This window comes from Amnibacterium setariae (assembly GCF_003581425.1).
Classification (GTDB): Bacteria; Actinomycetota; Actinomycetes; order Actinomycetales; family Microbacteriaceae; genus Amnibacterium; species Amnibacterium setariae.
Window position 1 is genome coordinate 55,096 of the sequence record NZ_QXTG01000002.1, and the last position, 451,910, is coordinate 507,005.

Here is a 451,910-nt window from a genome sequence, read left to right on the forward strand (position 1 = left end):
GATCGCGAGCTGCGCGAGGGAGGTGCCGGATCCGCGCGCGGCGAGCGGCAGGAGCACGCTCCCCGCGGAGAGCCCGATCTGGATGAGCACGCCGATGCCGGCGACCACCAGCCCGGCCGTCGCGAAGGGGTTCCGGGGCCGGTCGACCGGCTGCTGCGCGCTCACGCCGGCGAGCCTAGGGATGATCGGGTCCGCGCGCTCAGGCGAGCAGCCGGGCGCCGATCGCGACGGCGACGAGCACGAGCGCCAGACCCCAGCAGACCGCGAGCGCGGTGAGCGCGCCGCGTCCCGTCCGCGCGCGGGCGCTGGGCCGCAGGCCGACCGCGGCGTAGGCCGCGGAACCCGTCATGAGCAGCGCGGCCACGACGGCCGCCGTCCAGGAGAGCGGGTTCACGTGATCCAACGGTAGGGGACGCCGCTGACGGCGTCGGAGGAGCGGCCGGACCGGCCGGGCGCCTCAGCGGTCGAGGGCGTGGCCGTCCTCGTCGAGGTAGTCGCGCCACGACCGCTTCGGCGTCCAGCCGAGCAGCCGCTGCGCCTTCGCGGTGGAGATCCCGGACGCGTCGACCCGGTCGATCGGGCGCAGCGGCACCTGGTCGCCGTAGTACTGGTGCAGGATCGCGGCGAAGTCGTGGCCGCCCGCGTTGTCCGGCGACGCGATGTAGAAGACCTCGTGGCCGGGCAGGTCCGACTGCGCGGCGAGCACGAGCGCGTCCGCGAGGTCGTAGACGTCGATGTAGCTCCAGAAGTTCGCCGACAGGTTGGAGGGGTCGCGCACCTGCTTGCCGAGGTTCGACTCGTAGTTGTCCTCGTTGTGCACCGTGCTCGGGCGGATCGAGATGGTGCGCAGGTCCGACCGCCGCACCGCGGCGTCCATCAGCTGCTCCCCGAACGCCTTCGACAGCGCGTACGGGTCCTGCGGGTACAGCGGGTGCTCCTCGTCCATGGGGAGGTAGTCCGGCAGGAACGGCCGCTCCGGGAAGAAGTTGCCGACGATGCTCTCGCTCGAGACGTTCACGAAGCGCTTCACGCCGAACCGCACCGCGGCCTCGACGAGGTTGAACGTCGACATCAGGTTCGTCTCGAGCACGACGTGGGGCGGGTTGCCGGTCGGCTGGGGGATGGCCGCCGTGTGGACGACCGCGTCGGCGCCCGCGACGACGGCGAAGGCGGAGCCCGCGTCGGTCAGGTCCGCCTGCACGTAGCGCCCGGGCACGACGACGCCCGCGTCGAAGACGGGGCGGACGAGGTCGACGCCGACCACGTCGTGCCCCGCGTCGGCGAACGCCTGCGCGGTCGCGCGCCCGACCTTGCCTCGGGACCCGGTGACGACGACGCGCATGCTGCTCCTCCTGGACCTGGCGCCGACCTCCGCGTCGACGCCGGACCGACGCTACCCAGCCCGGCGCCGCGGCCGCTGAGCGGGCCCGTTCAGCGGTCGCCGCTGGCGCGCGCCGCCCGGGCGGCCTGCCGCTGCGCGAGCCCCTTGAGCAGGAGGTTCCGCGCGGCGAGCAGGGTCAGCGCCGCCGCGAGCAGGAAGCCGAGCACGTTGCCGATCAGCTGCGCGCCGTTGCCGCCCTGCGCGAGGCCGCCGAGCAGCAGGCCGAGGCTCGCGAGCGCCCAGGAGCCCAGGAAGACGGTCAGCACGGCGCCGAGGACGATCCGCACGATGCCGGAGCTCATGCGACGACCGTAGCCCGGCGCGGCGGCGGCCCTGCGCGGGCACCGCCTCCGCGGCACGGCCCGGCGCGCCGGTACAGTGCTCGGCCGTGGGTCGGCTGGCGGAGGCGGTGGCGCCGACCCGGATGGGCCCCTCGTTCCGCTGGCTGCTCGGCTCCTCCTGGACCTCGAACCTCGGCGACGGCATCGCGCTCGCCGCCGGGCCGCTGCTCGTGGCCCGACTCGCCGGCTCGCCCTTCCTCGTCGCCCTGGCGGCGACGCTGCAGTGGCTGCCGCCGCTCGTGCTCGGGCTGGTCGCGGGCGTCGTGACCGACCGATTCGACCGGCGGACGCTCGTCGTCGTGACGGGGCTGATCCGGGTCGCCGTGCTCGGCGTCCTGATCGCCTCGATCGTCACCGATGCGGTCGGCATCGGGCTCGTGCTCGTCGCGCTCTTCGCGTTCGGCGTCGCGGAGGTGTTCGGCGACAGCGCGGAGGCGACCCTGCTGCCCACCGTGGTCCACCGCGACGACCTCGCGATCGGCAACGCCCGCCTCATGGGCGGGTTCGTCACGATGCAGAACCTCGTCGGGCCGCCGCTCGGCGCCGCGCTGTTCGCCGCCGGGGTCGCCCTGCCGTTCGTCACGCAGGCGGTGCTGCTGCTCGCGGGCGCGATCCTCGTGACGCGGATCGTGCTGCCGCCGCGGCCGGCCCGGGCGACCGCGGCGCCGCACCGCGAGATCGGCGAGGCGCTGCGCTGGACGTGGGCGCACGCCAACGTCCGCACCCTCGTCCTCACGATCCTGCTCTTCAACGTCACCTACGGCGCCGCGTGGTCGGTGCTCGTGCTCTACGCGCGGGAGCGGCTCGGCCTCGACGCGCTCGGGTACGGCGCCATCACGGCCGTCATCGCCGCGGGCGGCATCGTCGCGACCGTCGGCTACGGGGCGCTCACGCGCCGCGTCGCGCTCGCGACCCTGATGCGCGTGGGCCTGCTCGTCGAGACCGCGACGCACCTCGCGCTCGCGCTGACGACCACGCCATGGGTGGCGTACGTCGTGTTCGCGGTCTTCGGCGCGCACGCCTTCGTCTGGGGCACGACCTCGGTCGCGGTGCGGCAGCGCGCCGTCCCGCAGGCGCTGCAGGGCCGCGTCGGCAGCGTGAACACGGTGGCGACCTTCGGCGGTCTCGTTCTCGGGTCGGTGATCGGCGGCGGGCTCGCGGAGGCGCTCGGCGTGGTCGCGCCGTTCTGGTTCGCGTTCGCGGGCTCGGTGCTGCTCGTCGTCGTCCTGTGGGGGCAGCTGTCCCACATCGCGCACGCGGACGCCGGTGCCGCGCGGCTGGCGTCGGGGGATCGCTAGGCTCCGGCCGTGCCCGAGCAGCGCGTCCTCGCCCCCGCCACGACCGACGGCGTCAAGGGTCCCGCCTCCTACTTCCCGAGCATCGAGCGCACCTACGGGCGCCCGGTGCAGGAGTGGCTCGACCTGATCGTGGAACGGCTCGACGGGCAGCGCCACATGGAGGTCGTCTCCTGGCTGAAGTCGGAGCACGGGCTCGGGCACGGCCACGCGAACGCGCTCGTCGGCTACGTGCGGGCGCACCTGCCGCAGTAGCGCTGCACAGCGCCCGCTCACGCTCCGCGGCTAGCCTCGAGCGCGAGTCCGAGGCGGACTCCCGGACGAGGGCGCAGTACCCGGTGAGCGACAGGACTGACGCGGAAGCGGCTCGTCATGTCCTGGCTCGTCCTCATCCTCTCCGGCGTCCTCGAGGCCGTCTGGGCCACCGCCCTCGGTCGATCCGAGGGCTTCACCCGCGTCGTGCCGACGATCGTCTTCGGCGCCGGTCTGCTGCTCAGCATGGGCGGCCTCGCGCTCGCGATGCGGTCGATCCCCGTCGGCACGGCCTACGCGGTGTGGGTGGGCATCGGCGCGGCGCTCACCGTGGGCTGGGCGATGGCCACCGGAGCCGAGCCGTTCTCGCTCGTGAAGCTGCTGCTGATCCTCGGGCTGGTCGCCTGCGTCGTCGGGCTGAAGCTCGCCTCATCGGCCCACTGAGCTAGGAGAGGGACAGCCCCAGGTCCCGCGCCTCCGCGACCGCGGCGGCGAGCTCGCGGTCGGCCTGCTCCGTCTGGTCGGCGAGCGCGGGCACCGTGCCGGCGAGCGTGCGGCTCGTCGCGATCACGGCGACCCGCATCCCGAGCGCCTGCCCGAGCACGATCTTCAGCGGCGGCACGACGTGGTCCTGCTCGGCGGCCGGCGTGCCGGCGTCGTACGCGCCGCCGCGGCTCGTGACGACGACCGCCGTGCGCCCAGCGAGCGGCTGGTCCGGCGTGTCGAAGGGGGCCGTGATCCCGGGCACGTGGACGTGGTCCACCCACGCCTTGAGCGTCGAGGGGAGGGACCAGTTGTACATCGGGGCGCCGATGAGCAGCACGTCGGCCGCGACCAGCTCGGCGATCAGGGTCTCCTGCAGCGCCGACTCCGCGGCCGGCGGGGCGTCCTCCGGCCGCCGGAGCCGCGGCGCCCAGTGCGACGCGGCGTCGGTCAGGTGCGGCACCGGGTCGGCGTGGAGGTCGCGGTACGCGACCGTGAAGTCCTCGCCGCGCGACTCCCAGGCGGCGCGGAACGCGGCGGTGATCCGCCGCGAGCGGGACCGCACCGGGTCGATCGAGGAGTCGAGGTGGAGGAGGTGGGGCACGGGTCTCCGATCGCTCGCCGGCACGGCCGGGGTCCCGCCGCACTGTAGCCGCGGGCGCGACGCGTTCATCCGATGCGGCGGAGCAGCAGCACGCCGTCCTCGACCGCGACGTCGGTGCCGTCGGGCAGGTGCGCCCGGCGCGGCAGCAGCTCGCAGCGCTCCGCCGTCCACACGGCCGGATCGAGCGCCAGCAGCGCGAGGTCCTCCTCTGGTCGGCGCAGGGCGGGCGCATGACCGTGCACCCCTCCGGTAAGGGAGGAGGTCGGGACGGAGGCGTGCGTCACGAGCAGCAGCCGACCGCCCGGGGCCACGCGGTCGGCGGCCTCCCGGAGGAGCCGGAGCCTCGGGAAGTCCGGTTCCGGCGAGTGCAGGAAGCTTGCGAGCACCAGGTCGAAGTGGTCCTCGACCGCGGCCGCGCCGTCACCGACCCGGAGGTCGACCTCGACGCCGCGCGAGCGGGCCAGCTCGCCCGCCCGGGCGATCGCGGTCGGTGCGACGTCGACCGCGGTGACGGACCAGCCCCGTTCGGCGAGCCAGACGGCATCGCCGCCCTCGCCTGCGCCGACGTCGAGCGCGGTCCCGGCATCGAGCCCGACGGCGACCTCGGCCACCGCGGCGTTCACCTCCCCAGACCACAACCCGTCCCGCTCGACGTGCCGGTGCTCCCAGGCCGCGTTCCGTATCGCGTCGCGTGCCGCGCGCGCCAGGTCGACGTCCTCGGCCACGAGTGCGGCGTTGACTCCGGCGCCGGCCATCGACCCGGACGCCATCGAGACCGGCACGTTCCCGAACGGCGCCACAGCATTGCCTGCGGCGAACACGCGCGGGTGGGAGGTCCGGCCCATGGGGTCGACCAGGAGGGGTGCGCCGGGCTGGTCGGAGCGGGCGAGTTCGAGCGGAGCGACGAAGTCCAGTCCGAGCTCCGGTGCGCCCCCGGTGAAGACGGCGCCGACCAGGTGCTCGACGCCGTCCGCGGTCCGCAGGACGATGCCGTCGTCCCGGCGCTCGAGACCGCGCACCGGTGCCGTCACCGTGCGGATGCCGCGGGCGGCGAGGCCAGACCGCGCGTCGTCGCCGAGCGGCTCGGCGGCGGCGGTGAACGCGACGACGTCCTCCGACAGCTGCCGCACGAGCTGGACCTGATGCGTGCTCGCGGCGGAGACGGCGAGCACCCCGAGCCGCCGGCCGGCGACCTCCCGACCATGGCAGTACGGGCAGTGCAGCACGGTCCGTCCCCACTCCTCGGCGAGGCCCGGTACGTCCGGCAGGTCGTCGCGGAGCCCGGTCGCCACGACAGCGGCGCGGGTCCGGAGCACCCGCCCGTCGTCCATGGTCACGAGCAGGCGGTCGCCGTCGTCGGCGAGGGCCATCACGACGCCCTCCGCGAACTCCACGCCGTACGCCCGCGCCTCCGCCCTGCCCCGCTCGAGCAGCCGCGCGGGCTCGATGCCGTCGTGCCCGAGCACGCCGTGCATGTGCGCCGCGAAGCGGTTGCGCGGCCGACCGCCGTCGACGACGAGGGTCCTGCGCAGCGACCTCCCGAGCATCTGCGCGGCACTCAGCCCTGCGGCTCCGCCGCCCACGACCACCGCGTCCCAGTCCTGTTCCATGCCCTCGACGGTCGCGTCTGCGTGCGCGATCGGCAAGGCGTCTTGCGGTGATGGCAAGATCGGGTTCGTGGACGCCGCGCTGGAGCAGATCGGACCGCGGTTGCGGGCGGCGCGGCGGTCCAGCGGATTGACGCTGGACGAGCTCGCCGAGCGAGCGGGGATGTCGCCCAGCACGCTCTCCCGCCTCGAGTCCGGCAAGCGGCAGGCGGCGCTCGAGCTGCTCCTCCCGCTCACCCGGGAGCTCGGCATCCGGATCGACGACCTGCTGCCGCCCGCGCCCGCCGATCCGAGAGTGCACCGTCGGGTGCAGCGGCGCGACGGGATGGTGATCGCCCCGCTGACGCTCGAGCAGGCGCCGGTCCGGGCCTTCAAGATCGTGCACCCGCCACGCGTGGAGGCGCCGCCCTCGGGCGTGCACGACGGCTACGAGTGGCTCTACGTGCTGAGCGGGCGGGTGCGCCTCGTGCTCGACGACCGCGAGCACGTCGTCGAGCAGGGCGAGGCCGCCGAGTTCGACACGCGCACGCCGCACAGCATGAGCGCGACCGCCGACGGGCCGGCCGAGGTGCTCAGCATCTTCAGCCCGGCGGGGGAGCGGATCCACACGCACGGCGAGGTCGAGCCGGCCTGACCGGCCCCGATCTCCTGTGCCCGACATCGAGACGCTGTCGGAGGTGCTCGATACCGTGTCCGCATGTCGGAGGCGAACGAGGAGCCGCAGATGGGAACACCCGTTCTCCTGCCGCTCGCGCGCCGACGATGGACGCGCAACCCGGCGCTCGACGACATGCCGGTGGTGCAGACGGTCGCGATCGGCTCGATCGCGGCGCCGGGCGACGACACGCACGCGGCGCTCGCCGGGTGGGACGAGGAGACACGCGGCTGGGCGCTGCAGAAGCTCGCCGCCGCGCACCTGGACCCCGCCGCATGGCGCGCCTCCGTGGTGCTCGAGGACCGGAACGACGTGTCCGACGAGGAGTGGGAGCGCATGGACTGCGCGCCGAACGCGCTCCCGGAGGGCTCGGAGCTGTTCCAGGCGCTCGCCGACGTCGAGGACCTGCAGCGGCTGCTGCAGGGGCTGGAGGCGCGCCGGGTCGTCGCCGCGCTGCGCGCGTGGCGAGCGGCGCTGGCGGACGAGGGGCGCCCCGGCGCCGCGAACACCCCGTACCAGAAGGGCTTGTTCCTCGACCTCGGCGCGAAGCTCAAGGTCGCCGACTCCACTGCGAAGACGCTCGTGCACACCGCCGCCCGGCTCGAACGCGACCTGCCGCTCGTCTGGGCGCACTTCCTCGCCGGGCGGGCGCCGTGGCGGGCGATGCAGATCGTGCACGCCGCGGCCGAGGGGCTCGACGACGCGGTGCTCCCCGTCTTCGATGCGAAGGCCGTGCTGAAGCTCGACGAGGTCCTCATGCCGAGCCTCCCCGACGCGCTGCGCCGCCTCGCGGAGCGCCTCCAGCCGACGACCGCGGACGAGCGTCATGAGCGGGCGGCCGCACGCCGTCGCTACACGATCGAGGCCGCGGCGGACGGCATGGGCTGGCTGCACCTGTTCGCGCCGATGGCCGACCTCCTCGGCATGGACCACCAGGTGACCAAGCAGGCGATCGCCGCCCACGGCAGGGCGGACGAGCGGCGGGGCATCCAGATCCTCAAGGCGGACGTCCTGCGGGACGGGCTGCGCGCCTTCCTGCGCACGGACGCCGACCCGGCTCGGGAAGGCGACGCCCTGGTCCCGGGGCGCCGGGGCGTGGTGCCGCGCGTCTCGATCCTGATCCCGGCCATGACCGCGCTCGGCCGGTCCACGGCCGCACCGGTGCTGCAGGGATACGGGCCCATCGGCATCCGCACGGCGCTCCGGATCGCCGGGGAGGCGACCTCGTGGATCCGAGTGCTCACGGACCCCTTCACGGGCGCTCCGCTCAGCATCGGACGCGAGAAGTACCGCCCCACCGAGGACATGCGCGCGTTCATCCGGCTCCTCGACGGCGGGAACCGCGGACCGGGGCGCCCGCGCGGCCCCGACGAGGTCGACATCGACCACGCCGAGTCGTTCCGGGCGCACGACGAGCGGGGCGAGACGTCGGTCGACAACCTGATGCTGCTGTCGCGCAGCGATCACGGTGCGAAGACCGCCGGCGCGGCCGACGCCGACCTGCTGCTCGACCGGACGGTCGTCTGGCAGACGCCGTCGGGGAACAAGTACGTCACCCGACCCCTCGACCCGCCGGAGGCGACGCCGATCCCGACCGAGCTGACGGACGAGGACGACTGCCCCTTCTGAACCCACGGCCGGGCCCGCCGAGGATCTGCGATCGGGTGCGCGCGTCGCTCGTCCGTCGACCCGTGTCAACCCCCTCGCCCGATCCACGGTCCTCGCAGGTCGCTCGGAAAGATTCGGCGGCCGCGACCCAAGGAAGCAGCGACTGCCCCGTTCCGTGTCGCGCAGGGAGGAACGCATGACCGACACCACGCCGACGAGCCCGGCTCCGGAGCCCGACCCGACGTCGATCGAGACGCCGGCGGCCGCGGACGCCGCGCCCCTGGACGCGCCCGAGGGGCCCTCGGCCCCCGTCGGGGCCGCGCCCGAGGCGCCCGCCGCCACCGTGACCCCGCCGCAGACCAGCCTCGCCTCGCGCGGCGTGAACTACGCGGTCGACATCGTCTTCTGCATCGACGTGACGGGCAGCATGGACCCGATCCTCGACGCCGTGAAGGCGAACGCGCTCGGCTTCTACGACGACGTCCAGACCAACCTCACCGCGAAGGGCAAGAACGTCGCCCAGCTGCGCGTCCGCGTCGTCGCCTTCCGCGACCTCGTCGCCGACGGCGACGCCGCGATCGAGGAGTCGCCGTTCTTCGCGCTCCCGGACGAGCGGGCCCGCTTCTCGGAGTTCGTCGGCGGCCTCACCGCCGAGGGCGGCGGCGACGCCCCCGAGTCCGGTCTCGAGGCCGTCGCGCTCGCGATCAACTCCCCGTGGACCCGCACGGGCGACCGCCGCCGCCAGGTCATCGTCGTCTGGAGCGACCAACCGGCCCACCCGCTCGACGCCTCCGCCGTGCCCGCGGACCTGCGGTCGCGCATCCCCGCCGACTTCAACGGGCTCACCGACGCGTGGGAGGACGCCCAGGGCGTGATGGGCTCGAGCTCCAAGCGCTTGATCCTGTTCGCGCCCGACGGGCCCGGGTGGAGCGACATCTCCGCCGTGTGGGAGAACGTCGTGCACAACCCGTCCGTGGCGGGCGGCGGCCTCTCCGACGTCGACTACGGCACGATCGTCGATTCGATCGGCAACTCGGTGTGAGCGGGGGACCCGACGTGGCCGACGTCGTCGCCGGGCCCGCCGTCTCCTTCGGCTTCAACCTGGCGAAGGTCCCCGACCACGGGGAGGACGCCGATCCGATCCTGCGGGACGGGCCGGACCTCGGCCTCGCGGCCGTGTTCGACGGGATGGGCGGTGCCGGCGGCACCGTCTACGAGACCGAGGACGGGCAGCGGTCCGGCGCCTACCTCGCCTCCCGCATCGCGCGGGAGGTGGTCGAGGAGCACCTGCTCGGCCTGCTGGCGCCCGAGCGGCCGCTGCCCGGCGAGGCGACGGCCGAGGAGCTGCACGACGCCCTCGAGGCCGCCCTGCAGGCGGCGCTCGCCGCGCTGAACGCCCCGACCAGCCGGCTGCGGTCGCGCCTGCTGCGCGCCCTGCCCACCACGATGGCGCTCGGTGCGCTGCAGCGCGCGGAGCCGGACGGGGCGGACTGGATCTGCCACGTGCTGTGGGCGGGCGACTCCCGCGTCTACGCGCTGACCGCCGACGGATTGCAGCAGCTGAGCGTCGACGACCTCCGCGACGAGGGCGACGCGATGGCGAACCTGGAGCGCGACTCCGTCATCAGCAACGCGATCTCCGCTGACACGGAGTTCCGCATCAACCATCGCCGGGTGCCGTTGCGGGCGCCGTTCGTGCTGCTCTGCGCGACCGACGGCTGCTTCGGCTACCTCCGGTCGCCGATGCACTTCGAAGAGCTCGTGCTCCGGACCCTGCTCGAGGCGGGGACGGAGGAGGCCTGGTCCGAGGCGCTGCAGCACGAGATCACCACCGTCACCGGCGACGACGCGTCCCTCGCCGCGATCGGCGTCGGCGCGGACCTGCCGGCGCTGCAGCGGCTGCTGGAGCCGCGGCTCGCCGAGATGACGGAGCAGTACACGGCGCCGATGGACGCGCTGAGCGACGAGGTGCAACGGGCGGAGCAGGCGCTCGCCGACCTGCAGCACCGCCGCGTCGCCGACGTCGCGACCCGGTGGTCGCGGTACCGCGACGGCTACGAGCGGCTGCTGCGGCACGAGGCGGACCTCGCGTCGCCGGCACCGGAGGAGCAGCCGAGGCGCCGGATCTGGAACCCGCCGAAGCCGATCGCGACCGGGCCGGTCGCGGCGGAGGGCGGCACGGGCGCCGCGACCGAGGACGAGCAGGAGGCGGCGCGATGAGGGCCGGAGACGTGCTGAACGGCTACACGCTGCTGGCGGACTTCTCCGTCGTCGGCGCGGGGCTGAGCCGGTGGACCTTCGCCCGGAAGGGCGGCAGGGAGTACTTCCTGAAGGAGTTCCTCCAGCCGACCTACCCGGAGGCGGACGCGCCGGGCAGCGAGGCGATCAAGACGAAGAAGCGGGCGCGCTGCGCGGCGTTCGAGGCCCGGCACCGCGCGATGCAGACGGCGCTCGCGCCCCTGTCCGCCTACGGCGGCAACCTCATCGTCACCCTCGACTTCTTCCGAGCGGGCGCCAAGTACTACAAGGCCACCGAGCGGGTCCACGCGGAGGACCTCGACGTGACCGCGATCGCGGCGCTGCCGTTCCGGCAGCGGCTCGTGCTGCTGAAGTCGATGGCGTACAGCCTGAAGATCCTGCACGACCTGCGGATCGTCCACGGGGACCTGAAGCCCGACAACGTGCTCGTGAAGCGCACCGAGCTCGGGTACACGAGCAAGCTCATCGACTTCGACAACGCGTACGTCGCGGGGGAGCCGCCGCCCGCGGCCGACATCGTCGGGACGATCAACTACTACTCGCCCGAGCTGCTGGCCTACATCCAGGAGGACGAGACGGTCGACCCGCGCTCGCTCGGCACCGCCTCCGACGTCTTCGCGCTCGGCCTCATCTTCAGAGAGTACCTGACGGGCCGAGTGCCCGCCTACGACCCCGGCTACGGCGAGCCCGCCGTCGCGGTGCGGTCGGGCGTCGTGCTGCACGTCGACCGCGCCGCGCTCGACCCGGGCCTGGCCGACCTCGTCGACCGGATGCTGCTCGCCGACCCGGCGGCGCGGCCGACGATCGGCGACGTGCACGCGGCCCTGATGGCCGTCCGCTCGCCGGGCGACGCGCCCGCCGCGACCCCGACACCCGCGAGGACGACGGCGCCCGCGCCCGTCCGCTCGAGCGCGCTGCGGGGCAAGCTCGTGGGCGGCGCCGGGGCGGCTCCGGCGCCTGCGCCCACCGGCGGGCTGCGCGGCAAGCTGCTCGGCCGTTCGCCGCGCGACGGGCGGCGCTGACGTGGCCGCCTGGATCTGCCCGGTCTGCGAGGGCGTCAACAGCGGCGGCCGCCTGTGCGCGACCTGCGGCGAGCGGCTGCCGGACGGCTTCGTGCCGCGCAGCCCGACCCGGCAGGCGGCGCCGCCGGCGACGCCGACGGTCGTGAGGGCGCCGAGGCCGCCGCGCGACCCGAGCCCGGAGGAGATCTTCGGCAGCAACCCGTTCCGCTGAGGCGGGCGGGCGGGCGGGCGGGCGGGCAGGGAGGGAGGGGAGCCGTCAGGCGGCGACGGGGTGCCCGTGGGTGCGGGCCCAGTCGAGCGAGTGCTCCGCCTGCTGCCGGGTCAGCCCGGTCGCGATGCCGCAGTGGTCGCACTCCACGTACCAGGACGTGCCGAGCGAGAGCAGCGGGATGAAGAACAGCGACAGCTTCTGCTGCTCCCGGATGACCCGCTGCGTCGCGCGCGTGCCGCAGTGCCCGCAGACGAAGGTCACGAGGAAGGCGACGACGGAGACCGGCCGGACGCCGATGAGCAGGAACATCCCGGCAGGCAAGCATCCGCAGGTGGGCGGGCGGTGCGTCCGGGCTGGGAGGGACCCGGTCCACGGGAGCGGCGACTACGATCGCGGACTCCGAACGGCCGGCCGACGACGCCCGAGCACCACCGTCCGACCCCGGAGGACCCGAATGCCGCTGCGCGCCCGCGCCCGCGCCCTCGGCGCCGCCCTGCTCGCGCTCGCAGGCGTGCTCGCGGTCGCGCCGCCCGTCTCCGCAGCGCCCGAAGGTGTCGCGGCCTCCGGCTCGCTCCGCGGCGCCGAGTACGTCGCGCTCGGCGACTCCTACGCGGCCGGGTACGGCCTGCCCGACCCGACGGGGAAGCCGATCCCGGCGTGCGGGCAGTCGTCGCGCGACTACCCGCACCGGGTCGCCGAGCGGCTCGGCCTGCGCCTGACGGACGTCAGCTGCGCCACGGCGACGACCGCCGACGTCCGCCGGCGGAGCCCGGCGGGCGCCCCGGCCCAGCTGGAGGCGCTCGGGCCGTCGACGCGGGTCGTGACCCTGACGATCGGCGGCAACGACTCCGGGCTGTTCTCGCAGGCCTTCACCTGCCTCGCGCTCACCCGCACCGGGCCGGTCATCGCCGGGACGGACGCCGCGAGCTGCCGCTCGCAGCTCGTCCGGAACGGCGTCGACTCCCTTCGGCGGACGGTCGAGGGGACGATCGCCGCCGACCTCGCGACGACGATCCGCGCCGTGCGGCGCGCGGCGCCGAACGCCGCGCTGGTGCTCGTCGGCTACCCGACGATCTTCCCGGACGCCGCGCACACGCCTTCGGGCGGCTGCTTCCGCCCGGCGATCACCGGGTCGTTCCTCACCGGCACGTACCCGGAGAACGCCTTCCCGTTCACCGACGTCGACGTCGCGTACTTCGCGGGCGTGCAGGCGGCGCTCGACGCCACGACCGCGCGGGTCGCGCGCGAGGCGGGCGTGCCCTACGTCTCGATGCTCGCCGCCTCGGCGGCGCACTCGCCCTGCGCGACCCGCGGCGCGTGGGTGAACGGGATGCACTTCCGCTCGCCCGAGGACGTGCAGCAGGTCGACCTCGACCCCGGCGCGCTGCACCCGAACGAGGCGGGCGCCGCGGCCCTCGCCGACGCGGCGGCGTCGGGTATCCAGCAGGCGGTCCGACCGACGCCGACGCCCTCGCCGTCCGCGACCGCCGGCGCGAGGAGCGCCGCCCCGCAGCCCCTGCTGCTCGGCCTCGGCGTCGCGGTCGCCGTGGTGCTGCTGGGCGTCGCCGCGGCCGCGGCCATCGCGGTGCTCGGCAGGCGCCGGCTGCGCCGCCGCTGACCGCGCCGCGGCTCAGCGCACCGGGGTCAGCGCCGGGAGCGGCCGGCGAGCAGGCCGGAGACCACCGCGTGCAGCAGCGGGAGGCCGGAGACGCCCATCAGGACCGTGCCGAGCACGGCGTCGGTCGAGCGCAGCAGCACGCCGCCGAGGAGCAGCCCGAAGAAGAGCAGCGCCGAGGTCATCCGCCCGACCGCCCGCTCGAGCAGGCGGATCTGCCGGTCGAGCCGCGGCGTCTCGACGGCGACCTCGCCGTCCTCGAGCCGCGTGACCAGGCCGTCGAGCCGGCGGGGGAGCCGCGCCGCGACGGCCAGGGTCCGCGCCGCCTCGTCGACGAACGACGCGACGACCCCGCCGCTCTCGTCGCGGAGCAGCTGGTCGGCGTACGGCTCGACCGCGTTCCAGATGTTGAAGCGCGGGTCGAGCGTGCTGCTCAGGCCCGAGATGAGGGACACCGCGCGGATCACGAGCAGGAAGTGCTCGGGCAGCTGGAACGGCAGGGTGCGGATCGTGTCGCCGAACTCGTTCGCGAACGCCCGCAGCTCGCGGGGGTCGACGTCCTGCAGGTCCGTGAAGGCGACGCCGCCGAACCGGGCGAAGAGCGCGGACATCGTGCGCTCCAGCTCGCGGGTGTCGGCGCTGGGCAGCAGCACCCCGAGATCGCGCATGGCCGCGACGAGTCGCCGGCCGTCGCGGGAGGCGACCGCGATCAGGAACTGCTGGAGGTCGCGGCGCAGGCCGTCCGGGATCTCGCCCATCATCCCGAAGTCGACGAAGGTGAGCACCCAGGCCCGGTCCCCGCCCGGCGTCGGCGTCACGAAGATGTTCCCCGGGTGCGCGTCGCCGTGGAAGAAGCCGTGGACGAACAGCTGGTCGAACATCACGTTCGCGAACTCGACCGCGACCTCCGCCGGGTCGATGCCCGCGGCGCGCAGGGCGTCGAGGTCGTTGATCTTGATCGCGGAGACGTCCTCGAGCGTCAGCACCCGCCTCGTCGCGCGCTCCCAGGCCACGCCCGGCGCCCGCACGCGGTCGTCGTCCGCGAACTGCGCGGCGAACCGCTCGGCGCTCGCCGCCTCGTGGAGGTAGTCGACCTCCTCGAGGCTCGTGTCCGCGAACTCCTCGGCGAGCGCCGGCAGGTCGACCCGGCGGTTCACGAGCTTCACGCGGTTCAGGCGCCGGGCCACGAGCCGCAGCGCGGCGAGGTCGACGTCGACGATGCGCTCGATGCCGGGCCGCTGCACCTTCACGACGACGTCCGCGAACCCGGCGTCGTCGGCGCCGTTCGGCACGAGGCGGGCCCGGTGCGCCTGACCCAGCGACGCGGCGGCGAGCGGCTCGGGGTCGAACGCGGCGTACGCGCGCTCGAGCGGCATCCCGAGCTCGCGCTCGGCGAGCGCCCGGACGTCGCGGAAGTCCTCGGGCGCGACCGCGTCCTGCAGGCCCTCCAGCTCCTTCGTCACCTCCGGCGGCAGCACGTCGAGGCGGGAGGACAGGAACTGGCCGACCTTGATCATCAGGCCGCCGAGGTCGGAGGCCAGGACGAAGAAGTTCGCGGCCATGCGACGCCACCGGCGGGTGCGGCCGCGCGCGGCGAGGGCGGTCAGCCCGAACCGGGGCAGCACGAGCTCGAACCACCAGTTCTCGACCATGTAGCGGGTCGCGAACCGCATGATGCGGCGGTAGCGGCCGCGCTCCCGCCGGTCCCACGACCGCGGGCCGCGGCGGACGAGCTCCGGCTCCGCCACCCGTCAGCCCCGGGAGAGGATCGCGAAGACGCGGCGCCGCGCGTCGTCGAGCACCGCGACGACCTCGGCGACCTGCGCCGGCGTGCCGGTCCGCGCGGCGAGCGCGGCGGCGCTCGCGAGCGCCGCGCCCGAGCGGGCGACCCCGCGGCGGTCGGCGCGGTCGGCGTGGTCCGAGTCGCCGTCCCGCACCTCGTCCGCGGTGCGGGTGCGCGCCGCCCCGGCGGCCGCACGACCGGCGGCGGTGACCGTCCACGTCTTCCGGCCGTCGGTCTCCGCGGCGGTGACCAGGCCCTCGTCGGCGAGCAGCTGCAGCGCGGGGTAGACCTCGCCGGCGCTCGTGCCCGGCCCGTCGCCGCTGCGCTCCTGCAGCACCCGGACGATGCGGTAGCCGTCCGCCGGCTGCTCCTCGAGCACCGTGAGCACGGCGTCGCGGACGTCGCTGCGCTCCGGGCGCGGGCGGGCGCGCCGGTCGCCGGGGGAGCGGAGGTCCTCCACGGCCTCGCGGATGCGGTCCAGGCCGAACCCGACGGCGCTCCGCGAGCCGGTGGGCCTGCTGCTCGACGACCCGTTCATCGACCGATCCCGTCCTCCGCTGCGCACCCTGCGCGGCGGAGTGAACGATACATCGGTCAGGCTGGACCCCCGGCCCGGCCGAGCGCGGCGAGCACCCGGGTCATCGAGCCGCCGAGGTCCCAGCGCTCCGCGAGCGCCTCGCCGGCCGCCCGCGCCGCGTCGGGGAGCGCGATCGCGGCGTCGACGTCGCCGAGCGGGAGGTCGCGCACCACCCGGACGGCGGTGACGGCGGTCCGCGCGTACTCCTCGCCGGCGCGCAGCTTCGCGGCCTGCCCGGCCGGGATCCCGCTGCTCGTCGTCCGCCCGGCGGCGAGGACGCCGTCGAGGTCGCCGAAGCGGCCGAGCAGCGCCGCAGCGGTCTTCTCGCCGATGCCGGCCACGCCTGGAAGCCCGTCGGAGGGGTCGCCGCGCAGGGTCGCGAAGTCCGCGTACCGGTCCGCGCGGACGCCGTACTTCCCCTGCACGACCTCGTCGGTGACGAGCTCGAGGTCGCGCATCCCGCGCGCCGTCGAGATCACGCGCACGCCGCGCTCGTCGTCGATCACCTGGTACAGGTCCCGGTCGCTCGTCACCACGTCGACCGGGGTCGATGCGGTGGCGGCGAGGGTGCCGATCACGTCGTCGGCCTCGTGGTCGGCGGCACCGACGACCGCGATCCCGAGCGCCTCCAGCGCCTCGCGGATGATCGGGATCTGGCGCGTGAGCGCCTCCGGCACGACCTCGACGTCGGGCCGCTCGCCGTCCCCGGCCTCGGCCAGGCGGTGCGCCTTGTAGGAGGGCACGAGGGCCACCCGCCAGCGCGGCCGCCACGCGTCGTCCCAGCAGGCGACGAGGTCGGTCGGCGCGAACTCGTCGACGAGGCGGGCGATGATGTCGAGCAGCCCCCGCACGGCGTTCACCGGGGTGCCGTCCGGCGCGGTGATCGTCTCGGGCAGGCCGTGGAACGCGCGGAAGTACAGCGCGGCCGTGTCGAGGAGCATCAGACGGCGATCGGGCACGCGCTCAGTGTGCCGTGCGGCCGGGGCGCCGCGGACGTGCGGTCGCTGCCTACGCTCGGTGCGTGGCGTTCGAGGACCCCGGGTGGACGCTGCTCCGCCCCGAGCACCCCGCGTGCGGCAGCGGCGTCGGCGTCCTGCTGCTCGCCGGGTCGAGCGGCCGGGTCGACGTGCCGCGGGCGCGGCTGCTGCAGCGGCACGGCGCGACGGTCCTCGCCGTCCGCTGGTTCGGCGGCCCCGGCCAGCAGCCGGGACCGCACGAGGTGCCGCTCGAGCTCTTCCTCGGTGCGCTCGACGTGCTGCGGCCGGAGGCGGACGACCTCGCCGTCGTCGGGACCTCCTTCGGCGGCGAAGCGGCGCTGCTCGTCGCCGCCGAGGACCCGGGCGTCCGCGCGGTCGTGGGCTTCGCGGCGTCGTCCGTCGTCTGGCCGGGTTGGACGGGCGGCGCCTGGACCTCGCACTGGACGCTGCGGTCGCGGCCGCTGCCCTTCGTGCCGCTCGATCCGGGGTGGACGCCCGACACGGACCCGCCGCGCTTCCGCGGGCTGTACGAGCGGAGCCTCGCCGCCCGCGCCGACGACTCGGGCGACATCCCCGTCGAGCGCATCGCCGGGGACGTCCTGCTCGTCGCCGGCGGCGACGACGGGGTCTGGCCCGCCGAGGCGTTCGCCGACCGGGTCGCCGCGCGGCGTGCCGCGCACGGGCTCAGGACCGAGGTGGTCCGCCACCGCGACGCCGGGCACCGCGCGGTGCTGCCGGGCGAGGAGCCGGCGCAGGGCGGTCAGCGCATGGACCGCGGCGGATCGCCGGAGGCCGACGCGGCGCTCGGTCGCGCCGCGTGGCCCGCGGTCGTCCGTCACCTCGGCCTGGAGGAGCTCGGCGGCCGAGCGGTTCTGCCCTGAGCGGATCCGCCTGCCGCCGACCCCGGAGGGCGGCCTACGGTCGCACCATGAGCGCGCTCCCCGCCGACGACCGCCGCGGCCGCCCTGATCGCACCGGCCGACCCGAGCGCCGCGCGGGCGCCGCGCCGCGCGAGCCGCGCTGGCGCGACCTCGTCGGCGAGGAGTTCCGGGCGGCGCGACGGCGGCAGGGCGGCACGCTGCGGGACGTCGCGCGCCGCGCGAACCTGTCGACGCAGTACCTCTCCGAGATCGAGCGGGGCCGCAAGGAGCCGTCGAGCGAGATCATCGCCGCGGTCGCCGAGGCGCTGGGGCTCACCCTGCTGGACCTGACCACGGGCGTCGCCGACCGCCTCCGCGGGTCGGCCGCACCGCAGCGGTCCGCCTTCCGGCTGGCCGCCTGAGGCCCGCCTGAGCGCCGCCGGGGGCACAGTCGGCGCTCGGCCGCACGGCCTACCATCCCGGCATGAGCGGGGAACGGCTCGCGGTCGTGAAGGCGTGGATCTGGCCGATCAACGCCGCCTTCGCCGCGCTCTGCCTGCTGCTCCTCGTCACGTCGCAGACCGTCTCCGGCCGCGTCTTCGCGATGATGCTCGTCGTCGCCCAGGCGTTCACGATCTGGTTCGTCCGCACGGCCGCCGAGCACGAGGACGACGCCCCTCCCGGGCCGCCGGACGACGGGATCACCCCGGGGCGCTGACCGCCGGATCGGGTCTCCAGGAGGAGACCGCCGGCACCTGCGGGGGAGGACCGGCACGCCGTCCGTCGCGAGGCTCGGAGCATGACCGCTCCCCGCGCCGCCCTCGTCCCGCCCCGCTCGACCGGCGCCCCGCTCCGGCGCGCGGCGCTGCTGCTCGGCGTGCTGCCGACGACCGCCGCGATCCTCGTCATCACCCTCGGGCCGCCGTCGCTCGTCGCGGCCGGCCTCGCGACGACGATGGACGCGGTGGACCGCCTCGACCTCGGTCTCGGCCGGTCGCTCGACGTCGACCGCGTCGAGTCCCTCGCCAACCTGGCGATGTTCGTGCCCCTCGGCGCGTTCCTCGGGCTCGCGGTGCGGCCGCGCTCGTGGCCGCTCGTGCTCCTCGCCGGCGCGGCGCTGTCGGTCGGGGTGGAGCTCGCGCAGACGCGGATCCCCGGGCGGGTGCCCGACGTCCACGACGTCGTCGCCAACACCGCCGGCGACCTCGTCGGCCTGGTCGCCGCGATGGTGCTCGTCGGCCTGCTGCGGCTGCTCGCCGTCGCGCGGCGACGGCGGTAGGGGCCGGGGCGTCAGGAGGCGGGGTTCACGAGGCCGTGGTCGTGCGCGTACACGACGAGCTGCACCCGGTCGCGCAGCTGCAGCTTCGCCAGGATGCTGCTCACGTGGGTCTTGACCGTCGACTCGCTCAGGAACTCGGCGGCGGCGATCTCCGCGTTCGACGCCCCGCGGGCGGCCCGCGCGAAGACCTGGCGCTCCCGCCCGGTCAGGGTGCCGAAGGCGGGCGGCGGCGCGAGGGCCGCGCCCGCGGCGTCCCCGGGGCCGCGGAAGAGCTGCGCCAGCTCCTCCGGCGCCAGCACGGAGGTGCCGGCATGCACGGCCCGCACGGCGGCGAGCAGGAACTCCGGCGTGGCGTCCTTCAGCAGGAAGCCGCTCGCACCCGCGCGGATCGCGGTCGCCGCGGCCGCGTCGAGCGAGAAGGTCGTCAGCACGATCACCTTCGGGCGCGGCCCGTCCCAGGCGGGCCCGAACAGCTCGACCGCGACCTGGACGCCGTCGAGGACCGGCATGCGCAGGTCGAGCAGCACGATGTCCGGCGCCGTCGCGCGGATGCGCTCGAGGGCGACGGCGCCGTTGTCCGCCTGCCCGACGACGACCATGTCGTCCTGCGCGTCGACCACGACGGCGACGCCGGACCGGAAGAGCGCCTGGTCGTCGACGAGGAGGACGCGGATCGGGCCGCTCACGGCGCCGCCGTCCGGGGGATGCGCACTCGGGCGACGAACCGCTCGCCGATCCGATCGGTCCCGAGGCTTCCGCCCACCGCCTCGACGCGGTCCCGCATTCCGGGGAGCCCGGCGCCGGAGCCGCCCGTGCCGCCCGGCCCGACGGCGTTGCCGACCTCGAGCACCAGGTCCGCGTCGCGCCAGAGGCGCTGCACCTCGACGACCCCGCCGGGCCGGCCGTGGCGCAGCGCGTTCGCGAGCATCTCCTGCAGGACGCGGCGCGCGGCGAGGCCCGGGTCCGCGTCGAGCGCGCCCGGCTCGCCCTCCGTGCGCTCCTGCACCTCGACGCCCGCGGACCGGACCTGCGCCACGAGGGCGTCGAGGTCGGCGCCGTCGCGGGACGGGACGGGCTCGGTCCGCTCCAGCACGTCCCGCACCTCGAGCAGCGACGAGCGCGCCGTCGCCGCGATCGTGCCGACGACGTCGCGCACGCGGTCCGCGTCGTCGAGGAAGCGCACCGAGTCGGCCTGCGCGATGATCACCGCCAGGGAGTGCCCGACGACGTCGTGCACGTCCCGCGCCATCGCGGTCCGCGCCTGCTCGACGCCGGCCTGCTCCTGCGCCTCCGCGGCCCTGCCCTCGGCCAGCGCCCGCTGCGCCGTCTCGGCCAGCCGGGCGCGGATCGTGCGCACCGCGAACCCGGCGGTCCAGCACGCGGTGAGGATCGCGGCGGGCACGACGATCACGAGCAGCGCGGTGTCGTCGCGCGCGCCGACCGCAGGCTCGCCGTAGCGGAGCGTGATGCTCGCGAACCGGGTCTGCACGAGGTAGAGCCCGCCCGCGAGCCCGCCGAGCGAGGCGGAGACGGCCGCGACGACCAGCTCCGCCCGACCGCCCCAGGCGGCCGCGGAGTAGACGACCGCCGCGGAGGCGACCTGCACGAGCGAGGGCGGCGCGTGCGACGTCACCTGCCACAGCACGGTCAGCCAGCCGAGCGCGAGGGCCGCGGAGGGGAGGACGCGCCGCACCGCGAGGGACGCGGCGCCGGCGAGCAGCACCTCCACGGGATCGACCCGCACGGGCCAGCGCGCGGCGAGCAGCCCCACCGCGAGCAGCAGGCCCGCGAGCGCGAGGTCGAGGGCGAGCCCGCTCGGGGAGCGCCGCGCGGCGAGGTGGCGCAGCAGCAGCGCGGCCGGGTGCCCGGGCGCGGGCGTCCCCTCGTCCTGCACCGCGCGCACGCCCCGAGGCTAGGGCCGGTGCGGCGCGGCGTCCTCCGTCGCGAGTACCGTTCCCGCCCGCCGTCAGACGGAGGCGCCGACCTCCCCGACCGCGGTCGTCCGCAGCACGGCGGCGCCCGCCTCGTCGGACGCCGCGAGGTCGACGACGGCGCTGATGCCGAAGTCGTGGTCGCCGGCGGGGTCGTCGAAGATCTGCCGGACCCGCCACTCGGCCGGCCCCTCCTCGACGAGCAGCAGGGCGGGACCGCGCGCGTCGGGGCCCGTGCCGAGCTCGTCGTGCTCGGCCCAGTACGGCTCCATGGCGGCCGCCCAGGTCTCGGCGTCGAACCCGGCCGCCGCGTCGAGCTCGCCGAGCGCCGCCCAGTCCTCGCGGGCGGCGAGCTGCACGCGGCGGAACAGCTCGTTGCGCACCATGACCCGGAACGCGCGGACGTTCGCGGTGAGGCGCCGCGGGGCGGGCGGGACGATCGCCTCCTCGTCGGCTCCGTGCCGCTCCGGGTCGAGCAGCTCCTCCCACTCGTCGACGAGCGACGAGTCGACCTGCCGCACGAGCTCGCCGAGCCACTCGATGAGGTCCTGCAGCTCCTCGTCCTTGATCTCGTCCGGGATCGTCTGCCGGGCGGCGCGGAACGCGTCCGACAGGTACCGCAGCACGAGGCCCTCCGACCGCGAGAGCTTGTAGAAGGTGCAGTACTCGCCGAAGGACATCGCCCGCTCGACCATGTCGCGCACGACGGACTTGGGGGAGAGCGCGAAGTCCCGCACCCACGGCTGCTCGGCCGCGTAGGCCTCGAACGCCGCGTCGAGCAGCTCCTTCAGCGGCTGCGGGTGCGTGACCTCCTCGAGCAGCTCCATCCGCTCCTCGTACTCGATCCCCTCCGCCTTCATCGCCGCGACGGCGTCGCCGCGCGCCTGGAACTGCTGCTGCGACAGGATCGGGCGGGGGTCGTCGAGGGTCGACTCGAGGATCGAGAGCACGTCGAGCGCGAAGGTCGGCGACTCGGGGTCGAGCAGCTCGAACGCCGCGAGGGCGAACGGGGAGAGCGGCTGGTTCAGCGCGAAGTCGGGCTGGAGGTCGACGGTCGGCAGGATCGCGATCGACCCGTCCGGCTGCACCTCCTGCCGCACGACGCCGGCCGCCCGCAGGGTCCGGTAGATCCCGAGCGCCCGCCGGGCGAGCTCGAGCTGCCGGCGCCACGGCTCGTGGTTGTCGAACACGAGCGCGCGGACGTCCGCGAACACGTCCCCGCCGCGCGCGATGAGGTTCAGCAGCATCGCGGACGTGATCTGCAGGTGCGGGGTCAGGGTCTCCGGCTCGGCGTCGACGAGCTTGCGGAAGCTCGGCTCGCCCCACGACACGAAGCCCGCGGGCGCCTTCTTCGCGACCCACTTGCGGCGCTTCTTCGGGTCGTCGCCCATCTTCGCGAGCGCCTTGCGGTTCTCCGACTCGTGCTCCGGCGCCTGCACCACGACCGTGCCGGCCGTGTCGTAGCCCGCGCGGCCGGCGCGCCCCGCGATCTGGTGGAACTCGCGCGCGCTGAGCTGCCGCGTGCGGGTGCCGTCGAACTTCGTCAGCGCCGTCAGCAGCACGGTGCGGATCGGCACGTTGATCCCGACGCCGAGCGTGTCCGTGCCGCAGATCACGCGGAGCAGGCCCTGCTGCGCGAGCTGCTCGACGAGGCGGCGGTACTTCGGCAGCATCCCCGCGTGGTGCACGCCGATGCCGAGGCGGAGCAGCCGGTTCAGCGTGCGGCCGAACGCCGTCGTGAAGCGGAACCCGGCGATCACCTCCGCGATCCGGTTCCGCTGCTCGCGCGTCGCGACCTGCGCGGAGGCGAGCGCCTGCGCCCGCTCGAGCGCGGCCGCCTGCGAGAAGTGCACGACGTAGACCGGCGCCTGGTCCGAGTGCAGCAGCTGGTCGATCGAGTCGTGGATCGGCTCGAGCTCGTAGACGTAGTGGAGGGGGACGGGCCGCTCCACGCCGGTGACCTTCGCGGTGTCGCGGCCGGTGCGGCGGCTGAGGTCGGCCGCCAGGTCCGTCACGTCGCCGAGCGTCGCGGACATCAGCACGAACTGCGCCTGCGGCAGCGTCAGCAGCGGCACCTGCCACGCCCAGCCGCGGTCCGGGTCGCCGTAGAAGTGGAACTCGTCCATCACGACCTGTGCGACGGCCGCCTCCTGCCCGTGCCGGAGGGCGAGGTTCGCGAGGATCTCGGCGGTGCAGCAGATGATCGGCGCGTCCGCGTTCACCGACGAGTCGCCCGTGACCATGCCGACGTTCGCGGCGCCGAAGACCTCGACCAGGGCGAAGAACTTCTCGCTGACCAGGGCCTTGATCGGCGCGGTGTAGTAGCTGCGGCCGCCCTGCGCGAGGGCGACCGCGTGCGCGCCGATCGCCACGAGCGACTTCCCGGTGCCGGTCGGGGTGGAGAGGATCACGTTCGCGCCGGAGACGACGCCGATCATCGCCTCCTCCTGCGCCGGGTACAGCGTCAGGCCGCGGGACTCGGCCCACGACGCGAAGGCGAAGAACGCCTCGTCCTCGTCGAGGGTCCCGTCGGGCAGCGGGGACGGCATCAGGGTCAGCAGTGAAGGGTCTACCCCTCCATGGTCCCATCCGCGCCCGTGCCCGCCGGCCCCCCGCTGGTCGAGGTGCGAGCGCAGCGAGCCTCGAGACCACCCGTCCGCTCCCGCAGGATCGGCTGGCACGATCGGCGGATGACCGGCTGGTTCGTCCTCGCGTTCGGGCTGGTGCTGGTCGGCTTCGGCGTCCGGGGGATCGTCGGCGAGCGCCGGGCGGCGATCCGTGGCCGCCGCCCCGTGCGGGAGGACCTGACGGCGTCGGTCGCGCTCCTGTTCCTGCTGGGGGGCGCCGCGGTGCTCCTCGGGCTGGCCATGCTCTTCGTGTTCCCGCGGAACTGACCCCGCGGTCCGCGCCGCGCCCTAGCCTGCGCCGGTGACCCGACTGCCGACCCCCGACCTCGACGACGCGGTGCGGTGGGCGGCGCGGCACCTCGGCGACCTCGCGCTCGAGGGGCCGGAGGGGGTCGCCGCCTCCCGGCGCTTCGTGGGCGGGCAGACCGCGGCCGACGAGGCGCTCGAGGACTTCGACGTCCGCGGCTACGCGGCGCAGCGGAACGAGGTGCTGCCCGCCGAGGACCGCGGCGCGAGCGGTCTCTCGCCCTTCATCCGGCACGGCCTGCTGCCGCTGCCACGGGTGTGGGACCGCGTCGCGGGCGGCCCGGCGCGGGACGTCGGCAAGTTCCGCGACGAGCTGCTGTGGCAGGAGTACGCGCGGCACGTCTACGCGCGGGTCGGGCGCCGCATCGCCCGGCCCCTGCGCCGGGAGCCGGCGGTCGGGCACGGCTGGTCGGGGGAGCCGTACCCGGAGGAGATGGCGTGCATGGCCGCCGTCCGGCACGAGCTCGTCGAGGACGGCTGGCTCGTGAACCAGACGCGGCTCTGGGCCGCGTCGCAGTGGACGGTCCGGGCGGGCTGGGACTGGCGGGAGGGGGAGCGCGCGCTCTACCGGCACCTCGTCGACGGGTCGCCCGCCGCGAACGGCGTCGGCTGGCAGTGGGCCGTCGGCGCGGGCACCGGCAAGCCGTACGGCTTCAGCCGCTGGCAGGTCGAGAAGCGGGCGCCCGGCCTCTGCGCCTCCTGCCCGCTGCGCCGCGCCTGCCCGATCCAGGACTTCCCGGAGGCGCAGGCCGGGCCGCAGGTCGACGCCGCGCCCGGGCTCGCCGCCGACCCGGACCCGACCGCGACGGCCGGGCCGCTGGTGCCGGAGGTCCGGGGCGAGCCGGACGCCGTCTGGCTCACGGCGGAGTCGCTCGGCGACGCCGATCCCGCGCTCGCGGCGACGCCGGGCGCACCCGTCGTGTTCGTCTTCGACGAGCCCCTGCTCCGCGGCCTCCGGCTGTCCGGCAAGCGGCTGGCCTTCCTGGCGGAGACGCTCGCGGACCTCGCGCAGCGGCGGGAGGTGGAGGTGCACCGCGGCGTCGTGCCCGAGGTGCTGGCGGGCCGGTCCGTCGCGGTCACCTGGGCGCCGGTGCCCGGCTTCCGCGCCCGGTCGGCGCGCGTCGACGTGGCCGCGCTGCACCCGTGGCCGTGGCTCCGCCGCCCCGCCGGCGGCTCGGCGCGCTCCTTCACCGCGTGGGTCGAGCGGCACGGCGGCAGCCCGACCCCGCACCGCGGCGCCGCCCGGACGGCGAGGCCGCGGCGACGCGGCTGACGGCTCGGGTCAGCCCGTGTTCTGCAGGCCGGCCGCGACGCCGCTGACGGAGAGCAGCAGGAGGCGCTGCAGCTCCGGGTCCGCCGGCTGCTCCTCCGGGGCCTCCCGCAGCGCGCGCAGCGCGCGCAGCTGGAGGAGGGAGAGCGCGTCGACGTAGGGGCTGCGCATCTTCACCGCGCGCTGCAGCACCGGCTTGTTCGCGAGCAGCTGCGCGGCGCCCGTGATGCGCAGGACCTGGTCGCGGGTCCGGTCCATCTCCTCGAGCACGAGGGCCGCGAGGTCCTCGCGGTCGCCGAGCGCGAGGTAGTGCCGGGCGATCCGCTGGTCGGCCTTCGCGAGGCCCATCGCGACGTTGTCGATCATCGTGCGGAACAGCGGCCAGTCGCGGTACGCCTCCCGCAGCAGCGCCTCGTCGCCCACGGCCTCGAGCGCGCTGCCGAGCCCGAACCAGCCGGTGAGGTTGATGCGGGCCTGCGTCCAGGAGAACACCCACGGGATCGCCCGCAGGTCCTCGAGCGACTCCACGGAGAGGCCGCGCCGCGCCGGCCGGGAGCCGAGCGCGAGCAGCCCGATCTCCTCCATCGGCGTCACCGTCGCGAACCACGGCGCGAAGCCGGGGGCCTTCACGAGGGCGAAGAAGCGCTCCCGCGAGGTGCGGTCCATCGTCGCGGCGACCTCCGCGAACCGGGTCGCGGCCGCCTCGTTGCGCGTCTCGATGGAGGGCGCCGAGGCGAGCAGCACCGCCGCGGTCACCTGGTCGATGTGCCGCATCGCGATGTCGCTGCCGCCGTACCGGGCGAAGATCACCTCGCCCTGCTCGGTGAGCTTGAAGCGGCCGTCGACGGAGTGCGGCGGCTGGGCCAGGATCGCCGAGTTCGCCGGGCCGCCGCCGCGGCCGAGCGCACCGCCCCGGCCGTGGAAGAGCGTGAGCTCGATGTCGTGCTCCTGCGCCCAGGTCGCGATCCGCCGCTGCGCCTCGTAGAGCGCGAGCGTCGCGGCGACCGGGCCGACGTCCTTCGAGGAGTCGGAGTAGCCGAGCATGACCTCGAGCCGGCGCCCGGTCGCCTCGAGCCGGGCCGAGAACTCGGGGTGCTCGACGATCTCGGCGAGGATCCCCGGCGCGGCCTGCAGGTCCGCGAAGGTCTCGAACAGCGGGATCACGTCGAGCACCGGCGGGGTGCCGTCGGGGCCGACCGCGGCGCGGGCGAGCCGGTGCACGGCGGCGAGGTCGTCGGCGGACTGCGTGAAGGAGACGATGTAGCGGCCGGCGGCCCGCGGGCCGTAGCGGCGCTGGATCTGCGCGATCGTGCGGACGACCTGCAGCGCCTCCTCGGCCTGCTCGCTGAGCGGCCCGCCCGCCTCGATCTCGGCGAGCACCTTCCGGTGCACGGCGGAGTGCTGCCGCACCTCGAGCTCGGCGAGGTGGAAGCCGAAGGTCTGCACCTGCCAGATCAGCGTCTGCAGGTGGCCGTAGGCCTGCCGGTGCGCGCCCGCCTCGACGAGCGAGCCCTGCAGCACCGCGAGGTCCGCGAGCAGCTCCTCCGGGTCGCGGTAGGCGAGGTCCGCGTTCCGGGTCCTGGTCGCCGCGATGCGGCGGGACAGCAGGAGGAGCACGCGGCGGTGCGGCTCGTCCGGCGACCGCTTCGCGACCTCCGCCGCGGCCTCCTCGTCGACGGCGCGGAGGCGCTGCCAGAGCGCGAGCAGCGCGGGCGACGGCGGGGTGGTCGACGCGTCGAGGGTGAGCGTGCGGCCGACGCGGGCGGCGGTCCGCTCGAGGCCGAGCAGCACGTGCTCGCTCGCGATCGCGGCCGCCTGCTTCGTGATCGCCGCGGTGACGAACGGGTTGCCGTCCCGGTCGCCGCCGACCCACGTGCCGACCCGGACGAAGGGGCGCACCTGCGGGGCCGCGTCGCCCGAGGCCTCGGGCTGCAGCACGGCGTCGATGCGCCGGTACACCTCCGGCACCGCGGTGTAGAGCGTCTCGTCGAAGACGGCCATGATCGAGCGCACCTCGTCGACCGGGCTCGGCTTCTCCGACCGCAGCGGCGCCGTGCGCCACAGCGTGTCGATCTCCTCGAGCATGCTGCGCTCGATCCGCTCGACCTGGGCCGGCGCGACCGCGCCGTCGCGCTCGTCGAGCAGGTCCGCGAGCCGCCGGATCGCGGACGACACCGCGCGGCGCCGCGCCTCGGTCGGGTGCGCGGTGAAGACCGGGTGGAACCGCATCGCCTGCAGCCGCTCGAGCGCGGTCGGGGCGCCGACCTCCTCCGACAGCTTCGCGAAGGCGCTGCCGACCGAGTCCGCCGGGTCGCGGGAGGGTCGGCCGTCGCGCTCGCGCAGCACGCGCACGCGCTGGTGCTCCTCCGCGAGGTTCACGAGGTGGAAGTAGGCGGTGAAGGCGCGGGCCACCTCGTCGGCGCGCGCGACCGTGAATTCCTCGGCGATCGCGGCGGCGGCCGAGAAGGCCCGGTCCGTCTCGTCGGTGTACGCCTGGATCGTCGCGACCCGGAGGCGCTCGACGTCCTCGTAGAGGCCGGGGGAGCCGCTCTCGCGGAGCACGCGGCCGAGGAGCGCGCCGAGCAGGCGCACGTCGGCGCGCATGCGCTCCGGGATCTCCTGCTCGGCCTCGAAGCGGCCGACGGCGTCGATCGCCTCCGGCTGGACGGTGTCAGGCATGCCCCCAACGGTAGGGGGCGCGTGTTCCGGGTTCGTTACGCGTCGTCGCGGAGCGACTCGGACGACTCCGACGGCTCCGGCGCGGGGCCGGCCGCGAGCGGCCAGGGGAGCGCCGCGGGGTCGGTGGCGGGCCCGGGATCGGCACCGGCGTCGCGCTCGATCACGGTGCCGTACTGCTCGATCTGACCGATGTTGCGCAGGGCGGACGCGAGCCCGCCGTCCTCCGGTCCCTCGAGACCGACCGACTTGCGCACCGACAGGATGAAGCCCACGGCGCCATTCTCGCCCCGGGAGGGGACGATGGGGCGGTGATCGGAGCCGACGACCGCTGTCCGTGCGGCGGCGGGCGCTACGGCGCCTGCTGCGGGCCGCTGCACGCGGGCGCGCCGGCGGTGACGGCCGAGGCGCTGATGCGGTCCCGCTACTCGGCGTTCGCGCTCGGGCTCGGGCCGTACCTGCTGGCGACCTGGGCCGCTGCGACGCGGCCGCGGGAGCTCGAGGTCGACGACGGCCTCGAGTGGCGGCGGCTGCAGATCGTGGACACCGCGCGCGGGGGACCGGACGACGGCGAGGGCGTCGTGGAGTTCCGCGCCGCGCACCGCTCGGCGGCGGGGGCGGGCGTGCTGCACGAGCGGAGCCGCTTCGCGCGGGAGGCCGGCCGCTGGGTCTACCTCGACGGCGACCTGCTCGACTGAGCGCCTGCGCCGGGCCGGTCAGCGGTGCCGCTTGCCCTGCTTCGGTCCGGGCTTCGGCTGGTGCCGCTGCTGCTGCTTGTGCTTCTGCACCGGCGGCGTCGCCCGCTTCGGCGTGGCACGGCGCTGCTGCTCCGTCCCGCGCCTCCGCGTCGGCTCGGCGGGGTCGGCGGGCGCTGCGGCCTCCGCGCGGGAGCTGTTCGCGGTCCGGCCGCGGACGATGCCGATGAACTCGTCGACGAGCGGGCCGCCCTCCGACCGCGGCCAGACGAGGCCGACGCGGCTCGGCGCGGCGTCGGTGATCGGCCGCGCGACGAGGTCCTTGCGTCCCGTCGCCCGGAACACGGACTGGGGCATCCGGGCGATGCCGTGGCCCGCGGCGACGATGTCGAGCGCGCCCTCGTCCCAGCCGGGGTAGAGCTCCTCGTCGGCGAGGTCCGCCTCCGTCACGGCGTCGAAGACCTTGACCGGGTGGTCCTTCGCCGCGACGACGACCGGCGTCTCCTCCCACAGCGGGATCACGTGCAGCCCGTCCGCGTCGGCGCCGTCGACGGGCAGCCGGGCGAAGACCATGCGGACCGCCGGGACTGCGGGATCGCCGGGGACGGCGGGGTGCAGCGCCGCGGCGACGTCCTCGACGGGGACGACCTGCAGCGGCACGTCGGGCATCCGCTCCCGCCACACGCGCACCCAGCGGTCGGGGGTGACGCCGGCGACGACGCCGATCACGAACGGGTCGGGCACCGGGCCGAGGGTAGCGTTCCGGTCGTGGCGCAGGACCAGACGATGAAGCCGGAGACGGCGGCGAAGAAGCTCGGGGTGCTGCTCGAGGCGACCCCGGAGTCGTTCCGGAGCGCGCCCGTGTCGCGCTCCGCCCTCCAGGAGCTGCAGGACTCGCCGCCGGAGTGGCTCGTCGTGCTGCGCCGGGAGGGCCCGCACCCGCGGCCCGTCGTCGCCGCGCGGCTCGGGGTGTCCGTCGCAGGCCTGCGGCGCGCGGAGCTGACCGAGCCGCAGACGACCGCGCAGATCCAGGCGCTGCTCGAGCACAAGCCCGAGTGGCTGCTCCGCGAGCGCGAGACGCACGCCGCCGTGATGGCGGAGAACGCCCGGGTCAAACGGGACCGCGCGGCGAAGGCCGGATCCGGCGGAGCGCCCCGCGACTGAGGTTAGGCATGCCTAAACTGAAGGCGTGCGTGCGCATCGCGGTCGACCCGGCCCCACCGTCCTGCTCGCCGGCGACGGCGCGGACCTGCGGGACCTCGAGGCCCTGATCGCGACCCTGCCGGTGGACGCCTACGGGCAGGTCTACGTCGAGGTCGGCTCCGCCGACGAGGTCCGGCCGCTGGCGACGCCCCGCCGCGTCCACGTCACCTGGCTCGTGCGCGGCGCCGATGCGGTCGCGGGCACGCTGCTCTGCTCCGCCGTGGAGGCGTGGACCGCCGAGTGGATGCCGGACGGCCACCGCGACGACCGCCGGATCGCCTGGGTCGGCTGCGCCGCCGCGCCCCGCATCGCCGCGCGGTACCGCCGGCTGCAGGAGCGCTCGATGAGCGCCGCGGCGATGGGCCTGCCCGTCGCCGACGTCGACGGGGTCGAGTAGCGCTCCGGAAGGGGCCGGACAAGCCGATCGCCCGGTGGCCGGGGCGCTGCCTCCGGCTCTCCCGAGCGATCGATCAGGTCTTCAGGATGCGCCGGTCCGGCGCCCTCCGCAAGACCCGATCGGCCGGGTCCGGCGTGTCGCGGCGGGGTCTCAGCGCTCGCTCAGCGCGAGCGTCCGCAGCAGCTCCTCCGGCGTCGTGCCGGCCCGCTTCGCGCGGGTGGTGAGCGCTCGGAACTCGGCGGTCGAGAACCCGACGACGACCTGCTTCGACGGAGCCGATGCCGGTCCGGGTTCGGCCTCGAAGAGCGCGGGCGCCGCAGAGGAGGCGGAGGAGGACGAGGCGGGTGAGGCCGGCCGGGGCGCCACGCCGCCGAAGCCGGGGCCCGCGTCGGGCGTCGCGCCGCGCTGGTAGGCGGTCGCGGCGGCGCGCGCGCGGTCGTCCGCGGCCTCGTTCAGCTCGTGGCCGACGTGGCCCTTGACCCACTCGAAGCGGTAGCGGCGCCCCTGCAGCGCGGCGTCGATCTCCTTCATGAGCTCGACGTTCATGACCGGCGAGCCGTCGGCCTTGCGCCAGCCCTTCCGCTTCCAGCCGGGCATCCACTTCACGACGGAGTTGATGACGTACTGGCTGTCGCAGAGCACGAGCAGGTCGTCGTCGACGCCCTCGGTCGCACGGAACAGCTCGAGCACGGCCTTCAGCTCGCCCATGTTGTTCGTGCCGTGCGGCCAGCCGCCGGCGGCCCAGCGGTCGTCGTCGATGTACCAGGCCCACCCGGCGGGACCGGGGTTGCCCAGGGCGGATCCGTCGGCGGCGGCGGTGATCGTCACCGCGACATCGTACGGAGGGGCTCCGGCGTCACTCGGCCGCGACGAACCACGGCGGGTGGACGACCACCTTCGGGGCGGCGCCGTCGACGTCGGCGAACATGCGGCGCACGCGGGCGCGGGCGGGCTCGTTCGCGACCGCGATCAGGGTCACCGCGGACAGCGGCACGGGTCCGGGCACGAGCACCTCGACCCCGGTCAGGTCCGGGTCCGTGCGGGAGGCCTGGGCGACCGCGCGGGCGGGGTCGTCGAGCGTGAACCGCGTGCGCGGCGCGGCGGCGTCGTCGTCGGCCACGACGAGGCCCTGGCCGAGGTCGCGACCGACCGCGACGAGCACGGCGTAGTCGGCGGGCCCGAGCGAGCGGGCCGCCGCGGACCAGTGGGGCTCCTCCGCGCCGCTGCGCAGCTCGACCCAGCGCTCCGCGTCGGGCGAGGCGGCGAACGGCACGAACTCGTCGACGTGACGGCCGTCGCCCACGTCGGCGTGGGCCCGCAGCTGCCGCGCGAGCGGCGCGGCGACGTCGAGGTCGGGCTCGAGGCCGCCCGCGATCGCCCGCAGCTCGCCGTCGAGCAGGATCGACTCGAGGTTCACGAGCGGCGTCGCGTGGTAGAGCCGACGCGTCCCGAACGGCGGGACCTTCGCGGGCACGCCGGCCGCGGTGCCGGCGGCCCGCCGGGTCGCGGGGCGGGTCGTGGCGGGCCGGGTCGCCCGCGGCGCCGTGCGCGTGGCCGAGGCCGCCACGGTCACGGCCGGCTCGGGCGCCGTCCTCGGGAAGCAGATGTCGCACATGCCCTCGTCGAACCCGTGGATGCATTCCGCCACCGCGCGATCGCCCTCCCCCTGCTCGGTCGTCCGTACCGCTCAACGGTACGACTGCCCGGGGAACCCCGGGTGCACAGGTGCCCAACGGAAGGGGGTGCCTCGGGATTCCCGCTCGCCGCGGACGGGTCGGCCCCTCGCGCGCCCGGCAGGATCGAGGGGTGACGACGACGGCGGAGGACCAGCGCATCAGCCCCGCGGCCTGGCGGATGCTCGGCCTCGGCGTGCTCGCGCAGGCCGCCGGGACGCTCGTCGTGGCGACGCCCGCCTACCTGATCCCGCTCCTGCACCTTCAGCAGGGCCTCCCGCTCGCGCAGGTCGGGCTGCTCGTCGCGGCGCCCACCGTCGGCCTCGTGCTGACGCTCGTCGCCTGGGGCGCCCTCGCCGACCGGGTGGGCGAGCGGTGGGTCATCGCCGGGGGCCTGGCGCTCGCGGCGGCCTTCACCGGGCTCGCCGCGCTCGCCGGCGGCCTCGTGCCGATCGGCGTGCTGCTCCTGCTCGCGGGCGGCGCGACCGGCAGCTGCAACGCGGCCAGCGGCCGGGTCGTCGTCGGCTGGTTCCCGCGTCGCCGCCGCGGGCTGGCGATGGGGATCCGGCAGATGTCCCAGCCGCTCGGCGTCGCGGCCGCCGCGCTCGTCGTGCCGCCGCTCGCGGCCGCGGGCGGCGCGGCGCTCCCGCTCGTCGTCGGGGCCGTCGCGACCGCCGTCCTCGCCGTCGCCTGCGCGGCGGGGATCACCGACCCGCCGCGGCCGCCCCGCGCGGAGCTCGTCGCGGCCGGGAACCCCTACCGGCGCGACCGCTTCCTGCTCCGGGTGCACCTCGTCTCCGTGCTCCTCGTCGTGCCGCAGTTCACGCTCTCGACGTTCGGGCTCGTGTGGCTGATCGCCGACCTCCGCTGGTCCGCGACCGCCGCCGGCGTCGTGGTCGCGCTCGCGCAGCTCGTCGGAGCCGGGGGCCGGATCGTCGTCGGCTCGATGAGCGACCGCTTCGGCCGGATGCGCCTGCTCCGCCTCGTCGCCGTCGCCGGGGTCGTCGGGCTGCTGCTGCTCGCGGCCGCCGGCGCCGCCGACTGGGCCGTGCCGGCCGCGATCCTCCTCGTCGTGACGACGACCGTCAGCGTCGCCGACAACGGCCTCGCCTTCACCTCGGTCGCGGAGGCCGCGGGACCGGGCTGGTCCGGCCGGGCCCTCGGCGTGCAGAACACGGGGCAGTTCGTGGCCGCGTCCACGGTGGCGCCCGGCATCGGGGCGCTCATCGCCGTCGTCGGCTACCCGGTCGCCTTCGCGCTGGTCGCGCTGGCACCGCTGGCCGCCCTCCCGCTCGTGCCGCGGTCGGACGCGCACGCGGGCTGAACCCGCACCGCGCCGGGCGGGGGCGCCGGTATCCTGGAGGGATGCCCGACGCCCTCCTCCCGCCCGTCGCCGAGCCGACGACCGCGGCGCGCACCGTGCAGGTGCGCCCGAGGACCGAGGGCTGGCAGCAGCAGCGCGGCGCCGACGGGCGGCCGCTGCTGCAGTTCGCGTCGCCGAAGCGCGGGAAGCCGCCGGTGCACCTCGCGGACCTCACCCCGGAGGAGCGCCGCGCGCGGCTCGTCGAGCTCGGCCTGCCCGCGTTCCGCGCCGGCCAGCTCGCGCGCCACTACTTCACGCGCTACACCTCCGACCCGGCCGAGATGACCGACCTGCCCGCCGCCGGCCGCGACGAGCTCGTCCAGGGGCTGCTGCCCGAGCTGATGACCGAGGTCCGCCGCTTCACCACCGACCGCGGCGACACGATCAAGTTCCTCTGGAAGCTGCACGACGGCGCGCTCGTCGAGTCGGTGCTCATGCGCTACCCGGGCCGCATCACGCTGTGCGTCTCGTCGCAGGCGGGCTGCGGCATGAACTGCCCGTTCTGCGCGACGGGCCAGGCGGGCCTCACCCGCAACATGTCGGCGGCCGAGATCGTCGACCAGGTCGTGCGCGCCAACCGCGTGATCGCCGACGGCGCCCTCGGCGGCAAGCGCGCGGGCGAGACGACGCCGGAGCGCGTGAGCAACATCGTGTTCATGGGGATGGGCGAGCCCCTCGCGAACTACAACCGGCTGATGTCCGCCGTGCGCACGATGGTCGCGCCGGCGCCGGAGGGGCTCGGCATGAGCGCCCGCCACATCACGGTCTCGACGGTCGGCCTGGTGCCCGCGATCACGAAGCTCTCGGCCGAGAAGATCCCCGTCACCTTCGCGCTCTCCCTGCACGCGCCCGACGACCACCTGCGCGACGAGCTCATCCCCGTGAACTCGCGGTGGAAGGTCGACGAGGCCCTCGACGCCGCCCGCGCCTACTTCGACGCGACCGGCCGGCGCGTGTCGATCGAGTACGCGCTGATCAAGGACATGAACGACCACGGCTGGCGCGCGGACCTGCTCGCGGAGAAGCTGAACGCCCGCGGGCACGGCTGGGTCCACGTCAACCCGATCCCGCTGAACCCGACGCCCGGTTCGGTCTGGACCGCGTCGGAGCCGGCGGTGCAGCGGGAGTTCGTGCGGCGCCTCGAGGCCGCCGGCATCCCGACCACCATCCGCGACACCCGCGGCAAGGAGATCGACGGCGCCTGCGGGCAGCTGGCCGCGACCGAGGCCTGACCCCCCCGAACTGGGAGGCGCGTCGCGGTCCGGCGGCGGCGGTGCGGCAGAGCACGCTGCTGCCCACCGTCCACAGCCGTACGGAAGGACGAGCCGATGTGCTCCTGCCGCCACTCCCACCACTGCCCGCCGCCGTGCTCCTGCAGCGCCGCCTGCGACGCCTGCGATCACGCGGTGGAGCTGATCGCCGCCTGATCGGCAGCGCGCCGCGGCCACGCCGGCCACGGCGCGCCGTCGAGCGCCAGCACGGCCTCGGGGTCGACGAGCCGATCGGCCGGGTCGGGCAGGTCGGACCCGCCGGAGCCGCGTCCGCCGCCGTCCGGCAGGGCGAGGTGGAAGGCGCCCGTGCCCGGCCGCGTCGGGACGTGCTCCGCCAGGCCGCCCGCGGCGACGCCGAGCACGGTCTGCTCGAGCGCGTCGATCAGCGACGCCGCGGTCTCGTCGCAGGCGTCGCACCCGCACTGCGGCAGCGTCTCCGCGAGCAGCAGCCCCGCCCGCACGTGCACCGACGGGAAGTCGGTCCGGGTGAGCCGGAGCGGTGCCCCCGCGCTCGGGCGCAGCGTCACGGCGTCGTCCGACCGCTCGACCGTCACCTCGTAGTGGCGCTCGAGGTGCGCGACCAGCGCAGCCGCCACGTCGAGCAGGGGCGCGAACCGCTCCGGGTGGGTGACCCTGGAGTACGCGTCGTCCGACGGGCCGTCCGGCCACCGGTCGCCGTACGGGATCGGGTCGCCGTGCTCGTCGGGGAACGGACCGACGGCGACGGGCGGCCGGTCGAGCTCGGGCGCCTCGTCGAGCCGCACGCCCTCACCCGCGTCGCTCGTCGCGGTCATCGCGGCGTCCACGGCGTCCCAGCGGGCGTCCTCCTCCGCCCACCGCGCCGGGAGCTCGGCGGCCATCCGCGGGCCGAACCCCGGCTCGTCCCGGAGGGCGGCGAAGGCCGCGTCGACGGGCATGGAGACCGCCCGGGTGCCGACCTCGCGCTGCGACGCCGATTGCCAGGCGGCGCGCGGGTAGGCCGCGACGAGCGCGTTCCCGAGGAAGACGGCGCCTGCCGCGGCCAGGTCCGGGTCGGCGAGCTCGGTCGCGTGCGCGCGGACGAAGGCCGCCAGCGCGCCGAGGTCGCCGGCGAGGTCCGCCGGGAGCCCTCCGTCCCGCTCGACGAGGTCGACGAACGGCCCGTAGCCGGCCGCGTGCCGCACCGGCTCCGGGGGAGCGCCGACCGGATCCGCCGCGGTGAACCGCACGGCGCCCCGGCGCACGGAGGTCGGCGGCAGCGGCACCGCGGTTCCGGGGAAGAGGTCCACGCCCCCAGTGTGCGACGTCAGGCGCGGTCGCGGGCCCGGTCCAGCGCGTCCTCGGCGAGCTCGACGAGGCGGAACGCCGCGTAGGGCAGCATCGCGATGAGGGCGAAGCCGGCGAACGTCAGCGCGAGCATCGCGACGTCGGACCCGGTCATGCGGGAATGATGCGGGACGCGCCCCGGGGGCGGAACCCCGAGACCAGGGGGTGTGCACGCGCTGTCGGACCCGTCGCGCAGCATCGCCCCATGTCCTGTCCCGCGTGCGGAGGCGAGCGCATCGCGCTGGCGGCGGTCCCCGGCGAGCGTCCGCGGGTGCTGCGGGTCTGCCTCGACTGCGCCGCCCTGTGGCAGGGGAGCGCCGCCGAGGGGGAGTGACGCCCGTTCGCCGACCTCAGCCGCGCTCGCGGCCCCCGTGCGTGCGGGACGCGGCGTCGTGGCGGGTCGACTGCTGCTCGACGTACCGCCGCCACACGGCCACGGCGGCCTCGTCCCCGCTGCGGTAGTAGCCGATGAGCTCGCGGCCGCCCGACGTCGGCGCCCAGGTCACCGCGCGGTACACCGGCCGCCCCTCGAACCGCAGCCGGCGGATCACCGCGAGGGGCTCGGCGTGACCCGGCACGGTCATCGTCCACTCGGTGCCGGAGACCAGTCGGCGGGGGTGCCAGTCGATCACGGAGCACACGGTACTCGAACACGTGTTCGACAGAGGTGGAGGATCGCCGAGCGCCGGGTGCAGGATGACCGCGTGAGCGTCGAGTACCGCACGACCATGCACCTGACCGGCCGCAACACGGGCGTCCCGGTGCCGCCCGAGGTGCTCGAGCGGCTCGGCGGCGGGAAGCGGCCGTCGGTCGCCGTCGTCGTGAACGGCTACCGGTTCGCGAGCACCGTCGGGGGGATGGGCGGGCAGGCGCTCATCCCGTTCTCCGCCGAGCGCCGGGCCGAGAGCGGGCTCGCGGGCGGCGACGAGCTGGAGGTCTCCCTCGAGCTCGCCGCGCAGCCGGAGCTCGTCGTGCCGGACGACCTCGCCGAGGCCCTCGCCGCGGCCGGCGCCCGTGAGGGCTTCGACCGGCTCGCGCCGAGCCGCAGGAAGGCCCACGTCGTGTCGGTGGAGGGCGCCAAGGCGCCGGAGACGCGCGCCCGACGGGTCGCCGCGGTCGTCGACGCCGTCCGCGGCTGAGCGCGCAGGGCCGTCCCGTACCGTTCGTGCCGTGTCCGCACGAGTGCTGCAGCCGGAGGTCCACGACGACGGCACGGTGACGGTGACCGCCGCGATCCGCCTCCGGGTGAAGGACCCGCTCGACCTCCGCTCGCGCATCGCGCTGCCGCAGGAGAACGAGGACGGGCAGCTCGTCGTCGGCGACGAGGGGGACCAGGCGGTGCTCGCGCGGGCGGTGTCCATCGTGATCGACGCGGCCCGCTTCGACGTGCTCGGGATCGACCTGGTCCACAACCAGGTCTCCGCGCCCGGCGCCACGGCGTTCCATCCGCACGTCGAGTGAGCACGGCACCGCACGTCGGGTGGGCACGACACGCCGTGCAGCACAGGACTCCTGTGCACGGGGTGACAGGTGTGACTGACGTGCTGACCAGGCACTTCGCGAGTACGTAGCCCCGCTCGAGGGGTTGCGCGCATCGATCGCGTGTGCAACTGGGGCTTGCGGGGGGCCGCACGACCCCCGATATGGTGACGCCAAGTCGCCGACGACCCCCGTTCGGGCGGCGCCCGGGCAGGGGGCGCGGCGGTCGTTCGAGCCGGACATCGGGGGGCGTCCGAGCGCCTTCGCGCGCCCCTTCCATGCCGGATGCACCGCCCTGCCTGCACCCGCCTCCTTGAGCCCCGGAGCCCGTCATGGACACCACACCCACCCCGCGCGGCCGGTTCGCCTTCCTGATCCACCCCCGCACGGACCCCTCGGAGGACCTGGCGCTGGTGCAGCCGCTGCTCGGCCTCGTGCCGGGCCGCGTCGTGGAGTCGGCCATGCGCCGGCTGCCGTTCAAGCCCTGGGTGCACTCGACGATCACCGCGGCCGACCGGCCGGGGGAGGTGCTCGGCGACGTCATCGGCGTGCCGCTCACCCCGACGATGCTGCTCGGCGAGGACCGCGCCCTGGTGGCCCGGCGCATCGACCAGGCGATCGACCTGGCCGTCGAGCGCGGCGCGACGGTGCTCGGGCTCGGCGCGCTCACGGCGCCGGCGACCGCGGGCGGCGCGAAGCTGCGGCGCCGCACCGACATCGGCGTGACGAACGGCAACGCCTACACCGCGGCCGTCACCGCCTCGGCCGTCGAGCGCATCGCCGCCGGGATGCCCGAGCAGCCCGTCGTCGCGCTGGTCGGCGCGAACGGGTCGGTCGGCACGGCGGTCGCGCGCCTCCTCGGCCGGTCCGCCGCGGTGGGGGAGCTGGTGCTCGTCGGCCGCACCCCGGCCGCGCTCGCCGCCCTCGCGGGCGACCTCGGCGCGACCTGGTCGACGGACATGGCGGCCTGCCGCCGCGCCGACCTGGTCGTGCTCATGACCTCGGCTGCGGGTGCGGTGCTCACGGCGGACCACCTGAAGCTCGGGGCGACCGTGCTCGACGACACGCAGCCCCGCAACAGCAGCCCGACCCTCGCGGTCGAGCGCCCCGACGTCACGATCCTCGACGGCGGCGTCGTCGCGACGCCCGGCCTCCAGCGTCGCGGCTACGCGATCGGCCTCGACGACGACGCCTCGTTCGCCTGCCTCGCGGAGAGCTCGCTGCTCGCGCTGGCGGGCCATCGCGGGCACGGCACCATCGGCCGCCCGTCGATGGAGCAGGTCGACCGGGTGCAGGGCCTCGCGGACCGCTACGCGCACCTCGGGTTCGGCCTCGCGGAGCCGACGTCGTTCGGCGAGCCGGCGGCGGTGCCGGGCTGGACGGTGCCGTCTCGGCGCGACGCGCGGCCGACGCAGATCCCGGACGGCGCGGTCGCATGAGGGTCGTCATCCTCGGCGGCGGCTACTCCGCCGTCTGGTGCTACCGGGCGATCCGCCGCTGGATGGGGGACTCGGCCCGCATCACGGTGATCGCGCCGTTCACCGAGCACGTCTTCCACGGCTTCACCGGCGAGGTGCTCGTCGGCGAGCTGACGCCCGCGCTGCAGGCCAGCCCTCTCGACGAGTGCCTGCCGAAGGCCGAGCGCATCCGCGGCTGGGCGACCGCCGTCGACAGCGACGCGCGCACGGTGCGGGTCGAGTGGGAGGGGGTGACGCGCACGGTCGAGTACGACCAGCTCGTCGTCGCCACCGGCGCCCACGACCGCACCGAGCACGTGCCGGGGCTCACCGAGCACGGGTGGCCGCTCCGCTTCCCCGGCCAGCTCGAGTCGCTGCTCGAGCACCTCGCGTGGGTGGACGAGCAGGTGCCCGTCGACGCCGAGGACGCGCGGCGCCGGACCACGGTCGTCGTGGTCGGGGCGGGGTTCGCGGGCACGGAGGTCGCGGCGGCGCTGGGTCGCCGCTACCGCGGTGCGCGCCGCATCGTGCTCGTCTCGGGCAGCCGCACGGTCGTGCCGGCCTGGCAGGACCAGGAGTGGCTGCAGGCGAGGCTCGCGAAGAACCTCGATGACGCCGGCGTGGAGCTGCTGACGGAGACGCGCGTCGCGTCGGCCGACGCCGACGGGGTCGTCCTCGCGGACGGGACGCGCATCGAGGCGGCGACCGTGGTCGCGGCGCTCGGCAACTCGGTCCCCGTCATGCCCGGGCTCGAGCGGTTCCAGGAGCCGGACGGCCTGCTCGCGGTGGACGACTGCCTCCGGGTGACGGAGGGCATCTGGAGCGCCGGCGACGCGGCGTCGATCCGCCGCGGCGGCGACCGGGTGCCGAAGGAGGCGCTCTGGGCGATCCGCGCGGGCACGACCGTCGGTCGCAACATCGCGCGCACGTCGCGCCGGGCCCGACCGCGCCGGTTCGGCTTCCGCGGGCTCGGCACCGTGGCGTCGTTCGCGCCGGGGCACGCGGTCGCGCTGCTCTGGGGCGTCCCGCTGCCCGAGCTGCTCGGCTGGCTCGTCCGGGTCGGGTTCTTCCTCTGGTACGTGCCGTCGCGGCGCACCGCGGTCGGCATCGTCCGGCGGGTGCTCGGCGGTCGCCGTCCGGTGGCCGTGCCCGTGCCCGCACGGCCGGTGCCGCGGCCCGCGCTGGTCGGCCTCGACGGCGGCCGGCTCGGTCGTCCGACCCCGCAGCCGGCGGCGCAGACGGTGCCGGCGGCGCAGCAGCCCGCCGCGCAGCCGCGTCGCGCCGCGGGCGCCTAGGCGCCGCCCCCGCCTCCGCGGATCCGGAGCGCACCCGCGCCGCGCAATTCCCCCCCGCACTCGCGTGCGGCGCGTCGCGCCGGAGCTCCGGATCCGCGGATCCTTGCTCAGGCCCGCTGCTTCGGCAGGATCACCCAGAGCGCGATGTAGATCAGGATCTGCGGCCCCGGCAGCAGCATCGACAGCAGGAACAGCAGGCGCACCAGCGTCGGCGAGGTGTGGAAGCGGAGCGCGAGCCCGGCGCACACGCCCGCGATGATGCGGCCGCGGCGGGGGCGGATGAGGTCGGTCATGCGCCGATCGTGCACGAGGCGGTGCCGCGTCGGCCTGGTCGCCCAGGGAATCCAGGGTCGTTCCAGGACGATCGGCAACGATCCGGACACGCGCCCCGCGTGGTTCGGCCGTGCACGCATGCGCGGTCCCGGGGACCTCCTACGATGCCGGGGTGTCCGTGACCCAGGCCGCCCTCCGAGCAGGGGGCAAGCTGTCCGCCCTGCTCGCCTTCTTCGCGGTGGCCGCCATCGCCGGCACGCTCATCGCCTGCCTCGTCACACCGGCGGTCGCGATCGCCGGCAGCGCGACCGGCAAGCAGATCGACGCGTTCCAGAGCCTGCCGGAGAACCTCGAGATCACGCCGCTCGACCAGAAGGCGCGGATCTACGCGAAGTCGAAGGGCAAGCAGGTCCTGCTCGCCTCCTTCTTCAACCAGAACCGCGACGTGGTCAAGTGGGACGACATCCCGAAGACCGTGAAGGACGCGACCCTCGCCGCCGAGGACGTGCGGTTCTACCAGCACGGCCCGGTCGACCCGAACGGCATCGCCCGCGCCCTCGTGTCGAACTTCATGCACAAGGACATCCAGGGCGCCTCGACGATCAGCCAGCAGTACGTGAAGAACGTCTGCGTGCAGCAGGCGGAGGCGATGCCGGTCACGGACAAGAAGTCGGCCGCGGCCGCGAAGGCCGCCTACGAGAAGTGCACGGACCGGTCGTACAACCGGAAGATCCGCGAGATGCGCCTCGCGATCGGCCTCGAGAAGAAGTACGACAAGAACGAGATCCTGCTCGGCTACCTCAACATCGCCGGCTTCGGCGGCCGCACCTACGGCATCGAGGCCGCGAGCCAGTACTACTACGACAAGCGCGCCGAGGACCTCGACATCGGGCAGGCGGCGACGCTGATCTCGATCGTGAACAACCCGGAGGCGTTCCGGCTCGACAAGAAGGCGAACCTGCCGGGCGCCGAGGGCCGCCGCAACTACGTGCTCGCCACCGAGCGCGACCACGGCATGATCACGGCCGAGGAGTACGAGAAGTACTCGACGCAGCCGATCAAGACGACGATCACGCAGCCGTCGACGGGCTGCCAGACGGCCGGCACGGCCGCCTTCTTCTGCACGTACGTCTACAACACGATCCTCACGAGCCCGGAGTTCGGGAAGACGACCGCCGAGCGCCAGGCGTCGCTGATGACGAAGGGGTGGCGGATCTACACCACCCTGGACCTCGACCTGCAGCGCAAGGCCCAGAAGGCGGTCGACCGCTACGTGCCGCAGAAGCCCGGGTACGCCGACGTCGGCGCCGCCTCCACCTCGGTGCAGGTCGGGACCGGCCGCGTGCTGACGATGGTGCAGAACAAGACGTTCAAGCCGAACGGCGCGAAGAACCGGACCAAGTACTCGGCGGTGAACTACAACACCGACGAGCTGCTGGGCGCCGGCGCGGGCTTCCAGCCCGGATCGACCTTCAAGGCGTTCACGATGATCGGCTGGCTGAAGAGCGGGCACACGCTCGGGCAGACCGTGAACGGCAACGGCCGCACCATCCCGATGTCGAACTTCACCGCCTGCGGGCGGACCTACGGCTACGGCCCGTACCAGTTCAAGAACGACGACCCGCGGATCGACAAGGGCAACTTCGACATCCAGTCGGGCACCGCGCGATCCATCAACGGCGTGTTCATGTCGATGGCGCAGGAGCAGGACCTGTGCGACCTGCAGAAGATCGCGCAGTCGATGGGCGTGACGAACGGCCTGATCAAGCGGAACAAGAAGGACGAGGCGGTCCGCGACAAGAACGGGATCCCGGAGAGCAAGCCGCTCGACGTGACCCCGGCCATGGCCATGGGCACGGCGAGCTCCGTCGCGCCGCTCAACATGGCGGTGGGCTACACGACGATCGCCAACAAGGGCGTGCGGTGCGACGCCATCGGGATCGACCGGATCCTCGATGTCGATGGCAAGAAGGTCAAGGTGCCCGGCGCCGACTGCCGGCGGGTCCAGGACGAGCAGCTGATGATCGCGGCGGGCTACGACCTCCGCAACCCGGTGCAGCGCGGGACGATGACGCCCGACCGGCTCTCCGACGGCAAGTACCTGTTCGGCAAGACCGGGACGACCGACGACGCCAAGGACACCTGGGTGATGGGGTCCACGACGAAGGTCTCCACGGCGGTCTGGGTCGGCAACGTCACCGGCAAGGTCAACCTGCGTCGGGTGTACTCGCCCGCGGCGTGCAACACGGGTTCCCAGTTCGCGGTGATGCGGCACTGCATCTTTCAGGCGATCCAGCGGACGATGAACGCGAAGTACGGCGGCGCGGCCGGCTGGCCGACCCCGCTCCCGCAGTACCTGTACGGCGGCAAGGCGATCCAGCACGCCGACGCCCGCCCGCAGTCGACCCCGAAGCCGCCGAAGAAGGACGACAAGCCGTCCGTCGGGAAGCCGGCCGTCGGCAAGCCGGGCGGCGGCAAGCCCGACGACGGCGGGAAGAAGCCGGGCGGCGGCAACCGCTGACCGCCTGATCGACCGACCGGAGCCGTCGGCGAGGTCACCGCTCAACGGCGAGCGGGGGCCGCGTCGGCGGCTCCGGTCGTTCGGGCCCGGTCGGTCAGGGCTGCAGCTGCAGCCAGACCGCGACGTCGTCGCCGAGCTCCAGGTCGTTCGCGGTGCGCACGCTCTTCTTGACCGGCAGCACGTACTGGCCGTCCGCGTTCTGCGGGAAGACCGACGTCCACCACTGCTTCGCGCCGATCCGCGCGTGGGCGCGCACCGCGCCGAATCCGCGGGGCAGGTCGCCGGCGATGTCGCGGATCTCCTCCGTCGCCGCGGAGGGCAGCGAGACGAAGGTCCAGAACTCGCGCCGCGCCTCCCAGCGCCACAGCGGCGCGGTGAACTCGAGCGTCAGGTCGTCGTGCAGGACCGTCACGGGCTTCGAGCGTAGCGACGTCGGGCAGACTGGTCCCGTGGCCGAGGATCCCCGCGACCGTTTGAACGGCACCGCCCGCGTGTTCGAGCGGGTCGCCGCCGTCGAGGGCATCGCCGTGCTGATCCTCGCCGCCGTCGGCGCGATCGTCATCGGACTCGCGACCGACCAGACCTGGCTCGGCGTCGTCGGCGGGATCCTGCTCGTGCTGGTGATCGCCGACGCCGCCGTGCTCGTCTGGCTCCGCCGCCGGCGCTGACCCGGCCGCAGGCCCGTCGGAGCCGCGCGGGAGCATGCTGGGAGCGAGGAGGCTGCAGATGCGGACGAGACGGACCGAGGTGTCCATCGGGGTGCCGGGCGCGATCGGGGAGGCCGCGACGCGCGTGCTCGCCCCACGGGTCGAGGCGGCCGGGTTCGCCGGGCTCTGGCTGAACGACAGCCCGCAGGGCGACTCGCTGGCCGGGCTCGCGGCGGCCGCCGAGGCCACCGAGCACCTCCGGCTCGCCACCGGCGTGATCCCGGTGGACCGGCGGCCCGGGCCGGCGCTGCTCGAGGACCTCGCGCGGACGGGCGTGCCGCAGCAGCGGCTGACGCTCGGGATCGGGTCCGGGCAGCTGCGCACCGGCGCGCTGCGGGCCGTGGGGGAGGCGGTCGACCTGCTCCGCGCGGAGACCGGCGCCGCGATCGTGGTCGGGGCGCTCGGGCCCCGCATGCGCGCCCTCGCGGCGGAGCGGTCCGACGGCGCGCTGCTCAGCTGGCTGCCGCCGCAGGCCGCGGCGGAGCAGGCCGCCGAGCTGCGGGAGCTGGGCCGGCGCGCGCAGGGCGAGGCGCCGCGGATCGCGCTCTACGCTCGCGCGATCGTCGACGAGGCCGCTCGGCCGGTGCTCGAGCGGGAGGCCGCCCAGTACGCCGCCTACCCGGCCTACGCCGCGAACTTCACGCGGCTCGGCGTCGACGCGCTCGACACCGTGCTGCCTCGGGCCGGAGGGGACCTCGCGGCGGGCGTCGCGGCCTACGACGGCGCCGTGGACGAGCTCGTGCTGCGGGCGATCACCCCGACCGGCTCCCTCGACGACCTGCTCGCCTTCGTCGACCGTGCCGCAGAGCTGCTCGCCTGACCCGCTGGTCGAGGTGCGAGCGCAGCGAGCCGCCCCCGCTGGTCGAGGTGCGAGCGCAGCGAGCCTCGAGACCACCACGAACACGGAAGGGCCCCGGACCACATGGTCCGGAGCCCTTCGCGTTCAGCGGGTCAGGCCGCGAGCGGCAGCGGGGCCGGCTCGAGGGAGGCGGCGAGCGCCCCGCCCCGGGCGGTCACGCGGACCACGTCGCCGACTGCAGGCTCGGCCGTGACGAGCACGTCCGCGATCCGGTCCTCGACCTCGCGCTGGATCAGCCGGCGCAGCGGGCGGGCGCCGTACTCCGGCTCGTACCCGTGCTCCGCGATCCAGGCGACCGCCTCGTCGGACACGTCCAGCTCGACGTCCCGCGCCGCGAGCCGCGCTGCCGTGGCGGCGAGCAGCAGGCGCACGATGGCGTGGAGCTGCTGCGGCTCGAGCTTGCGGAACAGCACCACCTCGTCGATGCGGTTCAGGAACTCGGGCCGCATCGCCTCGCGCAGCTTCCCCATCACCCGGTCGCGGAGCGCCTTGTCCGAGCCGAAGCCCGAGCCCTCCTCGGAGGCCTGGATGAAGCCCAGCGCGCCGCTGCGCGACGCGAGGAACTCGCTGCCGATGTTCGAGGTCATGATCAGGACGGTGTTGCGGAAGTCGACCGTCCGGCCCTGGCCGTCGGTCAGGCGACCGTCGTCCAGCACCTGCAGCAGCAGGTTGAACACGTCCGCGTGCGCCTTCTCGATCTCGTCGAGCAGGATCACCGAGTACGGGTTCCTGCGCACGCGCTCGGTCAGCTGACCGGCCTCGTCGTAGCCGACGTAGCCCGGAGGGGCACCGATCAGCCGGCTGACGGTGTGCCGCTCGCCGAACTCGCTCATGTCGAAGCGCTGCATCGCCGACTCGTCGCCGAACAGGCTCGCGGCCAGGGCCTTCGCCAGCTCGGTCTTGCCGACGCCGGTGGGGCCGAGGAACAGGAAGCTGCCGGTCGGCCGCTTCGGGTCGCCCATGCCGGTCCGGCTGCGGCGGACCGCCTTGGCGATCGCGGCGACCGCGTCGTCCTGGCCGATCACGCGCTCGTGCAGCTCGGACTCGAGCTTCGCGAGGCGCGCCTTGTCGGCCTCCGTGAGCCGGGTGGCCGGGATGCCCGTCAGCCGGGACACGACGCCCGCGATCTCCGCCTCGTCGACGGTCGCGTCCGCGTCGGACACCACCGGGGCCGAGCCCGCGTCCGCGATCCGGGCCTGGACGGCCTCGATCTCGTCGCGGAGGTGCGACGCCTCCTCGTAGCGCTCGTCCGCGACCGCACGGGCCTTGTCGGCCTCGAGCTCCGCGATGCGCGCCTCGAGGGCGGGCACGTCGACCCGGACGCCGAGGGCGAGCCGACGACGCGCGCCGGCCTGGTCGATCAGGTCGATCGCCTTGTCGGGCAGGAACCGGTCGGTCACGTAGCGGTGGGAGAGCTCGACGGCCGCGCGGACCGCCTCCTCCGTGTACCGCACGCCGTGGTGCTCCTCGTAGCGGGGCTTGAGCCCCTCGAGGATGCGCACGGCGTCCTCGACGGAGGGCTCGCCGACCGTCACCGGCTGGAAGCGGCGCTCGAGCGCGGCGTCCTTCTCGATCCGCCGGTACTCCTTGAGCGTCGTCGCGCCGATCAGGTGCAGGTCGCCGCGGGCCAGGCGCGGCTTGAGCACGTTGCCCGCGTCCATGCCGCCCTCGCCGCCGGCGCCCGCGCCGACGACCGTGTGGATCTCGTCGAGGAAGACGAGCAGCTCGTCCTTGTGGTCGGCGATCTCCTGGACGACCTTCGTGATGCGCTCCTCGAAGTCGCCGCGGAAGCGGGTGCCCGCGACCATGCCGGCGAGGTCGAGCGAGACGACCCGCTTGCCGCGCAGCAGCTCGGGCACGTCGCCGTCCACGATGCGCTGGGCGAGGCCCTCGACGATCGCGGTCTTGCCGACGCCGGGCTCGCCGATCAGCACGGGGTTGTTCTTGGTGCGGCGCAGCAGGATCTCGACGGTCTGCTCGATCTCGAGCGCGCGCCCGACGACCGGGTCGAGCTCGCCCGCGGCCGCCTTCGCGGTCAGGTCCAGGCCGAACTTGTCGAGCGTCGGGGTGCCCGTCTCGCTCTCGGCCGCCTCGCGCGCCTCGGCGGCGTGCTGGGCGATCGACTGCAGCGACTCCGGCGTGACGCCGAAGGACGCGAGCAGCTGGCCGGGCGTGCCCTGCTGGTTCGCCACGTAGGCGAAGAAGAGGTGCTCGGGGTCGACGTAGGTGGAGCCGGAGGCGCGCGCGACCTGCGCGGCCTCGAGCAGCGAGCGCTGCGCGGCGCCCGTCAGCGACGGGGTGCCGGCGTCACCGGACGCGGCGCCGCCCGCGGGCATGCGCTGCTCGATCGCGCGGACGAGCCCGTCCACGTCGATGCCGGCGGCGCGCAGGGTCTGCTCGCCCTCCGGGGTGAGCACGAGGCCGCGCAGCAGGTGCAGCGAGTCGACCTCGGTGTGGCCGTGCTCGACGGCGTAGCGCACCGCGCCGCCGAGGAGCTCGTGGGTCCGCTTGCTGAGCAGGCGGGAGATGTCGATGGGACGGCCCTGGCCGGAGCGCTGGCCGCTGAGCATCCGCGACAGGAACTCGTCGAACGAGCCGTCGTCGCTGGAGCCGAAGTACTGAGGCAAGGAACCCTCCTGATGGAACTTGAGTGCCTACGGCTCAAGTCAACGCAGGGGAGGGCGGTTCATTCCCGCTCGATGCTCGGACTTCGACCCGGTCGCGCGGACCCGGATCGTGAGTCGTCGGCCAGCCTGCGCGGGTGCGGCCCCCGTTCGGGGAATGATCGGGGTGGGCGGTGGTGCCCCGGTCCGCGCAGCGGGCCGCCGACCGGACGACGAGAGCGCAGGGACGTGGACAGCAGCCGATCGCACGACCCCCGCCTGGTCCGGGCCGCGCACCCGGGCACGGCCCACCAGGGCGGCGCCGCGCAGCAGCCGCGGCGCACGTCGCCCTCGGTCTACCCCTACGAGCAGCCGCAGCGCTCCCAGCCGCCGCAGCAGCAGGCCGCCCCCGCCGCGCAGCAGGCACCCCGGTCGACCTACCCCTACGAGCAGCAGGTCCCGCGGCAGCAGGTGCCGCAGCAGACCCCGCAGCAGGTGCCGCCGCCCGCGCAGTACCGGACCGCACCGGCTCGCGCGCGCACCTCGCCGGCCCGCCGGGCCCTGGGCGTGCTCGCCTTCCTCGTGCTCACCGCGCTCAGCGTGCCGCTGCACGTCGCCGCGGTCTTCTTCGTCTACGTCGAGTTCGAGAGCCCCGGCGACGCGGTGATGGCGGCGCTGCTGATCGGCGGCGCGTTCCTCGGCTCGTTCGCGGCGCTGTTCGTGACCGGGCTGCTCTCGCAGCTGATCGGGGGCTTCCCCGGCCGCTGGCGCGCGCGGATCACCTTCGCGGCGCTCTCCGGCGTCATCGCCCTCGCCGTCGCGTACTTCGCCGCCCTGCGCCTCTTCTAGCGCTCGGCGAGCAGCGACGCGGGCACCGCGGTCGCCCCCGCGACGACGACCACCGACCGCCACGCGCCCAGGCGCTTGGCGAGCGGGTGCGAGCCGCCGAACGCGCCGAGGTAGGTCAGCACGACGATCGCCGCGCGCAGCGGGCCGCCGCGGCGCTGCACGAGGGCGAACACGCCGGCCCCGACGCCCGCGAGCACGGCGCCACCGGCCCAGCGCACGCCGGTGGCGCGGGCGACGCCGTACCCGCCGAGCAGGCCGGCGGAGGTGAGCAGGGGCACGAGCACGCGGTTCACGCCTCGATCCTCGCCCACGCGCCTGACCGGTGCCGGCAGGCCGACCACGCCGGGGCCGGGCGGGTCAGGCGCCGGAGCCGCCCGCGATGTTCACGAGCCAGGAGACGCCGAAGCGGTCCACCAGCATGCCGAAGCGGTCGCCCCACGGAGCCTGCTCGAGCGGCTGCTGCACCGTCGCGCCCTCCGAGAGCGCCGTCCACCAGCCCGTGAGCAGGTCCACGTCGTCGCCGGAGAGCGAGACGGAGAAGTCGTTCTCGCCGGCGCGGTGCTCCATGTGGCTCGGCACGTCCGCCGCCATCAGCAGCGGGCGGCCGTCGAGGTCGAGCTGCCCGTGCATGACGAGGTCCTCCTCGCCCTCGCCGACGGGCATGCCGAACTCGCGGAAGGTGCCGACGCGCAGCTCGCCGCCGAACACCGAGTGGTACAGCTCGAGCGCGTCGCGGGCGGTCCCGCGGAAGTTCAGGTACGGGTTCACGTTCGCGGACACAGCGAGCTCCTTCGTCTGCCGGGATCGGCTCCACCCTGGCAGCGCGCGGCGTCCGCGTCGAGGGTCAGGAGGGCGGCGCCATCCGGTACACGGCCCCGGCCTCGTCGTCGGTGACGTAGACGGCGCCCTCGGGTCCCGCCACCGCGGCGACGGGGCGACCCCAGCGGCTGCCGTCCGCGGCCTGGAAGCCGGCGAGCAGCGTCTTGGCGTCCTGCAGCGCGCCGTCGCGCCAAGGCAGGAACGCGACGGACGGCGCCCGGGGCGGCGTGCGGTTCCAGGACCCGTGGATCCCGACGAGCGCGCCTGCGCCGCCCGGCACGACCCCGGCGCGCACGAAGCTCAGCCCGAGCGGGGCGGAGTGCGCGGGCAGGCCCTGCTCGACCGCCGGCAGCGCCGCGCAGTCGAGCCGGCTCCCGTCCGCGTTCGCCTCCTCGTCCCGCACGAAGGCGCGGTCGCTGTAGTCGAAGGCGGTGCCGGCCGCGCCGGGGTCGACGTCGGGATCCGGGTTGCAGTACGGCCAGCCGAGGTCGCGGCCGGCCGTGAGGCGGGCGATCGGCTCGAGCGGGTGGTCGTTCACGTACTGCTGCAGCACCCCGCCGCGGTCGGACCCGCTCCCGCCCTCGTAGGAGCGGTCGTACGGGTACGCGATGCGGTCGCGGTTGTTCACCGCGGTCCAGACCGACCCGTCCGGCGCGACGGCCAGCCCGGTCCCGTTCCGCACGCCGCGGGCGAAGACCGTGGTGCGCCCGCCGTCGACCTTCAGGATCGCGGCGCGCTCAGGGGAGGCGCTCCGGTCCTCCGCGGAGGTGTTCCCCGTGCTGCCGACCGAGACGTAGACGGCGCCGTCCTCGCCGACGGCGACGCTCTTCAGCGCGTGGGCGTAGGCGCCCCGCAGCTCCGGCGTGCTCGCGTCCGGCAGGCCGTCGACGATCGTCCGGCGCGCCGACACCGCCCCGTCGCGGTAGTCGTAGGCGTCCACGCGGTCGCTCTCGGCGACGTAGAGGCGGTCGCCGTCGAACGCGAGGCCGTGCGGCCGGTTCAGCCCGTCGACCAGGGTGCCGACCCGCGGCGCCCCGTCCTTCCCGGGCGTGAGCACCTGGACGTCGCCGGACTCGGGCCGGGACACGAGCAGCCGACCGTCGGGCGTCCACGCGGCGAGCCGGGCGCCGTCGACCCGCGCCCAGAGCGCGACCCGCCATCCCGCCGGCGCCTGCACGGTGCGCGGCACGTCGAAGGGCGCGGCGGCGCCCGTCGAGGGCACGGCGAGGCGGCTGTCGACGAGGCCCGAGGGCGCGGGCGTCGGCGACGCCGCGGGGGACGAGGGGCTCGCCGTGCAGCCCGCGAGGACCGCGGCGCCGACGGCGAGCAGGAGGGCGGCGAGCGGTCGGGCCGGCCGGGTCATGCTCCGAGTGTCGCTGCGCGGAGCCGGAGTCCTGCGCCGTCGGCGTGCACGCTCGGCACCTTCTCGGCGGACGGGCTCGGAGCATGCGCAGGCGGGGCGTGCCAGTCTGGCGCCGTGCGATCGCGCACCGCGTGCCCGGGCTGCGGCATCGTGCTGCCCGAAACGGCGGCGGGCGAAACCCCGCGCCTGCACTCCTCGGCGGCGTGCGAGGCGGTGCTGCACGAGGTGCTCGGCTTCGAGTTCCAGCACCCGGTGATGCTCCGCTACCACCAGCTCACGGTCGACGCCTACGGCGCGCAGCACGCGGGCGGCGGCGCCCCGGCGATCCGCGTCGCCTACAGCCTGGCCGGCCTGTGGCTCGCGCTGGAGCACGGCTTCTCCGCGGAGGACGTCCGCGCCGTGCACCGCCGGATGGGGCATCCCACCGCGGAGTGGCCCGTCTTCGAGCCGCCGCGCACGCCGCGCCGCTGGCTCACCGTGCTCGACGTCGCCGAGGCCGGGGTCCGCCAGCACTCCGACGGCGGTCACGCGCGGGCCGCCGGCCAGTGGGCGGAGAGCGTCTGGACGGCCTGGCTCGAGGACTCGCCCGGGATCGACGACGCCGTCGAGGGCATGCTGCGCGGCATCTTCCTCGAGACCGGCCACCACGAGGGGCTGCACGGCACGATCGGCCCCGCCGCGGCCGTGCACCGGCTCCTCGGCCTGCTGGAGGCGTGAAGGAGGGGCGGGGACCACCGGTCCCCGCCCCTCCTCCTGAGCAGCCCGATCAGTGGGCCCCGATGCGCGCCTCGATCTTGTCGATGAAGTCGACGTCGCTCACGTCCTCGAGGGACTTGCGCTCCGCGGCGACGCCGAACAGCAGCGCGATGATCCCGCCGAGGAGCATGACGCCCGCGCCGAGGTAGTAGCCGGCCGCGAGCGGGTCGCGGTCCTTGCCGTCGCCGATCAGCGCGTTGTAGATGACCGGGGCGAAGGCGCCGACGAACTGCCCGACCGCGAAGACGTACGAGATCGCCTGCCCCCGCACCTGCAGCGGGAAGGTCTCGCTCACCGTCAGGTAGGCCGAGGAGGCACCCGCGGAGGCGAAGAAGAACGACACGCTCCAGAGGATCGTCTGCGTGGTCGCGTTCAGGATGTCCGCCTGGAAGAGCGCGGCGGACACGGCCAGCACGACCGCGGCGAGGCCGTAGGTCGCGAAGATCATCTGGCGGCGCCCGATCGTGTCGAACAGGTGCCCCAGCACGAGCGGGCCGATGAGGTTGCCGATCGCGAAGGGGAAGAAGTAGACCGCCGCGTTCTCGACGCCGTAGAAGTTCTTCAGCACCTCCGCGTAGCTGAAGAAGATCGCGTTGTAGAGGAACGACTGCGTGATCATCATCGAGAACGCGACGAACGCCCGCTTCGGGTACATCCGCGTGAAGACGTACCACACCACGCGGAAGGGCACACGGTCGTGCACCGGCACGTCGATCGCCTTCTCGTCGCCGACGCGCTCGAGCGGGTGGCCGGCCTCCCGCTCGACCTCGCGCTCGATCCGGTCGACGTTCTCCTCGGCGTCCTTCTCGTACCCGTGAGTCAGCTGCCACCGCGGACTCTCGGGGATGTTCCGCCGGAGGAAGATGATGATCAGCCCGAGCACCGGGCCGATGAAGAAGCCGATGCGCCAGCCCCAGCCCGACGTCTCGAGCGCGCTGCCCGGCGCGAGCAGGAACAGGTTCGCCGCGGCGCCGAGCGCCGCGCCGCCCCAGTAGGTGCCGTTGATCGCGATGTCGACGCGGCCGCGGAAGCGGGAGGGGATGATCTCGTCGATCGCGGAGTTGATCGCCGTGTACTCGCCGCCGATGCCCATGCCGGCGATGAACCGGAAGATGTAGAGGAACCAGGGCGCGAACGAGAGGCCTGCGATGCCCGATGCGACCAGGTAGATCCCGAGCGTGATGATGAAGAACTTGCGGCGGCCCAGCCGGTCGGACAGTCGCCCGAAGACGAGCGCGCCGACGACCTGCCCGAGCAGGTAGACGGTGCCGGTGAGGCCGACCTCCGTCGTCGACATCCCGAGCTGCTTCTGGTAGCCGTTCGCGGACACCATCTGGATCTCGAGCCCGTCCAGGATCCAGGAGACGCCCAGCCCCACGACGACGGTCCAGTGGAACCGGGTCCAGGGCAGGCGGTCCATCCGGGCGGGGATGAGACTGCGGATCGAGCTTCCTCGCTCGGCGGTCGTGGTCATGGCGGGGAACGTACGCCCCGTTGTCTGACAGTTCGTCAAGAACTGTCAGGTTCCTCTCAGACGGCGACGCGGGCGGTCAGCGCGATCGGGAGGTGGTCCGACTTGCCTTGAGGGAGCACCTCCAGGTCGCCGATCTCGAAGCCGCTCGAGGTCGCGAAGTCGAAGTAGCCGCTGAAGCGCACCCCGACGTAGGTGTGCGAAGGCATCCGGGTCAGCGTGTACCCGGTGGCGGCGAGCCGACGCTCGAGGCCGCGGAGGAACCACGGGTAGTTGAAGTCGCCGACCATCACGGAGGGCGCGCCGGGGCGCATCGCCCGCATGCCCTCGTGCGCGGCCGCGATCTGCTTGCGCCGCAGCGCGTTCGTGGCGCTGAGCGGCGCCGCGTGGAAGTCGCCGACGAGCACCTCGCCGCCGGTCTCGTGGTCGAGGAGGTGCGCGGCGAGCAGCCGTTCGTTCGCGGGCTTCAGCACCCGGTCGTGCATGGACTTGCGCAGCGCGAAGACGCGCTTGTCCTTCACCTCGAAGCGGTCGCGGCGCGCGTACATCGCGAGGCCGAGCCGGTTCGTCCGGGTCTGCTCGATCAGCTCCAGGTGGCCGATCGACTGCGGCATGTCGGTGTGGTCGCACTCCTGCAGCGCCAGCACGTCGACGTCGTGATCGCCCGCGATCGCCTCGAGCTCGCCGCGCGCGGTGTGCTCCCTGAGGTTGTAGCTGATGATCTTCACCCGAAGGCCTCCCCGTCGCAGCGCTCCCCGCGAGCCCCCGGCCCAACCTAGCCCGGCGTCGCTCCCAGGGATTCGGAACCCCCTCGATTCCCGAGTGGTGCGGACCGGAGGGGGTCTCAGGCCAGCACGTCCCGCGTCGTGAACCGGCCGTAGGCGAGGGCGCCGAAGACGACGACGTACCCGAGCTGCAGCAGCGCGTTCCCGCCGAACGTGCTCCACTCGGGCGGCTGCCGCAGCAGGTCGACGAGCCCGAGCCACGAGTCCGAGAGCAGGAACGGGTGGATGGCCTCGAGCTGCGGCAGCTGGTCGAGCACCTGGCTCGTGACCGCGAGCACGACCGTCGCCGCCATCGCGCCGACCGGCACGTCGGTCAGGGTCGACACGAACAGGCCGACCGCCGTGAGGCCGAGCATCGAGACCCCGGTGTACAGGGCGAGCAGCAGCAGCCGCAGCAGGCCCTCGCCGACGCCGACCTGGTCGCCCGAGAGCAGGGTCACCGGCCCGACCGGGAACAGCGCGAGGCCGGTGAGCGTGCCCGCCGCGGCGACGACGAGCGGCGCGGCGAAGCAGAAGACGGCCGCGCCGATGAACTTCACCACGAGCAGCCGGGCTCGGCCCGCGGGCGCGACGAGGAGGTAGCGGAGCGTGCCCTGGGCGGCCTCGCCGGCGATCGTGTCGCCGGCGACGACCCCGACGGTGAGCGGCAGGAACAGCGGGATGGTGAGCACGAGCGCCGCGATCCCGACGAACAGGCCGTTGCCCGCGACCTGGCTGAGGAAGGAGGGGGCGCGGCCGGAGTCCGGCCCCGACGCGATGCGGATGGCCACGCCGACGAGGACCGGCACCGCGGCGAGCGCGAGCAGCATCGCCCACGTCCGCTTGCGCCGGAACAGCACGGCGATCTCGGTCGCGAGCAGCGGCAGGCCGATCCGCGCCCGGGGTTCAGGACTCGACATCGAACCCCTCGCCGGTCAGGGCCACGAAGCGCTCCTCGAGGCTGGTCTCGGCCATGCGGACCCCGCGGACGCGCACGCCGGCGGCGACGAGCACGGGGACGAGGTCCTCGACGGCCCGGCCGCGCAGCGGCGCGACGACCTCGGCGCCGGCCCGGCTCGGCTCGAGCCCGGCGCCTGCGAGCGCGGCGATCGCCGCCTCCGGGTCGGGCGTGCTGAGGTGCAGCCGGTCGTCGGCCGACGGGCCCCGCAGCTCGTCGAGGGTGCCCTGCGCGACGAGCCGCCCCGCCCGCATCACGGCGGCGTGCGTGCACATCTGCTCGATCTCGGCGAGCAGGTGGCTCGACACGAACACGGTCGCGCCGTCGTCCGCGAGGCCGCGCACGAGGGTGCGCACCTCGCGGGTGCCCTGCGGGTCGAGGCCGTTCGTCGGCTCGTCGAGCACGAGCAGGTCGCGCGGCCGCAGCAGCGCGTTCGCGATGCCGAGCCGCTGCTTCATGCCGAGCGAGTACGCCTTGACCCGCTTGCCTGCCGCGGCGGAGAGGCCGACGCGGTCGAGGGCCTCGCCGATGCGGCGACGGCGTGTGCGGGGGTCGGCCAGCGGATCGGCGGAGTCGAGGCGGGCGAGATTCGCGGCGCCCGACAGGTAGCCGGCGAAGCCGGGCCCCTCCACGAGCGCGCCGACCCGGGGGAGCACCGCGGCGGCCCGGTCCGGCATGGGCGCGTCGAGCAGCCGTGCGGACCCGGAGGTCGGGCTGACGAGCCCGAGCAGCATCCGGATCGTCGTGGTCTTGCCGGACCCGTTCGGGCCGAGGAACCCGAAGACGCTGCCGGCCGGCACCGCGAGGGCGAGGTCCGTCACGGCGTCGCGGCCGCGGAAGCGCTTGCCGAGGCCGTCGGTCTCGACGGCCAGCCCGGCGCTCACCCGGCGGCGGCCTCGAGGGTCGCCACCGGCACCGCGCCGGCGAGCACCCGTCCGTCGTCGGTCAGCAGCACGTTGACGAGCGCGGTGCTGAGCACGCGCCCGCCGTCGGCCTGCGTCGTGAGACGGCGCACCGTCGGGTTGCTCGCGAGGTCGGACGGGACCGCGCTCGACGGCACGGTCACGACGCTCGCCCAGCCCGAGCCGCCGACGGCCGGCTTCGCACCCGCGGGCAGCGCGCCCTTCGGGCGGTCGGCCGCGTCGAGGCGCTTCGTGGTCGTCTTCGCGTCGGAGGGCGGGGTGAAGTCGAAGCGGGACGCAGCGGGCACCGCGTAGGAGATGTCCGTGAAGCCGGTCTCGAAGGCGGGGGAGGAGGCGCCCCGCGCGGTGACGCTGAGGTCGAGCGGCAGGCCCGTCTGGGCGTCGACGGCGATCCGCACCGCGCCGACCGTCGTCGCGGTGGTCCGGGGGGTCAGCACGAGCGTGTAGGCGTCGCGACCGGCGACGCGCTGCGACGAGTCGACCGACACGGCCGTCGTGCCGTCGACCTTCGCGAGCAGCTCCTGCGCCAGCGCAGCGGGCGTGGTCGTGGGCGCCTGGACGTCGGGGCGGCGGTCGCCCGTCGCGATCACGCGCGTCGCGGTGTTCGCCTTCGAGCTCCAGAGCCAGACCTCGTCGCCGTCGCGGATCACGTCGCGCTCGGCGCCGTCGTCGAGCACCGCGATGCGGCTGCGCGAGTCGCCGGCCACCTCGACCCGGGCGCGGTGGTCGCCGCCGATCAGGTCGAGCGCCGACGCGGTGTCCGTGTCGCTGCCCGCGCCGACCGACGGCAGGGACGGCAGGCCGAGGTCGGACCGCTGCTCCACGGTGCCGCTGAAGCCGCGGACGTCCTTCGCCTTCGCCACCAGCTCGAGCACCTGCTGCGCCGACTTCGCCGGCAGGTCCGGCGGCGCGGCCGCGGCCACGAGCGGCACGGTGACGGCGCCGGCGATCACGATGGGGGCGACCGCGGCGGGCAGCCAGCGGAGGAGACGGTGCTGCATGCGCTCGAGGCTACGTCCGCTCGCGTCGCCCGGGGCGCGTCCGCGGCGATCTCATACCGGAGGATGAGGTCCGACTGCTCCCGGGGGAGCAGCCCGTCCCTCGGGCCCGGTCGCCGGGCCCGTTCGTCGGCGGCTCGCCCCTCCGCGGCCGCCGCTTCCTCTCACCGTCGCCGCCGGTCGAGGTACGAGCGCAGCGAGCCTCGAGACCACCCCGCGGGTTCGCGATGGTTTCGGCACGGGCGCGGAGCGCCCGGCTCAACCACCGTGTGGTGCCCGGTCTCCGTTGGTCGAGGTGCGAGCGCAGCAAGCCGTTTCCGCTGGTCGAGGTGCGAGCGAAGCGAGCCTCGAGACCATCCCGAGCCCGGTCGATCGCCCCGACCCGCTGTCGGACCCCTCCTCTACATTCGGACACGTGTTCGAGGAGTTCCCTGACGACGAGCCTCCGCGGGTCTGGACCCGCGAGGAGGCCGACGCGTGGGACGCGCTCGCCGAGGAGGACCGCCTCGCCCAGCTGCCGCCCGACGAGCGGTACCGGGAGCAGTTCGGCCCAGACGCCGTGCCGGACGACGCCTGGCTCGCCGCCGCGCTGACGGAGGACGCCGCCGTCTACACGCAGGACCTCGCCGTGCAGGCGGACCGGATGCGCATCATCGCCGACGCCCACCGCATCGCCGCCCTGCTGACCGCGTACGAACGGGCGATGATCGACCTCGCCCACCGCTTCGGGACCGCCTTCGGCACCCGGGCCGGGCTCGGCGCGCAGACGTTCTTCCGCACCTTCGGCCTGCAGATCGGGGCCCACCCCGCGGCTGTGGCGGGCGAGGTGGACACCGGTCTGATCCTCCGCGACCGGCTGCCGCTCACCTGGGCCGTGTTCCAAGCCGGCGATGCGTCGTGGAGCCGGATGCGGACCGTGGTGAGGGAGGCGGAGGGCCTCGGTGCCGAGCATTGGGCCGCGTACGACGAGATCGCGTCGATGAAGGTCGTCATCTCGACGCGGCTGAAGGATGACCTGCGGAAGGCCCGGGCTCGCCTCGACGACGAGGCGGCTGCGAAGCGCGCCCGGACCACCTACGAGCGGCGCCGCACGTCGCTGGAGCTCGGCCACGACGGTGGCGTCGCGTTCGTCGCCGAGGGCCTCGCAGCGGACTGGGTACCCATCAACGACGCGCTCCACAAGGCGGCCGTCGCCGCGCACGGCGTGGACGGCGAGACGAGGGGCATCGCCCAGCTGCGGCACGACATCGCGCTCGACCTCCTGCGCGCCGGGCTGCAGACGCCCGCGAGCGACGGCGCGCTCGTCCCGGACCGGAAGACCGTCCAGGTCCAGCTGATCCTGACGGTCCCGGCGCTCGCCTGGCTGGGGAAGACGAAGGAGCAGGCGCAGCTCACCGGGTATGGCCCCATCGACCTCGAGACCGCGAAGGCACTTGCGGGCGCGGCGGCGTCGTTCATCCGCGTGCTGACGGACCCGGTGACGGGCGTGCGGCTGACCATGGACCGGAAGGTCTACGCGCCGCCCGCGGACCTGGCCCGGTGGGTGAGGATCCGCGACGGCCGGTCGAGGTTCCCGGGCTCGACCATCGCGCCGCACCTGGCGGACATCGACCACGCGAGGGAGTGGCAGCACGGCGGCACCACCGACGCCGCCAACCTCGTCACCCTCGGCCGCACCGACCACAACCTGAAGTCGGCCGGCCTGTTCATCGAGGGTCCGGTCGAGGACGACGGCACCGTCGGCTGGAACGAGGCCTGGGGCCACCACTTCGCGGACCCGCCGAACGACCCGCTCGACCCGGCACCGCCGGAACTCCTGCCCCCGCCTGCCGACGAGGGTCCCTGCCCGTTCTGAGCCGGACGCCGGCCGGTGGTCAGCCGCGGTCGCGGGCGACGAGCTGCTGCGCGCGCTGGCGCACGGCGGCCCGGTACAGCTCCAGGTCGGGCGACGGCATCGGGTCGACGAGCACCTCGAGCACGACGCCGAGCGCGGCGTCCGCGCGGCCCTGCTCGTGCATCGCGAGCGCGAGGAACGTGCGCAGCGAGCGGGAGCCCGGGAACTCGTCGAGGCCCGCTCGGAGCACGTCGACCGAGTCGTCCAGCCGGCCGAGCCGGCGCAGCGCGTCGCCCAGCTTCAGGTAGCACCGGCGCAGGGCCGTGCCCTCCAGGCCGGTGAGCGCGGAGCGGTAGCAGGCGACCGCCCGCTCCAGGTCGCCGGCCTCGTCGTAGGCCTCGCCGACCGCCTCCGACGCCGTCGGATGGTCGGGCCAGCGGTCGAGCAGGGCGTCGAAGCCGGCCTCCGCGGGCGTGCGCCCGGCCGAGCGGCGGTCCTGACACGCTTCGAGCGCGTCCACGAGCGCAGGATCCGTGAGCATGCATCCAGTGTGACCGGTCTCAGCGGGTGCTCCGCGCGCGGTGCACCGCATGTCGCGTCCCGTAACACCGGGGGAGCGGGCCGGGCGCTCCCTCTAGGCTGACGCGCGGTCCCGTTCCTCCCTCCTGGAGAAGGCAGTCATGGCACGCACCTATTCGTCCATCACGGAGGCGTTCGGCCGCACGCCGCTCGTGCGCCTGAACCGCGTCACCGAAGGCATCGACGCCACGGTCTACGCGAAGCTCGAGTTCTACAACCCCTCCTCCTCGGTCAAGGACCGGCTCGCGATCGCGATCGTCGACGCGGCGGAGAAGGCCGGGGTGCTGCAGCCCGGCGGCACCATCGTCGAGGGCACGAGCGGCAACACCGGCATCGGCCTCGCCGCGGTCGGCGCGGCGCGCGGCTACAAGGTCGTCCTCACGATGCCGGAGTCGATGTCGATCGAGCGCCGCAAGCTGCTGCGCGCCTACGGCGCCGAGCTGATCCTCACGCCGCCGTCCGAGGGCATGAAGGGCGCCGTCTCGCGCGCCGAGCAGGTCGCCGCGGAGCGCCCCGGCGCGGTCCTCGCGAAGCAGTTCGAGAACGAGGCGAACCCCGCGATCCACTACGCGACGACCGGCCCGGAGATCTGGGAGGACACCGACGGCGCCGTCGACGTGTTCGTCACCGGCGTCGGCACCGGCGGCACGGTGACCGGCACGGGCCGGTACCTCAAGGAGCACAAGCCCGGCGTGCGGATCGTCGCGGTCGAGCCGAAGGAGTCGCCGATCCTGAACGGCGGCCAGCCCGGGCCGCACAAGATCCAGGGCATCGGCCCGAACTTCGTGCCCGCGATCCTCGACCGCGAGGTCCTCGACGAGGTCGTCGACGTCGACATCGACGAGTCCGTGGCGATGGCCCGCCGCCTCGCGATGGAGGAGGGCATCCTCGCCGGCATCTCGTCGGGCGCGACCGTGCACGCCGCCCTCGAGGTCGCGAAGCGGCCGGAGAACGCGGGGAAGACGATCGTGGTCGTCGTCGCGAGCTCCGGCGAGCGCTACCTGTCGACGGTGCTGTTCGAGAACCTGGACGTGTGAGCGCACTTCGCGCGCTCCTCGAGGACGTCCACGCCGCGAGGCAGAGGGACCCGGCGGCCAAGTCGGGGTTCGAGGTCGTGCTCACCTACCCCGGTGTGCACGCGGTGTGGGCGTACCGGCTGCACCACCGGATGTGGCGGGCGGGCCTGCGCCTGCCCGCGCGCGTCGTGTCGCAGCTGGTGCGCTCGGCGACCGGGATCGAGATCCACCCGGGCGCGACGATCGGTCGCCGGTTCTTCATCGATCACGGGTCGGGCGTCGTCATCGGCGAGACCGCGGAGGTCGGCGACGACGTGACGATCTTCCACGGCGTGACGCTCGGCGGCACGGTGTGGCGCGAGGTCAAGCGGCACCCGACCGTCGGCGACCGGGTCATCATCGGCGCGGGCGCGACGCTGCTCGGCGCGATCACGGTGGGCGAGGACAGCGTGGTCGGCGCCGGAGCCGTCGTGCTGCACGACGCCCCGGCGCACTCGCTGCTCGTCGGCGTGCCGGCGAAGGTCCGCCCGCGGTCGCCGCTCGACGCGACCGAGCACCATTGGGTGATCTGACGCGGGTGATCTGACCCGGTGATCTGAGCCGCGTCGAGCGGGCCCCGGCTACTCCTTGACGGCGCCCGCGGCGCTGTTGGTGATGCGGCGCTGGAAGATCACGAACAGCACGGCGACCGGCACGGTCATGACCACGGCGGCCGCGAGGCGCACCGGGTACTGCGTGCCCGCGCCGAGCTGGCCGGACGCGAGGGACGCGACGCCCTTCGTCAGCGTGAACAGGTCGGGGTTCTGCGACGCCACGATGAAGTGCGACAGCTCGTTCCAGGAGCCCTGGAAGCTCAGGATGAAGATCGTCACGAGGGCCGGCCGCGCCATCGGCAGCACGACGGACCAGAACAGCCGCAGCGTCGAGGCGCCGTCGATGCGGGCCGCCTCCTCGACGGCGACCGGGATCGACTCGAAGAAGTTCTTCATGATGAAGACCCCCGCGGCGTCCGCGACGAGCGGGATGATCAGCCCCGAGTAGCCGTCGTACATGCCGAGCTGGTTCAGCACGAGGAACTTCGGGATCAGCAGGACGACGCCGGGCACGGCCATCACGCCGATGATCCCGGCGAACAGCACGCCGCGGCCCGGGAAGGTGAGCCGCGCCAGCGCGTAGCCGGCCGCCGAGTCGAACAGGACCCGGCCGATCGTGACGACGACCGTCACGAGGGCGGAGTTCGCGAACCAGCGGGGGAAGGCGGAGTTGAAGAACACCGTCTCGTAGGCCTGCGCGGTCCAGGTCTGCGGGATCAGGCTCAGCGGGTCCGCCGTCGCCTCCGCGTCCGTCTTGAACGACGTCGCGATGTTGATGAGGAACGGGTAGATGTACACGACCGCGAGCGCGACGAGCGCGACGTAGAGCAGCACGCGCCCGATCGGGGTGCGGCTGCGCCGGCGTCCGGCCGGTGCGGAGTACACGGCCGTCGGGTCGGTGACGGTCGACGCGGCGGTCGGGGTGGTGGTCGTGGTCATCAGAGGTTCCCTCCGCTGCCGCGGCGGTCGGCGACCCCGCCCGCGATGGCCGCGGCGGTCAGCGTCCGATCCGCCGCGCGGTACCGGCCGTCGTCGCCCGGGGTGAAGCCGCCCCGCCGCATGCGGCGCTTCGAGACGCCCCGCTCGCGCAGCACCCAGCGCTGGAAGACCGTGAGCACGACGATGATCGCGAAGAGGATGAACGCGATCGCGGCGGCCTGGCCCCACTGCTGGTTGATGAAGCCGGCCTGGTAGGAGAGGTAGGCCGGGGTCAGCGTGGTCTTGCCCGGGTCGCCCTTCGAGCCCGTGTAGACCTGGTCGAACACCTGCCACGTGCCGATGAGGCCGAGCGTGAGCACGGTGAACAGCGTCGGCCGCAGCTGCGGCAGCGTGACGAGGCGGAAGCGCTGCCACGCGCTCGCGCCGTCGACCATCGCCGCCTCCTCGACCTCCTGCGACAGGTTCTGCAGCGCGGCGATGAACAGCAGCATGAACGTGCCCGACGTGGTGAAGATCGCCAGCGAGATGATGATCAGCATCCCGACGGAGGGCCCGGCCAGCCAGTCCCACCAGGTGATGCCGAGGAAGCCGCTGCTCGCGAGGAACCCCGGCGCGGTCTTCAGCCCGACGAGGCCGAGCAGCCCGTGCAGCACCCCGTCGGCGTCCGCGGGCCAGTTGGGGCCCTTGATGCCGATCAGGCCGAGGAGCGCGTTCACGGCGCCGCTCGGGTTGAAGAGGAAGAACCACAGCACCGTGATCGCGACCGAGCTGGTCACGGACGGGAAGTAGAACGCGGTGCGGAAGAAGCCGCGGCCGCGAAGGATCCGCGTGTTCACCAGCGAGGCGAGCAGCAGCGCGAGCGCGGTCTGCAGCGGGACGACGAGCAGGACGTACCAGAAATTGTTCCGCAGCGAGGTGCCGAAGTCGGACTCCGCGAGCCCGCCGCCGGAGGTGATCGCGGCGTAGTTCTTCAGGCCGACGAAGTTCACGGCTCCTGAGAAGGGCGAGCCGCGGCCGCCCCAGTCGCTGACGCTCACCCAGAGCGCCATGAGGATCGGGACCACGAGGAAGACGAGGAGGAGGATCACCGCTGGCGCGGTGAACAGGAGCCCTGCCGCGGTCTGCCCGCGTCGGATCCCTCCTCCGCGCGGCCGTCGGCCGCTCGTCCGGACGGTGGCGCTCGTCATCGTGTGCCTCCTCGTGGTCCCGGTTCGCTCAGCCCTGGAGGGCGGACAGGTTCTTCTGCGCGGTCGAGAGGATCGCGCCGATGTCGGCGGTCTTCAGGCTCGCGAGCTTCGAGTTGAGGTCCGTGACCACGTCGGTCGAGCCGACCGCGGTCGGGACGCCCTTGGCGTAGTCGGCGCTGTCGATGAAGGCCGAGAAGTCCGGGTACGCCTGCTTCCAGCCGTCGGCGGCGGACTGGATGGAGGGCATCGGGCCGAACGCCTTCGCGAACGCGAGCTGGTCGTCGCTCGAGGTGAGCTGCTCGACGAGCTTCACGGCCGCCGCCTGGTTCGGGCTGTCCGCGGCGATGCCCCAGCAGTTGGTGAACTGCAGCGTGCCCTTGCCGGCGGGGCCGGCGGGCAGCGGCACGACCTTGTAGTCGACGTCCGGGTAGTCGGACTTCATGGCGCCGGTGATCCAGTTGCCCTCGATCGTCATCGCCGCCTGCTGCTTGCCGAACGCCTCGCCGCCCCAGCCGGCGCCGACGTCCTTCGTGAACTTCCACCAGCCGTCCTTGAGGCCGCTCTGCACGTAGGTGAGCGCCTGCTTGTTCGCGGCGCTGTCCGCCGTCGCCTTCGTGCTCGTGTCGTTCATGAGGTTGCCGCCGGCCTCCGTCATGAACGCGCCGAGGCGCTGGTACTCGTTGCTCGTGACGAGGCCGGTGACCTTGCCCTTCGTGAGCTTCTGCGCGACGGTCTTCAGCTGGTCCCAGGTGGTCGGGACGTCGGAGTCCTTGAGGCCCGCCGCGTCCCACAGCTTCGTGTTGATCTCGAGCGCGAGGGTCGAGAAGTCCTTCGGCGCGCACGTGAACTTGCCGTCGTAGGTGAAGCTCTTCACGAGCGCCGGGTAGTAGTCGTCCTTGTTCTTCAGCTGGTCGCCGTAGGCGAGCAGGCTGCCCTGCTTCGCGTAGTTCGCGAAGGTGTCCGCGCCGAGGTAGAAGACGTCGGCGGGCTTGCCGGACGCGAAGCCCTGGGAGAGCTGCTGGTTCAGGTCGCTCGCCGCCTGCACCGTCGCCTTCGTGCCGGAGGACTTCGACCAGGCCGCGACCTGCTGCTTGACCGCGGCGGTCTCGGCGTCGCCGGAGGACCCGATGAGCACCGTCAGCGCGCTCTTGCTCGAGGTGAGGCCGCCCGAGGCGGAGCCGGACGGCGAGGACGAGCCGCTGAAGCCGGAGCCGCAGGCGGTCAGGGCGAGGACGCCCGCCGCGGCGACGAGGCCGGCGGCGAGTCGTGGGATGCGTCGTTGCATGGGAGCTGTGCCTCTCGTGACGGTGATCAGCCCGCGGCGCGGGTGGATCGGGAAGGTGCGGGGATGCGCTCCTCGCGGGCGGACCCGCCGGCGACGGCGTCGCGCACGACGACGGCCGCGGCGGCGGACCAGGCCTGGGGCCGGCACGCGGCCGGGTAGGGGACGGGGGAGCCGTCGGCGGCGGCGTCGCCGCCGTGCAGCTCGGGCATGCGGGCCGCGAAGGCGCGCGACGCGTCGAGGAGGCCGGAGGCGAGGCGCCGCGCCTCCTCCGGGAAGCCGGCGCGGAGCAGGCCGTGCACGGCGATCGCGGTGTCGTGGGTCCAGACGCTGCCGCCGTGGTAGCTGAGCGGCCAGTACCCCGCCGCGTCGGTGGCGAGGGTGCGCAGCCCGAGGCCGGAGTCGAGGCGCGGGTCGACGAGCAGCGCGGCGACCCGGCGCTCGTCGTCGGCGTCGAGGATCCCGGTGCCGAGCAGGTGCCCGATGTTGCTCGTGAGCGAGTCGACGGCGCGGCCCTGCGCGTCGAGCGCGATCGCCGGGTGCCCGCCCTCGCCGTCCTCGACCCAGAACGCGCCGCGGAACCGGGCCTTCAGCGCGGCAGCCCAGTCGCGCCAGCGCGCCGCCTCCGCCTCGTCGCCGAACGCGCGCAGCAGCACGACGGCGGCGAGCGCGGCCTCGTGGGCGTAGGCCTGCACCTCGCAGAGCGCGATCGGCCCCTCGGCGAGCCGACCGTCCTGCCACTGGACGCTGTCGCCCGAGTCCTTCCAGCCCTGGTTCGCGAGGCCGCGGCCCGTCGGGTCGTGGTAGGTCAGGAAGCCGTCCTCCGGCACGCCGTCGGCGAGCCAGCCGAGCGCCGCGCGCAGCGCGGGCAGCAGGGCGACGACCTCCCGGTCGGGCAGCCCGGCGCGCCACGCGTCGTGCAGCAGCAGGATCCACAGCGGCGTCGCGTCGATGGTGCCGTAGTAGCGCGGCGGCAGCACCGAGCCGTCGCCGAGCGCGTTCTCGCCGCGGCGGAGCTCGTGCACGATGCCGCCCGGGCGCTCGCCGGTCGCCTCGTCGGTCGTCGTGCCCTGCGTCCGCGCCAGCACGCGGAGGGTGCCGCGGGCGAGCTCGGTGTCGAGCGGCAGCAGCATCCGCGCGGCCCAGATCGAGTCCCGGCCGAAGAGGGTGAGGAACCACGGCGCGCCGGCCGCGAGGAAGACGTCGCCCTCGCCGCCGGGGAGCACGAGCTCCAGCGCCTCGAGGTCGCCGAGGGCGCGCTCGGTCCACTCGTCGAGGGTCGGGTCGCCGGTCGGTGCCGCGCCGAGCCGGACCGGCGCCGGGGGAGCGGCGACGACGGCGGCTGAGTCCTCTGCCCGCACCCGCCAGGAGGCGGTCGCGGTGCCGCGCGGTGCGACGCGGGCGGCGAGGCGCAGCACGAGCGCGCCGTCCTCGACGGCCGCGACGAACCCGTCCGTCGAGAGCGTCGCCCGCACGGCGTCCGCGCCCCAGGTCGCGGTGCCGTCGGCGAGCGCGAACGCGGCTGTGGCACCGACGCCGCCGGACTTCACGAGCGGCATGTCGGCGAGGTCCGCGACGAGCCGGACCGAAACGGCGACGTCGATCGGCACGTCGCGGCCGGAGCGCACCGTGATCGTCTCGCGCATCCCGTCAGCGGCGACCTCGCGCACCCGGTCGAGCCGCACCCGGGGGTCCGCGCCGGCCCCGTCGAGGCCGCGGAGCAGGCCGGTGAACGCGACCTCGCGCGCGCTGCGGCGGTCGGTGCGGACGTGCTCGACGCCGGTGCCCTCGACCTCCACGGCGAGCCCGCTCAGCACGCGGACGTCCGACACGTAGAGCCCGTCGATCGGCGCGGAGAAGGAGCCGTCCGCGCGGCTCCAGACCTGCGCCGGAGCGGCCAGCACGACCTCCGCGTCGTGCAGGAACGGTTGCCTCATCGCCACGCGGGGATCGTAGGCACAGAAGTTTGATCGATCAAATCACCGAGCCGCGATTGTCAGGATCCTCTACGCTTCGGCTGCAGGCGGAAGCGGAGGAGGGGCCGTGCGACGTCTCCCGACCGTCTCCGACGTCGCGGAAGCGGCCGGCGTCTCGCGGCAGACCGTCTCGAACGTGCTGAACACGCCGGAGATCGTGCGGGCCGAGACGACGGAGCGCGTCCGTGCGGCCATCGAGCGGCTCGGCTACCGCCCGCACGCGTCGGCGCGCCGCCTCCGGACCCGCCGCAGCTCGACCATCGGCGTCCGGCTCGACCCCGGCGCCGACGGGATGTCCGGCTCGCTGCTCGACCGCTTCCTGCACGCGCTCGTCGAGCGCGCGGATGCGGACGGTCTCCGCGTCCTCCTGTACACGGCGGTCGACGAGGACGCGGAGATCGCGACGTTCGAGCGCCTGCTCGACGGCGCCGACGTCGACGCCCTCGTGCTCACGTCGACCCACTACGGCGACCGCCGCATCCCGTGGCTCGTCGAGCACGACGTGCGGTTCGTCACCTTCGGTCGGCCGTGGGGCGAGCACGACACGACCGACCGGTCGCACCGGTGGGTCGACGTCGACGGCCGGGTCGGCGTCCGCGCCGCGACCGCGTCGCTGCTCGAGCAGGGGCACCGCCGCATCGCCTTCCTGGGCTGGCCGGAGGGCTCCGGCACCGGCGACGACCGCCGCGCGGGCTGGCGCGAGGCGATGCTCGCCGCCGGGGTGCCGGACGCGGACATGACGGCGCTGGACCTCGGCGTCGAGGAGGACCCGCTCGACCTCGGCATCGGCGGGCGCGCCGTCGCGGCGGTCGCGCCGCGGCCGGACGCGGTTGTCTGCGCGAGCGACTCCCTCGCGCTCGGCGCCCGGCTCGCCCTCGGCCCGGACGTGCCGGTCGTCGGGTACGACGACACCCCGGTGGCCCGCGCCCTCGGGTTCCCCAGCGTCGCGCAGCCCCTCGACGAGGTCGCCGCCGCCGTCCTCGAGCTGCTCGCCTCGGACGAGGGGGACCACCACCGCCTGCTCGCGCCCCGGCTCGTCCGCCGGTGACCGGCGGCCGGGCTCCGGCCCGTACCGTTGGCGGGGTGAGCGGGCAGTTCTCCCCGATGGTCGCCAAGGACCGGCGACGCCGCCGCGTGCGCCTGCTGGTGCTGCTCGCCGTGCTGCTCGGGGTGCTCACCGCGGCCGCGCTGCTCCGCCCCGCGCCGCAGACCGGCGGGCTCCGGGTGCCGGTCGTCGGCGCGGCGCCCGACCCGACCGGGGTGCTGCGCGGCGCCGTGTCCGCCGAGCGTCGGGGCGACGTCGTCTGCTACTCGGTCGCGGCCGCGAACGGCACGGCGGTGCTCCGCTTCCCGGAGGGCTGGAGCGCGGACGAGCGGCTCGGCCTGCGCGACGCGTCGGGCGGCGTCGTCGTCCAGCCGGGCGCGACCGTCACGATGCTCGGCGCGCCGGGCCCTGTCGGGACGGTGCCCGGGTGCGACGAGCGCGGGCGGGTCTGGACCGTGACCTCGGTCGACCTCCGCGCCGGCTGAACCGGCCGAGCCCGCCGAGCCGGCTCAGTCCTCGCGCGCCTTCCGCGTCGCGCGGGCGTTCGCCTTCTCGATCGCGTCGACCAGCTCGTCCTTCGTCATCGTCGAGCGGCCGTGCACGTCGAGCCGCCGCGCCACCTCGAGCAGGTGCTCCTTCGACGCGTTGGCGTCCACGCCGCCGCGCGTCGGGTGCGCGCCCGGGCCGCTCTGCTCCGCGCCGGCGTCGGACGGGCCCTTCTCGTCCTTCGGCTCCCAGTGGTCGCCGACCTTCTCGTAGGAGTGCTTGAGCGCCGCGAAGGCCGTGCGGTGCGCCCGCTCGCCGTCGCCGTACTCCTGCTCGGCCGAGTCGAGCGTCTCGCCGTAGATCTCCTGCGCGTGCTCGTCCGAGCGCTGCAGGGTGGACGGCAGGTCCTTCTTCGCGGGCATCGGGTCCTCCTGTCGGGCTGTCGGGTCGGGCGGACGGTACCCGTCAGCCCTGCGCGTCCAGCCAGGAGTGGGCGGGTTCCCAGCCGAGGTCGCGGCGGGCCTTGTCGATCGACAGCAGCGTCGCCCGGCCCTCGACGGGACGGGTGAAGGGCACGTCGGGGAAGACCTCCGCGGCGAGCTCCGCGCTCGGCCGCCGCATCACGGTGTCGGCGTTCGCGATGATGTACCGCTCGAAGCCGGGGCCGCGGACCTGCAGGGCGAGCTCGATCGCGACGGCGGCGTCGCGCGCGTCGATGTAGCCCCAGGCGTTCCACTTGCGCAGGCGGGCGTCGTCCTGCCATGCCTCGAAGCCGGCGTAGTCCTCCTCGACCATCACGTTCGAGAACCGCATCGCGGTGATCGAGAGCATCGGGTCCCAACGGCAGAAGGTGATCGCCATCTGCTCCTCGAGGTGCTTCGTCATCGAGTAGGTCGAGTTGGGCAGCACGACCTCCTCGTCCACGGGGAAGGCGGCGGGCGGCTCGTCCATCGGCAGGCCGAGCAGCGTCTCGCTCGACGCGGTCACGATCCGGCGGACGCCGGCGCGACGGGCGGCCTGCAGCACGTGGTGGGTCGAGAGGATGTTGTTCTCGAAGGTGAGCACGTCCGGCGCGATGCCGGGCGCGGGGATCGCGGCGAGGTGCACGATCGCGTCCACGCCGTCGTGGAGGTCCTCCACCCCCGCGACCGCGTCGAGGACCTGACCCGCGTCCGTGAGGTCGACCGGGACGCCCTCGCCGCGCCGGGCGGCGCGGTCGAAGACCACCACGGTGTGGCCGGCGTCCTTGAGGGAGGCGACGACGGTGCTGCCGAGCTTGCCGCTGCCGCCGGTGACGATGATGCGCATGCCGCCATCGTCCTCCCGCGCTCCTGAGGGGGAGGCGGAGGGGGAGGCGGAGGGGGAGGCGGGCCGGAGGAGGCGGACCGGAGGAGGGGGCAGGATCGCGGCGTGGCGGAACGGGGCGCGGACATCGCGAGCGGCTGGTCGGCGCAGCAGGTCCGAGAGGCGGAGCGGCCGCTGCTCGCCGCGGGCGTGCCGCTGATGGCCCGGGCGGCCGCGGGGCTCGCCGACGAGGTGCTGCGGGTGCTCGCCGCGCGCGGGGCGGGGGCGGGCCGTCTCCTCGTGCTCGTCGGCAGCGGGAACAACGGCGGCGACGCCTTGTACGCGGCGGCGACGCTGCTCGCGCGCGGCAGCAGCGCCGTCGTCGCCCGGCTCGGTACCGGGGTGCACGGGCCGGGCCTCCGCGCCGCCGAGCGCGCCGGCGCCCGCGTCCTGCCGCCCGACGCGACCCCGGGGCTGCTCGCGGCGGAGGCGTCCGCCGCGGACGTCGTGCTCGACGGGGTCCTCGGCATCGGCGCTCGGGGCGGCCTGCGGCCCCCGGCCCGGCAGGCGGTCGCCCGGCTGCTCGAGGAGGCGCGCGGGCGCGCCGCGGTCGTCGCGGTCGACCTGCCGAGCGGCGTCGGCCCGGACGACGGCCGCGCGCACCCGCCCGTGCTCCGCGCCGACCGCACCGTCGCCTTCGGCGCCATGAAGGCCGGCCTCCTCGTCGACCCCGGGCGCGCGCTCGCCGGCCGGGTGCGCCTCGTCGACATCGGGCTGGGCCCGCAGCTCGCCGGGCGCCGTCCGCTGCGGCCCGCGGGCCTCTGACACTCGGCGTTCCGCCAGGAACCGCACAGGCGCTGGTGGGACGGTCGGACCGACGGGGGCGCAGGGCCGCCGACGAGGGGAAGCGCATGCCGGTCGCGCCGCAGAAGATCGTGATCCTGGGCGGCGGGTACGTCGGCCTCTACGTCGCGTGGACGCTCGAGAAGCACTCCGAGCTGCCGCTCGAGGTGACGCTGATCGAGCCGCGGGCGTACATGACGTACCAGCCCCTCCTGCCCGAGGTGGCGGGCGGGCACGTGAACCCGCGGGACGTGACCGTCGACCTGCGCCAGGCGCTCAAGCACACGAACGTGGTGCGCGGCAGCGTCACGGGCCTCGACTCGAAGGCGAGGACCGTGACGGTCGCGCCGGTCGGCGGCGGCGAGGTCGTCTACGACTACGACCACGCGGTCGTGGGCCTCGGCGCCGTGACCCGCACGTTCCCGACCCCGGGCCTCGCCGAGCACGGCGTCGGCTTCAAGACGGTCGAGGAGGCGGCGCACACCCGCAACACCGTGCTCCTCAACGTCGCGAAGGCCGCCGCCACGTCCGACCCGGCCGAGCGCCGCAAGCTGCTCACCTTCGTCTTCATCGGCGGCGGGTACACCGGCGTCGAGGCGCTGAGCGAGCTGCTGGTGCTGTCGGAGAAGGCGATCGCCGCGCAGCCCGCGCTGAAGGACGAGAAGCCGCACTGGATCCTCATCGAGGCGCTCGACCGCGTCGCGCCCGAGGTCGGGCCGGAGCTGTCGCAGTGGACGCTCGGCGAGCTGCGGAACCGGGGCGTCGACATCCGGTTGAAGACGACGATGAAGTCCTGCGAGGACGCCGTCGCGAAGTTCAGCGACGGCGACGAGGTGCCATTCGGGATGCTCGTGTGGACGGCCGGCGTCAAGCCGAACCCGGTGCTGGACGGCACGGACCTGCCGCGCGGCCCCCGCGGGCACGTGAACACGAGCCCGCGCCTCCAGGTGATCCGCGAGGACGGCGGCTGGGTGCGCGGCGTCTGGGCCGCGGGCGACAACGCGCAGATCCCCGACCTGACCAAGCCGCAGCCGGCCTGGTACCCGCCGAACGCGCAGAACGCCGTGCGGCAGGCCGTCGTGCTCGCCGACAACATCGCCCGCGTCGTCCGCCGCCGCCGGCCGCGCAACTACGTGCACTACAGCCTCGGCACGGTCGCGGAGTACGGCCTCTTCCACGGCGCCGCGAACATCTACGGCGTGCAGCTGAAGGAGCTGCCGGCGTGGCTGGCGCACCGCGGCTACCACCTGTTCGCGATGCCCACGATGGACCGCAAGGTCCGGATCTTCGCCGGCTGGGTCGCCGACTTCGTCGGCAAGCCCGACCTCACCCCGACCGACGACTTCGAGGACCCGACCCACGACTTCCGCGTCGCGGCGGGCGGGAAGTAGCGGCGCCCGCGCCGCTGGAGAGGACACGGTCATGACCGACGCGCCCAACGAGTACGACCAGAACCACCCGACGCAGGCCGAGGGCGAGGACCCGGCTGCGCCCGAGCCCGAGATCGTCCTCGAGGCCCAGGGCAAGCCGTCGAGCGCCGAGGGCGAGGACCCCGACGACACGGCCGAGGTCCACGAGGTGATCGACCCGGTCGAGCCGGACTGACCTCGTGGGGCTGACTCTCGGCGCCGTGGTGCTGCGCGTCCAGGACCTCGACCGGATGGTCGCGTTCTGGTCCGCGGCGCTCGACCTCGTGCCGAGGGCCGAGCCGGAGGACGACTGGGCGGCCCTGCGGCCGCGGGAGGGCGGCGGGGTGCACCTGTCGCTCGACCTCCACCGGTCGGAGTACGCCCTGCCGCCGCGGTTCCACCTGGACCTCTATGCCGACGACCGGGCGGCGGAGGTCGCCCGCCTCGAGGGCCTCGGCGCCCGCGTGATCCCGCTCGACCACCACCGCGAGGTCGACTGGACGCTGATGGAGGACCCGGAGGGGAACCGCTTCGACGTCTGCGACCGCCCGCCCCGCTGATCACCGCTGATCACATCCGTTTTGAAGGAGATCCGGCGGTGCTCGCGCGAGAACTCCTTCAGAACGGAGTCCGCGGTCAGTAGCCGCGGAGGCGGGTGATGTCCCGGCGGTCCTTCTTCGTCGGGCGGCCCTTCGCGAGGTCGCGCAGCACGGCCGCGGGCGTCTCCTCCTTCGGCGGGGGAGGCGGGGTGCGGTCCTCGACGGCGAGGGCGGCCTCGGGCGCGCCGCCGCGCTTCAGCGGCAACGCCTTGACGCCGAGGATCTTCTCGTGCGCGAGCGTCGCCCGCACCTCGTCGCCGACCCGCACGACGTGCGACGGCTTCACCTTCGCGCCGTTGACCGCGACGTGACCGGCCTTGCAGGCGGCGGTCGCGAGCGACCGCGTGCGGTACACCCGCACGGCCCAGAGCCACACGTCGATCCGCGCCGAGTCCGCCATCCCCTCCACGCTAACCGCGACGGCGGTCACAGGTGCGCGGCGAGGAACCCCACGAGGTCGGTGAGGAGGCGCTTCCGCGAGCCGGCCCGGCGGTAGTCGTGCCCCTCGCCGGGCAGCTCGAGGTACTCGACCGGCCTGTCGAGGGCGTGCAGCGCCGCGACGATCCGCCGCGCCTCGCCAACGGGCACGTTCGTGTCGAGCTCGCCGTGCACGACGAGCAGCGGCACGTCGATCGCCTCCGCCTGCCGGAGCGGCGAGATCGCCTCGAGCAGCGCGCGGTCGCGCTCGGGGTGGCCGTACTTCGTCACCGCGGCGGCGGCGATCCACGGCTCAGTCTCCTCGTAGAAGCGCGTGAGGTCGCTCATGCCGCACACGTCGACGCCCGCGGCGAAGACGCCGGGGGAGAAGGCGAGGGAGGCGAGCGTGAGGTACCCGCCGTAGGAGCGCCCGGTCACCCCGATGCGGCGGCGGTCCGCGACGCCCGTCGCGACGAGGTGGTGCGCTGCAGCGCGGACGTCGCCGAACGCGTCGAAGCGGCCGCCGAGGTCGTCGGCGTGCACGAACTCCCGGCCGAAGCCGGAGGAGCCGCGGACGTTGACGGCGAAGACGCTGATCCCGGCGGCGGCGAGCGCCTGGTGCTGGGGGCTGAACGTCGGCCGCTCCTGCGCCTCCGGGCCGCCGTGGAGGTGCACGACGGCGCGGTCGGAGTCGGTCGCCCGGTAGAGCCAGCCGGTGAGGACGAGTCCGTCCTCGCCCCGGAAGGTCTCGAGGCTCGGCACGACGAGCCGCTCGGTCGGCGCGGGCGCCGCGGTCACCCGGGTCCAGCGCCGGCTGTGCGTGTCGAGGTGCCAGAGCTCGCGCGGCCGCTCCGGCCCCTCGACGCCGAGGATGACGGACCCGCCGTCGCGCGACAGCACGGGCGTCGTCGCGACGAGGCCGGGGAGGCCCGTGATCGGCTGCCGCTCGTGCGTGCCCGTGTGGTACAGCTCGAGCTCGCTGCGGCCGGCGGCGTTCCAGACGAGCAGCAGCAGCGATCCCGCGTCGTCCGCGTCCACCGCCTCCAGCTCCGCGTCGTCGCGGAACGCGAGCGTCCTCGGCTCGCCGCGGTGCCCGTTCGGGCCGAACGGCAGCCCGATCAGCTGGCGGCGCGACAGCCCCACGTCGGAGGCGAGGTAGACGTACAGCGGGCCGGACTCGCCGTCGGGCGCGGGTCGCACGAGGGCGACGTCGGTCGAGCCGGTGCCGTGCGGCAGGAGCGGGAAGTGCTGGTCCTCGAGCCGGTCGACGACACTGCAGAACCGCGCGCCCCGCTCGCCGTCGATGAGGATCAGGAACCGCTCCTCGAGCGACACGTCGAGCACGTGGATGAGGTCGCCCTCCGCGAGCGGGTCGAGGCGGCCGGTCCACGGGTCGGCCAGGAACGACCGCGTCGGGCGGCCGGGGCCGGCGGAGGGATAGGTGACGACGACGCGGTGCCCGCTGCGCGTCCACGGCCCCAGCTCGGCGTGCTCCACGTGGTCGCCCGCGATCCGCCGCGCCTCCGTGCCGTCCGGCCGGACGACCCAGACCTGGGTGCGGACGCCGCCGTCCGTCGCGACCGTGCAGGCCAGCCACCGGCTGTCGGCGGACCACGACACGTCGATGACGGGGTCGGCCGAGACCGGGATGCGGCGGGCCGGTGGCGCGTCGCCCTCGAGCGCGACCTCCTGCACCCAGACCTCCGGGCTGCCGGACCGGTCGCTGATGAAGGCGACGCGGCGCGCGTCGGGCGTCATGGTCGGCGACCAGCTGCCCCACGCGTCGACGAGCTCCGTGCCGAGCCGCACGGCGGCGTCGACGCGGTCGGCGGTGTCCGTGGTCACCCGCACAGTCTCCCGGGCCGTCGCCGCACGCCGCCAGTCAGGGCAGGAGCAGCTCCGCGTCGAGGTCGTCGAGCACGTCGAGGCCGACCGCCGCGACGGGCGTGTGCGCGCCGGGAGCGGCGCGCCCCTCCGCGATCCGCGCCGCGACCGCCGCCGCCGCGGCAGCCGTGAAGACGCCGGCGTCGCCCGTGCGCAGCCAGGCGGTGCGGACGGTGCCGTCGGACCACTCCGCGAGGGCGCGGCCCCAGGAGTGCGCGCGCGGGCGAGGGCGGTCGGGGAACCGCACCGCGGCCAGCCGAGCGGTCGCGAGCCGCTGGAGCGGCCGCAGGCGGAGCAGCGGTGCCGCGACGGGCAGGAGGGCGCGGAGGGTCCGACCGGTCGGGACGCCGGAGGAGGCCGCCAGCACCTCCGGTGCCCCGCTCGCGCGCCCGGCCGCGACGAGGTCGCCCGACGGCCAGGCGCCGGTCGTGGCGGTTCCGCCGTCCGGGAGCGGCACCGCTGCGGGCCGTGATCCGACCCCGGCCCGGACGAGCCGTCCGGCCGTGATCCGGCGGCCGCCGAACGGCAGGGTCTCGACGATGGTCGCGGCGAGCGCCTCCCCGAGCGCGCCGGCCTCGAGCGCGACCGAGGCGACGGAGTCGACGCGGACCCGGACCGGAGCCGGCCGGCCGGCCAGCAGCGCGACGAGGGGCGCCTCCGTCGCGAGCACGCCGAAGCCGGCGCCGGTGACGAGGGTCCGCCCGGCGCGCAGGGCGTCGTCGTGGGCCGAGAGCAGCGCGGTCGCGGAGAGGAGGTCGTTCGCGACGTCGACGTACGAGGTCGACGGGAGCGCGGCGCGCCAGAGCGGTTCCGCCGTGCGGTGGAAGGGGCCGACCGTGTTGACCACGACCGAGGGGCCCGCCTCCCGGACCGCCGCCGCCATCGCGGTCGGGTCGGCCGCGACGACGGTGCGCGCCCCGTCGGGCAGTGCCTCGGCGGTCGCGGCGAGGCGCGTCGCGTCCCGCCCGACGAGCGCGACGGGCAGCCCGCGGTCGATCAGCGCTCGTGCGACGTCGCGGCCCGTACGACCCGTCGCTCCCAGCACCCAGACCTCGCTCGTGGCGCTCATCCGGCCACCTCGCCGGTTCGATCGCTCCCGGTCCATTGCTCGCCCATCCGGCGCCTCCTTCATGACACGACGTGTCATCACAATAGGGGGCGATGGCACTTCGTGTCGTCACGTAGCCTGGGACCGTGACGCGATGGGCTCCGGACGCGCGCGGCCGCCTGCACCGCGCCGCCGTCGACCTGTTCGAGGAGCAGGGCTACGCCCCGACGACCGTGCCGCAGATCGCCGAGCGCGCCGGGCTCACGACCCGCACCTTCTTCCGGCACTTCGCCGACAAGCGCGAGGTGCTCTTCTCCGACGACGCGATCACGGCCGACGCGGCCCGGCTGATGCGGGAGGCGCCCGAGGGCCTCGACGTGCTCGCGCTCGTCCGGGACCGCCTGCGCACCGTGGCGGAGACCACCTTCGAGGGCAGCCGGTCCGAGGTGCGGCGCGTCCGCGCGCTGATCGCCGCCGACCCGGCGCTGCAGGAGCGGGACCTGCAGAAGCGCGCAGCCCTCGCCGAGGTCGTGCGGTCCGCCTTCGCGGACCGGGGCGAGGACCCGATCACGGCCGCGCTCGTCGGGGACCTGGTGGTCTCGGTGCTGCACGTCGCGCTCGAGCGCTGGCTGGACGAACCCGCCGACGACGCGGCCGCGACGCCGTTCGCGGACGTGATCGACGAGGTGCTTGCGGCTTCCGCGACCCTGCTGCGGAGCGCCACCGCCGGGCGCTAGCGCTTCGCGGATCCGGACTTTCCGAGCGACACGCCGTCGGGCGGGGCCGCACCATCGGCGTGTCGCGCGAATCCTCCGGATCCGCGACGGTTCTCCGGATCCGCGAGAGCGGGCTTCACGGGATGCGGTTCGTCTGCAGCCACAGCTCGAGCAGGCCGAGCTGCCAGAGGGCGTTGCTGCCGAGCGTCGTCCGCTCGGTGTTCGGGTCGGCGAGCAGGCGCTCCACCGTGCCCCGGCGGAACAGCCCGCGGCGCTGCGCGGCGGGGTCGAGGAGGGCGTCGCGGACCCGGGCGAGCACCGGTCCCTCGAGCTGCCGGATCGCGGGGACCGGGAAGTAGCCCTTCGTGCGGTCGATGACGGCGTCGGGCACGAGCCCCCGGGCGGCGCGCTTCAGTACGCCCTTCCCGCCGTCGGCGAGCTTCAGCTCCGGCGGGATCCGCCCGGCCAGCTCGACCAGCTCGTGGTCGAGGTACGGCACCCGCGCCTCGAGCCCCCACGCCATCGTCATGTTGTCGACGCGCTTCACCGGGTCGTCGACGAGCATCACCGTCGTGTCGATCCGGAGCGCGGCGTCGACCGCGGTCTCGGCGCCGGGCGCGGCGAAGGAGCGCTCGAGGAACGCCCGGGGGAGGTCCGTCCCCGCGAGCCACTCGCGGTCCACCCACTCCGGCATCGCCGACCACGGCCGGTCCACGAACGCGGCGGCATAGACGTCGACCGCGCCCGCCCGCGGCACGCCGGCGAGCGGCGGGTACCAGTCGTAGCCGCCGAGCACCTCGTCCGCGCCCTGGCCGGACTGGACGACCTTGATCGATCGCGCGACCTCCTGCGAGAGCAGGTGGAAGGCGACGGCGTCGTGGCTCACCATCGGCTCGCTCATCGCCGCGACCGCCGCGTCGACCGCGTCCGGCAGCCGGCTCGACGGGACCGGGATGCGGGAGTGCCGGGTGCCGAACTCGCGGGCGACGAGGTCGGAGTAGGCGAACTCGTCGCCGCGCTCGCCGCCCGCGTCCTCGAAGCCGATGCTGAACGTCTCGAGCCCGGTCTGCCCGAGCTCCGCGAGCAGCGCGACGACCAGGGAGGAGTCGAGCCCGCCCGACAGCAGGACGCCGACCGGCACGTCCGCGACCATCCGCCGCCGCACCGCGGTGCGCAGGGCGCCCCGCAACGCCTCCTGCCACTCCTCCGCCGAGCGCTCGCCGTCCCGCTCGAACACGGGCGTCCAGTAGACGCGCTGCCGGCTGGTGCCGTCGGGCTCGATCACGCGCACGGTCGCGGGCGGCAGCCTGCGCACACCCGCGAGGATCGTGGCCGGCGCCGGCACCACCGAGTGGAAGCTCATGTACATCGCGAGGGCGTCGCGGTCGATCGTCGCGTCGACCCCGCCGCCGTCGAGCAGCGCCTGGGGCGTGGAGGCGAAGCGGAGCACGCCGGGCCGCTCGTCGAGGTAGAGCGGCTTGATCCCGAGCCGGTCCCGCGCGAGCACCGTGCGCCCCGTCCTGCGGTCCCGCAGCACGATCGCGAACATCCCGATCAGGTGGTCGACGAAGTCCTCGCCCCACTCGTCCCAGGCCTTCTCGACCACCTCCGTGTCGGAGGTCGACCGGAACCGGTGACCGCGGCCGCGGAGCTCCTCGCGCAGCTCGACGTGGTTGTAGACACACCCGTTGAACACGACGACGGCGCCGGTCTCGTCGTCGAGCATCGGCTGCGCGCCGGCGGCGGACAGGTCGATGATCGCGAGGCGCCGGTGCCCGAACGCGACGGGGCCCTCCGCCCAGGCGCCCTCGCCGTCGGGGCCCCGGTGCACCATGCACGCCGTCATGCGGGCGACCGCGTCGACGTCCGCCGGTCTCCCGTCGAACCGGACCTCGCCCGCGAGCCCGCACACCGCGGCCGCCTACCGCTCTCGTGCCCGCGAGCGCCGGTGCTCGGGCAGCACGATCCAGGTGTCCTTCGCCCCGCCGCCGCGCGAGGAGTTGACGACGAGGCTGCCGTCGGGCGCGACCCGGGTGAGCGCGAGGTCCGCGAGCAGGTAGTCCTTGCGGCGGTGCCCCGTGGCGTAGACGAACGCACGGAGGTCGACGTGCCGCGGCTGCAGCAGCCCGTCCTCGAGCGAGGGGACGGAGGAGAGCGGCACGACCTCCTGCGCCACCCAGGCTGCCGGGTCGTCCGCGATCTCGACGCGGCGCCTCGCGACCTCGGCCGCGTCGGCGGCGGGGCCGATCAGCACGCCGCGGCCGCCGTGCCCGTCGACGGGCTTGGTGACGAGCTCGCCCACCCGCTCGAGCACGGCCTGGCGCTCGGTCTCGTCGCCGAGCCGGTAGGTGGGCACGCTCTCGAGCAGCGGGCGCTCGCCGAGGTAGTAGCCGATCAGCTCCGGCACGGATCGGTACATCGCCTTGTCGTCCGCGACGCCGTTGCCGGGCGCGTTGACGAGGGTGACGCCGCCCGCGGCGGTGACGTCCATGATCTCCGCGCCGATCGGCCGTCCGGAGGAGTCGAGGAGGTCGGGCAGCTCCACGTCGATGCGGAGGTAGAGGCTCCCGATCCGGTCGCCGGTCGACCGCTGGACCACGGTGCCCCGGCGGACCTCGAGGTCCTCGGCGACCGCGAGCAGCAGCCCGGCGCCGTCGGCGAGCCGCCGGTGCTCGAACCACGCCGAGGCGTCCTCGCCGGTCGACAGCAGCGCGCCGCGGGTGCCCGGCTTGGCGCCCGCGAGCACCGTGCGCCGCAGGTGCTCGAGCGCCGTGGCGGGATCGGCGAGGTGGTCGGGCCGCGGCAGGTCCGGGAGCACCTGGTCCATCAGCTGCCGCACCGCGATCGCGTAGGCGACGCCGCTCGGGTTGCGCACGTTGTCCTCGAGCACGCGCCAGCCGCCGTACTCGTTCCGCACGAGGTCGAAGCCCTGGATCGGCGCCCGCAGCGCCTCGCCCGGGAGGCGCTGCGCGTCGTCGCGCCAGCCGGGCGCCCCGAGCACCGCCTCCTCCGGCAGCACGCCGTCGCGGAGGATCCGGCGCTCGCCGTAGACGTCGTCGAGGAACGCCTCGATCGCCCGCGCCCGCTGGGTGAGGCCCGCCTCGAGCTCGGCCCACTCGTAGGGCTGGACGATGCGCGGCACGAGGTCGACCTCGAACGGCCGCTGCGCGCCGGCGACGCCGAACACGAAGCCGTGCTCGGTCGCCCACCGGTCGCGGTCCGCCTCGCGGTCGGCGACCCCCGCCTCGCCGAGGCCGCGGATGTGCTCGACGACCCGGCGGTAGTTCGGGCGCGGGACCGCGTTGCTGTCGATGCCCTCGTCGCCGGCGCGGGTGCGGTAGCGGCGGAGCGCCGGGGTGGCGATGGCGGGGCCGGACGCGGGGCCCTGGGTCTCCTCGACGACGCTGCGCATGACGTCCGCGAGGTCGCCGTGCTGCACGAAGGCGGCGCGCTGCCGGTCGGCGGAGTTGCCGCGGGCGAGCGCGGTCTCGACGAGCTCGCCGACCTCCTCCCAGTCGCCCAGCTCCTCGAGCACGTCGCGGAGGTCGGTGACGAGGCCGCGGACGACCTCGTGCGCCGGCAGGGGACGGGGATGGGCGGAGTCGTCGAGGAGACGCCCGGTCAGGCCGCCTCGCGCCGCCTGCCAGATCGCGGCGCGGTGGAGGGGGAGCGGGCGCAGCTCGCCGCGCGGCACGCCCTGCTCGATCTCCCGCTCCGCGTCCCGCACCATCGCGCGGAACAGGCCGGCGATGAGCACGGCGTCGTCGACGAGCGGGCAGGCGTCGCAGACGCGCAGCTCGAGCGTGGGCGCGTGGGCGGACGGCCGCACGTCGAAGTACGCCATCTTCGCGTCGGCGATGACGCCGGAGGCGATCAGGTCCTGCAGCAGCTCGTCGTAAGCGGCCGCATCGGGCAGCGGGCCGGTCGCCCCGGCGCTCGGCCAGCGCTGCCAGATGATCGTGCGGATCGAGGCGTACCCGGTGTCGAGCCCGTTCCAGTAGGGCGAGCTGGCCGACAGGGCGAGCAGCACCGGCAGGCGCGGCGCGATCCGCTGCGTGATCTCGACGGCGAGGTCGCGGTCGGCGACGCCGACGTGGATCTGCGTGCCGCAGATCAGCTGCTCGTCGACGAGGAGGCGGTACTGCTCCTGCATCCGCCCGTACCGCCCGGTCGCGGTCAGCTCGAAGTCGCGGAACTCGCTGCGCGGCGCCGTGCCGACGGCGGCGACGCCGAGGCCCTCCCGCGCGGCGACGTCGACGAGGCCGCTGCGGAGCCGGAGCAGCTCCGACCGCAGCCCGTCGAGGGTGGACACGACCTCGGTGTTGGTCTCCACCGTCGTGCGCTGGATCTCCGCCGAGTAGTTGCCCTTGGGCAGCCGCGCCAGGACCTGCGGTGCGCGGGCGGCGAGCTGCCAGCGCTCGAGGTCGATGAGGTGCAGCTCCTCCTCGGCGCCGAGCGTCAGTGCGGCTGCCATTCCCGCACCCTAGTCGCGGCGTGTTTCGCGGGCGTGTCAGCGGCCGAGGAGCCCGCCGCGGAGCGGACGGCTCGCCGTCCCCCGGACTGGGGAAGCGCTGGTCGGCCGGTTCTCTCCGACCTCCCAGGCGGGCGCGGCAGGCTGCAGCGCGCCTGACCCGTCCCGACGATGTGACGGGTCAGGCGACGCCCGTGGTGCCGAGCAGCAGACCGATGGACCAGGTCGCCGCGAGCGCCAGGCCGCCGCCGACCAGCGTGCGCACGGTCGGTCGGAGGGCCGGCGCGCCGCCCAGCCGCGCCCCGGCGGCGCCCGTGAGCGCGAGCGCCGCCAGCACCACGACGACGGTCACGGGGACCCGGGCGGCGCCCTGGGCGAGCATCACGGCGATGAGCGGCAGCACGCCCCCGGTCAGGAACGAGGCCGCTGAGGCGACGGCGGCGGCCCAGGGGTTCGCGCCGCCGTCGACGCCGGCGGCCCGCTCGCCGTCGCGCTGGCTGGAGACCGAGACGTACTCGCCGAGCGCCATCGAGACCGCGCCGCCGATGAGGGCGGCGAGCCCGGCCACGAGCACCGCGCCGTGCGCGGAGGAGGCGCCCGCGACGCCGACGACGATCGCGGCGACGGAGACGATGCCGTCGTTCGCGCCGAGCACGCCCGCGCGGAGGGTGTTGGCGCGGCCCGCGACGGCGCCCTCCTCCGGGGACGCGCCGTGCGTGAGGACGCCGAGCAGCGAGGTCATACCGGCATCGTGCGCCTCTGCCCGGACGTCCGCCAGCAAGGCGAGGCAAGCCTCACCGGGCGCGGCGCGCGGTCCGCGGGGCGCACCCCGGCGGGGCGAGTACGGTCGGCCGCGTGCCGCATCACCCCTACCCGGACCTGAAGCCGCCGCAGCTCGTCCTCCTCCGACACGGGGAGACGGAGTGGAGCCGGACCGGCAAGCACACCTCCGTCACCGACGTCCCGCTGACCGAGGAGGGGGAGGCGAGGGCCCGCGCCCTCGCGCCCGTGCTGGCGCACCGCGACTTCCGGCTCGTGCTGTCGAGCCCGCGGCGGCGCGCCGTGCGCACCGCGGAGCTCGCCGGCTTCGGCGGGCGGATCGAGACGACCGAGGACCTGGCCGAGTTCGACTACGGCGACTACGAGGGGCGCACGTCGGCCGAGATCCACGAGGACCGGCCCGGCTGGGACCTGTGGCGCGACGGCGCGCCCGGCGGCGAGACCGCCGCGGAGGTGCGCGTGCGGGTCGAGCGGGTGATCGCCCGCGCGCAGCCGACCCTGGACGCCGGGCAGGACGTGCTGCTCGTCGCCCACGGGCACGTGCTCCGCGCCCTCGCCGCGGCCTGGATCGACCTGCCGCCGGAGGGCGGCGCGAAGCTCGTGCTGTCGACCGCCGGCATCGCCGAGCTCGGCCACGAGCACGACAACCGCGTCATCGACCTCTGGAACGCGGTGTGAGCGAGCGGGACGAGGCGCTCGCGGGCCGCCGCTTCGGCGCGGCCGCCCGCGACTACGTGGCAGGCCGGCCCGACTACCCGGCGGAGCTCGTCGCCTGGCTCGTGGGCGACGCCCGCGAGGTCGTCGACGTCGGCGCGGGCACCGGGAAGCTGACCGCCGCCCTCGTCGCCCCCGGCCGCGAGGTCGTCGCCGTCGAGCCGGACGCGGGCATGCTCGCGACGCTCGCCGAGGAGGTGCCGGCCGCCCGCGCGCTCTCAGGCACCGGGGAGGCCCTGCCGCTGCCCGACGCCTCCGCCGACGCGGTCGTCTACGGCCAGGCGTGGCACTGGGTGGACGTGCCCCGGGCGTCCTCGGAGGCCGCGCGGGTGCTGCGGCCCGGCGGCGCGCTGGGCCTCGTCTGGAACGTGCGCGACACGGACGTGGACTGGGTGCGGGAGCTCGGCGACGTGATCCGCGGCAGCGCCGCCGAGCGGATGATCGACGGCGACGCCGTCGTCGTCGACCCGCCGTTCGGCCCGCTCGAGCGGCGCGACCTGACCTGGACCCGCCCGATGACCGTCGACCAGCTCGTCGCGATGGCGGCGTCGCGGTCCTACGTCATCGCGCTGGCGCCGGAGGAGCGGGAGGGCGTGCTCGACGGCGTCCGCGACCTGCTCGGCACGCACCCCGAGACGGCCGGCCGCGACCGCATCGAGATGCCCTACGTGACGAGCGCCTTCCGCACCCTCCGCCCGTAGCGAGCCGCCGCCGCCGGTCGAGGTGCGAGCGCAGCGATGGGCCCCACGGCCTGGGCCCCACCGCCGGTGTTCCCGGCGGAGGGAGGTTCCCGGGCGAGGGACTCGAGACCACCCCGCGCGATCACGTTCCGTTTTGAAGGAGTTCTCGTCCGCCTGCGCGAAGTACTCCTTCAAAACGGAATCAGGGTCAAGGGGTGGGGGTGCCGCCGTTCACCGCGAGGGTCGCGCCCACGACGAAGCTCGACTCGGGCGAGCTGAAGAAGACGTAGGCCGGCGCCATCTCCGCCGGCTGCGCGGCGCGGCCCAGCGGGGTGTCGGAGCCGTAGTCGGCGATCTCCTCCTTCGGGATGCCGCCGGAGACCTGCAGCGCGGTCCACGTCGGCCCGGGCGCGACGACGTTGACGCGGACGCCCTTCTCCGCGAGCTGCTGCGCCATGCCCTTCCCGAGGTTGTTGATCGCGGCCTTCGTGCTCGCGTAGTCGATGCGCTCCGGGGACGCCTGGTACGTCTCGAGCGAGGCGGTCAGCACGATGGTCGACCCCGGCGGCAGCAGCGGCACGGCCGCCTGCACGATGCGGAACGCGGAGAACACGTTCACCTCGTAGGTCTCGACGAACTGCTCGTCGGGCAGCTCGGTCAGGTCGGTGGAGGTGATCTGCTTGCCCGCGACGATCGCGAGCGCGTCCAGCCCACCGAGCTCCCGGTTCGCGGTGGCGACGAGCTCGCGGCAGAACGCGGCGTCCGTCAGGTCGCCCGGGATGCTGACCCCGCGCCGGCCCGCGGCCCGGATCTGCTCGAGCACGTGGTCCGCGTCCGGCTGCTCCTGCGGCAGGTGGACGATCGCGACGTCCGCGCCCTCCCGCGCGAACGCGATCGCGGTCGCCCCGCCGATGCCGGAGTCGCCGCCGGTGACGAGCGCCTTCCGCCCGGTGAGCCGCCCCGTGCCGCGGTAGGTGGCCTCGCCCATGTCGGGCGTCGGCTTCATCTCGGACTGCAGGCCCGGCTCGTCCTGGATCTGGCGCTTCGGCGGATCGATCTTCGGGAAGCGGGTGCGGGGGTCGTCGAACGTCAGCTGATCGGTCACGCCGTGAACCTCCCAGCGTCCGCTGTGCGCGCGATCCGCAGGGGCTGAGAGAAACGCCACCGGCACCGCCTACGGTCGGGGCGGTGTCCGTCCTGCTCGCTCTGCTCGGGGCGCTCGTCTACGGCACGTCCGACTTCGCGGGCGGCCTCGCGAGCCGGCGGGCGCCCGCGCTCGCCGTCGTGTTCTGCGGGCAGCTCGTGAGCCTCGCGCCGGTCGCGGTGCTGCTCGTCGTCGTGCCCGGCCGCCTCGACGGCCCGTCGCTCGCGTGGGGCGCCGGCGCCGGGGTGTGCGGCGGCGTCGCGCTGCTCGTCTTCTACCGCAGCCTCGCGGTCGGCGCCATGACCGTCGTCGCGCCGCTGACCGCCGTGATGTCGGCGATCGTGCCGGTGGTCGGCGGCCTCGCGGCGGGGGAGCGGCCGCGGCCGCTGGCGCTCGTCGGCGTCGTGCTCGCGGTGGGCGCGGTGCTGCTCGTCAGTGCGGAGGAGGGCCGGCTGCCCGGCCCCGCCGCCCTGCGCGGGCCGGGCGTCGCGGGCGCCCTGCTCGCGGGCACCGGGTTCGGGCTGCTCTTCGTGCTCCTCGCCCGCTCGGCCGACGACAGCGGGTTCTGGCCGACCGCGTCGGCGCGCGCCGCCTCCCTGCTCCTGCTCGGCGCGGTGGCGCTCGTCGGCCGCCGCTCCCTCGCCCCGCGCGGTGCTCCGCCGGCCCTCGTCATCGGTTCGGGCGTCGGCGACATGACCGCGAACCTGCTCTTCCTGCTCGCCTCCCGGCTCGGCCTGCTGTCCGTCACCGGCGTGCTGATCGCGCTCTACCCGGCGGGCACGGTGCTGCTCGCCCTGCTCGTGCTGCGGGAGCGCCTCCACGCCGTGCAGCTCGCCGGCCTCGGCGCCGCCACCGCCGGTGTCGTGCTCATCGCCGCCGCCTGAGCGCCCCGCGCCCCGCGCCCCGCGCCCCCGTCGTCTGGGCACTCGGGCGAGCGGCGCGTCGCGCCCGCTAGCGTCCCGGCCATGGCACGGCAGCGCATCCTCTTCGGCGAGCAGCTCGGCCCGCTGTTCGACGACGAGGAGGAGCCGATCCTGCTCGTCGAGTCCGTCGCGGCGTTCCGCAAGCGGCCGACGCACCGGCAGAAGGCGCACCTCTACCTGTCCGCGATCCGCCACCGCGCCGCCGAGCTCGGCGACCGCGCGGAGCTCGTTCGGGCCGCGACGTTCCGGGAGGCGCTCGCCGGCCGGGACCTCGTCGCCGTCGACCCGACCTCCTACGGCGCGCGGCGGCTCGTGCGCTCCCTCGGCGCGGAGGTGCTGCCGTCGCGCGGGTTCGTGACGAGCGAGGCGGACTTCGCGGGGTGGGTGCGGGACAAGGACGAGCACGGCCTCGTCATGGACGGCTTCTACCGCTGGGTCCGGCAGCGCGAGGGCATCCTGATGACCCGCGCCGGGAAGCCGGTCGGCGGCCGGTTCAGCTACGACGCGGACAACCGGCAGCCGCCCCCGAAGCGCGACCGGCTCGACCTGCCCGAGCCCTGGTGGCCGGAGGAGGACGAGATCGACGCGGGCGTCCGCGCGGATCTCGACCGCTGGGAGCGCGAGGGCGTCGTCCGCTTCACCGGCGAGGACGGGCCGCGCCGGTTCGCCGCGACCGCGGACGAGGCGCGCGCCGCGCTCGACCACTTCGTCCGCCACCGGCTGCCCACGTTCGGACCGTACGAGGACGCGACGCTCTCCGCCGACTGGACGATGTCGCACTCCCTGCTCTCCGCCCCCATGAACCTCGGGCTCATCGACCCGCGCGAGGTCGTCGGCGCCGCGCTCGACGCGTTCGCCGACGGGAAGGCGCCGCTGAACTCGGTGGAGGGCTTCGTCCGCCAGATCATCGGCTGGCGCGACTGGATGTGGCACCTCTACTGGCACCTGGGGGAGCGGTACGTGCACCGGAACGCGCTCCAGGCGCGGAAGCGCGTGCCGGACTCGTTCTGGGAGCTCGACCCGGGCGCGATCGAGGCGAACTGCCTGTCGTCGGTCATCGGCGACGTGCGGGAGCACGCCTGGGCGCACCACATCCAGCGGCTGATGATGCTCGGCAACTTCGCGCTCGAGCGCGGGTGGTCGCCGGCCGAGACGAGCGAGTGGTTCATCGGCGCGTTCGTCGACGGCACCCCGTGGGTCATGCCGACGAACGTCGTCGGGATGAGCCTGCACGCCGACGGGGGCGTCGTCGCGACGAAGCCCTACGCGGCGGGCGGCGCCTACATCAACCGGATGACCGACTACTGCGGCGGTTGCCGCTTCGACCCGAAGGTGCGGGTCGGCGAGAACGCCTGCCCGTTCACCGCCGGGTACTGGGCGTTCCTCGAGCGGCACCGCGACCGGTTCCGCGGCAACCCGCGCATGAACCAGCCGCTCGCCGGCCTCGACCGGCTCGCCGACCTCGACGCGGTCGTGGAGCAGGAGCGCCACCGCACGCACTGGTAGGGCGGGCGAGATCCCCGCTGATCGAGGTGCGAGCGCCAGCGAGCCTCGGGATCAGGCCCCGTCCTCGCTGACGTCGATGAGGACCTTGCCCGTGGTGCCGGAGGCGACCGCCTCGTGGGCGTCGGCCGTGCGCTCGAGCCGGAAGCGGGTGATCGGCAGGCCCGCCTCCTCGCCGACGCGGAGCACGCCGGCGGCCACCGCCGCCTGCACGCCCGCGACCGCGGCGTCCTTCTCCGCCTCGGGCACCGTGTAGGTGAGCAGGAAGCGCCACCGGAGGTTCTTGCCCATGAACGGGCGCACCGCGAACGACAGGGGCTCGGGGGTGTCGGTGGCGTAGACGGCGATCACGCCGCCGGGGGCGAGCACCTGCGCGTCGAGCTCCGCGTTCGCGTTCGGGTTCACCTCGACCACGAGGTGCACGCCCTCGGGCGCGAGCCGCCCGATCGCGGCGGCCGCGTCCTCCGCGCGGTAGTCGACGACCTCGTGCGCGCCCGCGGCCCGCGCGAGCGCGGCCTTGGCGGGGGAGGAGACCGTCGTGATGACGCGCGCCCCGGCCCAGACCGCCAGCTCGATCGCCGCGTGGCCGACCGCGCCCGCGCCGCCCGCGACGAGCACGGTCCGCCCGGCGAGCTCGCCCGGCGCGAGGGGCAGCGGCGTCTCCTCCGCGGCGCGCAGCGCGAGGTGCGCCGTGAGCGCCGGGATGCCGAGGGCGGCGCCGAGGTCGAAGGAGGCGTCGTCCGGCAGCAGCACGACCTGGCGCTCGGGCACGACGCCCTGCTCCTGGGCCGTCCCGTCGGCGCGCTGGTAGGCCGCGTCCCACACCCAGACGCGGTCGCCGACCGCGAAGCGGGACCCGGGGCCGACCGCGTCCACGACGCCCGCGCCGTCCTGGTTCGGCACCTGCTCGCCGCCCGGCGCGGTCCCGCCGCGCGACTTCCAGTCGGTGGGGTTCACGCCGGAGACGCGGATCCGCACCCGCACCTCCCCGGGACCCGGCTCGCGCGGGGTCCGGTCGACGAGGCGCAGGACGTCGGGGCCGCCCGACTCGGAGTAGACGATCGCACGCATGCCGCCAGTGTCCCGAACCCCTCCCGCGAGGCGGCGGTGAGGTCCCCGGCCGCTTCGCGCAAGCCCCGCATCGAGAACTCCCAGGCCTGTCACACTTCCCCCGTGGCTCGGCTCGTGGTGGCGCTGAACGCCGCGGCGGGCGGGGGGCGGGCCGGTGCGGCGGGCCGTCGCGCCGTGACGGCGCTCACGGGCGCCGGGCACGAGGTCGACGAGCTCACGGCCGGCTCCGACGGCGAGATGGAGGCGGCGCTCCGCCGGGTGCTCGCGTCCGACCCGGACGCGGTGGTCGCGGTCGGCGGGGACGGCACGGTCCACGTCGCGGTCAACGCGCTCGCGCAGACCGGGGTGCCGCTCGCGATCGTCGCCGCGGGCACCGGCAACGACGTCGCCCGCTGCCTCGACCTGCCGCACGACGACCCGGACGCCGCGATCGCCGCCCTGGTCCGCGCCTTCGCCGGCGACGCGCCGCCGGTGCGGGAGGTCGACGCGGTGCGCGTGAGCACCGGGCGCTGGTTCGTCGGCATGCTCTCCGCGGGCTTCGACGCGGCCGTGAACGAGCGCGCGAACCGGATGACGCGGCTGTCCGGCACGCCCCGGTACGTCGCCGCGGTGCTGCTCGAGGTGGCCCGCCTGCACCCGCGCCGCTACCGCGTCGTGATCGACCGGGACGCCCGCCACCTCGACGCGGTCCTCGTGACCGTCGGGAACACGGCGAGCATCGGCGGCGGGATGCGGCTCGCGCCCGACGCGCGGGTCGACGACGGCCTGCTCGACGTCCTCGTCGCGGCGCCGCTGTCGCGCCGGGCGCTCCTCAGGCTCCTCCCGCGCGTGTTCCGCGGCACCCACGTCGACGACGAGCACGTCGACATCGTCCGCGGCCGGGTCGTGTCGATCGACGTCGACGACCGCGGGCCGGCGCCGGTGACGTACGCGGACGGCGAGCGCTTCGGCCCGCTGCCGGTCACGCTCGAGGCCGTGCGGGGCGCGCTCCGGATCGTCGACGCGCGTCGGTAGCGTCGTCCCCGTGACGGACGAGGTGCGGTGGGTCGCCGCCGACGACCCGGTGCTGCGCCCGCTGATCGAGGACCTGGCGCGCGACTACGACGCCCGGTACGCGCCGACGGACGGCGTGCCGTCCTCCGCCGAGCTCACCCGCTACCCGCCGGAGGCGTTCGCGGCCGAGCGGGGCGGCGCGTTCCTGGCGCTGCTCGAGGACGGGGTCCTCGTCGCGGGCGGCGCGGTCAAGCGCGGCGGCGCCGGGGACGACGGGCGGCCGCTCGGCGAGCTGAAGCGGATGTGGACGCATCCCGGGCGTCGGCGCCGCGGCCTCGCGGGCCGGGTGCTCGCCCTGCTCGAGGCGCGCGCCGCCGAGCTCGGCTACACCGGTCTCGAGCTGACCACGGGCGCGAAGCAGCCGGAGGCGGTGGCGCTCTACCTCCGGCACGGCTGGACCCCGGACTTCGACCCGGCGGTGCCGCAGGACGAGGCCGCCTACCTGCGGTTCACGAAGCCCGCGCCGCGTCCGCCGGGACCGGGTCAGCCGGCGACGGGCGGCGTGATCGGCCGCGCGACGACCGGGCTCGAGTAGGCGACCGACGTCGTCACGGAGCCGAGCGCGCCGATCCGCCCGGTGACCTGCTCGAGGTGCCGCATCGACGTCGCGACGACCTTCAGCACGAAGCAGTCGTCGCCGGTGACGTGGTCCGCCTCGAGCACCTCCGGGATCTCGGCGAGCAGCGCGTGGAGCGGGCCGTAGCTGCTGCTCGGGTAGCGGAGCCGGAGGTGGGCGAGCACCGCGTAGCCGAGGGCCTCCGGGTCGACGACCGCCCGGTAGCCGCGGATCACGCCGGCCTCCTCCATCCGCCGGATCCGCTCCGCGACCGCGCTCGCGGACATCCGCACGTCGCGCGCGAGGTCCGCGGTGCTCCGCCGGCCGTCGGCCTGCAGCGCCGCGAGGATCGCGCGATCGGTGCGGTCGGCGACGAACGGGGATCGAGCGGTCACCGCGGCAGTATGCCGTGGGATCCGCGGCGCCTCGCCTCGGACGCCGTCGACCGGCCCTTCAGCCGGGCTCCCGCCCTGCGTAGCGTCCTCGCCCATGACCGACGCCGTCGCCCACTTCGCCGCCCGCCTCCGCTTCGAGACCGACCCGTCCGACGTCCGCGCCGCCCAGCTCGCGGGCGACCGGTTCGTGCTGGTCGACACCCGTGGCGACGCCGCGTGGGCCCAGGGCCGCGCGGTCGGCGCCCTGCACCTGCCGGGCGCCGGCATCGCGGAGTCCGCCGCGGGCGTGATCCCGCGGGACCTGCCCGTCGTCGTCTACTGCTGGGGCCCGGGCTGCAACGGCGCGACGAAGGCGGCGCTCGCCCTGGCCCGCGGCGGATGGTCGGTCCGCGAGCTGCTCGGCGGCTTCGAGTACTGGGCGCGCGAGGGGATGCCGGTCGAGACCGACGCCGGCCCGCTCGTGCGCGCGGCGGACCCGCTGACCGCGCCCGTGTCGTCGCCGGTCTGCGACTGCTGACCCGGGGTCAGGACCCGGCGAGCGCCTCCGCCGCGCCCCGCACGAGCTCCTCCGCGCCGCCGCCGCGCTCGAGCAGCGCCGCCAGGTCCGCCACCAGCGGGCCCGTTCCGTCGCCGAGGCGCAGCGCGGTGCCGCGGAGGAGCGACGCGGCGTGCAGGGCCTCGATCGCGAGCAGGTCGGTGGCCGCGTCGATGGCGTCGTGCGTCGTCCGCGCGGCGGTCCACCCCCAGGTCGCGTAGTCCTCGACTTCGGACAGCACGACGTCGTCGAGGGTGACCGGGGCGGCGAGCCGCTTGAGGTCGTTCAGCCGCTCGGCGGCCGTGTAGGCGAGCAGGCCGGGGATGCCGGCTCGGCCCTCGGCGCGGAGCGGCCGCGCGAGCGCGGAGAGCACGGCGGTGCGGCGCGCGGTCAGCCGCCCGAGGTGGGCGAGCGCGAGCCGTACGGACTCGAGCCCGAGCGCGAGGTCGAGCAGGGTGAAGTTGCCGTTCGGCACGACCGAGCGCGTCCCGACGTCGACGAGCGGGTTCTCCGCGCGCACGACGAGCGCGTCGTCGACGGCGGTGGCGAGGTCCTCGGCGCGCTCCGCCAGCGCGCCGTGCACCTGCGGCGCGGAGCGGAAGGCGAGCTCGTCCTGCGTCCGCCGCTCGCGGTCCGCGTCGTGGAGGAACGAGCCCTGCAGCAGCTCGCGGACGGTGACGGCGGAGCGCCAGGCGCCCCCGCCCTCGACGTCGTCGAACACGGTGGAGGAGTACGGGCCGAGGTCGCCGGACGGGCGGTGCGCGCCCGCCGCCTCGAGCGACAGCGCGAGGCAGCGGTCGGCGAGCTCGCCCAGCTCCTCGAGGCGCGGGTCCGCCAGCACGGCGGAGCCGAGGGTGAAGGCGTTCGTGTTCAGCAGGGACAGCGCCTCGTGCACCTCGAGCTCGAGCGGCACGAGGCCGGCGGCGGCGAGCGCCTCGGCGCCGGACACGACCGAGCCGTCCTCCGCGAGCACCGCGCCCTCGCCGATCAGCACGAGCGCGACCGCGGCGTTCAGCGCGAGGTCCGCCATGCCGACCGATCCGCGGTCGGGCACGAAGGGCACGACGTCGGCCGAGAGCAGGCCCACGAGCGCCTCCGCGACCTCCGGGCGCACGCCGCTGCCGCCGAGCGCGAACTGCGCGACCCGCACCGTCATCGCGGCGCGGACGATCAGCGGGTCGACGGCGTCGCCGATCGCACCGGCGTGGTTGCGCAGCACCTGCAGCTGGAACGCCGCCTGCTCGTCGACGGGGTCGTCCGCGCCCGCGCCGAGCCGGCGCGTGGCGCCGTACACCGCGTCGCCGCGCTCCACGGCCTCGAGCAGCACCGCCCGCGACACCGCGAGCCGTGCCCGGGCGGCCGCGCCGATCCGGACGGACGCGCCCGCGGCGATCGCGAGCACCTCCTCCGCGAGCAGCGGCTCGGTCGCGATCGTGACGCCGTTCCCGGGGTGCGCCATGTCAGCGCGCGGCCAGGTTGCCGCGGAGCGTCGTCGACGTCAGCTCCCGCTTCAGGAGGCCGGCGTCGCGCAGGGCGGGCACGAGCGGGTCGAGCGTGCGGTGCACGTGCGCGGGATGGACCTGCCCGGTGAACAGGAAGCCGTCCGCGCCGCTGCCCTCCGCGAGCTCGCCGAGCCGGTCCGCGACCTCCGTCGGCGTGCCGACGATCGCGAGCCCGTCCGCCTTCGCCCGCGCCGCGAGCACCTCGCGCAGCGTCGAGCCGGCGGGCGCGCTCTTCACGAAGTTCTCGAGCGTCCCGCGGTTGCTGTTCGTCTCGAACGACGGCAGGGGCGCGTCGAGGTCGAACCGGGCGAAGTCGACGTTCGTCAGGTAGGAGATCGACTGCAGCTGCTCGTCGATCGCGGCCTGCGTCAGCTCGGCCCGCGCGGCGCGCACGGAGGCGGTCTCCTCGGCGTTCGCCGTCGGGATCGGGTTCACGACGAACAGCACGGTGATCGAGTCGGGCGCGCGGCCGGCGTCGGCGGCGGCCTGCCGCACCTGGTCCCGGTGCGCCTTCATGCGCTCGGGCGTGGAGGCGAGCGCGAGCACGACGTCGGAGTGCCGGCCCGCGAACGCCTGCCCGCGACCGGAGGCGCCCGCCTGCACCATCACCGGCTCCTCCTCGGGCGGCAGGGTGTTCAGCGGGCCGCGGACGCGGAAGAACCGGCCCTCGTGATCGATCGTGTGCACCTTGCGGAAGTCCGCGTAGACGCCGCCCACCGTGTCCTCGAGCACGGCGCCGGGCTCCCAGCTCCGCCAGAGCGCGCGGACGACGTCGACCCACTCGTCGGCGCGGTCGTACCGGAGGTCGTGCTCGACCTGCTTGTCGAGCCCGTAGTTCTGGGCGGCGAGGTCCGAGCCGGAGGTGACGACGTTGAAGCCGAGGCGGCCGTGCGCGAAGTGCTGCAGCGTCGCGAGCAGGCGGGCGGCGGTGTACGGCTCCCAGAAGCTCGCGGACAGCGTCGGCACGATGCCGATGCGCGAGGTCGCGCCGAGCAGGTACGGCACGAGGGGGAGCGGGTCGTGCTTCGGCACGAAGCGCGCCGCAGCGAGGTTGACCTCCGCGGTCCCGCGGTAGGTGTCGGGCACCGCGACGCCGTCCTCGATCACCAGGAGGTCGAACGCGGCGCCCTCGAAAGCGCGGACGGCGTCCTGGTAGATCGCGGGCTGGGTCCAGTCGTAGCCGACGCCGTAGGTCGGGTCGCCCCAGCCCTGCACGCCGAAGCCCGCGCCGAGGAACCAGCCGAAGTGCACGGTCATCGCGAGAGCTCCGTCAGGTAGTTGGTGGCCGAGTCGGGCGCGACGGCGAGCACGACGTGCCGCTCGTCGAGGTCGGCCGCGATCTCGAGCGCGACGCCGACGGCGAGGCCGGAGGACGGGCCGACGAGGATCGACTCCTCCTCCGCGAGCCGGCGGACCGTCCCGAAGGCGACGTCGTCCGCGAGGGTCCGGATCTCGTGCGGGACGCCCCGGTCGAGGTTCTTCGGCCAGTGGCTCGCGGGCCACGTCGTGCCGACGCCCTCGACGCGGATCACGTCCGCCGGGCCGCCGCCGTAGGTGGAGCCGGCCGGGTTCGCGCCGATGACGCGGACGCGGTCCTCCGACACCTCGCGCAGGTAGCGGCCGGTGCCGGAGATCGTGCCGCCCGTGCCGATGCCGGCGACGAGGTGCGTGATCGCGCCGCCCGTCTGGCGCCAGATCTCCGGGCCGGTGAAGCGGTAGTGGGCGCCCGGGTTGGACGGGTTGTCGTACTGCTGGCTGCGCCACCCGCCCCGCTCCGCGGCGATGCGGTCGGCGACGGCGCGCGGGTTGTCGGGGTTCTCGGGGCCCGCGGTCCAGTCCGCCTCCACGAGCTCGGCGCCGTGCAGGCGCAGCAGCGCGAGCTTCTCCGGCGACATCGTGCCGCCGTGCACGATCACGACCGGGTGCCCGGTGAGGCGGCCGACGAGGGCGAGGCCGATGCCGGTGTTGCCCGACGTGGACTCGACGATCGGCGCGCCGGGCCGCAGCGCCCCGCTCGCCTCGGCGTCGCGCACGAGGGCGAGCGCGGGGCGGTCCTTGGCGCTGCCGCCGGGGTTCCGGCCCTCGAGCTTGACGAGGACCTGCGCGCCCGAGGGCGGCGCGATCCGGCGGAGGCGCACGACCGGCGTCTCCCCGATGAGGTCGAGCACCGAGTCGACCACGCCCGGCATGACCGGGGGCGCGGAGACGGTGGAGGGATGCATCGCCTCACGCTACGGCCGGCGGGGCTCCGGCGATCGCAGTGTGACGCCGCGCGGCGCTCCTCGCCCGGTGCCGAGGAGCGCCGCGGCGGGTCAGGCGCCGCGCAGGCGGTCGAGCAGGGCGGCCTTCGGCAGGTTGGAGGTGCCGGTGAGGCCGCGGCGCTTCGCCTCGGCGCGGAGGCGGAGCAGGGTCCACGACTCGCTCGGCTCGTCGTCGGCCGGCTCCTCGGGCAGCGGCGGGGTCAGCTCCTCGGCCGTCACGGGCGCCTCGGACTCCTGGAAGACCTGGGCGGCCGCCGCCGCCTCGCCCTCGTGCGACGGCTCGTCGTCGGCGACCTCCGCCTCGGTCGCGGCGACGATCTCGTCGAGCTCGATCGCGACGGCCTCGACCGCCTCCGCCTCGGAGGCCGGGTCCGCCTCGATCGAGTCGAGCACCGCGTCGGCGACGGTCGCCTCGACCGCGGCGTCGACGATCGCGTCCTCGACGGTCTCCTCGAGCACCTGGTCGTCGAGGGTGTGGAAGTCCGCGATCTGGCGCTCGAGCGCCTCGACCCGGCGCTCGGCGTCGGTGAGCTTCGCCTCGGTGCTGCGGAGGGCGAGCCGGAGCAGCTCGGCCTCGTCCGGCTTCTTCTTGGCGGCGGGCGCCCCGGCGGCGACCGCCTTCGCCTGCGCCGCGTCCGCGGCCTTCACGGCCTTGTCGGCGGCCTTCCTGGCCTTCTTCGCGTCGTCCGCGAGCGCGGCGGCCTTCGCGGCGGCCTTGGCCTTCGCCTTCGCGGCGGCCTTCTTGCGCCGCTCCTCCTCGTCCTTCTTCTTGGACTTCTTCTTGCTGCTCTTGGCCATCCGTGCTCCTCGCGGGTCCTGAAGGGTCGGGCTGTCGGCGTGTCGCCGAGCGCAACGCTAGCGAGGGCGGGTGCACGGAGGGATCGGGCTCCCGTGCACCTGTCAGCCGATCCTCAGAAGACGAAGCCGTCGGGGAACGGGTCGGTCGGGTCGAGCACGTACTCGGCGCGGCCCGTGATCCAGGCGCGTCCGGTGATGGTCGGCACGACGGCGGGTCGGCCGGCGACCTCGGTCTCCGCCACGAGGCGGCCGACGAAGCGGCTGCCGATGAACGACTCGTTCACGAAGTCCTGCCCGAGGGGCAGCTCGCCGCGGCTGTGCAGCTCGGCCATCCGGGCCGACGTCCCGGTGCCGCAGGGGGAGCGGTCGAACCAGCCGGGGTGGATCGCCATCGCGTGCCGGGACAGGCGGGCGTCGGAGCCGGGCGCGATGAGCTCGACGTGGTGGCAGTGGTCGACGCCCTCGATCTCCGGGTGGTGCGGGGGCGCCTGCTCGTTGATGGCGTTCATGATCGCGAGCCCGGCGTCCGCGATGTCCCGCTGCCGTGCGCGGTCGAAGGAGAGGCCGACCGCGTCGAGGTCGACGAGCGCGTAGAAGTTGCCGCCGAAGGCGAGGCTGTAGGGAACGGCGCCGAGCCCGGGCACCTCGATCACCGCGTCGAGGCGGTCCGTCCAGCTCGGCACGTTCTCGATCGTCACCGACGTCGCGCGGCCCTCGTCGACGGCGACGGTCGCGACCACGAGGCCGGCCGGGGTGTCGAGGCGGATCGTCGTGACGGGCTCGACGACCGCCACCAGCCGCTCCTCGACGAGCACGGTCGCGACGCCGATCGTGCCGTGGCCGCACATCGGCAGGCAGCCGGAGACCTCGATGTAGACGACGCCCCAGTCGCAGTCGGGCCGGGTCGGGCGCTGCAGGACCGCGCCGCTCATCGCCGGGTGGCCGCGCGGCTCGTCCATGAGGAAGTGCCGGAGGTGGTCGAGGTGCGCGATGAAGTGGAGCCGCCGCTCGTTCATCGTGGCGCCCGGGATCTCGCCGATCCCGTCGAGCACGACCCGGGTCGGCATCCCCTCCGTGTGGGAGTCGACCGCGCGGATGCGGCGGGCCGGGATCATCGGGAGGCGGTGCGCAGCGCCGCGCCCGCGGCGAGGGCGCGCTCGGTGTCCCGGCGGATCACGGCGCGCTGCGCCTCGGTCAGCGGGCCGCGAGGGGGCCGGGTCGGGCCGCCGGTGCTCTCCCCGGTGACGTCGATCGAGTACTTGATCGCCTGCACGAACTCGGTCTTCGAGTCCCAGGAGAAGACGGGCGCCATCTCCTCGAACAGCGTCCTCGCCTCCGCGACGCGTTCCGCCGCGAGCAGCTCGTACAGCCGCACGGCCTCCCGCGGGAACGCGTTGGGGTAGCCGGCGAACCAACCCGTCGCGCCGGCGACGAGCGCCTCGAACAGCAGGTCGTCCGCGCCCGCGATCACCGCGATGTCGCTCCGGTCCCGGATCTCCCGCACGCGCCGCGCGTCGAGCGAGAACTCCTTCACGGCGACCACGTTCTCGAGCTCGGCCAGCTCCGCGATCAGGTCCGGCGTCAGGTCGACCTTCGTGTCGATCGGGTTGTTGTACATCATGATCGGCAGCCCGACCTCGTCCACCTTCCGGTAGTGCGTGAGCACCTCCTCGCGGTTCGCCCGGTACAGGGTGGGCGGCAGCAGCAGCACCCCGTCGGCGCCGTCCTCCGCGGCGGCCTCCGCCCAGCCACGGGCCTGGTGCCAGCCGACGCCGTGCACGCCGGCGACGACGAGCGCCCGGTCGCCGACCGCCTCCACGGCCGTGCGCACGACCCGGCGGCGCTCCTCGTCCGTGAGGGAGGAGTACTCGCCGAGCGAGCCGTTCGGCCCGACGCCGCGGCAGCCGTTGTCGACGAGCCAGGCGCAGTGCGCGGCGTACCGCTCGTAGTCGACCGCGAGGCCGGCAGGGGCCGAGTCATCGGGGCGGAACGGGAGGGTGGTGGCGACGATCACGCCGCCGAGGTCGAGCTTCGCGGGCATGGCCGTCCGATCTCGTCGTGGAGGAGTGCCAGTAATATATTACTCGGGGCGTCCGGCCCACCAGCCGGTCGTGTGGCCGATGTGGTGGCGCATCACGCGCTCGGCGGCGTCCTCGTGGCCCGCCTCGATCGCATCGAGGAGGTCGCCGTGCTCGGCCGCCGACGCGGCGAGCTCCCGGGTCCCGACCAGCGCGGTGAGCCCGGGCAGGCGCGTGCGGCGCCGGAGGTCGTCCACGACCGCGGTGAGCATCGGGTTCCCGGCGAGCGCCGTCAGCTCGACGTGGAAGCGCCGGTCCTCCTCGAGGTAGTCCTCGAGATCGCCGGCCGCCGCCGCCTCCGCGATCCTGGCGGCGCCCGCCCGGGCCCACGGCGCCTCGGCGCGCAGGCCGGCGACCGTCCGCATCGCCGGCGGCTCGAGCAGCTCGCGGACCGCCGCGACGTGCTGCGCGTGCGCCGGATCCACCGCCGTGACGACGAAGCCGCGGTTGCGGGCCGGCTCCACGAACCCGCGGCGCTGCAGCTCGAGCATCGCCTCCCGCACCGGCGTCGCCGAGACGCGGTACCGCTCGGCGAGCACGGGCACGGTCAGCAGCGCCCCCTCGGGCTCGAGCCCGGCCGCGATGCGGGCGCCGAGCGCGCGCTCGACGCGGGCCCGGATGGTGCCGCCGTCCTGCACGTCCGCCTCCTCCGCCGTCGCTCCCAGAGACCGGAGCGTACGGTCCGACAGCGGTCGGCGTCGCGCGGGCGGCGCCGCGACGAGCTGGAGGAGTGCGTCATGGCGGGTCTCGACATCCTGTTCCTCGGCGGCACCGGGGTCATCTCGACGGCGAGCGTGCGGCTCGCGGTCGAGCGCGGGCACCGCGTGACCGTCCTCAACCGGGGGCGCAGCGCGTCGACGCGGTCGGTGCCGGAGGAGGTCGAGCAGCTGGTCGGCGACGTCGCCGACCCGGTGAGCGTCGACGAGGCCGTCGGGGACCGCGAGTTCGACGTGGTCGCGCAGTTCCGCGCGTTCACGACCGACACCGTGCAGGGCGACGTGGACCGCTTCCGCGGGCGGGTCGGCCAGTACGTCTTCATCTCGAGCGCCTCCGCCTACCAGAAGCCGCCCGCCTCCATCCCGGTCACGGAGTCCACGCCGCTGAAGAACCCGTTCTGGCAGTACTCCCGCGACAAGATCGCCTGCGAGGACCTGCTCGTCCGCGAGGACCGCGATCGCGACTTCCCGATGACGATCGTGCGGCCGAGCCACACCTACGACGACACCCTGCTGCCGACGATGGGCGGCTGGACCGACATCGCGCGCATGCGCGCCGGCAAGCCCGTCGTCGTGCACGGCGACGGCACCACGCCCTGGACGCTGACGCACAGCGACGACTTCGCGGTCGGCTTCGTCGGGCTGCTCGGGCGGCCGGAGGCGCTCGGGAACGCGTACACGATCACGGGGGAGTCGGCGCCGACCTGGAACCAGGTCTACACGTGGCTCGGCCGCGCGGCCGGCGTCGAGCCCGACCTCGTCCACGTCCCGAGCGAGCGGATCGCGCGCGAGGTGCCGGACCTCGGGCCCGGCCTCGTGGGCGACAAGGCCCACGCGATGCTGTTCGACACCACGAAGCTGCGCCGCCTCGTGCCCGAGTTCACGACGACGGTGCCGTACGCCGAGGGCGCCCGGCGGCAGATCGCCTGGTACGACGCGCACCCGGGCGCGCAGCGGGTCGACGAGGAGCTCGACGCGGCCTTCGACCGCCTCGCCGCCCTGGCCTGACCCTCCTCCGCTCCCGCGCGCGCCTTCCGCGAGCACGGGGTGGACGCGCGCGATTCGATCTTCACTTCTGTGGGTTTTCGGGTTAATCTCACCGAAACACAGATCGTCGGCAGCGGAGCCGGCGCGAGGACGGATCCATGTACGCGACGGAGCGGCACGCCCGCATCATCGACGAGCTCGACTCGGCGGGCCGGGTCTCGGTCGCCGTCCTCTCGCGCTCCCTCGACGTCACGGCGGAGACCATCCGGCGCGACCTCGACGTGCTCGAATCGGCGGGCGCGCTGCGGCGGGTGCACGGCGGCGCCGTCCGCCGGTCGAGCGTCGTCGAGCTGAACCTCGGCGAGCGGGAGCAGCGGAACACGCCCGCGAAGCGGGCCATCGCCCGCGCCGCCCTCGACCTCCTCGTGCACGCCGCGCCGAGCGCCGTCGCGCTCGACGCCGGCACGACCACCCGCGCCCTCGCCGACCTGCTGGCCGACCACGAGCCCGCCGACGGGCGGCTCGACGTCGTCACGCACGGCGTCCCCCTCGTGCTCCGCCTCCAGGACAACCGCGCGCTCACCGTGCACGCCGTCGGCGGCGTCGTCCGGCCCGAGACCTCCGCGGCCGTCGGCGCCGCGGCGGTCGACGCGTTCGCCCGGATGCGCTGCGACCTCGCCTTCCTCGGCGCGAACGGCCTGTCCGCCGGCTTCGGCCTGTCCACGCCGGACGAGCGCGAGGCCGCGGTCAAGACCGCGATGCTGCGCGCCGCCCGCCGCACCGTCGCGCTCGTCGACTCCTCGAAGTTCGGCGAGGAGTCGTTCGTCCGCTTCGCCGACCTCACCGAGCTCGACGTCCTCGTCACGGACGCCGCCCCGCCCGCCGACCTCGCCGCCGCGCTCGACGCGGCGGGCGTCGAGGTCGTCATCGCCTGACCGCACCATCCCCCTGCACCACGACACGAAGGAGTGCCCTCATGCCGGCCCTGATCACGCGCGAGCTCGTCGCGCTCGACGCCGACCTCGGTCCCGACCGCAGCCAAGTCATCCGCGCGCTCGCGACCCTGGTCGTCCGCGCCGGTCGCGCCACCGAGGTCGAGTCCCTGTACGCCGACGCCTGGGCGCGCGAGCAGAAGACGGACACCGGCCTCGGCGGCGGGATCGCCATCCCGCACTGCCGCTCCGCCTCCGTCACGGAGCCGACCCTCGCGTTCGCCCGCGTCGCCCCGAAGGTCGACTTCGGCGGCTTCGACGGCCCGGCCGACATCGTGTTCATGATCGCGGCGCCCGCGGGCGGCGACGAGCTGCACCTCCAGCTGCTCGCGAAGCTCGCCCGCAGCCTCGTCGACGAGGACTTCGTCGCGGCGCTGCGGTCGGCCACGACGCCGGAGGAGATCGTCGCCCTCGTCGAGAGGGCGACGTCCGACGAGCCGGCCGCCGCTCCCGCGGCCGCGGCTCCCGCGGGCCCGTCGGACCTGCCGCTGCTCGTCGGCGTGACGTCCTGCGCCACCGGCATCGCGCACACCTACATGGCCGCGGACGCGCTGACGAACGCGGCGCGGAGGCTCGGGGCCGAGCTCCACATCGAGACGCAGGGCTCGGCGGGCATGACCCCGCTCGACCCGGCGCTCATCGAGCGGGCCGGCGCGGTGATCTTCGCGAACGACGTCGACGTCCGCGACCGCGGACGGTTCGCCGGCAAGCCCGTGGTGCAGGCGCCGGTGAAGCGCGGCATCGACCACCCCGAGGACATGGTCCAGGAGGCCCTCGCGGCCGCGAAGGATCCGAACGCGCAGCGCGTCCAGGGCGGCGGCGCCGCGGCCCCGAGCGCCGCCCGAGCGACGAGCCCCGGCGCCGAGATCAAGCGGATCCTGCTGACCGGCGTCAGCTACATGATCCCGTTCGTCGCGGGCGGCGGGCTGCTGATCGCGGTCGGCTTCCTGCTCGCCGGCATCGGCTCCGGCATCGACGGCTACCGGATCGTGCTGCCCGGCGCCGGGGACAGCACGGGCGGCGCCGCGTACAACGACTGGGCGCTGCAGAACTTCACCCTGTTCGACCTGCCGCCGCAGGGGCTGTTCTTCTACCTCGGCGCCGCCGCCGCGAAGATCGGGCAGCTGAGCCTCGGCTTCCTCGTCCCCGCGCTCGCCGGCTACATCGCCTACGCGATCGCGGACCGGCCGGGCATCGCGCCCGGGTTCGTGGTCGGCGCGGTCTCCGGCTACCTCGGCGCCGGCTTCATCGGCGGCATCGTCGGCGGCCTGCTCGCGGGCTACGCGGCGAAGCTCATCGGCACCCCGACGGTGCCGCGGTGGCTCCGCGGCCTGATGCCCGTCGTGATCATCCCGCTCGGCGCGTCGATCATCGCGTCGGGGCTGATGCTCCTCGTGCTCGGCGGCCCGATCGCCGCGCTGACGAAGGGCCTGAACGACGCGCTGACCGGGCTCTCCGGCTCGGCCGCGATCGGCCTCGGCGTCATCCTCGGCCTGATGATGTGCTTCGACCTGGGCGGTCCCATCAACAAGGTCGCGTACGCCTTCGCCGTCGCCGGTCTCGCGGGCGGCACCACCGCGAACCTGCAGATCATGGCCACGGTCATGGCGGCCGGCATGGTCCCGCCGCTCGGCATGGCGCTCGCCTCGACGGTGCTCTACCGGAAGGGCTTCAGCCAGGTCGAGCGGGAGAACGGCGCCGCCGCGTGGCTGCTCGGACTCTCGTTCATCTCGGAGGGCGCGATCCCGTTCGCGGCCGCGGACCCGCTGCGCGTCATCCCGGCGAACCTCGTCGGCGGCGCGATCACCGGCGCCCTCACGATGGCGTTCGGCATCACGAGCCGTGCGCCGCACGGCGGGGCGTTCGTCTTCTTCGCCATCGACAACCCGGTCGTCTGGCTGCTCTCGATCGCGATCGGCGCCGCCGTGACCGCGTTCGTGCTCGTCGGGCTGAAGCGCTTCGTCGGCCCGCGCGCCGGCCGCCGGGTCCAGGAGCCCGCGATCGCGACGTCGGCGCAGCCCGTCGCCGCCTGACCCGCGCACCGGCCGCGGCCCCCGGGGGAACCCGAGGGCCGCGGTCGTTAGCGTTGGCCCGTGACCGACGCCCCGCCCGGACCGCCGACCGGGCCGCGGGACCCCGCCGACGGCTGGGTCGACCTGCCCGACGGCCGCCGCTTCTGGGGCCGCGCCGGCGCCGCGGGCCTGCTCGTCGTCGCCCCGGACGGCTCGGTCCTGCTGCAGCACCGCGTCGGCTGGAGCCACTTCGGCGGCACGTGGGGACTGCCCGGCGGCGCCCGGCACCTGGGGGAGTCCTCCATCGCGGGCGCGCTGCGCGAGTCCCACGAGGAGACCGGGATCGACGTCGCCGCGCTGCGCCCGCGGTTCGCGGTGCGCCTCGACCTCGGCGTCTGGAGCTACACCACCGTCGCCGCATCCGCGCCGTCCGCGCTGCCCGTCTCCGTCACGGACCGCGAGAGCACCGAGCTCGAGTGGGTGCCCGCCGACCGCGTCGCCGACCGCGAGCTGCACCCCGGGTTCGCCTCCGCCTGGCCGCGGCTGCGCGCCCTGCTCGCCGAGCCCGACCCCGTCCTCGTCGTCGACGCCGCGAACGTGGTCGGCAGCCGGCCCGACGGCTGGTGGAAGGACCGGGCGGGGGCCGCGAGCCGCCTCCTCGCCGGGCTCTCCGCGCTCGCCGACCGCGGGGTGCCGGAGGAGGGCGGCGAGGGCGCCCTGCCGGTCGTCCGGCGCTGGCCGCGCATCGTCGCCGTGCTCGAGGGGCAGGCGCGCACCGCGGAGGACGTGCCGGGCGTCGAGGTCGTCCGCGCCCCGGGCTCGGGCGACGACGCGATCGTCGAGCAGGCCGCCCGCGGCACCGCCCCGGTCGCCGTGGTCACCGCGGACCGCGAGCTCGTCGCCCGGGTCGCCGCGGAGGGCGCGAGCGCCTTCGGACCTGGTCGGCTGCTCGCGCTGCTGGACGGCTGACCCGAGCGGTCACGCGGGCTGCTCGGCGCCGATCCGCCACCCGGCGAGCCGCCGGACCTGCGCGTCCCGGTCGCCCTCGAGCTCGCGGACCCGCTCCGGGGACAGCACGGGGTTCAGCACCGCCCAGCACCGCACGCGGGCGTCGCGGTCGCGGCTCAGCCGCTCCACGAGCGACGGCTCGCTGGTCGGGTTCTTCGCGACCTCGCCGCGCACGCCTGCGTCGGGGTCCGCGGCGAGCGACTCGAGCAGGTCGTGCGGCGCGTGCAGGTTCGACGCCACCGTCTGCCGGATGCTCGCGCGCTCGTGCGCGGCGAGCAGGCGGAGGCGGGTGATCTTCGACTCGGTGACCGGCGGCGAGAGGTGCAGCACGGCCTGGTCGCCGGCCGCGAGCACGGCGGCGTCCTCCCGCATCGCATCCCGCTGCGCCTTCGTGTTGAACCGGATGCACGACATGTCGGCGACCGTAGCGGCGGCCGCTGACGAAGCCGTCCACATCCGAAGCAGAACTGGGGACGGCGACACGCCGGAGGCGTCCGCTACCCTCGATCGACATGAGGAGGTCGCCGAATGGTCGATGAGCGCGACGATCGCCCCCGCAGGCGCCGAGACGAGGCGTCGAGCGGTCCGGAGACGACCGCCTCGTTCGGATACGAGTTCGGTTCCCGGCTCGCGGAGCTGACCGGCACGTCCGCGGAGGAGCAGGCCGCCGTCAGCGCCCTGCCCAGCGGATCCGCCCTGCTCGTGGTCCGCCGCGGCCCGAACATCGGGGCCCGGTTCCTCCTCGACCAGGACGAGACGATCGCCGGGCGCCACCCGTCGGCCGACATCTTCCTCGACGACGTCACCGTCTCCCGGCGGCACGCGCAGTTCCTCCGGCACGGCACGGCGTTCGAGGTCAAGGACCTCGGCAGCCTCAACGGCACCTTCTTCGACGGCGTCCGGATCGAGACCGCGCTGCTGTCGGACGGCGCCGAGGTCCAGATCGGCAAGTTCCGGCTGACCTTCTACGCCTCCCGCCTCGACCTGGCCGGGATCGGCGCCCGATGAGCTCCGCCCTCCCCGAGCGGCACGAGCCGTCGACGGCGACGGGCACCATCTCGATCGGCCAGGTGCTCTCCCGGCTCGAGACCGACTTCCCCGAGCTGTCCCCGTCGAAGCTGCGCTTCCTCGAGGACCGCGGGCTGATCCACCCCGCGCGGACCGCCTCCGGCTACCGCAGCTTCTCGCCGTCGGACATCGACCGGATCAAGCTCGTGCTGCAGATGCAGCGCGACCACTACCTGCCGCTCAAGGTCATCCGCCGCTACCTGGCGGACCTCGACGCGGGCCGCAACCCGGAGTGGCCGGGCACGGCGACCGGCGCGATCTCGATCCTCGGCACGGAGCGCCGCTGGACCCGCGACGAGCTGCTCGCGGAGGCGGGCGCCGGGCTCGACCTGCTCGGCGACGCGATCGCCACGGGGCTCATGCAGGCCGCCGAGGTGTACGACGAGGGCGACGTGGCGACGATGAAGGCCCTCGCGGACCTGCGCAGCGCGGGCATCGAGCCGCGGCACCTCCGCGCGATGCGCATCGCGGTCGAGCGCGAGCTCGAGCTCGTCGCGAACGCCCTCCTGCCGCTGCGCCGCCGGGCCGACAGCGCCAGCCGGCAGCACGCCGACGAGCGGGCGAACGAGCTCGCGGGCGACCTCGAGACGGTCCGCTCCGCCCTCGTCAAGCGGGCCCTCGACAAGCACGCCTCCTGACCGCGATGGCCGCCGCGGAGCACGACACGCCGGATCTCGAGATCCGGATGTCGTTGCCTGGGGCAGGGGCGGTCTGTAGCGTGACCCGAAGAACGCGCCTCCGCTGCCTGCGGGGAACGCGTGGGGGGTGGAAGGCAGTCCAAATTGACTGAGGTGAATCGGAGCGAAGACCGGTACGACCTCGGCTTGCTGTTCACGGACGGCATGCCGGAGTTGGACGACTCCGCCGGGTACCGCGGTGTCATCGCCGCGCGCGCGGCGGGGATCACGTACCGGCAGCTCGACTACTGGGCCCGGACCGGGCTCGTGGAGCCCACGATCCGTGGCGCGGCCGGCAGCGGCTCGCAACGGCTGTACGGGTTCCGCGACATCCTGGTGCTCAAGCTCGTCAAGAGGCTGCTGGACACCGGCATCTCGCTGCAGCAGATCCGCACGGCGGTCGAGCAGCTCCGTGATTGGGGGATCACGGACCTCGCGCAGACCACGCTGATGTCGGACGGTGCCAGCGTGTACCTCTGCACCTCCAAGGAGGAGGTGTTCGACGTCCTCCAGCGCGGGCAGGGCGTCTTCGGCATCGCGGTCAGCAAGGTGCTGACCGACGTGCAGTCCGACCTCGTGCAGCTCGAGTCCGAGCAGGCCGACCCGACGGACGAGCTCGCCCTGCGCCGCGCCCAGCGCGCGGGCTAGACCTTCGCACGAAGGCCCGGACAGATACCGGTCCGGGCCTTCGGCGCGCCCGCGGGTCGGTTGGGGCTGCAGCGTCGGTCCGGGCGATCCCGACCCGGGGCGGTGGGCGCGCCGTCGGGATGGTCGGGTGACGTCGCGGACGAGATCAGCGCTGCGTTTTGCAGGAGATCCGGCCGAGCAGACCCGGGCCTCCGGACGACCCGCAGCCGGATCTCCTTCAAAACGGCGAGACGGGCTCGACGCGACGCGTCAGGCGACCATCCCGGGAACCCGACCGACGACCCGGGCCGGGATCGTCCGGACCAGCGCCGCGCGGGAACCCCCGCCGCAGGGCTAGGCGAGCCGGCCGGCCGGCTGCTGCGTCGGGATCTCGGAGGTCGCGAACTCGCCGACCCGGCCGGTGCGCAGCACGCGCTCGAGCAGCTGGTCGAACATCCGCGCCAGCTCCTGAGCGCTCTCGCCGGGCCACACGTGGAGCGGCTTCGCGGCGCCCTGCGCCTGCTGCAGCGACGTGCGCTCGGGCAGCTGCGGCGAGAGCACGAGCGGCCCGAACATGTCGCGCAGCTCCTTGATGCGGAACTGGTGCTCGAGGCTCTGCATGCGGGCCCGGTTCACGATGATGCCGAGGGGCTGGAGGCGCGGGGACAGGCCGCGACGGATCTCCTCGATCGCCCGCAGGGCCCGGTCGGCCGCCGCGACGGAGAACAGCCCGGGCTCCGTGACGACCGAGACGCGGTCGGACGCGGCCCACGCGGTGCGGGTCAGGGCGTTCAGCGACGGGGCGCAGTCGACGAGCACGAGCTCGTACTCCGCCTCGACGTGCGCGAGCGCCTCCTCGAGCTTCCAGATGTCGCGCACCGACGGGTGCGGCCCGTCGAAGTTGATCGCCGCGGGCGAGCCGACCATCACGTCGACGACGCCGCCGCGGCCCCGCGTCCAGCCCGACGGCGTGATCGCCGCGCGGACCGTCTTCTCCTTGGGGCTGCCGAGCACGTCGGCGACGTTGACAGCGGCGACGGGCACGTCCATGCCCGTCGACACGTCCGCCTGCGGGTCCAGGTCGACGACGAGGGTCGAGACGCCGCGGGCGAACGCCGCGGACGCCAGCCCGAGCGTCACGGTGGTCTTGCCGACCCCGCCCTTCAGGGAGCTGACGCTCAGTACGTGCACGACCAGTAGGTTAGCCGGGAAGGCCCCTCCGGCCGGGGGAGCGCCGCGCCACGACGAGGGAGTCGGTGCCGTGTTCTCGAAGATCCTGGTGGCCAACCGCGGCGAGATCGCCATCCGCGCCTTCCGCGCCGCCTACGAGCTGGGCGCGAGGACGGTCGCCGTCTTCCCGTACGAGGACCGCGAGTCCCTGCACCGGCAGAAGGCCGACGAGTCCTACCAGATCGGCGAGCCCGGCCACGCGGTGCGCGCCTACCTCGACGTGGGCGAGATCATCCGCGTCGCGAAGCTCTCCGGCGCGGACGCCGTCTATCCGGGCTACGGCTTCCTCTCCGAGAACCCGGAGCTCGCGGAGGCGTGCGCGGCGAACGGGATCGTGTTCATCGGCCCGCCCGCCTCGGTGCTGCGCAACGCCGGCAACAAGGTGACGGCGAAGGAGCAGGCGATCGCGGCCGGCGTGCCGGTGCTCGCCTCGTCGCCGCCGAGCCGCGACGTCGAGGAGCTGCTCGCCGCCGCGGACGGCATCGGGTTCCCGATCTTCGCGAAGGCCGTCGCGGGCGGCGGCGGCCGCGGGATGCGTCGCGTCGAGACCCGGGAGGCGCTGCGCCCCGCGCTCGAGGCCGCGATGCGGGAGGCGGACAGCGCCTTCGGCGACCCGACGATGTTCCTCGAGCAGGCGGTGCTGCGGCCCCGGCACATCGAGGTGCAGATCCTCGCGGACGGCGCGGGCACGACGCTGCACCTCTTCGAGCGCGACTGCTCGGTGCAGCGGCGGCACCAGAAGGTCGTCGAGATCGCGCCGGCGCCGAACCTCGACCGGTCGATCCGCGAGGCCCTGTACCGCGACGCGGTCGCGTTCGCCCGGTCGATCGACTACGTCAACGCCGGCACGGTCGAGTTCCTCCTCGACACCGCGGGGGAGCGCGCCGGGCAGCACGTCTTCATCGAGATGAACCCGCGGATCCAGGTCGAGCACACGGTGACGGAGGAGATCACCGACGTCGACCTCGTCGCCTCCCAGATGCGCATCGCCGCCGGCGAGACCATGGCGGACCTCGGCCTCGCGCAGGACGCGCTGCAGATCCGCGGCGCCGCGCTGCAGTGCCGCATCACGACGGAGGACCCGACGCAGGGCTTCCGGCCGGACACCGGCCGGATCACCACGTACCGCTCGCCGGGCGGCGCGGGCGTGCGGCTCGACGGCGGCACGATCAACCCGGGCGCGCAGATCAGCCCGCACTTCGACTCGATGCTCGCGAAGCTCACGTGCCGCGGGCGCGACTTCGCGGCGGCGGTCGCGCGGGAGAAGCGCGCCCTGGCGGAGTTCCGGATCCGCGGCGTCGCGACGAACATCCCCTTCCTGCAGGCGGTGCTGGACGACCCCGCCTTCCTCGCCGGCGACCTCTCGACCGGGTTCATCGAGGAGCGGCCCGAGCTCGTGCGGCACCGGCCGAGCCGGGACCGGGCGACGAGGCTGCTGAACTGGCTCGCCGACGTGACGGTCAACCAGCCGAACGGCCCTATGCCCGCCGGCCCGCGTCCCGCCGACAAGCTGCCGCACCTCGACCTGCAGGCGCCGCCGCCCGCCGGGTCGAAGCAGCGTCTCGACGCCCTCGGTCCCGCCGGCTGGGCACGCGCGCTCCGCGAGCAGACCGCCCTCGCCGTCACCGAGACGACGTTCCGCGACGCGCACCAGTCCCTCCTCGCCACCCGGGTGCGGACCCGCGACCTGCTCGCCGTCGCGCCCGCCGTCGCCCGGCTCACGCCCGAGCTGCTCACCGTCGAGGCGTGGGGCGGCGCGACCTACGACGTCGCGCTCCGCTTCCTCGGCGAGGACCCGTGGGAACGGCTCGAGCGCCTCCGCGTCGCGATGCCGAACGTCGCGATCCAGATGCTGCTCCGCGGCCGGAACACGGTCGGGTACACGCCGTACCCGACGGAGGTCACGGACGCGTTCGTCGCCGAGGCGGCGGCGACCGGCGTCGACGTGTTCCGCATCTTCGACGCGCTGAACGACGTCGAGCAGATCCGGCCCGCGGTCGACGCCGTGCTCGCGACCGGCACCGCGGTCGCGGAGACCGCCGTCTGCTACACCGCGGACCTGCTCGACCCGGCGGAGACGCTCTACACGCTCGACTACTACGTCCGGCTCGCCGAGCGCATGGTCGAGGCGGGCGCGCACGTGCTCGCGATCAAGGACATGGCCGGCCTGCTCCGGCCGCGCGCGGCAGCCAGGCTGGTGGAGGCGTTCCGGCGGGAGTTCGACCTGCCCGTGCACGTGCACACCCACGACACGGCGGGCGGGCAGCTCGCGACGCTGCTCGCCGCGAGCGACGCCGGCGCGGACGCGGTCGACGTCGCGGCCGCCCCGATGGCGGGCACGACGAGCCAGCCCTCGTTCTCGGCGCTCGTCGCCGCGCTCGCGCACACGGAGCGCGACACCGGGATCTCCCTCCCGGCCGTCTCCGACCTCGAGCCGTACTGGGAGGCGGTCCGTGGGCTGTACCGGCCGTTCGAGTCCGGCCTGCCCGGGCCCACCGGCCGCGTGTACCGGCACGAGATCCCCGGCGGCCAGCTGTCGAACCTGCGGCAGCAGGCGATCGCCCTCGGCCTCGCCGACCGCTTCGAGCGGGTCGAGGAGCTGTACGCGGCGAGCAACGAGATCCTCGGCCGCATCCCCAAGGTCACGCCGTCGTCGAAGGTGGTCGGCGACCTCGCGCTGCAGCTCGCCGCGGCGGACGCCGACCCGCACGACTTCGCCGAGCACCCCGAGCGGTACGACATCCCCGACTCCGTCGTCGGCTTCATGGCCGGCGAGCTCGGCGACCTGCCGGGCGGCTGGCCGGAGCCGTTCCGCACGAAGGTGCTCGCGGGCCGGGACGTGCGCATCGGCGTGACACCGGTGCCGGACGCCGACCGGGCCGCGCTCGGCACCGCGGGCCCGACCCGCCGCGCGACCCTGAACCGCCTCCTGTTCCCCGGCCCGACGAAGCAGTTCGGCGAGCTGCACGACCTCTTCGGCGATCTGTCCGTGGTCGACACGGCCGACTACCTGTACGGGCTGCGGCCGGGCGCGGAGCACGTGGTCGCGATCGACCGCGGCGTCGAGCTCTTCATCGGCCTCGAGGCGATCGGCGAGCCCGACGACAAGGGCGTGCGGACCGTCATGACGACGCTGAACGGGCAGCTGCGCCCCGTCTACGTGCGGGACCGGTCGATCGCCGTGACGACCGCGGCCGCCGAGAAGGCGGACCCGAACCGCGCCGGTCAGGTCGCCGCCCCGTTCGCCGGGGTGGTCACCCTGAAGGTCGAGCAGGGCGACCGGGTCGAGGCCGGGGCGACCGTCGCGACGATCGAGGCGATGAAGATGGAGGCGTCGATCACCACCCCGGTGGCCGGCGTCGTCGCCCGCGTCGCGGTGTCGCGCACCGCGCAGGTCGAGGCCCAGGACCTGCTCCTCGTCGTCGACGAGTAGCTCCGGGCGTGCAGACTGGGACGGCGCTCGCACCCTCGAGCGCGTCCCGCACCCCGGGACACGCCCCCGGTCCACGGGTCGCGGCCGCCGCGCCGTCCCGCTTCCGGGGGGAGCAGAAGTCTCAAGTTAGAGTCGAACGATCGACCCGCTCGAGGAAGTGGAAGCCGTGGCGAACAAGCGAAACACGCCGGACGAGGGCTCCGGCCTGCCCGCCGGCACCGGGCTGCAGGACCGCGCCCACGCCGACGGTCCGGTCCAGGTCGCGCTCGTGACCCGTGCGGCCGGCACCGACCTGTCCTCCTTCAGCCGGTTCCCGGTGCAGCAGCACCCCTCCATCGAGATCGACCTGCCGCCGCTGCCGAAGTCCGACGTCCCGGAGGAGGAGGCGGCCGTCGCGATCGACGACGTCGCCGTCGACCCGGGCTCGCTCGACGCGGCGACGTCGAGCGTCGAGATCGTCGCCGGCGACACGGGCGAGCAGCCCGCCTCCGGACAGCTGACCGGCGGTCCGACCCCTCGCGCCGCCACCGGCTCCTTCCCGCGCGTCACCGGACCGCTGCCCCGCACCACCGGCTCGATGCCCGCGCCGCGGCGCACCGGCAGCGCGTACGACGCGCTGCTCGGCGGCCCCGTGCCGAGCCCGCGCACCGGGCTCACCGGAGAGTTCCCGCGGAGCGGCCTGACGGGCGAGCTCTCCCGCGGCGGCCTGACGGGCGAGTTCCCGCGGCTCGACGGCGCCGGCACCGCCACGCGGCGGGAGCGCCGCAACGGCACGCCGACCACGCCGGGCGAACCCGAGTCGGCCGCGATGCTGACGCCGGACCGCCTGATCGAGAACGGCGGCCGCGTCCGCGAGAAGCCGACCGGCGCCTGGAACAAGTTCGTCTACGCGGCGACGTTCCGGAAGCTGAACCTGGGCGACTCGGCTGAGGTGCGGGTCGCCAAGGACGAGGTCGCGCGGATCACGAAGCAGTTCGAGGGCGGCACCCGCTTCGTCCCGGTGCTGACCCGCAAGGGCGGCGTCGGTAAGACGACGATCACGACGCTGCTCGGCATGACGATGGCGACGCTCCGCGAGGACCGCATCATCGCCATCGACGCGAACCCGGACCGCGGCACGCTCTCCGAGCGCGTCACGAAGCAGACCCGCGCCACCGTGCGCGACGTCGTCACCCGGGCGAACGCGATCGGCGGCTTCACCGACTTCTCGACGCTCGTGTCGCGCGACGAGACCCGCCTCGACATCCTCGCGTCGGACACCGACCCGCTGCTGTCGGAGGCCTTCGACGAGAACGACTACAACGTCGTCGCCGACCTGGCCGCCCGCTTCTACTCGATCGCGCTCACCGACTGCGGCACGGGCATCGTGCACTCCGTCATGCGGGCGACGCTGCAGCGCGCCGACTCGCTCGTGATCGTCTCCGGCGGCAGCGTCGACGAGGCGCGGCTCGCCTCCGAGACGCTGACCTGGCTCGAGGCGAACGGCTACGGCGACCTCGTCGAGAACGCCGTCGTCGCGATCAACACGGCGACCCACGGGACCAGCCTCGTGAAGCTCGACGAGATCGAGTCGCACTTCGCCTCTCGCGTCCGCGACATCGTCCGCATCCCGTACGACCCGCAGCTCGCGGCCGGTTCGGTCATCGACTACAAGAACCTGAAGCAGAGCACGAAGGACGCCGCGCGCACCCTGGCCGCGCTCGTCGCCGACGGGCTGCCGTCCCGGCGCGAGGTGTGAGCGTCCGGGACATCCGGCTCTTCGGCGACCCGGTCCTGCGGAGCGCCTGCGACCCCGTGGGGGAGCCCGGCCCCGTCGTCCGGGCGTTGGTGCAGGATCTGCTCGACACCGTGCAGGTCCCGGGCCGCGCCGGCGTCGCGGCGAACCAGATCGGCGTCTCGCTGCGCGCCTTCGCCTACAACGTGGACGGCCGGCTCGGCTACCTGCTCGACCCCGAGCTGGTCGAGGTCCGGGGCGAGCCCGTCGAGTTCGACGAGGGCTGCCTCTCGGTGCCCGACCTCACCTTCCCGACGAAGCGGTACGCCTGGGCGCGGAGCACGGGTCGCCTGCTCGACGGCTCCACGACCGAGGTGATCGGCGAGGGCGTGCTGGCCGAGGCGCTGCAGCACGAGCAGGACCACCTCGACGGACGGCTGTACCTGACCCGCCTCGAGCCCGACGTGCGGCGCGAGGCCATGGCGGAGGTCCGGCGCGCGCCCTGGTTCCGCTAGCGCCGGACCCCGCACGCCCGTCAGTGCGCCGGGGCCGCGTGCTCCTTCTTCGCCTCCGCGTAGAGCGCGTCGATCTCGCCGCTGCGCTTGTCGAGGATGACGTGCCGCTTGATGCTCATCTTCGGCGTCAGCTCGCCCGACGCCTCGGTGAAGTCGTCGGCGAGGATCCGGAAGGCGCGCACGCCCTCGGCGCGGGAGACGTGCGTGTTCGCGGCGTCGATCGCGCGCTGGACCTCCTCCCGCACGACCGGCAGCTCGGCCGCCTCCGCGACGGACAGGTGCTCGTCCTCGCCCTTGTTCTTCAGCCAGGCCGGCAGCATCTCGTGGTCGAGGGTGACGAGCGCCGCGATGAACGGGCGCTGGTCGCCGACGACGACGACCTGGCTGACGATCGGGTTCGCGCGGATCGGGTCCTCGAGCTCCGCGGGCGCGACGTTCTTGCCGCCGGCCGTGACGATGATCTCCTTCTTCCGCCCGGTGATCATCAGGTGGCCGCCGTCGTCGATGGAGCCGATGTCGCCCGTGCGGAACCAGCCGTCGTCGAACGCCTCGGCCGTCGCGGCCTCCGCGTGGTGGTAGCCGGGGAAGACGCCGATGCCGCGCACCTCCACCTCGCCGTCCTGGGCGATGCGGATCGCCGAGCCGGGGAGGGGCGGGCCGACCGTGCCGATCTTCGCGTCGGCGGGCCGGTTGACGCTGATCGGGGCGGTCGTCTCGGTGAGGCCGTAGCCCTCGAGGATCGTGACGCCGAGCGCCCGGTAGAAGTGGTTGAGGCGCTTGCCGAGCGGGGCCGAGCCCGATACGGCCCAGCGGCACCGGCCGCCCAGCACGGCGCGCAGCTTGCGGAACACGAGCGCGTCCGCCGCGCGGTACTGCAGCGCGAGCGGCAGCGGCACGTGCCCGGCGGTCCTCGCCTCCGACCAGCGGACGCCGACGTCGACGGCCCAGCGGAACGCGCCGCCGCGGCCGCCCGCCTCGGCCTTCTGCTCCGCGGAGTTGTAGACCTTCTCGAACACGCGGGGCACGGCGAGGAGGAAGGTCGGCCGGAACGAGCCGAGCGCCGGCACGAGCTGCGACGTGTCGGCCTGGTGCCCGACGCGGACGCCCGCGTGCACGCACAGCACCGCGATGAACCGCGCGAACACGTGCGCGAGCGTGACGAAGAGGAGCGTCGCGGCCTGCTCGTTCGCGATCTCGGGGATCTCGAGCGTCGTGTTGCGCGCCAGCTCGACGAAGTTGCCGTGCGTGAGCACGCAGCCCTTCGGCTTCCCGGTGGTGCCCGCCGTGTAGATGATCGTCGCGACGTCGGACTCGACGGCGAGCTGCCGGCGGCGCTCGACCTCCTCGTCGGGCACGTCCCGGCCCGACGCGGCGAGCTTGTCGAGGTCGCCGAGGTGCAGCTGCCAGACCGAGTGCACCTCGGGGAGGTCCGGCAGGACCTCGTCGACGCGCGTCCAGTGCTCGGCCGTCTCGACGACGATCGCGCAGGCTCCGGAGTCCTCGAGGATGTGCTTCACCTGGGCGGGGGAGCTCGTCTCGTAGACGGGCACGACGAGCGCCCCGGCGTACCAGGCGGCGAAGTCGACGAGCGACCACTCGTAGCGGGTGGAGGAGAGCAGGCCGATCCGGTCGCCCGGCTGCACGCCGGCCGTGATGAGGCCCTTGGCGATCTCGACGACCCGGCTGCGGAAGTCGGCGGCCGTGATGCCGCGCCAGCCGGCGCCCTCGGGCACCTGGAAGAGCACGAGGTCGGGGGTGCGGGACGCGCGCTGCGCGAGCAGATCCGCGACGTTCAGGGCCGGCTCGGCCTCGACCAGGAGCCGTCTCTCGGTCTGCTGCACTCGAAGCTCCTTCGCCCGGGGTGGTCGGATCGATGGTATCCGGCGTCGCACCGGGGAGCGGGCCGACCGGGCGGCGTCACGCCCTAGGCTCTGCTCGTCACGCCCTAGGCTCTGCTGCCGTGCAGGCGATCGGCATCGACATCGGCGGGACCAAGATCGCCGGAGGCGTCGTCGACGAGCTCGGGACGATCGAGCGGTTCGAGCGCGTGCCGACGGACGCGTCCGACGCGACCGCCATCGAGGACGCGATCGTCGCGATGATCGAGCAGCTCGCCGAGGGCCGCCGGCTGCCGGTGGGCGTCGCGGCGCCGGGGTTCATCGACGCGGGCCAGAGCACCGTCTACTACACGCCGAACATCCCCTGGCGGAACGAGCCCCTGCGCGAGCGGCTCGAGTCGCGGCTCGACCTGCCGGTCGTCGTCGACAACGATGCGAACGCCGCGGGCTGGGCGGAGTTCCGCTTCGGCGCCGGGCGCCTCGTGTCCGACATGGTGATGCTGACCTCCGGCACGGGCGTGGGCGGCGCGGTGATCGCGGGCGACCGGCTGCTCCGCGGCGGGTTCGGCGTCGCCGGCGAGCTCGGCCACATGCGGGTCGTCCCGGACGGCATCCCGTGCGGGTGCGGCGCGCGCGGCTGCATCGAGCAGTACGGCTCCGGCCGGGCCCTGCAGCGCATGGCGAACGCGGTCGCCGACGGCGGCGGCATCGGCAGCGCCCTCGCCGCCGAGCGCGAGCGGGCGGGCGGCGTGCTCGAGGGCGCGGTCATCGGCCGGCTCGTGCAGGAGGAGGACCCGGGCGCCCTCGCCGCGATCGGCGAGCTCGGCTCCTGGCTCGGCCAGGCCTGCTCGAGCCTCGCGGTCGTGCTCGACCCGCAGCTCTTCGTGATCGGCGGCGGCGTCGCGGACGCGGGGGAGCGGCTGCTCGGCCCGGTGCGGCGCGCCTACGAGGAGCACCTCCCGGCCCGCGGCTTCCACCCGGAGCCGGTGTTCGCGGTCGCGGAGCTCGGGAACGAGGCCGGCGTCGTCGGCGCCGCGGACCTCGCGCGCCTGCACGAGGACCCCACCTTCCTCGCCTACGCCCCCCGCGGCTGACGGCGGCGGGCGGCCCCCGCCGAACCGGTAGCCTCGACGGACCTGCCGGAGAGTGGAAGGGGTCGCGGATGCTCTACTGGGTCCTCAAGGTGCTGTTCCTGGGCCCGTATCTGCGCTCCACGTTCCGGCCCTGGGTCTCCGGCATGGAGAACCTGCCCGCCACGGGCCCGGTCATCCTCGCCTCGAACCACGTCTCGGTCGTCGACTCGCTGTTCCTGCCGCTGATGCTGAAGCGCCGGGTGACGTTCCTCGCGAAGAGCGACTACTTCACGGGCAAGGGCCTCAAGGGCTTCGTGCTCCGCACCTTCATGAACGGCATCGGCCAGCTGTCGATCGACCGGTCCGGCGGCAAGGCCAGCGAGGCGTCGCTCGACACCGGCGTGCAGGTGCTGCGGAGCGGCGGCGTGCTCGGGATCTACCCCGAGGGCACCCGCAGCCCCACCGGCAAGCTCTACCGCGGACGGACCGGCGTCGCCCGCATGGTCCTGGAGGCGAAGGCCGCCGTGGTGCCCGTCGCGATGTTCGACACGGACAAGGCGATGCCGATCGGCACGGTCATCCCGAAGGTGCGGCGCGTCGGCATCGTCATCGGGGAGCCGCTCGACTTCTCCCGCTTCGAGGGGATGGAGGGCGACCGCTTCGTCCTCCGGTCGATCACCGACGAGATCATGGTCGAGATCGCGAAGCTCTCCGGCCAGGAGTACGTGGACGTCTACGCGAGCACCCTCCGGCAGGCCGCTGCCGCGAAGGCCGCGTGAGCCCGAGGAAGTCGATGCTGCAACCGCTCACCGAGCCCGTCGTCCCCGCGCGCCCCGAGGTGCTGGCCGGGCTCGACCACTGGCGCACGCTCGAGGTCCGGCAGCAGCCGGAGTGGTCCGACACCGCCGCGGCCGAGGCCGCCGTCGCCGAGCTGCGCTCCATGCCGCCGCTCGTCTTCGCGGGCGAGATCGACCAGCTGCGCACCCGCCTCGCGACCGCCGCCGCCGGCCGCGCCTTCGTGCTGCAGGGCGGCGACTGCGCCGAGACGTTCGAGGGCGCGACCGCCGACCGGATCCGCGCACGGGTGCGCACGATCCTGCAGATGGCCGTCGTGCTCACGTACGGCGCGTCCATGCCCGTCGTGAAGATGGGGCGGATGGCGGGGCAGTTCGCCAAGCCCCGCTCGAGCGACAGCGAGACGCGTGACGGCACGACGCTGCCCGCCTACCGCGGCGACGTCGTTAACGGGTACGACTTCACGCCGGAGTCGCGGCGGCACGACCCCGCCCGGATGGTGCGCGGCTACCACACGGCCGTCTCGACGCTGAACCTCGTCCGCGCGTTCACGCAGGGCGGGTTCGCGGACCTCCGCGAGGTGCACAGCTGGAACCGCGGCTTCGCGGCGAACCCCGCGAACCAGCGCTACGAGGGCCTCGCGAAGGAGATCGACCGCGCGGTGAAGTTCATGGAGGCGGCGGGCGCCGACTTCGAGGAGCTGAAGCGGGTCGAGTTCTACACCGCGCACGAGGCGCTGCTGATGGAGTACGAGCGCGCCCTGACGCGGATCGACTCCCGGAACGGCACCCCGGTCGACACCTCCGCCCACTTCGTTTGGGTGGGGGAGCGGACCCGGCAGCTGGACGGCGCGCACCTCGACTTCGTGTCGCGGATCCGCAACCCGATCGGCGTGAAGGTCGGCCCGACGATGACCGGCGACGAGCTCGAGCGGCTCATCGACCTCGTCGACCCCGACCGGGAGCCCGGACGCCTCACCCTGATCACGCGGATGGGCGCCGGCCGCATCCGCGACGCCCTCCCGCCCCTGCTCGAGGCCGTCAAGGAGTTCGGCGCGACGCCGCTGTGGATCACCGACCCGATGCACGGCAACGGCATCACGACGCCGACCGGCTACAAGACCCGCCGGTTCGACGACGTGGTCGACGAGGTGCTCGGCTTCTTCGCCGCGCACCGCGAGGTCGGCACGCACCCGGGCGGCCTGCACGTCGAGCTGACCGGCGACGACGTCACCGAGTGCCTCGGCGGGTCGGAGCACATCGACGAGGCGACGCTCGCGACGCGCTACGAGTCGCTGTGCGACCCGCGGCTGAACCACATGCAGTCGCTCGAGCTCGCGTTCCTCGTCGCCGAGGAGCTCGGGGCGCACGCCCGCTCCTAGCGCCCTCCACCCCTTCCGTTCTGAAGGAGTTCTCGGCGCTCGCGCGCGAGAACTCCTTCAGAACGGAACGAGCAGGGCGAGTCAGCCGGCGGGCGGGGTCGTCGAGCCGGTGGGCGTCGGCGCCTCCGCGGCGACCGCCGGTCCCTTCGACACGACGAGGCGGACCGGGGTCCGCGCGTCGAGCTCGGTACCGGGGGCGACCGTGGAGCCGTCCTCGTCGATCAGCCGGACCGCCGTGCCCGCGGGCCGGCTCGACGTCTTCTCGACCGTGCCGGCGAGCAGCAGCCGCGCCTTCGACACCGCCGCGGCGGCCTCGGCGGCCGTGCTGCCCTTGACCGTCGGCGCGGTCGCGGGCTGCTCGCCCTTCGACAGGACGAGCGAGACGGTCGAGCCGGGCGGGAGCCGCGTGCCGGTGCCCGGCCGCGTCGCGGTGACGAGGCCCGCGTCGGTCGCGCTCCAGACCTCGCGGGTCGCGCCCTTCCGGAAGCCCTGCTGGGACAGCGCCGCGGAGGCGCGGTCCTCGCTCATGCCCGACAGCGCGGGCAGCGCCGAGGTCGAGCCCGGCCCGCCGCCGTAGTACCAGCCGGTGCCGGCGGACACCGCCCCGGCGACGAGCACGGCCGCGAACGCCCACGCGCCGCGGCGGTGCGCACGCGAGGTGGCGGCGCGGAGGCGGTCCACGACGTCGGTCGGCTGCGCCCGGCGCGCGGTGGCGGCCGGTGCGGCGGGCGCGAGGTCCGCGGTCGCGAGCACGCGGGTCGCGGCCGCGGGCGGGATCACGGCGGTGCGCTGCGTCGACGGCCGGCGACGCTCGTCCGCGCCCTCCGCCATCAGGTGCTGCGTCTCGAAGAGCTGGTCGAGCATCGCGCGCGCGTCGCGCGGGCGGTCCTCCGGGTCGCGGGCCGTCGCCCACAGGGTCAGGTCGTCGAGCAGCGCGGGGACGCCCGGGTTCTTCAGCGACGGCGCCGGCACGGAGTCGTTCGCGTGCTGGTACGCGATCTGCACCGGCTGCTCGCCCTTGAACGGCTGCTCGCCGGTGAGCATCTCGTACATCATGATGCCGACCGCGTAGACGTCGCTCCGGGTGTCCGCGATGCCCCGGGTGACGAGCTCGGGGGAGAGGTAGGCGATCGTCCCGAGCAGCGCCTGCCCGCTCGCCGTGTGGCTGGTGGCGGCTCGCGCCAGGCCGAAGTCGCCGATCTTGATGCGGCCGTCGTCGGCCAGCAGCACGTTCTCGGGCTTCAGGTCGCGGTGGATGATGCCGGCCTTGTGCGCGGCGACGAGCCCGGCCAGCACCGCCTCGAGGATGTCCATCGTCTGCTCGGGCGTGAGGCGCCCGTACTCGCCGAGGAGGTCGCGCAGGGTGATGCCCTGCAGGTACTCCATGACGAGGTAGGCCGTGCCGAGGTCCTGCCCCTGGTCGAAGACGTTGACCACGTTCGGGTGCGCGAGCCGGGCGGCGCTGCGCGCCTCCTGGATGAACCGGTCGCGGAAGGCGGCGTCGTCGGCGAGGTGGGCGTGCATCACCTTCACGGCGACGCGGCGCTCGAGCCGCAGGTCGGTGGCGAGGTAGACCGTCGCCATGCCGCCGCGGGCGATGCGAGCGCGGATCTGGTAGCGGCCGTCGAGCAGCCGGCCCACCATGGGGTCGGGAGGCGCGGCGGTCACGTCCCGCAGTGTAGGGAGCGGTCGTGCCGGAGCCCGGGCACCGGGTCGGTGCGCCGGGCTTCCCGCTCCGCGATCAGCGGCCGGCGCGCTCCAGGTCGTGCAGCCAGCCGCGCGCGGCGCGCTCCCACTTGCCGTAGGCGGCGGGCGAGGCGTTCCGCTGGACGGCGTGCGCGGCCTCCCCGACGCTCATGAACTCCCAGCCGCCGACGTCGAGCAGACCGGTCGCGGGCGCGACGACGCCGCTGCCGGCGCCGCCGTAGAACGCGACCGCCGCGAGGCGCGGGTCGAGCAGCGCGACGTCGTCGCCCCAGCCGCGGCTGGGCCGCTGCTGGAACAGGCCGACCGCGTCGTCCTCGCCGAACGGCAGGTTGTGCAGCGACGAGTCCTGCATGGCCGCGCACAGCGCGACGACGACGCCGTCGGACGGCAGGCCGAGGTCGCGGCCGACCTCGATGATCGTGTGCGCGTTGTCGCGCATCTCCCCGGTCAGCGCGATGGCGCCGGACCCGGTCTTGCGGAGGTTCGGCACGGGGATCACGAGCTGCTGACCCGGCCGCACCGTGCTGCCGCGGGAGAGGCCGTTGGCGAGCAGGACCGCTGCGGTCGCGACGCCGTGGCGCTGGGCGATCGAGGAGACGGTCTCGTCCTCCGAGACCCGGTGGCGGTGGAGCTCGTCGGCGACGGTCGTCGTCGCGGGCCGGACGGCCGGCGGCTTCACGAGCAGGGTCTGGCCGGCGCGCAGCTGCGTCCGCCAGCCGAGGCCGTTGAGCGCGAGCAGGCTCGCGGTGGAGACGCCGTGGCGCGCGGCGATGTCGAAGACGGTCTCGCCGTCGCCGACCTCCACCTCGATCGCGCCCTCACGGGCGCGGCGCATCGGCTCGTCGTCCGGCACCGGGCGCGCCCAGCGCGCCTCCCGCTCCCCGTCGAGCGCCGGCGAGACGGTGCGCGCGAGCGAGCCCATGAGCCGCCCGGCCATCCCGCGCCGCGTGCGTCGCGTCCCGTCGGCTTGCGCCGGTCCCCAATCCGACAGCGTCGAACCCATGACGAAATCCGTTCCACGCCCTTCCCCCGAGGGGCGTGACTGCAGGCTTTCGCAGGCGGGGGGCCGAGTCAACGGACGCGGCCGTCCTCGGCCGCTCCCGTCGTGCCCCCAGTTCGAGCCCTGGCATCCTGGTGTCGTGAGCGGCACGGAAGAGCGCACCTGGTTGACGGTCCCCGATCTCGCGGAGCGGCTCGATCTGACGCCGAGCCGGGTGCGGCGGCTGATCGAGGACCGGCACCTGCTGGCGACCCGTCGCGACGGCGTGCTGGTGGTTCCGGAGGTGTTCCTCACCGACGAGGGGCCGCTGCCCGAGCTGCGCGGGACGGTGATCCTGCTCGCCGACAACGGCTTCGACGACGAGCAGGCGGTGCGCTGGCTGCTCGAGGAGGAGGAGAGCCTCGGCGCCGCCCCCGTCGACGCGCTCCGCTCCGGCCGCAAGGCCGAGGTGCGCCGCGTGGCGCAGGCGCTCGCCTTCTAGCCCTCCCGGGCGAGGCCGGCGCCGCCGCCTCCTTCTTCTGCCTGCGTTCCGGACGAGTGCATGCGCTGCCGCGCACGCACTCGTCCGTCCGTCACGCATTCGCGCCGCAGTCTCGTCCGCTTCCCTCAGCGCTCGTTCTGGGGGTCCCGCCGCGCCGTCCGAACCCCCGATCTGGGGCCCGCAGGCATCTCGGCCGAACCATTTCCTGCTCCTAGCGTGAACCGGGCCCTGACCAGGGCGCCGTTTCCGCGACCAGTGAGGCCCCGTAGATGCAGACCGCTCGACCGACGACCCGAAGTCTCCAACGAGGGCTGGGCGTCACCGCCGCAGTCGCAGTGACCGCGGGGTGCGTGCTCGCCGGCCCCGGCGCCGCCTTCGCGGCCGGCGGCGACCTGACCCTGACGGACGTCCAGTCGGACTTCACCGCAGGAGCCGGATCCGTGGTCCTCGGCGCCGACGTCGACGACGCGACCAGCAGGTCGACGACCCTCGAGCTGTACCCCAACCACGGCCCGACGGCCACCACCGTCCTCGACCTCGCCGGGCACACCCTCGGTGTCGCTGCGCTGCAGCTGACCACGTTCGACAACGGGTCGCCGCAGGGCGCCAACCTCAAGGTGGTCGACAGCGTCGGCGGGGGAGTGCTCCGCGTCACGCAGACCAGCACGACGCGGCCCGCCATCGAGGTCGACGCTCCGAGCACGTTCGCGGTCCTCAGCGGCTCGGTCGTCGCGACGGGTGCGCCCGGCAGCACGGCGGCGGTCGTCGGGGGCGGCCCGGTCGCCGATCCTCTTCAGCACTCGGGGCTCATCTCGACCAACGGGAGCGGTCGGCTCACCGTGACCGGGAACGGGTCCGGGGCTGCGATCGGCTCGGGCGACGGCGCGGGCGCGGGAGGCATCTCGTTCGGTGGCAGCTCCCGGGTGACCGCCACCAACACCGGCACGGGAGCCGCGATCGGCGACGGCAACGGCGCCGCCTCCTCGACGATCACCATCGCGAATCAGGCTCAGGTGACGGCCACGCAGAACGGGACCGGCGCGACCGGCGCGGCGCTCGGCGGCGGCGCATCGCCCACGGGCCAGACGGCCGGCACCATCACGATCGGCGACGACGCCTCCGTCACCGCCGTGTCGAGGGGTGCGGGCGCGGCGCTCGGCGGGGGCTACCACGGCGACGGCGGCACCATCTCCGTCACCGGGTACGCGCACGTCACCGCGACGGGTGCACAGGCCGCCATCGGCGACGGCGAGCACGCGACGGGCGGCGGCAGCAGCATGACCTTCTCCGGCCAGGGCGTGGTGGTCGACGCGCACGGTGGCACGTCGTCCGCCGGCGGTGCCGGCGTCGGCGGCGGGTCGACCGCCTACGGCAACGACTCGCTCAGCATCGGCAACGGCGCGACCGTCACGGCGCGCAGCGACAACGGCCCCGGCATCGGCGGCATCGGCAACTCCGTGTCGATGTCCCTCAATGTCGACAACGCCTCGCTGGCCGCCTCGGGCAGCGGGTCGTCCGCAGCCGCCATCGGCGCCGGCAGCGCCGCGTCCGTCGGCTCCAACGTGGCCTTCGGATCCGGCGCCGCTGTGACGGTCGCGAACACCTCCGGCACCGTGATCGGGGGCGCCACGCAGGCGCGATTCGGTTCACTGAGCAACAGCGGCTCGCTGACGCTCCCGGCCGGCCAGTCGCTGGTCGTCCCGGTCAACGCGACGGCGTCGAACGACGGCGCGATCGCGAACTCCGGCTCGATCGTCGCCACCGGGACGCTCAGCAACTCGGGCTCCATCGTCAACGTCACGGGCGGAACGGTCTCGGGCTCGGTGTCCGGCAACGACTACCGGATCGTGTACGACGCACAGACGGGCACCGGCTCCACGACGCAGTACGTGTACGCCCCGAGCGTCACGAAGGCACAGCTCAGCGTCCCGAGCGCGAACCCGCCGTCGACCGGTCGGTTCACCGGCTGGAACACGCAGACCGACGGATCGGGGGCGACGCTCAGCTCCACCTCGTCGCTCGTCGACCTCGCGGGCTCGAGCGACGGAGCCCAGGTCACCCTGCGGCTGTACGCGCTGTACCAGCTGAACCCGGTCCTGCCGGGCAGCGGAGCGCTGCCCCAGGCCGTCGTCGGCAAGCCCTACTCGGTCTCGGTCGCCGCGACCGCGGGGACGGCGCCGATCGGCTACGACATGACCGGGGTGCCGGCAGGCCTGACCTTCGCGAACGGTGCGATCTCGGGGACCCCCACCACCGCCGGTTCCTTCACGCTCCACCTCGGGGCCTCGAACGGCGCGGGTTCCGCCGAGGCCGTCTACACCATGGAGGTCGTGGCGACTCCGATCACGCTCGGCGTCCCCGGTTCCCGCTTCCTCGCCGGATCGACGGCGAAGCTGACCATCGGCGGCCTCCAGGCCAACGAGTCCTACACCGTCGTGATCGCCGGCAAGACGGTCGCGACCGGCAGGGCCGCCTCGAACGGCACCTTCACGAAGTCCGTCGTCGTGCCGAAGTCGGTGAGCGACGGCAAGCAGACCGTCCGGGTGAGCGGTGCTGCGCACGCCACCGCGGCGGGCGCCTCCATCCTCACGGCGGCCGTCGCGAAGAAGCTCGGCGTGAAGGTCTCGTCGAAGAAGGTCAAGGCGAAGAAGTCGGTCTCCTTCACCGTCTCGAAGCTCTACGCGGGTGAGTCGGTGCGGGTCGTGGTCAAGGGCAAGCAGTCCAAGACCGCGGTCGGCAAGGCCTCGTCCAAGGGCGTCTACGTCCTGAAGATGAAGTCCGGGCTGAAGAAGGGCAAGTACACGATCACCGTCACCGGCGGCGGCACCTCGCGGAAGGCCGTGGTCAAGCTGACCGTCAAGTAGCAGGCCGGCAGGCTGCGAGCACTTCGGCAGGCCACGGGGCGACCCGTGAGCCTGCCGAAGTGCTGTCGGCCTGCCGACGCGCGCCGAGGCCCGGCGCGGAGGGCCGAGGGCCGGAGCGCGGGGGAGGGACTGGGCGCTACGCCGTGCGGACGCTGATCGACTCGGCGAGCCGGGTCAGGGCGCCGCGGGCGTCGGCCGTGAGCGGAGCGCCGTCCAGGGCGTCGAGGGCCCGGTCGACGTTCTCCGCGATCATGCGCTCGACCTCGTCGATCGCACCCGCGCCGCGGATCGTCTCCTGCAGCATCCGGACCTGCTCCTCCGTGAGGTCCGGGTCGCCGAGCAGCTCGTCGACGGTGCGGCGGGCGGAGGCGGGCAGCGCCTGCCGGGCGACCGCGACCAGCACGGTCCGCTTGCCCTCCACGAGATCGTCGCCGGCGGGCTTGCCCGTCACCGAGCTGTCGCCGTAGACGCCGAGCAGGTCGTCGCGCAGCTGGAAGGCGATGCCGAGCGGCAGGCCGAACTCGCGGAGCGCGGCCATCTGCGCGAGCGACGCCCCGCCGAGCGAGGCCCCGATCGCGAGCGGCGCCTCGATGGAGTACTTCGCCGACTTGTAGGTGATCACGTTGATCGCGGTGTCGACCTCGGCGCCGTCGCGCACGTGCGGCCAGGACGCCTCGGCGACGATGTCGAGGTACTGGCCGGCGGTCACGTCGGTGCGCATCCGGTTGAACTCGGCGCGGGCGGCGCGGGCGTTGTCCCGGTCGGCGAGCTGCTCGAGCGACTCCGCGAACAGCTCGTCGCTCCAGACCAGCAGCAGGTCGCCGAGCAGGATCGCGGACGAGTCGCCGAAGCGGCCGGCGTCGCCGACGAACCGGCGGTCGCGGTGCTCCTGCTCGAAGCGGCGGTGCGCGGAGGGCGCGCCGCGGCGGGTGTCGGAGGCGTCGATCAGGTCGTCGTGGACGAGCGCGGCGGCATGGAAGAGCTCCAGCGCGGTCGCGACGCCGACCACGGCGGGCACGTCCCGGCTGCTCGTGTCGCCGAAGAAGTAACCGGCGTCGTCGAGGCCCTGCACCGACTGCCAGCCCCAGTAGCAGAACCGCGCGCGGAACCGCTTCCCGAATCTCAGAAAGTCCCTCGAAATGGCACCCATCGGCGCCGTGTCGTCCGAGATGGCCGCGAGAATCGGAGCACGGGCGTCGAGGAACTCGTCGATCCGGTGCTGCACGAGGTCGACGAGTCGGCCACCGGTGCTCACACCGCCTAGCCTAGCCGCGAGCCCGCGTCGTACACTGGCGCCGCGCACGGACGCGCGGCCAGTCCACCCTGAGAGAAGAGGGATCGGGATGCCACTTTCCGAGCAGGAGCAGCGCCTTCTCGACGAGATGGAGCGCAGCCTCTACCACGGCGACGGCGACTTCGCCGCCTCGGTCGGCCGGGTGCGCGGTCGCATCAGCTACGGGGCCGTGGTCGGAGGGATCCTGCTCGCGGTCGCCGGCATCGGCGTCGTCATCCTCGGGGTGCTCGCCCACAACTGGTTCATCGGGGCGCTCGGCTTCGCCGCGATGTTCGCCGGCGTCCTCATCGCCATCGGCGTCCGGTCGCACCGCGCCCCCGCCGGGTTCCCGGCCGGCGCCGCCGGTCGCTCGACCGGCTTCATGGACCGGCTCGCGCAGCGCTGGGAGCGCCGCCGCCAGTCCTGATCCCCCTTCTCAAGAACGCCCCGTGGCCTCGGCCACGGGGCGTTCTGTCGTTTCCGGAGTCCCTGCGTTCCCCGTTCCTGCCGTCCGGGGGAGCGCGGGGGAGTACGCACCCGCGCGCATTCGCCCTGGTGGAGCGAAGTGGAGTAAAGTGGGGCCTGCCAGCGCCGCTGGCCACGTGAGCGAGGGGTCGGTGCCGTGTTCCTCGGTACCTACTCACCGCGTCTCGACGAGAAGGGGCGGATCATCCTTCCTGCCAGGTTCGCGGACGACCTCGCCGACGGCGTGGTCATGACGCGCGGCCAGGAGCGGTGCCTCTACGTCTTCTCCCGCGACGAGTTCACGCGGATGCACGACCGCATCCGGCAGGCGCCCGTCACGAGCCGCGACGCGCGGAACTACCTCCGGGTGTTCCTCTCCGGCGCGCACGACGAGACGCCGGACAAGCAGCGCCGGGTGACGATCCCGCCCGCGCTCCGCGCCTACGCGGGCCTCGAGCGCGAGCTCGCGGTCCTCGGCGTCGGCGACCGGGTGGAGATCTGGGACGCCGCCGCGTGGAAGCGCCACCTGGCGGAGACCGAGGACGCGTTCGCGTCGGTCGAGGGGGAGGTGGTCCCCGGGATCCTCTGACCCGTGCCTCCCGAGTCCCAGCCGTGCCGGGCTCCCTGACGCCACTTCCCCGGTGCCAGGTCGCCCGACCGCCGCCCCTGACACACTTCCCCGGTGCCAGGTACGGTCCACGGATGGGTATCGGGATGAACGGCTCGCAGGATCCCGGGGCTCGCCCCTCCACTCCGCTCCACGTCCCGGTGCTGCTGGAGACGACCCTCGAGCTGCTCGCGCCGTCGCTGGACCGCGACGAGCCGAGCGTCGTCATCGACGCCACGCTCGGCCTCGGCGGCCACTCGGAGGCGCTGCTGACGCGGTTCCCGGGCACGACGCTCGTCGGCGTCGACCGCGATCCGGAGGCGCTCCGGCTGGCGAACGCCCGCCTCGCCCCCTTCGGCGACCGGTTCCGACCCGCGCACGCGGTGTACGACGCGATCCCGGAGGTCCTCGACGACCTCGGGATCGACGCGGTGCAGGGCGTGCTCTTCGACCTCGGCGTCTCCTCCATGCAGCTCGACGAGGACGACCGCGGCTTCAGCTACTCGCGGGACGTGCCGCTCGACATGCGGATGGACCCCGGCGAGCCCCGGACGGCCGCGACGGTCGTCAACGAGTACGACGTCCGCGACCTCGCCAGGATCTTCCGCGTCTACGGCGAGGAGCGACTCGCCGACCGCTACGCCCGGGCGATCGCACAGGCTCGGGAGGCCACCCCAATCCGGGGCTCGGCGGAGCTCGTGGCCGTGCTCGAGCGGGCGACGCCGGCCGCGATGAAAGCCCGCGGCCACGTGGGCAAACGCGTCTTCCAGGCGTTGCGGATCGAGGTCAACCGGGAGCTCGAGGTGCTCGAGCGGGCGGTCCCCGCGGCCCTCGACCGCATCGCGACCGGTGGCCGGATCGTCGTGCTGTCCTACCATTCCCTCGAGGACCGGACCGTCAAACGGGCGCTCGCCGCCCGGACCGTCTCGACCGCCCCGCGAGGGCTCCCGGTCGAGACCGACGAGACGGCCCCCACCTTCCGGATGCTGACGCGGGGCGCACCCTCGGCGGCGGACGCGGAGGTGGAGAGGAACCCGAGGGCCGCATCCGTGCGGCTCCGGGCGGCGGAGCGGATCCGGGGGGACTCCCGCGACGCCTGACACGGATGTCGCACAGTTGGGGGACTGTCTTGAGCACCGCGTACGCGTTCGACCCTGTCCGTCGGCCCGGGCCCGTCGCTCCGGCCTTCCCGGTCGCGGCACCGCCCGTCGTGTCGGGGCCCGTCGTGGCCGCGCCGCCGGCCGCCGCACCGCGCACCCGCGCGCTCGCGGCGCCGAAGGTGCTCGCCGGAGCCGCCGTCATGGGCGGCGTGGTGTGCGTCGTCGTCGCGCAGCTGCTGCTGTCGATCGGCACCGCGAACGGCGCCTACCGGCTCGCGGAGCTGCAGCAGCGGTCCGACGTGCTCGCGCGGCAGCAGCAGGTGCAGGCGGAGTCGCTGCAGGCGCTCGCCGCACCGCAGCGGCTCGCCGCCCGCGCGGCCGCGCTCGGCATGGTGCCGGACGACTCGCCCGCCTACCTCGACGCCCGCACCGGGAAGGTGCTCGGCAGCCGTGCGGCGACGGACGGGGTCGCGAAGGCGCCCGGCGGCATCGTCCGCTAGCGGCGCGCGCCTCCGCCGCAGGGCGGCCGCCCTCGCCTAGGTTGCCGGGGCCGGTCCACCCGCCGGCGGGAGGGGGCGCGGATGCGCGGGCACCGACGACGCGCGCGGTGGCGGCCGGCGTTCGTGCTGCTGACCGTGCTGCTCCTCGCCGGGGTGTTCCTCGTCCGCCTCACCGACGTCCAGGTCGTGCAGGCGCAGTCGCTGCGCGACGCGTCGAAGGACCGCCGCAGCATCACGACGACGCTGCCGGGTCCGCGCGGCGACATCGTCGACGCGAGCGGCGCCGTGCTCGCGACGACCGTCACCCGCTACCGGATCACGGCCGTGCCGTGGATCGCCGCGAAGGCGGGGCACGTCGAGCAGCAGGCGCGGCGGATCGCGGCCGCGATCGGCGGGGACGCGGGCGACGTCGAGCGCGCGCTCACCGCCGACCCGAGCTCGAGCTACGCGCTCATCGCGAAGCAGGTGTCCTTCTCCGCGCTGCAGAAGGTCAAGGCGCTCGACCTCGGCTGGCTCTACTACCAGTCGGTGTCGAAGCGGACCTACCCGTCCGGCGCCGTCGCCGGCAACCTCGTCGGGTTCGTCGGCGCGGACCAGCAGCCGCAGGCCGGCGTGGAGCTCGGCGACGACCGCTGCCTCGCGGGCACCGACGGGCGCTCCATCGCGGAGAGCGGGCTCGACGGCACCCCGATCCCGGGCTCGGAGGCGGTCGTGAAGGCCGCGAAGCCCGGCGGGAAGGTCGCGCTGACGATCGACCGCGACCTCCAGTACTACGCCCAGCAGGTGCTCGCGCAGCGCGCGCGGCAGACGGGCGCCGCGTGGGGGTCGGTGGTCGTCGAGGAGGTGCGGAGCGGGAAGCTGCTCGCCGTCGCGGACTGGCCGACGGTGGACCCCAACCACGTCGGGACGACCGCCGCCGACGACCCCGGCGCGCTCGGCTCGCGGTCCTTCACGGCGCCCTACGAGCCCGGCTCGACGATGAAGGCGATCACCGCCTCGATGCTGCTCGACGCCGGCGTCGCGGACCCCGCCTCCCGCGTCGTGGCGCCGTACCGGCTGAAGACCGCCGACGGCGCGGACGTCAACGACAGCGAGACGCACGGGGACGAGCGGCTCACCCTCACCGGCGTGCTCGTGCAGTCGAGCAACACCGGCATCTCGCAGCTCGGCCGCCGGATCACCTCCGCGGACCGCCTCGTGTACCTGAAGCGGTTCGGCTTCGGGGAGCGCACGGCGGTCGGGTTCGGGGCGGAGGCGGGCGGCTCGTTCGGCTCCGGGGCGCCCGACTGGGACCCGCAGACCCGGTACGCGACGATGTTCGGCCAGGGCCTCACCGTCTCCGCCGTGCAGATGGCGAGCGCGTACCAGGCCCTCGCGAACGGCGGCGTGCGGCTGCCGGTCCGCCTGGTCGAGTCCTGCACCGCGGCCGACGGCCGGGTGACCCCGACTCCGAAGGGCGACGGGACCCGGGTGGTCTCGAAGGACGCGGCGTCGAGCACCGTGCGGATGCTCGAGAACGTGGCGACGAAGGGCTGGCTCGCCGGCGACGTGAAGATCCCCGGCTACCGCGTGGGGATCAAGACCGGCACGGCGCAGGAGGTCGACGCCTCCGGCGGGTACGGCAAGGACTACCTCGTGTCCATGGCCGGGGTCGCGCCGGCGGACTCGCCGCGGTACGTCGTCTACGTCGCGCTGTCGAAGCCGGTGAAGATGAACACGTCGCAGGCGACCGCGCCGATCTGGCGGAAGGTGATGGCCCGGGCCCTGCAGTCGGGCGGCGTCGTGCCCTCCGGATCCTCCTCGCCCGACCTCCCCGCGACGTGGTGACGGGGGTCGCGCCGAGATCGTCCCGTACGCTGGGGCCCCGGTTGCAGCGAGCTCTGGAGGTGGCCGGGATGCAGACGGCGAAGGCGACGACGAGCAGTCCGCGCCGGTGATCGCGCTCACGCTGGACGAGATCGCGGCGGCCGTCGGGGGCGAGGTCCGCCCCGCCGAGGCCGGTGCGACGGTCGTCGACGGCGCGGTCGAGACCGACTCGCGCGAGATCGCCCCGGGCGGCGTGTTCGTCGCGCGGCGGGGCGAGGCGATGGACGGGCACGAGTTCGCCGGGTCCGCCGTCGAGCGCGGCGCGGCGCTCCTGATCGTCGAGCGGCCCCTCGACCACGACGTGCCCCAGGTCGTCGTGCCCGACGCCACCGCGGCCCTCGGCGCCCTCGCGAAGGAGGTCGTCGCGCGGGTCCAAGCGGGCGGCCGGCTGCAGGTCGTCGGCATCACCGGCTCGAACGGCAAGACCACCACGAAGAACCTCCTCCGCGAGATCCTCGGCCGGGTGGGCCCGACCGTCGCCTCGCAGGCGTCGTTCAACAACGTGGTCGGCGGACCGATGACGATGCTGCGGATCACCCACGGCACCGAGTACCTCGTCGCCGAGATGGGCGCCTCCGCCGCCGGCGACATCGCCCGCCTCGTGGCGCTCGCGAAGCCCGACGTGGGCGTCGTGCTGAAGGTCGGTCTCGCCCACGCGGGCGGCTTCGGCAGCATCGAGGGCACGCAGCGGGCGAAGTCCGAGATGGTCACCGACCTCGACGCGGACGACGTCGCCGTGCTGAACCGCGACGACCCCCGCGTGGCCGCGATGGCGGAACGGACCCGCGCCCGGGTCGCCTGGTTCGGCCTCACCGCCGACCCCGCCACGGGCGGCACGACCGCCACCGACGTGGAGTCCGGCGCGACCGGCACGACCTTCGAGCTCGCGCTGCCCACCGGCGAGCGCCGCCGGGTCGCGTTCCGGGTGCTCGGCGAGCACCACGTCGCGAACGCCATGGCCGCCGCGGCGATCGCGACGACGCTCGGCGTCGACGCGGACACGATCGTGGCCGGCCTCGAGGCGGTCGTCCGCGCCGAGCGGTGGCGGATGGAGGTCCTCGCGACCGACCCCGTCACCGTCATCAACGACGCCTACAACGCGTCGCCCGACTCGATGGCCGCGGCGCTGAAGGCGCTCGTGCAGATCGCGCCCGGCCGCAGCGTCGCCGTGCTCGGCGCCATGACGGAGCTGGGGGAGTCGGCGGGGGAGGAGCACGACCGCGTCGGGCTCCTCGTCGTGCGGCTGAACATCGGCCAGCTCGTCGTCGTCGGCCCCGACGCGAAGCGGATGCACCTGTCGGCGTCCGCCGAGGGCTCGTGGGACGGGGAGAGCGTGTACGCCGAGACGATGGAGGAGGCGGAGGCGCTGCTCGAGTCGATCCTGCGACCCGGCGACACCGTGCTCGTGAAGTCGTCGAACTCCGCCGGGCTCCGGCACCTCGGCGACCGCGTGGGGGCCCGCTGGGCCGACGGGGCCGCCTGATGCAGTCGCTGCTCACCGGCGCCGGCGTCTCGCTGCTCTTCACGCTGTTCCTCACCCCGCTCTTCATCCGGCTGTTCCACCGCCTCCAGTGGGGGCAGTTCATCCGGGACGACGGGCCCGTCAGCCACCATGCGAAGCGCGGCACGGCGACGATGGGCGGGGTCGTGTTCATCCTCGCCTCGGTCGTCGGCTACTTCGTCGGCCACCTGAACAACCTCGGCAACATCACGATCTCCGGCCTGCTGGTCCTCCTGCTGATGGTGGGGCTCGGGCTGGTCGGGTTCGTCGACGACTTCCTGAAGACCCGCAACCAGCGCAGCCTCGGCCTCGGCGGCTGGGCGAAGGTCTTCGGCCAGGTGCTCGTCGCGACCGTCTTCGCGCTGCTGGTCCTCCAGTTCCCGCGGACCGCGGAGGGCGCCGGCGGCAAGACCTACACCGCGACCCCGGCCTCGCCGACGATCTCGATCGTCCGCGACCAGTGGTTCGACGGCTCGGTGCTCAGCTTCACGGCCCTGTTCGGCGTCACGATCGGCGTGATCGTCTTCGTGGTCTGGATCTGGCTGATCGTGACGGCGACGTCGAACGGCGTGAACGTCACGGACGGCCTCGACGGCCTCGCCACCGGGTCCTCGATCTTCGCGATCGGCTCCTACGTGATCATCGGGTTCTGGCAGTTCAACCAGTCCTGCTTCGACAAGACCCTCGAGGCCGTGAACGTGCCGCTCTGCTACACGGTGCGGGACCCGCTCGACCTCGCGGTCGTCGCCGCCTGCATCACGGGCGCGCTCGTCGGCTTCCTCTGGTGGAACACCTCGCCCGCGCAGATCTTCATGGGCGACACCGGCTCGCTCGCCCTCGGCGGCGCGGTCGCCGCGCTCGCCGTGCTGTCGCACACCGAGCTGCTGCTGCTCTTCATCGGCGGCCTGTTCGTCATCGAGCCGGGCTCGGTCATCGTGCAGCGCGCCTACTTCAAGGTCACGCACGGCAAGCGCATCTTCCTGATGAGCCCGATCCACCACCACTTCGAGCTGAAGGGGTGGGCGGAGGTGACCGTCGTGGTCCGGTTCTGGATCGTCGCCGGCCTGCTCTCGGCGCTCGGCGTCGGGCTGTTCTACCTCGAGTGGCTGTCGAGGGCGAAGTGACCGCCGACCTCCCACGCCTCACCTCCTGGCACGCGCCCGAGTGGCGCGGGCTGAAGGTCGGGGTCCTCGGCGCCGCGGTCGTCGGCTTCGCGGCCGCCGACACGCTCGTGGAGCTCGGCTGCGAGGTGCTCGTCGTCGCCGACAGGGCGACGGAGGAGCGCACGACGCTGCTCGACGTGATCGGGGCGACCCTGCGGCTCGGCGACGCGGCCGCGCAGCGGGAGGCCCTCGTCGCCTTCGAGCCCGACCTGGTCGTGGTCAGCCCCGGCTTCCACCCCGACGTGCCCGCGCTGACCTGGGCCGCGGAGGCGGGCGTGCCGGTCCTCGGCGACGTCGAGCTCGCCTGGCGGCTGCGCGACAAGACCGGCGAGCCCGCCGAGTGGATCACCATCACGGGCACGAACGGCAAGACGACGACGACCCAGCTGACGACGGCGATGCTCGTGCAGGACGGCCGCCGCGCCCGCGCCTGCGGCAACATCGGCAGCCCCGTGCTCGACGCGATCCGCGAGCCCGACGGCTGGGACGTCCTCGTCGTCGAGCTCTCGAGCTACCAGCTGCACTGGATGGAGCAGGTGTCGCCCGCGGCGAGCGTCGTGCTGAACATCGCCGACGACCACCTCGACTGGCACGGCTCGGCCGAGGCGTACCGCGCCGCGAAGGGCCGCGTCTACGAGCGGACCCGGCTCGCCTGCGTCTACAACGTCGAGGACCCGGTGACGGAGCAGCTCGTCCGCGACGCCGACGTCGTCGAGGGCTGCCGCGCGATCGGCTTCACGCGGGGCGTGCCGCGCGTCTCCGAGGTCGGGATCGTCGAGGACGTGCTCGTCGACCGCGCCTTCCTCGAGCAGCGTCGCAGCAGCGCGCTCGAGCTCACGACGCTCACCGCGCTCGACGAGGCGGGGCTGTCCGCGCCGCACGTCGTCGCCGACGTGCTCGCCGCCGCCGCGCTCGCCCGCGCGCTCGACGTCGATCCGCGGTCCATCCGCGACGCGCTCGCCGCGTTCCGCCTCGACGCGCACCGGATCGAGCCGGTCGCGGAGGCGGACGGCGTCCGCTGGGTCGACGACTCGAAGGCCACGAACCCGCACGCGGCGGCGGCCTCGCTCGGCGCGTTCGAGCGGGTCGTGTGGATCGCCGGCGGGCTGACGAAGGGCGTCGACGTGGCGCCGCTCGTCGAGGCCGCCGCAGGGCGCCTCGGCGGCGTCGTGGTCATCGGCCGCGACCCCTCCGCCTTCGAGGAGGCGCTCGGCCGACACGCGCCGGGCGTCCCCGTCGCGGTGGTGCCGGACGTGGACACTGACCGGGTGATGCCCCTCGCGGTCGAGGCGGCGCGATCGCTCGCCGCACCCGGCGACGTCGTGCTGCTCGCCCCCGCGGCGGCGTCGATGGACCAGTTCACCGACTACGCGGACCGGGGCCACCGGTTCGCCGCCGCGGTCCGGGAGGCGCTCGACGGCTCGGGGGACGCAGCAGGGACGGAGTGAGGCCGATGGACGGCGCCCCACCGACGACGCGGCTCGGCAACCCGGTCGTCCGCCTGCCGCTCCCGGCTCGGCCGGTCGTGCAGCGCATCGCGCTGCCGTCGCTCGAGGCGGTCGGCGGCCCGGACGCCCTCGCCCTCGGCGCGCTCACGCTGTTCCTCACCGGCTTCGGCCTGCTGATGGTGCTGTCGTCCTCGAGCGTGGAGGCCGGCGTCGCCGGGAACCCCTACGGCGACTTCGCGACGCAGGGCGTCGCCGCGTTCGTCGGGATCGGCGCGATGCTCGCGATCGCGACCCGCCTCCGCACGGCGCTGCTCGCCCGCGTCGCGCCGGTCGCGTTCCTCGGCGCGGTGCTGCTGCAGCTGCTGACCGCGCTCACGCCGCTCGGCACGAACATCGGCGGCAACCAGAACTGGATCCGGATCGCCGGGGTCAGCGTGCAGCCTTCCGAGTTCGTGAAGCTCGCGCTCGTGCTGGTGCTCGCCTCCTTCTTCTCCCGCCGCCCCGGCGAGCGGCTCGGCGTGAAGGGCGTGCTGCCGCCGACGGCCTTCACCGCGGTCGCGATCGGGGCGGTGTACCTCGGCCACGACCTCGGGACCTGCCTGATCCTCGCGCTGATCGGCTTCGGCGGCTTCCTGCTCGCGAACGTCCGGGTCCCGGTGCTGCTCGTGCTCGGGCTCGGCGCGGGCGTGCTGCTCTGGGTCTTCTCGCAGGCGAACGGGTCGCGCACCGACCGCCTCGCGGCGTGGAGCCAGGGGTGCACGGACCTGCTCGGCACCTGCTGGCAGACGACGCAGGCGCAGTGGGCGCTGGCGAACGGCGGCCTCACCGGCGTCGGCATCGGCAACTCGGTGTCGAAGTGGTTCTGGCTGCCCGAGGCCGACAACGACTTCATCGCCGCGGTGATCGGGGAGGAGACCGGGCTGGTCGGGCTCCTCGTGCTGCTCGGCTGCTTCGTCGCGATGGCGGTGGTGCTGCTGCGCATCGCGACCCGCACGCAGGACCGGTTCACCCGCGCCGCCGCCGGCATGACGCTCGCGTGGCTGGTCGGCCAGGCGTTCGCGAACATCGCGGTCGTCGTCGGCGTCGCGCCGGTCTTCGGCGTGCCGCTGCCCTTCGTCTCCGCGGGCGGCTCCTCGCTGATCGCGAACCTCGTGACCGTCGGCTGCATCATGGCGCTGGCCGACCGCCCGGTCGCCGTCGCGACCGCGGCCCCGATCGTGAGCGGCGACCACCCGTCGATGCGCGGCCGAGCGGCGGTCCTCCGATGACCCGCTGGCTGCTCGCCGGCGGCGGCACCGCCGGCCACGTGAACCCGCTCCTCGCCGTCGCCGACCGCCTGGTCGTCGAGGGCGACGAGGTCCTCGTCCTCGGCACCGAGGAGGGGCTCGAGTCGCGGCTCGTGCCCGAGCGCGGGTACGAGCTGCTCGTCATCCCGCGGGTCCCGTTCCCGCGGCGCCCGAACGGCGCCGCCCTCCGCTTCCCGCGCGCCGTCCTCGGCTCGATCGCGCTGACGGGCCGCTACCTCGCGGAGCGCGGGATCGACGGCGTGATCGGCTTCGGGGGCTACGCGGCCGCGCCCGCCTACCTCGCCGCCCGTCGCCTCGGCCTCCCGTTCGCGATCCACGAGCAGAACGCGAAGCCCGGGATGGCGAACCGGCTCGGCGCCAGGATGACCGGCGCCGTCGGCGTCACCTTCCCGGACACGCCCCTGCCGCACGCGACCCGGGTCGGGATGCCGCTCCGGCGCGAGATCGCCGACCTCGACCGGGCCCCCCTGCAGGCCGAGGCCCGACGGTTCCTCGGCTTCGACCCGGACCGGCCGGTCCTGCTCGTGACGGGCGGCTCGCTCGGCGCCCGGCGGCTGAACCGCGCCGCCGCGGGGAACGCGGCGGCCGTCACCGCGGCGGGCTGGCAGGTGCTGCACCTCGCCGGCGGCCGCAACGAGGAGCAGGACCCGGGCCTCGCCGGCTACCGGATGCTCGAGTACTGCGACCGGATGGACCTCGCCCTCGCCGCGGCGGAGCTCGCCGTGTCCCGCGCCGGCGCCTCCACGGTCAGCGAGCTCTCCGCGCTCGGGCTGCCCGCCGTCTACGTGCCCTACGCCGTCGGCAACGGCGAGCAGCGCTTCAACGCGGCCGGCGTCGTCGCGGCCGGGGGAGCGCTGCTCGAGGAGGACGCCGCCTTCACGCCCGAGCGGTTCGCCGCGGTCGTGCTGCCGCTGCTCGCGGACCGCGCGCGGCTCGCCGCGATGGCGGCCGCCGCGACCGGCGACGGCGTGCGCGACGGCGCCGAGCGCATGACGCGCCTGGCCCGCGCCGGGCTGGCCGGAGGCGGCCGCGTACCCTCGGGCGCATGACGATCAAGCCCGATCTCACCGTCCCGATCCCGGCCCGGCTCGACCGGGTGCACTTCGTCGGGGTCGGCGGATCCGGGATGAACGGGATCGCCAGGCTCTTCCTCGCGCGCGGCGCGACGGTGAGCGGCTCGGACCGCGCGCGGAACGCCTACACGGACGCGCTGCTCGACGCGGGTGCGACGATCACCATCGGCCACGCCGCGGACAACGTCGGCGACGTCGACGCGATCGTCGTGACGAGCGCCCTCTGGCCGGACAACCCGGAGCTGCTCGAGGCGCGCCGCCGCGGCGTCCCGGTGCTGCACCGGTCGCACGCGCTGAAGGCGCTGATCGGCGACGACCGCCTCGTCGCGGTCGCGGGCGCGCACGGGAAGACCACCACGACGGGCATGGTCGCCGTCGCGCTCGACGCGCTCGGCGCCGACCCCTCCTTCGTCGACGGCGGGACGATCAAGGACTTCGGCACCTCCTCGCGGCTCGGCGGAGGTGACGTGTTCGTGGTGGAGGCCGACGAGTCGGACGGCTCCTTCCTCCTCTACGACACCGCGGTCGCGCTCGTGCTCAACGTCGACGCCGACCACCTGGACCACTACGGCACCGAGGAGGCGTTCGACGACGCCTTCGTCGCCTTCGGCTCGCGGGCCGCGGAGCTGCTCGTCATCAACGCGGACGACGAGGGCGCCCGCCGCGTCCGGGCGCGCGTCGACGGGCCGCGGGTCCGCACCTACGGGGAGTCGGCCGACGCCGACGTGCGGGTGACCGGGATCACGACCGACGGGCCCGCCGCCGGGGTGCTCACGGCGGACGGCGAGCAGGTCGCGATCCGCCTCCGGGTGCCGGGGCGTCACAACGTGCTGAACGCGGCCGGCGCGGTCGCGGTGCTGCTCGGGCTCGGCTTCGGCCCGCAGGAGGCTGCGGACGCCGTCGCGCGCTTCGGGGGCACCGGCCGCCGCTTCGACCTGCAGGCGCGGGTCGACGGGATCAGCGTCTACGACGACTACGCCCACCTGCCCGCGGAGGTCGACGCCGCGCTGTCCGCGGCGCGGACCGTCGTCGGCGAGGGGCGCATCATCGCGGTGCACCAGCCGCACCTCTACTCCCGCACGCAGGCCATGGCCGGCCGCTTCGCCGAGGTGCTCGAGCGGACCGCGGACCACACCGTGGTGCTCGACGTCGACGGCGCGCGGGAGGACCCGGTGCCGGGCGTCACGGGCGAGCTCGTCGTGGAGCGCTTCCGGGACCCGGCGCACGTCGACTACGCGCCCGACTGGGCGGAGGCCGCCGACCTCGTCGCCCGCCTCGCGCGCCCCGGCGACTTCGTGATCACCCTCGGCTGCGGCTCCGTCTACCGGATCGTGCCGCAGCTGCTCGCCGCCCTCGGCGACCGGGCGCCGGCGCGGTGACGCGCCCTCCGGCGCCGGACGCCGGTCTGCGCACCCTCCGCGCGCCCGCCCCGCCGCTGCCGCAGGCCGCGCCGCGGGACCCGGGCGCGGGGACGGACGCGGATCCGGCGCGGCCGATCGCCTCCCGCCGGCACGACCGGGCCGCGGTACGGCGGGCCGTGCAGGCGCGGCGACGCCTCGAGGCGGGGGAGCGGCGCCGCGCGCGGGACGTGCCGCGGACGCGGCTGCTCGCCGTCGGCGCCGCGGCGGTGCTCGCGCTGCTGGTCGGCCTGCCCCTCCTGCTCGCCTTCGGCCCGGCGTTCCCGGTCCGCACGATCGCGGTCTCCGGCGCCTCCGCACCGCTCGCCGCCGAGGTCCGTGACGCGCTGCGCGGCGAGCTCGGACGGCCCGTCGCGCTCGTCGCCGACCGCGACGTCGCCCGCGCCCTGCGCGCGGTCCCTGGGGTCGAGCGGTTCAGCGTCGTGCGCCGGCCGCCGAGCACGCTCGAGGTCGCCGTCGTGCCCCGCACGCCCGTGGTGCAGGAGCGGACCGACGCCGGCTGGGCGAGGCTGGACGCGGCCCGTGTGACCGTCTCCACCTCGGCCGCGCCGGCCGGGGACCTGCCCGTGGTCGCCGTGCCCCGCGGCGCCGTCCGGCCCGCGCAGGCGTTCGCCGCCGCGGTGTCCGCGGTCCAGGCGCTGCGGGGGAGCGACGCCGTGCCGTCCGCCGTCCGCGCCTCCTCGCCCGACGACGTCGTGCTCACCCTCCGCGACGGGCGACGGGTGCAGTGGGGCGGCGCGGAGGACGGCGCCGCGAAGGCCGAGGCGCTGCGCGCCGCGCTCGTCCGCGCGGCGAAGGGCGTGACGGAGATCGACGTCTCCTCGCCCGGCGTGGTCCTCACCCGCTGACCGCGGCGTCGGCGCGCTCCCGGCGCGTCGAGCGGCCGCCGCGCGCCGCCGCGCCTACCGTCGTCGGAACAGAAACCCCTGGTGAGCAGGAGTTTCACCTTCAACCTGAGGTTGAAGCAGACCCAGCGCATCACCACCCGGAAGGCCCTCGTGACGTCGAACCAGAACTACCTCGCGGTCATCAAGGTCGTCGGCGTCGGCGGCGGCGGCGTGAACGCCGTGAACCGCATGATCGAGCTCGGGCTGCGCGGCGTCGAGTTCGTCGCGATCAACACCGACGCGCAGGCGCTGCTCCTCTCCGACGCGGACGTCAAGCTCGACGTCGGCCGCGAGCTGACCCGCGGCCTCGGCGCGGGCGCCGACCCCGAGGTCGGCCGCCGCGCCGCCGAGGACCACGCGGAGGAGATCGAGGAGGCCCTCGCGGGCGCCGACATGGTCTTCGTCACCGCGGGCGAGGGCGGCGGCACCGGGACCGGCGGCGCCCCCGTCGTCGCCCGCATCGCGAAGTCGATCGGCGCGCTGACCATCGGCGTCGTGACGAAGCCGTTCGCGTTCGAGGGCAAGCGCCGCCTGCAGCAGGCGGAGCGCGGCGTCCAGTCGCTCGCGAACGAGGTCGACACCCTCATCGTCGTGCCGAACGACCGGCTGCTCGAGATCAGCGACCGGGGCATCTCGATCGTCGAGGCCTTCGCCACCGCGGACCAGGTGCTCCTCGCGGGCGTCCAGGGCATCACGGACCTCATCACGACGCCCGGCCTCATCAACCTCGACTTCGCCGACGTGAAGAGCGTCATGCAGGGCGCGGGCAGCGCGCTGATGGGCATCGGCTCGGCCAGGGGAGCGGACCGCGCGATCAAGGCCGCGGAGCTCGCGGTGGCGTCGCCGCTGCTCGAGGCGTCCATCGACGGCGCGCACGGCGTGCTGCTGTCGATCCAGGGCGGCTCCAACCTCGGGATCCTCGAGATCAACGACGCGGCCCGGCTGGTGCAGGAGGCGGTGCACCCGGAGGCGAACATCATCTTCGGCGCGGTCATCGACGACACCCTCGGCGACGAGGTGCGCGTGACCGTGATCGCGGCCGGCTTCGACGGGGAGAACTTCCGCGAGAAGCGGGACGCGCGCCGCAGCAACTTCGTGGACGCGCCGGGCCCGTCGGCCGGCGCGATCGCGACCGGCGCGGCCGCGGCCGCCTCGGGCGCGCACGCGGCGGCGGCCTCCTCGCCCGCGACGACGCCGACCGCGACGCAGAAGCCGGCGGCCGACCACAACACGACCGGCTCGCACGAGTGGCAGCTCGTGGCGGACTCCACGACGCTGACGCAGACGAGCGACCTCAGCTACGGCGACGACGAGGACGACGACCTCGACATCCCGGAGTTCCTCCGCTGATCCCCGGCGCGGGTACCGGGGCGCCGCGCACCGACTACCGTCGTTCCCCGTGCCCGCCCCGCTCGCCGACCGCCTCGCGGCGGTGCAGGAGCAGGTCGCCGCAGCGGCGCGCTCGGCCGGCCGGGATCCCGCGGACGTCACGACGGTCGTGGTGACCAAGTTCCAGCCGCTCGCGCTGATCGAGGAGCTGCACGCCCTGGGCGTGCGCGACTTCGGCGAGAGCCGGCACCCGGAGGCGCGGGACAAGGCGGCAGCGCTGCCGGACGCGACCTGGCACTTCATCGGGCAGCTGCAGACGAACAAGGCGCGCCAGGTCGCGCGCTACGCGGACGTCGTCCACTCGGTTGACCGGCCGGAGCTCGTGGACGCGCTCGCGGGCCGGGAGCTCGACGTGCTGCTCCAGGTGGACCTGGGCGTGGGGGAGGCGGGCGGCCGTGGCGGCGCGCGCCCCGGCGCGGTCCCGGCGCTCGCGGAGCGGGTGCTCGAGGCGGAGGGGCTCCGGCTGCGGGGCGTGATGACGGTCGCGCCGATCGAGGTGCCGGCGGCGACCGCGTTCGCCGCGCTGGCGCTCGTGGCGGAGCGCGTCCGGGCGGTCGAGCCCGCCGCGACGTGGGTCTCGGCGGGCATGTCGGGCGACTTCGCGGAGGCCGTCGCGGCCGGCGCGACGCACCTCCGCATCGGCAGCGCCATCACCGGTCCGCGCCCGAGCGCCTGAGCCCCCGGACTGGGGCCGGGCGACACACCGGAAGTCGGCTGGGAGCCGGGCGCCGGGGAATCACATCGCGGTAATCTCGGGCCCGGGCGGCACCGCGGGGGGTGTGTGCGCAGCCCGTGGAGGACTCCATGTCGAATCCCATCCGGAAGTCGATGGTGTGGCTCGGCCTCGCGGACGACCAGTACGAGTACGCGGAGCCGGTCGAGCCGGTCGCGCCGCTCATCCAGCCGGTGGTCACGCGGGCACAGGTCACGCCGCTGCCGCGTCGTGCGCAGAGGACGGCGGCGCCCGAGATGAACGAGATCCTGACCGTGCACCCGCGGCAGTACCGCGACGCGCAGCAGATCGCGGAGCACTTCCGCGAGGGCACGCCGGTCATCATCAACCTCACGCAGATGACGGAGGCGGAGGCGCGGCGCCTCGTCGACTTCGCGTCCGGCCTCTCGACCGGCCTCCGCGGCCGCATCGAGCGCGTGACGAGCAAGGTGTTCCTGCTGTCGCCCGAGCACATCACCGTGTCGGGCGAGGAGCCGGGCGCGGAGTCGGACCTCGACGCCACCTTCACGGGCTGATCCCGGGCGCCCCCGCGCAGGCGGCGGGCGCCCGCCCGGGATACTGGAGCACGTGGAGGACGACGGACGATGAGCCCGATCGCACTGGTCGGCGCCGTCGCCTACGTCGTCCTGCTCGTCTACTTCTTCGCGCTGTGGGCGCGGTTCATCCTCGACCTCGTGCAGGCCTTCAGCGAGGGCTGGCGGCCGCACGGCGTCGTGCTGGTGCTCGCGGAGGCGGCCTACACGGCCACCGACCCGCCCATCAAGGCGGTCCGGCGCGTGCTGCCGCCCCTGCGAATCGGGCAGTTCGCGCTCGACTTCGGCTTCACCGTCGTGATGTTCGGCGTGATCGTCCTGATGTACCTGGCGATCGCCGTGCAGGGCGTCTGACGCGCGTCCCGCACGCCCGATCGAGGCGTCCATAGCACGCCGGAGCGCGACACGCGGAGCGGGCGCGCACCCCCGGAAACGGGGTGTCCGGGGCGCGATCCGCGCTAGCCTGTCCCAGCATTCCGCACAGCAGCCCCGCAGAGAACCATGAAGGTGGGACCATGGCCCTCACGCCTGAAGACGTCGTCAACAAGCGATTCCAGCCGACGAAGTTCCGGGAGGGCTACGACCAGGACGAGGTCGACGACTTCCTGGACGAGGTCGTCGTCGAGCTCCGCCGCCTCGGCCAGGAGAACGAGGACCTGCGCCAGCGCCTGATCGCGAGCGAGTCCCGGATCGCGGAGCTGCAGCGCTCCTCCGTGCCGGCGACCGGCGAGCAGGCCGCGCAGGCGCCCGTCCAGCAGCTCAGCTACCCGACGGCGCAGACCGAGGTCGGCTCGGTCGACCCGTCGAACACGAACAACCTCCTGCAGCTCGCGCGCCGTCTCCACGAGGAGCACGTCCGCGAGGGCGTCGAGAAGCGCGACGCCCTGATCGCGGAGGGCCACGCGACGGCCGCCCGCGTGGTCGCCGAGGCCGAGTCGAAGCAGCGCGCCCAGATCGGCTCGCTCGAGCAGGAGCGCTCGCTCCTCGAGCACCGCATCGACGAGCTCCGCGCCTTCGAGCGCGAGTACCGCCAGAAGCTGAAGGGCCACCTCGACGGCCTGCTCCGCGAGCTCGACGCCTCGAACGTCGTGACCGGCTCGTCCTCCTACGGCAGCGTCGGCGTGCCGACGCCCTCGGGCTTCCAGGGCTTCGGTGCCAACTGATCCGAACGGACCCGACGGGGCGTCGCCGGTGACGGCGGCGCCCCGTTCCGCGTCCGCGCCCTCCCGACGCCCGCGGCCGATCGTCCTGGTCCTGCTCGTCGGCATCGCCGCCGTCGTGGCGACGGCCGACCAGGTCGTCAAGGCCCGGGTGGTCGCCGCGCTGCCGGAGGACGTGCCGATCCACGTCATCGGCGACCTGCTGATCTTCCGCCGCGTCGCGAACCCCGGCGCCGCCTTCTCGCTCGCGACCGGCGCGACGTGGATCTTCTCGATCATCGCCGTCGCGGTGGTCGTGTTCCTCGTCTGGTTCGCGCGCCGTATCCGCTCCGTCGCCTGGGGCGTCCTGTTCGGGCTGCTGCTCGGCGGCACGCTCGGGAACCTGATCGACCGGCTGACCCGGCCGCCCGGGTTCGGCGTCGGCCACGTCGTCGACTTCATCCTCGTGCCGTGGCTGCTGCCCGCGATCTTCAACCTCGCCGACACGGCCATCGTCACCTCGATGTGCCTGTTCGTCCTGCTGACGCTGCTCGGCAGGGGCATCGACGGGAGCCGGAGGACCGGGAAGGCGGCGGACTGACGTGCCGGAGCGCCTCCTGCCCGTGCCCGACGGCCTCGTCGGCGAGCGCGTCGACGCCGCCCTCGCGAAGCTCCTCGGCCTCTCCCGCACCCGTGCCGCGGCGATCGCGGACGAGGGCGGGGTGGAGGTCGACTTCCGCACGGCCGGCCGCTCGGACCGGCTGCCCGCCGGAGCGCTGCTCGCGGTCCGCTGGGAGGACGCGACGCCCGTCGTCGTCGAGCCGATCGCGGTGCCCGGCCTCGGCGTCGTCTTCGAGGACGACGACCTCATCGTGGTGGACAAGCCCGCCGGGGTCGCGGCGCACCCGTCGCCCGGCTGGCTCGGGCCGACCGTCGTCGGCGGGCTGGCCGCGGCGGGCGTCCGCGTCAGCACCTCGGGCGCCGCGGAGCGGGCAGGGATCGTGCACCGCCTCGACGCGGGCACGAGCGGCCTGATGGTGGTGGCGAAGAGCGAGCCGGCGTACACCGCGCTGAAGCGCGCCTTCAAGGAGCGGACGGTCGACAAGGTCTACCTGGCGCTGGCCCAGGGCCACCCGGACCCGACCTCGGGCACGATCGACGCGCCGATCGGCCGGCATCCGAAGGCGGAGTACCGGTTCGCGGTCGTCACCGACGGCCGCCCCTCCGTCACCCACTACGACACGCTCGAGGCGTTCCGGGCGGCGACGCTGCTCGAGGTCCACCTCGAAACGGGCCGGACGCACCAGATCCGCGTCCACTTCGCCCACCTCCGGCACCCGCTCGTCGGCGACACGATGTACGGCGCCGACCCCGTGCTCGCGGAGCGCCTGGGCGTCGACCGCCAGTGGCTCCACGCCGCGCGCCTCGGGTTCGCGCACCCGGGAACGGGGGAGCACGTGGAGTTCGAGAGCCCGCTGCCGGACGACCTGCGGCACGCGCTCGACCTGCTCGACCAGTAGCCGGGAGAACCCCTGGTCGGCCGGTGGTATCACCGGCGGAATCGCGTCGCGATCAGGCGGCTCTGCCACTGTCCGAGGCCCCCGCTAGCGTGCTCCCACCATGGGTGCCTCCGACAGCTTCGTCCACCTCCACGTGCACTCCGAGTACTCGATGCTCGACGGTGCCGCCCGCCTCGGCGACATGCTGGGCGAGGCCGCCAAGCAGGGCATGCCGGCGATCGCGATCACCGACCACGGCAACACCTTCGGCGCGTTCGACTTCTGGAAGCAGTCCCAGCAGCACGGCGTGAAGGCCATCATCGGCACCGAGGCCTACCTCACCCCCGGCACGCACCGCGGCGACAAGACGCGCGTGCGGTGGGGCGACGGCGGCGGCGACGACGTGTCGGGCTCCGGCGCGTACACGCACATGACGCTGCTCGCGGAGAGCACGACCGGCCTGCACAACCTGTTCAAGCTGTCGTCGCGGGCGTCGATCGAGGGCTACTACTTCAAGCCCCGCATGGACCGCGAGCTGCTCCACGAGCACCACGAGGGCCTCATCGCGACCACGGGCTGCCCCGGCGGCGAGGTGCAGACCCGGCTCCGCCTGGGGCAGTGGGACGAGGCCGTCAAGGCCGCCGCGGAGTTCCGCGACATCTTCGGCCGGGACAACTTCTTCGTCGAGCTGATGGACCACGGCATCTCGGTCGAGCGCCGCGTGCAGCAGGACCTGCTCCGCCTCGCGAAGGAGCTGTCGCTGCCGATCGTCGCGACGAACGACCTGCACTACACGCACGCGGAGGACGCGAAGAGCCACGCGGCGCTGCTCTGCGTCCAGTCCGGCTCGACGCTGGACGACCCGAACCGCTTCAAGTTCGACGGCGACGAGTACTACCTGAAGACGGCGGCGGAGATGCGGCACATCTTCCGCGACCTGCCCGAGGCGTGCGACAACACGCTCGTCATCGCCGAGCGCTGCGAGATCGAGTTCGACACCAGCGCGAACTACATGCCCCGCTTCCCGGTGCCGGAGGGGGAGACCGAGGACTCCTGGTTCGTCAAGGAGGTCGACCGCGGCCTCGAGGTCCGCTACCCGGACGGCGTGCCGGACGCGGTGCGCAAGCAGGCCGAGTACGAGAAGTCCGTCATCCTGCAGATGGGCTTCCCCGGCTACTTCCTCGTCGTCGCCGACTTCATCAACTGGTCGAAGAACCACGGCATCCGCGTCGGCCCGGGCCGCGGCTCGGGCGCCGGGTCGATGGCCGCCTACGCGATGCGCATCACAGACCTCGACCCGCTGCAGCACGGGCTGATCTTCGAGCGCTTCCTCAACCCCGACCGCGTCTCGATGCCGGACTTCGACGTGGACTTCGACGAGCGCCGGCGCGACGAGGTGCTCCGCTACGTCACCGACAAGTACGGCGACGACCGGGTCAGCCAGATCGTCACCTACGGGACGATCAAGGCGAAGCAGGCCCTGAAGGACTCCGGTCGCGTGCTCGGCTTCCCCTTCGGGATGGGGGAGAAGCTCACCAAGGCGATGCCGCCCGCGATCATGGGCAAGGACATCTCGCTGTCCGGGATCTTCGACCCGAAGGACAAGCGCTACAAGGAGGCCGGCGACATCCGGGCCGTCATCGAGATGGACCCGGAGGCGAAGACCGTCTTCGACACCGCGCTCGGGCTCGAGGGGCTGAAGCGGCAGTGGGGCGTCCACGCCTGCGGCGTGATCATGTCGAGCGTCCCGCTCACCGATGTGATCCCGATCCAGCGCCGCGAGCAGGACGGCCAGATCGTCACCCAGTTCGACTACCCGGCCTGCGAGGCGCTCGGTCTGATCAAGATGGACTTCCTGGGCCTCAGGAACCTGACGATCATCGAGGACGCGCTCGACAACATCCAGGCGAACCGCGGCCACCGCCCGGTGCTCGAGGACCTGCCGCTCACCGACGAGCTGACCTACAAGCTCCTCGCCGCGGGCGACACCCTCGGGGTGTTCCAGTTCGACGGCGGCCCGATGCGGTCCCTGCTGCGGCTGATGAAGCCCGACAACTTCGAGGACATCTCCGCGGTCGGCGCGCTCTACCGGCCCGGCCCGATGGGGGCGAACTCGCACACGAACTACGCGCTGCGGAAGAACGGGCTGCAGGAGATCGTCCCGATCCACCCGGAGCTCGCGGAGCCGCTGAAGGACGTGCTCGGCACCACGTTCGGCCTGATCGTCTACCAGGAGCAGGTCATGGCGATCGCGCAGAAGCTCGCCGGCTTCTCGCTCGGCCAGGCCGACATCCTCCGCCGCGCGATGGGCAAGAAGAAGAAGGCGGAGCTGGACAAGCAGTTCGCCGGCTTCAAGGCGGGCATGAACGAGCGCGGCTACTCCGACGAGGCCGTGAACACGCTCTGGGACATCCTGCTGCCGTTCTCGGACTACGCGTTCAACAAGGCCCACTCGGCGGCGTACGGCGTCCTGTCCTACTGGACCGCGTACCTGAAGGCGCACTACCCGGCCGAGTACATGGCCGCCCTGCTGACCTCGGTCGGCGACGCCCGCGACAAGCTCGCGGTCTACCTGAACGAGTGCCGCCGGATGAAGATCCGGGTCCTGCCGCCCGACGTGAACGAGTCGATCGGCTTCTTCGCCGCCGTCGGCGAGGACATCCGCTTCGGCATGGGCGCGATCCGCAACGTCGGGTCGAACGTCGTCGAGCAGATCATCGCCGCGCGCGACGAGAAGGGCCGCTTCACCTCCTTCCACGACTTCCTGCGCAAGGTGCCGCTCGGCGTCGCGAACAAGCGCACGGTCGAGTCGCTGATCAAGGCCGGCGCGTTCGACTCGTCGGGCGCGACCCGCCGTACGCTGCTCGAGATCCACGAGGGCGCGGTCGACGCGGTCGTGAAGGACAAGCGGATGGAGGCGAACGGCGACTTCGGCTTCGACTTCGACAGCCTGTTCGACGAGCCGCAGCAGGCGACCCACGTGCCGCACAAGCCGGAGTGGTCGAAGAAGCAGAAGCTCGCGTTCGAGCGGGAGATGCTCGGCCTCTACGTCTCCGACCACCCGCTCGCCGGGCTGGAGGCGGTGCTCGCGAAGCACGCCTCCACCTCGATCGGCGACCTCCTCGCGCTCGAGACGCCGCCCGACGGCGAGCAGGTGACGCTCGCGGGCCTCGTGACCGAGGTGCAGCACCGCGTCGCCCGCAACTCCGGCAACCAGTACGGGATCGTCCAGATCGAGGACTTCGGCGGCACGGTCAGCGTCATGTTCCTCGGGAAGGCGTACCAGGAGTTCGCCCCGGCGCTCGTCGCCGACAGCGTCGTCGTGGTGCGCGGGCGCGTGTCCGCGCGCGACGACGGCATGAACATCCACGCGAACAGCCTGTTCCTGCCGGACCTCGGCTCCAGCGGGGGCGGCGGACCGGTCATGATCACGCTGCCGGACGTCCGGGCGACGACGGCGACCGTCAAGTCGCTCGGCGACGTTCTGATCCGCAACTCTGGCGACACCGAGGTGCGGCTCCGCCTCACCCGGGGCGACACGGCGCGCGTGTTCGAGATCCCGTACCCGGTGTCCGTCACCGCGGACCTCTACGGCGAGCTGAAGAGCCTCCTCGGCCCCGCCTGCATCTGATTCCGTTTTGAAGGAGTTCCTGCGCGTTCCGCTCGGGAACTCCTTCAAAACGGAATGCCCGTAGGCTTCTGGACCGTGCTGCGGACCATCGATCTCCGGGGGAGCGCGCTCGACGCGGAGGCCGTGCGCCGCGCGCTGCCGCGGCCCGAGCAGGACCCCGCGACCGTGCAGGGCGACGTGCTCGCGCTGATCGAGGACGTCCGCGTCCGCGGCGAGCAGGCGCTGCTCGATCAGGCGGACCGGTTCGACGGGGGCCGTCCGCCGGCCGTGCGGGTGCCGGTCGAGGAGATCGTCGCCGCCGAGCAGGGGCTGCCCGACGACATCCGGGCCGCGCTCGAGATCACCTCCGAACGGGTTCGCCGAGCCAGCACGGCGCAGCTCTCGCAGCCGGTCACGACGGAGCTCGGCGAGGGCGCCCGCGTCCAGCAGCGCTGGCTGCCCGTCCGCCGCGTCGGGCTGTACGTGCCCGGCGGCCGCGCCGTCTACCCGTCGAGCGTCGTCATGAACGTCGTGCCCGCGCAGGTCGCGGGCGTGCGCGGCATCGCGATCGCGACGCCCGCCCAGCGCGCCTTCGGCGGGCGGGCCCACCCCGTGATCCTCGGCGCGGCCGGGCTGCTCGGCGTGCACGAGGTGTACGTCATGGGCGGCGCGGGGGCGATCGGCGCCTTCGCGCACGGCGTGCCCGCCGTCGGGCTCGACCCCGTCGACGTGGTGACCGGGCCGGGCAACGTGTTCGTCGCCGCGGCGAAGCGCGCCGTCGCCGGGCTGGTCGGCATCGACTCGGAGGCCGGCCCCACGGAGATCCTCGTGATCGCCGACGGCGCCGCCGACCCGGAGCTCGTCGCGGCCGACCTCGTCAGCCAGGCCGAGCACGACGTGCTCGCCGCGGCGGTCCTCGTCACCGACTCCGCCGCCCTCGCCGAGGCGGTCGACGCCGCGGTCGAGCGCCGCGCCGCCGCGACCTTCCACGCGGAGCGCGTCCGCACCTCGCTCACGGCGCGGCAGTCCGGCATCGTCCTCGTCGACGACGCCCGCGCCGCCGTCGTGGTGAGCAACGCCTACGCGCCCGAGCACCTCGAGGTTCAGACCGCCGACCCGTGGCCGCTCGTGGCCGACCTCACGGAGGCGGGCGCGGTCTTCGTCGGCCCCGGCTCGCCGGTGAGCCTCGGCGACTACGCGGCCGGCTCGAACCACGTGCTCCCCACGGGCGGCACCGCGCGCTTCGCCGCGGGCCTCTCGGTGCGCCCGTTCCTCCGCCAGCAGCAGGTCGTGGACTACTCGCTCGACGCGCTGCGGGAGGCCCGGCCGGTCGTGCGCGCCCTCGCGGACGCCGAGGGCCTGCCCGCCCACGGCGACGCCGTGGACGCCCGCTTCTCCTGACCGCAGGGCCTGATCAGGCCTGAATCACACCGCTGTCGTTCTTCTCGGCGCGCGGGTAGGATCATCGCCGAGATGCACTGCCCCTTCTGCCGCAACCCGGACACCAGGGTCGTCGACTCCCGAGTCAGCGACGACGGCCTGGCGATCCGCCGACGCCGGCAGTGCCCGAACTGCGGTCGCCGGTTCTCGACCACCGAGACCGCGAGCCTCTCCGTGATCAAGCGGAACGGGGTGCTCGAGCCGTTCAGCCGCGACAAGGTCGTCGCCGGCGTGCGCAAGGCCTGCCAGGGCCGCCCCGTCACCGACTCGGACCTCGCGCTGCTCGCGCAGCGGGTCGAGGAGACGATCCGGGCGACCGGGGCCAGCCAGGTCGAGGCGAACGACATCGGCCTCGCGGTGCTGCCGCCGCTGCGCGAGCTCGACGAGGTCGCCTACCTGCGCTTCGCGAGCGTCTACCAGGGCTTCACGTCGCTCGACGACTTCGAGGCGGCCATCACGCTGCTCCGCGTCGAGAACTCGTCCTCCTCCCCGTCGACCGGCGCCTGACGGCCGCGTGGACCTCGTCGAGCGGGCGTACCGCGCCCTCTTCCGGACCGTGCTCGTCCGGATGCCGCCGGAGACGGCGCACCACGCCGCGATGCTCGTGATCCGGGCGCTCGGCGCGACGCCCGCCGTCGCGCCCGCGGTGCGGGCCATCACCACGCGCCGCGGCAGGCGGACGACGGCGATGGGGCTCGAGCTCCCGACGCCCTTCGGGCTCGCGGCGGGCTTCGACAAGAACGCCGTCGGGCTGCGCGGGCTCGGCGCGCTCGGCTTCGGCCACGTGGAGATCGGCACGGTCACCGCGAAGGCCCAGCCCGGCAACCCGCGGCCGCGCCTGTTCCGGCTGCCGGCCGACGGCGCGCTGATCAACCGCATGGGCTTCAACAACGACGGCGCCGAGGTCGTCGCGGCGCGGCTCGCGCGGCTCCGCCGCCGGGGCGGCCTACCCGTCGTCGGGGTCAACATCGGCAAGAGCCGGGTGACGGCGGTCGAGGACGCGGCCGACGACTACCGGACGAGCGCGCGCCTCCTCGCGCCGGTCGCCGACTACATCGTCGTGAACGTGTCCTCGCCGAACACGCCCGGCCTCCGCGGCCTGCAGGAGCTCGACCTGCTCGAGCCCCTCCTCGCCGCGGTCCTCGCGGAGAGCGGCGGCACGCCCCTGCTCGTCAAGATCGCACCGGACCTCGAGGACGACGCGGTGCGCCACATCGGCGCCCTCGCCGACCGGCTGGGGCTCGCGGGCGTGGTCGCCACGAACACGACGATCCGCCGCGACGGCCTCCGGACGCCTGCCGACCGGGTCGAGGCCATGGGCGCGGGCGGCCTGTCCGGCCCGCCCGTGGCGGCGCGGTCGCTCGAGGTGCTCCGCCTGCTGCGCGAGACGCTGCCGCCCACCGCGACGGTCATCAGCGTCGGCGGCGTCATGACCGCGGCGGACGTCCGCGAGCGGCTCGCCGCGGGCGCCGACCTCGTGCAGGGCTACACCGGGTTCCTCTACCGGGGACCCGGCTGGGCCGCCTCGCTCGCCCGCGTCTGAACCGGCCCGGGCCGGTTCAGGGCCGGCTCAGAGATGCTTCAGCGGCTCAGGGCTCGACGCGGGTGCCGCGCTTGACCAGCGGCTTCGGCACGCGGAGGCCGCGGAACTGCGCGGCCCGCATGATGACGTAGAAGTTGAGCCCGCGCTCGACGTTGCCGGAGCCGCCGAGCTTGCGCGCCAGCCGGCGCCGGATCATCGCGGCGCGGATCAGGCCGTCGACGATCGTGAGCGCCAGGTAGCCGTAGAGGGGCAGGAAGAGCCACGACGCCGTCGGCACGAGGATCGTCGCGATGAAGAAGAGCACGAAGACCGGGATCAGGAACTCGCCGACGGTCCACTGCGAGTCCACGAAGTCGCGGGCGAAGCGGCGCTGCGGGCCCTTGTCCCGGGCGGGGAGGTAGCGCTCCTCGCCGTTGGCCATGCCGACGCGGGCGCGCTCGCGCGCCTCGGCCTCGCGGCCCCGCGACGCACGTCGCGCGGCCTTCCGGTCCGCGACGACGATGGGTCGCCGGTTCGCGGCCTCCCGCTCCCGGCGGGACGGGGTCGCGCGGCCCTTGCCGCCTGCGAACAGGTCCTGCTCGGGAGGCTGCTCCACCGTCCGCTTGGCCATGGGGTCCTCCTCGATCGCCTCCTAAGGTTACCGGCATGCCCATCGAACCCGCGGAGCAGCCCGTGATCGATGCCGTGGCGGAGGGGTTCCCCGCCGCCGTCGGCGCGCTCGGCCGGCTCGTGCGCATCCCGTCCGTCGCGTTCCCCGGGTTCCCGCGCGAGCCGCTTCAGGCGAGCGCCGAGGCCGTGGCACAGCTGCTCCGCGACACGGGCGCCTTCACGGCGGTCGAGGTCGCGAGCGCCGAGTACGCCACGGACGAGGGCACGGCGACCGGGTCGCCCGCCGTGATCGCGCGCCGGCCCGCCGCCCCAGGCCGCCCGACCGTGCTGCTCTACGCGCACCACGACGTGCAGCCGGCGGGTCGCGAGGAGCTGTGGAGTACGCCGCCGTTCGAGCCGACGCTCGTGGGGGAGCGGCTCTTCGGCCGCGGCGCGTCCGACGACAAGGCCGGCGTCGTCACCCACGTCGCCGCGATCACGGCGGCGCTGCAGGCGCTCGGCGACGACCTCGGGGTCGGCATCGCCGTGTTCGTCGAGGGGGAGGAGGAGGCCGGATCCCGTTCGTTCGACGACTTCCTCGCGGCGCACCACGACGTGCTGGCCGCCGACGTGATCGTCGTCGCGGACTCGGACAACGTGAGCACGACCGTCCCCGCGCTGACGTCGTCGCTCCGCGGCAACGCGACCGCGACCCTGGAGATCGCGACGCTCGACCACGCGAGCCACTCCGGCATGTACGGCGGCGCCGCGCCCGACGCCGTCCTCGCGGCGATCCGGCTGCTCGACACGCTCTGGGACGAGGACGGCGCGGTCGCCGTCGCGGGGCTGCTGCAGGCCGCGCCGCCCGAGGGCGGCCCCGCCGGCCCGTCGCTCGAGGACCTGGCCGTCGACGCCGCGCTCCTGCCCGGCGTCACGCCCATCGGCCGCGGCACGGTGGCGGACCGGCTCTGGTACGGCCCCTCCATCACCGTCACAGGCATCGACGTGACCGACGTGCTGAACGCCTCCAACACGCTGCTGCCGTCGGTCCGGGCGCGGATCAGCTGCCGGATCGCCCCCGGTCAGGCCGCGGCCGAGGCGTTCGCCGCGATCGAGCGGCACCTGCGGGACCACCTGCCGTTCGGCGCGCACCTCACGATCGCCGACGTCGACCTGGGGGAGCCGTTCCTCGTCGACCAGAGCGGCTGGGCCGCGGCCGCTGCGCGCTCGGCCCTCGCCGACGGGTGGGGCGCGGAGCCCGAGCTGACCGGCATCGGCGGGTCGATCCCCTTCATCAGCACGCTGACGGAGCGGTTCCCCGGGGCGCAGATCCTGATCACCGGCGTCGAGGACCCCGACACCCGCGCGCACTCGCCGAACGAGTCCCAGGACCTGGGCGTGCTGCGAAGGTCGATCACGGCCGAGGCGCTGCTGCTCGCGCGGCTCTCCCGACGCTCGGACCGATGACCGCGGCGGACGCGCGATCGAAGGACGACACGTCTACCATCGAGCCATGACCGACACCGCGCTCATCGGCACCACCACCTCGGACACCGCGCACGGCGTGCTCCTCACGGCCCCGGCGGCGAGCAAGGTCAAGAGCCTGCTCGAGCAGGAGGGCCGCGACGACCTGCGCCTCCGCCTCGCCGTGCAGCCCGGCGGCTGCTCCGGCCTCATCTACCAGCTCTACTTCGACGAGCGCCTGCTCGACGGCGACGCGACCGTCGCCTTCGACGGCGTCGAGGTCGTCGTGGACCGGATGAGCGTCCCCTACCTCGACGGCGCGACCGTCGACTTCGAGGACACCATCCAGAAGCAGGGCTTCACCATCGACAACCCGAACGCGCAGGGCTCCTGCGCCTGCGGCGACAGCTTCCACTGAGCTCATGGGCCTCGATCCGCAGGCGGATCGAAGCCGGTGCCACCGCGTCAGGGCGCGGTCCTTCCGGGGACCGCGCCCTTCGTCGTCCCCGGGGGAGCGGCGCCCCCGATCTCCCTACAAGCGGTAGAAAAAGAGGCGGATGATCGGGGTGCCGTCCCCCGCCGGACGATAGGCTGACGGTCGGCACCACGTGCCTGATGAAACGGGGAAGGGAATCCGTGCGCTCCATCCGACGACGCCTGATCGCGGTGCCGCTCGTGGCGACCGGGGTCGTGCTCGCGCTCACCGGCTGCGACGACCTGCAGCTCCACGGCTACCTCCCGGGGTTCATCTCCGGCCAGCCCGACGCCACGAACCAGACGCAGCGCGTGTCCGACCTCTGGGTCGGTTCCTGGCTGACGCTGCTCGCGGTCGGCGTGATCACGTGGGCGCTCATCATCTGGTTCGCGATCGTCTACCGGCGCCGTCGCGGGCAGACCGGCCTGCCGGTCCAGATCCGCTACAACATGCCGATCGAGATCTTCTACACGGTCGTGCCGCTGATCCTGGTGCTCGGGCTCTTCGCCTTCACCGCGCGCGACCAGACCGCGATCGAGACCCGCTACGACAACCCCGCGACCGTCATCGACGCGTACGGCAAGCAGTGGGCGTGGGACTTCGACTACGCCAAGGAGAAGGTCTACGAGGTCGGCGTCCAGGCGCAGCCGGCGGCGGACACCCGCAAGGACGGGTTCGTCGAGTCGTCGATCCCGACGCTCTACCTGCCGGTCGGGCAGAAGACCGAGATCCGCCTCCGCACCCGCGACGTCAACCACTCCTTCTGGGTGATCGACTTCCTCTACAAGAAGGACCTGATCGCGGGTCAGACGAACTACTGGGACTTCACGCCGACCCGGATCGGCACCTACGAGGGCAAGTGCGCGGAGCTCTGCGGCGAGTACCACTCGCGGATGCTCTTCAACGTGAAGGTCGTCTCGCAGGCGGACTACCAGGCGCACATCGCCCAGCTGCGCGCAGCGGGCAACGTCGGCTCGCTCGGCGAGCAGTACGGCAAGGACGACAACTTCAACGCCGACGGCAACCAGAACTCGGGCGGGGAAGCCCCCGCCGAGACCACCAACGGCGGCGTCGAAGGTCGATGAGGGGAACAGGACAGCGATGACCACCACAGCGGGCCGGCCGACGAGCCAGTCATCTCTCCCCGCGGGGCAGGCGCAGGTCGTCACCGGCGGCAGCCAGGTCGCCCGCAAGGGCAACGTGATCGTCGAGTACCTGACGACCACCGACCACAAGAAGATCGGCTACCTCTACCTCGCGACCTCGTTCATCTACTTCCTGATCGGCGGCGTGCTCGCGCTGGTGATCCGGGCGCAGCTGGCCGAGCCGGGCCTCCACGTCGTCGCGACGCCGGAGATCTACAACCAGCTGTTCACGATGCACGGCACGATCATGCTGCTGATGTTCGCGACGCCGCTCTTCGCGGGCTTCGCCAACGCGCTCATGCCGCTGCAGATCGGTGCGCCGGACGTCGCGTTCCCGCGGCTGAACGCGTTCGCGTACTGGCTCTACTTCTTCGGCAGCTTCATCGCCGTGTCCGGCTTCTTCACGCCGGACGGCGCCGCGAGCTTCGGCTGGACCGCGTACTCGCCGCTGTCGAACGCGGCCTACTCGCCCGGCCTCGGCAGCACGCTCTGGGTCTTCGGCCTCGGCCTGTCCGGGTTCGGCACGATCCTCGGCGCGGTGAACTTCATCACGACGATCATCACGCTGCGCGCCCCCGGCATGACGATGTTCCGGATGCCGATCTTCACCTGGAACGTGCTCATCACGTCCCTGCTCGTGATCATGGCGTTCCCGGTGCTGGCCGCCGCGCTGCTGACGCTCGGCGCGGACCGGGTGCTCGGCGCCCACGTCTACGACTCGTCCAGCGGCGGCGCCATCCTCTGGCAGCACCTCTTCTGGTTCTTCGGGCACCCGGAGGTCTACATCATCGCGCTGCCGTTCTTCGGCATCATCAGCGAGATCATGCCGGTGTTCAGCCGGAAGCCGATCTTCGGCTACAAGACCCTCGTCTACGCGACGATCTCGATCGCGGCCCTGTCGGTCGCGGTGTGGGCGCACCACATGTACGTCACCGGGTCGGTGCTGCTGCCGTTCTTCGCGCTGATGACGATGCTGATCGCGGTGCCGACGGGCGTGAAGATCTTCAACTGGACCTTCACCATGTGGCAGGGCTCGGTGACGTTCGAGACGCCGCTCGTCTGGGCGCTCGGCTTCCTGATCACCTTCGTGTTCGGCGGCCTGACCGGCGTGATCCTGGCGTCGCCGCCGCTCGACTTCCACCTGTCCGACAGCTACTTCGTGGTGGCGCACTTCCACTACGTCGTGTTCGGCACCGTGGTGTTCGCGATGTTCGCCGGCTTCTACTTCTGGTGGCCGAAGTGGACCGGCCGCATGCTCGACGAGCGCCTCGGGAAGATCCACTTCTGGCTGCTGTTCGTCGGCTTCCACATGACCTTCCTCGTGCAGCACTGGCTCGGCGTGCTCGGCATGCCCCGCCGGTACGCGACGTACCAGCCGGGCGACGGCTACACGGTGATGAACGAGATCTCGACCGCGGGCGCCTTCCTGCTCGCGCTGTCGATCCTCCCGTTCCTCTACAACGTGTGGGTCACCGCCCGCCGGGCGCCGAAGGTCACCGTGAACGACCCGTGGGGCTACGCCCGGTCGCTCGAGTGGGCGACCAGCTGCCCGCCGCCCCGGCACAACTTCACGTCGATCCCGCGGATCCGTTCGGAGTCCCCGGCGTTCGACCTGAACCACCCGGAGGCCGGCATCCCGGTCGGCGTCGGACCCGCCAAGGACGCGCCGGACGCGCCCACGTACGACTCGGCTCGTGGAGAGGTGCGCTGACCGATGCGCGTCAACATCAACCTGCTCTGGGTCCTGGCGGCGTTCTTCGCCGTCGCGGACGCGGCGTACTCGATCTGGGCGGTGCTCACCTACGGCAGCGTGGAGTGGGTCGGCACGATCGGCATCGGCCTCGTGTCGGTGATGTCGATCTTCATCGCCTTCTACCTGAACCGGTCGTTCAAGGCTCAGGGCGGGGCGCTGCCGGAGGACCGGCTCGACGCCTCCATCGATGACGGCGACCCGGAGCTCGGGCACTTCAGCCCGTGGAGCTGGTGGCCGCTGGTCCTGTCGATCGCCGCGTCGCTCGGCTTCCTCGGCATCGCGGTCGGCGTCTGGATCGCCTTCATCGGCGGGGCGCTGTTCCTCGTCGCCATCACCGGATGGGTCTACGAGTACTACCGGGGCTACTCCGCGCACTGAGCGGCGAGCACCTGACCAAGGGCCCGGAGGCATCGCCTCCGGGCCCTTCGTGTTCCGTCAGAAGGGGCAGGGGCGGTCGTCGTCGGAAGGCGGTGGGAGGAGCTCCGGTGGAGCGGGGTCGAGGGGGTCGTTCGGCGGGTCCGAGAAGTGGTGGCCCCAGGCCTCGTTCCAGCCGACGGTGCCGTCGTCCTCGACCGAGCCCTCGGTGAAGAGGCCTGCTGATTTCAGGTTGTGGTCGGTGCGGCCGAGGGTGACGAGGTTGGCGGCGTCGGTGGTGCCGCCGTGCTGCCACTCGCGGGCGTGGTCGATGTCCGCCAGGTGCGGCGCGGTCGTCGAGCCCGGGAAGCGGGACCGCCCGTCGCGGATCCTCACCCACCGGGCCAGGTCCGCCGGTGGCGCGTACACCTTGCGGTCCATCGTCAGCCGGACGCCCGTCACGGGGTCGGTGAGCACGCGGATGAACGAGGTCGCGGTCCCGGCGAGGGCTTTGGCGGTCTCGAGGTCGATGGGCCCGTAGCCGGTGAGCTGCGCCTGCTCCTTCGTCTTCCCGAGCCAGGCGAGTGCTGGGACGGTGAGGATCAGCTGGACCTGGACCGGCTTGCGCTGCGGCGCCGACGCGTCGTCCGCCGCGGGTGCCTGGAGGCCGTTGCGGAGGACGTCGAGGGCGATGTCGTGCCGGAGCTGCGCGATCCCGCGGGTCTCGCCCTCGGCGCCGTGGGCGGCGACGGCCGCCCTGTGCAGGGCGTCGTTGATCGGCACCCATTCGGCCGCGAGGCCTTCGGCGACGAAGGCGACGCCGCCGTCGTGGCCGAGCTCGAGGCTCGTCCGGCGGCGCTCGTGCGTGGACCGGGCGCGCTTCGCCGCCGCCTCGTCATCGAGCCGCGCCCGCGCCTTTCGGATGTCGTCCTTCAGCCGCGTCGAGGAGACGACCTTGACCGCGGCGACCTCGTCGTACGCGGCCCAGTGCTCGGCGTCGAGTCCTTCGGCCTCCCGCGCCACGGTGCGCATCCGGTTCCAGGATGCGTCGCCGGCCTGGAACGCCCTCCAAGTGAGCGGGAGGCGGTCGCGGAGGATCAGCCCTGTGTCGACCTCGCCAGCGACCGCGGCCGGATGGGCGCCGGTCTGGAGGCCGAAGGAGCGGAAGAACGCCTGCGCACCGAGTCCCGCACGGGTGCCGTAGGACGAGCCGAACCGGTGGGCGAGGTCGATCTTGGCGCGCTCGTACGCGGTGAGCAGGGCGGCGATGCGGTGGGCATCGGCGAGGATGCGCATCCGGTCGGCCTGCACCGCGAGATCCTGCGTGTAGACGGCGGCGTCCTCCGTCAGCGCGGCCGCGAGCCAGGCCTCGTCCGGCACGGCGTCGGCGCCGAACTGCTCCCGGTACCGCTCGTCCGGCGGCAGCTGCGCGCGACGCTCCTCCTCGGCGAGCGCGTCCCAGGCGTCGGCCTCCTCGCGGGTCCACACCCGCGGGGGCTCGTCGTCAGGGAACTCCTCGAACACGTGTCCGAATGTAGAGGAGGGGTCCGACAGCGCATTCCGGCGATGGAGCGGGCTCGGGGTGGTCTCGAGGCTCGCTGCGCTCGCACCTCGACCAGCGGGGTGGGACGGGCGAGGCCGGCGCGCTGCTGCGCTCGCACCTCGACCAGCGGGGCGGGGCGCGGCTACAGGCGGTCGAGGAAAGGGCGCTGGCCGCCGACGAGCAGCTCGCGGGCGCGCTCGGGCGTCGCCCACTCGAGGCGATCGAGCTCCGGCACGTCGAACGTCCTGCCGCGCAGGGTCATCGAGAAGGTGCCGGGGCGGAAGGCGGCGAGGTCGACGTCGGCCTCGACGAGGAACAGGTGCACCGTCTTGCCGGAGCGCTGCTTCGCGGCGCCCAGGTCGCGGTAGGGCGGCGGGGGAGGGGCGATGCCCGTCTCCTCCTGGAACTCCCGCAGCGCGGCGTCCAGCGGCGCCTCCGAGCCCTCGAGCGCGCCTTTCGGGAAGCTCCAGGCGCCCGCGTCCTTCCGAGCCCAGAACGGGCCGCCCATGTGCCCGATCAGCACCTCGGTCTCGGGGTGCCGCCGAACGACGAGGAGGCCGGCGCTCGTACGAGCGCCGGCCTCCTCGGTCGGTCCGTCAGTGATGACGCGCGACCTCGAGCTCCGTGGACGTCACCGGCTCGATGCGGTCCTCGAAGAACAGGCGGCTGATCGCCGCACGGGCGCGCTCCGTCACCGGGATGCGGCCGGCCGCGTTCGGGCGGAGCATCAGCGGCTCGTAGTCGTTGAAGGCCACGAGCTTCCAGCGCTCGTACTCGTCGACCGGCTCGTGGACCTCGATGTACTCGCCGCCCGGCAGCCGGACGATGCGGCCCGACTCGGTGCCGTGCAGCACGATCTGGCGGTCCTTCTTCTGCAGGGCCAGGCAGATGCGCTTCGTGACGAAGAACGCGAGCACCGGGCCGAGCACCAGCATGAACTGCAGGATCGTGATCATGCTCTCGATCGAGACCTTGAAGTGGGTCGCGATGAGGTCGGAGCTCGCGCCGAAGAACAGCACCGTGTAGAACGCGACGCCCGCGGCGCCGATCGCCGTGCGGCTCGGCATGTTGCGGGGCCGGTCCGCGATGTGGTGCTCGCGCTTGTCGCCCGTGACCCACGCCTCGAGGAACGGGTAGAGCATCACCGCGACGATGAACAGGCCCAGCACCACGATCGGGATCAGGATGTTCAGCGAGTAGGTCGTGTTGAAGAGCACGAACTCCATCGGGACGCCGCCCGGACCGCCGAGCCAGCCCGGCATCAGGCGCAGCGCGCCGTCCGCGAAGCCGATGTACCAGTCCGGCTGCGTGCCGGCGGACACGGGGGAGGGGTCGTAGGGCCCGTACACCCAGATCGGGTTGATCGTGAAGAACGCGCCCATCAGCATCAGCAGGCCGAAGACCACGAAGAAGAACCCGCCCGCCTTCGCCGCGAAGACCGGGAGCACCGGGACGCCGATGACGTTCTCGTTCGTGCGGCCGGGGCCGGCGTACTGCGTGTGCTTGTGCGTGACCACGAACACGAGGTGCAGCGCGATGAACGCGAGCACCGCGGCGGGCAGCAGCAGGATGTGCAGCGTGTAGAGGCGGCCGACGATCGCCGTGCCCGGGAACTCGCCGCCGAACAGCAGCCAGAGGATCCAGCTGCCGATGAACGGGATGCCCTCGACCATGCCCGCGATGATCCGCAGGCCGTTGCCGGACAGCAGGTCGTCGGGGAGCGAGTAGCCCGTGAAGCCCTCGGCCATGGCGAGGATCCAGAGCACGAAGCCGATGACCCAGTTGAGCTCGCGCGGCTTGCGGAACGCGCCGGTGAAGAAGATCCGGAGCATGTGCAGCATCGTCGACGCGACGAAGAGCAGCGCCGCCCAGTGGTGGACCTGCCGGATGAGCAGACCGCCGCGGATCTCGAACGAGATGTGCAGCGTCGACTGCATCGCCGCCGACATCTCGAGGCCCTTCAGCGGGCCGTACGACCCGTCGTAGGTGACCTCGGCCATCGACGCCTGGAAGAAGAACGTCAGGAACGTCCCCGTGATCAGGATGACGACGAAGCTGTAGAGCGCGACCTCGCCGAGCATGAACGACCAGTGGTCGGGGAAGATCTTGCGGCCGAACTCGCGGACGACGTAGCTGATGCCCGTCCGCTCGTCGACGTAGCGCGACGCCCAGCCGGTGATGCCGCCGGAGCGACGGCTGTCCGCCGGGGCGGTCGGGTCGAAGTTGTAGGTGTCAGACGTTGTAGTCACCGCGTCGCTCCCAGAAGCTCGGTCCTACGGGTTCGTGGAAGTCGCTGCGCGCGACCAGGTAGCCCTCGCTGTCCACCGTGATGGGCAGCTGGGGCAGCGGACGGACGGCCGGACCGAAGATCACGGCCGCCTCCCGCGTGATGTCGAACTGCGACTGGTGGCAGGGGCACAGCAGGTGGTGGGTCTCCTGCTCGTACAGCGCCACCGGGCAGCCGACGTGGGTGCAGATCTTGGAGTAGGCGACGATGCCGTCGTAGTTCCAGGTGCGCTTCTCCGGCGACACGTGGAGGTCGCCCGGCTCGAGGCGCATCAGCAGCACGGCCGCCTTGCCCTTCTCCTCGAGCACGTCCTCGGTGTCGTTCAGCCCCTCGGGGATGACGTGGAAGACGGAGCCGATCGTGACGTCGGAGGCGCGGATCGGGTCGCCCGTCGGGTCCTTCGTCAGCCGGGTGCCGGCCTTCCACATCGTGTGGCTGAACGCCTCCGCCGGCGTCCCGGCCGAGGGGCCGAGGTCGCGGAAGAGGAAGATCGCGGGGAACGGCAGCGCCGCGAAGGCCGCGATCATGCCGTTGCGGATCAGGACCCGGCGGTTGAAGCCGGACTCGCGGTCGGCCTGGCGGAAGATCTCGACCGCGCGGGCCTGCGTCTTCGGGTCGCCCTTGACGGGGTGCCGGATGTCGATGCCCTCGTGGTCGTCCATGAGGACCTTCGACCAGTGGATCGCCGCGACGCCGATGGCGAGCAGGGCGAACGACAGGCCGATGCCGACGAACACGTTGTTGAGCCGGACCGAGCCGAGGTCGTTCGGCTTGATCGGGAACGCGAAGTACGCGGCCATCGCGAAGATCGAGCCGACCAGCGAGACGTAGAAGAGGGCGACGATGACGCGCTCGGCGGTCTTCGCCTTCTTCGGGTCCGTGTCCGTGACGCGCAGGCGGTGCGGCGGCAGGCCGGGGTTGCGCAGCGCGTCCGAGCGCTCGACCGCGGTGCCCGGGTCGGCGGTGGAGACGGGGACGAGGGAGTCCGACGGGCCGTCGTGGCCCGGGAGGTTCGTGTCGTTCGCCATGAGTGTCCTAGTTCGCCTTCGCCGTGAGCCAGACCGTGAACGCCACGACCGCGCCGAGACCGAAGATCCAGATGAAGAGGCCCTCCGCCACCGGCCCGAGGCTGCCGAGGGCGAAGCCGCCGACGGTCTCGGACTTCGACTGGGTCTTCAGCGCCGTGATGATGTCCTGCTTCTCCTGCGGCGTGATGTTGTCGTCGTTGAACACCGGCATGTTCTGCGGGCCGGTGAGCATCGCCTCGTAGATGTGCGACGGCGACGTCTCCATCAGGTTGGGCGCGTACTTGCCCTCGGTGAGCGCGCCGCCCGCGCCGGCCACGTTGTGGCACATGGCGCAGTTGATGCGGAACAGCTCGGCGCCCTTCGTGGCGTCGCCCGTCAGCGTCAGGTTGCTGGCGGCCGGGATGCCGGGGCCGGGGGAGATGGAGGCGACGTAGCCGGCGAGCTGCTTCACCTGGGTGTCGTTGAACACCGGGGGCTTGTCGGGCGCCTGAGCGGCGTCCTTGGCCAGCGGCATGCGGCCGGTGCCGACCTGGAAGTCGACCGCGGCGGCGCCGACGCCGATCAGGGACGGGCCGGAGTCGCTGCCCGCCAGGTTGAGGCCGTGGCAGGTCGCGCAGTTCGCCGCGAAGAGCTTCTTGCCCTCCTGGATGGTCTGCGTGCTCGTCAGGTCGACGCTCGCGCTCGCCGGGGTGGCCGCCGTGAACAGCGCGTAGGCGCCGCCCGTCATCAGCAGCCCGGTGAGGACCAGCGCCACGCTGGCGAGCGGGGAGCGGCGGCCGTGCTTGCGGCGCCGGGGCTTCATCTCGTCGTTCATCGTCGCCGTCCTCAGCCCGCCGCCTGCAGCACGTAGATGACCAGGAAGAGGCCGATCCACACGACGTCGACGAAGTGCCAGTAGTACGAGACGACGATCGCGGTCGTCGCCTCCTTGTGTCCGAAGTTCTTGACCGCGAAGGCGCGGCCGATCGTCAGCAGGAAGGCGATGAGCCCGCCCGTGACGTGGAGGCCGTGGAACCCGGTCGTCAGGTAGAAGGCCGAGCCGTACGCGTTGGCGTCGATCGAGATGCCCTCGCCGACCAGGGTCGCGTACTCCCAGACCTGCCCGGCGACGAAGATCGCGCCGAGGGCGTAGGTGAGGAAGAACCACTCGACCATGCCCCACTCGGACGGCTTCCAGCCGGTCGAGCGGGACTGCAGCCGCTCGGCGGCGAAGACGCCGAACTGGCAGGTGAAGGAGCTCGACACGAGGATCAGGGTGTTGACCGCGGCGAACGGCACGTTGAGGTGCGTCACCGACTCGCGCCAGAGGTCCGGCTGCGAGGTCTTCAACGTGAAGTAGATCGCGAAGAGACCCGCGAAGAACATCACCTCGCTGCCCAGCCAGACGATCGTCCCGACCGCGACCGAGTTGGGGCGGTTCACCGCGGGGGTGTTCGCGCTCTGAAGCACCGACGCACTGCTCACGACTTCATTATGGTCGGTCGAGCCTCCTCCCAGGCCGCAATTCGACGTCTTGTCGAAGAGTTTCGGCAGACCGAGGGGGCGTGCGGCGCGTCGCTAGGCTCCGACCGTGTCCGACACCCTCGAGTGGCCCCTCCTGATCTCCGCGCTCCTCGGCGGGCGCGACCTCCGGGTGGCCGAGGCGACGTGGGCGATGGAGCGCATCGTGACGGGCGAGGTGGCCGCGCCGACGCTCGCCGGGTTCCTCGTCGCGCTGCGCGGCAAGGGCGAGACGGTCGACGAGATCGTCGGGTTCCGGGACGCCGTGCTCGCCCACGCGCGGCCGCTGCCGCTGCCTGCCAGGGCCCTCGACCTCGTCGGCACGGGCGGCGACGGGTTCAAGACGGTGAACGTGTCGACGACCGCCGCCGTGATCGTGGCGGCCTCCGGGGTGCCCGTCACGAAGCACGGGAACCGTGCCGCGAGCTCGGCCTCCGGCGCCAGCGACGTGCTCGGCGCCCTCGGCCTCGACCTGTCGCTCGACGGCGACGGGCTCGCCCGGGTGTTCGCCGAGGTCGGCATCACGTTCGTCTGGGCGGCCGCGTTCCACCCCGGCTTCCGGCACGCGGCGGAGGCCAGGAGCGCGATCGGCGTCCCGACGGTCTTCAACTTCCTCGGGCCCCTCGTGAACCCGGCCCGGCCGGACGCGAACGTCATCGGCGTCGCGTCGCAGGCGGCCGTGCCGCTCGTGACCGGCGTGCTGCAGACCCGCGGCGCGACCGCGCTCGTGGTGCGCGGCGACGACGGGCTCGACGAGCTCTCGACGACCGGGCACAGCCGGATCCGCGAGGTGTCGGCCGGCGCGGTGACGGAGCACGACGTGCACCCGTCCGACGTGGGCCTCCCGGTCGCCCGTCTCGACGACCTGCGCGGCGGCACCCCGGTCGAGAACGCGGAGACGCTGCGCCGGGTGCTCGCGGGCGAGGGCGGCCCGGTCCGCGACATCGCGCTGCTGAACGCGGCCGCCGGCCTCGTCGCCTGGGACCTCTACGAGGACCCGTCGAACGCGGAGCGCCCGATGGCCAAGCGGCTGTCCGACGCCGTCGAGCGGGCGGCGCGCGCCGTCGACTCGGGCGCCGCGCGCGAGAAGCTCGACGCCTGGGTCGAGGCGACCCGCTCCGTCTCCGCCGGCTGACGCCGCCCCGACGCCGCTGCGGCGGGCCCCCGGTCGTCCCGGGCGCCCGCCGCAGCGGGGGAGTGCGCCTGGCCCGGCGCTACTGCACGTCCTCGTCGACCCAGTCGAACGTCTTCGTGACGGCCTTCTTCCAGAGGCGGTACTGCCGCTGGCGCTCGTCCTCGTCCATCGCGGGCTCCCAGCGGCGGTCCTCCTGCCAGTTCTTCCGCAGGTCGTCGAAGTCCTGCCAGAACCCGACCGCGAGCCCCGCGGCGTAGGCGGCGCCGAGCGCCGTGGTCTCCGCGACCTGGGGCCGGACCACCGGGATCCCGAGGATGTCGGCCTGGAACTGCATGAGCAGGTCGTTCTGCACCATGCCGCCGTCGACCTTCAGCTCGGTGAAGGGCTCGCCCGTGTCCGCGTTGACCGCGTCCAGGACCTCCTTGGTCTGGAACGCCGTGGCCTCGAGCGCCGCGCGGGCGATGTGGCCCTTGTTCACGTAGCGGGTGAGGCCGACCAGGGCGCCGCGGGCGTCGGAGCGCCAGTACGGCGCGAACAGGCCGGAGAACGCGGGGACGAAGTACGCGCCGCCGTTGTCCTCGACCGTCTTCGCGAGCTGCTCGACCTCCGGCGCGGAGCCGATCAGGCCGAGGTTGTCGCGGAGCCACTGGATGAGCGACCCGGTCACCGCGATCGAGCCCTCGAGCGCGTAGTGCGGCTCCCCGTCGCCCAGGCGATAGGCCATGGTCGTGAGCAGCCCGTTCGAGCTGTGCACGATCTCGGTCCCGGTCGGGAAGATCAGGAAGTTGCCGGTGCCGTAGGTGTTCTTCGCCTCGCCGGGCTCGAACGCGACCTGGCCGAAGGTGGCGGCCTGCTGGTCGCCGAGGATGCCGGCGATCGGCACCTCGCGGAGCAGGCTCGACGACTCGACCGTGCCGTACACCTCGGACGAGCTCTTGATCTCGGGGAGCATCGACCTCGGGATGCCGAGGACGCCGAGGATCTCGTCGTCCCACTGGCACGTGGCGAGGTCCATGAAGAGGGTGCGGGAGGCGTTCGTGACGTCCGTCACGTGCACGCCGCCGTCGGTGCCGCCCGTCAGGTTCCAGAGGACCCACGAGTCGGTGGTGCCGAAGAGCAGCTCGCCGGCGTCCGCCTTCTCCCTCGCGCCGTCCACGTTCTCGAGGATCCAGACGATCTTCGTGCCCGCGAAGTAGGTGGAGAGGGGCAGGCCGACCTTCTCCTTGAAGCGCTCGACGCCGCCTTCGGCCGCGAACCGGTCGACGATCGACTGCGTCCGCGTGTCCTGCCAGACGATCGCGTTGTAGACCGGCTTGCCGGTCGCCTTCTCCCACACGACCGTGGTCTCGCGCTGGTTGGTGATGCCGACCGCCGCGATGTCGTGCCGCGTGATGTCGGCGCGGGACAGCGCCTGGCCGATGACCTCGCGGGTGTTGTTCCAGATCTCGACCGGGTCGTGCTCGACCCAGCCCGCCCTGGGGAAGATCTGCTGGTGCTCGAGCTGGCCGGTCGAGACGACCTTGCCCTCGTGGTCGAAGACCATCGCTCGGGTCGACGTCGTGCCCTGGTCGATGGCGAGGACGTAGTCCGCCATGGAGACTCCTTCGTTCCTGGTTCGGGTGGTGGGTCGGGGTTACGGCAGCAGCACGCGGGACAGCAGGCCGGCGATCAGGCCGCCGAGCAGCGGGCCGACGATCGGCACCCACGCGTAGCCCCAGTCGCTGCCGCCCTTGTTCGGGATGGGGAGGACCGCGTGCATGATGCGCGGGCCGAGGTCGCGGGCGGGATTGATCGCGTAGCCGGTCGGGCCGCCGAGGGAGGCGCCGATGCCGACGACGAGGAGGGCGACCGGGAGGGCGCCGAGCGCCGCGAGCCCCGCGGGCGTCTTCGTCGCCGGGTCGCCCGCGTGGCCGAAGCCGATGACGACGAAGACCAGCACGAAGGTGCCGATGATCTCCGTGATCAGGTTCCAGGCGTAGGACCGGATCTCCGGGCCGGTGGAGAAGACGCCGAGGATCGTGCCGGCGTTCGTCTCCTCGTCGAAGTGCTTCTTGAACGCCAGCCAGACGAGCAGGGCGCCGATCATCGCGCCGATCAGCTGCGCGATGATGAGCAGGATCGCGAGCCCGAAGTCGGTCATGCCGCCGGACGCCAGCAGGCCCACCGTGACGGCGGGGTTCAGCTGCGCGCCCGAGGCGTACGACACCGTCACGCCGGCGAAGACCGCGAGGCCCCAGCCGAAGTTGATCAGCAGCCAGCCGCCGCCGAGGCCCTTGCTCTTCGTGAGGATCGCCGTCGCGACGACGCCACCTCCGAGCAGAAGGAGCATCGCCGTGCCGACGAGCTCCGAGAGGAACTGCTGCCCCACCGAGTAGTCCATTGCCACCTGCCTCTTCATCGAGTCCAGTCGCCGCGGGGACGCCCGCGATCGGGCCGACCGTACTCCCCGGCGCCTGCGCCGGGGGAGCCCTCCGCGCCCGAGACTGCACATGCGTGCACCCGCTAGATTCGGCCGTGCCGCACATCCGCGCAGCCCGGCGGAACGGATGTGCGGGAGGGCGGCGGACACCGAGGAGGGCCGATGACGAGCGAGACCCTGGGCCGCGCGCCGAGCCGTGCGCAGCAGGCCCTCACGGCCGCGCACCTCTACTACATGCAGGACCTCACGATGGAGGCGATCGCGCGCGAGCTGCACACGTCGCGCTCCTCCGTGTCGCGGCTGCTCAGCCACGCGCGCGAGACCGGGCTCGTCGACATCCAGATCCACTCGCCGCAGGAGTCGGTCGAGCACCTCGCGTCGATGATCCGGGAGCGCTACGGCGTCGCGCCCCACCTCGTGCCCATGCCCGACCACACGAGCGACGTCGACCGCCTGGAGCGCGTGGCGATGTCCGCGGCCCGGCTCCTCGGCCGGTTCCTCGACTCGAACATGACCCTCGGCGTCGCCTGGGGGTCCACGATCAGCGCCGTCAGCCGCCACCTCGTGCCGAAGGCGCTGAGCGGCGCGGAGATCGTGCAGCTAAACGGCGCGGGCAACACCCGCACGACCGGGATCATCTACGCGAGCGAGATCCTGCGGCGGTTCGGCCGCGCCTACGGCGCCCACGTGCAGCAGTTCCCGGTGCCCGCCTTCTTCGACGACCCCGAGACGAAGCGCGCGCTGTGGCGGGAGCGCAGCATGCGGCGGGTGCTCGCGGTGCAGGAGGGGATGCACGCGGCGCTGTTCGGGCTCGGCTCGCCCTTCGCCGAGGTGCCGAGCCACGTCTACATCGGCGGCTACCTCGACCCGGAGGACTACCGGTCGCTGAGCGAGGACGGCGTCGTCGGCGACGTGGCGACCGTCTTCTACCGCGGCGACGGCTCCTGGCGCGACGTGGCGCTGAACGCCCGCGCGTCTGGGCCGGACCTCGACCAGCTGCGGCGGACGCCGCGTCGCATCTGCGTGGTCGCCGGGCAGTCGAAGCTGCCGAGCCTGCGGGGCGCGCTCGCCGCCGGGCTCATCACGGACGTGGTGCTCGACGAGCCCCTCGCGCGGGCGCTCGTGGCCGGCTGAGGGCGCCGCTGCACGATTGTGCACGGCCCGCCGGTCGCTCGGGGCCCGCGCCTAGAGTCGCGACGACGGCGGCGCGGTCGCGTCGCCGACCGTGCCTGGAGGTTTCGATGAAGAAGCTGATCCGCGATCCGCAGACCGTCGTGCACGACGCCCTCGCCGGCGTGGCCGCCGCCCATGCGGGGCTCCTGCGCGTGCAGACCGATCCCGACTACGTGGTGCGCGCCGACGCGCCCGTGCGGGGCAAGGTCGGCATCGTCTCCGGCGGCGGCAGCGGCCACGAGCCGCTGCACGGCGGCTTCGTGGGCTGGGGCATGCTCGACGCCGCGGTGCCCGGGCCGGTCTTCACCTCGCCGACGCCCGACCCGATCCTGGAGGCGACCAAGGCGGTCGACGGGGGAGCGGGCGTGCTCCACATCGTGAAGAACTACACGGGCGACGTGCTGAACTTCGAGACCGCCGCCGACCTGGCGCAGGCGGAGGACATCGCCGTCGAGACCGTCGTGATCGACGACGACGTCGCCGTCAAGGACTCCCTGTACACGGCCGGTCGTCGCGGCGTGGCCGGCACCGTGCTCGTCGAGAAGATCGCCGGGGCGGCGGCGGAGCGCGGCGACGACCTCGCGCAGGTCGCGGCGATCGCGCGCCGGGTCAACGAGAACGTGCGCTCCATGGGGCTCGCGCTGACCGCGCCCGTGGTGCCGCACGCGGGCGTGCCGAGCTTCGACATCAGCGACCACGAGGTCGAGATCGGCATCGGCATCCACGGCGAGCCGGGTCGCGAGCGCATCGAGTGGGAGCCCGTCGACGGCCTGGTCGGCCGCCTCCTCGAGCCGATCCTCGAGGACCTGCCCTTCACCTCCAGCGACGACGTCCTGCTCCTCGTGAACGGCATGGGCGCGACGCCCCTGCTCGAGCTGTACATCGCCTACGACGCCGCGGCGTCCGTGCTCCGGGAGCGGAACATCCAGATCGCTCGCAGCCTCGTCGGGAACTTCGTGACCAGTCTGGACATGGCCGGGGCGTCGATCACGCTGCTGCGGCTCGACGACGAGCTCAAGGCCCTGTGGGACGCGCCCGTGGAGACGGCCGCGCTCCGCTGGGGCCGCTGAGCACGGCTGAGCACGACTGAGCACGACTGATCACGATCGAGGACGACGGCGGGAGCCGGGGAGGAGCGGCGTGGACGCGCTGGGGACGGACTGGGCGATCGACTGGGTGCGCAGGAGCGCGGCGGTCGTGGGGGAGCACCGGGCGGAGCTGTCGGGGCTCGACCGCGCGATCGGCGACGGGGACCACGGCGAGAACCTCGACCGCGGCTTCCGGGCCGTCGTCGCGAAGCTCGACGAGGCGACGCCGGACACCCCGGGCGCGGTGCTGAAGCTCGTCGCGACCACGCTGATCTCCACGGTCGGCGGCGCCTCCGGCCCGCTGCTCGGCACCGCCTACCTCAAGGCCGCGCAGGCCGCCGGCGACGCTCCCGCGCTCGACGCCGCGGCGACGGTCGCCCTGCTGGCGGCCGCGCGCGACGGCGTCGTCACCCGCGGCAAGGCCGAGCCGGGCGACAAGACGATGATCGACGCGTGGACCCCGGCCGTGGAGGCCGCGCAGCAGGCGCTCGACGGCGGCGCCGATGCCGCGGCCGTGCTCCAGGCGGCGGCGGACGCCGCCGAGCGGGGCGCCGAAGCGACCGACCCGCTCGTCGCGCGCAAGGGCAGGGCGAGCTACCTGGGGGAGCGGGCCGTCGGGCACCGCGACCCGGGCGCGCAGTCGAGCGCGTACCAGCTGCGCGCCGCCGCCGACGCCGCGGCCGAGGGCTGACCGTGCCGGTCGGGCTCGTCTTCGTCTCCCACAGCGGGAGGATCGCGGACGGCGTGGTCGAGCTCGCCGCGCAGATGGCGCCGACCGTGCCGTTGATCGCCGCGGGCGGCACGGACGACGGCGGCATCGGCACGAGCTACGACAAGGTGCTCGCGGCGATCGGGGCGGCGGACCGGGGGCAGGGCGTCCTCGTGATCGGCGACCTCGGGTCCGCCATCCTCACCGCGGAGACCGCCGTCGACCTGCTCGACGAGCCGCCGGCGGGCGGGGTCCGCGTGCTCGACGTGCCGATCGTCGAGGGCGGCGTCGCCGCCGCCGTCGCCGCCGAGTCCGGCGCGGACCTCGACGCCGTCGCCCGGGCGGCGTCCGGCGACGCAGCGCCGCAGGCGGCCGGCTCCGCGCCGGACGCGCCGGATCTGCCCGCGGCGCCGGGGCCGCAGGAGGCGACGGCCGTGCTCGCGGACCCCGAGGGGCTGCACGCGCGACCGGCGGCGGCGCTCGTCCGGCTCGCCGCACGCTTCGACGCGCGCGTGACCGTGAACGGCGCGGACGCGTCGAGCCTGCTGCGCGTCATCGCGCTCGGCCTGCGGTCGGGCGAGCGCGTCACCGTGCGGGCCGACGGACCGGACGCCGCCGCGGCGGTCGAGGCCGTCGTCGACCTGCTCGAGGGCGGCGCATAGCGGCATCGCGCACGGGATCCCGCGCGCCACGCCGAGCACGGCGGCGGGGGAGAAGGGCCGATCGTGGCCCCCTTTCGGGGGGGTCGGCACGGCGAGGGCGACGCGCCGCGCGCCTCCCGATCTGGGGGTGCGCCGGCTGTCATCGTTCCCCCGTGCTCACGACCGTGGTCCTCGTCCTCGCCGGCATCACCGCCTGGTGCGTCGCCTCGCTGGCGCTCGCGCTCGTCGTGGGGCCGATGGTGCGTCGCGCGGACCGCGCCGCCGGCACCGGCGGCGCGGTCGTCGCGGGCCGCGGCCTGCTCGCGGAGGAGCGCCGGCCGCTGACCGGCGCCATCCCGCTGCCCGTCGTCCGGTAGGACGACCTCGAGCCGGGTGGGGGCGCATCCCGGGCGCCTCCACCTGAAGACCGGGCCCGCGCACGATGTCGTGCGCGGGCCCGAATCGTTCCCCGGCGCAGCGGGGGAGCGGGGGAGCGGGGCTCAGTCCTGCCGGCCCCGGCTCTCGCGCAGCTCGCGCGCCTGCTCCACGTCCTGCTCGTGCTTCTTCGCCTTCTTGTCCGACTGGCGGGTGTCCCGCATCGGCAGCTGGATCTGCTCCTCCGCCGCGATGCCGGCCTGCAGCTCGCGGCCGCGCTCCAGCTCCGCGTCGAACTCCGCGCCGAACAGCAGCACGAGGTTCGTGATCCAGAGCCACAGCAGGAACACGATGACCCCGGCGACCGGGCCGTACGTCTTCGCGTAGCTGCCGCCGCCCGAGACCGACAGGTAGATGCCGAGGGCGACCGTCGCGAGCGCCCAGACGACCAGCGCCAGGAGCGAGCCCGTGCTGATCCACTTGAACTTCGGCTGCCGCACGTTCGGCGAGAAGTAGTAGAGGATCGCGATGGCCGCGATGGCGATGACGGCGAGGACGGGCCACTTGGCGATCTGGAACACGAGCACTGCCGCGTCGCCGACGCCGATGACGCTCGCGATCCGATTGACGACCGACCCGGTGGAGACCAGGAGCAGCGCGCCGATCACGACCAGCACGACGACGATCACGGTGACCAGCAGCTGCGTCGGGCGCAGCTTCCAGACCGGGCGCCCCTCGGGGATGCTGTAGATCCGGTTCATCGCGCGGCCGAAGGCGCCGACGTAGCCGGAGGCGGACCACAGGGCGCCGAGGATGCCGACGATCAGTCCGATGCTGACCCCGGGCGTCGTCGTGACGTTCTTGATCAGCTCGGTGACGATGTTGAAGGCGCCCGGCGAGCTCGCCCGGATGGGCTCGAGCGCCTTCAGGACGCCCTGGATCGCGCTGGGGCTGAGCAGGCCGAGGATCGAGATGATCGCGATGGTCGCCGGACCGAGGGCCAGCACCGAGTAGTAGACGAGCGCGGCGGCCAGGTCGGTGCACTGGTCGGACCCGAACTCCTTCGCGGTCTTCTTCAGCGTGTAGAGCCAGGTGCGCTTGTGCAGGTCCTCCGGGCCCTCGGGCTTCGACGCGGCGTCGGGGTCCGGCGTGCGGCCCGGCGCGACGTCGCGCGACGAGCCGCCGCTGCGGCCCTCCGCCGCCCGGTCCGCGCGGCCGGCGCGCTTCGCGCGGTCGGTCCACGGCCGGCCCGGGTCCCGGTGCACCGCGTGGCCCGCCGCCGCGACGGCGCCGACGACGCCGGCCGCGACCACGGACAGGCCCGCGGCGGTGCCCATCTCCCGGGTGCGGGCGCTCCGGAGGCCGCCCGCCTTCTGCTCTGCGGTCGCCACCTCAGCCCGCCGGGCTCGGGTCGGACGACTGCTCGGCGCCCGACTGCGTGCCGGTCGAGCGCTTCGCCCCGCCGGTCTTCGTCCCCGTACCGGTGCCGGCCGGGGTCGACGGCGTCGTCGCGTCCGCGATGTCCTTCGGCGTCGGGACGGAGGAGTCCGTCTCCGCCTCCGCCGACGTCGCTCCGGTCTCGCCGGATCCCGAGCCGCTGCTGCTGTCGTCGCTGTCGTCGCTGCCGGACCCGCCCGTGGCCGACGTGGCGGCTCCCGCGGTCTCCGCGACCTTCGACGCGGCGCTCGCGAGCGCGGGCGCCTTCTCCTCGGCGGTGGTCTTCGCCTTCTCGGCCACGCGCTGCACGGTCGGGTTCTCGCGGAACCCCTGCCAGCGGTCGCTGATCGCCTCGTAGGCCGGACGACCCGCTCGGGCGCCCAGCACGTACCCGGCGGCCAGTCCCGCCACGAACACGAGCTTGCCTCGCATGTCTGCCTCCTTCTGAGGGTGGACCCCCATCGTGCGAGGGGCCGCCTGGCAGCCCGGCCGTCCTCCAGGGCTCTTCCGGCGGGCTCACAGCCCGCAGGACGCTGCGGGCACAACACGGTGCACGGGAGGGTGGGCGGCGTGCACGGCCTGCGAGAGTTGTGCCATGACGACGACGGGGGAGCGGGCCGCAGCACTCGACCGGGAGGACCCGCTCATGCCGTTCCGCTCGCGCTTCCTCGCCGTGCCCGAGGTCCTGGCGTACCTCGACGGCAACTCGCTCGGCCGCCCGCTCGACCGGACGCCGGACCGGATGGCCGGGTTCGTGCGCGACCAGTGGGGCGCCCGGCTCATCCGCGGGTGGGACGAGGGCTGGATGGAGGCGCCCGTCCGCGTCGGCGACGAGCTCGGCCGGATCGCGCTCGGCGCCGCGCCGGGCCAGGTCGTGGTGGGGGACTCGACCAGCGTGCTGCTCTACAAGGCGGTGCGCGCCGCGCTCGCGCTGGACCGCGGGCGGACCGAGATCGTGTTCGCGGCGGCGGACTTCCCGACCGACCGGTTCGTCCTGCAGGGGATCGCCGCCGAGACGGGCGCCGTGCTCGTGCCCCTTCCGGCGCCGCACGACGGGGGCGTCACGAGCGAGCAGGTCGCGGCGGCCGCGGGTCCGCGGACCGCCGTCGTGGTGCTGAGCCACATCGCCTACCGGTCCGCCGCCATCACGGACGTCCGTGCCGTGACCGCCGCCGCGCACGAGGCCGGCGCGATGGTCGTCTGGGACCTCAGCCACTCCGTCGGGGCCCTGCCCCTCGCGCTCGACGCCTGGCGCGTCGACCTCGCCGTCGGCTGCACGTACAAGTACCTGAACGGCGGGCCGGGATCGCCCGCCTTCCTCTACGCCCGCGCCGACCTGCTGCCGCGTCTCGAGCAGCCGATCCAGGGCTGGATGGGCGCCGACCGACCGTTCGAGATGGGGGAGCGGTACGCCCCCGACGCCGGCGTGCGGCGCTTCCTCTCCGGCACCCCGTCCATCGTCGCGATGCAGCCGGTGCTCGACATGCTCGGCCTGCTCGACGAGGTCGGGCTCACCGCCGTCCGCGCGAAGTCCGAGCAGCTGACCCGCTTCGTGATCGAGCGCTTCGACGCCGAGCTCGCGGCCCTCGGCGTCCGGCTCGCCTCGCCGCGCGACGACCGGCTGCGCGGCAGCCACGTGACGCTGGACCACCCGGCGTTCGAGTCGATGCTCCCGGCGCTCCACCGCCGCGGCGTGATCCCGGACTTCCGTCGCCCCGACGGCCTCCGCATCGGGCTGTCGCCGCTCAGCACGTCGTTCGCGGAGGTCGATGCGGGGCTGGACGCCGTCGTGGAGGAGCTCCGCTTCCGGGTCTGAGCCAATCGACTTGACATAATGCGCATTATCGGCTCGACGGAACAGGCTCCTGGAGCCGCGCTGATAATGCTTCTTATGTCAGCCGGTTGATCGGCGGCTGCTCCGCGCGAGCGCCAGCAGGCCGTCCGTGAACCGCTCGTCGGCGCCGGCGAAGAAGTCGGCGTCGGCCTGCTCGACGGACGCCGTGGCGTTCCGCGCCGCGTCGACGCCGCCCGGCGTCGCGCGCAGCACGCGCGCGCGGCCGTCCTCCGGGTGGCGCTCTCGCGTGAGCAGGCCCTTGGCCTCGAGCGCCCGGACCACCTGGCTCGTCATCATCGGGTCCGTCGCGGCGGCGTCGGCCAGGGCGGTCTGCGTGACCGGGCCGTCGTCGCCGTGCTGCCCGAGCCAGACGAGCGACGCCAGCAGCACGTACTGCACGTGCGTCAGGTCGTGCGGTGCGAGCGCCGCGCGCATCGCGGCCTGCCAGCGGTTCGTCACGCGCCAGAGCGCGAGCCCGGGGCTCTCCCCCGCAGCCGCGAACCGGGTTCCGAGCCCGTCAGCGGGCACGGGCGCCCGCCGCCGCGGCGAGCAGCTCGTCCATCGCCGCCGGGAAGTCCGAGGCGATCCGCGGCCCGAGCTCCGGACCGATCTCGTCCGCGCCGTCGCCGTCGATCTCCAGGACGTGCGTCACGCGCGTGCCCCCGTCCGCGAGCGGCATCAGGGCGTGCCGGAAGGTCAGTGCGAGGCCCTGGAAGTCGGTGCGGTCGGCGTACCGCTCCCCCGGCACGAGCTCCGTGATGACCGAGGTCATCGCGTCCTGTCCGGCCGGCGTCACCGTGATGCGCGTGCCGACCGCGAACGGGCCGTGCAGCTCGAAGGCGTCGGTCGCGTCGGACCAGCGCGCGCCGTGCTTCAGCGCCTCGATCGCCGCCCAGACCGCTCCCGGGTCTGCGTCGGTCTCGGCCTCGTGCCGTGTCGTCCACATGTGGTCCTCCAACTGCTAAGCGCGCTTATCATCGCACCCGGAGCCCCTCCGCGCAACCGGGAGGCGTCGCGTTGCTGCACGCGCGCTCCGCATCGGCACCGGCGGCGCACCCGACCGCCGCTCGGGCGGAAGACTGCTGGTCCACCCGGTCGAGCACCGCCACCGCTCCACCACGTCCTCCAGAGGTGCCCGCTGCTCGGACTCGAACTCGTGGTGATCATCGGCGCGATCGTGCTCGGCGTCGGCGTGCTCGCCCGGCGCGTGCGCATCGCACCGCCGATCCTGCTGCTCGTCGCCGGCGTCGCGCTCGGCTTCGTGCCCCTCCTGCGCGAGGTGCGCCTGCCGCCCGAGGTGGTGCTGCTGCTCTTCCTGCCGGCGCTGCTGTACTGGGAGAGCCTGACGACCTCGCTGCGCGAGATCCGCTCGAACCTCCGCAGCGTGGTGCTCACGAGCACGCTGCTCGTCGTGCTGACCGCCGCGGTCGTCGCCGTCGTGGCGCACGCGGTCGGGCTCCCCTGGGCCGCCGCCTGGGTGCTCGGCGCCGCCGTCGCGCCCACCGACGCGACCGCCACGGCCGCGCTCGCGAGCGGCATGCCGCGGCGCACGCTCACGACCCTGCGCGCCGAGAGCCTCGTGAACGACGGGACCGCGCTCGTCATCCTCGCGCTCGCCATCGAGGCGTCCGCCCGCGGGGCGGAGATCACGCCGCTGCACGTCGGGCTCCGCCTGCTCGACTCCTACGGCGGCGGGATCGCCATCGGGCTCGCGATCGCCTGCATCGCCGCCCGGCTGCGCAAACGGCTCGACGACGCGCTCGAGGAGAACGTCGTCTCCCTGCTCTCCCCCTTCGCCGCGTACCTGCTCGCCGAGCTGATCGGCGCGTCCGGCGTGCTCGCCGTGGTGGTCTGCGGACTCGCGATGAGCCAGGTCGGGCCGCGGATCGCGGGCGCCGGCACGCGGTCGCAGATGAACGCGTTCTGGAGCCTCTCGACGGTGCTGCTGAACGGCGCGCTGTTCGTCCTGGTCGGCATCGAGCTGCAGGTCTCGATCCGCGGGCTCGACGGCGCGCAGATCCTCCTCGGTCTGGTGGCCGTGGGCGTCGTCGTCGTGGCGCTCGTCGTCACGCGGTTCGGGTTCTTCTTCGCGTCGGGCGCGGTGATCCGGCTGCTCGAGCGCACGCCCGAGCGTCGCGCCTCGCTCATGTCCAACCGGGCACGGCTCGTCAGCTCGGTGGCGGGGTTCCGCGGCGCGGTCTCCCTCGCCGCGGCGCTCTCCGTGCCGGCGACCACGGCGTCCGGTGCCGACTTCCCGCGGCGCGACATCGTCGTCTTCGTCACGGCCGGCGTGATCGCGATCACCCTCGTGCTGCAGGGCGTCGTGCTCCCCCTGATCGTGCGGCTCGTCCGCCTGCCGCCCGACGAGGACGTCGACCGCGAGCTGCTCGAGGCCGAGCGGACCGCGACGCAGGAGGCCCTCGCGGCGCTCGACGACCTCGCGGAGGAGGCGTCCGCCGGTGAGCGCGCCGTGCGGCGCAGCCGCAAGGAGCTCGAGGCGCAGCTGCACGCGATCGACCGCGGCGAGGACGAGGAGCCGGGCGAGGACGAGCAGGCGATCGGGCAGTACGAGCAGCTGCGGCTCGCGCTCGTGCGCAGGAAGCGCGAGGTCCTCGTGCGCCTCCGCGACGAGGGCCGCATCGACGACATCGTGCTCCGCCGCATCCAGACGCGGCTCGACAACGAGGAGATCCGGCTCAGCGCCGACTGACCGCTCGACGCGCTAGGCGGGGTCGCGGTCCGGCTCGAGCGCGCCGCGCGTCAGGAGGGTCGCGCCGGCGACCGCGGCCGGCATCGCGACGACCGCGCCGAACGGGACGAGGAACAGCAGCCAGGTCGCGATGCCGAACCCCAGCGTCCGGGCCCGGACGCCGCGGAGCGCCCGCCGTCGGTCGCGCAGCCGGAGGCCGCGGGCGTCGAACGGCGTGCCGGTGAGCTCCACGGCGAGGAACCACCCGCCGACGACCGCGCCGAAGGCGCCGCCCACGAGGGGGCCGACGAGCGGGATGAGCCCGAGCAGGAACGACAGCAGCCCTACGACGACCGAGGCGACGAGCAGGGCGACGCCGTCGCGGGCCGCGCGGAGCAGGCCGCGGAGCAGCGGCTCGTCGCGGTCGACCGGGGCGTCGCCGAGGCGCTCCTCCACCCGTCGGCTGATCCGCTCGTAGAACGGGTCGCCGACCGTGAGGACGACCGCGGTGAAGCTCAGGGCGGCGACGACGAGCGCGAGCACGACCAGCGCGAGCCCGGCCGCGACGCGCACGGCCGTCCGGGCCGCGGGCGCCCAGCGGTCGGCGAACCCGGTCAGCCAGGCCGCGAGCGCGTCGAGGTCGGACAGCAGGGCGACGAGCAGCCCGATCCAGACCGCGCCGACGATGAGGGCGGGCAGCGCGCCGAGCAGCATCAGCCGCGGCGACGTCGCCCAGAAGCGGAAGCCGCGGCCGAGGTCGCCGACGCCGCGCAGGAGGTCGCGCACGGGGAGATCCTGGCTCCTCGCCGTCAGACGCGGCTGAGGCCCTCGCGGATCAGCGCCGGGAGGTCGTCGGGCTCGAACCGCTCCTCCGAGGCCTCCAGCTCGTCGACGGACCACCAGCGCGAGGCGACGATGTCGACGCGCTCGTCGTCCATCCAGCCCGCGTCGCTCGGCTCGAACCGGTCGGTGCGGATCGCGAACCAGGCCCAGTGGCCGAGCTCGTAGGGATGCCAGGCCGTGTCGACGTCGAGGTCCACGACCGCGAACGGCTCGCCGACCGAGTCGACGACGAGGCCGGTCTCCTCGCGCAGCTCCCGCACGCCGGCCGCCGGGAAGTCCTCCCCCGGGTCCACCCCTCCCCCGGGCGTGATCCAGCGCGGCGGCACCGCGTGGTCCTTCCCGTAGGTGAGGAAGAGCAGCACGCGGTCGTCGCGGTCCGCGACGATCAGGCGGGAGGTGGAGCGCTCGGCGCGGCGCCCCGAGGCACGCGGAGGGACCACGTCACTCGCCCGGGATCGGCGTGAAGCTCGAGACGTCGCCGACGAGGCGGGTGCGGTCCTCGGGGATCGGCGCGACGGCCGCGTCCGCGATCTCGGCCGCGAACTCCTGCACGTTGTAGAGGCGGCCGGCGGCCTCGCGGCGCGCGTCGAGGGCGCCCGGGCTGACGCGGTTGAGGATCAGCGCCGTCGCGGTCCCCTCGATCATGTCGCCGGAGACGACGACGAAGCCGATGCCGAGCTCGTCGAGCGCGGGGATGCGCGCCCGCAGGGCGTCCTCCCCCGCGCGCTTGCTGCGCGCGACCGGCTCGTACTCCGGCATCGTCGGCGTCGTCGCGATGAAGTGCGCCTGGTGGCTCGTCACGAACACGACGCGGGAGCCCGGGTCCATGAGCGGCACCGCGGCCTCGAGCACGCGCACCTGGGCGTCGCGGTTGAGCTGGAGCGCGTAGTCCTCCGCCGCCCCGGACTCCATCCCGCCCGAGGCGTTCAGGACGAGCAGGTCGAGGCCGCCCCACTCGCGGACGACGGCGCGGAACATCTCCTCGACGGCCTCGCCGTCGGTGAGGTCCGCACGGACGGCGAACGACTCGCCGCCCGCGGCGCGCACCTTCTCGACCGCCTGCTCGGCCCGCCGGGCCTTGCGCTCGTCGCGGTAGTTGATCACCACGTCGAATCCGCGCTGCGCGAGCAGCACCGCCGTGTCGGCGCCGATCCCCCTCGAGGAACCGGTGATCAGGGCGCGATTGCGGATCTGGCTCAGGTCGGCGTCGGCATCGCTCACGGATCGGAACCCTATCGGTCGTGCACGGGCGGCCCCGGTGCTACGTTTCGAGTCCGAGCCACCAGGAGTGCCCGTGTTCCCCGACCTGTTCGCCTACACGTGGGTCCTCTGGCTCGTCGTGGTGGTCGTCGCGGTGATCGCCGAGCTGCTCACCCTGAGCCTCGTCTTCGGGATGATCGCGGCGGGCAGCCTCATCGGCGGGCTCGGCACGTGGCTGCTCGGCTGGCCCGCTCCCCTGCAGGTCGTCGCGGCAGCCGGGCTGTCGGCGCTGCTCGTCTTCGCGATCCGTCCGCTGCTGTACCGCACGCTGGTCCACGGCAAGGCGCGGGCGCTGACCAACGTCGACGCCCTCGCCGGCATGAGCGCCCGGGCGACCGCCTCCTTCGTCGACGGCACCGGCTACGCCCGCCTCGCGAACGGCGAGACGTGGACCGCCCGGCTCGACGCCGCGCACGAGCACGCGGCCGTGGACGCGGGTGCGCGCCTCACCGTCGTCGCGGTCGACGGCGCGACCGCCGTGGTCGCGCCCTCCGCCGCACCGAACCCCACAGGAACCGGAGACCCCCGATGACCGACGCAGGCGCCTTCCTCGGCCAGCTCTTCCTGATCGCGCTCGCGATCGTCGTGGTGATCTTCGTGATCGTGGTGCTCGCGCGCGCGATCCGGGTCGTGCCGCAGGCGCGGGCGGGGGTCGTCGAGCGCCTCGGCCGCTACCACAAGACCCTGCTGCCGGGCCTGAACCTGCTCGTCCCCTTCATCGACAAGCTCCGGCCGCTGCTCGACCTCCGCGAGCAGGTCGTCTCGTTCCCGCCGCAGCCGGTCATCACCGAGGACAACCTCGTCGTCTCCATCGACACGGTCGTCTACTTCCAGATCACGGACGCCCGGGCCGCGACGTACGAGATCGCGAACTACCTCGTCGCCGTCGAGCAGCTGACGACGACCACGCTCCGCAACGTGGTCGGCGGGCTGAACCTCGAGGAGGCGCTGACCAGCCGCGACAACATCAACGGCCAGCTGCGCGTCGTGCTCGACGAGGCGACCGGCAAGTGGGGCATCCGCGTCAACCGCGTCGAGCTGAAGTCGATCGAGCCGCCCGTGTCCATCCAGGACTCGATGGAGCAGCAGATGCGCGCCGAGCGGAGCCGCCGCGCGCAGATCCTCACCGCCGAGGGCACGAAGCAGGCGGCGATCCTCCAGGCCGAGGGCGAGCGGCAGTCCCAGATCCTCTCCGCGGAGGGCGAGGCGAAGGCCCGCGTGCTGCGGGCCGAGGGCGAGGCGAAGGCGATCCAGACGGTCTTCGACGCGATCCACGCCGGGAACCCGGACGGCCCGCTGCTCGCCTACCAGTACCTGCAGACGCTCCCGAAGATCGCCGAGGGCCAGTCGAACAAGCTCTGGATCGTCCCGTCCGAGCTGACCGAGGCGCTGAAGGGCGTCGGGGCCGGCTTCGGGCAGGGCCTCCAGCGGATGGCGGCCGGTGCCGCCGGGGCGGCCGGGCCCGAGGCCTCGACGCCGCGCACGCCCGCGCAGGAGGCGCCGTCGTCCGTGCGGCCGCCCGAGCCGTCGCCCGCGCCCGCCGCACCTGCCGCACCCGCCGAGCCCGCGCCGCCTGCCGACCCCCGGTGAGCCGGACCGACTGGTTCGACGGACCCCTCCCGCGGATCCTCGCGCACCGCGGCCTCGCGCAGGGCGCGCCCCAGAACTCGATCCGCGCGTTCCAGGCCGCGCTCGCCGCGGGCGCCACCCACCTGGAGACGGACGTCCGCGCGACCGCGGACGGCGCCGCCGTGCTGGTGCACGACCCCGCCCTCGCGGACGGCCGCGCGGTGGCCTCGCTGACCCTCGACGAGGTGCGCGCCGCGCTGCCGGAGGTCGCGACGCTTGCCGAGGCCCTCGCCGCCCTCCCGGACGCCCGCTTCAACGTGGACGTCAAGCACGAGTCCGCCGTCGCACCCACCGGGGCCGCCGTGGCGGCCGCGTCCGCGGCGCAGCGCGTCCTCCTCACGTCGTTCTCCGGGCGTCGTCGCCGCGGCGTGCTGCGGCTCGTGCCGACGGCCGCGACCTCCGCCTCTGCCGGCGGCGTCGCCGGGATCGTGGCCGGGCTCCGGCTGCGGACCCCGGCCCTCACCCGGGTCGCGCTGCGCGGCGTCGAGGCCGTCCAGATCCCGGAGCGGGCGCTCCGCACCGACCTCGCGGCGCCCTGGAGCATCGCGGCCATGCACGCCGCCGGCGTGGAGGTCCACTTCTGGGTCGTGAACGACCCGATCCGGATGCGGGAGCTCGTCGCGCGGGGCGCCGACGGCATCGTGACCGACCGCGCCGACCTGGCGCGGGACGCGCTCCGCTGACCCGCCCCGGCTTCCTCGAACCCGTCCTGAATGCTCTGGGAGGGCTCTGGGAAACGCCATCCGGGGAATCCCCGGCTCCGAAAGCCCGTTATACCGGAGCACGGGGAGAGGGGTATCGAATGGCTGATCGCAGCTTGCGCGGCATGCGGCTCGGCGGGCAGAGCCTGCAGAGCGAGGAAGGCGTCATCTTCTCGGAGCGTCAGGTGCGGGAGTACCGCGCCTCCGACGGCAGCACGTTCTCCGTGACCTTCGCGGCGGAAGCGGAGATCCCGGAGCGCTGGACCAGCCCGAAGTCGGGCATGGAGGGCCAGCTGCTGGAGGCCGACGGGACGCTCGCGGCGCAGACGGTGAAGGCGGAGAAGCCGCCGCGGACGCACTGGGACATGCTGCTCGAGCGGCGCACGCGCGCCGAGCTCGAGGAGCTGCTCGAGGAGCGCCTGCAGTACCTGCGCGCCCGACGGGGCAAGACGAACGACAAGAAGGCGTCCTAGGACGCCTCACCGCTGAAGGGCGCCGCTCCATCGGGAGCGGCGCCCTTCGCCGTGCTCCGGGTGGTCCCTTCGACGGTCACGGCGACGGCTGGCAGTGCGGGCACCAGTAGGTGCGGCCGGGATGCTCGCCCCGCCCGACGACGGTCGTGCCGCAGCGGAGGCAGGGCCGGCCCGCGCGGCCGACGACCCAGTGCGACTCCCCGCGCCGCTTCGAGCCGGTCGTCACCTGGTACGCGTCCGGGTGCGTCGCGGAGTGCCGCAGCATGCGGGCCGCGAGGCGCACGAGCGGTTCGAGCGCGACCTCGCGGACCGGGCGGTCCGGGTGGACGCCGCGCAGGAAGCACACCTCGTTGACCCAGAGGTTGCCGAGCCCGGCCAGGTTCCGCTGGTCCCGGATCGCCTCGAGCACCGGGCGGGCCGGGTCCGCGGCGACGCGGCGGACCGCCTCCGCCTCGTCCCAGTCCGCGCGGAGCGGGTCCGGCCCGAGGAAGCCGACGACCGCGCCCTCGTCGCGGGTCTCGACGAGCTCCACGACCGGGAGGGCGATCCCCCACGCGGTGGTGCCGGCCGTCGTCGTGAGGCGCACGCGCACGTCGGGCTGCACCCGCCGGGGCACGGCGCGGCCCTCCCGCGTGACGGTCCACGAGCCGTCGAGCCGAAGGTGCGTGTGGAGGGTCAGGCCCCCCTCGAAGCGCTGCAGCAGGTGCTTGCCGACCGTGTCGTGCGCGAGCACCCGCCGGCCCGCGAGGTCCGCCGTCGCGTGCCGGGGCACCCGCAGGTCCGCGCTCGCGAGCACGCCGTCGTCGAGCGCCGCCCGCAGCCGGGCGGCGAGGCGGAAGACGGAGTCCCCCTCCGGCACGGCCGCGTCCCGCTCAGCGGCGCCGCGGGCGGCGGGCGAGCACCGCGAGCAGCAGCGGCAGCACGGCGCCGAGGACGGCGATCGCGCCGCCGAGCGGGACGCCGAACGCGACCGCCGGCGTGATGCCCGTCGCCGTCGGCACCGTCACCACGAGCGTCTGCGTCGTGAACGGCTTCGCCGCGGCGAGCGTGCGGCCGTCGGGCCCGATCACGGTGGTGGAGGCGACGGTCGAGTCGCTCACGACGGACCGCCCGGTCTCGATCGCCCGGAGCCGAGCGATCGCGAGCTGCTGCTCGTTCTCGTCCGTCCGGCCGAAGTCGGCGTTGTTCGTCTGCGCGACGAGCACCTCGGCGCCGTCCGCGACCGAGCCGAGGATCAGGCCGTCGTCGACGACGTCGAAGCAGATGTTCACGCCCACGGGCGTCCGGCCGACGTCCATCACGGACGGCCGGGTGCCGGGCGTGTAGTCGCGGCCGACGAGCTTCAGCAGGTCGGGCGCGAACGGCGTCCAGAAGGCCCGGTCCGGCACGTACTCGCCGAACGGCACCGGGCGCACCTTGTCGTAGAGCGCGGTGATGCCGTTCGCCGACGGGTCCCACAGCACGCTCGAGTTGTAGGTGCGGCCGTCGCGCTCCGTGATCGCGCCCGTCAGCAGCGGCGCCCCGACCGACTGCGCGACGTACTGCAGCTGCTGCTGGAGGCCGCGGTCGGTCGTCGGGTCGTACATGGCGGCGCCCTCGGGCCAGACCACGAGGTCGGCGCCCTGCCCGAGGGCCGGGCCGGTGGCGCGGACGACCTGCTCCAGGTTGCGGGTCGGGTCGTAGTCCGGGTCGAAGTACCCCGCGTGCGAGTCCGGCTGCACGGCCGCGACCCGGAACGACCCCGAGACCGTGATCGGGAACGCGGGCACCGCGAGCAGGGCGCCGGTGACGACGACGAGGGCGAGGAGGCGGGACAGCACCGCCTGCAACCGGCCGACGCCGAGCCCGGGCCGCTCGATCGCGACCGCCACGGCGAGCGCGGTCAGCCAGACGAGCACGAAGCTCAGGCCGGTGGTGCCGAGCCACGCGCTCAGGTGCGCGAAGGGCGAGGTCGACTGGCTGAGCGCGACCGCGCCCCAGTCGAAGCCGCCGTAGGGCCACGTGCCGGCGACGACCTCGCGCGCGGTCCAGGCCGCGGCGAGCAGCAGCGGCGTGACGACGACCCGGCCCCACGGGGTGTCGTGGAGCCGCCCCGTCGCGCGGTAGGTCAGCGCCAGCAGTCCGCCGCCGGCGGCGACGAGCAGGGCCTCGAGCAGCCCGAGCGCGAGCAGCGGCACCGGGCCGAGGAACAGGGTGACCCAGTCGATCAGCGAGAACCAGAAGACGACGCCGAACACCAGGCCCGTCAGCGCGCCCGACCAGAACCCGCGCCCGCGCAGCGCGACGAGCGCGCCGGCGACGCCGACGAAGGCGAGGACCCACGCGTTCGTGGACGGGTGGGCGAGCGAGAGCACGAGCCCGGAGGCGGCCGACACCACGAGCGCCGCGGGCAGCGGCAGCTCGGCCCTGCCCCGGAGCCGCAGGGGCCGAGCCGGGCCCGCGCTCCGCGGGACGGGACGGGCCAGGGTCGCCGTCATCGGCGGAGCCGGCCGGTCACGAGCCCACGCTGCTGTAGGCGACCACCCCGCGCCGGATCGCCTCGATGGCCTGCTGGGCCGTGCGCCGGGTGGGCCCCTCCCCCACCTGCGTGATCTGGTCGAGCAGGTCGATCACCTGCTTCGTCCAGCGGACGAAGTCGCCGGCCTGCAGGTCGGCCTCGCGGAGCACCGCGTCGAGGGACGCGCCCCGGGCCCACCGGTGCATCGCGGTGCAGAGGCCGACGGACGGGAGCGACGAGCCGGGCAGCCGGTGCGACCGCTCGAGGTCGTCGAGCCGCTCCCAGAGGCCCTCCAGCCGGTTCCACGCCTCGCGGAACGGGCCCTTCGGCAGGAAGCGGTCCGCGACGACGCCCTCCTCCCGCCGGGACTCGAACACGAAGACCGTCGCGAGCGCCGCGAACGACGCCGCGTCGAGGCCGTCCCAGACGTGCCGTCGCAGGCTCTCGGCGAGCAGCAGGTCGCGCTCGCCGTAGATGCGGGCGAGCATGCGGCCGTGCACGGTCGGGCGGATCTCGCCGTCCTCGTCGGGCTTGAGGTACCCCTCCTCGAGCAGCACCTCGCTGACGCGGTCGAAGATCCGCGCGACCGCGCCCGTGCGGGTGGCGATCTGCCCCTGCAGCTGCTCGGTCTGGCGCTTGAGGCGCCACCACCGCTCGGCCCACCGCGAGAGCTCCTCGCGACGGGGCGACGTGTGGGCCGGGTGCGCCTTGAGGCGGCGGCGGAGGTCGGTGATCTCCCGCTGCCGGCGCTCCCGCTGCTTCGCGGACTGGTCGCCGGGGCGCGCGCCGGACTTCTCGAGGTCGCTGATCTGCCGGCGGAGCGCCGCGTACTCGGTGACGTCGCCGGAGGAGCCGGTCTCGTCGCGCATCGCCTTCTCGTACCCGACGAGCGACTCCTCCTGCTGCCGCACCTTGCGGGCGAGGTCGACGACGGCGCGGTCCGCCTGGTACTGGGCGAAGGACGACTCGAGGATCGAGCGCGTCCGGTCGCGCCCGAACCGCTCGATGAGGTTGACCGCCATGTTGTACGTCGGCTTGAACGAGGAGTTCAGCGGGTAGGAGCGGCGGGAGGCGAGGGACGCGACCGCCTGCGGGTCGAGGCCCTCGTGCCAGCAGATGACGCTGTGGCCCTCGACGTCGATGCCGCGCCGGCCCGCTCGACCGGTGAGCTGCGTGTACTCCCCCGGCGTGATCGGCACGCGGGCCTCGCCGTTGAACTTCTCGAGCTTCTCGAGCACGACCGTCCGCGCCGGCATGTTGATGCCGAGGGCGAGGGTCTCCGTGGCGAAGACCACCTTGAGCAGCTTCCGCTGGAACAGCTCCTCCACGACCTCCTTGAACGCCGGCAGCAGGCCGGCGTGGTGCGCGGCGACGCCGCGCTCGAGGCCCTCCAGCCACTGCCAGTAGCCGAGCGCGGCGAGGTCCTCGTCGAGCAGGGTGCGGCAGCGCTCCTCGACGGTGGCGCGGATCTCCTCCCGCTCCCACCCCTCGGTGAGGCGGACGCCGTCGCGCAGCGCCTGCCGCACGGCCCCGTCGCAGCCGGCGCGGCTGAACACGAAGAAGATGGCGGGCAGCAGGTTCTGCTCGCCGAGCAGGTCGACGAGGTCGCTCCGCTGCATCGTGAAGCCTCGGGGCGCGCCGCCCTTCGAGTGCCGTCGTCCGACGTCCTGCATCTGCCGGGACGTGATCGTCCGGCCGCCGTAGCGGGCCATCTGGATGAGCTCGGGGTTGACCCGCGGCGTGCCGCCGGAGGCGGACTGGGTCGCGTCGAACAGGTCGACGAGCTTCGTGCGCATCAGCACGTGCTGCTCGAGCGGCACCGGGCGCTCCTCGGAGACGACCACCCGGGTGCGTCTGCGGACGGCCTGCAGCCAGTCGCCGAACTCCTCCGCGTTCGAGACCGTCGCGGAGAGCGACACGAGCCGCACGGTCTGCGGGAGGTGGATGATCACCTCCTCCCACACGGCGCCGCGGAAGCGGTCGGCGAGGTAGTGCACCTCGTCCATGACCACGAACGCGAGGTCATTCAGCAGGTCGCTGCCGGCGTAGAGCATGTTGCGCAGCACCTCGGTGGTCATCACGACCACCCGGGCGCGCGGGTTCACCGCGGTGTCGCCGGTGAGCAGGCCGACCTCGTCGGCCCCGTACTCGTCGACGAACTCGTTGTACTTCTGGTTCGACAGCGCCTTCATGGGCGCCGTGTAGAAGACCTTGTCGCGCGGCGAGGACATCGCGAGGTAGACCGCGAACTCCGCGACCATCGTCTTCCCGGCGCCGGTCGGCGCCGCGACGAGCACGCCGTCGCCGTCCTCGAGCGCCGCGCAGCCCTCGATCTGGAACGGGTCCAGCTCGAAGGACTGCAGTGCGCGGAACGCCTGGACGGCGGGGTGGTCCTGACGGACGCGGGACGCCGCGAAGCGCTCCGCGGGCGAGAGCACCGCCGCGCCGCCGGCCGGTTCAGCCGGTCGCCGGGTCACCGCTACAGGCTACCCGCGCCCTCGAGGACGGCTGCGTCCTTGCGGTCCTTGCGCTTGTCGTGCACGAGGGCGATCGCCACCGCGACGAAGTAGAGCACGATCATCGGGATCGCGAGCAGGATCATCGAGATGATGTCCGCCGACGGCGTCGCGACCGCGGTGAAGATGGTGACCGCGAGGATCGCGATGCGCCACGACTTCAGGATCGTGCGGCCGCGGATGACGCCCACGAAGTTCAGCAGCACCAGGAACACCGGCAGCACGAACGCGACGCCGATGACGAGCAGCAGCCGGAGCGCGAAGTCGAGGTAGCCCTTGCCGTCGAGCAGGGAGGCGCTGCCGCCCGGCGCGAAGCTCACCATGAGCCCGACGATGTGCGGGATCACGAACGCGCCCGCCGCGCAGCCCGCGAGGAACAGCGGCACCGCGCTGAAGAAGAAGCCGAAGACGTACTTCTTCTCCTGGCGCGTGAACGCCGGCGTCAGGAACGCGAAGATCTGGTAGAGCCAGATCGGGCTGGCGATGACGACCCCGACGATGATCGCGATCTCGAAGCGGACGTCGAAGGCGCTCGTCACGCTCGGGAAGTTGATCGTCGCCGGCCGGCCGCCGATCTGCTTCAGCGGGGATGTCAGCAGCTGGAGGACCCAGTCGGAGATGAACCAGCCCGCGACGCCGGCGACGATGATCGCCACGGCAGCCCACATCAGCCGCTTGCGCAGCTCGAGCAGGTGCTCGATGAGCGGCATGCGCCGCTCCGCGTTGGCGCGCTTGCGCGCGCGGGGGTCCGCGGTGGAGGTCAGCGGTCCTCAGACGCGCGACGCGTCTGCTGGTCCGGGGTCGTCACCGTCTCGCGGTCGAGGTGCTCGGCGCTGCGCTCGGCGCGGTCCTTGGCGATGTCGTCCTGCACGTCGGTCATCTCCTTGCGGAAGATCTTGATCGACTGGCCGAGGCCCTTCGCGAAGACCGGGAGCTTGGTCGCGCCGAAGAGGACCAGCACGACGAGGACGATGGCGAGGAGGTGCCATCCCGTGAAGGCGTTGCCGAAGATACCCATGACGCTCCGATCTCGGATGTCGCCGTCGACACCGTCGGAACGACGGCTGCGGCGCTGCTTCACGAGTGTAAGCGCCTCGCGCGACGGTTCGCGCCTCCCGCGCGATCCGGCCGTCAGATCGTGTCGGAACCGTAGCGGGCGAGGCCGGCCGCAGCCCAGTCGCGCACCGCGTCGCGCGCGTCCTCCGGCTCGACCACGACGACCTGGCCGCCGCGCCCGGCGACGAGCCGCTTGAGCCCGTGCAGGTGCGCGATGCGGAGGCGGGTGCGGACCCAGCCCCTCCGCGCCGGCTGCGTCTGCGGGCGGTCGCCGAGGTAGTCCGCGAGCAGCGGCACGACCGCCTCCGCCACCTCGATCGTCACCGACCGGTCCTGCTTCGACGGCTGGAAGATCCGCTCCGGCAGCTCGATGTCCTCGGGCCGCTCGGGCGCGGCGCCGTCCAGCGTGCGGACGTCGCGCATCCGGTCGAGCCGGAACGTGCGCAGCGCCCGCCGCGTGCGGTCCCACGCCCGGAGGTACCAGGACTCGTCGACGGACTCGACGCGCAGCGGCTCGACGGTGCGCTCCTCGCGCTCGTCGCGGCCGTTCAGGTAGTCGAAGACGAGCACGGTGCCCGCGGCGACCGCCTCGCGCACGAGGCCGAGCCGCGTGTCCGCGCCGCCCTCGACCGCGACGGCGGCGGGAGCGCCGTTCGCGGCGCGGGTGAGCTTGGCGGTCAGCCGCGCGACGGTCTCCCGGTCCGCGTTCGCGGGGAGCGCGGCGACGTACTGCAGCCCCGCGATGAGGGCCGCCGCCTCGCGGGCGGAGAACCGCGGCGAGTCGTCGATCGCGACCTGGTGCGTGATCGCGATCTCGTCGCGCTGCTCCAGCCGGTCCCAGTCGATGTCGAACAGGTCGTTCGGCTGGTAGGCCTTCGTCTCCCCCGGCACGCCGGACATCGCGATCAGCTCGACCGCGTCGCGGATGCGCTGCTCCGGGACCCCGAAGTGCGCCGCCGCCTGCGCGACCGGCACCCCGTCGTTGTCGAGCAGGTACGGCACGAGCGCCAGCAGGAAGGCGAGGCGGTCCTGCACCCGCATGGGCTGCGGCTCAGCCACCGGTCCCCCCTCCGTGCGCCGCGGCCGCGGCCGCGAGCCTGGCCCGCACCGCGTCGACGAGCTCGGGCGGCTCGCGCACCAGCACCTCCGGCCCGAACGCCGCGACCTCGTCGGCGAGCAGGGCCAGGTCCGTGAAGTGCACGGCGACGACGCCCTCCCCCGCCGGCTCGCCGCGCGAGCCGAGGCGCGCCGCGGCGTCGGTGTCCGGCGTCAGCTCGAGCAGGGCGCGGTTCGCGGCGAACACCGCGCGCAGCCCCGCGCGCGCCTCCTCGGCGGGCTCCCCCGGCGGCGCCTCGAACGTCTCCGCGGTCTCCTCGACGGGGCCGGTGATGCGGCTGAGGAGGAACGTCCGCCGGTCCCGGGCCCCGAGGTCGGTGCCGTGCACGTGCCAGCGGCCGCCGAACTGCACGAGCGCGAGCGGCGCGACGCGGCGGCGGCGCACGCGGTCCTCACCGGGCTTCAGGTAGCCGAACGCGACGACCCGCCGCCGCTCGATCGCCTGCTGCAGCGGGTCGAACGCGGCGTCGCGGGCGCGCAGGCGCGGGGCGAAGCCGATGAGGGGCTCCTCCGACTCGATGCCGAGCGACCGCAGCTTCAGCAGCGCGCGCCGCGACTCCCCCGACAGCGAGCCCTCGCGCCAGGCGAGCGCCGCGAGGTCGAGCAGCGCGATCTCCTGCGGGGTGAAGGTGACGTCCGCGGGAAGGTCGTACTCGCCCTTCGGGATCCGGTACCGCGTGTACTGGACGGCGCCCTGGTCGGCCGGCAGCTCGATGGACTCGAGCGGCACCCCGAGGTCGCGGATGTCCTCCTTGTCGCGCTCGAACTGGCGCTCGAGGGAGGCGTTGCCGCCGTTCGCGCGGTAGCGCTGCCGGTAGCCCTGCACCGACGACAGGATGTCGGCCTTCGTCAGGCCCGTCTCGGTGGCGAGCAGGGCGAGGACGAGGCTGAAGAGGCGTTCCTCGTTGGAGACCGCGGCGGCCACGGGCCGGGTCAGCCCTTCCCCAGGACGTCGACCACGAACACGAGCGTGGAGCCCGCCGGGATCGTCGAGGTCGACTGGTCGCCGTATCCCTGGGCCGGCGGCAGGATCGCGAGGACCTGCGAGCCGACGCGCTGCCCCGTGAGGGCGGTGACGAGGCCGGGGATGGTCTGCCCCTTCTTCACCACGACGTTGGTGGGCGAGCCGGTGGTCCAGCTCGAGTCGAAGACCGTGCCGTTCGCCGGGTCGCCCGGCTTCCACACGACGCCCGTGTACTGGACGACCGCCGTGTCGCCGTCCTCGATCGTCGCCCCGTCGCCGACCTTGAGGTCCGCGACCCGCAGCGTCGTCGGCGGGGTGTCCTCCGGCAGCGTGATGCCGGGCCGGCCGTCGGCGCCGAGCACGACGGCGGGCAGGCCGTTGCCCATCACCTGGTTGCGGCCGTTCGCGCGGGCGAGGTACGCGTCCTTCACGTCGACCACCGCGACGACCGAGTCGGTCGCCTTCAGCCCGGTCGGCCGCGTCTCGGCGGGGATCGCCTGGGACGGCGGCAGGACGACGGCGAGCCGCTCCCCCACCTGCGCGCAGACGAGCGCCTTGCGGAGGCCCAGGATGCCGACCTTGTCGATCACGAACTTGGCGGGCGCCGAGCCGGTGTAGTCGGTCTTCGTGACCTCCTGGCCCGTCGTCCCGTTGAGGAACGTGACCTCGGCGGCGATCTCCTGCGCGCCCTGCAGCGGGGCGCCGCGGCCCGGGATCAGCGAGCTGACCTGCGTCTCGTCGACGTGGATCGGCGTCGCGAAGTCGACCGTCGGCGCGGTGCCGAATCGACCCGTCGCGCTGACGCTCTCCGAGGCCCCGCCCGGCTGCGCCAGCGGCGAGCAGCCCGCCGCGCTCCCCGCGCCGCCCGAGCAGCCCGTCAGGGCCGCGGCGAGCGACGCCACGACCGCGGCGCCGGCGAGGAGGCGGGCGGTGGCGTGCACGGTCATCGATCCTGCCAGTTTTTCCTGGCCTTCGATCCGCAGGCGGATCGAAGGCGTGCGCTACCGCGACGCTGAACGCGTCGCGGCTGAGCGCCGGTGCGGGTGCGTTCGGAGATCAGTCGTCCGAGTCGGCGGGGAGGTCGCCGGCAGGGGCGGCGGTGCGGGCGTCCGCGATCTCCGCGGCCTGGCGCGCGGCCTTGCGGATCCGCTTCGGGCTCTTCTCCCGCTCCCCGATCGCGCCGGGCGTCCACAGCTCGACGTCCTCGTCCGCGAACTCCTTCGGGGCGCGGCGCGTCGAGCGCGGCGCGACCGCGCCGTCGGCGAGCCGGCGGGCGGTCACGAGGAAGCCGGTGTGCGCGACCATCCGGTGGTCCGGGCGGACCGCGAGGCCGTCGACGTGCCAGCCGCGGACCATCGTCTCGGTCGACAGCGGCTCGGTGAAGGCGCCGCTGTCGCGCAGCGCCTCGACGACGCGGGACAGCTGCGGCACGGTCGCGATGTAGGCGAGGACGACGCCGCCCGGGGACAGCGCGCGCTGCACCGCGGGCACGACCTCCCACGGCGCGAGCATGTCGAGCACGACGCGGTCGGCGACCTCCGGCTCCCCCGCGTCGAGCACCTCCGCGAGGTCGCCGGTCGTCAGCGTCCAGCGGTCGGGCGCGCCGCCGAAGAAGCCGGCGACGTTGTCCGCGGCGACGTCGGCGAACTCCTGGCGGCGCTCGACCGAGTGGAGGGTGCCGGTCTCGCCGATCGCGCGCAGCAGCCAGAGGGTGAGGGCGCCGCTGCCGACGCCCGCCTCCACCACCCGCTGCCCGAGGGCGATGTCGGCGGAGGCGAGGATCTGGCCCGCGTCCTTCGGGTAGACGATCGCCGCGCCGCGCGGCATCGACATGACGTAGTCGGTGAGCAACGGCTTCAGCGCCAGGTAGGTCGTGCCGTCGGAGCCGGTGACGACGCTGCCGTCCGGCGCGCCGATGAGCAGGTCGTGCGCGAGCGTGCCGCGGTGCGTGTGGAAGACGCCGCCCGAGGTCAGCGTGATCGTGTTGCGGCGGCCCTTGTGCCCGGTCAGCTGCACCCGGTCGCCGGCGCGGAACGCCCCGGTCACGCGGTCCTCAGCTCGTCGGCGACGGCGGCGAGGTCCTCGGGGCCGCGTCCGTCGAGGGTCCGCCAGAGGCGCCAGCGGTCCCCCTCCGGCAGCACCGCCTGGTGCGGCACGCCGACCGTCGCCGCGCCGGACGCGACCGCCGCGGCGAGCCCGGGCGGCGAGTCCTCGATCGCGACGCACGCCGCGATGTCGACGCCGAGCAGCTCCGCGGCGCGGAGGTAGGCCTCCGGGTGCGGCTTCGGGCGCTCGACGTCGTCGCCGGCGACCACGACGTCGAAGGCGCCGAACGGCACGGCCGCCGCGACCGCCTCCGCCATCCGCCGCTCCGACATCGTCACGAGCGCGGTGGGGACGCCGGCGTCGCGGATCGCGGCGAGCAGGGCGAGCGCGCCCGGCCGCCACGGCAGCGGCGCCACGAGGTGGTCGGTGACGAACTCGGTCTGCCAGGCCACGATCTCCTCGACGTCCATCCGCACGCCGTGCTGCTGCAGCACGCGGGCCCCGTCGCGGAGCCCGCTGCCGACGAGGGAGATCGCCTGCTCGTGGGTCCAGGTGCCGCCGAAGCGGCCGACGAGCTCCGTCTCCGCGGCGAACCAGAACGGTTCGGTGTCGACGAGGGTGCCGTCCATGTCCCAGAGCACGGCGGCGGGCAGCTGCGGCACGATCATCGGCCCCGAGGATAGCGACGCGGAGAGCGAACAGCCCCGCCCGCCCCGAGGGGCGCGGCCTAGGGTGGGGCGGTCGGCGAGCCGCCGGCGGCTGACGGAAGCGATGCGATTGGCCCAGACGAAGCGATTCCAGCGAGGACGCGTCCTCGTGGTGGCGTTCGAAGGTTGGAACGACGCCGGCGAGGCTGCGACGAACGCGGTGCGGATGGTGCGCGACGCGCTGCCGCTCAGCCCGATCCTCGAGATCGACCCCGAGCTGTACATGGACTACCAGTTCAACCGGCCGACCGTCGGGGTGGACGAGCACGGGGTGAAGGGTCTGACCTGGCCGGGCGCGACCATGTGGGGGCCCGCGAAGCGGGTGCGCGGCCGCGGGCTCGCCGTCGAGGCGACCGACCCGGACCCGCGGATCGACCGCGACAACCTCTACGTGCTCCTCGGCACGGAGCCGTCGCGCAGCTGGCGCGCCTTCGTCGCGGAGATCGTCGACGCCGCCCTCGTCGCGGACGTCGAGGGGATCGTCACCCTCGGCGCGATGCTGGCCGACGTGCCGCACACGCGCCCCATCTCGACCTTCGCCTCCAGCGAGGACGCGGAGATCCGCACCGACCTCGACCTCGAGCGCAGCAACTACGAGGGCCCCGTCGGGATCCTCTCCGTGATCCAGGACGCCGCCGCGCGCGTCGGCATCCCGACCGTGTCGATCTGGGCCTCCGTGCCGCACTACGTGCACAACGCGCCGTCCCCGAAGGCGACGCTCGCCCTGATCGAGCGCCTCGAGTCCGTGCTCGACGTGGCCGTGCCCCGCGGCGACCTCGAGGACGAGGCCGAGGCGTGGGAGAGCGGCATCGACGCCCTCGCGAACGAGGACGAGGACATGGCCGCGTACATCGAGCAGCTCGAGAAGGCGCGCGACACCGTCGACTCCCCCGAGGCCTCCGGCGAGGCGATCGCGCGCGAGTTCGAGCGCTACCTCCGCCGCGGCGAGGGCCCCGGCCGCGGCGAGCAGCCGCCTCCCTGGCGCCCCGGCGATTGATTCCGCGTCGGGTCTGCAGGACGGCGTCGAGGATGAAGGCCGCATCCCGTCAGGAGGGCCTTCGTCCGTGACATCGGCCTTCGGAGCCGACTGACCTCACCTCCCCAGAGCCGTGCCGTGCGGCGGCCGCCGCGGACGGACACCATCTGCGCCGTGCGCGACTTCTGGACGACGGCGGACCTGAAGGCTCGGGGGAAGACGGACCGCGAGATCCGGCGGGCGCTCCGCGACGGCGCGCTGGTCGGGGTGCGGCCGGGATGGTTCGCGCGGCCGGGTGCTGACCCCGTCCTCGTGCGAGCCGTCCGGGTCGGCGGCGCCGCCACCGCTCACTCCGCAGCACGCGTCCGCGGGCTGTGGATTCCCCCGGACGTGCAGGGGGCGTCGTTCCGACGGCCCGCGCCCGTCCGGACGCCGGTGCTGCGGGTCGCGGTCGCGAAGACCACGACGACGGCGCGGCTCCGGGATCCGGACGACCCGTCCCGTGCGCTCGGCGACCGGCCGGACGTGGGCCTGCACTGGTCGGACCCGGCGATGGTGCGGGCCGCGCGTCCGGGCGGGATCGTCCCCGTGCTCACCATGCTCCGCGACGTGTTCCGGGTCGAGCCGCCGGAGCGTGCGCTCGCGGTCGTCGACTCCGCGCTCCACCACCGGTTCCTGCGTCCTGCGGACCTCCCGGCCCTGTCCGCGCTCCTCCCCGCGCACCTCGCGCCGGTCGTCGCGAGCGCCGACGGCAGGGCGGAGTCCGGCATCGAGACGGTCGTCCGCTGCCTCCTGAGCGCTGCCGGCCTGCGGGTCGAGCCGCAGGCGGAGATCCCGGGCATCGGACGGGTGGACCTGCTCGTCGAGGGGCGCCTGATCGTCGAGGTGGATGGCAGGCAGTGGCACGACGGCGACGCGTTCGAGGAGGACCGGCGACGGGACCTCGTCGCGGCGCGTGCCCGCTACCGGGTGCTGCGGTTCACCTGGCACCAGGTGCTGTTCCGCTGGGCCGAGGTCGAGGCCGCGGTGCTCGCCGCGCTCGTGGCGGCGTGACGGACGCAGGTCGGTGTGGAGGACGAAGGCGCGATCGCCCGCGATCGGCCTTCGTCCGTCACACCGGCCTGCACGCGCTACGGCTGGACGACGCCCGCCAGCAGGAGGCCGATCAGCAGCAGGCCGAGCACGATCCGGTAGGCCACGAAGGGCAGGAACGAGCCGCGGTTCAGGTAGCGGAGGAAGAAGGCGATGACGACGAGGCCGACGACGAAGGCCACCACCGTCGCGGCGAAGGTCTCGACGCCGCTGAACAGCTCCGTGCCCGGGTCGCGGACCGTCTTCACGAGCTCGTAGAGGCCGGAGCCCCACACCGCCGGGATCGCGAGGAGGAACGAGTACCGCGCCGCGGCGGCGCGCGTGTACCCGAGCACCAGGCCCGCACCGATCGTGCCGCCGGAGCGGGAGACGCCGGGGATCAGCGCGAGCGCCTGCGCGAGGCCGAAGATCACGCCGTCGCGGGCGTTCAGCTGGTCGATCGTCTTCCGCTTGCGGCCCACCAGGTCCGCGATGCCGAGCAGGACGCCGAACACGATCAGGTTGACGGCGACGACCCAGAGCGAGCGGAACTGGTCCTCGATCAGGTTCTGCAGGAGGACGCCGAGGATCACGATGGGCAGCGAGCCGATGATGATCAGCCAGCCCAGGCGGTAGTCGTGGTCGGTGCGGGGCACCCGCACGGCGCCGTCCGCGCCCTTCACCTTGAACAGGCCGAGGAAGAACGCGCGCACGATGCGCACGATGTCCTTCCAGAAGTAGACGAGCACCGCGGTCTCGGTGCCGAGCTGGATGATCGCGGTGAACGCCGCGCCCGGGTCCTTGCCGCCCTCGAGGAAGATGCCCGCGATGCGCAGATGGGCGCTCGAGGAGACGGGGATGAACTCCGTCAACCCCTGGATCAGGCCCAGCACGAGCGCTTCGATCACGCGTTCCCCCTCCGGGACGAGCGGCAGGAGGGTCCCGCGCGGCTGGAAGGCTAGCGGGACGCCGCCGCGCCTCCCGAGCGGCCGCGCCGACGTCGCCGCTCGTCACGGGGCGGGCAGGGCGTCGAGCGCGGTGCCCATCAGCACCGCGAACGCGGTGTGGAGCCGCGCCCCGTCGATCCCACGATCAACGTGCGGTCGCCGTACGCCGCCGCGAAGGACCGGGTCGCGAACCACTTCGAGGGCCCCAGCAGGACCGCGTCGTCCTCGGCCGGCGGACCCGCCGTGTACCGCTGCTCGACCTGGGCGAACGGCACCGGCACGAGCAGCAGCGTGAGCGTCTCCGCGGGATCGGCCGTGCTGATCGTGCACGACGGCGACCCGTCCCGCTGCCCCGACCGCAGACCCTCGATCGCGAGCCCGTACGCCTCCATCGGCACGTCGATGTCCTCGCGGGTCAGGAACGCGCACAGGTCGGTGTCCGGGTCTGCGGCGACCGTCGGAGCGGAGGCGGAGGCGGAGGCGGAGGGCGCGGCGGACCGGCGCGACGAGCCGCCGGACGCCGCGGGGGCGCGGTCGACGCCTGCGCCCGCTCCCGAGCACGCGACGAGGAGCAGGGCGGTGGCGGGGACCAGGAGCAGCGCCGCGGTCCGTCGGCCGAGGCGGCGCGGCGTCCTCGACGCGCTCATCGGCCGGACCGGGTCCAGCCGAACCAGCCGATGGCGGCCAGCACGACGAGCTGCAGGACGTAGCCGACCACCGCGGGTGCGATCGACGGCGCGAGCTGCGAGAGGACGGCGACCACCAGCGCCGTCGGCGGGAACCAGCCCGGCGTCGTGCGGGCGATCCAGACCGCGACCAGACCGAGGACGGACCCGATCGCGATGACGGCGGACGCGCCCAGGATGGTCGAGCCGAGCAGGTCCGGCTGCTCGTTCAGCGCGGCCACCGCCGCGCGGCGCTGCTCCTCGCCGCCGTGGTCCGTCGCGGACACGAACGGCAGCGCCTCCGCCGTGATCGCGAGCGCGAACACGAGGCCGCCGCCGGCGACCAGCAGCCCGGCGAGGATCCCCGGCCAGGACGCCCGCGTGAGGAGGACGAGCATCAGCGCCGTGGCGAGGAAGGAGAGCGCGTACGCGGGTCCTGCGAGGTAGAGGTGGAGCGGCCACCAGCCGGGCCTCGTGACGTCCTCGACGGACAGGGCGCCGTCGAAGGGACCCTCCCAGGCGGCGAACGCGAGTCTGCCGACCAGCGAGATCAGCAGGACGACGAACAGGACCGCGACGGCGCGGCGGGCGGGCGGGCGCGCGGTCGCCGGCGGTGCGGGCAGGACGGTCAGGTCGGTCACGGGAGCCTCCGAAGTGTGGGGATCGAGGTCCCGACCCTCGCCGGACGGCGGATCCCGCACATCGGCCTCAGCACCGATCTCCGCCTCGCGCCGCGGATCAGGCGTCCGGATCGCTCCCCGGCGCCGGCGGCGCGGTGCGGCTCAACCAGATCCTGGCGGCCTGCACCCTCCGGTTCCCCTCGGCGTCCTGCCGCAGGTCGAGCTTCGTGAACACCGACCTGAGGTGCGCGTCGACCGTCCGCTCGGAGATCACGAGCTGCGTCGCGATGCCCGCGTTGCTCGCCCCGTCCGCGAGGAGCGCGAGCACCTCCGCCTCTCGCGCGGTCAATCCCGGCGGAGACGCCGTGCCTGCAGGCGCAGGCGCGGGCGCGGGTGCGGGTGCGGGTGCCGCCGACAGCCGCGGTGCAGGCTCCGGGTGCGCAGGCACGGCGGCGCCGATCGGGTCGGCGGCGGCCGGCTCCTGCGCTGCGGGAGCGACCGGCGGGAGGAGCGCGGCCGCGAGCCGCGCCGCGGCGAACCAGGCACCGCCGACGAGCACGACTGCAGGGCCGGCGATCAGGACGGCCGACGCGGTCGGCCCGAGGTCGGGTCGCATCACGGGCAGCACGGTGCCGCCGGCGACCGCCACCACCGCGGCCAGGAACGTCAGAGCCGCGCGGATCGAGTTCAGCAGCACCCGCGAGGTCACCTCCGGGGTGGCGGCGAACAGGGCGCACCCGGCGCCGAACACCGAGCCGCCCGCCAGCGCGACCAGGAACGCGACCGATCCCAGCTCCGGCTCCACCGCTCCGGGAGACCGGGCCACGGCGAGCAGGAGGCAGAGGAGGACGATCAGGGGCGCGGCGGACGCACCGGCCGCGGCAGCACCGAGCCGTGCTCCCCCTGCACCGCGCGACGTGAGCGCGGCCCGCCACAGCCGCACCGGGAGCACGAGGAGCGCGACGGCCCCGAGCACCGTCGACGCGAGCCCCACCGGTGCGAGCTCGACCCGCCAGGCCTCGGGCGCGATCGTCGGCAGCCCCTGGAACGGGTCACCGGCGCGCGCCAGCACCAGGTTCGCCACCGCTGCGGCGCCGAGGACGGCCGCGACGACCCGCAGGTCCAGCGCGTTCGTCCGGCGCCGCTGGACGGCGGCGAGCGCGGTCCACTGCACCAGGACGAGCGGCGGCAGCCAGGCGGTGTTCCAGACGGCGACGGGGACGACTCCGACGCCCAGCCGTACCGCGACGACCGCCCACGCGGCGACGAGCAGGTAGGCGACCAGCGACACCGCGAGCGCGACGGCCGGACGTCGCGCGGAGGCGGGCAGCCGAGCGCCGATGCGGAGCACCACGACCGCGCTCACGGCGAGCGCCGCGGCGCCGAGCGGGTCGGTCGCGAAGCCCGTGTCGCCCGTGATCCGCAGCGCCGTGAGCGCGAGCGCGCCGAGCACCGCCCCGCACGGGACGACCGCGTCGCGCAGCACGCCCGTCCCCCCGACGCGATCGGTGCCCGATGCTCGGCCGACCGTCATCCGCCCACTGTGGACGATGCGGTGACCGACGACAAGGCTCTGCGCCCGGCCGCCGCTCAGCGCCGGATGCGGGGCTTCAGGCGCACGGTCGGCAGGTCCGGTGCAGGCAGCACGGCGTCCCAGGCGTCGGGGTGCGGACCGAAGCGGCCGTCGGCCGCGCCCGTCGCGCGCTCCTGCTCGACCTGCTCCTGCCACGCGGCGCGCGCGGCGACGATGTCGTCGTGGTCGCGGCCGACGAAGTTCCACCACATCGTGATCGGGTCCGGGAACGGCTCCCCCGCGAGGACGAGGACCCGGGCGCCGTCCGGTCCCGCCTCGATCGTCAGCGAGGAGCGGCCCGGCGACAGCGCGACGAGGTGCGAGCGCGGCGCGGACAGGCCCTCGACGACGACCTCGCCGGAGTCGACGAGGACGCCGAGCTCGTGCCCCGGGTCGACGGCCGCCTCCCAGCGCAGCCCGGGCAGCAGGCGGACCTCCGCGCCGATGAGCGGGGTCGGCGCATGGGGCGCTCCGGTCGAGCCGAGCCAGTCCCCCACGAAGACGCGCACCTCGGCGCCGGCGATCCGCCGCACCTCGGGGACGGCGTGCTCGAAGGAGCGCGCCCCGTCCGCGAGACCGGCGGGCAGCGCGAACCAGAGCTGGGCGCCGTGGATGACGGTCGTCCCGCCCACCGAGAACTCGGAGTGGGCGACGCCGCGCCCCGCCGTCATCAGGTTGACCTCGCCGGGCCTCACGACGACGGCCGCGCCCGTCGTGTCGCGGTGCTCGACCTCGCCCTCGAACAGCCACGTGACCGTCGCGAGGCCGGTGTGCGGGTGGCCGGGCACCTGCATCCCGCCGCGCTCGGAGAGGTCGTCGGGGCCGTAGTGGTCGAGGAAGCACCACGCGCCGATGAGCGAGCGGCTCCGCTGCGGCAGCGTCCGCTGCACGCGCATCGCGCGCGGGCCGCCGAGGGGCACCTCCCGCGGCTCGAGCAGCTCCGGCGGCGCCGGCTCGCTCGCGGCCGCGTCGATCAGGGCCGGGTCCCGCTCCGTCACGCTCACGCGGACATCCTCCGCCCTCAGGAGATCGGCGCGCCGCATCGGCGGGTGTGGTCTCGAGCTCGCTGCGCTCGCACCTCGACCAGCGGGGCGGCTCGCTGCGCTCGCACCTCGACCAGCGGGGCCAGCGGCTCAGTAGGTGAGGAGGAGGTCGGTCAGGACCCGCGTGCCGAAGTCGAGGGAGGCGAGCGGCACCCGCTCGTCGACGCCGTGGAACATGGCGGGGAAGTCCAGGTCCGCCGGCAGCTGCAGCGGCGCGAAGCCGTAGCCCCTGATGCCGAGCTGCGCGAGCGACTTGTTGTCGGTGCCGCCGGACATCAGGTAGGGCAGCACGGGGGCGCCGGGGTCGTGCTCGCCGAGCAGGGCGATCACCTTCTCCACGAGCGGGCCCTCGAACGGGTTCTCGAGCCCGATGTCGGTGTGCAGCGTCTCGATCTCGATCTCGGGGCCGACGAGCTCGCGCAGCTCGGCGAGCACCGCGTCCTCCTCCCCCGGCAGGGTGCGGATGTCGACGAGCGCGCTCGCCGTGTCCGGGATGACGTTGTGCTTGTACCCGGCCTCCAGCACGGTCGGGTTCGTCGTCGTGCGGAGGGTGGCGAGGATGAAGCCGGCGGCGCTGCCCGAGGCGAGCACGACGGCGTCCTCGCCGACCTGCTTCGGGTCGAGCCCGAGCTGCCGGCCGAGCTCGTCGACGAGCGACCGGGTCGTCTCCGTCAGGCGGATCGGCCAGTCCTTGCGTCCGATCCGCGCGACCGCCTCGGCGAGCTTCGTCACCGCGTTGTCGCGGATGAGGCGCGATCCGTGCGCGGCGGGCCCGCGCGCCGTGAGCCTCGCCCAGACGAGCGCCTTCTCCCCCGTCTGCAGCAGGTAGGCGCGGCGCCCCTCGAGGTCGATGGAGTAGCCGCCGACCTCGCTGATCGCCTCGGTCGCCCCGGCGAACAGCTCCGGGTGGTGGTCGACGACCCAGTGCGCGCCGAGCACGCCGCCGGCCTCCTCGTCCGCGAAGAACGCGATCACGAGGTCCCGGTTCGGCTGCCGGCCGGAGCCGAGCACGTCCTCGAGCGACGCGAGGATCATCGCGTCCATGTCCTTCATGTCGACGGCGCCGCGGCCCCAGAGCAGGCCGTCCCGGATCTCGCCGGCGAAGGGGTCGACGCTCCAGCTCGCCGCGTCCGCGGGGACGACGTCGGTGTGGCCGTGCAGGACGAGCCCGGGACCGCGGTTGCGGCCCTCGACGCGGGCCACGACCGACACGCGGCCCGGCTCGGGCTCGAACGAGTGCGTCTCGAGGCCCATGCCGCGCAGCACGGCCTCGACGTAGCCGGCGGCTTCGGCCTCCCCGTCGCTCCTCCCGGCGCCCCAGTTGACGGAGGGGAAGCGCACGAGGTCGCGTGCGAGGGTCGCGGTGCGGCTGAGCCCGGTCACCCCTCCACGCTAGCCGCCGGGCCGGCGAGCGCCGCCCGCCGCGCGAAGAGCCCCGGCACCACCGCGCGCGCGTCGGCGATCAGCCGCTGCAGGTCGGCGGTGAGCAGGCGGCCGTCGCGGACGACCGGCGCCCCGCCCACCATGGAGAAGGCGACGTCGCTCCCCCGCACCGCGTGCACGAGGTTCGCGGCGACGTTCTCGTAGGGGCCGGACGCGATCAGCGGCGTCATCCGCGGGGTGTCCGTCCGCACGGCGATGACGTCGGCGCGCATCCCGGGCGCGAGCCGGCCGATGCGGTCCGCCATGCCCAGCATCCGGGCGCCGCCGGTCGTCGCCATGGCGAGCGCCTCCCACGGGTCGAGCACCGCGGCGTCGAGGGCGCTGAGCTTCGCGAGCAGGGACGCGGTCTTCAGCTCCTCGAACAGGTCGAGGTTGTTGTTCTCCTTCTCCCCGTCCGTGCCGAGCCCGACCGCGAGACCGGCGGCGAGCATCTTCACGACGGGCGCCACGCCCGAGGCGAGCTTCATGTTGCTGACCGGCGCGTGCGCGACGCCGACGTCGTGCGCCGCGGCGATGCCGATCTCCTCGTCGTCGAGCCAGACGGCGTGCGCGAGCGCGACCCGGGGCGCGTCGAGGAAGCCGATGCGCTCGAGCGCGACGAGCGGCTTCGCGCCGAACCGCGCCCGCCAGTCGGGCAGCTCGTCCCGGGACTCGCTGCAGTGCGTGTAGAGGCCCGTGCCGTGCTCGTGCGCCATCGCGATCGCGCGGGCGAGCCCGGCGTCGTCCGCGTAGAACGGGTGCTCGAGGCCGACCCAGGGCGTGACCCGGTCGTCGCCGGACCACTCGCGCAGCATCCGCTCGTTGTCGTCCAGCGAGTCGAAGTAGTCGTGGTCGGGATGGGCGCCGACGTAGCTGACCGACACGAGCCGGTTGCCGAGCTCGCGGGCGGCCCGCGCCGCGCCGTCCATGTACCGCCACATGTCGACGACGGTCGTGGTGCCGGCGAGCAGACCCTCGGCGTAGCAGAGGCGGGCCGCCGTCTCCGCCTCCTCCGGGCGGAGGACCCGGTGCATCGGGTCGATGTGCACCTCGAGCCACTGCCACACCGGCAGGTGCTCGGCCGTGCCGCGGAGCACGCCCGAGTGGTGGTGCGCGTTCACGAGGCCGGGCAGCAGCACGGCCTCGCCGAGCGCCTCCTCCCGCGCCTCCGGATGCGCGGCGCGCAGGGCGGCCGCGTCGCCGACCTCCACGATCACGTCGCCCTCGACGAGCACGCCGGCCCCTTCGAGCACGGTGCGGGCGGCGGCGTCGGGGACGGCGAGGTCGGCGGTGAGGAGGACGGTCACGGGCGCACGGTACGGCCGTCGTGTTTCGCGGAGCGCACGGCGCCCCCGCCGCCGCGCGGCACGCCGATGTCCGCCGAGCGTCCGCGGATCCGGTAGTGTTCTCGGTCGGCGCCGGAAGGCGTGCACACCGGTCCGGGTGGCGGAATGGCAGACGCGCTAGCTTGAGGTGCTAGTGCCCGTATAGGGCGTGGGGGTTCAAGTCCCCCCTCGGACACAAGCCCAGACAGCTCCGAAGAAGGGCCGCGCGCAAGCGCGGCCCTTCTTCGTTCCCGGGTGCGGTCAGGCCCCGGTGACGGACGCGGCCGGCCAACGGAGCAGCGCCGCTGCGCCCGCGCCCGTCGCCTGCTGCGTCGCCGTCAGGATCCGGGCGTCCGTGAGCAGCGCCGCGCGGAGGATCGCCTCCGCGGCCGGCACCTCCCCGACGGCCTCGGCGTCGCCGGTCTCGTCGCCCGGGCGGGCGACCCAGGGCACGCCGTCGAGCGCCAGCAGCGTCTCGCCGTCCAGCGCCGCGACGTCGACGAACAGCGTGTCGACCTGCGCCTGCTGCAGCGCGCCGACGACCTCGCGGAGGCCGACGTCCGCCGCGGCGCGCTCCTGCGACACCCGGCTCCTGAGGAGGTCGAGCGCGTCGGCGCGGTCGCGCTGCTCCACCGCCGCCACCTGCTCGGCCACGAACGCGTCGAGCCGCGCCGCGTCGGTGCCGTCCGACCGGGTGTTCGCGTCGAGCTCCACGGCGATCGAGCGCGCGGCCTGGCCGACGGCGTCGAGCAGCAGGCGCCGGGCCTTGACGTCGCCGGACACGACGAGCAGGCGGGGGCGCACCTCCCGGACGAGCCGGTCGACCTCCGCCGAGAGCTCCTGCTGGTTCTGCTTCCAGAGCTCCTCGACGTGCTCCTGCTGGTTCAGCTGCGCCCAGCCGCCGCCCTTGACCTTGTGCAGCGTGTCCGTGCGCCCCTCCACGGACGCCGTCGACTCGGGGAAGAAGGCGCCGGTGCGGTGCACCGCCACGTCGCCGCCGTCCCGCGAGGTGCGGACCACGAGGTACGGGAACTCGTCGACCCCGGTCGCGATGAGCGGCGCCAGCCGGGGCAGGACGCCCACCTCGAGCGTCTCGCCGCGCGCCGCGCCCGGCACCGCCTCGTCGACGGCCACCTCGCCGTCGCGGGCGAGCAGGAACCGGCTGAACGGGGACGGCAGCCCGCTCGGCGTCGACAGGGCGTCCTCGATCGCGGCGACCGTCGCGTCGTCGGCGCCCATGCGGTTCAGGCGGTCCCGGACCGACCGGCGTCGCGACTCCGCGAGCCCCTCCGGGTTCTCCCGGTCCTCCGAGAAGTCGATGTGGACCGTGCACCAGCCGCCGCAGACGCGTCCCGCCTCCGTCAGCCGTGCTCGCAGCGTGTCCGCGCTGTCCGTCATCCGTGCTCCTTCCGCGTCGGGCGAGCCCCGGCGGCCCGCACCGTGGCCAGGACCGTAGGCGCGGCAGCCGACCGAAGGCCGGGAAGGCTCAGGGCGTCGGCTGCGGCGCCGGGGCGCAGGTCGTGTCGGGGCCGTCGCCGGCCTTCCGCGCGGGCAGCGAGCCGTCCGCGAGGTAGTCCGCGATCGTCCCGTCGACGCAGTCGTTCCCGTTCAGCGACTCGGCGTGCGAGGTGCCCCCGGGCTCGGCGAGCAGGCGCGCCCGCGGGAACAGCCGCCGCACCGCGAGGCTGCCGCTGAACGGCGTCGCGGCGTCGAGCGTCTCCCCGATCATCAGGATCGGCGGCGCCTTCGTGCCGTCCACGTCGACCGGGGTGCCGGCCTTCGCGGGCCAGGTGCGGCAGGGGGCGTTGAACCAGGTGTTCGCCCACGTCTCGAACGGCGCGCGGCGGGACAGGCGGCGCGCGTCCGCCTCCCACGTCGACCACTCCCCCGGCCAGACCTGGTCGGTGCACTCGACCGCGAGGTAGCCGACGTACCCGTTGTCGTCGTCGACCTCGTTCAGCGTGCGCCAGTACTCCTGCAGCCGCGTGGTGCTGCCGCGAGCGCCGCGCGAGAAGGCGTCGCCGAGGTCGGTCCAGAGGCTCTGCGAGTAGCCGGCGTAGAGCAGCGTGTCGGCGAGCTCCGCGGAGCCGAAGACGCCGCCCGCGGGCTTCGCGGCGAGCGCTGCGGCCAAGCGGTCGTAGGAGGCCTGCACGGCCTGGCGCGTGCCGCCCAGCCGGTAGCGGTCGTCGTGCTTCGCGAGCCAGCCGAACCAGGCGTCGATCGCGGTCTGGAAGGCGACGTCCTGGTCGAGGTTCGCGCCGTACCAGACCCGCGTGGGGTCGACGGTGGAGTCGAGCACCATCCGGTCGAGCCGCTTCGGGTACAGGGTCGCGTAGACCTGGCCGAGGTAGGTGCCGTAGGAGAACCCGTAGTACGAGATCGTCGGCGCCCGGAGGGCCAGGCGGAGGTACTCCATGTCGTTCGCGGAGTCGCGGGTCGTGACGTGCTCGAGCAGCGCCCCGTTGCGCTTCCCGCAGGCCTCGGCGTAACCCTCGGCGAGCCTCCGCCAGGCGGCGATGCCCGCCGCGGTGGCCGGCGAGTAGGCCGGGCGCGGGCCGTTCGCGTAGTCCGCCCGGCACGTGAGCCGCGGGCGGGACGCGCCGACGCCCCGGGGGTCGAACCCGATCCAGTCGTAGTGCGCCCCCGCGCCCTTCGGCACGCTCGACCCGAGGGTCGCGTACTGCAGGCCGCTCGCGCCGGGACCGCCGGGGTTCACGAGCATCACGCCGCGGTACGGCTTCTCGGTGTGCCGGACGCGGGAGACGGCGATGCGCACCGTGCGCCCGTCCTGCGGGGCGCTCCAGTCGAGGGGCGCGGTCACCGTCGCGCACTCCGCGCCGGCCGCCTGCAGCGACGACTCGGTGCAGGCCCGCCAGTCGATCGCGGCCGGCGTCGGCCACGTCGCCTCCACGGACGGGGCGGGAGCGGGAGCGGCCCGGCGCGAGGACGAGACGAGCACCCCGCCCACGACGCCCGCCACCAGGGCGGCCACGAGCACGCCGACGACGAGGACGAGCACGACCGGTCGGCGCACGCGCGACCCCCTTCGGCGTTCGGATCCGGACAGGAGGCTACGCGGCGCAGGCGACGGCGCTCAGAGCCGCGCGAGCGTCGCCGGATCCTCCTCGCCGTCGAACCAGCGCTCCAGCACCCGCCGGAACACCGGCTCCTCGGGCGCCGTCCGCGCGAACAGGGTCATGGAGGAGCGCAGCTTCGCGGCGTCGACGTCGCCGAGCAGCCCGACCGCCGACTCGGCGGGCGCGCCGGCGGCGGCCTCCGACGCCTCCAGCAGACGGGCGCCGAGCACGTCGTCGGCCAGGTAGGCGCGCGCCTCGTCGAGCGACCGGATCGCGAAGTGCGCCGCGGTCGAGCTGCGGCCGAGGCCCGCGATCTGCGGGAACACGAACCACATCCAGTGGGTGGTCTTGCGGCCGGCGCGCAGCGCGGCCAGCGCGGCGCCGTACGTGCCGTGGGCGTCCTGCGCGAGTCGGAACCGGCCGAGGTCGAAGGGATCGAGCGGCATCCGCGCACGGTACGACCGGTGGTCTGAGAACTAGCGTTGACCCCGTGATGATCGCGAGGCGCTTCACGGTGACCGGCCGCGTGCAGGGCGTCGGCTTCCGCTGGGCCGCGCAGGGCGAGGCCGAGCGGCTCGGCGTCGTCGGCCGGGTGCGGAACCGCACGGACGGCGCTGTGGAGATCCTCGCGCAGGGCGAGCGCGCCGCGATGGACGAGTTCGCGTCCTGGCTCGAGCACGGCCCGCGGTTCGCGCAGGTCGCCGACGTCGACGCGGAGCCGGTGGAGCCCATCGACGTGGACGGCTTCGAGATCACGCGCTGACACCGCCTGCGCAGGCCCCTCCGAGCCCGCGTGCAGCGGGCGCCCGTCGCGCGCCGAGGCGCGACGCGGAGGCTGCCCGCATGGCGTTCGAACCCCGCTTCGCGATCGTGACCGGCTCCGACTCGGGCATCGGGAGGGCCACCGCCGTGGCCCTCGCGAGTGCCGGCATGGACGTCGGCATCACCTGGGTGCAGGACCACGAGGAGGAGCAGGCGGCGTCCACCGCCGAGGAGGTGCGCGCGCTCGGTCGCCGCGCGGAGGTGGCCCGCCTCGACGCCGGTCACCTGGAGACCGCGGCGCGGGTGCTGGACGACCTCGCCGACCGGCTCGGCGGTCTCGACGTCTACGTCAACAACGGCGGCACCGGCGACAACGCGCCGCTGCTCGAGATGACGCTCGACCAGTGGCGGCACACGGTCTCCGTCGACCTCGACGGACCGTTCGTGCTCATCCAGCGGGCCGCGCAGCGGATGGTCGAGGCGGGGAACGGCGGGCGCATCATCGCGATCACGAGCGTGCACGAGCACCAGCCGCGGGTCGGCTCCTCCGCCTACGACGCCGCGAAGCACGGCCTCGGCGGGCTCGTGAAGACGGCGGCCCTCGAGCTCGGCCGTCACGGCATCACGGTGAACGCGGTCGCCCCCGGCGAGATCGCGACGCCGATGACGGGGATGGAGGACCAGGACCCCACCGAGGTCCGCCGCCCCGGCGTGCCGCTCGGCCGCCCGGGCAGCGCGCACGAGATCGCGGCCGTCGTGGCCTTCCTCGCCTCCCCCGCCGCGAGCTACGTGACCGGCGCCTCCTGGCCCGTCGACGGCGGCATGCTCCAGATGGGGCCGCAGGGCGGCTCGCACATCACGAGCGACGACTGGCGCGACGCCGGCTGACGCGTTCGCGGATCCGCAGTTCTCGGCCGACACGCCGCCTCCGGATGCCCGACGCCCGGCGTGTCGGGCGGTTCCTGCGGATCCGCGGAGGATCTGCGGATCCGCGAAGGGGGCGGGTCAGGCGAAGCGGACCGCGGCCTGGAGGCGGGTGCGGACCTCGAAGATCTCGTTCCCGCCGACCGGCCGCGCGTCCGGGAGGCCGTCGCGCAGGGCCGTCAGCAGCACGGATGCCCGCAGCACGACCTGCTCGGCCCCGCGGGACGAGCCGAGCGACTCCGCGGGGGTCGGCAGGTGCTCGTCGGGCAGGACGAGCAGGAGGCCGGTGAACTTCACGCGGGCCGACCGCGCCACCGCCTTCGCGCGGACGGCGAGCTCGTGCATCGGCCGCTCCCCCGCGAGCGCCTCCCCGACCAGCTCGCCCCGGCGGATGCCGAGCGGGGCGCCGAAGTCCTCCGACTGGATCGCGAACAGGCCGGTCGGCCCGAGCACGACGTGGTCGATCTTCTCGTCGGGACCGCCGGCGGCGACGTCGTGCCAGACGGTGTAGCCGATGCCGAGCGTGGCGAGCCGGCGTGCGGTCTCCTCCTCCGCGAGCGCGTCCGCGAGCAGGTGCCGGATCTCGCGCGGCGCCCGCCGCACGAGCACCGGGTCGTAGGGGTCGGGGATCGTCTCGCCGAGGCCGACCCACTCCCGCAGCAGGGTCAGGTAGCGCTCGCGGCGCCAGCCGCCCGGGTGGCCGTAGGTGCGCGCGCCGGGCCGGGTGGACGCCGGCCGCTCGGCGCGCGACGGGCCGGACGGCGCCCATGACGCCGGCTCCCCGACCGGCGAGCGCCCGCGGTCGTACTGCGCGCGGGCGTCGGGGCTGCCGATCCGCTCCCACGCGGCCTGCACCGCGATGAACCGCTGCGGGTCCCCGCCGGTGTCCGGGTGCGTCTCGCGGAGCAGGCGGCGGTAGGCGCGCCGCAGGTCCTCGTCCGACGCGCTCGCCGGGACGCCGAGCACCTCGTACGGCGAGGCGGACATGGGGCTGTCGGTCATTCGCTCTCTTCACGGATCAGGCCGGATTCGGCGACACACCGTACCCGGCGCCCCGAAGAGCGGCGTGCCGCGGAGCGGGCCTGATCCGTGGAGGTCAGGAGCGCCAGAAGCCGGCGTGGGAGGCCGCGGCCTCCTCCTCGAGCAGCGGGCCGGTGACCGCGACCTCCCGCTGGCCGGCCGACAGCACCACGCGGCACGGCAGGTCGAGGGTCGGGTTCTCGGGGTCGTCGCCGGTCAGCGCGAGCAGCCCGCGCTCGGACAGGCCGTACACGACCGCGCCGATGCCGGACCAGTAGATCGCGCCCGAGCACATCGCGCACGGCTCGCAGCTCGTGACGAGCGTCGTGCGCCGGAGCCCGTCGGTGCCGAAGCGACGGGTCGCGGCGGAGACGAGGTTCGTCTCCGCGTGCCCGGTCACGTCGCGGGTGGTCCCGACGGTGTTGCCGGCCTCGAGCAGGATCCCGCCGTCGACGTCGGCGAGCAGCGCGCCGAAGGGGTGGTCGCCGCGCGCCCGGGCCGCGTCCGCCAGCTCGATCGCGCGCCGCAGCAGCGCCTCCGTGTCCACGCCCGAACGGTAGCGGAGGGGCGGACGACGCACAGCGGCACTCCCTACGCTCGGGCCCATGCCTCGGACCATCTACCTGGCCTCGGTGGAGGGCCACACCGGCAAGTCCGCCGTCGCGCTCGGGCTGGTGGAGGCGCTCGCCCGCCGCGTCGGCCGGGTCGGCGTGTACCGCCCGGTGAGCCGCGGGTCGGACGGCGACTACGTGCTGGACCTGCTGCTCGCGCGGGCGACCGCGGACGTGTCCCGGGAGGAGGCGGTCGGCACCACCTACGAGGCGGTGCACCACGACCAGGAGGCGGCGCTCGCGACGATCGTCGAGCGGTTCCGCGCCGTCGCCGACCGCTGCGACGCCGTGCTCGTGGTCGGCAGCGACTACACGGACGTCGGGACGCCGACCGAGCTGTCGTTCAACGCCCGGGTCGCCGCCAACCTCGGTGCGCCCGTCCTGCTCGTGCTCGGCGGCCGCCGCTCCGACGGCCGGGAGGGCCGCTCCGCGCACGAGGTCGAGCAGGTGGCCGAGATCGCGCTCGGCGAGTTCCGCTCCGAGCACGCCGAGCTCGTCGGCGTCGTCGTGAACCGGGCCGACCCGGCGGCGCTCGACGCGGTCGCGGCCGGCCTCGCGCCCCTCCTGCCGGACGGCGTGCCCGTCTCCGTGATCCCGGAGGACCCGGCGCTCGTCGCCCCCGCGCTGCGCGGCGTGCTCGCCGCGGCGGACGCGCAGCTCGTCGCCGGGGACCCGGCGCTCACCGAGCGCACCGTCTCGGGCATCGTCGTCGCGGCGATGACGCTCGAGAACGTGCTGCCGCGGCTCGTCGAGGGCGCGCTCGTCGTCGTGCCGGGCGACCGCGTCGACACGGTGCTCGGCGTGCTGCTCGCGCACGGCTCGAAGACGTTCCCGTCGCTGACCGGCCTGCTGCTCTCCGGCGGGTTCGACCTGCCGCCGAACGTCGGCCGGCTGATCGACGGCCTGCAGATCTCGCTGCCCGTCGCGCGGACCGCGCTCGGCACCTACGAGACCATCGCCGCCGTCTCCGCGGTGCGCAGCACCCTCGCGGCGGAGTCGCCGCAGAAGGCCGCGGCCGCGCTCGCGCTGTTCGAGGAGCACGTCGACGCCGACCGGCTGCTCGACGCGCTCGACCTCCACGCCTCCGCCGTCGTCACGCCGCTCATGTTCGAGTACGGCCTGCTCGCCCGGGCGCGCGAGCGCCGCCGCCGGATCGTGCTGCCGGAGGGCGACGACGACCGGATCCTCGAGGCGGCGGGCATCGTCCTCGCCCGCGACATCGCGGAGCTCACGATCCTCGGGAACGAGGTGCAGGTGCGCTCCCGGGCGCTGGGGCTCGGCATCGACCTCGGCCGGGCGCAGGTGGTGAACCCGGTCACGAGCGCGCTCCGCGAGCGGTTCGCCGAGGTGTACGCGCGGGAGCGGGCGCACAAGGGCGTCTCGCTCGAGATGGCGCGGGACACCGTCACCGACGTCTCCTACTTCGGCACGCTCATGGTGCACGAGGGCCTCGCGGACGGCATGGTCTCCGGCGCCGCGCACACGACCGCGCACACGATCCGTCCCGCGTTCGAGCTGATCAAGACGGCGCCCGGCGTCTCCGTCGTCTCGAGCGTGTTCCTCATGGCCCTCGCGGACCGGGTGCTCGTCTACGGCGACTGCGCGGTGATCCCGGACCCGACGAGCGAGCAGCTCGCCGACATCGCGGTGTCCGCCGCCGGCACCGCCGAGCAGTTCGGCATCGAGCCGCGGGTCGCGATGCTCTCCTACTCGACGGGCAGCTCCGGCAGCGGCGCGGACGTCGAGAAGGTGCGCGCCGCGACCGCCCTCGTCCGCGAGCGCGCGCCCGAGCTGCTCGTCGAGGGGCCCATCCAGTACGACGCCGCGGCCGACCCGCAGGTCGCGGCGGCGAAGATGCCGGGCTCCGCGGTCGCCGGCCGCGCGACGGTGTTCGTGTTCCCGGACCTCAACACGGGCAACAACACCTACAAGGCCGTGCAGCGGTCCTCGAACGCGCTGGCGATCGGGCCGGTGCTGCAGGGGCTGAACAAGCCGATCAACGACCTGTCGAGAGGGGCGCTCGTGCGCGACATCGTCAACACGGTGGCGATCACCGCCATCCAGGCGCAGGCGCAGCCCGCGCGGCAGGAGGCGGCGCGATGACCGTCTTCGTGCTGAACGCCGGCTCGTCGTCGCTGAAGTACCAGCTCGTCGACCCGGAGTCCGGCGAGGTGCACGCCTCCGGCACGGTGGAGCGGATCGGCGAGGACGGCGGCGTGCCCGACCACGAGGCCGCGGTGCGGCGGGCGCTCGACGACATCGAGGGGAAGCCCGCGCCCTCCGCGGTCGGGCACCGCGTCGTGCACGGCGGGGACCGCTTCGACCGCGCCACCGTGATCACCCCGGACGTCGAGCAGGCGATCGACGACCTGTCCGCGCTCGCGCCGCTGCACAACCCCGCGAACCTGCAGGGCATCCGCGCCGCGGAGGCGGTGCTCGACGTGCCGCAGGTCGCGGTGTTCGACACCGCCTTCCACCGCACCATCCCGACCGCCGCGGCCACCTACGCGATCCCGGCGGACCTCGCCCGCGAGCACCAGGTGCGGCGCTACGGCTTCCACGGCACGTCGCACCAGTACGTGTCCCGCGCCGCGGCGGCGTTCCTCGGCATCCCGCTCGAGGGGTCCCGGATCATCGTGCTCCACCTCGGCAACGGGGCCTCCGCCTGCGCCGTCCGGGACGGCCGCTCCGTCGACACGTCGATGGGGATGACGCCGCTCGAGGGCCTGGTGATGGGCACGCGCTCCGGCGACATCGACCCCGCGGCGATCTTCCACCTGCACCGGCAGGCAGGGATGGGCTTCGACGAGATCGAGACGATGCTGAACCGCTCGAGCGGGCTCAAGGGCCTGACCGGCCGGGGCGACATGCGCGACGTGCAGGCCGCCGCCGCGGACGGCGACGAGGCGGCGGAGGAGGCGCTCGCCGTCTACCGCCACCGCCTCCGCCACTACATCGGCGCCTACGTGGCCGAGCTCGGCGGGCTCGACGCCCTCGTCTTCACCGCGGGCGTCGGCGAGAACAACTCGCTGCTGCGCCGCAGGACGCTCGAGCCGCTCGCCCACCTCGGCCTGGTCGTCGACCCCGACCGGAACGAGGTCGCGTCGAAGGAGGCCCGCCGGATCTCGACGGACGACTCCCCCGTCGCGGTGCTCGTCGTGCCGACGAACGAGGAGTTCGAGATCGCGCGCCAGACCGCCGAGGTCGTCTGACCGCCGGCGGGGCGGCCCGCTGCAGATCCCGCCGAGCGCTCGGCGGGATCTGCGGCGGAGGGCCCCGCTAGCGGCCGAGGAGCGCGTCCTGGAGGGTGCGGGGCGCGTGGCCGGTGAGGCGCGCGACGTCGTCCGACGGCGCCGCGAGCTCGTCGCTGCCGATCGCCGTGTAGGTGCTGACCCAGGCGTCGAGCTGCCACTGCTCCCCGGTGAGGGCGCGACGGGAGGCGTACGCCTCCTCGAGCGTCTGGTCCGCGAAGCGGAACGGGCGCCCGAGCGCGGCCGTCATCCGCTCCGCCGCCTCCGGGAACGACACCGGCTCCGGGCCGGTCAGGCGGTAGGTCGCGTCCTCGTGCGCGGCCGGGTCGGCGAGCACGGCGGCCGCGACCTCGGCGACGTCGGCCCGCGCGACCGCCGCGACCCGCCCGTCGCCGGCCGGCCCGGCGATGACGCCGTCCTCCCCCGCGAACAGCGGGAAGAAGTCGAGGTAGAAGCTGTCGCGCAGAAAGGTCCAGCGCATCCCGCTCGCGCGGATCGCCTCCTCCGTGTGCCAGTGGTCGCGGCCGAGGGTGAAGTCCGCGTCGGGCGCGGCGCCGTCGAAGCTCGTGTAGACGACGTGCCGCACCCCGGCCTCCGCCGCCGCGCGGACGGCGGTGCGGTGCTGCTCGAGGCGGTCCTGCGCCTCCGCCCCGGACACCAGCAGCAGCACGTCGACCCCGGCGAGCGCCGCGCGCATCGCCGTGCCGTCCGCGTACTCGGCCTCGCGCACCTCGGGGTCGCCCGGCAGCCGAGGGGCGCGCGCCGCGTTCCGGACGACGACGCGTCCGACCCGGTCGCCGAGGATGCGGGCGGCCGTGCCGCCGATGTGCCCGGTCGCGCCGGTGATGCCGATGGTGGTCATGCCCGGTGCAAGCCGCCCGGAGCGGCCGGGCATTCCCGGCTCAGTGGATGATGAGGGCGACGCCGAGCACCGCGACCGCCGCGGCGACCACGAAGGCGACCACGGCGCCCGCGGTCGCCGACGGCGGGCGGGTCGACGCCGGGGTCGTCGGGTCGTCCTCCCCGTCGTCGCCGTCCGCGTCGCCCACCGCGATGCCGGGGGCCGGCGTCGCGAGCAGGCGCACGCCGACGGCGAAGAGCGACACGGTGACGAGGGCCGACACGAGGGCCGTCACGAGCACCAGCAGGAACGCGGGCCAGTCGATGGCGGTCATGACCGGGTCTCCCTCCGCTTGCGCACCACCGCGCCCGCGGCGGCGACCTCGGCCTCGAGGCTGGACGCGTCGACGCGCTCCGGGCGGGCCCGGAGGAACACGGCGACCATGAACCCGACCCCGAGCAGCGCGTCGATCACGATGCCGGCGACGCCGAGCCCGGCGATCAGGGCGGCGATCGCGCCGACGACCGCGGCGCCGGGCAGCGTGAAGAGCCAGCCGGTCACGATGCGGCGCGCGGTGCCCCAGCGGACCTCGCGGCGGCGCCGGCCGAGGCCGGAGCCGATCACGGACCCGGAGGCCACGTGCGTGGTGGAGAGGGCGAAGCCGACCGTGCTCGACGACAGGATGGTCGCCGCGGTGCTGACCTCCGCCGCGAAGCCCTGCGCGGGCTTCACCGCGGTCAGGCCCGTGCCCAGGGTCTTGATGATCCGCCAGCCGCCGGAGTAGGTGCCGAGCGCGATCGCGAGCGCGCAGGCCACGACGACCCACAGCTCGGGGCGGCTGCCCGCGGGCTGCAGCCCCGCGGCGACGAGGGTGAGCGTGATCACGCCCATCGTCTTCTGCGCGTCGTTCGTGCCGTGCGCGAGCGCGACGAGCGAGGAGGAGAAGATCTGCCCGACCCGGAACACGCGGCGGCCGTCGGGCTCGTTCTGCCGTCGCGTGATCGCGTACGCCGCCCGCGTCGCGGCGAACGCGACGAGGGCCGCCGTGAAGGGCGCGAGCACGGCCGGGATGATCACCTTCCCGAGCAGCACCCCGTAGTCCACCGCTCCGAAGCCGGCCCCGACGATCGCGGCGCCGACGAGGCCGCCGAACAGCGCGTGGCTCGACGAGGACGGGAGGCCGAGGTACCAGGTCGTCAGGTTCCAGACGATCGCGCCGATCAGGCCGGCGAAGACGATGCCCGCGCTGACGCTCGCGCCCTCCCCCTCGGTGAGGAGGCCGCCCGAGATCGTCTTCGCGACCTCGGTCGAGAGGAACGCGCCGATCAGGTTCAGCACGGCGGCGATCGCGACCGCCGTCCGGGGCTTCAGCGCCCCGGTCGCGATCGGCGTCGCCATCGCGTTCGCGGTGTCGTGGAACCCGTTCGTGAAGTCGAACACGAGCGCGAACACGATCACGAGCACGACCAGCGCGACCGCCTCGTTCACGAGCCCGCCTCGGCGGTCGTCGTCATCGGCACCGGGAGAGCGTAGCGGCGAGCCGGACGCGCCGTCGGAGTGACGCGACGGGCTCGAGGTCCGCCTCCATACTGGCCCGATGCGTCGCTGGACCGTGCTCGCGACCGCCGCGGTCGCGGCGGCCCTCACGGTCGGCGCGGCGCCCGCGGCCCACGCCGACGGGCCGGTGCGCACGACGACCGCGACCGGCCACGACGTCTCCTACCCCCAGTGCGGCCGCGAGCTGCCGGTCCGGGGCGACATCGCCGTCGTCGGCGTCAACGCGGGCACCGGCACCACCTCGAACCCGTGCCTCGCCGACCAGCTGCTGTGGGGCGACGTCCCGGCGGCCGACGGGAGCCCGCGGCTCGCCGACGTCTACGTCAACACCGCGAACCCGGGCCACCTCGGCGACTGGTGGCCGGCGGCCGACCTCACCCGGACCGGCTCGCCCGTCGTCAACCCGCAGGGCCGCTGCACCGGCGCGGAGAACGCCGCCTGCGCCTACGTCTACGGCTACTCGATCGGCGTCGACGACCTGCACGCCCGCGGCGTCGTCTCGGCCGCCGACCGCACGTGGTGGCTCGACGTCGAGACCATGAACTCCTGGAGCTGGGACCGCGACGCGAACCTCGCCTCGATCGAGGGCATGGCGGCCGCGATCCGCGACGCCGGCGCCGAGGTCGGCGTCTACTCGACGCCGCGGCAGTGGCGCCTCATCGTCGGCGACGGCACCCCGTCCGTCGCGCTCGCCGGCGCCCCGAGCTGGATCGCCGGTGCGACGACGAAGGGCGGCGCCCTCGCGAACTGCGGCGCGCGGCCCTTCACCCCCGGCGGCCGGATCCGCATGGTGCAGTGGGTCCAGGACGACCAGGACCACGACATCGCCTGCGGCGTCGGCGTGGCCGGCACGACGCCCGAGATCGACGGCGCCGGCGAGGTCGGCGAGCACCTGGGCGTCCGGCTCACCGGGTGGGGCCCGTTCGACCTGCACTTCGACTACCAGTGGACCCGCGACGGCGCGCCGATCGACGGGGCGACCACGGGCGCGTACACGGTGGCCCCGGAGGACGCGGGTGCGGCCGTCGCCGTCCGCGTCACCGGCAGCCGCCTCGGTGCGCCGCCCCTGACCCTGACGAGCGACCCCGTCGTGGTGACGCAGCCGTCCGTCGCACCGCAGCTGACACCGGGACGGATCGCGCAATGGGGCATCTGACGAGGAGGGCGCCGCTCGCGCTCGCCGTGACGGCCGGTCTGCTCGCCGCGGTCCTGACGCCGCAGGCCGCGAACGCGGCGACTGCCCCGCCGAGGCCCGTCGGGATCGACGTCTCCTACCCGAACTGCGCCCAGGTGCTCGAGCCCGCGGCGTTCGCGATCGTCGGGATCAACGAGGGCCTGGGGCGCACCGACAACCCGTGCCTCGCCGCGCAGCTCGCCTACGCGGCGAGCACGCCGGGGACGGGGCACGCCCGGCTCGACGTCTACGTCAACACGCAGAACCCGTCGCCGAAGGAGGCCGCGAGCTGGCCGACCGGCGACGTGACCTTCGACGGCCACCGGATGAAGTCGCCCTACGGGAAGTGCAGCGGCGGTGCGTCGCGCGCCTGCTCGTGGATCTACGGCGCCTCCATCGCCCGGGACGACGTCACGCGACTCGCGGCCAACGGGGTGACGGGCCCCGTCGGTCGCTGGTGGCTCGACGTCGAGACGGCGAACAGCTGGAGCACGTCGAAGACCCGGAACCGCGCCGCGCTCGAGGGAATGGCGGCCGCGTTCGCCCAGCTGGGGAAGCCGGTCGGGCTGTACTCGCTGAAGGGCGAGCTCGGCGACCTCATCGGCTCGGTGCCGAGGTCGAGCCGGCTCTGGAAGCTGCCGTTCTGGATCGCGGGCGCCGCGGACCAGGGCGCCGCGCTCCGCGCCTGCTCGATGGCGCCGCTGACCGGCGGGCGCGTGACCCTCGCGCAGTGGAAGGACGACGCGGCGCACCTCGACCGCGACGTCGCGTGCGGCACCTTCTCGAAGTCGCCGAAGCCGAAGATCTTCGGGCACTACCGGAAGGGGGCGAAGCTCACCGCGAAGCCCGGCACCTGGGCCCCAGGCGCCGTGCACCTCGCCTACCGCTGGACCCGCGACGGCAAGCCGATCGCGAAGGCCACCCACGCGAAGTACACGGTGAAGCGGGCCGACCGCGGGCACCGCATCGCGGTCGTCGTCACGGCGACGGAGAACGGGTACAGCCGCGTCGTGAGGACAAGCGCGTCGCACCGCGTCGCCCGCTGAGCGGACCCTCCCACCGGGCGGTCGGGCCGCGCTGCGAGGATCCCGGCATGGACATCCAGGGCACCGATCCGGCCGACGACCTGCGCGCCGACGAGGGCGACCTCATCGAGCAGGCCGAGCCGCCCGTCTCCCAGCCGGTCGACGAGGCGCTCGCGAGCGAGGAGCGCATCCCCGCGACCGACCCGGAGCTCACCGGCGAGGAGGCCGAGGCGGCCGACGACTCCGGCCAGGCCTGAGCCGACCAGGACGCGAGCCCGAAAAGCCGGCGAAACATCCGTCGGCTTGACTGCGCGGCATGACGCTGCTCGTGGTCCACGCCCGCCTCATCACCGTCGCGGGCGACGGGGACGGGTACGTCGAGCACGGCTGGATGCGGGTCGACGAGGGCCGCATCACCGCGATCGGCGCGGGCGAGGCGCCGGAGGTGCCGGGCGCCGAGGTGCTCGACGTCGACGGGGCGTTCGTCGCGCCCGGCTTCGTCTCCGCGCACAGCCACCTCTTCACGAGCGGCGCCCGCGGCCTCGGCGTCGACTCGACGCTCTACGGGTGGTGCGACTCCATGCTCGGGTTGATGAGCCACGCCTCCCCCGAGGACTACTACTGGAGCTCGCTGCACGGCTCGCTCGACTTCATCGCGAACGGCACGACGACCGCGTTCGACTTCACCGACCCGCGCATCCCGTGGGAGCCGATGGTGGACGGCGCGAAGAGCGGCGCGGGCGCGCTCCGGCCGATCGAGCAGCAGCTGCGGCAGATCGACGCGAAGCACGACGCGGGGCTCCGGTTCATCAACGCCGCGAGCCTCGACGACGCCGTCGGGACCGACGAGGAGGTGCTCGACCGGTTCGGCCTGATGGTCGACCACGTGCGCTCGCTCGACCCCGACCTCGCGCTCGGCGCCGCGATCATGGGCGCCGTCCAGTGGTCGCCGCGGCCGAACGCCGCGGAGCTCGAGGTCGCCGCGATGCGGCGCTACGGGGTGCTGAACGAGGCGCACTTCCTCGAGACGCGGGAGGAGGTCGAGCTGCAGCGCTCGAAGTTCGCCCGGTACCGCGACGCCGGCGCGCTCGAGCTCGGCCTGATCTTCGGGCACTTCATCCAGACGACGCCGGAGATCATCGCGGAGGCCGCGGCCGGCGGTGCGCGGATGTCGTGGCAGCCCGCCTCCAACGGCCGGCTCGCCTCCGGCACCGCGGACATCCCCGCGATCCGCGCCGCTGGCATGCCGATCGGCATCGGCCTCGACGACCAGGCCTGCACCGACGTCTCCGACCCGTGGCAGAACATGCGGATGGGCATCTACGCGGTGCGCGCCGCGACGGGCGACCCGGCGTCGGCCCTGCCCGAGGACGTGCTGCGCATGGCGACGCTCGGCTCCGCGGAGGTGCTCGGCGTCGCGGACCGCGTCGGCAGCCTCGAGGTCGGCAAGTACGCCGACTTCCTCGTCGTCGACCCGCGCCGCCCGGACATGGGGCCGCTCTGGCACCCGGTCCGCAACTACGTGCTGTCGACCTCGCTGCGCAACCTCACGCGGGTCTACATCGGCGGCGAGCTCGCGGCGGAGGACGGCGTCTCGACGAATCCGCTCGCGGCGCGCGCGGTGGAGGAGGTCCACCGCCGCATGCCCGCCGTCGCGGCGCAGTGGGGGCAGCCGGCGTGAGTGCGGGCTACCAGACGACGCCGTAGCCGGTCGTCCAGAGGAACGCCGTCAGGCTGCCGAGCAGCGTGCCGACGAGCGCGGGCACGAAGCCGGAGCGGCGGCTGGACGTGCGGGCGAGCCCGATCAGCCCGAAGAGGATCGCGAGGACCGTCGGGAGGAAGCTCAGCAGCAGGCCGATGAACAGCGGGATGACGCCGACGGCGAGCCCGACGATCCCGAGCACGAGCGACGCGACCGCGAAGCCGTTCGGCCGCGGGCCGTCGGGGTCGAGCACGACGAGCCGCCCGCGGGGCTGTTGCACGCCGCTCACGGGTGGAGGCGCTTCGGCAGCAGCGAGCCGAGCGGGCCGATGCCGAAGCCGGTGCCGACGAGGCGCCCGGCGCGGGTCTCGCGCAGGCGGTCGGCGTTCATCCGCATCGTGTGGCCGGTGCGCTTGACGCCGGTCGCGAGCCGCGGGATGGAGGAGATGGCGCGCGTCGAGACCGCGACGGCGAGGCGGGGCTCGAACCGGACCCGCCGCGTGCGGCCGAGCCGCATCGTCAGGTCGAGGTCGTCGTGCACGCCGGGGTCGGAGCGGTGGACGTCCGCGCGGACCTCCTCCCACACCGCACGCCGCATCGCGAAGTTCGAGCCGTGCAGCGGGACCTGCCCGAGCGCGATGCCGAAGAACCCGTAGTAGACGCCGTGGTAGCCCGCGGACGCGACGATGCGCCGCGCCGGGCTCAGGTCCGCGAACACGCCGCGCCCCGTGACCGCGTCGAGCCCCGGGTCGACCGCGAAGGCGCCGCGGATCTCCCGCAGCCAGTTCATCGGCGCCATCGCGTCCGAGTCGAGGCGCGCGATGAGGTCGCCGGTCGCGGCGTCGTACCCGCGCGCGGCCGCCGCGGCGAGGCCGGGCATCGTCTCCGGCACGACCGTCGCCCCCGCCGCCCGGGCGACGAGCGCGGTCTCGCGGCTCATGCCGTTGTCGATGACGAGGACCTCGTGGGGCAGCACGTCCTGCCGCGCCAGGGCCTCGAGGCACAGGCCCAGGTAGGGCGCGTCGTCGCGAACCGGGACGACCACGGAGATCCGGGGCGGGGTCACGTGAGCCATTCAACCGCGCCGGGCGGAAGAATGGGTGGCCGACACCTTGGAGGAAGCCATCCCCGCTCCCACGGCCGGCCGCGTCGCGGTCTACATCGACTTCGACAACATCGTCATCTCGCGCTACGACGAGGTGCACGGCCGCGGCGACTTCCAGCGCGACCGCCAGCGCGCCGCTGCGGGCACCCTGAGCGAGGAGGAGTTCGCGCAGCGCCTCGAGGCCGCCACCGTCGACCTCGGCGCCGCGATCGACTTCGCCTCGAGCTTCGGCACCCTGGTGCTCACCCGCGCCTACGCGGACTGGTCGGCGCCCGTCAACGCGCGGTACCGGGGCCAGCTCGTCGGCCGCGCGGTCGACCTGGTGCAGCTCTTCCCCGCCGCCGCGTACGGGAAGAACGGCGCCGACATCCGGCTCGCGGTCGACGCGGTCGAGGACATGTTCCGGCTGCCCGACCTCACCCACGTCGTGATCGTCGCCGGCGACTCCGACTACATCGCCCTCGCGCAGCGCTGCAAGCGCCTCGGCCGGTACGTCATCGCCGTCGGCGTGGCCGGGTCCACGAGCCGCGCCCTCGCCGCCGCCTGCGACGAGCTCGTCACCTACGACGCGCTGCCGGGCGCGAAGGAGGTCGCGCCGCCGGCGCAGGCGGAGCCGAAGGCGAAGCGCCCGTCGCGGCGCGCGAAGTCGCCGGAGCCCGAGCCGGAGCAGCCGGTGGAGGAGGCCGAGGACGAGGACGAGGAGGACCCGCAGGTCGGCGCGACGGCGCTGCTGCAGCGCGCCCTCCGCCTCGGCCACGACCGCGGCGGCGACGACGCGGACTGGCTGCACAACTCGCAGGTGAAGGAGCAGATGAAGCGGCTCGACCCGTCGTTCAGCGAGCGCCGCCTCGGCTACCGGTCGTTCTCCGACTTCCTCCGCTCCCGCGGCGAGCTCGTCGACCTGGACGAGAGCAGCACCGCGCGCCTGGTGCGGCTGAAGGGCTAGACCTCGATCTCGCCGCCGACCTCGCGCAGGTGCCGCCGGAACGTCCACGACGGGTCCGTCTCGCGCCGCGCGAGGTAGTCGGCGAACCGCAGCTGCCCGCGGAGGGAGGCGCCGCCCGCGATCCGCTCGGCCTGCGCCCGCTCCGCGTCCCGGATGCCGCGGGCGGCCGCGAGCACGGCCTCGGCCGACGCCGCGTCGACGAGCACGACCCCGTCGTCGTCCGCGACCACGAGGTCGCCGGCGGCGACGGGCCACTCCCCCACGCGGACGTCGTCGCGCTGCTCCCGCTCGTGGTGCGGCAGCGGGCCGGTGGGCAGCGCGCCGACGCTCAGCAGCGGCAGGCCGATGCGGCGCAGGTCGCCGGTGTCGCGGTGGAGGCCCCAGACGACGACGCCCGCGAGCCCGGCGCCGGCCGCCTCGAGCACCAGCAGGTCGCCGAGGCACGCCTCGTCGAGCCGGCCCGCGTTGTCGACGACGAGCACGTCGCCGGGCGCGGCGGCGTCGATCGCCTCGAGCAGGCGGTCGACGCTGCCGAGGTGCAGCGCCGGGGCGGCGGGACCGGCGAACGCGGTCCCTTCCGCGATCGGCCGCATCCCGGCGGGTCCGCAGCGCACCGGCACCCCGACCCGGAGGCAGCCGTCCGCCACGTGCGCCGTCGTCAGCCCGTCGAGGTCCATGTCCGCAGCCTGGCACGCGACCGCCGCGCGTCGCAGCGCGGTCCGCGGAGGCGGCACCCTGGAGGGGTGAGCTCGAGCGCCCCGATCACCGTCTCCGTCACCCGTCGCGTGCCGCCCGACCGGGCGCGCGAGGCGCAGGCGTGGGCGAAGAGCGGCCAGGAGCTGCTGACCGGGATGCCCGGCTACCTCGGCTCCGGCTGGATCCGCCCCGATCCGGCCAGCGACCACTGGCACATGCTGTACCGCTTCCAGGACGCCGCGACCCTCACGGCGTGGGAGGCCTCCGCCGAGCGCGCCTGGTGGGTGGCGAGCGCCGCGGGCATCGCCGAGGACGCGCGCAGCGAGCGCCGCACCGGCATCGAGGGCTGGTTCGACACCCCCAGCGACGTCGTCGTCGCGGACGCCCCGCCGCCCGCTCCCCCGCGGTGGAAGCAGATGGTGAGCATCTTCCTCGTCTTCTACCCGCTGAGCCTCGCGATCCAGTTCTTCGGGGCTCCGCTGATCGGCGGGCTCGAGCTGTGGCTGCGCGTGCTGATCACGGTGGTGATCGCGACGCCGCTCATGACCTACCTGCTGCTGCCGCTCGTCACGCGGGCGCTGCGCCCGTGGCTGCTCGGCAGCGGGGTCAGGCGCCGAGGAGCGTCAGCAGGCCCGGGAGGACGATCGCGGACGACCCGGCGGCGGTGAGGCCGAGCAGGCCGAGCGCCCAGCCCGTGCGGACCCGGGCGGCGGCGCGGGCCTCGCGCTGGAGCCGGGAGAAGGCGAGGAGCAGCTCGGGGCCGGCCTCCGCTGTCGGCAGCCAGGTCGACGGGTCGTCGAACGCGCGGACCAGCGCGGCGACCTCGACCGGGGCGAGGCGCTCGGGCTGCGAGCGCAGGAAGCGGCGCAGGTGCTCCGCGCGGAGCACGACGACGCTCTGCGGCGCCCGGCGGACCGTGAGGCGCTTCGCGCCGACGACGGCGACGACGGGCCGGACCGCGGGCGGGTCGGCCAGCACGCCGGCGACGATGCGGTCGATGCGGCGCGCCTCCGCCTCCGCCTTCTGCACAATGGGCGTCGAGGCGCCCGCGACGAGCACGGTGCGGCCGGCGACCCACACGGACGCGTCCACGTGGTGCTTCGTGTTGACGGTGAAGACGCCGCCCGGCCCGACGACGAGGTGGTCGATGTCCGCGCCGTTGCGGCCCACGGGCAGCGAGTGCAGGACCGTCCAGCCGGCGGGCAGCCCGGTGAGGCGCGCGGCGACCGTGCGCTCCCCCGTCGCGCCCGCGTACCAGGACCGGGCCTCGGGCTCGATCGGGTCGCGGCCGACGAGGCGCTCGAGCCGCGTCCGGGGCCGGGCCGCGGCCTGGCGGAGCAGCACCTGCTCGAGCAGGGCCTGAGCGGGGACGCGGTCGCGCATCGCAGCGGGAGCGGCCGTGGGTGCGGCGGTCTGGGTCATCCTCCGACCGTAGGGAGGGCGGTGCCCTCCCCTGCAGACCCAGAGGGGGCGCCCCTCGCGGTGGTGCTCCCCGGGAGGGGGGCGGCGCCCTGGACCCGCCGGGCATGCGGAACGGCCGGCCGCGCGGGTGCGCGACCGGCCGTTCCTGACGTGCTCAGCGGGCGGTCCGCGCGCCCTTCGACGGCTTCGCGGCGGACTCCCCCGCGGACGCCATCTTGAGGATCTCGCCCTGCGCCCGGGAGGCCCAGTCGCGGAGGTCGTCCTCGTCGACCGAGCTCTTCGACTTCGGCAGCACGTTCAGCACGCAGAAGGTGCCGATGTTCTCGCCCTGCTCGTTCTTGATCGGGGCGCCCGCGTAGAAGCGCAGCTGGGACAGGTCGACCATCGGCGAGTCCTTGGTGCGCTCGTCGCGCAGGACGTTCTCGATGACGAGCGGCTCGTCGCCCTCCATCGTGTACTGGCAGATGGAGAGGTCCGCGGGAGCGCCGCGGCCGGCCGGGGACGTGTTCGCGAGGTAGAACTGCCGGTCGCCGTCCATGAGGCTGACCCAGGCGACGTCGGCGCCGAAGTGCGACTTCGCGTCCTGGACCAGGCGGTCGAGCGACTCGGTGTCCTCCGCCTTCGCCATGACCTTCTCGCCCGGCTTCCACGACCACTCGTGCTCGACGAGCTCGTGCTCCAGGCGGTACGGGTCGAGCGCGCGGGCCTCGTCGAGCGCGGGCGCGCAGACGGCGGCGAACACCTCGGACCACTCGGCGTAGAGCGCCGGCGAGCCGTAGGGCCGGCCGGGCTCCGCCTGCGGCGTGCGGTGCTCGAGGTAGGAGAAGCCGTCGTAGCGGCCGACGAGCTCCCGCGTGATCGCGTTGAGCAGGTCCGCGCGGCGCTGCCCGAGCCGCGCGGCGACGCCGCGGTACTCCGGCAGCGAGTCCACGTCCTGGATGCCGGCGACGACGATGCGGGCGGACGGCTTCGTCTCGGTGCTGAGCCGGTCGAGCAGTCGCGTCATGTCGGCGCGGTAGTCGTCGGCACGGGTCAGCCGGACCGCGTCGTTCATGCTGAGCACGACGAGCACGAGGTCGTAGAGGGCGAGCGACTCGTCGCCGATCCAAGAGTGCACGCCGGCGATCGGCATCATCTCGTCGCCGATGTACCGGATGTCGGTCGGCCGCGTGGTGCGGCGCGTGAGTGCCCGGGCGAGCTGGCCGGTGAGGGCGAGCTCGTGCGTCACGGTGCCCCAGCCGTGGGTGGGACCGTTGCCGATCAGCAGGACCCGGTCGGGGTCCGCCGCGCCCGACGTGATGACGGGCGAATCACGGGGCACCGGCACCGACTGCTGGACGTACAGCATCTTGGTGTACCAGAGCTTGGCTGCCGCTCGCGCGGCCCGGCTCTCGAGCATGGGGAGGTGCCTCTTCCGTGAGATGGACCTCGATTCTCCTGAACGGAAGTTCCCCGCGACACGCCCCAGTCGGAGGGGCGGGGGCTGGCAGGTCGCGGTGGATTTCTGGTGGAATCCCACGGTGGTAGTTCCCGCGACCGTCGTCGGCTTCGGCGGCTGGACGACCGGGCCGGTCGTCGGGCGCCGGCCCGCCGGCGCGGTCCGCGACGCGGTGCACCCCGGCAGCGGCGCGCGCGCCGTGCTCGTCGTCGTCGACGGGCGCTGGACGGACCGGATGCCGCCGGACCCGGAGGCGGTCGCTCGGGCCGCGGTAGTCGGCTCCCCCGCGGTCGTGCCGATGCTCGACGCCGGGCTGCAGGACGACGGCACCCGCTGGTACGTGACCCCCGTCGTGCCCGGGCCGGTGCTCGACCCCGCCTCCGGCTGCTCGCCCCGCCGCGCCGCCTCCATCGCGGAGGGCGTCGCGACCGCGCTCGCCGCCGTGCACGCCGCGGGGCTCGTCCACGGCCTCGTCGGCCCGCAGTCGGTCGTCCCCGCCGCGGGACGGCACGCGGGCGACGGCCCCGGCACGACCCTGCTGCTCGACACCGGGCTCGCGCCGCTGCTCGGCGCCCGCGCCGCGGACCTCGCGACCGCGGCGGGCGTGCAGCTGCCCGCCGACCGCGGCGCGGAGGCGGACGTCTACTCCCTCGGCGCGCTCCTGCTCCGCCTGCTGACGGCCGCCGCGCCGGCCGGGCCGGCGCTCGCCGCGCTGCCCGTCGAGCTCCGCTCGCTGCTGTCGGCGATGCTCGAGGAGGACCCGGCCGCCCGGCCCGGCGCGCTCGCGGTCGCCCGGCGACTCTCGGCGCTGCGCGAGGGGCTCACCGCGACGGGCGCCGTCGACCTGCCGGTCGCGCAGCGGGTCGCCCCGCCGTCCCGCCCGGTCCCGGTGGAGGCGGTGCGAGCGGCCGCGCCGCCGACCCGCGCCACCGCCCCGACCCCGACCCCGGATCCGGCCCCGACCGGCGCGGCCGGCCGGACGTCCGCACCCGCCACCGGGCTCATCGCCTCGGCGCCGGCGCCCGTCCGCGCGCCGGTCACCCGGGACGCGCCGACCGTGCTGCCGCGACCCGTCGTCGACGCGGCCCCGTCCCTCCGCACGGGCCCCGTCGCCGTGCAGGCGTCGCCGCGGCCGACGGACCGATCGACGGACCGACCGGCTGCCCGCCCGGCGGCGCGGTCGGGACGTCGCGGCCGCACCGTCGCGCTCGTCGCCGGCGGGGTCGGTCTGGCGGGCCTGCTCATCGGCGTCGTCACGCACCTGCCCACGGGGCAGGACGCGGGCGTCGGCGCGGTCGCCGCCGCGGCCGACGACGGCGTGCTCGGGCTCCGGCCCGCCGCCTCGGACGGCGCCGATCGGGCGGACGACGCGGGCAGCGCCGTGCCCGTCGCCGCCGCGACCCGCGGGGCGAGCACGCCCGGCACGGGTCGCCACCGCGTGGCACCGGCCGCTCCCGGCTCGTCCGCGCCCGTCTCCCCCGCGTTCGTGCGCCCCACGCGGGTCGTGCCGTCGCCCCTCGCCGCGTCGGCCACCTCGCCGACGCCGTCGCGGAACACCACGACGCCGTCGACGCCCTCGCGGCCGGGCAGCGGCGCCCCGACGGCGCCGCGGCCCTCGGGCGGCACCGCGTCGACCTCCCCGACCTCCCCGACCTCGTCGGCCCCGTCGTCGTCGACGCCCTCGTCCAGCGCGCCCGCGGACACGACGCCGTCGGCGCCGTCGTCCTCGACTCCCGCGTCCACGGACCCGGCGTCCTCGGAGCCCGCGCCCTCGACGTCCGAGCCGAGCGCGCCGTCGACCCCGAGCGAGTCCGCCACCCCGACGACCTCCGACAGCACGACGCCGCCCGCGGACGACGCCGTCGCGACCGGCACGCCGGCGGCCGACGCGACCACGAGCGGCTCGACGGACCCGGCGGCCGGCTGAGTTCAGCGGTCGGCGAGCGCCACGAACCGCTGCAGCAGGCGTTCCGGCGCCGTCACCACGGCCCGGTCGAGCCGCGCGAGCACCGTCTGCAGCTCGGTCTCCGGGAAGTAGCCGTGCCGCTGGTAGATCGTGGCGCGGCGCCCGAACTCCGCCGTGGTCGGCTCGGGATGGAACTGGCTGGCGAGCAGCGAGCCCGCGCGGTAGAGCTGCACCGGGCTGGTCCGGTTCGTGGCCAGCAGCACGCTGCCCGGCGGCGGCACGGGCGCCGACTCCTTGTGGCCCGTGAGCGCCGTGAAGCGGTCCGGGAGCGCGCTCGCGACCGGGTCGGCGCGGCCCGCGTCGGTGAGCTCGCTCTCGGTGGCCGACACCGGTTCCGGATGCGTGCGGTCGACGGACCCGCCGAGCACCAGGGTCACGACGCCGATGCCGTAGCAGGTGAAGAAGGCGGGCAGCTGCCGGGTCATCGCCCGCTCCGCGAGGGCGGCGAGCTGCCGCTCGGCGAGGCGCTGCGGGGCGCTCTTCGCCGCCTCCGGGTCCGAGACCGAGTAGGGGCTGCCGCCGACGAGCACGCCGGCCACGCCGTCGGCCACGTCGCTGGGCAGCTCCTCGAGATCGGCGCTGCGCGCCTGCAGCCGGTCCCCCAGGCCGCTCGCGCGGCGCATCGACGCCAGCTCGTCACGACGGGCGTCCGCCTCCGGACGCACCTGCAGCAGCAGGAACGGCTTCGGCACGCGTGCAGGGTAGCCGGGGACGGTGAGGGGGCCGATCAGGGTGGGAACGGGAGGTCATACGGTGCAGGAGCTCGAGCTGCGGCTGGCCGGCGGGCGGGTGCTGCACGCCTACGACACCGGGCCGACGGGCCGCGACGACGAGCTCGTCGTCGTGTGGCACGGCGGTACGCCGAACACGGGGCTGCCGCCCGAGCCGCTGCTCGCGCACGACCCGGGCCTCCGCCTGCTCGGCGCGGACCGTCCCGGCTACGGCGGCTCGAGCCGGGTCCCGGAGGCGGACGTCGCGGACGTCGTGCCGGACGTGCTCGCGGTCGCGGACGCGCTCGGCGTCGACCGGTTCGCGGTGCTCGGCCACTCGGGCGGCGGATCGCGGGCGCTCGCCTGCGCCGCGCTCGCGGCCGATCGCGTGACCGCCGCGATCGCGGTCTCCTCCCCCGCTCCCCCGGACCTCGGCGGCTTCGACCGGTTCGCGGGGATGGCTCCGGGCATCGTGCGGGAGCAGCGCGCGGTCGCCGCGGGGCGCGCCGCGCTGCTCGAGGAGCTGCGGACCGGCGAGTGGGATCCGTCCGCCTTCACGCCGGCGGACGAGCAGGCGCTCGAGGGGACGTGGGGCTGGTTCGGCCCCGTCGTCGCCGCCGCGACGGCGCAGGGGCTCGACGCGGAGGCGGACGACCTGCTCGCCGCCGGCCGCGCGTGGGGCTTCGACCTGGCGGCCGTGCGCCGGCCGGTGCTGGTCGCGCACGGCGCCGACGACCGGATGGTCCCCGCGTCGCACGGCGTCCGCCTCGCGGAGGCCGTGCCGGGCGCGCGGCTGCACCTCGTCGAGGGCGCGGGCCACATCTCGGTGCTCGAGGACGCCCCCGCGCTGCTCGCGTGGCTCCGCGCGCAGCGCTGACGGGCGTGATCTCGAGGCTCGCTCGCTCGCACCTCGATCAGCGGGAGGCAGCCACGAGGCCGGGAGCATTGGCACGACCCGGGCGGCTTCCAGGGCCGGCCGTCCCGGGTCGACGTCGTCGGCCCGAGCGGCCCGGCGGTCTGGACGCGCAGCGCCCGGGTCGTGCCGCCGGTCTACTCCGGCTCCGCGCCGCGGTCGGGCGACACGCCGGTCAGCCGCGGACGCGCTTCGCGCGGAGCCGCGCGCGGCCCGGCTGCAGCGTCGCGGTCTCCATGCGCACGCGCTCGTCGAGGCGGCGCAGCAGCCGGGTCGCGGGCAGCAGCTCGGGCTGCCGGGCGAGCCGCCGGATCAGCGCGGCGCAGGTCTCCAGCCGGTCGCGGGCCTCGTCCGCGGCGACGGGCCGGTACAGCGGATCCGTCAGGTAGCGGTCGAGCAGCGCCGGGAGGGCGGTGACGGGCAGCACGCGCGCCGCGGCCCCGATCGGCTCGAACTGGCGCTCGGCGGCGACGAGCGCCTGCTGCTCGGCGCCGAGCACGTCGTCGCCCGCGAGCTCGATGGCGAGCCGCAGGTCGGCCTCGACGCGCTCGATGCGGTCGCGGCGGACGCCGTGCGCGCCGCGGCGGCGGTCGGCGAAGAAGTCGATGAGGAACGGGTCCGCGGTGGGGAGGGCGCGCACGCTGCGAATGTGCCCGAGCTTCCCGAGGATCCCCTGAACGAGGGGGTCGGCGGCGTCGGCGAGGATGAGCGCGTGCGCTCGATGGACCGGCACGACGACTACGACCGCGACGCGATCCCGGACGGCGCGCTGGACGCGGATCCGATCGCGCAGTTCCGGCGCTGGCTGACCGACGCGGAGGAGGCCGGGCTGCCCGAGCCGAACGCGATGGTGCTCGGCACGGTCGACGGATCGGGACCGACCTCGCGGACCGTGCTGCTCAAGGGCCTGATCGACGGCCGGTTCGAGCTCGTGACGAACAGCGGGTCGCGCAAGGGCCGCGCGCTCGCCGCCGACGGCCGGGTCTCCCTCCTCTTCCCCTGGTACGGGCTGCAGCGGCAGGTCCTGGTCGACGGCGACGCGGCGCCCGCGCCTGCCGCGACGAGCGACGCCTACTGGGCCACGCGACCGCGCGGCAGCCGGATCGGCGCCTGGGCCAGCCGTCAGTCCGCACCGATCGCGGACCGCGCGGCGCTCGACGCGGCCGTCGCGGCCGCCGAGGAGCGGTTCGCGGGCGTGGACGAGGTGCCGCGCCCGGCCTTCTGGGGCGCCTGGCTCGTCACGCCGCGCCGCATCGAGTTCTGGCAGGGCCGACCGTCGCGGGTCCACGACCGCTTCGCCTACACGCGCACCGGGGCGGCGTGGCAGGTCGACCGCCTCCAGCCGTGACCCCCGGACGGGTGAGCGCTCACAGGGATTCGATAGCCGTCCTCCAGCGCGCCCCGGGCGGGTCCCGAGCGCTCCCCGAGCGCTGCGCGGCATCGTGATCGCCGTGTTCACCGACGTCGAGGACAGGACCACGCGGCCGTCGACGTCCCGAACGGTCTGCGCCGCTGACGGGATGCCGCTCTACCCGACCATCGTGGGGCCCCGCTGCCCCCTCTGCGGAGCCGCCGCCGCGCGGTGATCCGGCGAGACTGGAGCCGATGACCCCCGACGCGCTCCGCTGCTTCTTCGAGGACTGGCTCGACGCCTCCAACCGGCACGACCTCGCGGCGATGCGGGAGCTGCTCGCGCCCGAGGTGCGGCGTGCCGGTGCCCCGGCCGGCGCGGACGCCTGGCTGGCGGACGTCGCGGAGCTGCTCGCGGCGTTCCCCGACTACCGGTGGAAGCGGATCCAGCTCGTCGTCGAGGAGGACCGCGTCGCCGCGCACCTCCGCACCCGCGGCACGCACCGCGGCGTCTACCGCGGCATCCGACCGACCGGGCGGCACGTCGGCGTCGCGGCGTTCGGGTTCTACCGGGTGCGGAACGGCCGGATCGTCGAGTACGCCGGCAGCGACGACGAGGTCGCGCTGACGGCGCAGCTGACGGGCTGAGGTCAGGCCAGGCCGAGGGCCTTCAGCAGCCGGCGGGGGCCGGCCGGGCGCTGGACGACCGCGCCGCAGCCGGCGAGGGCGAGCTCGATCCGGTGCGTGGCGGGCAGCACGTCGAGGTGGCGCAGCTCGCGGGCGAGGTGCCGCGTCAGCGCGGCGCACGTGTCGAGCTCCATGCGGCGCGCGGCGTTGCGGGCCGGGCGCGACTCGAGGTGGGCGAGGTGCGCCTCGATGACCAGGAGGAGCCCGTGCGCCGGCATGACGCGGGCGACGGCACCGACCTGCTCGAACTGCCGCTCGATGCCGACGAGGACCTGCTCGTCGTCCGTGAGGACGAGCTCCGCGGTCCGCTCGACGGCCGTCCGCAGCACCTGCTCGCTGCGCGCGACGGCCGCCAGCCGGTGACCCGTCGCGCCGCGGCGGCGGTCCGCGAAGAACTCGTCGAGGCATTCGGCAGCGGAGAGGAGGCGGGGCATGCCGCCCATCCTGGCGCATCCCCCGTGCGGGGGTCACGTCACGGTTTCGTCGCGAACGGGGGGCATAGCCTTCCGGCGGACTTCGAGGAGGCGCACGTGGCGGGACGGCTGGACGGGACGGTGGCGCTCGTCACCGGGGCGAGCAGCGGCATCGGCGAGGCGACCGCGGTCGCGCTGGCGGCGGAGGGCGCCCGGCTCGTGCTCGTCGCCCGACGCCGCGACCGGCTCGAGGCGCTCGCGTCGCGGATCGGCGGCGACGCCGTCGTGATCGAGGCGGACGTGACCGACGCCGCGCAGGCGCAGGCCGCCGTCGCGCAGGCCGTCGAGGTCGCCGGGCGGCTCGACATCGTGATCAACAACGCCGGCGTGATGCTGCTCGGCCCCGCGGAGGAGGCGCCCTACGAGGAGTGGGAGCGGATGGTCGCCGTGAACGTGACGGGCGTGCTCGCGACGACGTACGCCGCCCTCCCCCACCTGCTCTCCGCGGCCGAGACCGCCGAGCGCCGGGTCGCCGACGTCGTGACGATCAGCAGCACCGCGGGCCGGATCGCGCGGGCCGGGTCCGGCGTCTACAACCTGACGAAGTTCGGCGTCGGCGCGTTCAGCGAGGCCCTCCGCCAGGAGGTGACGAAGCGGCACGTCCGCGTCGGGCTCGTGGAGCCGGGCGCGACCGTCAGCGAGCTGCGCGACCACCTCCGCGCGCCGATCCGGGACGCGCAGGCGGAGCGCTTCAGGACGATGGAGCCGCTCGAGGCGACGGACATCGCGGAGGCCGTGGTCTACATGGTCACGCGCGACCGCCGGCAGGCCGTCAACGAGATGCTGATCCGGCCGACCGAGCAGGAGACGTAGGCCGCCGCCTCACCCGCGCGGCACGACCAGCACCGGCACGCGGCTCGACAGCAGCGCGACATGCGCGACCGGTCGGCCGCGACGACGGTCGACCGACGCGTCGCGGCCGAGCACGAGCAGCGAGGCGGACGTCGCCGCGCCGAGCACCGCGTCGACGGGGCGTCCGTGCAGCACCCGGTGCACGACCGGCAGTCCCGGGTAGCGGTCCTCCACCGGGGCCAGCGCGACCCGGAGGACGGCGTCGCGCTCCTTCGCGACCTGCGCGTCGTGGCCCGGCGCCGGGTCGGCCATGGTGTCGAGGTCGAGGAACTGCCGCCAGGCGTGCACGGCGACGAGCCGCTGGCGCCGTCGGGCGGCGTGCTCCGCGGCGGCCAGCGCGACCGACGGCGCGGTGGTGTCGTCGCCGACGCCGAGCACCACGTCGCGGCCGTGGTCGAACCCCTCCGGCACCATCGCGACCGGACCGCGCGCGGCGGCCGCGACGCGGTAGGCGGTGGAGCTGCGGTGCCGCCCGGCCCGCGGGTCGGCGCCGCCGACGACGACGAGCACGTCGGGCGCGGACCGCGCCGCCAGCGCCGACCAGGCGGGCCGCTGCTCGCGCGCGACCGTCACGGTGCGGTCCGGGTCCGCCTCCCGCAGCCGGGCCGCGGCCGTCTCCGCGCTGCCGGCCGACGTCTCGCGCCGGCCCGCGGCGACGACCAGCTCGACCTCCCGGCAGTCCGGCTCGTGCCGCAGCGCCCAGTCGAGCGCCGCCTCCGCCGCCCTGCTGCCGTCCCAGCCGACCACCACGCGCTCCGGCATCGCCGTCCTCCTCGCCCCGCCGCAGCGGATGAAGGAGCGAGCGTCGGTCCGCCGGCGTGACCGGCGCATGAACGGCGGCCCCTTCCGGCGTCGCCGCCGGGGTTCAGAGGCCGAGCAGGCGCTGCAGCAGCCCGCGTCGCGGCGCCGGCTCGAGGACCTCCGGCGCCTCCTGCAGCGGTGGCGGCAGCGGCTCCGGCTCCTCCTCGACGACGGCGACCGGCTCCGGCTCCGGCTCCGGCGGTCGCGGGGTGGCGCGCAGCCGACGGCCGAGCCCCGCGATGCGGCCCCCGGCGTCGAAGCGGACCTGCAGCGAGCCGTCGTCCAAGGTCAGCTCGACCACGTCCTCGCCCGCCTCCGTCAGCGTCGCGCCCCGCTGCTGCGCCCACGCCGCGAGAGCGCGGCGGTGGTCGACCGTGCCGGTGCCGGCGAGGGCGCTCGTCACGACGCCGACGGCGCGCGCCACCGTCGGACGCGGGAGCGCGAGCACGGGGTCGTCGAGCAGCAGCCAGGCGCGGGTGCTGCCGTTGCCGGTCGGTGCGGAGAAGTGCGCGGTGACGCCGGTGACGGCCTTGACGGCGCGGACGAGGATCGGCGCCAGGTCGTCCGTGAGCGGCAGCACGGCGTGGGTGAACTCGCGGATCGCGTACCGCTCCCCCAGTCGCCGGACGCGCTCCGCCTGCTTCACGAAGGGCTCGGGGAAGCCGTTGATGTTGTCCCAGCCCCACAGCCACGTGCCCTCGTCGGGCGAGGACGTGCCGACGAAGTGGGCGCGGACGGCCCGTTCCGCACCCGCGCCGTCGGTGTAGACGAAGGCGGATCGCGCCCCGTCGATCCGCCAGTCGCGCATCGGCACGGAGTCGGCCAGGTGCGACTGGTGCTCGTGGGAGACGAACGCGCCGGCGTCCGCGAGCGTGACGAGATCGACCTCGGGCATCGCCTCGACGGTACGGCACCGCCGGCCCGCGGCCGGGCTCCGACGCGGCGTCAGGCGAGGGCGACGGCCTCCCGCACGAGGTCGGCGACGAGCCCCGGCCGTTCCAGCGAGGGCATGTGGGCGACGCCCTCGAGCACGCGGCCGGTGGCGTTCGGCAGCCGGTCCGCGGTGAGCGCGTAGAACGGCAGGTCCGGCGGCAGGTCGAGGTCGCCCCAGGTGACGAGCGCCGGCGCGGTGATCTCGCCGAGCCGGTGCCACGCGTCGAGGTCGGTGCCGCCCGCGTTCCCCTGCGTGCCTGCGCTGAGGATGCGCCGGTTCATGTCGAGCGCGAGCTCCCGGGCCGCACCGCCGACCCGGCCCTCCGGCGCGGTCGGCCCGTCGAGCCAGAGGTGCGCCTCGAGCCGGGCGGCCTCGTCGACGTCGTGCGCCTGCTCCGCCTTCTCGAGCGCACCGACGATCGCGCCCGTCGCGGCGTCGGCCTCCCAGGCGATGTCCTCGCCCTCGTCGGTCATGCCCGACACGGCGGAGCCGATGAGCAGCAGCGACGCGACCCGGGCCGGCGCGGTGAGCGCGACGTCGAGCGCGAGCCCGCCGCCCATCGAGTTGCCGACGACGACCGCCCGGTCCGCGCCGACGGCGTCGAGCACGGCCACAAGGTCGTCGAGGTGGCTGAAGGCGGCGTCGGTGCCGGGCGTGCCGCCGTACCCGCGCCGGTCGTAGGCGACGAGGTCGAGTTCGTCGCCGTCGAGCTCGTCGAGCACCGCCTCCCAGGACCGCAGGTCCGCGACGCCGGCGTGGAGGAACACCACCACCGGCGCACCCTCCCGGCGCCGTCGGACCCCGGCGAGCACCGTGCCGTCGGGACGTGCCACCTCGAACGTCTCAGTCGTCATGCCTGCACCCTGCCATCCGGTCCCGGCGGAGCACATCGGCCGGTGCGGCCCTATTGCCCCGATTTCGTCCGGATCGACCCGCGGCGGGCCGCCTCGCCTGCGTCATGGTTTCGGCACGGGCGCGGAGCGCCCGGCTCAACCACCGCACCCGCACCCCCGTTGGTCGAGGTGCGAGCGCAGCGAGCCTCGAGACCACCCCGCACCTTCGAGCTGAGTCAGGCGGACAGGTTCACCGGCGGGACCGGCCCTCCCGGCCGGCGCCTGCCGCGTGGATCGACATGCGGCGGCGGTGTCCACCACCATCTCCCGTCCTCCCGTTGCACCTGCCACCCGTGCTCGTCGTGCAACCGGTGGCATCGCCAGCAGAGCAGGATCCCGTTCTCGATCGACGTCGAGCCATACCCGGCCGGGTCGATGTGCGCGGCGTCGCACCAGGACAGCGGTGCGTCGCAGTTCGGGCCCGCGCAGCCCTGGTCCCGGACCGCCATCGCCCGGCGCTGGGCTTCGGAGAAGAACCGGCGGCCGGTTCCGAGGTCCAGGGGCTGGCTGTCACCGCCGAGCACGACGGGGATGATCTCCGCCTCAGCCGCGAGCATGCGGGCGGTCGCGGCCGAGATCGTCTCCATGCAGCCCGGCAGCAGCGCGTGGCCGATCCCGCTGCGGAGGGCTTCCTCGCTGATGGTGACGAGCATCGTGACCGCGGTGCCGGCGACGTGTCCGTCGTCGATCTTGAGGACCTTCTTCGCGATCCGCTGGACTCCGTCAACCCGCCTCTTGTTCAACGGACGGAGGTCCTTGTCGTCCAGCTTGGGTGCGTCGTCGAGCACGAGTTGGAACCTGCGCTGCGAGGTGTTGGCGTCGAGCGCGGTCTCGAAGAACCCCGCGGTCAGCGCGTCGAGGTCGAGCACCCATCGCGTGAGTCCGTTGTCGAGCTTCCGCTTCGTGACGGTCGCCTGACCGGCGAGCTCGTCGTCCTTGGGGCCGTTGCCCTCGGGGTGCGCGTAGGCGGGGACGAGCCGGAAGTGCTCGAGTAGCTCGTCGGCCGTGTAGCCCTCCTGGGAGCGCTGGACGAGCTGCCGCTCCAGCTCCTCCAGCTCCAGCGGGGTCAGGCCGTTCTCGACCTTCTTCAGCGACCGGACCAACGCTGCGGCCACGGAGACGTCGAGGCAGCCCGCCTCGAGCGCTGCCGCGACGTGGGCGCGCTTGGCCGGCAGCGGTGTCCCGTCGATGCCCTCGCGCGGCCGGACCGCCGTGGCGAGCGCGGTGATGGTCCCGGCCTCGTCGCGTGGGATGCCTGCGACCTGGGCCAGCAGGGCCGCCGGGCTCGCGGCACCCATCGTGCGGGCGAGGTTCGTCTCGTCGCGGATCTCGCTGCGGCGGGCGATCTCACCGGCGAGCTTCGCTCTCTCCGACTCCGCCAGGCGGAGGAGTCGGCTCACCGAATCGGTCGCTTCGAGCAGCTCGTGGTCGGTCAGCAGCCGGACCGGCCCGTCTGAGGATGCGTCGTCGAACCGGCCGCCCGCGGAGACGCGGTCGAACCCGCGGACGTACGCGTCGACCTGCTGCTGCAGGGCCTCCGCGTTCCGGTTCATGCCTGTATTCGAGCATGGGCCACCGACATCGCATCCCGGTCTGGGCCAGGACTTTTCCATTCAGTGGAACGGCGTGTCCAAGTGCGGGGGAAACGGACGAGTGCGGTTGAAACGGACCGACTTGCTCCGGATTCCTGCCGCTTCGCCGGCGTCGGTGCGGCACGAATCCGGAGCAAGTTCGAAGCAGTGGTCTCGAGGCTCGCTGCGCTCGCACCTCGACCAGCGGGGAGGGGTGGTGTCGAGGCTCGCGGATCGGCGTGGTCTTGAGGCTCGCTGCGCTCGCACCTCGGCCAGCGGACGGGGCCGGATCGAGCCCTTGACAGCATCGGGGTGCCGGAGTGCGGCAGAGTGTCCAGGCGCCCCCGCGGGGGCGCTCGACGAGAGGACGCGAGTGGCCCGACCGACCCTCTTCCTGCTGCACGCCCTCGGGCTCAGCGCACGTTCGTGGGACGGGGTGATCGACGCGATCGGGGACGGCCTCGACGTCGTCGCGCTCGACCTACCCGGCTACGGCGACAACGCGGCGTCGCCGCTGCTCACCGTGCGGGAGACCGCGGAGTGGGTCGCGGCGCGGATCCGCGAGCGCGAGCCCGACGAGTGGCTGATCGCCGGCCACAGCATGGGCGGGAAGATCGCGACGATCGTCACCGCATGGGCCGAGCGGGCCGAGCACGGTCTCATCCCGCCGACGGGGCTCGTGCTCGTCGACGCCTCCACGCCCGGCCCGGAGCCGATGGCGGAGGAGCGCCGGGCGCTGATGGAGCAGTGGTGGGCCTCCGGCACCATCTCCGCCGAGGATGCGGCGGCGTACATCCACGCCAACACGGCCGGCCCGATCCCCGGCGCGGTCCGCGAGACCGCGATCGCCGACGTGCAGCGGTCGAGCCGCGTCGCCTGGCTCGAATGGCTTCGGCGCGGCAGCCTCGAGGACTGGTCGGACGAGGTCGGCGTGCTCCGCACCCCGACGGCGATCGTGGTCGGCGCGGAGGACCCGGACCTCGGCGCCGTGAACCAGGAGCGGCTGAACCTGCCGCACGTGCCGAACGCCGTCGTGCACGAGGTCGACGGCGCGGGGCACGACTCCCTCCTCCAGTACCCCGGCGAGGTCGCCCGGTTCGTCACGGGTCTCGCGGCGCGGGTCGAGGGCACCGCGGCGCTGCCGCCCGCCTTCGCGCGCCTGATCGCCTCCGACCGCGTCTCGGCGCGCACCCGTCGCGTGATGATGCGCCGGCTCGACGGCCCCGGCGACGCCCCGCGCGTCTTCTCCCCCGCGCAGCGCGCGCTGCTCACCGTGCTGGTGGCGCGCGTGCTGCCGCAGCGCGGCACCGACCTCGACATCGCGGGCCGCATCGATGCGGAGTTCGCGGCGGGCCACGGCGACGGCTGGCGCTTCGCCGAGCTGCCGCCGGACGCGGAGGCGTGGCGGCAGGGGCTCGACACCCTCGCCGAGCAGGTGCCCGACTTCGCCGCCCTGACCGGCGCGGCGCAGGAGGCGGTGCTCGACCGCGTCTGGGACGGCGGGATCGGCTCCGACGCCGACGGGCGCCTCACCGGGTCGCAGATGCGGCTCTGGCTGAAGGACGTGCAGGCCGAGGCGGTGCGGATGTGGCTCTCGCACCCGGCCGCGCAGGCGTGGATCCGCTACGACGGCTTCGCCGACGGCGGCGACGGGCCGAGGAAGCAGGGGTTCTCCACCACCCACGCGGGCGAGTGGGAGCCGTGGCAGCGCGACTGGCGCACCGGGAAGGAGCTGCAGGCGTGAACCTGACAGGGATGCGGCACCACGCCGAGACGGACGAGGTCGACGCGGTCGTGATCGGCACGGGTGCCGGCGGCGCCCCGATCCTCGCGCGGCTCGCGCAGGCGGGGCTCTCCGTCGTCGCGCTCGAGGCGGGTCCGAACTGGGAGCCGACCGACCACACGCCCGACGAGATCGACGCCGCGAGCATCTACTGGACGAGCGAGCGGCTCTCCGGCGGTACCGACCCGGAGGCCTTCGGCGGCAACAACTCCGGCATCGGCGTCGGCGGCTCGACCCTGCACTGGGGCGCCTTCTGCCCGCGGCCGGACGAGCGCGACCTGCGCCTCGCCTCCGACCAGGGCGCCGGCGTCGACTGGCCGATCACGCACGCCGAGCTGATCCCGTACATCGAGGAGGTCGAGCGCTTCATCCAGGTGTCCGGCCCCGCCGACTACCCCTGGGACCCGGCGCGGAGGTACCCGCTCCCGCCGGTCGCGCGGAACGCCCCGGCGGACCTGATGGCCGCGGGCTGCGACGCGCTCGGCATCCGCACCACCGACTCCCCCGCCGCGATCGTGTCGCGGGACGTGCAGCAGCCGCACTTCGGCGTCCGCGCCGGCGCGATCAACAGCGGGGCCACGCACCAGGGCGACCGGGTGGCCTCCAAGGCGTCGATGGACGTCACCTACCTCCCGCTCGCCGTCGCGCACGGCGCCGAGATCCGCGCCGGGGCGATGGTCCACGGCCTCGAGCGGGACGCGACCGGCCGCATCACCGCGGTCGTGTACCGGAAGGACGGCGTCGACCACCGGCAGCGGACGCGGAACGTGTTCCTCTGCGGCGGCGGCGTCGAGTCCGCTCGGCTGCTGCTGAACCTCGACCTCGCGAACTCGAGCGGGCAGGTGGGCCGCAACTACATGGCGCACCCGGCCGCGCAGGTGTGGGGCCGGTTCGACCGGCCGACGCGGATGTGGCGCGGCTGGCCCTCCTCCCTCATCTCGGAGGACTTCGTGCGGCCGAAGGAGAAGGACTTCGCGGGCGGCTACCTGATCCAGAGCCTCGGGGTGCTGCCGGTCACGCTGGCGACCTCCATGGCCCGGTCGGGGATCCGCGGCGAGCGGCTGATGGACCTGCTCGAGCACTACGACTCGTTCGCCGGCATCGGTGTGAACGGCGAGTGCCTGCCTGCGGAGTCGAACCGGCTGACGCTCGTGGACGAGGTCGACGAGGTCGGGCTCAAGCGGGCCCGGATCGACTTCTCCTTCAGCGACAACGAGCGTGCGCTCGACGCGCACTCGGTCACGACGATGAAGGCGATCTGGGAGGCGGCCGGCGCGAAGGACGTGTTCGTGCTGAACCGCACCGCGCACGCCGAGGGCACCTGCCGGATGGGCGACGACCGCGACTCCGCCGTCGTCGACCCGAACGGCCGCTCGTACGACGTCGACAACCTCTACATCTGCGACAACTCGGTGTTCCCGAGCTCGCTGATCGCCAACCCCGCGCTGACGATCATGGCGCTCGCCCTCCGCACGGCCGACCGCTTCCTCGGCCGCTAGTCCTTCAGGGCTCAGCGGGCGAGGTCGGCCGAGACCTCCGCGCCGGGGAGGCCCGCGAGCACGGCGCCCGGCACGAGCAGCTTGGAGCGGCGCACGCCGGAGCCGATCACCACGAGCGGCTCCTCGGCGGCGTCCGCGTCGAGCAGCAGCGGCCACGCCGCGGGCAGCCCGATCGGGGTGATGCCGCCGTACTCCATGCCGGAGGCCTCGACGGCGGTCTCGTGCGGGAGGAAGGACGCCTTCCGCACGTCGAGGCGGCGGCGGACGAAGCCGTTGACGTCCGCGCGCTTCGACGCCGGCACGAGGGCGGCGGCGACGCGCTCCTCGCCGTCTCGGCGGCCGCCGACGAGGACGCAGTTGACGAGCTGGTGCGCCTCCAGGCCGTAGGCCTCCTGCGTCGCGGCGGTGTCGGAGATCGCGGGATCGATCTCGACGACGCCGACGGCGTCGAGCAGGCCGAGCGAGGTCAGCGCGGCGAGGGTCGGTTCGGCCAGCAGGTCCGGGCGGGTCCCGGCCGGCACGCCGGACAGCCCCCCGAGCACGAAGTCGGTCACGCCGGAATCCTGCCGGACGGGCGGTGCAGGCTTGCCCCGTGCCGTTCACCCCGCCGCCCGAGTTCACCACCCGACCGGACCTGCAGGGCGTGTTCGGGATGACCGCCACGACGCACTGGCTCGCGACCGGCGCCGGCCAGTCGGTGCTCGAGCGGGGCGGCACCGCGTTCGACGCGGCCGTCGCCGCCGCCTTCGTGCTCCACCTCGTCGAGCCGCACCTGAACGGGCCCGGCGGCGACCTCGTCGCGCTGCTCGCCACCGCGGAGGACCCGGGCACGCCGGTCGTGCTCATGGGGCAGGGCCCGGCACCGGCCGGCGCGACGCTCGAGCGCTACCGGGCGGAGGGGCTCGACCTCGTGCCCGGTGCGGGCGCCCTCGCGGCGACCGTGCCCGGCGCGGTCGACGCGTGGCTGCTGCTGCTCGAGACGCACGGCACGTGGGAGCTGCGGGACGTGCTCGGGATCCCCCTCGCGCTCGCCCGCGACGGCCACCCGCTCTCCGTCGGCCCGGCCCGCGCGATCGCGGCCATGGCGTCGTTCTTCCGCGACCACTGGCCGACCTCCGCGGCGCACTGGCTGCACCCCGACGGCACCCCGCCGGTCGCCGGCGAGATCGTGACGAACCGCCCGTGGGCGGGCGTGCTCGAGGAGCTGGTCGCCGCCGGGGACGCGCTCGGGCCCGCCGCCTCCCGCGCCGACCGGGTCCGCTCGGCGAGGGACGCCTGGGCGACCGGGCGGGTCGCCCGCGAGATCGACGCCTTCGTGCGCGCCCCGCACCGGCACAGCGACGGCCGGGACCACGCGGGCGTGCTCCGCGCCGAGGACCTCGCCGGCTTCCGAGCCGGCTTCGAGCCCGCCGCCGTGCTCGACTTCCGCGGCACGACCGTCGCGAAGAGCGGGCCGTGGGGGCAGGGACCCGCGCTGCTGGCGGCGCTCGCGATCCTCGAGCCGCTCGACGACGCCCTGCTCGACCCGTCGACCGCGGACGGCGCCCACACGATCGCGGAGGCGATGAAGCTCGCGCTCGCGGACCGGGAGGCGTGGTTCGGCGACGACGGCGACGTGCCGCTCGAGCGCCTCCTCTCCCCCGGGTACGCGGCCGACCGCCGGGCGCTGATCGGGCCCCGCGCCTCCGCGGAGCTCCGGCCCGGGACCGGCCCCGGTCGACCCGCCCTGGTCCGCCTCCGCACCGCCGCGGAGTACGCGGCCGGGGTCGCGGGCGTCGGCGAGCCCACGATCGAGTCGACCGGCGACCTCCGCGGGGACACGTGCCACCTCGACGTGGTCGACCGCTGGGGCAACATCGTCGCGGCGACGCCGTCGGGCGGGTGGCTGCAGTCCTCCCCGACGATCCCGGGTCTCGGGTTCTGCCTCGGCACCCGGCTGCAGATGACCTGGCTCGAGGAGGGCACCGCCACCACGCTGACGCCGGGCCGTCGGCCGCGGACGACGCTCACCCCGACGCTGCTGCTCCGCGACGGGCACGCGGTCGCGGCGCTCGGCACCCCGGGCGGCGACCAGCAGGACCAGTGGCAGCTGCTGTACCTGCTGCGCACCCTCGTGGGCGGCTGGAGCCCGCAGCAGGCGATCGACGCGCCCGCGTTCCACACCACCTCGTTCCCCGGCTCGTTCTGGCCGCGGACGTGGGAGCCGGGCGGCCTCGTCGTCGAGGACCGGCTCGGCGAGGGCGTGATCCGGGAGCTGGAGGCACGCGGCCACGTCGTGACGCGGGCCGGCGACCAGGTGCTCGGCCGGCTGACGACCGTCGGCCGCGACCCGGCGACCGGCGTGCTGCACGCAGCGGCGAACGCCCGCGCGATGCAGGGCTACGCCGCGGGCCGCTGAACCGCCTCCTCCTCGTTCCTCCTCCGCCGGTCGAGGTGCGAGCGCCAGCGAGCCTCGAGACCAACCGCGGCGTGATCTCGAGGCTCGCTGCGCTCGCACCTCGATCAGCGGGGGTGGGCGGCTCAGCCGCTGATGTCCTTGCGGGTGAAGCGCCAGGCCGCGAGGGCGCCGAGCACGATCGCCCAGAGCAGGCCTGACAGCAGCGCGTCCGCCGGCGGCGCGAGGTCGACCGGGACCTCGAGGAAGGACCGGAACGCGGTCGACCAGTGCGTCGGCAGCACCACGCGGAGGTCGCCGAGCGCCGGGATCTGGTCGAGGATGCGCGACAGGATCGACGCGAGCACCACGCCGCCGGCCGCCGCGAGGGGCGAGTCCGACACGACGGTGAGCAGGGTGCCGAGCGCCGCCGCCCACAGCAGCCCGACGATCGCGGCGCCCGTCGCCGCGAGCAGCCGCAGCACCGAGTCGCCGAAGCCGAGCCGCGGCCCGCCGGGCACCTGGATGCCGCCGGCCCCGTAGGAGAGCACGCCGACCAGCAGCGCGACGAGCGTGAGCGCGAGCAGCCCGGCCACGAGCAGAACCGTCGCCACCTGCACCTTCACGGCGAGCAGGCGGAGGCGCGGCACGGGCACGGTGAGCAGGTACTTCAGGGTCGACCGGGACGCCTCCCCCGCGATCAGGTCCCCGAACAGCAGCGCCGCGACGAGCGTCGCCAGGAACCCGCCGGTCAGCACGAGCACGAAGGCCGCGAAGGTGCCGCCGCTGACCTGCGCGAGGGCGGTGAGGTCGGTCGTGCCGGAGCGGGACGACGCGGGCGGGCCGCCGACGAGCAGGGCGATCCGCACGACGACGGGCAGCACGGCGAGCACGATCAGCGCGATCCGCACGCGCCACTGGCTCAGCTGGCGCGCGAGCTCGACGCGGAACGGGAGGCGCGTCGGGCGCCGCAGGGCGCTCATGCGGACGGCTCCGTCGCGCCGATGAGGTCGAGGAAGGCCTCCTCGAGGTGCCGGCCGCGCGTCACGCCGGTCACCCCGACGCCGGCCGCGACCACCGCCGCGACGACGTCCTGGACGGGCACGGCGCCGGGTCGCACCCGGACCGCGTCCGTGCCGGACGGGTCCGCCGCCTCCACCCCGGCGACGCGCACGGCCGCGACCGCGGCGGGCACGTCGGTCACCGTGAGCACGAGCTCCGTCGCCTCGCCCGCGATCGCCTCCACCGGCCCGGCCGCGACGACCCGGCCGTGCGACATCACGACGACGTGGCTGCAGGTGCGCTCGACCTCGCCGAGGAGGTGGGAGGAGACGACCACGGTCCGCCCGGCCGCCGCGTAGCGCTGCAGCACGCCGCGGAGCGCGGTGATCTGCGGCGGGTCGAGGCCGTTCGTCGGCTCGTCGAGGATCAGCAGGTCGGGCAGGCCGAGCATCGCCTGCGCGATCGCCAGCCGCTGCCGCATGCCCTGGCTGTACCCGCGGACGGGCTTCCGGATGGCGCCCCCGAGGTCCGCGACCGCCAGGGCCTCGTCGAAGCGGGCGTCGCGCCGCGGCCTGCCGGTCGCGGCCCAGTAGAGCTCGAGGTTGCGCCGCCCGGAGAGGTGCGGCAGGAAGCCGGGCCCCTCGATGAAGCACCCGATGCGCTCGAGCGCGGGCGATCCGGGCCCGAGCGGCGCGCCGAACGCCCGCACGGTGCCGGCGTCCGGCCGGAGCAGCCCGGCCACCATCCGCAGGGTGGTCGTCTTGCCGGCGCCGTTCTCGCCCAGCAGGCCGACCACCTGCCCGCGCTGCGCGGTGAACCCGACGTCGTCGACGGCGAGGAAGCCGCCGCGGAAGCGCTTCACGAGGCCGGCGATCTCGAGCGGCGGGCCCTCCGCCTCCGCCTCCGGCGGCACCGGCGGCACCGGCGGCGCCGGGCGCTGCCGACGGCGCCCGAGCACGGCCCCGAGCACGAGCAGGACCACGGCGACGAGGAGCGCGGCGGCGATGCCGAGCAGCACGCCGGGCGTCGGCAGACCGGCGCTGCGGACGCGCGTCGCGACCGCGACGGTCGGCAGGGCGATCGGCGACGCGACGGCGATGCGGTCGCTCGCCGGCGCGGTGCTGCCGAGGAGCTGGCTGTCGCTCGTGCGCACGGTGAGCACGAGCCGGTCGCCCGGCGCGAGGCTCCAGGAGGTGGCGGGCAGGGTGACGTCGACGTCGCCGCCGCCCTCGGGCAGCGCGACCCGGATCGGGGCGACGCCGCCGGGCAGCGGGAGCTCCTCGTCCCCGGTCCTCGCGGAGAGCTGCGCGTAGAGCACCGCGGTCCCGGCGGCCGACGGCGTCACGCGGAGCCGCACCCGCGCCGACCCGGTCAGCACGGCGGGCGCCGTCAGCGGGGCGGACGCGAAGGCCGCCGCCTCGGACGGCGGGTTCGCGGCCGCGAGCAGCGAGCCCGCGGTGCGCCCGACCGAGGTCGAGGCGCTGAGGCCGGGGATGCCGGTGACGGACTGCGGCTGGCCGCCCGGCGGGTTCACGACGGTCCGGACGCCGCCCTCGAGCGGGATCCGGGTCGTGCCCGTCCCCGCGAGACCCGGGTAGGCGGGCGCCACCCGCTTCTCGCGGAACGCCGTCGCGCTGGCGGGGACGGCCCAGGAGAACAGCGTCGAGACCGGTGCGCGGGTCCGGAGGCGGTCGCGCAGCCAGTCGTCGATCACGCCGTCGGTCCCGGCGATGCCGCCGCCGTCGTGCCCGCCGTCGAACCACCGCACCTGCACGGGCGCACCGGCGGCGCGGAGCTGCCGCGCGTTCGCGTCGGCCTGGTCGAGCCCGAACAGGCGGTCCTGCTCCCCCTGCAGCAGGAGGGTCGGCGCGCGCATGCCCGCGAGCACCGCCTCCGGGGACGACCGCTCGAGCAGCGCGAGGTCGGCGGGCGTCGCGGTGCCGCCCGTCACGAGCCGCCGGTACAGGTCGCAGAACGCGGGCGTGAAGCGGCCGCAGGCGTCGGTCGAGCCGGCGATCCCGGCGCCGAAGAGCCGGGACGCCCAGCCGACCTTGAAGTCCCGGAGGGGCTCCCCGGCCCCGCCGGGTACCCGCCCGACCGAAGGCGGCGCGAGCGCGTCGGCGAGGTCGTTCCAGGTGATCGCGGCGACGACCGTGTCGATGCGCGGGTCGGTCGCGCCGAGCATGAGCGCGAGGGCGCCGCCGTAGGAGCCGCCGACGACGCCGACGACCGGGTCGCCGCCCCGCCGCTCTACCGCCGGGTCGCGGGCGAGGACGTCGACCATGGCCCGGGCGTCGGGCACCTCCCCGTCGAGCGAGTCGAGCCCGATGCGCCCGCCCGACCGACCGAAGCCGCGGGCGGTGTAGGCGAGCACCACGTAGCCCTCGCGCCGCAGCCGCTCCGCCGCGGGCGCGAGGTCGGCCTTCGTCTGCCCGAAGCCGTGCGCGAGCAGGACCGCGGGCGCGGGGGTCGCCGCGGGCGTGTACAGCGTGGCGTCGAGGCGGATCCTGCTGCTCGAGCCCGGCGCCTCCGCGACCGGTACGGAGAACGCGCGCGTCGTCGGCGCCCCGGACGGCTCGGTCGTCGCCGCACCGGCCGCGACGGCCGGGCCCAGGGCGAGCGCGGCGGTGAGCAGGACGGCGACGAGCCCCCTCCGTCCCCGCCGCATCGCCCGATGGTCCCGGCCCGGCCTGAACGCGCCTCCCAGGCCGCGAGGGCGCGGCATGCGGCAGGCTCGCAGCGACTCACGACGAGGAGGACCCGGGTGCACGAGGCAGCAGCGGATCGGTACGACGGCGGGATGCGGTACCGCCGGAGCGGACGGTCGGGGCTCGACCTCCCGGTCCTGTCGCTCGGCTTCTGGCAGAACTTCGGCGACGACCGGCCCTACGCCGTGCAGCGCGAGATCGCCCTCCGCGCGTTCGACCTCGGGATCACGCACTTCGACCTGGCCAACAACTACGGCCCGCCCTACGGCGCCGCGGAGCGCACCGTCGGCCGGCTGCTCGGCTCCGACCTGCGGCGGTACCGCGACGAGCTCGTCGTCTCGAGCAAGGCGGGGTGGGACATGTGGCCCGGCCCGTACGGGCAGGGCGGCGGCGGCCGGAAGTACGTGCTCGCCTCGCTCGACCAGTCCCTCGAGCGCCTCGGGCTCGAGTACGTCGACCTCTTCTACTCGCACCGCTACGACCCGACGACGCCGCTCGAGGAGACCGCGGAGGCGCTCGCCACCGCGGTCCGGCAGGGCAAGGCGCTGTACGTCGGAATCTCGTCGTACACCGCGGACGACTCGCGGACCATGGCCCGGCTGCTGCGGGAGCGCGGCGTCCCGCTGCTCATCCACCAGCCCTCCTACTCGATGCTGAACCGCTGGATCGAGACGGACGGCCTGCTCGACGCGGCCGCCGAGGAGGGCTTCGGCGTCATCGGGTTCACCGCGCTCGCGCAGGGCCTGCTCACGTCGAAGTACCTGGACGGCGTGCCGGAGGGCTCCCGCGCCGCGCAGGGCGGGTCGTTCGACCGGGCCTGGCTCACCGAGGGGCTGATCGAGCGGCTGCGCGGCCTGAACCGCATCGCCGAGGACCGCGGGCAGACGCTCGCGCAGCTCGCGCTGGCGTGGGCGCTCCGCGACGAGCGGGTCACCAGCCTCGTCATCGGCGCGTCGTCGGTCGAGCAGCTCGAGCAGAACGTCGGCGCGCTGCAGGCGCCGCCGCTCACCGCGGACGAGCTCGCCCGCATCGACGGGCTCGTCGAGGGCGACGCCGGCGTCGACCTCTGGCGGACCGCGCGGATGGGCGAGCTCTGAGCCCGTTCACCTCGCGGTCACCCGAGCGGCGGAGGCTCCCGGGATGTCGATGAGCGACCCGTTCCTGCCCGTCCCGCCCGAGCCGGAGGACGACCGCGCGGAGCAGGAGGTCGAGGACGTCGAGGACGACTCGGAGCCCGACGTGCTGACCGGCCCCGCGGACGAGGAGTCCGGCGAGGAGGCGCGGGACGCGGGCGCGTTCCGGGCGTTCGAGCCCGGCGAGCGGCTGAGCGCGGAGGACCTCGAGCGCGACCTGGACTGAGGGCTCGGGCCGGTCTCGAGGCTCGCTTCGCTCGCACCTCGACCAGCGGGACGGGTCTGGCGAGTAGGGGCTTCCCCCGGGCGCGGAGGGGGCTCGCATCCGGGGCGCCTAGCCTCCGCAGGTGATCGGGGGCGTCGTGGCGGCGCTGCTCGGAGCCGTCTTCCTCGCGCTCGGCGCGCAGTTCCAGGGTCGCGGCGTCCGCTCCGTCGACCGCGCGGAGCACCGCGACGGCCTGCGGCAGGCGCTCCGCCTCTTCGGCAGCGGCGGCTGGCTGCTCGGCACCGGCTTCCTGGTGCTCGCGATCCTGCTGCAGCTCGTGGGGCTGCTGCTCGCCCCGCTGCCGGTGGTCCAGCCGATCGGCGTGCTCTCCCTGGTCGTGACCGCGCTGCTCGAACGGCGCCTTGCGCACGCGCGCATCGGCCGCCGCGGCGTCACCGGCGTGGTCGTCGCGATCGTCGGCACGGCCGCGTTCGTCGTCGTCGCGGCGCTCACGACGCGGTCGAGCTCACCCGCGCCGGCCGTCGTGATCCCCGTCCTCGTGCTCGTCGGCGTCGTGCTGCTCGTCCTGCTCGGCGGCTGGGTCGCGCTCCGGACGCGGGCGCCCGCCGTCGCGTTCGCGGTCGCCGGTGCCGCCTGCTTCGGCTTCGTGGTGACTCTGATGAAGGTCGTGCTCGACCGCTCCGCCGCCGCCGTGCAGCAGGGCGCGCTCATCGGTCCGAGCACGCCCTTCAGCCTGCTGGTCCTCGTGGCCGCCGGCATCGCCGGCGCGGCGGGGCTCGCCCTGGTGCAGCGCGCGTACGCCTCCGGGTCCGCCGACATCGTCGTGGCCGCGCTCACGGTGGTGGACCCGCTCGTCGCCGTGACGCTCGGCATCGCGCTGCTCGACCAGGCCCGGGGGGCGCCGGTCTGGGCGTTCCCCGCCTTCGCCCTGGCGGTGGCGGTCGCGATCGCCGGCGTCGTGCTCCTCGCGCGGAACCCGCCCGTGCCCGTCGACCGGCAGGAGGCGCGCGGCCGCTGACCGGGCCCTGCGCCTCGACGGGCGCGCCGACGCCTCCCCCGGAACCGCGGGCGCCGGATGGTGGAGGACGGCCCCGACCGGCCACGATGGTGGGATGGCATCGGTGCTCGGCTCGCCCGCGGGCGCCCGCCGCGGGCTGTTCCTCCCGCCCTTCGACGCCTTCGCCGACCCCCGTGTCGTCGCGGAGCTGGCGCGGACCGCGGAGGAGGCCGGCTGGGACGGCGTGTTCGTCTGGGACCACGTGCGGTACTCGCCGCCGGTCGCCGCGATCGCGGACCCGTGGATCTGCTGCGCGGCGATCGCGGCCGCCACGAGCCGCATCCGCTTCGGCCCGATGGTGACGCCGCTCCCCCGTCGCCGCCCCCACGTGGTCGCCCGGCAGGCGGCGAGCCTCGACCTGCTGTCCGGCGGTCGCCTCGTCCTCGGCTTCGGGATCGGCGACGACTGGCTCGGCGAGATGAGCCGGTTCGGCGACGAGGGCGACGCGAAGGTGCGCGGCGAGATGCTCGACGAGGGGCTCGACGTGCTGACCGGGCTGCTCTCGGGGCACCTCGTCGAGCACCTCGGCCCGCACTACCGGGCGGAGGACGTCCGCTTCCTCCCCGCGCCCGAGCGCCCGATCCCGATCTGGATCGCCGGCCGCTACGGCAACCGGGCGCCCCTGCGCCGCGCGGCCCGCTACGACGGCGCGTTCGTGATCGGCTACCCGGGGCCGGAGGCGGTCGGGGACGTGCGGGGGCAGCTCAGGGCGCTGCGCGCCGACCGCGACGCCCACGACCTCGTCGTCGACATCGGCCCGGACGTCGACCCGGCGCCGTGGGCCGCCGCGGGCGCGACCTGGGTGCTCACCCGGTTCGGGCCGTACGGGCTGGACGCCGACGCGGTGCGGCGCGCGGTCGAGGCGGGCCCGTAGTCAGCGCTGCTCGTCAGTCAGCGTTGTTCGTCGGTCAGCGCTGCTCGTCGGCGCTGCTCGTCCCAGGCGCCGTCGCGGCGTCGTGCGCGAGCTGCCGTTCGACCCGGCGGTCCGGCACCAGCCAGATCAGGGCGACGAGCACGTAGACGCCGATGCCCAGGGCCGGGTTCACCAGGCTGAGCAGGACGCCGACCAGGTAGAGCGGGGCGGAGAGCTTCCCCTTGACGTCGCGGCCGATCGCGGCCGCGAGCGCCGACGACTCCCCCTCCGCCCGGATCAGCGTCGTCTGCAGGATGAAGTAGGCGATGCCGGCGGCGAGCAGCACGAGCCCGTAGGCGACGAGCGGCACCGTGAGCGGCTCCTGCTCGGCCGGGCGCAGCTCGCCGTTCCGGTCGATCACCTCCGTGATCCAGTCCGTGACGAACGGCACCAGCGACAGCCAGAAGAGGAGGTGCAGGTTCGCCCACAGCGCGCCGCCGGTCACGCGCCGCACGGCCTGGAGCATGTGGTGGTGGTTGTTCCAGTAGATGCCGAGGTAGACGAAGCTCAGCAGGTACGCGAGCAGCACCGGCAGGTCGCCCCTGATGTCCGACCACTCCGCGCCGCCGGGCTTCGGCAGCTCGAGCACCATGATCGTGATGAGGATCGCGATCACGCCGTCGCTGAACGCCTCGAGCCGCCCGGTCCGCACGGCGCCACGCTAGCCCGCGCCGCGTAGGCTGAGCGCGTCGACCGCCAGGACGGCGGAAGGGGGCGGCATGGCCGCCGTTGTCGCGGGCGTCGCGCCCGCTCGGACCCGATCGCGGCTGCGACGCGCGCTGCGTGCGGTCGTCTCCGGCGCCCGGCGGGTCCGCCTCGAGCGGGCGCTGCCGACCGCCGCGCTGCTCGTGGCCGTCGTGCTGGTGCTGGTGGAGACGCCGCTCACCGCCGCCGCCTCGCTGCCGCTGCCGCTCGCCTTCGTGCTCGTGATCGTCCACGCCGGTGCGCTGCCCCTCGCGGTGCGGGCGCCCAACGTCGCGGCGCCCCTGTCCATCGCGGCCGCGCTGGTGCTGCAGTGGCGCACGGCCGACGGGGCGTCGATGCTCTGGCCCTGGTCGCCCGTCCTGATCGTGACCCAGTGCCTCGTGCTCGCCGCGGTGGCGGCCCGCACCCCGCTCCTCGTCGCGCTGCTGCACTGGACCGTCGCCGTCGTGCTGTCCGCGTCGCTCGCCGCGTGGCTGCGGCCGGCGACGGGCGACGAGACCTCCGTCGACGTCGCCGTGTTCGCCAGCATCTCGGCCGCGTTGATCGTCGTCGCGGTCCTGCTCGCGCAGTGGCGGCACGTGCGGTCCCAGCTGCTCCACGAGCAGCGGGTCGCCGCCGAGGAGTCGGAGCGGCGGGTGGTGGCCGAGGAGCGGACGCGCATCGCGCGGGAGCTGCACGACGTCGTCGCCCACGGGCTCTCCCTCATCACGGTGCAGGCGTCGACGGCGCGCTACCGGCGAGACGTGGGCGACGAGGCCGCCGAGGAGTTCGACCGCATCGCGGCGCAGTCCCGGCAGGCGCTCGACGAGATGCGGGGCCTGCTCCGGGTCCTGCGCGGCGCGGAGGACGGCGCCGACCACCGGCCGCAGCCCGGGCTCGGCGACCTCGCCGAGCTCGTCGCGCAGGCGGCCGCCTCCGGCTCCGACGTCGTGCTCGACGAGCCGGACGGCATGTGGAGCACCGGGGTCAGCGGCGTCACCGGGCTGACCGCGTTCCGGATCGTGCAGGAGGCGGTGAGCAACGCGCTGCGGCACGCGCCCGGCGCGCAGGTGCGCGTGACGGTGCGCCGCCGCGGCGGCGAGATCGAGGCGGTCGTGGAGAACACCGTGCCGACCGAGCCGGTGCCGGTCCCGGGCGCGCAGGGGCACGGCCTGGTCGGGATGGCCGAGCGGGCGGCCGGCGCCGGCGGGTCGGTCGAGTCGGGCCCGACGGCGAGCGGCGGGTTCGTCGTGCGCGTGGTGCTCCCGGTGCAGGGCGCGGTCGGAGCGGGCGCATGAGCATCCGGGTCCTGATCGCGGACGACCAGGCGATGGTGCGCGCGGGTTTCGCGGCGCTGCTCGGGGCGCAGCCGGACCTGGAGGTGGTCGGCCAGGCCGCGGACGGGGCCGAGGCGGTGCGGATCGCGGCCGAGACGCGTCCCGACGTGGTCCTGATGGACATCCGGATGCCCGTGCTCGACGGCATCGAGGCGACGAGGACGATCCTCGCGAGCGGCGCCGAGCCGCTCCCCCGCGTCGTCGTGCTCACGACCTTCGACGTGGACGACTACGTGCTCGAGGCGCTGCGCGCGGGCGCGAGCGGGTTCCTGCTGAAGGACGCCCTGCCCGACGACCTGGTCGAGGCCGTCCGCGTGGTCGCGCGCGGCGACGCGCTGCTCGCCCCGAGCGTCACCCGCCGGCTCATCGCCCGGTTCGCGGCCCGCCCGACCGGTCGCGGCGCCGTCGACTCCGACCTCGAGGTGCTCACCGAGCGGGAACGGGAGGTGCTGCGCGAGATCGCCCAGGGCCGCAGCAACGCCGAGATCGCCGTCGTGCTGTTCATCGCCGAGCAGACCGTGAAGAGCCACGTCAGCCGCGTGCTGACGAAGCTCGGCCTCCGGGATCGGGCGCAGGCCGTCGTCGTCGCCTACGAGTCCGGGCTCGTCGTCCCCGGCGACTGACCCGTACCCCGGTACGGGTCGCAGAAGGGCCCGCCGGAGGGATTCGCCGCGGACGGCCGCTCCGTACCGTTCGGAAGGTGACCTCCCTCGCGCCCCCGCCCCTCCGCACCACCCGTCCGCGGCGCACGCCGCGCGGCGAGGGACAGACGGCCCACGCGAGCGACTACACCGAGCTCTCGCGCCGCATCAAGGCCGCCGGGCTGCTCGAGCGGCGCCCCGGGGCCTACCTGCTCCGCACCGTCCTGCTCGCCGTCGCGCTCGGCGCGGGGCTCGCCGCGGTCGTCCTCGTCGGCCACTCGTGGTGGCAGCTCGCCGTGGCGGTCTACCTCGCCGCGGTGTTCGCCCAGGCCGGCTTCCTCGCGCACGACGGGGCCCACCGCCAGGTGTTCGCCTCCGGCAAGCGCAACGAGTGGTTCTCCCGCGTCGTCGCGAACCTCGTCGTCGGGCTCGGCTACGGCTGGTGGATGCAGAAGCACACCCGCCACCACGGCAACCCGAACACGGTCGGCAAGGACATGGACCTCGACCCGAACCTCATCGTCTTCACGGAGGAGGACGCGGCCGACCGCCGCGGCATCGCCCGCCTGCTGCTGCGCCGCCAGGGGTGGCTGTTCCTTCCCGCGCTGACGCTGACCGGGCTCGACCTGCACGTGAAGACGGTCCGGATGCTGACCTCCCGCGAGGGCGTGCCGCACCGCCGGGCGGAGCTCGCCCTCATCGCGGTGCGCCTGCTCGGCCTGCCGACCCTGCTCGTGCTGTCCGCCGGCCCGGTCATCGGCCTGACCGCGCTCGCCGTGCAGCTGCTCGCCTTCGGGTTCCTGATGGGCGGCGCGTTCGCGCCGAACCACATCGGCATGCCGACGATCCGCCACGACCAGCGCGTCGACTACCTGCGCCGCCAGGTGCTGACGTCGCGCAACATCACGGGCGGACCCGTCGTCGACTTCCTGATGGGCGGGCTCAACCACCAGATCGAGCACCACCTGTTCCCGAGCCTGCCGAGCGCCAACCTCCGCCGCGCCCGCACGATGATCCGCGACTACTGCCAGGAGCTCGGGCTCCCCTACCTGGAGCGCCCGCTGGTGCCGGCCATGGCGGACGTGATCCGCTCGGTGCACCGCCTCGGCATCAAGCACGCCGACCCGTTCGACTGCCCGGCCGCCGCGGCGCTGCGGCTGGCCTGACGCGAGTCGGATCTGCGGGCTCGGGAGCTTCGGCTCCCGGGCCCGCTTCCGCGTGCGCGGGGCGGTCGCCAGGCGGTGGTCTCGAGTCCCTCGGTCGGGAACACCGCCCGTGGGGCCCATCGCTGCGCTCGCACCTCGACCAGCGGGGACGATCGGGGCGGCGGGGGCGGCCATGAACACGGAAGGGCCCGGGAGCCGAAGCTCCCGGGCCCTTCTCTGAATTCGTGGGACGAAGTCAGAGGCGTCCTGATCCCGAAGGATCAGACCGCGCGGATGTTCGCGGCCTGCGGGCCGCGGTCGCCCTGCGCGATGTCGAACTCGACGCGCTGGTTCTCCTCCAGGTTGCGGAAACCCTTGCCCTGGATGGCGGAGAAGTGCGCGAAGAGGTCGGCGCCTCCGTCGTCGGGGGCGATGAAGCCGAAGCCCTTGTCGCCGTTGAACCACTTCACGGTGCCGGTAGCCATATGAACTCGTCTCTCTCGAATCGTTCGACCCGGAGGTCCCGGATCGGCGCCACGCTGAACCACGCGTTCGAGCCGCCGACTTCCGTCGGCTGAGTCAAGCCACCTGCCACAACACAACTGCATGTTCACCGTAGCGGAGCCCGGGCCCTGCGACTACGCCTCCGGGGAAATCCGTCCGCACTTCCCTCCGGAAGCGCGCGTCAGGCGGGCTCGTGCTCGGGCTTCGCCCGCTGCTCCGCGCCGGCCGTCACGTCCTCGCCGCGCTTCTCGTCGGAGTGGACCATCAACGCGGACCCCACCAGCGCGAGCACGATCGCGACGGCCGCGAACGGCGTCGGCAGCGTGAGGTAGGCGACGAGCGACACGACGACGGTGAGCGCCGGCGCGAGGGCGTTCGCGACCGGTGCGACGACGGAGGCCTTGCCGCGGCTGAGCGCCATCACGAGGAACAGGGCGCCGACGGCGTTCAGCAGCTGCGTCCCGAACGTCAGCACGGGCGCCTGCCAGGGGGCGTCGAGGTGCAGACCGCCGGCGAGCACGATCGCCACCGGCGCGAGCACGAGCGCGCTCACCGTCATCCAGGTGAACGTCGTCGCGTCGTTCACGCCGATCGTCGCGGCCTTCCGCAGGAAGTACGCCTGGGCGCCCCACGCGATCATCACGAACAGGGCGAGCAGCAGCCACGGGCCCTGGGTCCGGCCGCCCTGGCTGCTCAGGTTGAAGAACACGATCGCGAGCATCGCGGCGACCAGGCCGACGACGCCGAGCGGTCGGAGGCGCTCGCGCAGGAACGCCAGCGCCAGCAGCACCGTGATCGCGGGCGAGACGGAGACGATCGGGAAGACGAGGTAGGCGGGGCCGATGGTGAGGTCGTAGAACAGCACCAGCTGGCCCGCCGCGCCGGTCAGGCCGGCGGCGATCCCCCACAGCGCGCCGGGGCCGCTCCACTGGAACCCCTGCCGACGCAGGATGAAGGCGGCCGGGACGATCATCGTCACCGACCAGACCGCGTACACCATGAAGCTCGGGTAGCCGTAGAGCGTGGTCGGGGCCGCCGAGAAGGCGCCCCACACGCCCCAGAACAGCACGAGCAGCGCGGCGAAGACCGTCCAGCTCGGGAACCGCCGGCGCGTGCTCCGCGTCGATCCGACCGCGTGTTCCGTGGTCATCGTGACCTCCATCCGTCGTTCCTCCCTCCTCCCGGGCGGGAGGAGGGGTCCCTCGTCGGCAGCCGTCGTCGCAGTCGGCACGGAGGTCGGCGCAGGTCGGGCCGCGGTTCAGTCGGGCAGCGGCGCCCCCGCCTGCTTCATGGCGTAGAGCGCCGCGCCGACGCCGGGTCCGTGCACCGGTTCGCGGAGGTCCCAGCCCTCGCCGAGCGCGGCGGCGAACGCGGCGCGCACCCCCGCGTCCTCGAACATGCCTCCGGAGTAGGACAGCGGCACCCGCTCCCCCTCGGCGCCGATCGCGGCCCGCACCGACCCGGCGAGCGCGGCGAGCTCGCGCCCGGCGTCCTCGACGACCGCCTGCGCGGCCCCGTCGCCCTCGGCGGCCGCCGCCGTGACGACGCGCGACAGCGCGGCCACGCGGTCCCGCTTGCCGGCCCAGTCGTCGATGACGACGCCGATCGCGTCGAGGTCCGACCGGACGCCCACGGCCTCCCGCATCGCCGCGAGCAGCGGCCCCTGCGGCAGGCGGCCGTCGACCATCCGCGAGTACGCGTTGAGCCCGCGGATCGCCGTCCAGTAGCCGCTGCCCTCGTCGCCGAAGACCTCGCCCCAGCCGCCGGCGCGCTGCCCGCGGCCCCGCCACTCGCCGTAGGCGATCGACCCGGTGCCCGCCACGACGTTGACCCCGTCACGGCCGGCGAGCGACCCGGCCCAGCCGGCGATCATGTCGTTGCCGCAGGAGTAGCGCCCGTGACCGAGCACGCGACCGGGAGCGGCGTCGAGCTCGGGCACGTCTGCGCTCGCCTCGCCGTACGCGGGCAGGGCGAAGAAGGCGCGATCGACGTCCGCCGTCGTCAGCCCCGCGGTCTCGAGCAGCTGCTCCACGCCCTCGCGGAGGACCCGTTCGACCAGGTCGATGCCGGCGGTGAAGTAGTAGCAGCTCGGCCCCGTCGCGGTCGCGAGGACCTCCCCGCGCCCGTCGACGAGGACGAACGCGGTCTTGGTGCCCCCGCCGTCGACGCCGAGGTAGCGGGGCACGATCAGGCCTCGAGCGGGTGGATCGTGACGCCCTGCACGACGCGGTTCACGCTGCCGCCGGGGAACGGGTTGTCCGGCGTCGCGCCGATCCGCACGGAGGTGTGCAGGCCGAGGAGCTGCGCGACGACCACGTACGGGAGCGCGAGGAACGCGTCGTCGACCTGCTCGACGCCCTCGAGACCCCAGTCGGCGCCGTCGTCCGCCGCGCCGGCCCGGAGGGCGATCACGGCGTCCTGGCCGATCGCCTCCCGCAGCTCCCGGGTGATGTCCTGGTCGTACTGGCGGGTGTACGGGTCGTTCGACGTGTAGACGACCGCGAGCGTCCGGTCGTCGAGGACCGCCTTCGGGCCGTGCCGGAAGCCGAGCGCCGAGTCGAAGTAGGTGTCGACGCTGCCCGCCGTGATCTCGAGCATCTTCAGCGCCGACTCGCGCGACAGGCCCGTGAGGGGGCCGCTGCCGAGGTAGACGATGCGCTCGGGCTCCCGCTCCACGATGCGCTGCACGCGGTCGCGCGAGGCCAGCACCTGCTCCCCCGCCGTCGCGAGCGCCGACACCGTCGCGTCGTCGTCGCCGAGGAACACGAGCAGCGCGGAGAGCAGCATCGACGTGAAGCTCGACGTCATCGCGAAGCCCTGATCGTTCGCGCGAGCCGGGGTGAACAGCACGAAGGAGCGGTCGCGGTCGCCGTGCTGCTGCGCGAGCCGGCCCTCGGGGTCGCAGGTGATGACGAGGTGGTGCACCCGCTGCAGGACCTGGTCGGCCAGCTCGGTAGCGGCGAGGCTCTCCGGGCTGTTGCCCGACCGGGCGAAGGAGACGAGCAGCGTCGGGACGTCCTCCGAGAAGCTGCCGAGCGGGTCGGCCACGAGGTCCGTCGTGGCGATCGCCTCGATCCGGCGGTGCAGCCGCCGCGACAGCCCCGGTGCCGCGACCTCGCCGACGAAGGCGGACGTGCCGGCACCGGTGAGGACCACGCGCAGGTCCGGCAGCCCCAGCAGCGGGCCGAGGAACGCGTCGAGCTCGGCGCGACGGTCGGTGATGATCCGCGCGGTCTCGCGCCAGACGTCGGGCTGCTGGCTGATCTCCCGCTCGGTGACGGTGCCGTCGCCGACGGTCGCGGTGGGGAGGGTGTCGGTCATCGGAGGTCTCCAGACGGGGAAGCGGCGGATTCGGCGGGCAGGTCGGACGTCCGCGCGGCGGCGGAGTAGGGCCGGAGCGCGTCGCGCACCCGGTCGAGCAGCAGGGCGTGCGGGTCGTTCACCAGCTCGCCGCGACGGACCCGCGCGTACTGCGCGGGCAGGTACTGGCTGAGCAGCGGCTCGGGCACGCCGGCGCCGGCGAGGTTCGACAGGAGCCGGTCCACGGCCTCCTCGATCCTCGGCTGCGGCAGGTAGTACCGCATGCGGTCGCTGTAGCTGAAGCGCCGGGCGATGCGCTGCTCGTCGGCGGTGCCCTCGTAGTAGCGCTGCCAGCGGCCCGGATCGTCCTGCATCACCTGCTCGACGACCTCGAGCAGGTCGGAGCGGTCGGCGGCCGGGACCAGCTGGTCCTCGATCGCGGCGAGCGCGAAGAGGCCCTCCCGCAGCGCGAAGGTGAGCCCCGGGCCCACCTTGAGCACGGCCCAGTGGTCGCGCACGAGCGCCGTCAGGCCCTCCTCGAGCTGGTAGTCGGTGGAGTGCGCCTCGAACACCGCGTACGGCTCGTCGTCGAGCACGTGCTGGAGGGCGGCGGTGCGCGACGGGTCGTAGTCGAACACGCGGAGGTGGTCGAACTCGACCCCGGGCTGCACCACGAGCGCCATGATCCGCGGCCAGACCGCGCCCGCACCCACGGCGTCGAACGCGGCCCGATGCGCCGCGAGGGTGGCGCGCGCCGCGTCGGGCGGGGTGGGCGCGAGCGCGTCGATGGTCTCGTGCGCGCCGCCGGGCACCGGCACCTCGGTGCCGATCACGTAGCGGACCGCGGACGGGTCCGGCGCCGCGTCCTCGGCGGCGGCGAGGAGGCGGGCGGCGCGGACGGCGACGACCTCGTCCGTCAGCGGCGTCGCGTCCCCCGCGAGCGGCATGCTGCAGTCGAGGTGCAGCTTCGTGTACCCGGCGGCGGCGTAGGCGCGGACGAGGTCCTCCGCCTTCGCCATCGCGGACTCCTCGGCCTCGCCCTGCCAGGTGTTGGGTCCGAGGTGGTCGCCCCCCAGCACGACGCGGTCGATCGGGAAGCCCTCCTCCGCGGCGATGCCGTGCACGAGGTCGCGGAAGTCGGTCGGGCGCATGCCCGTGTAGCCGCCGAACTGGTCGACCTGGTTGGACGTCGCCTCGATGAGGACGGGTGCACCGTCCGCCGAGGCCTGCCGCATCGCCGCTGCGAGCACGAGCGGGTGCGCCGAGCAGACGGAGGTGATGCCGACCGCGCGGCCGGCCTTGTGCGCGCGGAGCACGGCTCCCAGGTGGTCCGTCATGCGGTCGTGCGCCTTCCCTCCGTCGAGTGCGGGGTCCATCGTCCGCGCCGCGGGCGGCCGGACCGGTGCCGCCGGCGGAACCGCTCATCAGGACTGCACGATGCGCGCGCGACCTGGACGGTCGAGGAGGGGTGCGCGATCGGCCGGGTGGTGGTCATCCGGCTGCCCGCCGCAGCCCCGCGAGGTGCGCGGCGCCGATCGCCGCGGCCGCCGTGCCGTGCGCCGCCGGCACGACGACGGGCTCCGGGAAGCCGGCGAGCCGCACGGCGAGCGCGGCCCGGAGCGGGTCGAGCAGCGCGTCCCCGGCCCGCACGAGCCCGCCGCCCACGACGACGGTGCCCGGGGCGATCAGCGCGACCGCCCACGCGAGCACCTCGGCGAGCGCGTCGACCGTCTCCTGCCACCGGGCGGCCGCGACGGCGTCGCCCGCCTGCATCGCGGCGAGCACCGGCGCGGCCTCCGGGGCGCCGAAGCGGCGGGCCAGGCCGCCGGCCGATGCGACCTCCTCCACGCGGAGGCCGCGGTTCGGCCCCTCCCCGAAGCGCAGCTGGCCGACCTCGCCGGCCCAGCCGGTGCCGACCGGCCGGGCGTCGGCGTCCACGACCGCCAGGGCGAGCCCGGTGCCGACGGGCGCGAAGACGAGGGCACCCGGCCGCCCGGCGCCCGCGCCGCTCAGGCGCTCCGCCACCGCCCCGGCGCGCACGTCGTGCGTCAGCGCGACCGGCAGGCCGGTCCGCCGCTCGAGGAGGTCGCGGACCGGTACCTCCCGCCAGCCGAGGTTCACGGACATGCGGCAGACGCCCGCCTCGTCGTCGACGATGCCGGGCGTCGCGACGCCGATCGCGGCCACTCCGGGGAAGCCCGCGGCGAGCCCGGCCAGCAGGTCGGCCGTCCGCTCGCCCGTCGCGTCGCCCTTCGGCGTCGGCACCGTCGGTCCCGCCTCGCCGCGCCACCACGTCTTGACCGCGGTGCCGCCGACGTCGACCCCGAGCACGTCCTCGTCCATGGCGCCAGCATCCCGGATCCGCGGGCCGGGCGAGCGATCGGACCGCGCGAATCGCGCCGTCCGACTGCGCGTTTGTCGCCGGACCGATCACACCGCGGCGGCCCGGCGCCAGACTGCCGCCCACCGACGACGGGGAGGCGGCATGGGCGACGCGAGGACGACGGGCACGACGGGATCGACCGCCACGACCGGCACGAGGGCGCTGCGGGTCGGGGTGATCGGGATCGGGCAGCGCGCCGAGATCGCCCAGCACGTCGGCGCCACGGACACGCCGGCGCGGCTCGTGCTCGCCGTCGACCCGACCGAGGTCGGCCGGGCCCGCGCGGCCCGGAGCTTCGGGCCCGACGTGCGGATCGCGGCGGCCCTCGAGGACGCGATCGAGGCGGAGCTCGACGCCGCGATCGTCACCACGCCGGACGACACCCACGCCGCGATCGCGGTCCCGCTGCTCGAGGCCGGCATCGCCGTCTACCTCGAGAAGCCGATGGCGATCACGGTCGAGGACTGCGACCGCCTGCTCGAGACCGCCGCCCGCACCGGCACCCCGCTCTACGTGGGCCACAACATGCGGCACATGTCGGTCGTCCGCCAGATGAAGGCGCTGATCGACGACGGAGCGATCGGCGAGGTCAAGTCGATCTGGTGCCGCCACTTCGTCGGCAACGGCGGCGACTTCTACTTCAAGGACTGGCACGCCGAGCGGCGGCACGTGAACTCGCTGCTGCTGCAGAAGGCGAGCCACGACCTCGACGTCATGCACTGGCTCGCCGGGCGGTCGACGAAGCGCGTCACCGCGCTCGGCGCACTGACCGTCTACGGCGACGTGCACGACCGCGGCACCCACGAGGGCGAGGTCATGCCGGACTGGTTCTCGCACGACAACTGGCCGCCGGAGGCGCAGACCGGGCTGAACCCCGTGATCGACGTCGAGGACGTCTCGATGATGCTCATGGACCTCGGCGACGGCGTCACCGCCAGCTACGAGCAGTGCCACTTCACCCCCGACTACTGGCGCAACTACACGGTGATCGGCACCCGCGGCCGGCTCGAGAACTTCGGGGACACCCCGGGCGGCGTGATCCGGGTCTGGAACCGCCGCCACGACTGGCAGCTCGCCGGCGACGTCGAGGTGGCGATCGAGGGCGAGGGCGAGGGCCACGAGCAGGCCGACGTGCGGACCATGGCCGAGTTCCTCCGCCACGTCGCCACGGGCGCACCCACGGAGGTGTCCCTCGTCGCCGCCCGCGACGCGGTCGCCGCCGGCGCCCTCGCCGCGGAGTCGCTCCGCGACGGCGGCACCCCGCGCGACGTGCCACCCCTGCCCGCCGACCTCGTCGCCCGGCTCGACGCGCGCTCCTCCTCCGCCCCTGACTCCTCCTCCCGCACCACTCCCGCACCACGCAGCTGAACGGACGGAACCATGCACCGACCACTGAATCGACCCATCACCCGACGCGCCCTCGCCGGCATCGCGGGCGCCGCCGCGGCAGGGCTCCTGCTCGCGGCCTGCTCCTCCGGGGGCGGCGCACCCAGCGGGGGCGGCGGCGACTACTCGAAGGCGCCGAAGGACCTGAAGGCGACCATCACCTACGCGCTCTGGGACCAGACGCAGGTGAAGGCGATCCAGGCGAACCTCGCCGGCTTCAAGCAGCAGTACCCGGGCATCACGGTCAACGTCGACGTGACGCCCTACGACACCTACTTCACGAAGCTGCAGACCGAGGCGTCGAGCAACACGCTGCCGGACCTGTTCTGGCTGAACGGCCCGAACTTCCAGCTCTACGCCGACAACGGCAAGGTCGAGCCGATCACGGGCGCCATCAAGGCGGGCGCGATCGACCCGAAGAACTACCCGTCCGCGCTCGTCGACCTCTACACCGCGAACGGCGTGCACTACGGCGTCCCGAAGGACTTCGACACGATCGGGCTCTGGTACAACAAGGCGCTCTTCGCGAGGGCCGGCGTCGACGTGCCCACCGGCGACTGGACGTGGGACGACCTCACGACCGCGGCGAACACGATCTCGTCGAAGCTGAAGGGCCAGGGCATCTACGGCGTCGCGGCCGGCATGGACGGCCAGACCACCTACTACGACACGATCTTCCAGGCCGGCGGCAGCGTGCTCTCCGCCGACGGGAAGAAGTCGGAGTACGCGAGCGACGCGACGAAGAAGGGCATCGTCTTCTGGCGCGACCTGATCGCGTCGAAGGGCTCCCCCTCCGTCAAGCAGCTCACCGACACCCCCGCCGACCAGTGGTTCGTGAGCGGCAAGGCCGCGATGCTCATCGGCGGCGACTGGGGCCGCTCCGAGATCGCCGACTCGCCCGTCGCGAAGGACGTGCAGGTCGCGCCGCTGCCGAAGGGCGAGCAGAAGGCGACCGTGATCCACGGCGTCTCGAACGTCGTCGCGGCGGGCAGCAAGAACACGCAGGCGGCGCAGGCGCTGCAGGTGTACCTCGCGAGCAAGGAGGCGCAGCAGCAGCAGGGCGACATGGGCGCCGTGATCCCGGCGTTCAACGGCACCCAGGCGTCGTTCGCGAAGTCGATGCCCGGCGTCGACCTGCAGGTCTTCCTCGACGAGGTCGCCTACGCGAAGCCGCTGCCGGTGTCGAATAACACGGCGGCCTGGAACGCGCTCGAGGCGAAGCTGCTGCCGGGGGTCTTCGCCGGCACCTCGCCCGTCGACTCCACCCTGCAGCAGCTGCAGGACCAGATGGACGCGGCGCTCGCGAAGGAATGACCGAGCTGCACCGCGCGGCACCCCGCGCAGCCGGCCGCCCCGCCCGACGGCGGGGCGGCTCCGGCGTCCTCCGAGACGGGTGGTGGCCCGTCCTCTTCGTCGCCCCGCTGCTCGTCGGCGTCGTCGTCTTCTACCTGTGGCCGATCGTGCAGACGTTCTGGTTCTCGTTCACCACGTTCGGGGTGTTCGGCGGCCAGACGTTCAGCGGCGTCGCGAACTACGTCGCGCTCGTGCAGGACCCGGAGTTCTACCTGTCGCTCGGCAACACGCTGATCTACACGGCGATCGTGCTGCTCGGGGTGCCGCTCGCCGTCTGGCTCGCGGCCCTGCTGAACACGCCGGGCCTGAAGTTCGCGTCCTTCTACCGCGTCCTCTTCTTCCTGCCCTACATCGCGATGCCGACCGCGGTGGCGCTCGTCTGGCGCCTGATGTTCAACGGCGACTACGGGATCCTGAACTGGGTGCTGTCGCTGGTCGGCATCCCGGGCCCGTACTGGGTCAGCACGCCGGGCTTCGCGATCGTCGCCGTCTCCATCGTCGGCCTCTGGTCGTCGCTCGGCTTCTCGATGATCGTGCTCGCGGCGGGCCTGAAGGCGATCCCGCCGGAGCTGTACGAGGCCGCCGAGCTCGACGGCGCCTCGCCCTCCCGCCGGTTCCGGTCGGTGACGGTGCCGCTGCTGACCCCGACGATCTTCTTCGTCGTGGTCGTGACGGTGATCTCGAGCTTCCAGCTCTTCGACCTGCTCTACGCGATCATGGGGCCGCGCAACCCGGCGATGCCGTCGTCGATGTCGCTCGTCTTCTACTTCTTCCAGGCGGGGTTCGTCGACAACCAGCAGGGCTTCGCGGCGTCGATCGCCATCGCGATCTTCGTGCTGATCGGGCTCGTGACCCTGCTGCAGTTCCGGCTCCAGCGGAGGTGGGTGGCGAATGTCTAGCGCCGTGCAGACGAGGGCCGCTGCGACGGTCCGCACCCGGACGCCGGCGACGCGCAGCCGGCGGCGGCCGCGGCACGTGCTCGCGCACGTCGTGCTCGGGGTGGGCGGCTTCCTGATGGCCTTCCCGTTCCTGTGGCAGATCATCATGTCGCTGTCGACGAACAGCCAGGTCCGCAGCGTCGTGCCGACGTTCTGGCCGGGCACGCTGCAGTGGCACAACTACGTCGACGTCTTCGAGCAGCTGCCGTTCCTGCCGCAGCTCGGCGTGTCCGTCACCATCACGGTGATCCGGACGGTCGCGCAGATCGTGCTCTGCACCCTCGCCGGCTACGCGTTCGCGCGCATGCGGTTCCGGGGCCGGAACCTGCTGCTCGGGCTGGTGCTGTCGATCCTGCTCGTGCCGTCGCAGGTCTACCTGCTGTCGCAGTACCAGATCGTGCAGCAGCTCGGCTGGCTCAACACCATCCCGGGCATCGTCGCGCCCGGCCTGTTCAGCGCCTTCGGCACCTTCCTCATGCGGACGGCGTTCCTGAACCTGCCGAACGAGCTGGAGGAGGCGGCGCGGATCGACGGCGCGAATCCCTGGCAGATCTTCACCCGCGTGATGGTGCCGCTCGTGCGCTCGAACATCAGCGTGCTCGCGATCACGACGGTGCTGTTCAGCTGGAACGAGCTGCTCTGGCCGCTCGTCGTGTCGACCTACGCCGGCCTGCAGCCGCTCGCGGCGGGCCTCGCGACGCTGTCCGGCAGCGTGACCGTCGACTACCCCGTGATCATGGCCGCGAGCCTGATGGCCACCGCGCCGGTGCTGATCGCGTTCATCCTGCTGCAGCGCCGGGTGATCGACGGGATCGCCTCCTCCGGCCTGAAGTAGGCACGGGGGCGCTCCCGGGGCGCTCCGCTGCTGGACCGGCCGAGCGCTCGGCGGGATCAGCAGCGGAGGGCCCCGCCGGCGCGGCTACTCGACGAGGGTCGCGGGCGACGCCGGGGCGCTGCCGTCCAGCACGGGCGCGAAGTCGACCTCGCGCCCGTCGACGCGCCACCGGGTCCGGCCGAAGCGCTCGACGGCGGGGGGCGCGCGCAGCCACGCGTCGAGCTCGTCCCGCTCGCCCGCGTCGAGCCAGGCCATCGGGTCGGAGGTCTGCCGGAAGCCGAGCACCGTCGCGGCGTCCTCGACCAGCTGCCGCTGCGGCTCGTCGAGCAGGCTGCGGCGCCGGCGGAAGTACACGGCGTCCGGGTCGAGCTCGTAGAGGGGGCGCAGCCAGGTCCGCGGGATCGAGGCGGCGATCGCGTTCCGCGCGCCGCTGCCGGAGGGGTCGTCCCGCCGCTCCCCGTTGTCCCAGAACGCCGCGGTGTCCGGCCCGACGCGGACGCCGTCGAACACCCCGGCCGACGGCAGCATCGGCGCGCCGCAGCCCAGCAGGTGGACGTCGTCCCCGGCGGCGCGGCGGACGTGCTCGACGGCGTCGCGGTAGACCCGCTCGCGGGGCAGGTCGCGCGACCGACGGCCGCGCACGGCGCCCGCGTACAGGAAGTCGAGCTTCAGGTAGGTGAAGCCGTCGGCGACGGCCCGGCGCACGACGTCGGCCAGGTGGTCGAGCGCCTCCGGGCGGGTGGTGTCGAGCGCGAAGTACCCGGTGCCCCAGTTCGTGCCGGTGACGAGGGGGCGGCCGTCGTCGTCCTGCACGAGCAGCTCGGGGTGGTCCCGGGCGAAGCGGGAGCGCGGCAGCGCGATCAGCGGCGCGAGCCAGAGCCCCGGCCGGAAGCCCGCCGCCGCGATCCGGGACGCGGTCGCGGCCATGCCCGACGGGAAGCGGTCGTTCGCCGTCCAGTCGCCGACGGCGGCCTCCCAGCCGTCGTCGAGCTGCACGACGTCGATGGGGTGGCCGCGCAGGTCCTCGACCGTGCGGGCGAGCAGGTCCTCGTCGACGTCCTCGTAGTACGAGTACCAGCTGCTCCAGACGGCGCCCGCACGCCGGTCGCGGCCGCCGAGGCGCTCGGCGAGGAGCGCCGCGTAGGCGCCGAACACCTCGTCCTCCCGGCCCCACGCCAGGAACCAGCCGTCGCCGGCGTCCTCCGTCGTGCCGTGGAGCACGTGGCGGTCGGCGCCGACGCGCGGCGTGCCGAGCCCGAGCGCGCCGAGCAGCAGCACGCGGCCGTCGGGCCCCTCGAGCGCGCCGACGGCGCTGCCGGAGTGGGCCAGCGGGGTGTCGTTCGCCGCGTCGTCCGCGGTGAGCAGGCGGGCGGGGTCGCCGCCGATCCGCAGCGGCGGCTCGGTCAGGCGGCGCCATCCGCTCGGGCTCCACGAGTTCCACCCGTGCCGGTAGAAGGAGGCGCCCTCGTCGAAGGGGTGGAGCACCGCGACGGGGCCCGGCGGCACCAGCCAGCCGAGCCCGAGGCGGGTGAGCGGGCCCGCGGCGCGGACCGGCACGGCGAGGTCGGGGAAGCGGGCTTCGGCGTGCACGGGGCCTCCCGGACGGTCGGTGCCGGTCGCGGCGGCGGGCCGGGAGCAGCCTCCCGGCCCGCCGCCGTCCGACGCGAGTCGTGCAGGTCAGCGGATGCGGACCGTCTGGTGCAGGTCGTTCAGGCCGCTCGAGGCGTGCCAGGTGCCGACGTTCGCGGTCCGGATCGCGTACCGGGGGTCCTTCGCGGTCTTCTTGTCGGCGGCCGGCAGCGCCAGGTAGACCGCGTACTTCCCGTGCGGCAGGTGCCGGATCGCGGCGCGCACCGTCGAGGTCGTGCCGGCGGCCCAGCGGCGCACGTCCGTCTTCAACGGCACCGAGTACCGGTGCTTCCCGCTGACGAGCACGAGCTTCGCGGGTCGCGCGTTGTACGGCGCCGCCCAGCCCGTGTTCTTCACCCGGACCGTGACGGTCGGGGTCCGGCCGCTCGTCACCGTGCTCGACGTGAGCTGGAACCGGTAGCCGAGCCTCCGCTCGGTCGTCGCGACGCCGGCGGCGCCCCACGAGTCGAGCACGTCGGTGTTGTACTCGCGGTTCAGGTAGCTGAAGTGGAACCGCCGCATCTGCGTCTCGGCGTTCGGGAACTCGGAGAGCGGCGGGGCGACGTTGCAGGTCTCGCCGCCCACCGGCACGAAGCGGCTGTCGGCGGCCAGGTAGTCCTGGTCGAGCGTGATCGGGTCGGACAGGTACGTGCCGAAGTCGTCCGGCGACGCGAGGAAGCAGTCGTTGTGGTGGCCGATCCGCGCCGCGAGCGTGTTCCGGTACGCCTCCTTCGGCGTGAGGGCGCCGGCGGTGCCGGTCGGGCGCTCCGTGATCTCCTGCTTCATGAGCGGCGTCCGCACCTGCACGGTCCGGGTGGGCAGGGCCTTCAGCTCGGCCTCGACGACGGCCCTCCGCTTCGCCCAGTCGGCGTCGGAGACGACCTGCGTCTTCGGGTCGGCGAAGTAGTCGGTGTAGTAGCCCTCGCCCCACAGCCCGATGAACCCCTGCTGCAGGGTCGCGATGAGGCCGGTGTTGCGCTGGAGCAGCGGCGTGAGCTGGCGGATGTGCTTCTGCACGGTCGGCAGGTCGGCGTCGCCGAAGGGCGCGACGTAGGGGTCGGCGCCGCCCTCGACGTAGGCGAACCGGAGGACGACGGTGAAGCCGTTGCGCTTGACGACGTCGAAGTCGTGCTGCAGCTTGGCGAGCAGGTCGCGGCTGAGGTCGGCGCCCTTCGCGAAGTCGTCGAGGTAGTACACGCGGTTGATCTGGGTGTCGCCGAGCTTCCGCCAGGCGCGCAGCTGCGCGTCGGTGAGGCCCTGCCAGCCCTTCCCGCCGTCGCGGTAGTGGGTGTCGGTCTCGTGGTCGAAGCCGCGCTCCGGGTTGGCGATGTTCGCGCTGCTCGCGCGGTAGGTCACGGTGCGGCCGGGCGCATGGCCCGGCTGGGCGGAGGCCGCGGTCGCGGGCACGGCGAGCGCGGCGGCCGCGGCGACGGCGGCCGCGGCGAGCACGACCCGGCGGCGGCGCCGGGGTGCGGGAGTGGAGTGGATCATCGGGCCATCGTGGGAACCGACCCGTCGGGCTGTCGAGACGCCTCGCCGATCGCGCAGCGCGACTGCGCGGTCGGCCGCGGCAGAGCTCGGGTGGTTTCGGCACGGGCGCGGGGCGCCCGGCTCAACCAGCGTGGAAGGCGCTCGTCAGCGGCGGGGCTCGACGAGGTGGACCGTCACGCCGGCCGCGCGGAGGGCGTCGAGGGCGACCGCGTCCGCGGTCGTGTCCGTGATCAGCACGTCCACCTGCCGCGTCTCGGCCATCTGCGCGAACGTGATCCGGCCCACCTTCGAGCCGTCGGCGACGACCATGACGCGCTGCGCGTGCTCGACCATCGCGTTGTTCGTCCGCGCCTCGACCTCGTCGTGGGTGGTCGCGCCGCCCTCCGCGCTGATCCCGTCGACGCCGAGGATCGCGGTGCCGACGTTCACGGCCTTGAAGGTGTTCTCGGCGAGCACCCCGACGGCCTCGAACGACGTCGAGCGGACGACGCCGCCCGTCAGGATCACCTTCGTCGTCGGGCGTGCCGCGAGCTCGAGGGCGATGGTCAGCGCGTTCGTGATGATCGTGAGCTGCGTCCGGCGCGACAGGGCCTTCGCGATCTCCGCGGTCGTCGTGCCGCCCGTCAGCGCGACCGCGTAGGGGCCGGACGGGATCAGCTCGGCGGCGCGCAGCGCGATCCGGTGCTTCGCCTCCCGCGCTTCGAGGTCCCGGAGGTGCACCGGCACCTCGTCGTGCAGCGCCTGCGGGCGCGCGCCGCCGTGGGTCCGGATCAGGAGGCCCTGGTCCTCCATGTCGGCGAGGTCCCGGCGCAGGGTCGCGGCGGACACCTGCAGCTCTCCCGCCAGGTCGGCGAGCGAGACCGCGCCCCGCGCGTTCACGCTCTTCAGGACCGCGAGCATGCGGTCGGCGCGCTTCGCCGACGACGCGTGCGGCAGCCGCAGCCCGGTGGCCTGCGCCATCGCGGTCCTCCCTCGGGTCGAAAGCGTGCAGCAGGATTGCGCACTTCACGCGAGCCGCGCAACGGGCCTCCCGCAATCGCTCACTCCCGCTGTTGGATCGCGGTCATGCCCTCCGTCGCGTTCATCGGCGCCGGCAGCGTCGTCTTCACCCGGCAGCTGCTCGCCGACCTCCTCCGCTTCCCCGAGCTCGCCGATCTCGAGATCCGCCTGCACGACGTCGACGCGGAACGGCTCGCCGTCGCGGAGGGCACGGCGCGGCAGGTGAACGAGCGCCTCGGCGCCCGCGCGACGATCGTGCCGGCGCTCGACCGGTCCGCCGCCCTCGACGGCGTCGACTTCGTCGTGAACATGGTCCAGATCGGGGGCATCGCGGCGACGCGGCTCGACCTCGAGATCCCCGCGAGGCACGGGCTGCTGCAGACGATCGGCGACACGACGGGTGTCGGCGGCGTCTTCCGCGCCCTCCGGACCTTCCCGTTCCTGACCGGCCTGCTCGGCGACATGGGCCGGCTCTGCCCGGACGCGCTGTTCCTGAACTACACGAACCCGATGGCGATGAACGTCTGGTGGGCGTCCGTCGTCGCGCCCGACATCCGGACGATCGGGCTCTGCCACAGCGTCTACTGGACCGTGCACGACCTCTGCGAGCTGATCGGCGTCCCGCTCGAGGGCACGCGGTTCCGCGCCGCGGGCGTGAACCACCAGGCGTGGCTGCTCGAGTGGAGCCGGGACGGCGAGAGCCTCTACCCGCGCCTGATCGACACCATCGCCGCGCAGCCCGAGCTCGAGCGGCGGGTCCGGGTCGAGATGTTCCGCCGGCTCGGGTACTACCCGACGGAGACGAGCGAGCACTCCAGCGAGTACCTCGACTGGTTCCTCCGCTCCCCCGAGCAGGTCGAGCGGTTCCGCATCGAGCCGCTGCAGTACATCGGGATCAGCGAGGAGAACGTCGCCGAGTTCGAGCACGCGCAGCGGGCGCTCGCCGCCGGCGAGCCGCTCGAGCTGGAGGAGGGCGCCGCCGAGTACGCGCCGCAGGTGATCCACTCGGTCGTCACCGGCACGGAGCGGGAGATCCACGGCAACCTCGTGAACCGCGGGCTGATCGACAACCTGCCGCAGGGCGCGGTCGTGGAGGTGCCCGTCCGCGTCGACGGCGACGGGCTGCACCCCGTGCCGATGGGGGCGATCCCGACGCAGGGCGCGGCGCTGAACCGCGCCTACCTCTCCGTCGCCGAGCTGACGATCGAGGCGGCCCGCACCGGCTCGAAGGAGCGCGTGCGCCAGGCCGTGCTCGCCGACCCGAACGCGAGCTCCAGCCTCACGCCGGAGCAGATCTGGGCGCTCTGCGACGAGCTGACGGCCGCGCACGGCGACCTGATCCAGCCCGACCTGCGGTAGCCCCGCGCGGTCCCGAGGCCCGCCCCGCTCGCGTCGCAGCGAGCCGGGCGGGCCTCAGTGCGTCCGGCGTGTTTCGCGCCCGTGACGGAACAGCGCGGAGCGCGCAATCGGGTTGCGCGTTGTCCGCAGCGACCTCCCGGGGACTCCGTGCACTCGCGACCATGACGGGAGCGCAGAGCAGCGCCCGACCGAGCGAGGAGCCAGCCATGCCCCGGATCCCCATCCACCGACGATCGACCGCCCGGGTCGCCGCCGCGGTCACGACCGTCGGCGCCCTCGTCGCCGCGCTCACCGGCTGCTCGGGCGGGGGCGGCTCCACGACCCTCGACACGAAGGCCGACGTCACCCTCACCTGGTGGACCGGTCAGGCGGACGAGGCGGAGAAGATCCTCGAGGGCCTCGCCGGCGAGTACGAGAAGCTCCACCCGAACGTGAAGATCGACGTCTCGTCCGGTGCGCCGTCCACGGAGGACCTGCTGCAGAAGCTCTCCGCGAGCTTCGCCGGCGGCAACTACCCCGACGTCTCCTACGCGTTCGGGTCCTGGGCCAGCCAGCTGGAGGCGTCGAACCGCACGCTCGACATCACGAAGCAGGTCGCCGACCCCGACGTCGACTGGAAGGGCTTCAGCGGCGCCGCGCGGCAGACGGCCCGGCCGACCGGGAAGAAGACGATCGGGTTCCCCGCCGTCGTCGACAACATCTCGCTGCTGTACAACACGAAGCTCTTCGACGCCGCGGGCATCCCGTACCCGACCGACCGGTGGACCTGGGACGACTTCCGGGCTGCGGCGAAGAAGCTGACGAACGAGTCGACCGACACGTACGGGTACGCCTACTCGGTCTCCGGCAGCGAGGAGACGACCTGGCAGTTCTGGCCGCACCTCTGGCAGAACGGCGGCGAGGTCCTCTCCTCCGACGGCAAGAAGGCCGCGTTCGACTCCACCGCCGGGGTCGACGCCCTCACCCTCCTGCGCGACATGGCGATCGACGACAAGAGCGTCTACCTCGACCAGACCGACACGAAGTTCGGGCAGCTGTTCGCCGGCGGCCACATCGGCATGATCACGAGCGGCCCGTGGCAGCTCTACGACCTGAAGACCGCGAAGACCGACTACGGGGTGACGGTCCTGCCCGGCACGGACGGGAACCACGAGACGGTGTCCGGCCCCGACCTCTGGACCCTGTTCGACCACAAGGACGCGAACCGCGCCCACTGGGCGTACGAGTTCACGAAGTGGCTCACCGACCCGGCGCAGGACGAGCGGTGGAACGTCGAGTACGGCAACCTGCCGCTCCGCGAGAGCGAGACCTCCTCCGCCGCCTTCCAGGCGCAGGTGAAGGCGCTGCCCGGCCTCGACGTCATGGCCGCCAACTCCGCGAACGCGAAGCACGCGCGCCCGACGGTGCCGGCGTACAACAAGCTGTCCGAGGCGATCGGCGACCAGATCTCCGCCGTGCTCCAGGGCCAGGGCACGCCCGAGTCGGGGCTGAAGGCGGCCGCGGCGAAGGCCGACGCGGCCCTGGAGGGCAACGGCCCGTGAGCGCCGCGCACCTCTCCCCCGCGTCCGGGGTCGGCGTGGACCGGCAGCGGTCCCGCCGGCGTCGGAGCCTCCGGCTGACGCTCGAGGGCTGGGCGTTCGTCGGGCCGGCGACCGTCCTCGTGCTCGGGCTGTCGATCTTCCCCGCGATCTGGTCGTTCTTCCTCTCCCTGCAGCGGTGGGACGGCTTCAGCGAGCCGCAGAACATCGGCGTCGGCAACTACGCCTACGCGCTGAAGGACGCCGACCTCGCCGCAGCGGTGACGCACACCGTGCTGTACACGGCCCTGTTCGTGCCGGCGTCGATCCTGCTCGGGCTGCTGCTCGCGGTCGCCCTCAACCGGCGGATCCGGTTCATCGGGCTGTACCGGACGGCGATCTTCGTGCCGTTCGTCGCCTCCGCCGCCGCGACCGGCATCCTGACGACCTACCTGTTCAGCCCGCAGTTCGGGCTGCTGAACAACATCCTCCGGCGCATCGGGCTGCCGCAGCAGGGCTGGCTGGAGGACCCGCGGCAGGCGATGGTCGTGATCGCGATCATGTCCCTCTGGGGCTCCGCCGCGTTCACGACGGTGATCTTCCTCGCCGCGCTGCAGGACATCCCCGGCGAGCTCGTGGAGGCGGCGCGCATCGACGGCGCCACGGCGCGGCAGGCGTTCTGGCACGTCACCGTGCCGCAGCTCGCGCCGGTGGCCGTGTTCGCGACGATCTGGCAGGTCATCCAGGCGCTGCAGCTGTTCGACCTCGTCTACACGACGACCCGCGGCGGCCCGTTGAACGCGACGCAGACGGTCGTCTACTACCTCTGGAACGCGGCGTTCCGGCAGACCGAGTTCGGCTACGGCTCCGCGGTCGCCTGGACCCTCTTCCTCGTCACGATGCTCATCACCGTCGGCGTGGTGCTGTACTCCCGCCGAGCCCGGATCGAGGCCTTCTGATGTCGTCCAGCGCCCTCCCCTCGGCCTCCGCGGCCACCGCCGGCCGGTCGCGGCCGCGCCGCCGCGGGCTGCCGTTCAGCCCGTGGCACCTGCTGCTCGCGCCGGTCGCGGTGCTGTTCGCGATCCCGTTCGTGCAGATGTTCCTCGCCGCGCTCACGCCGGCCGAGGACCTGAACCGCATCCCGACGCCGTTCATCCCGACCCGGCTCACGCTCGACGGGTTCGGGCAGCTGTTCGGCACCTCGCCGGTGCTGCTCTGGCTCGGGAACACGGTGCTCGTCTCGGTGACTGCGATCGTCAGCCACCTGGTGCTCTGCTCGCTCGCCGGCTACGGCTTCGCCCGGCTGCGGTTCCGCGGCCGGACCCTCGGGTTCTTCGGCATCGTCGCCACGATCATGATCCCGATCCAGGTCCTGATGATCCCGACCTACGTGCTGTTCTCCCAGATCGGCCTGATCGACAGCCTCGGTGCCGCGATCGTGCCGTGGCTGGCCAGCGCGTTCGGCATCTTCCTGATGCGGCAGTTCTTCCTGTCGCTGCCGCCCGAGCTGGAGGAGGCGGGCCTGATCGACGGCGCGACCCGGCGGCAGGTGTTCTTCCGCATCGTGCTGCCGCTCGCGAAGCCGGCGCTGACGACGCTCGCGATCTTCACCCTGCTGGGCTCGTGGAACGACCTGGTGTGGCCGCTGATCGCGATCAACGACGACCAGGCGTTCACGCTGCAGCTCGGCATCACGAGCTTCCAGGGCACCCGCCGCACGCAGTGGGCGCTGCTGATGGCCGCGAACGTCGTCGCGACCCTGCCGCTGATCCTGTTCTTCCTCGGTGCGCAGAAGCAGTTCGTGCAGACGATGACGTTTTCCGGCCTCAAGGGCTGATCGCCTACCGTCGTGCCGTGGCTGAGGACGACCTGATCGCGTGGGAGCGGCTCCGGCGGGACGCGGCGCGGCGGGGTGCGTTCGGCGCCCTGCGCACGGATGTCGAACGGCGGAGCGCCGATCGGGAGCGCGCCGTGCGGCTCGCGGCGGACAACCTCCTCGACAGGGCGCTGCGCCGCCTCCGCGACGGTGACGAGCCGGCCGCCCGCACGGCGGTCGAGCGCGCGCTGCGGCTCGGCGAGGGCGACGAGGGCCCGCTCGCCGTGCACCTCTTCGTCTGGGACGCGCTGCGCGAGACCGCGCTCGGCGACGCCCGCGACGGCTGGCTCGACCGGGTGGAGGCGGTCCGGCTGGAGGGCGCCGCGCGGCGGGAGTGGTTCGCGGCGCTCCGCGCGCTGGAGGGCGAGGGCGAGCTGGACGCCGCGGACGCGCGCCGCGTCCGCGGTCTCGCCGGCGGCACGGCCGGCTCCCACGAGCCGTTCGTAGGCGTCGACGCCGCCGCCCGCGTCGACGCGACCACGGCCCTGCTCCGGGCGCTGCTGCGCGTCGTCGGCTGAGCCGCCCGCGGCCCGCGCCGCGGGCGTGGTTCGATCGGCGCATGACCCGGATCGCGGCCGTGCAGCTCTCCCCCGTCGTCGGCGACCTCGCCGGGAACACCGCCCGCGCGGAGGCCGTGCTGCGGGAGGTGCTCGCCGCGGGCGCCGAGATCGTGGTGCTGCCCGAGCTGACGACCTCCGGCTACGTCTTCACCGACGAGGCGGAGGCGCGCGGGCTCGCGATCGACGCCGAGGACCCGCTGCTCGCGCGCTGGTCGTCGCTGCTCGGTGACGCCGTGCTGGTGGTCGGGTTCGCGGAGCTCGGCCGCGGCGGGCGCCTCTACAACAGCGCCGCGGTGCTCGACCGGTCCGGCACCCGCGCGGTCTACCGCAAGGTGCACCTCTGGGACCTCGAGAAGCGCGTCTTCACGCCCGGCTCCGACCTGCCGGCGGTCGTCGAGACGCCGTACGGGCGCCTCGGCGTGATGGTCTGCTTCGACCTCGAGTTCCCGGAGTGGACCCGCATCGCGGCGCTCCGGGGCGCCGACCTGCTCGCCGTGCCGGCGAACTGGCCGGTGCAGCCGCGGCCCGACGGCGGCGACGTGCCGGAGGTGCAGATCGCCGCGGCCACGGCGCGGCTGAACCACATGGCCGTGCTCGTCGCGGACCGGCAGGGGCCGGAGCGCGGCGTGACCTGGGCGGGCGGCACGCACGTCGTGGGCGCCGACGGCGGCATCGTCGACCGGGTCGGGCCCGGGGACGGCGTCGCCTGGGCGGACCTCGACCTGCCCGCTTCCCGCGACAAGCGGCAGGGCGAGCTCGTCGACCTCCTCGGCGACCGCCGCCCCGACCTCTACGGCCCCCTCCTCGCCTGAAGTGCTCACGCTTCTGGACGCCGAAGCGCCGACTCGGCGTCCAGAAGCGTGAGCACTTCGGCGCGGGAATAGTTGATCGCCGTCAAACGTCTTCTACTGTTGTCTTCGGTCAACGAGTGGAGGGGTGCGGATGAGCACGGCGAGAACGGCGGCGACACCGGCGGAGCGGCAGCAGCACCGGGAGGTGCTGGAGGCGCTGTCCGGGCTGCTCATGGGCATGTTCGTGGCGATCCTGGCGGGCACGGTCGTCTCGACCTCGCTGCCCCGGATCATCGCCGACCTGCACGGCACGCAGACCGCCTACACCTGGGTCGTCACCGCGACCCTGCTGGCCACGACCGTCAGCACGCCGATCTGGGGCAAGCTCGCCGACCTCGTGAACCGCAAGCTGCTCGTGCAGCTCGCGCTCGTCGTCTTCGTCGTCGGGTCGGCGCTGGCCGGCTTCTCGCAGGACACGAACACCCTCATCGCGTTCCGCGTCGTGCAGGGCCTCGGCGCCGGCGGCCTGACCGCGCTCGTCCAGGTCGTCATGGCGGACATCGTCAGCCCGCGCGAGCGCGGCCGCTACATGGGCCTCATCGGCGCCGTCATGGCCGTCGGGACCGTCGGCGGCCCGCTGATCGGCGGGCTGATCACCGACGGGTGGGGCTGGCGCTGGAACTTCTACGTCGCGCTCCCCTTCGCGATCGCCGCGCTGGTCCTCATCCAGCGCACCCTGCACCTGCCGAAGCGGGCGAAGCGGGCGGTGTCGATCGACTACCTCGGCGCGATCCTCATCGCGGCCGGCGTCAGCCTGCTGCTCATCTGGGTCTCGCTCGGCGGATCGCAGTTCGCGTGGGCCTCGGCCACCAGCTGGCTCATGGTCGCCGGCGCGGCCGTGCTGCTCGCCGCGGCGGTCGTCACCGAGCTGAAGGTGCGCGAGCCGATCATCCCGATGACGCTGTTCCGCAACCGCACCTTCGTCTTCGCGGTGCTCGCGAGCCTCGCCATCGGCGTGGTGCTGTTCGGCGTCTCCGTCTTCCTCAGCCAGTACCTGCAGCTCGCCGAGGGGCACACGCCGACCGAGGCGGGCCTGCTGACCCTGCCGATGGTCGTCGGCCTGTTCGGCGCGAGCACCGTCGTCGGCGGCGTCATCAGCCGCACGGGCGTCTGGAAGCGGTACGTCGTCGTCGGCGCGACGCTCCTCGTCGCCGGCGTCACGCTGCTCGGCACGATCCGCGTCGACACCCCCTACTGGACGCTCGCGATCTTCATGCTGGTGATCGGGCTCGGCCTCGGCATGACGATGCAGAACCTCGTGCTCGTCACGCAGAACTCCCTGCAGGCGACCCAGCTCGGCGCGGGCAGCGCCAGCATCGCGTTCTTCCGCAGCCTCGGCGGCACGCTCGGCGTCTCCGCGCTCGGCGCCTTCCTCGGCGCCCGGGTGCCGGACCTGATCCGGGACGGGCTGGCGACGCTGGACCCGGCGATCGCCGCGGCTGCCGGCAAGGCGCTCGGCGGCGGCGAGGTGCCCGTGGTCTCCGCGCTGCCCGCGCCGATCCGCGGCGTCGTCGAGAGCGCCTACGGCACCGGGATCGGCGACGTGTTCCTGCTCGCCGCTCCGCTCACGCTGGTCACGCTGCTGTTCGTCTGCCTGCTGCCGAACCGGCCGCTCAGCACGAAGACGGCGGTCGAGCAGCTCGCGGACACGGAGGGCCGTCCGGGGCTCGCCCCGGCCGCGGAGCGCGCGCTCGAGCTCGGCGCGAACGAGGTCGGCAGCACGTCGGAGGGCGTCGACGACCGCGATCGCACCGCCGTGCCGGACCGGCGATGAGCTCCTTCGCTACGGTGAGCGCCGTGGACACCGACCAGGCGATCGACTCGATCAACGACTCCTTCGACCGGCTCGTGATCGGCGCACGGCGCACGATCCGCAGGTCGGCGGCCGCGCTGGCCGCCGACCTGCAGCCCGCGGCGTGGCCCGTCTTCCGCGAGGTCGTGCGCGCGGAGCGGGTGCAGGTCGGCGCGATCGTCAGCGCGCTCGAGATGGACAAGGGCGCGGTCAGCCGGTACCTGAAGGACCTCCGCGAGCACGGCCTGGTCGAGTCCGCCCGCGACGAGCACGACGCCCGCATCGTGTGGATCACCGCGACCGCGGACGCGCGGGACCGCGTCGCGGCGCTCGCGGCCGAGCAGCGGGTGCGGATGCACCAGGCGCTCGCGGGCTGGTCGGAGGAGGACATCGAGCGGTTCGCCGAGCTCCTCGACCGCTTCTCCCGCCCCGCCGCGGTCGAGTGACGCGCAGGCGCGCGGCGCACACTCGCCCGATGACGAGCGCTCCTGCAGCCGACGCGACCGGACCGGACGACGAGCGGGGCGCTCCCCCGCCGCCGCCCGCTCCTCCCGCGGAGGAGGAGGCCGGTCGCGCCGACGTCGCCGGCGCCCCGGCGCTGCAGCGGCGCGACGACCACGAGGACGTCACGGCCTGACGCGGCGCACCGGACGCGTCGAGCGTGGTCTCGAGGCTCGCTGTGCTCGCACCTCGACCAGCGGGGCAGGCGACGACTCGTGCGTCGGGTGGTCACGAGGCTCGCTGCGCTCGCCCTCGACCAGCAGGGCAGACGGGCGGGCGACGGCGGGCGGCTCAGTCCTCGCCGTGGCCGGAACCCGATCGGCCGCGGCCCCGGCCGCGGTGGTCCGAGCCTCGGTCGTCGTCGTCGCGGACGGCGGTCGCACCGGCGTCGGCGGCCGATGCGGCCGCCGTCGTGCGCGGCGAGGGAGCAGCGGACGGGACGACGGTCGCTCGAGACGGCGGCGCGCTCACGGCCGGGAGGTCCTCGGCCGAGAGGGCCCGGTCCGCCTCCGCCGGGGCGAGCACCGCCGCACCGGCGGCGCCGAGCAGGAGCCCGGTCGCGGCGACCCCGCCGACGAGCGCGAACCGGCGACGTGGTCGGCGCGCGGCCGGCAGCACGGCTCGCACCGGCGCAGCGGCCGCTGCGACGAGCGTCGGCGCAGGCACCGCGGACCGGCCGAGCGCGTGCGCGAGGGCCGCGGCGGTCGAGGCGTCGAGCCGGTCCTGCTCGGCCGGGGCGGTCATGCCGAGCAGCAGCTCGCGCCAGTCCTCGGGCAGCGCCTCCGGCACCGCGGGAGCGCGCAGCAGCCGACCGGCGAGCGACTCGGTCGCCGAGCCCGGGAACGCCGGCGCCCCAGTGAGCGCGGCGAGCACCGTCAGCCCGAGCGCGTAGACGTCCGACGCCGCGGTGGCGCGCTCCCCGCGCGCCTGCTCGGGGCTCAGGTACCGCAGCGTGCCGACGACCGTCCGCTCCGCCGTCGTCCGGGTCGCGTCCGCGAGGCGGGCGATGCCGAAGTCCGTCAGCTTGGCGGCGATCACGCGATCGCCCTCGAGCCCGAGGAGCACGTTGCCGGGCTTCACGTCGCGGTGCACCACCCCGCGCCGATGCGCGTGCGCCAGACCGCTCGCGACGTCGCGGAGCACGACGGCCGCCTCGTCCGCGTCGAGCGGGCCCTGCTCGAGGCGGGCGGCGAGCGACGGCCCGTCCACGAGCTCCATGACGAGCGCGACGCCGTCCGGCGTCGTCAGCACGTCGTGCAGGGCGACGAGCCGCGGGTGGTCCAGGCCCGCGAGCACCTCGGCCTCGCCGCGACCCGGGCGCGCGGCGCCGCCGTCGATCAGCTTGACCGCGACCTCCCGTCGCCGCTCCCGGTCCCAGGCGCGGTGCACGGTCCCGGCGCCGCCGCGGCCGAGCAGCCCGCGGAGCTCGTAGCGGTCGTCGAGCACGCGCCCGTCGTCCTCCATCGTCAGTAGCCGAGGAAGCGGTCGGTGCGGAGGCGGCGGAGGCCGGCGCGGCGCGCGGCGGCACGGGCGGCGCCGATCCAGGTCGGCGATCCCGCGGCGTAGCCCGCGCGCGACGCGAGGTCCGGCACGGCCGCGGCGAGCGCCGCCGCATCGAGCCGCTCGCCGAGCCGCTGCCAGCCGGCGGGCAGGGGCAGGGAGGCGGGTCCGACGACGAGCACGCGGACGTGCGCCAGCGCCTCCGCCGCCCACGCCGGGTCGTCGCCCTCGTGGAGCCGCCAGACGAGCACGGCGTCCCGGTCGGATTCGGCCTCGGCCATCGCGAGGAACGGCGTCACGCCGACGCCGCCGGCGAGCCAGACCACGGGGGCGCCCCGGTCGCGCGGAGGCAGGAAGTCGCCGGCGAGCACGCTGACCGCGACCGCCTCCCCCGGCGCGACGGCCGTGAGGGCCCGCTTGAACGAGCTCGGCCGCTCCGCCTGCCGCGTCACGATCCGGACGGCACTCCCCGGCGCGCTCGCCGGGCTGAACGCGCGGCGGGCGCCACGGAGGTCCTGGCGGGCGTGCGGCAGGCTCAGCTCCAGGTACTGGCCCGGCCGGAACGTCAGCGGCCGCTCGCTCGTGAACCGCAGGTCCTCGACGCCGCCCGCGTGCGCGGCGCGGCGGTCGAGCACGAGCCGCATGCGGCGGCGCTGCCCGAATGCGAACGCGACGACGTTCGCGAGCACGAGCGCGACCTCCGGCGTGAGGCCGACATACCCGACCCGCAGCGGGATCAGCGACAGCACCCCGACGAGCGCGCTGACGAGGATCCGCTGCCACCGCCGGGGCGGCGCCGTGAGCGGCTCGGACAGCATGAACGCGGCGAGGAAGAGGAAGGGGTAGGAGGCGACGGCCGTCCAGAGCGCGGTGCCGACCGGGCTCCCGGTCGCGAGCAGCCGGATCGCGGTGCCCGGCAGCGCGATCAGCAGCACCGGCAGCGCGAGGTCCCACGCACCCGCCCGGCGGACGACGAGCGCCCCGCCGACCAGGACGAACGGCAGCAGGACGGGCGTCGCCACCCACCACGTCGCGCCGGAGATCCCGGTCAGCAGCACGACGACCGCGCCGATCGCGATCGGGTTCGCGACGTGGCGCCCGCGGATCACGAGGACGTACTTCGACAGGTTCGCGACGGCGATCGCCAGGGCCAGCGCGCCGAGCGCCCGCGGATCCGCGATCGGGAGGAACAGGAAGAACCCGAGCAGGCCGGTGATCACGCCGGACTCGGCGTGCGGCCGGATCCGCCGGATCGCCGCGAACAGCCGGTTCGAGCCCCATCCGACGACGAGCGCGACCGCGAGGGCGGCCCCGAGGCCGAGCGGCGGGAACGCGAGGACGCCGGCGAGGGAGGCGACCAGCGCCGCGGCCGCGATCACCAGCAGGACGAGCACGACGAGGCGGTACATCGTCACGCGGCCCACGAGCCGGTCGAGCGCGAGCCCCGGCGCGAGGGTCCGCTCCGGACGCGCCGCCTCCTGCGCCGGAGCGGACGTCGTCACGCCGCCGCCTCGGACCGGATCGCGGCGAGGGCCTTCTCGAAGCCCTGGCTCGTGAGCGACGACCCGGACACGGCGCCGACCTGCAGGCCCTCGATCGGCTTGCCGACCGCGACGCCGCTGATGCCGGAGGCGAACTGGCGCTCGTACTGCACGGCGGTGGGGTCGGCGGCCTTCGGCTCGACCTTCACGGCGGTGATCGTGCCGCTCTTCAGCGTCACCTCGACGGCGACCGCCGCCGGGCCGCCGGGCGACTGGTAGTCGCCGGTGGCGCTGTACGTGCCGTCCTTCAGGGCCGACGAGGAGGCGCCGCCGCTCGCCGGGCTCGACGCGGATGCGCTCGACGGCGCGGCGCCGGTGCCCGACGCGGCGGTGTCGGAGCTCGCGGCCGGGCTGCAGCCGGCGAGGGCCGCCACGCCGAGGAGGCCGCCGCCGATGGCGGCGAGGCGGCGCAGACGGGCGCGGTCGAGGGTCGGTGCGGTCATGCGGGCGCTCTCCTTCTGGTGGACACGTCGTCGAACGGAACCACGGGACGGCGGCCGCCGGAGTTCACCCGTGGTGCAGCCCGGGCGTGTCGCAAGGTGCCGGTGAACCGATCGGGCGGCGGCTCCGTAGTAGGAATCGAGGGGCACGACCGAGGACGTGGGAAGGAGGCCCGGTGGACGAGCAGGACGCGCTGCTGCGCACGCTCGCCGACGAGCACGGGCCCGACCTGTTCCGGTTCGTGCTGCGGCAGACCCGCGACCGCGAGCTCGCGGAGGACATCGTGCAGGAGACCCTCGCGCGGGCCTGGCGCCATCCGGGGAAGATCGCGGCCGGCCGCGACGCCGCACGGGCCTGGCTGTTCACGGTCGCGAGGAACCTCGTTATCGACGACGCGCGCAGCGCCTACCGGCGGCGGGAGCAGGGCGTCGACGAGGTGCCGGAGCGGGAGGTCGGCGACGGCGTCGACGCCGTGCTCGACCGGATGCTCGTCACCGACGCGCTCGGCTCGCTGTCCCGCGAGCACCGGGCCGTCATCGTCGAGGCGCACTACCTCGGGCGGAGCGTCCGCGAGATCGCGGAGCGGGAAGGGATCGCGGAGGGCACGGTGAAGTCGCGGCTGCACTACGGGATGCGGGCGCTGCGGCTCGCGCTCCAGGAGCGGGGGGTGACGCGGTGACGGAGTCGATCCACGACTGGGACGGCGCGTACGTGCTCGGTGCGCTGGAGCCCGCCGAGCGCCGCCGCTACGAGGAGCACCTCGCGACCTGCTCGGCCTGCTCGAAGTCGGTGCGGGAGCTCGCCGGGCTGCCCGGGATCCTCGGGAGGCTCGACCTCGACGAGGCCCTCGCGCTGCGGGACCTGCCGGACGAGGGCGCGCTGCGGGACGAGGCGCACGCCGTCGGCCGCGCCGCGGGCGTCGCCCGCCGCGTGCGCCTCCGGCGCCGCCGCACGCGCCTCGCGACCGCGCTCGTGCTCGTCGGCGTGCTCGCGGTCGGCTCGCTGGGCGGCTGGTCGATCGTGCGCTCGCTGCAGCCGACGGCCCGACCGGCGGCGATCGAGCGGCCGCTGACCGAGGTCGGCGGGTCGCACCTGACGGCGTCGATGACCGTGACACCGGTGGGCTGGGGCACCCGCTTCGACTGGTCCTGCGCGTACGGCGCCGCCGTCGACGACCACGCGGACGACTACGCCCCGGTCAGCTACTCGCTCGTGGTCCACACGGACGGCGGCACCGCGTCGACGGTCGCGACGTGGACCTCCGACGCGGGCGAGGCGAGGGGGCTCGTCGCGTCCTCCGCGATCCCGGCGGACGCGATCCGGTCGATCGACATCCGGGTCACCGGCTCCGCCGAGCCGCTCGCGACCGCCCGGTTCTGACGGCGGGCGCGAGCCGGCTCCGGCGCGTCGGGTCAGGGCAGCGACGGGACGCCCGAGCCCGGGGTCCCGGCGAGCCGTGCGACCGCCTCGCGAGCGGCGTCGAGCGAGGTGAAGCGGGGCGCGTAGCCGAGGTGCTCCCGCGCCGCCGCGATGCTGACGGAGGAGCTGCGCGCGACGTGCTCCCACGAGGTCGCGACGTGCTCGGGCGTCGTCGTCGCCGCGAACGCGTCGAAGGGCAGGAACTCCAGGTCCGCGGTCCGCCCCCACCAACGGGCCGCCTCCTCCGCGTAGCCGCGGAGCGTCAGGGCCCGCTCGCTCACGACGTGGAAGGCGCGGCCGTCCGCGCCCTCCGGCCGCTCGACGGCGAGCGCGAAGGCCTGCGCGACGTCGTCGGCGTGGACGTGGTGCAGGGTCTCCAGCCCGAGGCCGGGGAGCACGAGCCGCTCCCCCGTCGCGAGCCGGCGCCAGACGTCGGCGTCGAGGTTGCCGGCCGGGGTGATGACGGGCCAGCCGGGCCCGCTGATGTGACCGGGATGGAGGATCGTGCTCGGCACGCCGTCGGCGCGAGCCGCCTCGGCGAGGACCAGGTCCTCGATCGCCGCCTTGCCGACGCCGTACTCGCCCCACGGCTCGCGGTCCTCGTGCTCGAGCGCGGGTACCGCGGTCAGCGCGCCGTGGACCCAGATCGTGCCGCACATCACGAGGCGCGCGCCGGTGCCGCGGAGGGCGTCGAGCAGCTGCGTCGCCGACTCGGGCGTGAAGCAGACCATGTCGACGACGACGTCGGGCTCGAGCGCCGCGATGCGCGCGCCGAACACGCCGTCGGCGTCCTCCGCCGCGCGGTCCACCGTCTCGCTGCGGACCGACGCCCAGGCCGGGTCCTCGCGGTAGAGGCGCTGCCGCCCGCGGCTGAGCGCGACGACCTCGTGCCCCGCCGCGACGAGCCGGGGCACGAGGTACCCGCCGACGTGCCCCGTGGCACCGATGACGACCACCCGCATGCGTCCTCCGACCCTCGCCGTGTGCTCCGCCACGATCCTGCCCCGCGTCGCCTGCGGGCTCGTCGTGCGTCCGGCGGCGACCGGGAGCGCGCAGCGGGGTGTGCCGCCCGGCCGCGAGTGGCACGCTGAGCGCGTGCACGCGACGGAGCAGCGGGACGAGCGGGATGCGGCGCGGCTCGACGCCCTCCGCCGCCGCCTCTACGCGCCCGACGTGACCGAGGCGGACGTCGCCGCCTACCGCGCGGCGCAGGCCCGAGCGGAGGACGCGCCCGCCGCGCACCCGGTCCGCGCCGTGCGCCGGACGTCGCCCGCAGCGGCGTCCGCGGCGCGACCGGAGGTCTCCCGCCGGACGGCCCTCGTCGCCGCGGGCGGCGGTGCCGCCGCGATCGCCGCGGCGGTCGTCGTGCTCACCGGCCGGCCCTTCGCGGGGCTCGTGGCGCAGGACGCGCGGCCCGCGCCGACGGCCACCGCGCGCCGCATCGGGGCCGCGGTCCTCCCGGCGTCGCTCGGGACCCGCCGCCGGTTCGTCGCCGCGCTGCAGGGCGGCGGCCAGGCCGGCCTGCTCGAGTACCTGTACGGGCACCCGGTCCTGCTGCCCGCGTCGATGCGGTCCTACGCCCGCGCGGACAGCACGGAGTACTCGGGCCAGGGCACGACCACGATCGCGCTCGCGCCGTCGAGGCTCGCGGAGGCCGGCGGGCGGTTCACGGTGGTGCTCGTGACCGATCGCGCCGCGACGTTCTCGTGGCGGGCCGAACGGATCGCGGAGCGCAACGACCGGTCCGGGCCGGTCGTGCTCGTCGGCTCGCACGCCGGCTCCGGCCGCGCCGGGGAGCCGACGTCGTTCACGTTCGCCTACGACGTCGGCGCCCCGCTGCGGCTCGTCGTCTACACGGACGAGACCGTCAAGTGGGGCGCCGTCGTCGCCTTCACCGAGTGAGCGGCGCTCAGGCCGCCTCGGCCACGGTGTCGGCCTCGATCGGGGACGGTGCGACGGGCAGGGGTCGTGCCGTGCGGCGGCGCGGGATCCTGGCCGCCAGGACGACGAGCGCCGAGACGACCGCCAGCGCGGCGAGGACGAGGAAGCCCGTCTCGTAGCCCGACTCCGACGGCTCCCCCGTGGCCCCGGCGGACCCGGTCACGATCGCGGTCAGGAGCGCCGTCCCGATCGCGCTGCCGATCGTCCGGAGGTTGGCGTTCACGCCGCTGGCGACGCCGGTCTGCGTCGCGGGCACGCTCTGCACGACGACCGTGGTCATCGCCGCGAACCCCACGCCGAGGCCGACGCCGAACACCGCCGCCGCCGCCGCGAGCTGCCACCCGGCGGCGTGCAGCACGGCGAGCGACGCCGTGGAGACCGCGAGGAGCAGGGCCGCGCCGACCAGCTGGAGCCGGGGCGGGACGACGCGGCCGATCGGGCCGATCAGGAAGCCGGACGCGGCCATCGTGACGAGCATCGGGAGCATGAGCAGCCCGGACGCCGCGACGGAGGCGCCGAGCCCCCATCCGGTGCCGGCCGGGGTCTGCGCGAAGCGCGGGAAGTACGCGAACACGCCGAACATCGCGGCGCCGAAGAAGATCGCCGCGACGTCGGTGGACCACACCGCCGGCTCGCGCAGCATGCGGAGGTCGACGAGCGGGGTGCGCGAGCGGAGCTCGACCGCCGCCCACGCGGCGAGCAGCACCGCCGCGAGGACGAAGAGCCCGACGACGACGGGCGAGCCCCAGCCCCGGTCCGCACCGGTGCTGAGCGGCACGAGCAGCGCGACGAGCCATCCCGACAGCAGGGTCGCGGCGACGAGGTTCACCCGGCCGGTCGCCCGGCTCCCGGTGGCCGGCACCCACCGGAGGGTGAGCACGCCGCCGACGACCATCCCGGCGAGCGGGATGACGAAGAGGCCCCGCCAGCCGAGTGCGGCGGAGAGCGGCCCGGCGAGGACGGTGCCGAGACCGCTGCCGATGGCCATGACGGCCGAGAAGCCGCCGATGCCGCTCGCGAGCGAGCGCGCCGGCAGCACGTCGCGCAGGATGCCGAAGGCGAGCGGGAACATCGCGCCGCCGAAGCCCTGCAGGACGCGCGCGGCGAGCAGCACCGCGAGGTTCGGCGCGAGCGCGGCGGCGACGGAGCCCGCGGCCACTGCGGCGAGGCAGAGCAGGAACACCCGGCGCTTGCCGGCGAGGTCGCCGACGCGGCCGAGCAGCGGCGTGGCGACGGCGGAGGTGATGAGCCAGGCGGTGACGGCCCAGGTCGCGCCCGCGGCGTCGGTGCGGAGGTCGCGCTGCAGCACCGGCAGCACGGGGACGAGCAGCGACTGGAGCGTCGCGAAGGTGAGCGCGGTCACCGCGAGCGCGGCGAAGGTGCGGGACGGGGAGGGGGACAACGGCACTCGATTCCCTGGGAGGCGTAGAGTGGAGGTGGCCTCCGATCGGAGGCCGCCTCCGTTTCGAGATCCACGGTAGCGGAGGCACCCTCCGCTTGCAACCGACCGAGGCCCCCATGTCCACCGCGCTCGACACGATCACCGCGAAGAAGCCCCGTCGCGCGGACGCGCTCCGGAACTACGAGGCGCTGCTCGCGGCGGCGCGCGAGGCCTTCGCGGCCTCCGGCACGGACGCCTCCCTCGAGGACGTCGCCCGACGGGCGGGCGTCGGCATCGGCACCCTGTACCGCAACTTCCCCGCCCGCGACGACCTGATCGAGGCCGTCTACGTCAGCGAGATCGAAGCGCTCGCCGCGGTCGCCGACGAGGTGCGGAACGACGCCGCCTGGCCCGCGCTGACCCGCTGGCTCGACCGCTTCGTGGACTACATCGGCACGAAGCGCGTCCTCATCGAGGCCATGAACCGGGACTCCGAGGTGATGGCGGCCTGCCGCACCGCCATGTACGAGGCCGGCGGTCCCGTGCTGGCCCGCGCCCAGGCGGAGGGCGTCGCCCGCGACGACGTCGACGTGATCGACGTCGTGCGGATGGTCGCGGGCGTCGCCGGCGTCCAGGCCGACCCGGACCAGCGGCGGCGCCTCGTCGACGTCGCGATCGACGGGCTGCGCGCCCGCTGATCGGGCGGCCCGGCCCCGGCGCGCTCAGTGCAGGCGCGCGAGCCGGGCGCGGACGACCGAGTAGACGCCGGAGGCGATCCAGCCGACGCCGATCGCGACGAGCACGACGCGGCCGAACGGCAGCCCGGCGAAGGCGCGCAGCGCCCCGTCGAGCCCGGAGGCGGCGCCCGGATCGGTGCGCACCGCCGCGGCGACGAAGAGGACGCCGACCATCGCGATGGCGACGCCCCGCGCGACGTAGCCGACCCGGCCGAGCGCGACGACGGCGCGACCGCGGTCGCCGGCGGGCACCCGGATCGTCTCGGTGAACCGCGCGGTGACGCCGCGCCGCACGAGGAGGCCGCCGATCACCACCACGGCGACCCCAACGAGGATCAGCAGCACCTGGCCGCCCGGGAGCCCGAGCAGGGTGGCGCTCCCCTGCCGGCTCGATCGGCTCGAGCTGCCGCCGGCGCCGAGCGCGACCCGCAGCGCGGTGACGCCGACGGCGGCGTGCACGACCGCCTTGCCCCAGGACTTCAGCCGCTCCCGCCAGGTGTCCTTCGCGTCGTCGCGCCGCTGCAGGAGCCCGTCCACGAGGAGCCACAGGGCGAGGCCGCCGACGGCCGCGATCCAGACGAGCACCGCGCCGCCGGGCGCGCGGACGAGCGCCTGCAGCGCACCGGACTGGTCCGCCTCCCGGCCCCGCCCTGCACCGCGACCTGGATCGCCAGCACGCCGACGAGGGCCTGCACGAGCCCGCTCGCGGCGAAGCCGGAGCGGGCGACCCCGCGGACGACGGGGCTGTCGGACGCCCGCTCCGCGCCGCTGCGCACCGTCCCGGTCATCGCCCGCCTCCCCCGCCGCGCACGGCCGCGGCGGCGCCGACGCCAGCGAGCGCCGCGCCGTCGCGCCAGGGCTCAGGAGGCGGTGAGCACCCGGCTCAGGCCGCTGCGGACCTGGCGCGTCACGTCGTCCGCGAGCACCTCGAGCCCGCCCTGCTCCAGGCCGTCGTACGCCTCCCGCACGACGTCGGCCGGGTCGCCCTTCGGCACGTCCATGCCCGCGGTCATCGGGGTGTCGGTGAAGCCGAGGTAGAGCCCGACCACCTGGACGCCGTCGGGCGCGAGCTCGCCGCGCAGGGCGTCGGTCATCGACCAGACCGCGGCCTTCGTCGCGCCGTAGGCGGCGAGGGCGCCGCGCGCCCGCCAGCTCGCGACGGAGGCGACGTTGAGCACGGCGCCGTGCGTCCGCCGGATCGCCGGGGCCAGCGCCCGTGTGATCGCGTGCAGCCCGATCACGTTCGTCTCGATGAGCCGCCGGAACTCCTCGTCGGTCGTCTCGAGCAGGCTCGGCTGCACGGACGCGATGCCGGCGTTGTTCACGAGGACGGTCACGTCCCGGGCGGTCTCGGCGGCGGCCGCGACGGATGCGGCGTCGGTCACGTCGAGCGCGAGCGGCACGACGCGGGGGTCGTCCCACTCCCGCGGGGAGCGGGCGGAGGCGTAGACCTTGGCGGCGCCGCGGTCGAGCGCCTGGCGGACGAACTCGGTGCCGAGCCCTCCGTTCGCGCCGGTGACGAGGACGACGGCGGATGCGAGCGAGGTCATGCGGGGTTCCCTCCGGTGGCGGTGCGGACCGCGCGGCGTGCGCGGACGAACGGGGCGGCGCCGGCGACGAGCGCGAGCACCGAGAGCACGACGGCGCCCGCGACGATCGCCGGCAGCAGCCCGTGGGCGGTGGCGAGCTGGCCGAGCCCGATCGCGGCGACCGCCTGCACCGCGTAGCCGGCGAAGTAGACGGCGGACACGGTCGACGCCCGGTGCTGCGCCGGCGCCAGCTCGGCGGCGATGCCGACGCCCGCGGAGAACAGCAGGCTGTAGCCGACGCCGGTGAGCACGATCGAGACGAGGAAGACCGGCAGCGAGCCCGCGGCGCTGGCGGTGACGAGCGCGGCGAGCCCCGCGACCATCACGAGCGCGCCGGCGGGCGCGGCGGCGCCGGCCCGGACCCGGCGGGCCAGCAGCGCGGTGACGCCGATGGTGACCGCGGAGAGCGCCAGCACGAGGCCGATCACGATCGGCGAGTCGGTGCCGAGGAGGCCGACGGCGACGTCCGCGCCGAGCGCGAGCACCACGCCGCCGGTGCCGTAGGCGGCCGCGACGCCGAGCGCGCCCTGCGCGACGACACCGCGCATCGACGGGTCGACGCGGAGCAGCCGCACCGCGCTGCCGCTGCTGCGCGCGCCGCTCGGGAGGCGGAGCGCGAGGACCAGCACGACGAGCACGGCGCCGAGCAGCGGCCAGTAGGACAGGTGGAGCGGGTCGGGCAGCAGGTCGAGGAACAGGCCGCCGAGCAGCAGCGCGACCGTGAGCCCGGCGGCGGTGGAGGCGGTCGCGACCGCGCCTGCGAGGTGCCCGCGACCGGGGCGGGCGTACTCCGCGAGGGCCGCCGTCGCGGGGCTGAGCGCGAACCCGACGCCGGCGCCGGTCAGGGCCCGTCCGACGAGCAGGACGCCGATCGAGGGCGCGAGGGCGAACGCGAGCGTGCCGACCGCCATGAGCGCGAGCCCGAGCACGATCGCCGCCCGTCGGCCGATGCGGTCGCTGATCCCGCCGAACAGGCCGAGGACCACGAGCAGCGTGACGGGGTAGGTGCCGAAGACGACCGTGGTGAGCGCGGGCGGCAGCGACCACTCGCGCCCGTACACCGGGTAGACGACGGAGGGGGCGCCGCTCGTCCAGAGCGCGAGCCCCGCGGTGAGCGCGGCGGTCGCGAAGGCGGCGGGGCGGGACGAGGTCGGCATGGTCCTCCGGTCGGGCGCCGGGTCCGGATCGGTCCGCGGGCTGGGTTGGTTCGGCCAACGTAGCACCTGGTTCTGCTGTTCCAACCCAGCGGTAGCATGTGCCGGTGCCCCTCTCCGACCCCACCGCCGGCCGCTGCTCGATCGCGCGGACGATCACCGCGCTCGGCGACCGGTGGTCCCTCCTCGTGCTGCGCGAGGCGGCGATGGGCACGACCCGCTTCTCGGACTTCCGGCAGCGGCTCGGGATCGCGAGCGACGTGCTCACCGACCGCCTGGCGGGCCTCGTCGAGCGCGGTCTGCTCGAGCGCACCGCGTACCAGGAGGAGGGCTCGAGGACCCGCACCGAGTACCGGCTGACGCCCGCCGGGCACGACTTCGAGGTCGTCCTCGGCGCGCTCGGCGTCTGGGGCCGCGAGCACCTCGCGACCGACGAGGACTCCGGGGTCCGCTACCACGACGCCGCGGGCCGGCCCGTGCGCGTCGCCTTCGTCGACGAGGACGGGCGCGTGCTCACCGGTGACGAGGTGACCGTCAGCCGCGGCTGACGGGCGCCCGTCCGCGCTCCCCCGCACGCGGAGGTCGCGTCCAGCCGCGTCTGCGAGCGTCCCCCTCCTCACCCCGATGTCGTGGGAGGTCCTCGTGCGCCGTGTCGCCCCGCTCGTGATCGCGCTGGCCCTCGTGGCCGGCCTGCTGCCGGCGGCGCCGGCGTCCGCGGCCCCCGCCGCGGGCGCGGCCGCGGATCAGCGCTCCGCCTCCCCCGGCACCTTCCGCAACCCGCTCGACCTGCGCCTGCCCGACGGGTCGCGGGCGGAGAACTGCGCCGACCCGGACGTCGCCCGCGGCACCGGCGGCGACCGCCACTGGTACCTGTACTGCACGACCGACGCGATCGACGCCGGCGAGCGGGGCCCGGACGGCGCGCCCGTGCAGCACCTGCTGCCGACCTACCGCTCCACGGACCTCGTGCACTGGCGCTACGCCGGCGACGCCTTCGCGAAGGTGCCGGGCTGGGTGGCTCCCGACGCGGGCCTGTGGGCGCCGGAGATCCGGCACGCGAACGGCCGCTGGTACCTCTACTACACGGCGCCGGAGACCGCGCTGCCGGGCGGCGGCTCCGCGATCGGCGTCGCGACCGCGCCCTCCCCCACCGGCCCCTGGACCGACAGCGGCCGACCGGTCGTCGCGCCCGCGGACAACCCGACGAGCCCCGGGAACCGGCGCTGGACCTACGACCCCGAGGTGCTCACCGAGGGCGGGACCGCCTGGATCTACTTCGGGAGCTACAACGGGGGCCTGTTCGTGCGGCGCCTCAGCGCGGACGGCCTGTCCACCTCGGCGTCGTCCGAGCGGCGGATCGCGATCGCGAACCGCTACGAGGGCACGAACGTCGTCCGGCACGACGGCTGGTACTACCTGCTCGCCTCCGCGACGAACTGCTGCAACGGCGCGCTGACGGGCTACAGCGTCTTCGCCGCGCGCTCCCGCAGCCCGCTCGGCCCGTTCCGGGACGCGGACGGGCGCTCGATCCTCGCCGCGAAGGTCGGCGGCACCCCGGTGCTCAGCCGGAACGGGAACCGCTGGATCGGCACCGGGCACGAGTCCGCGTTCACCGACGCCGCCGGCCAGGGCTGGCTCGCCTACCACGCGGTCGACCGGACCGACCCGCTCGTGCCCGGCACCGAGACGTACACGAAGCGCGCGGTGCTCCTCGACCGGCTCGACTGGCGGCACGGCTGGCCGGTGGTGCGCGGCGGCCGTGGCCCGTCGGACGGCGCCCAGCCCGCCCCCGCCGCGCAGCCGGGACAGCGACGCGTCCCGCCGGTCCGCTTCGTCGACGCACCGCGTCCCGGGCGGGCGATCCCGGCGCTGTCGGACGACTTCCGCGGCTCGCGGCTCGCCTCCCGCTGGTCGTGGGTGCGGCCCCCGGTCGCGGGCGGGTACTCCGTGGCCGGCGGCGCGCTCCGCTTCGCGACGCAGGCGGCCGACCTGCACCCGCCGGCCACGCCGCTCGCGTCGGTGCTGACCGAGCGGGCGCCGAGGGGCGACTTCGTCGTGGAGGCGAAGCTCCGCACGACCGTGCCGGACACGGGCGACTCCTACAACTACGCGCAGGGCGGCGTGCTCGTGTACGGCGGCGACGGGCGGTACGTGAAGCTCGCGGTGTCGTCGATCTACGAGACGCGGCAGACCGAGTGGGGCGTGCAGGACTCCGCGCAGCCGGCGGGCAGGCCGACCTACGGCAACGGGGTCGTCGGCCCGGTCGGCCGCACGTGGACCTGGCTGCGGATCATCCGCCACGGCGACCGGTACACCGCGGCGACGAGCGTCGACGGCCGGCGCTGGCGGACCGGCGGGACCTGGACCACGGACCTCGGCGCGGCGCCGCGCATCGGCCTGGTCTCGATGGGCGCCGCGGGCTTCACGACCGTCGTCGACGCCGTGCGCGTCAGCCGCCTGCGCTGAGGTCCACACTGTGGTCATGGCACGCGAGGACGCGGAGGCGCTGCGCCGCCGGCTCTACGCCCCGGGGGCCGACGCCGCGGACGTCGAGCGGTTCCGCGCCGCCGGCGGTGTCGCTCCCGCGCCGCGCGTGCCCGCGTCGGCCCGCGTGCGGCGCGCCGCGCCCGAGGTCGAGGTCCGGCCGGTCCCGGTCCGGCCCCCGGAGCCCCTGCCGCTCGACGCGGAGCCGTCGGCGCCGGGCGCGAGCGACGCCCCGCGCGGCGGGCCGCGGGGGCGCGGCCTCCTCGTCGTCGCGATCGTGGCCGTGCTCGCCGCGGGCGGGCTCGTCGCCGTCCGGCTCGCGCTGCCGCCGACCTCGAACGCCCCCTCCGCGACCCCGGTCGCCGTGGACGCCGCGGACCGCGCCGCGTTCGACGAGAACCTCGTGATCGGCAACGCCGCGGGCATCGCCGCCTTCCTCGTGACCCATCGGCGGCCGCTCCCCGCGATCGCCGACGCCACGCGCTACTTCACCGTGGAGGAGCACGGGACGGGCGAGGGCCTCGTGACGCTGTCGCCGGTGTCCTCGGCCGCGATCGAGGGGCGCGCCACCGTCGTGCTCGTCGTCGACGCACCGGCCCGGGTCGGGTGGCGGTCCCTGCGCCGGCAGGTCGACTCCTCCGGCGAGCAGCGGTACACGACGCAGGTCGAGCGGGCCGGCCAGCAGGAGCCGGGCGTGCCGACGACGCACACGTACCGGTACGCGCGCGGCGACCGCCCGGTCGAGCTGCGCATCGACGTGCCCGACGGCGTCCGCTGGGGCGCGGCCGTGGTGTTCACGGATTAGGGGCCTCCTAGCCTGTCGGGCGTGCTCGACCTCCGCCCCGCGCGCCTCGACGGCCCCGACGCCCTGCTGCTGACCGAGGAGGTGCAGCGGTACTACGTCGAGGTCTACGGCGGCGAGGACGACGACCCCATCGCGCCGGAGGAGTTCAGCGCGCCGCACGGCGGGTTCCTGCTCGGCTACGCCGACGGGGAGCCGGTCGCGATGGGCGGCTGGTCCTTCCTCGACGACGCGACGGCGAAGGTGCGGCGCATGTACGTGCGGGAGGCGGTGCGGCGCGAGGGCCTCGGCGCGGCCCTGCTCGATCGGCTGGAGGCGGACGCCCGCGCGGCCGGCGCCCGGCGGATCGCGCTCACGACGGGCGAGCCGCAGGTCGCGGCGGTCCGCTTCTACCGGGCCCGCGGCTACGGCGACGTGCCCGCGTTCGGCTTCTACGCGGACGAGCCCCGCTCGATCCACCTCGGCAAGGCCCTCTGACCCGTTCCGTCCGCTCCGGCAGGTGCGACCGGGGCGCAGCGCGCGCCCCGCGCAGGAGCAGGATGGGCGCGGGACGGAGCGCGGATGGCGGGAGCGGTCGAACCGGTCGAGGTGGGCACGCCGGCGGGCCCCGTCGCGGTGCACGTGCTCGGCGCCGGGCTCCCGACGGTCCTCTGGCACGGGCTCTACGCGGACGGGTCGAGCTGGGGCTACCTGCTGCCCGCGCTGCTGCCGGGCCGGCGGCTGCTCGTGGTCGACGGACCGGGCTGGGGCCGCAGCCTCCGCACCCGCCGCTCCGTCGGTGACGCCGCCGTGCTCGACGCGGCGCGCGCGGTGGTGCGGACGCTCGCGCCCGGCTCGGCCGTCGACTGGGTCGGCACCGGATGGGGCGGCCGCGTCGGCCTGGAGCTCGCGGCCCGCTCCCCCGAGCTCGTCCGCAGCCTCGTCGCCGCGATGGCCGACCCCGCGCCCATGCCCGCGGAGGAGCGGCGCGCGGTCCGACGGGTCCTCCGGCGGCTGCGCGTCGTCGGCCCGATCGGGCCCGTCGGCCGCGCGATCGTCGTCGACCAGCTCTCGCCCGCGTCCGCGTCGGAGCCGCAGACGGTCGGCGCGCTGCTCGACGCCCTGCTGCTCGCCGGCCGCTTCCGCGCCGCCCGCTCCGTCGGCCGATTCGACGTGCGCCGCCCCGACCTCACCGGTCTGCTCCCCGCGGTGACCGCCCCGCTGCTGCTCGTCGCGAGCGACGACGCCGGCCCGCTGCCCGAGGCCCGCGCGGCGTCGCTCGCCGCCCTCGCCCCCTTCGCGCGGGTGACGACCGTCCCGGAGGCGCGCGGGCAGCTCGCCCTCGACCGGCCGGAGGCGTTCGGCCGCGCGGTGCAGGACTTCTGGACCGGGCTCGCCGTCCCCGACTGAGCCCGGCGGATCCCCCGGGAGGCGCGCGGGAGGCGTGGCTAGCCTGGCCCGTGCCGAAGGAGGCCCCATGCCGATCGCCAGCCTGACCCGCGAGGAGGCCGCCGACCGCGCCGCCCTGCTCACGGTCGACCGCTACGACCTCGACGTCGACCTGACCGGTCTGCTCGAGGGCGACACCGTCCGCAGCACCGCGACGATCGCGTTCCGCAGCGCGCGCCCCGGCGCGGGCTCCTTCGTCGACGTCGTCGCCGACGTGGAGCGCGCCGTGCTGAACGGCGCCGAGCTCGACCCGGCCTCCGTGCAGGACGGCCGACTGCCCCTGCCGGACCTGCAGGGGGACAACGTGCTCGTCGTCACCGCGGCGCAGTCGCGCACGGCGGACGGCCAGGGCGTCCTGCGCACGGTCGACGCCGCGGACGGGCTCGTCTACGTCTGGATGACGTTCGAGCCCGACGAGGCGCGGCGGCTCTGGGCCTGCTTCGACCAGCCCGACCTGAAGGCGGTGCACCGGTTCACCGTGCTCGCGCCCGAGTCGTGGACGGTCACGAACAACAGCGCCCCCGAGACGATCGAGCCGGAGGGGCCGGAGGCGCGCCGCTGGACCTTCGCGCCGACGCCGCCGCTCTCGACCTACGTCACCGTCGTGAACGCGGGCCCCTTCCACCAGCTGCGCCGCACGGTCGACGGGTACGACCTCGGGCTCTACAGCCGCCGCTCCCTCGCCGCCGTGCTCGAGCGCGACGCCGACGAGCTGTTCGACCTGACCGCCCGCGGGCTCGCCTGGTTCGGCGAGCAGTTCGCCTACCCGTTCCCGCAGCAGCGCTACGACCAGGCGTTCGTGCCGGACATGGGCGGCGCCATGGAGAACTGGGGCAGCGTCACCCACACGGACGCGTTCCTCTACCGCAGCGCGCCGAGCTATCGGGAGCGGTCGGACCGCGCCGACGTCGTGCTGCACGAGATGGCGCACATGTGGTTCGGCGACCTCGTGACGATGCGCTGGTGGGACGACCTCTGGCTGAACGAGGCCTTCGCCTCCTGGGCGTCCACCTGGGCGATGGTCGGCGCGACCGAGTTCACCGACGCGTGGGCCACGGATCTGCTCGACTCCAAGCTGCTCGGCTACCGGCAGGACATGAGCCCCGCGACCCACGCGATCCGCGGCGACGTGCCCGACGTGCAGCAGGCCATGGCGAACTTCGACGCGATCACCTACGACAAGGGCGAGGCGGTGCTGAAGCAGCTCGCCGCCTACGTGGGCGAGGACGCGTTCGTCGAAGGGCTCCGCGCCTACTTCGCCGCGCACGCGTGGGGGAACACGGTGCTCGACGACCTCATGGGCGCCTTCGCCGCCGCATCGGGCCGCGACCTGAGCGCGTGGACCGGCGCCTGGCTCGACCGCGCGGGCACCGACCGCCTGGAGCTCGACGGCGGCGTCCTGCGCGCCGCGTCGCCCGACGGGGAGGCGCCCCGCCCGCATCGACTCCGCATCGCCGGGTACGGCGCGGACCTCGCGCCGGCCGGCGCGGTCGAGGTGGAGGTGACCGGGCCCGAGACGACCGTCGAGGTGCCGGGCACGATCCACCAGGTCAACAGCGGCGACCTCACCTTCGCCTCCGTGCGCGCCGACACGGCCTCCCTCGAGGCGCTGCGGCGCGGCGCCGGGACCCTGCCCGACCCGCTCGAGCGCACGCTCGCGGTCGCGACGGCGTGGGACCAGCTCGTCCAGGGCGAGCTCGGGAGCGACGCGGTCGTCGACGCGATCACCGGGCTCGTCGCGGCCGAGACCAGCCCCGCGGTCGTCGAGGCGCTGCTGCTGCTCGGCCTCCAGGCCGTGGAGCTGTGGACGCCGCTCGCCCGGGTGCCCGAGCTGACCGGGCGGCTCGCCGTCGCGGCGGCACGGCTCGCCGACTCCCCCGCGCACCGGCAGCCGGCGCTGCGGACGCTGGCCGCCACCGCGACCGAGCCGGCGCAGCTCGAGCTGCTCGCCGAGGCCGCCGCGGACGACCTCGACCTCGCCTGGCGCGTGCTCGCCCGGCAGGCGGAGCTCGGCGAGCACGACCTCGACGCCGTCGAGGCGCTGCAGGCCCGCGACCCCGACCCCGACGCGTTCGCCTCCGCCCTCGCCGTGCGGGCCTCGCTGGACGACCCGGAGGCGAAGGAGGCGGCCTGGCGGGCGATCATGGTCGACCGCCGGGTGCCCGCGGGGTCCGCGCGCCGGACCGTCGCCGGACGCTTCTGGCGCCCCCTCCAGCGCGACGTCCTCGCGCCGTACGCCGACCGCTACCTCGAGGCGCTCGACTCGTTCGGCAGCGCGGGCATGCTCGGGCAGCTCGGGCTCGTCCGCGGGATGTTCCCGTACGCGGTCGTCGACGACGCGTTCCTGGCGCGCGCCGGGGCTGCCGCGGAGGCGCCGGACGTGAACGCGACGGCGCGCACGGCGCTGCTGCTCGGCCTCGACACCGGGCTGCGGATGGTGCGGGCCCGGACCGCCTGACGCGGCCGGCGGGACCGGCGGGGCCGGCTGACCGGTGCGCCCGGGTCAGCCGGCGCGCACGAGGAGCACGACCGCGAGCACGAGGCCGGACAGGCCGACGAGCACCCGGAGCACGGTCGCGGGCACGCGGCGCGCGACGGAGGGCCCGATCAGCCCGCCGATCACCGCGCCCGCGCCGAGCGGCAGGGCCGCCCGCCAGACGACCGCGCCGAGGACCGCGAACAGCACGGCGGGCAGCAGGTCGGCCGCGACGAGGATCACGTTCTTCAGCGCGTTGGCGCGGTGCAGCACGGGCTCCGCGGTCAGGAGCAGCAGCGTGATGAGCAGGATCCCGGCGCCCGCGCCGAAGTAGCCGTTGTAGAGCGCGACGCCGCCGCCCCAGGCGGCGACCGCGAGCGGCGGGAGGCGCGAGCCGCGCCGGACCTGCAGGCGCGCGATCGCGGGCTGCAGCAGCAGCACGACCGAGCCCGCGGCGACGAGGAAGGGCACGACCCGGTCGAACACCGCGCCGGGCGTGACGACGAGCAGCACCGCGCCGGCGAGGGACACGAGCACGATCGGCGGCAGCCAGCGCCGCAGCACGGGCCCGGCGCCCGCCACGTCGCGGCCCGCGCGGAGGGCGGAGCTCGCGCCGCTGCCGAGCAGCGCCACCGACGCCGTCACGTTCGCGGCGAACGGCGGCACGCCCGCGACGAGCAGGGCCGGGTAGGCGACGAGGGAGGTGACGCCGCCGGAGGTCCCGATCACGCCGGCCACGACGCCCGCGACGACGAGGAACGCCCCTGCCCCGCCCGCGTCCACGCCTCCAGCCTGGCAGGCCGGGCTCCCCGGCGGAGGGACGGACCATTCCTCCGCCGCGCGGAGCGCCTCCCGGGCCGCCGCCCGACCGGTCCGTACCGTGCCCGCGACCCCCGACCGAGGCACGCCGACCCGAGGAGCCGCCCGTGACCGTCACCCGTCGAGGACTGCTGCTCGGCGCCGGCACCACCGCGGCCGCCGCGGGGCTGACCGTCGCGTCCGCCCCCGCCAGCGAGGCCGCGGTCGCCCCGCCGACCTCCTACCCGCACCGCCTGATCGACCTGAAGGTCCGCGACCCGTTCGTCGTCGCGGACGCGCCGAGCGGCCACTACTGGCTCTACGCCGCGAACGACCCCGCCCGCACCGGGGTGCCCGGCGCAGGGACGATGGTCTACCGGAGCACGGACCTGAAGCGCTGGTCCGACCCCGCGCTCGTGTTCCAGCCGGGCACCGACCTATGGGCGCAGAAGGGCGCATGGGCGCCGGAGGTGCACCGCTGGAAGGGGCGCTGGTACCTCTTCACGACCATGCACGACCCGAAGCAGCCGCTGCCGATGCCGAAGCCGAACGCGAACGGCATCCCGGTGCCGATCCCGCAGCACGCCCGCGGCACGATCGTCGCGGTCGCGGAGACGCTGCTCGGCCCGTTCACCCCGGTCGACCCGCGCGGCCCGGTCGCGCCGCGGACCTTCATGACGCTCGACGGCACGCTCTTCGCGGACGGGAAGGGCCGGCCGTGGATGGTCTACGCCCACGAGTGGGTGCAGAAGATCGACGGCACGATGGAGGCCGTCCCGATGAAGGCCGACCTGAGCGGCGCCGCGGGCAAGCCGATCCACCTGTTCAAGGGCTCGGACGCGACGTGGATCGCGCAGGAGATGCCGTCGCCCTCGGCGAACCAGATCCTCCCGTACGTCACGGACGGGCCGCAGCTCACCCGCCTGCCCGGCGGCGGGCTGTCGATGCTCTGGTCGACCTACGAGAAGACGATCAACAACAGCAACGGCACGGTCACCGGCCACTACGTCGTGACGCAGGCGGTGTCGCCCTCCGGGAAGCTGCACGGGCCGTGGGTCCAGCGGCGCCCGATGCTGCGCGGCGACACGGGGCACGCGATGGTGTTCCGCACGCTGCCCGCGAAGGGGAAGAAGGCGCGGCCGATGCTCGTCGCGCACCACGGCACGCGGACCACGCACGCGAAGCTCTACGAGGTCGAGGTGCGGCGGGACGGCCTCCGCCTCGGGAAGCACCGCAAGGACCTCGACGGGTCGAAGTAGCGGGCAGACTCGGCTCCGTGGCCGACGACGACCTGGAGGCGCTGCGGCGCCGCCTGTACGCGCCCGGCGCCTCGGAGGAGGACCGGCGCCGGTACACGGCGGCCGCGCCCGTCGCCGCGACGGACGCGGCTGCGCCGGCTTCCGGAGGACCGCCTCCGGCGGCCCGGCGCCGGCGTCGGGCACCGCTCGTCCTCCTCGCGGTCGTGGTCGTCGTCGCCGCCGGCGGCGCGCTCGCCGCGGGCCGGTTCGCCCCGGTGCGGACGGCGGCGCCGACCCAGAGCGCGGTCCGGTCGACGACGGTCCCGACCTCGGGGATCGTGAGCGGCACCGCGCAGCGGATCCCGGTCGACGTGTCCGGGTACGCCACGGTCGCGCAGCGGCTGCAGGGACTCGGCGAGGCGCGGGTGCCGCTCGACACGACGGCCGCCCCGCGCGGTCGGGGCCGGCTCGTCGTCGTGCTGACCTCCACCGACCGGCGCCCGATCGGCTGGTGGGCGCTCCGCTTCGGGCACGTCGGCGACGCGCGCACGGTCCCGGTCGTGATCGGCTCGGGGGCGCCGACGGCGCGCACCGGCGTGCCGATGGTCGAGTCGAGCGACTGGACGGGCGCCCCGCCCCAGACCGTCGCGGTCCGCGCGGCGGCCGGCGTCCCCTGGACCCTGACGGTCGCGCTGGTCCCCGTGGACGCCGCGGCCCTGCGCTGACCGCCGAGGACCGCGACCCGCAGGCCCGCGCCGATCGTGATCGATACCCTGGCGCAGGAGGTGCCGATGACGCGCGACGAGACCGACCTGCTCATCACCGACGCCCGGATCGTCTCCGGCGGCGCGATCGAGGAGGGCTGGGTCCGGTTCTCCGGCGGTCGGGTGCACGCCCGAGGCACCGGTGCTCCGCCGGCGCACGACGGCGAGGTGCTCGACGCCGGCGGCCGCGTCCTGACGCCCGGCTTCGTCGACCTGCACATGCACGGCGGCGGCGGCACGGACGCGTCGGAGGGGCCGGACGCGCTCCCCCGGCTGCTCGCCGCGCACCGCGCCCACGGGACCACCCGCACGGTCGTGTCCCTGGTCAGCGCACCGGTCGACGCCCTGGTCCCCGCGCTGCGGGCGCTCGCGCCGGCGGTCCGGGCCGACCCGCTGCTGCTCGGCGTGCACCTCGAGGGGCCGTTCCTCAGCCCGGACGCGCGCGGAGCGCACGACCCGGGCGTGCTCACCACGGCGACGGCGGCGGACGTGGCGGCGCTGCTCGCGGCGGCCGACGGCACCCTCGCGCAGATCACGATCGCCCCGGAGCGGGAGGGCGCGCTCGACGCGGTCGCCGGCTTCGTCGACGGCGGCGTGCGCGTCGCGGTCGGGCACACGACCGCGGACCTCGCGACCGCGGGCGCCGCCTTCGACGCGGGCGCCTCGTTGCTGACCCACACGTTCAACGCGATGCCCGTGCTCGCCCACCGGGCGCCCGGCCCGATCGGCGCGGCGCTCGAGCGACCGGGCGTCGTGCTCGAGCTGATCGCCGACGGCCTCCACGTGCACCCGGTCGTGATCGCGGCCCTGTTCCGGATGGCGCCGGGCCGCGTCGCCCTCATCACGGACGCGATGGCCGCCGCGGGCTTCGGCGACGGCGAGTACCGGCTCGGCCCGCTCGACGTCGTGGTGCAGGACGGCGCCGCGCGGCTGCCGAGCGGCTCGCTCGCCGGCTCGACGCTGACGCTCGACACCGCGATCCGGACCGCGGTCGCCGCGGGCGTGCCGCTCCAGGAGGCGGTGCAGGCCGCGACCGCGACGCCCGCGCGCGCGATCGGCCGCCCGGACCTCGGCGTGCTCGACGTCGGCGCGCCCGCGGACGCGGTGCTGCTCTCCGACGCGCTCGAGGTCGAGGCGGTCTGGGCGGACGGCCGCCGCCTGGTCTGATCTCGAGGCTCGCCGGCGCTCGCACCTCGATCGACGGGGAGCCTCCGCTGGTCGAGGTGCGAGCGCAGCGAGCCTCGAGACCACCGCCTCGCTCCGCTTCCGCCCGGTCCCGACCCCGCTGGTCGAGGTGCGAGCGCAGCGAGCCTCGAGACCACGCCCCGCAAGAGGCCGGGCGTCAGTCCACGCGCTGCCACGGCGGCAGGTGCGCCGCGGTGAACCGGTAGTACTCGGAGAGGGTGAGCCTCGACGCGGCCGCCTCGTCGAGCAGCACGGTGGCGTGCGGGTGCAGCTGCAGCGCGGAGCCGGGCACCATCGCGGAGAGCGGGCCCTCCACGGTCCTCGCGACCGCGTCGGCCTTCGCCTCCCCCTGCGCGACGAGCAGCAGCCGCCGCGCGTCGAGGATCGTGCCGAGGCCCTGGGTGATGCAGTGCAGCGGCACCGCGTCGAGGTCGCCGTCGAAGAAGCGCGCGTTGTCCTCGCGGGTGCGCGGCGCGAGCGTCTTGATCCGGGTGCGGGAGGCGAAGGAGGACGTCGGCTCGTTGAACCCGATGTGGCCGTTCGCGCCGATGCCGAGCAGCTGGACGTCGACGCCGCCGGCGCCCCGGATCGCCTGCTCGTACTCCTCGCAGGCGGCCTCGAGGTCCGCCGCGGAGCCCGGCGGGGTCCGCACGCGCGCGGGATCCATGCCGAGCGGCCGCGTCACGGTGGTGTCAATGGTCGCGGCGTAGCTCTGCGGCGACTCGGGCGGGAGCCCGACGTACTCGTCGAGCGCGAAACCGGCGGCGCGGGACAGGTCGACCTCGCCGCGGCGCACGAGCTCGCCGAGCGCCTCGTAGGTGCCGAGCGGCGACGACCCGGTGGACAGGCCGAGCACGGCCTCGGGCTTCGCGCGCACGACCGCGGCGATCCGGGCGGCGGCGGCGGCCCCCACGGCCGCCGCGTCGGGCAGGATGACGATCTCCATCGGGTTCCTCAGTTCGCGGTGAGCAGGTCGAGCAGGGCGGCGCCGACGGCCCGGGAGGCGCCGAAGGTCGCCACGTCGGCGGAGCGGCGGTCCTCCCCCGGCCAGCCCATGTCGACGACGACGACCGTCCGCTCCCCGGTGCGGAGCGCATCGATCGCGGCGAGGGCGCGCGGGTGGAGGTGCACGTCGCGGCCGATCACGAGCACCGGGCCGTCGATCTCGGGCACGGCGGCGTCGCGGTCGACGGGCAGCACGACCTGGGGCCACGTGGCGAAGCGGCGCGCGGCGGGCGCGCCCGGGTCGGCGGCGACCGCGGCGAAGGGCCCCCAGCCGGTGACGCCGACGGCGCTGTTCGGCCGGCTCTCGAGCCGCAGCACGGTCCAGGCCGGCGTCGCCGCGAGGGCCTGCGCGGCGGCCTCCTGCACGTCAAACGCGCTCCGCAGGTCGACGGGCTCGGGCTCGTGGGGCGCCTCGACCGCCGGGAGGGCGCCGAGGCGGGCCGCGCGCGCGACCGCGGCCTCCAGCCGCTGCCGCTCGAGGTCGCCGGACGCGACCGCGTCGACGATCGCGGCGACGACGTCGTCCAGGTAGGGCTCGCTGTCCGTGCCGAGGCAGAGCAGGTCGGCGCCCGCGGCGAGCGAGCGCACCGCGGCGGCCGGGATGCCGATCGCCGCGCTCGCCCCCGCCATGTCGAGCGCGTCGCTGACGATCACGCCGTCGAACCCGAGCTCCTCGCGCAGCAGCCCGGTCAGGATCGGGCGGCTCATCGTCGCGGGCGCGTCGGGGTCGAGGGCGGGCAGCACGATGTGCGACGTCATGATCGACGCGACGCCGGCCTCGATCGCCGCGACGAACGGCAGCAGCTCGCGCTCCCGCAGCACGTCGAGGCCGTGCGGCACGACGGGCAGGCCGAGGTGGGAGTCGACCGCGGTGTCGCCGTGCCCCGGGAAGTGCTTCGCGCACGCTCCGACGCCCGTCGACTGCAGCCCCAGGATCCAGGCGGCGGTTTGCCGGGCGACGAGCCCCGCGTCGGCGCCGAAGCTCCTGGCACCGATCACCGGGTTGTCGGCGTTCGTGTTCGCGTCGGCGTCCGGGGCGAAGTCGAGCGTGATGCCGGCGTCGACGAGCTCGACGCCGATCGACCGCGCGGAGGCGGCGGTGCGCGCCTCGTCGTCCAGGCGGCCGAGCACCGCGTTGCCCGGCTCGGGCGACCCGTCGGGCATGTGGAGGCGGGTGACGTCGCCGCCCTCCTCGTCCGCGGCGATCACGGCGTCGGGCCGGATCGCGAGGATCGCGTCGGTCAGCGCCCGCACCTGCGCCGGGTCCGCGATGTTCGACCCGAACAGCACGACGCCCGCGAGCCCCTCGTGCAGCCGGTCGGCGATCAGGTCGGGCAGCGCCGTGCCCGCGAACCCGGGCAGCAGCACCCCGAGCGCGAGCCGGCGCACCTCCTCCGTCACGCCACCCCTTCGCGGATCCGCAGTTCTTCGCCGACACGCCGTGCGCGACCCCCTCCGTCGCGGCGTGTCGCGGTGGATCTGCGGATCCGCGCAGGAAGTGCGGATCCGCGAAGAACGGGACGCGTCACTTGTCGGCGCCGATCACGACGGAGCCCGACAGCGCCCGCTGGAACACCAGGTAGACGATGAGCACCGGCACGATCGTCATCACGACCGCGGCGAACAGCGCGCCGAAGTCGATCGAGTAGCCCGCGGTGCCCGCGAACGCCGCCATGCCCTGGGTCAGCACGTACTTCCGCTGGTCCGGGTTCAGGGCGACGGGCAGCAGGAACTGGTTCCAGAGGCCGACGAAGTTGAGGATCGACAGGGTCGCGATCGCCGGCCGCGCCATCGGCACCATCACCTGGAAGAAGGTCCGCCACTCCCCCGCGCCGTCGAGCGACGCCGCCTCCGTGACGCTGGCGGGCAGCGCCCGGAAGAACGGCACCATGAAGAACACGGTGAACGGCAGCGCGAACGCCGAGTAGGTGATCGCCAGGCCGGGCAGCGTGCCGAGCAGGCCGAGCCCCTTCAGGATGAAGAACAGGGGCACGATCGCGAGGAAGATCGGGAAGGTCAGCCCCGCCACCATCAGCAGGTACACCGCGCGGTTGCCGAAGAACCGGAACCGGGCGAGGAAGTACGCGCACATCGAGCCCATGACCATCGTCAGCACGAGCGCGCCGCCGACGACGACGAGGGTGTTCGCGAAGAACTGGCCGATGCCCGCCTGCGTCCACGCGTTCGCGTAGTTCTCGAGGTGGAGGCGGTCGGGCAGGGAGAACGGCGAGTTCAGCACCTGGTTGGTGGTCTTGAAGGACGACATGATCGTCCAGAGGAACGGCAGCACGACGACGACCGCGCAGACGATCAGCACCGCCTGCGAGACGCCGCCGACCACCCGCTCGCCGGTGGGGACGGACCGGCGCGTGCGGCCCGCCCGGGGCAGCACGGCCGCACGCGCGACCTGGCTCGTGGTCATCGCTTCACTCCTCCGAGAGGTCCTCGGCGCCGCCGGTGAGGCGGTCGACGAGGAAGACGATCCCTGCGAACAGCAGGGTGATCGCGGCCAGCACGACGCCCATGGCGCACGCGTAGCCGAACTGGCCCTTCGTGAACGCGGTCTTGAACAGCTCCTGCGAGATCACGAGCGTCGAGTTCTGCGGCCCGCCGCCCGCGTTCAGCGCGGACATGAACACGAACGCGTCGAGCGAGAAGATGCCGGTGTAGATCAGCGAGGTGCGGATGTTCGCCCGCAGCATCGGCACCGTGATCCGCGTCGCGATGCGGAACCGACCCGCGCCGTCGAGCCGCGCCGCCTCGAACACCTCCGCCGGCAGCGCCTTGATGGCCGCCACGAAGATGACCACGTAGAAGCCGACCGAGGCCCACACCATCACGAACATCGTCGCGGCCATCGCGGTCCGGGCGTCGCCGAGCCACGGGTAGGACGCGAAGTCCTTCAGGCCGACCGACGTCAGGATGCCGTTCAGCAGGCCGTTGCTCGGGTCGTAGATCTGCCCCCACATGATGCCGACCGCGATGGCCGGGATGATGTACGGGAAGAACAGCAGGACCCGGTAGAACTCGCCGCCGCGCACCCCGCGGACCGGACCGCTCGACGCCCCGCCGATCGTCACGAGCGACGCGAGCGCGATCGCCAGCGCGATGATCACGATCGGCAGCACCAGCACGAGCGTCACGCTGTTGCGGACGGCCGTCACGAAGACGTCGTCCTGGAACGCGCGGGCGTAGTTGCCGAGGCCGATGAAGGCCTGGTTCGTGTCGAACCCGCTCCAGCTCGTGAGCGAGTAGTAGACCGCCTGCACGAACGGCGACAGCACGAGCACCGCGTAGACGACCAGCGGGATCCCGAGGAACACCGCGGCGAACGTGATCTTGTCGAACGTCAGGTTCTTCCGCCGCCAGCGGGCGGCCCGCGAGGGGCCGCCCGCCGTCGGAAGGGTGCGGGCGACCGCGGTCACGACACCTTGACCTTGGTGACCGAGGAGTCGTTCGCCACCTTGTCGGTGATGTCCTGCAGGCCCTTGGTCAGCTGCGCGACGCTGGACTTCCCGGAGAGGAAGGTGTTCCAGACCACGAGCTGGTCCTGGTTCATGCCGTACAGGTCGACGAAGTTCCAGGAGAACACGTTCGACCCGGCGTTCTCGAGGAGGGTCGACTGCGAGACGAGCGCCGTGGAGCCGAAGCCGTCGGCGGGCACGGTGCCCTTCACGATCGTCGGCGTGAGCCGGGTCTTCGCGAAGTTCGTCGCCGCGTCCTTCGACAGCATCGCGCGGAGCAGCTCCTTGCCGCCCGCGACGTTCGCCGCCTTCGACGGCACGATGAACGGCTCGCCCGCGGTGGAGTGCATCGCCTCGTAGGGCAGCTTCGGGCTGGACGAGACGACGAGCTCCGGAGCGCCCGTCATCTTGAAGTCGGCCTTCGTCTGCTTCTTCATCTCGTTCTCGATCCACGAGCCCGAGGGGTAGAGCAGCGCGTCCTGGTCGTTCGACCACTGCGCCTGCGCCGCGGTGAACTGCGTGCCCGCGCCCCCCGGCTTGAAGAAGCCCGCGTCGATGATCTTCTTCATCCCCTGGAAGACGCTCTGCACGGCCGGCTTCGACCAGCAGTCCTTCTCGAGGTTCTCGAGGGCGAGGCGGACCTCGTCGCCGCCCTCCTTGATCGCGGACGCGATCGCCAGGGTCTGGTAGTACGTCGCGGCCTCCTTGCCCCAGACGAAGAGGTACTTGCCCTTGGCCTTCGCCTTGACGCCGAGATCGTAGGCCTCGTCCCACGTCTTCGGGACGGTCCAGCCGTTCGCGTCGAAGAGCGACTTCGAGTACCAGAGGGCGTAGACCGTGAGGACGTAGTTGAGGATCAGGAACTTGCCGTCGATCGTGCCCGGCGCGGTGACGCCCGTGTAGAGCGTGTCCCGGATCTTCGTGCCCTCGTAGTTGTTCGCGTCGAGCACGTCGGACAGCTCGGCGAGCTGCGCGCGGATCGTCGAGACGCCGATGGCGTTCGCGCCGGAGTTGTCGATGAGGTCGGGCGGGTTGCCCGCGACGAACTTCGGCTGGAGGGACTGGGCGATGTTCGTGATCGGCGTGACGGCGGCGCTGACACCCTCCGCCTGCTTCTTCATGACGCCGGCCGCGTAGTCGACGTAGTCGGTGCCGTAGCCGCCGTTGAAGATGGCCGCGGCCACCGACGACTTCGCGGCGACGCCGAACGGGTTCTTGGCGCTCTTCGCGCCGCCGCCGCTCGAGCTGGTGTCCGTGCCGCTGCTGCCGGCGGCGCAGGAGGCGAGCGCGCCGGCGAGGGGCAGGGCGATCCCGGTGAGGAGCGCGCCCCTCAGGAAGTCCCGCCGGTGCAGCTGGGGCCTGGAGGTGTTCATGCTGTGTCTTCCTTCCGTGATGCTGTGGTGTTGGTAAGGCTGATCAGGCGAAACGAGTGATGCCGTAGCGCTCCTCGAGGGCGACGTTGTGCTCGTCGCCGCCGGGGATGTTCGCGGACAGGTAGAGGGGGGCGGTGTCGCCCGCGGCGACGAACCGCTCCGCGACGCCGACCGTCAGCACCTGGGCGATGAACGCCGCGGTGATGGAGGAGACCGCGCCGACCGGCACGTCCGCGCCGACCGTGATGGCGGCGTCGCCGTAGGGCGCGAGGTTGTCGATCGCGATGTCCGCGATGTCCTTCAGGCGCTGCCCCGACGGGTGCTTCGGCTCGACCTTGCCGGTGTGGTCGAAGGAGGTGACCGCGACGACCGGGTTGCCGGCGCGCTTCGCGGCCAGGGCGAAGCCGATGATCGAGCCGTTGACGCCGGAGTTCGAGGCGATGAGGACGACGTCGTGCGGGCCGACCTCGGCGATCTCGAACAGCCGGTCGGCGACCGAGGGGTCGCGCTCGAGGTTCGCGCCCTTGAGGTCGGCGACGGCCAGGTCGCCGCGCAGCGCGAGGTCGCGGAGCGCGACCTTCTTCGTCGGGATGAGCCCGCCCGCGCGGCCCGCGATCTCCATCGCGAACGCCTCGGAGTGCCCGGTGCCGAAGGCGTACGCGACGCCGCCCTTGCGGATCGCGTCCGTGATCAGGTCGATCGCCGCGTCGAACGCGCCGGACGCGGCCTGCTCCTCCAGCGCGGCGAGGCGGACGCGCACCGCCTCGGCGAAGTCGTGGACGGCGGTCGACGTGGCGGTGTCGCTCATGCGGGGTTCCTCTGCGTGATCTCGGTGCGGACGGGTCGTTTGGCGCGGCCGCGCGTCGGCACGCGGACCGGGATGCCGCCTTCGCGGTGCGGGCTGACCGCGAGGGCGGAGGCGGCGAGGTGCTCGCTCGTGCGGTCGAAGTCGACCTGGGCGGTGAGCACGTAGAGCAGGTCGGAGACGAAGACCTGGCTGTAGTAGGCGGCGAGGTCGTCGGGCTGGAGGAACTGCTCGAACGCCGCGGTCTGGATGACGATCTCCGCGACGTCCGCGAGGGGCGAGGTCGCGTCGTTCGTGACGGCGACGGTGAGCGCGCCGTGGGCGCCCGCCTCGGTGAGCATCTGGATCGTCTCGGCGGTGCGGCCGGTGTGCGAGTAGCCGATGGCGACGCAGTCCTCGCCCTGCACGACGGCGCTGGTGAGGCCCGCGTGGACCTCCGACCAGATGTTGCAGAAGACGCCGATCCGGTAGAGCCGGGTGGCGAGCGCGTCGGCGGCCAGCGCGCTGCTGCCGACGCCGTAGAGGTCGACGTGGCGGCTCGCGACGATGGCCTCCGCGAGCTGGCCGAGGGCGTCGAGGTCGAGCGCCTCGGCGGTCTGCTGCATGCTGCGCATGGCGCCGGCGAGCAGGGTGCTGCGGACGTCCTCCGCGGCGTCGTCCGGCCCGAACGCGCGGCCGATGTCGGCGACGCGGGACGGCAGCGCCGAGGTGCGGCCGACGTCCGTCGCGACGCTCATCCGCAGCGCGACGTAGCCGGAGTAGCCGATCTGGCGGCAGAAGCGGGTGACGGTCGCGGGCGAGGTGCCGGCGCGCTCGGCGAGCTCGTTGATGGGCAGGTCGAGCACGACCCGCGGGTCGTCGAGCACGACCTGGGCGACCCGCAGCGTGGCGGCCGGGAGATCGGCCCACCGGGCGCGGATCCTGTTCTGGACCGCGGTCGCGGGAGCGGCGTCGTCGCCTGCGTGGTGCAGTGGATCGGTGCCGTTCATGAGAACCCGTTTCCTTCAGAGGCGCCATCGCCTGAGATCTGGTTTCACCATAGAGTCGCCATGTGGCGTTCGTGTTTCGTTCAAGTAACGATGCGTGAGTTCCTGGCGGTCGATGCCGGAGGCACCTCGACGCGGGCCGTGCTGATCGACGAGACCGGCTCCTGCCGCGGCGCCGGGCGGGCAGCGGGCGGCAACCCGACCTCCTCGGGACCGGCCCGCGCGGCCGACTCCGTGGCCGCCGCGATCGCCCTCGCACTCGATTCCGCCGCCGCGGATCCCGGGCGTGTCGCCGGGGTCCTGATCGCCCACGCGGGCGGTCACGACGACTACGAGGCGGGCGTGCGGGAGCGCCTCGACCGGCTGGGGGTCGGCGCGCCCGTCACCCGCGCGGGCGATCTGCTCGCGCTCTTCGCCTCCGGCACCGCGGCGCTCGAGGGCGCCGCGCTCATCTCCGGCACCGGTGCGATCGGCGGCGCGATCCGGGGCGGCGCGCTGGAACGGACCGTGGACGGCACGGGCTGGCTGCTGGGCGACTCCGGGTCCGGCTTCTGGATCGGGCACCGCGTCGCCCGGGCGGTCGTCGACGACCTCGACGGCGGTCCGCGGACCGCGCTGACGGCCGCGCTGCTCCCCCTGCTCGACCTGGACGCCGAGCCGGACCGCGCCGCGACGGAGGGACGGCCCGCGGTGCTCGGCGCGCTGGTCCGCGCGCTCTACGCGCTGCGGCCGGTGGAGCTCTCCCGCTTCGCGCCGCTCGCGTTCGCGCACCCCGACGATGCCGTCGCCGCGGGCATCGTCCGGGAGGCGGTCGGCGCGCTCGTCGCGCTGCTCGACCGCGTCCGGGCGGTCCAGCCCGACGGGCCGCTCGTGTTCGGCGGCAGCGTGCTGATGGAGGGCGTCCTCCGGCTCCCCCGCGAGCAGATGGCGCCGCTGCTCGCGGCCGCCGGCGACCGCGAGCCGATCCCCGTCGCCGACGGCCTGGTCGGCGCCGCGGTGCTCGCGCTGCGCGCGGCGGGCGTCACGGTCGACGACGCCGTCCACGCGCGCCTGAGTGCGTCGGTCCGGGCCGCATTGGTCCGGGCCGCGTCGGTCCGGGCCGCGACCGCCCGCTGACTTCGTGCTGCAGGCACCTCCTGCCGGCGAGACGCAGGGGGCGGGAGCACCTCCTACGCTGCGGGCATGCCGACCACGATCCGCGCGCCCCGGTTCGCCGACACCGCCGCCGTCTACCGGATCTGCTTCGAGACCGGTCCGGACGCGGACGACCCCGCGGCGACGGCGGAGCTGCTCGGCCACGTCTACGCCGGCCCGTACCTGGCGTTCGCGCCGGAGTGGTGCCGCGTCGTCGTGGATTCCCGGGGTGTGGCGGGCTACCTCCTCGCGGTGCCGTCGACCGCGGCGTTCGAGCGGTGGGCGCACGCCGACTGGTACCCGCCGCTCGCCGCCGAGCACCCGGCCGACGACCCGGATCTCTCCGCGGCCGACCGGCGGGTGACCGGCGCCTTCGCCTCCCCGGCCACGACGCCGGACCGGCTGCTGGGCGCGTACCCGGCGCACCTCCACATCGACTTCCTGCCGCGGGCGCGCGGCGCCGGTCACGCGCGGACCCTGATCGACGACCTCGTCGACCGGCTCGGTGCGGCCGGGGTGCCGGGCGTCCACCTCGGCGTCAGCCCGCGGAACACGAACGCGATCGGCCTCTACGGCCACCTCGGGTTCGCGGAGCTGGAGCGCCACGACGACGTGATCTGGATGGGCCGCCGCACCGCCGCATCCTGAGCGGGCTCCGGGCTCAGAAGTCCTGGCGCGGGAGGCGCTCGGCGGGTTCCTGCGGAGGGAGGGCCGTGATCCGCGTCGAGGGGTCGAGGTGCCAGAGCACTGCGCGGATGCCGACGTGCACGCCGATGAGCACGACCGCGACCGCCGCGGCCACGCCGCTGGCGGCGTAGTAGATCCCGGCGAGCACGTCCGACGGCGGCAGGTTCGGCTGGTCGTAGCCGAGGTCGTCGGCCCGGCTGCCGAGCGCGACGAGGAGCAGCGCGACGGCGAGGACCGCGCACCACAGCAGCGTCAGCCCCACCATCCAGGGGTTCACCGCGCGCTTCCGCAGCACGGCGTCGGGCTGCGTCGCAGGCGCGGTGTCGACCACGGGATCACTGTGGCAGCCGCACGGCCCCTGCGCCATGCCGGATCGCGGGGGAACCGCTACGGTTCGGGCAGCCGAGGATCGGGGGTCGGGATGGGCCGCGGAGTCCGACGCGCCGGGATCGTCGGCGCCGTCGTCATGCTCGGCCTCGCGGCCGTGCCGCTCTACGGCGTCGCGGACCGGCTGCTGCCCCACGCGGTCGAGCTCGACGACCTGCACGTCTGCGGGCCGTCGGACGCCCGCGCGCACGCGCTCGTCGGTGTCGCGGGACCCGTGCTGCCGAGGACCGCGGGCGCCGTGCGGATCACCGACGTGCACCCGCTCGGGCTGTCCGAGGGCGCGCGGTGGCGGGCCTGGAGCGTGCCGGCGTCGGGGCGGGACTCCTTCATCGGCTTCGTCGACACGGCTGCGCCGCCGGAGGGCTGGGCGGAGCGGGTGCCCGCGGCGGGCGCCGAGGTGACCGGGAGCCGACCGTCCGAGCTCGTGCTCGAGGTCTGGCCCGGGACCGGGCAGCGGACGACGACCCTGCGCGGCGTGCTCGTCGCGTACCGGGACGGGTTGGGCCTGCCGCGCACCGCCCGGTCGACGCTGCAGGTCGAGACCCGGGTGGGCGGCTGCGCGTGAGCCTCCCCCGCGACCCGGCGGCGGTCCCCCGGTGCACCGCGCTGCGCGCGGCGACCCCGGCGGACCTCGACGGTCGCCTCGCCGCGGACTGCTGGCGCGGCGCGGCCTGGACCGGCCCCTTCGTGGACCTCGTCTCGGGCGAGGCCGTGCCGCTCGACACCCGGGCCGCCCTGCTGTGGGACGACGAGCACCTGTACGTCGGCTTCCGGCTCGAGGAGCCCGACGTGACGGCGACCCTCACGGAGCGGGACGCGCACATCTGGCTCGACGACGACGTGGAGCTCTTCGTCGCCGGGCCCGACGCGTACTACGAGCTCGAGATCAACGCGTTCAACACGGTCTACGAGGTGCTGTTCGGCTGGGACGATGCGCCCCCGCCGCCGGGGCTGCGCCGCGACGACCCCCTCGCCGCGCCCTTCGACGGCGTCGACCTCCGGCACCCGCGCGGCGGCAGGACCGGGTGGTGGGGCTTCGACCTGCCGGGACTCACGACCGCCGTGCACGTCGACGGGACGCTGAACGACCCGGCCGACGTCGACCGCGGCTGGAGCGTCGAGATCGCGCTCCCCTGGACCGGCCTCGCCGCCGTGGCGGGCGGCCGGTCGCTGCCGCCGGCGGACGGGGACGAGTGGCGGATCGGGCTCGCCCGCTTCAACACGCGCAAGGGCGACGACTCCGGCGGCTGGTCGCTCGCCCCGCACGGCGTGTGGGACTCGCACGTGCCTGAGCTGTTCCCGATCGTGCGGTTCACGGACGGGCCCGCTCGGTCCGCCTGACGCGGAGCGGGCGGGGCGGGCGCACTGCCCGCCCCGCCCGCTCCCCCGCGCCTACTGCGCCGGGTAGCGGACCACGGTCGACGGTCCCTGCACGTCGGGCGTCACGGCGCTGCCGACGTCGTTCACGACGTGGTCGATCGTGCCGGCCTTGTTCAGGCTGACCGTGAGCACGTCGTGCAGCACGACGCCGGGCCGCTGCGGCACCTCGAAGGCCCGCGACGCGTGGAGCGTCGGGTCGACGTTCGTGTAGATGTACGACCCGCCGCCCCACAGCTCGTGCGTGCGGACGCGGTCGGCGACCTTGTAGGCCGCCCAGCCGAACGTGCGCCCGTGCCGCCACGCCGCCTGGTCCGGCGCGTCGTACGGCAGCTCGTTCTGGAAGAACACCGTGCGGCCGTGCTCGCCGTTCCAGATCACGTTGTAGCGCTGGAAGTGCTCGACGAAGAGGCCGGTCGCGGTCACGTGGTCGCCGTTCACGACGACGCCGGTCGCGGCCGTGTTCTTCGTCCACCCGACGCCCTCGCCGTGGTCGGCGCGCCAGGCCCAGATGTCGTCGAGCAGCACGTGGTCGCTGTTCACGACGAGGCTCGTCGTCGCGCGGCCGGCGTGCGGCCCGCCGATGCGGAAGAAGACGTCCTGCAACGCGGTGGGGTTGCTCGCGGCGCCGCGGACGTGCCGACCCGTACCGACCTGCAGCATTGCCTTCGCGTTCTTCGGGCCCGCGTCGACCATGATCCCGGCGATGTCCACGCCGGCCACGTCCCCGACCTTCAGCGGTACGGCGCCGCGGGCGGATGTGAGCGTCGCGACGCCGAGCCCGAGCACCACGGTGTTCGGGCGCCGCACCGTCAGCGTGCGGTCGATCGAGTAGACGCCGGGGGTCAGCAGGAGGTCCTTCCCGCGAGCGAGCTCCCGGTCGATGGTGCGGGCGGAGTCCTTCGGCGTGGCGATGAAGAAGCGGTCGAGCGCGACCGAGCGACCCGCCTGCTGCCCGCTCGTCCAGCTCGGTCCCGAGGAGTCCGTGCGGGCCGACGGCACGAAGACGCGCGCCTTTCCGCGCCCGTCGAGGTACAGGAACGGCTTCTCGCGGCTGACCGGGGTCGTCGCGAGCGTCGTGTACGGGTTCGTCGACGGGAAGTCCGTCGCCGGCGCGCCCTCGGTGCCGGAGAACACCTGGTTCCAGACGCCGTTCGACCAGCCGCCGATCGTGCTGTTGCGCGTGTAGAACTGCTGCTGCGAGCCGTTCACCGGCGTGCCGGCGAGCACGGAGTCGGCGACGAAACCGCCGCTCGCGTACTGCGGCCCGGCGGAGCAGTAGTCCATGAACGACGTGGTGCCGTTGACGACCACGCGGCGCATCGGGGACGCCTGCGACACGGCCCAGAACTCGGTGTTCGTGCTGCAGCCGCTCCCGCCGAGCGGGTTGATCGTCAGGTTCGACAGCGATCGCCAGAAGTTGTTCAGCGCGATGCAGCCGCTCGTCGCGTCGCACTGGTTCTGCACGTTCACGGCGCCGTTGATGACGACGTCCTTCGGGCTCGCGCCGAGGCCGGCGACCTCCGTGTAGTAGCCGACCTGGAAGACGAGCGGGTCGGCGGCGGTGCCGTAGGTGCCCGGCGCGAAGAGGACCGCGTCGCGCTCGGTGCCGAACTGGTTGCCGAGCTGCCGCTGCGCGATCGCGTCGAGCTGCGCCTGAACCTCGGCCTTCGGCATGTCGGGCGTGAACACGTGCACCGCGGCGCCGAGGTCGAGCGGCGCGGCGGTCGGCGGGGCGGCCGGGCTCGCGAGCGCCGCGGTCGGCGGCGATGCGAGGACGAGCAGGGCTGCGGCGCCGATGAGGAGGGCGGCACGTCGGCGACCCGTTCCTCCCCTCGGTGCGCGGACGGGTGGAACGGACGGAACGGGCATCATCGCCTCCGGATCGGTGGAACTCCGGCACCTCATCACCGTTCCTTGGGAACTCCTGAGGAACCCCGGCGCGTCGCCGGATTCCGTTTTGAAGGAGTTCTCGGCGCGCGGCGCGCAGAACTCCTTCAAAACGGAAGGGGCGCGGGTCAGATGGCGGTGAAGCCGCCGTCGACCGCGTACTGCGCGCCCGTCACGAACGAGGCCTGGTCCGAGAGCAGGAAGAGGACGACGTCCGCGGCCTCCTCCGGGGTGCCGAGCCGCCCCATCGGGTTCCGGGCCTTCAGCACCTCCCGCTGCTCCCGCGTCGTATGCGTCGGCAGCGCGGTGTCGACCCAGCCCGGGTGCACCGAGTTCACCCGGATGCCGTGCGATGCGTAGCCCGCTGCAGCGGCCTTCGTCAGGCCCGTCACGCCGTGCTTCGCCGCGGTGTACGCGAGCGAGTCCGCGTCGCCGACGAGCCCGAGCAGGCTCGACACGTTCACGATCGATCCGCCGCCGGACTCGATCATGGCCGCCGCCTCGGCGCGCATCCCGTAGAAGACGGCGTTCAGGTCGACCTCGATCGTGCGCCGCCAGTCGTCGACGCCGATCTCGTGGGCGAGGCCGTGCGGACCGGCGATGCCCGCGTTGTTCACCGCGAGGTGCAGGCCGCCGCGGCGCTCGACCGCCGTCGCGACGACCCGTTCGAGCGCGGTCGGGTCGGTGACGTCCTCGATGACCGGGATGAGCAGGCCGCCGCCGATCTCGATGCGGCGCTCGACGTTGTGCAGGCGGGTCTCGTCGATGTCGACGCCGACGACCACGGCCCCGTCGGCGGCGAGCCCCCGGGCGATCGCGGCGCCGATGCCGGACCCCGCCCCCGTGACGATCGCCACCCTGCCGTCGAACCTGCGCGCCATCCGGCCCTCCTCCTGCTCGCTGCGACGCTACGACGCGGGCCCTGCCGCCGGCCGTGCGTCCGCCGAACCGTCAGCCCGCCCGGAGGGCCGGGTAGTCCGGCAGTTCGAACTCGTCGGCGGGCGGCGAGACGGCGTGCGCCGCGAGCGCCTGCGCGGGCCGTGTGCCCGCGACGCGCAGCCCGCCGCGCAGCAGGGCGGTGCCGAGCCGGCTCGTCGGGTTCAGCAGTCGCGGGGTGCCGGGCGGGAGGTGCTGCCCGCGCTCCACCCAGGGGCGCATCGCCGCCTCGTAGGCCTCGAGGGCGCTGCGGTGGTCCTCCGCGGCGCTGAGCTCGCCGGCGAGCACGTACGCGCCGACGACCGCGAGGCTCGTGCCGATCCCGCTCACGGGCGACGCGCACCAGGCGGCGTCGCCGGTCAAGGCCACCCGGCCGCTGCTCCAGCGCGGCGCGTGCACCTGCCCGATCGCCTCGAAGTACAGGTCGTCGGCCTGCTCGAGCGCGTCGAGGATGCGGGGCGCCGCCCACCCCGTCGTGCCGAACCGCTCGCGGAGGTGCGCGATCTGCTCCTCGGCCGACCGGGCGTCGGTGCCGAACCGCTCGGTCGCCGCGTGCTCCTCCCGGTCCGCCGTGGTCTCGGAGAGGAGGGCGCGCGTCGTGCCGTGCCGGTCCGGGCGGAGGTTCACGCCGCCGCCCTCCACGACGCACCAGTCCCACCAGTCGGTGTCCTGATCCTCGCGGGGCAGCGTCAGCCAGGTCATGTCGAGGCCGAGCGAGCGGATCGTCACCTCGTCGCCGAAGGCGAGCCCCCGGGTGGTGGATCGGATGCCGTCCGCCGCGACGACGAGGTCGAACCGCTCCGCGCCGCCGTGCTCGAACGCGACGTCGACGCCGTCCGCGACCTCGGTCAGGCCCTTGATGCGGTCGCCCCAGCGGATCGCTGTGCGGTCGCCGAGGGCGTCGAGGAGGATCCGGGCCAGGTCGCCGCGGAGCACCTCCATCTCCGCCGTCGGCCCGTCCGTCTCCGAGCCCGACACCGGGAACTCCGCGAGCACGGCGCCGCGCTCGTCGAGGAAGCGCGTGCCCTGCTCGCCGGTCGACGCGGCGAGCACCGCGTCCTCGAGGCCCGCACGGCGCAGCACCTCGCGGGCGGCCCCGCGGACGTCGATGTTCTGCCCGCCCTCGCGGAACGCGGGCGACCGCTCGACGATCGTGGTGCGGAAGCCGGCGCGGTCCAGCCAGAACGCGAGCAGCGGCCCGGCGATGCTCGCGCCGGCGATCAGGACGTGACGGGCTGCCCGCATGCGGGGAGTCTCCCGCGCGGCGCATCGCAGGACGCCGGGAGCCTCGCGCTGCCGCGCCCGGTCCGCGAGGATGCGGCGCAGCGACCCGAAGGAGGCCCGCCGTGGCGACCCCGTCCGACCAGCCCGGCTGGCGACCCGACCCGGAGCGACCCGGCATGGTCCGGTGGTGGAACGGCCTCGGCTGGTCCGACGCGCGCCGCTCCGCCGACGAGGCGATCGACCGGGTGCGGGCGGCGGCGGGCGACGCGGCCCGCGGCAGCACCATCACCCCGCAGCAGGTGGCGCGCACGATGAACGACCGCCGCACGGAGCGGAACCCCGCGGCCGCGGGTGCGACGGCCCGCGCGGTCGGCGCGCTGAACCCGCTCGCGAACGCCGCGGTGCCCGTCGGCGTGATCGCCCTGCTGTTCGGCCTGTTCGGGGTGCTCCCCCTCGTCGGCGTCGTCCTGTCGATCGGCGGGCTCGTCCGCAGCCGCCGCCTCGCGAACGAAGGCGAGCGGCGCACCGGCTTCGGCCAGTCGATTGCCGGGCTCGTCCTGTCGCTGCTCGGGCTCGTCCGCTGGGTTCCGGTGCTGCTCGGGGCGCTGCCGCCGGGCGTCTTCGACTTCCTCGACTGACGGCCGGCCGCCGCCCCGCGATCAGGCCGGGTCGGTGCCCTGCTGCAGCGCGGCCTCGAGCCGGTCGAGCTTCCCCGTGATCTCCCCGGTGCGGCCCGGCCGGATGTCCGCCTTCAGCACGAGCGAGACGCGCGGCCCGAAGCGGCCGACCGCCTCGGTGGCGCGCTTGACGACGTCCATGACCTCGTCCCACTCGCCCTCGAGCTCGGTGAACATCGAGGAGGTGCGGTTCGGGAGGCCCGACTCCCGCACGACGCGCACCGCCGCCGCGACGGCGTCGTGCACGGATCCGTCCGGATCGTCGCCCCCGCTGGGTGCGACCGAGAACGCGACGAGCACGGCTCCTCCTCCCGGCCGCCCCCGGCGGAGCGGCCGGGAGGAGCGTGCCACCCGCGGCTGGGGCCGGGCCTCAGGGCAGGAGCACGACCTTGCCGCGCACCGTGCGGGACTCGGCGAGCCGCAGCGCCTCCGCGACCTGCTCGAGCGGGAAGCGGGCGGCGATCTCGGGCACGACCTCGCCCCGGGCGACGAGGTCGAGCACGGCCGCGAGGTCCTCGTGCTGCCGGCGCCGGAACGCCGCGGGGCGCAGCCGCTTGCCGCCCCAGAAGTCGTAGAAGGACGCCCGCCGCCCGTTCGGCAGCGCGTTCCAGAGCGCGATCTGCGCGAGGAACTCGGCGAAGACGCCGAGCACCGAGCGCTTCCCGTCGCGGTCCGCCGCCGTGCCGTAGGCGACCAGCGCGCCGCCGCGCCGCAGCAGGCGGAACGAGCGCCGCGCGCTCGTGATGCCGAGGTGGTCGAACACCGCGTCGACGCCGCCCGGGGCGAGGCGCCGGACCGCCGCGTCCCAGTCCTCCGCGCGGGAGTCGACCACCTCCGCGCCGAGGGCCCGGATCGCCTCGTGGTGCCGAACGGCCGCGGTGCCGATCACCCGCAGGCCGCGGGCGCGGGCGAGCTGGACGAGGACCGTGCCGACGCCGCCGCTCGCGCCGTGCACGAGCACGGTGCCGCCCGCCGGCACGCGAGCGGACCGGACGAGCATCTGCCAGGCGGTGATGCCGTTCACCACGACCGCCTCGGCGGCCTCCGGCTCGACCGCGTCCGGCACGGGCACGAGGTCCGCGACGTCGACCAGCGCGCGGGTCGCCCAGCCGCCGGTCTTCGTCGCGGCGGCGACCCGCCGGCCGATGAGGGCGGCGTCCTCCCCCGCGGCGACGCGCTCCACCCGGCCGACGAGGTCGTACCCCGGGACGAACGGGAAGGGCGGCTGGCCCGGGTACCGGCCGCGGCGCATGCTCTGCTCGGCGAAGGAGACACCGGCGGCCTCGACGCGGACGACCGCGCGACCCGGAGCGGGTGCGGGGACCTCGGCGCGCTCGATGCGCAGCCCTTCGGGCTCGACGAGACCGGGCAGGACGATGCGGATGTCGGACGTGGTGCTCATGGGACTTCCTCCGATGGTGACTGAGCGGTTACTCACTGGCGGGCAGCGGAACAGGGTCCGCTGCCCGAGGCGGATCAGTAGTGCCGGATGCCCGCGACGATCGACTCGGCCCACGGCCCGTCCCCGGCCTCCAGGCCCGTGGCGGTGATGAGGTGGCAGAGCTGCCCGTAGGCGATGAAGCGCTGGATCGCGGCCGGCTCCGCACCCGTGCGCTCGGTCGCGAACGCGGTCACGCGCTCGAGGCCGAGGCGCAGCGCGGCGGCGATCGCCGGCACGTCGACGGCGGACATCGCGTGGACCTGGAGCATCAGCAGGCTGCGGTCGGCGATGAGGCGGGCGTACGCCTCCCCCATCGCGTCGAGCAGCACGGCGGGGTCGTCCGACCGCGCCGCGTCCGCACCGGCGCGCAGCGCGTCGACCACGCGGACGAAGCAGCGCTCGAGGGCGGCGACGAAGAGCGACTCCTTGCCGGGGTAGAGCTTGAAGACGTAGGCGGTGGAGATGCCGGCGTGCTGCGCGACGTCGGCGACGGGCGTCGCCTGGTACCCGGAGCGGGCGAACACCGCGATCGCGCTGTCCACGACGGCGTGCCGCCGCTCGTCCGCGGTGCTGAGGGTGATCATCGTCTGCGCCATGTGAGTGACCGTACACTCACTGCGCGCGGTCCGCAACGGTCAGCCGCCGACCTCCGCCAGCCGACGGGCGAGGAAGGCCCGCTCGGGACCGGTGCGGGCCAGGACCAGCGCGGCTCGGTACGCGTCCGCGGCCGCCGCGGTCCGGCCGGCGCGGCGCAGGAGGTCCGCGCGGGCAGCCGGCAGGGTCGCGCCGAGGGGCCCGGGGGGCAGGTCCTCGAGCATCGCGAGCCCGGCGTCCGGCCCGTCCGCGAGGCCGACGGCGACCGCGTGCGCGAGGGCCAGGTGCGGCGAGGCGCTGAGCCGGCGGAGCGCCGCGTACTCCTCCGCGACGGCGGCGCGGTCGACCCGTCCCGACTCGCGGGCGCGGGCGTGCAGCGCGGCGATGCGCGCCTGGCGCAGGTGGAACCCGGGCTCCGCCGTGCGGCGCTCCGCCGCCGCGAGGGCCTCCTCCCCCGCGCGGATCGACTCGGGCGACCACCGGCCGCGGTCCTGCTCGTCGAGCGGCACGAGCTCGCCGGCCGGCCCCGTGCGCGCGGCGCGACGCGAGTCCTGGAAGCGCAGCAGCGCGAGGAGGCCGAGCACCTCCGGCTCGTCCGGCATCAGCCGGGCGAGCACCGTGGCGAGCCGGATCGCCTCGGCCGAGAGGTCGGGCCGGACGACCGCGGCGCCGCTGCTCGGCGCGTACCCCTCCGTGAAAAGCAGGTAGAGCACGGCGAGCACGCCGCCGAGCCGCTCCGGTAGCGCCGCGCCGCTCGGGACGCGGTACGGCACGCCCGCCCGCTGGATCTTCTGCCGCGCCCGCACGAGCCGCTTCGCGGTCGCCGCCTCGCTGGCGCCGAGGGCGTGCGCGATCTCCTCCACGGTCAGCCCGCAGAGCGTCCGCAGCGTCAGCGCGACCCGCGCCTCGAGCGCGAGCGCCGGGTGGCAGCACGTGAAGATCAGCCGCAGCCGGTCGTCCGGCACGTCGTCGGGCTCGATCGGGTCCACGTCGCCTCCCTCCTCCATCGCGGCCGCCTGCTCGGCCAGCACCGAGCGCTCCACCGCCCCGCGCCGCAGCCGGTCGAGCGCGCGGTTGCGCGCGACGGTCGTGAGCCACGCGCCCGGGCGCCGGGGCACGCCGTCGCGCTCCCACGCCGTCGCGGCCGCGGCGAACGCCTCCTGCGCGGCGTCCTCCGCGAGCGACCAGTCGCCGGTGGTGCGGACGAGGGAGGCGACGACGCGCCCCCACTCGTCCGCGAACGCCCGGGCGAGGGCGTCCCCGGTGCTCACGCCGGGAACGGCCGGACCTCGATCGCGCCGATGGTCGACGTCGGGTGCGCGGCGGCCAGCGCCAGCGCCTCGTCGAGGTCCGCGGCGCGGACGAGGTCGACGCCCGCGATCTGCTCCGCGAGCTCGGCGAACGGACCGCGGCTCACCAGCACCTCGCCGTCCCGCGCCCGCACCGACGCCGCGGTGCCGTCGTCCGCCTCGCGGAGTCGGGCGCCGCCGAGCGTGACGCCCTTGTCCTCCACCCGGCGCACCCACTCCGTCGGGTCGAGGCCCTCCGGCGCGATCGACCGGTACACGGCCGGGTCGGGCACGTGCAGGAACAGGTAGTCGCGGCCCTCGGTGCGCGTCGGCGGCAGCCCGCCCTCGCGGTCCGGCACGAAGTCGTTCCAGACCTCGCGGATCTCGAGCGCGCCGATGCGGGCGACCGGGTGGCGGGAGGCGTAGTCGACCGCGGTGCCGAGGTCGGGCGCCTCGAGCAGGTCGTACCCGGCGACGATCTCCTTCGTCTCGGCGAACGGGCCGTCGGAGAGCAGCACCTCGCCGTCCCGCACCCGCACGGTGGTGGCGGTCGCCGGCTCGTCGACCGGCCGTCCCTCGCGCCGCATCCCGGTGCGGGAGCCCTCCTCCACCCACGGCTCGACGTCGTCGATCTCGACCGTCCCCGCGAGGTCCGGGTCGACCCGGACCAGCATCACGTACTGCACAGCGATTCCTCCTGAGGTCCTCCGTACCGCGCCGGTGCGCGGTCTCGCAAGGACGACGAACGAGGACGCACCACGAGGACACCCGTGGGGAAGTTCTTCGCCGAGCCGGTGCGGCCGCGGCGCCTAGGCGCTGAGCCGCGGGTAGTCGGTGTAGCCCTCGGCGCCGTCGCTGTAGAAGTGCTCGGGCCGCGGCGCGTTCTCCGGGGCCTCGCGGCGCCAGCGCTCGACGAGGTCGGGGTTCGCGATCACCGCGCGGCCGACCGCCACGGCGTCCGCGTGCGCGCGCTCGAGCAGCGCGACCGCCTCCTCCCGGTCGGTCTGCCGGCCGAAGCCGCTATTGACGACGAGGCCGGCGTCGACGTGCCCGCGGAGCTCCTGGACGAGGGGGCCGGCCGGGTCCGCGTGGAGCACGGAGACGTAGGCGAGCCCGAGCGGCCGGATGCCGTCGAGCAGCGCGAGGTAGGTGGCGCGCGTCTCGTCCGCGTCGGTCTCCGCGACGTCCTGGATGTTGTGCGCGGGCGAGATGCGGATGCCGACGCGGCCGCCGCCGATCGCGGCCGACACCGCCTGCGCGACCTCGATCACGAAGCGGGCGCGCGCCTCCGGCGACCCGCCCCAGCCGTCCGTCCGCACGTTCGACGCCGGCGAGAGGAACTGGTGCAGCAGGTAGCCGTTCGCCGCGTGCAGCTCGACGCCGTCGAAACCCGCCCGGACCGCCCGCTGCGCGGCGGCGACGAACTCGTCGCGGACGACCGCGAGCTCCGCCTCGGTCAGGGCGTGCGGCTCGACGTGGCGGGCCTTGCCGTGCTGCGTGTGCACCTCGCCGTCGATCGCGACCGCGCTCGGGGCGAGGGTGCGGCCGGACTCGGTGAGGTCCGGGTGGGAGACGCGACCCGCGTGCATCAGCTGCATCGCGATCGTGCCGCCCTCGGCGTGCACGGCGTCGGCGACGCGGCGCCAGCCCGCCTCCTGCGCATCCGTCACGATGCCGGGCTGCCCGAAGTAGCCGCGGGAGTCGGCGCCGGGGTAGACGCCCTCGGTGATGATCAGCCCGACGGAGGCGCGCTGCGCGTAGTGCTCCGCGACCAGCGGACCGGGGACCCCCTCCGCGCCGGAGCGGACGCGCGTGAGCGGCGCCATCACCACCCGGTTCGCGAGGTGCAGGTCGCCGAGGTCGATCGGGCTGAAGAGGTCCATCGAGGTGCAGTCCTTCCGTGGCCGCGCGGCGCGACCCGGGAGGTCAACGACGCGGGCGGCGGCGCATTCCCGTCCTCGGCGGGAGCCGAGGAGGAGCCGTGGGCCTCCTGGGAGCCGGGAGCGGCGCGCCGCCGGTCGCCGGCGGCCGCGCGGAGATGGAGCCATGCACAGCGACACCGCTTCCGAGCCCCTCCTCGAGCACCACCTCGGCGACGTGCCCCTGGTCGCGATCGACGGCCGCGAGACCGTCGTGCACCTCGGCCGCACGAGCGCCGTCGGCGACTTCGACGTCCCCGGCGAGTTCGACCTCCCTCCCGTTGAGCCCGTCGTGCTGGTCGGCGAGGTCCCGTGGGAGCTCCGCGACGCCGACTGACCCCCGCTGCCGACCCGCGCTCCTTCACCACGCCGCTCCGTCCCCGCCTACCCCGCTGGGCCCGCCGCTCCGCTGGTCGAGGTGCGAGCGCAGCGAGCCTCGAGACCACACCCGGCACCCTCGACCACACCCCGCACTCGGCCGCGCGTCCTACGGTCGCCCGCGGAACCGATCGAAGGAGACGGAATTGCAGTACCGGGAACTCGGCCGCACCGGCCTGAAGGTGTCCGACATCGGCTACGGCGCCTGGGGCATCGGCGGCGCGGGCGGCGGCTGGGTCGGCGCGCAGGACGACGAGTCGCTGCGCGCCCTCGAGCGCTTCATCGAGCTCGGCGGGACCTTCATCGACACGGCGCGCGGCTACGGCCGCAGCGAGGAGCTGGTCGGGCAGGTCCTGAAGCGGCACGAGGGCGAGGGCCTGATCGTCGCGACGAAGGTGCCGCCGAAGAACGGCTCGTGGCCCGCGCGCCCCGGCACGCCGGTCGAGGAGGCGTTCCCCGGCGACCACATCCGCGCCAGCCTCGAGACGAGCCTGGCGGCGAGCGGGCTCGACGCCTTCGACGTCGTCCAGTTCCACGTCTGGAGCGACGAGTGGGTCGGGAAGGGCGACTGGCTGGAGACGGTGCAGGCGCTGAAAGCGGAGGGGAAGCTGCGCCACTTCGGCGTCTCCATCAACGACTACGAGCCGGAGAACGCGCTCGAGCTGATCCGCTCCGGCGTCGTCGAGACCGTGCAGGTCATCTACAACGTCTTCCACCAGCAGCCGGAGGAGCAGCTGCTCGCCGCCTGCCAGGAGCACGGCGTCGGCGTCATCGTGCGCGTCGCGCTCGACGAGGGCGGCCTGACCGGCCGGATCACGAAGGACACGACGTTCGAGGAGGGCGACTTCCGGAACCACTTCTTCAAGGACGACCGCCCCGCGCAGGTCGAGCAGCGCGTGCAGGCCCTCGCGGACGACCTCGGCATCGCCGTCGACGACGTCCCCGATGTCGCGATCCGCTACGTGCTCTCCTCCCCCGCGGTGTCGACGGTCATCGCCGGGATGCGGACCGTGCGCAACGTCGAGCGGAACGCGGCGACGAGCGACCGCGACGCCCTCCCGGAGGCGCAGCTCGCGAAGCTCACGGCCCACCGCTGGGAGCGCAACTGGTACCGCGACGAGTGACCCCGACTTTGCTCACGCTTCTGGACGCCGGATCGTCGACGCGGCGTCCAGAAGCGTGAGCAAAGTGGGCCTGAACCGCTAGCCGTTCACCGTCAGCCGCGGCCGAGGAGCCGGGAGAGGAAGCCGCGGGGCTTGGGAGCGTCCGCGGGCCCCTCGGGCGCGGTGCTCGGCTGCGGCTCCGGAGCGGGCAGCTCGTCGGCGGGCGCATCATCGGCGGGCGGCTCGGTCGCGCGGGGCGGCTCGACCTCCGCCCGCATCCGGACCAGGCGGTGCTGCGCGTCGAACTGCACGACGAGCTCGCCGTCGCTGAGGTCGAAGGCGAGCGTCTCGCCGCCGGGCGCCGCGTCCGCGTCCGGCTCCGCGGCGCGGACCGGCACGCCGCGCTGCCCGGCCCACGCGCGCATCGCGGCGCGGTGGTCGATCAGCTGCACCGAGTCGAGCGTCACGCGCACCGCCTCCATGGTCCGGAACACGGTCGGGGCGGGCAGCTCGAGCGACGGGTGCTCGATCAGCATCCAGATCCGGGTGCCGCCGCCGACGGGCGCCGAGTAGTGCGCGGTGATGCCGGTGACCGCCTTCGCGGCGATGGTGAGCCGCAGGGGCAGCCCGGGGGCGAGCGGCAGCTCGGCCGTCGTCAGCTCCGGGGCGTCGGCCGTGTCGCGCACGGAGGCGGCGCGGGCGAAGAACGCGTCGGGGAAGCCGTTCGCGTTCACCCAGCCCCACAGCCAGGTGCCCGGCCCCGGCGCGGCGGAGCCGAGGAGGTGCGCGCGGCAGTCGAGCGTCGCGCCGTCGGGCGCCGTGAAGGTGAACCGCTGGGTGGCCGCGTCGACGCCCCAGCTGTCGTGCTCGTGCAGGTCGGCGACGTGCCCCTGCTGCTCGGTCGAGAGGATCGCGGCCTCGTCGACGAGCGCCGCGAACTCCGGCGACTCGGTCGCGCCCGGCGCGAGGTACCCCTCCGTGAGCTCCGTCTCGGTGAATCCGCCGTCGGCCATGCGCCGCACGGTAGCGGCTGCGGCCGCGCGGCGACTCCGAGGACGTACCGTCGGTGCGTGCTGCAGAACCGGTACGGCGACCGCACCTTCCCCATCCGCACGCGCTGGTCGGACCTCCGCGCCATCCGACTGACGATGCGGGCGTCGGACCCGAACCGCGCGGCGCTGCGCGGGGTGCTGTGGGTGCTGCCCGCGCTCGTCGTGCTCGCGGTCATGGTCCCCGCCTTCGACGTCTTCGGGCCGTCCACCTCCGGCCCGGAGGACGTCGGCTTCCTGATCAGCCTCGGGGTCTTCGTCGTGCTCGCCGCGGCGGGCATCGTCGTCGGATCGCTGTTCGACCGGCGCATCCCGCGGCGGGAGCAGGAGGCGTACTGGCGCCTGTCGGGCATCGGGCCGGTCACGGACCGGCAGCAGCAGCTGCTCGCGCTCGACGCGCAGTCCGACTACGCGATCGGCGGCTGGAACTCGACGCTCGACTACGGGCCCGCCGCGCACCGCCTCCCGGTCGCCGAGCGGTCGCGCCCGTCCCGCCGCGGGCCCCGTCCCCGCTTCGTCAGCATGCCGCTGTTCGCGACCGCGGACCTGCGCGCCCGGCTCGACAACGACCAGCACATCGCGAGCGGCCGTGACACGGAGCTGTTCGTCGCGGACGCGCTCGGCGACGCGAGCCTCAGCGCTCGCTTCCACGCGGTCCTCCACGGCGAGCAGGGCGAGCGGATGCTCGGCCGCCTCAGCTCGCTGACCGGGCTCAGCGAGTGGGACCTCCGCGAGCTCGACGAGCCGCTCGGCGGGCGCCCGCCCCTGCTGCTGTGGGGCGCGGACAGCCAGCGCGTCATCAGCATCGTCCGCATGGCGCACCTCGCGGACCACGTCGACGCGTCGACGGCGTGGCGGCTCATCGAGCGCGCCGCGGAGCCCGCGGAGGGGCTGTTCGGCTCCTGGGACGCGTACTGGGCGAACGTCCGGATCGGCGTCGCGTTCTTCAGCGACCGGCTCGAGGCGGTGCAGGCGTTCGACGACTCGCTCGCGGGCCTCCGCGGCAGCGCCTGGCCGGCCGCGCGGGTGCCGTTCCCCTCCCGCCCGGTCCCGGCCTGGCTGCCCCGGTTCGAGGGCACGGAGGGGCGCCCGATCGACGAGCGCTGAGACGCGCGCCGCTCCCGGGACCTGAGCGCGCGTCCACCCGCACGGCGGATACTGCGCGCATGTCGATGGCCGAGCCGCTGATGCCCCACCCCGAGGACCCGGACACCGCGTTCGACGAGCGCGACGCCCCCGTCCCCGAGGAGCACGGCGAGCCCGCCGAGGCGGACGAGACGCTCACGAGCGCCGGTCGCGCCCGCCGCGACCGCGGTCCCGCCGCCGACTGAGCACCCGCGAGGACGAGCGGGCGATCGGGCAGCGGAGGATCGGGAGGCGCGCATGGCGGCGACGGAGCCGGAGCGCGAGGACGCGGTCCTCGACGCGCTGCGCCGGCGCCTCTACCGACCGGACGCCACCGACGCGGACCTCCGCGAGTACCTCGCCGAGCGCGGAGCCGCTGCGCCCGCTCCCGCGCCCGAGCAGGAGGCCGCGGAGCCGGCGCTCCGGCCTTCGCGCCGAGCACCGCTGATCCTCGCCGGCGTCGTCGCGGCGGTGGTGGCCGCGGTCGTCGTCGGCGCGGTCGGGCTCCGGCAGGCCGGTGACACGGTGCGGTCCGCGGTGCCGACGGCGGAGGCGTCCTCGGCGCCGAGCGTCGGGCCGACCGAGGCCGTCGTGGACGTCGGCGACGGCCAGGTCCTGACGCTCGACGGCGTCGCGCCGACCCGGATCGCGGTCGGCACGACGGTCCGCGACCGCCGGGTCATCGGCAGGCGGTTCGAGGGACGCGGCAACGCGGTCGTGCGGCTCGACCCGCCGGTCGGCGCGTGGGACGGCGGCCGCGTCTCGGTCCAGATGACGTCGAACGGCCCGTCGCCGGTCGCGTGGCGCGCGCTGCTGCGCGTGACCCGCACCGACTGGACCACCTACCCCGTCGTGCTCGCGCGCGGCCTCGTGCCCGAGCAGTCCGGCGCGGCCGTGCCGAGCACGTTCCTCTACCCGCGGAACCCGCCGACCGAGATCGCGGTCGCCGCCGGCCGCGACGTGCCGTGGACGCTCGTCGTCGGCATCGCGGGCGGCCTGCAGCCCGCCTCGCCCTGACCTCGCGCGGCGACCGGAACCCGCGTCAGAACGTCCCCCCTCGGCGCCACGCCATCTCCTGCAGCAGCAGGCCGTTGCCGTCCGGGTCCTGGAACCCCGCGTAGCGCACGCCGCCGCCCACGTCGACCACCCCGCCGACCTCGACGCCGCGAGCGAGCAGATCGGCGCGCGTCGCCGCGAGGTCCTCGACCACCAGGTGCAGGTTCGCGGCGGGGCTCGCGGCGTCGTAGACCGGGATGCCCGCTCCGAACCCGAGCGAGCACGCGCTGCCGGGCGGCGTCACCTGCACGACCCGCACGCCGGGCGCCGGCTGCACGTCGACGTCGCCGTGCCAGCCGAGCGTCTCGAGGTAGAAGGCCTTCGCGCGGTCGACGTCGGCGACCGGGATCACGACGAGCTCGAGCTTCATCTCCATGGGGCGTCCTCTCTCCTGCGCCGAGCGTGCCGCACGGGGACGACGAACGGGAGCGCCGCGCGAGGACACCGTTGCCGATCCGGCTCGGCTCCGCGAGGCTGGGGGCGTCGAGAACGACGAGCGGAGGTCGCGGTGCGCAGGTACGTCGTGTCGGTGTGCACGTCGATCGACGGCTACCAGGAGGGGGTCGCGGGCGACCTGTCGGTGATGCCGTTCGACGACGGCTTCAGCCGGCACAACATCGAGCTGCTGCGCGCGGCGTCGACGGTGCTGCACGGCGGCCGCACCTACGACGGCGGCGCCTACTGGGCGCGTGTGCTCGAGGACGATGCGCAGCCGCCGGTCGAGCAGGACATCGCGCGGATCAACCTCGATCTCGAGCACGTCGTCGTGTCCGACTCGCTCGAGGTCGACCCGTCCTGGCCCTGGGCGGCGATCACCCGGATCGTGCGCCGAGCCGATGCGCAGGACGAGCTGCGGCGGCTGAAGGCGGGCGACGGCGGCGACGTCGTCACCTACGGCAGCGCGACGACGTGGAGCCCGCTGCTCGAGGCCGGCCTCGTCGACGAGCTCGACGTGCTGATCGGCCCCGCGGTGCTCGGCGACGGCGGCAAGCTCTTCTCCGGCTCCCGCGTCCCGCTGCGCCTGCTCGACGTCGCCGTGGTACCCGACTCGCAGCTGGTCCGCCTCCGCTACGACGCCCGCCCCTGACCGGTCCCGCTCCGCCCACCCCGCACCCTGTGCGCCCGTTGCGCCGGGCGCCCCGCGGTGCCACAGTGCTCCCGATCGTGATCGGGAGACGGGAGGTGAGACTCATGGACGCAGTTCAGCTGGGCGCTCCCCCGCAGCCCACGATCCGGCGACCCGCGTAGTCGCCGCAGGGAGCGCCCGTCCCGCATCTCGCGAAGGGCACTCCCATGCGCACCACCTCCTCGACCACCTCCTCCACGTCCTCCCCGACCCCGTCCCGAGCGCTCGTCCTCGGCGGCGGCGGCTCCGCCGGCAACGCCTGGCTGATCGGGGTGCTCGCCGGGCTCGCCGACGCCGGTCTCGACGTGACCGACGCCGACCTCGTCGTCGGCACCTCCGCCGGCGCCACCGCCGCCGTGCAGATCGTGAACGAACCGCTGCCGGATCTGCTGTCGGCGATCCTCGACGGGCAGCCCGCTCCCCCGCCGGCAACCACGTCGGCGGCGAACGCGACCCGGCCGCGCGGCCCGGAGTCGGACCTGCTCGAGCGGACCGCCCGGGTCATCGCGGCGTCCTCGGACGCCGCCGACATGCGCCGTCGCATCGGCGCGCTCTTCCTCGAGCTCGCGGACCCCTCGGACGGCATCAGCCCGAACCCGAGCACCGAGCGGTGGCGGGGCGTCGTCGCCGCCCGCCTGCCCGGTCACCGCTGGCCCGCGACGCGGGTCCTCCTCACCGCCGTCGACGCGACGACCGGCGAGCAGATCGTCTTCGACCGCGACAGCGGCGTCGACCTCGTGGACGCCGTCGCGGCGAGCACCTCCGGCGGCGCCGCCTACCGGGTCGGCGACCGCTGGTGCATCGACGGCGGCTACCGGCGCAACGAGAACGCCGACCTCGCCGCCGGTGCCGCGCGGGTACTCGTCCTGTCGCCGTTCAGCGGCCGCACGCGGCACCCGCTCGCCTGGGGCATGCAGCTCGCCGCGCAGGTCGAGGAGCTCCGGGCCGCCGGCAGCCGGATCGAGACGATCATCCCGGACGCCGATGCGGCAGCCGCGTTCGGCGGCGGGATGATGGACCCGGCCGCCCGTCCGCCGGCGGCGCGCGCCGGCTTCGCGCAGGGGCGGCGGGAGGCCGAGCGGCTCGCGCCGTTCTGGCGCGGCTGAGCCGCCGCGCGGCACCCGAACTGGGCGGCGCCCCGCACCCGGTGGAGAAATACCCTGATCGCTCGGCGCTTCGCGGGTCCGCGCGCGCCGGCGGTTCGGGGGGATCGATTCGATGGGCAGGATGCTGACGCGCGCGATCGGCGGCGTCACCGCCGCGCTCCTGCTCGGCGCCGCGGGCGTGCTCGTCACGCCGGACGCCGGGAGCGGCTCGGCCCTGCCGAGCGGCGACGCGGCGATGCGGTCCATGGCCGTCGTCCGGCCCGCGGCCACCTCGACCTCGGGCCCCTACGGCCTCCACCCGGCGGACATCGCCGACGCCTACGGGCTCACCGGCGGCGTCGTCGGGGCGACCGTGGCGGTCGTCATCCCGTACGACACCCCGACGCTCGAGTCCGACCTCGCCGTCTACCGCTCGCGCCTCGGGCTGCCCGCCTGCACGACGGCGAACGGCTGCTTCCAGAAGGTCGACCAGAACGGCGGGACCTCGTACCCGACCACGGACGTGGACTGGAGCACGGAGGCGAGCCTCGACGTCGACGCCGTGTCCGCCGCGTGCCCGGCCTGCCGCATCCTCGTGGTCGAGGCCGCGAACAACGGCACGATCGCGCTCGGCACCGCCGTGAACCGCGCAGCGACGATGGGCGCCGCCGCCGTCTCGATGTCGTGGGGCGGCTCGGAGACCAGCTCGTCCGGCTACTGGCAGAGCCGTTTCTTCACCCACCCCGGCGTCGCGCTCGTCGCGGCGACCGGGGACGACGGCTACCAGCCCGCGAGCTTCCCCGCGTCCCTGAGCACGGTGATCGCCGTCGGCGGCACCACGCTCAGCTCGACCTCGGCGTCCGGCGCCGCGCGGCAGGACTCCGGCGCCCGCGGGGCGATCCGGGTCTCGAACGGCGACGCCTCCGCGGCGTCCGCGCTGACCGCGCCGCAGGAGCACCTCGTGGCCCTCGCTCGCGCGAAGGCGGAGCTCGCGAAGGCGACGACCCGGTCGGCCTCGGCCGCGAAGTCCGCCGCCTCGGCGAAGCGCGCCGCGGCGACCGCGCAGAAGCGCCTCACCACGGCGCGCACCGCGCTGAAGAAGGCCGTCTCGCGGGCGAAGCACCACCCCTCCGCCACCGCGCGGCACGCGGTGAAGAAGGCGAAGGCGACCGCCTCCGCGCGGCAGAAGGCCGCGCGGAAGGCCGCTTCGACCGCTGCCGCCCGGAAGCGGACCGCGACCACGGCCGCGAAGGCGGTCCGCACGCTCACGGCGGCGGTCGCGGCGGCGCAGGCCGTCGTCGACCAGGACCGGAAGACGGCCGCCGACCCGATCGCGGACCCGCCGGTCGTCGCGAACCCGCCCGCCACCACGGCCCCGCCCGCACCGCCCGCACCCGCCCTCCCGACGGTCCGCAGCACCTGGATGGAGACGGCGTGGAGCGGCGCCGGCTCCGGCTGCTCCACGGCCACCGCGAAGCCGGCCTGGCAGACGGACAGCGCCTGCGCCGGCCGCACGGTCGCGGACCTCGCGGCGGACGCCGATCCGCAGACCGGCATCGCCGTCTACGACACCTTCGGCACGATCGCCGCCGGGTACACCGACGACGGCTGGATGGTCGCCGGCGGCACGTCGCTCGCCGCACCGCTCGTCGCGGGCATGCTCGTGCGCTCCGGCCACGCGGCCGACTACTCGGACGCGAGCCGCCTCTACGCGCGGGCCGGCTCGTTCTGGGACGTCACCGCGGGCGCGAACGGCGTCTGCGGCGGCTCGGTGGTCTGCACCGCGGCGCCCGGCTACGACGGCCCGACCGGCGTCGGCACCCCGAAGAGCCTCGACAGCTTCTGACCCGCTCGTCCCGGTCCGCTAGCGCCGCGCGAGCTCCGCGAGGCGCTCGACGCGGCGCGCGGTCTCCGCGTCCGCGGGCAGGTGCGCGACCAGGCGGAGGCCCTGCCGCGGCTGCAGCCAGGTCGTGACGACGTCGAAGCGCAGCCGGCCGACGTGCGGGCTGATGTAGACCTTGCGGCCCGTCCTCGGCTCGAGCACGTCCTGCCGCTGCCACAGCTCCGCGAACCGCGGGGACGCGGCGGTGAGGCGACGCACGAGGTCGTCGCGCTGCCGCCGGTCGGCGTCGGCGCCGCGCTGCGACCGCAGCTGGGCGGCCATCCGCGCGGTCACCTCCTCCCAGTCCGGCATCGCCGCCTGCCAGGCGACGTCGGTGAAGGCGAGCCACATCGTGTTCCGGTCGGCGGGCGGGAGCCGGTCGAGGTCGGTGACGAGGCGGCCGAAGGCGGGGTTGTGCGCCAGCACGTCGTACCGCCCGTTCTGCACGTACGCCGGAGCCGGGTCGAGGCGCTCGAGCAGCAGGCGCACGCCCGCGTCGACCTCCGCGGCCGCGGGCGCGGTCGGCGCTCCGAAGCCGCCGAGCTCGAGCAGGTGCGCCCGCTCGTCGGCGTCGAGCCGCAGGACGCGGGCCACCGCGGTCAGCACCTGCTCGGAGGCGCGGATGTCCCGCCCCTGCTCGAGCCACGTGTACCAGGTGACGCCCACGCCGGCGAGCTGCGCGACCTCCTCCCGCCGCAGGCCCGGCGTGCGCCGCCGACCACCGGCCGGCAGACCGACGTCCTCCGGCGCGATGCGGGCGCGGCGCGACCGGAGGAAGTCGCCGAGGTCGCGCCGGGAGTCGCTCACCGCTCCAGTCTGGCCCCGGGCGGGCCGGCGAGCCGGGTGCTGCTGGTACCAGGATGCGCCGGCTCCTGGTACCAGGATCGGGAGGCGTCGACGCTGACGGCATGACCATCGCGCTGCGACCGGAGCGGCAGCAGGAGGCGACGGGCCTGGGCGCCCTCGGCCTCCTCGTGCTGCTCGTCGGCCCGTTCCTCGCCAACCTCGACCTCTTCATCACCAACGTCGCGCTGCCGAGCATCGCCCGCGACCTCGCCGCCTCCCCCGCGCAGCTCGAGCTGGTCGCGGCCGGCTACGGGGTCGCCTACGCGCTGCTGCTCGTCCCCGCGGGGCGGCTCGGCGACCGGTTCGGCCGCCGCCGGCTGCTCGCGGTCGGTCTCGCCGCCTTCACGACGACGTCCCTGCTCGCCGGCCTCGCGCCGACCGCGGGCCTGCTGATCGCCGCGCGGGTGCTCCAGGGCGCGGCCGCCGCGCTGCTCGCGCCGCAGGTGCTGGCGACCGTGCAGACCGTGCTCACCGGGCACGCCCGGGCCCGCGCCGTGGGGCGCTACGCGGTCGCGGGCGGCCTGTCCGCGGTCACCGGCCAGCTCGTCGGCGGCCTCCTGATTCAGGCCGACGTGCTCGGCGTCGGCTGGCGCGCGGTGTTCCTGGTGAACCTGCCGTTCGGGATCGCCGCCCTCCTCCTGCTGCGCCGCTCGGTGCCGGAGACGCGCTCGCCCGCCGCGTCGGGCCTCGACCCGCTCGGCGTCGCGCTGCTCGCGGTCGCGCTCGTCGGCCTGCTCCTGCCGCTGACGGAGGGGCCGGCGCTCGGCTGGCCGTGGTGGTGCGTCGCGCTGCTCGTCGCCGTGGTCCCCGCGATCGCCGTGCTCGTCGCGGTCGAGCGCCGGGCGGAGCGGGCGGGCCGCCTCCCCCTTCTGCCACCGTCGCTGCTGCGCGTCCCCTCCATGCGCCGCGGCCTGCCGGTCCTGGTCGTCTTCTTCACCGCGGTCGGCGCGTTCCTCTTCGGGTTCGCGCTCACGACGCAGGAGGTGCTGGGGCTCGACCCGCTGCAGTCGGGCCTGGCGATCACGCCCGTCACCGTCGTCTACGTGCTCGTCTCGTTCGCGGTCCCCGGGCTGCTGCGCCGGTTCGGCCGCGGCGTGCTCGTCGCCGGCGGGCTGCTGCAGGGCGCCGCCTTCGCCGTGCTCGCGGCGCTGCTCGTCGCGGGCGTCCACGCGCTGCCGCTGGTGCTGCCCGCGCTCGCGCTCGGCGGCCTCGGGCAGGCGCTCGGCGTCGGGGCGATCTTCCGCATCGTGCTGTCCGGCGTGCCCGGGCACCTCGCCGGGGTCGGCGGCGGCGTGATGGTCACCGCGCAGCAGACGGCGCTCGCCCTCGGCGTCGCGGTCCTCGGCTCCGTGTTCACCGCGCTGCTGCCGGTCGACCCGCTGCTCGCGATCGGCGTGCTCGGCGCCGCTCTCGTGGTCACGCAGGTCGTCACCGCGGCGGCCGCCGCCGCGCTGCCCCGGCTGCCCCGGCTGCCGGAGCGCTGAGCACGCGGCGGACGTCCGACCCCCTCCCGTACGCTCAGGATCTCGGCCGGGGTGCTCGGGAGGCGATCGGGTGGGTGCACCGCAGGAGGTCATCGCGGAGCGCTACCGCCTCGAGCGCCGCATCGCGGCCGGCGGCATGGGCGTCGTGTGGGAGGCCCGCGACGAGCTGCTGCAGCGCACGGTCGCGGTCAAGCAGCTGCGCCTGATCGCCGGCTTCTCGGAGGAGGAGGCGGAGCTCGCGAAGCAGCGGGCGATGCGGGAGGCGCGCATCACCGCCCGCCTCCACCACCCGCACGCGGTGCCCGTGTTCGACGCGGTGGAGCACGACGGCGAGCCCTGCCTCGTGATGCAGTACGTGCCCTCGGAGCCGCTGTCCGCCCTGATCCGCCGCCGCGCCCCGCTGCCCGCCGGTGAGGTGGCGCGGATCGGCGCCGAGGTCGCTTCCGCGCTGGCCGCGGCGCACGCGCTCGGGATCGTCCACCGCGACGTGAAGCCGGGCAACATCCTGATCGCCGACGCGGACGGCACCGCGCTGCTCAGCGACTTCGGCATCTCGCACGCGACCGGCGACGCGACCCTCACCTCGACGGGCTTCGTGCACGGCACGCCCGCGTACCTCGCCCCGGAGGTCGCCCGCGGCGAGGACTCGACGCCCGCCTCCGACGTCTTCTCCCTCGGCTCGACGCTGTACGCGGCGTCGGAGGGGCGCGCGCCGTTCGGCGAGGAGCCGAACTCGATCGCCGTGCTGCACCGCGTCGCCTCCGGCGGGTTCCAGGCGCCGAAGGAGAGCGGCCCGCTCGGCCCGCTGCTGCTGCAGATGATGGCGTCCGACCCGGCCGACCGCCCGACGATGGCGCAGGTCGCCCGCCGGCTCGCGGCCGTGCAGGCGGAGGCGGACGACGTGCCCGTGCCGACCCTCCCCCTCGTCTCGGATGCGGAGCCGGACGTCGACGCGGAGGACGACCCGGACCAGCCGACCGCGTGGGTGCCCGTGCCGGAGGAGCACACCGCGACCCTCGTCGTGGAGCCCGCCGCGGCGAGCACCGCGGGCGCACCGACCCGCCCCGCACCGACGGTGACCGCGCCCGAGCCCCTGGCCCCCGCGGCCGCGGAGCCCGTCGCCGCCGAGCCGGCCGCGCCCGAGCCGGTCCTCGCTGGGCCGCCGCCGGCAGAGCTCGGCCCGGAGGACGAGGAGGCCCGGCCGCGCCGCCGCCGCGGCCTCGCTGTGCTCATCGCCGCCGTCGCGGTGGTGCTCGTCGCGCTCGGCGGGTTCGGCCTGCTGCGCGCCGTGCAGTCGGGCGACGGGCCGGCGCCGACCCGGTCTGCACCGGCCGCCGCCGCGACGCGCACGCCCGCCGCGAGCCCGAGCCGCGCGCCGTCGTCGGCCGCGCCCTCCCCCTCCGTCACGGCCAGCCCGAGCGCGACGCCGAGCCCGACCTCGACCCCGTCGAGCCCGAGCAGCAGCCCGACGCCGACCGCGACGAGCGCCCCGGCGGCCGGGGCGGCCACGCCGGTCGCCGCGATCCGGCGCTACTACTCGCTCGTGCCCGGGAACACCGCCGCGGCGTGGCAGCTGCTGACGGCCGGCTACCAGCAGAACCACGCCGGCGGCCGCGCGTCCTACGACGAGTTCTGGCGGCCGGTCCGCTCCATCAGCGCGACGGACGTGCGGTCGATCGGATCCGACGCGGTCGAGGCGACCCTGACCTACCGCCGCAGCGACGGCAGCGTCACCGTCGAGGACACGACGTTCCGGCTCGTCCGCGACGGCGGCGTGCTCAAGATCGCCGACTCGGATGTCGTCAGCAGCCGCTGAGGCGGGGCCGATCGGGGCTCAGTACTCGCCCTTGATGACGAAGTAGGAGCCGCGGATCGTGCCCGCGAGCTTCGACCGCTGCCGCGCGAACTTGAACGCGCCGAGTTCCTCCGGCACCTCCATGCCGTCGGAGAGCTTGAAGCCGACCGCGCGCTTGCCGCCCTCGGCGAGGGTCCACAGCACGTTGATCGACAGGCCGCTCTCGGAGAAGACGTAGTCCCAGCGGACGCCGTCGACCTCGAACGTCGTCGCCTCGAGCGGCGGCGACGCGATGACGATGCCCCGCTCCTCGCGGAGGATCCGGGCGACCCGGTCGATCGTCTCCCCCGCCTGGGCGGCGGGCAGCGTGGTGAACGCGTGCTCGTACTTGTTCGCGAAGTAGCGCGCCTCGTTCGCGCGCAGCCCCGCGAGCGCGTCGACGACGGGCGACGACTCCAGGCCGACGGGCGACACGTCGACGTAATCCACGGCGTAGGACACTCGGGCTCCTCCTGCTCGATCCGCTGCCGACGGTACCGACCGGAGGGCGCCCGCGACGCATGCGGGCGCGCATCGAGCAGGAACGGAGAACCCGCACCCGCTCCCGGGGCCGTCCGCTGCAGATCCGCCCGTGCGCTCGGGCCGATGAGCAGCGGAGGGCCCCGCCAGGGCGGCACCGGGCGGCTCAGGCGCCGCGCCCTACGATCGTGCGGGCCGCGGCAGCCGTCTCGCAGCGCCGCTCGGCCCGCCCGGTGCCCGCCGCACCGCTCGTCCCACCTCCGGAGGTCCGCCATGCCCACCACCGTCCCCGCCCTGCTCGCCGACGCGGCCGGCGCCGCCTTCCACCGCGGCACGGTCGAGCGCCGCGACCTCGGCCCGAACGACGTCGCGATCGACATCGCCTACGCGGGCATCTGCCACTCCGACATCCACCAGGTGCGGGAGGAGTGGGGCGGCGCGATCTTCCCGATGGTCCCGGGCCACGAGATCGCGGGCACGGTCAGCGCGATCGGCAGCGAGGTCACCCGCTACGCGGTCGGCGACCGGGTCGGCGTCGGCTGCTTCGTCGACTCCTGCCGCGAGTGCGAGTACTGCCTCGCGGGCGAGGAGCAGTTCTGCCTGAAGGGCAACGTCGGCACCTACAACGCCCGCTCGTACGACGGGGAGCCCACCTACGGCGGCTACAGCACCGCGGTCGTCGTCGACGAGCGCTACGTGCTCCGCATCCCGGACGCGATCGGCCTCGACGTCGCGGCGCCGCTGCTCTGCGCCGGCATCACCACCTACAGCCCGCTCAAGCACTGGGGCGCGGGCTCCGGCAAGCACGTCGCGGTCGTGGGACTCGGCGGGCTCGGCCACATGGCCGTGCAGATCGCGCACGCGCTCGGCGCGGAGGTCACCGTCATCTCCCGCACGCGCTCGAAGGAGGAGGACGGCCGCCGCCTCGGCGCCGACCACTACGTCGCCACGAGCGAGGAGGGCGCGCTGAAGGCGCTCCGCAACACGTTCGACCTGATCATCAACACGGTGTCGGCGGACGTGCCGGTCGACGCGTTCCTCCGCACCCTCCGCGTCGGCGGCAGCTTCGTCTACGTCGGCCTGCCGCCGGAGCGGCAGAGCTTCAACGCGGGCTCCGTCATCGGCGGCCGCCGCAGCATCGGCGGCTCGAACATCGGCGGCATCCGCGAGACGCAGGAGATGCTCGACTTCTGCGGCGCGCACGGCATCGGCGCGGTCATCGAGACCATCGCGGCGGACGAGGTCACCGAGGCGTACGACCGCGTGGTCGACGGGAAGGTGCACTACCGCTACGTGATCGACACCGCGACGATCCCGGCCTAGGGCGCCATCGCGCGGCGGCCGCCCGGACGGGCGGCCGCCGGTCAGGCCGGGTGCGCGGCGACGTGCTCCAGCACGAGCGCGGCGAGCTCGGCAGGGCGCTCCTCCGGGACCCAGTGCGACGCGCCCTCGAGCACCTCGAACCGGTACGGCGCCGCGACGAAATCGCTCGCGCCCTCGGCAGCCTGCCGGCCGATCGCGGTGTCGCCGTCGCTCCACACGAACAGCGTCGGGACGCGCGTCCGGCCCGCGCCGAGCTGGCCGCGGAGGCGGATCGCCCGGTACCAGTTCAGCATCGCGGTCGCCGTGCGTGGATCGGTCAGCAGGCGGACGGCCTCCTCCGGGTCCCGCATGCCGGCGCCGGCCATCAGGCGCCGGGCGAGCGCTCCCCCGCGGGCGCGGAGCAGCGCCTCCGGCAGCACCGGGATCTGGAAGGCGCCGATGTACCAGGACTTCAGGGCCTGCGGACCGGCGAGCGCCCGACGCATGGCCGCCGGATGCGGTACGGACACGGCGCTCAGGGAGGCGACCCGGTTCGCGTGCCGCCCGGCGAGGGTCCACGAGACCGCGGCGCCCCAGTCGTGCCCGAGCAGGTGGAACCGCTCCGCCCCGGCGGCGTCCGCGAGCGCGAGCACGTCGCCGGTCAGCGACCGCATCGAGTACGCCCGAACCTCCTGCGGCCGAGCAGCCGGCGAGTAGCCCCGCTGGTCGGGCGCCAGCACCCGGTATCCCGCGTCGGTCAGCAGCGGCGCGACGGCGGCCCAGGACGCGGAGGTCTGCGGGAAGCCGTGCAGCGCGACGACGACCGGGCCGTCGAGGGGCCCGTCGTCCCGCACGGTGAACTCGAGGCCCTCGGAGGTGAAGCGGGTCAGCCGCTCTGCGTGCACGGCGCGAGGGTAGGGGCGCTCGCTCCGCGCGGTCCGTACGCTGCCCTCGTGGGCGTGCGGAACTACCTCGTCGAGGGCCTGTCCGGCTCGGGCAAGACCTCCGTCGCGCGTGAGCTGCGCCGCCGCGGGGAGCAGGTCGTCGACGGCGACACCGAGCTCGCGGTCCGCCTGCACCCCGTCGCCCCCGACGACACGTTCGAGGAGGAGCACGCGAACTGGGTGTGGCCGGAGGAGCGCGTGCGGGCGATCGCCGCGGATCGGTCGCACGCGAGGACGTTCTTCTGCGGCGGCTCGCGGAACTCTGCGTCGTTCCTCGACGTGTTCGACGCGGTGTTCGTGCTCGAGGTCGACGAGGCGACGCTGCGGCGACGGCTGGAGCTGCGCCCCGAGGACGAGTTCGGCGGCCGACCGGCTGAGCGGGAGTGGGTGCTCGCGCTGCACCGCTCCGGGCCGGACACGCCGCCGGGCGTCGCGATCGACTCCACGGCCCCGCTCAGCGAGGTCGTGGACCGCATCCTCGTGCTCGCCTCGGGCGAGCAGCGCTGATCAGGAGGCGTCCGGCTCCGTCGGGCCGACGTCGATCGCGGTCCGCCGCGCCTCCGCCATCGCCGCCATGAACTCGCGGCGCGGGTCGTCGAGGATCAGCAAGGTCGCGCCGGCGTGCACCCGCTGCGCGAACGCGCCCTGCTCCGCGATGCGCTCGAGCACCGGTCGCGCCGCTTCCCCGAGCGAGGTCATCGCCCTGGTCAGGCTGCGCTTCGCCTCCGGACCGCGTCGGCCGAGCTCGGTCGCGAGGTCCTCGGCGACGGCCTCCGGCTCCCCCGCGATGTCCGCCGGCACGAGCACGACCGCGAGGCGCCAGGCCGCCCGGGCGACCTCGTCCTCCTCGTCGTGGACCAGTGCCGGGGTCAGCGCCGGGCGCGACCGCGGGTCGGCGAGCTTCGTCAGCGTGTGCAACGACTGGCTGCGGGCCTGCGGGAACGGCGACGACAGCTCGGCGACGAGCCGCGGCACCGTGAGGTCCGCGGGGAGGCGCGTCAGCGCCCAGGTGAGCATGTCGCGGACGAAGAAGTCGGGCTCGACGCCCGACCGCTCGACGAGCACGTCGACGACGTCCGGGTCCGGCGTCGTCCCCGCGGCCATCGCGGCCCGCAGCCGCGTCGAGCCGCTCTCGTGCCGGAGCGCCGTCGTCAGCTCGCTCGGGTTCACGCCGTCTCCGTCCCGTGCGCCGTCGCCGAGGCGCACCCCTCCATCGTGCGCGCTGCAGCGTCGCCCGATGCGCGGACGACAAGGGCACGGCCCGATCGGGCGGGTCTCAGCGGCACCACCGTGAGACGTATCCGGCGGTCCCCCGCGGCACGACCTCCCGGTCCCGCAGCAGCACGGAGACGCGCGAGCCGCGGAGCCGGCACCCGTCGCTGAAGGCGCGGCGAGGCGTGTCGGTGTACTCGATCTCGATCACGTGGCGCCCGTAGACCGCCGTGTAGGCGCCGCACTCCTCGTACACCTGGCACTCCTCCGCGATCGCGAAGTCGAAGCCCGCGGCCTCGCCGCGCCGGCCGAGCTCCGGCGCGTTCTTCTGCGCGACCGCGAGCCCGCGGCGGTGCGCGTGCGCGGTGAGGAGGCGCGTGTAGGCGAGCGTGTCCGCGCGGCTGATCCGCTTCGGGAAGCGCGTCCAGGTGTCGAGGTTGTCGGGCTCGATCGCGCGGAAGCCCTTCGCCGCGCAGCCGTCGACCCACCGGTTCACGATCCGTGCGACCGCCCGCCGCTTTGCCGCGGTCGAGATGTCGAGGATCGCCTCACCCGGCCAGCCGGGGTCGACGACCGGCTTCCCGGCGCCCGTCCGCAGCACGAGCGTCGGGTGGTGCCGCAGCCACCAGGCGCGCTCCTGCGGCTGCGTCTGGAAGGCGTTGACGTAGCAGATCGAGTAGACGCCGCGGACGGGCCGGTCGGTCCGATCGCGGTCGACGATCCGGACGCCCTCCGCCGGCGGGTAGGCGCCGCCGAGCTGGTAGTCGAACCGCGCGCCGGCCGGCGGCGGGGCGACCGCGTGCGGCGCGGACGTGGGCGACGTCTTCGGGGCCGGAGGCGCGGCGGCGACCGCCACCGCGGTGGCCGACGCCGCGACCGCCACCGACGCGACGGTGATCAGCAGCACCGCGCGGAGCCGTGTCCTCCCCTGCCCGCCGCTCGCCACGCACTCACCGTGGGGGCCGGGCCGTCCGGGGAGCGGGTCGGCCGACCCGGCGCCTCAGGCGGGCAGCCAGTTGCCGTGGAAGCCGTGCGGCACGCGCGCCGGCAGGTGCACCTGCGCGACGGACTCGAGGGACGCGGCGTCGAGCAGCTCGAGCCGGTCCGCGCCGGTCGCCCCGTCGTGCACGAAGCCCATCAGGACCCCGTCGTCCTCCGCCGCGTCCGGTGCGCGCGGCACGAAGACGAGCTCGCCCACCTCCACGCCCTCGCCGAGGCTGTGCGACTCGGTGGTACCGGACACGAGGTCGTGCTTGAGGATCCGGTCGTCGACCGTGCCCGTGCCGTCCGGCGCCAGGCCCGTCGCGTAGCCGAAGCGGTACGGCCGCCCCATCAGCCGCTCGTCGATGCGGGGGAACTCCTGCTGCCGGTCGTCGACGGTCGTCTCGCTCGCGCGGCCGGTGACGAGGTCGAGGCGCCAGCGCGTGAGCCGGGTCGTCGCGCCCTCCGGGCCGCGGTCGTCGTTCACGAACACCTCGTCGTACCGGATCCCGTCGACCACGACCGCGGTGACCATGCCGTCCCGGTCGACCTCGTCGTAGGCGCCGAGCACGTGGAAGACGAAGCACTGCGCGATCTCGAACCAGCGCACCGCGGCACCGGCGCCCTCCCGCGGCAGCACGCCGAGGCGGCTCGGGTGCTCCGGCGACCAGCTGTAGGGCATGTCGCCGTTCCGGAGGCGGGAGGCCGCCTTGTCCGCCAGGCGCCCGCCCGCCGGGACCCGCCCGATCAGCTTCGACGCGACCTTCGACCCCGGCCCGATCATCCGCTCGGGCACGCCGACGGCGCGCATCGCGCGGGCGAGGTCGAACTCGATCGGCAGGTCGAGCACGACGACGTGCCCCTCCGTCAGGCCCATGTCGTGGATCAGCGGGCTGCCCGCGACCGGGACGTCGACCACGCGCCGAGCCCGCCCCCGCGGGTCCACGACCGAGTACTGCACGAACCCGGGCTGGTCGAAGCGGTAGGAGATCGCGTGCAGCTCGCCGGACGCCGGGTCGAGCTTCGGGTGCGCGGTGTAGCCGCCGGGCAGGGTGCCCTGGAAGGTCCAGGAGCCGATGGTCTCCAGCTCGTCGGTGAGGGCGTAGCAGGTGCCGCCGGCCTCGACGAGGGCGAGCGTCGCGCCCGCGTGCCCGATCACGGTCGTGTTCGCGGCGACGCTGACGCCGGAGGTCGGCGGCACGGGCTCGCCGAGCGCCTTCGCCGCGTCGGCGGAGCGCACCCACCGGTTCCGGTACCACTCGGCGCGGCCGCCGCGCAGGCGGACGCCGTGCACCATCCCGTCGCCCATGAAGTAGTGGAAGGTCGCCGGGTCGACCGCGCCGATCGGGTTCGGCCCGTTGCGCACGTAGCGGCCGTCGAGCCACTCCGGGATCCGCCCGGTCACCCGCAGGTCCATGGCGGTCGTCTCGACCTGCACCGGGTCGTAGGCGCCGCCGGTGAGCAGCGGACGGTCGGAGCCGGTCGGGGCGATGACGCTCATGCGCGGACCGTACGTGCGGGTCCTGTGCGCGCCTCCGAGCAGCGGGGGCTGCGGGCCGTCGCCCGGCGCCCCCGCTCGCCCGGAGAAGGTCAGTCGGGGACGACCACGGCGCGGCCGCGCAGCGAGCCCGCGTGCAGCTTCTCGTAGGCGCGCGGGGCGTCGTCGAGGGAGAACTGCTCGATCTCCACCGTGATCTGGCCGCGGCGGGCCAGGTCGAGCACCTCGATCAGCTCGCTCCGGCTCCCCCAGTACGGCGTCCGGAGCGCAGCGTCGAACGGCAGGGAGCCGAACGCGAACGGGATGCTGCCGCCGCCGATGCCGACGATCGTCACGTCCGCCTCGAGCGCGGCGCTCGCGGCGGCGATCTCCATGGTCGGCTGCACGCCGACGAAGTCGAACACCGCGTCCGCGCCGAGGCCGCCCGTCAGGTCGCGGATCCGCCCCGTGGCCCGGTCGTTCGACAGCACGGTCTCGTCGGCGCCGACCTCGGTCGCCAGCTCGAGCTTCTCGTCGTTCACGTCGACCGCGATCACCCGGGCGCCGGAGATCGCCTTGAGGATCTGGATCCCGACGTGCCCGAGGCCGCCGGTGCCGAGCACCAGCGCGGTCGTGCCGGCCCCGAGCTTCGGCAGCGACTGCTTGATCGCGTGGTACGGCGTGAGGCCCGCGTCGGTCAGCGAGACGTGCTTGACCGGGTCGAGCCCGTCGAGCGGCACGACGTGGCGCTCGGAGTCGACGAGCAGGTACTCGGCCATCGCGCCCGGCGCGCCGAGCCCGGGCGAGCGGATGCCCTCCGCGGCCGCGTTCGTGCAGTAGTTCTCTTTGCCCTGGGCGCAGTTGTGGCAGCGGCCGCAGCCCCACGGCCCGTAGACCGCGACGGCGTCGCCGACCGCGACGTGCTCGACGCCCTGGCCGACCGCGGCCACCACGCCCGCTCCCTCGTGCCCGAGGGTCAGCGGGAACCCGTAGTCGTACGCCTCGGCGGGCAGCGACATCACGTACTCGTCGGAGTGGCAGGCGCCCGCGGCCGTGACCTTCAGCAGCAGCTGACCGGGGCCGGGTTCCGGCTCGTCGATCTCGACGACCTCCGGTCGTGCTCCGATGGTCCGGTACTGCAGCGCCTTCATGGGGCTCTCCCTCCGTGGTGTCCTTCGACGGTAGGCCGGGATCCTGACCGCGCCGGCGGGGCATCCACGGCCACGGCCCGGAGTGGGGATGGAGCACCTGGTCCGGACCCGAATAGCCTGGCGGCACCCACCTGCTCGCCTCGCCCGACCCGGAGCACCCATGGCCGACATCCGCCGCTTCCCGTTCACGCTGCACCTGCGCTCGAACCCGACGAACTACGTCATCCACACCCGCAAGGGCGCGCTCGCGCACCGCGGCGCAGGCGCGGCGTTCTTCTTCCGCCCGCTCAACGCCGCGATCAGCGAGGTGCCGATCGCGGAGTCCGAGCTGTCGATGCTCTTCCGCGCGCGCACCGTCGACTTCCAGGAGGTGTCGGTCCAGGCGACCGTCACCTACCGCTTCGGCGACCCGGCGGTCGCGGCCGAGCGGATCGACTTCTCCATCGACCCGTACCGCGGGCAGTGGATCGGCAAGCCGCTCGAGCAGGTCGGCACCCGCATCACCGAGCTCGCGCAGCAGTACGCGGTCGAGCACATCTCGACCGTCCCGCTCGTCGAGCTGCTCAGCACCGGGGTGCCGATCGTCCGCAGCACCACCGCGGCCGGCCTCGCCGCCGACGCGCGCCTGGCGGAGACCTCGGTCATCGTCATCGCGGTCCGCATCGTCAGCATCCGCCCGCAGCCGGACCTCGAGAAAGCGCTCGAGACGCCCGTCCGCGAGCAGGTGCAGCAGCAGGCCGACGCCGCCAGCTACGAGCGCCGGGCGCTCGCCGTCGAGCGCGAGCGCACCATCGCGGAGAACGAGCTGCAGTCGAAGATCGAGCTCGCGACGCGCGAGCAGAACCTCGTGCAGCAGGAGGGCGCGAACGCGCAGCGCCGCGCGACGGAGGAGGCCGCGACCGCCCGCATCACCGCGACCTCGGTCGCGGAGCGGGACCGGATCCGCACCGAGTCCGAGGCGGCGCGCACCCGCGAGCTCGGCACCGCCCGGGCCGAGGCGGAGACCGCGCGGCTCGGCTCCTACGCCGGCGTCGACCCCGCGCTGCTGACCGCGCTCGCGATGAACGCGCTCGCCGAGCACCTTCCCGCGATCGGGACGCTGAACCTGACGCCGGACGTGCTGACGCAGGCGCTGACGAAGCTCGGCGCCGCGCCCGTGCCGGCGCCCGCGCCCGCTTCCGCTCCGTCGAGGGACTGACGTCGTGGCGCTCGCGCCGCGGATCGTCATCGTCCACCGCCGGTCGGAGCTCGACGAGCTGATCGACCGGCACGCGACGTACGGGCAGGCGGAGTTCTTCCTCCGCTCGCGCGGCCGCAGCATCGCGGACCTGCAGGCGCGGCACGACGCGGTCGAGGCGGCGAGGACGGCCGTCGAGGACGCGGTGCCCGACGGCTTTCGGCGGGCGACCGTCGAGCGGTCCGAGCTCGATCGCTACCTGTTCGCGCCGGAGGACGTGATCGTCGCCGTCGGCCAGGACGGCCTCGTCGCGAACGCGGCGAAGTACCTGCACGGGCAGCCGGTGCTCGGCATCGACCCGGAGCCCGGGATCAACGCGGGCGTCCTCGTGCCGTTCTCCCCCGCGGAGGCGCACGCGCAGATGCTCGCGATCGCGCGCGGCCGGGCCGCCGTGTCCGAACGGACGATGGTGGAGGCGCGGCTCGACGACGGCCAGTCCCTCGTCGCGCTGAACGACGTCTACATCGGCAGCCCGGGGCACCAGTCCGCCCGGTGGACGCTGACCGACCCGGGGCGCGGCGACGAGCGCCAGTCCTGCTCCGGGCTCATCGCGGGCACCGGGACGGGCAGCACCGGGTGGATCTCCTCCATCGCCTCCGACCGGCGGCTCGCGGACCGCCTCCCGGCGCCCGAGTCGCACGACATCGCCTGGTTCGTCCGCGAGGCGTGGCCCTCGCGGGCCACGGGCACGAACCTCAGCTGGGGCGTCGTCACCGGGGAGCAGCCTCTCGTGATCACCGCGCAGTCGGACCTGCTGGTCGCGTTCGGCGACGGCATCGAGCGCGACCGTCTATCCATCGGGTTCGGGCAGCGGTTGACCGTCGCGCCCGCGGCGACGCGCCTCCGTCTGGTCGTCCGCCCCCGCTGACCCCTTCACGGATCAGGCCCGTTCCGCGACACGCCGCCTCCTGCGCCGCCGGGTAGGGCGTGTCGCGAATCCGGCCTGATCGGTGCAACAGACCCGGGTCGTCACGTCATCATGGGCGGGAGGCGGTGCCGACCTTCCGGCGCCGCAGGGACCGCAGGAGGAGTCGCCGTGATCGAGGCGCTGACCGGCACGGGTCTCGCCGCCGCGGCGGGCCTGAACGCCTACATCCCGATGCTGGCGCTCGGCCTGCTATCGCGCTTCACGGACCTCGTGACGCTGCCACACGGGTGGGCGTGGCTGGAGAACCCGTGGGCGCTCGGCATCCTCGGCGTGCTGTTCGTCGTGGAGGTCGTGGCCGACAAGGTGCCGGCGGTCGATCACGTGAACGACATCGTCCAGACCGTCGTGCGGCCGGCTGCGGGCGGCATCGTCTTCGGGTCCGGCACGGCCTCGCAGACCCCCGCGATCAGCGACCCGGGCGGCTTCCTCGCCTCGGGCGGCTGGGTTCCGGTCGCGATCGGCGTCGTGCTCGCGCTGACCGTGCACCTCGGCAAGGCGGGTACCCGGGCCGTCGCGAACACGGCGACCGTGGGCGTCGCGGCGCCGGTGCTCAGCACGGTGGAGGACGTCTCCTCGGTCGCGCTCGTCGCCGCCGCGATCCTGCTGCCCGCCCTCGTCGCGGTGCTGCTGATCGCGCTGGTCGTCGGGCTCGTCCTGCTCGTGCGGACGGCCCGGCGACGTCGAGCGCGTCGCCGGGCTCTGGCGACGAGCTGACCCACCGGCCCGTCACCACCCGCGAAGACCGCTACCGCGCGGCCGCGAGGATCGCCTCCGCGACCTGGTTCGCGCGAGGCGTGTTCGCGACCTGGATCGCGTCGGAGCCGAGGGTGAAGACGACCGAGCACTCGTTGCCGGAGGAGCCGCAGCTGGACAGCGCCCGCTCCCCCGAGGCGAGGCCCTGCAGCGCAACCGGGCGGAGGTCGCCCCGCTGGGCCGAGTGCGCGGCGATGTCGTCGACCGCCCAGCCCTGCTCGGGCGCGACGGTCACCCGCGCGAGCTCGGGCGCGGGCGTGTATCGCGGGTCCGTGAGGTCGCAGACGGAGTCGCCGATGCGCAGCTCCGCCGCGGCGAAGAGGGAGTCGACCTTCGGGTCCGGCTGGAAGCTCGTGTCGATGCTGGTGCTCTTCACGCCGAGCGCCTCGGCGAGGGACGCCTTCTTGAGGTAGTTCGTGCACGGCGCCTGCTGCCCGCTCGGCACGTGGTCCGGGAACCGCAGCTGCGCCGCGCTCGCGCCCTGCACCGTGCGGAGCGCGGACTCGACCGCGGGGGTCAGACCGGCGAAGACCTCGTCGTCCGTCTCCTTCGCGAACGCCGAGGTCGGCGAGGCGCCTTCGCGCGGGCCGGTCATCAGGTCGACGCGCACCCAGCTGGAGCCGACGGCCGCGGTCGCGCCGCAGCCGGGGTCGCCGCACGCCGCCGCGGCCGAGATGCCGGCGAACGTGCGGCGCTGGTCGGTGGGCCCGTCGCCGTACAGCGCTCCGGTCCACTCCTTCGCCGCGCCCGGAAGAACCGAGACGATCAGCTCCGCGACGCCGGCCTCCGAGCTCGGCGGCCCGGCCCGCCAGGAGCAGCCGAGGCCGCCCGCGCCCTCCAGCGCCTTCTGCCCCGTGATCGAGCCGTCGACGGTGCTGGTCGGGATCACGACCCAGTCGCTCGCAGGCTGCCCGGCGGCGAGCGCCCGCACGATGTCCGCCTTCGACACGAGGTCGTCGCAGGTCAGCGGTGCAGAGCCCGCGGTGGGCGAAGCGCTTGCGGACGGCGACGCCGTCACCGTCGTCGCACTGGCCGGCGTCACCGACGACGCGGGAGGCGCGGCGGCGGGCTGCGAGCAGGCGGCGACCGTCCCCGCCACCAGCAGGGTCAGCCCGATCGCCGCGGAGCCCCTGAACCGGAGGCGGGTGGTGGAGTCGTGAGAACCGCTCATACAAGGGGCTGTCCGCTCCACCCGTTGCGGTCACACAACCGGTGTGCACCCGCAGCGGACGCACAGTCTTTCGCGACGGACATCGCCGACGCGGGCGCGACATCGGCCGCAGCCTCCAGCGCTCCGCTCTCCGGCTTCCGAGCGGTTCAGCGCCCGAGCGACCGCTGCTCCGCCTCGAAGTCGCGGTGGATGAAGTCGCTGGTGCGGTAGCGCTCCTCGACCTCGCGGAGCCCGGGCAGCGGTTCGACCGGTCGGCGGCCCCCGAGCCGCCGGGCGAGGGCGCGGATTGCGAGGACCGCGACCGAGGGGATGCCGATCAGTGCGCTGAGCGCCGAGCAGCCTTGGACGAATCCGTCTTGGAACGCCGCGACGACGAGGAGGACGAGGAACACCACGAGGAGCAGCAGCACGAGGAGCGCGACGAGTGCGACGGGTGCGACGAGGACGAGCGCCGTCGCGGTGACGAGTGCCGCACCGTCGGTGCGGGGCGGAACCGGGGACATGCGCGAATCGTGGCGCACGGCACCGACACGCCCCGCGCCTCACACGAACCAGCGCCGCCAGCGCGACTCCACCGGCGGCTCCTCCCCCAGCGCCCGCGCCGCGGATCCGATGTCCTCCGGGGTCAGCAGCGTGACGGCCTCCGCGTCGAGCTCGACCGTGTCGAGGTCGGAACCCGCGAGGCGCATCGCCTGCCGGTTGATCGCCTGCTCGAAGAGCGTCCGGGCGAAGCGGGCGTTGCCGGAGTCCTCCCCGCGTCGCATGCCGGCGAAGACGCGGTGCAGCACCTCGTCGGCGCCCTCGCCGAGCTCGTACCGGTGGTCGGCGACGATCGTGCCGAAGATCGCCTCGAGCTCCGCGGTCGAGTAGTCCGGGAAGTCGATCTCCCGCGCGAACCGCGACCGCAGGCCCGGGTTCGAGAGCAGGAACCGCTCCATCAGCCGCGGGTAGCCGGCGACGATGACGACGAGGCGGTGGCGGTGGTCCTCCATCCGCTTCAGCAGCACCTCGATCGCCTCGGGGCCGAAGTCCATGCGGCCCTCGCCCTCGGGCGAGAGGGAGTAGGCCTCGTCGATGAACAGCACGCCGTCGAGCGCGCGGCGGATCACCCGGTCGGTCTTGATCGCGGTCGAGCCGACGTACTGCCCGACGAGCCCGGCGCGGTCGACCTCGACGAGGTGCCCCTTCTGCAGCAGCCCGACCGCGCGGTACATCTCGGCGAGCAGCCGCGCGACCGTCGTCTTGCCCGTGCCCGGGTTGCCGAGGAACACGAGGTGCTGCGAGGTCGCCGCCTCCGGCAGCCCGTGCCGCTTCCGCTGCGCCTGCACCTGCAGGAACGCGACGAGGCCGCGCACCTGCTCCTTCACGTCGTCGAGCCCGACCAGGGCGTCGAGCTCCGCGAGCAGCTCCGGCAGCGGCCGAGCGGGGGTCGCCTGCCGGTCGAGCACGCCGCCGACGACCTCCTCGACCCGCTCCAGCCCGGGCCGCTGCAGCTGCTCGCGCAACCGCTCCGCGGCGCTGCGGAGGACGGGCTTGGAGGGTCGGGGTCGTGCCACGCGCGGAGCCTAGGTGCGGGAGTCGCGTAGCAGCGCAGAGCCGCTTGTCGATACGATCGGCCGCCCTTCACCCACGGGTTCTCAATGAGGAGCATCCCAGTGCGCATGTTTTGGTTCATCTCGGTCAGCGCGATCCTCGTGGCCGCACTGGCGGCGGCGCAGTGTGCCCCGCTGCTTATTGCGGCTGCCTCGGCTGGTGCCGTCGTGCTGGGAATGATCTTCGGGCGGCTCTCGACGGCTCCCAAGAAGGAAGCGGCGGCGATCAGCAGAAGGCCCCGCGTACTGACGCTGACCTTGAGCGCCGTAGTACTTGCGGGTGCCCTAGTCGCTTCTCAACTCTTCGTCACCACCACTGTCGCTCGTGCCGACGAGAACGGCCACGTCCTTCGCGTGGTCGACGGCGACACCATTGATGTTGACGTGAACGGCGTTGCTCGACGGGTCCGGCTCCTCAACATCATACGCCAGAGACCGTCGATCCCGATAAGCCCGTCGAGTGTCTCGGGCGGGATGCAACTGCCTTCGCCAGGGCGAAGGCACCAGCCGGCACTCGCGTCACGTTGAAGTTCGACGGCGATCGAGTAGACCGATTCGGGCGCACGTTGGCCGCAGTGTTCCCGGACGGCGAAGGCAACCTCAGCGTGGCGCTTGCTGAGGCCGGTCTCGGCGCACCCGTAGACCTCGGGCATCAGAGATTTCTTGCTGAGGTCACTCAGGCAAGTGGCGACGCCGAGACGAAGGAGAGAGGACTCTTCGACTCGGAGATCGGTTGCACCGCCGCAGGGGCGGTCGCCACTGCGCAGGCGCGCGGACAGGGCTTGAACGCGGCAGGATCGCGAGCCAGCATGAGTCAGCTCGTCGCTGCGGCTACATCCGCTGCGGCAACCGACAAGCTCCTTCGTGCGGCTGATCCCAGGAGTCGCAGCCTCTGGCGTCTCTACTCGAGAACACAGCAAGCGCGCTTCGCGGATGCATTCACCGAGGTGCGCTCTCGAGCGGCAGCGATCATTGCTGCCCCTGCTGCTCGCAAGCAGCAGATCGAATCTCAGCGGAAGGCCGCAGCAGAGAAAGCGAAACAGATTCGGGCCGACCGGGCGAGGAAAGCGGCGGCCGCTGCGAAGGCGCGGAAAGCGGCGGCTGCACGCAAGACCGCCGCGGCACGCAGGGCTGCCCGCGAACGCGCAGATCAAGCGGAGCAGAGGGGTTCGTCCTCCTCGTCCGGTGACCTGTCGGGCTACACGGGCTGCCGACGGTACGCGCCTGGCGGCCGGACCTGGGAGCCAATCCCCTGTCACTGACCGTCAGCTCTAGTGGGGCGCGTCGTTCAGGTCCGGTGATCAAGCCGCCCCGCCCGACCGCGTAGCGTCGCGGGGTGAGCACCCTGCAGGAGGTCGGCGACCGGGACGGCTGGCGCTGCTGGCTCTGCGACGAGCCGGTCGACCCGGACATGAGCGTCAACGACCCGCGCGGCCCGAGCGTCGACGCGGTCACCAGCGCCAAGCCGAAGAAGGGCGCCGCAGTTCCCGAGCGACTCGCGCACCGCGCCTGCAACACCCGCAAGGGCGCCGTGAAGGCGGTCGTGCCGTGGCCGTCGCACCTCTTCGTCGTCGACCCTGCGCCCATCGTCGAGACCGTCGAGCGCCTGACCCGCAAGGGCGGCCGCGAGGTCGTCGCCCGCTGCCCGAGCCGCGACGACGCGGACGAAGCGGCCGCGTGGCTGCTCGACCGGCTCTCGCGGCTCGCGCCCGACCTCCGCGCGACCACCGAGGTGAAGCCCGGCGGCGGGCAGCACCTCGTGACGCTCGTCACGCGCTGAGGAGCGCTCCCGTCAGCTCAGGCGCTCGAACACCATCGTCGCCTGGATGCGGTCGCCCCCGCCGATCCCCTTCGTCCCGGACGAGGCGGTCGTGATCGTGTGCAGCCGGTACCCCTGCGCGGCCTGGGCGTTGATGACGCGCTCGAGCTCGGTCAGATTGCCCGACCCGGACCCGAGGAAGCGCTCCTTCAGCACGACCTGCAGCACGACGTAGGACGGCGCGGCGGCGGGCGTGACCTGAGCTGCGACGGGCGCTGCTGACTCGCCCGTGCCGGTCGGCCGTACGTGGTCGGTCCAGGACCGCCCGTCCCACCAGCGCTCCTGCGCCGAGCCGGGCTGCTCGGGGTACCAGCCGGGCGGTGTCGATCCGGTGCTGCTCATCGTCCGACCGTACCCAGCGCTTCAGGCTGTCCGGCGGCGCCCCCGCGGAATTAGAGCGTCAGGGTCGGTTCAGCCGCTCGACCAGCTCCCGGGTCAGCCACGGCTCGGTGCCGATCCACCGCTCCGCCCCTTCCGGGGGCAGTCCGATGCGGACCCTGTCTTCCGTCCATTCGGGCGTGACGACGGTCGTCATCAGCGCGAACCCGTTTGGGTCGAGCAGCCGGAGCGCCTTCCACGAGCCGGCCGGCGCGGTCAGGACCGGCGTCTGCCCGGCCGCGACGTCCCTCCCGAGCACCACGCGCGACGCCGGCCGCCCGGGCGTGAGGATCACGTACTCGACGGGGCCGCCGTCGACGAGCACGTGGGTGTCGTCGGGCTCGAGCCAGTGCCACACGTTGACCGGCCGGGCGGGCTCGAGCAGGTAGTGGATGGCGCTGTAGGCGGGCAGCGTCCGCGAACCGACAGCGACGGACGCCTCCGAGGTCGACACCGGCCCCCACCAGCCCGACTCCCCCGGCAGCGGCTCCAGCCCGAGCGCGTCGATCCAGTCCTGTGCCGTGGTAATCCCGCCTCCTGCTTCCGGTTCATCGTCTACTCAACCGTGCTCGCCATCGTGGCCTGATGCCCGACACCGATCCGAAGACGCCGGAGAACCCGGACACCGCCCCGCGCGACGCGTCGAAGGGTCCCGATCCGGACGACCACCACGAGTCGCTCGTCGGCCCGGGTCAGGGAGCGCCGGAGGGCGACCCCTCACCGGACTTCCCCGCCGCGGACGACGTCGAGTGACCGCGGACAGCCGCGCCGGCTGAGCGTCAGGACGCGCCGGAGTCCGCCTCGGCGAGCGACGTGCCCTCCTGCTCGCCCTCCTCCGCAACGTCCGCCGGCACGCGGATCGTGAGCCCGCCGGGTGCGACGCGGACGACCATCCCGATCGCCTTGCCGAGCGGGTCGCCGTCGAGCTCGATCTCCTCGGGCCGGCTGAGACGGACCCGGAAGTCCTCGCCGCGCAGGTAGTTGAGCGCCTTCACCTCGCGCGTCCGGAAGCGGCGGCCGAGCCGGGTGCGGCTGAGCACGCCGTTCTCCCACAGCACCTTCACGAAGATCTGGATCCAGCCGACGAGCTGCTCGGGCCGCAGGATCACCACGTCGAGCTTCCCGTCGTCGACGGCGGCCTCGGGCAGCAGCAGGATGTTGCCGGGCAGCGACCCCGCGTTGGCGACGATGAGCGTGTTGGCGCGCATGCGCCGCGTCTCGCCGCGGTCGAGCGAGAACCGCGCGTGCAGCAGGTTCTTGTCGCGGAGCACGGCCGCGAACGCCTGCACGTAGGCGAGCCAGCCGACCTTCGCCTTCAGCTCGTCGTCGGTGGCGCTCAGCATCTTCGCGTCGATGCCGAAGCCCGCCATCACGAGGAAGGCGTGCTTGGTATGGGTGCGGTCCTCCCGGTGGATGTCGACCAGCGCGACGTCGATCGTCCGGTCGCCGCCCGCGAACGCCGAGTGCACGGAGTGCTCGAGGTCGTTCAGCGTCAGCGACAGGTTGCGGGCGAGCAAGTTGCCGGTGCCGGAGGGCAGCAGCGCCAGGGAAGTCCCCGTGCCCTGCAGCGCCTCCGCGACGACGCGGACGGTGCCGTCGCCGCCGGCGGCGAGCACCATCGTCGCGCCGGCCTCGAGCGCCTGCTTCGTCTGCCCGCCGCCCGGATCCTCCTCCGAGGTCTCGAACCAGAGGGACGGCTCCCAGCTGGCGGCCCGCTCCTCGGCCTCGACGACGGGACGGAGGGTGTCCACCTCGATCTTGACGGGGTTGTAGACGACAGCGGCGAGCTTGCGCCGCTCGGTCTCGTTCGAGTCGCTCATGGGTCCGAGCACTCTGCTGCATGCGCGCTGCGTGCGACACCCCCTTGTGCTGAGCGTCCGAGATGCGCCTCCTCGAATCCTCGAACGCCGGTCGCCAGGACCCGCGCATCAGGTTGGACGCACGACGAGCAGGAGCCCGTTGAGTCCGCCCTTTCGTCGTCCGCGACCTCACGGCCGAGTCCGGCGTCATGCTGCCTGAGGTGCGCCTCGCCTACCGGACGTCTGGCTCGCCCAGGCGCCGCGGGGCTCCGCGCCCGTGCCATCCCACTTCGTGGCGGGCTCCGCGGACAACGACTTCATCATCAGCGAGGGCCTGACCCTCGACCCAGGCGTGTACCGCCGAATTCGCCAGCATCTTGAGTCGTCTATCAAGGCTCATACGCGCGCGGCGCTCAATCCTGAACGAGCCCTTGGACAAGATGACCTGGTCGGTCCACATCGCCAGGCTTTCGCGCATTCTAACAACTTGCTTCGACAGGTGCTGCCGCTTCAGCGCTTCCGGCGCTGAAAGCTGTGTCGCACGAGGAAAAGATGACGTGATGCCGAAGGCTTTTCTATAACCTTTGGTCGGGCATCCTGACATCCGAACTGGAGGCCAGGCCACAGACACGACAGGCGTGTAGCGTACCGGACGTGGGGAATCAATAATGAAAGCCTGGAGCTTTCTCAGTCTCAGCGAGGACGCCCGCCAGTATCACGCCAACACGGGGTACACGGACACCTTTGGCCAGATCTACCAATTCGACAGCACTGTGGCAAATCACGCGGCTGTAGCCGTCGGCGACCTCGTGCTCATTCGCGACGACAAGTACGCGCTGGGGTTCGGCTGGATCGGGAAGATCGCGACCGCCCTCGGCAGTAAGACCAGGAGCCGTTGCCCGTACTGCGCGTCGACGAGATTCCATCGGCGCGAGTCGGTGTCACCGCCGTTCCGATGCTCCAACTGCAAGCAGGAGTTCGATGCACCGAGCGTCGAGGAGATCGACGTCACGCACTACCAGGCCAATTACTCGAGTACGTTTGTGCCGATCGACGTGCCCATTCGTGTCGACGAACTGACGCCCTGTTACAACAGCTTCGCCGTGCAGCAGGCGATCCGGAGCATGGACCCGGAGAGTCTGCAGCAGGTCCTCGCAATCCGGGTCGGTGTGCCCGCGGGCCTCTGGGACGACACGAATGGGTTGAGAGCGACCATCGCAGGCGGATTTCGGTTGCGCCCTAGAAAGGTGAGGATCGGCCAGCAGCGATTCCGCGCAGCGCTGCTCGAGCGGCACGGCTCCAACTGCGCCTTCAGCGGTCCTCAGCCCGCTGACGCGCTCGAGGCCGCCCATCTCCATCCGTTCAGCGACCGCCCCGAGCACGATCTGAGGTCAGGCCTGCTGTTGCGACGCGATCTGCACAGTCTCTTCGACCGGTTCCTGATCAGTATCGATCCGACCTCATGGCACATCAGGGTGGCGCCGGGACTTCACTCCTATCCCGGGCTGGCTGCGCTGCACGACGAGCCCGTCCGCCTTCTGCCAGAGCGTCGCCCGGATGCAGAGACCGTCGCGCGTCACTTCGAACTCGCCACTGTGACGCACTAATCCCGGTTCGAAGGGCAAGCGGGTCGGCAAAACCCCAAGTACGGGCTTCGACGACGACTGCGACCGTCTTCCCCTAGTTCACCGCCCGCCAGCACTCTGACAATGGTCAGTCCCCGGAACGAGGAGAACTGCGCTGACGCGCGCTCGTTCGCCGCTAACGCCCGGCCGAGCTCTGTCCGACCATCAGGCTCAGGCAACTCGAGGACGACCGCGCGGTACTTGACCGGGACAGCGCGACCTACAGCAGGTCCCTCCAGTCAAGGTCAACACTGCCGACCCGCGCCCGGGCCTCGGATCCGACGTCAGCATCCGCTTCGATCCTTGGCGTGGCATGGGGCCGGGAAAGTCGCCCACCACCGAACGGACTCGCATCCTGCGATCAGCTCTCGAGATCGCGCTCACTTCTCGCCCCGGTGTCGATGCCGCGATCGATTAGTGCCGCGCGGACGAGATCAGCTACGTCGAGGTCGTCCCGCTCGTCCAATTGTCGTACGATCTCCGGCCATTCGACGTTGTCGAGGCCGACGGCACGCGCGATCCTTCGACGCGCCGTCTCGACCGCATTGGACGGGGACGCGCCTACAAGCAGCTGCGCGGTCAAGAGCAAATCCGTGTCAACAGAGCGCACGCGCTCAACGGCGAAGCGACGGTCGTCATGGAAATGGAGCAGCACCTCGTCGTCGGCACCGAGGTCTAGCAGCTGGAGGAACCGCCTGATGGATCCGGAGGTGGGCTGCTGCCCGTTCCATGCCAGTACCTGCGCGCCAGCCTCGCTATCGAACGTCACGGTCCGCTCGTCGGCGCGTCGTACCGCGGAGAACAGGGCGGCCGGTACAGAGAAGCCGCTGCCCCTCAGGTGGTCCGCATTCACCCTGATGCGGTAGGCCCAACCGTCAGCGGTCCGGTACAGGCGCTTTGTCATCTCCGGCGACTTCCGAATCCGGATTGCCCGCTCGTTGGCCCTGCGCACCCGCCCTTCGCGAACCTCGAAGTCGCCCGAGGACGCGTAGCTCACGACACTTCTCGCCGAGACGCCGTGCTCGGCGACCAGACGGTCCACGAGTTCCGACAAACCGACCTCACCGCCCGCTCGATCCACCGCGGCGCCGATCTGCGTACGGATGCTTCCGTACTCGGGCATCCCCCACTCCTCCAGCGCCCACCGGTCCCGCCCCACGGCGACGAAGCGCGGATCTTCACCCATCTGGTTCTTGAGCGACCGAACACTGCGGTCGATGGGCATTCGGGCGAGGAGCTCATCGGCGCCGCACGGCCGTCCGTCCATCGCGAGCAGTGCTTCCGCCCAGTCGAGAAGACCGCGGCTGCGGAGGAGCACTCGCCCTTCGTACACCGCGAGCCCGCAGTACCCGAGCCATTCCTGCAGCCCATCGTCCAGCCCCGCGAGAGCCCCTCCCCTTGACAGGGCGCGAATTGCCTCGAGCTCAACGAGCCCGTGGGCGTCCGCCATCCCGGCCAGCACATCGCGCGTCTCATTCCGGGCCACATCAATCGTGGGACGGCAGACCCAGCCGTCATCGATCTCGTACGCATCGTCCAACCGGTCGAGGACGATCCGAACGGGACGGCCGGTCGTGTCGATGCGTCCCTTGAGCGCCGGCATGCGATCCAACAGCCCATCGAGCGGTTGGACGAGCGGTAGTCCTTCTCGAATGGTCCAAATCACCGACGAGAGCGCGTCGTCCTCCGTCACAAGGAGCTCGAGGCGGGCGCGAGCCCGACTCTCGATCTGCCGGATGCGCTCCCGCGTGACACCGAACTCGACCCCGATGTCCTCGAGGCGAGTCGGCTGATCGGCGAACAGCCGTTGCCGCAGAACTGCGATCGCACGCTCGCCCAGCTGATCGATCGCTTCCTCGAGTCGGGCGGCTAGACCATCGAACCCGACCGTTCCGCCCACGACTGAGCTCACGTCCAACGCGAGAATCCGGTCCCGGGCCGAACGCACCGCAGGCGGTTCCGCGCCTGCCATCCGCGTAAGCAGTGGAACGGACGTCCGTCCAATTAGCTGGTGCCAATTCAGCAACGTGTCGAAATCCTGGAGAACGCCCTCGGGCAGCGTGAGCCGTTCAATCCAGGAGCTGCCGACGACTTCAGGGCCCTCGCCGTCCCCCGCCACTCCCTCGTCTTGCCCGGGTTCGTGCGACCCCGGCGCGACTTGTAGCGAGCGCTCCGCAAGGTCGGCGAGGAAGTCATGTACAGACTGCAGGCCCACGCCTCGGAGCAGGGTGAGCCTGCGTACGGTCAGATCCCGCAGCTCCGTGCCGTCGAGCGTCCGCCCGTCCTTGAGGCGGATTCGAAGTCTCAGCGGCAGCGCATCCTGCTCGGGCCATTCAGCGTCCGGCAGGACTGCGAACAGATCGCCGACAGCCCAGTTCGTCAGTCGTTCGATCGCGAGGTCCGCCGTCAACGACGCGAATTCCTGCAGGGAACGTGCGTCCATCGCCAGGTCGGCATCGCCTCGGAGCGCTGGCGTCGCCCACGGTAGGCGACCGGCGACCAGGTCGCGCCATTCGTCAAACCCGACGAGCTCCTCGGGCGGCTTGCGCGGGTCGTGTGGTGCGGTCTCGCCGAACTCGGCATGTGCCGTCTCGTCGCGTCTGGACGCCTCAACCCGGATCGTCTCGTCGACCGCCGCTGGCGCAGCGCCAGAGTCGGCCTCGTCCTGCCCGGCAGCAAACCACGCCTTCGCCAACACCCCGAGGTGCTCCTCACCGAGCAAGGGGTCCTCATCGACGAGGTCGGCGCACTCCGTGGCCAGCAACGCGTCGGTGAAGGGGGTGCCGAATTCCCATCCGTGCGACGGATCGAACGCGGCTACTCGACGCCGACCGGCGCCGAGTAGGGCGCTTAGGGCGACGACCCTGGCCTCTTCGAGCTCTGCGTCTTCAGCCGTCGTAGCGGCGCCTCGACCTTCGGACTCGGAGTGAGCCATCTCCGCTGCAATTGAGAGGAACGCGCGGATCGCGTGGCCGCGTCGCCCCCAGACCTCGGAGAGCCGGCTTTCGTCCCCGGGATGGACCGCACCGATCGAGCTGGCGAACGCGGTCGTCAAATCCTCGTAGTAGCCACTTTCGAGCGCGTCCCGGTGCAGGAGCGCAAGCGCTGCGGAGCGCAGCATCCTCCCGGTGAGCTCTCCGGCGGCGAGACGATCGATCTCCGCGTACTCGTACTGCGGCACGCCGAACTCCTGCTCGACATGCGCGATCAGTGCCTCGCTCGGACGCCACAGGCCTTCTCGCAGGCGAGCTGCCAGCTCGAGCTCGTCCCAGTGACGCACAATTCGCGCGGATTCCAAAAGCCTCGCGAATAGCGGCGCAGGATCAGGGTCACTGACCCCTCTCTCGGCGTCCGGGTCCTGCAACAGCTCACCGGGCCCGTCGGACTTCGGGTTCAGACTGAACCGGGGTCCGCGGCCTGCCCGCTCGAGCGCGTCGACCTCGTCGGCGACCTCCTCGCCAAAGTGGAAGAAGTCTCCTTCGCCGACATTGAATGAAGTGCGCAGGACCTCAAGCAGGTCGACGGCGATCGCTCGCTCCGACCAGCCTTGTCGGAAAAGGCGCCTGGCACCCAACCCCTTCGGCCATTCGACACCGCGACCACGCAGCCAACCGAGCGCGGCCGAATCAGCTTGCCCAACGTAGGACGGAGCCATGTGGATGATCTCGACCGACAGCGCACCGTCGGACTCCCGAGTCACCTGGGCGCCGACCGAGCGTCGCGGGTCGTAGCCGTACCTCGCGCCGTAGATGCGCAGGGTCCAATGCTGTCCGAACACCACTCGACGCATGAGGACTTCGAGGACGTCGATGAGCGGTCGCCACTGTGGACCGAGCGCAGGCACCTCCTCGAGCCTCTTGTCGAAGTGCGCTGCGCCGTCTAGGGGCTTCTGCTCGATCAACTCGACCGGCCGATACCCCAAGGCGGCAGCGCGCGCGTGCGCCTCTTCCGACGAATCCGCGGTGCACGAGTACCGATGCTCGTCCCCCTCGCCGCCCCCGGAGGAGACGCGGAACACGAAGACGTGCGGCGCGGACGTCATCACGCTCGGAACGGTATGCGTCGCTCATCTCACCGAGGAGACGAACACGCGGATCGGGTGGTTGCAGATCCGGTCAGGTGGACGGCAGCAGCTCCGACCGGTCGAGAACACGTCCGAGACGAGCCTCCTCATCCGGCGTCGGATCCGACACATCGAACAGCTCGAAGACGTGGCTCGTCAAACCGGCGGCCGCGCGGACCTCGCCTTCCGGGATCTCCTCGAAGGTCCTCGCACCGCGGCGTCGCAGTGCGGCTCGAGCACTCCCCCGAACGGTGAGCACCGGCTGGCCCGAGTCCTCAATCGCAATCGTCAGAAGTGACGAATCGGTCAGCGACTCGATTGCGGCGGTCACTGCTTCGCGACCGTTCCGCCGGACGTCGATGTCATCACCGAGGATGCACCGCTCCAGTCTCTCTCGGAGTACCGGCCCCTCCAGACGGACGGCGGCGAGGACCAACGCTTGTGCCGCCCTTCCGTTCATCCGGGTCACAGGCGGCATCCCCGCCGGCACGACGAACGCGTTGTACGGCTGGAGCATCCCTCGGGCCTGCCGTAGTACTTCGGGCGGCTCATTGGCCTCCTCGTCCTCCGCTGAGCCGGCCGACGCAAGCGGCGGAACAGGCATCGACGGAGCTTCGAGCGGGACGGCGCCCCCTCTGCTTCGCCACTGCCGGAGTGCTGGTTCGAGCGTCTCGCCGACCAGGGCTTCCATGGCCGCGGCGTCGAGTAGACCGGGCTCGACGAACGCGAGCATCCGCGACAGACGCTTGGCGAAGTCCCTCAGTAGTGGAAGCCGTCGATCGGCCGGGTCCAAAGCCAGGTAGGCGCCGAATGCGATGCGGATGAGCGGCTGGCAGCCCGAGATCCCGGTCCGCTCGAAGAGCGGGATGAGCTCGCTTTCACTGAGTGCGTCCAAGACGTTGAAGCGGTCATCGAGCGCTTCCGCCTGCCACCAGAGTCGCGCCCAGGCGTGACGCACTCCAGAGCTGCTGTACAACCAACGCTCGCGGGTCGCGTCGAAACGCCAGGCGGTCTCCTTCGGAAGGAGCACGAAGGTGATGTACGACCAGGTCTCTCCGGAGCCCGCTTCTCCGTAAGGCAGGCGCACGTGGGAGCGCAGGATCCGTGTGACCGCGCGGTCGAACGCGACCTTGTCGCGATCGGCGATAGCTGACGGAAATCCGAAGCGCTCAGCCGCCGCGCGGATCTCGGCCACGAAGGTATTGATCGAGTCCGCGTCGACCCGGCTCCCGACCGCCGGCCACGTTCTGCGGCCCTCGAGCTCGGTCGTATCGATCGCCTCACCCGACCGCACCTGCTGATAGGCGCTGAGCGCAGCATCCTCCGGAAGGTGCGGCCAGACGCGATACATCACGCCGTCCACGCGCGTCCCGCTCCGAGTTCCCGGGCTCCCGCCCAGAGACGGGATCGCCAGACGCTTGATTCGTCGGCCGTCAACGGGACCGAAGGGGCCGACTCCGTCCGGCTCCTGACGAGGAGGGTCCGAAGAACGTCCCCTGCTGTCTCCGCAGGCCAGGACGCCCGAGCCAGCAGCTCCCCCCGCAGGAGAACGGCGAACTCGATGAGTTGGATGGTGAGTTGCTCCTGCAAGGCGTCCAGCAGCGCATCCTGGCGAGGATCCGGAGCTGGCGCAGCCACGGCGGCGACCAGCTCGCCGTCGTGGCTGTTGATGAGCAGCCGGAAACTCGCGAGGAAGGGGAGGTCGAGGTCGGCGCTGGACTCGAGATACCAGCTGATCTCGGGAGGAATGCTCGTCATGGCGAAGTCGGTGATCTCGACCGGGAACATTCCACCGGTTCCCTGCAGGCTCATTTTGTACGCACGGCGGGCGAGCACCGAGCCGCGTCTGTGGGCCGTCACGGTATGCGGAACGCGCTCCTGACGCAGTGTGAGAGCGAGTGCGAGGTCGAGGGTGCCGCTGAGGCGCGTCCCATCAAGCACGAACTCCGAGATGGTCGAGCCAGCCCCGACGAGCGGCACGGACGAGGCCGCGCGAACGGCCGTCGTGGAGCAGGACCAGACGAGCGCCAGCTCGAGCTCCTGCGCCCCGATACCGGTCTCCTGCTCCAGGGATCGCCCGTCGATCGTGACTCCGCCTCGGACCCGAACCTCGGAGAACGGGTCCCATCCCTCGAGTCGATCGGGAAGGCTGGTCCACTCTGCTCCGGTCCACAGCTCCAGATCGCTCCACACGACCGTCGCGCTGGACGGGACGCGGTAGGGCAGGACCTCGTTCGCCATCAGCCCACCTCCTCCACGGTTAGACGAACGACGCTGTCCGCGACTCCGCTCGCCGACACCCACCAACGTCCCGGCGAGCGGCCGTCCAAGCTGAGCTCGGCCCCTTCGCGCTGTTCCCCGGTCTCGGCGTCGTGCCAGCCGAGCACCCGAGGAACTTCCGCGGCGGTCGGCGGCTCGGCCTCGGGCTTTCCGCTGTCGAGCACGACGACCACTTTCGCCGTGACGCGGATCTCGCGGGGTACGTCGGGAACCTCGACCAGGCTTCGAACGACCGTCACCCCTCGTTCATCCACGAACAATGCCGGCCCGTCCACGACCTTGACCCGGGCGTCGGGCGAGTCACCCTGCCGACGGCGACTGTGCGCGCCTCCGGCGCCGTCGCTCGTGCCATTGTCGGACGCGCTTCCGACGCGCCCGGATGGCCGAGACGGCGATCCGGAGACGGCCGATACGTCCGCTAGGAGTTGATGAGACCCGGAGCCGGTGAGGCCGACAGCGAACGCCGCGAGGCGAGTGCTGAGGCGCCCCAGACCGGCGTCATGGGACCCGGCGCCGTCGGCTTGCGGTGGTTGCATCATCGCAGCGACTTGAGCACGCATGAAGCGCATCGCCCCAGCGACGACGCGACGATCCTCCGGGTCGAGGTTGGCGACGCGCCAATCATCGTGTGTCGGCGGCTCCGCCGCCACGAACGACGCGTCGGCCTCCTCGGACGCCAGGAACACGCCTGAGTATCCGACCGCCGGGTCGAAGTGTTCCGGCAGCTCCTGGTAGTCGACGACGAGCTCGGCGCGGCGCATGCGAGCGATATGACGGAGAGGAGCGTCGAACGGGCGCGCGACGGAGAACTCGTCGTCGATGAGCCGCCTCTCGGGCGTGAGTTCGATCCCCAGGCTTGCCACGAGGCGCTTCTTGGGCGAGTACGACCGTTCACCTGCTCTGGCCGCTTGAAGGGCCGCGACGAAGGGACGGAGCTGCTCGACCGACTCGGCCGGGGGCACGAGCTCGAGGTCGTTCTCGAACTCCGTGAAGAAGTTCATCACGGGGGCGGATTCGGACGACACCGTCTTGGGCCAGAGGTGCCAGACGATCGAGGACCGGATGTACCGCAGGGCGTCTTCGGGCGTCCGCAGCTCGTCGTCGTTCGCCGACCCGAATCGCGGCGCCAAAATTGTGATGTCGGTTCCGAAATCGTCCGGAGAGAACCCGGGGAGCCCGAGTGCAGCCGCCTGACGCTCCGCGTCCTCCCCTTGGAGGGGATCCGGGATGCCGTCGTCCGCCACGACTCCCCACCAGTGACGACCGGTGTAGCGCTGGCCCTCGCGCGACCAGGCCGAGGTGAGCGAAGCCCCCATGAGGCGGCGGCCGGAGCTCTCCTCCACGGACCGACTGTCGACGAGTATTGACCCGACGCCGCTGAGGCCATAGTAGATGCCCTTCCCGAATCCGAAACTGCCGCCCCCGAGATGTTGATCCCGAGGCTCTCCCACATTGCGTAGAAACTGCACGAAGTCCGGATGGACACCCTCGGGAGCTTCCACGCCGGCGCGGAGCGGGCCGCCGAGCCCCCGGGTCCCACGGTCCGAGATCGTCATGACGAGCGTTTCGGCGGACCAGTCGATGCCAGCGAGCAGGCCGCTCTCCGGCGGTCGGCCATGGTCGAGGGCCGCTCGCCATGCGTCGACACCGTCGCCAAGCCTCCGGATGCCGATTCGAAAATCGACCGACGCGCCCGGCATCCGGGCGTCCCAGCTGTTCTGCGCGGCCTCCCGAACGAGCACTGTGAGCGGATCGAGCTTCGGCCGCCCGAGCTGCTTCATGATGCCGTCGGCGGCCGCCCCGCCGTCCGGCGGGAAGGGCTGTGACCACCAACTAGTCGACATTTGAAGCGTCTCTCACGATCGATACCAAATCGTTCAGGTCGATGAACGGAAGCAAGGCGGTTACGGACAGCGAGTACCGCACCCGCGCGATCGCGTCGACCGTGGGAGAGGGGAGGGCGGCGGCAACCAGGCGTGGTACTCCGGCCCGGACACGGATCCTTCGTGACGGGCCCGCCTGCAGGCCGACTTCAGCGGCTTCCGACTCGGGAGGTGCCCAGCCGAGCGCGCTCAACGGCGCGGACAGATCGACGCCGAACGTCGTCGTGATGCGGGCGACGAGGTCGCTCACGTGAACACCGTCGGTCGTTGGAGCGAGGTCGATGAGGAGCAGGTCGAGCGGCTTGTCCCCTGCCGTGTCCAGCTGCGCGAGACCGTGGATCTCGATGGTCTCGCTCTCGGGTCCAAGGGCCTTGACCTCCAGGGACCGGGTGGCGAGCTCGAAGTCGTGCGGTTCGCGGTACGGCCCCCGCCACGCGCCGACATCCCCGGCGCCCTGCTCGAGCAGGCTCTCGAGCACCAGGAGCTCCGCGAATAACCCCATTTGCTCGGTCATGTCGAAAGGGCGCTTCGCCCTCTCGAACAACAACCGCCAGCGCTGGATGGCCATGATAGTGCGCGCAGCAGGATCGGTCTGCCCTTCGACGGCGCCTTCGACGTCCTGAACCAGGAGATCGAATTCGCGGAAAGCGGTCGGAAGCGCGCACGTGACGTCGAGCATGCGCACTGGCGGCGCATCACCCCACTTCTGCACACTCAGCAACATGGTGAGCCCGGCCGAGGGCGCGGGAAGCGGCAGGTCGGCTCTCTCAGCTGGTACGAGCAGGTGCCGACTACCCGACGGATCCACGGCGATCAGCAGGTCTCCGATGGCGCTCGATGTCAATCGAAGCGCCTCATAGCGCGCAGCATCGGTGGCACCCAGCACCGGCCACCGCTCGCCGAGCGGTGCCGCCGTCACGCTTTCACCAGCCGGACGTCCGGGTCCTCCGCGTCCTCGTCGACCGCGTCCAAATCATCCGCGACCTCGACGCCGACGTTCGCCAGGTCCACCGCCAGATGGGTGGCCCGCACGCGCCGGTTTTCAGTGGGGATGCCGGGGAACACCAGTCCGATGCCGATTACGGGTACGGCAGCACCGAGAGATGCGCGGCCCTCGTTCTCCACGGTCGGACCGTTCGGCGCGATCGCGTAGAGCACGAGCAGCCCGCGTGCGCGGTGTGCTTCGTCCTTGTCCCGAAGTGCGGCGAGAACGGGCTCGGACTGATTTCGGGCCTCCACGGTGGTGAGACCGAGATCCGCGACGCGGTCTTCCTTGCTCATCAGCGTCTTGATGTCAGCGCGGAATTCGATCTCCTCTACGCCCGATTCGCTCTTTGAAGCGAGCCGGTTACGAACGACCATGCCGACTTCGAGGGGGCCTATGGGCGTCGCTCCGTTGCCGTCGGCCTCGACGACCGCGAGTGACCATTTCGTCAGGGACTCCGGGTTTCCCGCAACCTCTCCCTCAATGTACTTCGTCAAAAGCGTCGGGTCGAGGTCGGGGGAATCCGGGTGGATCCGGTACTGACGCAGGAATTCAAGGACGAGCTCGACGGGGACGTCTTCGATCAGCCTCGCGCCGGTCGCCCCTCGAGGAACCGCCGTGCGGCCCATGAGCGCATCCGTCACGAGCCGATCGGCTGCGGCCTGGTTCCCTTCCAACCAGTCCCGGTCATTCGGCTTGAAGTACCGGGTCTGGAACCGACGGCCCGCAAAAGAGATATAGGCCGGCGAGGCGGCGCCCATCTTGGCAGTGATGCGCAGGGCCGGGTGCGTACGGATCCGAACGGCGACCTCCTCCGGAGTCAGGTCCTCGCGTTGGTAACGCTCGATGTCGTCCCGCATCTCGTATTCGACCTGAGACAGATGTCTGAAGTTGTCTCGGAGGTCGGCGGTCATCCAGATCCGCGGGAGGTCCTCGTAGCCGTTCCGATAGCCGAACCACCGTCCCATCTGAAGCAGCGTGTCGTAGGCGCTCGCAGAGCGGACGAAGAAGCTCACGACCAGTCCCTCGAGGGTGAGCCCACGGGACAACGTATTGCCGCCGATCGCGATGGCTACGACAGGTTCTCCGCTATAGTCCAGACGCTGATCGCTCTTGTAGTTGTCAAGCACGACCGAGCAGGCTCCGAGCACCTCGGGCAGTTTCGCGAGCACCGCCTCGAAATCGTACGAATCGCGTCCGAATTCGGCAGCCGCCACTCGGGCAGTCTCCGCCCGGTACAGCTCGCGCAGCCGGTCGATTGTTATCGGGTCTTTGCGGCCAAGCGCGTTGCGCATACCCACGAGGCGCCCTGTGATCAGATCCTCGAACAACACATGCGCGGCAATCTTCACCGAGGTGTGAATCAGCATCGTGCTGTGATCGGGTTTACTCCGCAGCCTGCGCACGGCGGTCGCGAGCAGGAACCAGTCGAGCGCGTCGGAGAGTTCCGCCGTGAGCTCCGGTTCCCAGTTGTCTGCGTTCCTGGTGCCCGGCCGGAGCTTAGGAACGTCGGCGTCTGGCACGATGCGGATCATGTCGTAGCCGTCTTGAGGCGCCGCGGACGTCACGAGACCGTCCTCGATGACGTCCATCCCAAAGATCTTCTCTGGACCAAAGTACCCGTCCGGCCGCGGGAGATTCAGAATGAAGTCGCGCGGGTAGAGATCGTTCCTGTCGCTCGGGTCAATGAAAACGTTGGCGAAGGGCGTCGCGGTATAGCCGATGTAGGTCGACTTCGCGGGCAACTCGATCAGACGTCGGATCAGCGGGTTGATCCGAGCGGTCGCGATGGATGCCTGATCCGCCTCGTCGTCGATGATGAGGACGGGAGCGTCGATCAACGCCTTTTTCGCGGCGGGCGTCTCCAGCCAGCGCACCAACTTGCGAAGAACGGCCCCGTTCTTCTTCACGACGGCGAGAGCGGTACTCCCCGGCTTCAGTACCATGCCGGCGTTCGCGGGAGGCGGCCGGAAGTCGAGATCCTCGTCGGTGAGGTTGTAGCGCAGGCTGGCATCGACACCAGCCAGGGCCTCCTCCAGCCGCTCCTGGGTCTGCTTCCGGAGCCCGTTGTGCACCCCGGAGAGCACGACGATCAGCCGGTAGTCCAGGTCCGCGAGCTTCGCCGCCGCCGCGAGGAAGTTGGTCGTCTTACCACTCTGCACGTAGCCGACGACCAGGCCCTTGGCCTTCCAGCTCGACCGGTTCGGCGACGGCGTGTGACTTACGACCTTATTGGACGCGTTATCGACGTTCGCGACGCGCTCACTGGGCCACCCGTCCGCCTCGAACTTGGCCTTCAGCGCCGACCAGTATCGATCGGTGTCGAGCGGCCCGGGGTACCAGTCCTCCTTCCCGGCGGCAGGGATGACCACCGGTCCGCCTTCGAGCACCTTGAGGCGCGCCTCCTCATACTGCTGCACGAACTCCGCCAGCATCGCCGCGTCCTTGAGGGCTCCTCTGAAACGGGAACGGGCAGCCTCGAGGCCGTGGGCGCGGGCCCACTGTGCGAAGACGGGATAGAAGTCGGAGGACATCGAACAGCTCCGTTCAGACTGACTGGTGGGTAGGCACACGGCCGCATAGATCCTCGGACGAGATCGCCGTCGTTCAAGACGGCGCGCCGCCATCGGCTGGCGCAGACCAAACTCAAGGACGCCGATCTGCGGCGGCCGCTCGACGGAGGAGGTTCCGCACGCGGAGAGGGGCTCAGAAGAGGGCGAGCTGAGGTGCCCGATCCGCGGAAGCGACGCTGAACGAATGGTCTGGGTGATCTAGTGCGTCGAGAAGCTGAGTTGCGATCGCTCGTCCAAGTGGGATCGGCACGGCGTTGCCGATCTGCTTCGCGATCGCGGTTCTCGTACCAATGAATCGATAGTCGTCCGGAAACCCTTGGAGGATCGCCGCTTCCCAGTGGGTGATCGCCCTCATCGCCTCCGGGTGCAGGTAACGCCCCTTCTCGGGCTTAAAGAACTCGGTCCGAATCGTCACGGACGGCTTGTCCCAGTGGAGCCGCCCCATGACGTCCGCCGAGCCTCGACGGTGGTCGCGCCAGCAGCGCGCCTCCAGGTGACGCGGCAGGTCGAATCGGTTCCCGCCGACCGGGATCGCCGCAAAGCGCTTCAGTGATAGCGGCGTGTAGTTCCGACCCGTGTGCAGCTCGATTCCCGAGAACGCCCCCTCGAAGACGCGGCCGCCGTACTCCGTGAGTCGAGGCTGAAGACCTCGCTCGTCGATCGTCTCGAACGGGACCTTTCGCTCCCCCTGGAGGGCGTCCCACACTGTGCGATGTCGACCGATATGCGATGGCTCCGGGAACCCCGGCGCGGGCAGATCGCGGTGATGCCCGATCAACACGGCTCGCTTGCGTGCTTGCGCTGCCCCGTAATCTGCCGCATTGAGAATGCGCCAATCAAAGTCGTAATCCTCAAGCAAGCCGCCAGGCTGTACAGCGGCGGTAAAGTCCTGAAATTGGGCAGACTTGGCGAACGCTGCGACATTTTCCACAACGAAGTACTTGGGCCGGACACGACGAATCGTCTCGGCATACTTTAGCCACAGGTAGTTGCGCTCATCCTCGGCGTCCTGCTTGCCAAGGGTTGAAAATCCTTGGCACGGCGGGCCTCCGATCACGATGTCGACGCCCGTCGGCATTTCGGCCTCGGCTAGCCAACTCTGGATGCTCCCACCCCAGGCTGTTCCCTCGCCGAAGTTGGCCTCGAACGACGCAGCCGCGGCAAGGTCCCACTCCACTGCGATGGCGGTCTCGATCCGCGGCGAAGCGGCGTGGAATCCGGCTGTAAGGCCTCCAGCTCCGGCGAAGAGGTCCAGCGTTCGGATCGGAGCACCACCCACATGATGGAACCTATTGGGGGGCTCTGACGTCACCCAGCCGGCACGCGGGCGTCGCCGCACGTTCGTACGATCGGCCCGTGTCCTGGGCCTCGAGCGATGGCGTCCGGCGGTCGATGAAGAGCAACCGCGGCAGAGACACGCAGCTCGAGCTGCGCGTCCGGCGTGCCCTGCACGCACGCGGGCTGCGCTACCGATTGCAGCGCAAGGTGCCGGGATCGACCCGGCGCACCATCGACATTGCGTTCCCGCGCCAGCGCGTCGCCGTCTTCATCGACGGCTGCTTCTGGCACGGATGTCCGGTCCACTACACGGCGGCCAAGACCAACGCCAGCTTCTGGGCCGACAAGGTGACGCGCAATCGAGCACGTGACCGCGAGACCGACGGCCTGCTCCAAGAAGCGGGGTGGATCTCGGCGCGTTTTTGGGAGCATGAGACGACGGAAGTCATCGTGGAGCGCATCGTCCGTCTGCTCGGACGACCCGAACTCGAGGAGGCCTCGGGGCGATGATCAACCTCTTCGTTATCCGGCGCGACATCACCTCCCTCGCCTGCGACGCCTGGGTGCTGCCGACGAGCCATCGGCTTCGCAACGACCTTGTCGTCGAGACGGAGTGCCTGACGTTCGCCACGAGAACGAAGCCAGCTCGGTACTTCCGCGGCCTTGAGAATCACGGGCCGCCCGGCGAGGCCGAGTCAGGCCCGAGGGAGAGCGGACCTCGTCTCCCTGTACTGGGCATTGGCCCGCTCGATCGCATCGAACCAGTAGCGCGAGTCCTCGACCGTGACACCCTCCGGCGTCCGGGAGTGCGGATACGCGATCTCGTGCAGCCATCCGATGGAAGCGAGATCCGCCACCGGCGACGACGCTGACGGTGCGGACTGAGCCAGGACGACGGCCGGCTCATGTGGTGAGCGATACTCGCGGATCTTCCAGCGGTCCGCCTGGCGGTTGAGATGCAGGAAGGTATCCGGCGGAGGAGCGGCGCGTAGATGAGCGCGAAGCTGTTCCCGCTCGTCGCGCCGCCTCCTCCCGCGCGGATCGACTGCGCGGCGCTACCCGAGCAGTCGCCGCATTCGTCCTGCCGGAAGCCGTGCTTGCACTCGGTCACCTGCGCCTGCCTATCTCCGCGGGCTTCCGACTCACAAGCGAGCCAGGAGCTCGGCCTTCTTCGCGGCGAACTCGTCCTCGGTCAGGACGCCCTGGTCCTTGAGGGCCGCCAGCTTCGCGATCTGCCCCAGCACGTCGGGCTCGAGCGCCTCTGCTGCCGACTCGTCTTCGCTCCGCTTGCCGCGCTTGAAGAGCCCGCCGACGCGACCGCCGACCGCGCCCGCCGCGCCGGCGACCGCTCCGCCCGCGCCCTTGACGAACGTCAGTGCCTGCGCCTCGTCCGGGATCCCGTCGCCGTCGAGATCCACGCTGCGGAACACGCGCGTCGCAGTCCCCGCGGCATCCACGATGCGGCCACCGGTGGTCCTGGCCGCGTTCTCCAGCGCCGCGATCGCACGGTTGGGCTCGTCGTCCTCCTCGTCCCCCAGGGGGACGGCGAGATGCGCGGGGAACTCCTCCGGAGCGGGAGGGAACGCCGTCCGGGCCGACTTCACGACGTCCCGTCCGAAGACGAATCGGGTCACGCCTCCAGTGACGGCGCGGACGCCGTAGTCCACCGCCGCCTGCTGCTTGCCGCCCATGCTGTCCCGCATCGCGTCGAGCTGCCCCGTCTGCATCGTCCGCACCAGGCTCTGCGCGGCGCCCCCGGGAAGGGCCTCCGCGAGCGTCGACGCCCACTGCGCACCGCCGGCCGCGGAGGCAGTCGCCTCTGGCGAGGCGCTCGCGACGTCCGCCGCCATCTGAGCGATCTGCTGCTGGCTCACCCGCTCGTTGGTGAGGCCGTAGACGAGCGCCTTCGCCTGGTCGCGGTCGTACTCGATGCGGTGGATGTCGGCCAGCGCGAGCCCGAAGATCGCGGTGATCTCGAACTGCAGCTGCTGCTCATCCGCCGGCAGGAGAGCGGCGACGCGGCCGGCGCCGGTCTTCGCGGCGCCGAGCGCGAGGTCCTTGCTCGCCTTCTTGAAGGTCGCCTTCGCCGCCGCGGACGCCGCCTTGTGCCCGGCGGCCTTCGCGCCGGCCGCGGCCGCACCCCCGAGCGGGATGAGCGAGATGCCGACCGTCGCGGCGAAACCACCGACCGCGATCGCGGTGCCGGCTGCGGTGATCGCCGCCGTGTACTGACGCTCCAGCGCCTGGACGATCTCCGCGGGCGACGCCTCCGGGTCCCGACGTCGAAGGCGGAGCACGTGCTTGCGAGCGATCGAGTGGCGGGCGGACACCGCCTCCGCGATCTCGGCCTGCGCGTCGTCGTCGGCGATCTCGGTCTCGAGGGTCGTGACCTCGACCTCCGCCGCATCGTCGGTCGGGGTGATCGTCTCGTTGGTCATCGGTTCTCCTCGCTGAAGGCGGTCTCGCCCGATCACGTCGGTGTCGTCGCGGCGAGCGGCGGAGGACGGGTCGCTGCGCCTGCACCGAACCTGTCCGAGGTCCCGGAGATGATGCGGGACCATTTCGCGTTCGTCAGGACGCGCCGTCGCGTGTCGCAGGTCCGAGTTGTGACCCCGCAACGAACTCGTTCATCGCTCGTTCAGCCCGCACTCCAGCCGCACCTGACGGTTCGAGCGTCGCACCGCGCCAATACACTCGCGCTCGTGGCGGACGACACCACCCCGGCGGACCTCGAGCGTGAGCTCGGCATCGATCAGAAGCGCATCCGGCACTACCTCCGGCAGCGCTACGGCAACCTGCCCGCCTACACGGACAACTGGCACCTGAACCACCGCGCCGCTGAGGACGTCCGCACGCACTTCCGCGCCGAGGCCGAGGCGCTGCGCGCGTCCGGCGAGCCGGCGCCTGCTCCTCGCCTCCTGCAGTACGAGACGGGCAGCATCCCGGTGCTCTTCCGCGACGCGAAGGGCAGCACCACGTACGACGCCGACGGGAAGCTCGTCTACCTTCCGAGCCCCGAGGAACTGCAGGAAGGTCCGGCTGGCCACTAGGTCGGCTTCGGTCACCGCTGCCAGTCGACGGCTCAGCCGTGCGGATCTAAAACCCAGTCGGGCAGCGGGTCGCGATCGGGCCGGAGGATTGTCCGGTCGCCCGTGGTGAGGACGATCGCGAGGCCGTGGCGGTAGGCGAGCTGCATGAAGCGCCGCTCCGCGAGCTCGTCGTTCTCGTCCGCGTCGACGGAGAAGCCGAAGTCCGCGAAGACGAACTGCCGGCCGATCGAGTAGTCGGACAGGCGGTCGTCGAGCTCCGGGTCCGCCTCCAGGCGCTCCTCGCTCGGCCGGAGCGGCCCGTTCATCGGCGGGAACGTCTCCGCCAGGTCCGCCATGAAGAGCTGGATCGCGGGCGTTGCGCCCGCCGGGTCGTTGTAGTCGCGCTGCTCCGACCACGCGGACTGGCGGTCCCACCAGGCCGGGAACTCCTCGTCGGTCACCACGGCCGGTTCGATCGCGAGGATGTCGAAGCCCATGGCGCGACCGTAGTGCGGGTGTCCGACCGTCCGCGGGTCGCGCCCGGGACGATCGGGGCACCCTGGTCACATGTCCTCCCCCGCGGGTCACCTCCTCGTCCACTTCGTCGAGGACCCGGAGGGCCACGGCGAGCAGGTCTTCTTCTCGCTGAGCGACGGCGCGGACCCGACGCGATGGACGCGAGCCAACGGCGGCCGGCCGATGCTCGAGTCGCGGATCGGCACGACCGGCGCCCGCGACCCGTTCGTCGTTCGCGGCGAGGACGGGTTCGTGATCCTCGCCACCGACCTGCGGGTGTGGGGCGCCGGGCCGCACCGCTGGGACGAGTGGACGCGGAACGGCAGCCGCTCCCTCCTCGTCTGGCGCTCCCCCGACCTCGTGTCCTGGTCAACTCCGGAGCTCGTCGAGGTCGCGCCGCCGACCGCGGGCATGGCGTGGGCGCCGGAGGCACGCTGGTCGCCCGTGGACGGCGAGTACCGGGTGTCCTGGTCCTCCGCGCTCTACGCCGAGGACGACCCCGGGCACCGCGGCGCCGGGTACAGCGTGATCCTCGAGGCGCGGACCCGCGACTTCCGCACCTTCATCGAGCCGGTCGTCGTGCTTGACCGCGGCCGGCCCGTCATCGACGCCCGCGTCTACGAGATCGACGGCCGCCGCGTGCGGTTCGCGAAGGAGGAGCCGGGGCCGAGCTCGCTCGGCGTGTTCCAGGAGGTCGAGACGGCGGACGGCTGGTCGCTCGTCGCCTCCCGCATCGGCACCGACCGCCACGAGCACGTGGAGGGCGCGATGCTCGTCGAGGACCCCCTTCGCCACCGGTGGCTGCTCTGGCTCGACCAGTACGACCGCATGCCGCAGGGCTTCGTCGCCTACGCCTCCGACGACCCGCTCTCGGGCCGGTGGACCCCGCTCGACGCCAGCGAGTTCCAGGTGCCGCCGAACACGAAGCACGGCTCCTTGCTGCCGCTCGACGCGGTGGAGTGGGAGCGGGTACGCGCTGCGTTCGGCTGACCGCTCCCCTACCGCGCGACGTCCATCCGCTCGGTGCCGAGCACGGCGAGCAGCTCGAGCGCCTGCGCGTCGGGGCTGCCCGGCGCCGCCGTGTAGAGGATCACCCGCTGGTCGCGGTCGGCCACGTCGAGCACCGAGCAGTCGACCGTGACCGGACCGACGAGCGGGTGGTCGAACGTCTTCGTGATGACGGGCACCGGGTCGACGTCATGCGCCACCCACAGCGCCGCGAACTCCTCGCTGCCCCGCTGCAGCTCGCGGATCAGGCCCTGCACGGCGGGATCGCTCGGGTACCGGGCGGCAGTGGCGCGCAGCTGCAGCACCGCGTTCCGGCGGAACTCGTCGCGATCCGAGACGCGGAACAGGCTGTCGCCCGCGCCGAGGAACGCCCGCCGGGCGATGTTCCGCTCGCGCGGGTCGGCGTCCGTCAGCCCGACCATCAGCGCGGCGGCGAGGTCGTTCCAGGCGAGCACGTCGTAGGCGGCGGAGGTGACGAATGCCGCGGTCGACGGGAGGCGGTCGATCAGCTGCTGCACGCTCGGCCGCACGTCGGTCCGCATCCGGTCGGGCAGGGCGGGCGGGGTGCCCGCGAGGTGGTGCAGGTGGTCGACCTCGGCGTCGTTCAGCCGCAGCGCGCGGCCGAGCGCGGCGAGCACCTCGACGGACGGCCGCGGCGCGCGCCCCTGCTCGAGCCGCACGTAGTACTCGCCGGAGATGTGCGCGAGGGTCGCCACCTCCTCCCGCCGCAGGCCCGGCGTGCGGCGACGACTACCGGAGGCCATCCCGATCTCCGCCGGCGCGATGCGTTCGCGGCGGCTGCGGAGGAACAGCCCGAGCTCCTGCCTGTCCATGCCTCCAGTCTGCGCGCGTCGCGCACCGCAGCCAGGTACCGCCGATGCCTGCCTGCGCCGACGACACCCGCGAACGCTGAAGGGCATGACGAACATCACCTCCACCACGACCGGCCTGCTCGAGGGCAAGGTCGCGCTCATCACCGGCGGCGGGCGCGGCATCGGCGCGGCCGCCGGGCACCTCTTCGCCCGGGAGGGCGCACGGGTCGTGCTCGCCTCCCGCAGCGAGACCGAGCTCGAGGCCGCGACCAACGCGATCCGGGCGGAGGGTGGCGACGCCGCGTGGGTGCGCCTCGACCTCGCCGACCCGGACTCGGTCCGTTCGGCGATCGACCGCGTGCTCGAGCTGCACGGCCGGCTCGACGTCGCCTTCAACAACGGCGCCGCGATCCAGCAGCCCGGGCCCCTCGGCGGCACCCCGGTCGACGAGATGGACCACGTGTACCGGGTCAACTTCCGCGGGCAGTGGATCGCGATGCAGGCGGAGGCGGAGGCGATGCTGCGAACCGGCGGCGGCGCGATCGTGAACACGTCGAGCATCGGCAGCCGCCGCGCGAACCCCGCCCTCCCGGCCTACGGCGCGATGAAGCGGGCGCTGAACAGCCTGACCGAGACCGCGGCCGCGACGTGGGGCCCGGCCGGCATCCGGGTCAACGGCATCACCCCGGGTGGCACCCGCACCGAGATGATCGACGCCTGGGAGGCGCAGACCCCGGGCGTCGTCGACCGCATCACGGCGACCACGCCGCTCGGGCGGATGGGCGAGCCCTCGGAGGTCGCGGAGGCGGCCGCCTGGCTGCTCAGCGACCGCGCCTCCTTCGTGACGGGCGCGATCCTCGCGGTCGACGGCGGCGCCGGGGCGTGAGGCCGAGGGGCGCGCCCTCGTTCGGGGGCTGGCCCTCGTGGCTCGCGCGGAGGACCGTGCAGGGGTCTGGACCACCCGATCCAGGTCTCCGCCTCCCCCCAAGGCGTCTCATGCCCTCCTCCCCTGCCCTCGTCCTCGTCGACCCCCGCACCCAGCGACGCGCGGCGCTGCTGCGTCGCGCTGCCTCGATCGCGGTCGGCTGCACCGTCGCCGCGCTCAGCGCGATCCCGTTCGTGCTCTCGCTCGGGCGCTGAGCAGCGGCGTCGGCCCGTGCACCGTGGCCTGTACCAGCGCACCAGCGATGCCAAAGGCTGCTCTGCAACGCACTCCCTCCCGCCTCCGGGTTCCTCGAGTGCCTCCCGATGCGACTCCGAGCCACCGCGCCTACCGTGCGCGCAGGAGGCAGGACGATGGCGAAGCTGAGCGACGAGGACCGGAAGAAGCTGAAGGACGGCGACTTCGCGGAGCCGGAGAAGCGGAAGTACCCGATCGAGGACGAGACGCACGCCCGCAACGCGCTCTCGCGGGTGTCGGCCAACGGCTCCGAGGCGGAGCAGCGCGAGGTCCGGAAGAACGTCGAGAAGAAGTACCCGGACCTCGAGAAGGACTGACCGGGCCCGCTCGCGCCGACGCGGATCGGGGCTCCTGCGGCGTCGCAGGTGCATCGACGGCCCGTTCGCGCAACCGCGCGGTCCGCTGCCGGAGCGGACCCTACGCTGACCGCTCCGAGCCGATCGGAGGTCGCGATGGTCGCACACACCTCTTCGACCCCGGGAATCGCTCGCCGGGCGGCGTTGCTGCTCGGCGGCACCGGGGTGCTCGCGACGACGCTCGCCGCGTGCACGGCGACGCCGCCAGCGAAGAAACCCTCCCCCGCCCGCACCGGCTACGGGGGCCGGCCGATCACCGGAGCGGCCGAGCCCGGTTCGGCCCCGATCCCGACGCGGACCCCCGCCGGGCGGGTCGTCGCGCTCCCGGCCGGGACGCGTCCGTGGGGCGTCGCGGTCGCCCCCTTCGTCGGGCGGGTCTATCTCGCGGCACGACATCAGGACGCCTTCGTCGTCGTCCACCTCCGCACCAACGCGGTGCAGAAGGTCGCGGTGCCGGGCTCCGCGCGGATGATCGACCTCGTCTCCACGACCGGGCCGCTGCTGCTGCCCGCGGAGGACAAGGCGACGCTGTACGAGCTCGCGCTGCCGTCCCTGGACGTCGTCCGCTCCTCCGCGACGAAGCGTCAGCCGCACCAGGCCGTCGTCGTCGGCGACACGACGTTCGTCGCGCAGGAGTACGGCCACGCGGTGCGGGTGCTGCGGGACGGGCGTCGGGTCGCCGACCTGCCGGAGCCGGTGCAGCCCGGCGGCATCACCGCGACCGACGGCCGCGTCGCCGTGGTGGACGTCGCGACCGCCACGCTCTTCGTCTACGACGCGACGACGCTGCGGCTCCTCGCCGCCCTGCCCGCGGGCGAGGGCCCGAGTCACGTGACGTTGATCGGTGACGCGCGAGTCGCGGTGTGCGACGTCCGCGGCAACGCGGTGCTCACCTACGACCTGGCGGGCGCACCGCGTCGGCTCGGTCGTGCGGCGGTGCCGGGCCGGGCGTTCTGGATCCTCGCGGACCCCGAAGCTCGCACGATCTACGCCGCCCTCGCGAATACGAATCGCATCGTGCGACTGTCGGTCGATCGGAACGGGCACCCCACGGTCACTGGCACGCTCCCGACCGTGCAGCAGCCGATCTCGATGGATCTCGACGCCGCGAGCGGCACCCTCTACATCGGCGGGTACGCGGCCTCGCAGCTGCAGATCGCGCCCGTGAGCGCCTTCGCCTGACCCGAGCTGCAGTGCCGGCCGAACGCGATCGCGGCACCGATGCGGCCTCGAACGCGCGTTCGAAGGTCTGTCGGTGCCCCGTGATTCGATGAAAGCATGTCAGAACCCACTGATTTGGACGGTCCCCCGCCGCCCACTGACCCGATCGACCGGCTCGCGGCGCTCGACGCGCGCGAGGAGTTCTTCACCCGGACGCTGCAGCACGCGGACCGCGCGGCGAACGCCGCAGCCGCGGTGCGCCTGCACCTGATGCTCGCGGGCATGGACGCGATGCTGCTCGAGGAGCAGGAGCAGACCGGCACGATGCCGAGCGGCGACGATCCGGTCGTCACCGGCTTCTATCTCCACCAGGCGAACGAGCTGCGGGTCACGCGGTCGAACGTGCAGAAGCGGCTCGACGCGGCCCGGATGCTGCGCGACCACCTGCCGAAGACCTGGGCCGTGTTCCTCGGCGGCCTCGCGTCCGAGGAGGCCGCGGTCGTCGCGGGCACCGAGGCGATCGGGCTGCCGCCGGAGCACTTCGACCGGTTCGACACGAGGGCCGCCGAGCTCGTGCAGTCCGAGCGCACGACGGCCGTCGAGCGGGAGCTGAGCGACCTCCGCGACGAGCTCGAGCCGGAGCTGACCACCGAGCGCCACACGGAGGCGACCAACCGCCGCTCCGTCCGGGCCCGTGCGACGCGCGACGGCCAGGCGGTGCTCGAGATCCACTCGACCGCCGCCGACGTCGCCGCGGCCTACGACCGGATCCGCAAGCACGCCGTCGCCGCGCACGGGCGGGAGGGCGAGTGCCGCACCCTCGGCGCACTGATGGTCGACGGGGCGATCGACGCGATCCTCACCGGCTCGATGCGCAGGCCGGAGGAGGGCGGGCCGTCCTACCCCTTCGAGCGCCTCGGCGAGACCGCCGATATCACGCGGAAGCTCATCGACGCGACGATCCTCGTGGTGATCCCGGCGGACACGGCGACCGGTTCGGGCGACGCGCCCGCCCGGGTCGCCGGCATGGGCACCGTCGACGCCGAGACCGCTCGCACGTTGATCGCCCACACCGCGACCTGGACCCGGGCGATCACCGACCCGGTCGACGACGCGATCCTGAAGTTCGACTCGCACGAGCGGTACATCCCCTCCGGGCTGAAGAAGCTGCTGCACCTGCGGCAGCCGACCTGCGGATGCGGCTGCGGGCTCCCCGCCCACCGAGCCGACATCGACCACGTCGAACGGTTCGAGCACGACGGCAGGACCCGGCACGAGAACCTGCAGATCCTGTGCCGCCCGAGCCATCAGGCGAAGGACGCGGGGTTCGCGGACGTCGTGGTCGACGCCGGCGGCACCCCGCACTGGCGGAACAAGTGGGGCGGCGTGCAGAAGATGAAGATCGGCATGCGGATCCGGACGGTCGACGAGTCGGACGTCACCCCGTTCTGACTTCCCGACTTCAACGTCTGATTCGAGCGAATCGACCATCGCTCGCGACGAGCAGATTCGCTATCGTCCTGGCCGCGAGTCCTTTTGCAGTCCACCCGCCTGCGGCTCGTCCACCCGAATGGAAAGCCGCCATGCGCAGATCATCCGCGAGCCTCGCTGCCGCCACCCTTCTCACCCTCGGCCTCGTCGTCGGGGCGGCCGCTCCTGCAGAAGCCGCAGTTCCGAGGTCGTACCGCAATGCGTTGGCACAGGCGAAGTCCTACGTCCGCGTCCTCGACATCAGCAAGGCCGGGCTCTACGACCAGCTGCACAGCCGTTACGGCGGCCGCTTCTCCGCGAAGGCCGCGCGGTACGGCGCGAACCACGTGAAGGCGAACTGGAATCGTGAGGCGCTCGGCGCTGCGAAGTCGTACGTCCGAGTGCTCGACATCAGCAAGGCCGGACTTCACGACCAGCTCGTCAGCAAGCACGGCTCGCAGTTCACCGAGAAGCAGGCGAAGTACGCGTTGCGCCACGTCAAGGTGAATTACAACAAAGAGGCGCTCGCCGCGGCGAAATCGTACGACCGGCTCTTCCACATGTCGGATGCGGAGCTCTACGACCAGCTGACGAGCAAATACGGCGCGCAGTTCACGGCCTCCCAGGCGAACTACGCCATCGATCACCTCTGACACCGACGGGTCGGCCCCGCACGCGGCTGAGGAAGTGGCCTGACTGCATCGTGCATCGCAGGCGTGTCGTCGCGCCCTACGGTCGAGGCATGGCGCGCTTCTCCGACGACGACTTCGCCGAGCTGCGGAAGGAGCGCGAGCAGGATGCGAGCCGTCCCCTCGGTGCTGCCCGGCGCACCGACGGCGAGCAGCGGAACGCCGACCTCGAGACGTGGCTCGCGGCGGGCGACAACCTCGCCGAGAAGGCGATCGAGGCGCTCGACACGGGCGATGCCGAACGGGCGCTCCAACTCGCCCGGCGCATCGCCGCCCTGCCCGTCCTGGACGGGGAGACCCGGACCGGCCCGACCGCGGTCGACCTCCTCCTCTACAACGAGGTGGTCGCGCCGTCGTTCGACGAGGGCGAGGCGCGAGGCCTCCTCGACCTCCCCCTCCGCCTCCTGCCCGACCTGGATGCCGCCGCCGCGGACGAGCTGCGCCACGTCCTCGCCTCGATGACGGACTTCGACCTGCCCGCCGGCGTGCTGCGACGCATCACCGAGGTCGTGCCGCCCGAGCGTCGGCTCGACCCGCCGTTCGACGGCGTCGGGGAGGAGGATCTGCCGGCGGCGATCGTCTCGGTCCTCCGGCTGGTGCTGCGCCTCCGATCCGACGAGGACTGACGAGCGGCGACGAGGTCCGACGACATCGGCAGGAGTCGTGCAGGGCGGACCGCCACGATGTGAGGACGCCGCTCCCCCGAGCGAGCGATGGACTGAGCTGAGGAGTCGAAGATGGCGAGTCCCGTCGGAACGGTGCTGTCCCTCGTCACGAAGGCGTGGCCCCTGGTCCTCAAGTACGGACCGAAGGCCGTCGCCGCGCTGACCGTGGTGACCAAGTTCGTCTCGGACAACCCGAAGGTCCCCGAGTGGTTCCGGAAGCGGATCGAGGACCTGCCGAACCGTCTGAGCGACGTGCAGAAGAAGCGCGGCGACGCCGCGAAGATCCGCGGCACGCTCGACATCATCCGCGAGGTCGCCCTCGACGCCCAGCGCGCCGACGCGTCCGTGGACGCCGGCAGCTACGTCGCGCGGGCCGACCGGATCGAGCGCGGCGTACGGCTCGCGGAGACGCAGGAGCGCGGCGACCAGAAGCCGCTGCTCGCGAAGCTCAAGTCGGACACCGACGGCCTGCTCGCCGAGGTGCTCGAGGACGTGTCCGGCGACCCGAAGCCGAGCACGGCGTCCACCTCAGCATCCTCGCACCAGCCCGAGGGCCAGCCCGAACGGGTCGATCCGCCGACCGAGTGACCGCCGCGGGCTCTCGGCTGCGCAAGCGCTGAGAGCCCTGGCGCGGCGCTCGCGCCCGCTCCTACGGTCGGCCCCGTCAGCAACGGAGCCGACACCCACGACGTCCGTCGGCTCCGTCCTCGATGAGGAGGAGGACCGATGGAACCCACCCGCCCGCCGAAGCCGTTCTGGCGTCGACGTCGAACCCGGCTCGCCATGGCCGGGGTCGCCGCGCTCGCCTCCGGCGCGCTCACGACCTCGCTCGTGCTGCCCGCGACCGCGACGCCCGACAGGCCGAGCCGCAGCAGCGCGACCCCCGTGCTCGCGAACCTGTTCGAGTGGAACTGGCCGAGCGTCGCGAAGGAGTGCACGACCCAGCTCGGGCCCGCCGGGTACGCGGGCGTGCAGGTCGCACCGCCGCAGGACTCGACGAAGCGCACCGAGCTCGGCAACGGCAGCGACGCCGTGCTCCACCCGTGGTGGGAGGTGTACCAGCCGGTGAGCTACGCGCTCACGAGCCGGATGGGCACCGAGGCCCAGTTCACGGCGATGGTGAAGACCTGCCGCGCCGCGGGCGTGAAGGTCTACGTCGACGCGGTCATCAACCACATGACCGGCCAGGGCACCACCTCCTACGGCGGCCGCAGCCACACGAAGTACTCGTACCCGGGCCTGTACGCGCCGAGCGACTTCCACCGCCACCCGACGAGCTGCCCCGTGCCGCCCGCCTCCGGGTCGAGCGACCGGATGGGCAGCATCCGCGACTTCAACGACTACCGGCAGGTCTGGAACTGCGAGCTCGTCGGCCTCTCCGACCTGAACACCGGCTCGCCGGCGGTGCGGGCGAAGCTCGCGGGGTACCTGAACAAGCTGCTCTCCTACGGCGTCTCCGGGTTCCGGGTCGATGCGGCGAAGCACGTCTCGCAGACCGACCTCGCCGCGATCCAGTCGAGGCTGCGCCGCACCGTCGACGGCACGCGTCCGTACTTCGCCCTCGAGGTCGGCGCCGGCAGCCCCGGCCGCATCTCCCCCGCCGCCTACACGGGCCTCGGGCAGGTGCTCGGCTTCGACTACACGACCGCGCTCTTCAACGCGTTCAAGTCGTACGACGACGGGCAGAAGCCGCGGAACGACGGGAACATCGGGTCGCTCGCCGTGTTCGGGGAGGCCTCCGGCCTGCTGCCGAGCGCGAACGAGCTGGTGTTCGTGCAGAACCACGACACGGAGCGGAACGGGTCGAGCCTCAACTACAAGGACCCGAACAACCTGATCGCGACGCACTTCATGCTCGCGTACCCGTACGGGACGCCGCAGGTGTACTCGGGCTTCACCTGGGACACGGACACGAACCAGTCGCCGCCCTCGGACGCGAACGGGTTCGTCACCGACACGGACTGCGCGAGCAGCGCGTGGAACTGCACGGTGCAGGACCGCGGTGTGAAGGGCATGGTCGGCTTCCACAACCGCGTCGGCCAGGCGCCGGTGCGCAACTGGTACGACGACGGCGCGAACCTGATCGCGTTCAGCCGCGGGAACGTCGGCTTCTTCGCCACGAACAACGAGACCGCGGCGACGACCGTCACGGTGCGCACGGGCCTGCCGCGCGGCACCTACTGCGACGTCGTGCACGGCGTGAAGCGCGGCGGCACCTGCAGCGGCCCGATCGTCCGCGTGAACGCGAACGGTACGGCGAGCATCCGGGTCGGCCCCTACGACTCAGTCGCCTTCACCCGCAGCGACCGCCTCTAGTGCGGTGATCGCCGACTGGTGCGGCTGCGATCGCAGCCGCACCAGTCGGGAATCGCCGCACCATGCGGACGCTCGCCGGCGGCGACCGGTCGACGCTGCTCGGCGTGTTCTGGATGGGCGTCGGCTTCGCGATCGCCGCGCTCAGCGAGGTGCTGCCCGACCCGGACGCCCGACGGACGACGATCTGGCTCGCGCTCGCGTTCATCGTGCTGGGCGGGATCTTCGTGTACCTGATCCCGCCGTTCCTCACGCTCCGGTGGTGTCGGGCGCAGCGCGCGGGTCGGCGCTGACGTCCTCGCGCCGCCTCAGTAGCGCCCGCCGGTGAGCAGTCGCCGCGCGGCCTCGAGCTGCGTCGGCGAGCACGAGCCGCCGTAGCCGAGGTAGCCCCGCGGTTCGAGCGCCATCGCGCCGCAGTCCGCCGCGTGCTCGATCGGGCGGATGTCCGACTTCAGCGGCCCCGAGGGGCCCGTCGCGCCGACGCCCATCGGGTCGTAGGAGGAGAACTGCGCCGCGGCAGCGGCCAGCATCCGCTTCCTGCCCTCGTTCGTCCCGTCGTAGTTCAGCCACTGCCGCTCGTGCGAGCACTCGTGCAGCGCGACGCTGCGGACGATCTCGGGTCGCGCCATCGCGCCGGTGCCGACGACGGCGTCGATGCGGATCAGGGAGGTGCCGGGCTGGTAGTCGCCCGCCACGTCACCCATGAGGTCGGCGATCCGGACCGCGGTCGTCGGGCAGTACGGGGCGGCGTCCCGGTAGATCTGCGCGGCCAGTCCCGTGTAGGCGGCCTGGTTCTCGTAGACCACCGAGACGGACCTGGACCGGACGGCGGGTGCGACGCCGGCCGCGTCGATGAAGGACGCCGACGCGATGCGGTACGCGATCGTCGTGGCCGGCGCTGCGCCGGAGGCGGACCACGGCGGGGTCGAGACGTGGAGACCGTGCTCGTCCTGGCGGACCGGGGCCGAGGTCGACTCCCACTTCCCCGAGCCGACCCGTCGCTCGAGCGACAGCCGGAGCGCCGGAGCCGCCCCGCTGGTGCGGACGCCGTAGCCCGCAGCGAGCACGACCGTGCCGCCGTCGCCCACGACGCTCGTCGTCCGCGTGCCACGGCCTTCGATGACGAGCGGTCCGAGCTCGACGCCGACGGACTCCGAGCCGCGATTCGGCGCTCCGACCGCCACCTGCGGCCCGGCGATCGGCGCGGCCGGGCCGCCGTCCACACCGGGCAGCTGCTTCGCGGCGAGGCCGAGCGCGACGACCACCAGGCCGAGCAGGACCATGGCGGAGCGCTTCACGCCGGGCTTCTCGCGATCACCAGACCATTCGAGCAGGAGCCGCACCGGCGGGGGCAGCCCGTGTTCGAGGGCTGGTCGGGACGGGTCACTCGAAGCGGAGCGCGTCGACCACCTGCAGCCGGGAGGCGGTGCGCGCCGGCACGACCCCGAAGACGACGCCGACGAGCACGCTGAACAGCACCGCGAGCAGCACGGTCACCGGGGAGATGGTCAGCGCCCAGCCGCCGATCGCCGCGACGACCGCGGACAGCGCGATGCCGACCACGATCCCGATCAGGCCGCCCGCGACGGACAGCACGACCGCCTCCACGAGGAACTGCGTCAGGATCTGGCCGCGCCGAGCGCCGATCGCGCGGCGGACGCCGATCTCGCGGGTCCGCTCGCGCACCGACACGAGCATGATGTTCATGATCCCGATGCCGCCGACCAGCACGCTGATCGACGCGATGCCGCCGAGCAGCAGCGACAGCAGGCTCTGCACCGTGCCGATCGTGCTGATCACCGACGCCGGGTTGGTGATCGCGAACGACGCGCTGTCGTCCGGGCCGAGGCCGTAGCGGGCGCGGAGGATCGCGTCCGCGTCCGCCTGCACGCCGTCGACCGCGTCCGTGCTCGTCGCCGCGAGCAGCACCGAGGTCACGTACGGCGTCTGCGCGAACAGGTCCCGGGCCGCCGCGATCGGCACATAGGCCGTGCCGCTCGTGGTGAAGCCGGTCGCGTCGTCGAGCACGCCGACGAGCGTGAAGACGCGCCCCTCGACCGTGAGCGGCTGCCCGACGTCCTCGGCCGTGACGTGCAGGGCGTTCGCGGCCGCGGTGCTGAGCACGACCGTGCTCGCCTCGGCGCCGCCGGGGAAGCCCGGGAGGAATCGGCCGACCGACAGGGCCGGCTTCTGCACGGCCTCGTACTCGGCATCGACGCCGACGAGCGAGAGCTGCTCGGTCTCGCCGTCGTGGACCACGTCGCCGCGGCCCGAGACGGTGGTCGCGACCCGGGTCACGTCGGGCGTGCCGCGCAGGGCCGCCGCGTCCGCCTCCGTGAGCGCGGTCGGCCCGCTGCCGGTCACCGTCACCGTCGTCGCGCCCAGCGCGTTCAGAGAGCCGGTGATGCCGCTCGTCGCGCCGCTCGCGATCGAGGTCAGCGCGAGCAGCGACGCGACGCCGATGATCACGCCGAGCATGGTCAGGAGGGAACGCGTGCGGGCCGCGACGAGGCGCGAGAGCGCCAGCGCGACCGTGGTGCGGAGGTTCACGCCGCCACCTTCGCCTCGAGCAGGCGCCCGTCGCGGATCGCGACCCGGCGGTGCGCCCGCTCGGCGATCGACGCGTCGTGCGTGATCAGCACGATCGTGCGGCCCTCGGCGTTCATCGACTCGAGCAGCTCGAGCACCGCCGCGCCGGACCGGGAGTCGAGGGCGCCGGTCGGCTCGTCCGCCAGCACGAGCGCCGGCTCGGTGACGACGGCCCGCGCGATCGCGACCCGCTGCTGCTGGCCGCCGGAGAGCATCGTCCGGTCGTGCTCGAGGCGGTCGCCGAGCCCGAGCGCGGCGAGCACCTCCGCCGCCTTCGCCCGCGCCGTCTTCACCCGCTCGCCGCGGTACAGGAGGGGCGCGGCCACGTTGTCGAGCGCGCTCGTCTGCGGCAGCAGCTGGAACTGCTGGAACACGAAGCCGATCGCGTCGCCGCGCAGCCGGGTCAAGGCGTCGTCGCCGAGGCGGCCGACGTCCTCCCCCGCGACCTCCACGGTGCCGGCCGTCGGGCGGTCGAGGCAGCCGACGAGGTTCATCAGCGTCGACTTGCCCGACCCCGAGGGGCCGACGATCGCCACGAACTCGCCCGGCTCGATCGAGAGGCTCACCCCGTCGAGGGCGACCGTCGTCGTGTCGCCGACCGCGTACTCGCGCCGCACGTCTGTGAGGCGCACGACCGGGCCCGTCACTTCGACCCTCCCGTCGCGGCCAGCGTCGGGGAGGCGCCGGTGACGGAGGTCGGTGGCCCGAGCCGCCGCGTGGTCGCCGCGACCTCGCCGGACGCGCCGACGACGACGCGCTGCCCCGCGCGGGGGCCGGACCGCACCTCGACGGCCGTGTCGCCGACGAGGCCGATCTCGATCGGGACCGCGCGCGTGGCGTCGCCGTCCACGACCCGGACGCGGAGGTCCTGCCCCGCGCCCTCGATCGCGGCTGCCGGGACGGCGACGACGTCGTCCGCGTGTGCGGTGGTGATCGCGCCGGTGGCGGTCATGCCGATGCGGGCGCCGGACGGGATGCGGTCGAGACGCACGAGCACCGGGTAGCGGAGGGCACCGCTGCTCGCGTCGGGCACCTGCTCGACCGCGTCGACGACGCCGGTCGTCGTGGCGGTGCCCGCGGCCAGGGTGATCGCGACGCGCTGCCCGGAGCGGACCTCGGCGATCTGGTTCTCGCTGATCTCGAGCGCGGCCAGCACCCGTCCCGCGCCGATCGTCACGAGCCGGCCGGCGTCCGCGTGCGCCGCGGTCGACACCGACCGGACGTGCCCGCTGACCGGCGCATCCACGTCGTGCAGCGAGCCGTCGGCGCGCTCGACCCGCGCGATCCGGTCGCCGCGGTCGAGCCGCTGCCCGGGCTCGACGGACACCGAGTCGACCGTGAGCGAGCCCGCCCCCGCCTGCGCCGAGCCGCCGCCGCCGCCCGTGCCGCCCGTGCCGCCTGCGCCGCCCGTGCTGCTTCCGGTGCTGCCGGTGCTCGCGCCGGCGCGGGCCGTGAGGGTCGCCGTGCCGTCCGCGTCGACCGCGTAGGTGTACTGGTCGACGAGGGTGCCGGTGCCGCTCACGGACCGGATGACGTCGGTGCTGCGCGCGACGGCCGTCAGCGGCGGGTCGGCCGCCGACGCGCGGTCGGCGATGACGACCCCGGAGGCGACCGCCCCGCCGGCGACGACGACCGCGACCACGCCCAGCACCCACCAGCGGCGGGGACCCCGCCGCGCTCCGACCCCTGCCATGACCGCTCCTCCGCGCTCCGACCGCCGGTCCCGACGATCGGGTCCAGCGTCGTCGCGGGCGGCAGCCGGGGCGTCCGGCGCGGGGATGCTCCTCGACTACTCCGCCGGTCGCAGCGCGGGCGCGATTAAGTCCTCCCTGGGCCGGACACGAGCCGCCGGTGAAAGGGTGGCGCGATGACCGACGACCCCGGGCGGGACGATGCGGCGGAGGACCCGCACTACTTCGTCGTCCGCGGGCGTCGGTGGCGGCGGACCGATCCGGATCTGCCGGAGGACGTCGTCGCGGCGCTGCAGTCGCACCTCGGGTCCGCCCGGGCGACCGTGGGTGCGGCCGGGCGCCGCGGCGACGAGGCCGCGGTCGCCGCCGCGCGGCGACGCGTCGGCGTCGCGAAGCACGGTCTCGGCGAGCGCGGGCCGCGCTGGTGGGAGGAGCCGCTGGAAGGGCGGATCGAGCGGGCCCGGGATGCGCTCCGGGACCTCGAGGAGGGCGATCCTGCCGACGGCTAGCGGTCCGCCGCCGGCGTCGCCGGGGCGCTGCGGCGCGCGACGATGCCCACCACGGCGATGGCGGCCGCGACGAGCAGCGGCGGCACGACGAGCTCCGGCGCCGCGAGCGCCTGCTGGAACACGCCCACGCCGAAGTCCCGCATCTCCGCCGGGTAGCGGGCGTAGACGCGGGTGCCGGCCGCGGCCGTCACCGCGGTGATCAGCGCGGGACCGACCCAGAGCGCGACCGCGGCGAAGACCGCCGCCGCGATGCGGCCGGGCGTGCGGACGCCGCTCCACGCGACCGCGACGCCCACGGCGATCGGCGCGAGCCAGCGCGGCACCTCGAGGATCCACGAGGGTCCGGAGAACAGGGACGTCGGCGCCACGACCAGCGCGTTCAGCCACGACGGCAGCAGTACCGCCGCGAGCGCCGTGCCGACCACCACCGCGGCCGGACGCCGAGCGGCGAGCAGCAGCAGCACCGCGACGCCGACGAAGATCGAGAACAGCGATCCGGCGACGAGCAGGCCGAGGTAGACCGCCGACTCCGTGCGCCGCTGCAGCCCGCCGTTCACCACCGCCGCCGTCTGCACCACCGCGACCAGCTGCACGAGCACGACGCCGACGGCGATCGCGACGACCCGCCGCCGCGTCCGCTCCCCCGGCAGCAGCCGGGCGGCGAGCCCGCCCCCGGCGCCGCCGATCACGAGGAGCGCGGCGAGCGTGCCGAGCGCGTACTGGCCGAACGGGAGCAGCACCACCGGCGACGTCGAGGGCGTCACCGGCGTGGCCCACAGGTTCTGCAGCGGGAGGCGCATCCCGTGCACGAGCCACGGCAGCAGCCCGAGCGCGCCGCAGACGACGCCGGCCAGAGGAGGGAGCCAGGGACGCCGCCGCATGAGCGCACCGTAGCCGGGGCGGGGCGTTCGCGCGCCGATGCACGGCGGGCCTACGGTCGAGTCGTGAGCGCGACCGACACCTGGACCGGGATCGACAGCCTCGAGCAGCTCGTGGCGGTGATCGGCGAGCCGAACGCGCGGGCGCGGAACAAGACGCGACCGGCGCTGGTGGAGGTGGACCGGCAGTGGCTCGCCGCCACGCCGTTCTGCATCATGGCCACCGCCGACGCGGAGGGCCGCTGCGACGCCTCCCCCAAGGGCGACCCGGCCGGGCAGCTCGTCCACGTGCTCGACGACCGGACGATCGCGCTCGCGGAGCGGCCCGGCAACCGCCGCGCGGACGGCTACCGGAACATCCTGGTCAACCGGCACGTCGGGCTGAACTTCTTCATCCCGGGCCGCGGCGACACGCTCCGCATCAACGGCCGCGCGCGCCTGGTCGCGGAGGCGCCCTTCTTCGACGACCTCGTCGTCAAGGGCCACCGCCCGGTGCTCGCCGTGGTCGTCGAGATCGAGGAGCTCTTCTTCCACTGCGCGAAGGCCTTCATGCGGTCCGGCCTGTGGGACCCGGCGACGTGGGACCCGGACGGCCTCGTGCCGCGCCGCGCGGTGGTCGCGAAGCAGGTCGAGCCGGACGGGCGCACCGTCGAGCAGCTCGACGACTACTACCGTCCCGAGAACTACGGCGCCGGGCTGTACGCCTGACCCGCGGGTCGGCGCCGCATCAGCGGCGCAGGTTCGCGAAGGGCAGCGCCCGGTAGCGGTCCTTGAAGTCGCCGAGCATGCGCGTCTCGACGACGGCCGCGTCCTCGTGCGTCGGGTTCCAGGCGACGAGCAGCGCGTCCCGGTCCTCGAGCTGCCAGAGGTACCGGCCGCCCCAGTGCCCGACCGGCTCGCCGGCGGCGAAGCGGCGCAGCTCCTCGAGGCGCTTCCGGAGGTCGGCGGCGGAGGCGACGTAGAGCACCTCCGGCTCCTCGACCCACGCCTTCTCGAGCACGGCGACCTCGACCGTCGGGTCCTTCTTGCGGAAGCGGCCCGCCGGGTTCGTCTCGGCGAAGCGCGGCGCCGGGTCGGCGGACCGCAGCACGGCGTAGACGCCGGGCGCCTCGGGCACCTCCGCGTCGGCGATGCGGCCGACGGGGACGAAGCCGGTGAAGCCGCCCTCCTCGAGCGCTCGGCGGGACCAGGGGCGGGCGTGCTCGGACACGGGGGCGGGCTCCTTCTGGCGCGTGCGGGGCCCGGCAGCGGCCGGACTCCGGCAGCACTGACGTCGACGTGCCCCGGACGAGGGGCACGAGCACTCTGGAAGACGCCGCGCGCGATCGCCGGTCGACACGCCCGCGCTCCCCGAGATCCGCGCGTTCACCCGCGGGTCACACGCCCGTCGCCTCCCGCTCCTACCGTCCCGGCGGTCACGACCCGCGAAGGAGCACCATGCGCACCTCGATCCCGATCGCGGCGGTCCTCGCCGCCTGCACGCTCACGGCCGCGGCGGCCGTCAGCGCCGACGCGTCGCCCTTCGGCGCCCGGAACGACGCCTACCGCGTCTCGTCCTCGGCGCCGACGACGGTTCCCGCCCGGCACGGCGTGCTCCGCAACGACTCCCCCGCGTTCCGGCAGATCGTCGACTCGACGCAGCCGACGTCGGGCGACGTGACGCTGCGCGCCGACGGCGGATTCCGCTACTCGCCCACCGGCACCGCGAGGAGGGACTCCTTCACGTACACGACCTCCGACGCCGTCCGCGTGTACAGCGAGGACGAGCCGCCGCTCGCGACCATCGGCGGCGTCGAGATCGGCGGGTCCGGCTTCGGGTCGGCCGTCGCGACGGTGCCGGGGCACCCCGACCAGGTCTACGGGCTGACCGACCGCGGCCCGAACGTCGACGGCCCGGGCGGGTCGAAGATCGAGCCGCTGCCGGACTTCACCCCCTCCATCGGCCGCTTCCGCCTGAGGAACGGGAAGGCCGAGCTGCTGCAGACCATCCCGCTGCGGGCGGAGGACGGCCACCGGCTGAACGGGCAGGTGAACCCGGCCGCGTCGACGAACGAGACGATCACCGACCTCGACGGTGCCGTCCTGCCCGCCTCGCGGTACGGCCTCGACAGCGAGGGCCTCGTCGCGATGCCCGACGGGACCTTCTACGTCTCCGACGAGTACGGGCCGTTCATCGTGCACTTCGACCGGCACGGCCGCGAGCTCGAGCGCTTCTCGCCGCAGGCGGGCACGCTGCCCGCCGAGCTCGGGAACCGCACGCCGAACAAGGGCATGGAGGGGCTCACCGTCACGCCCGACGGGCGGACGCTCGTCGGCATCATGCAATCGGCCTTGACCCAGCCCGACGCGACCGCGAAGCCCGGCAAGAACCCGCTCGTCCGCATCGTCACGATCGACCTGAAGACCAAACGGACGCACGAGTACCCCTACCTGCTGCAGGACCCGGGCGACACGAGCAGCGCCGTCAGCGAGATCACCGCGCTGTCGTCCACCCGGTTCCTCGTCGACGAGCGCGACGGCGAGTTCGAGCCCGGCGCGTTCAAGCGCCTGTACGTCGCCGACATCGCCAACGCGACGGACATCGGGCCGCGCGCGGCCGTCGCCGGCGCCGCCTACTCGTCGACGCTCGGTCTGACCGTCGGCGGGAAGTCGCTCGAGGCGCTGGTCGGCAAGGCGACGACGGCGCAGGGCGCGGCGAGCCTCGCGGCGGCAGGGATCACCCCGGCGGCGAAGTCGCTGCGGCTCGACCTCGGCGCGCTGCTCACCTCGCTGAACCCGCAGGGCGCGTTCTTCGGCCACGACAAGATCGAGGGCGTCGCGGTGACCGACCGCGGCCGGAAGCTGATCGTCTCGAACGACAGCGACTTCGGCATCGCCGGCACGACGGGCGACACCGCGCCCTTCACGCTCGCCCCGAAGACCGGGCCCGACGGGAAGGTCGACGCGGGCGAGTTCCTCGTGGTCGACCTGACGAAGGTGCAGCACCCGACGAGCACCGCGACGGTGTCGCTGAACCGCCGGTAGCGGGAGGAGACAGGAGGCCCGGATGCAGCCGCGTCCGGGCCTCCTGCGTCCCGCCGGTCAGTTCCAGACGGGCATGCGCTCCTCCGTGTAGCGCGCGCCGGCGGCGCCCTCCGGCACGATCTCGTGGATCGCGGCCAGGTCGTCGGCGGTGAGGATCACGTCGGCCGCGCCGACGTTCTCCTCGAGGCGCCGCTGGTTCCGGGTGCCCGGGATCGGGACGACGTCGTCGCCCTGCGCGAGCAGCCACGCGAGCGCAAGCTGCGGCGTCGTGATCCCCTTCGCCTCGGCGAGCTCGCCGAGGCGGTCGATCGCCTGCTTGTTCCGGCGGTAGTTCTCGCCCTGGAACCGCGGGTTCGTGCGGCGGAAGTCGGTCTCGTCGTACTCCTCCGCCGGCTTGACGTCGCCGGTCAGGAAGCCGCGGCCGAGCGGCGAGTACGCGACGAAGCCGATGCCGAGCTCGCGGACGACCGGCAGCACCTCGGCCTCCACCTGGCGCTCGAAGACCGAGTACTCGGTCTGCAGCACCGACACCGCCTGCACGGCGTGCGCGCGGCGGATCGTCTCCGGGCCGGCCTCGCTCAGGCCGAAGTACCGCACCTTGCCCTCGTCGATCAGCGCCCGCACGGCGCCGGCGACGTCCTCGATCGGCACGTCCGGGTCGACCCGGTGCTGGTAGAGCACGTCGATCACGTCGGTCTTCAGGTACCGGAGGCTGTTCTCCGCGACCTCGCGGATGTGCTCGGGGCGGCTGTCCGTGCCGACGGAGCGGCCCTGCTCGTCGAAGGTGAAGCCGAACTTCGTCGCGATCACGACCTCGTCGCGGAAGGGCGCGACGGCGTCGCCGACGATCTGCTCGTTCAGCCCTTTGCCGAGCCCGTAGAGCTCCGCGGTGTCGAAGAACGTCACGCCGAGCTCGTGCGCGCGGCGGATCGTCGCGATGCCCTCGTCGCGGTCGCCGCCCGGCCCGTAGGCCATCGTCATCCCCATCGTCCCGAGGCCGATCGGGGAGACCTCGAGGCCGTGCTGTCCCAGTGCGCGCTGCTGCATGCAGGAGGCAACCGCGGCGCTCCCGCGTCCTTCCCGTGCTCAGCGGATGCGGAGGGGACGTCCCGCCGGTCACCAGCAGGGGCGTTGACCCCGCTCGCCGCCGGTCGTACCGTGCCGGGATCGCGGAAGGAGCGGCCATGAGCAGCGCGGCGGGCCGCGCGCCCTCACCGGATCAGACGCCGGCCGGCTGGTCGGACCACGCCGAGCCGTACGACGAGTGGCTGGCGCCGCTGACGCGGCGCTTCGCAGCCGACGTCGTCGACGCCCTCGCGGTCGGCCCGGGCACTCGGCTGCTCGACGTCGCCGCCGGCACCGGGGCCCTCGCGCTCGCGGCGGCCGCCTCCGGCGCCGAGGTGCTCGCCACCGACTTCGCCCCCGGCATGGTCGGGCTGCTGGAGCGCCGTGCCGACGCGCTCGGCCTCGCGGTGACGACGGCGGTGATGGACGGCCAGGCGCTCGACGTACCGGACGGCGCGTTCGACGCCGCCGCGTCGCTGTTCGGTCTGATCTTCTTCCCGGACACGGCGGCGGGCGCGCGCGAGCTGCACCGCGTGCTCCGGCCCGGCGGGCACGCCGCCGTCGTCGCGAGGGCGGACGGCGGGCTCACCTTCCACCCGCTCGTGCTCGAGGCCCTCGCGCAGGCGGGCGTCCGCGAACCCGGTCGCGCGGCGGCGCCCGCGGCCTTCCGCCTCAGCGCGCCGGCGGCGCTCGGGGCGCTGCTCACGGAGGCGGGCTTCGCCGATGTCGCGGTCCGGCTGCTCGAGCACGCGTGGCCGGTCCCTGCCCCGGAGGCGCTGTTCCGGTCGGCCCCGTCCTGGTCCGCACCGCTCCGACCGGTGTTCGACGACCTCCGACCGGAGCAGGTCTCGGCCGGCGCGGCCGCCTTCCGGGACGTCGTCGTGAAGCGCTTCGGCGGTGCGCTGCCGGCCCGGGCGCTGCTCGCGACCGGGACGCGCTGAGACGATCAGCGCGGCAGGCGCTCCTCCGCGACGCTGTTGCCGCCGTCGACGACGATCGTCTGCCCCGTGACGTAGGCGGCGCCGGGCGTGCACAGCCAGGCGATCGCGGCGGCGACCTCGTCCGCCGTCCCGCTCCGGCCGACCGGGACGACGCGACCCTCCTCCGCCTCGGACGGCAGCTGCGAGCCCGTCGCGATCCATCCCGGCGCGACCGCGTTGGCGGTGATGCCGTGCGGCGCCTCGTCCACCGCGAGCGCGCGCGTGAACCCGGCCATACCCGCCTTCGCCGCCGCGTAGACGACGTCGCCGCGCGACGCCATGACGGGCCCGGTCACGCTGCTGACGGCGACGACGCGGCCCCATCCCGCGCTGCGCATCCCGGGGACCAGCGCCCGGGTGACGAGGAAGGCGCTCGTCAGGTTCTGGCGCAGCCCCGCCTCCCACTCGCCGAGGCCGACGGTCACGTCGCCGCCGCCCATCGACTCCCCCGTCGCGACCATGCCCGCGTTGTTCACGAGGACCGTCGGCGCCTCGGGCAGAGCGTCGGCGAGCGCGGCGACGAGCCCGTCGACGTCCGCCCCCGTGTCGAGGCGCGTCACGACGCCGACCGCCTCGACCCCGGCCGCGCGGAGCTCGGCGACCCGGTCGTGGACCCGGCCCGTCGTCGCCGTGACGGCGACGGCAGCGCCGAGCGCGCCGAGCGCCCGCGCGGTGGCGAAGCCGATCCCCGTGGGGCTCCCGGCGCCGGTGACGAGGGCGGTCCTGCCCCGCAGGTCGACGGAGGCGGGCAGCGGGAGGGAGCGGGGCGCGGGCACGATGGGGACGCTAGCCGGGGGTCAGGAGGCGGCGGGCTCGGCCTCGAAGTCGGCGGAGAGCTCGACCGCGAGCTCGACGTCCTCCGGGCGGAGCGCGAAGCCGGGGCCGTCGGAGCGGGCGCTCGCCTGGGCGGTCCACTTCATCGAGCCCGAGCCGCCGCCCGACGCGGGGCGCAGGCCCGCCTCCCTCACCGAGCGGAGCCCGACCGAGGTCGCCCCGATCGCGGCCCCGTAGGCCTCGGCGCGGGCGACCGCGTCCCGGACCGCGGCGAGCCGCAGCTCCCGCTCGACCGCGGAGCGCGTCGCGGCGGCGAGGGTCCACTCGACGCGCTCGACGGTCACCCCGGCCGTCGACCCCGCTTCGAGCAGCCAGCCGGCGAGCGCCTCGAGGTCGCGGAACCGCACGTCGACCCGGGCGGAGGCGAGCTCCACCGTCCGCTGCTGCTCCTCGCGGCCCTCCCACCGGTGCTCCGACCGCGCCCAGAGCTGGGAGCCGCCGACCCGGGTCGCGGCGCCGCTCGCGAGGAACGCCTCCGCCGTCTCGATCAGCCCGGCGCGGAGGGCGCGCGTCCGCTCCACGACCTCGGCGCGGTCGTCGCCCTCGAGCTCGACGTTCAGGTGCGCGGTCGCGCGCTCCGCGGGCAGGGAACGGGAGGCGGAGCCGTGCACGGCGATCAGGACCATGCGGCCATCCTGGCGCCGGAAGGCGCTGCGCTCCTAGGCTCCGGGGCGTGGCCCTGTTCAAGTCCCAGGAGGAGCGCGAGCAGGAGGCGCGGGAGCGCGCCGAGCGCGAGCGGCAGCACGCCGACTGGGTCCGGCGCCAGGAGGAGGCCGCGCGGAAGGCGGAGGCCGACCTCGCCTTCGCCGAGTCCCCGCTGGGCCGCGCCCGGCAGGCGCACGCCCGCGGCGACCGCCTGTTCCAGATCGAGCTCGAGGTGAGCCAGCTGACGGGCGTCGACTCGATGTTCGGCTCGGCGGAGAACGAGATCACGCGCAGCCGCACCGAGCCCGACCTGCTCGGCCGCATCGAGGACGAGGGCTGGCACCTCGAGCACGTCGGCTACGTCTTCGTCGAGACCGGCTCGACGTCGACGAACGCGATGTTCTCCACCGGGCAGGGCACCGTCACCCGCGGAGTCGTCACGGGCGTCTACCTGTTCCGGCGGGTCGAGCGCCCGGCGTCCTGACTCAGGCCGCCTCCCCGCGACGCAGCACCGCGTCCCGCCGCGACGGCCACCAGAACCGGTCACCCGCGATCAGCACGAGCGCGGGCACGAGCAGGGTCCGCACGACCAGGGTGTCGAGCAGCACCCCGATGCAGACGAGCGCGCCGATCTGCGCGAGGGCGACGACGGGCAGCACGCCGAGCACGACGAACACCGCCGCGAGCAGCACGCCCGCGCTCGTGATCACCCCGCCGGTCGCGCCGAGCGCGCGCACGATCCCCTCCCGCGTCCCGACCACCGCCCGCTCCTCGCGCGCCCGCGCGGTGAGGAAGATGTTGTAGTCGACGCCGAGCGCGACGAGGAACAGGAACGCGAACAGCGGCACCTGCACGTCGAAGCCCGGGAACCCGAACACGTGCTGGAACAGCAGGTTCCCGAGACCGAGGCTCGCGAGGTACGTCGCGAGCACGCTCGCCAGCAGCAGGACCGGCGCGACGAGCGAGCGGAGCAGCAGCGCGAGGATCAGGAACACGACGACGAGGATCGCCGGCACGACGACCGCCTGGTCGCGCTGCTGCGCGACCCGCTGGTCGTAGGCGGTCGCGTCGCTGCCGCCGACGAGGGCGTCGGCGACCCGGCCGCCCTCCACCGCGAACGCCGCCCGGAGGTCGCGGACCGAGGCGAAGGCGGCGTCGCTCGCGGGCGCACCGGCGAGCTGCAGGTCGAGCTCGGTCCGTCCGCCGGAGGTCGCCCCGGGGGTCACCCGGTCGACGCCGTCGACGTCGCGGGCGATCGCGGCCACGCGGTCCGCCTCGCCCGCCGGCGCGAGCACGACCGTCTGCGCGGCGGTCCCGGCGGAGAAGGACCGGTCGAGCACCGCCTGCGCCTGCACGCTCTCGGGGTCGCCGAGCAGCTGCTCGGTCTGCGACAGCCCGAAGCGGAAGCCGACGAGCCCCGAGCCGAGGGCGACGATGCCGAGCACCGCGACCACCGCCAGCGTCCTCGGCCGGCGGGCGACCCGGCGGCCGATCGCGCTCCAGACGCCGCGCACCTCCCCCTCCCGGCCCGGCTCGTGCCGCGGCACGAAGGGCCAGAACAGTCGCCGGCCGAAGACGACGAGCGCGGCAGGCAGCCAGAGGACGGCGGCGAGGATCGCGATCGCGACGCCGATCGCGCACGCGAGGCCGAGCGCCCGGTTCCCGGAGAGCTCCCCGAGCAGCAGGGTCAGCAGGCTGAGCGCGACCGTGCCGCCGCTCGCGGCGATCGTCGGGCCGGCCGCCCGGACCGCGGCGCGCATCGCGTCGTGCGGGTCGTCGCGCCGCCGCAGCTCCTCGCGGTAGCGCGAGATGAGCAGCAGCGCGTAGTTCGTGCCGGCGCCGAACACGAGCACCGACTGGATGCCGGAGACGGAGGCGTCGACCGGAACGCCGGCCGCGCTCGTCACGGCGCCCACGACGACCCGCGCGAGCCCGTCGGCAGCGCCGACGACGACGAGCGGCACGATCCAGAGGAGCGGGCTGCGGTACGTGACGATGAGCAGCACCGCGACGACGGCCGCGGTGACGATCAGCAGGCGCAGGTCCGCGCCGGCGAACGCGTTCACGACGTCCGCCTGGAAGCCGACGGGTCCGGTGATGCGCGCGGTCAGCCCGGCGGGCAGGTCCGTGCGGGCGACCGAGCGGAGGGCGCTCGCGACCCCCTCCGGGTCGTCCTGCACGCGGTCCGCGTCGAGCGGCACCGCCACGAGCGCGACGCGCCCGTCGTCGCCGACCTGCGGCCGGACGGCCTGCGGCACGACCGAGCGGTCGGCGAGCGCGGCCGCCCGCTGCCCGATCGCCGTCCGGTCCGCTTCGGTGAGGCCGGCCTCCCGGTCGTACACGACGATCGCGACGGTGCGGTCCGCACCGGGGAAGCGCTCGAGCAGCGCGGCCACGCGCTGCGACTCCGCGGAGGCCGGCAGGCCGGTGGTCGGCGTGCTGCCGGACTCGGGCTGCGGCAGCAGCGCGAACAGCGCGCCGACGACGACGAAGCCGCCGAAGAAGGCGAGCCAGGCCGTCCGGCGGCCGGTGAGGAAGCGGGCGATCCGGTCCATGATCCCTCCGGTAATTCGGTCACCGAATCATATGGTGGTCGAAGCAGAGAGAATGGTGGACATGGTCGACGACGCGCCGGAACCGCAGCCCGAGACGCTCGCGCTCAGGCGCCTGCAGACGGCCATGGCGGACGCGGAGGCGGCGCTCGGTCGCAGGATGGGCATGCACCCCACCGATCTCGCGGCGATGGCGCACCTCACGTGGGCGCCCGACCCGATCGGGCCCGGCGAGCTCGCGCAGCGGCTCGCCCTCTCCCCCGCCGCGGCGACCGAGCTCGTGGACCGGCTCACCGCCGCGGGCCACGTGGAGCGGCACCGGGACCTCGCCGACCGGCGCAGGATCCGCCTCGAGCCGAGCGAGCAGGCCGTCGGCTCCGTCCGGGGACACCTCGCGTCGCTGCTCAGCGCGCTGGACGCGGCCGCGTCGGGGACCGCCGAGCAGGACCGGGCCGCCGTGCGCCGCTACCTGGACCGGGTCACCCGCACCTACGCCGACTGGGCCGATCCCGACCGGGACTGATGCTCAGTAGCGGTGGCCGCGGAGCAGGCGCTTGCCCTCCGCGAGCTGCTTCGCCGTGCAGTAGCCCCCGTAGCCGAGGTAGCCGCCGGGGTTCAGCGCCTGCGCGCCGCAGTCGGCCGCGTGCTCGATCGGCGTGATCGCGGGGTCGGGCGGGTCGAGGCGGTACGGCGGCTGCGCCGCACCGGCCGGCTTCGACCAGGTCGAGAAGTACCGCTTCGCGGCCTTCGTCATCGTGCGGTGCCCGGCGGCCGTGCCGCCGTAGTTCAGCCACTGCCGCTCGTGCGAGCACTCGTGCAGGGCGAGGGCGCGGAGGTTCTTCGCGCTGTACGTCGCGACGTCCGCGGTGACGCGGATCAGGAGGGTGCCGGTGCGGTAGTCGCCGGCGGCGCTGCCGAGCTTCGCGACGTGCACCGCGGTGTTCGGGCAGTACGGCTTCGCGTAGCCCCAGATCCGCTTCGCGAGCCCGGTGTAGCGGGCCTGGTTCTCGTAGCCGATCCGCACCGCGTGCGAGCGGGAGGTGTTCGCGACCCGGCGCGAGCCGCTCGTGTAGGCCGTCGACACGAGGCGGTACGCGACGGAGCGCTGCTTGGCCTTCGTCGACCAGCGCGGCGTGCGGACGGACAGCCCGGCGGAGGTGGAGGAGACCTTCGCCGTCGTGCGCGTCCACCTGCCGGCGCCGATCCGACGCTCGAGCGCGAGCCGGGCCGGGGCACGCGTGCCCGTCCAGCGGACGTCGTAGGAGCCGAGCAGCACGAGCGCGCCGGCGTTGCCGACCGTGGAGGTCGTCGCGTCGCCGCGGCCCGCGACGACGAGCTCGCCGAGCCGGTACTCGCTGACGGACGCCGTCCGTGCGTGCGGCGCGGCCTCCGCGACGGTCGCGCCGCCCAGGACGCCGAGGGCGAGGACCGCCCCTGCGAGCAGCACACCGAACCGTCTCGACCGCACGGGGTGCAGTCCAGCGGACGCGGACCCGCGCGGCCCGGCGCCGCGCCGGGCGTCGCGGATCAGCCCCGGCGAGTCGCCTCCCGCTCCTGCCGGAGCATCCAGATCGCGTGCCGCACGGTCGCCTCGACGATCCAGACGGCGGCGCCGAGGTCGTCGTCCTGCAGCTCGGGGAGGCGGGCGATCTCGTGCGCGAACGGCTCCGCGAGCTCGAGGCGGAGGCGCCGGTCCTCGTAGTCGAGACCGTGCCACTGCGACTCCTCGAGGAACAGCGGAAGCAGCAGCAGGACCGCGCCGGCCTCGGCGACGCGAGCCGCGGCGCGCTCCGCGTCGAACTGCCGCTCGAGCGCGAGGAGCGCGAGCTCGGGGCCGTCGAGCACGAGCTCGACGTGCTCCTCGACGAAGAGCCGGAGGTCCTCCTCCATCCGGTCCACCCGGCCCTGCCGGGTGCCCGTCGCGGCGGCGCGCTGGGCGCCGAAGAAGGAGCCGATCACCTCGTCGGCCCTCGCCACGACCCGTCGCTGCGCCATGCCTCCAGTGTCGCGCGCTCCTCCGACGCCGGCCAGGGAGCGATCCAGCAGGACCTCGTCGCTTCAGCAGGACGGAATCGGGGCTGTGGTCCTGCTGGAGTGCGCGTGTCCTGCGCGATCTCGGCGGGTGGTCTCGAGGCTCCTTCGTCGCACCTCGACCAGCGGGGCAGGCGTCAGGGGCGCAGGCCGAGGGCCGGGAGCACGACGCGGTCGATGATGCCGATCGTGAACTCGCGGTCGACCGGCTTCCGCTGGACGATCGTGCGGTAGATCGTCATCGACGGCGAGATGTGCGCGATCGTGTCGATCTCCTCGGCGGACCGCGGCGCGACCTCGCCGCGGGCGATCGCCCGCTCGATGAGCGCGCGGTTGAGGCGCGCCCGCGGCTCCGTGATCGCCTCGTTCACCGCGTCGGCGAGCTGCGGGTCGCGGGAGAGCATCGAGGCGACGCCGCCCATGATGCGGATCTTCCGCTCCGACTCCTCGAGCGAGTGCGGCCGGACGAGCGCGAGCAGGTCGCCGCGGAGGGAGCCCGTGTCGGGGGCGTCCTCCGGCGCGACGATCGGCTTCATGCAGGCGACCGCGTCGATCACGAGCTCGGCCTTCGAGGGCCAGCGGCGGTAGAGCGTCGCCTTGCCGGCCTTCACCCGCGCCGCGACGAGGTCGATCGTGAGGCGGTCGTAGCCCTGCTCCGCGAGCAGCTCGAGCGTCGCGTCGAGGATCTCCGGGTCCCGGGTGTGGTCGCGCTTCCGGCCGAGGCGGACCTGCTGGTCGTCGACGACCGCGGGCTCCGCGGGGACGGTGTCGAGCGGCGTCATCGCTGCCCTCCCCTCCTGATGGACCCCCAGCATACGACGGATACGACACGACGACGTTCTGGAACGTCGGCGATCCGGAACAGGTTCGTTCCGTATATGCTCGCCGGCATGACCTCCCTCCCCCAGGCCGCGCCACCGGCGGCCCCCTCGTCCCGTCGGTGGTGGACGCTCGCCGTCGTCGCCCTCGCGCAGCTGATGGTCGTGCTCGACGCGACCGTCGTGAACATCGCCCTCCCCTCCGCCCAGGCCGACCTCGGCTTCTCGGACGCGGACCGGCAGTGGGTCGTCACGGCCTACTCGCTCGCGTTCGGCAGCCTGCTGCTCCTCGGCGGCCGCCTCGGCGACCTCGTCGGCCGCAAGCGCATGTTCCTGATCGGCCTCGTCGGCTTCGCCCTCGCCTCGGCCCTCGGCGGCGCGGCGCAGACCTTCGGCCTCCTCGTCGCGGCGCGCGCCCTGCAGGGCGTCTTCGGCGCGATGCTCGCCCCGACCGCCCTCGCGGTGCTGACGACCACCTTCACGGTCCCGAAGGAGCGAGCCCGCGCCTTCGGCGTCTTCGGCGCCCTCGCCGGCGCCGGCGGCGCGATCGGCCTGCTGCTCGGCGGCGTGCTGACGCAGAGCCTCGACTGGCGCTGGAACCTCTACATCAACGACGTCATCGCGGTGGTCGCGGTGGTCGGCGCGATCGCCCTCGTCCCGAACCTGCAGCGCACCGGTCCGCGCCCGAAGCTCGACGTGCCCGGCACGCTGATCGTCTCCGCCGGCCTGTTCGGCCTCGTCTTCGGGTTCTCGAACGCGGAGTCGGACGGCTGGGGCTCCCCCGCCACGTGGGGCTTCCTCGCCGCCGCGGGCGTGCTCCTCGTCGCCTTCGTCGCGTGGCAGGCCCGCGCGGCCCACCCGCTGCTGCCGCTCGCGATCCTCCGGGACCGCAACCGCGCCGCCGCCTACGCCTCCGTACTCATCGCCGGCTCGGGCATGTTCGGCGTCTTCCTCTTCGTGACCTACTACGTGCAGTCGACGCTCGGCTACTCGCCGATCCAGACCGGCGTCGCCTTCCTGCCGATGATCGGCATGCTCGTGCTCGCCGCGCAGCTCGGCACGAACCTGCTCGTGCCCCGGCTCGGCCCGAAGGTCATGGTCCCGATCGGCATGACCCTCGCGCTCGTCGCGATGGTCCTGCTCACCCGCCTCGACGTGCACAGCGCCTACGCGCCGGACCTGCTCGTGCCGCTCATGCTGATTGGCGCCGGGATGGGCACGATCATGCCCGCCTCGATGCAGACGGCCACGCTCGGCGTGGACCGCCGCTACGCCGGCGTCGCCGGCGCGCTCGTCAACACGAGCCAGCAGGTCGGCGGCTCGATCAGCACCGCGCTGCTCAACACCCTCGCCGCGACCGCCGCGACGGACTGGGTCTCCGGCCACCTCCCGCCGACCCGCGCGGTGCTCGCGGAGGCCGCCGTCCACGGCTACGCCACGGCCTACTGGTGGTGCGCCGCGTTCTTCGCCGGCGGCGCGATCCTCGCTGCGGTCGTGTTCCGCCGCCGGAACCAGGGCCTCGCGCTGCACACCGCGCACGAGGTGTCGCACGCGGTCGAGCCGGACACCGTCCAGGAGGCGGCGGTCGTCGCCTGACCCGACCTCCGTTCCGGAGGCAGGTCCCGCCTACGAGACGGAACGGGCGGCGAGGCGGAGGCCCTCCTCGGTCGTCGGCGCCGTCGGCGCCCAGCCGAGGCGGGCCTTCGCCCGTGCGTTCGACATCGGGATGGAGGTCGCGAGGAAGTCGGCGACGTACGGCGTCGGGCGGAAGAACCAGGACGGCACCCGGAGGGGGCGGGGCGCTCCGACCGCCCGAGCGGCGGCGTCGAAGAAGTCGTTCCAGGCCACCGGCCGGTCGTCGCAGACGTTGTAGGCCGCGTTCGCGTCGCCCCGCTCGAGCGCCGCGACCGTCGCGGCCGCGGCGTCGCGCACGGCGACGTACGAGTGCACCCCGCCGCCCGACCGCGGCACCGGCAGCGCCCGGCGCCGCAGCCGCGGCGCCATCGCCCGCAGGCTCTCCGGCCCGTAGAAGAGCCCGTAGCGGAGGTTGATCCCGTCGATCCCGAGCGTCGCCCGGGTCAGCCGCTCCGCCGCCTTCAGCGCCTCGATGATCGGCCGCGCCTGCGGCGACGCCGAGCCGGGCACGCCGAAGGGCGCCCCCTCCGCGATCGGCATCGTGCCGTGGTCGACGAGGCCGTAGCCCGCGAGGAAGGACCGGGTCACCATCCGGCGCGCCCCGACCGCCTCCGCGAGGCCGAGCAGGTTCGACGTGCCCTGCACCCGCAGGCGGTTGGTCGCGTCGAGGTCGCGGTGGCGCAGCGGCAGGCCGTCGATGGCGGTCAGCTCGTGGATCACGGCGTCCGCGCGGATCCCCTGCGCGGCCGCGAGCAGAGCGGTCCGGTCGAGCACGTCGGCGACGATCGCGCCGGACCACGTCGGCCGCACCGCGTCCGGGCGTCGCGTGACGCCGACCACCTCGTGGCCCGCCGCGACGAGCAGCTCGACCAGCGGCCGCCCGATCGTCCCGGTCGCCCCCGCGACGATCACCCGCACGCGGCGACTCTGCCACCGCCCGGGCGCGGCGTGCCAGGGTGCGTCCATGGCGGCGTTCAGCGACTACCAGCTCGGGATCTACCTGCAGGGGGTGGCGGGTGCGGCCCCGGACCTCCCGATGTCCTACGCCGAGCTGGAGGCCCGCGGGTCCGCGGCGATGGACCCGGCCGTGCTCGGCTACGTCGCCGGGGGCGCCGGGGACGAGTCCACGCAGATCGCCAACGTCGACGCCTTCGGGCAGTACGGCCTCATGCCGCGCATGCTCGTCGGTGCGGCGCAGCGCGACCTCTCGATCGACCTCGTCGGCCTGCGCCTGCCGAGCCCGCTGCTGCTCGCGCCGGTCGGCGTGCTCGGCGTCGTCGCGGAGGACGGCGACCTCGCGACGGCCCGCGCCGCTGCGGCGACGGGCGTGCCGATGATCGCCTCCACGCTGTCGGAGGCGCCGCTCGAGCGGGTGCGGGAGGAGCAGGGCGGCACCCCGGGCCTGTTCCAGCTCTACCCGCCGGCCGACCGCGCGCTCGCCGAGAGCCTCGTGGGCCGCGCGGAGGCGGCCGGGTACTCGGCGATCGTGATCACGCTCGACACCTGGATCAACGGCTGGCGGCCGCGCGACCTCGAGCGCGCCTACCTGCCGATGCTGCAGGGGCTCTGCCTCGCGAACTACCTGACCGATCCGCGGTTCCGCGCGCTGCTCGCCGAGTCCGGCGGCACGGGCGGCGAGGCCGCCGTCCGCCTCTGGGCCTCGCTCTTCGGTAACCCGACGATGACCTGGGACGACCTCGCCTGGTTCCGGTCCCTCACCTCCCTCCCGATCCTGCTCAAGGGCGTCTGCGACCCGGACGACGCGAAGCGGGCGCTCGACGGCGGCATGAACGGGATCGTCTGCTCGAACCACGGCGGGCGGCAGGCGAACGGCGGCATCCCCGCGATCGACTGCCTCGAGCCGGTCGTCGCGGCGGCCGACGGCGCGCCCGTCGTCTTCGACTCCGGGGTCCGCAGCGGCGTCGACGTCGTGAAGGCCCTGGGCCTCGGCGCGACCGCGGTCGCCATCGGGCGGCCCTACGTGCACGGCCTCGCGGTCGCGGGGCAGCGCGGCGTCGAGCACGTCGTGCGGTCGCTCCTCGCCGAGGCGGACCTGACGATGGCGGTCGACGGCTACCGGGACGTCGCGGCGCTGCGGGGCGAGATCCGGCGCCGCTGACTCCCGGGCGCGCGTGGCAGGGTCGCGGAGCTGTTCGCGGCGCTCGTCGCGGCCGGAGCCGGGCTGCACGCGCGCCCGTTCACGCGGCGGGCGGGACCTCCGGCGGGAGGGGGAACGAGCGGCCGAGCAGGCCGGGGCGGTCCGGGCCGGACAGCGCGACCCGGCCCTCCTTCCACGGCGACTCGTAGTCGTCCGCCATGTAGGGCACGCGGTCGCCCGCGTGCTCGAGCAGCGCGGCGTACCAGAAGCGGTAGGCCGGTGCGGGTCGGCGGTCCGCCTCGATCCCGGGGTGCGCGGCGAGGATCCGGTCGGCGAGCTCCTCCGGCCCGATCGGGTCGACGCGGCCGTCGTCGAGCAGGTCCCACTGCCGACCGGTCGTGTACCGGAGGTGCTCCGGGCCCCGGCCCCCGTCGCCGACCAGGAGGCACCGCCAGTGGCCCGTCGCGTACACGGCCATCCAGACGTGGAGCGCCTCGTAGCCGCGCTCGTGGAGCACCCGCACGGCCTGCAGCAGCACCTGCTCGGGGCGCACGGTCGTCGCGACGCGACGCCCGCGCACCGCGGCGACCGCGAGCTCGACGAGGTCGTCCGCGGTGAGCCCCGGCCAGCCGTGCACGATGCGGCGCCACTCCTCCGGCACCGCGGAGGCGCCGTGCATCGCCCCGATCACGCCGCCCGCGATCGCGGCGACGGTGTCCGTGTCGTTGCCGCCGCGCACCGCGCGCTCGAGCACGTCGCGCACGCCCGAGCCGCGGGTGATCGCGGACCAGGCGCCCTGCAGGGCGGCACCGGCCCACCCGTTCTTCGGGAAGTCGTTCGGCCGGCCCTCCTCCGCCGCGTCGATGAGGCCCGACCAGTACTCGCGGCGCTCGCGCGGCAGCGCGCCGAGCTGGTCGCGCAGGCGCGGCTCGCCGGTCGTGATCGCGGAGCGGATCGCGAGCGACCAGAGCACGCAGGCGTCGCCCGCGAGCGGGTCCGCGTGCGTGAGGTCGCTGACCCGGCGCGCGGCCGCCACCAGCGCCCGCGGGTCGTCGAGGTGGGCGAGCGCGACCGGCGTCGTGCGCATCAGCGAGCCGTTGCCCGCCGAGTTCGGGTGCGCGTCCGCGAACGCGCGGGCCGCGGCGCCGAGCGCCTCCGCGGTGGGCGCGGTCGCCGCGTCGCAGACCGCCCGCGTCTGGTTGCCGACGTCCGGCGCCTCCTTCGACCACTCGATCCAGGCCGCCGCGACCTCGTCGAGCGCGGCGCCCTCGAGCGGCACCCCACGGGCGACGACGCGGAGGATCGGGATCGCCATCGACGTGTCGTCGGTCCACTCGCCCGGGGCCCAGTCGAAGCCGCCGCCGCCCTTCATCCGCACCGGCATCACGCCGGGCATCGGCGGCCCGAACTCGTAGCCGGCGCCGAGCGCGTCCCCGCAGGCCGATGCGAGCACGGCTCCCGCCGCCCGGTCCTCGATGCGCTGATCCATCCCCGTCACTCTGGCATCCGCGGGTGGGCGGTCGCGGCGGGCGGGGCGAGCACGGCGACCGTGAGCGCCGCGACCGCGGCGCCGCACGCCGCGCCGGCGATCGTGTCGGTGAGCCAGTGCGCGTCGACGACGGTCCGGCTGACCGCCATCACCGGGATCAGCGCGAGCGCGGCGACGCGGGTCGCGGGGCGCCGGGCCGTCAGCGCGAGGACCACCGCGACGACGGCGGCGTACCCGGTGTGGCCGGAGGGGAACGAGCCGCGGTCCTCGAACAGCGCGCCGCTCGGGCCCGGCCGCTGGTCGAGGAGCTTCAGCGCGGTGATCAGGACCTCGTCGAGCGCCGCGGCGACCGCGAACCCGAGCGCGGTGCGCCGCCCGCGCCGCCACCACAGGGCGGCGGTCATGGCGGCGGCGACGACGAGCGAGCCGGGCGCGCCGCCGAGCGCGGCGAGCACCTCCGACGGCAGGACCACGCCCGGCGCCCGGTGCTCGGCGACGAGGCGGGCCCAGTCCGCGTCGACGGCGAGCCCGGGGACGCCGTGGAGCCCCCGAACCGCGACGGCTGAGGCCGTCACGGCGGCGAGGCCGGCCGCCCCCGCGATCGCGAGGGCGCACCGGCCGCGCCGTCCGAGCGGGATCACGCGCTCGGGACCGCCTCCTGCGGCCGGCCCTGCTGGGCCGGGCCGCGGCCGCGGGGACGACCGGCGGTCCTCGGCAGCGTGAACACGAGCAGGAACGCGACGACCGCGAAGGCCGCCGAGGTGAGCAGCGCCGCGGTGGCCGCGGTGCCGAAGGCGTTCGCGACGTCGTCGGCGGACGGGCGGCGGCCCGACGGGAACGAGAGGTTCCCGAAGAACACGCTGCCGATCACGGCGATGCCGATCGCGGAGCCGATGCGCTGCATCGTCGAGATCACGCCGCTCGCGGCGCCGGCCTCCGACGGGTCGACCGTCGCGACGATGAACTGCACGTTCGGCGCGATGAAGAGGCCGCTGCCGAAGCCGGCGACGAGCAGCGGGCCGAGCAGGTCCCAGTTGGTGAGGTCGGGCGACGGCACGAGCAGCAGCACGAGCCAGACGCCGAGCAGGCCGAGCGCGACGAGGCCGGACCCGAAGATCAGCACGGTGCGGCCGAAGCGGACCGCGAGGCGGGTGCTCTGCGAGGCGCCGACGATGCTGCCGATCGCGAACGGGATCGACACGAGGCCGGACTCGAGCGCGGTGTGGTCGAGGCCCGCCTGCCAGAGCAGCGAGATGGAGAAGAAGATGCTGACGAACGCGGCGAAGTAGACGAGCGCGAGGAACGTGCCCGCCGTGAACGCCGGGTGGGTGAAGAGGTGCGGCGGCACGAGCGCGGTGCGGCCGCGCGCGACGACGCCGCGCTCCCAGAACCCGAAGAGCACGAGCAGCACCACGCCGCCGGCGAGGGAGGCGTAGGTCCACCCGGGCCAGCCCTGGTCCTGCCCCTCGATGAGCGGCACGAGGATCGCGGTGAGGGCACCGGACAGGAGCACGAGCCCGACGAGGTCGACGCCGTTCGCGGCCGACGCCTGCTTCGGGCTGTTCGGCACGAGCACGGCGGCGGCGATCAGCGCGACGATGCCGATCGGCAGGTTGACGTAGAAGACGAAGCGCCAGCCGTCGGTGTTGCCGAACGCCTGGATCAGCAGGCCGCCGAGGACCGGGCCGATCGCGGAGGAGACGCCGAGCACGGCCCCGAACACCGCGAAGGCGCGGCCGCGCACCCGGCCCGAGAACAGCAGCTGGATGTAGGCGGACACGGCCGGCAGGTAGATGCCGCCGGCGAGGCCCTGCACGACGCGGGAGACGATCAGCTGCCCGTCGGACTGCGACAGGCCGCAGGCGACGCTCGCCGCCACGAAGAGCGCGAGGCCGGTGAAGAAGACCCACTTGTGGCCGAGGCGGTCGCCGACGCGGCCCGCGGGGATCAGCGCGAGGCCGAACGCGAGCGCGTAGCCGGAGATGATCCACGACAGGGTCGCCTCGGAGGCGTCGATGCTCGTGCGGATGGAGGGCAGCGCGACGTTCACGATCGTGGCGTCGATGAGGGACATCGCGGCGCCCAGCAGGACGACGGCGAAGGCGATCCAGGCGCGCCGCGGCGGCACCTGGATCGTGCCCATGGCGGGGGCGGAGTCGGACATGGTCAGTCGGCCTCTCGGGTGAGCTCGTCGTGGACGATGGCGGGCAGATCGGCGAGCACCGTGTCGAGCCAGGCCAGCTCCGCGTCCAAGCGGTGGGTCTGGTGGCGCATCACGTGCTGCTCGGCGACGGACAGGTACTGGTCGACGTGCTCGAGCCGTTCCGCGTGCTCCCGGGCGGCCGCGGCGACGGCGGCGCGCCGCTCGGCGAGCAGCGCGGGCAGCTCGTGCACGAGCTCCTTGCCGACCCGGGCGAACGCGAGGTCGAACGGGTCGGGCCGGAGCGAGAAGTCGGTGATCGTCTCGAGGCGGAGCCGGTCCAGGGCGGCACGGCCCTCGTCCGTGATCTCGACGATCTGGCGCTCGGGCCGGGCGCCCTCGCGCTCGGTGCGGACGGCGTCGACGAGGCCCTCCGCGAGCAGGCGCTTCAGGGCCCCGTAGATGCCGCCGACGTGGAAGTCGGTCCACATGTGCACGTGCTCCTGCTCGGCGAGCAGCCGCAGCTGGTGGCCGTGCATCGGACCGCGCTCCGCGAGCGCGCCGAGCACAAACACGCGGATGGACGACATGCGATCAGTCTCGCACGACTAATCCGCGAAGAGCATGAACGCCGAGCCGGTCAGAGGCGGACGAGCATCTTCCCGGTGTTGCCGCCGCGCATCAGGTCGAGGAAGGCGTCCACCGCGTTCCCGAGGCCCTCGCGGACCGTCTCGTCGGCGACGATGCGGCCGTCCCGCACCCAGGGCCCTACCTCCTCGACGAAGGCGGGCCAGCGGTGCCGGTAGGAGGGGCTCGTCCAGCCCTTCAGCGTCAGCCCGCGGGTGATCACGTGCCAGAGGTTGTCCGGCCCGGGCGAGCGGCCCTCCTCGTTGTACGAGGTGATCGCGCCGCAGAGCGCAGCCCGTCCCCCGTCGTTGAACACCTCGAGCGCCGCCTCCAGGTGGTCCCCGCCGACGTTGTCGAAGCAGACGTCGATGCCCTCGCCCTGCTCGGTGCCGGTCGCAGCGACGAGCTGCTCGCGGATCGGCGCCGCCCGGTAGTCGAGGCCGACGTCGAAGCCGTAGCGCTCCGTCAGCAGCCGCGCCTTCTCGGGGCCGCCGGCGGACCCGATGGTGCGGGCGGCGCCCTTCAGCCGCGCGATCTGCCCCGCGGCGGAGCCGACCGCCCCGGCGGCGCCCGACACGAAGACGGTCTCGCCCGCCTGCAGCGCCGCGATGTCGGTCAGTCCGACCCAGGCGGCGAAGCCCGTCCCGCCGAGGACGCCGAGGTGCGCGGAGGCGGGCACGCCCGGCAGCTCCTGCACCCGGCGGAAGGCGGCGGCCGGGCCCTGTGCGAGGTCGCGCCAGCCGAGCTCGTGCTGCACGAGGTCGCCCTCCGCGATCCCGTCGGCGCGGCTCGCGACGACCCGGCCGAGCGCGGCGCCGGTCAGCGCCTCCCCGAGCTCGAAGGGCGGCACGTAGCTGCGGCCCGCGTTCATCCGCCCGCGCATGTACGGGTCGACCGACATCAGCTCGTTCCGCACCCGGACCTCGCCGGGTCCCGGGTCGGGCAGGCCCCGCTCGACGGTGCGGAAGTCGTCGTGCGAGGGCCAGCCGGTCGGGCGGGCCGCGAGGTGGATCTCGGTCGCGGTGGTCACCGGGGCACGCTAGGCGCGGCCGCCTGGGCGGGTGCGCCGATCAGCGGGTCGGGCGGCGCCCGCGGCGCAGCGCGGCGGCGATCAGCACGACACCGACGACGGCGACGACCAGCCCGATCGCGAGCCAGGTCCGGTCGCCGGTCATGAAGCTGCCGGGGATCAGGTTCGCGCCCTGGCCGATCCAGACCCCGCCGGTGACGAGCGCGACGAGGCCGAGGACCAGCAGGAGGATGCGGGCGCCGCGGCTCATGGGGTCACCGTAGCGCCCGGCGACCGATCGGCTCAGGCGCCGAGCCGGCCGGTGAGCCGGGCGTGGAAGGCCGTGCTCCGCTCGTCGAGCCCCTCGAAACGCACCGCGCGCCCGTGGTCGGCGTAGCGCTGCTCGACGGCGTCGAGCGCCGCGACGGTGGAGGCGTCCCAGACCTGCGCGTGGGTGAGGTCCACGACGGTCTCGGCGGGGTCGTCGGCGTAGGCGAACCGGTCGATCAGGTCGTTGCTGCTGCCGAAGAACAGCGGGCCGCGGACGTCGTAGCGCGCCACGCCGTCCACCACCCGGCGGTCGACGGTCGTCACGTGCGCGACCCGGCGGGCGAACAGCACCATCGCGAGCAGCACGCCGACGCCCACGCCGACGGCGAGGTTGCCGGTCACCAGGACGACGGCGACGGTGACCACGAGGACCGCGGTCTCGGGCAGCGGCATGCGCCGCAGGGTCGCGGGGCGGACGCTGTGCCAGTCGACCGTCGTGACGGCGACGACCATCATCACGGCGGCGAGCGCGACCATCGGGATGATCGCCAGCACCGGGCCGAGCACGGTCAGCAGGCCGAGCAGGAAGACGGCCGCGACGCCGGTCGAGAGGCGGGTCCTCCCGCCGCCCGCCTTCACGTTCACCATCGTCTGGCCGATCATCGCGCAGCCGCCGATCCCGCCCCAGAGCGCGGCGCCGACGTTCGCGACGCCGAGCCCCCACGACTCCCGGTTCTTCCGCGACGGGGTGTCCGTGATGCGGTCGACGAGCTTCGCGGTCAGCAGGCTCTCGAGCAGACCGACGAAGGCGACGCTGAGCGCCGTCGGCCAGACGATGCCGAGCGTCGTCGCATCGAGGGGCACGGTGAGCGGGGTGATGCCGGGCAGCGCGCCGCCGACGCGGCCCTCGTCGCCGACCGACGGCACGTCGAGCCCGGCCACCACCGCGATCGCGGTGACCACCACGATCGCAACGAGGGCCGCCGGCACCGCGGTCGTGAACCGCGGCAGCAGGAGGACCACGGCGAGCGTCAGCGCGAACAGCGGGTACGCGACCCACGGGACGCCGATCAGGTGCGGCACCTGCGCCGCGAAGATCAGGACGCCGAGGGCGTTCACGAACCCGAGCATCACGCTCCGCGGCACGAACCGGAGCAGCCGGGCCAGGCCGAGCACGCCGAACAGGATCTGCACGAGGCCGCCGAGCACCACGGCCGGCAGCACGTAGGCCGCGCCGTGCGCGTGCACGAGCGGCGCGATGACGAGCGCGACGGAGCCCGCCGCGGCCGTCACCATCGCGGGCCGGCCGCCGAGCACCGTGGTCACGGCGAGCAGCACGACGGAGGCGACGAGGCTCGTGCGGGGATCGACCCCGGCGACGACCGAGAACGAGATCACCTCGGGTACGAGCGCGAGCACGGTGACGACGCCGGCCAGCGCCTCCCGGGTCAGCAGGCGGGGCGAGCGCAGCGCGTCGAGCGCGCGGGCGGGCTGGGGCACGGGGTCTCCCGTCGATCGGAGCAGCGGCACGGGGCCGCCCGATCGACGGAGACCGGGACCTCAGTATCGCCGCCGGGCCGCGCGTCAGCGGTCGACGCCCGCGTCGAGCGCGGCGACGACGGCGCCGATCCGGTCCCGCGCGCCGAGCTTCGCGAGGATCGCCGAGACGTGCGACTTCACCGTCCGCTCCCCCATGGCGAGCTCGTCGGCGATCTCCCCGTTCGTCGCGCCGCGGCACATCCGCGTCAGCACCTCCGTCTCGCGCGGCGTGAGCCGCTCGAGCGGGGCCGCGCCGGGCCGGCCGGCGGCGCTGCGAGCCCGGGCGAGCACCCGCGGCAGCACGCGCGGGTCGATCCACGAGCCGCCCGCCGCGACCGCGCGGACGGCGAGCACGAGCGACTCGGCCGGGCTGTCCTTCAGCACGAACCCCTCCGCGCCCGCGTCGAGCGCGGCCCAGAGCACCTCGTCGTCGTCGAAGGTCGTGAGCGCGAGGACCGGCGGGGCGCCCGGGGTGCCGCGGAGGCGGCGGGTGGCGGTCGGTCCGTCGGTGCCGGGCATGCGGACGTCCATCAGCACGAGGTCGGGCGCGAACCGCTCCGCCGCGACGACGGCCGCGGCGCCGTCGGCGCACTGCGCGACGACGACGATGTCGGGCTCCGCGCCGAGCACGAGGGAGAGCCCGGAGCGCACCATCGCCTGGTCGTCCGCGACCACGACCCGCAGGGCGCTCATGCGCCCGCGACCGCGGCGCGCAGGGGCAGGCGGCCCTCGACGACCCAGCGCTCGCCCGCGGGGCCGCTCGTCAGCGCGCCGCCCACCGCGGCGACCTGCTCGCGCAGCCCGGCGAGGCCGAAGCCGCCCGCGGACGGGGCCCGGGCGGGGCCTCGCGGGTTGGCGACCCGCGCGGAGGCCTCCTCCGCGCCGGCCGCGACGGCGACCTCGACCGTCGACCCCGGCGGCGCGTAGCGGGCCGCGTTCGCGAGCGCCTCCTGCACGACGCGGAAGAGCACGACGCGGGCGGCGAGCGGCAGGGCGGCCGGGTCGCCGTCGACGTGCAGCGCGACCGCGACGCCCGCGGCGCGGTAGGCGTCGACGAGCTCGCCGAGGTCGAGGGAGACGCCGGGGCGGGGGTCCTGCTCGCTGAGCAGCCCGACGACGCCGCGGATGCCGTCGAGGCTCTCCCGGCACACCCGCTCGGCGTCCGCGAGCGCCGACTCGGCGGCGGCCGGGTCGATCCGGAGCACGCGGCGCGCGCCGCCGACGTGCAGCACGACCACCGTCAGCGAGTGGGCGACGAGGTCGTGCACGTCCCGGGCGATCCGCTGCCGCTCGTCCCGCACCCGCGCCGCGGCGAGGTCCGCGTCCGCCTCCCGGAGCCGGGCCGCGAGACGGTTCGTCCGGCGCAGCAGCACGCCGACGAGCACGCCGAAGACGTCGCCGAACGCGAAGTAGCCGCCGCCGTTCGGCTGCCGCCCGACGACCAGGCCGGGCAGGAACGGGATCAGCGCGACGGCGACGGTCACCCCGACCACGAGTCGGAGGTCGTCCGTGCGGCTCGCGAACCGGCTCGCCGCCGCGGTCGTCATGAAGACGACGACGCCGACGTCCGCGGCGAGCACCACCGGCACCACCGGCAGGACCGCGAGCGCCACGAACAGCCACGCGGGCGGCTCCCGGCGGAGCACGACCGCGACCCAGGGGGCCAGCGCGAGCAGGATCAGCGCGATCGCCCAGGGCGGCCGCGGCGACTCGACGAGCGCGAGCGCGGCGGCGATCGCCGCGACGCCGGCGTAGATGCGGTCCGTCGTCGCGGTGTCGACGGCGGCCCGGCCGCCACGATCGACGCGGTCGGCGGAGGCGGCGCGGTCGGCGGGGGCGGACATGCGACGAGGATCCCGCATCGGCGGGCCGGTCGCCTCGTCCCGCGGGCCGAGGCGGCCCGCCCCGCGGGACGATGCCGCAGCGGGGCTGCGCGGCGGACGCTCGATCCATGACCGCTCCGGTGCTCTCCCCCGCCCTCCCGATCGTCCCGCCCGTCGCCGGCCGGCCGCCGCTCCACCGGGCGCTGCTCACCGCGGCGCTCGCCGTGGCGCTCGTGTCGCTCGCGGTCGCGCTCGTCGGCCTCGTCGTCGACCCGCGGTCGATCGGCGGCGCGCCCGCATGGCTGAAGCCGGCGAAGTTCGGCGTCTCGACGGCGCTCTACCTCGTCGCGCTGCGCTGGATGCTCGGCGTCGTCCGCGGGCACCGCCGGCTGCTGACCGCGATCGCGGCGGTGCTGCTGGTCGGCCTGTCGTTCGAGCTCGTGGCCATCGCGCTGCAGGTCGTCCGCGGCACGACGAGCCACTTCAACACCGGCAGCGCCTTCGACGTCGCGCTGTACGGCTCGATGGGCGGCGTGATCAGCACCGTGCTCCTCGCGACGGCGGTCGGCGCGGTGCTCGTGCTGCGCGCTCCCGGCGTCGACCGGACGATCGCCGCCGGGATGCGATGGGGCCTGCTCGTCACGCTGCTCGGGATGACGGAGGCGGTGCTGATGACCGTCAACTTCGGCTGGAGCGACGGCGGCGGGCACACGGTCGGCGGCGTCGACGGCGGGCCCGGCCTGCCGATCACGGGCTGGAGCACCGAGCACGGCGACCTGCGGATCGGCCACTTCGTCGGCCTGCACGCGCTGCAGGTGCTGCCGATCCTCGCCTTCCTCCTGCTCCGCGTCCCGGGGCTCGGGGCTCGCACCCGCACCCGCCTGCTGACCGTCGCCGGCGCCGCGTACGGCGGGGTGCTGGTCCTCGTCACCGCGCAGGCGCTGCGCGGGCAGCCCCTGCTCGCGCCGGACGGGTGGACGCTCGCGGCCGCGGCGGTCCTCCTCGCGGGGGTCGGGACCGCCGCTGCCGCGGTGCTGCGGCGCGGGGCGTGAGCCTCAGGGCGCGGGGAAGGGGTCCCGCACGCCGATCGCCCGCAGCACGCGGGCGGCCTTCACCTCGAGCTCCCGCCACTCGCGGGCGGGGTCGGAGAGGATCGTGATCCCGCCGCCGGTGCCGATCACCGCGGTGCGGCCGTGCAGCAGCACGCTGCGGATCACGACGGCGAGGTGCGCCGTGCCGTCCGCGCCGAACCGGCCCCACGCGCCCGAGTAGACGCCGCGCGGCCCGGCCTCGAGGTCGGCGAGGATCCGCATGGCGGAGCGCTTCGGCGCCCCGGTCATCGACCCGGCGGGCAGCAGCGCGCGGACGGCGTCGAAGCGGGCGGACGGCCCGCCGGCCAGCTGCGCCGTGACGGTGGACACGAGCTGGTGCACGGTCGCGTACGACTCCACGACGAGCAGCTCGGGCACCGCGACCGAGCCGGTCCGCGCGACGCGGGCGAGGTCGTTGCGGACGAGGTCGACGATCATCACGTTCTCGGCGCGCTCCTTCTCGTCCGTCCGAAGCTCCTCGGCGAGCGCCCGGTCGGCCGCGGCGTCGTCGCCGCGCGGCCGCGTGCCCTTGATGGGCCGGCTCCGGGCCGCGCCGTCGGCGTCGACGGCGAGCAGGGTCTCGGGGCTCGCCGCGACGAGCGTCCACCCGCTGATCCGCAGGACGCCCGCCCCGGCGAGGGGCGCCGCGTCGCGCAGGGCGAGCAGGACCTCGACCGGGTCGAGCGGCTCGGGGAGGTCGGCGGTGATCCGGTTCGTGAGGCAGAGCTGGTACGCGTCCCCGGCGGTGATCGCCCGGCGGCAGTCCTCGACCATCCGCAGGTAGGACGTGCGGTCGTGCCGCCAGCGCCAGGCCGGCGGCGCCGGCGTGCGCGGCTCCGGCGCCGGGGCGCCGGCGAGCGGTGCGAGCGCCGCGGCCAGCGCGTGCGCGGCGGCCTCGCGTCCGGGCAGCGCGACGACGGCCGCGGCGCCGTCCGCGGCGAGCTCGACGCCGACCGACGCGAGCAGGAAGGCGGCAGCCGGCGAGGCGTCCGCCGCGACCGGGACGTCCTCCGCGGCAGCGCCGACCTCGTACCCGAACCACCCCCACCAGCCGAGCCGCGGCGAGGCGACGCCGCGCGGCGACCCGGTCCGCAGCCGGTCGAGCAGGGCGTCGAGGGCGCTCGGGGACGCGGTCCCAACGACGACGACGACGACGGGCGGCCCGTCCGGGAGGCCGATGAAGCCGGGCTCCCCCGCGGCGCCGTCCGCCCAGACGAGGTCGGGGTGCCGTGCCGCGAGCGCACGGAAGACGACCGCGGGGTCGAGGGGTCCCGGCAGCTCGACGCGCACCGCGGGGACCACGCCCGGCACGGTAGCGGTCGGGCCGCGGCCGGGCGGCCAGGGCACGGCCACGGCCACGGCCACGGGCTCAGCGTGGCAGCCGCCACACCCCCGGGTCGGCGTCGGTCGACGGGGCGAGGCGGCCCTCCTCGCGCAGCCGCGCGGCGACGCGGCGGAGGTCGTGCTGCCAGGTGTGGAGGAGGTCGCCGGCGCGGCGGAGCTCGGGCTCGTGCCGGGTCCACACGTCGGCGGCGACCTGCACGACCGTGCCGGACCCGCCGCCGGCGCGGAGCGCCTCGAGCAGCCAGCCGGCGAGGGCCGCGCGCCCGGCGACGCGCTCGCGCGACCGGGGGCCGGCTCCGGGCGGCGGGCGGCGCCCGGTGCGCCCGGGAGCGAGGAGGCGGTCGAGCAGCGTGCTCCAGCCGCTCGGCGGCAGGACCTCCCCGGGGAAGCCCTCCGCGCCGGCCGGCGCCCCGACGAGCACCGCGCCGCGGTCGAGCAGCGCTGGCGGGGCGAGCACGAGCCGGTCGACGACGGGGGCGTCGATCCCGAACCAGCGCTGCAGCCACTCGATCCGGTGCTGCAGGCCGGCGGAGCCGACGGCCGGCGCGACGAGCAGGTGGAGGTCCGCCTCGTCGGCGAGCCGACGGACCGCCTCGACCGCGCCGGGCTGCGGGTCGGCGAGCGCGACGACGCCGGGCGCCGCCGTGAGCCGACCCGCGAAGTCGCGCCGCGCCGCCTCCGGCAGCCGTGCGGTGCCGCTCGCGAGGTCGAGCACGGCCGTGTCGAGGTCGACGACGACGAGCGGGCGGGGCGGGGCGGCCGCCGCGCCGATCCGGAGCACCGCCTCCTGCAGGAACGGGGCCGGCGCCGCGTCGGGGAGCGCCGCGACGACCTCGTCGAGGGCGGCCTGCGCGGGGACGCCGAGGTGCAGCGCGGCGTAGAGGGCGCCGACGGCCGGCGTGCGGCTGCGCCCCTCCGCGCAGTGCACGAGGACCCGGCGGCCCTCCGCGCGGAGCGCCGCGACCGCGTCGGCGGCGTCGCGGAGCACGAGGTCGAGGTTCGGGTTGCGCCCCGGCCGGTCGACGAGCCAGAACGCGACCTGCTCGCGGTCCGTCCGCTCGCGGTCCACCTGGCGTCGCCCGACCCGGCAGAGCGAGACGACGGCGTCGACGTCGGGCGGCAGGTCGTCGAGCGCGGCCAGCGAGCCGAGCAGCACCCCGTCGTCGTGCGGGTGCGGCACGAGCACGCGCGGTCCGGAGGGGCGCACCCGGTCGACCGCGGGCCACCCGGTGCCGTCGCCGAGCCCGCCGTTCGCGGCGAGCACCGCGGCGCGGACGAGGTCCGCGGCTCCCGGGCCGGCGCCTGGCCCGGTCCCGTCGAGCAGGTGGCGCCGCCAGGGCGCGGGGACGGCGGACGAGCCCCAGCGGGCGCCGAGCAGCGCGCCGGCCACCGCCGCGACGGCCGGCCCGTGGTCCGCGGCGGCCTCGAGGGCGAGCCGGAGGTGCCGCCCCGGGAGGTCCTCGGGCACCGGCACGGCCGTGGTCGCGGCCTGCGCGGCCAGGAGCACGGCCGCGGCGCCGTCCGGCGAGGGCCCGGGGCCGGGGTCGGCGGCGGTCCGCCAGGCGTCGCGGCGCTCCTCGGGCAGCAGCTCGAGCGGCAGGGCGGCGGGCGCGCCGGTCCGGAGGGTCGCGTGCAGGGCGCCCGCGAGGAGCACGCACGCGTCCGCGGTCGCGGGGTCGGCGTCGGTGAGCGCCGCGAGCTGCGCGGCGGTCCGGGCGAGGCCTCCCGTCGCGGCGCTCGCGACGAACGGCAGCGCGACGGGCGCCGTGCGGACGAGCGCGCCCGCGCCGCCGGGACCGTCCGCGCGTCGCCGGGCGGCCGTGCGGGCGGCGGCCGCGGTCGGCCTCGCGGCGCCCGCCGGGTCCGGGAGGAGGCCGGTACGGGTCCACGACTCGACGATCCGGTCCTGCGTGGACTCGTTCGACAGCGGCTCCCCCGCCGCGGCGGCGAGCAGCACCGGGAGCAGCGTCCAGAACGCCCCCTGGTCCGCGGCGTCGGGACCGCCTCCGCCACCGGCCGCGAGGGCCGCGCCGCACGCCGCGCCGAGCACGGCGCCCGCCGCGCGGTCGTCCGTGATGCTGCTCATCGGCGCGCCGCCATGCCGGCAGCCTGGCGTGCCGCGGCGCCGGCGCCCGTGCGACGCGCTGCGCCGCGTCCAGCCCGCTCGCGGCAGGATGTCGGCATGCGTGCAGTGGTGTTCGAGCAGTTCGGAGGGCCGGAGGTCCTCGAGATCACGGACGTCGAGGAGCCGCACGCCGGCCCCGGCCGGATCCGCATCCGGGTGCACGCCGCCGGGGTGAACGCGGCCGACTCGAAGCGGCGCCGCGGCCTGATGGCGAAGGGCCCGATCGAGGGCCCGCGCGGCACCGGCCTCGACGCGGCGGGGGTCGTCGACGAGGTCGGCGAGGGCGTGACCGGCGTCGAGGTCGGCATCCGCGTCTTCGGCTCCGGCATCGACACCGTCGCCGAGCACGCGGTCCTCACCGCCTGGGCGGTGCTGCCCGACCACGTGCCGTTCGACGAGGGGGCCGCCGCGCCCGTGCCGGTGGACACCGCGGTCCGCGTGCTCGACGCGGTCGGTGCGCAGGAGGGCGACACGCTCGTCGTCTCCGGCGCCGCGGGCGGCGTCGGCACGGCGCTGATCCAGATCGCGCGCGCCCGGGGCCTCATCGTGATCGGCACGGCGAGCGCCGCGAACCAGGAGTACGTGGAGGCGCTCGGCGCGCTCGCGACGACGTACGACGAGGGCTGGGTCGACCGCGTCCGCGACCTCGCGGTCGCGGAGGTGGACGTGGCGGCGGACCTGTCCGGCGCGGGCGTGATCCCCGAGCTGATCGCGCTCACCGGCGACCCGGCGCGCGTCGTGAGCATCGCCGACGCGTCCGCGACGGAGCACGGCGCGAAGGTCACCTTCGGCGGCGGCGACAAGCCCGCGGCGCTCCGCGAGGCCGCGGCGCTGATGGCCGACGGGCGGCTGCGGATGATCGTCGAGGAGACGTACCCGATCGAGCAGACGCCGGAGGCGCAGCGCGTCAGCGAGACCGGCCACGGCCGGGGCCGGGCGGTCATCGAGATCGCCCGATGAGCTGGACCCCGCAGGAGCTCGAGGCGGTCGGCGCCGCCGACGAGCTGCGCATCTCCTCCCGCCGCGAGGACGGCACCCTGCGCCCCTGGGTCACCATCTGGGCGGTGCGGAGCGGCGACGAGCTGTTCGTGCGGTCCGCGCACGGCCGCGACAACGGCTGGTTCCGCCGCGCGGCGGCTGCGGGCGAGGGTCGCATCGACGCGGGCGGCGTCGTGCAGGACGTGCGGTTCACCGGGGTGGACCCCGGCGACCACGCCGACGTCGACGCCGCGTACCACGCCAAGTACGACCGGTACCCGCGCGCCTACGTCGACCCGGTCGTCTCCCCGGACGCCTGGACGGCCACGCTGCGCCTCGACCCGCTGGACTGACCGGCTCGACCGACCGGGCGCGGCGTTCGGCGGATCGTCGGGCGGCGCTGGCACGCTGCCGTCCGGCGGCGGGTGCCGTGGGCGACGTGGAGGACCGGATGACCGACATCGCGGATCAGCGGGGCGACCAGCAGCAGCAGCTCTGGCGGGGCTTCACCCGCGAGCGCGCGGTGGCCTGGACCCGGGTCCTGCGGATGCACTGGCCGACCTGGCCGGGCGCCTCCGCGATGTGGCTGCTCAGCACCGCGCTGCAGGAGGGGCGCCCCGCGGCGCTCGTCGAGTGGGCGGACCGCGCCCGCGAGGCCGAGGAGGCCGGCTTCACGCCCGCGCTCTACGACCGCCTCCACCGCGCCCTCGACGCGATGCCGGCGATCGACCACCCGGGGCACCCGGACAACGCGCCCGACCCGCGGTGGCCGGCCCACGTCATCCGCGCGTTCGACCCGCGCCTCTGGGGCGACTGGCCGTGGCTCGTCGCCTCCGGCTGGTCCGACGAGGAGGCCGTGCGGCTCCTGCTCGCGGCGAGCGACCTGCGCGCGTAGGTCCGCAGCGCCCCGCCGGTCTCGGGGCGGCCCGCCGCGCGCCCTTGCCGCGCGTCCGCGGCCGGGCCTACCGTGTGCCGGTGCTCGGCCGGCTGCTCGTGACCCGCCTGCGGCCCTACCGGTGGCTGCTCGTCGGCGTCGTCGTCTTCCAGGCCGGCCAGTCGATCGCCTCGCTCGCGCTGCCGAGCCTCAACGCGACGATCATCGACGAGGGCGTCGCGAAGGGCGACACGGGCACGATCCTCCGGGTCGGCCTCGTCATGCTGATCGTCACGCTCGTGCAGATCGCGTGCTCCGTCGTCGCGGTCTGGTTCGGCTCGCGGGCCGCCATGGCGTTCGGGCGGGACGTGCGGCTCGCGGTGTTCGACCGGGTCGGCGCGTTCTCCGAGCGGGAGGTCGCCCGGTTCGGCGCCCCGTCGCTGATCACCCGCACCACGAACGACGTGCAGCAGGTGCAGATGCTCGTGCTGATGACCTGCACGATGCTCGTCGCGACGCCCATCCTCGCGATCGGCGGCATCGTCTTCGCGCTGCGGGAGGACGTCGGGCTGTCCTGGATCGTCGTCGTCGCGGTGCCGGTCCTGCTGCTCGGCGTGGGGCTCGTCATCTCCCGGATGTCGCCGCAGTTCGAGCTGATGCAGGTGCGGATCGACGGCGTCAACCGCGTCCTCCGCGAGCAGCTCACCGGCATCCGCGTCATCCGCGCCTTCGTGCGCGAGCCCGTCGAGACGGCGCGGTTCGAGGAGGCGAACCTCGCGGTCACCGAGACCGCGGTCCGGGCCGGCCGCTGGTTCGCGGTGATGTTCCCGTTCGTGATGCTCGTGCTCAACGTCTCGAGCGTCGCGGTGATCTGGTTCGGCGCGTTCCGGATCGACGACGGCAGCCTGCAGGTCGGGCAGCTGACCGCGTTCCTCAGCTACCTCGTCCAGATCCTCATGGCGGTGATGCTGGCCACGTTCCTCGCGGTGATCCTGCCCCGCGCGAACGTGTCCGCGAAGCGGATCGGCGAGGTGCTCGAGACCGCCTCGAGCGTGCTCCCGCCCGAGGCGCCGCAGCCGACCGCCGCGGCCGACGGCACGGTCGAGCTGCGCGGTGCGACCTTCGCCTACCCCGGCGCCGAGCAGCCGGTCCTCCACGAGGTCTCGCTGCGCGCCCGACCGGGCGAGACGGTCGCGATCATCGGCAGCACCGGGGCGGGCAAGACGACGCTCGTGAACCTGCTCCCCCGTCTCTTCGACGCGACCGGCGGCGCCGTGCTCGTCGACGGCACCGACGTCCGGGAGCTCGACCCCGAGCTGCTGTGGTCCCGCATCGGCCTCGTCCCGCAGCGCGCGTTCCTGTTCAGCGGCACGGTCGCGTCCAACCTCCGCTACGGCGACCCGGACGCGACCGACGAGCAGCTGTGGGCCGCGCTGGCGACGGCGCAGGCGGAGGACTTCGTGCGCGCGATGCCGGAGGGGCTGGAGGCGCCGATCGCGCAGGGCGGCACGAACGTGTCCGGCGGGCAGCGGCAACGGCTCGCGATCGCGCGGGCGCTCGTGAAGCGGCCGCCGATCCTCGTCTTCGACGACGCGTTCTCCGCCCTCGACACGGGGACGGACGCCCGCCTCCGCGCGGCCCTCGACCGCGACTTCGCCGACGCGACGCGCATCGTCGTCGCGCAGCGCATCTCCACGATCACGGGCGCCGATCGCATCGTCGTCCTCGAGGCGGGCCGGGTCGTCGCGACGGGGACGCACGAGGAGCTGCTGCGCACCTCGCCCGAGTACGCCGAGATCGTCACCAGCCAGCTCGCCGCGCAGGAGGCGTCCGCATGAGCGGCGGCCGGTCGCAGCCCGCGGTGGCGCAGCGCAGCGTCGCGCCGCCCGGTGCCCGCCGCGGCGGACCCGGCGGCATGGGCATGGGCATGCCGGCCGAGAAGGCGATGCGGTTCGGCCCGTCCGCGAAGCGGCTGCTCGGCCGCCTCGCGCCCGAGCGGGTCGGCGTCGCCGTCGTGCTCGTGCTCGGCGTGATCAGCGTCGTGCTGACGGTGCTCGGGCCGCGGCTGCTCGGCGAGGCGACGAACCTCGTCTTCGCCGGCGTGCTGTCGAAGGACCTGCCGGCGGGCGCGACGAAGGCGGAGGTCCTCGCGCAGCTCGAGCGGCAGGGCGACGGGGCGCGCGCCGACCTCCTCCGGCCGCTGCCGATCGACCCCGGGCAGGGCGTCGACTTCGGCGCCCTCGCCATGCTGCTGATGCTCGTGCTCGGGCTCTACGTCGTCGCGTCGCTCTTCTCGTTCCTCCAGGGCTTCCTGCTGAACGCGATCACGCAGCGGACCGTGTTCCGCCTGCGGGCGGACGCGGAGGCGAAGCTGCACCGCCTGCCGCTCGCCTACTTCGACCGGGTGCAGCGCGGCGAGCTGCTGAGCCGCGTGACGAACGACCTCGACAACGTGCAGCAGTCGCTGCAGCAGACGCTGAGCCAGGCCGTGAACTCGGTGCTCACCGTGATCGGCGTGCTGGTCATGATGTTCGTCATCTCGCCGGTGCTCGCGGTCGTCGCGCTGGTCACCGTGCCGTTGACGGTGCTCGTCACGACCCGGATCGCGAAGCGGTCGCAGCCGCTGTTCGTGCAGCAGTGGACGAGCACCGGGGCCCTGAACGCGCAGATCGAGGAGGCCTACAGCGGGCACGCGCTGGTGAAGGTCTTCAGCCGGCAGCGCGAGGTCGCGGAACGGTTCCAGGCGAAGAACGAGGAGCTGTACCGCGCCTCCTTCGGCGCCCAGTTCGTCAGCGGCCTGATCATGCCGGCGACGATGTTCATCGGGAACCTCGTGTACGTCGTCGTCGCGGTCGTCGGCGGCGTGCTCGTCGCGGGCGGGTCGCTGTCCCTCGGCGGCGTGCAGGCGTTCATCCAGTACTCGCGGCAGTTCACCCAGCCGCTCAGCCAGCTCGGGTCGATGGCGAACCTGCTGCAGTCCGGCGTCGCCTCCGCCGAGCGGGTCTTCGACCTGCTCGACGCGGAGGAGCAGTCGAGCGACCCGTCACCCGCGGTCGTGCCGGAGCACCCGGCCGGGCGGCTCGCGTTCGAGCACGTGGCGTTCTCGTACGACCCGGAGAAGCCGCTCATCCGCGACCTCTCGCTCGTCGCCGAGCCGGGCAGCACGATCGCGATCGTCGGCCCCACCGGCGCGGGCAAGACGACGCTCGTCGGGCTGATGGAGCGGTTCTACGAGGTCGACGGAGGCCGGATCACGCTCGACGGCGTCGACGTCGCGGACATGGCCCGCTCGGCCCTCCGGTCGCGGATGGGCATGGTGCTGCAGGACACCTGGCTGTTCGCGGGCACAATCCGCGACAACATCGCGTACGGGCGCCCCGGGGCGACGGAGGACGAGATCCAGGCGGCCGCGCGCGCCGCGTACGTCGACCGCTTCGTGCACGCGCTCCCCGACGGCTACGACACCCTGCTCGACGACGAGGGCGGCAACGTGTCCGCCGGCGAGAAGCAGCTGATCACCATCGCCCGCGCCTTCCTGGCGCGGCCGTCCGTGCTGATCCTCGACGAGGCGACGAGCTCGGTCGACACGAGGACCGAGCTGCTCGTGCAGCAGGCGATGAGCGCCCTCCGGCGCGACCGGACGAGCTTCGTCATCGCGCACCGGCTGTCCACCATCCGCGATGCGGACCTGATCCTCGTCATGGAGCACGGCGACATCGTCGAGCAGGGCACGCACGAGGCGCTGCTCGCCGCGGACGGCGCCTACGCGCGCCTCTACGAGGCGCAGTTCGCCGCGGCCCGCGAGGGCTGAAGCGCGCCGCACCCGCGCGCGCAGTGGTCTCGGCACGGGCGCGGGGCGCCCGGCTCGACCACCGTGGAGAGACCCGCTGGTCGAGGTGCGAGCGCAGCGAGCCTCGAGACCACCACCGAGCGCCCGGATCAGGGCTCCCAGCGCTGTCCGTACGCCTGCAGGGGCTGGAGGGACGCGAGCAGGTCGCGGCCCCGCGCCGAGAGCCGGTACCGGACGGTCACCGGCGTGGTCGGCTCCACGATCCGGTCGATCAGGCCGCCGTGCTCGAGCTCCTTCAGCCGGACCGCGAGCATCCGGTCGGACAGCCCGTCGACCGTCGCGACGATCTCGCTGAAGCGCGTCGCGCCGCGCGAGAGCGCGAGCATGATCCCGCTGCTCCACCGCCGCCCGACGAGCTCCACGATCGACGTCGCCCGACGGCACTGCTCGTCGTCGACGGTCTCCCATCCGGTCAGGGTGCGGCTCGCCTCGGTCACTTCTCCATCGTAAGCGACTTACCGGGTCGTTGACGCACGTCCGGCCCCCGCCGATGCTGGCGGGCATGGTCGACTACGGGCACCCCCTCCGCTTCGGATCCTTCATCACGCCGTCGGCGACGGCGCCGCAGCGGGTCGTCGACCTCGCGGTGCGCAGCGAGGAGGTGGGCCTCGACCTCGTCACGTTCCAGGACCACCCGTACCAGCCGGCCTTCCTCGACACGTGGACGCTGCTGTCCTGGGTCGCCGCGCGCACGGAGCGCATCCACCTCTCGGGCAACGTGCTGAACGTGCCGCTGCGCATCCCCTCCGTGCTCGCGAGCTCGGCGGCGAGCCTCGACCTGCTCTCGGCCGGGCGGGTGGAGCTCGGCCTCGGCGCCGGCGGGTTCTGGGACGCGATCGCGGCGATGGGCCTGCCGCGGCTCACCGCGGGCGAGAGCGTGACCGCGCTGTCCGAGGCGATCGACGTGATCCGCGGCCGCTGGGACACCGCGGACCGGTCCGTGCTGCGCGCGGGCGGCGACCTCCACCGCGTCGACGGCGCGAAGCGCGGCCCGGCGCCCGCCCACGCGATCCCGATCTGGGTCGGCGCCCGGGGCCCGCGGATGCTGCGGCTGATCGGCACGAAGGGCGATGGCTGGCTCCCCTCGCTGCCCTGGCTGCAGCCCGGCGACCTCGCCCGCGGCCACGCGATCATCGATGGAGCGGCATCGGCCGCCGGCCGCGACCCGCGCGAGGTCGTCCGGCTGCTCAACATCGGCGCGGACACGGGCGTCGACGAGCTCGTCGCCCTCGCGCTCGAGGACGGGATCAGCACCTTCATCCTGCCGGCGGACGACGCGGCGACCCTCGAGCGCTTCGCCGCGGAGGTCGCGCCGGCGGTCCGCGAGCAGGTCGGCGCCGCCCGGGCCGAGCGCGGCACGACGACGGGCCGCGCCCGGGGCGCGGTCGCCCTCGCGAAGCGCCGCCCGGGCATCGAGTACGACGGCCTGCCCGACGGCCTCGCCGAGACCGCGGTGGAGCCCGGCGACCAGGGCTACGCGCGCTACACGTCGAGCTACCTGCGCGGCGGGGCGCCGGGCCTGGTCCTCCGCCCCCAGGACGTCGCGGAGGTGCAGGCGGCGGTGCGGTTCGCCGGCCGGCACCGGGACCTGCCGCTCGGGATCTTCAGCGCGGGCCACGGGCTCTCCGGCAGGTCGCTGAACCACGACGGCCTCGTCATCGACGTGGGCGCCCTGCGCTCCATCGAGGTGCTCGACGAGGCGGCCGGGCTCGTGCGCATCGGGCCGGGCGCGCGCTGGGTCGAGGTCGCGGAGGCGCTCGCGCCCCTCGGGCTCGCGATCACGAGCGGGGACTACGGCGGCGTCGGCGTCGGCGGCCTCGCGACGGCCGGCGGCGTGGGCTGGTTCGCGCGCGAGCACGGGCTGACCATCGACCACCTCCGCGCCGTCGAGGTCGTGCTCGCGGACGGCTCCGTCGTCCGCGCCACCGCGACGCAGCACCCGGACCTGTTCTGGGCGATGCGCGGGGCCGGCGCGAACTTCGGCGTCGCCGTCGCGTTCGAGTTCGCGGCCGCGCGGGTCGGCACCGTCGCGTTCGCGCAGCTCGCGTTCGACGTCCCGGACACCGCGGCGTTCCTCGAGGGCTGGGGCGCGGCGATGGAGGCGGCCGACCGCAGCGTCACCGGCGAGATCGTCCTGGGCCGGGGCGGCCGCAGCGCGCAGGCGATGCTCGTCGTCGACCACGACGACCCGGACACGGTACTCGAGCGGCTGCAGCCGTTCGCCGCGATCGCGCCGCTCGTCGACTCGTCGGTCGCGCTCACGACCTACGACGGGCTGATGCGGGCGATGGTCAGCGACGCGCCGCAGCAGGGGCGGGGCGAGCCGCGCTCCCACTCCGGGAACGTCGACCACCTCTCCCCCGTGGTCGCCCGCGCGCTCGCGACGCTGATCGACTCGGGGTCGTCGTACTTCTTCTCGCTGCGCGCCCTCGGCGGCGCCGTCGCGGACGTGCCGGCGGACGCGACCGCCTACGCGGGCCGCTCCGCGGGCTTCAACGTGGCCGCCTTCGGCAGCCCCGGCACGGACTTCGACGCGCGCTGGCGCGAGCTGCTGCCGCTGATGGACGGGATGTACCTCAGCTTCGAGTCGGACACCGGTCCGGAGGTCGTCGCCCGCGCCTTCCCGCCGGCGCATCTGGCGCGCCTCCGCGGGCTGAAGCGGCGGTTCGACCCGGACGGGCTGTTCCGCGACAACTTCTTCATCGACCCCGCGGAGGAGCACCAGCACGAGCACGCGGCGGCGGACGCGGACGCGGCCTGGGCGTCATGACGCGCCGCTAGCCTCGCGGAGTGACGGATCGGCCGCTGGTTCGGGTGCTCGGGCCCGTCCGGTGCACCGACCGGGCCGGCGGCGACAGCGCGCCCGCCGGCGCCATGCCGCGCCGGCTCCTCGTCGCCCTCGCTCTGGCCGGCCCGGAGGGGCGGAGCGTCACCGGGCTCACCGACGACCTCTGGTCGGAGGAGCCGCCGCGGAACCCGAGGGCCGCGATCCAGATGCTCGTCTCCCGCCTCCGGGCATCCGCGGCGGAGGGCCTCCTCGAGTCCACCCCGACCGGGTACCGGGTCGCCGGGTCGGACCTCGCGCTCGCCGAGGCGGCGGGCGCGGCCGACGCCGAGGCGGCGCTCGCGCTGTGGACCGGCGAGCCCGGCGCGGACCTGGAGCCGGACGCGCTCGCCGACGACCTCGTCGTGCGGGCGGCCCGGGCCCGCTCCCGCCTGCTCCGCCTGGCCGGGCGACGGCTGCTCGACGACGGGCGGGCGGCGGACGCGCTGCCGCTGCTCGAGCGCCTGGTCGAGGCCGCGCCGCTCGACGGCGCCGCGACCGCGCTGCTCATGCGCGCCGCGGCGGACGACGGGCGCGTGGACGCCGCGCTCGCCGCGTTCGCGGCCCACCGCGAGCGCCTCGCCGACGCCCTCGGCGCCGACCCGGAGCCCGACCTCGTCCGGCTGAACGCGGAGCTCCTCCGCGCCCAGGCGGCGCCGGCGACCGGCGAGCTCGTCGGCGTCCGGGCCGCGACCACGCCGCTGCTCGGGCGGGAGGCCGACCTCGCGCGCCTCGAGGCGACCGTGCCGGCCCACCGGCTCACCTCCATCGTCGGCACCGGCGGGCTCGGCAAGACCCGGCTCGCGCACGAGACCGCCCTGCGGCTCGCCGATCGGTACGAGCGCGTCGTGTTCACCGAGCTCGCGGGCGCCCAGGGCGACGGCGACGTCGAGCTCGTGGTCGGCGCCGCGGTCGGTGCGCGCCCGGTCCAGCGCGCCCGCCGCCTGGCCGAGGCGCTGCCGCCCGACCTCCCCACGCGGACGCGGGAGGTGCTCGGCGCCCGGCGGACGCTGCTCGTGCTCGACAACTGCGAGCACGTCGTCGACGCGGCCGCCGCGCTCGCCGCCGACCTGCTCGGCGCGGTGCCGGGGCTCACCGTGCTCACGACCAGCCGCGTGCCGCTCCTGCTGCCCGGCGAGGCCGTCGTCGCGCCGCGGCCCCTCGCCGCCGCGACCGACGCGGCCGCGCTGTTCGTCGAGCGCGCGACGGCCGCGCGGCCCGGGGTGGCGCTCGACCGCGAGCTCGTCGAGCGGATCTGCTCCCGCCTCGACGGGCTCCCGCTCGCGATCGAGCTGGCGGCCGCGCGGCTGCGGTCGATGGCCCTGCCCGAGCTCGACGCCCGGCTCGCCGACCGCTTCGCGGTGCTCGTCGGCGGCGACCGCACCGCGCCCGACCGGCACCGCACGCTGCTCGCGGTGATCGAGTGGAGCCGCCGGCTGCTCTCCCCCGCCGCCGCCGAGGCGCTCGCCGCGCTCGCCGTGTTCCCGGACGGCTTCACCGCGTCGGCGGCCGACGCCGTCCTGCAGACCGACGCCGCCGAGCTGCTCACCGAGCTCGTGGACCAGTCGCTGCTCACCGTCGCCGAGGCGCGGCCGGGCCGCAGCCGGTACCGCATGCTCGAGACCGTCCGCGAGTACGGGCTGCGCGAGCTGCGGGACTCCGGCCGGCTCGCCGACGCCCTCGCGCGCTTCGACGCCTGGGCCCTCCGCTTCGCGCGCGCGACCTCGCCCGGGCTGCTCGCCGGCATCGACCCCCGGGCCGCCGGTGCGGTCGCCGAGGAGGAGGAGACGCTGCTCGCGCTCGTCCGGCGGGACGCGCGCACCGAGGCGGCCGTCGCGGCGCTCGCCCTGCTCGCCGAGTCGTGGCTCTACCGCGGGGAGTTCGAGCCGATCGCCGGCGTGCTCCCCGCCCTGCTCGAGGCCGGTCGGGTGCCGCCGGCATCGCCCGAGGCCGTGTCCGAGACGATCCGGGCCCTCGCCATCGGCACCTCGGTCGCGCTCATCGCGTCGAGCCCCGAGGCGGTGCGCGCGCTCGCGCTGCTCCGCCGCCTGGTGCGGCACGGCGACGCGCCGCCGGGGTTCTGGACGGTGTTCGCGCGCGAGCTCCTGCTGGCCCCCGGCTTCACCGCCGGCGTCGGCGCGCTCGACGCCCTCGCCGCCGACCCCGACCCGCTCGTCGCCGCGTTCGCGCTCACGATGCGCTCGCAGCTCGCCGAGAACGCCGGTCGGCTCGACGCGGCGCTCGTCGACCTGGCCGCGATGGACGCTCTCACGACGCGGCACGGCTACACCTGGCTCCGCTACCTCGGCCGCATCAACATCGCGTCGCTCCGCAGCCAGCGGGGCGAGCACGCCGCCGCGCTCGCGGTGGCGCTCCGCACGCGGCGGGAGATCGAGGAGCTCGGCGTCGAGACCGACGTGCGGCAGCTCGAGTGGCTCGTCGCCGCCTGCCGGCTGTCGATCGGCGAGGTGGACGAGGCCGAGCGCGGCTTCGAGCGGCTCGCCGGGTCCCGCGGCCGGGGCGGCGCGGAGGACGAGGCGGACAACCGCGTGCTCGCCGCCGCGGGGCTCGCGGAGGTCGCGACCGTGCGACGGGACGCGCCCCTCGCGCTCGCCCGCTGGGACGAGGTGCTGGCGATCCAGGCGCGGTCCGGCTCCCCCTGGCGGCTGCTCGCCGCCGGCGGGGCGCTCGCGGCGCAGGTGGAGCTCGGCGTCCCGGCCGCCTCGCTCGCCCGGCCGTACCGGCGGCTCCGCACGCGCCTCATCGCGGTCGCCCGGCTGCAGAACGCGCGGATCGACGCGCCCGTCACGGGCTCCGGGCTCGTCGGCCTCGCGGCGGCGCTGCGTCCCGTCGACGCGGAGGCGGCGCAGGAGCTGCTCCGGCTCGGCGCCGCGCTGGCCGCGCGGCGGGATCTGCCCTCCGTCGCGCGCGTCCTGGCCGGGATCGCGCCCGCCGAGCCGCCCGGGCCGGACGCCGCAGCGCGGGTGATCGCGCTGCTGCGATCACCCGCGGTGCGACGCGGACCGGCGGAGGACTAGGCCTTCCGCATGTAGGCCCGCACGGTGAGCGGCGCGAACACCGCGACGACGACCGCGGCGCCGAGCAGCGAGAGCCAGACGTCGCCGGTCACCTGCTGGTCGTTCACCATCGTCCGCACCGCGGTGATGAGGTGGGAGACGGGGTTGATCTCCGCGAAGACCTTCAGCGGCTCGGGCAGCGTCCCCGTCGGCACGAAGGCGTTCGAGAGGAACGTCAGCGGGAACAGCACGAGGAACGAGATGCCCTGCACGGAGCCCGCGGTGCGGGCCAGCATGCCGAAGAGCGCGAAGATCCAGCTGAGCGACCAGGCGACGACGATGACGAGCAGGCCCGCCGCGACCGTCCAGCCGAGGTGGTCGAACACCTGGTGGTAGCCCATGATGCCGCCGACCACGAAGGTGATCGCGGTCGCGATCGCGTAGCGGACGGTGTCGGCGAGCAGCGCGCCGGCGAGCGGTGCGATGCGGGCGATCGGCAGGGACCGGAACCGGTCGAACACGCCCTTGTCCATGTCCTCCCGCAGCTGCACGCCGGTCGTGACGGAGCCGGTGATGACGGTCTGCACGAGGATGCCGGGGATGAGGGTCGCCAGGTACTTCGTCACGTCGCCGGAGATGGCGCCGCCGAAGATGTAGGCGAACATCACCGTGAAGATGATCGGCTGCAGCGTCACGTCGAACAGCTGCTCGGGCGTCCGGCGGACCTTGAGCAGGCCCCGGTAGGCCATCGTCAGCGACTGGCTCACGATGCGGGTGACGCCGTTGCGCGGCTGCGCAGCGGCGATGGTCGCGACGGCGGTCATGCCATCACCTCGTCCTTCTCGGCCTCGGCGGCCGCGTTCTCGTGGTCGGCCCCGTGGCCGGTGATGGCGAGGAAGACCTCGTCGAGGGTGGGCTTCTGCACGCCGAACTCGGCGAGGCGGATGCCGGAGTCGCGGAGGTCCACGAGCAGATCCGTGACCCGCTCCGGGTCCTGCAGCGGGACGGTGAGCCAGGCGCGCTCGGCGCTCGCGACGGGCTGCACGCCGACGCGGGCGCGGATCCGCGCCTCCGCGACCGCGAGGTCGTGCGGGTCGACGAGCCGCAGCTGCAGGGAGGCGGTGCCGACGGACGCCTTGAGGTCGTCCGAGGTGCCCTCCGCGACCACCCGGCCGCGGTCGATGACCGCGATCCGGTCGGCCAGCTGGTCGGCCTCGTCGAGGTACTGCGTGGTGAGCAGCACCGTCGAGCCGGTCGTGACGAGCTCGCGGATCGTGTCCCACATCTGCGCGCGGGTGCGCGGGTCGAGGCCCGTCGTCGGCTCGTCGAGGAAGATCAGCGGCGGCTGGGCGATCAGGCTCGCCGCGAGGTCGAGGCGCCGCCGCATGCCGCCCGAGAACTTCTTGAGCGGGCGCTTCGCCGCCTCCGTCAGGGAGAACCGCTCGAGCAGGTCGGCGGCCTTCGCCCGCGCCTGCCGGCCGGGAAGGCCGAGCAGCCGGCCAAAGACGACGAGGTTCTCGGTCGCCGAGAGCGTCTCGTCGACGGACGCGTACTGCCCGGTGACGCCGATGAGGGCGCGCACCGCGGCCGCCTCCTTCACGACGTCGCGGCCGAGGACGCGGGCGCTGCCGCCGTCGGGCTTCAGCAGGGTGGCGAGCATGGAGATGGTGGTGGTCTTGCCGGCGCCGTTCGGCCCGAGCACGCCGTAGACGCTGCCCTGCCGCACGACGAGGTCGACCCCGTCGACTGCGCGGTTGTCGCCGAAGACCTTGACGAGGCCCTCGGCCTCGATGGCGGGCACTGCGGATGAGTTCATGCCGAGGACGATGCCGACAGTCGCTCACACGGTGCTCACGCGCCGCTCACACGCCCCGCCGCCTCCTGTCAGCGCTGAGCTCGCGGATCCGGAGATCCTCCGCGGATCCGGACTTCTTCGACGACACGCCGGCGCCGGCCCCCTGCCGACGGGGTGTCGCGCAGGAACTCCGGATCCGGGAACCCGGGCACACTGTCGAGGTGATCCGCGTCCTGCCCGTGCTGCTGCTCGGCGCGCTGCTGCTCGCCGGCTGCGGCGCGGAGCCGGGCGAGCCCGTCGGTACCGCGCAGCCCTCGGAGCGCTCCAGCGGGTCCACGGTCTTCGCCCCAGCGGGCATCGCCGACGCGGCGACGCTGCTGGCGGCGCTCCGCACGGCGCCGGAGGACCGCTCGCAGCGGTACGACCGCGCCGCCTTCGGCTACGGCGACGGGCCGTTCGACCCGGACGGCGACGGCTGCTGGACCCGGCGGGAGGTGCTGGTCCGCGACGCCGTCGGCCCGCTCCGGGTCGGCCGCGGCTGCCGGCTCACCGGCACGTGGCGGTCCGTGTACGACGGCCGGACCACGACGGACCCGGACGCGTTCTCGCTCGACCACCTCGTCCCGCTCGCGGAGGCGTGGCGGTCGGGCGCGGACCGCTGGTCCCGCGACCGCCTCGTCGCCTACGGCAACGACGTCGGCTACCGCTGGAGCCTCGTCGCGATCACCGCCTCGGTGAACGAGGACAAGGGCGACCGGGACCCGGCGACGTGGCTGCCGCCGCAGGGCCGCTGCACCTACGCCGGGGCGTGGGTCGCGGTGAAGACGCGGTGGCGGCTCGCGGTCGACCCGCGGGAGCGCGCCGCGCTCACCGCCCTCCTGCGGCGGTGCGGGCCCGTCCGGGTCGCCGCGCCCGGCGCGCCGGACCTCGCAGCCCTCCTGCCCTGATCGCGGGCCCCTGATGGCGGGCGGCGTCGGAGGCCGCCCCTACCCTCGCCGCATGTTCATCTCGGAGGGCGCGGTCGTGCTGTCCGCCTCCGACCTCACGGCGGCGACCACGTGCGAGTGGGCCGTGCTGCGTCGCCTCGACGCGAAGCTCGGGCGGGTCGACGCCGTGCCGGAGCCGGAGGACGCGATGAACCGCCGCGCCGCCGCGCTCGGCGACCGGCACGAGGCCCGGCAGCTCGCCGCGTACCAGCAGGAGCTCGGCGCCGGCGTGGTCGTCATCGACCGCCCCGACACCCGCGACCCGGACGCGCTGCGCGCGGCGCAGGAGCGCACGCTCGCCGCGATGCGCGACGGCGCCGGGGTCGTGTTCCAGGCGACGCTCTTCGACGGGCGCTTCCTCGGCTTCGCGGACTTCCTCGTCCGCAGCGGCGACGAGTGGGAGGTGGTCGACACCAAGCTCGCCCGGCGCGCGAAGGTGACGGCGCTGCTGCAGGTCGCGGCCTACGCGACGGCGCTCCGGGCCCTCGGGGTCGCGGTCGGCGAGCGGGTGCACCTGCTGCTCGGCGACGGCACGACCTCCACGCACCGCCTCGCCGACGTCGTCCCCGTCCACGCCGAGCGGATGGCGCGCCTCCGCGGCCTCGTCGAGGAGCGCGTGGCCGCCGCCGGCCCGATCGCCTGGGGCGCCGAGGGCGTCGCCGCCTGCGGCCGCTGCGCCGAGTGCACGGCGCAGGTGGAGGCGACCCGCGACGTGCTGCTCGTCGGGCGGCTGACCGTGCGGCAGCGCGACCGGCTGCGAGCCGTCGGCGTCCGCACCATCGACGAGCTGGCGGCGAGCAGCGGGCCGGTCGAGGGCATCGGCGCGGCGCCCCTGCAGCGGCTCCGGCTGCAGGCGGAGCTGCAGCTCGCCGCCGAGCGGCGCGGCGGCGCCGGGGTCGAGGCCCAGGTGATCGACGCGGAAGGGCTGGCCGCGCTGCCCGAGCCCGACCCGGGCGACGTGTTCTTCGACTTCGAGGGCGACCCGCTCTGGTCGGCCGACGGCCGCACGTGGGGGCTGGAGTACCTGTTCGGCGTCGTCGAGCTCGACGACGCGGGGCGCGAGCGCTACCGGCCGTTCTGGGCGCACGACCGCGAGCAGGAGAAGCAGGCCCTCCTCGACTTCCTCGCCTACCTGCAGGAGCGCCGGCGCGCCCACCCGGGCCTGCACGTCTACCACTACGCCGACTACGAGCGCAGCCATCTGCAGCAGCTCTGCGCCCGGCACGGCGTCGGCGAGGCGGTGCTCGACGAGCTGCTCCGCGAGCACGTGCTCGTCGACCTCTACCCGGTCGTCCTCCGCTCGCTGCGCATCTCGGAGCGGTCCTACGGGCTGAAGCGCCTGGAGCCGCTGTACATGGGCGACCGGCTGCGCGAGAGCGACGTGACGAACGGCGCCGACTCCGTCACGGCCTACGTCACCTGGGGCGGTCTCGTCGAGCAGGGGCGCACCGCGGAGGCGGAGGCGCTGCTGGCCGAGATCGCCGACTACAACGCCTACGACTGCGCGTCGACGCGCGGGCTGCGCGACTGGCTCCTCGGGCTCGCGGACGACCGGGGCGTCGGGCGCCGGCCGCCGCTGCCCGGCGACCCGGAGGCGGACGCCGGGCTCGTCCGGCGCGAGGTCGCGGCGACCGCGGCGCTGCTCGCGCACGTCGCCGACGTGCCGCGCGACGACCGCACGCCGGCGCAGACGGCCCTCGCGCTGGCCGCCGCCGCGATCGAGTACCACCGCCGGGAGGACAAGGCCTTCTGGTGGGAGCACTACGACCGCGAGATCGCGGCCGTCGACGACTGGGCGGACCAGAAGGACGTCCTCGTCGTCGACGACGCCGAGGTGCTGACGGACTGGCACCGCGAGGGCGGGCAGCGCACCGACCGGCGCCTGCTCCGCCTCGTCGGGCAGCTCGCCGCGGGCAGCGGCCTCCGGCGCGGGTCGCGGACCTACGTCATGTACGACGGCCCCGGACCGGAGGGCTGCGACCCGGTGCCCGCCGGTCAGCGCGGCGAGCACGAGCACGGCGAGGTCCGCGACGTCGAGACGCTGCCCGACGGCCGCACCGCGGTCGTCGTCGAGGAGCGGGTGCCGTCCGAGGGCTGCGCGACGTGGAGCGCGCTCCCGTTCGCCCTCACCCCGGGGCGGCCGCTCGCGACGCCGACCCAGCGCTCCGCGATCCTCGAGTGGGGCGAGCGGCTCGCGCTCGGCCCCGATCGCCGCGACGCGGTGCTCGACCTGCTCCGCCGCGAGCCGCCGCACCTGCTGCCCGGCGGCGCGCTCGAGTCCCCGGCCGCGCCGACCGCGGACGCGGTCGTGCGCGACCTGCTGCGGCTCGACGGGTCGTACCTCGCGGTCCAGGGCCCGCCGGGCACCGGCAAGACCCGGCTCGGGGCCGAGGTGATCACCGCCCTCGTCCGCGACCACGGCTGGCGGGTCGGCGTCGTCGCGCAGTCCCACGCCGTCGTCGAGAACCTGCTCGACCGCGTCGTGGCGGCGGGCCTCGACGCGCAGCTCGTGAAGAAGAAGGTCTCGTCGGCGGGCACCGTCGGCGCCTGGACGCGGTTCCAGCCGGAGACGACCGCGGCCGTCCTGCTGTTCGTGATGCAGCGGCGCGGCCGGGGCGGCGTGCTCGGCGGCACGGCGTGGACCTTCAGCAACGCGCGGCAGGTGCCGCGGCAGGAGCTCGACCTGCTCGTGCTCGACGAGGCCGGGCAGTTCTCGATCGCGAACACGATCGCGGTCGGCGTCGCCGCCCGGAACCTCCTCCTGCTCGGCGACCCGCAGCAGCTGCCGCAGGTGAGCCAGGGCCTCCACCCCGAGCCGGTCGACGCGTCCGCGCTCGGCTGGCTCGCGCAGGACCACGACGTGCTCCCCGCCGAGTTCGGCGTCTTCCTGCCCGAGACGTGGCGGATGCACCCCGACCTGACCGCCGCGGTGTCCGACCTGTCCTACGAGGGCCGGCTCGCCGCCCGGCTGCCCGAGACCGCCGCCCGGCGGCTCACGGGCCTCCGGCCCGGCCTGCACGCGGTCCCCGTCGAGCACGCCGGCGACACCGTGGAGTCGGCCGCGGAGGCCGACGTCGTCGTGCGGCTCGTGCGCGACGCGGTGGGGCGCGCCTGGACCGACCCCGCCCGCGACCGGTTCGACGACCCCCTCGACCAGGACGACGTGATCGTCGTCGCGCCGTTCAACGCGCAGGTCGGGCGGATCCGCGCCGCGCTCGACGACGCCGGCCTGCGGCGGGTGCGGGTCGGCACGGTCGACCGCTTCCAGGGTCAGGAGGCGGTCGTCGCGGTCGTCTCCCTCACGGCCTCGTCCCCGGCGGACGTGCCGCGCGGGATCGGCTTCGTGCTCTCCCGGAACCGGATCAACGTCGCGATCTCGCGGGCTCAATGGGCGGCGCACCTCGTCCACTCCCCCGCGCTCGCGGACGCGCTGCCGCACGACGCGGTCGGCGTCGCCGACCTGAGCGGCTTCCTGCGCCTGCTCGGGCGCGCCTGACCGCGCTCGCCGGAAGCGCGCGGGTCAGCCGCGACAGGCGTCGGTGCAGACGAGCAGGAAGCGCGCCGGTCCGGCGTCGGACGCCCGCATCGCGTGCGGCACGTCGGTGCGGACGGCGTGCGACCGGCCCGCGCGGACGCGCACGTCGGGCCCGTCGAGGATCGAGCAGACCACCTCGCCCTCCATGACGACGAGCAGCTCCTCGCCCGGGTGGCGGGAGAAGCCGCCGTCGCTCTCGCCCGCGGCGAGGTCGAAGAGGTAGGTCTGCGTCGGGTTGCCGGGGCCGCCGCCGATCACCTGCACGACCGGCGCACCGGGTGCGTCCGAGAGCGGCAGGAGCACCTCGGCCCGCGGGCGGAGGTCGGCGCCGGGGAGGAGGTCGCCCGCTGCGACCGGCAGGGCGCCGGCGAGCCGGTACAGCAGCTCGACGGTCGGCAGCCGGGAGCCGTCCTCGATCCCCGCGACGACGTGCGGCGCGACCCCGACGCGGAGCGCGAAGTCGGTGACGGACCACTCGCGCTCGACACGGAGCGACCGCACCTGCGCGCCGATGCGCGCCGTGGTGATCTCGCGCTCGGTGAGCACCGCGCGCAGCCCTGCCCTGGAATTCATGGTCGGAATGCAATCCTGGATCCGCATCGCGGAGAATCCCCAGTGGGGAGGCCGCGAGAAGTGCACGGTCGATCGAATTCCCCGCGGAATCGTGCATCCGGCGCCGATCTCCGCTCCCGCGCGCCGATCCCGCTCGGTTCCCGAGGCTCCGCGCCGCCGACGGCGAGGGCGAACGGCTCGTCCGCCCGGGGAATCGAGGGCTGCGCCTCGAGCGGAATTCGGCGGCCTCTGCCCCCGGAAACCGGGGTCGACGCCGCACCCGGGCGCCGGCCCGCGCGCGAATTCCGACCGTCGCGTCCGCGGGCGGCTCGACGACACCCGACGACGGAAGCCGTCGGGGCATCCGCCGTGCCGCATGATCCTTCGGGTGCGGCGGCGGATGAAGGTGCGGGTGCTGCTCGTCGGCACCATCACCGCGCTCGCGGCCGTCGTCGGCGTGCAGCTGGCGATCGCGCTCCCGGGCGCGGAGCAGCCGGCGCCGTCCACGACGCCCGTCGACTGGTCGACCGTGCGGCCCGGTGCGGACGCCTCCTGGCCGGCCTGCACCCCGCCGCACGGCGCCACCCGCACGACGCCCCTCGCGGAGCGCCCCGCCTTCGTGGTGGTGGGCGTGAACGACGGCCTGCCCGGCACCGTCAGCGCCTGCATCGCGCGGGAGCTGCGGTGGGCGGGCACCACGACCGGCGGCTCGTCGCAGCCCCGGCTGGCCTACTACGTGATGGCGGCCGACCCGTGGACCGCCGCCGAACGGAAGTGGGTCCCGCACCCCGACTGGCCGAGCTCGAACCGGGTGCGCGGCACGCTCGTGCGGGTGCCCGCCGCGTTCGCGGGCGACGCGCACGGCACGACCTGCGCGGGCGGCCGCACGGAGCGCGCCTGCGCCTACGTCTACGGCTGGGCGATGGCGCAGCACGCGGCCGCGATCCCGGGGCTGCGCAGCCCGTCGACGCACCGGTTCTGGATCGACGTCGAGGCCGAGCGGACCTGGAACCGCGACCAGCGCTTCAACCAGGCGGTGGTGGAGGGCATGGTCGCCGCCTTCACGGCGCCGCGCGACCGGGGCGGCATCGGGACGACGACCGGCGTCTACTCGGACCACGCGGAGTGGGCGCGGATCATCGGCCGGCTGCGCACCGGCAGCCCCCTCGACCGGCTCGACCAGTGGATCGCGATCGGGCCGGCGTCGAAGGCGGAGGCGGTCGACGCGCTGCTGCACGACTGGCCGCTCACCGCGAACGGCCGCATCCGGATGGTGCAGTGGGTGGACGGGCGGATCGACCGGGACATCGCCCTGCCCGCCGCGCGCGACGGGGCGGACCGCTAGGTCGCGGCCGGAGCGAGCCGCTCGCGCAGGAAGGCGACGACCCGTTCGCGGGCCTCGAGCGCCGGATGTCCGGGCCGCTCCCGCACCTCGTTCGTCAGCACCGAGTGCGCCGACCGGGCGAAGCCGCCCGGGTTGCCGGGCGAGGAGTCGAGCTCGAGCACTTCGAAGGCGTCGCCGAGGCGGGCGCGGAGGGTCGCGAACCGGGCGTGCGGCACGCCGGCGTCCTCCGAGAACCGCAGCCCGAGCGCGCACACCTCGCCGCGCGCGGCGCGCTCGGCGACCACGTCGAGGTCGGCGGTGGACAGCCCGGCGTTCGCGGCCCGGCGCCGGCCGACCGGGAACGGCGCCGCGGGCTGGCTCAGCACGGACGCGAGCACCGCCCCCTCGACGGCGGCGGCCAGCGCGAAGCCGCCGGTGAAGCACATCCCGATCACGCCGACGCCCGGTCCGGGGGTGCGCGCGTCGAGGTCGACCGCGAGCCGGCGGAGCCAGTCGGTGAAGGGGCGCCGCACCTCCGTCGCGAAGGCGCGGAACTCGCGGGAGACGCAGAGGCGCGGCAGCACCTCGAGCACGGCACCGGCGGTCGGCGGTCGGCCCGGCGTGCCGAACGGTGACGGCACGGCGACCGTGAACCCCGCGTCGACGAGGTGGTCCGCGAGGCCGAGCACCTGCGGCGTGAGTCCCGGGATCTCCGGCACGAGCACGACGCCGGGCCCCTCGCCGCGGCGGTGCACGTCGTGCGTCACGCCGCCGGCGGTGAAGGGCGCCGCGGGCCAGCGGTCGAGGTCGCCGGTCGGAGCGCGGTCCGTCATGGGCCGAGTCTGCTCCCCTACGGTTGAGCCCGTGCCGGTGGAGTTCGTGGTCCGCGCCGTCCTGTTCGACATGGACGGGACCCTGATCGACTCGACGCCGGCCGTCGACCGGGCCTGGGCGACGTGGGAGGAGCGCTGGGGCGTGCGCCTCGGCGTCCGCGCCTCCGCGCTCGGCCGGCCGGCGCGCGACATCGTCGCCGAGCGCGTGCCCGCGGCGGACGCGGAGGCGGCGTTCCGCGACATCGAGCGCCTCGAGGTGGCGGACACCGAGGGCATCGAGGTGCTGCCCGGGGTCCGCGACCTGCTCGCCGCCCTCCCGGCGGACCGGTGGGCCGTCGCGACCTCGTGCAGCGCGCCGCTCGCCGCCGCCCGCCTCGCCGCGACCGCGATCGAGCCGCCCGTGCTCGTCACCGCCTCCGACACGGCGCTCGGCAAGCCGAACCCCGACCCCTACGTCGAGGCGGCCCGCCGGCTCGGCGTCCCCGCCTCGGAGTGCCTCGTGGTGGAGGACGCGGTCGCGGGCGTCACGGCGGGCCGCGCGGCCGGGTGCGCGACGCTCGGCGTCCTCGGCTCGGTGCCGGGCGACGCGCTCGGCGCGGACGCGGTCGCCCACGACCTCGCGGCGGTGTCCGTGCGGGTCGAGGGCGCCCTGCTGCGGGTGACGGTCGCGCCCCGTCCCGCCTGACGCCCGGTCGGACGCCGGCTCAGGACGGGGAGGACCCCGACCGGAAGATCTCGCGCACCTGGTCGAGCAGCTCGATCATGCGCGCCTCCTCCCCCGGCTGGATGCTGTGGAGCAGGGTCTCGAGGTCCGCGCGGACGCCCCCGACGATCGCCTCGAGGCGCTCGGTCGCCGAGTCGGTGAGGGCGATCCGGCGGACGCGGGCGTCGGACGGGTGCGCCACGCGGTGCACGAGCCCGGCGCCGGTGAGGCGGTGCACGATCTCGGTGGCGCTGCCGGAGCTGACGCCGAACCGGGCGGCGATGTCGCCGACGCGGACGTCGCTGCCGCGGCGCTGCTCCCGGTCGAGGAACTGCAGCACGGCGAAGTCGGTGTTGTTGACGCCGAGCACGACGCGCACGCGCTGGTCGAGCGCCTTCTCGGCGTCCTCGACCGCGTCGACGGCGGCCACGAGGGCGTGCGCGGAACCGCTGACCGCCCGGTGCGGCGGGTGCTCGTCCTGCATGGCGCCCCCTGGCGCTCCGCGTCGGACGCGTCCGTCCCCGGTCGGGACGGCTCCGATCACGAGTCGACGCGGGCGACGCTACTCCACCGCGCGATGCGGCGCAGCAGGAGGCGTCAGGCCGCGCGCCAGCGGGTCCGCGCGTCCGCCGCGGTCGAGCGGCAGAGCATCGCGGTGCCCGCCGCGGTCCTGCCGGTCGCGCCGCGGGGCGAGCACAGCGCGCCCGGGTGCACGGCCGCCGCGGGCGTCGTGCCCGGCGACGTCCCGGCGGCCCCGGCGGGCAGCCGCTGCCCGGGGCACCGGTCGAGCACGCGCGCGATCGCGGCGCGCTCGGCCCTCGTGACCCAGAGCCCGTAGGCGCGCTTGACCGCCACCTGGTGCGCGACGTACGTGCAGCGGAACGCCTTCCGGGGCGGCAGCCAGGTCGCGGCGTCGCCGTCGCTCTTGCGGGTGTTCGTCGGGCCGTCCACCGCGAAGAGGTTGACGGGGTCGTTCGCGAGCGCGACGCGCTGGGCGCGGGTCAGCCGCTGCGCGCCGGTGCGCCACGCGTCGGCGAGCGGGACCACGTGGTCGATCTGCACGGCCTCGCTCGTGCCCTGGCCGCGGACGAACCGGATCACCTTCCCCGTGTACGGGTCGTGGAGCACCCCGCGACGGACCCTGCAGCCCGCGGGCGCCGGGTGCTCGAGGTCGCGCCGGAGCACGTCGTCGCGGGTGTCGCAGCCGTTCCGGTCGACGTCGAGCCAGGCCTTCCCGAACTCGGCGGTCCGCCGGTAGCCGGTCATCGGCGCCCGGCCCTTCACCGGCAGCTCGTCGAGCGCGGCGACGGCGAGCGGTGCGACCGCCTTCGACGGCTCGACCGCGGGCGAGGCCGACCCGCGCGCGGCGGGCGCGGAGACGGCGGCGGCGGCGTCGCGGGCGATCGCGGAGGCGTCGACGACGGCCGGGGCGCCGAAGGCCGCGCCGCCGAGGAAGAGGCCGGCGCCGCCGAGCGCGAGCACCGTGATGCCGCCGCGACGCACCCGGCGGCCGGCGCCCCGCATCAGCAGTGCGAGGCTCCAGAGCACGGCCACGAGGCCGACGACGGCGACGAGCGCGGCGATCCATCCGGTCAGCACCGGAGGACGTTAGGAAGCGGCAGGGCGGTGCACCGCGCGCCACGCCGGGCGTGCACGGAGCACCGATTCCCTCGAAGCGGGGGGCGCGCGGGCCCGGAGGGCTCCGCCAGGGTTGCCGGGTCATGACGCAGACGACCGAGGCCGCCGTGCACGCCGCCGCTCCCGGCGCGGGCCGGGTCTGGGACCTCGCGGACACCTCGGCCGGTCGCGCCGTGCGGCGCCGCGGCTGGGACCACGGCGGCCCGCTCGCCGCGACGCTCGGCCTCGTCGCGCTGGGCGGCGCGTTCGCGCCGGACATCGCGGTCGAGACGCGGTGGACGGTCGTGGGCGCCGCGGGCCTCGTCGCGCTGCTCGTCGCCGGCTCGGCGGTCCGCCGCCGCCAGGCGCTGCTCTCCCTGCTCCTCGCCTTCGCCGGCCTGGTGACGCCGCTCGCCGCGGGTGCGGTCGCGACCGCCGCGACGCTGGCGCAGCCCCCGGTCGTGACGAGCACCGTGGTGCCGGACCGCGCGCTGCCGACCGCACCGCAGGCCCTCGTCGCCTCGGACGCCTTCGCCGAGCGGCCGGCCGACGAGCAGGAGGCGGCGCGGGAGTTCGCGACCGCCCTCGTCCTGCGGCTGCGCACCGTCCACGGCGCCTTCGGCCCCTACCCGGCGGCGCTCCGGCTCTCGAACGGCTCGGTCGTGGAGGCCGCCGGCGCGATGCAGGGCACGAGCCTCGGCGCGGTGCCGCGGAACGCCCGGCTCGAGTACCGCGTGACGCGCAGCGGCGGCGCCTTCGCGGTCAGCGTCGTCGCCGGCGGCGCGGGCAGCGCGGGCAGCGCGGGCAGCGCGGCCGGCACCGGCGCCGGCGTCGCGTCCGTCACCGCGACGAGCGCCCTGGTCGTCGCGGGCGACGACTGATCCTGCTCACACGCGGCTCGGCAGCGGCTCACCCGTAGGGGTGCCAGGCCCGCCAGGCCGCCCGCACCCGCTCCCGCGGGTCCTGCTCGAGTCGGTCGTGGCGGTCGAACACCCACGTCGCCCTGGTCGCCTCGTCGAAGCGGGGCCACCAGGCCGGTGCCGCGCCCGTGCGCGCGAAATCGAGCCAGGCGCCGGACATCCGGCCGGTCAGCGCGCGGGCGGCGCGGTCGCCGCCCAGCAGGGTCGCCAGGCGCCGGGTGGGCCCGCCCCGACGCGCCAGGACGTGGTCGAGCTCCGACCCGTGCGCCGCGCCGAGGCCGACGGCGCGCATCGCCGGCGGCGCGAAGTCGAAGCGGTACATCCATGTCGGGGCGACGGCCGCGTGCCCGGCGGCCGCCTCCACCGCCGGGTTCCAGAACATGAGGTCGGTCACGAACCGCTCGAGGGCGCGCGCGCCGCGGCCCCCGCCGTACTCGGCGAGCAGCCCCGCCTTCGCGTCGGGGACGGTGGCGTCGAAGAGGCGGTCCATCCGCCCCGGCGTGGCGCGCAGGCCCCGCATGCGCTGGAAGAGCGTGCCCTCGTCCGCGTTGGTGCCGACGACGAGGGGCACGGGCAGGCCCTCCCCGCGCCGCAGGACGTCGAGCGGGTAGTCGGGCACCAGGTCGCCGTCGACGACGGGCCCGAGCACGCGGGCGGCGGGCAGGCGGTCCGACACGGCGAGGTCGAGCCGGTTCGTCGCGGCGACGAGGTCGTCCGGGTCGATCGTGCGGAGCGCGGCCGCGCCGCCCGGCAGCGCCTCGACGAGCTCCGCCGCCCAGCCGGCCGAGCGCTCGCTGCCGTGGATCGACCCGATGGCGGGGCTCTCGGCGATCGCGCGGGCGAACAGGCCTCGCGCGGCGGGGACCGCGAGGAGGGTCAGCACGCTGGTCCCGCCCGCCGACTCGCCGAAGAGGGTCACGTCGTCCGGATCACCGCCGAACGCGGCGATGTTGTCCCGCACCCACTCGAGCGCGGCCAGCTGGTCCCGCAGCCCCACGTTCGTCTCGATCGGCTCGTCCGGCGTGCCGTAGGCGGAGAGGTCGAGCCAGCCGAGCGCCCCGACCCGGTAGTTGAACCCGACGAAGACGACGTCGCCCGCCGCCGCGAGCGTCTCGCCGCGGTACGCCCCGGCCGTGGCGCCGCCGATGCCGAAGGCGCCGCCGTAGACGAACACCATGACCGGCTTGCGCGGCGCCCCGCCGGTCCGGCGCGCGACGGTCAGCGTGAGCGAGTCCTCCGCCATGGGCGTGCGCAGGCCCGCTCCCGTCAGGGTCGAGCTGCGCGGCTGCGGCGGCAGGGGCCCGTCCGTGGTCGCGTCGCGGACGCCGGGCCAGGGCACCGGCGGCCGGGGCGCCCGGAAGCGGAGGCGGCCGACCGGTGGCGCCGCGTACGGCACGCCGCGCCAGACCGTCAGGCCGGCCTCCCGGCCGCCGCGCACGCGACCCGCGGTCGTCGCGACCACCGTCGGCACCGCGTCCGCGTCCGCATCCCGCACCCGACCGGTCTACCGGGCGCCGCCTCCGAGGCCGCCGAGCCGCGGCCCCCGAAGTGGGGCGTGTCCCCCCGGGGGTAGACCGGGCAGTCTGTCCTCACCCAGATCCACCCGGCTCCTCCCCCAGGGAGCCGCTCCTGACCCGAGGAGATCGTCCCCATGGACACCCCCGTCCTTCCCGCCGGCTGGTACACCGACTCGTCCGACCCCGGCTTCCTCCGCTTCTGGACCGGCTCGGCGTGGTCCTCGCACCGCAAGGCCCGCCCCGGCGTCCCGGCCGCCTACCAGCAGGAGCAGTCCCGCAAGCGCTTCGCGCGCACGCGCCGCATCGCCTGACCGATCCGCGACACGCCCCGGCCGCACCCCGTCGGCCCCCGCACGGGGGTCGACGCTGGTCGCATGCCGGTCGGGAAGCGTCTCGCCGCCGCAGCCCTGCTGGCGGCGGTCCTGCCCCTCAGCGCCTGCGCCCCCGCACCCGGAGGCGGGGGCGAGCGCGAGGCGCGGGTCGTCGTGCGCGTCGCGCCGACCGCCGATCCCCGCGGCTACGAGGTGCACCTCGCCGGCGCCCGCGCCGACTTCCGGACGGCGTTCCGCGTCGAGCGGGGCGAGACCCGGACCGTCGCGGTGCCGGAGGGCTGGGTGACCGTCCGCGTCGCAGGACTCTGCGTGGTGCCGACCGCCGCCACCGGCACGACCACGGTCGAGGTGGCCGCGGACGACTGCCGCGTCGCCTGAGCCGCCCGGGGCCCGACCTACCCGAGGTCCGCGAGCAGCGCCGCGTCGGTCTCCTCGGGCGCGGTCGGCACGACGACGACGGGCCGGTACTGCCGGTGCGCGAGCCGGAGGGCGACCGACCCGGTGAAGACCTGTCGCAGCGCGCCCCGGAACCCGCCGGGCCGCGCGCCGACCACGATCATCAGCGCGTCCTCCTCGTCCGCGACCCGCATCAGCGCGTCGGCCGCGACGCCGACGAGCTCGCGCATGCGCCAGGGCACGCCGCTCGGCGCGATCACGCTGCCGACCTCCGCGAGGCGCTCCTCCGAGAACATCGGCCCGGAGGCCGCGAGGTCCGGGTCGATCGGCGCCGTCAGCAGGGTGCCGTCCGGCAGCTCCTGATACGCGTACCGCGTGGCGTCCGCGGCCACGCACACCAGATCCGCGTCGAAGGAGCGGGCGTAGTCCGCCGCCACCTGCACGACCCAGAGGGGCTGGTCGGGCAGGATCCCGACCACCACCGCGCGTCTCGGGCCGGTCCGCTGCTCGTCCGTCATGTCCCCTCCCGAGCACGGATCCTCCGCCGACTCGCCGTCCGGGTCAAACCCCTCGCGGCGCCCGCGACGCGCCGCCGAGGCTTCCAGCCTCGACGCAGCCCCCTGTGCCAGGGTCGCACTGCGGTGCACGAACCTGGGCACCAGCAGCGACCGGGCCGTGCTGCACCTTCACAGCGCCTCCCGGATCGCTCGGGAACTCGACACACCACGCGGTCCGGCTGAAGGAGACGGCGTTCACTTGTCCATCGAGATGATGGTGCTGCTCCTGATCTGCGCGCTGGCCGTCGCCGGCGCGCTCGCCGGCGTGGTCGCCGTCGCGCGACGGTCGCGCGAGCGCCCGACCCGCATCGAGGCGAACCCGATGAACCCGCGGGTGTCCGCGGAGGTCCACGCGGGCGAGGAGCAGGTGCTCATCCACCTCGCCCGGGCGCTCGGCCTGCCGTCCGACCGCGACGCGGTCGGCTACGGCGAGATCTACATCGCGGGCTCGGCCGGCATGACCATGAAGCTCGCGTCCCGGTCGGAGATCGGCCGCGGGTTCGACGCCGAGGTGCGGGTGCAGCGGACGCGCCGGGCATCCCTCGCCGAGTACTACATCCTCCGGCTGCCGGGCGACGAGACGCTCCACGACCGCATCGTCGGGCTGGACGAGCAGATCGACGGCGCGCTGCGCTCCCTCGACCCGCAGGCGCAGGTGCGCCGCTCCGGGCGGCCCGCCCTCGCCTGAGCCGGCGTCAGAGCTCGCGCGCGAACAGGGCCCGCCGGACCGCGCGCCGCAGGTCGACCTCGTGCCCCACGAGGTTCGCGAGGTCGGCGAGCGTCGCGCCGTCGAGGACGTCGAACTCGCGGGGCAGCGCGTCGAGGACGGCGAGCACGCCGACCCGCTCCCCCGCGCCGTCGAGGATCGGCTGCACGGCCATGGACCGCACGGGCGCGGCGCGCACGGCGCCGGCCGTCCGCGGGTCGCGATGCACGTCGTCGACCGTCCAGCCGTCGCCGCGATCCACCTGCAGCGCCCGCAGCGCGAGCGCGGCCAGGTCCTCGCGGTGCGCCTCGGGCACGAACGCCGCCGCCTCCTCGTTCGGGTCCCCGAGCACGACGAAGGCGGCGGGGGCCCGCAGCAGCCGGGCCGCGATGCCGGTGATGCGGGAGAACTCGCGGTCGGCGGGTGCGGCCGCGATCGTCTCGCGCACCCGCGGCGCCGGCTCGACCGGCGTCACGGGCGGGCTGCCCGCCGCGATCTGCTCGGCGAGGGCCCGCTCGAACTCGGCGCGCGCCTGCTCGAGCGGGATCCGGTCGCCGGGCGACCGCCGCGTCATCCCGGCGAGCACCGAGGCGAGGCGCGCGGGCAGGGAGTCCGGGATCTCGGGGTCGCGGGTCAGCCGGGCGAACGCGGACTCGATCACCGTGCCGGGGTAGGAGACGCGGCCGGTCGCGGCCTGGATGAGCACGAGCCCGAGGGAGTACACGTCGGAGGCGCCGACGAGCACGCCGCCCTCGACCTGCTCCGGGCTGAGGTAGGCGGCCGTGCCGACCGTGAACTCGCCGTCGTCCGCCGCGGCGCCGAGCACCGTCGCGATGCCGAAGTCGGAGAGCTTGCCCCGCAGCCGGCGGTCGCGCTGCCGCGTCGACAGCAGCACGTTGGCGGGCTTGATGTCGCGGTGCAGCCAGCCGCGCTCGTGCACGTACTGCAGCGCGTCGCAGAGGTCGAGCCCGAGGTAGGTCACCTGCATCGGCGTGAGCGCGCCGCTGCGCAGCGCCTGGCCGAGGTCGGGGCCGTCGACCCGCTCCATCACGAGGTAGATGTGGGGCTGGTCCGGGTCGCTGTCGTCGACCCCCGCGTCGAACAGCGTGACGAGGGCGTGGTGGGAGAGCCCCGCGAGGGTCTGCGCCTCGTGCTGCTGCTCGCGGAGCACCCGCGCGGAGTCGGTCGGCGCGGTGAACACCTTGATCGCCACGGGGCGGTTCAGCAGGTCGTCGTGGGCCGCGTAGACGACGGCGGTGCCGCCCCGGCCGATCACGTGCTCGACCCGGTACCGCTCCGGGAGCACGACCCGCGCGCCGCCGGACTCCGGCGGCATGCCGCTCACCGAGCGGGCCCGGCGGGCGGAGCGGTCACGGCTGGAATGGTAGCGGGCGCGACGCGCCCTCCGACTGGCGCAGCTGCTCGATCCAGATGCTCTCGGGGTGGACGTCGTCGCGGGCGAGCACGTCGGCCGCGGTCCGCATGCGCGCGACGCGGAGCACCAGCAGGCCGAAGACGACCTTCGAGACGATGTCGGCGGCGGAGAGCAGCAGGTGCTCGGTGACCGTGACCGCGCCGCCCGAGGCGATGCCCTGCAGGCCGTAGACGACCGGGTAGACGAACCAGGTGACGAGCAGCACGAGCATCGCGGAGGTCATGGGCGCCCGCGCCGCGGCCGGCAGCACCGGCAGCGAGCGGAGCACCGTCCAGATGATCACGCCGTAGACGACCACGAAGCAGATCGACGAGGCGACGCCGAGCCAGAGCAGCGCCGTGAAGTCGCTGCCGCCGCCGACGACGACCGCGCCGAGGAAGCCGAGCGCGATCATGAGGAACGCCGCTGCGCCGCCGATGCGCTTGGCCCACGCCGCGGTGGCGCCCGCGAGCGCGGAGACGGCGACGACCTCGACGACGAGCAGCGGCACGCTGACCGACCAGTCGATGTAGCGCGCCGTCCACGTGCCGATCGTCTCGCCGGTCGGCACCCACATCCCGCCGCGGCGGGCGTAGCCCTCGTGCAGCTCGAAGGCGAGCAGCAGGTAGGAGAGGAACGCCACGGAGCACACGGCGACGCTTGCGTGCACGGCGGGGCGGTACCGGTCCCCCACCTCCCGCCGGGCGGACCACATGCGGGTCAGCATCGCCACCAGGCAGAACGCCGCGACCGCGACGCCGTACTCGATCAGCGCGTGCTGCCCGTCCGTGAGCACGACGGTCCAGGGCGGCGCGACGCTGGAAGTCATCCGAGCAGACTCTCACGGGTTCCGAGGCTTCTCCTGCGAGACCGCCCCGGTCTCGGGCAGGATCGAGCCGTGCGAGGCAGGTGGACCATGCCGGCGGAGACCGCGGCGCAGGAGCGGATCTGGATGGCGTTCCCACGGCCGAACGCGACGTTCGGGACCGGGGAGGCGGAGTCCGCGGCCTGGGCCGCGGTGGCGAACGCGGTCGCCGCGTTCGAGCCGGTGACGATGCTCGTCGACCCGGTCGCCCGCGCCGCCGCCGAGCGCCTGCTCGACGGCGCGATCGAGCTGCGGGAGACGCCGCTCGACGACGCCTGGCTGCGTGACTCGGGGCCCACCTTCGTGCTGGACGAGGCGGGCGCGCTCGGCGCGGTCGACTGGACCTTCAACGGCTGGGGCGACCACGACTGGTCCGAGTGGGGCCGGGACCGGTTCGTCGGCGCGACGGTCGGCGAGGCGGCGAGCGCCGAGGTGCTGCCGTCGCTGCTCGTCAACGAGGGCGGCGGCATCCACGTCGACGGCGAGGGCACCGTGCTGCTCACCGAGACGGTGCAGCTCGACCCCCGCCGGAACCCGTACGCCGACCGCGCCCGGGTCGAGGCCGAGCTCGCCCGCACCATCGGCGCGACGCACGCGGTCTGGCTGCCGCGCGGCCTGACCCGCGACTACGAGCGATACGGCACGACCGGCCACGTCGACATCTGCGCCACCATCCCGTCGCCCGGGCGCGTGCTGCTGCACGACCAGCGCGACCCCGGCCACCCGGACCACGCCGTGTCCGCCCTGCTGCGGGAGGTGCTCGAGCAGGCGGTCGACGCCGCCGGGCGGTCCTTCGAGATCGTGCCCCTGCCGGCGCCGGAGACGCTCCGCGACGACGAGGGCTTCGTGGACTGGTCGTACGTCAACCACGTGGTGGTGAACGACGGGGTGATCGCCTGCGGCTTCGGCGAGGAGCGCGCCGACGCGGTCGCCCGCGACGTGCTCGCGGAGGCGTACCCCGGGCGCCGCGTGGTCACCGTCGACGCCCGCGCGATCTTCGCGTGCGGCGGCGGCATCCACTGCATCACGCAGCAGCAGCCGGCCTCCCGCGCCTGACCCCGCCGCCCTTTTCTCCCGACAGCCTCGAGACCACCCCGCGGGTCCGGGATGGTTTCGGCACGGGCGCGGAGCGCCCGGCTCAACCATCGTGTCCCGCTGATCGAGGTGCGAAGGCAGCGAGCCTCGAGACCACCCGCCCGCGCCGTCCGACCGCGCCCCACATCGCTGGTCGAGGTGCGAGCGCAACGAGCCTCGAGACCATCCCGAGCCTCTCCCATCGCCCGGGTCCGCTGTCGGACCCCTCCTCTACATTCGGAGACGTGTTCGAGGACGTCCCTGACGGCGAGACCTCCCGGGTGTGGACCCGCGAGGAGGCCGACGCGTGGGACGCGCTCGCCGAGGACGACCGCCGCGCGCAGCTGCCGCCGGACGAGCGGTACCGGGAGCAGTTCGGCCCCCACGCGGTCCCGGACAAGGCCTGGCTCGCCGCCGCGCTCACCGAGGACGCCGCCGTCTACACGCAGGACCTCGCCGTGCAGGCCGACCGGATGCGCATCCTCGCCGACGCCCACCGCATCGCCGCCCTGCTCACCGCCTACGAACGGTCCCTCATCGACCTCGCACACCGCTTCGGTGCCGCCTACGGCACCCGAGCGGGCTCGGTGCGCAGGCGTTCTTCCGCTCCTTCGGCCTCCAGACCGGCGCACATCCCGCCGCCGTGGCGGGCGAAGTCGACGCCGGCCTGATCCTCCGCGACCGCCTCCCGCTCACCTGGAGGGCGTTCCAAGCCGGCCAGGCGTCCTGGAACCGGATGCGGACCGTCGTCCGCGAAGCCGAGGGGCTCGACGCGGAGCACTGGGCGGCGTACGACGCGGTCGCCGCGGTGAAGGTCGTCTCCTCCACGCGGCTGAGGGACGACCTCCGAAAGGCGCGGGCGCGGCTCGATGACGAGGCCGCCGCGAAGCGCGCCCGCACCACGCACGAGCGCCGCCGCACGAGCCTCGAGCTCGGCCACGACGGCGGCGTCGCGTTCGTCGCGGAAGGGCTCGCCGCCGACTGGGTGCCGATCAACGACGCGCTGCACAGGGCGGCCGTCGGCGCGCACGGCGTCGAGGGTGAGACCCGCGGCGTCGCCCAGCTCCGCCACGACATCGCCCTCGACATCCTCCGCAACGGCCTCCAGTCGCCCGCCACGGACGGAGCGCTCGTACCCCAGCGCAAGCCCGTGCAGGTCCAGCTGATCCTGACGGTGCCCGCGCTCGCTTGGCTCGGGAAGACGAAGGAGCAGGCGCAGCTCACCGGCTACGGCCCGATCGACCTCGAGACCGCGAAGGCCCTCGCCGGGACCGCGACCTCGTTCATCCGCGTGCTGACCGACCCCATCACCGGAGTCCGCCTGACGATGGACCGCAAGGTCTACGCGCCGCCGGCCGACCTCGCTCGCTGGGTGAAGATCCGCGACGGACGGTCCCGGTTCCCCAGCTCGACGACCGCGCCGCACCTGGCCGACATCGACCACGCCCGGGAATGGCAGCACGGCGGCACCACCGACGCCGCCAACCTCGTCACCCTCGGCCGCACCGACCACAACCTGAAATCAGCAGGCCTCTTCACCGAGGGCTCGGTCGAGGACGACGGCACCGTCGGCTGGAACGAGGCCTGGGGCCACCACTTCGAGGACCCGCCGAACGACCCCCTCGACCCCGCACCGCCCGATCTCCTCCCACCGCCGGGCCCCGCCGACGACGGCTCCTGCCCCTTCTGAGCCGCACAGTCGTTCCGCATCAGGCGTCGGGCCGACACGCCGCTCGTTTTCCACTCTTCCGGCGAGCGGGACGGACCTGGAAGAACTCCCGCGCCACGCCGAGAAGCAGCCGATCCGTGACCGTCAACGGCTGACGGCACGCCCCCAGGCACGGAAGAATGGAATCGTGCCCGCCCAGCCCGCCTTCGCGCATGCCTGAGCGCGATCCAGGTCCGGGCGACGTCCTCGCCGGCCGCTACGAGATCCAGACCGAGCTCGGCAAGGGCGGCATGGCGACCGTCTTCAGCGGTCTCGACCGCCGCCTGCAGCGCCGGGTCGCCATCAAGGTCTTCCGGGGCGGCTTCTCCGAGGCCGTCGACCCGAAGCGCACGACCCAGGAGATGCGGCTGCTCGCGGCCGTGAACCACCCGTCGGTGGTCTCGGTGCTCGACGCCTCCAACGGCGACGGCGTCTTCGGGGCCTTCCTCGTCATGGAGCTCGTCGTCGGCGACGACCTCGGCGCCCTGCTGCACCGCGCCCGCGGCCCGCTCGCGGCCGACTTCGCCCGTCGCATCGTCGCGGACGTCGCGGGCGCCCTCGCCGTGCTGCACGCGCAGGGCGTCGTGCACCGCGACGTGAAGCCGGCGAACATCCTCGTGCCGACCGCCGCGGCCGCGTCGACCACGACCGTCTCCGCGAAGCTCACCGACTTCGGGATCGCGCAGCTCGTCGACGGCGCGCGGCTCACCGGTCCGGAGTCGATCCTCGGCACCGCCGCGTACCTGAGCCCGGAGCAGGTCCGCGGCGCCGCCCCGCGCCCCGCGAGCGACATCTACTCGCTCGGCCTCGTGCTGCTGGAGGCGCTCACCGGCAAGCGGGCCTTCCCCGGGCCCGCCGCGGAGGCCGCGATGGCGCGGCTCCAGCGCCCGCCGGCCCTGCCCGAGGACGCCTCCCCCGCCCTCGCCGACCTGCTGTCGCGGATGACCGCGCTCGACCCGGAGCACCGCCCGTCGGCGTCGGACGTCGCCGCCTCCCTCCGGGAGCTGCTCGTCGGCCGCGTCACCGCCCCCGAGGCGGCGCAGACGGCGCCGACGCCCGTCGCGGGCCTCGTCCCGTCGCCGCTGCCGCCGCGCCCCGCCGACGCGACCCTGCCGCAGGAGCCGTTCTTCACGCCGAGCCGCGGCATGCCGCTCTCCGGCCCGGTCCCGGTCACGGCCGCCACCGCTGCGAAGGCGCGCACCCGACGGAAGTTCCCGACCGTGCTCGCCGTCTCCGCGGCCGCGCTGGCCGCCGCCGTCACCGGCGTCGCGGTGACCGCGGCGACGACCGTGAACGCGCCGGCGCAGGGCCGGCAGGACACCGCCGTCACCGCACCGGCCAAGCCCGGGAAGCCGCAGCAGCCGGCAGGGCAGGCCGCGGTCGGCGACGCCGCGGACGTCGGCGCCGCGGTGACGAAGCCCAGGCCGACCCGGACCACCCCGACGCCGAAGCCGACCGCGACGACGTCGACCCCGACGCCCACCGCGGGCGCGACGACCCCGCCGCCCGCCACGGGCGGCACGCCCACCCCGAGCGCGCCGCAGGGCGGCACGACGGCACCGTCGCAGCCGGATCCGGAGCCGACCGCGCCGGTCGCGACCGACCCCGGCTCGACCGGCAGCAGCAGCACCCCGACGGACGCGGACACGCCGCCGACCATCGACGTGCCGCTCGTGGACGTCTCCGCCGCCTGAGCGGCACCCGTCACGACGACGCGAGCCGCGCCCCCGACGGGGACGCGGCTCGCGTCATGACGGGCGGCAGGCGGATCAGCCGCTGCCGTCGGAGGACTGGATCGTCACCTGCGAGCCCGCGGGCAGCTGCGACCCCGCGGCGGGCGAGGTCTGCGCCACCGTCCCCGCCGGCTGCGAGGAGCCGACCGTGCCGTTCAGGGCCCACGTGTAGCCGGCGGCGACGAGCGCCTGCTCGGCCGCCTCGAGCGGCTGGCCGGTCACGTCCGGCACCGAGCCGGTCTGCGTGGAGGGCGTCGCCGGCGTGGCGTCAGCGGCCGGTGCGCCGCCGTAGAGGTACTGCGGCAGCGGCGCGGTCCAGCTCGTCGCGCCGCCGTAGTCCTTGTTCACCGCCGTCTGGATGTCCTTCCAGACGCAGTGCCTCGCGACCGCGGCAGTGCCGTTCCCGCTGACGTAGCACGGCGTGGTGTCGGGGAACTGCGTGAGGCGCAGGCTCTGCAGCGAGGAGCCCTTCTTCGTGCCGTTGTTCCCGACCCACACCGATGTCGCGACCTTCGACGTCGTGCCGGTCATCCACGTGTCGTAGGCGTTGTCGGTGGTGCCCGTCTTGCCGAACTCGTAGAGCCCGTCCGCGGTGTTGTCGCCGCTCGCGGTGCCGCCCTGGAACACGCCGCGCAGCGCGTAGACCGCGGCGTCCGCGACCTCCGGCGTCACGACCTGCTTGCACTCGGTCTTCGGCGCCGCCAGCTCCGAGCCGTCCGGCTTCACGACCTTGTCGATCGCGATCGGGCTGCAGTAGTCCCCGTGGTTCGCGATGCCCGCATACGCCGCGGCGATCGAGACGGGCGAGACGGTGTAGGAGCCGCCGATGATGAACGAGGCGTAGCCGGTCGGATCGCTGTTGCCTCGGATGGGCACCACCCCGAAGTCGTCCGCGAGCTTCTTGATGTCGCAGAGGTCGAGCTGCTGAGCCATCCGCACGAAGGTGCCGTTGATCGACTGCTTGGTGCCCTCGAGCACGGTCTGGTAGCCGCCCTCGTTCTCGGTGTCGTTGGAGAAGGGGTAGGGCGGGCCCTTGTACGGAGCGCCGCAGGCGGTGAAGTCGCCGACCGTGCCCGGGTTCGAGTCCACCGTCGTGTTCAACGTGCGCCCCGACTTCAACCACTGCAGCAGGGTGAAGACCTTGAACGTCGAACCCGGCTGCCAGCCGCCGCTGCGACCCAGGTCGTAGTCCGCGGTGTAGTTGATCGAGGAGCTCGTGCCGCCCTTGGTGTAGCTGAAGTCCTTGTTGGTGACCATCGTCAGGATGCGCCCGGTGCCCACCTCGACGGAGACCGCGGCGCCGCCGATGTTGTACGTCGCGACGGACTTCGGCACGTACGTCGACATGGCCTGCTTGGCCTTCTTCTCGGCGGCGAGGTCGAGCGTCGTGTAGATCTTCCAGCCCGACCGCTCGATGTTCGCCTGCCGGGCCTGCGGCGTCGCGCCGAACGCCTTGTCCTCGAGGACCGTCCGGTAGACGTAGTCGCAGAAGAACCCGGCGACGCCGGCGGCCTCGCACCCGGTCTTCGTCGGCGTGATCTTCGGCTCGATGGGCGTCGCGACGGCCTCGTCGTACTGCGCCTTCGTGATGAGCCGGTTCTTCAGCTCCACGCCGAGGATGTAGTCGCGCCGCTCCTTGTTGCGGGCGTAGTTGTCCTTCACGTCGAGCCGCAGGTACGTCGGGTTGTTCACGGTCGCCATGAGGCTCGCGGCCTGCGCGACGGTGAGCTTCTCCGCGGTCGTGTCGAAGTAGTACTCGGCCGCCGACTCGATGCCGTAGACGCGGCCGCCGAAGCCCGCGATGTTCAGGTACCCGAGCAGGATCTGGTCCTTCGAGTACGTCTTCTCGAGCGCGATCGCGTAGCGGGCCTCGCGCAGCTTGCGGCCGACCGAGGGGTCCGTGCAGACGTCGTAGGCGGCCGTGACCTCCTTCTGCGTCGCCTTGTTCTCGGCCTCCTGCACGCAGACGTTCTTCACGTACTGCTGCGTGATGGTCGAGGCGCCCTGCAGGTCCTTGCCCGCGAGGTTCGCGACCGTCGCGCGCACGATGCCCACCGGGTCGACGCCGCCGTGGTCGTAGTAGCGCACGTCCTCGCCCGCGATGGCCGCGTTCTTCGCGATCTGGTTGATCTGCTTCCAGGTCACGACCTGGCGGTTCTGCGCGTAGAAGGACGCGAGCAGGACCTCCTTGTCGCCGTCCTTCGCGTAGATCTCGGTCTTCTGGTCGAGCGCCGCGATCTTCAGGTCGCTGGGGAGGTCCTCGAAGAGCGAGATGCCGTTCTTCGCGGTCGTGCCGGTCAGCGCGATGGCGGGCGTGACCGCCACCGCGACCATGACGCCGGCGATGACCGCGATGGCCAGCATGCCGAAGAAGGCGGAGACGGCCGATCCGGTTCGAGAGCGGGAAGGCACCGGGCGATCGTACGGAGCGCTCGGGTCACCGCCGCCCCTGACAGGCGGTCGAGGCGGTTCCGATGGGGACTTCACAGGGAGGCGCCGCCGGGTCACGCGTCCGCGAGGAGGCGCTCCACCTCGGGCAGGCGGTCCTTCGGCATGAGCACCTGGCGGGGCAGCGAACCGGTCGCGGGGCCGACGAAGTGGCGCTCCTCGAGGTCCGACAGCAGGCGCCGAGCGCGGGAGTACGGCAGGTCGAGGTCGCGCTGGAGGCGGGCCGCGGAGGCGTACTGGGTCGATACGACGAGGCGCGCGGCGCGCGCGAAGTCGCGGTAGTCGTCGCCGAGCTCGGCCTTCAGGTGCTCGAGATCCGTCCGCACCGGGTCGTCCGCGACGACCTCGCGGGCCTCGGCGACGTCCGGGTCCTCGTCGGAGGTGAAGTAGACGAGCTGGGGCCGCACCTCGAGCGCGGGCGCCGACTCGACCTCCGCGACCGCGGTGCGCGGTCGGGCGGCGACCGCGGTCGCGGGTCGCGTCCGGGCCTCGTCGACCGGGGCCTCGGCGACCGCGGGCTCGAGCGCGTCGTCGTGCCCCTCCACGAGGACGGCCGCGGGCTGCAGCACGCGGGTCATGCCGAGCTGCGCCTCCAGGTCCTCGTCGACCGCCTGCGCCCCCGCCGAGCGCTGCATCCGGGCGCCGACGGCGACGACGGCCGCCGTGCCGAGCGCCACGCCCACGGCGACGCCGGCCGGCCAGAACAGGTACAGCACCACCGCGGTCACGGCGACGGCGATCAGCAGCACGACCGCGGCGGCGGCGGGACGGACGGTGGACAGCGCTGAGGGCATGGGTGTTCCTCGGGTCGGGCGCACCATTCACGACGAGCGACGGTGCGGTCACGTCCCACGCTCGGGAAGGGGCGACGTCTTCGGCATGGGGAGGACGACGGGGCCCGTCGTCACATCGCTGTCATTCTCCCCGAACCGACCCCGGTCCGACCCGGTTCTCGGAGCCTTCTCGCAGATCCCTCGGCGCGTCGTTACCGACTCGATATCGATCTGCCCGGGAACCTGCGGGCCGGCCCCGCAGCGCCTCTCAGAGCCGCATGAGGCGGTCGAGCTCGGCCGCGCGGTCGCGCGCCAGCCGGACCACGCGGGCGCGGTTCCCGCGCGACGGACCGACGAAGCCCTCGCGCTCGAGCTGGCCGAGGATGTGCTGCGCGGCGCCGGTGCTGATCCCCAGCTCGCGCTGCAGCCCGGCGACGGACGCCCACTGCGCCTCCGTCACGAGGAGCGCGGCGCGGCGGAACAGGGCCCAGTCGTCGCCGAGGCGCACGCGGAGGCGGCGGAACTCCGCGCGGAGCTCCTCCTCGTCCTCGAGCGCGCCGAGGCCGTCGACCGAGTCGTCGAACATGGCGACCTGCATCGCCCTGCCGATCCGGAAGACGACGAAGCCGCCGCCGACGAGGCCCAGCACGACGCCGATCGGCCACCACGCCCAGAAGCCCACGAGGATCGCGACGAACGCGGCGGTGCCGGCCAGCACGGTCCGGCGCAGCCGGGTCTCGTCCTGCTCGTCCAGCGCCGGCGCGAGCGCGCTCGGCTCCTCCGTCACGACCGTCATGTGCGTCCCCCTGTCGATGCTGCGGGAGCGCCGCGTCCGCGGTCCCGCCTCGTCGACGAGCATGCCGAGCGGCGCGGGATCGGACGCGCAGGGACGTGCCCCCAGAGCGGGGCGGACCATTCCCGCCGAGGACGGGCGGGCCGGGAGGGCGGGGAGGCCCGTCAGCGGACGCGGCGGATCCGGATCGGCCCCTTCGCCGTCGACGGGTCGACGACGGAGCCGTGCTGGAGGATCTCGACCTCGCCCCGCGCCACCAGGCGCCGGGCGGCGCGGCGCACCGGCTCCATCAGCGGCCGCCAGTCCTCGGGCTCGGCGGCCTCGGCGCGCGCGACGTCGGAGGGGCAGATCGTCGCGGTCGCCGCTCGCGTCTCGAGCAGCGCGAGGATGCGCCGCTCGAGCGCCTCGTCGGCCGCCGTCACCCCGGCGCGGCGGCAGGCGTCGCTGCAGTACCGGACCTGCTCCCAGTCCCGCGCCCACTTCGCGCGCCACTCGATGCGCCGGCCGCAGACGGCGCAGGTCTTCTCCGCGGGCGGCGCGTCGACCGATCGGTTCCTGCCCATGTCAGCCGGAGACGGGCTCCGTGGCCGCGGAGAGCTGCGCGACGTCCTCGGGCGTCAGCCGCACGCGGCCCGCCTCGAGGAGGTCGCCGAGCTGCTCGGGGGTCCGGGCGCTGGCGATCGGCGCCGCCACGGTCCGCTGCGCGGCGAGCCACGCGAGCGCCACGGCGGTCACGGACACGCCGTGGTCGGCGGCGACGTCGTCGAGCACGTCCAGCAGGTCGACGTTCCGCGGGTTCTCCAGGTAGCCCCCGGCCTTGCCGGCGCGGGCGGACTCGGTGGTCGTGCCGGGCCGGTACTTGCCGGTGAGGAACCCGCTCGCGAGCGACGAGTACGGGATCTCGGCGACGTCCAACTCCTCGAGCGTCGGGACCAGGTCGACCTCCATGCCGCGCTCCACGAGGCTCCACTGGTCCTGCGCGACCGTGAAGGGCGTCAGCCCCTCGGCCTGCGCGATCGCGGCGGCCGAGCGGAGGCGGGCCGGGGCGAAGTTCGAGGCGCCGATCTCGCGCACCTTGCCGGCGCGGACGAGGCGGTCGAAGGCTGCCAGCGTCTCCTCCTGCGGCACGCCCTCGTCGTCGCGGTGCGCGAAGTAGAGGTCGATCCGGTCCGTCTGCAGCCGCCGCAGCGAGTCCTCGACCGCGGCCTCGATGTTCGCGGCGGAGAGGCCCTTGCGGGTCGCGAGCGACGCGACCTTCGTCGCGATCACGACGTCGTCCCGGCGCCCGCGGGAGGCGAGCCACTCGCCGATGATCGTCTCCGACTCGCCGCCGGCGTTGCCGGGGATCCAGGCGACGTAGACGTCGGCGGTGTCGATCGCCCTGCCGCCCCCGTCGACGAAGGCGTCGAGGACGCGGAAGCCCTCCTCCTTGTCGACGGTCCAGCCGAAGACGTTGCCCCCGAGCACCACGGGGCCGAAATCCAGTGCGGTCACAGTGCCGATTCTCGTCGGCGGGCAGGATTGGTCCTGTGAGTGTCACGAGTGCGGTCGAGATCGAGCGGAAGTACGCCGTGCCGGACGGCGCCGCCCTCCCGGACCTCGGCGCCGCGGGCGCGGTCGCCGCGCACCCCGCGGTGCTGCTCGAGGCCCTGTACGTCGACACCGCCGATCGGGCGCTGCTGCGCGCCGGGATCGCCGTGCGGCGCAGGCGGGGCGGCCACGACGAGGGCTGGCACGTGAAGCTCCGGAGCGCGGCCGGCCGTGTCGAGCTGCACGCGCCGATCGATCCGGCCGACCCGGACGCGCTGCCTGCCGCGTTCGCGCGGGCGCTGCGCTCCCGGCAGCGCGGCCGCGCGCTCGAGCCCCTCGCCCGCATCCGGACGGAGCGGCACGCGGTGGTCGTCTCGGACGCCGACGGCGCCGCCGTGGAGGTGGTCGACGACCACGTCACCGCCGTGGACGTCGCCGCGGGCGTCGAGCGCTCCTGGCGCGAGTGGGAGGCCGAGCAGGCCGACGACTCCCCCGCCTGCGCGGCCCTGCTCGACCGCGTGGACGAGGCGCTGCTCGGCGCCGGGGCGACCCCCTCGTCGAGCCCCGCGAAGATCGCGCAGGCGCTCGGCCAGGAGGGCGAGCGCCCCGCGCCCGAGCCGCCCGCGACGGCCGGTGCGGTCCTGGCCGCCCGGATGGCGGTCCACGTCGAGGGGCTGCACCGCGCGGCGCTGCACCTCGCCCTCGAGCCCGATCCGGAGGGCGCCGCCGTGCACGGGCTGCGGAAGACGATCCGGCGCGCGCGGTCGCTGCTCGCGCTGCAGGAGGTCGCGGGGCCCGCCGGGCGGGAGCTGAGCGGACGGCTCCGCGAGATCGGCCTCCTGCTCGGCGACGCCCGCGACCCGCGCGTCGCCGCAGCGGTCGCCGCCGACCTGCTCGACGCCGTCGACCCGGCGAGCCCGGGGCTGGCCGAGGCGCGCGAGCGCCTCGTCACCCGCCCCCGGACGGCGCTGCAGGGCCTGACCGCGGAGGTCGTCGACGCGCTCGGCGCCGCGGAGGTGCTCGCCGTGGTCGACGCCCTCGAGCGGTTCACGCCCGACGGCACGGACGCGGCGGCGCCGCCGGAGCGGCTGCGGGCGCTCGCGAAGGACGCGGTCCGGCGCGCCCGGCGTCGCGCCGCCGCGGGGATGGACGGCGGCACGGACGACCTGCACCGGGCGCGCAAGGCCGCGAAGCGGGCGCGCTACGTCGTCGAGGAGCTCGCCGCAGCGGGGCTGGTCGGCAGCGGATCGGGGCTCGTGAAGGCCGGCCGCCGAGCCGAGCGCGTGCACGACGCGCTCGGCGAGCACCGGGACCTCGCCCTCCTGCTGGCCCGGCTGCCCGCGGAGTCGGTCGCGCTCACCGCGGACGGCGGGAACGCCTTCGCGCTCGGCCGGCTGGCGGAGAACGGGGAGCGCGAACTCGCCCTCCGGCTCCGCCGCGCGCAGCGGGCGGTCCGCCGGCTCGGCTGACCGGGCTCGGCCGACCGGGCTCAGGCGCGCGCTGCGCCGTCGCGGATGCCCGCGAACGACACCGCGCCGCCGATCACGAGCAGCACCGCCACCACGACGGCCGCACGCTCGAACCCGCCCTGCGCGACGGCACCGCCGAGGATCAGGCCCGAGCACGCGGTGGTGACGAGGCCGGCGACGCGGGCGACCGCGTTGTTCACCGCGGAGCCGATGCCGGACTCGGCCTCCGGCACCGCCCCGAGGACGGCGGAGGTGAGCGGCGCGACGGTCATGGCGAGCCCGAGCCCCACGACGACCGTGCCGGCCGCGACGAGCACGACCGGCGCCGTCCCGAGCCCGGTCAGCAGCCACAGCAGCGCGCCGACGGCGCACACGAGCGGGCCGGCGGTCATGAACCGGCGCGGCCCGAGGCGGCCGGACAGCGCGCCGAACCGGCTCGAGAGCAGGATCATCAGGATCGTCGACGGCAGGCTCACCAGGGCCGCCGCGGTCGCGGGCAGCCGCAGCACCTGCTGCAGGTAGAGCGCCGGGACGAGCGACGCCAGCCCGAGGGCGCCGTAGACGAAGAGCGTGGCGAGGTTGCCGGCGCTGAAGTTCCGCTCGGCGAACAGCCGCTGCGGCACGAGCGGGTGGCGCGCCCGGCTGTCCTGGAGCACGAAGCCGGCGAGCACGACGAGGCCGGCCGCGATGAGGGCGATCGCCGCGCCGATCGGCAGCACCGCGTGCGAGGCGCCGCCCACCTCGATCAGCCCGACGGTGAGCAGGCCGAGGCCGGCCGCCGCGAGCGCCGCGGACGGCAGGTCGATGCGCCCGGTCGCCTCCTGCTGCGGGTCGTCGCGGACGCGGCCGAGCAGCACCATCGCGGCGGCCGCGGGCAGGAGGCCGATCACGAACACGCTGCGCCAGCCCAGCGCGTCGACGAGCAGGCCGCCGACCACGGGGCCGAACAGGCTCGACACGCTCGTCCAGCCGGTCCACGACCCGATCGCGCGCGCCTGAGCCGGGCCGGAGAACACGGCGATGATCAGGCCGAGCGAGCCCGGCACCAGCAGCGCGCCGGCGACGCCCTGCAGCAGCCGGGCCGCGACGAGCACGCCCGCGGTCGGCGCCAGCGCGCAGAGCACGGAGGTCGCGGCGAACGCGACGAGCGCGATCCGCAGCACCTTCAGCCGCCCGAAGCGGTCCGACACCGCGCCCGACAGCAGGATGAAGGCGGAGAGGGTCAGCAGGTAGCCGTCGACCACCCACTCCTGCGTCACGACGCCGCCGCCGAGGTCCCGCCCGATCGAGGGCAGCGCGATGTTCGTGATCGAGCCGTCGAGGAACGAGACGAACGACGCGAGCACCGCCGCGGCGAGCATCCGGCGGGGCACGCCGGGCGCCTGCAGGTCGGTGGTCATCGGCTCAGTATCGGGGTCGCCGCGACGCGCCGCACGGCCCCGGACGCGACGGGGGCGGGCGAGGGCGCCGCGCCGATCTACACTTGCGGCCGGTCCGCGACACGCGGGGTCGTACGGAGAAGGACGGATGAGCGAGCAGAGCCCGAGCTCCGCACCCGAACCCCGCGATCGGCTGGACAGCGGCGCGATCGATCTGGAGGCGTGGGCGGCCGGCAAGGACGGCCTCCCGGACCAGCGCATGGTCCCGGACGCCTGCACGCCGCAGCGGCGGCGGCGCCGCGGCCGGTTCGGCCGGTGGGCGCTCGACGGCGCGGAGGCGGCCGGGTCGCACCAGGGCCCGCACGGCCGCGCGGAGCAGACGCACTCCTGGCTGCGCGTCATGTGCCTCACCGGCGTCGACTACTTCTCGAGCCTCGGCTACCAGCCCGCGATCGCGGCGATCGCCGCCGGCTTCGTCTCGCCGATCGCGACGCTCGTGCTCGTCGCGCTCACGCTGTTCGGCGCGCTGCCGGTCTACCGGCGCGTCGCGAGCGAGAGCTTCCGCGGCGAGGGCTCGATCGCGATGCTCGAGCGCCTGCTGCCCTGGTGGGCGGGCAAGCTGTTCGTGCTGGTCCTGCTCGGCTTCGCCGGCACGGCGTTCATCATCACGATCACGCTGTCCTCCGCCGACGCGGCGGCGCACGCGGTCGAGAACCCGCTCATGCCCGCGGCGCTGCACGGCGCGAACCTGCCGATCACGCTGCTGCTCATCGTGCTGCTCGGCGCCGTGTTCCTCCGCGGCTTCCAGGAGGCGATCGGCATCGCCGTCGTCCTCGTGGCCGTCTACCTGGCGCTGAACGCCGTCGTCATCGTCAACTCCTTCGTGCTCATCGCGGCGCACCCGGAGCTGGTCGGGGACTGGTCCGCGGCGATGCTGGCGCAGGGCCGCGGCAGCTGGCTCGGCGTGGTCGTCGTGGCCCTCTTCGTCTTCCCGCAGCTCGCGCTCGGCCTCTCCGGCTTCGAGACCGGCGTCACCGTCATCCCGCAGATCAGCGGCGCGG

At 74.4% G+C, this 451,910-nt stretch carries 444 protein-coding genes, 1 tRNA gene, 1 pseudogene and 1 riboswitch (2 of these 447 only partly in view); of the genes and pseudogenes, 226 read left to right on the top strand and 220 right to left on the bottom strand.

The features are described from left to right. From D1781_RS08210 to D1781_RS08225, 4 genes are all read right to left on the bottom strand, one after another. Positions 1–165, bottom strand: the 5' end (the start) of a protein-coding gene (locus D1781_RS08210) for a hypothetical protein (protein WP_119481861.1). Its footprint begins 195 nt before the window's first position; 165 of the gene's 360 nt are visible here — the first part of the coding sequence; the start codon lies at positions 163–165; its stop codon lies off the left edge, out of view. Positions 166–199: 34 nt separating this feature from the next. Beyond that, complete coding sequence (locus tag D1781_RS08215; protein ID WP_119481862.1) at positions 200–394, bottom strand: hypothetical protein; 195 nt, start codon at positions 392–394, stop codon at positions 200–202. 63 nt (positions 395–457) lie between these two features. Then, positions 458–1,342, bottom strand: coding sequence for an NAD-dependent epimerase/dehydratase family protein (locus tag D1781_RS08220; protein ID WP_119481863.1), 885 nt, complete (start codon positions 1,340–1,342; stop codon positions 458–460). Positions 1,343–1,431: 89 nt separating this feature from the next. Further along, entirely contained in the window at positions 1,432–1,683 is a 252-nt protein-coding gene (locus D1781_RS08225) for a hypothetical protein (protein WP_119481864.1), read from the bottom strand. Between the two features lie 86 nt (positions 1,684–1,769). Between D1781_RS08225 and D1781_RS08230 the strand changes: the two genes are divergently transcribed. The 3 genes from D1781_RS08230 to D1781_RS08240 all read left to right on the top strand — a co-directional run bounded on the left by D1781_RS08230 (position 1,770) and on the right by D1781_RS08240 (position 3,713). Further along, positions 1,770–3,020 (top strand): MFS transporter, encoded by a 1,251-nt coding sequence (locus tag D1781_RS08230; RefSeq protein ID WP_119481865.1) that lies wholly within the window; start codon positions 1,770–1,772, stop codon positions 3,018–3,020. Between the two features lie 9 nt (positions 3,021–3,029). After that, a complete protein-coding gene (locus D1781_RS08235) occupies positions 3,030–3,272 on the top strand; it encodes a DUF4287 domain-containing protein (protein ID WP_119481866.1) in 243 nt (80 codons plus the stop codon). Positions 3,273–3,313: 41 nt separating this feature from the next. Further along, positions 3,314–3,378: riboswitch (guanidine-III (ykkC-III) riboswitch) on the top strand. An 11-nt stretch (positions 3,379–3,389) separates the two neighbouring features. Beyond that, positions 3,390–3,713 (top strand): DMT family transporter, encoded by a 324-nt coding sequence (locus D1781_RS08240; RefSeq protein WP_119481867.1) that lies wholly within the window; start codon positions 3,390–3,392, stop codon positions 3,711–3,713. Position 3,714: 1 nt separating this feature from the next. Here D1781_RS08240 and D1781_RS08245 read toward each other — a convergent pair whose 3' ends face one another. Both D1781_RS08245 and D1781_RS08250 read right to left on the bottom strand, forming a co-directional pair. Beyond that, on the bottom strand, positions 3,715–4,356 hold the full coding sequence (locus D1781_RS08245; protein ID WP_119481868.1) for an FMN-dependent NADH-azoreductase: 642 nt from the start codon (positions 4,354–4,356) through the stop codon (positions 3,715–3,717). A gap of 65 nt (positions 4,357–4,421) precedes the next feature. Continuing rightward, on the bottom strand, positions 4,422–5,966 hold the full coding sequence (locus tag D1781_RS08250) for a bifunctional NAD(P)/FAD-dependent oxidoreductase/class I SAM-dependent methyltransferase (protein WP_119483127.1): 1,545 nt from the start codon (positions 5,964–5,966) through the stop codon (positions 4,422–4,424). A gap of 67 nt (positions 5,967–6,033) precedes the next feature. Between D1781_RS08250 and D1781_RS08255 the strand changes: the two genes are divergently transcribed. The 6 genes from D1781_RS08255 to D1781_RS08280 all read left to right on the top strand — a co-directional run bounded on the left by D1781_RS08255 (position 6,034) and on the right by D1781_RS08280 (position 11,718). Further along, entirely contained in the window at positions 6,034–6,597 is a 564-nt protein-coding gene (locus tag D1781_RS08255; RefSeq protein WP_119481869.1) for a helix-turn-helix domain-containing protein, read from the top strand. Between the two features lie 63 nt (positions 6,598–6,660). After that, positions 6,661–8,247 (top strand): DUF222 domain-containing protein, encoded by a 1,587-nt coding sequence (locus tag D1781_RS08260; protein WP_119481870.1) that lies wholly within the window; start codon positions 6,661–6,663, stop codon positions 8,245–8,247. Between the two features lie 175 nt (positions 8,248–8,422). Further along, positions 8,423–9,268: a vWA domain-containing protein gene (locus D1781_RS08265; RefSeq protein WP_119481871.1), complete on the top strand. Its 846-nt coding sequence runs from the start codon at positions 8,423–8,425 to the stop codon at positions 9,266–9,268. 14 nt (positions 9,269–9,282) lie between these two features. Beyond that, the gene (locus tag D1781_RS08270) at positions 9,283–10,446 is read left to right on the top strand and encodes a PP2C family protein-serine/threonine phosphatase (RefSeq protein ID WP_119481872.1); all 1,164 of its coding nucleotides are present in this window, start codon (positions 9,283–9,285) and stop codon (positions 10,444–10,446) included. After that, positions 10,443–11,507 (top strand): protein kinase domain-containing protein, encoded by a 1,065-nt coding sequence (locus D1781_RS08275; RefSeq protein WP_147392056.1) that lies wholly within the window; start codon positions 10,443–10,445, stop codon positions 11,505–11,507. The genes D1781_RS08270 and D1781_RS08275 overlap by 4 nt, the downstream gene beginning before the upstream one ends. Before the next feature lies 1 nt (position 11,508). Beyond that, positions 11,509–11,718: a hypothetical protein gene (locus D1781_RS08280; RefSeq protein ID WP_119481874.1), complete on the top strand. Its 210-nt coding sequence runs from the start codon at positions 11,509–11,511 to the stop codon at positions 11,716–11,718. 45 nt (positions 11,719–11,763) lie between these two features. On the opposite strand, the gene D1781_RS08285 is transcribed toward D1781_RS08280, so the two are convergent. Continuing rightward, a complete protein-coding gene (locus D1781_RS08285; RefSeq protein ID WP_119481875.1) occupies positions 11,764–12,027 on the bottom strand; it encodes a zinc-ribbon domain-containing protein in 264 nt (87 codons plus the stop codon). Between the two features lie 145 nt (positions 12,028–12,172). On the opposite strand from D1781_RS08285, the gene D1781_RS08290 reads away from it, so the two are divergent. Beyond that, positions 12,173–13,336 carry an SGNH/GDSL hydrolase family protein gene (locus D1781_RS08290; RefSeq protein ID WP_158590036.1) on the top strand — a complete coding sequence of 388 codons (1,164 nt, stop codon included), beginning with the start codon at positions 12,173–12,175 and terminating at the stop codon, positions 13,334–13,336. Positions 13,337–13,362: 26 nt separating this feature from the next. On the opposite strand, the gene D1781_RS08295 is transcribed toward D1781_RS08290, so the two are convergent. The 3 genes from D1781_RS08295 to D1781_RS08305 form a co-directional block, all read right to left on the bottom strand. Next, positions 13,363–15,006: an ABC1 kinase family protein gene (locus D1781_RS08295; protein ID WP_119483128.1), complete on the bottom strand. Its 1,644-nt coding sequence runs from the start codon at positions 15,004–15,006 to the stop codon at positions 13,363–13,365. A 78-nt stretch (positions 15,007–15,084) separates the two neighbouring features. Beyond that, entirely contained in the window at positions 15,085–15,654 is a 570-nt protein-coding gene (locus D1781_RS08300; RefSeq protein ID WP_119481877.1) for a PadR family transcriptional regulator, read from the bottom strand. 56 nt (positions 15,655–15,710) lie between these two features. After that, a complete protein-coding gene (locus tag D1781_RS08305) occupies positions 15,711–16,634 on the bottom strand; it encodes a 5'-3' exonuclease (RefSeq protein ID WP_119481878.1) in 924 nt (307 codons plus the stop codon). Between the two features lie 80 nt (positions 16,635–16,714). On the opposite strand from D1781_RS08305, the gene D1781_RS08310 reads away from it, so the two are divergent. From D1781_RS08310 to D1781_RS08325, 4 genes are all read left to right on the top strand, one after another. Further along, on the top strand, positions 16,715–17,551 hold the full coding sequence (locus D1781_RS08310; protein ID WP_199706518.1) for an acyl-CoA thioester hydrolase/BAAT C-terminal domain-containing protein: 837 nt from the start codon (positions 16,715–16,717) through the stop codon (positions 17,549–17,551). Between the two features lie 47 nt (positions 17,552–17,598). Beyond that, complete coding sequence (locus D1781_RS08315; protein WP_119481879.1) at positions 17,599–17,952, top strand: helix-turn-helix domain-containing protein; 354 nt, start codon at positions 17,599–17,601, stop codon at positions 17,950–17,952. A 62-nt stretch (positions 17,953–18,014) separates the two neighbouring features. Beyond that, the gene (locus tag D1781_RS08320) at positions 18,015–18,248 is read left to right on the top strand and encodes a hypothetical protein (RefSeq protein ID WP_119481880.1); all 234 of its coding nucleotides are present in this window, start codon (positions 18,015–18,017) and stop codon (positions 18,246–18,248) included. Between the two features lie 81 nt (positions 18,249–18,329). Next, entirely contained in the window at positions 18,330–18,809 is a 480-nt protein-coding gene (locus D1781_RS08325; protein WP_119481881.1) for a VanZ family protein, read from the top strand. 11 nt (positions 18,810–18,820) lie between these two features. Here D1781_RS08325 and D1781_RS08330 read toward each other — a convergent pair whose 3' ends face one another. The 3 genes from D1781_RS08330 to D1781_RS08340 form a co-directional block, all read right to left on the bottom strand. Continuing rightward, positions 18,821–19,495 (bottom strand): response regulator transcription factor, encoded by a 675-nt coding sequence (locus D1781_RS08330; RefSeq protein WP_119481882.1) that lies wholly within the window; start codon positions 19,493–19,495, stop codon positions 18,821–18,823. Continuing rightward, on the bottom strand, positions 19,492–20,712 hold the full coding sequence (locus D1781_RS08335; RefSeq protein WP_119481883.1) for a sensor histidine kinase: 1,221 nt from the start codon (positions 20,710–20,712) through the stop codon (positions 19,492–19,494). The genes D1781_RS08330 and D1781_RS08335 overlap by 4 nt, the downstream gene beginning before the upstream one ends. A gap of 63 nt (positions 20,713–20,775) precedes the next feature. After that, positions 20,776–23,289, bottom strand: coding sequence for a DEAD/DEAH box helicase (locus tag D1781_RS08340; RefSeq protein ID WP_119481884.1), 2,514 nt, complete (start codon positions 23,287–23,289; stop codon positions 20,776–20,778). A 141-nt stretch (positions 23,290–23,430) separates the two neighbouring features. Here D1781_RS08340 and D1781_RS08345 point away from each other — a divergent pair, with 141 nt between their 5' ends. Together D1781_RS08345 and D1781_RS08350 are read left to right on the top strand one after the other, a co-directional pair. Further along, complete coding sequence (locus D1781_RS08345) at positions 23,431–23,634, top strand: hypothetical protein (protein WP_119481885.1); 204 nt, start codon at positions 23,431–23,433, stop codon at positions 23,632–23,634. A gap of 34 nt (positions 23,635–23,668) precedes the next feature. Beyond that, a complete protein-coding gene (locus D1781_RS08350) occupies positions 23,669–24,946 on the top strand; it encodes an FAD-binding domain-containing protein (protein WP_119481886.1) in 1,278 nt (425 codons plus the stop codon). 9 nt (positions 24,947–24,955) lie between these two features. Here D1781_RS08350 and D1781_RS08355 read toward each other — a convergent pair whose 3' ends face one another. Continuing rightward, complete coding sequence (locus tag D1781_RS08355) at positions 24,956–27,622, bottom strand: phosphoenolpyruvate carboxylase (RefSeq protein ID WP_119481887.1); 2,667 nt, start codon at positions 27,620–27,622, stop codon at positions 24,956–24,958. 35 nt (positions 27,623–27,657) lie between these two features. Further along, the gene (locus D1781_RS08360) at positions 27,658–27,894 is read right to left on the bottom strand and encodes a hypothetical protein (RefSeq protein ID WP_119481888.1); all 237 of its coding nucleotides are present in this window, start codon (positions 27,892–27,894) and stop codon (positions 27,658–27,660) included. Positions 27,895–27,930: 36 nt separating this feature from the next. Here D1781_RS08360 and D1781_RS08365 point away from each other — a divergent pair, with 36 nt between their 5' ends. Next, positions 27,931–28,317 (top strand): YchJ family protein, encoded by a 387-nt coding sequence (locus D1781_RS08365; protein WP_325048806.1) that lies wholly within the window; start codon positions 27,931–27,933, stop codon positions 28,315–28,317. 18 nt (positions 28,318–28,335) lie between these two features. Here D1781_RS08365 and D1781_RS08370 read toward each other — a convergent pair whose 3' ends face one another. Then, the gene (locus tag D1781_RS08370) at positions 28,336–29,058 is read right to left on the bottom strand and encodes a LysR family transcriptional regulator substrate-binding protein (RefSeq protein WP_199706520.1); all 723 of its coding nucleotides are present in this window, start codon (positions 29,056–29,058) and stop codon (positions 28,336–28,338) included. 42 nt (positions 29,059–29,100) lie between these two features. On the opposite strand from D1781_RS08370, the gene D1781_RS08375 reads away from it, so the two are divergent. Together D1781_RS08375 and D1781_RS08380 are read left to right on the top strand one after the other, a co-directional pair. Further along, a complete protein-coding gene (locus D1781_RS08375) occupies positions 29,101–29,478 on the top strand; it encodes a DUF5997 family protein (protein ID WP_119483132.1) in 378 nt (125 codons plus the stop codon). Between the two features lie 25 nt (positions 29,479–29,503). Further along, positions 29,504–29,914, top strand: a complete 411-nt coding sequence (locus tag D1781_RS08380) for an SIP domain-containing protein (protein WP_119481889.1) — start codon at positions 29,504–29,506, stop codon at positions 29,912–29,914. Positions 29,915–30,064: 150 nt separating this feature from the next. On the opposite strand, the gene D1781_RS08385 is transcribed toward D1781_RS08380, so the two are convergent. Together D1781_RS08385 and D1781_RS08390 are read right to left on the bottom strand one after the other, a co-directional pair. Then, positions 30,065–30,742 (bottom strand): ribonuclease H family protein, encoded by a 678-nt coding sequence (locus D1781_RS08385; protein ID WP_119481890.1) that lies wholly within the window; start codon positions 30,740–30,742, stop codon positions 30,065–30,067. Positions 30,743–30,770: 28 nt separating this feature from the next. Then, positions 30,771–31,562 (bottom strand): DarT ssDNA thymidine ADP-ribosyltransferase family protein, encoded by a 792-nt coding sequence (locus tag D1781_RS08390; RefSeq protein WP_119481891.1) that lies wholly within the window; start codon positions 31,560–31,562, stop codon positions 30,771–30,773. 206 nt (positions 31,563–31,768) lie between these two features. Between D1781_RS08390 and D1781_RS08395 the strand changes: the two genes are divergently transcribed. Then, on the top strand, positions 31,769–32,911 hold the full coding sequence (locus tag D1781_RS08395) for an MFS transporter (protein ID WP_119483133.1): 1,143 nt from the start codon (positions 31,769–31,771) through the stop codon (positions 32,909–32,911). Positions 32,912–32,952: 41 nt separating this feature from the next. Beyond that, positions 32,953–34,182: a 23S rRNA (adenine(2503)-C(2))-methyltransferase RlmN gene (gene rlmN, locus D1781_RS08400; RefSeq protein WP_119481892.1), complete on the top strand. Its 1,230-nt coding sequence runs from the start codon at positions 32,953–32,955 to the stop codon at positions 34,180–34,182. Positions 34,183–34,349: 167 nt separating this feature from the next. Here the strand turns inward: rlmN and D1781_RS08405 are convergent, their stop codons facing one another. Together D1781_RS08405 and D1781_RS18065 are read right to left on the bottom strand one after the other, a co-directional pair. After that, complete coding sequence (locus D1781_RS08405) at positions 34,350–35,489, bottom strand: DUF6226 family protein (protein WP_147392057.1); 1,140 nt, start codon at positions 35,487–35,489, stop codon at positions 34,350–34,352. A 17-nt stretch (positions 35,490–35,506) separates the two neighbouring features. After that, complete coding sequence (locus D1781_RS18065) at positions 35,507–35,641, bottom strand: hypothetical protein (protein WP_267899793.1); 135 nt, start codon at positions 35,639–35,641, stop codon at positions 35,507–35,509. Positions 35,642–35,731: 90 nt separating this feature from the next. Here D1781_RS18065 and D1781_RS18070 point away from each other — a divergent pair, with 90 nt between their 5' ends. After that, complete coding sequence (locus D1781_RS18070) at positions 35,732–35,860, top strand: hypothetical protein (protein ID WP_267899794.1); 129 nt, start codon at positions 35,732–35,734, stop codon at positions 35,858–35,860. A 16-nt stretch (positions 35,861–35,876) separates the two neighbouring features. Here the strand turns inward: D1781_RS18070 and D1781_RS08410 are convergent, their stop codons facing one another. Then, on the bottom strand, positions 35,877–36,158 hold the full coding sequence (locus D1781_RS08410) for a hypothetical protein (protein WP_147392058.1): 282 nt from the start codon (positions 36,156–36,158) through the stop codon (positions 35,877–35,879). Between the two features lie 72 nt (positions 36,159–36,230). Between D1781_RS08410 and D1781_RS08415 the strand changes: the two genes are divergently transcribed. From D1781_RS08415 to D1781_RS08430, 4 genes are all read left to right on the top strand, one after another. After that, complete coding sequence (locus D1781_RS08415) at positions 36,231–36,665, top strand: YdeI/OmpD-associated family protein (protein ID WP_233551188.1); 435 nt, start codon at positions 36,231–36,233, stop codon at positions 36,663–36,665. A gap of 31 nt (positions 36,666–36,696) precedes the next feature. Beyond that, positions 36,697–36,987 (top strand): hypothetical protein, encoded by a 291-nt coding sequence (locus tag D1781_RS08420; protein WP_147392059.1) that lies wholly within the window; start codon positions 36,697–36,699, stop codon positions 36,985–36,987. A 350-nt stretch (positions 36,988–37,337) separates the two neighbouring features. Further along, a complete protein-coding gene (locus tag D1781_RS08425) occupies positions 37,338–38,444 on the top strand; it encodes a semialdehyde dehydrogenase (RefSeq protein ID WP_199706522.1) in 1,107 nt (368 codons plus the stop codon). Next, positions 38,441–39,757, top strand: a complete 1,317-nt coding sequence (locus D1781_RS08430) for an NAD(P)/FAD-dependent oxidoreductase (RefSeq protein WP_119481896.1) — start codon at positions 38,441–38,443, stop codon at positions 39,755–39,757. Before D1781_RS08425 ends, D1781_RS08430 begins: the two co-directional genes overlap by 4 nt. A gap of 107 nt (positions 39,758–39,864) precedes the next feature. Here D1781_RS08430 and D1781_RS08435 read toward each other — a convergent pair whose 3' ends face one another. Continuing rightward, positions 39,865–40,050, bottom strand: coding sequence for a PspC domain-containing protein (locus D1781_RS08435; protein WP_119481897.1), 186 nt, complete (start codon positions 40,048–40,050; stop codon positions 39,865–39,867). Between the two features lie 152 nt (positions 40,051–40,202). Here D1781_RS08435 and D1781_RS08440 point away from each other — a divergent pair, with 152 nt between their 5' ends. Beyond that, entirely contained in the window at positions 40,203–42,551 is a 2,349-nt protein-coding gene (locus D1781_RS08440; protein WP_147392060.1) for a transglycosylase domain-containing protein, read from the top strand. Between the two features lie 94 nt (positions 42,552–42,645). Here the strand turns inward: D1781_RS08440 and D1781_RS08445 are convergent, their stop codons facing one another. Next, entirely contained in the window at positions 42,646–42,963 is a 318-nt protein-coding gene (locus tag D1781_RS08445; RefSeq protein WP_325048807.1) for a DUF1905 domain-containing protein, read from the bottom strand. Between the two features lie 37 nt (positions 42,964–43,000). On the opposite strand from D1781_RS08445, the gene D1781_RS17745 reads away from it, so the two are divergent. Continuing rightward, on the top strand, positions 43,001–43,219 hold the full coding sequence (locus D1781_RS17745; protein ID WP_199706710.1) for a hypothetical protein: 219 nt from the start codon (positions 43,001–43,003) through the stop codon (positions 43,217–43,219). A gap of 58 nt (positions 43,220–43,277) precedes the next feature. Next, positions 43,278–44,078, top strand: coding sequence for an LLM class flavin-dependent oxidoreductase (locus D1781_RS08450; protein ID WP_119481900.1), 801 nt, complete (start codon positions 43,278–43,280; stop codon positions 44,076–44,078). A 131-nt stretch (positions 44,079–44,209) separates the two neighbouring features. Here D1781_RS08450 and D1781_RS08455 read toward each other — a convergent pair whose 3' ends face one another. Further along, positions 44,210–46,744 carry an ATP-dependent Clp protease ATP-binding subunit gene (locus D1781_RS08455; protein WP_233551190.1) on the bottom strand — a complete coding sequence of 845 codons (2,535 nt, stop codon included), beginning with the start codon at positions 46,742–46,744 and terminating at the stop codon, positions 44,210–44,212. 225 nt (positions 46,745–46,969) lie between these two features. Between D1781_RS08455 and D1781_RS08460 the strand changes: the two genes are divergently transcribed. Continuing rightward, positions 46,970–47,569, top strand: a complete 600-nt coding sequence (locus tag D1781_RS08460) for a hypothetical protein (RefSeq protein ID WP_119481901.1) — start codon at positions 46,970–46,972, stop codon at positions 47,567–47,569. Here the strand turns inward: D1781_RS08460 and D1781_RS08465 are convergent. The 3 genes from D1781_RS08465 to D1781_RS08475 form a co-directional block, all read right to left on the bottom strand. Beyond that, the gene (locus tag D1781_RS08465; protein WP_119481902.1) at positions 47,566–47,862 is read right to left on the bottom strand and encodes a hypothetical protein; all 297 of its coding nucleotides are present in this window, start codon (positions 47,860–47,862) and stop codon (positions 47,566–47,568) included. The two genes, D1781_RS08460 and D1781_RS08465, sit on opposite strands and share 4 nt — an antisense overlap. Before the next feature lie 64 nt (positions 47,863–47,926). Continuing rightward, positions 47,927–48,349 carry a VOC family protein gene (locus tag D1781_RS08470; protein ID WP_119481903.1) on the bottom strand — a complete coding sequence of 141 codons (423 nt, stop codon included), beginning with the start codon at positions 48,347–48,349 and terminating at the stop codon, positions 47,927–47,929. A 64-nt stretch (positions 48,350–48,413) separates the two neighbouring features. Beyond that, positions 48,414–49,751 (bottom strand): PQQ-dependent sugar dehydrogenase, encoded by a 1,338-nt coding sequence (locus D1781_RS08475; protein ID WP_119481904.1) that lies wholly within the window; start codon positions 49,749–49,751, stop codon positions 48,414–48,416. Positions 49,752–49,865: 114 nt separating this feature from the next. Between D1781_RS08475 and D1781_RS08480 the strand changes: the two genes are divergently transcribed. Next, on the top strand, positions 49,866–50,468 hold the full coding sequence (locus D1781_RS08480; protein ID WP_119481905.1) for a DUF5946 family protein: 603 nt from the start codon (positions 49,866–49,868) through the stop codon (positions 50,466–50,468). Positions 50,469–50,517: 49 nt separating this feature from the next. Here D1781_RS08480 and D1781_RS08485 read toward each other — a convergent pair whose 3' ends face one another. From D1781_RS08485 to D1781_RS08505, 5 genes are all read right to left on the bottom strand, one after another. Continuing rightward, positions 50,518–51,981, bottom strand: a complete 1,464-nt coding sequence (locus D1781_RS08485; RefSeq protein ID WP_233551192.1) for an MFS transporter — start codon at positions 51,979–51,981, stop codon at positions 50,518–50,520. Positions 51,982–52,037: 56 nt separating this feature from the next. Continuing rightward, positions 52,038–52,706 carry an endonuclease/exonuclease/phosphatase family protein gene (locus tag D1781_RS08490; protein ID WP_119481907.1) on the bottom strand — a complete coding sequence of 223 codons (669 nt, stop codon included), beginning with the start codon at positions 52,704–52,706 and terminating at the stop codon, positions 52,038–52,040. Between the two features lie 116 nt (positions 52,707–52,822). Continuing rightward, entirely contained in the window at positions 52,823–53,662 is an 840-nt protein-coding gene (locus D1781_RS08495; protein WP_119481908.1) for an ABC transporter permease, read from the bottom strand. Further along, positions 53,649–54,584 (bottom strand): ABC transporter ATP-binding protein, encoded by a 936-nt coding sequence (locus D1781_RS08500; protein ID WP_119481909.1) that lies wholly within the window; start codon positions 54,582–54,584, stop codon positions 53,649–53,651. Before D1781_RS08500 ends, D1781_RS08495 begins: the two co-directional genes overlap by 14 nt. Continuing rightward, a complete protein-coding gene (locus D1781_RS08505) occupies positions 54,581–55,624 on the bottom strand; it encodes a LolA family protein (RefSeq protein WP_119481910.1) in 1,044 nt (347 codons plus the stop codon). The genes D1781_RS08500 and D1781_RS08505 overlap by 4 nt, the downstream gene beginning before the upstream one ends. A 412-nt stretch (positions 55,625–56,036) precedes the next feature. On the opposite strand from D1781_RS08505, the gene D1781_RS08510 reads away from it, so the two are divergent. Continuing rightward, the gene (locus D1781_RS08510; RefSeq protein ID WP_119481911.1) at positions 56,037–57,476 is read left to right on the top strand and encodes an HNH endonuclease signature motif containing protein; all 1,440 of its coding nucleotides are present in this window, start codon (positions 56,037–56,039) and stop codon (positions 57,474–57,476) included. Positions 57,477–57,495: 19 nt separating this feature from the next. Here the strand turns inward: D1781_RS08510 and D1781_RS08515 are convergent, their stop codons facing one another. Continuing rightward, on the bottom strand, positions 57,496–57,996 hold the full coding sequence (locus D1781_RS08515; RefSeq protein ID WP_158590038.1) for a tetratricopeptide repeat protein: 501 nt from the start codon (positions 57,994–57,996) through the stop codon (positions 57,496–57,498). Positions 57,997–58,135: 139 nt separating this feature from the next. On the opposite strand from D1781_RS08515, the gene cysK reads away from it, so the two are divergent. Further along, complete coding sequence (gene cysK / locus D1781_RS08520) at positions 58,136–59,071, top strand: cysteine synthase A (RefSeq protein WP_119481913.1); 936 nt, start codon at positions 58,136–58,138, stop codon at positions 59,069–59,071. Next, on the top strand, positions 59,068–59,622 hold the full coding sequence (gene epsC, locus D1781_RS08525) for a serine O-acetyltransferase EpsC (protein ID WP_119481914.1): 555 nt from the start codon (positions 59,068–59,070) through the stop codon (positions 59,620–59,622). The genes cysK and epsC overlap by 4 nt, the downstream gene beginning before the upstream one ends. 48 nt (positions 59,623–59,670) lie before the next feature. On the opposite strand, the gene D1781_RS08530 is transcribed toward epsC, so the two are convergent. From D1781_RS08530 to D1781_RS08545, 4 genes are read right to left on the bottom strand one after another with little or no spacing between them, the layout of a single operon-like run. After that, complete coding sequence (locus tag D1781_RS08530; RefSeq protein ID WP_119481915.1) at positions 59,671–60,582, bottom strand: carbohydrate ABC transporter permease; 912 nt, start codon at positions 60,580–60,582, stop codon at positions 59,671–59,673. Next, positions 60,582–61,769: a carbohydrate ABC transporter permease gene (locus D1781_RS08535; protein WP_119481916.1), complete on the bottom strand. Its 1,188-nt coding sequence runs from the start codon at positions 61,767–61,769 to the stop codon at positions 60,582–60,584. Before D1781_RS08535 ends, D1781_RS08530 begins: the two co-directional genes overlap by 1 nt. Before the next feature lie 28 nt (positions 61,770–61,797). Further along, positions 61,798–63,054, bottom strand: coding sequence for a sugar ABC transporter substrate-binding protein (locus tag D1781_RS08540; RefSeq protein ID WP_119481917.1), 1,257 nt, complete (start codon positions 63,052–63,054; stop codon positions 61,798–61,800). A 26-nt stretch (positions 63,055–63,080) separates the two neighbouring features. Next, complete coding sequence (locus tag D1781_RS08545) at positions 63,081–64,988, bottom strand: glycogen debranching N-terminal domain-containing protein (RefSeq protein ID WP_119483136.1); 1,908 nt, start codon at positions 64,986–64,988, stop codon at positions 63,081–63,083. 106 nt (positions 64,989–65,094) lie between these two features. On the opposite strand from D1781_RS08545, the gene D1781_RS08550 reads away from it, so the two are divergent. Beyond that, entirely contained in the window at positions 65,095–66,075 is a 981-nt protein-coding gene (locus tag D1781_RS08550) for a LacI family DNA-binding transcriptional regulator (protein ID WP_119481918.1), read from the top strand. Between the two features lie 35 nt (positions 66,076–66,110). After that, complete coding sequence (locus D1781_RS08555; protein ID WP_119481919.1) at positions 66,111–66,557, top strand: hypothetical protein; 447 nt, start codon at positions 66,111–66,113, stop codon at positions 66,555–66,557. Positions 66,558–66,581: 24 nt separating this feature from the next. On the opposite strand, the gene D1781_RS08560 is transcribed toward D1781_RS08555, so the two are convergent. Together D1781_RS08560 and D1781_RS08565 are read right to left on the bottom strand one after the other, a co-directional pair. Further along, positions 66,582–66,980, bottom strand: coding sequence for a ChaB family protein (locus D1781_RS08560; protein WP_119481920.1), 399 nt, complete (start codon positions 66,978–66,980; stop codon positions 66,582–66,584). A 43-nt stretch (positions 66,981–67,023) separates the two neighbouring features. Further along, positions 67,024–67,866, bottom strand: a complete 843-nt coding sequence (locus D1781_RS08565) for an NAD-dependent epimerase/dehydratase family protein (RefSeq protein ID WP_119481921.1) — start codon at positions 67,864–67,866, stop codon at positions 67,024–67,026. 102 nt (positions 67,867–67,968) lie between these two features. Between D1781_RS08565 and D1781_RS08570 the strand changes: the two genes are divergently transcribed. From D1781_RS08570 to D1781_RS08585, 4 genes are all read left to right on the top strand, one after another. Beyond that, positions 67,969–68,667: an NAD(P)H-hydrate epimerase gene (locus tag D1781_RS08570; RefSeq protein WP_119481922.1), complete on the top strand. Its 699-nt coding sequence runs from the start codon at positions 67,969–67,971 to the stop codon at positions 68,665–68,667. An 86-nt stretch (positions 68,668–68,753) separates the two neighbouring features. Continuing rightward, positions 68,754–70,076 (top strand): NAD(P)/FAD-dependent oxidoreductase, encoded by a 1,323-nt coding sequence (locus tag D1781_RS08575; protein ID WP_119481923.1) that lies wholly within the window; start codon positions 68,754–68,756, stop codon positions 70,074–70,076. 31 nt (positions 70,077–70,107) lie between these two features. After that, a complete protein-coding gene (locus D1781_RS08580; protein ID WP_119481924.1) occupies positions 70,108–70,290 on the top strand; it encodes a hypothetical protein in 183 nt (60 codons plus the stop codon). A 4-nt stretch (positions 70,291–70,294) separates the two neighbouring features. Further along, on the top strand, positions 70,295–70,654 hold the full coding sequence (locus D1781_RS08585; RefSeq protein ID WP_233551194.1) for a VOC family protein: 360 nt from the start codon (positions 70,295–70,297) through the stop codon (positions 70,652–70,654). Positions 70,655–70,730: 76 nt separating this feature from the next. Here the strand turns inward: D1781_RS08585 and D1781_RS08590 are convergent, their stop codons facing one another. The 3 genes from D1781_RS08590 to D1781_RS08600 are packed head-to-tail and all read right to left on the bottom strand — an operon-like array spanning position 70,731 to position 74,063. Next, positions 70,731–71,093, bottom strand: a complete 363-nt coding sequence (locus D1781_RS08590; protein WP_119481925.1) for an RNA-binding S4 domain-containing protein — start codon at positions 71,091–71,093, stop codon at positions 70,731–70,733. A gap of 26 nt (positions 71,094–71,119) precedes the next feature. Then, positions 71,120–72,955 (bottom strand): S9 family peptidase, encoded by a 1,836-nt coding sequence (locus tag D1781_RS08595; protein WP_233551196.1) that lies wholly within the window; start codon positions 72,953–72,955, stop codon positions 71,120–71,122. A 37-nt stretch (positions 72,956–72,992) separates the two neighbouring features. After that, positions 72,993–74,063, bottom strand: a complete 1,071-nt coding sequence (locus D1781_RS08600) for a saccharopine dehydrogenase family protein (protein WP_119481926.1) — start codon at positions 74,061–74,063, stop codon at positions 72,993–72,995. 125 nt (positions 74,064–74,188) lie between these two features. Here D1781_RS08600 and D1781_RS08605 point away from each other — a divergent pair, with 125 nt between their 5' ends. Beyond that, the gene (locus D1781_RS08605) at positions 74,189–74,779 is read left to right on the top strand and encodes a TetR/AcrR family transcriptional regulator (RefSeq protein WP_119481927.1); all 591 of its coding nucleotides are present in this window, start codon (positions 74,189–74,191) and stop codon (positions 74,777–74,779) included. Positions 74,780–74,894: 115 nt separating this feature from the next. Here D1781_RS08605 and D1781_RS08610 read toward each other — a convergent pair whose 3' ends face one another. From D1781_RS08610 to D1781_RS08620, 3 genes are all read right to left on the bottom strand, one after another. Then, the gene (locus D1781_RS08610; RefSeq protein WP_119481928.1) at positions 74,895–76,670 is read right to left on the bottom strand and encodes an N-acetylglutaminylglutamine amidotransferase; all 1,776 of its coding nucleotides are present in this window, start codon (positions 76,668–76,670) and stop codon (positions 74,895–74,897) included. 9 nt (positions 76,671–76,679) lie between these two features. After that, entirely contained in the window at positions 76,680–79,232 is a 2,553-nt protein-coding gene (locus D1781_RS08615) for a carboxylate--amine ligase/circularly permuted type 2 ATP-grasp protein (protein ID WP_199706524.1), read from the bottom strand. Between the two features lie 178 nt (positions 79,233–79,410). Beyond that, complete coding sequence (locus D1781_RS08620) at positions 79,411–79,971, bottom strand: VIT1/CCC1 transporter family protein (RefSeq protein ID WP_119481929.1); 561 nt, start codon at positions 79,969–79,971, stop codon at positions 79,411–79,413. 113 nt (positions 79,972–80,084) lie between these two features. Between D1781_RS08620 and D1781_RS08625 the strand changes: the two genes are divergently transcribed. Together D1781_RS08625 and D1781_RS08630 are read left to right on the top strand one after the other, a co-directional pair. After that, positions 80,085–80,687: a histidine phosphatase family protein gene (locus D1781_RS08625; protein ID WP_233551198.1), complete on the top strand. Its 603-nt coding sequence runs from the start codon at positions 80,085–80,087 to the stop codon at positions 80,685–80,687. Continuing rightward, positions 80,684–81,424 carry a class I SAM-dependent methyltransferase gene (locus D1781_RS08630; protein WP_119481930.1) on the top strand — a complete coding sequence of 247 codons (741 nt, stop codon included), beginning with the start codon at positions 80,684–80,686 and terminating at the stop codon, positions 81,422–81,424. Before D1781_RS08625 ends, D1781_RS08630 begins: the two co-directional genes overlap by 4 nt. 187 nt (positions 81,425–81,611) lie before the next feature. On the opposite strand, the gene D1781_RS08635 is transcribed toward D1781_RS08630, so the two are convergent. Continuing rightward, entirely contained in the window at positions 81,612–82,508 is an 897-nt protein-coding gene (locus D1781_RS08635) for an SDR family oxidoreductase (protein WP_119481931.1), read from the bottom strand. 83 nt (positions 82,509–82,591) lie between these two features. Here D1781_RS08635 and D1781_RS08640 point away from each other — a divergent pair, with 83 nt between their 5' ends. Together D1781_RS08640 and D1781_RS08645 are read left to right on the top strand one after the other, a co-directional pair. After that, complete coding sequence (locus tag D1781_RS08640; RefSeq protein ID WP_119481932.1) at positions 82,592–83,431, top strand: EamA family transporter; 840 nt, start codon at positions 82,592–82,594, stop codon at positions 83,429–83,431. Positions 83,432–83,512: 81 nt separating this feature from the next. Then, complete coding sequence (locus tag D1781_RS08645) at positions 83,513–84,976, top strand: cryptochrome/photolyase family protein (RefSeq protein ID WP_119481933.1); 1,464 nt, start codon at positions 83,513–83,515, stop codon at positions 84,974–84,976. A 51-nt stretch (positions 84,977–85,027) separates the two neighbouring features. On the opposite strand, the gene D1781_RS08650 is transcribed toward D1781_RS08645, so the two are convergent. After that, positions 85,028–86,044 carry an NADPH:quinone reductase gene (locus tag D1781_RS08650; RefSeq protein ID WP_119481934.1) on the bottom strand — a complete coding sequence of 339 codons (1,017 nt, stop codon included), beginning with the start codon at positions 86,042–86,044 and terminating at the stop codon, positions 85,028–85,030. Positions 86,045–86,146: 102 nt separating this feature from the next. Here D1781_RS08650 and D1781_RS08655 point away from each other — a divergent pair, with 102 nt between their 5' ends. Together D1781_RS08655 and D1781_RS08660 are read left to right on the top strand one after the other, a co-directional pair. After that, positions 86,147–87,058, top strand: a complete 912-nt coding sequence (locus D1781_RS08655; protein ID WP_158590039.1) for a diacylglycerol/lipid kinase family protein — start codon at positions 86,147–86,149, stop codon at positions 87,056–87,058. Positions 87,059–87,068: 10 nt separating this feature from the next. Then, complete coding sequence (locus D1781_RS08660; RefSeq protein WP_199706526.1) at positions 87,069–87,632, top strand: GNAT family N-acetyltransferase; 564 nt, start codon at positions 87,069–87,071, stop codon at positions 87,630–87,632. On the opposite strand, the gene D1781_RS08665 is transcribed toward D1781_RS08660, so the two are convergent. After that, a complete protein-coding gene (locus tag D1781_RS08665; RefSeq protein WP_233551200.1) occupies positions 87,581–88,048 on the bottom strand; it encodes an Lrp/AsnC family transcriptional regulator in 468 nt (155 codons plus the stop codon). The two genes, D1781_RS08660 and D1781_RS08665, sit on opposite strands and share 52 nt — an antisense overlap. Positions 88,049–88,142: 94 nt before the next feature. Between D1781_RS08665 and D1781_RS08670 the strand changes: the two genes are divergently transcribed. After that, complete coding sequence (locus D1781_RS08670) at positions 88,143–88,565, top strand: rhodanese-like domain-containing protein (RefSeq protein ID WP_119481937.1); 423 nt, start codon at positions 88,143–88,145, stop codon at positions 88,563–88,565. Between the two features lie 7 nt (positions 88,566–88,572). Here the strand turns inward: D1781_RS08670 and D1781_RS08675 are convergent, their stop codons facing one another. From D1781_RS08675 to D1781_RS08705, 7 genes are all read right to left on the bottom strand, one after another. Beyond that, the gene (locus D1781_RS08675) at positions 88,573–90,042 is read right to left on the bottom strand and encodes an aromatic amino acid lyase (RefSeq protein WP_119481938.1); all 1,470 of its coding nucleotides are present in this window, start codon (positions 90,040–90,042) and stop codon (positions 88,573–88,575) included. A gap of 1 nt (position 90,043) precedes the next feature. After that, positions 90,044–91,342, bottom strand: coding sequence for an NtaA/DmoA family FMN-dependent monooxygenase (locus D1781_RS08680; RefSeq protein WP_119481939.1), 1,299 nt, complete (start codon positions 91,340–91,342; stop codon positions 90,044–90,046). Next, the gene (locus D1781_RS08685; RefSeq protein ID WP_119481940.1) at positions 91,339–92,307 is read right to left on the bottom strand and encodes a PLP-dependent cysteine synthase family protein; all 969 of its coding nucleotides are present in this window, start codon (positions 92,305–92,307) and stop codon (positions 91,339–91,341) included. The genes D1781_RS08680 and D1781_RS08685 overlap by 4 nt, the downstream gene beginning before the upstream one ends. Positions 92,308–92,397: 90 nt before the next feature. Beyond that, complete coding sequence (locus tag D1781_RS08690) at positions 92,398–93,144, bottom strand: hypothetical protein (protein WP_119481941.1); 747 nt, start codon at positions 93,142–93,144, stop codon at positions 92,398–92,400. 113 nt (positions 93,145–93,257) lie between these two features. Continuing rightward, positions 93,258–94,259 (bottom strand): proline racemase family protein, encoded by a 1,002-nt coding sequence (locus tag D1781_RS08695; RefSeq protein ID WP_119481942.1) that lies wholly within the window; start codon positions 94,257–94,259, stop codon positions 93,258–93,260. Beyond that, on the bottom strand, positions 94,256–95,185 hold the full coding sequence (locus D1781_RS08700) for a dihydrodipicolinate synthase family protein (RefSeq protein ID WP_119481943.1): 930 nt from the start codon (positions 95,183–95,185) through the stop codon (positions 94,256–94,258). The genes D1781_RS08695 and D1781_RS08700 overlap by 4 nt, the downstream gene beginning before the upstream one ends. Positions 95,186–95,224: 39 nt before the next feature. After that, the gene (locus D1781_RS08705; RefSeq protein ID WP_233551202.1) at positions 95,225–95,860 is read right to left on the bottom strand and encodes a GntR family transcriptional regulator; all 636 of its coding nucleotides are present in this window, start codon (positions 95,858–95,860) and stop codon (positions 95,225–95,227) included. 99 nt (positions 95,861–95,959) lie between these two features. On the opposite strand from D1781_RS08705, the gene D1781_RS08710 reads away from it, so the two are divergent. The 4 genes from D1781_RS08710 (at position 95,960) to D1781_RS08725 (ending at position 100,898) form a co-directional block, all read left to right on the top strand. Then, a complete protein-coding gene (locus D1781_RS08710; protein WP_119483143.1) occupies positions 95,960–96,946 on the top strand; it encodes an NAD-dependent epimerase/dehydratase family protein in 987 nt (328 codons plus the stop codon). A gap of 137 nt (positions 96,947–97,083) precedes the next feature. Continuing rightward, complete coding sequence (locus D1781_RS08715; RefSeq protein WP_119481944.1) at positions 97,084–97,860, top strand: DeoR/GlpR family DNA-binding transcription regulator; 777 nt, start codon at positions 97,084–97,086, stop codon at positions 97,858–97,860. Between the two features lie 41 nt (positions 97,861–97,901). Further along, positions 97,902–99,950, top strand: coding sequence for a PTS fructose transporter subunit IIABC (locus D1781_RS08720; protein WP_119481945.1), 2,049 nt, complete (start codon positions 97,902–97,904; stop codon positions 99,948–99,950). A gap of 60 nt (positions 99,951–100,010) precedes the next feature. After that, positions 100,011–100,898 carry an NUDIX hydrolase gene (locus tag D1781_RS08725; protein WP_119481946.1) on the top strand — a complete coding sequence of 296 codons (888 nt, stop codon included), beginning with the start codon at positions 100,011–100,013 and terminating at the stop codon, positions 100,896–100,898. Between the two features lie 9 nt (positions 100,899–100,907). Here D1781_RS08725 and D1781_RS08730 read toward each other — a convergent pair whose 3' ends face one another. Then, positions 100,908–101,351: a hypothetical protein gene (locus tag D1781_RS08730; RefSeq protein ID WP_119481947.1), complete on the bottom strand. Its 444-nt coding sequence runs from the start codon at positions 101,349–101,351 to the stop codon at positions 100,908–100,910. A gap of 114 nt (positions 101,352–101,465) precedes the next feature. Here D1781_RS08730 and D1781_RS08735 point away from each other — a divergent pair, with 114 nt between their 5' ends. The 3 genes from D1781_RS08735 to D1781_RS08745 all read left to right on the top strand — a co-directional run bounded on the left by D1781_RS08735 (position 101,466) and on the right by D1781_RS08745 (position 103,330). After that, positions 101,466–101,945: an FHA domain-containing protein gene (locus D1781_RS08735; protein WP_119481948.1), complete on the top strand. Its 480-nt coding sequence runs from the start codon at positions 101,466–101,468 to the stop codon at positions 101,943–101,945. After that, positions 101,942–102,643 carry a transcriptional regulator FtsR gene (gene ftsR, locus D1781_RS08740; protein WP_119481949.1) on the top strand — a complete coding sequence of 234 codons (702 nt, stop codon included), beginning with the start codon at positions 101,942–101,944 and terminating at the stop codon, positions 102,641–102,643. Before D1781_RS08735 ends, ftsR begins: the two co-directional genes overlap by 4 nt. Positions 102,644–102,847: 204 nt before the next feature. Further along, the gene (locus D1781_RS08745; protein WP_199706648.1) at positions 102,848–103,330 is read left to right on the top strand and encodes a MerR family transcriptional regulator; all 483 of its coding nucleotides are present in this window, start codon (positions 102,848–102,850) and stop codon (positions 103,328–103,330) included. Positions 103,331–103,663: 333 nt separating this feature from the next. Here the strand turns inward: D1781_RS08745 and D1781_RS08750 are convergent, their stop codons facing one another. Then, positions 103,664–104,500: a ParA family protein gene (locus D1781_RS08750; RefSeq protein ID WP_119481951.1), complete on the bottom strand. Its 837-nt coding sequence runs from the start codon at positions 104,498–104,500 to the stop codon at positions 103,664–103,666. Positions 104,501–104,570: 70 nt separating this feature from the next. On the opposite strand from D1781_RS08750, the gene D1781_RS08755 reads away from it, so the two are divergent. From D1781_RS08755 to D1781_RS08765, 3 genes are all read left to right on the top strand, one after another. Further along, a complete protein-coding gene (locus D1781_RS08755; protein WP_119481952.1) occupies positions 104,571–107,972 on the top strand; it encodes a pyruvate carboxylase in 3,402 nt (1,133 codons plus the stop codon). A gap of 166 nt (positions 107,973–108,138) precedes the next feature. After that, a complete protein-coding gene (locus tag D1781_RS08760; RefSeq protein ID WP_233551204.1) occupies positions 108,139–109,710 on the top strand; it encodes a MinD/ParA family ATP-binding protein in 1,572 nt (523 codons plus the stop codon). Beyond that, positions 109,707–110,201 carry a peptide deformylase gene (locus D1781_RS08765; protein ID WP_119481953.1) on the top strand — a complete coding sequence of 165 codons (495 nt, stop codon included), beginning with the start codon at positions 109,707–109,709 and terminating at the stop codon, positions 110,199–110,201. The genes D1781_RS08760 and D1781_RS08765 overlap by 4 nt, the downstream gene beginning before the upstream one ends. Positions 110,202–110,221: 20 nt before the next feature. Here the strand turns inward: D1781_RS08765 and D1781_RS08770 are convergent, their stop codons facing one another. Further along, a complete protein-coding gene (locus D1781_RS08770; protein WP_119481954.1) occupies positions 110,222–112,042 on the bottom strand; it encodes an AMP-dependent synthetase/ligase in 1,821 nt (606 codons plus the stop codon). 119 nt (positions 112,043–112,161) lie between these two features. Between D1781_RS08770 and D1781_RS08775 the strand changes: the two genes are divergently transcribed. The 3 genes from D1781_RS08775 (at position 112,162) to D1781_RS08785 (ending at position 115,288) form a co-directional block, all read left to right on the top strand. Next, positions 112,162–113,133: an ROK family glucokinase gene (locus tag D1781_RS08775; RefSeq protein ID WP_119481955.1), complete on the top strand. Its 972-nt coding sequence runs from the start codon at positions 112,162–112,164 to the stop codon at positions 113,131–113,133. A gap of 68 nt (positions 113,134–113,201) precedes the next feature. Continuing rightward, the gene (locus D1781_RS08780; RefSeq protein WP_119481956.1) at positions 113,202–113,891 is read left to right on the top strand and encodes a lysophospholipid acyltransferase family protein; all 690 of its coding nucleotides are present in this window, start codon (positions 113,202–113,204) and stop codon (positions 113,889–113,891) included. A 14-nt stretch (positions 113,892–113,905) separates the two neighbouring features. Next, a complete protein-coding gene (locus D1781_RS08785; protein WP_119481957.1) occupies positions 113,906–115,288 on the top strand; it encodes a class II 3-deoxy-7-phosphoheptulonate synthase in 1,383 nt (460 codons plus the stop codon). Positions 115,289–115,369: 81 nt separating this feature from the next. On the opposite strand, the gene pknB is transcribed toward D1781_RS08785, so the two are convergent. Beyond that, positions 115,370–116,932, bottom strand: a complete 1,563-nt coding sequence (gene pknB / locus D1781_RS08790; protein WP_407641673.1) for a Stk1 family PASTA domain-containing Ser/Thr kinase — start codon at positions 116,930–116,932, stop codon at positions 115,370–115,372. A 97-nt stretch (positions 116,933–117,029) separates the two neighbouring features. Continuing rightward, complete coding sequence (locus tag D1781_RS08795; RefSeq protein ID WP_158590040.1) at positions 117,030–117,932, bottom strand: LysM peptidoglycan-binding domain-containing protein; 903 nt, start codon at positions 117,930–117,932, stop codon at positions 117,030–117,032. Between the two features lie 202 nt (positions 117,933–118,134). Here D1781_RS08795 and D1781_RS08800 point away from each other — a divergent pair, with 202 nt between their 5' ends. Both D1781_RS08800 and D1781_RS08805 read left to right on the top strand, forming a co-directional pair. Continuing rightward, on the top strand, positions 118,135–118,476 hold the full coding sequence (locus D1781_RS08800) for an Rv2175c family DNA-binding protein (RefSeq protein WP_119481960.1): 342 nt from the start codon (positions 118,135–118,137) through the stop codon (positions 118,474–118,476). Positions 118,477–118,811: 335 nt separating this feature from the next. After that, positions 118,812–121,340, top strand: coding sequence for a beta strand repeat-containing protein (locus tag D1781_RS08805; protein ID WP_119481961.1), 2,529 nt, complete (start codon positions 118,812–118,814; stop codon positions 121,338–121,340). A gap of 136 nt (positions 121,341–121,476) precedes the next feature. On the opposite strand, the gene D1781_RS08810 is transcribed toward D1781_RS08805, so the two are convergent. Further along, on the bottom strand, positions 121,477–122,595 hold the full coding sequence (locus D1781_RS08810; RefSeq protein ID WP_119481962.1) for a polyprenyl synthetase family protein: 1,119 nt from the start codon (positions 122,593–122,595) through the stop codon (positions 121,477–121,479). An 88-nt stretch (positions 122,596–122,683) separates the two neighbouring features. Between D1781_RS08810 and D1781_RS08815 the strand changes: the two genes are divergently transcribed. The 23 genes from D1781_RS08815 to D1781_RS08925 all read left to right on the top strand — a co-directional run bounded on the left by D1781_RS08815 (position 122,684) and on the right by D1781_RS08925 (position 147,834). Further along, positions 122,684–123,040, top strand: a complete 357-nt coding sequence (locus D1781_RS08815; protein WP_119481963.1) for a DUF3040 domain-containing protein — start codon at positions 122,684–122,686, stop codon at positions 123,038–123,040. 195 nt (positions 123,041–123,235) lie between these two features. Then, on the top strand, positions 123,236–123,667 hold the full coding sequence (mraZ, locus tag D1781_RS08820) for a division/cell wall cluster transcriptional repressor MraZ (protein WP_119481964.1): 432 nt from the start codon (positions 123,236–123,238) through the stop codon (positions 123,665–123,667). A 113-nt stretch (positions 123,668–123,780) separates the two neighbouring features. Continuing rightward, a complete protein-coding gene (gene rsmH / locus D1781_RS08825) occupies positions 123,781–124,785 on the top strand; it encodes a 16S rRNA (cytosine(1402)-N(4))-methyltransferase RsmH (RefSeq protein ID WP_233551205.1) in 1,005 nt (334 codons plus the stop codon). Positions 124,786–124,814: 29 nt separating this feature from the next. Continuing rightward, positions 124,815–125,285, top strand: a complete 471-nt coding sequence (locus D1781_RS08830; protein WP_119481966.1) for a hypothetical protein — start codon at positions 124,815–124,817, stop codon at positions 125,283–125,285. An 81-nt stretch (positions 125,286–125,366) separates the two neighbouring features. Next, the gene (locus tag D1781_RS08835; RefSeq protein ID WP_119481967.1) at positions 125,367–127,112 is read left to right on the top strand and encodes a peptidoglycan D,D-transpeptidase FtsI family protein; all 1,746 of its coding nucleotides are present in this window, start codon (positions 125,367–125,369) and stop codon (positions 127,110–127,112) included. A gap of 106 nt (positions 127,113–127,218) precedes the next feature. Beyond that, positions 127,219–128,634 carry a UDP-N-acetylmuramoyl-tripeptide--D-alanyl-D-alanine ligase gene (locus D1781_RS08840; protein WP_119481968.1) on the top strand — a complete coding sequence of 472 codons (1,416 nt, stop codon included), beginning with the start codon at positions 127,219–127,221 and terminating at the stop codon, positions 128,632–128,634. Continuing rightward, on the top strand, positions 128,634–129,776 hold the full coding sequence (mraY, locus tag D1781_RS08845; protein WP_119481969.1) for a phospho-N-acetylmuramoyl-pentapeptide-transferase: 1,143 nt from the start codon (positions 128,634–128,636) through the stop codon (positions 129,774–129,776). Before D1781_RS08840 ends, mraY begins: the two co-directional genes overlap by 1 nt. Beyond that, positions 129,773–131,263 (top strand): UDP-N-acetylmuramoyl-L-alanine--D-glutamate ligase, encoded by a 1,491-nt coding sequence (murD, locus tag D1781_RS08850; RefSeq protein WP_119481970.1) that lies wholly within the window; start codon positions 129,773–129,775, stop codon positions 131,261–131,263. The genes mraY and murD overlap by 4 nt, the downstream gene beginning before the upstream one ends. 5 nt (positions 131,264–131,268) lie before the next feature. Beyond that, positions 131,269–132,531: an FtsW/RodA/SpoVE family cell cycle protein gene (locus tag D1781_RS08855; RefSeq protein ID WP_119481971.1), complete on the top strand. Its 1,263-nt coding sequence runs from the start codon at positions 131,269–131,271 to the stop codon at positions 132,529–132,531. Continuing rightward, positions 132,528–133,619, top strand: a complete 1,092-nt coding sequence (locus tag D1781_RS08860) for a UDP-N-acetylglucosamine--N-acetylmuramyl-(pentapeptide) pyrophosphoryl-undecaprenol N-acetylglucosamine transferase (RefSeq protein ID WP_119481972.1) — start codon at positions 132,528–132,530, stop codon at positions 133,617–133,619. The genes D1781_RS08855 and D1781_RS08860 overlap by 4 nt, the downstream gene beginning before the upstream one ends. Continuing rightward, positions 133,616–135,022: a UDP-N-acetylmuramate--L-alanine ligase gene (gene murC, locus D1781_RS08865; RefSeq protein WP_119481973.1), complete on the top strand. Its 1,407-nt coding sequence runs from the start codon at positions 133,616–133,618 to the stop codon at positions 135,020–135,022. Before D1781_RS08860 ends, murC begins: the two co-directional genes overlap by 4 nt. Next, on the top strand, positions 135,019–135,909 hold the full coding sequence (locus D1781_RS08870; RefSeq protein ID WP_119481974.1) for a cell division protein FtsQ/DivIB: 891 nt from the start codon (positions 135,019–135,021) through the stop codon (positions 135,907–135,909). Before murC ends, D1781_RS08870 begins: the two co-directional genes overlap by 4 nt. Positions 135,910–136,059: 150 nt before the next feature. Continuing rightward, positions 136,060–137,298: a cell division protein FtsZ gene (ftsZ, locus tag D1781_RS08875; RefSeq protein ID WP_119483145.1), complete on the top strand. Its 1,239-nt coding sequence runs from the start codon at positions 136,060–136,062 to the stop codon at positions 137,296–137,298. A gap of 49 nt (positions 137,299–137,347) precedes the next feature. Next, positions 137,348–138,013, top strand: coding sequence for a YggS family pyridoxal phosphate-dependent enzyme (locus tag D1781_RS08880; protein ID WP_119481975.1), 666 nt, complete (start codon positions 137,348–137,350; stop codon positions 138,011–138,013). Between the two features lie 128 nt (positions 138,014–138,141). After that, a complete protein-coding gene (locus D1781_RS08885) occupies positions 138,142–138,585 on the top strand; it encodes a cell division protein SepF (RefSeq protein ID WP_119481976.1) in 444 nt (147 codons plus the stop codon). A 69-nt stretch (positions 138,586–138,654) separates the two neighbouring features. Next, complete coding sequence (locus D1781_RS08890; protein ID WP_119481977.1) at positions 138,655–138,957, top strand: YggT family protein; 303 nt, start codon at positions 138,655–138,657, stop codon at positions 138,955–138,957. 161 nt (positions 138,958–139,118) lie between these two features. Further along, positions 139,119–139,766: a DivIVA domain-containing protein gene (locus tag D1781_RS08895; protein ID WP_119481978.1), complete on the top strand. Its 648-nt coding sequence runs from the start codon at positions 139,119–139,121 to the stop codon at positions 139,764–139,766. A gap of 28 nt (positions 139,767–139,794) precedes the next feature. Further along, the gene (gene lspA, locus D1781_RS08900) at positions 139,795–140,343 is read left to right on the top strand and encodes a signal peptidase II (RefSeq protein WP_233551207.1); all 549 of its coding nucleotides are present in this window, start codon (positions 139,795–139,797) and stop codon (positions 140,341–140,343) included. Between the two features lies 1 nt (position 140,344). Then, a complete protein-coding gene (locus D1781_RS08905; RefSeq protein ID WP_119481979.1) occupies positions 140,345–141,262 on the top strand; it encodes an RluA family pseudouridine synthase in 918 nt (305 codons plus the stop codon). Between the two features lie 100 nt (positions 141,263–141,362). After that, a complete protein-coding gene (dnaE, locus tag D1781_RS08910) occupies positions 141,363–144,872 on the top strand; it encodes a DNA polymerase III subunit alpha (RefSeq protein ID WP_119481980.1) in 3,510 nt (1,169 codons plus the stop codon). Positions 144,873–144,947: 75 nt separating this feature from the next. Next, entirely contained in the window at positions 144,948–146,252 is a 1,305-nt protein-coding gene (gene hisD / locus D1781_RS08915; protein WP_407641663.1) for a histidinol dehydrogenase, read from the top strand. Between the two features lie 72 nt (positions 146,253–146,324). Further along, positions 146,325–146,798, top strand: coding sequence for a transcriptional regulator NrdR (gene nrdR, locus D1781_RS08920; RefSeq protein WP_119481982.1), 474 nt, complete (start codon positions 146,325–146,327; stop codon positions 146,796–146,798). Between the two features lie 7 nt (positions 146,799–146,805). Continuing rightward, a complete protein-coding gene (locus D1781_RS08925; RefSeq protein WP_267899796.1) occupies positions 146,806–147,834 on the top strand; it encodes a quinone-dependent dihydroorotate dehydrogenase in 1,029 nt (342 codons plus the stop codon). Positions 147,835–147,880: 46 nt separating this feature from the next. Here D1781_RS08925 and D1781_RS08930 read toward each other — a convergent pair whose 3' ends face one another. Then, positions 147,881–148,444 carry a DUF3043 domain-containing protein gene (locus D1781_RS08930; protein WP_119481983.1) on the bottom strand — a complete coding sequence of 188 codons (564 nt, stop codon included), beginning with the start codon at positions 148,442–148,444 and terminating at the stop codon, positions 147,881–147,883. Positions 148,445–148,479: 35 nt separating this feature from the next. Between D1781_RS08930 and D1781_RS08935 the strand changes: the two genes are divergently transcribed. From D1781_RS08935 to ctaF, 5 genes are all read left to right on the top strand, one after another. Continuing rightward, positions 148,480–149,889 carry a M20/M25/M40 family metallo-hydrolase gene (locus D1781_RS08935; protein WP_119481984.1) on the top strand — a complete coding sequence of 470 codons (1,410 nt, stop codon included), beginning with the start codon at positions 148,480–148,482 and terminating at the stop codon, positions 149,887–149,889. A 46-nt stretch (positions 149,890–149,935) separates the two neighbouring features. Continuing rightward, complete coding sequence (locus D1781_RS08940; protein ID WP_119481985.1) at positions 149,936–150,304, top strand: HesB/IscA family protein; 369 nt, start codon at positions 149,936–149,938, stop codon at positions 150,302–150,304. A gap of 218 nt (positions 150,305–150,522) precedes the next feature. Next, a complete protein-coding gene (ctaC, locus tag D1781_RS08945) occupies positions 150,523–151,446 on the top strand; it encodes an aa3-type cytochrome oxidase subunit II (RefSeq protein WP_233551209.1) in 924 nt (307 codons plus the stop codon). Positions 151,447–151,462: 16 nt separating this feature from the next. Further along, on the top strand, positions 151,463–153,217 hold the full coding sequence (ctaD, locus tag D1781_RS08950; protein ID WP_119481987.1) for an aa3-type cytochrome oxidase subunit I: 1,755 nt from the start codon (positions 151,463–151,465) through the stop codon (positions 153,215–153,217). Positions 153,218–153,220: 3 nt separating this feature from the next. Beyond that, positions 153,221–153,637 carry an aa3-type cytochrome oxidase subunit IV gene (gene ctaF / locus D1781_RS08955; protein ID WP_119481988.1) on the top strand — a complete coding sequence of 139 codons (417 nt, stop codon included), beginning with the start codon at positions 153,221–153,223 and terminating at the stop codon, positions 153,635–153,637. A 57-nt stretch (positions 153,638–153,694) separates the two neighbouring features. Here the strand turns inward: ctaF and D1781_RS08960 are convergent, their stop codons facing one another. From D1781_RS08960 to ctaE, 6 genes are all read right to left on the bottom strand, one after another. Further along, a complete protein-coding gene (locus tag D1781_RS08960) occupies positions 153,695–155,137 on the bottom strand; it encodes an HNH endonuclease signature motif containing protein (protein ID WP_119481989.1) in 1,443 nt (480 codons plus the stop codon). Positions 155,138–155,298: 161 nt separating this feature from the next. Further along, positions 155,299–155,760 (bottom strand): NUDIX domain-containing protein, encoded by a 462-nt coding sequence (locus tag D1781_RS08965; protein WP_119481990.1) that lies wholly within the window; start codon positions 155,758–155,760, stop codon positions 155,299–155,301. Further along, a complete protein-coding gene (qcrB, locus tag D1781_RS08970; protein ID WP_119481991.1) occupies positions 155,753–157,405 on the bottom strand; it encodes a cytochrome bc1 complex cytochrome b subunit in 1,653 nt (550 codons plus the stop codon). The genes D1781_RS08965 and qcrB overlap by 8 nt, the downstream gene beginning before the upstream one ends. Next, complete coding sequence (qcrA, locus tag D1781_RS08975) at positions 157,389–158,471, bottom strand: cytochrome bc1 complex Rieske iron-sulfur subunit (protein ID WP_119481992.1); 1,083 nt, start codon at positions 158,469–158,471, stop codon at positions 157,389–157,391. Before qcrA ends, qcrB begins: the two co-directional genes overlap by 17 nt. A gap of 7 nt (positions 158,472–158,478) precedes the next feature. Continuing rightward, on the bottom strand, positions 158,479–159,285 hold the full coding sequence (gene qcrC / locus D1781_RS08980; RefSeq protein ID WP_199706528.1) for a cytochrome bc1 complex diheme cytochrome c subunit: 807 nt from the start codon (positions 159,283–159,285) through the stop codon (positions 158,479–158,481). An 11-nt stretch (positions 159,286–159,296) separates the two neighbouring features. Beyond that, positions 159,297–159,935: an aa3-type cytochrome oxidase subunit III gene (gene ctaE / locus D1781_RS08985; RefSeq protein WP_199706530.1), complete on the bottom strand. Its 639-nt coding sequence runs from the start codon at positions 159,933–159,935 to the stop codon at positions 159,297–159,299. A 106-nt stretch (positions 159,936–160,041) separates the two neighbouring features. Between ctaE and trpD the strand changes: the two genes are divergently transcribed. Continuing rightward, positions 160,042–161,106, top strand: coding sequence for an anthranilate phosphoribosyltransferase (gene trpD, locus D1781_RS08990; protein ID WP_119481993.1), 1,065 nt, complete (start codon positions 160,042–160,044; stop codon positions 161,104–161,106). A 79-nt stretch (positions 161,107–161,185) separates the two neighbouring features. Here trpD and glpK read toward each other — a convergent pair whose 3' ends face one another. Both glpK and D1781_RS09000 read right to left on the bottom strand, forming a co-directional pair. After that, a complete protein-coding gene (gene glpK, locus D1781_RS08995) occupies positions 161,186–162,700 on the bottom strand; it encodes a glycerol kinase GlpK (RefSeq protein ID WP_119481994.1) in 1,515 nt (504 codons plus the stop codon). A 39-nt stretch (positions 162,701–162,739) separates the two neighbouring features. After that, the gene (locus D1781_RS09000; protein WP_119481995.1) at positions 162,740–163,486 is read right to left on the bottom strand and encodes an MIP/aquaporin family protein; all 747 of its coding nucleotides are present in this window, start codon (positions 163,484–163,486) and stop codon (positions 162,740–162,742) included. Between the two features lie 201 nt (positions 163,487–163,687). On the opposite strand from D1781_RS09000, the gene D1781_RS09005 reads away from it, so the two are divergent. The 5 genes from D1781_RS09005 to D1781_RS09025 all read left to right on the top strand — a co-directional run bounded on the left by D1781_RS09005 (position 163,688) and on the right by D1781_RS09025 (position 167,513). Then, positions 163,688–164,659, top strand: coding sequence for a sugar-binding transcriptional regulator (locus D1781_RS09005; protein WP_119481996.1), 972 nt, complete (start codon positions 163,688–163,690; stop codon positions 164,657–164,659). 107 nt (positions 164,660–164,766) lie between these two features. Then, positions 164,767–165,768: a dihydroxyacetone kinase subunit DhaK gene (gene dhaK / locus D1781_RS09010; protein ID WP_119481997.1), complete on the top strand. Its 1,002-nt coding sequence runs from the start codon at positions 164,767–164,769 to the stop codon at positions 165,766–165,768. Positions 165,769–165,838: 70 nt separating this feature from the next. Next, positions 165,839–166,477 (top strand): dihydroxyacetone kinase subunit DhaL, encoded by a 639-nt coding sequence (gene dhaL, locus D1781_RS09015; RefSeq protein ID WP_233551213.1) that lies wholly within the window; start codon positions 165,839–165,841, stop codon positions 166,475–166,477. 2 nt (positions 166,478–166,479) lie between these two features. Next, the gene (gene dhaM, locus D1781_RS09020; RefSeq protein ID WP_199706532.1) at positions 166,480–167,157 is read left to right on the top strand and encodes a dihydroxyacetone kinase phosphoryl donor subunit DhaM; all 678 of its coding nucleotides are present in this window, start codon (positions 166,480–166,482) and stop codon (positions 167,155–167,157) included. 152 nt (positions 167,158–167,309) lie between these two features. Beyond that, positions 167,310–167,513: a hypothetical protein gene (locus D1781_RS09025; RefSeq protein WP_119481998.1), complete on the top strand. Its 204-nt coding sequence runs from the start codon at positions 167,310–167,312 to the stop codon at positions 167,511–167,513. 123 nt (positions 167,514–167,636) lie between these two features. Here the strand turns inward: D1781_RS09025 and D1781_RS09030 are convergent, their stop codons facing one another. Both D1781_RS09030 and D1781_RS17750 read right to left on the bottom strand, forming a co-directional pair. Further along, positions 167,637–168,902, bottom strand: coding sequence for a YihY/virulence factor BrkB family protein (locus D1781_RS09030; RefSeq protein ID WP_233551215.1), 1,266 nt, complete (start codon positions 168,900–168,902; stop codon positions 167,637–167,639). A gap of 1 nt (position 168,903) precedes the next feature. Further along, positions 168,904–169,380 (bottom strand): hypothetical protein, encoded by a 477-nt coding sequence (locus tag D1781_RS17750; protein ID WP_119481999.1) that lies wholly within the window; start codon positions 169,378–169,380, stop codon positions 168,904–168,906. 163 nt (positions 169,381–169,543) lie between these two features. On the opposite strand from D1781_RS17750, the gene D1781_RS09040 reads away from it, so the two are divergent. Beyond that, on the top strand, positions 169,544–170,764 hold the full coding sequence (locus tag D1781_RS09040) for a kynureninase (RefSeq protein ID WP_119482000.1): 1,221 nt from the start codon (positions 169,544–169,546) through the stop codon (positions 170,762–170,764). A 78-nt stretch (positions 170,765–170,842) separates the two neighbouring features. Here the strand turns inward: D1781_RS09040 and D1781_RS09045 are convergent, their stop codons facing one another. After that, the gene (locus tag D1781_RS09045) at positions 170,843–171,310 is read right to left on the bottom strand and encodes a MarR family winged helix-turn-helix transcriptional regulator (protein ID WP_119482001.1); all 468 of its coding nucleotides are present in this window, start codon (positions 171,308–171,310) and stop codon (positions 170,843–170,845) included. Continuing rightward, complete coding sequence (locus D1781_RS09050) at positions 171,300–171,728, bottom strand: SRPBCC family protein (protein ID WP_119482002.1); 429 nt, start codon at positions 171,726–171,728, stop codon at positions 171,300–171,302. Before D1781_RS09050 ends, D1781_RS09045 begins: the two co-directional genes overlap by 11 nt. Positions 171,729–171,938: 210 nt before the next feature. Between D1781_RS09050 and D1781_RS09055 the strand changes: the two genes are divergently transcribed. Continuing rightward, positions 171,939–173,492 (top strand): Na+/H+ antiporter, encoded by a 1,554-nt coding sequence (locus tag D1781_RS09055; protein WP_233551217.1) that lies wholly within the window; start codon positions 171,939–171,941, stop codon positions 173,490–173,492. 12 nt (positions 173,493–173,504) lie between these two features. Here D1781_RS09055 and D1781_RS09060 read toward each other — a convergent pair whose 3' ends face one another. From D1781_RS09060 to D1781_RS09070, 3 genes are read right to left on the bottom strand one after another with little or no spacing between them, the layout of a single operon-like run. Continuing rightward, on the bottom strand, positions 173,505–174,257 hold the full coding sequence (locus D1781_RS09060; RefSeq protein ID WP_199706534.1) for an EI24 domain-containing protein: 753 nt from the start codon (positions 174,255–174,257) through the stop codon (positions 173,505–173,507). Between the two features lie 23 nt (positions 174,258–174,280). Continuing rightward, the gene (locus D1781_RS09065) at positions 174,281–174,754 is read right to left on the bottom strand and encodes an NUDIX hydrolase (RefSeq protein WP_119482003.1); all 474 of its coding nucleotides are present in this window, start codon (positions 174,752–174,754) and stop codon (positions 174,281–174,283) included. Position 174,755: 1 nt separating this feature from the next. Next, entirely contained in the window at positions 174,756–175,535 is a 780-nt protein-coding gene (locus D1781_RS09070; protein WP_233551219.1) for an SDR family oxidoreductase, read from the bottom strand. Positions 175,536–175,608: 73 nt separating this feature from the next. Here D1781_RS09070 and D1781_RS09075 point away from each other — a divergent pair, with 73 nt between their 5' ends. The 4 genes from D1781_RS09075 (at position 175,609) to D1781_RS09090 (ending at position 178,377) form a co-directional block, all read left to right on the top strand. Beyond that, complete coding sequence (locus D1781_RS09075) at positions 175,609–176,106, top strand: NfeD family protein (protein ID WP_119482004.1); 498 nt, start codon at positions 175,609–175,611, stop codon at positions 176,104–176,106. Further along, positions 176,103–177,164, top strand: a complete 1,062-nt coding sequence (locus tag D1781_RS09080; RefSeq protein ID WP_119482005.1) for an SPFH domain-containing protein — start codon at positions 176,103–176,105, stop codon at positions 177,162–177,164. Before D1781_RS09075 ends, D1781_RS09080 begins: the two co-directional genes overlap by 4 nt. Next, entirely contained in the window at positions 177,161–177,886 is a 726-nt protein-coding gene (locus D1781_RS09085) for a glycerophosphodiester phosphodiesterase family protein (protein ID WP_119482006.1), read from the top strand. Before D1781_RS09080 ends, D1781_RS09085 begins: the two co-directional genes overlap by 4 nt. Positions 177,887–178,005: 119 nt before the next feature. Continuing rightward, complete coding sequence (locus D1781_RS09090; RefSeq protein WP_119482007.1) at positions 178,006–178,377, top strand: RNA polymerase-binding protein RbpA; 372 nt, start codon at positions 178,006–178,008, stop codon at positions 178,375–178,377. Positions 178,378–178,453: 76 nt separating this feature from the next. Here D1781_RS09090 and D1781_RS09095 read toward each other — a convergent pair whose 3' ends face one another. The 10 genes from D1781_RS09095 to D1781_RS09140 all read right to left on the bottom strand — a co-directional run bounded on the left by D1781_RS09095 (position 178,454) and on the right by D1781_RS09140 (position 189,237). Next, positions 178,454–179,236, bottom strand: coding sequence for a DNA-formamidopyrimidine glycosylase family protein (locus tag D1781_RS09095; protein ID WP_119482008.1), 783 nt, complete (start codon positions 179,234–179,236; stop codon positions 178,454–178,456). Positions 179,237–179,249: 13 nt separating this feature from the next. Next, entirely contained in the window at positions 179,250–180,854 is a 1,605-nt protein-coding gene (gene lnt, locus D1781_RS09100; RefSeq protein WP_119482009.1) for an apolipoprotein N-acyltransferase, read from the bottom strand. A 16-nt stretch (positions 180,855–180,870) separates the two neighbouring features. Then, positions 180,871–183,351 carry a DEAD/DEAH box helicase gene (locus tag D1781_RS09105; RefSeq protein ID WP_407641664.1) on the bottom strand — a complete coding sequence of 827 codons (2,481 nt, stop codon included), beginning with the start codon at positions 183,349–183,351 and terminating at the stop codon, positions 180,871–180,873. A 2-nt stretch (positions 183,352–183,353) separates the two neighbouring features. Continuing rightward, complete coding sequence (gene tatC / locus D1781_RS09110) at positions 183,354–184,100, bottom strand: twin-arginine translocase subunit TatC (RefSeq protein ID WP_119482010.1); 747 nt, start codon at positions 184,098–184,100, stop codon at positions 183,354–183,356. Positions 184,101–184,150: 50 nt separating this feature from the next. Further along, positions 184,151–184,408, bottom strand: coding sequence for a Sec-independent protein translocase subunit TatA/TatB (locus D1781_RS09115; RefSeq protein ID WP_119482011.1), 258 nt, complete (start codon positions 184,406–184,408; stop codon positions 184,151–184,153). Between the two features lie 113 nt (positions 184,409–184,521). Continuing rightward, positions 184,522–185,505 (bottom strand): helix-turn-helix transcriptional regulator, encoded by a 984-nt coding sequence (locus tag D1781_RS09120; protein ID WP_119482012.1) that lies wholly within the window; start codon positions 185,503–185,505, stop codon positions 184,522–184,524. After that, positions 185,498–186,487 (bottom strand): helix-turn-helix transcriptional regulator, encoded by a 990-nt coding sequence (locus D1781_RS09125; protein WP_119482013.1) that lies wholly within the window; start codon positions 186,485–186,487, stop codon positions 185,498–185,500. The genes D1781_RS09120 and D1781_RS09125 overlap by 8 nt, the downstream gene beginning before the upstream one ends. 8 nt (positions 186,488–186,495) lie before the next feature. Continuing rightward, entirely contained in the window at positions 186,496–187,473 is a 978-nt protein-coding gene (locus D1781_RS09130; protein WP_119482014.1) for an FKBP-type peptidyl-prolyl cis-trans isomerase, read from the bottom strand. A 109-nt stretch (positions 187,474–187,582) separates the two neighbouring features. Continuing rightward, positions 187,583–188,572, bottom strand: coding sequence for a tRNA (adenine-N1)-methyltransferase (locus D1781_RS09135; RefSeq protein WP_199706536.1), 990 nt, complete (start codon positions 188,570–188,572; stop codon positions 187,583–187,585). Next, a complete protein-coding gene (locus D1781_RS09140; protein ID WP_407641674.1) occupies positions 188,569–189,237 on the bottom strand; it encodes an HAD family hydrolase in 669 nt (222 codons plus the stop codon). Before D1781_RS09140 ends, D1781_RS09135 begins: the two co-directional genes overlap by 4 nt. 106 nt (positions 189,238–189,343) lie before the next feature. Here D1781_RS09140 and D1781_RS09145 point away from each other — a divergent pair, with 106 nt between their 5' ends. Further along, the gene (locus D1781_RS09145; RefSeq protein WP_119482016.1) at positions 189,344–190,276 is read left to right on the top strand and encodes a PAC2 family protein; all 933 of its coding nucleotides are present in this window, start codon (positions 189,344–189,346) and stop codon (positions 190,274–190,276) included. 153 nt (positions 190,277–190,429) lie between these two features. Then, positions 190,430–191,308: an endonuclease domain-containing protein gene (locus D1781_RS09150; RefSeq protein ID WP_147392061.1), complete on the top strand. Its 879-nt coding sequence runs from the start codon at positions 190,430–190,432 to the stop codon at positions 191,306–191,308. Positions 191,309–191,385: 77 nt separating this feature from the next. Here D1781_RS09150 and D1781_RS09155 read toward each other — a convergent pair whose 3' ends face one another. From D1781_RS09155 to D1781_RS09185, 7 genes are all read right to left on the bottom strand, one after another. Further along, positions 191,386–192,234, bottom strand: a complete 849-nt coding sequence (locus D1781_RS09155) for an undecaprenyl-diphosphate phosphatase (protein ID WP_119482018.1) — start codon at positions 192,232–192,234, stop codon at positions 191,386–191,388. 137 nt (positions 192,235–192,371) lie between these two features. Continuing rightward, positions 192,372–192,920 (bottom strand): hypothetical protein, encoded by a 549-nt coding sequence (locus D1781_RS09160; protein WP_119482019.1) that lies wholly within the window; start codon positions 192,918–192,920, stop codon positions 192,372–192,374. Continuing rightward, complete coding sequence (locus tag D1781_RS09165; RefSeq protein WP_119482020.1) at positions 192,917–193,579, bottom strand: hypothetical protein; 663 nt, start codon at positions 193,577–193,579, stop codon at positions 192,917–192,919. The genes D1781_RS09160 and D1781_RS09165 overlap by 4 nt, the downstream gene beginning before the upstream one ends. A 97-nt stretch (positions 193,580–193,676) precedes the next feature. Beyond that, complete coding sequence (locus tag D1781_RS17895) at positions 193,677–195,092, bottom strand: helix-turn-helix transcriptional regulator (RefSeq protein WP_147392062.1); 1,416 nt, start codon at positions 195,090–195,092, stop codon at positions 193,677–193,679. Positions 195,093–195,148: 56 nt separating this feature from the next. After that, entirely contained in the window at positions 195,149–196,135 is a 987-nt protein-coding gene (locus D1781_RS09175) for a pirin family protein (RefSeq protein WP_233551221.1), read from the bottom strand. 129 nt (positions 196,136–196,264) lie between these two features. Beyond that, positions 196,265–197,557, bottom strand: coding sequence for a M20/M25/M40 family metallo-hydrolase (locus tag D1781_RS09180; protein ID WP_119482023.1), 1,293 nt, complete (start codon positions 197,555–197,557; stop codon positions 196,265–196,267). Beyond that, a complete protein-coding gene (locus tag D1781_RS09185) occupies positions 197,554–198,903 on the bottom strand; it encodes an amidohydrolase family protein (RefSeq protein WP_119482024.1) in 1,350 nt (449 codons plus the stop codon). The genes D1781_RS09180 and D1781_RS09185 overlap by 4 nt, the downstream gene beginning before the upstream one ends. 130 nt (positions 198,904–199,033) lie before the next feature. Between D1781_RS09185 and D1781_RS09190 the strand changes: the two genes are divergently transcribed. Further along, a tRNA-Leu gene (locus tag D1781_RS09190) sits at positions 199,034–199,117 on the top strand. Positions 199,118–199,182: 65 nt separating this feature from the next. Here the strand turns inward: D1781_RS09190 and D1781_RS09195 are convergent. From D1781_RS09195 to D1781_RS09205, 3 genes are all read right to left on the bottom strand, one after another. Next, a complete protein-coding gene (locus D1781_RS09195) occupies positions 199,183–200,319 on the bottom strand; it encodes a baeRF2 domain-containing protein (protein WP_119482025.1) in 1,137 nt (378 codons plus the stop codon). Between the two features lie 88 nt (positions 200,320–200,407). Continuing rightward, positions 200,408–201,955, bottom strand: a complete 1,548-nt coding sequence (locus D1781_RS09200; RefSeq protein WP_119482026.1) for an alpha/beta hydrolase — start codon at positions 201,953–201,955, stop codon at positions 200,408–200,410. A gap of 60 nt (positions 201,956–202,015) precedes the next feature. Further along, the gene (locus D1781_RS09205) at positions 202,016–202,444 is read right to left on the bottom strand and encodes a DUF1810 domain-containing protein (RefSeq protein ID WP_119482027.1); all 429 of its coding nucleotides are present in this window, start codon (positions 202,442–202,444) and stop codon (positions 202,016–202,018) included. A 47-nt stretch (positions 202,445–202,491) separates the two neighbouring features. Between D1781_RS09205 and D1781_RS09210 the strand changes: the two genes are divergently transcribed. After that, positions 202,492–202,761 carry an acylphosphatase gene (locus tag D1781_RS09210; protein WP_119482028.1) on the top strand — a complete coding sequence of 90 codons (270 nt, stop codon included), beginning with the start codon at positions 202,492–202,494 and terminating at the stop codon, positions 202,759–202,761. An 80-nt stretch (positions 202,762–202,841) separates the two neighbouring features. Then, entirely contained in the window at positions 202,842–203,648 is an 807-nt protein-coding gene (locus D1781_RS09215) for an SDR family oxidoreductase (protein WP_119482029.1), read from the top strand. A 117-nt stretch (positions 203,649–203,765) separates the two neighbouring features. Here D1781_RS09215 and D1781_RS09220 read toward each other — a convergent pair whose 3' ends face one another. Continuing rightward, the gene (locus tag D1781_RS09220) at positions 203,766–204,686 is read right to left on the bottom strand and encodes a J domain-containing protein (protein WP_119482030.1); all 921 of its coding nucleotides are present in this window, start codon (positions 204,684–204,686) and stop codon (positions 203,766–203,768) included. 94 nt (positions 204,687–204,780) lie between these two features. Continuing rightward, positions 204,781–205,251 carry a nucleoside deaminase gene (locus tag D1781_RS09225; protein WP_233551223.1) on the bottom strand — a complete coding sequence of 157 codons (471 nt, stop codon included), beginning with the start codon at positions 205,249–205,251 and terminating at the stop codon, positions 204,781–204,783. A gap of 58 nt (positions 205,252–205,309) precedes the next feature. On the opposite strand from D1781_RS09225, the gene pta reads away from it, so the two are divergent. Further along, positions 205,310–207,418: a phosphate acetyltransferase gene (gene pta / locus D1781_RS09230; RefSeq protein WP_119482032.1), complete on the top strand. Its 2,109-nt coding sequence runs from the start codon at positions 205,310–205,312 to the stop codon at positions 207,416–207,418. Continuing rightward, a complete protein-coding gene (locus D1781_RS09235; RefSeq protein WP_119482033.1) occupies positions 207,415–208,527 on the top strand; it encodes an acetate/propionate family kinase in 1,113 nt (370 codons plus the stop codon). Before pta ends, D1781_RS09235 begins: the two co-directional genes overlap by 4 nt. A 67-nt stretch (positions 208,528–208,594) precedes the next feature. Here D1781_RS09235 and D1781_RS09240 read toward each other — a convergent pair whose 3' ends face one another. The 3 genes from D1781_RS09240 to D1781_RS09250 are packed head-to-tail and all read right to left on the bottom strand — an operon-like array spanning position 208,595 to position 210,895. After that, positions 208,595–209,428, bottom strand: coding sequence for an SDR family oxidoreductase (locus D1781_RS09240; RefSeq protein WP_119482034.1), 834 nt, complete (start codon positions 209,426–209,428; stop codon positions 208,595–208,597). Between the two features lie 40 nt (positions 209,429–209,468). Then, positions 209,469–209,741, bottom strand: a complete 273-nt coding sequence (locus D1781_RS09245) for a hypothetical protein (RefSeq protein WP_119482035.1) — start codon at positions 209,739–209,741, stop codon at positions 209,469–209,471. Next, positions 209,738–210,895, bottom strand: a complete 1,158-nt coding sequence (locus D1781_RS09250) for an inorganic phosphate transporter (RefSeq protein ID WP_233551225.1) — start codon at positions 210,893–210,895, stop codon at positions 209,738–209,740. The genes D1781_RS09245 and D1781_RS09250 overlap by 4 nt, the downstream gene beginning before the upstream one ends. Before the next feature lie 109 nt (positions 210,896–211,004). Between D1781_RS09250 and D1781_RS17515 the strand changes: the two genes are divergently transcribed. Genes D1781_RS17515 through D1781_RS09270 form a run of 4 tightly spaced genes read left to right on the top strand, consistent with a single transcriptional unit; the run spans position 211,005 to position 214,844 of the window. Further along, positions 211,005–212,120 (top strand): glycoside hydrolase family 25 domain-containing protein, encoded by a 1,116-nt coding sequence (locus D1781_RS17515; protein WP_158590041.1) that lies wholly within the window; start codon positions 211,005–211,007, stop codon positions 212,118–212,120. After that, on the top strand, positions 212,108–213,184 hold the full coding sequence (locus D1781_RS09260) for a glycoside hydrolase family 25 domain-containing protein (protein ID WP_119482036.1): 1,077 nt from the start codon (positions 212,108–212,110) through the stop codon (positions 213,182–213,184). Before D1781_RS17515 ends, D1781_RS09260 begins: the two co-directional genes overlap by 13 nt. 47 nt (positions 213,185–213,231) lie before the next feature. Beyond that, on the top strand, positions 213,232–213,420 hold the full coding sequence (locus tag D1781_RS09265; protein ID WP_158590042.1) for a hypothetical protein: 189 nt from the start codon (positions 213,232–213,234) through the stop codon (positions 213,418–213,420). Between the two features lie 59 nt (positions 213,421–213,479). Next, the gene (locus tag D1781_RS09270) at positions 213,480–214,844 is read left to right on the top strand and encodes an amidohydrolase family protein (protein WP_119482037.1); all 1,365 of its coding nucleotides are present in this window, start codon (positions 213,480–213,482) and stop codon (positions 214,842–214,844) included. Between the two features lie 7 nt (positions 214,845–214,851). Here D1781_RS09270 and D1781_RS09275 read toward each other — a convergent pair whose 3' ends face one another. Further along, entirely contained in the window at positions 214,852–215,154 is a 303-nt protein-coding gene (locus tag D1781_RS09275; protein WP_119482038.1) for a hypothetical protein, read from the bottom strand. Further along, on the bottom strand, positions 215,151–215,930 hold the full coding sequence (locus D1781_RS09280) for a glycosyltransferase family 2 protein (protein ID WP_158590043.1): 780 nt from the start codon (positions 215,928–215,930) through the stop codon (positions 215,151–215,153). The genes D1781_RS09275 and D1781_RS09280 overlap by 4 nt, the downstream gene beginning before the upstream one ends. 34 nt (positions 215,931–215,964) lie before the next feature. Between D1781_RS09280 and D1781_RS09285 the strand changes: the two genes are divergently transcribed. Then, complete coding sequence (locus D1781_RS09285; protein WP_233551227.1) at positions 215,965–216,915, top strand: NYN domain-containing protein; 951 nt, start codon at positions 215,965–215,967, stop codon at positions 216,913–216,915. Here D1781_RS09285 and D1781_RS09290 read toward each other — a convergent pair. Beyond that, the gene (locus D1781_RS09290) at positions 216,912–217,592 is read right to left on the bottom strand and encodes an RraA family protein (RefSeq protein WP_119482040.1); all 681 of its coding nucleotides are present in this window, start codon (positions 217,590–217,592) and stop codon (positions 216,912–216,914) included. The genes D1781_RS09285 and D1781_RS09290 overlap by 4 nt on opposite strands. 66 nt (positions 217,593–217,658) lie before the next feature. On the opposite strand from D1781_RS09290, the gene D1781_RS09295 reads away from it, so the two are divergent. After that, entirely contained in the window at positions 217,659–218,279 is a 621-nt protein-coding gene (locus D1781_RS09295; protein WP_119482041.1) for an antibiotic biosynthesis monooxygenase, read from the top strand. Here the strand turns inward: D1781_RS09295 and D1781_RS09300 are convergent. Next, positions 218,218–219,033: a nuclease-related domain-containing protein gene (locus D1781_RS09300; RefSeq protein ID WP_119482042.1), complete on the bottom strand. Its 816-nt coding sequence runs from the start codon at positions 219,031–219,033 to the stop codon at positions 218,218–218,220. The genes D1781_RS09295 and D1781_RS09300 overlap by 62 nt on opposite strands. A gap of 154 nt (positions 219,034–219,187) precedes the next feature. Beyond that, a complete protein-coding gene (locus D1781_RS09305; protein ID WP_158590044.1) occupies positions 219,188–220,432 on the bottom strand; it encodes a GAF domain-containing protein in 1,245 nt (414 codons plus the stop codon). Between the two features lie 121 nt (positions 220,433–220,553). Here D1781_RS09305 and D1781_RS17340 point away from each other — a divergent pair, with 121 nt between their 5' ends. Further along, positions 220,554–222,398 (top strand): hypothetical protein, encoded by a 1,845-nt coding sequence (locus tag D1781_RS17340; protein WP_158590045.1) that lies wholly within the window; start codon positions 220,554–220,556, stop codon positions 222,396–222,398. Between the two features lie 2 nt (positions 222,399–222,400). Here D1781_RS17340 and D1781_RS09310 read toward each other — a convergent pair whose 3' ends face one another. Further along, positions 222,401–223,129, bottom strand: coding sequence for a glutamine amidotransferase-related protein (locus D1781_RS09310; RefSeq protein WP_119482044.1), 729 nt, complete (start codon positions 223,127–223,129; stop codon positions 222,401–222,403). 61 nt (positions 223,130–223,190) lie between these two features. Between D1781_RS09310 and D1781_RS09315 the strand changes: the two genes are divergently transcribed. Continuing rightward, positions 223,191–224,024 carry an alpha/beta fold hydrolase gene (locus D1781_RS09315; RefSeq protein ID WP_119482045.1) on the top strand — a complete coding sequence of 278 codons (834 nt, stop codon included), beginning with the start codon at positions 223,191–223,193 and terminating at the stop codon, positions 224,022–224,024. Positions 224,025–224,235: 211 nt separating this feature from the next. Here the strand turns inward: D1781_RS09315 and D1781_RS09320 are convergent, their stop codons facing one another. Continuing rightward, entirely contained in the window at positions 224,236–224,700 is a 465-nt protein-coding gene (locus D1781_RS09320) for a hypothetical protein (protein ID WP_119482046.1), read from the bottom strand. Between the two features lie 9 nt (positions 224,701–224,709). Here D1781_RS09320 and pdxH point away from each other — a divergent pair, with 9 nt between their 5' ends. Both pdxH and D1781_RS09330 read left to right on the top strand, forming a co-directional pair. Continuing rightward, positions 224,710–225,408 (top strand): pyridoxamine 5'-phosphate oxidase, encoded by a 699-nt coding sequence (gene pdxH, locus D1781_RS09325; RefSeq protein ID WP_233551228.1) that lies wholly within the window; start codon positions 224,710–224,712, stop codon positions 225,406–225,408. Positions 225,409–225,665: 257 nt separating this feature from the next. Beyond that, the gene (locus D1781_RS09330; RefSeq protein WP_119482047.1) at positions 225,666–226,058 is read left to right on the top strand and encodes an ester cyclase; all 393 of its coding nucleotides are present in this window, start codon (positions 225,666–225,668) and stop codon (positions 226,056–226,058) included. 2 nt (positions 226,059–226,060) lie between these two features. Here D1781_RS09330 and D1781_RS09335 read toward each other — a convergent pair whose 3' ends face one another. Then, complete coding sequence (locus D1781_RS09335) at positions 226,061–226,531, bottom strand: hypothetical protein (protein ID WP_119482048.1); 471 nt, start codon at positions 226,529–226,531, stop codon at positions 226,061–226,063. Between the two features lie 96 nt (positions 226,532–226,627). Between D1781_RS09335 and D1781_RS09340 the strand changes: the two genes are divergently transcribed. Continuing rightward, a complete protein-coding gene (locus D1781_RS09340) occupies positions 226,628–227,383 on the top strand; it encodes an SDR family NAD(P)-dependent oxidoreductase (protein WP_119482049.1) in 756 nt (251 codons plus the stop codon). 9 nt (positions 227,384–227,392) lie between these two features. Here the strand turns inward: D1781_RS09340 and D1781_RS09345 are convergent, their stop codons facing one another. The 4 genes from D1781_RS09345 to D1781_RS09360 form a co-directional block, all read right to left on the bottom strand. Further along, positions 227,393–228,184, bottom strand: coding sequence for a universal stress protein (locus D1781_RS09345; protein ID WP_158590046.1), 792 nt, complete (start codon positions 228,182–228,184; stop codon positions 227,393–227,395). Between the two features lie 103 nt (positions 228,185–228,287). Next, positions 228,288–229,118, bottom strand: a complete 831-nt coding sequence (locus D1781_RS09350; RefSeq protein ID WP_119482051.1) for a DUF6882 domain-containing protein — start codon at positions 229,116–229,118, stop codon at positions 228,288–228,290. 50 nt (positions 229,119–229,168) lie between these two features. Continuing rightward, complete coding sequence (locus D1781_RS09355; protein ID WP_158590047.1) at positions 229,169–230,011, bottom strand: alpha/beta fold hydrolase; 843 nt, start codon at positions 230,009–230,011, stop codon at positions 229,169–229,171. 215 nt (positions 230,012–230,226) lie between these two features. Next, entirely contained in the window at positions 230,227–231,603 is a 1,377-nt protein-coding gene (locus D1781_RS09360; protein WP_158590048.1) for an HNH endonuclease signature motif containing protein, read from the bottom strand. Positions 231,604–231,994: 391 nt separating this feature from the next. Between D1781_RS09360 and D1781_RS09365 the strand changes: the two genes are divergently transcribed. Further along, positions 231,995–233,365: an alpha/beta hydrolase gene (locus D1781_RS09365; protein WP_199706538.1), complete on the top strand. Its 1,371-nt coding sequence runs from the start codon at positions 231,995–231,997 to the stop codon at positions 233,363–233,365. Continuing rightward, a complete protein-coding gene (locus tag D1781_RS09370) occupies positions 233,362–234,903 on the top strand; it encodes a GMC family oxidoreductase (protein WP_233551230.1) in 1,542 nt (513 codons plus the stop codon). Before D1781_RS09365 ends, D1781_RS09370 begins: the two co-directional genes overlap by 4 nt. Positions 234,904–234,914: 11 nt before the next feature. Here the strand turns inward: D1781_RS09370 and D1781_RS09375 are convergent, their stop codons facing one another. Next, on the bottom strand, positions 234,915–235,457 hold the full coding sequence (locus D1781_RS09375; RefSeq protein ID WP_119482055.1) for a YbaK/EbsC family protein: 543 nt from the start codon (positions 235,455–235,457) through the stop codon (positions 234,915–234,917). A gap of 98 nt (positions 235,458–235,555) precedes the next feature. On the opposite strand from D1781_RS09375, the gene D1781_RS09380 reads away from it, so the two are divergent. Next, a complete protein-coding gene (locus tag D1781_RS09380; protein ID WP_199706654.1) occupies positions 235,556–237,301 on the top strand; it encodes a gamma-glutamyltransferase family protein in 1,746 nt (581 codons plus the stop codon). A gap of 122 nt (positions 237,302–237,423) precedes the next feature. Here D1781_RS09380 and D1781_RS09385 read toward each other — a convergent pair whose 3' ends face one another. Both D1781_RS09385 and D1781_RS09390 read right to left on the bottom strand, forming a co-directional pair. Next, positions 237,424–238,260 carry an ABC transporter permease gene (locus D1781_RS09385; protein ID WP_119482057.1) on the bottom strand — a complete coding sequence of 279 codons (837 nt, stop codon included), beginning with the start codon at positions 238,258–238,260 and terminating at the stop codon, positions 237,424–237,426. Next, entirely contained in the window at positions 238,257–240,947 is a 2,691-nt protein-coding gene (locus tag D1781_RS09390) for an alpha/beta fold hydrolase (RefSeq protein WP_119482058.1), read from the bottom strand. Before D1781_RS09390 ends, D1781_RS09385 begins: the two co-directional genes overlap by 4 nt. Before the next feature lie 132 nt (positions 240,948–241,079). Here D1781_RS09390 and D1781_RS09395 point away from each other — a divergent pair, with 132 nt between their 5' ends. The 4 genes from D1781_RS09395 to D1781_RS09410 all read left to right on the top strand — a co-directional run bounded on the left by D1781_RS09395 (position 241,080) and on the right by D1781_RS09410 (position 244,277). Then, the gene (locus D1781_RS09395) at positions 241,080–242,084 is read left to right on the top strand and encodes an aldo/keto reductase (protein ID WP_233551405.1); all 1,005 of its coding nucleotides are present in this window, start codon (positions 241,080–241,082) and stop codon (positions 242,082–242,084) included. Positions 242,085–242,127: 43 nt separating this feature from the next. Beyond that, entirely contained in the window at positions 242,128–242,346 is a 219-nt protein-coding gene (locus D1781_RS09400; protein WP_119482060.1) for a hypothetical protein, read from the top strand. A gap of 121 nt (positions 242,347–242,467) precedes the next feature. After that, positions 242,468–243,364, top strand: a complete 897-nt coding sequence (locus D1781_RS09405) for a DMT family transporter (protein ID WP_119482061.1) — start codon at positions 242,468–242,470, stop codon at positions 243,362–243,364. Between the two features lie 94 nt (positions 243,365–243,458). After that, positions 243,459–244,277, top strand: coding sequence for an LLM class flavin-dependent oxidoreductase (locus tag D1781_RS09410; protein ID WP_119482062.1), 819 nt, complete (start codon positions 243,459–243,461; stop codon positions 244,275–244,277). 34 nt (positions 244,278–244,311) lie between these two features. Here the strand turns inward: D1781_RS09410 and D1781_RS09415 are convergent, their stop codons facing one another. Beyond that, positions 244,312–244,968, bottom strand: coding sequence for a TMEM175 family protein (locus tag D1781_RS09415; protein ID WP_119482063.1), 657 nt, complete (start codon positions 244,966–244,968; stop codon positions 244,312–244,314). Between the two features lie 67 nt (positions 244,969–245,035). On the opposite strand from D1781_RS09415, the gene D1781_RS09420 reads away from it, so the two are divergent. From D1781_RS09420 to D1781_RS09430, 3 genes are all read left to right on the top strand, one after another. After that, entirely contained in the window at positions 245,036–246,298 is a 1,263-nt protein-coding gene (locus D1781_RS09420) for a sensor histidine kinase (protein WP_119482064.1), read from the top strand. Next, positions 246,295–246,960 (top strand): response regulator, encoded by a 666-nt coding sequence (locus tag D1781_RS09425; protein WP_119482065.1) that lies wholly within the window; start codon positions 246,295–246,297, stop codon positions 246,958–246,960. Before D1781_RS09420 ends, D1781_RS09425 begins: the two co-directional genes overlap by 4 nt. Before the next feature lie 77 nt (positions 246,961–247,037). Further along, positions 247,038–248,144: an acyl-CoA desaturase gene (locus D1781_RS09430; protein WP_119482066.1), complete on the top strand. Its 1,107-nt coding sequence runs from the start codon at positions 247,038–247,040 to the stop codon at positions 248,142–248,144. Between the two features lie 260 nt (positions 248,145–248,404). Here D1781_RS09430 and D1781_RS09435 read toward each other — a convergent pair whose 3' ends face one another. The 6 genes from D1781_RS09435 to D1781_RS09460 all read right to left on the bottom strand — a co-directional run bounded on the left by D1781_RS09435 (position 248,405) and on the right by D1781_RS09460 (position 254,270). Beyond that, positions 248,405–248,608 carry a cold-shock protein gene (locus tag D1781_RS09435; RefSeq protein WP_119482067.1) on the bottom strand — a complete coding sequence of 68 codons (204 nt, stop codon included), beginning with the start codon at positions 248,606–248,608 and terminating at the stop codon, positions 248,405–248,407. A 200-nt stretch (positions 248,609–248,808) separates the two neighbouring features. After that, positions 248,809–249,777: a DMT family transporter gene (locus tag D1781_RS09440; RefSeq protein ID WP_119483162.1), complete on the bottom strand. Its 969-nt coding sequence runs from the start codon at positions 249,775–249,777 to the stop codon at positions 248,809–248,811. Positions 249,778–249,885: 108 nt separating this feature from the next. Further along, complete coding sequence (locus D1781_RS09445; protein ID WP_119482068.1) at positions 249,886–250,812, bottom strand: N-acetylglucosamine kinase; 927 nt, start codon at positions 250,810–250,812, stop codon at positions 249,886–249,888. Between the two features lie 2 nt (positions 250,813–250,814). Then, positions 250,815–251,948 carry an SIS domain-containing protein gene (locus tag D1781_RS09450; protein WP_119482069.1) on the bottom strand — a complete coding sequence of 378 codons (1,134 nt, stop codon included), beginning with the start codon at positions 251,946–251,948 and terminating at the stop codon, positions 250,815–250,817. After that, positions 251,945–253,264, bottom strand: coding sequence for a D-tagatose-bisphosphate aldolase, class II, non-catalytic subunit (locus D1781_RS09455; RefSeq protein WP_119483163.1), 1,320 nt, complete (start codon positions 253,262–253,264; stop codon positions 251,945–251,947). The genes D1781_RS09450 and D1781_RS09455 overlap by 4 nt, the downstream gene beginning before the upstream one ends. A 154-nt stretch (positions 253,265–253,418) precedes the next feature. Beyond that, positions 253,419–254,270, bottom strand: coding sequence for an ROK family protein (locus D1781_RS09460; RefSeq protein ID WP_119482070.1), 852 nt, complete (start codon positions 254,268–254,270; stop codon positions 253,419–253,421). A gap of 142 nt (positions 254,271–254,412) precedes the next feature. Here D1781_RS09460 and D1781_RS09465 point away from each other — a divergent pair, with 142 nt between their 5' ends. The 4 genes from D1781_RS09465 to D1781_RS09480 are packed head-to-tail and all read left to right on the top strand — an operon-like array spanning position 254,413 to position 258,822. Further along, positions 254,413–255,678, top strand: a complete 1,266-nt coding sequence (locus D1781_RS09465; RefSeq protein ID WP_119482071.1) for a Gfo/Idh/MocA family protein — start codon at positions 254,413–254,415, stop codon at positions 255,676–255,678. Between the two features lie 12 nt (positions 255,679–255,690). Beyond that, complete coding sequence (locus D1781_RS09470) at positions 255,691–257,010, top strand: ABC transporter substrate-binding protein (protein ID WP_119482072.1); 1,320 nt, start codon at positions 255,691–255,693, stop codon at positions 257,008–257,010. Further along, positions 257,007–257,948: a carbohydrate ABC transporter permease gene (locus D1781_RS09475; RefSeq protein ID WP_119482073.1), complete on the top strand. Its 942-nt coding sequence runs from the start codon at positions 257,007–257,009 to the stop codon at positions 257,946–257,948. The genes D1781_RS09470 and D1781_RS09475 overlap by 4 nt, the downstream gene beginning before the upstream one ends. Further along, complete coding sequence (locus D1781_RS09480) at positions 257,941–258,822, top strand: carbohydrate ABC transporter permease (protein WP_119482074.1); 882 nt, start codon at positions 257,941–257,943, stop codon at positions 258,820–258,822. The genes D1781_RS09475 and D1781_RS09480 overlap by 8 nt, the downstream gene beginning before the upstream one ends. A gap of 84 nt (positions 258,823–258,906) precedes the next feature. Here the strand turns inward: D1781_RS09480 and D1781_RS09485 are convergent, their stop codons facing one another. The 3 genes from D1781_RS09485 to D1781_RS09495 all read right to left on the bottom strand — a co-directional run bounded on the left by D1781_RS09485 (position 258,907) and on the right by D1781_RS09495 (position 262,902). Beyond that, positions 258,907–260,412, bottom strand: coding sequence for a glycoside hydrolase family 36 protein (locus tag D1781_RS09485; protein ID WP_119482075.1), 1,506 nt, complete (start codon positions 260,410–260,412; stop codon positions 258,907–258,909). A gap of 87 nt (positions 260,413–260,499) precedes the next feature. Continuing rightward, positions 260,500–261,942, bottom strand: a complete 1,443-nt coding sequence (locus D1781_RS09490) for a DUF4832 domain-containing protein (protein ID WP_119482076.1) — start codon at positions 261,940–261,942, stop codon at positions 260,500–260,502. A 144-nt stretch (positions 261,943–262,086) separates the two neighbouring features. Continuing rightward, positions 262,087–262,902 carry a DeoR/GlpR family DNA-binding transcription regulator gene (locus D1781_RS09495; protein ID WP_119482077.1) on the bottom strand — a complete coding sequence of 272 codons (816 nt, stop codon included), beginning with the start codon at positions 262,900–262,902 and terminating at the stop codon, positions 262,087–262,089. 105 nt (positions 262,903–263,007) lie between these two features. Here D1781_RS09495 and melA point away from each other — a divergent pair, with 105 nt between their 5' ends. The 9 genes from melA to D1781_RS17520 all read left to right on the top strand — a co-directional run bounded on the left by melA (position 263,008) and on the right by D1781_RS17520 (position 271,533). Beyond that, positions 263,008–264,300, top strand: coding sequence for an alpha-glucosidase/alpha-galactosidase (melA, locus tag D1781_RS09500; RefSeq protein ID WP_119482078.1), 1,293 nt, complete (start codon positions 263,008–263,010; stop codon positions 264,298–264,300). Positions 264,301–264,506: 206 nt separating this feature from the next. Continuing rightward, positions 264,507–265,841, top strand: a complete 1,335-nt coding sequence (locus tag D1781_RS09505; RefSeq protein ID WP_119482079.1) for an ABC transporter substrate-binding protein — start codon at positions 264,507–264,509, stop codon at positions 265,839–265,841. Then, on the top strand, positions 265,838–266,776 hold the full coding sequence (locus D1781_RS09510) for a carbohydrate ABC transporter permease (protein ID WP_119482080.1): 939 nt from the start codon (positions 265,838–265,840) through the stop codon (positions 266,774–266,776). Before D1781_RS09505 ends, D1781_RS09510 begins: the two co-directional genes overlap by 4 nt. Continuing rightward, positions 266,776–267,654 carry a carbohydrate ABC transporter permease gene (locus tag D1781_RS09515; RefSeq protein WP_119482081.1) on the top strand — a complete coding sequence of 293 codons (879 nt, stop codon included), beginning with the start codon at positions 266,776–266,778 and terminating at the stop codon, positions 267,652–267,654. Before D1781_RS09510 ends, D1781_RS09515 begins: the two co-directional genes overlap by 1 nt. 17 nt (positions 267,655–267,671) lie before the next feature. Beyond that, positions 267,672–268,211 (top strand): hypothetical protein, encoded by a 540-nt coding sequence (locus D1781_RS09520; RefSeq protein ID WP_119482082.1) that lies wholly within the window; start codon positions 267,672–267,674, stop codon positions 268,209–268,211. Between the two features lie 41 nt (positions 268,212–268,252). Beyond that, on the top strand, positions 268,253–269,065 hold the full coding sequence (locus D1781_RS09525) for a nitrilase-related carbon-nitrogen hydrolase (RefSeq protein WP_119482083.1): 813 nt from the start codon (positions 268,253–268,255) through the stop codon (positions 269,063–269,065). A gap of 130 nt (positions 269,066–269,195) precedes the next feature. Continuing rightward, positions 269,196–270,878: an MDR family MFS transporter gene (locus D1781_RS09530; protein WP_119483164.1), complete on the top strand. Its 1,683-nt coding sequence runs from the start codon at positions 269,196–269,198 to the stop codon at positions 270,876–270,878. Between the two features lie 23 nt (positions 270,879–270,901). Next, positions 270,902–271,342: a MarR family winged helix-turn-helix transcriptional regulator gene (locus D1781_RS09535; protein ID WP_158590049.1), complete on the top strand. Its 441-nt coding sequence runs from the start codon at positions 270,902–270,904 to the stop codon at positions 271,340–271,342. Between the two features lie 29 nt (positions 271,343–271,371). After that, complete coding sequence (locus D1781_RS17520) at positions 271,372–271,533, top strand: hypothetical protein (RefSeq protein ID WP_158590050.1); 162 nt, start codon at positions 271,372–271,374, stop codon at positions 271,531–271,533. A gap of 155 nt (positions 271,534–271,688) precedes the next feature. Here the strand turns inward: D1781_RS17520 and D1781_RS09540 are convergent, their stop codons facing one another. Genes D1781_RS09540 through D1781_RS09550 form a run of 3 tightly spaced genes read right to left on the bottom strand, consistent with a single transcriptional unit; the run spans position 271,689 to position 274,881 of the window. Continuing rightward, the gene (locus D1781_RS09540) at positions 271,689–272,861 is read right to left on the bottom strand and encodes a serine/threonine-protein kinase (RefSeq protein ID WP_119482085.1); all 1,173 of its coding nucleotides are present in this window, start codon (positions 272,859–272,861) and stop codon (positions 271,689–271,691) included. Positions 272,862–272,863: 2 nt separating this feature from the next. After that, on the bottom strand, positions 272,864–274,399 hold the full coding sequence (locus D1781_RS09545; RefSeq protein WP_119482086.1) for an FAD-dependent oxidoreductase: 1,536 nt from the start codon (positions 274,397–274,399) through the stop codon (positions 272,864–272,866). Further along, on the bottom strand, positions 274,396–274,881 hold the full coding sequence (locus tag D1781_RS09550) for an FMN-binding protein (protein WP_119482087.1): 486 nt from the start codon (positions 274,879–274,881) through the stop codon (positions 274,396–274,398). The genes D1781_RS09545 and D1781_RS09550 overlap by 4 nt, the downstream gene beginning before the upstream one ends. A gap of 173 nt (positions 274,882–275,054) precedes the next feature. On the opposite strand from D1781_RS09550, the gene D1781_RS17900 reads away from it, so the two are divergent. Next, positions 275,055–275,558, top strand: a complete 504-nt coding sequence (locus D1781_RS17900; protein WP_119482088.1) for a sigma-70 family RNA polymerase sigma factor — start codon at positions 275,055–275,057, stop codon at positions 275,556–275,558. Next, the gene (locus D1781_RS09560) at positions 275,555–276,259 is read left to right on the top strand and encodes an anti-sigma factor family protein (protein ID WP_119482089.1); all 705 of its coding nucleotides are present in this window, start codon (positions 275,555–275,557) and stop codon (positions 276,257–276,259) included. Before D1781_RS17900 ends, D1781_RS09560 begins: the two co-directional genes overlap by 4 nt. Positions 276,260–276,291: 32 nt before the next feature. Here the strand turns inward: D1781_RS09560 and D1781_RS09565 are convergent, their stop codons facing one another. Beyond that, the gene (locus tag D1781_RS09565; RefSeq protein ID WP_119482090.1) at positions 276,292–277,260 is read right to left on the bottom strand and encodes an NAD-dependent epimerase/dehydratase family protein; all 969 of its coding nucleotides are present in this window, start codon (positions 277,258–277,260) and stop codon (positions 276,292–276,294) included. Between D1781_RS09565 and D1781_RS09570 the strand changes: the two genes are divergently transcribed. Then, positions 277,259–278,200 carry a hypothetical protein gene (locus tag D1781_RS09570; RefSeq protein WP_147392065.1) on the top strand — a complete coding sequence of 314 codons (942 nt, stop codon included), beginning with the start codon at positions 277,259–277,261 and terminating at the stop codon, positions 278,198–278,200. The two genes, D1781_RS09565 and D1781_RS09570, sit on opposite strands and share 2 nt — an antisense overlap. Positions 278,201–278,207: 7 nt before the next feature. Here D1781_RS09570 and D1781_RS09575 read toward each other — a convergent pair whose 3' ends face one another. Beyond that, complete coding sequence (locus D1781_RS09575; RefSeq protein ID WP_233551232.1) at positions 278,208–279,647, bottom strand: MFS transporter; 1,440 nt, start codon at positions 279,645–279,647, stop codon at positions 278,208–278,210. Positions 279,648–279,757: 110 nt separating this feature from the next. Between D1781_RS09575 and D1781_RS09580 the strand changes: the two genes are divergently transcribed. Next, positions 279,758–280,318 (top strand): TetR/AcrR family transcriptional regulator, encoded by a 561-nt coding sequence (locus D1781_RS09580; RefSeq protein ID WP_119482093.1) that lies wholly within the window; start codon positions 279,758–279,760, stop codon positions 280,316–280,318. A 24-nt stretch (positions 280,319–280,342) separates the two neighbouring features. Here D1781_RS09580 and D1781_RS09585 read toward each other — a convergent pair whose 3' ends face one another. The 3 genes from D1781_RS09585 to D1781_RS09595 all read right to left on the bottom strand — a co-directional run bounded on the left by D1781_RS09585 (position 280,343) and on the right by D1781_RS09595 (position 283,103). Further along, a complete protein-coding gene (locus D1781_RS09585; RefSeq protein WP_233551234.1) occupies positions 280,343–280,942 on the bottom strand; it encodes a DUF1206 domain-containing protein in 600 nt (199 codons plus the stop codon). Between the two features lie 275 nt (positions 280,943–281,217). Beyond that, on the bottom strand, positions 281,218–281,907 hold the full coding sequence (locus tag D1781_RS09590; RefSeq protein WP_119482094.1) for an SDR family oxidoreductase: 690 nt from the start codon (positions 281,905–281,907) through the stop codon (positions 281,218–281,220). Further along, positions 281,904–283,103, bottom strand: coding sequence for an MFS transporter (locus tag D1781_RS09595; protein WP_119482095.1), 1,200 nt, complete (start codon positions 283,101–283,103; stop codon positions 281,904–281,906). Before D1781_RS09595 ends, D1781_RS09590 begins: the two co-directional genes overlap by 4 nt. Before the next feature lie 104 nt (positions 283,104–283,207). On the opposite strand from D1781_RS09595, the gene D1781_RS09600 reads away from it, so the two are divergent. The 6 genes from D1781_RS09600 to pepN all read left to right on the top strand — a co-directional run bounded on the left by D1781_RS09600 (position 283,208) and on the right by pepN (position 290,272). After that, complete coding sequence (locus tag D1781_RS09600; protein ID WP_233551236.1) at positions 283,208–283,648, top strand: winged helix-turn-helix transcriptional regulator; 441 nt, start codon at positions 283,208–283,210, stop codon at positions 283,646–283,648. A 76-nt stretch (positions 283,649–283,724) separates the two neighbouring features. Beyond that, on the top strand, positions 283,725–285,566 hold the full coding sequence (locus D1781_RS09605) for a family 43 glycosylhydrolase (RefSeq protein WP_119482096.1): 1,842 nt from the start codon (positions 283,725–283,727) through the stop codon (positions 285,564–285,566). A 16-nt stretch (positions 285,567–285,582) separates the two neighbouring features. Further along, entirely contained in the window at positions 285,583–286,389 is an 807-nt protein-coding gene (locus D1781_RS09610) for a hypothetical protein (protein WP_119482097.1), read from the top strand. Between the two features lie 21 nt (positions 286,390–286,410). Next, positions 286,411–286,863, top strand: a complete 453-nt coding sequence (locus D1781_RS09615; RefSeq protein WP_119482098.1) for a GNAT family N-acetyltransferase — start codon at positions 286,411–286,413, stop codon at positions 286,861–286,863. A gap of 84 nt (positions 286,864–286,947) precedes the next feature. After that, on the top strand, positions 286,948–287,775 hold the full coding sequence (locus D1781_RS09620; protein ID WP_119482099.1) for an alpha/beta fold hydrolase: 828 nt from the start codon (positions 286,948–286,950) through the stop codon (positions 287,773–287,775). A 67-nt stretch (positions 287,776–287,842) separates the two neighbouring features. Further along, entirely contained in the window at positions 287,843–290,272 is a 2,430-nt protein-coding gene (gene pepN, locus D1781_RS09625) for an aminopeptidase N (RefSeq protein ID WP_119482100.1), read from the top strand. Between the two features lie 45 nt (positions 290,273–290,317). On the opposite strand, the gene D1781_RS09630 is transcribed toward pepN, so the two are convergent. Then, positions 290,318–291,073 (bottom strand): sulfite exporter TauE/SafE family protein, encoded by a 756-nt coding sequence (locus D1781_RS09630; protein WP_158590051.1) that lies wholly within the window; start codon positions 291,071–291,073, stop codon positions 290,318–290,320. A 143-nt stretch (positions 291,074–291,216) separates the two neighbouring features. Between D1781_RS09630 and D1781_RS09635 the strand changes: the two genes are divergently transcribed. The 3 genes from D1781_RS09635 (at position 291,217) to nagA (ending at position 294,257) form a co-directional block, all read left to right on the top strand. After that, on the top strand, positions 291,217–292,347 hold the full coding sequence (locus tag D1781_RS09635; RefSeq protein WP_199706544.1) for a glycoside hydrolase family 43 protein: 1,131 nt from the start codon (positions 291,217–291,219) through the stop codon (positions 292,345–292,347). Between the two features lie 17 nt (positions 292,348–292,364). After that, complete coding sequence (locus D1781_RS09640; protein WP_119482102.1) at positions 292,365–293,051, top strand: hypothetical protein; 687 nt, start codon at positions 292,365–292,367, stop codon at positions 293,049–293,051. Positions 293,052–293,117: 66 nt separating this feature from the next. After that, positions 293,118–294,257 (top strand): N-acetylglucosamine-6-phosphate deacetylase, encoded by a 1,140-nt coding sequence (gene nagA, locus D1781_RS09645; protein WP_119482103.1) that lies wholly within the window; start codon positions 293,118–293,120, stop codon positions 294,255–294,257. A 175-nt stretch (positions 294,258–294,432) separates the two neighbouring features. On the opposite strand, the gene nagB is transcribed toward nagA, so the two are convergent. The 7 genes from nagB to D1781_RS09680 all read right to left on the bottom strand — a co-directional run bounded on the left by nagB (position 294,433) and on the right by D1781_RS09680 (position 301,911). Beyond that, the gene (nagB, locus tag D1781_RS09650; RefSeq protein ID WP_119482104.1) at positions 294,433–295,221 is read right to left on the bottom strand and encodes a glucosamine-6-phosphate deaminase; all 789 of its coding nucleotides are present in this window, start codon (positions 295,219–295,221) and stop codon (positions 294,433–294,435) included. Positions 295,222–295,229: 8 nt separating this feature from the next. Continuing rightward, positions 295,230–296,681 (bottom strand): glycoside hydrolase family 3 N-terminal domain-containing protein, encoded by a 1,452-nt coding sequence (locus D1781_RS09655; protein WP_119482105.1) that lies wholly within the window; start codon positions 296,679–296,681, stop codon positions 295,230–295,232. Between the two features lie 124 nt (positions 296,682–296,805). After that, entirely contained in the window at positions 296,806–297,702 is an 897-nt protein-coding gene (locus D1781_RS09660) for a carbohydrate ABC transporter permease (RefSeq protein WP_119482106.1), read from the bottom strand. Positions 297,703–297,706: 4 nt separating this feature from the next. Next, positions 297,707–298,705 (bottom strand): carbohydrate ABC transporter permease, encoded by a 999-nt coding sequence (locus D1781_RS09665; RefSeq protein ID WP_119482107.1) that lies wholly within the window; start codon positions 298,703–298,705, stop codon positions 297,707–297,709. Further along, the gene (gene ngcE / locus D1781_RS09670) at positions 298,702–300,117 is read right to left on the bottom strand and encodes an N-acetylglucosamine/diacetylchitobiose ABC transporter substrate-binding protein (RefSeq protein WP_119482108.1); all 1,416 of its coding nucleotides are present in this window, start codon (positions 300,115–300,117) and stop codon (positions 298,702–298,704) included. Before ngcE ends, D1781_RS09665 begins: the two co-directional genes overlap by 4 nt. 43 nt (positions 300,118–300,160) lie before the next feature. Continuing rightward, the gene (locus D1781_RS09675) at positions 300,161–300,925 is read right to left on the bottom strand and encodes a sugar isomerase domain-containing protein (RefSeq protein WP_119482109.1); all 765 of its coding nucleotides are present in this window, start codon (positions 300,923–300,925) and stop codon (positions 300,161–300,163) included. Further along, positions 300,922–301,911, bottom strand: coding sequence for a MurR/RpiR family transcriptional regulator (locus D1781_RS09680; RefSeq protein WP_119482110.1), 990 nt, complete (start codon positions 301,909–301,911; stop codon positions 300,922–300,924). Before D1781_RS09680 ends, D1781_RS09675 begins: the two co-directional genes overlap by 4 nt. Positions 301,912–302,001: 90 nt before the next feature. Here D1781_RS09680 and D1781_RS09685 point away from each other — a divergent pair, with 90 nt between their 5' ends. Then, positions 302,002–303,024, top strand: coding sequence for a BadF/BadG/BcrA/BcrD ATPase family protein (locus tag D1781_RS09685; protein WP_158590052.1), 1,023 nt, complete (start codon positions 302,002–302,004; stop codon positions 303,022–303,024). A 66-nt stretch (positions 303,025–303,090) separates the two neighbouring features. Next, positions 303,091–303,690, top strand: a complete 600-nt coding sequence (locus tag D1781_RS09690) for a GNAT family N-acetyltransferase (protein ID WP_119482112.1) — start codon at positions 303,091–303,093, stop codon at positions 303,688–303,690. A gap of 13 nt (positions 303,691–303,703) precedes the next feature. Here the strand turns inward: D1781_RS09690 and D1781_RS09695 are convergent, their stop codons facing one another. Beyond that, positions 303,704–304,060, bottom strand: coding sequence for a hypothetical protein (locus D1781_RS09695; RefSeq protein WP_119482113.1), 357 nt, complete (start codon positions 304,058–304,060; stop codon positions 303,704–303,706). A gap of 90 nt (positions 304,061–304,150) precedes the next feature. Between D1781_RS09695 and D1781_RS09700 the strand changes: the two genes are divergently transcribed. Both D1781_RS09700 and D1781_RS09705 read left to right on the top strand, forming a co-directional pair. Then, positions 304,151–304,681, top strand: coding sequence for a hypothetical protein (locus D1781_RS09700; protein WP_119482114.1), 531 nt, complete (start codon positions 304,151–304,153; stop codon positions 304,679–304,681). Next, entirely contained in the window at positions 304,678–305,457 is a 780-nt protein-coding gene (locus D1781_RS09705; protein WP_119482115.1) for a carbohydrate-binding family 9-like protein, read from the top strand. The genes D1781_RS09700 and D1781_RS09705 overlap by 4 nt, the downstream gene beginning before the upstream one ends. Before the next feature lie 51 nt (positions 305,458–305,508). Here D1781_RS09705 and D1781_RS09710 read toward each other — a convergent pair whose 3' ends face one another. The 3 genes from D1781_RS09710 to D1781_RS09720 form a co-directional block, all read right to left on the bottom strand. Continuing rightward, entirely contained in the window at positions 305,509–307,365 is a 1,857-nt protein-coding gene (locus tag D1781_RS09710; protein ID WP_119483167.1) for a glycosyl hydrolase family 28-related protein, read from the bottom strand. A 146-nt stretch (positions 307,366–307,511) separates the two neighbouring features. Continuing rightward, positions 307,512–308,264 (bottom strand): SDR family NAD(P)-dependent oxidoreductase, encoded by a 753-nt coding sequence (locus tag D1781_RS09715; protein ID WP_119482116.1) that lies wholly within the window; start codon positions 308,262–308,264, stop codon positions 307,512–307,514. Positions 308,265–308,334: 70 nt separating this feature from the next. Beyond that, entirely contained in the window at positions 308,335–309,564 is a 1,230-nt protein-coding gene (locus tag D1781_RS09720) for an FAD-dependent monooxygenase (protein WP_119482117.1), read from the bottom strand. Between the two features lie 101 nt (positions 309,565–309,665). On the opposite strand from D1781_RS09720, the gene D1781_RS09725 reads away from it, so the two are divergent. Beyond that, the gene (locus D1781_RS09725; protein WP_158590053.1) at positions 309,666–310,181 is read left to right on the top strand and encodes a DUF2510 domain-containing protein; all 516 of its coding nucleotides are present in this window, start codon (positions 309,666–309,668) and stop codon (positions 310,179–310,181) included. A gap of 21 nt (positions 310,182–310,202) precedes the next feature. Here the strand turns inward: D1781_RS09725 and D1781_RS09730 are convergent, their stop codons facing one another. The 6 genes from D1781_RS09730 to D1781_RS09755 form a co-directional block, all read right to left on the bottom strand. Further along, positions 310,203–310,520, bottom strand: coding sequence for a thiamine-binding protein (locus D1781_RS09730; protein WP_119482119.1), 318 nt, complete (start codon positions 310,518–310,520; stop codon positions 310,203–310,205). 70 nt (positions 310,521–310,590) lie between these two features. After that, entirely contained in the window at positions 310,591–311,622 is a 1,032-nt protein-coding gene (locus D1781_RS09735) for a medium chain dehydrogenase/reductase family protein (RefSeq protein ID WP_119482120.1), read from the bottom strand. 74 nt (positions 311,623–311,696) lie between these two features. Continuing rightward, entirely contained in the window at positions 311,697–312,257 is a 561-nt protein-coding gene (locus tag D1781_RS09740) for a TetR/AcrR family transcriptional regulator (RefSeq protein ID WP_119482121.1), read from the bottom strand. Between the two features lie 39 nt (positions 312,258–312,296). Further along, entirely contained in the window at positions 312,297–313,526 is a 1,230-nt protein-coding gene (locus tag D1781_RS09745) for an RNA polymerase sigma factor (RefSeq protein WP_119482122.1), read from the bottom strand. Further along, entirely contained in the window at positions 313,523–314,230 is a 708-nt protein-coding gene (locus tag D1781_RS17905; protein WP_119482123.1) for a YciI family protein, read from the bottom strand. Before D1781_RS17905 ends, D1781_RS09745 begins: the two co-directional genes overlap by 4 nt. A 123-nt stretch (positions 314,231–314,353) precedes the next feature. After that, positions 314,354–315,427 (bottom strand): alkene reductase, encoded by a 1,074-nt coding sequence (locus D1781_RS09755; RefSeq protein WP_119482124.1) that lies wholly within the window; start codon positions 315,425–315,427, stop codon positions 314,354–314,356. 163 nt (positions 315,428–315,590) lie between these two features. Here D1781_RS09755 and D1781_RS09760 point away from each other — a divergent pair, with 163 nt between their 5' ends. Both D1781_RS09760 and D1781_RS09765 read left to right on the top strand, forming a co-directional pair. After that, entirely contained in the window at positions 315,591–315,800 is a 210-nt protein-coding gene (locus tag D1781_RS09760; RefSeq protein WP_119482125.1) for a hypothetical protein, read from the top strand. Between the two features lie 187 nt (positions 315,801–315,987). Beyond that, on the top strand, positions 315,988–316,965 hold the full coding sequence (locus tag D1781_RS09765; protein WP_119482126.1) for an aldo/keto reductase: 978 nt from the start codon (positions 315,988–315,990) through the stop codon (positions 316,963–316,965). A gap of 92 nt (positions 316,966–317,057) precedes the next feature. Here the strand turns inward: D1781_RS09765 and D1781_RS17525 are convergent, their stop codons facing one another. Then, positions 317,058–317,957 (bottom strand): DUF6882 domain-containing protein, encoded by a 900-nt coding sequence (locus tag D1781_RS17525; protein WP_158590054.1) that lies wholly within the window; start codon positions 317,955–317,957, stop codon positions 317,058–317,060. A 57-nt stretch (positions 317,958–318,014) separates the two neighbouring features. Here D1781_RS17525 and D1781_RS09775 point away from each other — a divergent pair, with 57 nt between their 5' ends. Genes D1781_RS09775 through D1781_RS09780 form a run of 3 tightly spaced genes read left to right on the top strand, consistent with a single transcriptional unit; the run spans position 318,015 to position 320,135 of the window. Then, a complete protein-coding gene (locus D1781_RS09775) occupies positions 318,015–319,100 on the top strand; it encodes a DUF1266 domain-containing protein (RefSeq protein ID WP_119482127.1) in 1,086 nt (361 codons plus the stop codon). A 59-nt stretch (positions 319,101–319,159) separates the two neighbouring features. Beyond that, the gene (locus D1781_RS17530; protein WP_158590055.1) at positions 319,160–319,324 is read left to right on the top strand and encodes a hypothetical protein; all 165 of its coding nucleotides are present in this window, start codon (positions 319,160–319,162) and stop codon (positions 319,322–319,324) included. A gap of 52 nt (positions 319,325–319,376) precedes the next feature. Continuing rightward, positions 319,377–320,135 carry a hypothetical protein gene (locus D1781_RS09780; protein ID WP_119482128.1) on the top strand — a complete coding sequence of 253 codons (759 nt, stop codon included), beginning with the start codon at positions 319,377–319,379 and terminating at the stop codon, positions 320,133–320,135. Between the two features lie 25 nt (positions 320,136–320,160). On the opposite strand, the gene D1781_RS09785 is transcribed toward D1781_RS09780, so the two are convergent. Further along, on the bottom strand, positions 320,161–320,550 hold the full coding sequence (locus D1781_RS09785; RefSeq protein WP_119483168.1) for a VOC family protein: 390 nt from the start codon (positions 320,548–320,550) through the stop codon (positions 320,161–320,163). 132 nt (positions 320,551–320,682) lie between these two features. Here D1781_RS09785 and D1781_RS17535 point away from each other — a divergent pair, with 132 nt between their 5' ends. The 3 genes from D1781_RS17535 (at position 320,683) to D1781_RS17540 (ending at position 324,231) form a co-directional block, all read left to right on the top strand. Beyond that, positions 320,683–321,261: a dihydrofolate reductase family protein gene (locus D1781_RS17535; protein WP_158590056.1), complete on the top strand. Its 579-nt coding sequence runs from the start codon at positions 320,683–320,685 to the stop codon at positions 321,259–321,261. Positions 321,262–321,467: 206 nt separating this feature from the next. Further along, positions 321,468–322,406: a patatin-like phospholipase family protein gene (locus D1781_RS09795; RefSeq protein WP_119482130.1), complete on the top strand. Its 939-nt coding sequence runs from the start codon at positions 321,468–321,470 to the stop codon at positions 322,404–322,406. 121 nt (positions 322,407–322,527) lie between these two features. Further along, the gene (locus D1781_RS17540; protein WP_158590057.1) at positions 322,528–324,231 is read left to right on the top strand and encodes a S8/S53 family peptidase; all 1,704 of its coding nucleotides are present in this window, start codon (positions 322,528–322,530) and stop codon (positions 324,229–324,231) included. Between the two features lie 18 nt (positions 324,232–324,249). Here the strand turns inward: D1781_RS17540 and D1781_RS09805 are convergent, their stop codons facing one another. Next, positions 324,250–325,074, bottom strand: a complete 825-nt coding sequence (locus D1781_RS09805) for a helix-turn-helix transcriptional regulator (RefSeq protein WP_119482131.1) — start codon at positions 325,072–325,074, stop codon at positions 324,250–324,252. Between the two features lie 101 nt (positions 325,075–325,175). On the opposite strand from D1781_RS09805, the gene D1781_RS09810 reads away from it, so the two are divergent. Further along, positions 325,176–326,597, top strand: coding sequence for an MFS transporter (locus tag D1781_RS09810; RefSeq protein WP_119482132.1), 1,422 nt, complete (start codon positions 325,176–325,178; stop codon positions 326,595–326,597). A gap of 70 nt (positions 326,598–326,667) precedes the next feature. Continuing rightward, positions 326,668–328,413: a serine/threonine-protein kinase gene (locus D1781_RS09815; RefSeq protein WP_199706546.1), complete on the top strand. Its 1,746-nt coding sequence runs from the start codon at positions 326,668–326,670 to the stop codon at positions 328,411–328,413. 18 nt (positions 328,414–328,431) lie between these two features. On the opposite strand, the gene D1781_RS09820 is transcribed toward D1781_RS09815, so the two are convergent. Then, entirely contained in the window at positions 328,432–328,893 is a 462-nt protein-coding gene (locus tag D1781_RS09820; RefSeq protein ID WP_119482133.1) for a phage tail protein, read from the bottom strand. 291 nt (positions 328,894–329,184) lie between these two features. On the opposite strand from D1781_RS09820, the gene D1781_RS09825 reads away from it, so the two are divergent. Continuing rightward, positions 329,185–330,234, top strand: coding sequence for an NAD(P)-dependent alcohol dehydrogenase (locus tag D1781_RS09825; RefSeq protein WP_119482134.1), 1,050 nt, complete (start codon positions 329,185–329,187; stop codon positions 330,232–330,234). A gap of 41 nt (positions 330,235–330,275) precedes the next feature. Here the strand turns inward: D1781_RS09825 and D1781_RS09830 are convergent, their stop codons facing one another. Further along, complete coding sequence (locus tag D1781_RS09830; protein ID WP_233551239.1) at positions 330,276–331,118, bottom strand: alpha/beta fold hydrolase; 843 nt, start codon at positions 331,116–331,118, stop codon at positions 330,276–330,278. 48 nt (positions 331,119–331,166) lie between these two features. On the opposite strand from D1781_RS09830, the gene D1781_RS09835 reads away from it, so the two are divergent. Then, the gene (locus tag D1781_RS09835; RefSeq protein WP_119482135.1) at positions 331,167–331,664 is read left to right on the top strand and encodes an AAA family ATPase; all 498 of its coding nucleotides are present in this window, start codon (positions 331,167–331,169) and stop codon (positions 331,662–331,664) included. Here the strand turns inward: D1781_RS09835 and D1781_RS09840 are convergent, their stop codons facing one another. The 4 genes from D1781_RS09840 to D1781_RS09855 all read right to left on the bottom strand — a co-directional run bounded on the left by D1781_RS09840 (position 331,665) and on the right by D1781_RS09855 (position 335,978). Continuing rightward, positions 331,665–332,363 carry a HEAT repeat domain-containing protein gene (locus tag D1781_RS09840; protein ID WP_233551241.1) on the bottom strand — a complete coding sequence of 233 codons (699 nt, stop codon included), beginning with the start codon at positions 332,361–332,363 and terminating at the stop codon, positions 331,665–331,667. A gap of 70 nt (positions 332,364–332,433) precedes the next feature. Continuing rightward, positions 332,434–333,315, bottom strand: a complete 882-nt coding sequence (locus tag D1781_RS09845; RefSeq protein ID WP_199706548.1) for an endo alpha-1,4 polygalactosaminidase — start codon at positions 333,313–333,315, stop codon at positions 332,434–332,436. 54 nt (positions 333,316–333,369) lie between these two features. Continuing rightward, positions 333,370–334,851, bottom strand: a complete 1,482-nt coding sequence (locus D1781_RS09850) for a carotenoid oxygenase family protein (protein WP_119482137.1) — start codon at positions 334,849–334,851, stop codon at positions 333,370–333,372. 89 nt (positions 334,852–334,940) lie between these two features. Beyond that, the gene (locus D1781_RS09855) at positions 334,941–335,978 is read right to left on the bottom strand and encodes an NAD(P)-dependent alcohol dehydrogenase (RefSeq protein WP_119482138.1); all 1,038 of its coding nucleotides are present in this window, start codon (positions 335,976–335,978) and stop codon (positions 334,941–334,943) included. Positions 335,979–336,138: 160 nt separating this feature from the next. On the opposite strand from D1781_RS09855, the gene D1781_RS09860 reads away from it, so the two are divergent. From D1781_RS09860 to D1781_RS09870, 3 genes are all read left to right on the top strand, one after another. Beyond that, the gene (locus D1781_RS09860) at positions 336,139–337,176 is read left to right on the top strand and encodes an SPFH domain-containing protein (RefSeq protein ID WP_119482139.1); all 1,038 of its coding nucleotides are present in this window, start codon (positions 336,139–336,141) and stop codon (positions 337,174–337,176) included. A 4-nt stretch (positions 337,177–337,180) separates the two neighbouring features. Continuing rightward, entirely contained in the window at positions 337,181–338,083 is a 903-nt protein-coding gene (locus D1781_RS09865) for an NAD(+)/NADH kinase (protein WP_119482140.1), read from the top strand. A 168-nt stretch (positions 338,084–338,251) separates the two neighbouring features. Continuing rightward, entirely contained in the window at positions 338,252–338,857 is a 606-nt protein-coding gene (locus tag D1781_RS09870) for a DUF4126 domain-containing protein (protein ID WP_199706550.1), read from the top strand. Between the two features lie 31 nt (positions 338,858–338,888). On the opposite strand, the gene D1781_RS09875 is transcribed toward D1781_RS09870, so the two are convergent. Next, the gene (locus D1781_RS09875) at positions 338,889–339,845 is read right to left on the bottom strand and encodes a hypothetical protein (protein ID WP_119482141.1); all 957 of its coding nucleotides are present in this window, start codon (positions 339,843–339,845) and stop codon (positions 338,889–338,891) included. 34 nt (positions 339,846–339,879) lie between these two features. Here D1781_RS09875 and D1781_RS17545 point away from each other — a divergent pair, with 34 nt between their 5' ends. Continuing rightward, positions 339,880–340,056: a hypothetical protein gene (locus D1781_RS17545; RefSeq protein ID WP_158590058.1), complete on the top strand. Its 177-nt coding sequence runs from the start codon at positions 339,880–339,882 to the stop codon at positions 340,054–340,056. A 157-nt stretch (positions 340,057–340,213) separates the two neighbouring features. Here the strand turns inward: D1781_RS17545 and D1781_RS09885 are convergent, their stop codons facing one another. Further along, a complete protein-coding gene (locus D1781_RS09885) occupies positions 340,214–340,570 on the bottom strand; it encodes a hypothetical protein (protein WP_119482143.1) in 357 nt (118 codons plus the stop codon). Between the two features lie 39 nt (positions 340,571–340,609). Continuing rightward, positions 340,610–341,623, bottom strand: coding sequence for an AAA family ATPase (locus D1781_RS09890; RefSeq protein WP_119482144.1), 1,014 nt, complete (start codon positions 341,621–341,623; stop codon positions 340,610–340,612). Between the two features lie 105 nt (positions 341,624–341,728). Here D1781_RS09890 and D1781_RS09895 point away from each other — a divergent pair, with 105 nt between their 5' ends. The 3 genes and pseudogenes from D1781_RS09895 (at position 341,729) to D1781_RS09905 (ending at position 343,439) form a co-directional block, all read left to right on the top strand. Further along, positions 341,729–342,187: a thermonuclease family protein gene (locus tag D1781_RS09895; protein WP_147392066.1), complete on the top strand. Its 459-nt coding sequence runs from the start codon at positions 341,729–341,731 to the stop codon at positions 342,185–342,187. Further along, positions 342,145–342,921, top strand: a pseudogene (locus tag D1781_RS18165) (hypothetical protein); the annotation flags it as partial. The gene D1781_RS09895 and the pseudogene D1781_RS18165, both read left to right, overlap by 43 nt. Positions 342,922–342,995: 74 nt before the next feature. Continuing rightward, the gene (locus tag D1781_RS09905) at positions 342,996–343,439 is read left to right on the top strand and encodes a hypothetical protein (RefSeq protein WP_119482147.1); all 444 of its coding nucleotides are present in this window, start codon (positions 342,996–342,998) and stop codon (positions 343,437–343,439) included. A gap of 12 nt (positions 343,440–343,451) precedes the next feature. Here D1781_RS09905 and D1781_RS09910 read toward each other — a convergent pair whose 3' ends face one another. Together D1781_RS09910 and D1781_RS09915 are read right to left on the bottom strand one after the other, a co-directional pair. Next, positions 343,452–343,820 (bottom strand): DUF2510 domain-containing protein, encoded by a 369-nt coding sequence (locus D1781_RS09910; protein ID WP_119482148.1) that lies wholly within the window; start codon positions 343,818–343,820, stop codon positions 343,452–343,454. Positions 343,821–343,878: 58 nt separating this feature from the next. Then, positions 343,879–344,385 carry a cupin domain-containing protein gene (locus D1781_RS09915; protein ID WP_119482149.1) on the bottom strand — a complete coding sequence of 169 codons (507 nt, stop codon included), beginning with the start codon at positions 344,383–344,385 and terminating at the stop codon, positions 343,879–343,881. A gap of 56 nt (positions 344,386–344,441) precedes the next feature. On the opposite strand from D1781_RS09915, the gene D1781_RS17550 reads away from it, so the two are divergent. After that, a complete protein-coding gene (locus D1781_RS17550) occupies positions 344,442–344,609 on the top strand; it encodes a hypothetical protein (protein ID WP_158590059.1) in 168 nt (55 codons plus the stop codon). Between the two features lie 26 nt (positions 344,610–344,635). Here D1781_RS17550 and D1781_RS09920 read toward each other — a convergent pair whose 3' ends face one another. After that, positions 344,636–345,676 carry a diacylglycerol/lipid kinase family protein gene (locus D1781_RS09920; protein WP_119482150.1) on the bottom strand — a complete coding sequence of 347 codons (1,041 nt, stop codon included), beginning with the start codon at positions 345,674–345,676 and terminating at the stop codon, positions 344,636–344,638. Positions 345,677–346,323: 647 nt separating this feature from the next. On the opposite strand from D1781_RS09920, the gene D1781_RS09930 reads away from it, so the two are divergent. Beyond that, positions 346,324–347,262 (top strand): HNH endonuclease, encoded by a 939-nt coding sequence (locus D1781_RS09930; RefSeq protein WP_119482152.1) that lies wholly within the window; start codon positions 346,324–346,326, stop codon positions 347,260–347,262. A 379-nt stretch (positions 347,263–347,641) separates the two neighbouring features. Here the strand turns inward: D1781_RS09930 and D1781_RS09935 are convergent, their stop codons facing one another. From D1781_RS09935 to D1781_RS09965, 7 genes are all read right to left on the bottom strand, one after another. Then, complete coding sequence (locus D1781_RS09935) at positions 347,642–351,322, bottom strand: sigma factor-like helix-turn-helix DNA-binding protein (RefSeq protein ID WP_119482153.1); 3,681 nt, start codon at positions 351,320–351,322, stop codon at positions 347,642–347,644. 73 nt (positions 351,323–351,395) lie between these two features. Continuing rightward, on the bottom strand, positions 351,396–352,706 hold the full coding sequence (locus D1781_RS09940; protein ID WP_119482154.1) for a hypothetical protein: 1,311 nt from the start codon (positions 352,704–352,706) through the stop codon (positions 351,396–351,398). Continuing rightward, the gene (locus D1781_RS09945; protein ID WP_119482155.1) at positions 352,694–353,584 is read right to left on the bottom strand and encodes a hypothetical protein; all 891 of its coding nucleotides are present in this window, start codon (positions 353,582–353,584) and stop codon (positions 352,694–352,696) included. The genes D1781_RS09940 and D1781_RS09945 overlap by 13 nt, the downstream gene beginning before the upstream one ends. Further along, entirely contained in the window at positions 353,584–355,467 is a 1,884-nt protein-coding gene (locus D1781_RS09950) for a hypothetical protein (RefSeq protein WP_119482156.1), read from the bottom strand. The genes D1781_RS09945 and D1781_RS09950 overlap by 1 nt, the downstream gene beginning before the upstream one ends. After that, a complete protein-coding gene (locus D1781_RS09955) occupies positions 355,457–356,425 on the bottom strand; it encodes a PD-(D/E)XK motif protein (RefSeq protein WP_119482157.1) in 969 nt (322 codons plus the stop codon). Before D1781_RS09955 ends, D1781_RS09950 begins: the two co-directional genes overlap by 11 nt. Then, positions 356,422–359,025, bottom strand: coding sequence for a Z1 domain-containing protein (locus D1781_RS09960; RefSeq protein ID WP_158590060.1), 2,604 nt, complete (start codon positions 359,023–359,025; stop codon positions 356,422–356,424). Before D1781_RS09960 ends, D1781_RS09955 begins: the two co-directional genes overlap by 4 nt. A 172-nt stretch (positions 359,026–359,197) precedes the next feature. Further along, positions 359,198–360,343, bottom strand: a complete 1,146-nt coding sequence (locus D1781_RS09965; RefSeq protein WP_119482159.1) for a DNA cytosine methyltransferase — start codon at positions 360,341–360,343, stop codon at positions 359,198–359,200. A gap of 77 nt (positions 360,344–360,420) precedes the next feature. On the opposite strand from D1781_RS09965, the gene D1781_RS09970 reads away from it, so the two are divergent. Next, a complete protein-coding gene (locus D1781_RS09970; RefSeq protein WP_233551243.1) occupies positions 360,421–360,852 on the top strand; it encodes a very short patch repair endonuclease in 432 nt (143 codons plus the stop codon). Positions 360,853–361,484: 632 nt separating this feature from the next. Here the strand turns inward: D1781_RS09970 and D1781_RS17910 are convergent. Then, a complete protein-coding gene (locus D1781_RS17910; RefSeq protein WP_119482160.1) occupies positions 361,485–362,780 on the bottom strand; it encodes an SHOCT domain-containing protein in 1,296 nt (431 codons plus the stop codon). 264 nt (positions 362,781–363,044) lie between these two features. Here D1781_RS17910 and D1781_RS09980 point away from each other — a divergent pair, with 264 nt between their 5' ends. Then, positions 363,045–363,392, top strand: coding sequence for a hypothetical protein (locus tag D1781_RS09980; RefSeq protein ID WP_119482161.1), 348 nt, complete (start codon positions 363,045–363,047; stop codon positions 363,390–363,392). Positions 363,393–363,424: 32 nt separating this feature from the next. Here D1781_RS09980 and D1781_RS09985 read toward each other — a convergent pair whose 3' ends face one another. Then, on the bottom strand, positions 363,425–363,868 hold the full coding sequence (locus D1781_RS09985; RefSeq protein ID WP_119482162.1) for a hypothetical protein: 444 nt from the start codon (positions 363,866–363,868) through the stop codon (positions 363,425–363,427). A gap of 70 nt (positions 363,869–363,938) precedes the next feature. Between D1781_RS09985 and D1781_RS09990 the strand changes: the two genes are divergently transcribed. After that, the gene (locus tag D1781_RS09990; RefSeq protein WP_119482163.1) at positions 363,939–364,877 is read left to right on the top strand and encodes a glycoside hydrolase family 43 protein; all 939 of its coding nucleotides are present in this window, start codon (positions 363,939–363,941) and stop codon (positions 364,875–364,877) included. An 8-nt stretch (positions 364,878–364,885) separates the two neighbouring features. Here D1781_RS09990 and D1781_RS09995 read toward each other — a convergent pair whose 3' ends face one another. After that, positions 364,886–365,728, bottom strand: a complete 843-nt coding sequence (locus D1781_RS09995) for a helix-turn-helix transcriptional regulator (protein WP_119482164.1) — start codon at positions 365,726–365,728, stop codon at positions 364,886–364,888. Between the two features lie 85 nt (positions 365,729–365,813). Here D1781_RS09995 and D1781_RS10000 point away from each other — a divergent pair, with 85 nt between their 5' ends. The 10 genes from D1781_RS10000 (at position 365,814) to D1781_RS10040 (ending at position 373,834) form a co-directional block, all read left to right on the top strand. Further along, on the top strand, positions 365,814–366,593 hold the full coding sequence (locus D1781_RS10000; protein WP_119482165.1) for an SDR family NAD(P)-dependent oxidoreductase: 780 nt from the start codon (positions 365,814–365,816) through the stop codon (positions 366,591–366,593). 110 nt (positions 366,594–366,703) lie between these two features. Next, on the top strand, positions 366,704–366,847 hold the full coding sequence (locus D1781_RS17555) for a hypothetical protein (RefSeq protein ID WP_158590061.1): 144 nt from the start codon (positions 366,704–366,706) through the stop codon (positions 366,845–366,847). Positions 366,848–367,003: 156 nt separating this feature from the next. Beyond that, positions 367,004–367,204, top strand: coding sequence for a DUF6582 domain-containing protein (locus D1781_RS10005; protein WP_119482166.1), 201 nt, complete (start codon positions 367,004–367,006; stop codon positions 367,202–367,204). 135 nt (positions 367,205–367,339) lie between these two features. Beyond that, positions 367,340–368,425: a YncE family protein gene (locus D1781_RS10010; RefSeq protein ID WP_147392068.1), complete on the top strand. Its 1,086-nt coding sequence runs from the start codon at positions 367,340–367,342 to the stop codon at positions 368,423–368,425. Between the two features lie 96 nt (positions 368,426–368,521). Then, positions 368,522–369,856 (top strand): HNH endonuclease, encoded by a 1,335-nt coding sequence (locus tag D1781_RS10015; RefSeq protein WP_119482168.1) that lies wholly within the window; start codon positions 368,522–368,524, stop codon positions 369,854–369,856. A 242-nt stretch (positions 369,857–370,098) separates the two neighbouring features. Beyond that, entirely contained in the window at positions 370,099–370,527 is a 429-nt protein-coding gene (locus D1781_RS17560) for an Ltp family lipoprotein (protein WP_158590062.1), read from the top strand. Positions 370,528–370,616: 89 nt separating this feature from the next. Further along, positions 370,617–371,189, top strand: a complete 573-nt coding sequence (locus D1781_RS10025; RefSeq protein WP_119482170.1) for a hypothetical protein — start codon at positions 370,617–370,619, stop codon at positions 371,187–371,189. 111 nt (positions 371,190–371,300) lie between these two features. Then, entirely contained in the window at positions 371,301–371,816 is a 516-nt protein-coding gene (locus D1781_RS10030; RefSeq protein ID WP_119482171.1) for a hypothetical protein, read from the top strand. A gap of 138 nt (positions 371,817–371,954) precedes the next feature. Continuing rightward, a complete protein-coding gene (locus D1781_RS10035; protein WP_199706552.1) occupies positions 371,955–373,544 on the top strand; it encodes an alpha-amylase in 1,590 nt (529 codons plus the stop codon). Between the two features lie 62 nt (positions 373,545–373,606). Further along, complete coding sequence (locus D1781_RS10040; RefSeq protein ID WP_119482173.1) at positions 373,607–373,834, top strand: hypothetical protein; 228 nt, start codon at positions 373,607–373,609, stop codon at positions 373,832–373,834. Positions 373,835–373,849: 15 nt separating this feature from the next. Here the strand turns inward: D1781_RS10040 and D1781_RS10045 are convergent, their stop codons facing one another. The 4 genes from D1781_RS10045 to D1781_RS10060 form a co-directional block, all read right to left on the bottom strand. After that, entirely contained in the window at positions 373,850–374,839 is a 990-nt protein-coding gene (locus D1781_RS10045) for a hypothetical protein (RefSeq protein ID WP_119482174.1), read from the bottom strand. A gap of 85 nt (positions 374,840–374,924) precedes the next feature. Then, positions 374,925–376,091, bottom strand: coding sequence for an ABC transporter permease (locus D1781_RS10050; RefSeq protein WP_119482175.1), 1,167 nt, complete (start codon positions 376,089–376,091; stop codon positions 374,925–374,927). Then, positions 376,088–376,762, bottom strand: a complete 675-nt coding sequence (locus tag D1781_RS10055) for an ABC transporter ATP-binding protein (protein ID WP_233551245.1) — start codon at positions 376,760–376,762, stop codon at positions 376,088–376,090. Before D1781_RS10055 ends, D1781_RS10050 begins: the two co-directional genes overlap by 4 nt. 11 nt (positions 376,763–376,773) lie before the next feature. Beyond that, a complete protein-coding gene (locus D1781_RS10060; protein ID WP_147392069.1) occupies positions 376,774–377,823 on the bottom strand; it encodes an HlyD family efflux transporter periplasmic adaptor subunit in 1,050 nt (349 codons plus the stop codon). 174 nt (positions 377,824–377,997) lie between these two features. Here D1781_RS10060 and D1781_RS10065 point away from each other — a divergent pair, with 174 nt between their 5' ends. Next, positions 377,998–378,330, top strand: coding sequence for a biopolymer transporter Tol (locus tag D1781_RS10065; protein ID WP_119482178.1), 333 nt, complete (start codon positions 377,998–378,000; stop codon positions 378,328–378,330). On the opposite strand, the gene D1781_RS10070 is transcribed toward D1781_RS10065, so the two are convergent. Beyond that, on the bottom strand, positions 378,327–379,211 hold the full coding sequence (locus D1781_RS10070) for a hypothetical protein (protein WP_119482179.1): 885 nt from the start codon (positions 379,209–379,211) through the stop codon (positions 378,327–378,329). The two genes, D1781_RS10065 and D1781_RS10070, sit on opposite strands and share 4 nt — an antisense overlap. Positions 379,212–379,274: 63 nt before the next feature. On the opposite strand from D1781_RS10070, the gene D1781_RS10075 reads away from it, so the two are divergent. Then, positions 379,275–379,916 (top strand): MSMEG_1061 family FMN-dependent PPOX-type flavoprotein, encoded by a 642-nt coding sequence (locus D1781_RS10075; protein ID WP_199706554.1) that lies wholly within the window; start codon positions 379,275–379,277, stop codon positions 379,914–379,916. A 19-nt stretch (positions 379,917–379,935) separates the two neighbouring features. On the opposite strand, the gene D1781_RS10080 is transcribed toward D1781_RS10075, so the two are convergent. Beyond that, the gene (locus tag D1781_RS10080) at positions 379,936–380,418 is read right to left on the bottom strand and encodes a hypothetical protein (RefSeq protein ID WP_119482180.1); all 483 of its coding nucleotides are present in this window, start codon (positions 380,416–380,418) and stop codon (positions 379,936–379,938) included. 227 nt (positions 380,419–380,645) lie between these two features. On the opposite strand from D1781_RS10080, the gene D1781_RS10085 reads away from it, so the two are divergent. After that, positions 380,646–382,232, top strand: a complete 1,587-nt coding sequence (locus tag D1781_RS10085) for an esterase-like activity of phytase family protein (RefSeq protein WP_119482181.1) — start codon at positions 380,646–380,648, stop codon at positions 382,230–382,232. Positions 382,233–382,289: 57 nt separating this feature from the next. On the opposite strand, the gene D1781_RS10090 is transcribed toward D1781_RS10085, so the two are convergent. Then, a complete protein-coding gene (locus tag D1781_RS10090; protein ID WP_119482182.1) occupies positions 382,290–383,279 on the bottom strand; it encodes an aldo/keto reductase in 990 nt (329 codons plus the stop codon). A 137-nt stretch (positions 383,280–383,416) separates the two neighbouring features. Between D1781_RS10090 and D1781_RS10095 the strand changes: the two genes are divergently transcribed. Beyond that, complete coding sequence (locus D1781_RS10095; protein ID WP_119482183.1) at positions 383,417–384,238, top strand: class I SAM-dependent methyltransferase; 822 nt, start codon at positions 383,417–383,419, stop codon at positions 384,236–384,238. Between the two features lie 5 nt (positions 384,239–384,243). Here the strand turns inward: D1781_RS10095 and D1781_RS10100 are convergent, their stop codons facing one another. Together D1781_RS10100 and D1781_RS10105 are read right to left on the bottom strand one after the other, a co-directional pair. Continuing rightward, on the bottom strand, positions 384,244–385,053 hold the full coding sequence (locus D1781_RS10100; protein WP_233551247.1) for an SDR family NAD(P)-dependent oxidoreductase: 810 nt from the start codon (positions 385,051–385,053) through the stop codon (positions 384,244–384,246). A 21-nt stretch (positions 385,054–385,074) separates the two neighbouring features. Further along, positions 385,075–385,737 (bottom strand): SIMPL domain-containing protein, encoded by a 663-nt coding sequence (locus D1781_RS10105; RefSeq protein ID WP_119482184.1) that lies wholly within the window; start codon positions 385,735–385,737, stop codon positions 385,075–385,077. A gap of 47 nt (positions 385,738–385,784) precedes the next feature. Here D1781_RS10105 and D1781_RS10110 point away from each other — a divergent pair, with 47 nt between their 5' ends. Further along, positions 385,785–386,240 carry a hypothetical protein gene (locus D1781_RS10110; RefSeq protein ID WP_119482185.1) on the top strand — a complete coding sequence of 152 codons (456 nt, stop codon included), beginning with the start codon at positions 385,785–385,787 and terminating at the stop codon, positions 386,238–386,240. Position 386,241: 1 nt separating this feature from the next. On the opposite strand, the gene D1781_RS10115 is transcribed toward D1781_RS10110, so the two are convergent. Beyond that, on the bottom strand, positions 386,242–388,311 hold the full coding sequence (locus D1781_RS10115; protein WP_119482186.1) for an MMPL family transporter: 2,070 nt from the start codon (positions 388,309–388,311) through the stop codon (positions 386,242–386,244). Positions 388,312–388,372: 61 nt separating this feature from the next. Between D1781_RS10115 and D1781_RS10120 the strand changes: the two genes are divergently transcribed. After that, entirely contained in the window at positions 388,373–388,831 is a 459-nt protein-coding gene (locus D1781_RS10120) for a MarR family winged helix-turn-helix transcriptional regulator (protein WP_158590063.1), read from the top strand. 3 nt (positions 388,832–388,834) lie between these two features. Here D1781_RS10120 and D1781_RS10125 read toward each other — a convergent pair whose 3' ends face one another. From D1781_RS10125 to D1781_RS10135, 3 genes are all read right to left on the bottom strand, one after another. After that, positions 388,835–389,755, bottom strand: coding sequence for a porin family protein (locus tag D1781_RS10125; RefSeq protein ID WP_119482188.1), 921 nt, complete (start codon positions 389,753–389,755; stop codon positions 388,835–388,837). 80 nt (positions 389,756–389,835) lie between these two features. After that, complete coding sequence (locus D1781_RS10130) at positions 389,836–390,303, bottom strand: hypothetical protein (protein WP_119482189.1); 468 nt, start codon at positions 390,301–390,303, stop codon at positions 389,836–389,838. A 173-nt stretch (positions 390,304–390,476) separates the two neighbouring features. Beyond that, positions 390,477–391,121 carry a TetR/AcrR family transcriptional regulator gene (locus D1781_RS10135; RefSeq protein ID WP_119482190.1) on the bottom strand — a complete coding sequence of 215 codons (645 nt, stop codon included), beginning with the start codon at positions 391,119–391,121 and terminating at the stop codon, positions 390,477–390,479. 108 nt (positions 391,122–391,229) lie between these two features. Here D1781_RS10135 and D1781_RS10140 point away from each other — a divergent pair, with 108 nt between their 5' ends. Then, positions 391,230–392,753, top strand: a complete 1,524-nt coding sequence (locus tag D1781_RS10140; RefSeq protein WP_233551249.1) for an MFS transporter — start codon at positions 391,230–391,232, stop codon at positions 392,751–392,753. A gap of 30 nt (positions 392,754–392,783) precedes the next feature. Here the strand turns inward: D1781_RS10140 and D1781_RS10145 are convergent, their stop codons facing one another. Further along, positions 392,784–393,710, bottom strand: coding sequence for an NAD-dependent epimerase/dehydratase family protein (locus D1781_RS10145; protein WP_119482192.1), 927 nt, complete (start codon positions 393,708–393,710; stop codon positions 392,784–392,786). 46 nt (positions 393,711–393,756) lie between these two features. Between D1781_RS10145 and D1781_RS10150 the strand changes: the two genes are divergently transcribed. Continuing rightward, positions 393,757–394,911, top strand: a complete 1,155-nt coding sequence (locus tag D1781_RS10150) for an alpha-hydroxy-acid oxidizing protein (RefSeq protein ID WP_119483176.1) — start codon at positions 393,757–393,759, stop codon at positions 394,909–394,911. Positions 394,912–394,990: 79 nt separating this feature from the next. On the opposite strand, the gene D1781_RS10155 is transcribed toward D1781_RS10150, so the two are convergent. The 9 genes from D1781_RS10155 to D1781_RS10195 all read right to left on the bottom strand — a co-directional run bounded on the left by D1781_RS10155 (position 394,991) and on the right by D1781_RS10195 (position 403,808). Further along, positions 394,991–396,379 carry an ADP-ribosylglycohydrolase family protein gene (locus D1781_RS10155; RefSeq protein WP_119483177.1) on the bottom strand — a complete coding sequence of 463 codons (1,389 nt, stop codon included), beginning with the start codon at positions 396,377–396,379 and terminating at the stop codon, positions 394,991–394,993. Between the two features lie 5 nt (positions 396,380–396,384). Next, entirely contained in the window at positions 396,385–397,020 is a 636-nt protein-coding gene (locus tag D1781_RS10160) for a phosphatase PAP2 family protein (protein ID WP_119482193.1), read from the bottom strand. After that, positions 397,017–398,543, bottom strand: coding sequence for an MFS transporter (locus D1781_RS10165; RefSeq protein ID WP_119482194.1), 1,527 nt, complete (start codon positions 398,541–398,543; stop codon positions 397,017–397,019). The genes D1781_RS10160 and D1781_RS10165 overlap by 4 nt, the downstream gene beginning before the upstream one ends. A 2-nt stretch (positions 398,544–398,545) precedes the next feature. Beyond that, entirely contained in the window at positions 398,546–399,109 is a 564-nt protein-coding gene (locus D1781_RS10170) for a PadR family transcriptional regulator (protein ID WP_119482195.1), read from the bottom strand. A gap of 50 nt (positions 399,110–399,159) precedes the next feature. After that, positions 399,160–400,176, bottom strand: a complete 1,017-nt coding sequence (locus tag D1781_RS10175) for an NADP-dependent oxidoreductase (protein ID WP_119482196.1) — start codon at positions 400,174–400,176, stop codon at positions 399,160–399,162. A 40-nt stretch (positions 400,177–400,216) separates the two neighbouring features. Then, positions 400,217–400,426, bottom strand: coding sequence for a hypothetical protein (locus D1781_RS10180; protein WP_119482197.1), 210 nt, complete (start codon positions 400,424–400,426; stop codon positions 400,217–400,219). Between the two features lie 32 nt (positions 400,427–400,458). Beyond that, positions 400,459–401,925 (bottom strand): SulP family inorganic anion transporter, encoded by a 1,467-nt coding sequence (locus D1781_RS10185; protein WP_233551251.1) that lies wholly within the window; start codon positions 401,923–401,925, stop codon positions 400,459–400,461. Positions 401,926–402,009: 84 nt separating this feature from the next. Then, complete coding sequence (locus tag D1781_RS10190) at positions 402,010–402,657, bottom strand: response regulator (protein WP_119482199.1); 648 nt, start codon at positions 402,655–402,657, stop codon at positions 402,010–402,012. Continuing rightward, positions 402,654–403,808 carry a sensor histidine kinase gene (locus D1781_RS10195; protein ID WP_158590064.1) on the bottom strand — a complete coding sequence of 385 codons (1,155 nt, stop codon included), beginning with the start codon at positions 403,806–403,808 and terminating at the stop codon, positions 402,654–402,656. The genes D1781_RS10190 and D1781_RS10195 overlap by 4 nt, the downstream gene beginning before the upstream one ends. Positions 403,809–403,915: 107 nt before the next feature. On the opposite strand from D1781_RS10195, the gene D1781_RS10200 reads away from it, so the two are divergent. Further along, positions 403,916–404,839: a hypothetical protein gene (locus D1781_RS10200; RefSeq protein WP_119482201.1), complete on the top strand. Its 924-nt coding sequence runs from the start codon at positions 403,916–403,918 to the stop codon at positions 404,837–404,839. Positions 404,840–404,842: 3 nt separating this feature from the next. Here D1781_RS10200 and D1781_RS10205 read toward each other — a convergent pair whose 3' ends face one another. Both D1781_RS10205 and D1781_RS10210 read right to left on the bottom strand, forming a co-directional pair. Continuing rightward, positions 404,843–406,243, bottom strand: a complete 1,401-nt coding sequence (locus tag D1781_RS10205) for an anthranilate synthase component I family protein (protein WP_233551253.1) — start codon at positions 406,241–406,243, stop codon at positions 404,843–404,845. Positions 406,244–406,247: 4 nt separating this feature from the next. After that, positions 406,248–408,308, bottom strand: coding sequence for an ADP-ribosylglycohydrolase family protein (locus D1781_RS10210; RefSeq protein WP_119482202.1), 2,061 nt, complete (start codon positions 408,306–408,308; stop codon positions 406,248–406,250). A 96-nt stretch (positions 408,309–408,404) separates the two neighbouring features. Between D1781_RS10210 and D1781_RS10215 the strand changes: the two genes are divergently transcribed. The 5 genes from D1781_RS10215 to D1781_RS10235 all read left to right on the top strand — a co-directional run bounded on the left by D1781_RS10215 (position 408,405) and on the right by D1781_RS10235 (position 414,010). After that, positions 408,405–409,307 (top strand): NADP-dependent oxidoreductase, encoded by a 903-nt coding sequence (locus tag D1781_RS10215; RefSeq protein ID WP_119482203.1) that lies wholly within the window; start codon positions 408,405–408,407, stop codon positions 409,305–409,307. Then, the gene (locus D1781_RS10220) at positions 409,304–409,678 is read left to right on the top strand and encodes a DUF2255 family protein (RefSeq protein WP_119482204.1); all 375 of its coding nucleotides are present in this window, start codon (positions 409,304–409,306) and stop codon (positions 409,676–409,678) included. Before D1781_RS10215 ends, D1781_RS10220 begins: the two co-directional genes overlap by 4 nt. Positions 409,679–409,776: 98 nt before the next feature. After that, positions 409,777–410,220 (top strand): hypothetical protein, encoded by a 444-nt coding sequence (locus D1781_RS10225; RefSeq protein WP_147392070.1) that lies wholly within the window; start codon positions 409,777–409,779, stop codon positions 410,218–410,220. A gap of 80 nt (positions 410,221–410,300) precedes the next feature. After that, positions 410,301–412,037, top strand: coding sequence for an ABC transporter ATP-binding protein (locus tag D1781_RS10230; protein WP_119482206.1), 1,737 nt, complete (start codon positions 410,301–410,303; stop codon positions 412,035–412,037). Continuing rightward, positions 412,034–414,010: an ABC transporter ATP-binding protein gene (locus D1781_RS10235; RefSeq protein WP_119482207.1), complete on the top strand. Its 1,977-nt coding sequence runs from the start codon at positions 412,034–412,036 to the stop codon at positions 414,008–414,010. Before D1781_RS10230 ends, D1781_RS10235 begins: the two co-directional genes overlap by 4 nt. A gap of 128 nt (positions 414,011–414,138) precedes the next feature. Here D1781_RS10235 and D1781_RS10240 read toward each other — a convergent pair whose 3' ends face one another. Then, a complete protein-coding gene (locus D1781_RS10240; protein WP_233551255.1) occupies positions 414,139–414,486 on the bottom strand; it encodes a winged helix-turn-helix transcriptional regulator in 348 nt (115 codons plus the stop codon). Between the two features lie 65 nt (positions 414,487–414,551). On the opposite strand from D1781_RS10240, the gene D1781_RS10245 reads away from it, so the two are divergent. After that, entirely contained in the window at positions 414,552–416,819 is a 2,268-nt protein-coding gene (locus D1781_RS10245; RefSeq protein WP_119482208.1) for an LLM class flavin-dependent oxidoreductase, read from the top strand. A 20-nt stretch (positions 416,820–416,839) separates the two neighbouring features. Further along, positions 416,840–419,911, top strand: a complete 3,072-nt coding sequence (locus D1781_RS10250) for an ATP-binding protein (protein WP_147392071.1) — start codon at positions 416,840–416,842, stop codon at positions 419,909–419,911. On the opposite strand, the gene D1781_RS10255 is transcribed toward D1781_RS10250, so the two are convergent. Next, the gene (locus D1781_RS10255; RefSeq protein WP_119482210.1) at positions 419,908–420,714 is read right to left on the bottom strand and encodes an ABC transporter permease; all 807 of its coding nucleotides are present in this window, start codon (positions 420,712–420,714) and stop codon (positions 419,908–419,910) included. The genes D1781_RS10250 and D1781_RS10255 overlap by 4 nt on opposite strands. Further along, positions 420,711–421,706 (bottom strand): ATP-binding cassette domain-containing protein, encoded by a 996-nt coding sequence (locus D1781_RS10260; RefSeq protein ID WP_119482211.1) that lies wholly within the window; start codon positions 421,704–421,706, stop codon positions 420,711–420,713. Before D1781_RS10260 ends, D1781_RS10255 begins: the two co-directional genes overlap by 4 nt. 200 nt (positions 421,707–421,906) lie before the next feature. Here D1781_RS10260 and D1781_RS10265 point away from each other — a divergent pair, with 200 nt between their 5' ends. Further along, on the top strand, positions 421,907–422,632 hold the full coding sequence (locus D1781_RS10265) for a DUF1524 domain-containing protein (RefSeq protein WP_119482212.1): 726 nt from the start codon (positions 421,907–421,909) through the stop codon (positions 422,630–422,632). A 52-nt stretch (positions 422,633–422,684) separates the two neighbouring features. Then, a complete protein-coding gene (locus D1781_RS10270; protein WP_119482213.1) occupies positions 422,685–426,167 on the top strand; it encodes a TM0106 family RecB-like putative nuclease in 3,483 nt (1,160 codons plus the stop codon). A 24-nt stretch (positions 426,168–426,191) separates the two neighbouring features. Here D1781_RS10270 and D1781_RS17565 read toward each other — a convergent pair whose 3' ends face one another. Further along, entirely contained in the window at positions 426,192–426,779 is a 588-nt protein-coding gene (locus tag D1781_RS17565) for a helix-turn-helix domain-containing protein (RefSeq protein ID WP_158590065.1), read from the bottom strand. Positions 426,780–427,146: 367 nt separating this feature from the next. Between D1781_RS17565 and D1781_RS10280 the strand changes: the two genes are divergently transcribed. Next, positions 427,147–428,103 carry a glycoside hydrolase family 25 domain-containing protein gene (locus D1781_RS10280; RefSeq protein WP_158590066.1) on the top strand — a complete coding sequence of 319 codons (957 nt, stop codon included), beginning with the start codon at positions 427,147–427,149 and terminating at the stop codon, positions 428,101–428,103. Here D1781_RS10280 and D1781_RS10285 read toward each other — a convergent pair. After that, complete coding sequence (locus D1781_RS10285) at positions 428,100–428,915, bottom strand: dienelactone hydrolase family protein (protein WP_119482216.1); 816 nt, start codon at positions 428,913–428,915, stop codon at positions 428,100–428,102. The genes D1781_RS10280 and D1781_RS10285 overlap by 4 nt on opposite strands. Before the next feature lie 31 nt (positions 428,916–428,946). Between D1781_RS10285 and D1781_RS10290 the strand changes: the two genes are divergently transcribed. Beyond that, a complete protein-coding gene (locus D1781_RS10290) occupies positions 428,947–429,600 on the top strand; it encodes an HAD-IA family hydrolase (RefSeq protein ID WP_233551257.1) in 654 nt (217 codons plus the stop codon). A 19-nt stretch (positions 429,601–429,619) separates the two neighbouring features. Here D1781_RS10290 and D1781_RS10295 read toward each other — a convergent pair whose 3' ends face one another. Next, the gene (locus D1781_RS10295) at positions 429,620–430,102 is read right to left on the bottom strand and encodes a MarR family winged helix-turn-helix transcriptional regulator (protein ID WP_119482218.1); all 483 of its coding nucleotides are present in this window, start codon (positions 430,100–430,102) and stop codon (positions 429,620–429,622) included. A gap of 113 nt (positions 430,103–430,215) precedes the next feature. Further along, positions 430,216–431,217, bottom strand: a complete 1,002-nt coding sequence (locus D1781_RS10300; RefSeq protein WP_233551258.1) for an HNH endonuclease family protein — start codon at positions 431,215–431,217, stop codon at positions 430,216–430,218. 122 nt (positions 431,218–431,339) lie between these two features. Here D1781_RS10300 and D1781_RS10305 point away from each other — a divergent pair, with 122 nt between their 5' ends. Continuing rightward, positions 431,340–432,116, top strand: a complete 777-nt coding sequence (locus tag D1781_RS10305; RefSeq protein ID WP_119482219.1) for a hypothetical protein — start codon at positions 431,340–431,342, stop codon at positions 432,114–432,116. A 28-nt stretch (positions 432,117–432,144) separates the two neighbouring features. On the opposite strand, the gene D1781_RS10310 is transcribed toward D1781_RS10305, so the two are convergent. Then, on the bottom strand, positions 432,145–433,650 hold the full coding sequence (locus tag D1781_RS10310; RefSeq protein WP_119482220.1) for a carboxylesterase/lipase family protein: 1,506 nt from the start codon (positions 433,648–433,650) through the stop codon (positions 432,145–432,147). A gap of 156 nt (positions 433,651–433,806) precedes the next feature. Between D1781_RS10310 and D1781_RS10315 the strand changes: the two genes are divergently transcribed. Both D1781_RS10315 and D1781_RS10320 read left to right on the top strand, forming a co-directional pair. After that, entirely contained in the window at positions 433,807–433,983 is a 177-nt protein-coding gene (locus tag D1781_RS10315) for a DUF2510 domain-containing protein (RefSeq protein WP_119482221.1), read from the top strand. Positions 433,984–434,046: 63 nt separating this feature from the next. Next, on the top strand, positions 434,047–434,382 hold the full coding sequence (locus D1781_RS10320; protein ID WP_119482222.1) for a hypothetical protein: 336 nt from the start codon (positions 434,047–434,049) through the stop codon (positions 434,380–434,382). Between the two features lie 17 nt (positions 434,383–434,399). Here D1781_RS10320 and D1781_RS10325 read toward each other — a convergent pair whose 3' ends face one another. After that, on the bottom strand, positions 434,400–434,918 hold the full coding sequence (locus D1781_RS10325) for a universal stress protein (protein WP_119482223.1): 519 nt from the start codon (positions 434,916–434,918) through the stop codon (positions 434,400–434,402). 238 nt (positions 434,919–435,156) lie between these two features. Between D1781_RS10325 and D1781_RS10330 the strand changes: the two genes are divergently transcribed. Continuing rightward, on the top strand, positions 435,157–435,645 hold the full coding sequence (locus D1781_RS10330; protein ID WP_147392072.1) for a hypothetical protein: 489 nt from the start codon (positions 435,157–435,159) through the stop codon (positions 435,643–435,645). 7 nt (positions 435,646–435,652) lie between these two features. Here the strand turns inward: D1781_RS10330 and D1781_RS10335 are convergent, their stop codons facing one another. Next, positions 435,653–436,999, bottom strand: coding sequence for a serine/threonine-protein kinase (locus D1781_RS10335; RefSeq protein ID WP_119482225.1), 1,347 nt, complete (start codon positions 436,997–436,999; stop codon positions 435,653–435,655). A gap of 34 nt (positions 437,000–437,033) precedes the next feature. After that, the gene (locus tag D1781_RS10340) at positions 437,034–437,906 is read right to left on the bottom strand and encodes a bacteriorhodopsin (protein WP_119482226.1); all 873 of its coding nucleotides are present in this window, start codon (positions 437,904–437,906) and stop codon (positions 437,034–437,036) included. Positions 437,907–437,993: 87 nt separating this feature from the next. Here D1781_RS10340 and D1781_RS10345 point away from each other — a divergent pair, with 87 nt between their 5' ends. The 4 genes from D1781_RS10345 (at position 437,994) to D1781_RS10360 (ending at position 442,418) form a co-directional block, all read left to right on the top strand. Beyond that, positions 437,994–438,998, top strand: coding sequence for an agmatine deiminase family protein (locus D1781_RS10345; protein WP_119482227.1), 1,005 nt, complete (start codon positions 437,994–437,996; stop codon positions 438,996–438,998). Between the two features lie 263 nt (positions 438,999–439,261). Next, entirely contained in the window at positions 439,262–439,687 is a 426-nt protein-coding gene (locus D1781_RS10350; protein WP_119482228.1) for a hypothetical protein, read from the top strand. Continuing rightward, on the top strand, positions 439,660–440,706 hold the full coding sequence (locus tag D1781_RS17570) for an HNH endonuclease signature motif containing protein (RefSeq protein WP_158590067.1): 1,047 nt from the start codon (positions 439,660–439,662) through the stop codon (positions 440,704–440,706). Before D1781_RS10350 ends, D1781_RS17570 begins: the two co-directional genes overlap by 28 nt. Positions 440,707–440,897: 191 nt before the next feature. Next, positions 440,898–442,418, top strand: coding sequence for a serine/threonine-protein kinase (locus D1781_RS10360; protein WP_158590068.1), 1,521 nt, complete (start codon positions 440,898–440,900; stop codon positions 442,416–442,418). A 75-nt stretch (positions 442,419–442,493) separates the two neighbouring features. Here the strand turns inward: D1781_RS10360 and D1781_RS10365 are convergent, their stop codons facing one another. The 5 genes from D1781_RS10365 to D1781_RS10385 form a co-directional block, all read right to left on the bottom strand. After that, positions 442,494–444,869, bottom strand: a complete 2,376-nt coding sequence (locus D1781_RS10365) for a penicillin-binding protein (RefSeq protein WP_147392073.1) — start codon at positions 444,867–444,869, stop codon at positions 442,494–442,496. 92 nt (positions 444,870–444,961) lie between these two features. Beyond that, the gene (locus D1781_RS10370; RefSeq protein WP_119482231.1) at positions 444,962–445,699 is read right to left on the bottom strand and encodes a DNA translocase FtsK; all 738 of its coding nucleotides are present in this window, start codon (positions 445,697–445,699) and stop codon (positions 444,962–444,964) included. A 247-nt stretch (positions 445,700–445,946) separates the two neighbouring features. After that, entirely contained in the window at positions 445,947–446,474 is a 528-nt protein-coding gene (locus tag D1781_RS10375; RefSeq protein WP_147392074.1) for a DNA translocase FtsK, read from the bottom strand. Positions 446,475–446,635: 161 nt separating this feature from the next. After that, positions 446,636–447,034 carry a DUF2256 and DUF3253 domain-containing protein gene (locus D1781_RS10380; protein ID WP_119482233.1) on the bottom strand — a complete coding sequence of 133 codons (399 nt, stop codon included), beginning with the start codon at positions 447,032–447,034 and terminating at the stop codon, positions 446,636–446,638. 1 nt (position 447,035) lies between these two features. Next, the gene (locus D1781_RS10385) at positions 447,036–447,965 is read right to left on the bottom strand and encodes an aldo/keto reductase (RefSeq protein ID WP_119482234.1); all 930 of its coding nucleotides are present in this window, start codon (positions 447,963–447,965) and stop codon (positions 447,036–447,038) included. 35 nt (positions 447,966–448,000) lie between these two features. Here D1781_RS10385 and D1781_RS17345 point away from each other — a divergent pair, with 35 nt between their 5' ends. After that, the gene (locus tag D1781_RS17345; protein ID WP_158590069.1) at positions 448,001–449,470 is read left to right on the top strand and encodes a CYTH domain-containing protein; all 1,470 of its coding nucleotides are present in this window, start codon (positions 448,001–448,003) and stop codon (positions 449,468–449,470) included. 20 nt (positions 449,471–449,490) lie between these two features. On the opposite strand, the gene D1781_RS10400 is transcribed toward D1781_RS17345, so the two are convergent. Then, positions 449,491–450,870, bottom strand: coding sequence for an MFS transporter (locus D1781_RS10400; protein ID WP_199706556.1), 1,380 nt, complete (start codon positions 450,868–450,870; stop codon positions 449,491–449,493). A 238-nt stretch (positions 450,871–451,108) separates the two neighbouring features. Here D1781_RS10400 and D1781_RS10405 point away from each other — a divergent pair, with 238 nt between their 5' ends. Further along, on the top strand, positions 451,109–451,910 hold the beginning of the coding sequence (locus D1781_RS10405) for an APC family permease (RefSeq protein ID WP_119483183.1). 1,154 nt of this gene lie beyond the right edge of the window; the window shows 802 of its 1,956 coding nt (coding positions 1–802); it begins with the start codon at positions 451,109–451,111; its stop codon lies off the right edge, out of view.

Coding starts and splice junctions, on each gene's coding strand:
- D1781_RS08220 (WP_119481863.1), bottom strand. CDS start 1,342: ATGCGCGTCGTCGTCACCGGGTCCCGAGGCAAGGTCGGGCGCGCGACC.
- D1781_RS08225 (WP_119481864.1), bottom strand. CDS start 1,683: ATGAGCTCCGGCATCGTGCGGATCGTCCTCGGCGCCGTGCTGACCGTC.
- D1781_RS08240 (WP_119481867.1), top strand. CDS start 3,390: ATGTCCTGGCTCGTCCTCATCCTCTCCGGCGTCCTCGAGGCCGTCTGG.
- D1781_RS08250 (WP_119483127.1), bottom strand. CDS start 5,966: ATGGAACAGGACTGGGACGCGGTGGTCGTGGGCGGCGGAGCCGCAGGG.
- D1781_RS08260 (WP_119481870.1), top strand. CDS start 6,661: ATGTCGGAGGCGAACGAGGAGCCGCAGATGGGAACACCCGTTCTCCTG.
- D1781_RS08265 (WP_119481871.1), top strand. CDS start 8,423: ATGACCGACACCACGCCGACGAGCCCGGCTCCGGAGCCCGACCCGACG.
- D1781_RS08275 (WP_147392056.1), top strand. CDS start 10,443: ATGAGGGCCGGAGACGTGCTGAACGGCTACACGCTGCTGGCGGACTTC.
- D1781_RS08285 (WP_119481875.1), bottom strand. CDS start 12,027: ATGTTCCTGCTCATCGGCGTCCGGCCGGTCTCCGTCGTCGCCTTCCTC.
- D1781_RS08290 (WP_158590036.1), top strand. CDS start 12,173: ATGCCGCTGCGCGCCCGCGCCCGCGCCCTCGGCGCCGCCCTGCTCGCG.
- D1781_RS08295 (WP_119483128.1), bottom strand. CDS start 15,006: ATGCGGTTCGCGACCCGCTACATGGTCGAGAACTGGTGGTTCGAGCTC.
- D1781_RS08300 (WP_119481877.1), bottom strand. CDS start 15,654: ATGAACGGGTCGTCGAGCAGCAGGCCCACCGGCTCGCGGAGCGCCGTC.
- D1781_RS08305 (WP_119481878.1), bottom strand. CDS start 16,634: ATGCTCCTCGACACGGCCGCGCTGTACTTCCGCGCGTTCCACGGCCTG.
- D1781_RS08315 (WP_119481879.1), top strand. CDS start 17,599: ATGAGCGCGCTCCCCGCCGACGACCGCCGCGGCCGCCCTGATCGCACC.
- D1781_RS08320 (WP_119481880.1), top strand. CDS start 18,015: ATGAGCGGGGAACGGCTCGCGGTCGTGAAGGCGTGGATCTGGCCGATC.
- D1781_RS08325 (WP_119481881.1), top strand. CDS start 18,330: ATGACCGCTCCCCGCGCCGCCCTCGTCCCGCCCCGCTCGACCGGCGCC.
- D1781_RS08340 (WP_119481884.1), bottom strand. CDS start 23,289: ATGCCGTCCCCGCTGCCCGACGGGACCCTCGACGAGGACGAGGCGTTC.
- D1781_RS08345 (WP_119481885.1), top strand. CDS start 23,431: ATGACCGGCTGGTTCGTCCTCGCGTTCGGGCTGGTGCTGGTCGGCTTC.
- D1781_RS08355 (WP_119481887.1), bottom strand. CDS start 27,622: ATGCCTGACACCGTCCAGCCGGAGGCGATCGACGCCGTCGGCCGCTTC.
- D1781_RS08375 (WP_119483132.1), top strand. CDS start 29,101: ATGAAGCCGGAGACGGCGGCGAAGAAGCTCGGGGTGCTGCTCGAGGCG.
- D1781_RS08395 (WP_119483133.1), top strand. CDS start 31,769: ATGCTCGGCCTCGGCGTGCTCGCGCAGGCCGCCGGGACGCTCGTCGTG.
- rlmN (WP_119481892.1), top strand. CDS start 32,953: ATGCCCGACGCCCTCCTCCCGCCCGTCGCCGAGCCGACGACCGCGGCG.
- D1781_RS18065 (WP_267899793.1), bottom strand. CDS start 35,641: ATGACCGGGTCCGACGTCGCGATGCTCGCGCTGACGTTCGCCGGCTTC.
- D1781_RS18070 (WP_267899794.1), top strand. CDS start 35,732: ATGTCCTGTCCCGCGTGCGGAGGCGAGCGCATCGCGCTGGCGGCGGTC.
- D1781_RS08425 (WP_199706522.1), top strand. CDS start 37,338: ATGGACACCACACCCACCCCGCGCGGCCGGTTCGCCTTCCTGATCCAC.
- D1781_RS08430 (WP_119481896.1), top strand. CDS start 38,441: ATGAGGGTCGTCATCCTCGGCGGCGGCTACTCCGCCGTCTGGTGCTAC.
- D1781_RS08435 (WP_119481897.1), bottom strand. CDS start 40,050: ATGACCGACCTCATCCGCCCCCGCCGCGGCCGCATCATCGCGGGCGTG.
- D1781_RS08450 (WP_119481900.1), top strand. CDS start 43,278: ATGCGGACGAGACGGACCGAGGTGTCCATCGGGGTGCCGGGCGCGATC.
- D1781_RS08475 (WP_119481904.1), bottom strand. CDS start 49,751: ATGACCCGGCCGGCCCGACCGCTCGCCGCCCTCCTGCTCGCCGTCGGC.
- D1781_RS08485 (WP_233551192.1), bottom strand. CDS start 51,981: ATGACCACGACCGCCGAGCGAGGAAGCTCGATCCGCAGTCTCATCCCC.
- D1781_RS08495 (WP_119481908.1), bottom strand. CDS start 53,662: ATGTCGAGTCCTGAACCCCGGGCGCGGATCGGCCTGCCGCTGCTCGCG.
- D1781_RS08505 (WP_119481910.1), bottom strand. CDS start 55,624: ATGCAGCACCGTCTCCTCCGCTGGCTGCCCGCCGCGGTCGCCCCCATC.
- D1781_RS08515 (WP_158590038.1), bottom strand. CDS start 57,996: ATGCTCACGGATCCTGCGCTCGTGGACGCGCTCGAAGCGTGTCAGGAC.
- cysK (WP_119481913.1), top strand. CDS start 58,136: ATGGCACGCACCTATTCGTCCATCACGGAGGCGTTCGGCCGCACGCCG.
- D1781_RS08530 (WP_119481915.1), bottom strand. CDS start 60,582: ATGACCACGACCACCACCCCGACCGCCGCGTCGACCGTCACCGACCCG.
- D1781_RS08535 (WP_119481916.1), bottom strand. CDS start 61,769: ATGACGAGCGCCACCGTCCGGACGAGCGGCCGACGGCCGCGCGGAGGA.
- D1781_RS08540 (WP_119481917.1), bottom strand. CDS start 63,054: ATGCAACGACGCATCCCACGACTCGCCGCCGGCCTCGTCGCCGCGGCG.
- D1781_RS08545 (WP_119483136.1), bottom strand. CDS start 64,988: ATGAGGCAACCGTTCCTGCACGACGCGGAGGTCGTGCTGGCCGCTCCG.
- D1781_RS08560 (WP_119481920.1), bottom strand. CDS start 66,980: ATGCCCGCGAAGAAGGACCTGCCGTCCACCCTGCAGCGCTCGGACGAG.
- D1781_RS08565 (WP_119481921.1), bottom strand. CDS start 67,866: ATGCGCATCATCGTCACCGGCGGCAGCGGCAAGCTCGGCAGCACCGTC.
- D1781_RS08575 (WP_119481923.1), top strand. CDS start 68,754: ATGCCGGTCGCGCCGCAGAAGATCGTGATCCTGGGCGGCGGGTACGTC.
- D1781_RS08580 (WP_119481924.1), top strand. CDS start 70,108: ATGACCGACGCGCCCAACGAGTACGACCAGAACCACCCGACGCAGGCC.
- D1781_RS08590 (WP_119481925.1), bottom strand. CDS start 71,093: ATGGCGGACTCGGCGCGGATCGACGTGTGGCTCTGGGCCGTGCGGGTG.
- D1781_RS08600 (WP_119481926.1), bottom strand. CDS start 74,063: ATGAGCGCCACGAGCGAGGTCTGGGTGCTGGGAGCGACGGGTCGTACG.
- D1781_RS08615 (WP_199706524.1), bottom strand. CDS start 79,232: ATGGCAGCCGCACTGACGCTCGGCGCCGAGGAGGAGCTGCACCTCATC.
- D1781_RS08620 (WP_119481929.1), bottom strand. CDS start 79,971: ATGACCTCGCTGCTCGGCGTCCTCACGCACGGCGCGTCCCCGGAGGAG.
- D1781_RS08645 (WP_119481933.1), top strand. CDS start 83,513: ATGGCACGGCAGCGCATCCTCTTCGGCGAGCAGCTCGGCCCGCTGTTC.
- D1781_RS08650 (WP_119481934.1), bottom strand. CDS start 86,044: ATGCGTGCGATCGTCTACTCCGAGTCGGGCGGCCCCGACGTCCTGCGC.
- D1781_RS08670 (WP_119481937.1), top strand. CDS start 88,143: ATGACCGACGCCGTCGCCCACTTCGCCGCCCGCCTCCGCTTCGAGACC.
- D1781_RS08675 (WP_119481938.1), bottom strand. CDS start 90,042: ATGGCGCACCCCGGGAACGGCGTCACGATCGCGACCGAGCCGCTGCTC.
- D1781_RS08680 (WP_119481939.1), bottom strand. CDS start 91,342: ATGACCGTGCACTTCGGCTGGTTCCTCGGCGCGGGCTTCGGCGTGCAG.
- D1781_RS08685 (WP_119481940.1), bottom strand. CDS start 92,307: ATGCATCCCTCCACCGTCTCCGCGCCCCCGGTCATGCCGGGCGTGGTC.
- D1781_RS08690 (WP_119481941.1), bottom strand. CDS start 93,144: ATGGCCAAGAGCAGCAAGAAGAAGTCCAAGAAGAAGGACGAGGAGGAG.
- D1781_RS08695 (WP_119481942.1), bottom strand. CDS start 94,259: ATGATCCCGGCCCGCCGCATCCGCGCGGTCGACTCCCACACGGAGGGG.
- D1781_RS08700 (WP_119481943.1), bottom strand. CDS start 95,185: ATGCCCGCGAAGCTCGACCTCGGCGGCGTGATCGTCGCCACCACCCTC.
- D1781_RS08710 (WP_119483143.1), top strand. CDS start 95,960: ATGGCGGGTCTCGACATCCTGTTCCTCGGCGGCACCGGGGTCATCTCG.
- D1781_RS08715 (WP_119481944.1), top strand. CDS start 97,084: ATGTACGCGACGGAGCGGCACGCCCGCATCATCGACGAGCTCGACTCG.
- D1781_RS08720 (WP_119481945.1), top strand. CDS start 97,902: ATGCCGGCCCTGATCACGCGCGAGCTCGTCGCGCTCGACGCCGACCTC.
- D1781_RS08730 (WP_119481947.1), bottom strand. CDS start 101,351: ATGTCGTGCATCCGGTTCAACACGAAGGCGCAGCGGGATGCGATGCGG.
- D1781_RS08735 (WP_119481948.1), top strand. CDS start 101,466: ATGGTCGATGAGCGCGACGATCGCCCCCGCAGGCGCCGAGACGAGGCG.
- ftsR (WP_119481949.1), top strand. CDS start 101,942: ATGAGCTCCGCCCTCCCCGAGCGGCACGAGCCGTCGACGGCGACGGGC.
- D1781_RS08745 (WP_199706648.1), top strand. CDS start 102,848: ATGCCGGAGTTGGACGACTCCGCCGGGTACCGCGGTGTCATCGCCGCG.
- D1781_RS08780 (WP_119481956.1), top strand. CDS start 113,202: ATGCTCTACTGGGTCCTCAAGGTGCTGTTCCTGGGCCCGTATCTGCGC.
- D1781_RS08785 (WP_119481957.1), top strand. CDS start 113,906: ATGCTGCAACCGCTCACCGAGCCCGTCGTCCCCGCGCGCCCCGAGGTG.
- pknB (WP_407641673.1), bottom strand. CDS start 116,932: ATGGTGGGCCGGCTGCTCGACGGCCGCTACCAGATCCGCGCTCGCATC.
- D1781_RS08795 (WP_158590040.1), bottom strand. CDS start 117,932: ATGGCCGGGCGGCTCATGGGCTCGCTCGCGCGCACCGTCTCGCCGGCG.
- D1781_RS08815 (WP_119481963.1), top strand. CDS start 122,684: ATGCCACTTTCCGAGCAGGAGCAGCGCCTTCTCGACGAGATGGAGCGC.
- rsmH (WP_233551205.1), top strand. CDS start 123,781: ATGGGTATCGGGATGAACGGCTCGCAGGATCCCGGGGCTCGCCCCTCC.
- D1781_RS08835 (WP_119481967.1), top strand. CDS start 125,367: ATGCGCGGGCACCGACGACGCGCGCGGTGGCGGCCGGCGTTCGTGCTG.
- mraY (WP_119481969.1), top strand. CDS start 128,634: ATGCAGTCGCTGCTCACCGGCGCCGGCGTCTCGCTGCTCTTCACGCTG.
- D1781_RS08855 (WP_119481971.1), top strand. CDS start 131,269: ATGGACGGCGCCCCACCGACGACGCGGCTCGGCAACCCGGTCGTCCGC.
- D1781_RS08860 (WP_119481972.1), top strand. CDS start 132,528: ATGACCCGCTGGCTGCTCGCCGGCGGCGGCACCGCCGGCCACGTGAAC.
- murC (WP_119481973.1), top strand. CDS start 133,616: ATGACGATCAAGCCCGATCTCACCGTCCCGATCCCGGCCCGGCTCGAC.
- D1781_RS08885 (WP_119481976.1), top strand. CDS start 138,142: ATGTCGAATCCCATCCGGAAGTCGATGGTGTGGCTCGGCCTCGCGGAC.
- D1781_RS08890 (WP_119481977.1), top strand. CDS start 138,655: ATGAGCCCGATCGCACTGGTCGGCGCCGTCGCCTACGTCGTCCTGCTC.
- D1781_RS08895 (WP_119481978.1), top strand. CDS start 139,119: ATGGCCCTCACGCCTGAAGACGTCGTCAACAAGCGATTCCAGCCGACG.
- dnaE (WP_119481980.1), top strand. CDS start 141,363: ATGGGTGCCTCCGACAGCTTCGTCCACCTCCACGTGCACTCCGAGTAC.
- nrdR (WP_119481982.1), top strand. CDS start 146,325: ATGCACTGCCCCTTCTGCCGCAACCCGGACACCAGGGTCGTCGACTCC.
- D1781_RS08930 (WP_119481983.1), bottom strand. CDS start 148,444: ATGGCCAAGCGGACGGTGGAGCAGCCTCCCGAGCAGGACCTGTTCGCA.
- D1781_RS08935 (WP_119481984.1), top strand. CDS start 148,480: ATGCCCATCGAACCCGCGGAGCAGCCCGTGATCGATGCCGTGGCGGAG.
- D1781_RS08940 (WP_119481985.1), top strand. CDS start 149,936: ATGACCGACACCGCGCTCATCGGCACCACCACCTCGGACACCGCGCAC.
- ctaD (WP_119481987.1), top strand. CDS start 151,463: ATGACCACCACAGCGGGCCGGCCGACGAGCCAGTCATCTCTCCCCGCG.
- ctaF (WP_119481988.1), top strand. CDS start 153,221: ATGCGCGTCAACATCAACCTGCTCTGGGTCCTGGCGGCGTTCTTCGCC.
- qcrA (WP_119481992.1), bottom strand. CDS start 158,471: ATGGCGAACGACACGAACCTCCCGGGCCACGACGGCCCGTCGGACTCC.
- qcrC (WP_199706528.1), bottom strand. CDS start 159,285: ATGAACGACGAGATGAAGCCCCGGCGCCGCAAGCACGGCCGCCGCTCC.
- glpK (WP_119481994.1), bottom strand. CDS start 162,700: ATGGCGGACTACGTCCTCGCCATCGACCAGGGCACGACGTCGACCCGA.
- D1781_RS09000 (WP_119481995.1), bottom strand. CDS start 163,486: ATGGACTACTCGGTGGGGCAGCAGTTCCTCTCGGAGCTCGTCGGCACG.
- D1781_RS09005 (WP_119481996.1), top strand. CDS start 163,688: ATGACGAGCGAGACCCTGGGCCGCGCGCCGAGCCGTGCGCAGCAGGCC.
- dhaK (WP_119481997.1), top strand. CDS start 164,767: ATGAAGAAGCTGATCCGCGATCCGCAGACCGTCGTGCACGACGCCCTC.
- D1781_RS17750 (WP_119481999.1), bottom strand. CDS start 169,380: ATGCGAGGCAAGCTCGTGTTCGTGGCGGGACTGGCCGCCGGGTACGTG.
- D1781_RS09040 (WP_119482000.1), top strand. CDS start 169,544: ATGACGACGACGGGGGAGCGGGCCGCAGCACTCGACCGGGAGGACCCG.
- D1781_RS09050 (WP_119482002.1), bottom strand. CDS start 171,728: ATGTGGACGACACGGCACGAGGCCGAGACCGACGCAGACCCGGGAGCG.
- D1781_RS09080 (WP_119482005.1), top strand. CDS start 176,103: ATGACCGACGCAGGCGCCTTCCTCGGCCAGCTCTTCCTGATCGCGCTC.
- D1781_RS09090 (WP_119482007.1), top strand. CDS start 178,006: ATGGCTGATCGCAGCTTGCGCGGCATGCGGCTCGGCGGGCAGAGCCTG.
- lnt (WP_119482009.1), bottom strand. CDS start 180,854: ATGACGGCGACCCTGGCCCGTCCCGTCCCGCGGAGCGCGGGCCCGGCT.
- tatC (WP_119482010.1), bottom strand. CDS start 184,100: ATGCCGCTCATCGAGCACCTGCTCGAGCTGCGCAAGCGGCTGATGTGG.
- D1781_RS09115 (WP_119482011.1), bottom strand. CDS start 184,408: ATGGGTATCTTCGGCAACGCCTTCACGGGATGGCACCTCCTCGCCATC.
- D1781_RS09130 (WP_119482014.1), bottom strand. CDS start 187,473: ATGACCGTGCACGCCACCGCCCGCCTCCTCGCCGGCGCCGCGGTCGTG.
- D1781_RS09145 (WP_119482016.1), top strand. CDS start 189,344: ATGCGATTGGCCCAGACGAAGCGATTCCAGCGAGGACGCGTCCTCGTG.
- D1781_RS09160 (WP_119482019.1), bottom strand. CDS start 192,920: ATGAGCGCGTCGAGGACGCCGCGCCGCCTCGGCCGACGGACCGCGGCG.
- D1781_RS17895 (WP_147392062.1), bottom strand. CDS start 195,092: ATGACGGTCGGCCGAGCATCGGGCACCGATCGCGTCGGGGGGACGGGC.
- D1781_RS09195 (WP_119482025.1), bottom strand. CDS start 200,319: ATGACGGACAGCGCGGACACGCTGCGAGCACGGCTGACGGAGGCGGGA.
- D1781_RS09205 (WP_119482027.1), bottom strand. CDS start 202,444: ATGCCGCTCGATCCCTTCGACCTCGGCCGGTTCCGACTCGCGCAGGAC.
- D1781_RS09210 (WP_119482028.1), top strand. CDS start 202,492: ATGATCGCGAGGCGCTTCACGGTGACCGGCCGCGTGCAGGGCGTCGGC.
- D1781_RS09215 (WP_119482029.1), top strand. CDS start 202,842: ATGGCGTTCGAACCCCGCTTCGCGATCGTGACCGGCTCCGACTCGGGC.
- D1781_RS09220 (WP_119482030.1), bottom strand. CDS start 204,686: ATGACCGACAGCCCCATGTCCGCCTCGCCGTACGAGGTGCTCGGCGTC.
- pta (WP_119482032.1), top strand. CDS start 205,310: ATGCCTCGGACCATCTACCTGGCCTCGGTGGAGGGCCACACCGGCAAG.
- D1781_RS09235 (WP_119482033.1), top strand. CDS start 207,415: ATGACCGTCTTCGTGCTGAACGCCGGCTCGTCGTCGCTGAAGTACCAG.
- D1781_RS09240 (WP_119482034.1), bottom strand. CDS start 209,428: ATGACCACCATCGGCATCACCGGCGCGACCGGGCACATCGGCGGCACG.
- D1781_RS09245 (WP_119482035.1), bottom strand. CDS start 209,741: ATGACCGCCATCGACTGGCCCGCGTTCCTGCTGGTGCTCGTGACGGCC.
- D1781_RS17515 (WP_158590041.1), top strand. CDS start 211,005: ATGCGTCGCTGGACCGTGCTCGCGACCGCCGCGGTCGCGGCGGCCCTC.
- D1781_RS09260 (WP_119482036.1), top strand. CDS start 212,108: ATGGGGCATCTGACGAGGAGGGCGCCGCTCGCGCTCGCCGTGACGGCC.
- D1781_RS09265 (WP_158590042.1), top strand. CDS start 213,232: ATGGACATCCAGGGCACCGATCCGGCCGACGACCTGCGCGCCGACGAG.
- D1781_RS09270 (WP_119482037.1), top strand. CDS start 213,480: ATGACGCTGCTCGTGGTCCACGCCCGCCTCATCACCGTCGCGGGCGAC.
- D1781_RS09290 (WP_119482040.1), bottom strand. CDS start 217,592: ATGGACCTCGACGGGCTGACGACGGCGCACGTGGCGGACGGCTGCCTC.
- D1781_RS09300 (WP_119482042.1), bottom strand. CDS start 219,033: ATGACCCAGACCGCCGCACCCACGGCCGCTCCCGCTGCGATGCGCGAC.
- D1781_RS09305 (WP_158590044.1), bottom strand. CDS start 220,432: ATGCTCGAGAGCCGGGCCGCGCGAGCGGCAGCCAAGCTCTGGTACACC.
- D1781_RS09330 (WP_119482047.1), top strand. CDS start 225,666: ATGACCCCCGACGCGCTCCGCTGCTTCTTCGAGGACTGGCTCGACGCC.
- D1781_RS09335 (WP_119482048.1), bottom strand. CDS start 226,531: ATGCCCCGCCTCCTCTCCGCTGCCGAATGCCTCGACGAGTTCTTCGCG.
- D1781_RS09345 (WP_158590046.1), bottom strand. CDS start 228,184: ATGCCGGAGCGCGTGGTGGTCGGCTGGGACGGCAGCAGGGCGGCGGAG.
- D1781_RS09350 (WP_119482051.1), bottom strand. CDS start 229,118: ATGCCCGAGGTCGATCTCGTCACGCTCGCGGACGCCGGCGCGTTCGTC.
- D1781_RS09355 (WP_158590047.1), bottom strand. CDS start 230,011: ATGACGACTGAGACGTTCGAGGTGGCACGTCCCGACGGCACGGTGCTC.
- D1781_RS09360 (WP_158590048.1), bottom strand. CDS start 231,603: ATGAACCGGAACGCGGAGGCCCTGCAGCAGCAGGTCGACGCGTACGTC.
- D1781_RS09380 (WP_199706654.1), top strand. CDS start 235,556: ATGACCGCCACGACGCACTGGCTCGCGACCGGCGCCGGCCAGTCGGTG.
- D1781_RS09385 (WP_119482057.1), bottom strand. CDS start 238,260: ATGAGCGCCCTGCGGCGCCCGACGCGCCTCCCGTTCCGCGTCGAGCTC.
- D1781_RS09390 (WP_119482058.1), bottom strand. CDS start 240,947: ATGCGGCGGGGACGGAGGGGGCTCGTCGCCGTCCTGCTCACCGCCGCG.
- D1781_RS09395 (WP_233551405.1), top strand. CDS start 241,080: ATGCGGTACCGCCGGAGCGGACGGTCGGGGCTCGACCTCCCGGTCCTG.
- D1781_RS09400 (WP_119482060.1), top strand. CDS start 242,128: ATGTCGATGAGCGACCCGTTCCTGCCCGTCCCGCCCGAGCCGGAGGAC.
- D1781_RS09410 (WP_119482062.1), top strand. CDS start 243,459: ATGGCATCGGTGCTCGGCTCGCCCGCGGGCGCCCGCCGCGGGCTGTTC.
- D1781_RS09420 (WP_119482064.1), top strand. CDS start 245,036: ATGGCCGCCGTTGTCGCGGGCGTCGCGCCCGCTCGGACCCGATCGCGG.
- D1781_RS09425 (WP_119482065.1), top strand. CDS start 246,295: ATGAGCATCCGGGTCCTGATCGCGGACGACCAGGCGATGGTGCGCGCG.
- D1781_RS09435 (WP_119482067.1), bottom strand. CDS start 248,608: ATGGCTACCGGCACCGTGAAGTGGTTCAACGGCGACAAGGGCTTCGGC.
- D1781_RS09440 (WP_119483162.1), bottom strand. CDS start 249,777: ATGACCACGGAACACGCGGTCGGATCGACGCGGAGCACGCGCCGGCGG.
- D1781_RS09450 (WP_119482069.1), bottom strand. CDS start 251,948: ATGACCGACACCCTCCCCACCGCGACCGTCGGCGACGGCACCGTCACC.
- D1781_RS09455 (WP_119483163.1), bottom strand. CDS start 253,264: ATGACGGACCACCTGGGAGCCGTGCTCCGCGCGCACAAGGCCGGCCGC.
- D1781_RS09460 (WP_119482070.1), bottom strand. CDS start 254,270: ATGGACGAGGACGTGCTCGGGGTCGACGTCGGCGGCACCGCGGTCAAG.
- D1781_RS09465 (WP_119482071.1), top strand. CDS start 254,413: ATGGGCGACGCGAGGACGACGGGCACGACGGGATCGACCGCCACGACC.
- D1781_RS09470 (WP_119482072.1), top strand. CDS start 255,691: ATGCACCGACCACTGAATCGACCCATCACCCGACGCGCCCTCGCCGGC.
- D1781_RS09475 (WP_119482073.1), top strand. CDS start 257,007: ATGACCGAGCTGCACCGCGCGGCACCCCGCGCAGCCGGCCGCCCCGCC.
- D1781_RS09480 (WP_119482074.1), top strand. CDS start 257,941: ATGTCTAGCGCCGTGCAGACGAGGGCCGCTGCGACGGTCCGCACCCGG.
- D1781_RS09490 (WP_119482076.1), bottom strand. CDS start 261,942: ATGATCCACTCCACTCCCGCACCCCGGCGCCGCCGCCGGGTCGTGCTC.
- D1781_RS09495 (WP_119482077.1), bottom strand. CDS start 262,902: ATGGCGCAGGCCACCGGGCTGCGGCTGCCGCACGCGTCGTCGGCGAAG.
- melA (WP_119482078.1), top strand. CDS start 263,008: ATGCCCTCCGTCGCGTTCATCGGCGCCGGCAGCGTCGTCTTCACCCGG.
- D1781_RS09505 (WP_119482079.1), top strand. CDS start 264,507: ATGCCCCGGATCCCCATCCACCGACGATCGACCGCCCGGGTCGCCGCC.
- D1781_RS09515 (WP_119482081.1), top strand. CDS start 266,776: ATGTCGTCCAGCGCCCTCCCCTCGGCCTCCGCGGCCACCGCCGGCCGG.
- D1781_RS09525 (WP_119482083.1), top strand. CDS start 268,253: ATGACCCGGATCGCGGCCGTGCAGCTCTCCCCCGTCGTCGGCGACCTC.
- D1781_RS09530 (WP_119483164.1), top strand. CDS start 269,196: ATGAGCACGGCGAGAACGGCGGCGACACCGGCGGAGCGGCAGCAGCAC.
- D1781_RS17520 (WP_158590050.1), top strand. CDS start 271,372: ATGACGAGCGCTCCTGCAGCCGACGCGACCGGACCGGACGACGAGCGG.
- D1781_RS09540 (WP_119482085.1), bottom strand. CDS start 272,861: ATGGAGGACGACGGGCGCGTGCTCGACGACCGCTACGAGCTCCGCGGG.
- D1781_RS09550 (WP_119482087.1), bottom strand. CDS start 274,881: ATGACCGCACCGACCCTCGACCGCGCCCGTCTGCGCCGCCTCGCCGCC.
- D1781_RS09570 (WP_147392065.1), top strand. CDS start 277,259: ATGCGTCCTCCGACCCTCGCCGTGTGCTCCGCCACGATCCTGCCCCGC.
- D1781_RS09565 (WP_119482090.1), bottom strand. CDS start 277,260: ATGCGGGTGGTCGTCATCGGTGCCACGGGGCACGTCGGCGGGTACCTC.
- D1781_RS09580 (WP_119482093.1), top strand. CDS start 279,758: ATGTCCACCGCGCTCGACACGATCACCGCGAAGAAGCCCCGTCGCGCG.
- D1781_RS09590 (WP_119482094.1), bottom strand. CDS start 281,907: ATGACCTCGCTCGCATCCGCCGTCGTCCTCGTCACCGGCGCGAACGGA.
- D1781_RS09595 (WP_119482095.1), bottom strand. CDS start 283,103: ATGCCGACCTCGTCCCGCCCCGCCGCCTTCGCGACCGCCGCGCTCACC.
- D1781_RS09605 (WP_119482096.1), top strand. CDS start 283,725: ATGTCGTGGGAGGTCCTCGTGCGCCGTGTCGCCCCGCTCGTGATCGCG.
- D1781_RS09610 (WP_119482097.1), top strand. CDS start 285,583: ATGGCACGCGAGGACGCGGAGGCGCTGCGCCGCCGGCTCTACGCCCCG.
- D1781_RS09620 (WP_119482099.1), top strand. CDS start 286,948: ATGGCGGGAGCGGTCGAACCGGTCGAGGTGGGCACGCCGGCGGGCCCC.
- pepN (WP_119482100.1), top strand. CDS start 287,843: ATGCCGATCGCCAGCCTGACCCGCGAGGAGGCCGCCGACCGCGCCGCC.
- nagA (WP_119482103.1), top strand. CDS start 293,118: ATGACGCGCGACGAGACCGACCTGCTCATCACCGACGCCCGGATCGTC.
- nagB (WP_119482104.1), bottom strand. CDS start 295,221: ATGGAGATCGTCATCCTGCCCGACGCGGCGGCCGTGGGGGCCGCCGCC.
- D1781_RS09660 (WP_119482106.1), bottom strand. CDS start 297,702: ATGACCACGAGCCAGGTCGCGCGTGCGGCCGTGCTGCCCCGGGCGGGC.
- ngcE (WP_119482108.1), bottom strand. CDS start 300,117: ATGAACACCTCCAGGCCCCAGCTGCACCGGCGGGACTTCCTGAGGGGC.
- D1781_RS09675 (WP_119482109.1), bottom strand. CDS start 300,925: ATGAGCGACACCGCCACGTCGACCGCCGTCCACGACTTCGCCGAGGCG.
- D1781_RS09680 (WP_119482110.1), bottom strand. CDS start 301,911: ATGAACGGCACCGATCCACTGCACCACGCAGGCGACGACGCCGCTCCC.
- D1781_RS09685 (WP_158590052.1), top strand. CDS start 302,002: ATGCGTGAGTTCCTGGCGGTCGATGCCGGAGGCACCTCGACGCGGGCC.
- D1781_RS09690 (WP_119482112.1), top strand. CDS start 303,091: ATGCCGACCACGATCCGCGCGCCCCGGTTCGCCGACACCGCCGCCGTC.
- D1781_RS09700 (WP_119482114.1), top strand. CDS start 304,151: ATGGGCCGCGGAGTCCGACGCGCCGGGATCGTCGGCGCCGTCGTCATG.
- D1781_RS09710 (WP_119483167.1), bottom strand. CDS start 307,365: ATGCCCGTTCCGTCCGTTCCACCCGTCCGCGCACCGAGGGGAGGAACG.
- D1781_RS09715 (WP_119482116.1), bottom strand. CDS start 308,264: ATGGCGCGCAGGTTCGACGGCAGGGTGGCGATCGTCACGGGGGCGGGG.
- D1781_RS09720 (WP_119482117.1), bottom strand. CDS start 309,564: ATGCGGGCAGCCCGTCACGTCCTGATCGCCGGCGCGAGCATCGCCGGG.
- D1781_RS09735 (WP_119482120.1), bottom strand. CDS start 311,622: ATGAGCACCACGTCCGACATCCGCATCGTCCTGCCCGGTCTCGTCGAG.
- D1781_RS09740 (WP_119482121.1), bottom strand. CDS start 312,257: ATGGCGCAGACGATGATCACCCTCAGCACCGCGGACGAGCGGCGGCAC.
- D1781_RS09755 (WP_119482124.1), bottom strand. CDS start 315,427: ATGGACCTCTTCAGCCCGATCGACCTCGGCGACCTGCACCTCGCGAAC.
- D1781_RS09760 (WP_119482125.1), top strand. CDS start 315,591: ATGCACAGCGACACCGCTTCCGAGCCCCTCCTCGAGCACCACCTCGGC.
- D1781_RS17525 (WP_158590054.1), bottom strand. CDS start 317,957: ATGGCCGACGGCGGATTCACCGAGACGGAGCTCACGGAGGGGTACCTC.
- D1781_RS17530 (WP_158590055.1), top strand. CDS start 319,160: ATGTCGATGGCCGAGCCGCTGATGCCCCACCCCGAGGACCCGGACACC.
- D1781_RS09780 (WP_119482128.1), top strand. CDS start 319,377: ATGGCGGCGACGGAGCCGGAGCGCGAGGACGCGGTCCTCGACGCGCTG.
- D1781_RS09785 (WP_119483168.1), bottom strand. CDS start 320,550: ATGGAGATGAAGCTCGAGCTCGTCGTGATCCCGGTCGCCGACGTCGAC.
- D1781_RS09795 (WP_119482130.1), top strand. CDS start 321,468: ATGCGCACCACCTCCTCGACCACCTCCTCCACGTCCTCCCCGACCCCG.
- D1781_RS17540 (WP_158590057.1), top strand. CDS start 322,528: ATGCTGACGCGCGCGATCGGCGGCGTCACCGCCGCGCTCCTGCTCGGC.
- D1781_RS09810 (WP_119482132.1), top strand. CDS start 325,176: ATGACCATCGCGCTGCGACCGGAGCGGCAGCAGGAGGCGACGGGCCTG.
- D1781_RS09825 (WP_119482134.1), top strand. CDS start 329,185: ATGCCCACCACCGTCCCCGCCCTGCTCGCCGACGCGGCCGGCGCCGCC.
- D1781_RS09850 (WP_119482137.1), bottom strand. CDS start 334,851: ATGAGCGTCATCGCCCCGACCGGCTCCGACCGTCCGCTGCTCACCGGC.
- D1781_RS09855 (WP_119482138.1), bottom strand. CDS start 335,978: ATGAAGGCGCTGCAGTACCGGACCATCGGAGCACGACCGGAGGTCGTC.
- D1781_RS09860 (WP_119482139.1), top strand. CDS start 336,139: ATGGCCGACATCCGCCGCTTCCCGTTCACGCTGCACCTGCGCTCGAAC.
- D1781_RS09885 (WP_119482143.1), bottom strand. CDS start 340,570: ATGTCCCCGGTTCCGCCCCGCACCGACGGTGCGGCACTCGTCACCGCG.
- D1781_RS09895 (WP_147392066.1), top strand. CDS start 341,729: ATGTTTTGGTTCATCTCGGTCAGCGCGATCCTCGTGGCCGCACTGGCG.
- D1781_RS09910 (WP_119482148.1), bottom strand. CDS start 343,820: ATGAGCAGCACCGGATCGACACCGCCCGGCTGGTACCCCGAGCAGCCC.
- D1781_RS17550 (WP_158590059.1), top strand. CDS start 344,442: ATGCCCGACACCGATCCGAAGACGCCGGAGAACCCGGACACCGCCCCG.
- D1781_RS09920 (WP_119482150.1), bottom strand. CDS start 345,676: ATGAGCGACTCGAACGAGACCGAGCGGCGCAAGCTCGCCGCTGTCGTC.
- D1781_RS09930 (WP_119482152.1), top strand. CDS start 346,324: ATGAAAGCCTGGAGCTTTCTCAGTCTCAGCGAGGACGCCCGCCAGTAT.
- D1781_RS09935 (WP_119482153.1), bottom strand. CDS start 351,322: ATGACGTCCGCGCCGCACGTCTTCGTGTTCCGCGTCTCCTCCGGGGGC.
- D1781_RS09945 (WP_119482155.1), bottom strand. CDS start 353,584: ATGGCGAACGAGGTCCTGCCCTACCGCGTCCCGTCCAGCGCGACGGTC.
- D1781_RS09950 (WP_119482156.1), bottom strand. CDS start 355,467: ATGTCGACTAGTTGGTGGTCACAGCCCTTCCCGCCGGACGGCGGGGCG.
- D1781_RS09960 (WP_158590060.1), bottom strand. CDS start 359,025: ATGTCCTCCGACTTCTATCCCGTCTTCGCACAGTGGGCCCGCGCCCAC.
- D1781_RS17910 (WP_119482160.1), bottom strand. CDS start 362,780: ATGACCAACGAGACGATCACCCCGACCGACGATGCGGCGGAGGTCGAG.
- D1781_RS09985 (WP_119482162.1), bottom strand. CDS start 363,868: ATGGGCTTCGACATCCTCGCGATCGAACCGGCCGTGGTGACCGACGAG.
- D1781_RS09990 (WP_119482163.1), top strand. CDS start 363,939: ATGTCCTCCCCCGCGGGTCACCTCCTCGTCCACTTCGTCGAGGACCCG.
- D1781_RS09995 (WP_119482164.1), bottom strand. CDS start 365,728: ATGGACAGGCAGGAGCTCGGGCTGTTCCTCCGCAGCCGCCGCGAACGC.
- D1781_RS10000 (WP_119482165.1), top strand. CDS start 365,814: ATGACGAACATCACCTCCACCACGACCGGCCTGCTCGAGGGCAAGGTC.
- D1781_RS17555 (WP_158590061.1), top strand. CDS start 366,704: ATGCCCTCCTCCCCTGCCCTCGTCCTCGTCGACCCCCGCACCCAGCGA.
- D1781_RS10005 (WP_119482166.1), top strand. CDS start 367,004: ATGGCGAAGCTGAGCGACGAGGACCGGAAGAAGCTGAAGGACGGCGAC.
- D1781_RS10010 (WP_147392068.1), top strand. CDS start 367,340: ATGGTCGCACACACCTCTTCGACCCCGGGAATCGCTCGCCGGGCGGCG.
- D1781_RS10015 (WP_119482168.1), top strand. CDS start 368,522: ATGTCAGAACCCACTGATTTGGACGGTCCCCCGCCGCCCACTGACCCG.
- D1781_RS10025 (WP_119482170.1), top strand. CDS start 370,617: ATGGCGCGCTTCTCCGACGACGACTTCGCCGAGCTGCGGAAGGAGCGC.
- D1781_RS10030 (WP_119482171.1), top strand. CDS start 371,301: ATGGCGAGTCCCGTCGGAACGGTGCTGTCCCTCGTCACGAAGGCGTGG.
- D1781_RS10035 (WP_199706552.1), top strand. CDS start 371,955: ATGGAACCCACCCGCCCGCCGAAGCCGTTCTGGCGTCGACGTCGAACC.
- D1781_RS10040 (WP_119482173.1), top strand. CDS start 373,607: ATGCGGACGCTCGCCGGCGGCGACCGGTCGACGCTGCTCGGCGTGTTC.
- D1781_RS10060 (WP_147392069.1), bottom strand. CDS start 377,823: ATGGCAGGGGTCGGAGCGCGGCGGGGTCCCCGCCGCTGGTGGGTGCTG.
- D1781_RS10065 (WP_119482178.1), top strand. CDS start 377,998: ATGACCGACGACCCCGGGCGGGACGATGCGGCGGAGGACCCGCACTAC.
- D1781_RS10070 (WP_119482179.1), bottom strand. CDS start 379,211: ATGCGGCGGCGTCCCTGGCTCCCTCCTCTGGCCGGCGTCGTCTGCGGC.
- D1781_RS10085 (WP_119482181.1), top strand. CDS start 380,646: ATGCGCACCTCGATCCCGATCGCGGCGGTCCTCGCCGCCTGCACGCTC.
- D1781_RS10090 (WP_119482182.1), bottom strand. CDS start 383,279: ATGCAGCAGCGCGCACTGGGACAGCACGGCCTCGAGGTCTCCCCGATC.
- D1781_RS10095 (WP_119482183.1), top strand. CDS start 383,417: ATGAGCAGCGCGGCGGGCCGCGCGCCCTCACCGGATCAGACGCCGGCC.
- D1781_RS10105 (WP_119482184.1), bottom strand. CDS start 385,737: ATGGTCCTGATCGCCGTGCACGGCTCCGCCTCCCGTTCCCTGCCCGCG.
- D1781_RS10115 (WP_119482186.1), bottom strand. CDS start 388,311: ATGGACCGGATCGCCCGCTTCCTCACCGGCCGCCGGACGGCCTGGCTC.
- D1781_RS10120 (WP_158590063.1), top strand. CDS start 388,373: ATGGTCGACGACGCGCCGGAACCGCAGCCCGAGACGCTCGCGCTCAGG.
- D1781_RS10130 (WP_119482189.1), bottom strand. CDS start 390,303: ATGGCGCAGCGACGGGTCGTGGCGAGGGCCGACGAGGTGATCGGCTCC.
- D1781_RS10135 (WP_119482190.1), bottom strand. CDS start 391,121: ATGACGCCGCTCGACACCGTCCCCGCGGAGCCCGCGGTCGTCGACGAC.
- D1781_RS10140 (WP_233551249.1), top strand. CDS start 391,230: ATGACCTCCCTCCCCCAGGCCGCGCCACCGGCGGCCCCCTCGTCCCGT.
- D1781_RS10150 (WP_119483176.1), top strand. CDS start 393,757: ATGGCGGCGTTCAGCGACTACCAGCTCGGGATCTACCTGCAGGGGGTG.
- D1781_RS10155 (WP_119483177.1), bottom strand. CDS start 396,379: ATGGATCAGCGCATCGAGGACCGGGCGGCGGGAGCCGTGCTCGCATCG.
- D1781_RS10165 (WP_119482194.1), bottom strand. CDS start 398,543: ATGTCCGACTCCGCCCCCGCCATGGGCACGATCCAGGTGCCGCCGCGG.
- D1781_RS10170 (WP_119482195.1), bottom strand. CDS start 399,109: ATGTCGTCCATCCGCGTGTTTGTGCTCGGCGCGCTCGCGGAGCGCGGT.
- D1781_RS10180 (WP_119482197.1), bottom strand. CDS start 400,426: ATGAGCCGCGGCGCCCGCATCCTCCTGCTGGTCCTCGGCCTCGTCGCG.
- D1781_RS10190 (WP_119482199.1), bottom strand. CDS start 402,657: ATGAGCGCCCTGCGGGTCGTGGTCGCGGACGACCAGGCGATGGTGCGC.
- D1781_RS10195 (WP_158590064.1), bottom strand. CDS start 403,808: ATGTCCGCCCCCGCCGACCGCGCCGCCTCCGCCGACCGCGTCGATCGT.
- D1781_RS10200 (WP_119482201.1), top strand. CDS start 403,916: ATGACCGCTCCGGTGCTCTCCCCCGCCCTCCCGATCGTCCCGCCCGTC.
- D1781_RS10210 (WP_119482202.1), bottom strand. CDS start 408,308: ATGAGCAGCATCACGGACGACCGCGCGGCGGGCGCCGTGCTCGGCGCG.
- D1781_RS10215 (WP_119482203.1), top strand. CDS start 408,405: ATGCGTGCAGTGGTGTTCGAGCAGTTCGGAGGGCCGGAGGTCCTCGAG.
- D1781_RS10220 (WP_119482204.1), top strand. CDS start 409,304: ATGAGCTGGACCCCGCAGGAGCTCGAGGCGGTCGGCGCCGCCGACGAG.
- D1781_RS10225 (WP_147392070.1), top strand. CDS start 409,777: ATGACCGACATCGCGGATCAGCGGGGCGACCAGCAGCAGCAGCTCTGG.
- D1781_RS10235 (WP_119482207.1), top strand. CDS start 412,034: ATGAGCGGCGGCCGGTCGCAGCCCGCGGTGGCGCAGCGCAGCGTCGCG.
- D1781_RS10245 (WP_119482208.1), top strand. CDS start 414,552: ATGGTCGACTACGGGCACCCCCTCCGCTTCGGATCCTTCATCACGCCG.
- D1781_RS10255 (WP_119482210.1), bottom strand. CDS start 420,714: ATGACCGCCGTCGCGACCATCGCCGCTGCGCAGCCGCGCAACGGCGTC.
- D1781_RS10260 (WP_119482211.1), bottom strand. CDS start 421,706: ATGAACTCATCCGCAGTGCCCGCCATCGAGGCCGAGGGCCTCGTCAAG.
- D1781_RS10270 (WP_119482213.1), top strand. CDS start 422,685: ATGTTCATCTCGGAGGGCGCGGTCGTGCTGTCCGCCTCCGACCTCACG.
- D1781_RS17565 (WP_158590065.1), bottom strand. CDS start 426,779: ATGAATTCCAGGGCAGGGCTGCGCGCGGTGCTCACCGAGCGCGAGATC.
- D1781_RS10285 (WP_119482216.1), bottom strand. CDS start 428,915: ATGACGGACCGCGCTCCGACCGGCGACCTCGACCGCTGGCCCGCGGCG.
- D1781_RS10295 (WP_119482218.1), bottom strand. CDS start 430,102: ATGCAGGACGAGCACCCGCCGCACCGGGCGGTCAGCGGTTCCGCGCAC.
- D1781_RS10305 (WP_119482219.1), top strand. CDS start 431,340: ATGACGCAGACGACCGAGGCCGCCGTGCACGCCGCCGCTCCCGGCGCG.
- D1781_RS10315 (WP_119482221.1), top strand. CDS start 433,807: ATGGACACCCCCGTCCTTCCCGCCGGCTGGTACACCGACTCGTCCGAC.
- D1781_RS10320 (WP_119482222.1), top strand. CDS start 434,047: ATGCCGGTCGGGAAGCGTCTCGCCGCCGCAGCCCTGCTGGCGGCGGTC.
- D1781_RS10325 (WP_119482223.1), bottom strand. CDS start 434,918: ATGACGGACGAGCAGCGGACCGGCCCGAGACGCGCGGTGGTGGTCGGG.
- D1781_RS10335 (WP_119482225.1), bottom strand. CDS start 436,999: ATGCCGCCGGAGTCCGGCGGCGCGCGGGTCGTGCTCCCGGAGCGGTAC.
- D1781_RS10340 (WP_119482226.1), bottom strand. CDS start 437,906: ATGACTTCCAGCGTCGCGCCGCCCTGGACCGTCGTGCTCACGGACGGG.
- D1781_RS10345 (WP_119482227.1), top strand. CDS start 437,994: ATGCCGGCGGAGACCGCGGCGCAGGAGCGGATCTGGATGGCGTTCCCA.
- D1781_RS10360 (WP_158590068.1), top strand. CDS start 440,898: ATGCCTGAGCGCGATCCAGGTCCGGGCGACGTCCTCGCCGGCCGCTAC.
- D1781_RS10370 (WP_119482231.1), bottom strand. CDS start 445,699: ATGCCCTCAGCGCTGTCCACCGTCCGTCCCGCCGCCGCCGCGGTCGTG.
- D1781_RS10375 (WP_147392074.1), bottom strand. CDS start 446,474: ATGACGGTCGTGACGGAGGAGCCGAGCGCGCTCGCGCCGGCGCTGGAC.
- D1781_RS10380 (WP_119482233.1), bottom strand. CDS start 447,034: ATGGGCAGGAACCGATCGGTCGACGCGCCGCCCGCGGAGAAGACCTGC.
- D1781_RS10400 (WP_199706556.1), bottom strand. CDS start 450,870: ATGACCACCGACCTGCAGGCGCCCGGCGTGCCCCGCCGGATGCTCGCC.